This is a genomic window from Methylorubrum sp. POS3, from assembly GCF_043352485.1.
Lineage (GTDB): Bacteria > Pseudomonadota > Alphaproteobacteria > Rhizobiales > Beijerinckiaceae > Methylobacterium > Methylobacterium suomiense.
This window is the reverse complement of sequence record NZ_JAPRBT010000001.1, coordinates 1,683,752-2,006,768: the sequence shown is the minus strand read 5'-3', so window position 1 is coordinate 2,006,768 and position 323,017 is coordinate 1,683,752. Positions and strand designations below refer to the sequence as shown.

Annotated in this window: 304 protein-coding genes, 3 tRNA genes and 1 riboswitch (1 of these 308 only partly in view); of the genes, 161 read left to right on the top strand and 146 right to left on the bottom strand. The window is 70.0% G+C overall.

The genetic code is table 11. From position 1 onward, the window contains the following. Nucleotides 1-769: 769 nt before the first annotated feature. From OWC43_RS09560 to OWC43_RS09550, 3 genes are read right to left on the bottom strand one after another with little or no spacing between them, the layout of a single operon-like run. Entirely contained in the window at nucleotides 770-1,534 is a 765-nt protein-coding gene (locus tag OWC43_RS09560) for an ABC transporter ATP-binding protein (protein WP_393956479.1), read from the bottom strand. After that, nucleotides 1,515-2,249 carry an ABC transporter permease gene (locus tag OWC43_RS09555; protein ID WP_393956478.1) on the bottom strand — a complete coding sequence of 245 codons (735 nt, stop codon included), beginning with the start codon at nucleotides 2,247-2,249 and terminating at the stop codon, nucleotides 1,515-1,517. The genes OWC43_RS09560 and OWC43_RS09555 overlap by 20 nt, the downstream gene beginning before the upstream one ends. A 44-nt stretch (nucleotides 2,250-2,293) precedes the next feature. After that, nucleotides 2,294-3,274 (bottom strand): ABC transporter substrate-binding protein, encoded by a 981-nt coding sequence (locus OWC43_RS09550; protein ID WP_137829705.1) that lies wholly within the window; start codon nucleotides 3,272-3,274, stop codon nucleotides 2,294-2,296. A gap of 217 nt (nucleotides 3,275-3,491) precedes the next feature. Here OWC43_RS09550 and OWC43_RS09545 point away from each other — a divergent pair, with 217 nt between their 5' ends. Then, entirely contained in the window at nucleotides 3,492-3,869 is a 378-nt protein-coding gene (locus tag OWC43_RS09545; RefSeq protein ID WP_393956477.1) for a 4a-hydroxytetrahydrobiopterin dehydratase, read from the top strand. A 236-nt stretch (nucleotides 3,870-4,105) separates the two neighbouring features. Here OWC43_RS09545 and OWC43_RS09540 read toward each other — a convergent pair whose 3' ends face one another. From OWC43_RS09540 to OWC43_RS09505, 8 genes are all read right to left on the bottom strand, one after another. Beyond that, complete coding sequence (locus OWC43_RS09540) at nucleotides 4,106-5,077, bottom strand: CoA ester lyase (RefSeq protein ID WP_137829707.1); 972 nt, start codon at nucleotides 5,075-5,077, stop codon at nucleotides 4,106-4,108. A gap of 237 nt (nucleotides 5,078-5,314) precedes the next feature. Further along, nucleotides 5,315-8,083, bottom strand: coding sequence for a phosphoenolpyruvate carboxylase (locus tag OWC43_RS09535; protein WP_137829708.1), 2,769 nt, complete (start codon nucleotides 8,081-8,083; stop codon nucleotides 5,315-5,317). A gap of 196 nt (nucleotides 8,084-8,279) precedes the next feature. Beyond that, a complete protein-coding gene (gene sucD, locus OWC43_RS09530) occupies nucleotides 8,280-9,170 on the bottom strand; it encodes a succinate--CoA ligase subunit alpha (protein ID WP_137829710.1) in 891 nt (296 codons plus the stop codon). Between the two features lie 21 nt (nucleotides 9,171-9,191). Continuing rightward, on the bottom strand, nucleotides 9,192-10,364 hold the full coding sequence (locus OWC43_RS09525) for a malate--CoA ligase subunit beta (protein ID WP_137829711.1): 1,173 nt from the start codon (nucleotides 10,362-10,364) through the stop codon (nucleotides 9,192-9,194). Between the two features lie 335 nt (nucleotides 10,365-10,699). Beyond that, entirely contained in the window at nucleotides 10,700-11,326 is a 627-nt protein-coding gene (fchA, locus tag OWC43_RS09520) for a methenyltetrahydrofolate cyclohydrolase (protein WP_137829712.1), read from the bottom strand. Next, nucleotides 11,326-12,192, bottom strand: coding sequence for an NADP-dependent methylenetetrahydromethanopterin/methylenetetrahydrofolate dehydrogenase (locus tag OWC43_RS09515; protein WP_238307363.1), 867 nt, complete (start codon nucleotides 12,190-12,192; stop codon nucleotides 11,326-11,328). Before OWC43_RS09515 ends, fchA begins: the two co-directional genes overlap by 1 nt. 236 nt (nucleotides 12,193-12,428) lie before the next feature. Further along, entirely contained in the window at nucleotides 12,429-13,373 is a 945-nt protein-coding gene (locus tag OWC43_RS09510; protein WP_137829714.1) for a D-2-hydroxyacid dehydrogenase, read from the bottom strand. A gap of 106 nt (nucleotides 13,374-13,479) precedes the next feature. Continuing rightward, nucleotides 13,480-14,688: an aminotransferase class V-fold PLP-dependent enzyme gene (locus OWC43_RS09505; RefSeq protein WP_137829715.1), complete on the bottom strand. Its 1,209-nt coding sequence runs from the start codon at nucleotides 14,686-14,688 to the stop codon at nucleotides 13,480-13,482. A 655-nt stretch (nucleotides 14,689-15,343) separates the two neighbouring features. On the opposite strand from OWC43_RS09505, the gene OWC43_RS09500 reads away from it, so the two are divergent. From OWC43_RS09500 to OWC43_RS09490, 3 genes are all read left to right on the top strand, one after another. Then, nucleotides 15,344-16,162, top strand: coding sequence for a UDP-2,3-diacylglucosamine diphosphatase (locus OWC43_RS09500; protein WP_137829716.1), 819 nt, complete (start codon nucleotides 15,344-15,346; stop codon nucleotides 16,160-16,162). A gap of 9 nt (nucleotides 16,163-16,171) precedes the next feature. Then, the gene (locus tag OWC43_RS09495) at nucleotides 16,172-17,290 is read left to right on the top strand and encodes a glycosyltransferase family 4 protein (RefSeq protein WP_393956476.1); all 1,119 of its coding nucleotides are present in this window, start codon (nucleotides 16,172-16,174) and stop codon (nucleotides 17,288-17,290) included. Between the two features lie 121 nt (nucleotides 17,291-17,411). Continuing rightward, entirely contained in the window at nucleotides 17,412-18,050 is a 639-nt protein-coding gene (locus OWC43_RS09490; protein ID WP_393956475.1) for a ribonuclease HII, read from the top strand. 12 nt (nucleotides 18,051-18,062) lie between these two features. On the opposite strand, the gene OWC43_RS09485 is transcribed toward OWC43_RS09490, so the two are convergent. Continuing rightward, the gene (locus OWC43_RS09485) at nucleotides 18,063-19,163 is read right to left on the bottom strand and encodes a PA0069 family radical SAM protein (protein WP_393956474.1); all 1,101 of its coding nucleotides are present in this window, start codon (nucleotides 19,161-19,163) and stop codon (nucleotides 18,063-18,065) included. Nucleotides 19,164-19,400: 237 nt separating this feature from the next. On the opposite strand from OWC43_RS09485, the gene OWC43_RS09480 reads away from it, so the two are divergent. Further along, nucleotides 19,401-19,919 (top strand): hypothetical protein, encoded by a 519-nt coding sequence (locus tag OWC43_RS09480; RefSeq protein ID WP_393956473.1) that lies wholly within the window; start codon nucleotides 19,401-19,403, stop codon nucleotides 19,917-19,919. A 16-nt stretch (nucleotides 19,920-19,935) separates the two neighbouring features. Here the strand turns inward: OWC43_RS09480 and OWC43_RS09475 are convergent, their stop codons facing one another. The 10 genes from OWC43_RS09475 to OWC43_RS09430 form a co-directional block, all read right to left on the bottom strand. After that, nucleotides 19,936-20,292, bottom strand: coding sequence for a hypothetical protein (locus OWC43_RS09475; protein WP_393956472.1), 357 nt, complete (start codon nucleotides 20,290-20,292; stop codon nucleotides 19,936-19,938). Between the two features lie 48 nt (nucleotides 20,293-20,340). Next, on the bottom strand, nucleotides 20,341-23,547 hold the full coding sequence (locus OWC43_RS09470) for an efflux RND transporter permease subunit (protein WP_393956471.1): 3,207 nt from the start codon (nucleotides 23,545-23,547) through the stop codon (nucleotides 20,341-20,343). Nucleotides 23,548-23,557: 10 nt separating this feature from the next. Further along, nucleotides 23,558-25,264 carry an efflux RND transporter periplasmic adaptor subunit gene (locus OWC43_RS09465; RefSeq protein WP_393956470.1) on the bottom strand — a complete coding sequence of 569 codons (1,707 nt, stop codon included), beginning with the start codon at nucleotides 25,262-25,264 and terminating at the stop codon, nucleotides 23,558-23,560. A 79-nt stretch (nucleotides 25,265-25,343) separates the two neighbouring features. Beyond that, nucleotides 25,344-25,781 (bottom strand): hypothetical protein, encoded by a 438-nt coding sequence (locus OWC43_RS09460; protein ID WP_393956469.1) that lies wholly within the window; start codon nucleotides 25,779-25,781, stop codon nucleotides 25,344-25,346. Nucleotides 25,782-25,834: 53 nt separating this feature from the next. Beyond that, entirely contained in the window at nucleotides 25,835-26,053 is a 219-nt protein-coding gene (locus tag OWC43_RS09455; protein ID WP_137829725.1) for a hypothetical protein, read from the bottom strand. Nucleotides 26,054-26,127: 74 nt separating this feature from the next. Beyond that, entirely contained in the window at nucleotides 26,128-26,745 is a 618-nt protein-coding gene (locus tag OWC43_RS09450; protein WP_137829726.1) for an acyl-homoserine-lactone synthase, read from the bottom strand. A 214-nt stretch (nucleotides 26,746-26,959) separates the two neighbouring features. Then, on the bottom strand, nucleotides 26,960-27,688 hold the full coding sequence (locus OWC43_RS09445) for a LuxR family transcriptional regulator (RefSeq protein ID WP_137829727.1): 729 nt from the start codon (nucleotides 27,686-27,688) through the stop codon (nucleotides 26,960-26,962). A 176-nt stretch (nucleotides 27,689-27,864) separates the two neighbouring features. Beyond that, nucleotides 27,865-28,239, bottom strand: a complete 375-nt coding sequence (locus OWC43_RS09440; RefSeq protein WP_171015471.1) for a helix-turn-helix domain-containing protein — start codon at nucleotides 28,237-28,239, stop codon at nucleotides 27,865-27,867. A 232-nt stretch (nucleotides 28,240-28,471) separates the two neighbouring features. Then, nucleotides 28,472-28,828 carry a YybH family protein gene (locus OWC43_RS09435; protein ID WP_393956468.1) on the bottom strand — a complete coding sequence of 119 codons (357 nt, stop codon included), beginning with the start codon at nucleotides 28,826-28,828 and terminating at the stop codon, nucleotides 28,472-28,474. A 34-nt stretch (nucleotides 28,829-28,862) separates the two neighbouring features. After that, the gene (locus tag OWC43_RS09430; protein WP_137829730.1) at nucleotides 28,863-29,306 is read right to left on the bottom strand and encodes an OsmC family protein; all 444 of its coding nucleotides are present in this window, start codon (nucleotides 29,304-29,306) and stop codon (nucleotides 28,863-28,865) included. Between the two features lie 171 nt (nucleotides 29,307-29,477). Here OWC43_RS09430 and OWC43_RS09425 point away from each other — a divergent pair, with 171 nt between their 5' ends. From OWC43_RS09425 to OWC43_RS09410, 4 genes are all read left to right on the top strand, one after another. Continuing rightward, nucleotides 29,478-29,939, top strand: coding sequence for a PAS domain-containing protein (locus tag OWC43_RS09425; protein ID WP_137829731.1), 462 nt, complete (start codon nucleotides 29,478-29,480; stop codon nucleotides 29,937-29,939). 93 nt (nucleotides 29,940-30,032) lie between these two features. Continuing rightward, the gene (gene frc, locus OWC43_RS09420) at nucleotides 30,033-31,283 is read left to right on the top strand and encodes a formyl-CoA transferase (RefSeq protein WP_137829732.1); all 1,251 of its coding nucleotides are present in this window, start codon (nucleotides 30,033-30,035) and stop codon (nucleotides 31,281-31,283) included. Nucleotides 31,284-31,546: 263 nt separating this feature from the next. After that, nucleotides 31,547-32,767, top strand: a complete 1,221-nt coding sequence (locus OWC43_RS09415) for an HPP family protein (protein WP_393956467.1) — start codon at nucleotides 31,547-31,549, stop codon at nucleotides 32,765-32,767. Nucleotides 32,768-33,181: 414 nt separating this feature from the next. Further along, nucleotides 33,182-33,484 (top strand): hypothetical protein, encoded by a 303-nt coding sequence (locus tag OWC43_RS09410; RefSeq protein WP_393956466.1) that lies wholly within the window; start codon nucleotides 33,182-33,184, stop codon nucleotides 33,482-33,484. 9 nt (nucleotides 33,485-33,493) lie between these two features. Here OWC43_RS09410 and OWC43_RS09405 read toward each other — a convergent pair whose 3' ends face one another. From OWC43_RS09405 to OWC43_RS09370, 8 genes are all read right to left on the bottom strand, one after another. Then, nucleotides 33,494-35,347 (bottom strand): potassium transporter Kup, encoded by a 1,854-nt coding sequence (locus tag OWC43_RS09405; RefSeq protein ID WP_393958531.1) that lies wholly within the window; start codon nucleotides 35,345-35,347, stop codon nucleotides 33,494-33,496. Between the two features lie 199 nt (nucleotides 35,348-35,546). Next, on the bottom strand, nucleotides 35,547-36,242 hold the full coding sequence (locus tag OWC43_RS09400) for a DUF2939 domain-containing protein (RefSeq protein WP_393956465.1): 696 nt from the start codon (nucleotides 36,240-36,242) through the stop codon (nucleotides 35,547-35,549). 25 nt (nucleotides 36,243-36,267) lie between these two features. Continuing rightward, entirely contained in the window at nucleotides 36,268-36,867 is a 600-nt protein-coding gene (locus OWC43_RS09395; RefSeq protein WP_393956464.1) for an RNA pyrophosphohydrolase, read from the bottom strand. 108 nt (nucleotides 36,868-36,975) lie between these two features. Beyond that, nucleotides 36,976-38,208 carry a divergent polysaccharide deacetylase family protein gene (locus OWC43_RS09390; RefSeq protein ID WP_393956463.1) on the bottom strand — a complete coding sequence of 411 codons (1,233 nt, stop codon included), beginning with the start codon at nucleotides 38,206-38,208 and terminating at the stop codon, nucleotides 36,976-36,978. 150 nt (nucleotides 38,209-38,358) lie between these two features. Then, entirely contained in the window at nucleotides 38,359-39,681 is a 1,323-nt protein-coding gene (locus tag OWC43_RS09385) for a S41 family peptidase (protein WP_137829738.1), read from the bottom strand. Further along, on the bottom strand, nucleotides 39,681-41,072 hold the full coding sequence (locus OWC43_RS09380; RefSeq protein ID WP_393956462.1) for a murein hydrolase activator EnvC family protein: 1,392 nt from the start codon (nucleotides 41,070-41,072) through the stop codon (nucleotides 39,681-39,683). The genes OWC43_RS09385 and OWC43_RS09380 overlap by 1 nt, the downstream gene beginning before the upstream one ends. Next, nucleotides 41,069-41,566, bottom strand: a complete 498-nt coding sequence (gene rlmH / locus OWC43_RS09375) for a 23S rRNA (pseudouridine(1915)-N(3))-methyltransferase RlmH (protein ID WP_137829740.1) — start codon at nucleotides 41,564-41,566, stop codon at nucleotides 41,069-41,071. Before rlmH ends, OWC43_RS09380 begins: the two co-directional genes overlap by 4 nt. A gap of 129 nt (nucleotides 41,567-41,695) precedes the next feature. Then, the gene (locus OWC43_RS09370; RefSeq protein WP_393956461.1) at nucleotides 41,696-42,577 is read right to left on the bottom strand and encodes an SDR family oxidoreductase; all 882 of its coding nucleotides are present in this window, start codon (nucleotides 42,575-42,577) and stop codon (nucleotides 41,696-41,698) included. A 104-nt stretch (nucleotides 42,578-42,681) separates the two neighbouring features. Here OWC43_RS09370 and OWC43_RS09365 point away from each other — a divergent pair, with 104 nt between their 5' ends. From OWC43_RS09365 to OWC43_RS09350, 4 genes are all read left to right on the top strand, one after another. Then, nucleotides 42,682-43,104, top strand: coding sequence for a winged helix-turn-helix transcriptional regulator (locus OWC43_RS09365; protein WP_393956460.1), 423 nt, complete (start codon nucleotides 42,682-42,684; stop codon nucleotides 43,102-43,104). Between the two features lie 68 nt (nucleotides 43,105-43,172). After that, nucleotides 43,173-43,598: a MarR family winged helix-turn-helix transcriptional regulator gene (locus OWC43_RS09360; protein ID WP_393956459.1), complete on the top strand. Its 426-nt coding sequence runs from the start codon at nucleotides 43,173-43,175 to the stop codon at nucleotides 43,596-43,598. A 13-nt stretch (nucleotides 43,599-43,611) separates the two neighbouring features. After that, nucleotides 43,612-43,992: a tautomerase family protein gene (locus tag OWC43_RS09355; protein WP_393956458.1), complete on the top strand. Its 381-nt coding sequence runs from the start codon at nucleotides 43,612-43,614 to the stop codon at nucleotides 43,990-43,992. Nucleotides 43,993-44,024: 32 nt separating this feature from the next. Beyond that, nucleotides 44,025-45,302: an MFS transporter gene (locus OWC43_RS09350; RefSeq protein WP_393956457.1), complete on the top strand. Its 1,278-nt coding sequence runs from the start codon at nucleotides 44,025-44,027 to the stop codon at nucleotides 45,300-45,302. A gap of 123 nt (nucleotides 45,303-45,425) precedes the next feature. Here OWC43_RS09350 and OWC43_RS09345 read toward each other — a convergent pair whose 3' ends face one another. Then, nucleotides 45,426-46,301: a dienelactone hydrolase family protein gene (locus OWC43_RS09345; RefSeq protein WP_393956456.1), complete on the bottom strand. Its 876-nt coding sequence runs from the start codon at nucleotides 46,299-46,301 to the stop codon at nucleotides 45,426-45,428. Between the two features lie 143 nt (nucleotides 46,302-46,444). Here OWC43_RS09345 and OWC43_RS09340 point away from each other — a divergent pair, with 143 nt between their 5' ends. Then, nucleotides 46,445-47,755 (top strand): MFS transporter, encoded by a 1,311-nt coding sequence (locus tag OWC43_RS09340; RefSeq protein WP_393956455.1) that lies wholly within the window; start codon nucleotides 46,445-46,447, stop codon nucleotides 47,753-47,755. 165 nt (nucleotides 47,756-47,920) lie between these two features. Here OWC43_RS09340 and OWC43_RS09335 read toward each other — a convergent pair whose 3' ends face one another. Further along, nucleotides 47,921-48,547 carry a 2-hydroxychromene-2-carboxylate isomerase gene (locus OWC43_RS09335; RefSeq protein WP_393956454.1) on the bottom strand — a complete coding sequence of 209 codons (627 nt, stop codon included), beginning with the start codon at nucleotides 48,545-48,547 and terminating at the stop codon, nucleotides 47,921-47,923. A gap of 223 nt (nucleotides 48,548-48,770) precedes the next feature. Here OWC43_RS09335 and OWC43_RS09330 point away from each other — a divergent pair, with 223 nt between their 5' ends. Further along, entirely contained in the window at nucleotides 48,771-50,012 is a 1,242-nt protein-coding gene (locus tag OWC43_RS09330; RefSeq protein WP_137830777.1) for an argininosuccinate synthase, read from the top strand. Nucleotides 50,013-50,145: 133 nt separating this feature from the next. Here the strand turns inward: OWC43_RS09330 and OWC43_RS09325 are convergent, their stop codons facing one another. Both OWC43_RS09325 and gph read right to left on the bottom strand, forming a co-directional pair. Next, complete coding sequence (locus tag OWC43_RS09325) at nucleotides 50,146-50,721, bottom strand: hypothetical protein (protein WP_393956453.1); 576 nt, start codon at nucleotides 50,719-50,721, stop codon at nucleotides 50,146-50,148. 439 nt (nucleotides 50,722-51,160) lie between these two features. After that, entirely contained in the window at nucleotides 51,161-51,871 is a 711-nt protein-coding gene (gene gph / locus OWC43_RS09320) for a phosphoglycolate phosphatase (protein WP_238307366.1), read from the bottom strand. Between the two features lie 221 nt (nucleotides 51,872-52,092). Between gph and OWC43_RS09315 the strand changes: the two genes are divergently transcribed. The 5 genes from OWC43_RS09315 to gorA all read left to right on the top strand — a co-directional run bounded on the left by OWC43_RS09315 (nucleotide 52,093) and on the right by gorA (nucleotide 56,748). Further along, nucleotides 52,093-52,620: a hypothetical protein gene (locus OWC43_RS09315; RefSeq protein WP_393956452.1), complete on the top strand. Its 528-nt coding sequence runs from the start codon at nucleotides 52,093-52,095 to the stop codon at nucleotides 52,618-52,620. Between the two features lie 187 nt (nucleotides 52,621-52,807). Continuing rightward, the gene (gene rpiA / locus OWC43_RS09310) at nucleotides 52,808-53,521 is read left to right on the top strand and encodes a ribose-5-phosphate isomerase RpiA (RefSeq protein ID WP_393956451.1); all 714 of its coding nucleotides are present in this window, start codon (nucleotides 52,808-52,810) and stop codon (nucleotides 53,519-53,521) included. Nucleotides 53,522-53,568: 47 nt separating this feature from the next. Next, on the top strand, nucleotides 53,569-54,141 hold the full coding sequence (locus tag OWC43_RS09305) for a DUF2059 domain-containing protein (protein ID WP_393956450.1): 573 nt from the start codon (nucleotides 53,569-53,571) through the stop codon (nucleotides 54,139-54,141). A gap of 62 nt (nucleotides 54,142-54,203) precedes the next feature. Continuing rightward, complete coding sequence (locus OWC43_RS09300) at nucleotides 54,204-55,355, top strand: O-antigen ligase family protein (RefSeq protein ID WP_393958530.1); 1,152 nt, start codon at nucleotides 54,204-54,206, stop codon at nucleotides 55,353-55,355. 7 nt (nucleotides 55,356-55,362) lie between these two features. Next, on the top strand, nucleotides 55,363-56,748 hold the full coding sequence (gene gorA / locus OWC43_RS09295; RefSeq protein WP_393956449.1) for a glutathione-disulfide reductase: 1,386 nt from the start codon (nucleotides 55,363-55,365) through the stop codon (nucleotides 56,746-56,748). Nucleotides 56,749-56,836: 88 nt separating this feature from the next. Here gorA and OWC43_RS09290 read toward each other — a convergent pair whose 3' ends face one another. Further along, nucleotides 56,837-58,246, bottom strand: a complete 1,410-nt coding sequence (locus tag OWC43_RS09290; RefSeq protein WP_393958529.1) for a TAXI family TRAP transporter solute-binding subunit — start codon at nucleotides 58,244-58,246, stop codon at nucleotides 56,837-56,839. 95 nt (nucleotides 58,247-58,341) lie between these two features. Between OWC43_RS09290 and OWC43_RS09285 the strand changes: the two genes are divergently transcribed. From OWC43_RS09285 to OWC43_RS09270, 4 genes are all read left to right on the top strand, one after another. Then, a complete protein-coding gene (locus OWC43_RS09285; RefSeq protein ID WP_393956448.1) occupies nucleotides 58,342-58,965 on the top strand; it encodes a RecX family transcriptional regulator in 624 nt (207 codons plus the stop codon). Between the two features lie 141 nt (nucleotides 58,966-59,106). Then, nucleotides 59,107-59,538 carry an OsmC family protein gene (locus tag OWC43_RS09280; protein ID WP_137830784.1) on the top strand — a complete coding sequence of 144 codons (432 nt, stop codon included), beginning with the start codon at nucleotides 59,107-59,109 and terminating at the stop codon, nucleotides 59,536-59,538. 99 nt (nucleotides 59,539-59,637) lie between these two features. Further along, entirely contained in the window at nucleotides 59,638-60,849 is a 1,212-nt protein-coding gene (locus tag OWC43_RS09275) for a putative DNA modification/repair radical SAM protein (RefSeq protein ID WP_393956447.1), read from the top strand. Further along, nucleotides 60,849-62,294 (top strand): UdgX family uracil-DNA binding protein, encoded by a 1,446-nt coding sequence (locus OWC43_RS09270; RefSeq protein ID WP_393956446.1) that lies wholly within the window; start codon nucleotides 60,849-60,851, stop codon nucleotides 62,292-62,294. The genes OWC43_RS09275 and OWC43_RS09270 overlap by 1 nt, the downstream gene beginning before the upstream one ends. Nucleotides 62,295-62,361: 67 nt before the next feature. Here OWC43_RS09270 and OWC43_RS09265 read toward each other — a convergent pair whose 3' ends face one another. Both OWC43_RS09265 and OWC43_RS09260 read right to left on the bottom strand, forming a co-directional pair. Continuing rightward, nucleotides 62,362-64,113: a DUF2336 domain-containing protein gene (locus OWC43_RS09265; RefSeq protein ID WP_393956445.1), complete on the bottom strand. Its 1,752-nt coding sequence runs from the start codon at nucleotides 64,111-64,113 to the stop codon at nucleotides 62,362-62,364. Beyond that, the gene (locus OWC43_RS09260; RefSeq protein WP_393956444.1) at nucleotides 64,110-65,231 is read right to left on the bottom strand and encodes a transglycosylase SLT domain-containing protein; all 1,122 of its coding nucleotides are present in this window, start codon (nucleotides 65,229-65,231) and stop codon (nucleotides 64,110-64,112) included. The genes OWC43_RS09265 and OWC43_RS09260 overlap by 4 nt, the downstream gene beginning before the upstream one ends. Nucleotides 65,232-65,347: 116 nt before the next feature. Between OWC43_RS09260 and OWC43_RS09255 the strand changes: the two genes are divergently transcribed. Further along, a complete protein-coding gene (locus OWC43_RS09255; RefSeq protein WP_393956443.1) occupies nucleotides 65,348-65,929 on the top strand; it encodes an aldolase in 582 nt (193 codons plus the stop codon). A gap of 253 nt (nucleotides 65,930-66,182) precedes the next feature. Continuing rightward, nucleotides 66,183-66,770, top strand: coding sequence for a glutathione S-transferase family protein (locus OWC43_RS09250; RefSeq protein ID WP_393956442.1), 588 nt, complete (start codon nucleotides 66,183-66,185; stop codon nucleotides 66,768-66,770). Nucleotides 66,771-66,774: 4 nt separating this feature from the next. On the opposite strand, the gene OWC43_RS09245 is transcribed toward OWC43_RS09250, so the two are convergent. Together OWC43_RS09245 and OWC43_RS09240 are read right to left on the bottom strand one after the other, a co-directional pair. Next, nucleotides 66,775-67,383 (bottom strand): flavin reductase family protein, encoded by a 609-nt coding sequence (locus tag OWC43_RS09245; protein ID WP_393956441.1) that lies wholly within the window; start codon nucleotides 67,381-67,383, stop codon nucleotides 66,775-66,777. A gap of 10 nt (nucleotides 67,384-67,393) precedes the next feature. Beyond that, nucleotides 67,394-67,993 (bottom strand): nitroreductase, encoded by a 600-nt coding sequence (locus OWC43_RS09240; RefSeq protein WP_393956440.1) that lies wholly within the window; start codon nucleotides 67,991-67,993, stop codon nucleotides 67,394-67,396. Between the two features lie 106 nt (nucleotides 67,994-68,099). Between OWC43_RS09240 and OWC43_RS09235 the strand changes: the two genes are divergently transcribed. After that, on the top strand, nucleotides 68,100-69,005 hold the full coding sequence (locus tag OWC43_RS09235) for a hypothetical protein (RefSeq protein WP_137830793.1): 906 nt from the start codon (nucleotides 68,100-68,102) through the stop codon (nucleotides 69,003-69,005). 15 nt (nucleotides 69,006-69,020) lie between these two features. Further along, the gene (locus OWC43_RS09230; protein WP_393956439.1) at nucleotides 69,021-69,413 is read left to right on the top strand and encodes a hypothetical protein; all 393 of its coding nucleotides are present in this window, start codon (nucleotides 69,021-69,023) and stop codon (nucleotides 69,411-69,413) included. Nucleotides 69,414-69,503: 90 nt separating this feature from the next. On the opposite strand, the gene OWC43_RS09225 is transcribed toward OWC43_RS09230, so the two are convergent. Together OWC43_RS09225 and OWC43_RS09220 are read right to left on the bottom strand one after the other, a co-directional pair. Then, on the bottom strand, nucleotides 69,504-70,397 hold the full coding sequence (locus tag OWC43_RS09225; RefSeq protein WP_393958528.1) for a DMT family transporter: 894 nt from the start codon (nucleotides 70,395-70,397) through the stop codon (nucleotides 69,504-69,506). Further along, the gene (locus OWC43_RS09220; RefSeq protein ID WP_281405179.1) at nucleotides 70,397-70,528 is read right to left on the bottom strand and encodes a hypothetical protein; all 132 of its coding nucleotides are present in this window, start codon (nucleotides 70,526-70,528) and stop codon (nucleotides 70,397-70,399) included. Before OWC43_RS09220 ends, OWC43_RS09225 begins: the two co-directional genes overlap by 1 nt. Nucleotides 70,529-70,658: 130 nt before the next feature. Here OWC43_RS09220 and OWC43_RS09215 point away from each other — a divergent pair, with 130 nt between their 5' ends. Then, nucleotides 70,659-72,053 (top strand): PLP-dependent aminotransferase family protein, encoded by a 1,395-nt coding sequence (locus OWC43_RS09215; RefSeq protein ID WP_393956438.1) that lies wholly within the window; start codon nucleotides 70,659-70,661, stop codon nucleotides 72,051-72,053. Nucleotides 72,054-72,119: 66 nt separating this feature from the next. On the opposite strand, the gene OWC43_RS09210 is transcribed toward OWC43_RS09215, so the two are convergent. Both OWC43_RS09210 and OWC43_RS09205 read right to left on the bottom strand, forming a co-directional pair. Next, a complete protein-coding gene (locus tag OWC43_RS09210; protein ID WP_137830796.1) occupies nucleotides 72,120-72,887 on the bottom strand; it encodes a Bax inhibitor-1/YccA family protein in 768 nt (255 codons plus the stop codon). 220 nt (nucleotides 72,888-73,107) lie between these two features. Next, complete coding sequence (locus OWC43_RS09205; protein ID WP_393956437.1) at nucleotides 73,108-75,690, bottom strand: ABC transporter permease; 2,583 nt, start codon at nucleotides 75,688-75,690, stop codon at nucleotides 73,108-73,110. A gap of 188 nt (nucleotides 75,691-75,878) precedes the next feature. Between OWC43_RS09205 and OWC43_RS09200 the strand changes: the two genes are divergently transcribed. From OWC43_RS09200 to leuB, 8 genes are all read left to right on the top strand, one after another. Next, nucleotides 75,879-76,616 (top strand): pyridoxine 5'-phosphate synthase, encoded by a 738-nt coding sequence (locus tag OWC43_RS09200; protein ID WP_137830798.1) that lies wholly within the window; start codon nucleotides 75,879-75,881, stop codon nucleotides 76,614-76,616. A 73-nt stretch (nucleotides 76,617-76,689) separates the two neighbouring features. Further along, complete coding sequence (gene acpS / locus OWC43_RS09195) at nucleotides 76,690-77,097, top strand: holo-ACP synthase (RefSeq protein ID WP_137830799.1); 408 nt, start codon at nucleotides 76,690-76,692, stop codon at nucleotides 77,095-77,097. A 140-nt stretch (nucleotides 77,098-77,237) separates the two neighbouring features. Continuing rightward, a complete protein-coding gene (lepB, locus tag OWC43_RS09190) occupies nucleotides 77,238-78,038 on the top strand; it encodes a signal peptidase I (protein WP_137830800.1) in 801 nt (266 codons plus the stop codon). 64 nt (nucleotides 78,039-78,102) lie between these two features. Then, nucleotides 78,103-78,873 (top strand): ribonuclease III, encoded by a 771-nt coding sequence (gene rnc, locus OWC43_RS09185; protein ID WP_137830801.1) that lies wholly within the window; start codon nucleotides 78,103-78,105, stop codon nucleotides 78,871-78,873. Nucleotides 78,874-78,910: 37 nt separating this feature from the next. Further along, complete coding sequence (gene era, locus OWC43_RS09180) at nucleotides 78,911-79,828, top strand: GTPase Era (RefSeq protein ID WP_393958527.1); 918 nt, start codon at nucleotides 78,911-78,913, stop codon at nucleotides 79,826-79,828. Between the two features lie 206 nt (nucleotides 79,829-80,034). Beyond that, nucleotides 80,035-80,952 (top strand): class I SAM-dependent methyltransferase, encoded by a 918-nt coding sequence (locus OWC43_RS09175; protein WP_393956436.1) that lies wholly within the window; start codon nucleotides 80,035-80,037, stop codon nucleotides 80,950-80,952. Nucleotides 80,953-80,962: 10 nt separating this feature from the next. After that, entirely contained in the window at nucleotides 80,963-81,691 is a 729-nt protein-coding gene (locus tag OWC43_RS09170) for a pseudouridine synthase (RefSeq protein WP_137830803.1), read from the top strand. A 155-nt stretch (nucleotides 81,692-81,846) separates the two neighbouring features. Next, entirely contained in the window at nucleotides 81,847-82,959 is a 1,113-nt protein-coding gene (leuB, locus tag OWC43_RS09165) for a 3-isopropylmalate dehydrogenase (RefSeq protein ID WP_393956435.1), read from the top strand. Between the two features lie 165 nt (nucleotides 82,960-83,124). Here the strand turns inward: leuB and truB are convergent, their stop codons facing one another. The 6 genes from truB to rimP form a co-directional block, all read right to left on the bottom strand. After that, on the bottom strand, nucleotides 83,125-84,156 hold the full coding sequence (truB, locus tag OWC43_RS09160) for a tRNA pseudouridine(55) synthase TruB (RefSeq protein WP_137830805.1): 1,032 nt from the start codon (nucleotides 84,154-84,156) through the stop codon (nucleotides 83,125-83,127). 112 nt (nucleotides 84,157-84,268) lie between these two features. After that, nucleotides 84,269-84,700 carry a 30S ribosome-binding factor RbfA gene (gene rbfA, locus OWC43_RS09155; RefSeq protein WP_393956434.1) on the bottom strand — a complete coding sequence of 144 codons (432 nt, stop codon included), beginning with the start codon at nucleotides 84,698-84,700 and terminating at the stop codon, nucleotides 84,269-84,271. Between the two features lie 98 nt (nucleotides 84,701-84,798). Continuing rightward, nucleotides 84,799-87,801 (bottom strand): translation initiation factor IF-2, encoded by a 3,003-nt coding sequence (gene infB / locus OWC43_RS09150; protein WP_393956433.1) that lies wholly within the window; start codon nucleotides 87,799-87,801, stop codon nucleotides 84,799-84,801. After that, on the bottom strand, nucleotides 87,802-88,587 hold the full coding sequence (locus OWC43_RS09145) for an RNA-binding protein (RefSeq protein WP_393958526.1): 786 nt from the start codon (nucleotides 88,585-88,587) through the stop codon (nucleotides 87,802-87,804). Nucleotides 88,588-88,616: 29 nt separating this feature from the next. Continuing rightward, nucleotides 88,617-90,293, bottom strand: a complete 1,677-nt coding sequence (nusA, locus tag OWC43_RS09140; RefSeq protein ID WP_393956432.1) for a transcription termination factor NusA — start codon at nucleotides 90,291-90,293, stop codon at nucleotides 88,617-88,619. Between the two features lie 66 nt (nucleotides 90,294-90,359). Next, nucleotides 90,360-91,142 carry a ribosome maturation factor RimP gene (gene rimP / locus OWC43_RS09135; RefSeq protein WP_137829432.1) on the bottom strand — a complete coding sequence of 261 codons (783 nt, stop codon included), beginning with the start codon at nucleotides 91,140-91,142 and terminating at the stop codon, nucleotides 90,360-90,362. Between the two features lie 242 nt (nucleotides 91,143-91,384). Between rimP and OWC43_RS09130 the strand changes: the two genes are divergently transcribed. After that, nucleotides 91,385-92,032, top strand: coding sequence for a CatB-related O-acetyltransferase (locus OWC43_RS09130; RefSeq protein WP_137829433.1), 648 nt, complete (start codon nucleotides 91,385-91,387; stop codon nucleotides 92,030-92,032). 25 nt (nucleotides 92,033-92,057) lie between these two features. Here the strand turns inward: OWC43_RS09130 and OWC43_RS09125 are convergent, their stop codons facing one another. The 3 genes from OWC43_RS09125 to OWC43_RS09115 form a co-directional block, all read right to left on the bottom strand. After that, nucleotides 92,058-92,720 (bottom strand): hypothetical protein, encoded by a 663-nt coding sequence (locus OWC43_RS09125; protein ID WP_393956431.1) that lies wholly within the window; start codon nucleotides 92,718-92,720, stop codon nucleotides 92,058-92,060. Further along, nucleotides 92,717-93,802, bottom strand: coding sequence for a hypothetical protein (locus OWC43_RS09120; RefSeq protein ID WP_393956430.1), 1,086 nt, complete (start codon nucleotides 93,800-93,802; stop codon nucleotides 92,717-92,719). Before OWC43_RS09120 ends, OWC43_RS09125 begins: the two co-directional genes overlap by 4 nt. Nucleotides 93,803-93,930: 128 nt before the next feature. After that, entirely contained in the window at nucleotides 93,931-94,965 is a 1,035-nt protein-coding gene (locus OWC43_RS09115; RefSeq protein ID WP_393956429.1) for an aspartate-semialdehyde dehydrogenase, read from the bottom strand. A gap of 361 nt (nucleotides 94,966-95,326) precedes the next feature. On the opposite strand from OWC43_RS09115, the gene OWC43_RS09110 reads away from it, so the two are divergent. Together OWC43_RS09110 and OWC43_RS09105 are read left to right on the top strand one after the other, a co-directional pair. Further along, entirely contained in the window at nucleotides 95,327-96,280 is a 954-nt protein-coding gene (locus tag OWC43_RS09110; RefSeq protein WP_393956428.1) for a hypothetical protein, read from the top strand. A 116-nt stretch (nucleotides 96,281-96,396) separates the two neighbouring features. After that, nucleotides 96,397-96,813, top strand: coding sequence for a hypothetical protein (locus tag OWC43_RS09105; RefSeq protein WP_137829437.1), 417 nt, complete (start codon nucleotides 96,397-96,399; stop codon nucleotides 96,811-96,813). Nucleotides 96,814-96,969: 156 nt separating this feature from the next. On the opposite strand, the gene OWC43_RS09100 is transcribed toward OWC43_RS09105, so the two are convergent. The 15 genes from OWC43_RS09100 to OWC43_RS09030 all read right to left on the bottom strand — a co-directional run bounded on the left by OWC43_RS09100 (nucleotide 96,970) and on the right by OWC43_RS09030 (nucleotide 114,456). Next, entirely contained in the window at nucleotides 96,970-98,142 is a 1,173-nt protein-coding gene (locus OWC43_RS09100; protein WP_393956427.1) for a M20 aminoacylase family protein, read from the bottom strand. A gap of 242 nt (nucleotides 98,143-98,384) precedes the next feature. Continuing rightward, complete coding sequence (cueR, locus tag OWC43_RS09095; RefSeq protein WP_137829439.1) at nucleotides 98,385-98,783, bottom strand: Cu(I)-responsive transcriptional regulator; 399 nt, start codon at nucleotides 98,781-98,783, stop codon at nucleotides 98,385-98,387. After that, the gene (locus OWC43_RS09090) at nucleotides 98,780-101,272 is read right to left on the bottom strand and encodes a heavy metal translocating P-type ATPase (protein ID WP_393956426.1); all 2,493 of its coding nucleotides are present in this window, start codon (nucleotides 101,270-101,272) and stop codon (nucleotides 98,780-98,782) included. The genes cueR and OWC43_RS09090 overlap by 4 nt, the downstream gene beginning before the upstream one ends. Before the next feature lie 68 nt (nucleotides 101,273-101,340). Further along, nucleotides 101,341-101,673 carry a four-helix bundle copper-binding protein gene (locus tag OWC43_RS09085; RefSeq protein ID WP_137829441.1) on the bottom strand — a complete coding sequence of 111 codons (333 nt, stop codon included), beginning with the start codon at nucleotides 101,671-101,673 and terminating at the stop codon, nucleotides 101,341-101,343. Nucleotides 101,674-102,048: 375 nt separating this feature from the next. Beyond that, nucleotides 102,049-103,374 (bottom strand): ATP-binding protein, encoded by a 1,326-nt coding sequence (locus OWC43_RS09080; protein ID WP_393956425.1) that lies wholly within the window; start codon nucleotides 103,372-103,374, stop codon nucleotides 102,049-102,051. A gap of 34 nt (nucleotides 103,375-103,408) precedes the next feature. After that, on the bottom strand, nucleotides 103,409-104,461 hold the full coding sequence (locus tag OWC43_RS09075; RefSeq protein WP_393956424.1) for a lysylphosphatidylglycerol synthase domain-containing protein: 1,053 nt from the start codon (nucleotides 104,459-104,461) through the stop codon (nucleotides 103,409-103,411). Between the two features lie 181 nt (nucleotides 104,462-104,642). After that, nucleotides 104,643-105,269: a uracil-DNA glycosylase family protein gene (locus OWC43_RS09070; protein WP_393956423.1), complete on the bottom strand. Its 627-nt coding sequence runs from the start codon at nucleotides 105,267-105,269 to the stop codon at nucleotides 104,643-104,645. Between the two features lie 129 nt (nucleotides 105,270-105,398). After that, nucleotides 105,399-106,148 carry a PIG-L deacetylase family protein gene (locus OWC43_RS09065; RefSeq protein ID WP_393958525.1) on the bottom strand — a complete coding sequence of 250 codons (750 nt, stop codon included), beginning with the start codon at nucleotides 106,146-106,148 and terminating at the stop codon, nucleotides 105,399-105,401. Then, entirely contained in the window at nucleotides 106,145-107,383 is a 1,239-nt protein-coding gene (locus tag OWC43_RS09060) for a glycosyltransferase family 4 protein (protein WP_393956422.1), read from the bottom strand. Before OWC43_RS09060 ends, OWC43_RS09065 begins: the two co-directional genes overlap by 4 nt. After that, nucleotides 107,383-108,273: a sugar phosphate isomerase/epimerase family protein gene (locus OWC43_RS09055; RefSeq protein ID WP_393956421.1), complete on the bottom strand. Its 891-nt coding sequence runs from the start codon at nucleotides 108,271-108,273 to the stop codon at nucleotides 107,383-107,385. Before OWC43_RS09055 ends, OWC43_RS09060 begins: the two co-directional genes overlap by 1 nt. After that, a complete protein-coding gene (locus OWC43_RS09050) occupies nucleotides 108,270-109,895 on the bottom strand; it encodes a YcaO-like family protein (RefSeq protein WP_393956420.1) in 1,626 nt (541 codons plus the stop codon). Before OWC43_RS09050 ends, OWC43_RS09055 begins: the two co-directional genes overlap by 4 nt. A 189-nt stretch (nucleotides 109,896-110,084) precedes the next feature. Further along, nucleotides 110,085-111,113, bottom strand: coding sequence for a Gfo/Idh/MocA family protein (locus tag OWC43_RS09045; RefSeq protein WP_393958524.1), 1,029 nt, complete (start codon nucleotides 111,111-111,113; stop codon nucleotides 110,085-110,087). Between the two features lie 8 nt (nucleotides 111,114-111,121). Next, nucleotides 111,122-112,303 carry a class I SAM-dependent methyltransferase gene (locus OWC43_RS09040; RefSeq protein ID WP_393956419.1) on the bottom strand — a complete coding sequence of 394 codons (1,182 nt, stop codon included), beginning with the start codon at nucleotides 112,301-112,303 and terminating at the stop codon, nucleotides 111,122-111,124. A 28-nt stretch (nucleotides 112,304-112,331) separates the two neighbouring features. Continuing rightward, a complete protein-coding gene (locus OWC43_RS09035; protein ID WP_393958523.1) occupies nucleotides 112,332-113,210 on the bottom strand; it encodes a hypothetical protein in 879 nt (292 codons plus the stop codon). 55 nt (nucleotides 113,211-113,265) lie between these two features. Next, nucleotides 113,266-114,456 carry an inositol-3-phosphate synthase gene (locus OWC43_RS09030; RefSeq protein WP_137829449.1) on the bottom strand — a complete coding sequence of 397 codons (1,191 nt, stop codon included), beginning with the start codon at nucleotides 114,454-114,456 and terminating at the stop codon, nucleotides 113,266-113,268. 311 nt (nucleotides 114,457-114,767) lie between these two features. Here OWC43_RS09030 and OWC43_RS09025 point away from each other — a divergent pair, with 311 nt between their 5' ends. Then, complete coding sequence (locus OWC43_RS09025; RefSeq protein WP_393956418.1) at nucleotides 114,768-115,898, top strand: transglycosylase SLT domain-containing protein; 1,131 nt, start codon at nucleotides 114,768-114,770, stop codon at nucleotides 115,896-115,898. 86 nt (nucleotides 115,899-115,984) lie between these two features. Here the strand turns inward: OWC43_RS09025 and OWC43_RS09020 are convergent, their stop codons facing one another. Together OWC43_RS09020 and OWC43_RS09015 are read right to left on the bottom strand one after the other, a co-directional pair. Continuing rightward, entirely contained in the window at nucleotides 115,985-117,586 is a 1,602-nt protein-coding gene (locus OWC43_RS09020) for a DHA2 family efflux MFS transporter permease subunit (RefSeq protein ID WP_393956417.1), read from the bottom strand. Next, nucleotides 117,583-118,773: an HlyD family secretion protein gene (locus OWC43_RS09015; protein ID WP_393956416.1), complete on the bottom strand. Its 1,191-nt coding sequence runs from the start codon at nucleotides 118,771-118,773 to the stop codon at nucleotides 117,583-117,585. Before OWC43_RS09015 ends, OWC43_RS09020 begins: the two co-directional genes overlap by 4 nt. Before the next feature lie 199 nt (nucleotides 118,774-118,972). On the opposite strand from OWC43_RS09015, the gene OWC43_RS09010 reads away from it, so the two are divergent. The 3 genes from OWC43_RS09010 to OWC43_RS09000 all read left to right on the top strand — a co-directional run bounded on the left by OWC43_RS09010 (nucleotide 118,973) and on the right by OWC43_RS09000 (nucleotide 124,145). After that, nucleotides 118,973-119,608, top strand: coding sequence for an HdeD family acid-resistance protein (locus OWC43_RS09010; protein WP_393956415.1), 636 nt, complete (start codon nucleotides 118,973-118,975; stop codon nucleotides 119,606-119,608). Between the two features lie 156 nt (nucleotides 119,609-119,764). Next, on the top strand, nucleotides 119,765-122,281 hold the full coding sequence (locus OWC43_RS09005) for a PBP1A family penicillin-binding protein (RefSeq protein WP_393956414.1): 2,517 nt from the start codon (nucleotides 119,765-119,767) through the stop codon (nucleotides 122,279-122,281). Nucleotides 122,282-122,405: 124 nt separating this feature from the next. Next, nucleotides 122,406-124,145 (top strand): methyl-accepting chemotaxis protein, encoded by a 1,740-nt coding sequence (locus OWC43_RS09000; RefSeq protein ID WP_393956413.1) that lies wholly within the window; start codon nucleotides 122,406-122,408, stop codon nucleotides 124,143-124,145. Between the two features lie 85 nt (nucleotides 124,146-124,230). Here the strand turns inward: OWC43_RS09000 and OWC43_RS08995 are convergent, their stop codons facing one another. Then, entirely contained in the window at nucleotides 124,231-125,718 is a 1,488-nt protein-coding gene (locus tag OWC43_RS08995) for an AMP nucleosidase (RefSeq protein WP_137829454.1), read from the bottom strand. A 112-nt stretch (nucleotides 125,719-125,830) separates the two neighbouring features. Between OWC43_RS08995 and tsaA the strand changes: the two genes are divergently transcribed. From tsaA to OWC43_RS08980, 3 genes are all read left to right on the top strand, one after another. Further along, nucleotides 125,831-126,331: a tRNA (N6-threonylcarbamoyladenosine(37)-N6)-methyltransferase TrmO gene (gene tsaA, locus OWC43_RS08990; RefSeq protein WP_393956412.1), complete on the top strand. Its 501-nt coding sequence runs from the start codon at nucleotides 125,831-125,833 to the stop codon at nucleotides 126,329-126,331. A gap of 157 nt (nucleotides 126,332-126,488) precedes the next feature. After that, nucleotides 126,489-127,892, top strand: a complete 1,404-nt coding sequence (locus tag OWC43_RS08985; protein ID WP_393956411.1) for a cytochrome P450 — start codon at nucleotides 126,489-126,491, stop codon at nucleotides 127,890-127,892. Continuing rightward, nucleotides 127,882-130,299 (top strand): putative bifunctional diguanylate cyclase/phosphodiesterase, encoded by a 2,418-nt coding sequence (locus OWC43_RS08980; protein WP_393956410.1) that lies wholly within the window; start codon nucleotides 127,882-127,884, stop codon nucleotides 130,297-130,299. The genes OWC43_RS08985 and OWC43_RS08980 overlap by 11 nt, the downstream gene beginning before the upstream one ends. Before the next feature lie 49 nt (nucleotides 130,300-130,348). On the opposite strand, the gene OWC43_RS08975 is transcribed toward OWC43_RS08980, so the two are convergent. Beyond that, nucleotides 130,349-131,248 (bottom strand): histone deacetylase, encoded by a 900-nt coding sequence (locus OWC43_RS08975; RefSeq protein WP_393956409.1) that lies wholly within the window; start codon nucleotides 131,246-131,248, stop codon nucleotides 130,349-130,351. Between the two features lie 182 nt (nucleotides 131,249-131,430). Here OWC43_RS08975 and OWC43_RS08970 point away from each other — a divergent pair, with 182 nt between their 5' ends. The 4 genes from OWC43_RS08970 (at nucleotide 131,431) to OWC43_RS08955 (ending at nucleotide 134,846) form a co-directional block, all read left to right on the top strand. Next, nucleotides 131,431-132,597, top strand: coding sequence for a ceramide glucosyltransferase (locus OWC43_RS08970; protein WP_393956408.1), 1,167 nt, complete (start codon nucleotides 131,431-131,433; stop codon nucleotides 132,595-132,597). Nucleotides 132,598-132,724: 127 nt separating this feature from the next. Next, complete coding sequence (locus OWC43_RS08965; protein WP_393956407.1) at nucleotides 132,725-133,735, top strand: NAD(P)H-dependent glycerol-3-phosphate dehydrogenase; 1,011 nt, start codon at nucleotides 132,725-132,727, stop codon at nucleotides 133,733-133,735. Continuing rightward, nucleotides 133,732-134,187, top strand: a complete 456-nt coding sequence (locus OWC43_RS08960) for a hypothetical protein (protein ID WP_393956406.1) — start codon at nucleotides 133,732-133,734, stop codon at nucleotides 134,185-134,187. The genes OWC43_RS08965 and OWC43_RS08960 overlap by 4 nt, the downstream gene beginning before the upstream one ends. Nucleotides 134,188-134,426: 239 nt before the next feature. Then, nucleotides 134,427-134,846, top strand: a complete 420-nt coding sequence (locus OWC43_RS08955; RefSeq protein ID WP_393956405.1) for an EVE domain-containing protein — start codon at nucleotides 134,427-134,429, stop codon at nucleotides 134,844-134,846. 13 nt (nucleotides 134,847-134,859) lie between these two features. On the opposite strand, the gene OWC43_RS08950 is transcribed toward OWC43_RS08955, so the two are convergent. Then, nucleotides 134,860-136,044 carry an acyltransferase family protein gene (locus tag OWC43_RS08950; protein ID WP_393956404.1) on the bottom strand — a complete coding sequence of 395 codons (1,185 nt, stop codon included), beginning with the start codon at nucleotides 136,042-136,044 and terminating at the stop codon, nucleotides 134,860-134,862. A gap of 398 nt (nucleotides 136,045-136,442) precedes the next feature. Here OWC43_RS08950 and OWC43_RS08945 point away from each other — a divergent pair, with 398 nt between their 5' ends. Further along, the gene (locus OWC43_RS08945; protein ID WP_393956403.1) at nucleotides 136,443-137,060 is read left to right on the top strand and encodes a ParB-like protein; all 618 of its coding nucleotides are present in this window, start codon (nucleotides 136,443-136,445) and stop codon (nucleotides 137,058-137,060) included. On the opposite strand, the gene OWC43_RS08940 is transcribed toward OWC43_RS08945, so the two are convergent. Both OWC43_RS08940 and OWC43_RS08935 read right to left on the bottom strand, forming a co-directional pair. Next, the gene (locus OWC43_RS08940) at nucleotides 137,024-137,530 is read right to left on the bottom strand and encodes a disulfide bond formation protein B (RefSeq protein WP_137829463.1); all 507 of its coding nucleotides are present in this window, start codon (nucleotides 137,528-137,530) and stop codon (nucleotides 137,024-137,026) included. The genes OWC43_RS08945 and OWC43_RS08940 overlap by 37 nt on opposite strands. Continuing rightward, complete coding sequence (locus tag OWC43_RS08935; RefSeq protein WP_393956402.1) at nucleotides 137,527-138,108, bottom strand: YqaA family protein; 582 nt, start codon at nucleotides 138,106-138,108, stop codon at nucleotides 137,527-137,529. Before OWC43_RS08935 ends, OWC43_RS08940 begins: the two co-directional genes overlap by 4 nt. 132 nt (nucleotides 138,109-138,240) lie before the next feature. Between OWC43_RS08935 and OWC43_RS08930 the strand changes: the two genes are divergently transcribed. After that, nucleotides 138,241-138,325 (top strand) — tRNA-Leu (locus OWC43_RS08930). 30 nt (nucleotides 138,326-138,355) lie between these two features. Here the strand turns inward: OWC43_RS08930 and OWC43_RS08925 are convergent. From OWC43_RS08925 to OWC43_RS08870, 12 genes are all read right to left on the bottom strand, one after another. Continuing rightward, entirely contained in the window at nucleotides 138,356-139,072 is a 717-nt protein-coding gene (locus tag OWC43_RS08925) for a type 1 glutamine amidotransferase (RefSeq protein WP_393956401.1), read from the bottom strand. 9 nt (nucleotides 139,073-139,081) lie between these two features. Continuing rightward, nucleotides 139,082-140,458: an ethanolamine permease gene (eat, locus tag OWC43_RS08920; RefSeq protein ID WP_393956400.1), complete on the bottom strand. Its 1,377-nt coding sequence runs from the start codon at nucleotides 140,456-140,458 to the stop codon at nucleotides 139,082-139,084. 132 nt (nucleotides 140,459-140,590) lie between these two features. After that, a complete protein-coding gene (locus tag OWC43_RS08915; protein WP_137829467.1) occupies nucleotides 140,591-140,878 on the bottom strand; it encodes a hypothetical protein in 288 nt (95 codons plus the stop codon). A 102-nt stretch (nucleotides 140,879-140,980) separates the two neighbouring features. Then, a complete protein-coding gene (locus OWC43_RS08910; protein ID WP_393956399.1) occupies nucleotides 140,981-141,955 on the bottom strand; it encodes a quinoprotein relay system zinc metallohydrolase 1 in 975 nt (324 codons plus the stop codon). Beyond that, entirely contained in the window at nucleotides 141,952-142,764 is an 813-nt protein-coding gene (locus tag OWC43_RS08905; protein WP_393956398.1) for a quinoprotein dehydrogenase-associated SoxYZ-like carrier, read from the bottom strand. Before OWC43_RS08905 ends, OWC43_RS08910 begins: the two co-directional genes overlap by 4 nt. A gap of 15 nt (nucleotides 142,765-142,779) precedes the next feature. Beyond that, complete coding sequence (locus OWC43_RS08900; protein WP_393956397.1) at nucleotides 142,780-143,340, bottom strand: rhodanese-like domain-containing protein; 561 nt, start codon at nucleotides 143,338-143,340, stop codon at nucleotides 142,780-142,782. Next, a complete protein-coding gene (locus tag OWC43_RS08895; RefSeq protein ID WP_137829471.1) occupies nucleotides 143,337-143,909 on the bottom strand; it encodes a cytochrome b in 573 nt (190 codons plus the stop codon). Before OWC43_RS08895 ends, OWC43_RS08900 begins: the two co-directional genes overlap by 4 nt. Beyond that, on the bottom strand, nucleotides 143,906-144,223 hold the full coding sequence (locus OWC43_RS08890) for a hypothetical protein (RefSeq protein ID WP_393956396.1): 318 nt from the start codon (nucleotides 144,221-144,223) through the stop codon (nucleotides 143,906-143,908). The genes OWC43_RS08895 and OWC43_RS08890 overlap by 4 nt, the downstream gene beginning before the upstream one ends. Nucleotides 144,224-144,231: 8 nt before the next feature. Next, nucleotides 144,232-144,693, bottom strand: coding sequence for a cytochrome c-550 PedF (gene pedF, locus OWC43_RS08885; RefSeq protein ID WP_137829473.1), 462 nt, complete (start codon nucleotides 144,691-144,693; stop codon nucleotides 144,232-144,234). Between the two features lie 44 nt (nucleotides 144,694-144,737). Continuing rightward, entirely contained in the window at nucleotides 144,738-145,166 is a 429-nt protein-coding gene (locus OWC43_RS08880; protein ID WP_393956395.1) for a hypothetical protein, read from the bottom strand. A gap of 26 nt (nucleotides 145,167-145,192) precedes the next feature. Beyond that, a complete protein-coding gene (locus OWC43_RS08875) occupies nucleotides 145,193-145,897 on the bottom strand; it encodes a pentapeptide repeat-containing protein (protein WP_137829475.1) in 705 nt (234 codons plus the stop codon). A gap of 115 nt (nucleotides 145,898-146,012) precedes the next feature. Next, nucleotides 146,013-147,941: a PQQ-dependent methanol/ethanol family dehydrogenase gene (locus tag OWC43_RS08870; protein WP_393956394.1), complete on the bottom strand. Its 1,929-nt coding sequence runs from the start codon at nucleotides 147,939-147,941 to the stop codon at nucleotides 146,013-146,015. A gap of 428 nt (nucleotides 147,942-148,369) precedes the next feature. On the opposite strand from OWC43_RS08870, the gene OWC43_RS08865 reads away from it, so the two are divergent. Beyond that, entirely contained in the window at nucleotides 148,370-149,011 is a 642-nt protein-coding gene (locus OWC43_RS08865) for a response regulator transcription factor (protein WP_137829476.1), read from the top strand. Nucleotides 149,012-149,039: 28 nt separating this feature from the next. Here OWC43_RS08865 and OWC43_RS08860 read toward each other — a convergent pair whose 3' ends face one another. Then, nucleotides 149,040-150,065: a patatin-like phospholipase family protein gene (locus tag OWC43_RS08860; protein WP_393956393.1), complete on the bottom strand. Its 1,026-nt coding sequence runs from the start codon at nucleotides 150,063-150,065 to the stop codon at nucleotides 149,040-149,042. Nucleotides 150,066-150,418: 353 nt separating this feature from the next. Between OWC43_RS08860 and OWC43_RS08855 the strand changes: the two genes are divergently transcribed. The 7 genes from OWC43_RS08855 to OWC43_RS08825 all read left to right on the top strand — a co-directional run bounded on the left by OWC43_RS08855 (nucleotide 150,419) and on the right by OWC43_RS08825 (nucleotide 158,133). Further along, on the top strand, nucleotides 150,419-153,367 hold the full coding sequence (locus tag OWC43_RS08855; RefSeq protein WP_393958522.1) for a monovalent cation/H+ antiporter subunit A: 2,949 nt from the start codon (nucleotides 150,419-150,421) through the stop codon (nucleotides 153,365-153,367). Continuing rightward, the gene (locus OWC43_RS08850) at nucleotides 153,367-153,735 is read left to right on the top strand and encodes a Na+/H+ antiporter subunit C (protein WP_137829478.1); all 369 of its coding nucleotides are present in this window, start codon (nucleotides 153,367-153,369) and stop codon (nucleotides 153,733-153,735) included. The genes OWC43_RS08855 and OWC43_RS08850 overlap by 1 nt, the downstream gene beginning before the upstream one ends. Then, entirely contained in the window at nucleotides 153,732-155,333 is a 1,602-nt protein-coding gene (locus OWC43_RS08845) for a monovalent cation/H+ antiporter subunit D (RefSeq protein ID WP_393956392.1), read from the top strand. Before OWC43_RS08850 ends, OWC43_RS08845 begins: the two co-directional genes overlap by 4 nt. After that, complete coding sequence (locus OWC43_RS08840; protein ID WP_393956391.1) at nucleotides 155,330-155,818, top strand: Na+/H+ antiporter subunit E; 489 nt, start codon at nucleotides 155,330-155,332, stop codon at nucleotides 155,816-155,818. Before OWC43_RS08845 ends, OWC43_RS08840 begins: the two co-directional genes overlap by 4 nt. Further along, the gene (locus OWC43_RS08835; RefSeq protein ID WP_137829481.1) at nucleotides 155,815-156,099 is read left to right on the top strand and encodes a K+/H+ antiporter subunit F; all 285 of its coding nucleotides are present in this window, start codon (nucleotides 155,815-155,817) and stop codon (nucleotides 156,097-156,099) included. Before OWC43_RS08840 ends, OWC43_RS08835 begins: the two co-directional genes overlap by 4 nt. Next, nucleotides 156,096-156,440: a monovalent cation/H(+) antiporter subunit G gene (gene mnhG, locus OWC43_RS08830; protein ID WP_137829482.1), complete on the top strand. Its 345-nt coding sequence runs from the start codon at nucleotides 156,096-156,098 to the stop codon at nucleotides 156,438-156,440. The genes OWC43_RS08835 and mnhG overlap by 4 nt, the downstream gene beginning before the upstream one ends. Nucleotides 156,441-156,663: 223 nt before the next feature. Further along, nucleotides 156,664-158,133 (top strand): methyl-accepting chemotaxis protein, encoded by a 1,470-nt coding sequence (locus tag OWC43_RS08825; RefSeq protein ID WP_393956390.1) that lies wholly within the window; start codon nucleotides 156,664-156,666, stop codon nucleotides 158,131-158,133. A gap of 28 nt (nucleotides 158,134-158,161) precedes the next feature. On the opposite strand, the gene tsaD is transcribed toward OWC43_RS08825, so the two are convergent. Continuing rightward, entirely contained in the window at nucleotides 158,162-159,196 is a 1,035-nt protein-coding gene (gene tsaD, locus OWC43_RS08820; protein WP_393956389.1) for a tRNA (adenosine(37)-N6)-threonylcarbamoyltransferase complex transferase subunit TsaD, read from the bottom strand. Nucleotides 159,197-159,361: 165 nt separating this feature from the next. Here tsaD and OWC43_RS08815 point away from each other — a divergent pair, with 165 nt between their 5' ends. From OWC43_RS08815 to OWC43_RS08800, 4 genes are all read left to right on the top strand, one after another. After that, the gene (locus tag OWC43_RS08815; protein ID WP_393956388.1) at nucleotides 159,362-160,069 is read left to right on the top strand and encodes a uroporphyrinogen-III synthase; all 708 of its coding nucleotides are present in this window, start codon (nucleotides 159,362-159,364) and stop codon (nucleotides 160,067-160,069) included. A 601-nt stretch (nucleotides 160,070-160,670) separates the two neighbouring features. Next, on the top strand, nucleotides 160,671-162,569 hold the full coding sequence (locus OWC43_RS08810) for a hypothetical protein (RefSeq protein ID WP_393956387.1): 1,899 nt from the start codon (nucleotides 160,671-160,673) through the stop codon (nucleotides 162,567-162,569). A gap of 121 nt (nucleotides 162,570-162,690) precedes the next feature. Further along, nucleotides 162,691-164,244: a heme biosynthesis protein HemY gene (locus tag OWC43_RS08805; protein ID WP_393956386.1), complete on the top strand. Its 1,554-nt coding sequence runs from the start codon at nucleotides 162,691-162,693 to the stop codon at nucleotides 164,242-164,244. 159 nt (nucleotides 164,245-164,403) lie between these two features. After that, nucleotides 164,404-164,493: transfer RNA gene (locus OWC43_RS08800), tRNA-Ser, on the top strand. 280 nt (nucleotides 164,494-164,773) lie between these two features. Here the strand turns inward: OWC43_RS08800 and OWC43_RS08795 are convergent. Beyond that, the gene (locus OWC43_RS08795) at nucleotides 164,774-166,786 is read right to left on the bottom strand and encodes a TonB-dependent receptor (protein WP_393956385.1); all 2,013 of its coding nucleotides are present in this window, start codon (nucleotides 166,784-166,786) and stop codon (nucleotides 164,774-164,776) included. 796 nt (nucleotides 166,787-167,582) lie between these two features. Between OWC43_RS08795 and OWC43_RS08790 the strand changes: the two genes are divergently transcribed. The 9 genes from OWC43_RS08790 to OWC43_RS08750 all read left to right on the top strand — a co-directional run bounded on the left by OWC43_RS08790 (nucleotide 167,583) and on the right by OWC43_RS08750 (nucleotide 180,736). After that, entirely contained in the window at nucleotides 167,583-169,304 is a 1,722-nt protein-coding gene (locus OWC43_RS08790; protein ID WP_393956384.1) for a response regulator, read from the top strand. Between the two features lie 667 nt (nucleotides 169,305-169,971). Beyond that, nucleotides 169,972-170,712, top strand: a complete 741-nt coding sequence (gene bcsS / locus OWC43_RS08785) for a cellulose biosynthesis protein BcsS (RefSeq protein WP_393958521.1) — start codon at nucleotides 169,972-169,974, stop codon at nucleotides 170,710-170,712. A 65-nt stretch (nucleotides 170,713-170,777) separates the two neighbouring features. Then, the gene (gene bcsA, locus OWC43_RS08780; RefSeq protein ID WP_137830364.1) at nucleotides 170,778-173,192 is read left to right on the top strand and encodes a UDP-forming cellulose synthase catalytic subunit; all 2,415 of its coding nucleotides are present in this window, start codon (nucleotides 170,778-170,780) and stop codon (nucleotides 173,190-173,192) included. 49 nt (nucleotides 173,193-173,241) lie between these two features. Beyond that, nucleotides 173,242-175,761 carry a cellulose biosynthesis cyclic di-GMP-binding regulatory protein BcsB gene (locus tag OWC43_RS08775; protein ID WP_393956383.1) on the top strand — a complete coding sequence of 840 codons (2,520 nt, stop codon included), beginning with the start codon at nucleotides 173,242-173,244 and terminating at the stop codon, nucleotides 175,759-175,761. Then, on the top strand, nucleotides 175,758-176,936 hold the full coding sequence (locus tag OWC43_RS08770) for a glycosyl hydrolase family 8 (protein WP_393956382.1): 1,179 nt from the start codon (nucleotides 175,758-175,760) through the stop codon (nucleotides 176,934-176,936). The genes OWC43_RS08775 and OWC43_RS08770 overlap by 4 nt, the downstream gene beginning before the upstream one ends. After that, entirely contained in the window at nucleotides 176,921-178,873 is a 1,953-nt protein-coding gene (locus OWC43_RS08765) for a hypothetical protein (protein ID WP_393956381.1), read from the top strand. The genes OWC43_RS08770 and OWC43_RS08765 overlap by 16 nt, the downstream gene beginning before the upstream one ends. Beyond that, nucleotides 178,870-179,889, top strand: a complete 1,020-nt coding sequence (bcsN, locus tag OWC43_RS08760) for a cellulose biosynthesis protein BcsN (protein ID WP_393956380.1) — start codon at nucleotides 178,870-178,872, stop codon at nucleotides 179,887-179,889. Before OWC43_RS08765 ends, bcsN begins: the two co-directional genes overlap by 4 nt. 260 nt (nucleotides 179,890-180,149) lie before the next feature. Further along, the gene (locus OWC43_RS08755) at nucleotides 180,150-180,437 is read left to right on the top strand and encodes a type II toxin-antitoxin system ParD family antitoxin (protein ID WP_137830359.1); all 288 of its coding nucleotides are present in this window, start codon (nucleotides 180,150-180,152) and stop codon (nucleotides 180,435-180,437) included. Next, the gene (locus OWC43_RS08750; protein WP_137830358.1) at nucleotides 180,437-180,736 is read left to right on the top strand and encodes a type II toxin-antitoxin system RelE/ParE family toxin; all 300 of its coding nucleotides are present in this window, start codon (nucleotides 180,437-180,439) and stop codon (nucleotides 180,734-180,736) included. Before OWC43_RS08755 ends, OWC43_RS08750 begins: the two co-directional genes overlap by 1 nt. A 129-nt stretch (nucleotides 180,737-180,865) precedes the next feature. Here OWC43_RS08750 and OWC43_RS08745 read toward each other — a convergent pair whose 3' ends face one another. The 3 genes from OWC43_RS08745 to OWC43_RS08735 all read right to left on the bottom strand — a co-directional run bounded on the left by OWC43_RS08745 (nucleotide 180,866) and on the right by OWC43_RS08735 (nucleotide 185,240). Continuing rightward, the gene (locus tag OWC43_RS08745; RefSeq protein ID WP_393956379.1) at nucleotides 180,866-181,822 is read right to left on the bottom strand and encodes a ferredoxin--NAD(+) reductase; all 957 of its coding nucleotides are present in this window, start codon (nucleotides 181,820-181,822) and stop codon (nucleotides 180,866-180,868) included. A gap of 73 nt (nucleotides 181,823-181,895) precedes the next feature. Further along, nucleotides 181,896-182,261 (bottom strand): hypothetical protein, encoded by a 366-nt coding sequence (locus tag OWC43_RS08740; RefSeq protein ID WP_393956378.1) that lies wholly within the window; start codon nucleotides 182,259-182,261, stop codon nucleotides 181,896-181,898. Between the two features lie 123 nt (nucleotides 182,262-182,384). Next, nucleotides 182,385-185,240, bottom strand: a complete 2,856-nt coding sequence (locus OWC43_RS08735; RefSeq protein WP_373324337.1) for an EAL domain-containing protein — start codon at nucleotides 185,238-185,240, stop codon at nucleotides 182,385-182,387. A 367-nt stretch (nucleotides 185,241-185,607) separates the two neighbouring features. On the opposite strand from OWC43_RS08735, the gene OWC43_RS08730 reads away from it, so the two are divergent. Both OWC43_RS08730 and OWC43_RS08725 read left to right on the top strand, forming a co-directional pair. After that, on the top strand, nucleotides 185,608-186,627 hold the full coding sequence (locus OWC43_RS08730; RefSeq protein WP_393956377.1) for a glycosyl transferase: 1,020 nt from the start codon (nucleotides 185,608-185,610) through the stop codon (nucleotides 186,625-186,627). Beyond that, nucleotides 186,624-187,547: an NAD-dependent epimerase/dehydratase family protein gene (locus OWC43_RS08725; RefSeq protein WP_393956376.1), complete on the top strand. Its 924-nt coding sequence runs from the start codon at nucleotides 186,624-186,626 to the stop codon at nucleotides 187,545-187,547. Before OWC43_RS08730 ends, OWC43_RS08725 begins: the two co-directional genes overlap by 4 nt. A gap of 58 nt (nucleotides 187,548-187,605) precedes the next feature. Here the strand turns inward: OWC43_RS08725 and OWC43_RS08720 are convergent, their stop codons facing one another. After that, nucleotides 187,606-188,352, bottom strand: a complete 747-nt coding sequence (locus OWC43_RS08720; RefSeq protein WP_393956375.1) for a glucose 1-dehydrogenase — start codon at nucleotides 188,350-188,352, stop codon at nucleotides 187,606-187,608. 107 nt (nucleotides 188,353-188,459) lie between these two features. On the opposite strand from OWC43_RS08720, the gene OWC43_RS08715 reads away from it, so the two are divergent. Continuing rightward, nucleotides 188,460-188,804: an ArsR/SmtB family transcription factor gene (locus OWC43_RS08715; protein WP_393956374.1), complete on the top strand. Its 345-nt coding sequence runs from the start codon at nucleotides 188,460-188,462 to the stop codon at nucleotides 188,802-188,804. A 19-nt stretch (nucleotides 188,805-188,823) separates the two neighbouring features. Here OWC43_RS08715 and OWC43_RS08710 read toward each other — a convergent pair whose 3' ends face one another. Further along, on the bottom strand, nucleotides 188,824-190,788 hold the full coding sequence (locus tag OWC43_RS08710; RefSeq protein ID WP_393956373.1) for a polysaccharide biosynthesis protein: 1,965 nt from the start codon (nucleotides 190,786-190,788) through the stop codon (nucleotides 188,824-188,826). 330 nt (nucleotides 190,789-191,118) lie between these two features. Here OWC43_RS08710 and OWC43_RS08705 point away from each other — a divergent pair, with 330 nt between their 5' ends. Continuing rightward, complete coding sequence (locus OWC43_RS08705; protein WP_393956372.1) at nucleotides 191,119-191,637, top strand: hypothetical protein; 519 nt, start codon at nucleotides 191,119-191,121, stop codon at nucleotides 191,635-191,637. Nucleotides 191,638-191,790: 153 nt separating this feature from the next. On the opposite strand, the gene OWC43_RS08700 is transcribed toward OWC43_RS08705, so the two are convergent. From OWC43_RS08700 to OWC43_RS08680, 5 genes are all read right to left on the bottom strand, one after another. Next, a complete protein-coding gene (locus OWC43_RS08700; RefSeq protein WP_393956371.1) occupies nucleotides 191,791-192,642 on the bottom strand; it encodes a DUF1206 domain-containing protein in 852 nt (283 codons plus the stop codon). Between the two features lie 5 nt (nucleotides 192,643-192,647). Then, entirely contained in the window at nucleotides 192,648-192,989 is a 342-nt protein-coding gene (locus tag OWC43_RS08695; RefSeq protein ID WP_393956370.1) for a hypothetical protein, read from the bottom strand. A 16-nt stretch (nucleotides 192,990-193,005) separates the two neighbouring features. After that, the gene (locus OWC43_RS08690; protein WP_393956369.1) at nucleotides 193,006-193,572 is read right to left on the bottom strand and encodes a Uma2 family endonuclease; all 567 of its coding nucleotides are present in this window, start codon (nucleotides 193,570-193,572) and stop codon (nucleotides 193,006-193,008) included. 63 nt (nucleotides 193,573-193,635) lie between these two features. Beyond that, nucleotides 193,636-194,196 (bottom strand): Uma2 family endonuclease, encoded by a 561-nt coding sequence (locus tag OWC43_RS08685; protein WP_393956368.1) that lies wholly within the window; start codon nucleotides 194,194-194,196, stop codon nucleotides 193,636-193,638. Nucleotides 194,197-194,270: 74 nt separating this feature from the next. Further along, nucleotides 194,271-195,719 carry a homospermidine synthase gene (locus tag OWC43_RS08680; RefSeq protein WP_393956367.1) on the bottom strand — a complete coding sequence of 483 codons (1,449 nt, stop codon included), beginning with the start codon at nucleotides 195,717-195,719 and terminating at the stop codon, nucleotides 194,271-194,273. 270 nt (nucleotides 195,720-195,989) lie between these two features. On the opposite strand from OWC43_RS08680, the gene OWC43_RS08675 reads away from it, so the two are divergent. Continuing rightward, a complete protein-coding gene (locus tag OWC43_RS08675) occupies nucleotides 195,990-196,172 on the top strand; it encodes a hypothetical protein (RefSeq protein ID WP_393956366.1) in 183 nt (60 codons plus the stop codon). A 266-nt stretch (nucleotides 196,173-196,438) separates the two neighbouring features. Here OWC43_RS08675 and OWC43_RS08670 read toward each other — a convergent pair whose 3' ends face one another. Then, nucleotides 196,439-198,973, bottom strand: coding sequence for a glycogen/starch/alpha-glucan phosphorylase (locus OWC43_RS08670; protein WP_137830343.1), 2,535 nt, complete (start codon nucleotides 198,971-198,973; stop codon nucleotides 196,439-196,441). A gap of 336 nt (nucleotides 198,974-199,309) precedes the next feature. Between OWC43_RS08670 and OWC43_RS08665 the strand changes: the two genes are divergently transcribed. The 4 genes from OWC43_RS08665 (at nucleotide 199,310) to OWC43_RS08650 (ending at nucleotide 204,441) form a co-directional block, all read left to right on the top strand. Next, nucleotides 199,310-200,926: an alpha-amylase family glycosyl hydrolase gene (locus OWC43_RS08665; protein WP_393956364.1), complete on the top strand. Its 1,617-nt coding sequence runs from the start codon at nucleotides 199,310-199,312 to the stop codon at nucleotides 200,924-200,926. Nucleotides 200,927-201,115: 189 nt separating this feature from the next. After that, nucleotides 201,116-202,645, top strand: a complete 1,530-nt coding sequence (glgA, locus tag OWC43_RS08660) for a glycogen synthase GlgA (protein WP_137830341.1) — start codon at nucleotides 201,116-201,118, stop codon at nucleotides 202,643-202,645. 58 nt (nucleotides 202,646-202,703) lie between these two features. Then, nucleotides 202,704-203,495, top strand: a complete 792-nt coding sequence (locus OWC43_RS08655; RefSeq protein WP_137830340.1) for a Crp/Fnr family transcriptional regulator — start codon at nucleotides 202,704-202,706, stop codon at nucleotides 203,493-203,495. 109 nt (nucleotides 203,496-203,604) lie between these two features. Next, nucleotides 203,605-204,441 (top strand): aldo/keto reductase, encoded by an 837-nt coding sequence (locus tag OWC43_RS08650; protein WP_393956363.1) that lies wholly within the window; start codon nucleotides 203,605-203,607, stop codon nucleotides 204,439-204,441. A gap of 101 nt (nucleotides 204,442-204,542) precedes the next feature. On the opposite strand, the gene OWC43_RS08645 is transcribed toward OWC43_RS08650, so the two are convergent. Continuing rightward, the gene (locus OWC43_RS08645; protein WP_393958520.1) at nucleotides 204,543-206,684 is read right to left on the bottom strand and encodes a sensor histidine kinase; all 2,142 of its coding nucleotides are present in this window, start codon (nucleotides 206,682-206,684) and stop codon (nucleotides 204,543-204,545) included. Between the two features lie 103 nt (nucleotides 206,685-206,787). Further along, a complete protein-coding gene (locus OWC43_RS08640; protein ID WP_393956362.1) occupies nucleotides 206,788-207,114 on the bottom strand; it encodes a SelT/SelW/SelH family protein in 327 nt (108 codons plus the stop codon). A 291-nt stretch (nucleotides 207,115-207,405) separates the two neighbouring features. On the opposite strand from OWC43_RS08640, the gene OWC43_RS08635 reads away from it, so the two are divergent. From OWC43_RS08635 to OWC43_RS08605, 7 genes are all read left to right on the top strand, one after another. Beyond that, nucleotides 207,406-208,041, top strand: coding sequence for a LemA family protein (locus OWC43_RS08635; protein WP_393956361.1), 636 nt, complete (start codon nucleotides 207,406-207,408; stop codon nucleotides 208,039-208,041). Between the two features lie 46 nt (nucleotides 208,042-208,087). After that, nucleotides 208,088-208,834 carry a TPM domain-containing protein gene (locus OWC43_RS08630; protein WP_393958519.1) on the top strand — a complete coding sequence of 249 codons (747 nt, stop codon included), beginning with the start codon at nucleotides 208,088-208,090 and terminating at the stop codon, nucleotides 208,832-208,834. Next, nucleotides 208,824-209,450: a TPM domain-containing protein gene (locus OWC43_RS08625; protein WP_137830422.1), complete on the top strand. Its 627-nt coding sequence runs from the start codon at nucleotides 208,824-208,826 to the stop codon at nucleotides 209,448-209,450. The genes OWC43_RS08630 and OWC43_RS08625 overlap by 11 nt, the downstream gene beginning before the upstream one ends. Before the next feature lie 157 nt (nucleotides 209,451-209,607). Beyond that, the gene (locus OWC43_RS08620; RefSeq protein ID WP_393956360.1) at nucleotides 209,608-211,668 is read left to right on the top strand and encodes a carbon starvation CstA family protein; all 2,061 of its coding nucleotides are present in this window, start codon (nucleotides 209,608-209,610) and stop codon (nucleotides 211,666-211,668) included. Nucleotides 211,669-211,672: 4 nt separating this feature from the next. Continuing rightward, complete coding sequence (locus OWC43_RS08615; protein ID WP_137830420.1) at nucleotides 211,673-211,903, top strand: YbdD/YjiX family protein; 231 nt, start codon at nucleotides 211,673-211,675, stop codon at nucleotides 211,901-211,903. A 181-nt stretch (nucleotides 211,904-212,084) separates the two neighbouring features. Next, nucleotides 212,085-213,362, top strand: a complete 1,278-nt coding sequence (locus tag OWC43_RS08610) for a YjgN family protein (protein ID WP_393956359.1) — start codon at nucleotides 212,085-212,087, stop codon at nucleotides 213,360-213,362. Between the two features lie 8 nt (nucleotides 213,363-213,370). Beyond that, a complete protein-coding gene (locus OWC43_RS08605; protein ID WP_393956358.1) occupies nucleotides 213,371-214,474 on the top strand; it encodes a M48 family metallopeptidase in 1,104 nt (367 codons plus the stop codon). A 109-nt stretch (nucleotides 214,475-214,583) separates the two neighbouring features. Here OWC43_RS08605 and OWC43_RS08600 read toward each other — a convergent pair whose 3' ends face one another. Further along, nucleotides 214,584-216,392, bottom strand: coding sequence for a sensor histidine kinase (locus OWC43_RS08600; protein ID WP_393956357.1), 1,809 nt, complete (start codon nucleotides 216,390-216,392; stop codon nucleotides 214,584-214,586). A 266-nt stretch (nucleotides 216,393-216,658) separates the two neighbouring features. On the opposite strand from OWC43_RS08600, the gene OWC43_RS08595 reads away from it, so the two are divergent. Continuing rightward, the gene (locus OWC43_RS08595; RefSeq protein ID WP_137830416.1) at nucleotides 216,659-216,877 is read left to right on the top strand and encodes a hypothetical protein; all 219 of its coding nucleotides are present in this window, start codon (nucleotides 216,659-216,661) and stop codon (nucleotides 216,875-216,877) included. A 95-nt stretch (nucleotides 216,878-216,972) separates the two neighbouring features. Here the strand turns inward: OWC43_RS08595 and OWC43_RS08590 are convergent, their stop codons facing one another. Beyond that, the gene (locus OWC43_RS08590) at nucleotides 216,973-217,518 is read right to left on the bottom strand and encodes a hypothetical protein (RefSeq protein ID WP_137830415.1); all 546 of its coding nucleotides are present in this window, start codon (nucleotides 217,516-217,518) and stop codon (nucleotides 216,973-216,975) included. 312 nt (nucleotides 217,519-217,830) lie between these two features. Here OWC43_RS08590 and OWC43_RS08585 point away from each other — a divergent pair, with 312 nt between their 5' ends. Both OWC43_RS08585 and gmk read left to right on the top strand, forming a co-directional pair. Further along, complete coding sequence (locus tag OWC43_RS08585) at nucleotides 217,831-218,694, top strand: YicC/YloC family endoribonuclease (protein WP_393958518.1); 864 nt, start codon at nucleotides 217,831-217,833, stop codon at nucleotides 218,692-218,694. Between the two features lie 8 nt (nucleotides 218,695-218,702). Beyond that, the gene (gene gmk / locus OWC43_RS08580; RefSeq protein WP_393956356.1) at nucleotides 218,703-219,380 is read left to right on the top strand and encodes a guanylate kinase; all 678 of its coding nucleotides are present in this window, start codon (nucleotides 218,703-218,705) and stop codon (nucleotides 219,378-219,380) included. Between the two features lie 12 nt (nucleotides 219,381-219,392). On the opposite strand, the gene OWC43_RS08575 is transcribed toward gmk, so the two are convergent. The 5 genes from OWC43_RS08575 to OWC43_RS08555 all read right to left on the bottom strand — a co-directional run bounded on the left by OWC43_RS08575 (nucleotide 219,393) and on the right by OWC43_RS08555 (nucleotide 225,229). Continuing rightward, a complete protein-coding gene (locus OWC43_RS08575; protein WP_393956355.1) occupies nucleotides 219,393-221,144 on the bottom strand; it encodes an ABC transporter ATP-binding protein in 1,752 nt (583 codons plus the stop codon). A 100-nt stretch (nucleotides 221,145-221,244) separates the two neighbouring features. Continuing rightward, a complete protein-coding gene (locus OWC43_RS08570) occupies nucleotides 221,245-222,417 on the bottom strand; it encodes an MFS transporter (RefSeq protein WP_393956354.1) in 1,173 nt (390 codons plus the stop codon). 70 nt (nucleotides 222,418-222,487) lie between these two features. Further along, nucleotides 222,488-223,063: a PadR family transcriptional regulator gene (locus OWC43_RS08565; RefSeq protein ID WP_137830412.1), complete on the bottom strand. Its 576-nt coding sequence runs from the start codon at nucleotides 223,061-223,063 to the stop codon at nucleotides 222,488-222,490. 205 nt (nucleotides 223,064-223,268) lie between these two features. Next, on the bottom strand, nucleotides 223,269-224,396 hold the full coding sequence (locus tag OWC43_RS08560; RefSeq protein WP_393956353.1) for a DUF2336 domain-containing protein: 1,128 nt from the start codon (nucleotides 224,394-224,396) through the stop codon (nucleotides 223,269-223,271). A 5-nt stretch (nucleotides 224,397-224,401) separates the two neighbouring features. Further along, nucleotides 224,402-225,229 carry a response regulator gene (locus OWC43_RS08555; RefSeq protein ID WP_393956352.1) on the bottom strand — a complete coding sequence of 276 codons (828 nt, stop codon included), beginning with the start codon at nucleotides 225,227-225,229 and terminating at the stop codon, nucleotides 224,402-224,404. 385 nt (nucleotides 225,230-225,614) lie between these two features. Between OWC43_RS08555 and OWC43_RS08550 the strand changes: the two genes are divergently transcribed. After that, nucleotides 225,615-226,616, top strand: a complete 1,002-nt coding sequence (locus OWC43_RS08550; RefSeq protein WP_393956351.1) for an Hsp33 family molecular chaperone — start codon at nucleotides 225,615-225,617, stop codon at nucleotides 226,614-226,616. 175 nt (nucleotides 226,617-226,791) lie between these two features. On the opposite strand, the gene OWC43_RS08545 is transcribed toward OWC43_RS08550, so the two are convergent. Further along, nucleotides 226,792-227,508 carry an MgtC/SapB family protein gene (locus OWC43_RS08545; protein WP_393956350.1) on the bottom strand — a complete coding sequence of 239 codons (717 nt, stop codon included), beginning with the start codon at nucleotides 227,506-227,508 and terminating at the stop codon, nucleotides 226,792-226,794. 298 nt (nucleotides 227,509-227,806) lie between these two features. Between OWC43_RS08545 and OWC43_RS08540 the strand changes: the two genes are divergently transcribed. The 8 genes from OWC43_RS08540 (at nucleotide 227,807) to OWC43_RS08505 (ending at nucleotide 235,659) form a co-directional block, all read left to right on the top strand. Next, nucleotides 227,807-228,820 carry a MoxR family ATPase gene (locus tag OWC43_RS08540; RefSeq protein WP_137830406.1) on the top strand — a complete coding sequence of 338 codons (1,014 nt, stop codon included), beginning with the start codon at nucleotides 227,807-227,809 and terminating at the stop codon, nucleotides 228,818-228,820. Nucleotides 228,821-228,824: 4 nt separating this feature from the next. Further along, nucleotides 228,825-229,757, top strand: a complete 933-nt coding sequence (locus OWC43_RS08535) for a DUF58 domain-containing protein (protein WP_137830405.1) — start codon at nucleotides 228,825-228,827, stop codon at nucleotides 229,755-229,757. Between the two features lie 66 nt (nucleotides 229,758-229,823). Further along, the gene (locus OWC43_RS08530) at nucleotides 229,824-230,291 is read left to right on the top strand and encodes a DUF4381 domain-containing protein (RefSeq protein WP_393956349.1); all 468 of its coding nucleotides are present in this window, start codon (nucleotides 229,824-229,826) and stop codon (nucleotides 230,289-230,291) included. 4 nt (nucleotides 230,292-230,295) lie between these two features. Beyond that, the gene (locus tag OWC43_RS08525; RefSeq protein ID WP_393956348.1) at nucleotides 230,296-231,318 is read left to right on the top strand and encodes a VWA domain-containing protein; all 1,023 of its coding nucleotides are present in this window, start codon (nucleotides 230,296-230,298) and stop codon (nucleotides 231,316-231,318) included. Next, nucleotides 231,315-232,238, top strand: coding sequence for a VWA domain-containing protein (locus OWC43_RS08520; RefSeq protein WP_393956347.1), 924 nt, complete (start codon nucleotides 231,315-231,317; stop codon nucleotides 232,236-232,238). The genes OWC43_RS08525 and OWC43_RS08520 overlap by 4 nt, the downstream gene beginning before the upstream one ends. Next, nucleotides 232,238-233,176 carry a tetratricopeptide repeat protein gene (locus tag OWC43_RS08515; RefSeq protein WP_393956346.1) on the top strand — a complete coding sequence of 313 codons (939 nt, stop codon included), beginning with the start codon at nucleotides 232,238-232,240 and terminating at the stop codon, nucleotides 233,174-233,176. Before OWC43_RS08520 ends, OWC43_RS08515 begins: the two co-directional genes overlap by 1 nt. Continuing rightward, entirely contained in the window at nucleotides 233,176-234,498 is a 1,323-nt protein-coding gene (locus OWC43_RS08510; protein WP_393958517.1) for a hypothetical protein, read from the top strand. Before OWC43_RS08515 ends, OWC43_RS08510 begins: the two co-directional genes overlap by 1 nt. A gap of 87 nt (nucleotides 234,499-234,585) precedes the next feature. After that, a complete protein-coding gene (locus OWC43_RS08505; RefSeq protein WP_393956345.1) occupies nucleotides 234,586-235,659 on the top strand; it encodes a catalase family protein in 1,074 nt (357 codons plus the stop codon). Between the two features lie 5 nt (nucleotides 235,660-235,664). Here the strand turns inward: OWC43_RS08505 and OWC43_RS08500 are convergent, their stop codons facing one another. Then, nucleotides 235,665-236,795, bottom strand: coding sequence for an aminotransferase class I/II-fold pyridoxal phosphate-dependent enzyme (locus tag OWC43_RS08500; RefSeq protein WP_393956344.1), 1,131 nt, complete (start codon nucleotides 236,793-236,795; stop codon nucleotides 235,665-235,667). 144 nt (nucleotides 236,796-236,939) lie between these two features. Between OWC43_RS08500 and OWC43_RS08495 the strand changes: the two genes are divergently transcribed. The 9 genes from OWC43_RS08495 to OWC43_RS08455 all read left to right on the top strand — a co-directional run bounded on the left by OWC43_RS08495 (nucleotide 236,940) and on the right by OWC43_RS08455 (nucleotide 248,122). Continuing rightward, nucleotides 236,940-237,161, top strand: coding sequence for a hypothetical protein (locus OWC43_RS08495; protein WP_393956343.1), 222 nt, complete (start codon nucleotides 236,940-236,942; stop codon nucleotides 237,159-237,161). Nucleotides 237,162-237,438: 277 nt separating this feature from the next. Next, nucleotides 237,439-237,544, top strand: a riboswitch (glycine riboswitch). A gap of 49 nt (nucleotides 237,545-237,593) precedes the next feature. After that, nucleotides 237,594-238,784 carry a glycine cleavage system aminomethyltransferase GcvT gene (gene gcvT / locus OWC43_RS08490; RefSeq protein ID WP_393956342.1) on the top strand — a complete coding sequence of 397 codons (1,191 nt, stop codon included), beginning with the start codon at nucleotides 237,594-237,596 and terminating at the stop codon, nucleotides 238,782-238,784. A 31-nt stretch (nucleotides 238,785-238,815) separates the two neighbouring features. Further along, nucleotides 238,816-239,178: a glycine cleavage system protein GcvH gene (gene gcvH, locus OWC43_RS08485; protein ID WP_393956341.1), complete on the top strand. Its 363-nt coding sequence runs from the start codon at nucleotides 238,816-238,818 to the stop codon at nucleotides 239,176-239,178. Between the two features lie 238 nt (nucleotides 239,179-239,416). Beyond that, the gene (gene gcvP / locus OWC43_RS08480; RefSeq protein ID WP_393956340.1) at nucleotides 239,417-242,263 is read left to right on the top strand and encodes an aminomethyl-transferring glycine dehydrogenase; all 2,847 of its coding nucleotides are present in this window, start codon (nucleotides 239,417-239,419) and stop codon (nucleotides 242,261-242,263) included. Between the two features lie 141 nt (nucleotides 242,264-242,404). After that, on the top strand, nucleotides 242,405-243,655 hold the full coding sequence (locus tag OWC43_RS08475; protein ID WP_393956338.1) for an adenosylmethionine--8-amino-7-oxononanoate transaminase: 1,251 nt from the start codon (nucleotides 242,405-242,407) through the stop codon (nucleotides 243,653-243,655). 338 nt (nucleotides 243,656-243,993) lie between these two features. Beyond that, nucleotides 243,994-244,416: a response regulator gene (locus tag OWC43_RS08470; RefSeq protein ID WP_137830394.1), complete on the top strand. Its 423-nt coding sequence runs from the start codon at nucleotides 243,994-243,996 to the stop codon at nucleotides 244,414-244,416. Nucleotides 244,417-244,896: 480 nt separating this feature from the next. Further along, entirely contained in the window at nucleotides 244,897-245,994 is a 1,098-nt protein-coding gene (locus OWC43_RS08465) for a glycosyltransferase family 4 protein (protein ID WP_393956337.1), read from the top strand. Nucleotides 245,995-245,999: 5 nt separating this feature from the next. Beyond that, entirely contained in the window at nucleotides 246,000-247,085 is a 1,086-nt protein-coding gene (locus OWC43_RS08460; RefSeq protein ID WP_393956336.1) for a glycosyltransferase, read from the top strand. Continuing rightward, nucleotides 247,082-248,122 carry a glycosyltransferase gene (locus OWC43_RS08455; RefSeq protein WP_393956335.1) on the top strand — a complete coding sequence of 347 codons (1,041 nt, stop codon included), beginning with the start codon at nucleotides 247,082-247,084 and terminating at the stop codon, nucleotides 248,120-248,122. The genes OWC43_RS08460 and OWC43_RS08455 overlap by 4 nt, the downstream gene beginning before the upstream one ends. An 88-nt stretch (nucleotides 248,123-248,210) precedes the next feature. Here OWC43_RS08455 and OWC43_RS08450 read toward each other — a convergent pair whose 3' ends face one another. Continuing rightward, nucleotides 248,211-248,405, bottom strand: coding sequence for a hypothetical protein (locus OWC43_RS08450; RefSeq protein ID WP_137830390.1), 195 nt, complete (start codon nucleotides 248,403-248,405; stop codon nucleotides 248,211-248,213). Between the two features lie 210 nt (nucleotides 248,406-248,615). Between OWC43_RS08450 and OWC43_RS08445 the strand changes: the two genes are divergently transcribed. Continuing rightward, nucleotides 248,616-249,368 (top strand): Crp/Fnr family transcriptional regulator, encoded by a 753-nt coding sequence (locus OWC43_RS08445; RefSeq protein WP_393956334.1) that lies wholly within the window; start codon nucleotides 248,616-248,618, stop codon nucleotides 249,366-249,368. On the opposite strand, the gene OWC43_RS08440 is transcribed toward OWC43_RS08445, so the two are convergent. Both OWC43_RS08440 and OWC43_RS08435 read right to left on the bottom strand, forming a co-directional pair. Then, complete coding sequence (locus OWC43_RS08440) at nucleotides 249,350-249,589, bottom strand: DUF6894 family protein (protein WP_393956333.1); 240 nt, start codon at nucleotides 249,587-249,589, stop codon at nucleotides 249,350-249,352. The two genes, OWC43_RS08445 and OWC43_RS08440, sit on opposite strands and share 19 nt — an antisense overlap. Further along, nucleotides 249,586-250,296 carry a Crp/Fnr family transcriptional regulator gene (locus OWC43_RS08435; protein ID WP_137830388.1) on the bottom strand — a complete coding sequence of 237 codons (711 nt, stop codon included), beginning with the start codon at nucleotides 250,294-250,296 and terminating at the stop codon, nucleotides 249,586-249,588. The genes OWC43_RS08440 and OWC43_RS08435 overlap by 4 nt, the downstream gene beginning before the upstream one ends. Before the next feature lie 354 nt (nucleotides 250,297-250,650). Between OWC43_RS08435 and OWC43_RS08430 the strand changes: the two genes are divergently transcribed. The 3 genes from OWC43_RS08430 (at nucleotide 250,651) to OWC43_RS08420 (ending at nucleotide 252,205) form a co-directional block, all read left to right on the top strand. Next, nucleotides 250,651-251,055, top strand: coding sequence for a hypothetical protein (locus OWC43_RS08430; protein ID WP_393956332.1), 405 nt, complete (start codon nucleotides 250,651-250,653; stop codon nucleotides 251,053-251,055). Beyond that, the gene (locus OWC43_RS08425; protein WP_393956331.1) at nucleotides 251,052-251,810 is read left to right on the top strand and encodes a Crp/Fnr family transcriptional regulator; all 759 of its coding nucleotides are present in this window, start codon (nucleotides 251,052-251,054) and stop codon (nucleotides 251,808-251,810) included. The genes OWC43_RS08430 and OWC43_RS08425 overlap by 4 nt, the downstream gene beginning before the upstream one ends. A 125-nt stretch (nucleotides 251,811-251,935) precedes the next feature. Beyond that, complete coding sequence (locus OWC43_RS08420; RefSeq protein ID WP_393956330.1) at nucleotides 251,936-252,205, top strand: DUF6894 family protein; 270 nt, start codon at nucleotides 251,936-251,938, stop codon at nucleotides 252,203-252,205. A gap of 24 nt (nucleotides 252,206-252,229) precedes the next feature. Here OWC43_RS08420 and OWC43_RS08415 read toward each other — a convergent pair whose 3' ends face one another. Both OWC43_RS08415 and OWC43_RS08410 read right to left on the bottom strand, forming a co-directional pair. Beyond that, nucleotides 252,230-253,081 carry a glycosyltransferase family 2 protein gene (locus OWC43_RS08415; RefSeq protein WP_393956329.1) on the bottom strand — a complete coding sequence of 284 codons (852 nt, stop codon included), beginning with the start codon at nucleotides 253,079-253,081 and terminating at the stop codon, nucleotides 252,230-252,232. A 69-nt stretch (nucleotides 253,082-253,150) separates the two neighbouring features. Next, nucleotides 253,151-254,386: a TIGR03862 family flavoprotein gene (locus OWC43_RS08410; protein WP_393956328.1), complete on the bottom strand. Its 1,236-nt coding sequence runs from the start codon at nucleotides 254,384-254,386 to the stop codon at nucleotides 253,151-253,153. 430 nt (nucleotides 254,387-254,816) lie between these two features. Between OWC43_RS08410 and OWC43_RS08405 the strand changes: the two genes are divergently transcribed. Both OWC43_RS08405 and OWC43_RS08400 read left to right on the top strand, forming a co-directional pair. After that, complete coding sequence (locus OWC43_RS08405; RefSeq protein ID WP_393956327.1) at nucleotides 254,817-255,842, top strand: TerC family protein; 1,026 nt, start codon at nucleotides 254,817-254,819, stop codon at nucleotides 255,840-255,842. Between the two features lie 117 nt (nucleotides 255,843-255,959). Then, the gene (locus tag OWC43_RS08400; RefSeq protein WP_393956326.1) at nucleotides 255,960-256,259 is read left to right on the top strand and encodes a hypothetical protein; all 300 of its coding nucleotides are present in this window, start codon (nucleotides 255,960-255,962) and stop codon (nucleotides 256,257-256,259) included. Between the two features lie 81 nt (nucleotides 256,260-256,340). Here OWC43_RS08400 and OWC43_RS08395 read toward each other — a convergent pair whose 3' ends face one another. After that, nucleotides 256,341-256,919 carry a type 1 glutamine amidotransferase domain-containing protein gene (locus OWC43_RS08395; protein WP_393956325.1) on the bottom strand — a complete coding sequence of 193 codons (579 nt, stop codon included), beginning with the start codon at nucleotides 256,917-256,919 and terminating at the stop codon, nucleotides 256,341-256,343. Nucleotides 256,920-257,066: 147 nt separating this feature from the next. On the opposite strand from OWC43_RS08395, the gene OWC43_RS08390 reads away from it, so the two are divergent. Both OWC43_RS08390 and OWC43_RS08385 read left to right on the top strand, forming a co-directional pair. Then, nucleotides 257,067-257,288: a hypothetical protein gene (locus OWC43_RS08390; RefSeq protein ID WP_137830379.1), complete on the top strand. Its 222-nt coding sequence runs from the start codon at nucleotides 257,067-257,069 to the stop codon at nucleotides 257,286-257,288. A gap of 179 nt (nucleotides 257,289-257,467) precedes the next feature. Beyond that, on the top strand, nucleotides 257,468-257,902 hold the full coding sequence (locus tag OWC43_RS08385) for a translation initiation factor 2 (protein WP_393956324.1): 435 nt from the start codon (nucleotides 257,468-257,470) through the stop codon (nucleotides 257,900-257,902). Between the two features lie 145 nt (nucleotides 257,903-258,047). Here the strand turns inward: OWC43_RS08385 and OWC43_RS08380 are convergent, their stop codons facing one another. Further along, entirely contained in the window at nucleotides 258,048-258,437 is a 390-nt protein-coding gene (locus OWC43_RS08380; RefSeq protein WP_137830377.1) for a hypothetical protein, read from the bottom strand. Nucleotides 258,438-258,782: 345 nt separating this feature from the next. Here OWC43_RS08380 and OWC43_RS08375 point away from each other — a divergent pair, with 345 nt between their 5' ends. Together OWC43_RS08375 and OWC43_RS08370 are read left to right on the top strand one after the other, a co-directional pair. Next, entirely contained in the window at nucleotides 258,783-258,992 is a 210-nt protein-coding gene (locus tag OWC43_RS08375; RefSeq protein ID WP_009866236.1) for a cold-shock protein, read from the top strand. Between the two features lie 171 nt (nucleotides 258,993-259,163). Continuing rightward, complete coding sequence (locus OWC43_RS08370; RefSeq protein WP_137830423.1) at nucleotides 259,164-259,391, top strand: AsnC family transcriptional regulator; 228 nt, start codon at nucleotides 259,164-259,166, stop codon at nucleotides 259,389-259,391. A gap of 102 nt (nucleotides 259,392-259,493) precedes the next feature. Here OWC43_RS08370 and OWC43_RS08365 read toward each other — a convergent pair whose 3' ends face one another. Further along, the gene (locus tag OWC43_RS08365; RefSeq protein WP_393956323.1) at nucleotides 259,494-260,339 is read right to left on the bottom strand and encodes an inositol monophosphatase family protein; all 846 of its coding nucleotides are present in this window, start codon (nucleotides 260,337-260,339) and stop codon (nucleotides 259,494-259,496) included. Nucleotides 260,340-260,682: 343 nt separating this feature from the next. Between OWC43_RS08365 and OWC43_RS08360 the strand changes: the two genes are divergently transcribed. Next, nucleotides 260,683-261,183 carry a DUF6101 family protein gene (locus tag OWC43_RS08360; protein WP_393956322.1) on the top strand — a complete coding sequence of 167 codons (501 nt, stop codon included), beginning with the start codon at nucleotides 260,683-260,685 and terminating at the stop codon, nucleotides 261,181-261,183. Nucleotides 261,184-261,697: 514 nt separating this feature from the next. On the opposite strand, the gene OWC43_RS08355 is transcribed toward OWC43_RS08360, so the two are convergent. From OWC43_RS08355 to OWC43_RS08345, 3 genes are read right to left on the bottom strand one after another with little or no spacing between them, the layout of a single operon-like run. Further along, nucleotides 261,698-261,886 carry an Rmf/CrpP family protein gene (locus OWC43_RS08355; RefSeq protein ID WP_137831499.1) on the bottom strand — a complete coding sequence of 63 codons (189 nt, stop codon included), beginning with the start codon at nucleotides 261,884-261,886 and terminating at the stop codon, nucleotides 261,698-261,700. A gap of 38 nt (nucleotides 261,887-261,924) precedes the next feature. After that, entirely contained in the window at nucleotides 261,925-262,869 is a 945-nt protein-coding gene (gene ubiA / locus OWC43_RS08350) for a 4-hydroxybenzoate octaprenyltransferase (protein WP_393956321.1), read from the bottom strand. A gap of 39 nt (nucleotides 262,870-262,908) precedes the next feature. Then, nucleotides 262,909-263,514 (bottom strand): hypothetical protein, encoded by a 606-nt coding sequence (locus OWC43_RS08345; RefSeq protein WP_393956320.1) that lies wholly within the window; start codon nucleotides 263,512-263,514, stop codon nucleotides 262,909-262,911. A 277-nt stretch (nucleotides 263,515-263,791) separates the two neighbouring features. Here OWC43_RS08345 and OWC43_RS08340 point away from each other — a divergent pair, with 277 nt between their 5' ends. From OWC43_RS08340 to OWC43_RS08315, 6 genes are all read left to right on the top strand, one after another. Continuing rightward, nucleotides 263,792-264,538, top strand: a complete 747-nt coding sequence (locus OWC43_RS08340; protein ID WP_393956319.1) for a 16S rRNA (uracil(1498)-N(3))-methyltransferase — start codon at nucleotides 263,792-263,794, stop codon at nucleotides 264,536-264,538. Nucleotides 264,539-264,702: 164 nt separating this feature from the next. After that, nucleotides 264,703-266,073: a glutamate--cysteine ligase gene (locus OWC43_RS08335; RefSeq protein WP_137831495.1), complete on the top strand. Its 1,371-nt coding sequence runs from the start codon at nucleotides 264,703-264,705 to the stop codon at nucleotides 266,071-266,073. 148 nt (nucleotides 266,074-266,221) lie between these two features. Next, entirely contained in the window at nucleotides 266,222-266,641 is a 420-nt protein-coding gene (locus OWC43_RS08330; RefSeq protein ID WP_137831494.1) for a hypothetical protein, read from the top strand. Between the two features lie 77 nt (nucleotides 266,642-266,718). Next, on the top strand, nucleotides 266,719-266,988 hold the full coding sequence (locus OWC43_RS08325; protein ID WP_393956318.1) for a sulfurtransferase TusA family protein: 270 nt from the start codon (nucleotides 266,719-266,721) through the stop codon (nucleotides 266,986-266,988). Between the two features lie 9 nt (nucleotides 266,989-266,997). Then, a complete protein-coding gene (locus OWC43_RS08320) occupies nucleotides 266,998-267,579 on the top strand; it encodes an NUDIX domain-containing protein (RefSeq protein WP_393956317.1) in 582 nt (193 codons plus the stop codon). A gap of 497 nt (nucleotides 267,580-268,076) precedes the next feature. Continuing rightward, nucleotides 268,077-268,475, top strand: a complete 399-nt coding sequence (locus OWC43_RS08315; RefSeq protein ID WP_137831491.1) for a DUF3775 domain-containing protein — start codon at nucleotides 268,077-268,079, stop codon at nucleotides 268,473-268,475. A 38-nt stretch (nucleotides 268,476-268,513) separates the two neighbouring features. On the opposite strand, the gene OWC43_RS08310 is transcribed toward OWC43_RS08315, so the two are convergent. The 4 genes from OWC43_RS08310 to OWC43_RS08295 all read right to left on the bottom strand — a co-directional run bounded on the left by OWC43_RS08310 (nucleotide 268,514) and on the right by OWC43_RS08295 (nucleotide 270,294). Then, nucleotides 268,514-268,924 carry a hypothetical protein gene (locus OWC43_RS08310; RefSeq protein ID WP_137831500.1) on the bottom strand — a complete coding sequence of 137 codons (411 nt, stop codon included), beginning with the start codon at nucleotides 268,922-268,924 and terminating at the stop codon, nucleotides 268,514-268,516. Between the two features lie 206 nt (nucleotides 268,925-269,130). Next, the gene (locus OWC43_RS08305; RefSeq protein WP_393956316.1) at nucleotides 269,131-269,868 is read right to left on the bottom strand and encodes an outer membrane protein; all 738 of its coding nucleotides are present in this window, start codon (nucleotides 269,866-269,868) and stop codon (nucleotides 269,131-269,133) included. Nucleotides 269,869-269,917: 49 nt separating this feature from the next. Then, nucleotides 269,918-270,076: a hypothetical protein gene (locus OWC43_RS08300; protein ID WP_393956315.1), complete on the bottom strand. Its 159-nt coding sequence runs from the start codon at nucleotides 270,074-270,076 to the stop codon at nucleotides 269,918-269,920. After that, on the bottom strand, nucleotides 270,073-270,294 hold the full coding sequence (locus OWC43_RS08295; RefSeq protein ID WP_393956314.1) for a hypothetical protein: 222 nt from the start codon (nucleotides 270,292-270,294) through the stop codon (nucleotides 270,073-270,075). Before OWC43_RS08295 ends, OWC43_RS08300 begins: the two co-directional genes overlap by 4 nt. 142 nt (nucleotides 270,295-270,436) lie before the next feature. Here OWC43_RS08295 and OWC43_RS08290 point away from each other — a divergent pair, with 142 nt between their 5' ends. The 3 genes from OWC43_RS08290 to OWC43_RS08280 all read left to right on the top strand — a co-directional run bounded on the left by OWC43_RS08290 (nucleotide 270,437) and on the right by OWC43_RS08280 (nucleotide 273,297). Beyond that, nucleotides 270,437-271,312 carry a DUF6502 family protein gene (locus tag OWC43_RS08290; RefSeq protein WP_393956313.1) on the top strand — a complete coding sequence of 292 codons (876 nt, stop codon included), beginning with the start codon at nucleotides 270,437-270,439 and terminating at the stop codon, nucleotides 271,310-271,312. After that, nucleotides 271,309-272,631 carry a DUF5666 domain-containing protein gene (locus OWC43_RS08285; RefSeq protein ID WP_393956312.1) on the top strand — a complete coding sequence of 441 codons (1,323 nt, stop codon included), beginning with the start codon at nucleotides 271,309-271,311 and terminating at the stop codon, nucleotides 272,629-272,631. The genes OWC43_RS08290 and OWC43_RS08285 overlap by 4 nt, the downstream gene beginning before the upstream one ends. 513 nt (nucleotides 272,632-273,144) lie before the next feature. Next, nucleotides 273,145-273,297 (top strand): hypothetical protein, encoded by a 153-nt coding sequence (locus OWC43_RS08280; protein WP_393956311.1) that lies wholly within the window; start codon nucleotides 273,145-273,147, stop codon nucleotides 273,295-273,297. Here the strand turns inward: OWC43_RS08280 and OWC43_RS08275 are convergent. From OWC43_RS08275 to frc (OWC43_RS08265), 3 genes are all read right to left on the bottom strand, one after another. Next, a complete protein-coding gene (locus OWC43_RS08275; RefSeq protein ID WP_393956310.1) occupies nucleotides 273,279-273,461 on the bottom strand; it encodes a hypothetical protein in 183 nt (60 codons plus the stop codon). The two genes, OWC43_RS08280 and OWC43_RS08275, sit on opposite strands and share 19 nt — an antisense overlap. A gap of 341 nt (nucleotides 273,462-273,802) precedes the next feature. Continuing rightward, nucleotides 273,803-273,961 (bottom strand): hypothetical protein, encoded by a 159-nt coding sequence (locus OWC43_RS08270; RefSeq protein ID WP_171015591.1) that lies wholly within the window; start codon nucleotides 273,959-273,961, stop codon nucleotides 273,803-273,805. A gap of 116 nt (nucleotides 273,962-274,077) precedes the next feature. After that, nucleotides 274,078-275,355, bottom strand: coding sequence for a formyl-CoA transferase (gene frc, locus OWC43_RS08265; RefSeq protein ID WP_137831486.1), 1,278 nt, complete (start codon nucleotides 275,353-275,355; stop codon nucleotides 274,078-274,080). Nucleotides 275,356-275,712: 357 nt separating this feature from the next. Between frc (OWC43_RS08265) and OWC43_RS08260 the strand changes: the two genes are divergently transcribed. Together OWC43_RS08260 and OWC43_RS08255 are read left to right on the top strand one after the other, a co-directional pair. Then, nucleotides 275,713-276,396 (top strand): GntR family transcriptional regulator, encoded by a 684-nt coding sequence (locus OWC43_RS08260; RefSeq protein WP_393956309.1) that lies wholly within the window; start codon nucleotides 275,713-275,715, stop codon nucleotides 276,394-276,396. A 61-nt stretch (nucleotides 276,397-276,457) separates the two neighbouring features. Beyond that, nucleotides 276,458-276,534 (top strand) — tRNA-Arg (locus tag OWC43_RS08255). A gap of 238 nt (nucleotides 276,535-276,772) precedes the next feature. On the opposite strand, the gene OWC43_RS08250 is transcribed toward OWC43_RS08255, so the two are convergent. Together OWC43_RS08250 and OWC43_RS08245 are read right to left on the bottom strand one after the other, a co-directional pair. Beyond that, nucleotides 276,773-277,633: a phosphoribulokinase gene (locus OWC43_RS08250; RefSeq protein ID WP_137831484.1), complete on the bottom strand. Its 861-nt coding sequence runs from the start codon at nucleotides 277,631-277,633 to the stop codon at nucleotides 276,773-276,775. A 40-nt stretch (nucleotides 277,634-277,673) separates the two neighbouring features. Beyond that, nucleotides 277,674-278,723, bottom strand: a complete 1,050-nt coding sequence (locus tag OWC43_RS08245; RefSeq protein WP_137831483.1) for a class 1 fructose-bisphosphatase — start codon at nucleotides 278,721-278,723, stop codon at nucleotides 277,674-277,676. A gap of 175 nt (nucleotides 278,724-278,898) precedes the next feature. Here OWC43_RS08245 and OWC43_RS08240 point away from each other — a divergent pair, with 175 nt between their 5' ends. Beyond that, nucleotides 278,899-279,903: a LysR family transcriptional regulator gene (locus OWC43_RS08240; protein WP_238307402.1), complete on the top strand. Its 1,005-nt coding sequence runs from the start codon at nucleotides 278,899-278,901 to the stop codon at nucleotides 279,901-279,903. Next, complete coding sequence (locus OWC43_RS08235) at nucleotides 279,900-281,126, top strand: NAD(P)/FAD-dependent oxidoreductase (RefSeq protein WP_393956308.1); 1,227 nt, start codon at nucleotides 279,900-279,902, stop codon at nucleotides 281,124-281,126. Before OWC43_RS08240 ends, OWC43_RS08235 begins: the two co-directional genes overlap by 4 nt. A gap of 7 nt (nucleotides 281,127-281,133) precedes the next feature. On the opposite strand, the gene OWC43_RS08230 is transcribed toward OWC43_RS08235, so the two are convergent. Continuing rightward, entirely contained in the window at nucleotides 281,134-281,463 is a 330-nt protein-coding gene (locus tag OWC43_RS08230; RefSeq protein WP_373324325.1) for a helix-turn-helix transcriptional regulator, read from the bottom strand. Nucleotides 281,464-281,795: 332 nt separating this feature from the next. Between OWC43_RS08230 and OWC43_RS08225 the strand changes: the two genes are divergently transcribed. The 6 genes from OWC43_RS08225 to OWC43_RS08200 all read left to right on the top strand — a co-directional run bounded on the left by OWC43_RS08225 (nucleotide 281,796) and on the right by OWC43_RS08200 (nucleotide 284,811). Beyond that, on the top strand, nucleotides 281,796-282,299 hold the full coding sequence (locus OWC43_RS08225) for an META domain-containing protein (RefSeq protein WP_137831481.1): 504 nt from the start codon (nucleotides 281,796-281,798) through the stop codon (nucleotides 282,297-282,299). A gap of 164 nt (nucleotides 282,300-282,463) precedes the next feature. Further along, complete coding sequence (locus OWC43_RS08220; protein ID WP_238307404.1) at nucleotides 282,464-282,622, top strand: hypothetical protein; 159 nt, start codon at nucleotides 282,464-282,466, stop codon at nucleotides 282,620-282,622. Nucleotides 282,623-282,860: 238 nt separating this feature from the next. Then, on the top strand, nucleotides 282,861-283,826 hold the full coding sequence (gene cysK, locus OWC43_RS08215) for a cysteine synthase A (RefSeq protein WP_137831479.1): 966 nt from the start codon (nucleotides 282,861-282,863) through the stop codon (nucleotides 283,824-283,826). A 95-nt stretch (nucleotides 283,827-283,921) separates the two neighbouring features. Continuing rightward, nucleotides 283,922-284,296 (top strand): hypothetical protein, encoded by a 375-nt coding sequence (locus OWC43_RS08210; protein ID WP_393956307.1) that lies wholly within the window; start codon nucleotides 283,922-283,924, stop codon nucleotides 284,294-284,296. Then, the gene (locus OWC43_RS08205) at nucleotides 284,286-284,600 is read left to right on the top strand and encodes a hypothetical protein (protein ID WP_393956306.1); all 315 of its coding nucleotides are present in this window, start codon (nucleotides 284,286-284,288) and stop codon (nucleotides 284,598-284,600) included. The genes OWC43_RS08210 and OWC43_RS08205 overlap by 11 nt, the downstream gene beginning before the upstream one ends. Before the next feature lie 46 nt (nucleotides 284,601-284,646). Then, nucleotides 284,647-284,811: a hypothetical protein gene (locus OWC43_RS08200; protein ID WP_393956305.1), complete on the top strand. Its 165-nt coding sequence runs from the start codon at nucleotides 284,647-284,649 to the stop codon at nucleotides 284,809-284,811. Between the two features lie 138 nt (nucleotides 284,812-284,949). Here OWC43_RS08200 and OWC43_RS08195 read toward each other — a convergent pair whose 3' ends face one another. Next, nucleotides 284,950-286,323 (bottom strand): PleD family two-component system response regulator, encoded by a 1,374-nt coding sequence (locus tag OWC43_RS08195; protein ID WP_137831476.1) that lies wholly within the window; start codon nucleotides 286,321-286,323, stop codon nucleotides 284,950-284,952. Nucleotides 286,324-286,371: 48 nt separating this feature from the next. Further along, nucleotides 286,372-286,752, bottom strand: coding sequence for a response regulator (locus tag OWC43_RS08190; protein WP_137831475.1), 381 nt, complete (start codon nucleotides 286,750-286,752; stop codon nucleotides 286,372-286,374). Between the two features lie 77 nt (nucleotides 286,753-286,829). On the opposite strand from OWC43_RS08190, the gene OWC43_RS08185 reads away from it, so the two are divergent. Next, on the top strand, nucleotides 286,830-287,126 hold the full coding sequence (locus OWC43_RS08185) for a DUF3572 domain-containing protein (RefSeq protein WP_137831474.1): 297 nt from the start codon (nucleotides 286,830-286,832) through the stop codon (nucleotides 287,124-287,126). A 108-nt stretch (nucleotides 287,127-287,234) separates the two neighbouring features. Here the strand turns inward: OWC43_RS08185 and ruvA are convergent, their stop codons facing one another. Further along, a complete protein-coding gene (gene ruvA / locus OWC43_RS08180) occupies nucleotides 287,235-287,852 on the bottom strand; it encodes a Holliday junction branch migration protein RuvA (RefSeq protein WP_137831473.1) in 618 nt (205 codons plus the stop codon). A 101-nt stretch (nucleotides 287,853-287,953) separates the two neighbouring features. On the opposite strand from ruvA, the gene OWC43_RS08175 reads away from it, so the two are divergent. Together OWC43_RS08175 and ruvC are read left to right on the top strand one after the other, a co-directional pair. After that, on the top strand, nucleotides 287,954-288,571 hold the full coding sequence (locus OWC43_RS08175; protein ID WP_137831472.1) for a YceI family protein: 618 nt from the start codon (nucleotides 287,954-287,956) through the stop codon (nucleotides 288,569-288,571). A gap of 187 nt (nucleotides 288,572-288,758) precedes the next feature. Beyond that, nucleotides 288,759-289,325: a crossover junction endodeoxyribonuclease RuvC gene (ruvC, locus tag OWC43_RS08170; RefSeq protein ID WP_137831471.1), complete on the top strand. Its 567-nt coding sequence runs from the start codon at nucleotides 288,759-288,761 to the stop codon at nucleotides 289,323-289,325. A 129-nt stretch (nucleotides 289,326-289,454) separates the two neighbouring features. Here the strand turns inward: ruvC and OWC43_RS08165 are convergent, their stop codons facing one another. The 3 genes from OWC43_RS08165 to ubiG all read right to left on the bottom strand — a co-directional run bounded on the left by OWC43_RS08165 (nucleotide 289,455) and on the right by ubiG (nucleotide 291,917). Further along, nucleotides 289,455-290,432 (bottom strand): NADPH:quinone oxidoreductase family protein, encoded by a 978-nt coding sequence (locus tag OWC43_RS08165; RefSeq protein WP_393956304.1) that lies wholly within the window; start codon nucleotides 290,430-290,432, stop codon nucleotides 289,455-289,457. A gap of 114 nt (nucleotides 290,433-290,546) precedes the next feature. Then, a complete protein-coding gene (locus OWC43_RS08160) occupies nucleotides 290,547-291,119 on the bottom strand; it encodes a YbhB/YbcL family Raf kinase inhibitor-like protein (RefSeq protein WP_393956303.1) in 573 nt (190 codons plus the stop codon). Nucleotides 291,120-291,179: 60 nt separating this feature from the next. Next, entirely contained in the window at nucleotides 291,180-291,917 is a 738-nt protein-coding gene (gene ubiG / locus OWC43_RS08155) for a bifunctional 2-polyprenyl-6-hydroxyphenol methylase/3-demethylubiquinol 3-O-methyltransferase UbiG (RefSeq protein WP_393956302.1), read from the bottom strand. 189 nt (nucleotides 291,918-292,106) lie between these two features. Between ubiG and OWC43_RS08150 the strand changes: the two genes are divergently transcribed. The 5 genes from OWC43_RS08150 (at nucleotide 292,107) to OWC43_RS08130 (ending at nucleotide 299,790) form a co-directional block, all read left to right on the top strand. Beyond that, on the top strand, nucleotides 292,107-293,342 hold the full coding sequence (locus tag OWC43_RS08150; protein ID WP_137831467.1) for an aspartate kinase: 1,236 nt from the start codon (nucleotides 292,107-292,109) through the stop codon (nucleotides 293,340-293,342). Between the two features lie 155 nt (nucleotides 293,343-293,497). Then, entirely contained in the window at nucleotides 293,498-295,759 is a 2,262-nt protein-coding gene (gene ptsP / locus OWC43_RS08145) for a phosphoenolpyruvate--protein phosphotransferase (RefSeq protein ID WP_137831466.1), read from the top strand. Nucleotides 295,760-295,984: 225 nt separating this feature from the next. Continuing rightward, nucleotides 295,985-297,070 carry a peptide chain release factor 1 gene (gene prfA / locus OWC43_RS08140; protein ID WP_393956301.1) on the top strand — a complete coding sequence of 362 codons (1,086 nt, stop codon included), beginning with the start codon at nucleotides 295,985-295,987 and terminating at the stop codon, nucleotides 297,068-297,070. 23 nt (nucleotides 297,071-297,093) lie between these two features. Continuing rightward, the gene (gene prmC, locus OWC43_RS08135) at nucleotides 297,094-297,996 is read left to right on the top strand and encodes a peptide chain release factor N(5)-glutamine methyltransferase (protein ID WP_393956300.1); all 903 of its coding nucleotides are present in this window, start codon (nucleotides 297,094-297,096) and stop codon (nucleotides 297,994-297,996) included. A 435-nt stretch (nucleotides 297,997-298,431) separates the two neighbouring features. Beyond that, nucleotides 298,432-299,790, top strand: coding sequence for a DUF4167 domain-containing protein (locus OWC43_RS08130; RefSeq protein WP_393956299.1), 1,359 nt, complete (start codon nucleotides 298,432-298,434; stop codon nucleotides 299,788-299,790). A 379-nt stretch (nucleotides 299,791-300,169) separates the two neighbouring features. Here OWC43_RS08130 and OWC43_RS08125 read toward each other — a convergent pair whose 3' ends face one another. After that, entirely contained in the window at nucleotides 300,170-301,711 is a 1,542-nt protein-coding gene (locus tag OWC43_RS08125) for a HAMP domain-containing sensor histidine kinase (RefSeq protein ID WP_137830620.1), read from the bottom strand. Between the two features lie 227 nt (nucleotides 301,712-301,938). Here OWC43_RS08125 and OWC43_RS08120 point away from each other — a divergent pair, with 227 nt between their 5' ends. Continuing rightward, nucleotides 301,939-302,394 (top strand): (2Fe-2S)-binding protein, encoded by a 456-nt coding sequence (locus tag OWC43_RS08120; RefSeq protein WP_137830619.1) that lies wholly within the window; start codon nucleotides 301,939-301,941, stop codon nucleotides 302,392-302,394. Nucleotides 302,395-302,486: 92 nt separating this feature from the next. After that, entirely contained in the window at nucleotides 302,487-304,685 is a 2,199-nt protein-coding gene (locus OWC43_RS08115; RefSeq protein ID WP_393956298.1) for a molybdopterin cofactor-binding domain-containing protein, read from the top strand. Between the two features lie 126 nt (nucleotides 304,686-304,811). Here the strand turns inward: OWC43_RS08115 and OWC43_RS08110 are convergent, their stop codons facing one another. From OWC43_RS08110 to OWC43_RS08100, 3 genes are all read right to left on the bottom strand, one after another. Continuing rightward, a complete protein-coding gene (locus OWC43_RS08110) occupies nucleotides 304,812-306,620 on the bottom strand; it encodes a hypothetical protein (RefSeq protein ID WP_393956297.1) in 1,809 nt (602 codons plus the stop codon). A gap of 16 nt (nucleotides 306,621-306,636) precedes the next feature. Beyond that, nucleotides 306,637-308,520, bottom strand: coding sequence for a flagellar hook-associated protein FlgK (flgK, locus tag OWC43_RS08105; protein WP_393956296.1), 1,884 nt, complete (start codon nucleotides 308,518-308,520; stop codon nucleotides 306,637-306,639). Nucleotides 308,521-308,607: 87 nt separating this feature from the next. Then, entirely contained in the window at nucleotides 308,608-309,978 is a 1,371-nt protein-coding gene (locus tag OWC43_RS08100; protein WP_393956295.1) for a flagellar hook protein FlgE, read from the bottom strand. A 236-nt stretch (nucleotides 309,979-310,214) separates the two neighbouring features. On the opposite strand from OWC43_RS08100, the gene OWC43_RS08095 reads away from it, so the two are divergent. The 3 genes from OWC43_RS08095 (at nucleotide 310,215) to OWC43_RS08085 (ending at nucleotide 313,906) form a co-directional block, all read left to right on the top strand. Next, the gene (locus OWC43_RS08095) at nucleotides 310,215-310,682 is read left to right on the top strand and encodes a BLUF domain-containing protein (RefSeq protein ID WP_137830614.1); all 468 of its coding nucleotides are present in this window, start codon (nucleotides 310,215-310,217) and stop codon (nucleotides 310,680-310,682) included. A 31-nt stretch (nucleotides 310,683-310,713) separates the two neighbouring features. Continuing rightward, nucleotides 310,714-311,166, top strand: a complete 453-nt coding sequence (locus tag OWC43_RS08090; RefSeq protein ID WP_137830613.1) for a response regulator — start codon at nucleotides 310,714-310,716, stop codon at nucleotides 311,164-311,166. 391 nt (nucleotides 311,167-311,557) lie between these two features. Further along, the gene (locus tag OWC43_RS08085; RefSeq protein ID WP_393956294.1) at nucleotides 311,558-313,906 is read left to right on the top strand and encodes a putative bifunctional diguanylate cyclase/phosphodiesterase; all 2,349 of its coding nucleotides are present in this window, start codon (nucleotides 311,558-311,560) and stop codon (nucleotides 313,904-313,906) included. Between the two features lie 43 nt (nucleotides 313,907-313,949). On the opposite strand, the gene dusA is transcribed toward OWC43_RS08085, so the two are convergent. Beyond that, the gene (gene dusA, locus OWC43_RS08080; RefSeq protein WP_393958516.1) at nucleotides 313,950-314,954 is read right to left on the bottom strand and encodes a tRNA dihydrouridine(20/20a) synthase DusA; all 1,005 of its coding nucleotides are present in this window, start codon (nucleotides 314,952-314,954) and stop codon (nucleotides 313,950-313,952) included. 7 nt (nucleotides 314,955-314,961) lie between these two features. Continuing rightward, the gene (locus OWC43_RS08075; RefSeq protein WP_393956293.1) at nucleotides 314,962-315,603 is read right to left on the bottom strand and encodes an urease accessory protein UreE; all 642 of its coding nucleotides are present in this window, start codon (nucleotides 315,601-315,603) and stop codon (nucleotides 314,962-314,964) included. A gap of 224 nt (nucleotides 315,604-315,827) precedes the next feature. Between OWC43_RS08075 and OWC43_RS08070 the strand changes: the two genes are divergently transcribed. From OWC43_RS08070 to OWC43_RS08050, 5 genes are all read left to right on the top strand, one after another. Continuing rightward, nucleotides 315,828-316,097, top strand: coding sequence for a hypothetical protein (locus OWC43_RS08070; RefSeq protein WP_056240730.1), 270 nt, complete (start codon nucleotides 315,828-315,830; stop codon nucleotides 316,095-316,097). Between the two features lie 210 nt (nucleotides 316,098-316,307). Beyond that, nucleotides 316,308-317,033 (top strand): DnaJ family molecular chaperone, encoded by a 726-nt coding sequence (locus OWC43_RS08065; protein WP_137830611.1) that lies wholly within the window; start codon nucleotides 316,308-316,310, stop codon nucleotides 317,031-317,033. Then, on the top strand, nucleotides 317,030-317,779 hold the full coding sequence (locus OWC43_RS08060) for an N-acetylmuramoyl-L-alanine amidase (protein WP_393956292.1): 750 nt from the start codon (nucleotides 317,030-317,032) through the stop codon (nucleotides 317,777-317,779). Before OWC43_RS08065 ends, OWC43_RS08060 begins: the two co-directional genes overlap by 4 nt. A 96-nt stretch (nucleotides 317,780-317,875) precedes the next feature. After that, nucleotides 317,876-319,447: a cation:proton antiporter gene (locus OWC43_RS08055; RefSeq protein WP_393956291.1), complete on the top strand. Its 1,572-nt coding sequence runs from the start codon at nucleotides 317,876-317,878 to the stop codon at nucleotides 319,445-319,447. Between the two features lie 550 nt (nucleotides 319,448-319,997). Next, the gene (locus OWC43_RS08050) at nucleotides 319,998-320,156 is read left to right on the top strand and encodes a hypothetical protein (protein ID WP_171015524.1); all 159 of its coding nucleotides are present in this window, start codon (nucleotides 319,998-320,000) and stop codon (nucleotides 320,154-320,156) included. Nucleotides 320,157-320,402: 246 nt separating this feature from the next. Here OWC43_RS08050 and gshB read toward each other — a convergent pair whose 3' ends face one another. Together gshB and OWC43_RS08040 are read right to left on the bottom strand one after the other, a co-directional pair. Then, nucleotides 320,403-321,362 carry a glutathione synthase gene (gshB, locus tag OWC43_RS08045; RefSeq protein ID WP_137830609.1) on the bottom strand — a complete coding sequence of 320 codons (960 nt, stop codon included), beginning with the start codon at nucleotides 321,360-321,362 and terminating at the stop codon, nucleotides 320,403-320,405. A gap of 50 nt (nucleotides 321,363-321,412) precedes the next feature. Further along, nucleotides 321,413-321,751 carry a hypothetical protein gene (locus tag OWC43_RS08040; protein ID WP_393956290.1) on the bottom strand — a complete coding sequence of 113 codons (339 nt, stop codon included), beginning with the start codon at nucleotides 321,749-321,751 and terminating at the stop codon, nucleotides 321,413-321,415. A gap of 473 nt (nucleotides 321,752-322,224) precedes the next feature. Between OWC43_RS08040 and OWC43_RS08035 the strand changes: the two genes are divergently transcribed. Next, the gene (locus tag OWC43_RS08035) at nucleotides 322,225-322,425 is read left to right on the top strand and encodes a hypothetical protein (protein ID WP_137830607.1); all 201 of its coding nucleotides are present in this window, start codon (nucleotides 322,225-322,227) and stop codon (nucleotides 322,423-322,425) included. Next, nucleotides 322,425-323,017: the 5' portion of a hypothetical protein gene (locus OWC43_RS08030; protein ID WP_393958515.1), read on the top strand. It continues 193 nt past the right edge of the window; only the first 593 of its 786 coding nucleotides appear in the window; its start codon is at nucleotides 322,425-322,427; its stop codon lies beyond the right edge, outside the window. Before OWC43_RS08035 ends, OWC43_RS08030 begins: the two co-directional genes overlap by 1 nt.

The window sequence follows — 323,017 nt, the reverse complement described above, 5'->3', positions numbered from 1 at the left end:
GTCTGGAGCGCCTGCTCCGCCGGGTTGGCGATGGACTTGAGGACGCTGTCGTTGGCCAGCGCCGGGGTGGCCGCCGCGATGCCCGCACCGAGTGCGAGAAGATGGACCGCTCTCATGGATTCCTCCGACAGACCTTTATCTGCAGCGGGCAGCACAAAGCATTCCCACTGAAGACTGGTCTGCTGTTTGCGACAGGGATCAATTGAGCTCCGGCAGCTCGCGACATGCGACCGACGACATAGGATTAACCCTATCCATCAACCACTTACCCGGCTGGAGCCGCATCCCTGGCGGCCCCCTCAGTCCGAAGCTTGAACGAACTCTAAGAAAATTTCGGGCGCCGTCAACATGCTTTCGCTGGTCGAATGTCGCAGGACAGCGAAGACATTGTGAGAAATTTTCTTGTCACAGATCCCTTATTGCGCCGCACAAAATTGTACGCAGCGCAAAAGTTACTGTTTCAACTTGGAAAGAATCTCTGCTTTACGTCGACCACCATGCGCTTTCGGAATGTGGCGATGGGCAAATCCGGCAATAGGCCGGACGCCATGCATAGGTCGCAGCTCAGCTCGCCGGTCGAAATCGCGTTCTACGGCCCGTCCGCGACGGAGGCGCAAGCGCCTCATCCCGCTAACGGTTCGGTCGCGGACCGAAGTCACCGAAACGTGGCAGTGGATGAGCGGACCCTCGTGCGTTGCCTTGCCGCATCCTCCCGCCTGCGGGGGCGGGAGAGCGGCAGAATCGCGCGAACCGGGGGAATCGGGCGGTCTTACTGTGCGATCACGCCCGGGAAGCGTGCCGCCAGATCGGCACGGGTCGATTCGAGGAAGCCGCGATCACGCTGCCCCCGCGGCCGGTCGATCGGCACCGTCGCAAGCAGGCTCGCCGGGCGGGGCGAAACCAGCAGCAACCGGTCGGCAATTTCCAAGGCCTCGCCCACATTGTGGGTGACCATGAGAATGCTCGTGCGCGTCCGCTGCACCGTATCGACCACGAGGGCGCGCAGACCGGCGGCGGCGGTGTCGTCCAGGGAGACGAACGGTTCGTCCAACACGAGGATGCGCGGTTCCAAGGCCAGCGCCCGGGCCAGCGCCACCCGGCGCTGCATGCCGAGCGACAAGGCGCCGGGGAAGCGCCCGCGCCACGGCGTCAGCCCGAGGGATTCGAACAATTCGTCGAGATCGCGCCCGCGCCGCTCCCGCGGCAGGCCGAGACGCACGTTCTGCTCGATGGTCCGCCAGGGCAGCAGGCGCGGATCCTGAAACACCATGGCGATGCCGGCCGCGGCCGGATCCGGCGACACCGCCCCCTCGAAATCGTGGTCGAGCCCGAGCAGGATGCGCAGGGTCGTGGTCTTGCCCGCGCCCGAGGGACCGATCAGGCAGGTGATCTCGGCGGCGTGCAGCGAGAAGGCGAGACCGCGCACCGCCTCGACCGGCTCGGTGCGGGAGCGGCGATAGACCTTGCGGTCGACCCGCACCGTCAGCAGGGCCGGCGAAGCGACGGTGGTCGGCTCAGCGCCAGCGGCGGACATGGGCGTCGAGGGGCTGGAGGATCAGGGCGTCGATGGCGAGCATCACGCTCATGAAGACGACGCTGTAGCCGATCACGGCCGTCACGTCGAAGAGCGTGAAGTAGTAGTTGATCGCGAAGCCCACGCCGTTCGGGCGTCCGAGCAGCTCGACTACGAGCACGATCTTCCAGGCGAGGGAGATGCCGGAGCGGGCCGCCGCGACCATGAAGGGCTGAAGCTGCGGCAGCAGCACATGGCCGATCCAGGTTCGGCGGTCGAACCGATAGGTCCGCGCCATCTCCTCCAGGCCGGGATCGAGCCCGCGCGCGCCCTCGCGCATGATGACGGCGACGTTGGGCAGCTTGTTGATCGCCACCGCGATGATCGCCGCGGTCTCGGTGAGGCCGAGCCAGACATAGGCCAGAACGGTGACGACCAAGGCCGGGGTGTTCAGGACCACGAGCAGCGGCGTATCGAGCAGTCGATCCGCGAGGCGCGAGCGGCCGAGGACGATGCCGAGCAGCACGCCGAGGCTCATGGCGATGACGAAGGAGATGCCGACGCGGGCGAGGGTCACACCGACATTGAAGAGCAGCGCGCCGCTCTGCGCCTCGCGCAGGATGAAGGCGAACACGGCACTCGGCGCCGGCAGGGTCCGGACATCGGCATAGACCGAGATGCCCTGCCAGAAGGCGAGCAGGACAGCGAGCGAAGCGAGGCGCGCGAGCAGGGCCATGCGTTCGGGTCAGGCGGCCGGGACGAACATCGCGGGCGCCGCCCTCAACCCTTGGAGGTGTCGAGGTAGAGATCCGGCGGCAAGGTCTTGCCGGAGCCGAGAAGCTGGGCCCCCGCGAGCCGCGAGAGCGTGGCGTAGATGCGCTCGCCGTCGGCCCGCTCGGCCCCGACCGTGCGGCGCGGGATGCCGGAGAGGAATTCGCGCTTCAGGGCCTCGAAGGTGGCGTCGTCGTCCGCCGCCATCAGCGGGCGCACATTCGTCCAGGCGGCCGGGTCGTTCGCCAGGGCATCCTTGGCGGCGGTCGAGGCGCGGGCGAAGCCCTTCACCACCTCGGCGCGGTCGGCGACGGTGCGACCCTCGAACAGGTAGCCGATCAGCGCCACCGGCCCCTGCGCACCGAAGGCCCGCATCACGTCGTCGGCCGAGATCAGGCGCTTGAAACCCTTGGCTTGGAGGCGCGCGCAATATTGCCAATAGAGCAGTGCCGCATCGAGCTCGCCGGTCTCCAGCTTCTGCGCCAGGAGGGGCGGTGCGCCATAGGCGATCTGTGCGGCGGATTCGAGATCGAGACCGGATGTCTCGCGTCCTTGCGCCTTCAGCAGGATCCAGTTCTTGTCGAGGGCCCCGCCCGCGACGCCGAGCCGCTTGCCGGTGAGGCCCTTCAGGTCGGTGATGGGGCTGCCCTCCCGCACCATCAGGGCCCCTTCGGTGGTGGAATAGGGTGTGAACCGCACCCCCCTGCCCTCGTTGCCGAGGCGGGCCGCCCAGATCAGGTCGCCGACGATGGCATCGACCTGATCACCGAGGAAAGCGATGCGGGCGGCATCGTTGCCGGCGAGCTTGACGGTTTCGAGGGTGAAGCCGTTGGCCTCGTCGAGGCGCCGCTCCTTGATCACAGCGGCCTCCCAGGAGGCAGTGCCGAATGGCAGGACGCCGAGGCGGAACGTGTCCGCCCCCGCGCGGGCGGACCCGAGTCCAGCCAGCGCCGCCGCTCCGGCTGCGAGCACTCCGCGCCGTGACAGCATCGGCGTCACCTCCCGCTTGTTCGGCTGCGCCCCGCAGGACCGCCATCCTCTTGAAGAATCTCATAAGGGCTGCCCCCCCCGCCGTCCACAGCCGGCCCCGGCCTTTCCCATGCGACACGCAGGCGTGATCCGCTCATGCCGCCCCCCGCTTGCGCGGCCCGCCAGCCCGTCGCACCCTTTCGGACGACGACAGCGAGCGGCAGACCGGGAGACGACGATGACGCAGGCGCGCGAAGCGGTGTTCGACGAGGCCACGGTCGAGCGGAGGCTGAAGGAGGAATTGCCGCAATGGCGGCTGGAGGAGGGCTGGATTCGCCGGACCTACAAGACCGCTTCCTGGAAGAGCACGCTGATGGTGATCAACACGGTGGGCCATCTGGCGGAGGCGGCGTGGCATCACCCGGATCTCACCGCCTCCTATGCCTGGGTCGAGGTGCGGCTCATGAACCACGCCGCCAAGGGCATCACCGAGAAGGACTTCGCGCTGGCGAAGAAGATCGAGGAGGTGGTGGCGTGGCAGCCCGGCGCGGAAGGCGGGGCGCTGGAAGGCACGCCGACCGATCCGCGCTTCGCCTATATCAAGTACGAGAAATAGGCAGCACGCGCCGCGAGTCCGTCCACCCGTTTCAGACTGGTCGGGCGGCCGGATCAAGCTGTCCGGCTTGATCCAGGATCGCCGAAGCGCGGCCATCCGCGGTGCGTGACGCGCGGATACGGTACGGCAGTGGTGCTCCCGTCGGCTCGGCCAGAGAATCCAGCATCCGGGCGCTTCACCAAAGAAAATGGCCGGGCGAACCCGGCCATCTCCTCAATCCCGAGTTCGCAGCGAACTCACTTCTTCATCGAATCGGCCTTCTGGATCAGCGCCTCGGCCATGCGGATCGAGGCGATGTCGATCAGGCGGCCATCGAGGGCCACCGCACCGCGGCCGGCCTTGGCGGCCTCTTCCATGGCTTCGAGGATGCGGCGGGCCTTCTCGACCTCCTTCTCGGAGGGCGTGAACACCTCGTTGGCGAGCTCGATCTGCGAGGGGTGGATCGCCCACTTGCCCTCGTAGCCGGCGGCGGCGCAGCGGCGGGCGGCCGAGAGGTAGCCGTCCTTGTCCGAGAAATCGCCGAACGGACCGTCGATGGGGCGCAGGCCGTAGGCGCGGCAGGCCACCAGCATGCGCTGCTGGGCGAACAGCCACGGATCCTGCCAATGCGTCTCGCGGTTCCCGGCCTCATCCTTGTCGGTGAGCACGGAATAGTCGGGATTGACGCCGCCGATCACGGTCGAGCGGGTGCGGCACGACGCGGCGTAATCGGCCACGCCGAAGGACATCGCCTCGAGGCGCTTGGAGGACTGGGCGATCGCCTCGACATTGGCCATGCCGAGCGCGGTCTCGATCAGCACCTCGAAGCCGAGCTTCTTCTCGCGCTTCTTGGCCTGCTCGATCTGGGTGACGAGCACGTCGATCGCGTAGACGTCCTGCGGCACGCCGACCTTGGGGATCAGGATCATGTCGAGGCGCGGGCAGGCCTCCACGATGTCGACGACGTCCCGGTACATGTAGTGGGTGTCGAGACCGTTGATGCGGATCATCATGGTCTTGGAGCCCCAATCGATCTCGTTCAGGGCCTGGATGATGTTCTTGCGGGCCTGCTCCTTGTCGTCGGGGGCCACCGCGTCCTCGAGATCGAGGAAGATCACGTCGGCGGCGGACTGCGCCGACTTCTCCATGAAGGTCGGGTTCGAGCCGGGAACAGCGAGTTCCGAGCGGTGCAGGCGAGGGGTCGCCTGCTGGATCAGGGTAAAGCTCATCGTGATTCCTCCGTTCTTGAGACCGTCTAGCCTCGGCACCCGCAAGTTCTGCGCGTCGCGCCGTCTATCTCGCGCGCGGGGCCCGGCCGTCTAGCCGAGCCCAGCGACACGTGAGCCTGTTCGTTCGCCTCCACGCCTCATCCCGAAAGCCGGTACCCACCTTTTGGGCCGATGCGCGGAGTACCCGTGCCGCATCGGCTTCTCCGAAAGCCGGCACTCACCTTTCGGGCCGATGCTCTAGCCGGTCGCGCCGAAGCCGACCGCGATGCAGTTGATCGAGAGGAGCAGAGCGGATTTCACCGCCTCGCGCTTGTCCTCGTCGGTCTCGCTGCGATAGCGGCGCAGCAATTCGACCTGCTCGCGGCTGACCTGATTGATGGTCGGCAGGCGCCCGTGCAGGCGCTCCCGGAACTGGGGGAAGCGCTGGGCCAGCTCGCCGTCGCCGCTGATGCGCAGCACCATCGCCTTCGTCAGCGCGTATTCCCGCTCGATCATGCCGAAGATGCGCGCGCGCACGCCCTCGTCCTCGACGAGCCCCGCGTAATCGCGGGCGATCTCCAGATCGACCATGAGCAGCGTCTTCTCGACCTCATCGAGGACGAGACGGAACACCCGCGAATGCTCGAACAAGCGCCGCAGGAGCGCTTCGCCCTGCTCGCCCCGCACGTCGATGAAGCTCTGGAGACCCGATCCCACGCCGTACCAGCCGGTGATGACATGGCGGTTCTGCGACCACGCGAACACCCACGGGATCGCCCGGAGATCCGACAGCGACTTGGCGCCGAAGCGTCGGGCCGGACGCGATCCGATATTGAGGAGCGCGATCTCGTCGAGGGGGCTCGCCGCCTGGAAGTAATCGACTAGGCCGTCCGCCTGGAGCAGGTTGACATAGGCCGCCCGCGAGGCGCCCGAGAGCGCTTCCAGCGCGTCGTCGAGTTCCGAGCGCCCGTTGCTGCCGTTGCTCTCGGAGTGGAGCGCGTGCTCGAAGACCGAGGCTGCGAGCAACTCCATCTGGTAGGCCGCGGTGCCCCGGTTGGCATATTTGAACGAGACGACCTCGCCCTGCTCGGTGATCCGGAAGCGCCCGTTGATCGAGCCCGGCGGCTGGGCGGCGATGCCGCGATGGGTCGGCACGCCGCCGCGGCTCACCGAACCGCCGCGCCCGTGGAAGAAGGCGATCGGCACGCCCGCTTGGCGGCCGAGATCGGTCAGCTTGGTCTGCGCCTTGTACAGCTCCCAGTTCGAGGCGACGAAACCGCCGTCCTTGTTCGAATCGGAATAGCCGATCATCACCTCCTGCACCCCGCCCTGCCAGCGGGTGGAGCGGCGCACGACAGGAACGCCGAGCAATTCCTTCATGATGGTGGGCGCGGCACGCAGATCGTCGATGGTCTCGAACAGGGGCACGATCGGCAGCGGGCAGATCTCGGTGCCCGTCGCGTCGAGGAAGATGCCGGCCTCCTTGGCGAGGAGATAGGCGCCGAGCACATCGACGGTGGAGCGCGTCATCGACAGGATGAAGGCACCGAAGGCCTCGCGGTCGAGTTGCTCGCGCATCTCGCCGACCAGAGCGAAGGTCGCCAGCGTCTCGCGGGCGTCGTCGGGCAGGCGGTCGGCGTAATCCTCGAAGCCGGTCTCCGGATTGCGCGGCCGGGCGAGCTCGGTGAGCAGCCATTCCTTCCAGGCGGGCGCGTCGAGCGCGGGCGGCTCGCGGTCGCCGTTGCGCAGCTTCCAGAGGGCATGCAGCGTCTTGGTCGTCCGCGTGGAATTTTCCCGCAGATCGAGGCGGACGGTCGAAAACCGGAAGATCTCGACCATCCGGCGCACCGGCCGCACGATGTCGGTGGCGAGCGAACCGCACTTGGCGTCGGCGAGCCCCTTCTCCAGCGTGCGCAGGTCGTTGATGAGCCCGTCCGCGCTCGGGTAATCCGGCCCGACCGAGCGGGCCCCCTTGTTGCGGGCGATGGTCGCTTCGAGCTTCCGCAGCACGCAGGACAGGAATTGCCGGTACGCCTCGCCGGGGTTGCGGTTGGCGATGGCGCGGCCGTCGCCCGATTCCGCCAGCAGGCTCGCCAGTTCGGCGCGGAAGCTCTCCGGCACGGGCAACGAGCGCTCGGTGATCGAGAGCACGCGCCCGAGATGGGTGATGCCGTCGCGGTAGCGCCGCAGCGAGGCGAGCGCGTTGCGCTGGAGGGTCTCCCGGGTCACGCTGGCCGTGACGTAGGGATTGCCGTCGCGGTCGCCGCCGATCCAGCTGCCGAACTGGAAGAAGGGCGGCACCTCGAAGGTCTCGTCCGGGTAATACTGCGCGAGGCTCTCTTCGAGGGAGAGCAGCATCTCGGGCAGCATCTCGAACAGCGACTCGTCGAAGAAGTGTAGACCCCAGGCGACTTCGCGCTCGACGGTGGCCTTCTCCAGATGCAGTTCGCCCGTCATCCAGATCAACTCGATCTGGTCGCGCAGCTCGTTCATCAGGCCGTTGCGCTCGCGCTCGGTCCAGCGCGGCAGCTCCAGCTCGCGCAGGACGAGGTAGATGCGGCGCAGCTTCTCCAGCACGGTGACGCGCTTGCCCTCGGTGGGATGCGCCGTGATGGTCGGGCGGATGCGCAGGTTCTTCAGCAGCGCGTGGATCTGCGGCGCGGCGATGCCCTTGGCGGATGCATCGGCCAGCACCTTGGCGAAGGAGCCGCTCAGCGCCTCGCGGCCCTGGCTGCGCTCGACATGGCGGCGGCGGCGCATGGCCGCGTTCTGCTCGGCGATGGAGACGAGCTGGAACCAGATGCCCTGCACCTGAAGGGCGCGGGCCAGCATCTCGGGCGTGTAGGACGAGATGTCGGCGCGGCCGTGCAGCACGTCCTCCAGTTCGGGATCGTGGCGGCGCGCCACGTCGAGGAGGGCGTGGAACAGGATGTCGAGAGCATCCTCGGTCGCGGTGCCGGTGATGACCGGCGGCGCGAAGCTCGAATCGGTCGCGGCTGACGGCCGGGCGTGCAGCGTCTTGGTCATGGAAATCCCCCCGGGCGAGGTTCTTTTTTGCGACTTTGCGGGCCGTGCCCACAGAACGATGGATCGCCTCCATTCACGGGGCGCCTCTCCTTCCCCCGTGCGGGAAGGAGGGAGGGGTGGTGCCGGACGAGGCGAAGCGGTGCCGTCTGCCCGACCCCCACCCTCGCCCCTCCCCGCGAGGGGGAGGGGAATCCGCTCAGGCCGCGCGGGCGAGAACGTCGGCGACGGTCTGGCCGAAGGAACCTGGATCGGGCGCCACGGTCAGCCCGTAGGAGCGCATGATCTCGGCCTTCTCGGCGGCGCTGTCGCCGGTGGCCGAGATGATGGCGCCCGCGTGCCCCATGCGGCGGCCCTTCGGCGCGGTGAGACCGGCGACGAAGCCGATCACGGGCTTGGAGAAGTTCTCCTTGATCCAGGCCGAGGCCTCGGCCTCCTGCGGACCGCCGATCTCGCCGATCATCAGCACGGCCTCGGTCTCCGGGTCCTGCTCGAACAGGGCGAGGTGATCGAGGAAGGAGGATCCGTTGATCGGATCGCCGCCGATGCCGACCGAGGTCGAGATGCCGATGCCGAGCGCCATCATCTGCGCGGCGGCCTCGTAGCCGAGGGTGCCGGAGCGAGAGATGACGCCGACCTTGCCCGGCAGGTAGATGTGGCCGGGCATGATGCCGAGCATCGACTTGCCCGGCGAGATGATGCCGGCGCAGTTCGGGCCCACCACCATGGTGCGCTTCTCTTTCGGATAGCGGCGCAGGTAGCGCTTCACCCGCATCATGTCCTGGGCCGGGATGCCGTCGGTGATCGAGCAGACCAGCGCAAGGCCGGCATCGGCCGCCTCCATGATCGCGTCCGCGGCGAAGGGGGGCGCCACGAAGGTGATCGAGGTGGTGGCGCCGGTGGCGGCCACCGCGTCCTTGACGGTGTTGAACACCGGGACGCCGCAATGGGTCTTGCCGCCCTTGCCGGGGGTGACGCCGCCGACGACGTTCGAGCCGTAGGCGATCATTTCCTTGGCGTGGAAGGTGCCCTTATCGCCCGTGATGCCCTGGACGATGATCGGGGTCTTCTCGTCGATGAGAATGCTCATGGCGTGATCCTCCCCGTTCCGTTAGCGCTTGGCGCCGTTGCAGGCCTCGACGGCCTTCTTGGCGGCGTCCGTCAGGGTGTCGGCGGTGATGAGGTCGAGCCCGCTCTCGGCGATGATCTTCTGACCCTCTTCGACATTGGTGCCGGCCAGACGCACCACCAGCGGCACGTCGATCTTCACTTCCTTCGCCGCCTTCACGACACCCTCCGCGACCCAGTCGCAGCGGTTGATGCCGGCGAAGATGTTGACCAGGATCGCCTTCACGTTGCGGTCCGACAGGACCAGCCGGAAGGCGGTCGCGACGCGGTCGGGACTGGCGCCGCCGCCGACGTCGAGGAAGTTCGCCGGCTCACCGCCCGCGTGCTTGATCATGTCCATGGTCGCCATGGCGAGGCCGGCGCCGTTGACGATGCAGCCGATCTCGCCGTCGAGGCCGATATAGCTGAGGTTGTGCTCGGCGGCCTGGGCCTCGCGGGGGTCGCCCTGGGACGGGTCGTGCATGTCCGCGATGTTGCGGCGGCGGAACAGGGCGTTGTCGTCGAAGGACATCTTGGCGTCGAGCGCCAGCACCCGGTCATCCTTGGTGACGACCAGCGGGTTGATCTCCAGCATGGTGCCGTCGCAGTCGCGGAACGCCCGGTAGGCGTTCATGATGGTCTTTACCGCGGCCGAGACCTGCTTGATGTTCAGTCCGAGCTGGAACGCGATCTCGCGGGCCTGGAATTGCTGGAGGCCGACCGCCGGCTCGACGACAACCTGGATCAGGGCCTCAGGCTCCTTGGCGGCGATCTCCTCGATGTCCATGCCGCCGCGCTGGGAAGCGATGACCCGGACGCGCTCGGCCTTCCGGTCCAGCACGTAGCCGAGATAGAGCTCGCGCTCGAAGGGATCGGCGGTCTCGACATAGACGCGCTGTACCGGCTTGCCGTCGGGTCCGGTCTGGAGCGTGACGAGACGCTTGCCGAGCAGATCGCGGGCGGCGTCGCGCACCTCGTTATAGGTCCGGCAGAGCTTGATGCCGCCGGCCTTGCCGCGGGCACCGGCATGGATCTGGGCCTTGACCGCCCAGAACGAGCCGCCGAGTTCGGTCGCGGCGTAGACCGCCTGGTCGGGGCTGAAGGCCACGGCGCCCTTGGGTACGGCGACCCCGAAGCTCGCGAGCAGCTCTTTTGCTTGGTACTCGTGAACGTCCATCGAGACCTCCTTCGCGTTTCCTCGCGTTTCGTTGGAGCGACCTTCGCGGAAAAATTACTTTTCGGGAAGCGGGTCTGCTCTCAATATTTTCTTTTGTAGTGCTTTAGTTTGCTTGCCCGTCAAAGACTTAGCGGGCTTCTAAAGTGATCGGTCGGCTGATCGGATGTCGCCGATCCCACTCAAGACCTCATCCTGAGATGCGGAGCGAAGCGGAGCCTCGAAGGAGGGCTCCAGACGTCTCAGTGATCCCTGGAGCCCTCCTCTGAGGCCCGCTGCGCGGGCACCTCAGGATGAGGACCAGGATGAGAGAGAGGGCCGTGGCCCTCCCCCGTTCGTCAGCTCACCTTGCCCTTGACGACCTCGTAGACCCGCTCGTTCAGCGCGGCCGCCTCGCCCAGGATCGTCTCCAGTTCCTTGAGGCGTTCCTCGGCGAAGGCGCGGTCGTCCAGGCCCTTGGCGTTGACGTAGACGTTGAGCGCTGCCGAGCGCAGGCCGGCGAAGGCGGAGAGCACCGCGACGCCCGCGTCCGAGATGACGTTGAGATTGCCCTTGTCGGCGGTGATCTCGGCGAGATCGATGACCTCGCGGCAGGCGCGGCAGCAGGCGAGCGGCACGTCGGTGGCGGTCTTCAACGCCGCCTGGATCTTGTCCGCCCGCGCGGCTTTCTCCTCGTCGGTGTTCTTCGGGAGCCCGTAGGCGCCCATGACCGCGTCGAACGCCTCGACATCGTCGGCGATCATGCCGGTGAGGGTCTTCCGGAGCGCCTCGGACTTCTCCAGGACACCCTTCAGCTCGGCCTCGACCTCGACATACTTCTTCTTGCCGATGGTGAGGTTGCACACCATCGAGACGAGGGCCGCACCCATGGCACCGGAGATGGCGGCGGCACCGCCGCCGCCGGGGGTCGGAGCCGAACTCGCCAGCCCGTCGAGGAATTTCGCGATGGTCTCGTTCTCGGCCATCACGCCATCTCCTTCGCCAGCTTGTAGATCTCTTCCGCGTCGAACACGCCTTCGCTCGACTCGAACAGCTTGGCGATGCAGGCGCGGTGCAGCTTGAGCTTCAGGCCGCCGATGCCCAGGGCGCCGAAAGCACGCTTGCCACCGTATTCCTTGCCCTTGTCGGTGGCGTCGATCCCGCCGATGCCGAGCGGGGGCTGGGCGTTGTAATCCGCCACGATCTCGATCGAGGCCTCGTTCTGCCACGCCGCCTGCGGCAGCAATTCCAGGCCGATCGCGCCGGCGGCGAAGACGAGATGGGCGCCCTTCACGACTTCCGAGCGCGAGGCGTCGTCCGGCGTCTCGGCGGCGGTGACGTTCACCTTGAAGCGCTTGTTCACGGAATCGGCCGCGGCCTGCGCCTTGTCGAGCTTGCGCCCGCACAGCACGACTTCGGCCCCCTCGCCGGCGAGCAGGGCCGCCGAGCGCATCCCGACCGGGCCGGTGCCGGCGAGCACCACGGCCTTCTTGCCCTGCACCGAACCGCCGGCCGCCTTGACGACGAGGGCGACACCCGCCGCGGCGGTGGTGTTGGAGCCGTTCGAATCCAGCATGCAGGAGACGCGGAACGGGCCGAAGAAGCGCTTCTTGACCGCCTGGAACACCCGTTCGCCGGCCGCCATGTCGCCGCCGCCGACGAAGATCGCCGTCGACTGCTTCTCCTTGCCGCCGCGGGTGTAGATCGTGCCGTCGACATAGGCGCCGACGTTCTCGGGCGTGACGTTGCCGTAACCGGTGATGTGGTCGGCACCGCCATCGTAGCCGACGACGACGTCGAACACGCTCGGCGCGGGATCCGTGTCGAACTGGAAGAGCAGCTTCTTGGACATGATACCTCTGAGAGTCGGTGTCCGCGCGAGACGCGGAGCGCTTCCTTGAATGGCCCCCGGGCCACCCCTTCAAACCCATCATTCCGGGACGCTGACAAGCGAGCCCGGAATCGACCCGTGATGCGGCGACGCGCACCGATCCGTTGTGCCGAGTCGTGGATTGCACGCCTCTGGCGCGCCCCTCCGGTTCCGGGCTCCGCCACGCGGTCCCGGAACGACGACAGGGGTGGTTGTTCCTACGCCTCGACGACGTTCTGAGGCTTGCCCGCGACGAAGGCCTCGACATTGTCGACGAGCTGGTCGGCGAGGATCTGCATCGCCTCCTTGCTCGCCCAGGCGACGTGCGGGGTCACGATCAGATTCGGCAGGTCGGCCTCGCAGAGGATGTTGCCGTCCTTCGGCGGCTCCTGGGCCACCACGTCGAAGCCGGCGCCGCCGATGGTGCCGTCCTTCAGCGCCTGCAGGAGCGCCGCCTCGTCCACGAGCCCGCCGCGGGCCGTGTTGATGAGGATCGCCGAAGGCTTCATCTTCTTCAGCTGCTCGGCCCCGATCATGTTCTTGGTGTCGGGGGTGAGCGGCACGTGCAGGGTGATGACGTCCGACTGCGTCAGGATCGTCTCCAGATCGACGAGGCCGTCCTGCGGGAACACGTCGAAGGCCAGCACCTTCATGCCCAGCGCCTCGGCCCGCTTGGCGATCGACTTGCCGAGCGCCCCGTAGCCGATGATGCCGAGCGTCGAGCCGGCGATGTCGTAGATCGGATAGTCGAAATAGCAGAATTGCTTGGACTTGTTCCAATCACCGCGGCGCACGGAATTGGCGTAGGGGACGATGGCGCGGCGCAGCGCGAACATCAGGCCCACCACGTGCTCGGGCACGGTGTTGAATGCGTAGTTGCGGATGTTGACGACGGTGATGCCCTGCGCCTTGGCGGCGGCCTTGTCGACGACGTCCGTGCCCGTGGCGGCGACCGCGATCAGCTTGAGGTCGGGAAGCTGCTTCAGCGTGTCGGCGCGCATCGGCACCTTGTTGATCAGAGCGATCTCGGCGCCCTGGAGCCGCTCGACGATCTCCTCCGGCGTCCAGGTCGACTCGTATTCCTTGTACTCGTGCGGGAAGTTGAATTCGCGAACCTTCGCATCGAGCGACTCGCGGTCAAGGAACACGACTTTCTTCGTCATTCTGGACCCCTTCCGGCCGACCGGCGCTGGCGTCCGCCGACCCTGTTTCCTCACCCGGCGTTACTTAGTGGAAGCGGCGCCGTTGGAACCGGCGCCGCTTCTGAAATCAGGCCTTGTTGAGCGGGTTCTCGCGCAGGTAGCTGGAGGCCGCCGCGACGCCGGATCCGGGGGTCACGTTCACGCCGTTGTCGATGAGCGACATCTCGGCACCGGCGATGGCGCCGAGCAGCGACAGCTCGTTGAGATCGCCGACATGGCCGATGCGGAACACCTTGCCGGCGACCTGGCTGAGGCCAGCGCCGAGGGCGAGGTTGTAGCGCACGTAGGCGTGCTTGATGATCTTGGCCGCGTCCACACCCTCGGGCGCCAGGATGGCGGTGACGGTGTCGGAGTTCCATTCCGGCGACTTGGCGCAGGTCTTCAGACCCCAGGCCGCGACGGCCTGGCGGGTCGCCTCGCCGAGCACGGCGTGGCGGTGATAGACGTTCTCCAGGCCTTCCTCGAACAGGCAGGCGAGCGCCTCGCGCAGGCCGTAGAGCAGCGGCAGCGGCGGGGTGTAGGGGAAGTAGCCGGCCGGGTTCTGCTTCTTGTGGTCTTCCCAGTCGAAGTAGACGCGGGCGAGGCGGTCGTTGCGGCCGGACTGGCCTTCCGCGGCCTTGAGGGCCTTCGGGCTGACGCAGATCACGCCGAGGCCGGCGGGCAGCATCAGGCCCTTCTGGGAGCCGGCGATGGCGCAGTCGACCTTCCACTCGTCGGCCTTGAACGGCAGCGAGCCGATCGAGGACACGCCGTCGACGAACAGCAGGGCCGGGTGGCCGGCGGCGTCGATGGCCTTGCGCACGGCGCCGATATTCGAGGTCACGCCGGTCGCGGTCTCGTTATGGACCACCATGACGGCCTTGATCTCGTGGTTCTTGTCGGCGCGCAGAGCCTCCTCGATCTTCTCGGGCTTGGCGCCGGTGCCCCACTCCTCCTCCTGCACGATCACGTCCAGGCCGAGGCGCTGGGCCATGTCGATCCAGAGGTGGCTGAACTGGCCGAAGCGGGAGGCCAGGACCTTGTCGCCGCGGGCGAGGGTGTTGGACAGGGCCGATTCCCAGATGCCGGTGCCGGAGGCCGGGAACAGGAAGATCGTGCCGTCGGTCGAGCCGAAGACCTTCTTGGTGTCCTCGAACAGCGGCTTCGTCAGCGACGGGAAGTCGACCGAACGGTGATCCTCGGACTGCACCATCATGGCGCGCATCACGCGGTCCGGAATGTTGGTCGGGCCGGGAACGAACAGGTGGTTGCGTCCCGGACGTCTCGTTGCCGCCATGAATGTCTCCTCCGCTTAAACTTGCGGGCCAGCCTCCGCGCGACCGCGCGCCGGCCCATCCTGGATGGCGGGCGCGAGCCCGCCGCGAAACGTCATCGGCCCAGCGGCGCGCACGAAGCGTCCACCGAAGGAAACCGTAACTCTGCGATGTCGGATCGTCGACCGGCCCGGAGCGGCGAAGCGGCTATGATCCCGCCCGCGTCGCGGCGCGTGCAGACACGCCGGTCGCCTCCGAAAGAACCGAGCCCTCGATGCGTCAGCCTCGCGGCGCATTCAAGCGCGCTCCCGCTGATAGCCGTCGGCGTCCCCAACCCGTCGCGGTCATCCTGCACCTCTGGCGGGCGCCTCCCGCGCGAGCCTCGACGGCCCGCGCGCGGCGGATGACCTTGGCCGCCGTTATGCGCCCCCTCGCGCAAGATGCAAAACCGAAAAAACTGAACTGAAAAACAAAAAGATTTTCGTATGCGCGGCCCGCAGGCGGCCCCTGCGCGAAGCCCCGGCGGGCGACGCCCGATCCTCGCCCCGGCCATCCTCGAGCGACCCGCAGGGTCCCCGGGCCGCTGCGGGAAGGATCCTTCCGGTCTCCGGCGTCCGCCGTCATCAAACTGAGATCGGATTGGGTTTTGGCTCTGGCCGATTGAGGCCGGAGGTGCTGGTGTCACAGGATCCGGAGACGACCATCCGCGTTCGGACGCTGTTCCTGTCCGATCTGCATCTCGGCACCAAGGGCTGCCAGGCGGCCCTGCTGCTCGACTTCCTTCGCGAGGTCGATGCCGACACGATCTACCTCGTCGGCGACATCGTCGACGGCTGGCAGCTGCGCTCGGGCTGGTACTGGCCCCAGGACCACAACGACGTGGTGCAGAAGATGCTGCGCAAGGTGCGCAAGGGCGCCCACGTCGTCTACGTGCCGGGCAACCACGACGAATTCCTGCGCGATTACATCGGCATGACCTTCGGCGGCGTCGAGATCGCCGAGAGCCGGATCCACGAGGCCGCGGACGGCAAGCGCTACCTCGTCATCCACGGCGATCAGTTCGACATGGTGGTGCGCCACTCCAAGTGGCTCGCCCATCTGGGCGACTGGGCCTACACGTCGGCGCTCGCCGTCAACACCGTGGTCAACCGCGTCCGCCGCCGCCTCGGCCTCCCCTACTGGTCGCTCTCGGCCTGGGCCAAGCTGAAGGTCAAGAACGCGGTCAACTTCATCGGCCAGTTCGAGACCTTCCTGGCCGCGGAAGCCAAGCGCCAGGGCGCGGACGGGGTGGTGTGCGGCCATATCCACCACGCCGCCCACCGCCAGATCGAGGGGCTGACCTATCTGAATACCGGCGATTGGGTGGAATCCTGCACCGGCATCGTCGAGCATTACGACGGCCGGATGGAGGTGCTGCACTATCCGACCCTGCTGCGCGAGCGGAGCGCGGCGGCGGAGGCCTACGAGCCCGCCGATATCCGCCGCGCCGTCGCCTGACGGTTCGCGATGCGGCTCCTCATCGCCACCGATGCGTGGCATCCACAGGTCAACGGCGTGGTGCGCTCGATCGAGCGCATGACGGAAGCCGGCGCCGGCCTCGGGATCGAGACGGTGTTGCTCACCCCCGCCGATTTCGCGTCCCTGCCGATGCCCGGCTATGCCGAGATCCGGCTGTCCCTCGTCACCAAGGGCCGGGTCCTCGCCCGCTGGGACCGGCTCGCCCCCACCCATGTCCATATCGCCACCGAAGGCCCGATCGGCCACGCGGTGCGCGGGGCCTGCCTGCGGCTCGGGCAGCCCTTCACCACGAGCTATCACACCCGCTTCCCGGAATACCTCGCCGCCCGCGCCCCCGTGCCGGAAGCCTGGAGCTATGCGTGGCTGCGCCGCTTCCACGCGGCCGGCAGCGGCACCATGGTGAGCACGCCCTCGCTGGAGCGGGAACTGGCCGGGCGGGGCTTCACGGGACTGATGCGCTGGACGCGCGGCGTCGACACCGACCTGTTTCGCCCGCGCGACGACAGCGCCTTTCCGGGACTGCCGCGCCCGATCTTCCTCTCGGTCGGACGGCTCGCGGTTGAGAAGAATCTCTCCGCCTTCCTCGACCTCGACCTGCCGGGCTCGAAGGTCGTCGTCGGCGACGGACCCGACCGGGCTCGCCTCCAGGCGATGGCGCCGGACGCCCATTTCCTCGGCGCGCTCACGGGCGAGGCGCTCGCGCGGGCCTATGCCGGGGCCGACGCGTTCGTGTTCCCGAGCCTGACCGACACCTTCGGCATCGTGCTGCTCGAAGCCCTCGCCAGCGGCGTGCCGGTGGCGGCCTTTCCGGTGACCGGGCCGCTCGACGTGATCGGCGGAACCGGCGCGGGTGCCCTCGACACCGATCTGCGCGCGGCGGCACTCGCGGCGCTCAACGTGCCGCGGGCGCGCTGCCGGCAGGAGGCGCTGCGCTACACCTGGGCCGAGAGCGCAAACCAGTTCTTCGACAACATCGTCCTCGCCCACGCCGTCGGCCCGATGCACGCGCGACGGCGCGTGGCGACGGGCGGGCGCATCGACGAAGGGGATGCGGCCCCACCGGACCTGACGGGACGGGATGAGGCCGAAGGCAAGCGGTTCGCCTGAGCGGAGCGTCGTCCTCCGCTTTTTCGGGGCTCATGGGATGACCGGCACCGGCCGGGATGCGAGACAGGTCCCCGCCCACAATCTCCTCGCGCTATTCCCTCGCCCGGTTCATCCAAACAGCATGCGTCCTTTCGATCCCGCCCTCGCCGCGCGTTATCCGGCCGTGATCGGCTGCGACGAGGTCGGGCGCGGCGCCCTGTGCGGGCCGGTGATGGTCGCGGCCGTGTGGTTCGATCCTCTCGCCTTCCCGCCCGACTTGCTGGCCCGCCTCGACGACAGCAAGCGCCTCGACCGCGCCGCCCGCGAGGCGCTGACGCCGCTGATCCGCGCGCGGGCCCGGGTGGCCCTGGCCGCCGGATCGCGGGCCCTGGTCGACCGGATCAACGTGCGCGCCGCCACCCTCGACGCCATGCGCCGGGCGGTGGAGCGCCTGTCGATCGACGGGACGGTGCTGGTCGATGGCCGCGACACGATCCCCGGCCTGACCCAGCCCTGCCGCGCGGTGATCGGCGGCGACCGGCTCGTGCCGCAGATCGCCGCCGCCTCGATCGTCGCCAAGACCTTTCGCGACGACCTGATGCGCCGGCTCGCCGAGCGGCACCCCGCCTATGCCTGGGAGCGCAATGCCGGCTACGGCACCGCCGCCCATCTCGCCGGCCTCTCGACGCTCGGCCGCAGCCCCCATCACCGCGTGAGTTTCACGGGGCGGTTCGGGGACGGCGTCCCGCACCGATCGATCCCCCTCGCATCCTCCTCCTGAGGTGCCGTCGGCTCAGAACAGCGCCAGCTGCTCCCCCACCCGCGGCGGCGGGCGAAACAGCTCGGTCGTCTGCCGCAGCGGCTCCTCCGGGAATCCCAGCCGGCGCTTGGCCAGGGCGAAGCGCCGGCGGATCAGGTCGGCATAGGGGCCCTGCCCGATCATGCGGGTGCCGAAGGTGGCATCGTAGGCTCGGCCGCCCCGCGCACCGCTCAGCAGCGAGAACACGTGCTCGCGCCGCCCCGGATAATGCTCCGAGAACCAGTCGCCGACGAGGTCGTCCAGTTCGTGCGGCAGACGCAGCAGCACGTAGGATGCCTCGCGGGCGCCCGCCGCCCGTACCGTCTCCAGGATCGCCTCGATCTCATGATCGTTGAGCGAGGGGATGATCGGCGCGACGATCGCCATCACCGGCACGCCGGCAGCGGCCAAGCCCTCGATCGCCTCCAGGCGCTTACCCGGATGGGGAACGCGGGGCTCCATCCGCCGGGCCAGAGTCGGATCGAGGGTGGTGACCGAGATCGCCACCTTCACGAGACCCTGCGCCGCCATCTCGGCGAGGATGTCGCGGTCGCGCAGGATCAGGTTCGACTTGGTGACGATGCCGACCGGATGGCGGAAGCGGGCCAGCACCTCCAGCACCGCGCGGGTGATGCGGTGTTCCCGCTCGATCGGCTGGTAGGGATCCGTCGCGGTGCCGAGGGCGATGGTGCGCGGCCGGTATCCCGGCGCCGACAGCTCCTGCTCCAGCAGCGCGGCCGCATCGGGCTTCGTGAACAGCTTGGTCTCGAAATCGAGCCCCGGCGAGAGCCCGACATAGCTGTGGTTCGGGCGCGCGAAGCAGTAGATGCAGCCGTGCTCGCAGCCCCGGTAGGGGTTGATGGAGCGGTCGAACGAGATGTCCGGCGAGGCGTTGCGGGTGATGATGGTGCGGGCGCGCTCGACCGTCACCTCCGTGCGCCGGGACGTCGCCTCGTCCGGAAGCCAACCATCGTCGAACGCCTCGCGCCGCGCCGCCTCGAAGCGACCGTCCGGGTTGGCGGTCGCCCCGCGCCCGCGCCGCCCCTCCGCGGCGACGCGGTTGCCGGCGAGCCGAACCGAAGCCGCATCCGGCATACCCCCCATCGTCCCTGGTCCCTTTCTGTATCTCTAAGGAACATATCATGAACATGAACGCCGCGACTGCACAAGATTCGTGCATCCCCGGAAATACACACCTGTCGCCAGTGAAGCCGGCATGGCCTAGAGCATCGCCCGAATGGTAGCGGCCGGCCCTGGCAGAAAGGCCGATGCGGCGCGACACCGAAAGCATCGACCCTTCATCCCGGCAGGAACAGGATACTTGGCGCGCCGATGATCTCCGGCCTGATCCTCGTGGGACGTCCCGCCGACGCGGCGATCGAGAGCCTCGCCGACACGCTGAGCGCGCTCGTCGCGGGCGTGGCGGCGGGGCTCGTGGGCGACGCCGTGATCGTTACGGACACGGCGAGCGAGGCCTTGGAGACCATCGCCGAGGGCAGCGGAGCGAGCCTCGTCGTCCGGCCGCCCGGGACCGATCCGTGGAGCGCGGGGGCGGCGGCCGCTAGGCGGGACTGGCTGCTCTGCCTGGAAGCGGGCGATATCCCGTCGGAGGGCTGGATCCGCAGCCTCGACCGCTTCGTCGGCACCGCCCGGCCCGATCTGGCGCTCGGCCGGATGCGGCGCCCCCATGCCCGTCCGCCCGTCCGCCTCGCCGCATGGGTCGAGAGCATCGTCGGCGTCGGCCGCCCGCGGGCCGGCGACGTGGTGCGCCGCTCGGCCGTCCTGGCAGGACTCCCCTTCGCCCCTCGCCTCACGGCACGGTCGCTGACGGCCCGGCTGGAGCGGGCCTGATCCCGCTTGCCTTCGGTCAGGGCTCGAACCGGGCCTGAAGTCCGTGCCCGTGTACCTTGGCCGAGAGCACGATCTTGGCCCCCTGGGGGATGGGCGCCTTGAGATCGCCGACCAGGCGGTTCGGCGCCGCCCCCTTCAGCGGCAGCGTCTCGGTCTTTCCGCCGACTTGGATATAGGCCTTGGCCGTGGCCCCCGCCGTATCGATCGGCTTCCCGTCCTCGTGGCTGACGAAGAAGGTGAGCGCGGTGTCGCTGACGACGAGTTCGACCGGGTGATCGTCGGCCATGGTCACCCGGCCGCCATTGGGGCCGGCGGCGTGGGCCGGGACGGACAGGAGAAGGGCGAGCGCGAGCGCGGTCACGGTGGTGCGCATGATGACGATCCTTTTCTGAAGCGGCTTTCGGAGCGGCGTGAGGGGGATTCAGAAGGCTCCGGCGGGAGCGGTCTCGGAGACCTCGGATGCGGGATTTCGCGTCCCGTCGGACGCGCCTCGCTGCACCTCCCGGCGCAGGCGCTCCAACGGGGCACGGCCGAAGGCGAGGAACAGGATCGGCGTCAGCACCGTGTCGAGCAGGGTCGCGCTGATCAGGCCGCCGAAGATCGTCACCGCCACGGGATGCAGGATCTCCTTGCCCGGCGCATCGGCGCCGATCAGCAGCGGCACCAGGGCGACGCCCGCCGCGAGCGCGGTCATCAGGACGGGCGCGAGCCGCTCCAGGCTGCCGCGGATCACGAGGTCCGGGCCGAAGGGAAGTCCCTCGAACACCGCGAGGTTGAGGATGTGGCTGACCTTGAGGATGCCGTTGCGGGTCGCGATGCCGGTGAGGGTGATGAAGCCGATCATCGAGGCGACGGAGAGCGGCTGGCCGGCGAGCCATAGGGCCGCCACCGAGCCGATCAGCGCCAGGGGGATGCTCCCCAGGATGATCAGCGTCAGCACCACCGAGCGGTAGCGGCTGTAGAGCAGCGCGAAGACCAGCGCGAGCGACAGGAGCGAGAGCAGGCCGATCGTCCGGCTCGCCTCCCCCTGCGCCTGGAACGCGCCCTCCAGGCTCGTGGCGTAGCCGTTGGGGAGCGCGGTCGCCGCGATCTCCCGGCGGATGCCCTGGACGATAGCCCCCATATCGGATCCGGCCACGCTGTTGGCCTGCACCACGATGCGCCGCCGCGCGTTCTCGCGAAGGATCTGGTTCGGCCCGTCGGTCTCGCGGATATCGGCGATCTGACGCGCCGGCACCCAGCCGGAGGGCGTTTCGACCAGGAGGTCGCCGAGGCGCTGCGTGGTGCGCATCGCGTCGGGCAGCCGCATCACCACGTCGAAGCGGCGGGTGCCGTCCACCACGCGGGACACCACCTGCCCGTTCGAGAGCCGGCTCAGCTGCTCGATCAGCGCGGCGGGCTGCACCCCGTAGAGAGCGGCGCGGGCATAGTCGACGCGGATCTCGAGCTGCGGGATCAGCACCTGCTTCTCGACCTGAAGGTCGGCGATGCCGGGGATCGTGCCGAGCCGTCGCCGAAGGTCTTCGGCCAGGCTGCGCAGGGTGTCGAGATCGTCGCCGAAGATCTTCAGGGCGATCTCGGCGCGGACGCCCGAGAGCATGTGGTCGAGGCGGTGGGAGATCGGCTGCCCGACATTGACCGAGACCGGCAGCACCGCGAGGCGGTCGCGGATCTCGGCGACGAGGTCGGGCTTGGGCCGTGCCCCGGGCTTCAGGTCGATCTCGAGATCGGAGGAATGAACCCCCTCCGCATGCTCATCGAGCTCGGCCCGGCCGGTGCGGCGACCGATGGACTTCACGTCGGGCATCTCCAGGAGCAGACGCTCCGCAACGCCACCGATCCGGTCGCTCTCCGCGAGCGAGATGCCGGGGTTGAAGGCCATGGTGACGGTGAACGAGCCCTCGTTGAAGGGAGGCAGGAAGGCCCGCGGCAGGAAGGCCGCCGCGAGGCCCGCCGCCGCCACCGCGAGGGCGGCCGAGACCATCACGGGCCGGGCATGGCCGAGGAGGGCCCGCAGCAATGCGGCGTTGAGGCGCTTGAGCAGCCGGATCAGGCCGCTCTCGTGCCCCTCCAACCGCTTCAAGCCCGGAAGGAGATAATAGGCCAGCACCGGCGTCAGGGTGATCGAGACGAGCAGGCTCGCCAGGATCGAGACGATATAGGCCTGCCCCAGGGGCGCGAAGAGCCGACCTTCGATGCCCGACAGCGCGAAGAGCGGCACGAAGACCAGCACGATCACCATCGTGGCGTAGACGATGCCCGAGCGCACCTCGTTCGAGGCGGAGACCACCACGGCGAAGACGCTTCTCGGATTGCCGGCTCTCCGGTTCTCGCCGAGGCGGCGGAAGATGTTCTCGACGTCGACCACCGCATCGTCGACGAGTTCGCCGATGGCGATGGCGAGGCCGCCGAGCGTCATCGTGTTGATCGACAGCCCGGCGAGATGAAAGACGATGGCGGTGGCCAGGATCGAGACCGGAATCGCCGCGAGCGAGATCGCGGTGGTGCGCAGGTTGAGGAGGAAGGCGAACAGCACCACGGCCACCACGACGACCGCCTCCATCAGGACCGTCTCGACGTTGCGGATCGAGGTCTCGATGAAGTTCGCCTGCCGGAAGATCAGGCGATCGGCGCGCACGCCCTTGAAGGCGCAGGCCTCGCCGGCCGCCTCGGTCGTGGCGGAACCGCAGGCATTGAGGCTGCCGGTGATGTCGGCGAGGGCCGCCTCGATCTCGCGGGTGAGCCGCACGGTGTCGACGCCCGGCTGCTTCTCCACCGAGATGACGACGGCGGGCGCGCCCATGTAACCGGCATCGCCGCGCTTCACCTTCGCGGCGAACGACACGTCCGCGACCTGACGCAGGGAGATCGGCCGTCCGTTGACGGTGGCGACGACCATGTTGCGCAGGTCGTCGAGATTCATGGTCCGACTGAGATTCCGGATCAGGTATTCGCGGGCATACTGGTCGGTGAAGCCGCCGCCGGTATTGGTGCCGAACTGCGCGAGCGCCGTCTCCAGCTGCGTGTAGGTGACGCCCAGCGCCCGCAGGGCTGTCGGCTGGGGCGCGACCCGGAACTGGCGCACCTCGCCGCCCATCGGGATCACCTGGGCGACGCCGGGGATCGCGATGAGGCGGGGCCGGATGGTGAAATCGGCGAGTTCCCGCAACTGCATCGGCGAGACCGAGCCGCCGCTGAGCGCCGCCATCACGATCTGCCCCATGATCGAGGAGATCGGCCCCATCATCGGCGTGACGTCGGGGGGCAGTTGCGGACGCACCATGGCGAGGCGCTCGGCGACCTGCTGGCGGTTGCGGTAGATGTCGGTGCCCCAGTCGAACTCGACATAGACGACGGACAGGCCGACGCCCGAGACCGAGCGGACGCGGGCGACGCCGGGCAGGCCGTTCATCTGCGTCTCGAGGGGGAAGGTGACGATCTGTTCGACATCCTGGGGGGCGAGCCCCTCGGCCTCGGCCATGATCGTCACGGTCGGCCGGTTGAGATCGGGGAAGACGTCGACGGGCAACTTCGTCACCGTGAAGGCGCCGTAGACGACGAGCACGGCGGCGAGCGCCAGGACGAGGACGCGGTTGCGCAGCGATTGCGAGACGAGGAGCGTGAACACGGCGACCTCCTCAGCGGACCTGATTGAGGAGTTCGGCCCCCTGGGTCACGATGCGCTTGCCCGGGGCTACGCCGGAGACCACCAGCACGCGGCCGGCATCCAGGGGTTCGACCCTCACCTCGCGCGGCTCGAAGCGCTCCGGTGCGGTGTGCTCGTAGACGAGGCTCTGGCCGTTGCCGCCGCGGACCACGCTGGTGCGGGGCAGCGCAAGCCCGGTCTGCTGCGTGTCGAGGGCCGCCAGCACGGTGACGAACTGGCCGGTGCGCAGTTCTGGCGGGGCGCCCTCGATCGAGAAATGCATCGGCACCGCCTGGCTGCGGTCGGCAAGCCCCGCCCCCATGAAGGCGAGGTGCAGCGTCCGGCCGTCGGCGAGCCGCGCGGTGGCATCCTGGCCGGTGGCGAGCGCGTCGAAGCTCAGCGCCTCGACCCACAGGCGGCGCGGCTCGACGATCTGGAACACCTGAATGCCGGGGCTCGCCATCTGGCCCGCCACCGCGCTCGCCTCGGCGACGACGCCGTCGACCGGGGCGGTCAGGGCCTCGGGATGCTGGCGGATGGCATCGAGGGCGGCGCGGCGGTCGGCCAGCCCCTTCAGCTCGGCGAGCGCGTCGTCGAGTTGGACCTGCGAGACCGCGCCCCCCGGCGCAAGCTTGCGGTAGCGCTCGACCCGGCGCTCGGTGATGGCGATCTGCTGGTCCAGCTCACCCTGGCGCTGGCGCATGTCGGACACGTCCACCGCCTGGACCGGGGGCGTGACATAGGCCAGCACCTCGCCCTTGGTCACCCGCGTTCCGAGCCGCGGGAAGCGGCCGGATTCCGGCGGCGACAGCCGCCCGCCCACCGAGGACTGAACGACGCCGCTGGCACTCGGATCGGGGATGATCCGGCCCGGAAGCTCGACCGTGCGGCTCAGGGTGTCGGAGGCGGTCACGACCGTGCGCAGGGCGAGCACCCGCTGGGTGGGCTTGGGCACGAAGATCGCGCCGTCCGGCATGCGCCGGGCGAGATCCTGACCGCCCGTCGCGGCCATCGGCGTTCCGCCGCCCTCGTGCCCCTCATGGGCGAAGGCCTTGGGCGCCAGGGCGAGCGCGAGGGCGAACACGACGAGGGCGGCGGCCGGGCCCCGCCGACGTCCGCGCATCAGCAGCGTCACCACGATTCCGAGAAGGAAGCCCGCGCCACCGATCGCGAAGGGCAGCGGATCGGCCTCCTCGAGATGACGGCGGAAGTCGTGGGCTGCGGCGAGGCCCAGCGCCCAGGCATCGGGACCGGCGGTGGACGGCGCGGGCGGTTCCGGGACGGTGAGGGAGACCGGAAAGATGTCGCTCGCCCCCCCGGTCCTGACCGTGAACAGCACCTCGTGCTCGCCGGGATGCAGGCTCCAAGGGGCAGACAAACCGTAGCTGCCGTCGGGCATCGCCGCGGCGTCCGCCGGCCCCTCCGGCGTCTCGGCAGTGATCGCCGCGTCGGTCACCGGCTCGTTGGTGCCGGCCCGATCGAGGAAGACGCTGAGACGGCCGTTGCGGGCAATGGCGACGAGTTCGAGGCTCTCGCTGCTCGATGCCCCCCGCGGGGCACTCACCGCGGCGGCGGGTGGGGTGTCGGAGCCGTGGTCGTGGCCTTCGTGGGCGGTCGAGGTCTGGGCCCAGAGGCCGAGCGCCACGATCGCCGCGCGCAGTGCGGTCGCACGCAGGGGCGGGGCGAGTGAAACACGCATGAGAGGTCGATCCTTCGCGAGCGGGAACGCGCGGCGCCCAGCCGGGCGGCCGCGCAAGGCGCGCATCGGCGCGCCGTTCTCAGGCGAAGGATCGGGGCGGTTCGGGCAGCGTTTCGGGAACGACGCTGGCGAAGGCCGCGTCGCGCGGGCGCCGGAAGGCCCGCTCGGTGTTCCAGCGGAGCGCCACGGTCACGTCGGCGACGCCGACGAAGGGGATGTGGAACGGACAATGCAGCCCGCAGCATTGCCCCGAATGGCCGTCGCCGGCCGGTGCCGATGCGTCGGAGCCGGCCTTCACGGCATGGGCGCCGTCATGGGGGCCGTGATGGGCTCCCGCGCAGTCGATCCCGGCGTGGTTCGCATGCGCGTGCGCATCGACGGATGCATGGACGTGATTCACCCCGATGCCCGGAGCATGGGCTCGGGCATGGGCCGGGGCGGCGATCGACAGCGCGAGCAGCGCCGCGATCTGCAGGATCGCGGCGAGCGCATGCCAGAAGGGGCGGTGAGCGCGCATCACACCGCCTTCATAGCACAAGCGGGGCTCGGCTCCAGAGCGTCCGGGTCGTCTCACGCCGGCTCGCGGACGCGGCGCGCCTGCAGGGCCTCGTTGATGAGGTTCGAGAGCGCCACGTAATCGTGCCCGATATCTTCGAGGATCAGGGCGAGGTCCTCGGGCACCTCGGCCTCGGCGCAGCAGGCCCGCACCAGGGCCTCGTGCAGCGGCATGACCGTGTCCGCGTAGGTCCGGAAGAAGTGTTTCGCCTGTTCGACAGCGTTCGGCGGCATCGTCGCATCCGTGATGGGTCGGCGTGGGGGGCCGCCCGCGCTGGCGGGCGGCATGCGCTTCAGGGGAGACCGGCTCAGGCGGCCTGCTGCACCGGCAGGGTGCGGCCGCGCGACGAGAGCGCGTGCATCCGGTCGAGGGCGCGGGGCGTCGCCTCCCACAGGCCGACGATGAGGTGGCCTCGGTGGGAGCGCGATTCCGCGAGCGGGTCCGGCGTCCAGCCGATGCGCTGGTAGATCCGGGTCATCCGCTCGTCGTAGAGGCCGACGATGTGCTCGATGCCCGAGTTCAGGCAGAGCTCGCACAGGCCGATCAGCAGGTCCGAGGAGACCGTGCGCATCGCCTCCGCCCGCATACCCCGGCGGGGCGGGTGGACGCAGAAGCGGGTGCATTCCCAGGCCGTCGGGCTCTCGACATCGACCGGCTCGTCGAAGAAATCCGAGAATTCGTGGCGCAGCATCGTGTCGCCGGTGGTCGGCAGGAGGCGCAGCGAACCGGTGAGGTGACCGTCCGCATCGGAGGCGACGAGGTAGACGGTGTCGTCGCAGCGGTCGTAACGGTCGATCTCAAGACCGTCCTCGACATCGACTTCCCAGCCGAGACGATCCTTGAAGATCGCCGCGCGGGCCCGGAACATCTGGTCGAAATCTTGAGAAAATCGGTCGCGGTCGGCGCCGGAGAAAATTTTGATCATCGGGTAAACCTCCTGTGATCAGGAGATCTCCCGGAGGCCCGGCCTTCGACAATCTATCGAAATTGAGAGATCGACGGGCCGTCGAGCTGATGTCAAACGGGCCGGAAGGCCCCGTTCGGCGCTCGCTCGGACGCGTTACGCGGCAGGGCGCCACCCCATGAAGGGACGGCGACGAGGCGACGGATCGGCCGGGTCCTGCCCGGCGGCGGATCGATCAGGCGTCGATCAGATCGAGGGCGATGGCGCGGGCGACCAGTTGGGTCATGGTCGCGCAGCCGAGCTTGTGCCGGGCGGTCTTGAGATAGAGCCGCACGGCAGGTTCGGAGATCTCCAGCAGGAAGGCAATGGTCTTGGCCTGCCGCCCTAGGGCGAGGAGCTGGATGCATTGCTGCTCGCGCCGCGACAAGCGCGGCGGACGGGCGGCGCGCAGGCCGCTCAGCTGGACCGCCCGCTCATGGAAGAAATGAGCGACGGCGTGATACTCGCGCAGATAGGACGGCTTCTTCCGCTCCCACTCGTCCAGGGTGATGTTCGAGGTCAGGGTGAAGATCGCCCGCTCCCCGTTCGGACCGCGGATCGGGATGGTGATGCCGCGGCGCCCGACGCCGTAGCTGTCGGCCTCCTTGAACACGTGGCGCGCACCGATCGAGGTTCGATCGAGGCCGTCCCAGTCGATCGGCAGGAAGCCGCTCCGCCCCGCCTGCACCACCGGATCGAGGGCGAAGTAATCCTCGCCGACATAGCGACTGACCCAACCGGGATCGTAGGACAGCATCAGGATCGGGTTGGGCTGCAGGCAGGCCGGCAGGTGCGTGGCGTGGTAGACGATGTTGGCGAGCCCGTAGGCGTCGCGCAGGTCGAGCAGCAGCGGGTTGAGCGCGTCGAGGTCCGGCGCCGCCGCCAGGACGTCGAGGGTCTCGGTGAGGCTGATGTCGCGCTTCATGACGAGAGCAAGATCCTCCGCAGTCCCGACCGGATCAGGAAGCGGCGCACCGAAGTCACGCCCGTTTTCAAGCAATTCTCAGACCTTCTAGCCCGTCTTGGCAGGAATTCACAAATCCAACCGAGGATTGACCGGCCAAGCTCACCGTCTTGGATGAAATCCGCCTCGGCACCGGATCAGTGCGGGTCGCAGCGCGGCTTTACGGTGTCGGCGGCCGCCGCCAAAACGAGGCGGTAGACGCCCTCCTTGAGCTGGCCCGGCGGCAAACGGTCGAAGGCCTCGGCCAGCATCTGCGCTTCCTCCGAGACGAGCGGGGCCGCAGCCTCCACGCTGCCGAGGCCCAGAAGATCGTCGGCGCTGATCCCGAGATGCTCGGCGAGCGTGGCGAGGCGCGCGGCGGAGATCGGGTTCGCCCCGCTCTCGTACTTTTCCATCTGCGCGGGCGTCACGGACGCGGCCAGCGCGAGGTCCCGGAGCGCAAGTCCCTGGCGCCGACGGGCTGCCTTGATGCGCAGCCCGATCGCCAGGTCGTCTTCCCTTACGCCCCTCAACACCGTCTCCTTTACACCCCGTGGGGTCGGGACCCGCGGCGCTGCGGACAGAGTGGGCAAGCCGGCGTCGAGGGCAAGCCCACAGCCGCACGTTGTCCGGCCAAGGCACGTTGCGATCGCGCCGGCTCACCGTCTTTTGTCCGATCCGGCGCCGCGCCGCCCCGGTCCCGGTCGTGCCCAGAGGCGCTTGCCCGGGCAGCACGTCCCGTCCCTTCGGATCGATTCGCCCCGCTCAGTCCTTCTTGGCCGGCCGGATCTTGAGTTGATCGATGGCCCAGAGCCAGCGCCCGTCCGGCTGCCGGCGCGCCGCCTCGACCGAGAGCGAGCCGTTGGGCAGCCGGGCGAAGGTGATGCCGAGATCGCCGTTGCGCAGGGCCGGCAGGGTCTCGGGGGCGGGAAAGTCGGATTTCCGGGCCAGGAGATCGGCGTAGAAGCGCCGAATCTCGTCGTGGCCGGTCGCCACCACCTCCCCCGCCGCGAGGACGGCCTCGGGCTCGTAGAGCGCCACCAACCCCTCGACATCGCCGGCATTGGCCCGCGCGTGGAACAGCCGGGCCAGATCGCCCGGTTCCTTAGCCGTCTCACTCATGGTCGTCCTCCCTCTGACGCCGCTCGAAGGGCGGCTATTTCAGGCGCGTGCCCCGCCCATCCTCGACCGAGACGGAGACCGGGATACCGGCCTTGACGCTCTCGGAAACGGTGCAGAACCGCTCGAACTGTTCGAGAACCCGATCGATCCGGTCCATCGCCGCCGCTTCGGCACCGAGGGCGATGGCGACGTCGATGCCGTCCAGGCGCAGGCGCCCATCCGCGTTGCGCCCGAGCCGGCCGCTCGCCTGGGCGCTGACGCCACCGCCGTCCTGACGATACTTGCCGAGGGCGAAGACGAGGCTGGCGCACAAGCAATTGCTCACCGCCGCGATCAGCACCTGCTCGGGCGAGGGTCCCTCGCTCGCGCCGATGGGCACCGGCTCGTCGGTCAGCAGCGACTCGAAGGCGGGGCCGAACTCGACGCGGAAGGCGAAGCGCTCGACCTGCCGAATGCTGATGCTGGGTCGTTCCGACATGGCCGTTCCTCTCTCCCCGCCAGTCTCAACCGCGTCCCCCCGGCCTTGTTGCCGAGCGCTTTCGCGACCTTGACCCCGTTTCCGTATTTGGTATACCAGATGCCAACGAGACGCCACCGGAGGAAGCCCGCTTCCTCCCGGCAGACCCGGATAAGGAAGGAGCGCGAGGCCATGGCCGCGGCGACATCCCCACCACCGGCCGTCGATGTCTCGGGGCTGGTGACGGCCCTGGGGGACGCGGTGGTGATCTCCGACGCGGACGGCCGGATCGTCACGTGGAATCCGGCCGCCGAACGGATCTTCGGTTTCAGCGAAGCCGAGGCGATGGGCGAGACGCTCGACCTCATCACCCCGGAGCGCCATCGGCGGCGCCACTGGGATGGCTACGCCAAGACGATGCGGACCGGGCAGACCCGCTACGGGACGACGCTGCTCAAGGTGCCGGCCCTGCACAAGGACGGGCACACCCTGTCCATCGCCTTCACCGTCTCGCTCCTGCACGGGGCCGACGGGGAGGTCGACGGGATCGTCGCGGTCATCCGCGACGAGACCGAGCGCTTCGAGGAGGAGCGCCGCCTGCGCCGCCGGATGGCGGAGCTGGAGGAAGCGCTCGGCACCCTCGTGCTCGCCTGAACCCAGGCGGGTGCATCTCACAACAAGAACAAGACCTTTCGTTTCAAGACTTCACACAACCTCCAACGAAGTCGTCATAGGGAGAATGCCGCAATGTCCCAGCCGCTCGACGGGATCCGGATCATCGATTTCACCCACGTCCAGGCGGGCCCCGCCTGCACCCAGCTGCTCGCGTGGTTCGGCGCGGACGTGATCAAGGTCGAGCGCCCCGGCGCCGGCGACGTGACCCGCAATCAGCTGCGCCATGTCGAGGATGCGGACGCGCTCTACTTCACGATGCTGAACTCCAACAAGCGGTCGCTGACGCTCGACACCAAGACGCCCCAGGGCAAGGAAGTGCTCGAGAAGCTGATCCGCGAATCCGACGTGATGGTCGAGAATTTCGGCCCCGGCGCGCTGGACCGCATGGGCTTCACCTGGGCCCATATCCAGTCGCTCAACCCCGGCATGATCCTCGCCTCGGTGAAGGGCTTCTCCGACGGCCACCACTACGAGGACCTGAAGGTCTACGAGAACGTGGCGCAGTGCGCCGGCGGCGCCGCCTCGACCACCGGCTTCTGGGACGGCCCGCCCACCGTGTCGGCCGCCGCCCTCGGTGATTCCAACACCGGCATGCATCTGGCCATCGGCATCCTCACGGCGCTGCACGCCAAGAACAAGACCGGCAAGGGCCAGAAGGTCGCCGTGTCGATGCAGGACTCGGTCATCAACCTCTGCCGCGTGAAGCTGCGCGACCAGCAGCGCCTCGACGCCATCGGCTACCTCGAGGAATACCCGCAATATCCGCACGGCGAGTTCTCCGACGTGGTGCCGCGCGGCGGCAACGCGGGCGGCGGCGGTCAGCCGGGCTGGGTGCTGAAGTGCAAGGGCTGGCAGTCGGACCCGAACGCCTACATCTACTTCACCATCCAGGGTCACGCCTGGGCCCCGATCTGCAAGGCGCTGGGCAAGCCCGAGTGGATCGACGATCCGGCCTACAACACCGCCCGCGCCCGCCAGGACAAGATCTTCGAGATTTTCGCCTTCATCGAGGATTGGCTGGCCGACAAGACCAAGTTCGAGGCCGTCGACATCCTGCGCAAGTTCGACATCCCGTGCTCGCCGGTGCTGTCGATGAAGGAGATCGCCGCCGATCCGTCGCTGCGCGCCAGCGGCACCATCGTCGAGGTCCCGCATCCGAAACTCGGCTCGTACCTGACCGTCGGCTCGCCGATCAAGTTCTCGGACATGAAGGTCGACATCAAGGCTTCGCCCCTGCTCGGTGAGCATACGGACGAAGTTCTCGCCAGCCTCGGCTACACCTCCGAGCAGATCGCCGCGATGCACGAGGCCCGCGCGGTCTGAGTTCTCGACCATGATTCTTCCGGGACGGTGATCCGCCCCGGAAGTGCTTGACCGGACCTAGGTCCGGGCTGTTTTTCTCCTCCGTGTGACTTGGCCGGACCGCCCTCCTTACGGTCCGGCCTTTCTTGTCCGGCCTACGGGCCGGGCGCCTCACGCGGGGGAAGCCGTCTGCCCTCTCCTCGCACGTCCCGGCTTTCCGCCGAGAGCCGGCTCATCCCTTCGGGCTGCGTCCTCCAGCCCCAAGCCTGCGGTGACCCGTGCCGGTGAATGTCGTCCTTCGTCGCCTCCTGCCGCAGCAGGCCCCCGTCAGCAATCGGGAGCGGCTGCGGGCCGCCTGCGGCGCCCTCCTCGGGCTTCTCGGCACCGGGCTGATCGCCCGCGCGTCGATCGGAACCGGCAGCGCCCTCCCGGCCCTGATCGCCCCGATGGGCGCTTCCGCCGTGCTGCTCTTCGCGGTGCCGTCGAGCCCCCTGGCCCAGCCCTGGTCGATCATCGGCGGGAACCTGATCGCGGCCCTGGTCGGCGTCACCATCGCCGGCCTCGTGCCCGACCCGCTCATCGCCGCCGGGCTCGCGGGCGGCCTCGCCATCGGCCTGATGATGGCCTTCCGCTGCCTGCATCCGCCGAGCGGCGCCGTGGCCCTCACCGCCGTGCTCGGCGGCCCCGCGATCCACGATCTCGGCTACGGCTTCGTGCTCTGGCCGGTCGGCGCGAATTCCCTGCTGATCCTGACGGTGGCGGTCGCGTTCAACAACCTGACCGGCCGGTCCTATCCGCATGCGCCGGCCTCGGCGCCCGCCACCCCGGCGCCCGCCTCCGCCATGGGCCTGACTTCGGGAGACATCGACGCTGCGCTCGAAGATTTCGATCAGGTGCTCGATATCGGCCGGGGCGACCTGGAGGCGCTGCTGCGCCGGGCTCAGCTCAGCGCCCTGGTCCGCCGCTCCGGCCCGGAGACCTGCGCCTCCATCCTGACCCGGGACGTCGTGGCCATCGCCCCCGAGGCGCCGCTGAGCGAGGCGCTGGCGCTGCTGCGGCGGCATCACATCAAGATGCTTCCGGTCACCGACGAGAACGCCCACGTGCTCGGCGTCCTCACCCAGACCGACCTGATGGACAAGGCGGAGTGGGATCGAAAGGGCCCCCGCCTCGGGCTCGCCCGTCGCTGGCATCTGACGCTCGGCCGGGGCCGCGCCCCCCATGGCTGCGCCGCCGATGTGATGACGACCGAGGTGATGTGTCTGCGCCCGGAGATGACCTTGGCCGAAGTCGCGGTCCGGATGGCACGGGGCGGGCACCACCATCTCCCCGTGATCGGCCCCGAGGATCGCCTGTGCGGCGTCGTCGCCCAATCCGACCTGATCGAGACCCTGCTGACCGAGGCGGCCCATCGCACGGGCACGGAGTCGTCGCGCCCCGGCTCGGCGAAGCGGGCTCAACCGGGCGACCCGGTCCCGTCCGATCTCGCCGCCGGGTTGGCCTAGAGATTCCGGCGAGCCCTCACTCTCATCCTCAGGTGCGGAGCGAAGCGAAGCCTCGAAAGAGGCCTCCAGCGAATCGCGCGATCCCTGGAGCCCTCCTTCGAGGCCGCTCGCGCGGCACCTCAGGATGAGGGGATGTGATGAGATGAAGGATTTGAAACGGGTCTCACAGGCGTGATCGCTCGCAGGACCGAGACGTCGGCTCGGCTTTCGCAATCAGGCCGCGAGATGGATCGCGCCGCGACCAAGCACCATCATCCCAGGGTAAATTAAGAAATTTGCACCGAAGATCGGCCTTTGCACGCGTCGATGCAGGTTATACTATTGCAAAATCAAGATTAAAATTCCTTCTTGGATAGGCATAACTGTCGAACTTAGCCAGGAAAATCAGAAAATTCTTCCGGGACAATCTCGCACATGCACCGTCTGATCATCCCCGCCCTCACCATCGTGTTGCTGATGCCGGGCGCCGCCCAGGCCTTGTCGATGACCGATACGCTGCAAGCCTGGCGAGAAAGCTCGGCGATGGACCGCCTTCAGCTCGCCAGCCGCTTCGGCAAATCGTTCGTCGCCGTCAACGAGAGCTTCACCGCCGGCTATTTCGTGAAATGCATCGACGAAGTCGCGGGCTACGCGAACGCCCAGAAGGCCCGAATCGAGGATGCGATGCGCGAATGCGTCGCCTCGCAGCTGCGGATGAAGGCACAGCCGGACGATTGAGCCTCGGGCTCAAATCTCGATCTCGGTCCCGATCTCGATCACTTGAGAGGCTGGCACGCAGAAATGCGCACCGGTGCGCTCGGCGTTGTTCTGCATCACCGCGAACAGGGCCTCGCGCCAATCCGACATGCCGTGGCGGTCGGAGACCGGGATGATGGTTTCGTGTCCGACGAAGACGGTCAGGTCCTCGACGAAATCCTCCGGCAATTGGCCCGAGGCGACCGCGCAGCGCAGGCCCTCTGGGACCGAGGCGGATTGCATGAAACCGTAGCGCAGGATCACGCGGTGGATGTCGGGGGTGATCGCGCTGACCTCCGCCCGCTCGCTCGGCGGCACGGTCGGCGTCTCCTCGAACAGGGCGGTGACGATCAGGACGCGGGTATGGAGCGCGCCGAGACGGTCGACCACCCGCACCATCGGCAGCGGGATTCCGTGCGTGGCCGAGGACAGGAAGGCGGCGGAGCCCGGCAAGGTGATGGGCGGGTCGGTGCGCAGGCGCTCGATGAAGTCGGCCTCCGACGGGCGCTGGTTGATCCGCGCCTCCTCCATGCAATGGTTGCCCTTGCGCCAAGTCAGCATCAGGAACGCGACCGCGCCGGCCAGCACCAGGGGAAACCAGCCGCCCTCGACGATCTTCACGCTGTTGGCCGAGAGGAAGATCAGGTCGATCAGGAGGAAGAAGCCGTTGACCGCGATGACGGCGGGCAGGGCGTAGCCCCATTTGCGGGCGACGAGTGCGGCGAGCAGGGTCGTGATCGCCATCAGGAGGGACACGGCGATGCCGTAGGCGCCGGCGAGCGCGTCGGAGGAACGGAAGATCACCACCGCCGCGAGGGTGGCGGCGGCCAAGAGCCAATTCACCGTCGGCACGTAGATCTGGCCGCGCTCGTCGGGCGCGGTGTGGACGACACGCATCGGCGGCAGGAAGCCGAGCTGCACCGATTGCTGGGTCAGCGAGAACACGCCCGAGATGATCGCCTGCGAGGCGATGACGGTGGCGAGGGTCGCCAGCCCGATCAGCGGGTAATGTGCCCAGTCCGGTGCCAGGCGGTAGAACGGGTTCTCCGCCGCGGAGGGATCGGCGAGCAGGATCGCGCCCTGACCGAAATAATGGATCATCAGCGCGGGCAGCACGAGGCCGAACCACGCGGCCCGGATCGCCTTGGCACCGAAATGGCCGAGATCGGCATACATCGCCTCGCCGCCGGTGACGGCGAGGAAGGCGGCCCCCAGCATGGCGAAGCCGACGCCGAGCCCGGCATGACCGACGAACTCCACCGCCGCCAGCGGATTGATCGCCCGCAGGATCTGCGGCGCCTGGAGGATGCCGCCGATGCCGAGGAGCGCCAGCACCACGAACCAGACCAGCATCACCGGCCCGAAGATGCACCCGATGAAGGCGGCGCCCCGGCTCTGCACCAGGAAGATGCCGACGAGGATCACCAGGGTGATCGGTACGACGTAGCGGTCGAGGGAGGGCGCATCGACCTTGAGCCCCTCCACCGCCGAGAGCACCGAGATCGCGGGGGTGATCGCCCCGTCGCCGTAGAGGAGCGCGGCGCCGACGAGGCCGACGACGAGGAGAAGCCCCTGGCGGGTGCCGGCCTCGGCGTGGCGGGCTCCGAGGAGCGCGAGCATCGCGACGATGCCGCCCTCGCCCTTGTTGTCGGCGCGCAGGATCAGGACGGCATATTTCACCGAGACGATCAGGATCAGCGACCACAGGATCAGCGAGACCGCGCCGGTCACCGCCACCGCCGTGGGTGGCTCCCCGTGGCTCGCCGCCCGCACCGCCTCCTTGAACGCGTAGAGCGGGCTGGTGCCGATATCGCCGTAGACGACGCCGAGGGTGGCCAGCAGCAACCCGGCCCCGAGCCGGCGCTCCGGGCCGTGATCCGTATCCTCCGCGGGCGAATCGTCCGTGGAATTGTCCGTGGAACCGTGGGCCGACGCTGCGCTCAAGGGTGCGCTCCGCGAAGCGTAACCGCTCTCAGGCGGCCCGCTTCAATTAAGCTGCGCCGGACCTTCGTCCAGTGACATCCGCGTCACCGATCGCCCGAAGTCACCGCCCCCGCGGCGGAACGGGCTCCGGGGCGGCCTTCTCCTGACTTGGCTTGTCCTGATTTGGCTTGTCCTGTCCCATCTTCTCCTGCCCCGACCGATCGCGCAGGCGGGCGAGCCCGGCGGAGATCCGATCGGCGATGCGCCCCCGCAGATCCTCGGACAATTCGATATCGGTGAGTCGCCAGCCCCAATCGTGCAGGCGCATGCGGATGCGGAACTGCTCCTGGCGCGGACGATCCGGCGGCACGGCGATGACCACGGAGCGGAAGCCGCGCATCTCGGAAGCGAGGTAGTAGCGCAGGGCTCGGGCGGCATCGGGGATGCGCAGGCCGTCCCGGCGATCGTGCCGATTGGTGGCCTCCGGGAGGTCGAGCGCCTGCGGCCAGCCGTCATCGAGGAGATCGACCACGTTCTGCGGCGTCACCAGGGCCTCGGTCACCGGCAGCGCCAGGGCCGCCGCCGCATCGGCGAGGCGTTGCCGCTCCCGTGGCTCGGCGGCACCCTCGGCGCGGATCGCGGCCGAGACCTGCTTGGCCAGGGAGAGGCGCAGGGTGCGAAAATTGACGCGCTGCGCCACCGCGGCGACGTCGCCCGTCTGCACCGCCTGAGCGAGGCCGTAGAGCGACCAGAACGGCGTCAGGGTGTAGGCGAACCAGCCGAGGGCCGCCAGGAGTGGGATCGTCCACCAGCGCATCGTCAGCTGCGGGCGCGCCCTTGCTTCACGACGCGTCCCCCGCCGCGTGCCAACCCGTCAGACCGGCAAACGCCGCGACGACCCCCTCATAGACCGGCCGCTTGAACGGAATGATGAGGCCCGGCAGCGCTTCCAGGTGCTCCCAGCGCCACGCATCGAATTCGGGCTTGTGGTGACCGCCGCCGGGGGCATCGACGTCGATCACGTCCTCGCTCCCGGTCAGACCGAAGGCGAACCATTTCTGGCGCTGACCGCGGTAGCGGCCCTTCCAGGCCTGCTTCATCACGTCGACCGGCAGATCGTAGGCCAGCCAGTCGCGGGTCTCGCCCAGGAGCGTCACGGCCTCGGCCGGCACGTTGGTCTCCTCGTGGAGTTCGCGCAGGGCGGCGGTGAGCGGCGGCTCGTCCGGGTCGATACCCCCCTGCGGCATCTGCCAGGCATGGCCGTCGGCCACGTGCTCCGGCCCGGCCTCCGACTTGCGCCGGCCGACGAAGACGCGCCCGTCCCGGTTGAACAGGGCCACGCCGACGCAGGGGCGATAGGGCAGCGCGTCGCCCTCCGGCCGGGACGGAAGGTCGTCGCCGGGACGAGCGTCGCTCGGATGGTCGTGACTCGGATTTGCCATGGCGGCGCGACCATAGGACGGCGCGCGCGCCAGCGGCAACGCCGACCTGATGTCCGGCGGCCGGGATCTCGCTCAGGAGATGGAGAGCATGAGGCCGGCGGCCCGATTTCAGGGAGACGCGCTCGACAGCTTTCCGGCGGCCGGGGCCTGCCGCAGGACCGCGCTGACCGGCACCAGCCGCACGCCGCGGGCTTCGAGGTCGCGGGTCCAGCGCGACAGCCGGTCGATGGTGAGCTGGGCGGCACTGCCCGAGGCCAGCACGAAGCCCTTCTGACGGGCGAGCGCTTCGAGGCGGGCGAGTTCCGCATCGATGGCCTCCGGCCGGGCGGTGGCGTCGATCACGATCTCGGCACGGGCTGCCGGAAGCTTCGCCTTGGCGGCCGACCCCGCGACGAGGGCGCGCTGCGCGGTGCCGTCATCGACGAAGCCGAGGCCGCGCCCGGCAAGCTCCTTCAGCACGGGCTCGAGCGCGCCGGTCTCGCCCGCGAACTTCGCGCCCATCAGATTGACCACGCCGACGATGCCGGGGAACCGGCTCAGCACCCAACTCGTCCGGTCGAGATTCTCGGCGGGGCGGGAGCCGGCGAGCAGGGTCTGCGGCCCGGGATCGCTGTCGGGATAGTCGAACGGCTCCATCGGCAACTGGACCAGGATCTCGTGCCCGGCCTCGCGGGCCCGCGAAGCCACCTTCTCGAGATCGCTGCCATAGGGCGAGAAGGCGAGGCTCACCGCCGCCGGGAGGCGGGCGATGGCGCTCATCGTGGCCGTGTGTCCGATCCCGAGCCCCGAGACCAGGATGGCGATCCGCGGCCCCTGGCCCGGCTCTTCCGGGCGGGCATAGACGTCGAGGGGACGGATCTTGCCTTCACCGATCTTCGGCAGCGGTCCGTTGCGCCCGCGCTCGGTCAGGCGCGGATCGGGGGCGGGGTTCAGGCGGATCTGGGTCGCGTTCGGCACGCGGATGATGACCGGCGCATCGGGGGCCGTCGCACCGGCCGGCCGGAACACGCTGACGCCCGAGGCCTGCTCGACCTCCTGGGCGGATTGGGGAGAATCCGCCGGTTTCGCAGCCGCCTCGGCCACCTGCTGCGGGGCGACCTTCGCGACGGGCGGTGCGGCGGGCTCGCGCCGCTCGATGACGGCGCTGGCGCGGGGCTCGCCGCCCCGCGGATCGCCGAGGAGTGCCACGCCCCCGGCCAGCAGGGCGAGGGCGATGCAGGCCGCACCCGCCGCGTGCGCGGCCGTCGGGCGCGGGAGGCGGCGCAGACCACCGGTCTTCGCCCCGGCCTTGACCCCGACCCCGAGGGGCTTCGTCAGGATATCGTCGGCCGACTCGCTCACCCGCTCTCGCCTCTGGCGACCTTTCGCAGAACCGGCACGGGGCGCGATACGAAAAACGGCCCGCAGCGCCGGTTGTAGCCGGCATTGCGGGCCGTCATGGTTAATCTTTCGCTAATCCCGGCTGCGACCGCGCGGCCGGGTTGCGAAAAATCAGTTCTGGGTCGCCGGCTTCGTCACGTTGGCCGCACCCTTCTGGATGCCGTGCAGGAAGTCGACCGCGGCGATGAGCTGCTTGTCCTTGGCCGGGTCCGGCGGGATGTAGGCCGAAGAACCACCGCGCTCCTCGGTGTCCTTCTGCTTGAGGTGGCCCTTCAGGCCGGCCTCACCCTTGGTCTCGTCCTTGCCCTTCAGATCGTCGGGCACGTCCTGCAGCACCTCCTGATCCGGCTCGATGCCCTTCGCCTGAATCGAGCGGCCGGACGGCGTGTAGTAGCGCGCGGTGGTGAGGCGCAGGGCGCCCTGGCCGCCGAGCGGGATGATCGACTGGACCGAGCCCTTGCCGAAGGAGCGCGTGCCCATGATGGTCGCGCGCTTGTGATCCTGAAGGGCGCCGGCCACGATCTCGGAGGCCGAGGCCGCACCGCCATTGACCAGCACGACGATCGGCTTGCCCTTGGCGAGATCGCCCGCCTTGGCCGAGAAGCGCTGGGTCTCGTCCGGGTTGCGGCCGCGGGTCGAGACGATCTCGCCGCGATCGAGGAAGGCGTCGGAGACCATCACGGCCTGGTCGAGCAGACCGCCGGGATTGTTGCGCAGATCGACGACGTAGCCCTTCAGCTTGTCGTTGCCGATCTCGGTCTGGAGCTTGTCGATCGCGGTCTTGAGACCCTCGAAGGTCTGCTCGTTGAACTGGGTCAGGCGCACATAGCCGATATCGCCGCCCTCGACCTTCGAGCGCACGGGCCGGATCTTGATGATGTCGCGGTTGAGCGTGACGTCGATCGGATCCTTGGCTTCCTTGCGGCTGATCTTGAGGCGCACCGGCGAGTTCACCGGCCCACGCATCTTGTCGACCGCCTGGTTCAGGGTGAGACCCTGGACCTGATCGTCGTCGATCTGGGTGATGATGTCGTTGGCCAGCAGACCCGCCTTCGAGGCCGGGGTGTCGTCGATGGGCGAGACGACCTTGATCAGGCCGTCCTCCATCGTGACCTCGATGCCGAGGCCGCCGAACTCGCCCTTGGTGGTGGTCTGCATGTCACGGAACGCCTTGGCGTCCATGTAGCTCGAATGCGGGTCGAGCGAGGTCAGCATGCCGTTGACCGCCGACTCGATCAGCTTCGACTCCTCGGGCTTCTCGACATAGTCGGTCCGCACCTTCTCGAACACGTCGCCGAACAGGCTGAGCTGCCGGTAGGTCTCGGCGGAGGCCGCGACCGCGCTCGTGCCCGACAGCAATTGCGTCTGGGTCGAGAGAGCCGAGGCACCGATCCCGAGGGCGGCGCCGAGCAACACGAGGGACACTTTGCGCATTATCCGCGAACCTTCTCGCTGGAACTTCTCGCCCACCACGGCTCCGGATCGATGGAGCCGCCGTCTTTCCTGAACTCGACGTACAGGACGGGATCGTTCCGATCATCGTCCCTCTGTGACGCACTCGCCTGCGACACGCCAGCGGGGCCGCCGCCCTCGCCCATGGCAGCCACCGGCTCGCCTGCCAGTACGAACTGGCCGACTTCGACGTTGATCTGGTCCATGCCCGCCAACAAGAGATAGTAGCCGTCGCCCGCGTTGATGATCAAGAGACGGCCGTAGGAGCGGAACGGGCCGGCAAAGGACACCCATCCGTCCGCCGGTGCGGAGACGACGGCCTTCGGCCGCGTCCGCAGCGAGATGCCGCGGGTGGTTCCGCTCTGTCCGTCCGGTTGGCCGAAGCCGCGCACCAGCGTCCCGCTGACGGGCCTGGGCAGATCGCCGCGGGCATCGGCGAATTTCACCTTGGGAGCGAGCTTGGCGGGATCGCGGGCGCTGGCCGCCGCGAATTTCTCCTGCGTCTTGCGCTGCTCCCGCTCCTCCGCCGCCCGCGCCTCGTCGGAGGCGCGGCGGGCGGCGGACAGCTCGTTCTCCATCCGGTCGACGAGATCCTTCAGGGACTTGGCCTGGGTGCCGAGTTCGGTGCTCTTGCGCCGCTCCTGCGTGAGGTCGCTCTCGATCTGCACCTGCCGGGCGCGCCGGGCGGCGACCAGCGCGTCGAGGCGCTGGCGCTCCGCGGCCCAGCCGGCGAGATCCTTCCGCAGGGCCTCGCGATCGGCCGCGATGAGGCCCCGCACCCGGACCAGCTCGGCGAGATCGCCGGCCAGCGTCTCGGCTTCGCCGCGCAGCTCGGGCACCACGGCGCCCAGCAGCATCGAGGTGCGGATCGCCACCAAGACGTCCTCGGGCCGCACCAGAACCGCCGGCGGCGGGCGCCGGCCCATGCGCTGGAGCGCGGCCAGAATCTCGGCAATGACGGCCCGGCGCGAATTGAGCGACTTGCGGATCGCCGCGTCGCTGTCGGTCAGCGAGCGCAGGCGCTCTTCCAGCCGGTTCAGCCGATCCTCGGTCGCCTGGGCCTGCCGGCCGGCATCGAGCAGCGCCGTGCTGAGCTTGGCCCGATCCGAGCCGATCGTCGCGATCTCGGCTTCCAAAGCGGCGCGACTGCCGGCACTCGCGGCCAGCGCGTCCTCGATCTGCTTGAGATTCTGCGCCCGACGATCGCGCTCCTCCTGAGCCTGACGCATGGCGTCGGCATTTCCGCTGCCCTGTCCGGCGCCTTGCGCGTTTCCTTGCCCGTTTCCTGGCCCGGCCTCCTGCGCCCATGCCGGCAGTCCGGCAGCGACCCAGCCGGCCAGGAGGAGCGCCGCCCTCGTCCGGAAATGCCTCATGCGTCGGGATCGCCGCGGTGATAGGGATGGCCCGCCAGGATGGTGAGGGTCCGATAGGCTTGCTCCAGCACGAGCACGCGCACCAGTCCGTGGGGCAGTGTCGCCGCTCCGAAGGCGAGAATATGGTCGGACCGGGCCCGCACGCGCTCGTGCAGCCCGTCCGCCCCGCCGATCACGAAGGCGAGAGCGGGTCGACCCGCATCGCGCCACGCGCCGATCCGGGCGGCGATCCGCTCGCTCGGCCAGTCGGAGCGTCCGCGCTCATCGCAGGCGATCAGCGCGGCGTCCCCCGGCACCAGGGCGAGGATCGCATCGGCTTCCTCGGCCACCCGGTCGGCGGCGCGGCGGGCGCGGGATTCCGGGATCTCGGTCAGATCGCAGGCCGTGACGCCGAGCCCCCGGCCGAGCGCGGCGGCGCGCTCCCGGTAGCGAGCGGTGAGATCCCGCTCCGGCCCGTTCTTCAGACGACCGACGGCGACGACGAGGAGGCGCAAGGAAGGGGGCCGTCCGAGGAGCCACGAGAGACTTCGCGAAGGAACTCGCGACGAGCGGGCCGATAGCACGATCCGTAGCCGGCGTCCCGCACCTGCGACCCCCCCCGATAACGTCCCCGCCGTCGCGGTTCAGCCAGCCAGGGCCTTTTCGATGCTCGCGGCGAACGGCGTGGTCGGCCGTCCGATCAACCGGGAGAGGGCATGGCCATCATCGAAGAGGGCGCCCTCGGCGGCGGCGGCGTCCGAACCAGCGATGAGGGCGGCGAGCGGCGCGGGCAGGCCCGCCCCGAGCAGAATGTCGCGATACGCCGCCTCCGGCAGGTCGCGATAGGCAATGGGGCGTCCGGAGGCCCGGGCGATTTCGGCGGCGAAATCGGCCAGGGTGAAGGCTTCGTCGCCCGCCAATTCGTAGATCTCTGCCGTCCCCTGGCCCGCATCGGTCAGCACGATGGCCGCAGCCTCGGCGTAATCCGCGCGGGCGGCGGCGGCGATCCGACCCGTGCCCGCACTGCCGATGAGGGCCTGATGGGTCAGGGCACTCGGGATCGAGGCCGTGTAATTCTCGGTGTACCAGCCGTTGCGCAGCAGAACGTGCGGGAGACCGGATTCCCGCAGGATTCGCTCCGTCTGCCGGTGCTCCTCGGCCGGAGCAAGGGACGACCTGTCGGCCCGCAGGACGCTCGTATAGGCGAGCATGCCGATACCCGCCCCGCGCGCCGCTTCGATGGCGTTGCCGTGCTGTTGCACCCGCTGCCCGATCTCGTTCGAGGAGATCAGCAGGAGGCGGTCGATTCCCTCGAACGCCGCCGCGAGCGTGTCCGGCCGGTCGTAATCGGCGAGGCGGACGGCGACGCCACGGGCGCGAAACTGGGCGGCCGCCTCGGAATCGAGGTTTCGCAGGCCGGCGATCACGCGATCGGGCGCGATCCGGTCCAGCAGCGCCGTTACGGTCAGGCGGCCGAGCTGACCGCCGGCGGCGGTGACGAACACGGTGGGGGACGTGGATGACATGGGTGTGCTCCGGTCTCTCAGGAGAACAAGGTTCTTATTTGAGACCGGGAAACGCCGTAAGGAGGCACCTTTCGGGGACAAGGTAACCTCGGGGGAACCGATTGATGAGCGATCACAGCGCCACCGCCGGGGCCGCGCTGGCGGCGCAGTTCGCCACGTGGCAGATGCATGCTTGCGGCGCCGAGGGGTGTCCGGTTCGAGATGTCCTCGACCATCTGGGCGACAAGTGGACGACCCTGGTTCTGATCGCGTTGGCTTGTGGGCCGCAGCGCTTCAACGGCCTTGCCCGAGCCGTCCCGGACATCTCGAAGCGGATGTTGACGCAGACCCTGCGCAATCTGGAGCGCGACGGTTTCATCACGCGCCACGTCTTCCCGACCAAGCCGCCGAGCGTAGAGTACCGGCTCTCCGAATTGGGACGGTCGCTGCTGGTGCCGGTGGCGGCCCTGGTCGCTTGGGCCGAGCAGGCGCATCCCGCGATCCGCGAGGCACGGGTCCGCTACGACGAGCTCCCCTCGGCGGTTTAGCCCTCCCCCCTCACGGCCAGGATCGCGCCGCGCCTTGCGGCCGAGAGAAATGGGTATATACCCGTTTCATGGCTGCCGACTCGCCCTGCCTGTGCGCGAACCTGCGCCGCGTCACCCGCGCGGTCACCGCCGCCTACGACGCGGCTCTGCAGCCGGCCTCGCTGCGAATCACCCAATTCTCGATCCTGCGCATCCTCGAACGGCTGGGGCCGGTGGGCGTGACGCGCCTCGCGGCGGAAGCGGCCCTCGACCGCTCGACCATGGGCCGCAACCTCGATCCGCTGGAGCGGCGGGGCCTCGTGCGGCTGACCGTCAACGCCGCCGACCAGCGCGAGCGAGTCGCCGCCCTGACCGAGGCGGGCCGCGCAGCCCTCGCCGCCGCCTTGCCCCTGTGGCGGGCGGCGCAGGCGCGCGTCGAGACCGCCTTTCCACCCGCGGCCGTCGCCGACCTCGCCGGCCGGCTCGCCCGCCTCAATTCCGCGCAAACCGACTGACCGGAGCCCCGCCATGCCGCTCGTTCGCATCGACCTGCCCCAGGGCAAGAGCCCGGAATACCGGCACAGTGTCGGCGACGTGGTCTACGAGGCCATGCGCACGACACTGAACGTGCCGGAGAACGACCGTTTCCAGGTCATCACCGAGCATGCGCCGGGCGGCCTCGTCATCGACCCGACCTATCTCGGAATCGCGCGCAGCGGCGACGCCCTGACGATCCAGGTGACCCTCAATGCCGGGCGCAGCGTCGAGCTGAAGAAGGCCTTCTACAAGGCCGTGGCCGACGGTCTGCACGAACGCGTGGGCCTGCGCCGGGAAGACGTGCTCATCCAGCTCGTCGAGGTCCCGAAGGAGAACTGGTCCTTCGGCAACGGCGAGGCGCAATACGCCTGACCGCCCTCCCTCCGGACCATCGGACAGAGCCCATGCCGCCCTCCCCATCTCCGGCACCCGCGCGCCTGCATTACGGCTGGATCGTCGCGGGCGTGACCTTCCTCGTCCTCTTGGTCGGCGCGGGGGTGCGGGCGACGCCGGGCGTGCTGATCGTGCCGTGGGAGCGGGAATTCGGCTGGAGCACGGCGACGATCAGCGGGGGCATCGCCCTCAACATCTTCCTCTACGGAATGATCGGGCCCTTCGCGGTGGCGATCATCGAGCGGTTCGGCCTGCGCCGCGCGGTCTGCACGACGCTGGTCGTGCTGGCGGTCGGCACCGCCGCGACCGTGTTCATGCGGCAGGTCTGGCAGATGGTGCTGCTGTGGGGCCTCGTGGTGGGAGCGGGCACCGGCATGGTGGCGAACGTGCTCGGCGCCACGGTCGCGTCGCGCTGGTTCGGGCGCCATCGCGGCCTCGTGGTCGGATTGCTGACCGCGAGTGCCGCCACCGGCCAGCTCGTCTTCCTACCCGTTCTCGCCCACCTCTCCGTCGATCAGGGTTGGCGGGTGGCGGCGCTCACGGTCGCGCTCGCCGCGCTCGCCCTGGTGCCTCTGGTCGCGTGGCTGATGCGCGACCGCCCGGCCGATCTCGGCCTGGCCCGCTTCGGCGAGACCGCGATCCAGCCTGCACCGCGGGGTGGGATCAATCCGGCCCGGCGCGCGCTGCAGGGCCTCGCCACGGGGCTGCGCTCGCGGGATTTCTGGCTCCTGTCTGGCACCTTCTTCATCTGCGGCGCCTCGACCAACGGCCTCATCGGCACCCACCTGATCCCGGCCTGCAACGACCATGGCATCCCGGCGGTGACGGCGGCCAGCGTGTTGGCGCTGATGGGCCTGTGCGACCTCGTCGGCACCACCGCCTCGGGTTGGCTGACCGATCGATACGACCCGCGCCGGCTGCTGGCTTGGTATTACGGCCTGCGCGGCCTCTCGCTGATGTTCCTGCCCTATTCCTTCGATCTGAGCGTCTACGGCCTGTCCCTGTTCGCCGTGTTCTACGGCCTCGACTGGATCGCCACCGTGCCGCCGACCGTGAGCTTGGCGGGCAAGGTCTTCGGAGAGGAGAACGCCGCGCTGATGTTCGGCTGGATCGCCGCCGCCCATCAGGTCGGCGCGGCAAGCGCCGCCTGGGCCGCAGGCGCGGTCCGCACCGGCACCGGCGACTATTTCTCAGCCTTCGTCTCGGCGGGGCTCCTCTGCCTCGCTGCCGCGATGATGGCCCTGTTCATCGGAACGCGGCCGCGGGTGGCGGTTCCGGCGGCCGCCTGACATCGACGGGGCGCGAGCCGCCCCCCTCTCCCGCCTCCTTCGAAGCCCCTTGCTTGGGGCAAGGGGCATCTCTGAGTGAGGGCGCGCTTTTGAGAGGCGGCCCGAACGGGCGTTCGAACCGCCCTATCCGACCCCGTTCGCCTTGAACCATGCCTGCGCCTTGGCCCAGGCCTCGGTCGCGGCCTCCTCGCGGTAGGTCGGGCGGTAATCGGCGTGGAAGCCGTGCGGGACATCGGGGAACACCTCGATGCGCGAGGGGCTGCCCGCCGCCTTCAGTTCCGCCTGCATCTGGTCGATGATCGGCATCGGAATGTTGTCGTCCTTGCCCGCGTAGAGGCCGAGCACCGGCGCCTTGAGCGCGCCCGCCACGTCGACGGGATTGCGCGGCTTCAATTCCGAGGGCGGCGAGGCCGCGCCGCCGAGGATGCCGTAGAAGGCCACGCCCGCCTTGAGCCTGTCGGTGTGCGCGGCGTAGAGCCAGACGATGCGGCCGCCCCAGCAGAAGCCGGTGATGCCGAGCCGCGCCACGTCCGCCGCGCCGCTCGCCGCGGCGAAGGCGGTGGTGGCGTCGAGATCGCTCATCACCTGGGCGTCCGGCACCTTCGGCACGATCTGCGTGCGGATCGTCGGGATGTCGGCCTTGGTGGCGTCGCCCTGGCGGGCGAACAGGTCGGGGGCGATGGCGTAGTAGCCGAGCTTGGCGAAGCGCCGGCACACGTCCTTGATGTATTCGTGGACGCCGAAGATTTCCTGGATCACGAGCATGACCGGGAACGGCCCGCCCGAGGCGGGCATCGCCCGATAGGCCGGGATCTCGACGCCGAGCGAGGGCACCTTCACCTCGCCCGCGGTCAGTCCATCGGTCGGCGTCGTCACCGTCGCGGCCGAGACCGGCTGCACCGCGAGCGCGAAGCCCGCGCCCAAACTCGTCTTGAGGAAGGTGCGGCGACCGGGCTCGGCGGCCTCGCTCGCGCGATCGTGTCGGAATTCGTCCTGCATGGCGCCTGTCCCGCATCGCCGCCCGGTCGCGGAACGGCCGGCCCGTTCTACCTGCGGGGCCGGGCTGCGGGAACAGGCGCCGGGCCGTCCCGCTTGACGCCCCGGCCGCGTATGCCTCGGCATCAGCGAGATCAGGGACCGGAATGAACGTCCACGACACCGCATCCCCGGCGGAGACGACGCCCCCTCGCCTGGACCACAAGGCGGTCGGCGCCGTGGTGCTGGGCAACGCCCTCGAATTCTACGATTTCACGATCTACGCCTTCTTCGCCAAGGCGATCGGCGACGCGTTCTTTCCCGGGGGCAGCGCCACGGACAGCCTGCTCGCCTCGCTCGCCCTGTTCGGCATCGGCTACGTCATGCGCCCGGTGGGCGGCGTGCTGATCGGCGCCTTCGCCGACCGGGCGGGCCGCAAGCCGGCCATGCTGCTCACCATCGGCCTGATGGCGGTCGGCATGCTGATGCTGGCCGCCTGTCCCGGCACGGCGGTGCTCGGCGGCTGGGCGCAGGTGATCGTCATCGCCGGGCGCCTGATCCAGGGGCTGGCCCTGGGCGGCGAGGTGGGGCCCTCGACCGCCTATCTGGTCGAGGCCGCTCCGCCGGAAAGCCGCGGCTTCGTGGCGAGTTGGCAGATCGCGAGCCAGGGCTGCGCCGCCCTGTTCGCGGGCGGCTTCGCCACCGGCCTCACCCTCGTCCTGGGCGATGCCGCGATGGCGGATTGGGGCTGGCGGGTGATGTTCGGCCTCGGCCTCCTCGTGGTGCCGGTCGGTCTGGTGATCCGCAGCCACCTGCCCGAGACGGCGGGGGCGGACCACGATCCGAACGCCGCCGCCTCGACCGGCGCGGTGGTGATGCGGCTCCTGCGCGAGCACGGGCGGCTGCTGGGGCTCACCTTCCTGGTGATCGCCGCCTCGACGGTCTCGAACGCCATCGGTACCAACATGCCGGTCTATGCCGGTGCGACCCTCGGCCTCTCCGAGACGGCCGCCAACGCCGTGCCGATCGCGCTCGGCCTCGCCTCGGTCGCCTTCCCCCTGCTCGGCGGCTGGCTCGCCGACCGCTACGGACGGCGACCGGTGCTGATCTGGCCCCGCGCCCTGATCCTGCTCCTGGCCGTGCCGGCATTCTGGTGGCTGTTGCGCGAGCCGGGGGCGCCCGCCGTCTACGCCGTCACCTTCCTGCTCTCGGCGCTTTCCTCGATCAATGCGGCGGCGATCATCGTGGCGATTCCCGAATCGCTCCCCCGCGCCGTGCGTTCGGCCGGCCTGTCGATCGTCTACGCGGTATCGGTCTCGCTGTTCGGGGGGAGCACGAACTATCTCGTCAACTGGCTGATCGCGACGACCGGCGACCGGATGATGCCGGCCTATTACCTGGCCGCCTTCAGCCTCGTCGGCACGGTGGCGGCCCTGCTGCTGCCGGAGACGCGGGGGCGCGACTTGAAGAGGGGCTGAGGAACTGCCGGCTGCTCCCGCCCACCCGCTTCCCTCATCCCGACATGCCGTGTGAGCGGCCGCGCAGGAGGGCTCCAGACGTCTCGGCGATCCCTGGAGACCTCCTTCGAGGCCCGCCAAGGCGGGCGCTTCAGGGTGAGGAGGATCGATGGGAGACGCCGATGATTACCGCAGCCCCGCGGGCCGGTCGCCCGCGGCCCAGGCCAGCGCCTGTTCCAGTCGATCGTTTCCCCAGAACAGCTCGCCATCCTCGGCCAGGAAGCTCGGCGCGCCGTAGATGCCGCGGGAGCGGGCCTCCTCGCCCGCGACCTTGAGGCGGCCCTTGTTCGCCTCCGATGAGGCGGCCCGGAGGATCGCCGTCCCGTCGAGCCCGATGCGGTCGAGGACTTTGGCCACCGCCGCCGGCTCGGCGATCGACTCGCCTCGGGCGTAGCAGGCCTCGAACACCGCCTTCGAGAAGGGCACCAGCCAATCGTGATCGGCGCCGTAGATCGCCGCACGGGTCACCGAGAGCGAATTCTGCGGAAACGGGTTGGGGCGTGTGACCGGCGGTAGGCCGAACCGGGCCGCCTCGCGGTCGACGTCGCGCCACATGTTGCGGCCCTTGGCCGGGAAGAGGTTGAACGGCGAGTTGGTCCACCCCTGCGACGCGAAGATCGGCCCGAGCAGGAACGGCCGCCAGCGGATCGCGACGCCCGCGGATTCCGCCAGCGCGTCGATCCGCATGGCCGCAAGGTAGGAATAGGTCGAGGCGAACTCGTACCAGAATTCCAGGGTCGGCCGCCGCGTCATTCAGCGTGTCTCCTACCGGATGTCCGCATCGTCGTTCCGGGATCGCCCATCCGCAAGGCGCGATCGCGCAACCACGACACCAAAAGATGCGGCGCCGCTGCGCAAGGCGGGCCGCAGCCGGACAACCGGGCAGCGCTCGCGCGGTTGCGCGGCGATCCGGCCTGCTGTTAAGCCGCAGATCAGCCCGGCCCACGCGCCAGATCCCTCTCCAGAGCCACCGCCCATGTCCGACGCCAGCCCGAACAAAGCCGTCAGGAAGGTCGTGCTCGCCTATTCGGGCGGCCTCGATACCTCCATCATTCTCAAGTGGTTGCAGACGACCTACGGCTGCGAGGTCGTGACCTTCACGGCCGATCTCGGCCAGGGTGAGGAGCTCGAGCCCGCGCGGCGCAAGGCCGAGCTCCTGGGCATCAAGCCGGAAAACATTTTTATCGAGGACCTGCGCGAGGAATTCGTCCGCGACTACGTCTTCCCGATGTTCCGGGCCAACGCCGTCTACGAGGGCGTCTACCTGCTCGGAACCTCGATCGCCCGCCCTCTCATCGCCAAGAAGCAGATCGAGATCGCCGAGCGCGTGGGGGCGGACGCGGTCTGTCACGGCGCCACCGGCAAGGGCAACGATCAGGTCCGGTTCGAACTCGGCTACTACGCGCTGAAGCCCGACGTGACGGTGATCGCCCCCTGGCGCGAGTGGGATCTGCGCTCGCGCGAGCAGCTCATCGCCTTCGCCGAGCAGCATCAGATCCCGATCGCCAAGGACAAGCGCGGCGAGAGCCCGTTCTCGGTCGATGCCAACCTCCTGCACGCTTCGTCCGAGGGCAAGGTGCTGGAGGATCCGGCCGTGGAAGTGCCGGACTACGTCTATTCCCGCACCCTCTCGCCGGAGGAGGCGCCGGATCAGCCCACCGTCATCTCCATCGGTTTCGAGCGCGGTGACGCCGTCTCCATCGACGGAGAGGCCCTGTCGCCCGCGAGCCTGCTCGCCAAGCTCAACGAGCTGGGCCGGGCCAACGGCATCGGCCGCTTGGATCTCGTCGAGAACCGATTCGTCGGCATGAAGAGCCGGGGCATGTACGAGACGCCCGGCGGCACCATCCTGCTGCCGGCCCACCGTGCCATCGAGTCGATCACGCTAGATCGCGGCGCGGCCCACCTCAAGGATCAGCTGATGCCGCAATACGCGGAGCTGATCTATAACGGCTTCTGGTTCTCGCCGGAGCGCGAGATGCTCCAGGCGCTGATCGACAAGAGCCAGGAGAAGGTCACCGGCACGGTGCGCTTGAAGCTCTACAAGGGCGGCGTCCACGTGATCGGCCGGACAAGCCCGCACTCGCTCTACGACCAGGATCTCGTCACCTTCGAGGAAGGCGCCGTGGCCTACGATCACCGCGACGCGGCGGGCTTCATCAAGCTCAACGCCCTGCGGCTGCGCACCCTGGCGCAGCGCAAGAAGCGCGAGGGCTGACGGGCGTCGGCCCGGGGCCGATCGTCCGCATCCGGCATTCCGCCGTCGTTCCGGGCCCGCGAAGCGGGACCCGGATCTTTTCGTGGTCGGCGGCGGAGGTTCGGCGTGAAGGGGTGCGGCGCAGAACCAGCGTTCACGCTGTCTCCCAGCCCGCCGCGCCCTTCCGAAAGAAGCCCGGCGCGAGATCGCCGTACCGCAGAAAAATCTGCATCGCCGGCTGCATCTCGCGGTGCAGCCGCTCGGATTCCGGCTCCACCCCGGCACCGTAGGGCTGCGCGGGATCGATGGCGGGCCCATCGGCCTCGATGTCCCACCGGACCTGAAGGCGCGGGATCAGGGCGAGGTGAGCCGGCGTCACCTCGAAGGTGATGTGCTCGGGCGTCTCGCCGGTCTCGCCGTCGCGGAACACGTCGGAGACGGCCGTCGAGGACAGCTTCGCTAGGGGATTGTGATACTGGTAGCGCCCGGGCTTCAGCACGGCGTGCTGCAGGAACACCGCCAGCGCGTCGCCCATCGCCCGGTGCTCTTCCTCGGCCCCCTCGTCGTCCCCGGTGACGTTGAAGATGTCGTCGTCGCGATCCAAGCTGCCATAGGGCGCGTCCGGATGGATGATCGGCGCGCCCTCGCTGGCCGCGTTCCAGGCAACGACCATGCGCCGGATCAGCGCGATGCGCTCCAGCGTCAGCTCGAAGGGGGTCGGATCGCTCATCATGCCTCTCGCGCCGCCGGGAGCTCCCGGCCCCGGTTCAGTGGCGCAGCCGTCGGCCCGGTGCAAGCGGAGCGGCACCGACACGGCATCGCAGGCGCATTAGAAAGCGATGCCGAACCGTCTCGCAGAAGCTGCCGCCGGCATCGCCGGCTGCCGGCCAGCACAGGCGCGATGGTCCCCGAGATGCCGTACATCGCGATCGGGATCTCGTTTGCATGAAATGGGCATGGTCATCGCGACCGAAACGCAGGCCGGTCCGCCGCGCCCCGAAGAAACGGCTGCGGAAACTCGGCGTGTGCGACGGCCTGTTTGACCTGTCTCTTCGAAATCGAACCGGTTTGAGGCCGCGACGATCTCGATCCTCTCCCTCCTTCGAGGCCGTTGCCGCGGTAGCTCAGGATCAGGGAGTCGATTTCGAGTGAGCCAGTCGATCAGGCTCTCAAGCCGCCGGCTTCACCACCGCGTGGCGAAAGGCATGGGGCACCAGCGCGGCGACCGCGTCCGCCAGTTCGTCGAAATGCTCGATCACCCAATCGGGCTGCAGCTCGCGCATCGGCACCGGGGTGTAACCGAAGGTGACACCCACCACCGGGATGCCGGCCGCCTGGGCGGCGGCGACGTCGGCGCGGGAATCGCCGACCATCACGGCGCGGGTCGGATCGCCGCCGGCTCGGGCGATCGTCGCAGTGATGTGGCGCGGATCGGGCTTGGAGAAGGCGAAGGTGTCCTTGCCGACGATGACCGGGAAGCGCGCCCGCACGCCGAGTTCCGCCAGCAGGGCCACGGCATGCGCCTCGACCTTGTTGGTGCAGACGGCGAGCACGAAGCCCTCGGCCTCCAGCCGGTCGAGCGCCGCGACGACGCCGGGGAAGAGGGTGGAATTGTCGGTCAGATGCGCGCCGTAATGCTCCAGGAACGCCTCGAACAGGGTTTCCAGTCGCTCCGGGCTGAGGGTCGCCCCGGCCACGGCGAAGCCCCGCTGGATCAGGGCACGGGCGCCGGCGCCCAGAAGGTCGCGGGCCTGTTCCAGCGGCAAGGGCGCATGGCCCTCGCGGGCGAGGATCACGTTGAGGGTGCCGACGAGGTCGCCCGCGGTCTCGGCGAGCGTCCCGTCGAGATCGAACACCGCGATGGGAGGAAGAACGGTCATCGGCGTCCCGGATCCAAGCACTGTCAAGCTGGCTAGCTGTCGTCTCCCCAACGATCAACCCCAGCTGTTGACCGAGCGTTAGCGCGCGCGCTTCTGTTGCGTTCCTGCCGCCCCCCGTTTCACGCTCCCGCCCAAGCTCCGCCATGGATCCGGCGCCTGATGGTGTCGTATCGCGCCGCGACTTGTCCCCGTAATCCCCGCTCCTCACCCCGGCATCGTCCATGACCCTGGCCCAACGCCCCCAATCGGCCCTCTCCCCCGCCCGCCTCGCGGGCTGCGCCCTCTTCGCCGCGCTCGCCTGCGGCTCCGGCAGCGCGCGCGCCGCCGGCTCCTACGAGTTCGTCGCCGCACCGGCGGTCGATCTCAACCGGATCTATCGGATCGATCGCGCCACCGGCGAGGTAACCTCCTGCCAGTACGGCCTGCGCGACGACAGCGTCGGCGTCACCCTCTGCTTCGCGGCGGGAGAGGGTGCCGGGCCGCAAGCGCCGGGCGAGTACGGGCTGATCGCCTCCCGCCATGCCCGCGAATCCGGCATCTACCGGGTCAACCTCCGCACCGGGACCATGAGCGCCTGCTACGTGCAGATCCGCCAGGAGCTGGTGGTGTGCACCGAACAGGCCGGCCCGCCGCCCGCCGGCACCGCGAGCGGCGCGGGGGCGGCGGCGACCGGCCCTGCCCCCGGCCGCGCCGGCCCGAGCGCCACGCCGCCCCAGGGTGGACAGAGCGGCGGCCAGGGCCGGCCCTGAACCGCGGACACAGGCGGCGGCGCGGGATTCGCGCGGCATCCCCCTCACGGGAGTGACGCAGGCTCGCACCGCCTCTCGTCCGGCTTTTGCCGCGACGGGGAGGCATGCTAGGGGCCTGCCCGTCCTTGCAGCCAACCGGGACCGATCCGCCCATGACGCACCCGCAGCCGATCCCGGAGATGACCCCGTGAGCGCGCCCGATCTGCGCCGGGCCGCGGCCGAACGCGCCCTTGCCCTCGTCGAGCCCGGCATGCGGCTGGGCGTCGGCACCGGCAGCACCGCCGCCGCCTTCATCGCCTTGCTGGGCGACCGGGTGCGCGCGGGCCTCGACGTGATCGGCGTGCCGACCTCGGAGGCGACGCGGATCGCCTGCGAGCGCGAGGGCATCCGGCTGGCGACTCTCGACGAGCTCCCGGAACTCGACCTCACCATCGACGGCGCCGACGAGTGCGACGGTCAGTTGCGGCTCATCAAGGGCGGCGGCGCGGCGCTGCTGCGCGAGAAGATCGTCGCCGTGGCGAGCCGCCGCATGGTGGTGATCGCCGACGCGGCCAAGCGGGTCGAGACGCTCGGGGCCTTCCCCCTGCCGATCGAGGTCAACGTCTTCGGCCTGGGCGCGACTTGGCGCGCGGTCGAGGCGGCGCTGGCCGAGAGCGGCTGCGCGGGCAAGCGGATCACCCGTCGGCTGGACGCCGCGGGCGCGCCCCTCCTCACCGATGGGGGCCATGCCCTCCTCGACGCGCATCTGGGCCGCATTCCCGATCCGGAAGGCCTCTCGGCCCGACTCTGGGCGGTGCCCGGCGTGGTCGAGCACGGTCTGTTCCTCGGCATCGCCGACACCGCCTTCCTCGCCGAGGCCTCCGGCACGCAGGCCGTCGTCACCGTCCTCGGTCGTTCGTGATTCTTCCGGCGGCTCCCGTCCGTCGCCCATTTCGGAGCTTTTTCCGCATGCTGCCCCGTCTTGCCGTCCTGGCCGGCCTCCTCCTCGCAATGGGCGCGCCGCAGGCCGCCCTCGCGCAAGCCGCCAAGCCCCCGGCGCCCGCTCAGAAGCCGACCGCCAAACCCGGCACCCCCGCGCCGCAAACCCCGGCGGAGCCCGAGATCACCCCCTCCCATCTCGCCCTCGCCCGCGAAGTCATGATGAGCTCGGGGATCAGCCGCTCGTTCGACTCGATCATTCCGACCATGGCGGATCAGATCCGCAAGAATGCGGTGACGAGGCCCGACCTGGGCAAGGATCTCGACGAGGTGCTGAAAGGCCTCGAGCCCGAGATGACCCTGCAGAAGAACCGGCTGATCGAGATCGCGGCGCGCATCTATGCCAAGCGCCTGACCGAAGCTGAATTGAAGGAGATCATCGTCTTCTTCCGCTCGCCCGCGGGCAAGCGTTACGTCGAGACCCAGCCGCCGATCCTCGACGACATGGTCGGTGCCATGCAGGATTGGACCCAGGAGGTCTCGGAATACATCATGGTCCGCACCCGGGCCGAGATGGGCAAGCGCGGCCACTCGCTCCAGTGAGGATCGGACGGCCGGGAGTCGCCGCGCGGTTCGACGCTGCCGGGACCGTGGCGCTGGCGCTAATGCCCGTGGCCATGGCGCTCGCCAACCGATCGAGCCCGCTGGTGATCGGGATCGCCGCGAGCCTGTTCCTCGCGGGCGCGGTGGCCGAGCGCGGCGCGGACGCCTTCGGCCAGATCCTACGCCCGCTGACCGCGCCCCTCGGGCTCGCCATCCTGGCCTTCCTGGGCTGGAGCCTCGTCACCTTCGCCTGGAGTCCCTTCCCCGGCCTGTCGGCGCGGGCATTCTCGGAATTTGCCCCGGCGGTTCTCTGCGCCTACCTGCTGGTCCGCCTCGCGCCGGGCCGGATGCCGGGTTGGGGGCCCCTCCTCGCCGCCGCAGGCCTCGCCATCGCCTGCCTGTTCATCGTGGCGAGCCTCGCCACCGACCTCGCATTGCAGGAGGCGCTGGGGCAGCGGGCGGCCCTGTTCATGTTCAACCGGCCCCTGCTGACGACCGTGCTGCTGGCCGGGCCGCTGGCCGCCCTGCTGATGCTGCGGGGGCATCGCATCGCCGCCCTCGCCCTGCTGGCGGTCTCGGCCTTGGCGATCCTGCGCTCGATCAGCGGCGCGGCGGCCCTGGGCCTGCTCGCCGGGCTCGGCCTGTTCGTCCTCGCCCGGTTGACGCCGAAGCGGGTCGGCCTGTCGATCGCCGCCCTGGTGCTCGCCCTCGCCTTCGCCCTGGCACCGGTCGAGGGCGATATCCTCGTCCATTTCATGCCGGACGCGGCGCATGATCGGCTGACGCAGAGTTCGTCGCGGATCCGCGTCACGGTCGCGCAGAGCTTCGGCGCGGCGGTGGCGCAGGCGCCCATCCTCGGCTCCGGCTACGGCACCGCCTCCCGCTTCGACGCCGTGCCGGCCGCCGCGACGGTCGGGCCGGAGATGCAGCGGATGATGATGCTGGGTCATCCCCACAACAGCTTCCTCCAGATCTGGGCGGAACTCGGCCTCGTCGGTGCGATCCTGGGGGCGCTGGTGGCGTTTCTGGCCTTGAGAGCGGCGGCGGCCCTGCCGCGCGGCCTGTTCGCCGTGGCCCTGGGTCTGCTCGGCGCGGCGGTGGCGGTGATGTTCGTCGAGCACGGAGCGTGGCAGGCTTGGTGGACCGCCGGATGCGGCGCCGCCCTGGCGTGGCTGCGCATGGCCGTCACGGCTCGGCCGGCATCGAACGAGTGAGAATGCGATGAGCGAAGGCTTCGACGTCGACCTGTTCGTGATCGGCGGGGGTTCCGGCGGCGTGCGCGCGGCGCGGATCGCCGCCGGCCACGGCGCCAAGGTCATGCTGGCGGAGGAATACCGCGTCGGCGGCACCTGCGTGATCCGCGGCTGCGTGCCGAAGAAGCTGATGGTCTATGCCGGGCGCTTCACCGACGAGTTCGCGGATGCCGCCGGATTCGGCTGGCACATCGAGCCGCCGCGCTTCGACTGGGCGGCGCTGAAGGCGTCCCGCGACGCCGAGGTCGCCCGGCTGGAGGGCATCTACGGGCGCAACCTCGCCGGATCGGGCGTCGAGGTGGTGCCCGAGCGCGCGGTGATCGAGGATCCGCACACGGTGCGCCTCACTGGCTCCGGCCGTCAGGTACGGGCGAAGTTCATCCTGATCGCGGTGGGTGCGCGTCCGATCCACGAGCCGCTGATCCCCGGGGCGGAACTCGCCATCGATTCGAACGGCGTCTTCGAACTGGAAACCCAGCCCGAGCGCATCCTCGTGGTCGGCGGCGGATACATCGCCGTGGAGTTCGCGGGCGTCTTCGCCGGGCTCGGCACCAAGACCACCCTGCTCCATCGCGGCCAAACCCTGCTGCGCGGCTTCGATCCCGAGATCGCGGGGGCGCTCGGCGAGGCCTATGCGGAGCGCATGGATCTGCGCCTCGGCCGCACCGTCGAACGGCTGGAGCGCGCCGGATCCGCGATCCGCGCGACCCTGAACGACGGCGAGCAACTCGACGTCGATTGCGTGCTGGTGGCGACCGGCCGCCGTCCGAATGTCGAGGGGCTCGGCCTCGAACGGGTGGGCATCGCCCTCGATGACCGCGGCGCCATTCCGGTGGAGGCGGATTCCCGCACCAGCGTGCCCTCGATCTACGCCGTCGGCGACGTGACGGGGCGGGCCGCGCTGACGCCCATCGCGATCCGTGAGGGCCACGCCTTCGCCGATACCGTGTTCGGCAACAAGCCCTGGTGCGTCGATCACCGCCTGATCGCCACCGCCGTGTTCTCGACGCCGGAAATCGGCGTGATCGGTCACAACGAGGACGTGGCACGGCGCTGCTACGGCGAGATCGACGTCTACAAGGCGAGCTTCCGGCCGATGAAGGCCACGCTGTCCGGGCGCAACGAGCGCGTCATCATGAAGGTGATCGTCGAGCGCGCCAGCGACCGCGTGGTCGGCGTCCACGTGATGGGGCCGGATGCCGGCGAGATCATCCAGGCGGTGGGCATCGCCGTGACCATGGGGGCCACCAAGGCCGATTTCGACCGCACCATCGCGGTGCATCCGACCCTCGGCGAGGAATTGGTCACGATGCGCACGCCGTTCGTGGTCAAGCATCCGGTCGGCGTGGGCTAGGCGAGGCCCGGACCGGCCCTTTCCCAAACCCGATAGGCGTCCCTGCTTACGGGATCCGCGACAGGCGCTTCGATCCGACGCCCGGATGCTACTCCGCCGCGGGCATGCTCAGGGACAGCAGCCGCGCGGTGCGGGAGCGGGCTCCACCGACCGCCGCGCTCGCCGGATCGAGCATGCGCCGCCCGTCGTCCAGCGCACCGTTCACCGCGTCGATGGCGAGGATGAGCGCCGAGATCATCCGGCTGTCGATGGCGCGCTCGCGGGCTTGGCGGACCACGTCGGAGATGAGGGAGTCCGTCTCGCGGGTCAGCGCGTCCAGGACCTCGACCGTGCGGGCCTCGCGGGCCTCGGCCAGAATGTCGAGCAGGCGGTCGAGCACCACGTCGATCCGTTCGCGGCGTTTGCGGGCGAGACGCTGGCCCAGCCACGCCACGCCCGAACCGAGGGTGCCGCCGAAGAAGGCGAAGAGGTAGATCCAATCCTCGTAGCGATCGAGGAAGGTCTGCTGCTCGCGCTCGAAGTAATCGACCGCGCCGGGATGGTTGGGCAGGCGCGCGCTGGTCGCCGTGACGGTGGTGTCGTAGTCGGGCGCCTTCATCGCGTTGGCGATCGGGGCGACCGCCGCGAGCCGCGAGCGCCACTCGAACAGGTGCTGCACCACCGAGGCCACGGCGACGCGGCTCACCGCGCCCCGCGCCATGAGGCGATAGGACACGCCGACCGTCTCGACATCCTCTTCCGGGCGCTTGGGCCGGCCGCCGAAGGTCCCCGCCGAGAGCGTCACCGTCTGCAGTTCCGGCAGGCGCTGGGTGATCGCCTTGCCGTCCGGTACGCCGACGAGGGCGATCTTGCGATCCGGCGAGGCCGCTTCGACGGCACGCAGCATGCCGAGGGTCGCCTTGGCGGTGGGACTCGCGATCACGGCGACGGCATCGACCCGCTTGGTCTCGAGCGCCTGGGTCACCTCCGTCGCCTTGAGCGGCACGAGCCCGACGCGGCCGGCGGCGAGCGGCTCCGCCGCCGCGAGTTCGGCCTCGCCCGCGCGCTTGAAATCGTAGAAGTCGAGGAGGTTCGTGACGAAGGACAGGTCGGCGTCGTGGCGCACCACCACACCGAGGCGGCGCGTGGACAGATCGGAAAAGCTCTCGATCTCGGCCGCTTCGGGGGCGGCGACGACCAGTGCCTCGTCGTGCAGGATGGCGAGCGTCAGCCCGTTGTCGGGCAAGAGCACGTCGGGGCGAACCACGGCGAGGTCCGCGTGGTTCTTCTGCAGGGCGACGGCACTGTCGCGCACGTCGTCATGGGCGGTCACCTGCAACCGGACGTCTTCGTGATTGCGCACGAGCGCCTTGGCATAAGCCTCGATCAGGGCGGCCTCGGCGCCGTCGCGCGGCCCGACGGCGACGGCGAGAACGGTGGGGCGTGAGAGCGTGACGACGAGGCCGGCGACGGCCGCGAAGCCCAGGGCGAGCAGCACGAACAGCCACTCGCGCCGCATCAGGACGGCCGCCGCCCGCAGGCGGAGCCCTCGCATTCCAGAGCGATCCATCGGAAAATCATGGGTCGAAAACCTGGCGGGAACGTGAAGAACGGATGATCGGGGCGAAGGGTTCACGCAATCGTCACGGCGAGGGACGACCGGCCGAGCGGGAGGCAAGACCCGAGCCGCCGGTCAGTGCCGCGTGGCTGGAACGCGTGGCGCTGCACTACCTCGACCGCTACGGCGCCTCCTCGGAGATGCTGCGCCGGGTGCTGGCCCGCCGGGTCGAACGGCGCTGCCGATCCCGCGACGAATCGGCCGACACCCATGCCGGGCTGATCGAGGAGACGGTGGCGCGGGCTCAACGGGCCGGCCTCATCGATGACGCGCGCTTCGCCGCCGCCCGCCTCGCGCGCCTGCGGCGGCGCGGCACATCGACCCGGCAGGCGCGGGCGAAGCTCTCCGAGAAGGGCATCGACGCCGAGACGATCGCCGCCGCCATCGCCGACGAGCGGCAGGAGGCCGAGGATCGGGTCGAGACGGGGGCGGACGAGGAGGCCGACACCGAGCGGAAGGCGGCCTTGGCCTATGCCCGCCGCCGCCGCCTCGGCCCCCATCGTCCGCCGGGGGCACGGGAGGCGAACCGGGAGCGCGATCTCGCCGCCATGGCACGGGCCGGCTTCCCCTACCCGCTCGCGCGGGACGTCATCGGTGGGGACGCGGACGAGGACCTATAGGACCGACCGGCGACGGCGGGGCGCCCGCGATCCGCCGAGAGCCTCCCGCAGGAGATGCCGAAAACCCTCGACTTCCGGAGACATCGCCCCACCTCGCCCCCGAGGCGGGGAGGCCCGCACACACGACCAAGGACGACAGGCATGACCGACCGCCACGCGAGCGCCCACTGGGAGGGCGACGGCAAGACCGGCAAGGGCAAGATCACGACCCAGTCGGGCGTGCTCTCGGACAATCCCTACGGTTTCAACACCCGTTTCGAGAACGAGCCGGGCACCAATCCCGAAGAGCTGATCGCGGCGGCCCATGCCGGTTGCTTCACCATGGCTCTGGCCTTCCAGCTCCAGTCGGCCGGCCTCAAGGCGACCTCCCTCGACACCAAGGCGGTGGTCACGCTCGTGCCGGACGGCGACGGCTTCAAGGTGACGAAATCCGCCCTCACCCTGAAGGCCGTGATCCCCGGCATCGATCAGGCGAAGTTCGACGAACTCGCCGGCAATGCCGAGAAGGGCTGCCCGATCTCGAAGCTCCTGAACGCCGAGATCACCCTCGACAAGACCCTCAGCCAGGGCTGAGCCGCCTCGGCTTCCCCGGTCCGCCGGGGAAGCCGTTTTCCGGTGCGAAAGGCAACGCGCCGCATTGATCCTCACGCGGACGTGTTCATCTTCCGTTCGATGGATGAGAAACTCGCGCGCAAGCTGCGCATCCTCGCGGATGCCGCCAAGTACGACGCCTCCTGCGCGTCGTCGGGCGCGCCCAAGCGCAAGGCCGGCGCCGACGGCCTCGGCTCAACCACGGGGGCGGGCATCTGCCACGCTTATACCCCGGACGGGCGCTGCGTTTCGCTGCTGAAGATCCTGCTGACGAATTACTGCCTGTTCGACTGCGCCTATTGCGTCAACCGGCGCTCCTCGAACGTCGCGCGCGCCCGCTTCTCGGTGGAAGAGGTCGTGACGCTCACGGTCGAGTTCTACAAGCGCAACTATATCGAGGGGCTGTTCCTCTCGTCCGGCATCATCCGCTCGCCCGACTACACGATGGAGATGCTGACCCGCGTCGCCAAGAAGCTGCGGCGCGAGCACGGTTTTCGCGGCTATATCCATCTCAAGTCGATCCCCGAAGCGAGCCCGTGGCTGATCGAGGAGGCCGGGCTCTATGCCGACCGGCTGTCGATCAACCTCGAACTGCCCACCGAGGCGAGCCTGATCCGCCTCGCCCCCGAGAAGGACGGGGCGGCGATCGAGAGCGCGATGGGGCAGATCGGCGAGCGCATCGTCCAGGCGAAGGAGGAGAAGCGCCGCTTCTCCCCGGCCGGGCAATCGACCCAGGTGATCGTGGGGGCGGATGCCACCACCGACGAGGCGCTGATCCGCAAGAGCGCGCTCCTCTACGGCAGCTACAATCTCAAACGCGTCTACTACTCCGCCTTCAGCCCGATCCCGGACGCCTCGTCGGCCCTGCCGCCGCAGGCCCCGCCGCTCCGGCGCGAACATCGGCTCTATCAGGCCGATTGGCTGATCCGGTACTACGAGTTCTCCCCCGACGACGTGGCGAATGCGGCCGATGACGGGATGTTCGCCCTCGACATCGATCCCAAGCTCGCTTGGGCGCTCAAGAACCGCCACCTCTTCCCCGTCGACGTGAACCGGGCCGACAAGACCATGCTGCTCCGGGTGCCGGGGCTGGGGGCGCGGGCGGTGGATGCCATCATCAAGGCGCGCCGCCACGGGCGCTTGCGCCTCGACGACGTGGCCCGGCTGACCTCCGGGCTCAAGCGGGCGCGGCCCTTCCTGATCGCCGAGGATTTTCGTCCGACGACGCTGACCGATCGGCTGGATCTGCGCACCAAGCTGGCGGAGCCGGCGGAACAGTTGAGCCTGTTCTGATGGACCGGCTCTCGGAGCCTCGTCCCTCGGGGCCACGGTCCGGCGGCGCGATCCATGTCGCCACCCTCGCCCCGGGTGCCGACCTGCCGGGCTTCCGCACGGCCGCTCGGCGCCTGATCGCCGCCGGTATCGCCCCGGACGCCGTCGTCTGGCAGACCGAGCGCCTCAGCCTGTTCGGGGCGGAGGCCGCGCCCGCCGACGCCCCGCCGCTGGCGCTGCCCCGCGCGGTGACCGATCTGATTCCGATGGTGGTGCCCCACCGCGATCCCGAGCGCTACGGCCTGCTCTACGCGCTCCTCTGGCGCGTGACGCGGGGCGAGCGCGCCCTCATGGAGGTGGCGAGCGATCCGCTGGTCCACCGCCTCCACCGGATGCGCAAGGCGATCGGTCGCGACCTTCACAAGATGCACGCCTTCCTGCGCTTCCGCCGCGTGCCGGGGGCAGACGAGCGCTACGTGGCTTGGTTCGAGCCCGACAATCACATCCTGGAGGCGGCCGCCCCCTTCTTCGTCGATCGCTTCCGCAACCTCCGCTGGTCGATCCTGACCCCGGAGGCGTCCGCTCACTGGGACGGCACCCTGCGCTTCGGACCGCCGGGTCGGCGGGAGGACGTGCCGGAGGGCGATGGATTCGAGGCGGGCTGGCGGGACTATTACGAGAGTACGTTCAACCCGGCGCGGCTCAATCTCGACGCCATGCGCGCCGAGATGCCCCGCAAGTACTGGCGGAACATGCCGGAGACGGCCGCGATTCCCGCGCTGGTGCGGGCTGCCGGCGCGCGGGCGCAGGCGATGATCGAGAGGGCACCGACGATGCCGGAGAAGCGCGACCCCGTCCGGGCCGTGGAGCGGATGGCGCAGGATGAGCCGGATTCGCTGGAGGCCCTGAATGCGATCATCGCCCGCTCGGAGCCGCTGGTGCCGGGCGCGACCCAGGCGGTGCTGGGCGAGGGCCCGATCGGCGCGCGCATCGCCTTCGTCGGCGAGCAGCCCGGCGACCAGGAGGATCGGCAGGGCCGGCCCTTCGTCGGGCCGGCGGGACAGCTTCTCTCCCGCGCCCTCGAAGAGGCGGGGATCGAGCGGTCGGAGGCCTACCTCACGAATGCGGTCAAGCATTTCAAGTTCACGCTGCGGGGCAAGCGGCGCATCCACGAGAAGCCGACGGCGGGCGAGGTGAGCCATTACCGCTGGTGGCTCGACCGGGAGCTCGATTTCGTCGCCCCGAAGCTCGTGGTGGCGCTCGGCGCCACGGCGGTTCTGGCCCTCACCGGCAAGCAGATCCCGATCACCCGCGCCCGCGGACCGGCGGAGTTCGGCCGTCCCTATGGCGGGTTCATCACGGTCCACCCGTCCTACCTGTTGCGCCTGCCCGACGAGGCGGCCAAGGAAGCGGCCTATCGCACCTTCGTCGACGATCTGCGGCGGGCACAGGATCTGGCGGCCTGAGCGACCGGGCGAACAACCCGCATAAGGCGCGGACTCACCTGCTCGGATATGAGCCGAAGGAAGCGCGTCAGGCGGCCAGACGCTCGCGGATGCGGTCGTCACGGTAGCTCAACACCAGTTCCTGCGGGATCATGCCGGCGGTGACGGCCAGGGCGATCTCGCGGGGGCGCGCCGACAGCCTCGACTCGGCGCGGACCTCCGGAGCCACCGACGGTGTCCCTTCTGCCACGGCCTGCAGCGGAGCCGTCAAAGCGGGACGCTCGGCGAGGAAGTGGGCCACCAAGGCCTCCGAGAGGTCGGCCAGCAGGGTTTCGGGCAAGGCTACGGACGGCGCTTCGGCGGCGACCGGCGCCCCGAGGCGCTCCTCCGGCCGGGGAGACAGCGGCCACGCGGCGTCGGCATTCGGCACCTCCGCCTCGGGGAGAGCGAGCGCGAGCGAACCCGCCTCCAGCTCGTGTGAGGCGGGCGACGCCGTGGTCGGCACGGCTGGTTCGGTGGCAGGGCGCTCGCCACGGCTCGGCGCGGAAGCCGCGTCCGCGGCGGAGAGTTCGATCACCTCCGGCAGCGCCCGCGTCTCGGACGCGGCCCAGGCCTCGGCCAGCATCTCCGCCCAACCATCGGCACCGGTCGCGGCCAGGGCCTCGGGCACGGCGAGCAGGGGGGCGGCCTCGTCGCGGCTATGCGCCTCCATCTGCTCCTGGGCGAACAATCGGGCCTCGTCCCGGGCGGCCTCCGCCTCGAAGCGGGCGAGGAGGGCGACGAGGCCACGGGCCTCGGCGAAGGGGAGGGTCTCGCAGGCGGTCAAGGCCGCCTCGATCATCGAGCGGGCGAGTCGCGGCCCGGTCGGACCGTTGCGGCCGTTGGCGGCCTCGCGCCACACGGTCAGCGCCGCCTGGATAGCCGGCAGAAGCAGAATCGGCAGGCCGGCCCGGCGATGGAGGGCGGTGAAGCCCGCACCGTACGGCTCGAACATCAAACCGGCCACGCGAGCGCGGCTGAGGCCGCTCAATTCCGCGAGCGCCGCCTCGGCGAAGGGGAGGCGCAGGGACAGGATCGCCCGCAGGATCAACCCGGCGGTGAGCTGCTCCTGCACCCGCAAATGGGTGATGAGGCGAGCGAGCCCGGTCTCGCCGGCCTCGTCGCCGAGGGCAAGCGCCGCCGCGTCCCGGGCGTCGCGGGCGACGCGGGCGCCGCGTTCGGAATTCATCCAGCCGGCATCCTGACCGACGCGGGCGAGCTGCTCGGCCAGTCGAGCGACGACGGCGTGGCGCACCTCGATGGTCAGGTCGTGCCGGGCGAGCAGTGCTTGGCAGAGCGCTGCATCCTCGCCGTGGCGGTCGACCATCCGCAGGAAGGCGGCGGTGCCGATGGCCGCCCTCGGATTCTTCGCCAGCGCCACCAGGGAGGGCAGACCCGCCACCTCGGCGAGGGCGGCGGCGACGGGCCTCGACAGATCCGTCCGGGCGGCGACCGCGGAGCGCGCCGCCTCGCAACCGATCGCGACGCAATCGACGAGATCGGCATCCATCAGCACCGGCGAGCGGGCGAGCACGAGGCAGGCGATCTCGGGATGGTCGGAGGCGAGCGCCACAACGAGCGGTCGCGGCGCGCTCGCCGAATCGGCGCAGGCTTCGGCGAGCGCGCGGCGCACGGCGAGCACCGGATCGTCGAGGAGCGCCAGAAGCGCCGTCTTGGCCTCCCAGGCGGCGTCCGGCCCGAGGCTGCCGTCGAGATAGGCTCGCGCCAGGGTGCCGGCCGCCTCGGCTCGCCTTTCGGCGGAGGCGTGCTGCGTGAGGGTGAGGAACTGGCGGAGGATCATGGGCCGTTCCGAAGGCGGTAGGAAGAGAGGTCGAACAGGATGGTCTTTGCCGGGCGCGCGGCCGCGGCGGACGCATCGGACGTCTGAGACGGCGCGGCGGCGGTCAGAGCCATCGGCGTCGCGGCGGTGCCGAGGCCGGCCGGGCGGCGCGGCGGCAGCGGCACCACGATCGGCGCGGCGGAGGTCGCAGACCCGGTCGAGGGCGGTTCCGGCGTCGGGACGACGGCAGGGACGTCCTCGGTGCCGTCGGAGCGCGGAAAATAGGATGGGCCGGAACGGCTCGCCTCGACGCTGGCGGCGCGTCCCTGCCAGATCTTGGCGACGCTCTCCGAGATCGCGCCCTGGCGTCGATCGGTCTGGAACAGGGAGCGGATGCCGCCCTCCAGCGAGGCGTAGGCGGTGGGCGGATCGGACAGGCCGGCGGTCGTCGCGACGGGGGTCGGCGCGCCCGAGGTCGCGGTGGCGAGGAGCGCGTAGAGTTCGGAGGACGAGCGCGGGCGCCCGGCCTTGTCGTAGAACAGGCCGCGATTGGCGGCGGCGGCCTCCGGCAGGTCGAGGGCGGCGGAGCGGGCGGGGCTGCCCTGCGCCGAGGCGATCAGTGACGTGGCCCCCCGCGCCCCGAGAACGTGGGCGGCGTAGAGGTCGCCCGCCGTCGGCTCGCGTCCCAGGGCCGAGCCCAAGGCCTCGCGGTTGCGCTGGGTCAGGGCGCCGGCCATCGTCGCCGACACCTTCGGATCGCGCCGCAGATCGAGGATCGCCTGTCGGGTCGCGGGATCGGAGACCGAGTAGGTGCCGTCGGAGCGCGCCGTGATGGCGTCGGCATAGGTGGACAGGCCGAGCTTTCCACCCGCGTTCTTCATCACGCCGAGCCACGTCTGCTCGATGAACTGGAACAGGCCGGTCGCCGTCGAGGTGCCGGCCTTGGCGGTCGGGTTGAGGCTCGACTCGCGCTGCGCCGTGGCGAGCAGGTAATCGAAGCCGACGCCGCTCGTCTGGGCCCCGTCGCGGATCGCCGCGATCACCTCGCCGCTCGCCGCCGTGCCCGTCGCCGGGCGCGCGGGCGAGACGGCGGGTCCGGTCTCGCGCGTGCCGACGGGAGCATTGGTGAACAGGAACATGACGCAGCCCGCAGGAACCGGCGATCGGCTCCTCGAAGACTGACTTTCCGCCCCGTATGGTAAAGAAAGCTTGAATGATCCCCGTACCTTGCCCCTCCCGTTTCCGGACGAGCCGTTTGGCCCTGCGATGCGCGGGCGACGACGCGCGGGGCCTCGCCGCCGCCTTGGCCTGCGGGGCGGATGCGCTGGTGATCGAGGGCCCGGTCCCGCCGGACCTGCGCGACCGGATCGGGGCGGCGATGCTGATCCACGCCCTCGATGGGCCGGATGCGGCGCTGCCCACGACCGCGCCGGACGCGATCCTGCTCGACCGGGCCCGCTCCGGCCGCGACGTGGCGGCGCTCGGCGCCCGCCTCGCGGTGCACGAGGCCGAGCATGGCTGGCCGGACGGAGGGCTGCCGATCCTGGCGCAGATCGGCGATCCGCTCGGGGTGCTGGAGGCGCGCAGCTTCGTCGGTGCGAGCCCCCGGCTCGCGGGACTGGGCCTCGACACGGTGGCTCTGGCGGATGCGCTCGGCGCCGAGGCTGCGGGCGAGACGGTCCGACAGGCGCGCGGGCTGGTGCGCCTCGCCGCGGCGGCGGCAGGCGTCACAGCCTTGGTGACGCTCGCGCCAGACGGGATCGAGGCCGCGCGCCGGGACGGCTTCGAGCTGCTGATCACCCGCGATCCCGAGGCGCTCTCATCCGCATCGCCGTAACGGAGCGGCGCGAGGCGCGGATGCGGTGGGTATCACGGGCCCCCGTGCGACCCGAGCACGATGCGGAAAAGTAGAATCCGGTTTTCCGAAATCGCCGTTTTGACACAAAGAGATAGATCGTGCTGCTTCCCCGAAAACAGCAGCACGCTCCAAGGCCCTCGGTGGCCTGATCGTTCCTGATCGGTCGAAGTCAGCTCTTGTCACGGCCCTGCGCGGCAGCTCTGCTGAGGCTTCGCGTGATCGGGGCTCTTCGATGCTCATCGTCTACGGCGACCGCAAGTCCGGCAACTGCCTCAAGGTCGCGTGGGTCGCGTCCCATCTCGGGGTCGGGCTCGATTGGCGCGAGGTCGATATCCTCAGGGGCGAGAGCCGCACGCCCGATTTTCTCGCCCTCAATCCCGACGGGCGCGTGCCGACGCTGGTGCTGGAGGACGGGCGGGCGCTGTCCGAGTCGAACGCGATCATCGGCTACCTCGCCCGGGGCTCGGCGCTGATCCCGGCGGACGAGTTCGCGCGGGCGAAGATGCAGCAATGGCTGTTCTGGGAACAGTACAGCCACGAGCCCTACATCGCCGTGCGCCGGTTCCAGCGGCTCTACCTCGGCAAGCCCGAGGCCGAGATCGATCCGAAGCTGTCCGAGCGCGGCCATGCGGCGCTCGCCTTGATGGAGAAGACGCTCGCTTCGCAGCCGTTCTTCGTCGGGGCGGCGCTCAGCCTCGCCGACGTGGCGCTCGTCGCCTACACCCGGCTCGCCCACGAGGGCGGGTTCGACCTCGCGCCGTATCCAGGTATCCGCGCCTGGATCGCCCGCGTCGAGGGCGTCCTGAGAATCGTCGACTGACGTTTCAGCCGCCGCCCTTAGGCCGACGCAGCTCGAAACGGTTGCTCGACTCGGTGGTGAAATAGTCGAAATAGCCGCCCCGCAGGATCGGGCGCATGGCGCCCGTATCGACGCGCCCGTCCTTCACGAAGCGGTCGTCGACGTAGAGCGAGACCACCTGCCCGATCACGAGGAAGTTGTTGGGCTCGGCGCCGTCGAGCGGCACCAGCGGAACGGTCTGAAGCCACTTGCACTCGATCGCCGCCGGGGATTCCGCCACCCGCGGCGGGCGCACCCGGCGCGATGGGGCCGGCGTGAGGCCGGCGAAGGGAAACTCGCTGTCGCCCCGGGCCAGGGGCGCCGAGGTGGCGTTGACCGCCTCGCGTAGATCGTAGGTCGCGAGGCTGCACACGAACTCCCCGCCCTCCTCCGCGAAGGTCATGGCGTCCTTGCGGCCGGAGGAGGAGAACATCACCATGTCGGGCTCGCCGCCGACCGCGTTGAAGAACGAGTAGGGGGCGAGGTTCACCCGCCCCTGCCGGTCCATGGCGCTGATCCAGCCGATCGGGCGCGGGGCGATGATGGCCTTCAGCGGATTGTGCGGCAGGCTCGGGGCGTCCGCTTCGTAATGCATCGCAAACCCCTCAGAGGCGGGTGACGATCTGCGCGAGGTCCGGGCGCGGCCGGTCGGAGGGCACCTCGCGGGCGCGGCCGACATGGATGAAGCCGGCGATCCGCTCGGAGGGCTCGAGACCCAGCGCATCGAGCACCCGCCGGTCGTAGGCGAACCACTCGGTGAGCCACGCCGTCGCGTAGCCGGCGGCGTTGGCCGCCACCACGAAATTCATGCAGACCGCACCGGCGGACAGGACCTGCTCCCATTCCGGAATCTTGATGTGCGGGCCGGCGCGGGAGACGATTGCGACCACCAGAGGCGCGTGCGCGAGGCGTCGACGCTCCTGATCGAGGCGCTTCTCGTCCGCATCGGGGAAGTCCTTCGCGTGAGTGTCGGCGATAATCGCGCCGAGGCGATGGCGCGCCTCGCCCTCGATGACGAGGAAACGCCACGGCGCGAGCTTGCCGTGGTCGGGCACCCGCGCGGCGATGGCGAGCCAGCCGTCGAGTTCTTCCGCCGAGGGACCGGGACCGTCGAGCTGGATCGGCGGCACCGAGCGTCGGGTACGCAGCATGTCGTGGGTGGCGGCGGGGGTCGCAGCGGGGGTCGCAGCGGGGGAGGAGGCCATGGACAATCCGCGGGCTCGGGCCGAAGGTGCCTCCGCCTTGCCGCCGCCACGGTCGGGTTTCAAGAGCCGACCCACGTTCAGGCGGCATGTCGGGGAGATCAGGACGATGGGACGCGGGCGTCGGGGCCGGCAGGCCGTCGCGGTTGTGGTCTGCCTCGCGAGCCCGCTGGCAGCCCATGCGCAGGACCCGTTCGGCCCAGGGTTGCCCTCCCCCGGCATCACGTCGCCGATGCTGCCGCCGCCCGTCCCCGAGGGCGAGGCGGACCTGTCGCTCTCGGCGAGCTTCGTCGGCTCCAACCAACCGGTGCGCTCCGGACTGAGCTGGCGCATCTTCGAGGACAAGGGCGAGACCGGCCGTCCGGCCATCATCGCCCGCTCGACCGATGCCGCCCCGACGCTGAAATTGCCGGCGGGTGCCTACGTCGCCACCGTGACCTACGGCTATGCCAGCGCCTCGAAGCGCATCACCCTGTCCGGCCAGCCGGTGACGGAGCAGCTGAAGATCGCCGCCGGGGCGCTCAAGCTCTCCGGCGCCATCGGTGATCAGATCATCGCGCCCAACCAGCTCGCCTTCTCGGTCTTCGTGCCGGCCGGCACCAATTCCGAGGGGCGCCTCGTGCGCAGCGGGATCAAGGCGGGCGAGATCGTGCGCCTGCCCGAGGGCGTCTACCACGTCGTGTCGAATTACGGTGAGTCGAACGCGATCCAGCGCGCGGATCTCAAGGTCGAGACCGGCAAGATCACCGACGCGACGCTCAACCACAAAGCCGCGACCGTGATCCTGAAGCTCGTCGCCGCCCCCGGCACCGAGGCCTTCGCCGGGACCGCCTTCAGCGTGCTGACGCCGGGTGGCGACACGATCCGCGAGGCGATCGGTGCCTTTCCCGCCGTGACCCTGGCGGAGGGCGACTACGTGCTGATCGCCCGCCACGACGGGCAGGTCTATACCCGCGAGTTCAAGGTCGAGAGCGGCCGGGACGAGGACGTCGAGGTCCTGGCCAAGGGCAGCTGATCGGGGACGCTGACGATGCATCGGCTTCCCGTCGCTCTGCTGGCACTCTCCCTCCTCGCCTGCGCACCGCCCGCCTCCGCCCAGACCATCGTGGACGGCTCCGACGCCGCCGTCGGGCCGGCTGCGGCCAGCACGATCCTAATGCTGGTCGGGCGCGCGCTACGCGATCCGGAGGCCCGCATCGCCGGCCTGCGGAAGGGCCGGGCCGGAGCCGTCTGCGGAACGGTCGATCTGCGCAACCGCATGGGGGCCCATACCGGCCCCCGCCCGTTCGTGGCCGATCTCTCGGAGAATGTCCTGGCGCGCCTGCCCGAGGGACCGGAGCTGCGCAGCCCTGCGAGTCCCGCCGATTTCCAGGCGATGCAGCGGGCCAAGACCCTGTTCGAGGCCAATTGCGCGGACGGTTGAACGGTTTTTCCGTCGCCCTCCCGGCCTCTCGACGCGACTCCAGTGCCCCCGGATGGGCGGATCGCCTACTCCCATCCGAAGATGGCCGCGTCAGGCCGCCCGGCGGGCCGCCGCGACGCAGGCCACGACGGCGAGGGCGGCGACGACCATGGCCGGCTCGATCCGCTCGCCCAGCAACAGGGCGGCGAGGGCCAGTCCGAGGAAGGGCTGGAGCAGCTGGAGCTGCCCCACCGCCGCGATGCCGCCGCGGGCGAGGCCCCGGTTCCAGAACACGAAGCCGATCAGCATGCTGAACAGCGAGACGTAGCCGAGCCCGGCCCAGGCTGCGGCCGGGATGCCGTCCATTTGCGGCGGCGCGAACCACGCAGCCAGCGGCAGCGTGACGGGCAGTGCCGCGACATTCGCCCAGGCGATGACCGGCCAGCCACCGAGGCGACGGGACAGACGACCGCCCTCGGCATAGCCGAGTCCGCCGGCCAGGATCGCGGCGAGCATCAGGACGTCGGCGGGCTCCAGGGTCAGCCCGCCGCGCAGGGCAAAGCCCGCAACGACGGTGCTGCCGAGGCAAGCGTACAGCCAGAAGCGCCTCGACGGGCGCTCGCCGGCCCGCAACGCGCCGAAGCCGGCGGTGGCGAGCGGCAGCAGGCCGATAAAGACGACGGCGTGGGCCGAATCGACCCGCATCAGGGCCAGCGCCGTCAGCAGCGGGAAACCGAGCACCACGCAGAGCGACAGCAGCCCGAAGGTCGGCAGATCGCCCCGAGCCGGCAGGGGCGGCCGGATCGCCGCCAGGAGCGCGGCGGAGGCGAGACCGGCCAGCGCCCCGCGGGCGAAGGTGAGGAAGAGTGGGTCGAACCCTGTCAACGCGAGCCGCGTGGCCGGGAGCGATCCGCTGAAGATCGCCACACCGATCAGCCCGTCGACGAGCGCACCGGTCGGCCGCGTCTCCGTCGGAGCGTCGAGCGCGGCGACCGTGGGCCGGATCACGCGAACGGCACGATCAGCGGCAGGGCGAGGGCCGCGCCGGCGGCAAGCACGATGAGGTCGCGGATGCGACGGCCGAGGAAGGCGGTGGCGCCGCTCCGGCGAGCGAGGATATCTTCGGTGAAGGTCATGGTGGGTCTCCGGTCAGGTCCGATCAGGGGCCGGGTATACCGGGGGCTGCTCTGTTCCGACAGGGACAGTTACAGTACAATTCCGATGAACTGTCCGGGACATCGATCGGTACGGTTCGGAGGATCGACCATGACGGAGCTGCCGCGCGAGGCGAATCTCAGTCGGGTGGAGGCGGTGATGCGGGCCATCGAGGCCCGGATCCAGAGCCGCGCGCTCGGGCCCGGCGCCCGCCTGCCCTCGGTGCGGGCTTTCGCCGAGAGCATGGAGGTCTCGAAATCGACCGTGGTCGAAGCCTATGACCGGTTGGCGGCGCAGGGCGCCATCCTGTCCCGGCCGGGTTCAGGCTTCTACGTGGCCGCCCGCGCCGAGCCGCTCAGCCTCGCCGCGCTGGGGCCCCGCCTCGACCGGGCGGTCGATCCGGTCTGGATCACCCGGCAATCGCTGGAGGCGGGCCCGGATCATCTCAAGCCGGGCTGCGGCTGGCTGCCGCCGGACTGGCTGCCCGAGGAGGCGTTGCGCCGGGCGCTGCGGCAGGTCGCGCGCCGCAGCGAGGCGGTGATGTTCTACGACACGCCGCAGGGTCACGCGCCCCTGCGGCAACTGATGGCGCGCCGCCTCACCGAGCGGGGCATCCTCGCCCATCTCGACCAACTGGTGCTGACCGACTCGACCACGCACGCGCTCGACCTGACCCTGCGCTTCCTCACCGAGCCCGGCGACACGGTGCTGCTCGACGATCCCTGCTATTTCAGCTTCCAGGCTCTCGCCCGCGCCCACCGCCTGCGGATGGTCGGGGTGCCGTTCGGTCCGGAGGGACCGGATCTCGCCGCCTTCGAGCGCGTGCTGGCGGAGCACAAGCCCCGGCTCTACGTCACCAATTCCGGCCTGCAGAACCCGACCGGGGCGACCCTGTCACCGATGGTGGTGCACCGCATCCTGCGGCTGGCCGAGGTGCACGGCACCCTGATCGTCGAGGACGACGCCTATGCCGATTTCGAGGTCGAGCCGGGGCCGCGGCTCGCCGGGTTCGACGGGCTCGACCGGGTGATCCATGTCGGCGGCTTCTCCAAGACCCTCTCGACCGGGGTGCGGATGGGCGTGGTGGCCCTGCGCGGCGACTGGGTCGAGCGCCTCGTCGACCTCAAGCTCGCGGTGTCGCTCAGCGACGGGCATCTCGCGGCGGCGACGATCCACCGGTTTCTCGTCGAGGGGAGTTACCGTCATCACCTCGACGCCCTGCGCACGCGTCTGGCCGATGCCCGCGGGCGGGTGGTGCGGCGTCTGACGGAAGCCGGGCTCACGGTGCAGTCGGTCCCGAGCGCCGGAATGTTCCTCTGGGCGCGCCTGCCGGGCGGTCTCGACGCAGCAGACATCTCCCGCCGGGCCCTCGCCCGCGGCGTCGTACTGGCGCCGGGCAATGTCTTCTCCTTGAGCCAGAGCGCGGGCGATTACCTGCGCTTCAATGTCGGCCAATGCACCGAGCCGCGGGTCTTCTCGGAGTTGGAGCGGGCGATGGCGGGGTAAGCCGCACAAGAAAAAGCCCCGACCTTTCGGCCGGGGCTCTTCCGCGTTTCGAGTGCTGCGTTTCGCTTAGCGACGGTCGCCGACCAGCGAGAGCAGGAACTGGAACATGTTGATGAAGTCCAGGTACAGCGTCAGGGCGCCGTTCACGGACATCTTGGCCGCACCCTCAGCGTCCATGCCGCTGTACAGGTACATCTCCTTGAGCTTCTGCGTGTCGTAGGCCGTGAGGCCCGCGAAGATCAGCACGCCGAGCACCGAGATCGCGAATTGCAGCGCGCTCGAGGCCATGAAGATGTTCACCAGCGAGGCGATCACGAGGCCGATCACGCCCATGATGAGGAACGAACCCATGCCCGACAGGCTGCGCTTCGTGGTGTAGCCGTAGAGGCTCAGAGCGCCGAAGCTCGCCGCCGTGATGAAGAACACCCGCACCACGCTACCGCCCGTGAAGACGAGCAGGAGGGTGGACATCGAGGCGCCCATCACCGCCGCGAAGGCCCAGAACATCGTGCGCGCCGAGGCGGCCGACATCCGATCCATCCGAAAGGAGAAGACGAAGATGAAAGCGAGCGGCGCCAGCATCAGCACCCACTTGAGGGGGCTGTTGTACAGCGTCTGGCCAAACGGCGTGAGCAGCGGGCGGGTGCCCTGGTAGCCGGCCACGGCCAGCATGTTGAGGCCGAGCGCCACGAGACCGGAGATCCCGAGGCCGACGACCATGTTGTTGTAGACGCCCAGCATGAAGCTGCGCAGGCCCTGGTCGACCTCGACCTGGGAGCCAGCGTATCCCTGCGGCTGGGCACCGTAGCGGAACGGGCTGTTGTCGAATGCCATGAAAGTTTCCCTTGGAAGCTCCCGGCGCGGGATGGATACGAGGTCCACGCGCGAACCCCGGCGCGTCGGGCGCGCCTCGACGCTGAATATGTTCGTTCGGCCGGAGACAAACAAGAGGGGCTTGAAGCTCACGGCCGAGATTTCAAGTCGTTCTATCGGCGGAAGTTTTTCGACCGAACGATCGGATTAAACCTTGTCTTGCGACGTTGCCGTCTGAATCTCAGAACTGTCGCAGATAAGGTGCCGGCTTCTGGCCGAGGATGCGCCAAGTCCCCGCCAGGCCGACGATGACGGCGAAGGCAACCGCGAGCCCTGCCACCATCAACGCCCCGCCGAGATCCGGCCGGAAGTCGAGCCGCATCACCCGCGTGACGATGCCCCAACTCGCCAGGGTTCCGGCGAGGATTCCGAACACGGCGGTGGCCAAACCCAGGGCACCGTATTCGAGGATATAGGCGAAGAGAAGCCGGCCGCGTGTGGCGCCGAGCACCTTCAACACCACGGCGTCGTAGAGCCTCGAACGGTGCCCGGCGGCGAGGGCTCCGGCGAGGACGAGCAGGCTCGTGAGGATCGCCACGACGCTCGCGCCGCGGATCGCCAGCGTGAGCTTGTGGACGAGGTCGTTGACGGCATCGAGCGCGTCCTTGACCCGGACGCTGGTGACCGAGGGAAAGGCCTTGGCGGCGTCGCGCACGATCTCGGCCTCCAGCTTCGGATCGGGGCCGTGCGGCAGGGTCAGGGTCGCGAGATCGGCATGCGGCGCCCCCCGGAACGTGCCGGGGGAGAACACCATCACGAAGTTGATGCCCAGCGAGCGCCACTCCACCTTGCGGAGATTGGCGACCTTCGCCGTGATCGAACGCCCGAGCACGTTGACGGTGACGGTGCTGCCGACCGTGAGCCCCAGCGCCCGCGCCGCCACCGCCTCGAACGAGACGAGGGCCTGCCGGCCCTCCTCCGCGCTCCACCACGCGCCTCCGACCATCTGGGATCCCTCGGGCGGGAGCTCCGCGTAGGTGATGCCACGGTCGCCGTCGAGGACCCAGGCTGCATCCTCCGGCGGCTTGATCTGGGCGGCCGGCACGCCGTTCAGCGCGGTGATACGGCCGCGCATCATCGGCACGCGCTCGATCTTGGCGTCGGGCGCGCGGGCGCCGAGGAATCCCGAGAACGCCTCCGCATCGCGGGACGGCACGTCGAGGAAGAACAGGCTCGGGGCGCGGCCGGGCAGCGAGCTCTCCAGGGCGCGGGTGATGTTGGCGTCGATGGCGCCGAGCGTCACCAGCAGCGTCGTGCCGAGGCCGAGCGAGAGCACTACTGCGGGCGTCAGCGCACCGGGTCGGTGCAGGTTGGCCAGCGCCATGCGCGGCGCCATCGCCCGAGGTCGGGGCAGGCGGGCGGCGACCGCCATGATGCCCGAGGCGACGAGGCGCAGGCCGCCGAAGGCGAGCCCGGCGGCGAGCATGAAGGTCAGGGCGACCTTGCGGTCGAAGGCGGTGGCCAGGGCAAGCCCCGCCAAGGCCGCGAGGGCGAGGGCGAGGACCACGAGGTAGCGCGTCCGGGGTCGGCGCCGGGTGGGGTCGACGCTATCCCGAAACAGGCTCGCCACCGGCACGTCGTGGGCCCGGCCCAACGGCAGGATGGCGAAGGCGAGCGCGGTGAGGAGGCCGTAGGCGGCGGCGAGGGCGAGGCGCCCGAACGCGATCTCGGGATTGAGCGGCAGCGGGAGTTGGTCGCGCAGGGCCGCATCGAGCAGGAACGGCAGGGCCGCGCCGAGCGCCAGACCGATGATCGTGCTCAGGGCGGCGATCAGCATGACCTGCACGAGGTAGAGCCCGACCACCTGAGACCCCGGCGCACCGACGCTCTTGAGGGTCGCGATGGCCTCGCGCCGCCCATCGACGAAGGCCCGCACGGCGTTGGCGACGCCAACCCCGCCGACGATGAGCGCCGTGAGTCCGACCAATGTCAGGAATTGGGTGAAGCGCTCGATGCCCTTGGCGAAGCGCGGATCGGCATTGACCCGCGAGCGGATCTGGAAGCCCGCCTCGGGCAGGGCCTTCTGGATCGAAGCATCGACGGCCGCGAGCCCGGCATCGTCGAGCCCCGGCAGCTGGAGGCGGTAGCTCCACTGATTGAGGCTGCCGGGCTGGATGAGGCCGGTGGCACGGAGCGCGGCCAGGGACACCATCAATCGCGGGCCGAAGCCGACGCCCGCGGCGATCTTGTCGGGCTCCGCGGTCAGCGCGGCACGGATCTGAACCGGGAAGCCGCCCAGCGTCACCCGGTCGCCCGGCTTCAGGTCGAGGCGGGTCAGCAGGGCCGGATCGGCCACCGCGCCGTAGACCCCGTCGCGCTCGGCCAGCAGATCGGCCAGGGGCTGGGCCGGATCGGTCTCGACCGTGCCGACCGCCGGATAGGCCGCGTCGACGGCCTTCAGCTCGACCAGCGCCGCGCCTTCCCCCGCCACCGCCATGGCCCGGAGCGTGGCCACTTCGGAGACCGGCCCCTTCGCGGCGAGTGCCGCGCGCTCGGCCGGGCTCGCCTCGCGATTGACCAGCGCGTAGGTGAGGTCGCCGCCGAGAATCCGGCGTCCCTCGCGGCCGAGCCCGCCCGAGAGCGAGGCGGCGATCGAGGTGACGCCGCTGATCGCGGCGACGCCCAGGGCGATGCAGGCGATGAAGACGCGAAAGCCGGAGAGCCCGCCGCGCAGCTCGCGCAAAGCCAAGCGCAGGGTCAGCGGCAGCCCGAAGGCGGCCGGCCGGGGCCGCGGGATGTCCGGCCGGGACAACGTACCGTGCATGCGCGCTCGAGGGTTTCGCGTTCCGGGCCGGAAACGGCCGCGCCTCAATCTGGGCACTTCCGCCGCCCGCGCAACCGCGCTCGCCGCCGCAGGCCGGGCGCGAGCCCCGCTCCGGGGCCGCTTCCATGCCCCTGGCGCAGCCGCTAAACCGGCAGCCCCGATCCCGATCGAACGTGGGAAGCCAAACCGTGTCGTCCCTGCGCCTGGGCGTGAACATCGATCACGTCGCCACCGTCCGCAACGCCCGCGGCGGGCATGTGCCCGATCCGGTGCGCGCCGCCCAGGAGGCCGTGGCGGCGGGTGCCGACGGCATCACCGCCCACCTTCGGGAGGATCGCCGGCATATCCGCGATGCCGACATCGCCGCCCTGAAGGCTCTTCCGGTGCCGCTGAACCTGGAGATGGCGGCCACGGACGAGATGGTCGGCATCGCCCTCCACACCCGGCCGCACGCCGCCTGCCTCGTGCCCGAGAAGCGCGAGGAGCGCACCACCGAGGGCGGCCTCGACATCATCGGTGGCCGCGCCCATCTCGCGCCGCGCATCGCCACCCTGTCGGAGGCCGGCATCCGCGTGTCGCTGTTCGTCGAGCCCGACGAGGCGGTGATGGAGGCGGCCCATGCCCTGAAGGCGCCGGTGGTCGAGCTGCATACCGGCAGCTATTGCGAGGCGGCGGTGGCGGGCGACGCCCCGCGCGTGGCCCGCGAGCTCGACCGGATCGTCCGCGCCGCCGCCCACGGCGCCGGGCTCGGCCTCGAGATCCATGCCGGTCATGGCCTGACCCTCGACAGCGTCGGTCCCGTGGCGGCCGTGCCGCAGATCCGCGAACTGAACATCGGTCACGCCCTCATCGCCGAGGCGATCTTCGTCGGGCTGCGCCAGGCGGTGCACGACATGCGCGCGGCGATGGACCGGGCGCGGCGATGAGCGGACCCCGGAGGTCCCGGCACGGAAGCAGCCGGGCCGCCGGGCTCGTCCGGATGCAGGCCAGGAAGACAGCATGATCCTCGGTATCGGCACCGACCTGTGCGACATCCGCCGCATCGAGAACTCCCTCGAACGGTACGGCGACCGCTTCACCCACCGGGTCTTCACGGAGGGCGAGCGCGCGAAATGCGACCGGCGAGCCGCCCGTGCCCCCTCCTATGCCCGGCGCTTCGCCGCGAAGGAGGCCTGCGCCAAGGCCCTCGGCACCGGCATCGGCCAGGGGGTGTTCTGGCGGGATATGGAGGTGGTGAACCTGCCTGGCGGCCAACCGACGCTGCATCTCACCGGAGGTGCGCGGGAGCACTTGGCCCGCATGGTTCCGGAAGGCTTCGAGGCGCGGCTGCATATCACGCTGACTGATGAACCCCCTCTGGCGCAAGCCTTCGTGATCATCGAAGCGGTTCCTGTGCCCCGCGCCTGAACTGAATACAGCGCTCGGCCGTCTTATCCTCGCGTTGCGGGCGGGCCGCGCATGGTCTAGACCCCCGGCCCAGCAGAGCGGTTGCGATGGACGGTCTTGAGCCGGGCCTCGACGCCAGGGGCTGCGACGGCAACAGAGACATGGAACACGCACGCGTGGATCGCGAGAGCAAATCGGAGATCCGGGCGGCGGAACCCGGCACCTGGGAGAGCATCCGCGAGACCGTGAAGGTCGGCGTCCAGGCGCTGCTGATCGCGCTCGTGGTGCGCACGCTGCTGTTTCAACCGTTCAACATTCCCTCGGGCTCGCTGATCCCGACGCTCCTGATCGGCGACTATCTGTTCGTGTCGAAATACACGTACGGATATTCGAAATACTCTCTTCCGCTGTCCGAATATCTTCCGATCGAGGCGCATGGCCGGATCTGGGGGGCGGAACCGAAGCGCGGCGACATCGCCGTGTTCAAGCTGCCCAAGGACAACGCCACCGATTACATCAAGCGCGTGATTGGCCTGCCCGGCGACAAGATCCAAGTGATCGAGGGCGTGCTCAACATCAACGGCAAGCCGGTCAAGCGTGAGCGGATCGCCGATTACGAGACCTTCGACGCGTTCGAGCAGCCGGTGAAGGTGGTCCAGTACATGGAAACCCTGCCCGGCGGCGTGACTCACCGGGTGATCGAGCGCGATGGCGACCGGGGTTTCTGGGACAACACCACGGTCTACACGGTGCCGGACGGGCACTACTTCATGATGGGCGACAACCGCGACAACTCGACGGATTCGCGCGATCTCTCCAGCGTCGGCTACGTGCCGTTCGAGAACTTCGTCGGCCGCGCCGAGATGATCTTCTTCTCGATCGACGAGCGCACGCCCGCCTGGAAGCTCTGGCGTTGGCCGTCCGACGTGCGCTGGAACCGCCTCTTCACGACGATCCACTGACTCCTATCTGCACGTCCGTGATCGCGGCATCGACAGGAAGCCCCGCTCCGGCGGGCGGTCGGCGTTGAGCGCGCCCGATGAGGGCGCCTCGCGCTCCAACCGTGCCCGGCGGGCCCACCGGCCGCGCCCTGGCCTCGATGTGCTCGAAGCCCGCATCGGACACCGATTCACGGACCCGTCGCTCCTGCCGCTGGCCCTGACCCATGTCAGCAAGGCGGGTCATACCGGCCGGGTCGGCAGCTATCAGCGCCTCGAATTTCTCGGCGACCGCGTGCTCGGACTCGCCATCGCCGAGAGCCTCTACACGGCCTTCCCCGAAGCCGAGGAGGGCGAGCTGTCGCGACGCCTCGCCGGGCTCGTGCGGCGGGAAACCTGCGCGGCGGTGGCCGAGGCCTGGGAGGTCGGGCCCCATCTCAATCTCGGTCCCGGCGAGGTCCAGACGGGCGGACGGCGCAACCAGACCATCCTGGCCGATGTCTGCGAGGCGATCCTCGGCGCGGTCTTCCTCGATGCGGGCTACGAGGCCACCAAGGCGATCGTGCAGGCGGCCTTCCGCCCGGGCGAGGTGACCGGCGCACCGCGGGGGCGCGACGCCAAATCCTCGTTGCAGGAATGGGCGATGGCGCGCAGCCTCCCGATCCCGGTCTACGAGGTGGTGGACCGCTCCGGCCCCGACCACGCCCCGGTCTTCCGGATCGCGGTGCGCGTCGATGGAATCGAGCCGGGCTACGGCGAGGGCAATTCGAAGCGCGTGGCCGAGCAGGAGGCCGCCCGCTCCGTCCTGTCCCGCGAGGGCATCGGCGGCACCCAGGATCAGGACGGAACCCATGGTTGACGACAGGGACGACGCCGACGACGGCAAACCTCAGGAGATGCAGCCAGAGGCCCAGCGGGAGGACACGCGGGCCGGCTTCGTCGCGCTGATCGGCGTGCCGAATGCCGGCAAGTCCACGCTCCTCAATGCGCTGGTCGGCACGAAGGTCTCGATCGTCTCGCGAAAGGTACAGACGACCCGTGCGCTCGTGCGCGGCATCGTCATGGAGGGCGCCGCGCAGGTGATCCTCGTCGATACCCCCGGCATCTTCGCGCCCAAGCGCCGGCTGGACCGGGCAATGGTGCATTCGGCCTGGAGCGGCGCGGCGGATGCCGACGCGGTCTGCCTGCTGGTCGATGCCCGCAAGGGGGTGGACGAGGAGGTCGAGACGATCCTGCGCCGCCTGCCCGAGGTGAAGCGACCCAAGATTCTGATCCTCAACAAGATCGACCTGATCCCGCGCGAGCGCCTGCTCGAACTCGCCGCTACGCTCAATCAGCAGGTGCCGTTCGAGGACACCTTCATGATCTCCGCGCTCAAGGGCGACGGGATCGAGCGCCTGCGGCAAGCCTTGGCCGAGCGGATGCCGCCCTCGCCCTGGCTCTACCCGGAGGATCAGGTTTCGGACGCGCCCCTGCGCATGCTGGCCGCCGAGATCACCCGGGAAAAGATCTACGACCGCCTGCACGAGGAGCTGCCCTACCGCTCCACCGTCGAGACCGACCAGTGGCAGGCCCGGCCCGACGGCTCGGTGCGCATCGAGCAGACCATCTTCGTCGAGCGCGAGAGCCAGCGCTCCATCGTGCTCGGCAAGAACGGCCAGACCATCAAGGCGATCGGGCAGGCCGCGCGCATCGAGATTTCCGAGGTGGCCGAGGCCAAGGTCCACCTGTTCCTGCACGTGAAGGTGCGGGAAAACTGGGCCGACGATCCTGCCCGCTACCGCGAGATGGGGCTGGAATTCCCGACGGGGTGATCTTTCCTCTTGGTCGATCGACGCCCATCCCACCACCTGCCCTCATCCTGAGGTGGCGATGCGAAGCGGCGCCCTCGAAGCAGGGCTCCAGCCCGCCGCGCGATTCCTGGAGCCCTCCTTCGAGGCTGCTTCGCAGCACCTCAGGATGAGGGAGATGGATGGGAGGATGAGGATCGCGAAAACCGAAGCCATGATGATGCGAGTCCATGCCGCCCGCCCCTGACGCCATCGTTCACGGCCTGCCGCCGACGGAGCTCGCCTCCGTGCCGGACGGCGCCGCCCAGGTTTCTCCGCTGATCCCCGGGTCTGAACGCCTCGAGGACATCGCGCCGGACAGCCTCGATCGCGCGGTGCTGCTCGCGCCCGCCGGCACGGTCGAGCGCCGCTACGCGCTGGCCCTGGCGCTGCGGGGCCTCAAACCCGGCGGGCAGCTCACGGCTCTGGCGCCCAAGGACAAGGGCGGCACCCGGCTCGGCAAGGAATTGCGCAATTTCGGCTGTGCCGTCGCCGAGGACGCCAAGCGCCATCACCGCATCTGCACGGTCATGCGGCCCGCCGCGCCCGTCGGCCTCGACGAGGCGATCCAGGCGGGGCGCCCGCGCCATGTCGACAATCTCGCCCTCTGCACCCAGCCCGGCATCTTCTCCTGGGATCGGCTCGATCCCGGCACGGCCCTGCTGCTGCGCCACCTGCCGACGCTGTCGGGCAAGGGCGCCGATCTCGGCTGCGGCCTCGGCATCCTGTCTCTGGCCGTGCTGCGCTCGGACAAGGTCGCGTCGCTGGCGATGATCGATATCGACCGCCGCGCCGTCGACATGGCCCGCCGCAATGTCGGCGAAGCCCGCGCCAGCGTGCATTGGGCGGATCTGCGGGGGGCCGACCCCACCCTGTCCGGCCTCGACTTCGTCGTGACCAATCCGCCCTTCCACGACGGCGGTGCCGAGGATCAGGCCCTGGGCAAGGCCTTCATCGCCCGCGCGGCCGCTGCCCTGCGCAATGGCGGGACGCTCTACCTCGTGGCCAACGCCCACCTGCCCTACGAAGCGCCCCTGCGGGCGGCCTTCAAGACCGTCACACCGATGGCGACGGAAGGGGGCTACAAGCTGTTCGAGGCCCGCAAGTGAGGGGTTTGGCATGAAGGCGCTGCGCCTCGACCGGCTGCTCGCCAATCTCGGCTACGGCTCGCGCCGCGAGGTGGAGGGCCTCGCCCGTGCCGGTCGCGTCGTCCGCGACGGCGCGGCGCTGAGGGATGCCTCGGCGCGCATTCCCCTCGACCCCGACCTCCCGGGCCGCATGACGGTGATGGGTGAACCGCTCGATCCGCTGCCGGGCCTGTGCCTGATGCTGCACAAGCCCCTCGGCGTGACCTGCTCGCACAAGGAGGCGGGGCCGCTCGTCTACTCTCTGCTTCCCGAGCGGTGGCGTCGCCGCGACCCGGCCCTGTCCACGGTCGGCCGCCTCGACAAGGAAACCTCCGGCCTCCTGCTGCTCACCGACGACGGCGCCCTGCTGCACCGGATCATCGCGCCGAAGGCCAAGGTCGCGAAACGCTACCGGGTGACGCTCGCGCGCCCGCTCCAGGGCGACGAGGCGGCGATCCTGTCGTCCGGTGAACTGATGCTGGAGGGCGAGGATCGGCCGCTGCTGCCGGTGGAGATGGAGACCGAGGACGCCACCCATTGCGTGGTGACACTGCACGAAGGGCGCTACCACCAGGTCCGGCGCATGTTCGCCGCCATGGGCAACCATGTCGACGCGCTCCACCGCGACCGTGTCGGCGGGCTGACCCTGCCGGAGGACTTGGCCGCCGGAGCGTATCGGGTTTTGGGGCCGGACGAGATCGCGGCGATCTTCGCCCACTGAGTCACAGGCCTTCCGTGTCGCCGCATGCGAACCCGGTAATGACGGTGTCAGGAAGGGCGACGAGCTGGCAACGCGTCCCCGTGCCGGCGCGACTTGCGGCGGCATCGCCGCACCGATAAGGCGCGGGACGTCCTGCCAACCGTTCCGAGGCCGCCATGTCCACCTACAAGCTCCTGCTCCTGCCCGGCGATGGCATCGGTCCCGAAGTGATGGCCGAGGTCGAGAAGGTCGTCGGCTGGCTCGGGAAAACCGGACTGGCCTCGTTCGAGACCGAGCACGGCCATGTCGGCGGCTCGGCGATCGATGCCCACGGCAAGCCCCTCTCCGACGAGACGCTGGCCCGTGCGGACGCCGCGGACGCGATCCTGCTCGGCGCCGTCGGCGGCCCGAAATGGAACGGCATCGCCTACGACCTGCGCCCGGAAGCGGGTCTCCTGCGTCTGCGCAAGGATCTCGGCCTGTTCGCCAATCTCCGCCCGGCGATCTGCTACCCGGCCCTGGCCGACGCCTCGGCGCTCAAGCGCGAGCTGGTCGAGGGCCTCGACATCATGATCGTGCGCGAACTCACCGGCGGCGTCTATTTCGGCGAGCCCAAGGAGATCACCGCGCTGCCCGACGGCTCGAAGCGCGCCGTCGACACCCAGGTCTACACCACGGGTGAGATCGAGCGGATCGCCCACGTGGCCTTCGACCTCGCCCGCAAGCGCTCGGGCCGGGTGGCGTCCGCCGAGAAGAACAACGTGATGAAGACCGGCGTCCTGTGGAAGGAGGTCGTCACCAAGGTCCATGCCGAGCATTATGCGGATGTCGAGCTGGAGCATGTGCTCGCCGACAATTGCGCCATGCAGCTGGTGCGGCGGCCCAAGCAATTCGACGTGCTGGTGACCGACAACCTGTTCGGCGACGTGCTTTCGGACGTGGCCGCGATGCTGACCGGCTCTCTTGGGATGCTGCCCTCGGCCTCCCTGGGCGCGGTCGATGCCCGTGGTACCCGCAAGGCGCTCTACGAGCCGGTGCATGGCTCGGCCCCCGACATCGCCGGCAAGGGATTCGCCAACCCGATCGCCATGATCGGCTCGCTTGCCATGTGCCTGCGCTACTCGTTCGGCCTGGGTGAGGCCGCCGATCTCGTCGAGGGGGCGATCACCAAGGCGCTCGCGTCCGGCGCCCGCACCCGGGACATCACCGCCGAGGGCCAGGCGACGATCAGCACGGCGCAGATGGGCGACGCGATCCTGCGCGAGCTGGAGACGGCGCGCGGCGTCTGAGTGGAGCCGATCCCCTCCCCCTTCCGGGGAGGGGTCAGGTGTGAGGGTGATTCAAGACGGCGGGCGCGGAGCCCGCTGCTCGACCCTTCCGGCCTTCTCCCCATCTGGGGAGAAGGCCGCCTCGTCCGGCTACCGAGCGAAGCCGGCAGCCACATCCCGAAAAGATCAGTTCCGTGCCTGGGGGGCGGTCCCGCCGAGGTGGAACACGCGGTGCGGCACCAGCTCGCCGCGCTCCACGTCACCGACCGCCACCAGCACGCCGCCGCAGGTCGCGTAGGCCTTGCCCTCCACCGGAGCATCCTGGCCGCGCAGGATCACCGGCTGGCCGCGCATCAGCCGCAGGCCCATGTCGCGGCTCACGGCCACCGACGGCACCTCGTCGAGGGCGGTCTCCACCGGCCGCAGCTGCGCCTCGGTGCTCTCCTCCAGCGCTGCGATGCTGCAGGCGGTCGCCTCCTCGAAGGGGCCGACGCGGGTGCGCCGCAGGGCGGAGACGTGGCCGTAGCAGCCGAGCATCCGGCCGAGATCGCGGGCGAGCGCCCGGACATAGGTGCCCTTGCCGCACTCGGCGGCGATCACGGTGCGGTCGCCGCTATGCTCGACCACCGACAGATGATCGATCTGGACCGTGCGGGCGACGAGTTCCACCACCTCGCCGTCGCGGGCGAGATCGTAGGCGCGCTCGCCCTGGATCTTGATGGCGGAGTAGCGCGGCGGCACCTGCTGAATCTCGCCGACGAAGGTCGGCAGAGCCGCCTCGACCGCCTCGCGGGTCGGGCGCTGATCGCTCGTTTCCACTGGCTTGCCCTCGGCGTCGTCGGTATCGGTCTCGACGCCCCAGCTCACCTCGAAACGGTAGGCCTTGCGGCCATCCATGACGAAGGGAACGGTCTTGGTCGCCTCGCCGAGCGCGATCGGCAGGATGCCCGAGGCGAGCGGATCGAGCGTGCCAGCATGACCGGCCTTCTTGGCGTTGAAGAGGCGCTTCACGATGGCGACCGCCTGCGTCGAGGTGATGCCGACACCCTTGTCGAGCACGACCCAGCCGCTCACGTCGTTCTTCTTCGGACGGTCGTGACGCGGGCGCCCGCGCTGCGGCCGGCGGCCGGAACGCGGCGGACCGTCGTGGCGGCGCGCCTCACCGCGCGGAGCCTGCGGCGCCTCGGCCGACGCTTCGGAAGAGATTTCGTCCTGCATCCTGTCCTCAATCGACGGGTGTGTTTCGGGAAGAATCGTCCCGTCATCGGGCCCGTCCCGGGGGCCCGGATTCGTCAGGTGGCGGCATCTTCGGACACCGCCCCGATCCTGATCAATCGCCCGCGGGCGGATCTGTTTCGTCGTCGTCGCGCGGCGCGCTCGCGAGGTCGCGCTGGACCTTGTCGCTGCGCAGGAGCCGGTCGATCCGGGCCGCCTCGTCGAAGGTCTCATCGCGGCGGAAGCGCAGCTCCGGTGCGTATTTGAGGTTCACCCGCCGGGCAACCTCCTGGCGCAGGACCTTCCGGTTGCGCTCGAGCGCAGCGATCACCGGCGCCTCGTCCTGACCGCCGAGCGGCATGACGTAGGCGGTGGCGAGCTTGAGGTCGGGCGACATGCGCACCTCCGGCACGGTGACGACATGCGAGCCGAGCACCGGGTCCTGGATGTCGCCGCGCTGGAGTACCTCGGCGAGCGCGTGGCGCACGAGTTCGGCCACGCGCTGCTGGCGCTGCGAGGGGCCGACCGGATTCTGTTTCTGGGCCATGTCGATCGAGCGGAGCCGCGAGGCTCGGATACAAAGGGAAAGGGCCGCGGCTCTCGCCGCGGCCCCGCTTTCCGAAGGGCGGTGGGAGGGGAGACCGCTCAGAGCGTGCGCTTGATTTCCTCGATGTTGAAGCACTCGATGAAATCGCCGACCCGCATGTCCTGGTAGTTCTGGAAGGACATGCCGCACTCGTAACCGGCGGTGACCTCCTTGGCATCGTCCTTGAGGCGCTTCAGCTGCGAGAGCCGCCCCTCGTGGATCACCACGTCGTTGCGCAGGAGGCGGACATGGGCGCCGCGCTGGACCACACCCTCCATGACGCGGCAACCGGCGATCTTGCCGACCTTCGACACGTCGAAGATCTGCAGGATCTGCGCCTCGCCGAGCTTCTCCTCGCGGAGCGTCGGCGGCAGCATGCCCGACAGCGTGGCTTTGATGTCGTCCACGAGGTCGTAGATGATGCTGTAGTAGCGGATCTCGGTGCCGTCGCGCTCGGCCGCGTTGCGGGCTTCCTTATGGGCCCGCACGTTGAAGCCGATCACCACCGCCTTGGAGGCGTTGGCCAGCGTGATGTCCGACTCGGTGATGCCGCCGACCCCCGACAGGAGGATGCGGACACCGACCTCGTCGTTGCCGAGCGCCGTGAGCGCCCCGTTGATGGCCTCGACCGAACCCTGCACGTCACCCTTGATGATGATCGGCAGTTCCTTGCGGTTGGCGCCTTCCTTGGCCTCGCGCATCATGTCGACGAGCGAGCGGTTGGCACCGCCGGTGCGGGCATTCAGACGCTCGCGCTTGATGCGGGCGCGGTACTCGGTGACCTCGCGGGCCCGGGCCTCGTTGGCCACCACGATCACGCGGTCGCCGGCATCGGGCGTGCCGTTGAAGCCGAGCACCTCGACCGGGACCGACGGCCCCGCATACGGCACGTGCTTGCCGGTGTCGTCGATGAGGGCGCGGATGCGGCCCCACTCGGCGCCGGCGACGACGATGTCGCCGGTGAACAGCGTGCCGCGCTGGACCAGGACCGTGGCCACGGGGCCGCGGCCGCGGTCGAGCTGAGCCTCGATCACGGTGCCTTCGCCGTCGCGCTTCTCGTTGGCGCGCAGGTTCATGATCTCGGCCTGGAGCTGCAGGCCCTCCAGCAGGTCGGGCAGACCGTCGCCGGTCTTGGCCGAGACCTCGAATTCCAGGGTCTCGCCGCCCATCGACTCGACCTGGATGTCGTGCTGGAGCAGCTCGGTACGGACCCGTTGCGGGTTCGCATCCGGCTTGTCGATCTTGTTGATCGCGATGATGAGCGGCACGCCCGCCGCCTTGGCGTGCTGAATCGCCTCGACGGTCTGGGGCATCACGCCGTCGTCGGCCGCCACCACGATCACGACGATGTCCGTCACCTTGGCGCCGCGGGCGCGCATGGAGGTGAAGGCCGCGTGGCCGGGGGTGTCGATGAAGGTGACGAGATCACCCGACGGCGCCGACACCTGATAGGCGCCGATATGCTGGGTGATGCCGCCGGCCTCGCCCTCGACCACGTTCGCCTTGCGGATCGCATCGAGCAGCGAGGTCTTGCCGTGATCGACGTGACCCATGATCGTGACGACCGGCGGACGCGGCTCCAGATCCTCCTCGAGATCCGGCTCGTCGGAGCTGAGCCCCTCCTCGACGTCGGACTCGGCGACGCGCCGCACGGTGTGGCCCATCTCCTCAGCGATGAGCTGAGCCGTGTCCGAATCGATCACGTCGGTGATCTTGTGGATCTGGCCCTGCTTCATCAGCAGACGGATGACGTCCACGGCCCGCTCCGACATGCGGTTGGCGAGTTCCTGGATGGTGATGGTCTCGGGGATCGTCACGTCGCGGGCGATCTTCTCCTTGGCTTCCTCGTGCCGATGCCCGCTCATCCGCTGCTGGCGGCGGCGGAACGACGCGACGGAGCGCGTGCGCTCGTCCTCGCCGGAGGTCGCATTGGCGATGGTGAGGCGGCCGCGGTTGCGGTCGCCGCCCGGCGATTTCGGCGTCTTGGGCGGCGTGATGATCTTGAGCGGCATGCCCGGACGACGGATCACGCGCTTCGTGTCCGACTCGTCCTCCATCGCCGGAGCGCCAGGGCGCGCGGCGGGGCGGGCTGCCCCCGCACCGGCAGGCCGGGCGGCGGTGGTCGGCGTCGGAGCCTTCTCGGGCTCCGGTGCCGGGGCCGGCTTGGCCATGAAGTTCAGATCGCGCGGCTTGCGGTTGTCCGCGGTGATCACGCGACGCGGCTCGGCCGGTGCCTGCGGTGCTGCCGGACGCGGCGCCGCGGAAGCGGCGGGACGCGCAGGGGCACCAGGACGGGCAGGCATGCCCGGACGGGCCGGGGCGGCACCCGCCGCGGGGCGCGGCGCGGCCGGAGCCGCCGGGCGCGCCGGCGCTGCGGGACGCGCCGGAGCGGCGGCAGCCGGGCGGGCGGCGGGAGCCGCCGACGACGCGGCGGGGGCCTGAGCGGCGGCGGGAGCGGGAGCTGCCGGGGCAGCGGCCTGACTTCCCGGCTCGGGCTCGGGCGCCGGAGCGGCGGCCGCGCGGGCGGCCTCCTCCTCGGCGCGGCGGCGCGAATCCTCGGCAGCCTTGCGGCGGAGCTCGTCCTCCTGGCGGCGACGCTCCTCCTCCTCGCGGCGGCGAGCCTCGGCAGCTTCGCGCTCGCGGCGCTCGGCGTCCTCGCGCTCCTGGCGCGCTTTGATCTCGGCCTCGGCGCGGGCGCGGTTCTCGGCCTCGCGGCGCTGGGCATCGGCCAGAGCGCTGGCGCGGGCATCCCGCTCCTGCTCACTCAGCGTGCGCAGGACGACCCCTGAGGCGGAGCGTCCAGCAGGACGGGCCGCCGGAGCCGGCGCGGGCGCAACCGAGGCCGGACGCGGCGGCGGAGCCGCGACGGGCTCGCGGGGCGTGACCGTTCCGGGGGCGGCGCCGATCGTGCGCCGCTTCACCGTCTCGACCACGACGGACTTCGACCGCCCGTGGGAGAAGCTCTGACGCACGGTCCCCTGCTCGACCGGGCGCTTCAGCGTCAACGGCTTCGAGGGGGCCCTGTTCTGCGTCTTGTCACCCGGATTGTTCGTATCGCTCATTCAGTCTGAACCCTGAGGGCTTCCATCGTCACTGCGGCCGGCGGCGGGCGCGCCCGGCCGAGTCAACGTCATTTCATCGTCGTGCGAATCGAAGGCGGTCGCGCCGGCACCGAGCGGGGCGCCCGCCTCGGACGCCGACGCCATACCTTCGAAGGTCCGGAACCGACGCCAACGCGCGAGATAGCCGGTGGTGCCGGCTCCCGCGACGAGGGCAGCGTGTATCACATGATCCCGGCCCAAGGCCATGTCCAATTCGGGGTTGGACAGGTCGTCGATCACGGGAATTGCGGATATGGCGTCGCCGTGGCGCCGTCGCAAGGCGGCGGCGAGCTTGCGACGGCCATCTGGGCTCGCGTCGGAGGCGTGAATCAGGGCGGCGACGCTCTCGCTTCCAAGAATCGCCGACTCGACCTTGCCGAAACCGGTAACGACGCAGCCGGCCTTGTTGGCCAGTGCCAGCGCCTGTCGCATGTCGATGCGCAGCCCCTCGGCGACCCGGTCGGGCAGATCGGGGGCAACCTGCGCCCCGCTCGCGCGGAAGGCCCGGCTGAAGGCGCGGCGCTTCACCGCCGCCGCGACCGTGTCGCGGGTGGCGGTCACCCAGGCGCCCCGGCCCGGCAGGCGGGCGCGGAGATCCGGCACCACGGCACCGTCGGGGCCCATCACGAAGCGGATCATCGCCTCGGGCGATTGGACGACGCGGGTGACGATGCAGGTGCGCGCAGGTTCCCGGCCGCGGCCGGGGCCGCGGTCGAGGGGAGGTGCCTCTTCGGCCTCCACCTGCATGCTGGAATGCCCGCTCACCCGTGCATCCCTCAGGCGTTGTGCGACTCGGGCTGCGCGGCCGGGGTCGAATCGGGCTGCGACTCGTCCTCGGCCACCTCCTCGCCCTCCGTGCCCTCGGCGTCTTCGCCCTCTTCGGCCTCAGCCTCGGGCTCCGGGGGCGCCTCGATCCAGCCGGCCTTGACGCGGGCCGCCATGATGAGGGCCTCCGCCTCGGCTCGCGACAGCTCGAAACCGTCGAGGAAGCCCGCATGACGCACGGCCTCGGGGCCGCGACCCTCGGTGTAGCCGACGAGGTCGTCGGTGGCGCAGCCGGCCAGATCCTCGATCGACTTCACGTCGTTCTCGCCGAGCGCCACCATCATCGCGGTGTTGACGCCGTCGATCTCGCGCAGATCGTCCTCGACGCCGAGTTCGCGGCGGCGGTCGTCCTGCTCCTGCTCGATGCGGGCGAGGTGATCCTGGGCGCGAGCCTGGATCTCGGCCCCGGTCTCCTCGTCGAGGCCCTGGATGCCGGACAGTTCGCCCACGTCGACGAAAGCGATTTCCTCGACGTTCCGGAAGCCTTCCGCCGCGAGGAGCTGACCGACGGTCTCGTCGACGTCGAGCGCTTCCATGAAGACCTGCGTGCGCTCGGCGAATTCCTTCTGACGACGCTCCGACTCCTCGGCCTCGGTGAGGATGTCGATATCCCAGCCGGTGAGCTGCGAGGCGAGGCGCACGTTCTGGCCGCGGCGGCCGATCGCCAGCGACAGCTGATCGTCGGGCACCACCACCTCGATGCGGTCGGCCTCCTCGTCGAGCACCACCTTCACGACTTCCGCCGGCTGGAGCGCGTTGACGATGAAGGTCGCCTGATCGTGCGACCACGGAATGATGTCGATCTTCTCGCCCTGAAGCTCGCCGACCACCGCCTGGACGCGCGAGCCGCGCATGCCGACGCAGGCGCCGACGGGATCGATCGAGCCATCGCGGGAGATCACGGCGATCTTGGCGCGGGAGCCCGGATCGCGGGCGACCGCCTTCACCTCGACGATGCCGTCGTAGATTTCCGGCACTTCCTGGCCGAACAGCTTCGCCATGAATTGCGGGTGCGAGCGCGACAGGAAGATCTGGGGCCCGCGCACTTCCGAGCGGACGTCGAACAGATAGGAGCGGATGCGGTCGCCCGGCCGGAACGTCTCGCGCGGGATCATCTCGTCGCGGCGCACGATTCCTTCGCCACGGCCAAGATCGACGATGACGTTGCCGTACTCGACACGCTTGACCACGCCGTTGAGGATCTCGCCGATGCGGTCCTTGTACTCGTCGTACTGGCGGGCGCGCTCGGCGTCGCGGACCTTCTGGACGATGACCTGCTTGGCCGATTGCGCGGCGACGCGCCCGAAATCGAAGGGCGGCAGGGTGTCGGAGATGACGTCGCCGACGAGCGCGCCGGGATTGTAACGCTGAGCCTGGGCCAGCGTGATCTCGCGGGCGTCGTTCTCGACCTGCTCGACCACGAGCAGGTGGCGCGACAGGCGCAGCGCGCCGCTCTTCGCATCGATCTCGGCATGCACGTCGGTCTCGGCGCCGTAGCGGGAGCGGGCGGCCTTGGCGATCGCCTCCTCCATCGCCTCGATGACGATCTGGCGGTCGATCACCTTCTCGCGGGCCACCGCGTCGGCGATCTGCAGGAGCTCGAGCCGGTTGGCGCTGACGACGGCCATGGGGTCTATCCTCTTATGCGGTCTCGTGGATGTCCGTCCGGGGCTGGGTTCCCGGCCGGATTGGCGTCAGTGAAGGGTGTCGCGGTTCTTCAGACGGGCGGCCTTGGTGACGACACCCGCGCCGGGCTTCGCCTTGGCCCCCGGCTTCTGCGCCGTCTTGAGTCCCTTGGCCTTCACCGGCTTGTCGGCCTTCGGCTTCGGTCGCTTCGGCTGCGGAATGACGCGGAACTGAGGCGCCTCTTCGGCCCCTTCGGCCTCGTCCTCCTCCGTCTCCTCGTCGAAGTCGTCGCCGTCCTGGGGCGGGGCCGAGCCGCGGCGCAGGGATTCCCGGATCAGGTCGTCGGTGAGGACGAGATGCGCCTCCGCGAGATCGCGCAGCGGCAGCTCGATCCGGCTCGGCAGGCCGGGCTTCACGTCGGGCAGGTCGATCGCCACGGTCGTGCCGTCGGGACTCGGGACGTCGATGATGCCGCGAAACCGCTTGCGCCCGTCGAGCGGCACGGCCAGCTCCACTTTCGCCTCGTAGCCGGCCCAGCGCGCGAAATCCGAGACGCGCACCAGAGGCCGGTCGATGCCGGGCGAGGAGACTTCGAGGTAGTAGGCGCCGCCGACCGGGTCTTCGAGGTCGAGCAAGGGCGAGATCGCCCGGCTCACCGTCTCGCACTCGTCCACGCCCATCGTGCCGTCGGGCCGCTCCGCCATGATCTGCACGGTGCAGCCATTGGCGTTCGAGACCTTCACCCGCACCAGCCGGAAGCCGAGGCCCTCGATCGGTCCCTCGACCACCTGGGCGACGCGCGCGGCGACACCCGTCTCGCCGACCAGACGCTTCTCGGTGGGCTCCGCCATGCTGTCGTTCCGGCCCATTCGGCTCGAGGAAAAGGTGACTGCTCGGGTGCAGACGGGCCTGCGGAAATAAAAAAGAGCGGGCCCCGGAGGACCCACTCCCGCAAGCAGCCTATCGACTGCACCAGAAATGATGGAACGTGACTTAGCTCCGACGCTCGCAGAATTCAAGCGGTTCGATGGACCCCGCCGCGCTCCCGCCATCCCCCGCGCCCATCCCAATCCCGACGCGAGAGGAGAGTCCCATGCCCCATCGCCCCGGCCCGGATCCGGACGTCCTGCACCCGATGCCGGGGCAGAACCGCGTGACCTTCATCCGCAACCTTCCCTTGCCGGCGAATGTCGAGGTCGGCGCCTATACCTATTACGACGACCCGGCCGGGCCGCAGGCGTTCCTCGACGCGATCCTCTACCACTTCCCCTTCATTGGGGACCGGCTGGTCATCGGAAGGTTCTGCGCCCTCGCCGCGGGCACGCGCTTCCTGATGAACGGCGGCAACCATCGCCTCGACGGGCTCTCGACCTACCCTTTTCCGATCTTCGGCGGCGACTGGACCGGCCGCTTCGAGGGGGAACTGAACTTTCCCAACCGCGGCGATACGGTGATCGGCCACGACGTGTGGCTCGGCTTTCAGAGCACGATCCTACCGGGTGTCCGCATCGGCGACGGGGCGGTGGTGGCCGCGCATGCGGTGGTCAGCCAAGACGTGCCGCCCTACGCCATCGTCGCCGGCAACCCGGCCCGCATGGTGCGCCGCCGCTTGTCGGAGGCGGACGCCGCGCGGATGCAACGGATCGCGTGGTGGGACTGGCCGGTGGAGCGGATCACCGCGCATTTGCGATTGATCGGCGGCGGCGATGTCGATGCGCTGGAGGCGGTTCGGGACGGGTGATAACGAAGCGCGTCGACGCGCTGGCTCAACCGGTCTTTTCAAGCGGGAACGGCGTCGGCGTCCAGAACGGCTCGACCGCCGTCCCCGCCACGTTCTCACGCTCCCAGCGATGCAGAACTGCGGCGAGCGCGGTGCGGTCGTCATCCATCAGCGGCGGGCCGATCTCGTGGATGCGCTCGCAGAGGCGGGGATAACTCGTCTTGACCTTTTGCCACCAGCATCGGGCCAGATTCAAATTACCCATGGCAATGTCATAGACTAAATTCTCATTAAAGGTCTTACCCCACGTATAATTCATATGTGCCTCTGTAAATGACCGACATGATCGCAAGTCGTCCAGCGTTCTCATGAGGCGAAGAGCTTTCTCGATACGGGCAAGAAGCTCGCTCGACATGATCGGATTATCCCAGAACCAAAGGTCTAATGATTTCGAATCATCGGTCGGTGGATAAATATCGACACAGCAAAAGCCAATGCGCTTCATAGGGTTCGTATTAGGAAGAAAGAGAGGGAGCAACCACCACTTCGGATCGCAATAATGGGCCGACGAAGTTCGTCCGATATGGATCACCCTGGCGACGTGCGTCACGGGTGTCAGCCACAGCGAATGGCTGGCGACGAGAGCAAGGTCCGGATGGCGCTTCAAGAGCGGGCGGACAAGCCGCCGGACCTGCCGAGCGGTCGTCATGAGCGAGGCTTCACCTGAATCACAATAACCCGAACCGTATCAGGAAAATGCCTGCCCGCGGCGGCAACAAGCTTGAGCGCGCGATTGCTACTGATGGTGGCGCTCCCAGTCTTAAAATCGTAGACGCAGGTCGTTCCCGGCGCAGTTCTCTCGAAAAGATCGATTCTGGTTGAGTATCTGTCCCCATAGGACGTTTTCTCAGAGTTTTTGTCGAAAGAAATCTCCGCTACAAAATTTGGATCGCCCTGCTTGTTCACAACGGCAGCGATCCAAGCGTGAACCTTGTCGCCGAAGTCCTGTGCCGAACGATACAGCCCGCTTGCGCGCACGCTCCGAACGGCCTGCTCAGCCAACGCCTCGACCTCACCGTTCCGCCGACAGGCTGCGTCGAGCGTTCGCTGATCGATGCGGCCCGCGAACGCGGCCCTCACCGTGTTTTCGGTCAGATCGACCGCGTACTCGTTCGCCGTAAGGCCAAGGACGGCTTTCCCGAATTGATCGTTCCGCGTCGACAGGACCGCGAAGAGCGACCCCACGAGCCTGATCGTTGCTGCTGTCGCGGCAGGGACCGCCGGAAGAAACGTCGATTGAACGAACGCCTCCGGCTCCGCGCCCGCGGCGGTGAAGGTGCTGCGCCCGAGCACCGCCCCGGTCCCGCCGTCGCGGATGGTCTGCGTCAGCCCCGAGGTCTCGAAGATCCGGCTCTGGCCGTCCGGCGCCGTGACAATATCCTGCGTGTCGTAGTCGCGGCGACCGGACCGGATGCGCAGCGAGAGGACACGCGTCCCATCTTCCAGAACGGTCTGCTCGCGGTGGGCGACATCGTCGCCGGATCCACCGGATCGCACGCCAATCGCTTGGCCGCCGCCCGCAGGGATCCATTGGCCGCCATCCGGCTGGCCCGCGGGCGCCCGCGGCTGATCGGCGGAGAACTTGCGCCGCAGGATGCGTTCGTGTCGGACCGCCTCGATCTCGAGGGATGCCCTTGTCAGGAGGCCTCGTATGGCCGCGCTCTCGGTGCGGAGGCTCTCACGATGGTTCATGCCGCAACCCTCCTGTGCGAGCGACAGGAAGATATGCATATTACAACTTTTGGTAGTTTACAAGAATGATGTCCTATGCTGGGATGGGTGTTGTATCGGTACTGCCCAAACGAAAACGCCGCCCCGAGGGGCGGCGCTTCGCAAGATCATCGATCCCGCGCGAGGCGTCAGGCGGCCCGCTTGGCCTTGCTGAGCAGCTTGCGGTTCACCAGCACCTCGGCGATCTGCACCGCGTTGAGGGCCGCGCCCTTGCGCAGATTGTCCGAGACGCACCAGAAGTTCAGGCCGTTCTCGACCGTGGCGTCCTCGCGGATGCGGGAGATGTAGGTGGCGTCCTCGCCCGCCGCCTCGTGCGGGGTCATGTAGCCGCCGTTCTCGCGCTTATCGATCACCAGCACGCCCGGGGCCGAGCGCAGGATCTCGGTCGCCTGCTCGGGAGAGAGCGGGCGCTCGAACTCGACGTTCACCGACTCGGCATGGCCGATGAAAACCGGCACGCGCACCGCGGTCGCCGTGAGCTTGATCTTGGGATCGAGCATCTTCTTGGTCTCGGCGACCATCTTCCACTCTTCCTTCGTGTAGCCATCCTCCATGAACACATCGATGTGCGGGATGACGTTGAAGGCGATCCGCTTGGTGAACTTCTTCTGCACCACCTCGCCGGCGGTGAAGACCGCGCGGGTCTGGCTGAACAGCTCGTCCATGGCGTCCTTGCCGGCGCCGGAGACGGATTGGTAGGTCGAGACCACGACGCGCTTGATCGTCGCCGCCTCGTGCAGCGGCTTGAGCGCCACGACGAGCTGCGCCGTCGAGCAGTTCGGGTTGGCGATGATGTTGCGCTTGGTGAAGCCCTCGACCGCGTCGGCATTCACCTCGGGCACGATGAGCGGCACGTCGGCGTCGTAGCGGAAGGCCGACGAGTTATCGATCACCACGCAACCGGACTGGCCGATGCGGGGGCTCCACTCCTTCGAGGCCTCGCCGCCCGCCGACATCAGGCAGATGTCGGTGTCGGAGAAATCGTAGGTGTCGAGGACTTTGACCTTGAGGATCTTGTCGCCGAAAGAAACTTCCTGACCCTGGCTGCGGCGCGAGGCGAGCGCCACGACCTCGTCGGCCGGGAAGGCGCGCTCGGCCAGGATGTCGAGCATCTCGCGGCCCACATTGCCCGTGGCTCCGACGACGGCGACCTTGTAACCCATCTGTCCAACTCCGCTGCGCGGGCGGGATTTGTTGCGCGATGACCGGCCCGCTCCCCGTTCCGGTCGGCGGATGCGCCGAGCGGACCATCAGGGGAATCCATAGGCCGAAGCGCCCGCCCCGACGCGGACAGGGCGAGAGATCCGGCGCGCGGAGCAAGATGCCCGCCGGGCCCGACTGTCAAGGGGGCGGAGCGCAGGCCGGCAATGATCCGTGACGGCGTCGTGACGGAGTGGGACGGCTGAAACGGGCGATTCACCATCGCCCGAGAATCACGAGGATGCCGCCCGGCGCGGCAACCCGCCGGTGGGAGGTCCAGGGGCAGGATGGCCTCAACCCCATCCACCACGCCGAGGCCGCGCCATGCCCCCCTCCCCTGCCGACGGTTTCGTCGCGGACATGCGCGACGCCGGTCCCGAGGGACGGCTCGACCGATCCCGCGAGAGCGCGCCCGATCTCGACAGTCTGGCCAGCCCCCGCCGCCTGTCGCGGACCCGCCTCGTCCTCCAGCTCAGCGTCTGCGCCGCCCTGATCGCCGGATTGTCGCTCGCGGCCCGCGATCGCCTGCGCGCCCCGGAGCCGGCCCGGAGCTGGACCGATCCGCCGCGGGCGGAGCGGATCGCGCCCCGGCAGATCGCCGCGACGGAACCCCTCCTGACCCTGACCGATGCCGCCTTCAGCCCGTCCGCACCGCCCCCCCGCGCGGAGCCGAGCCGCTGGGATGCCACACGCGGCCAGCGCGAGGACAGCGTGAGCCAGGGCGGCTTCGATGCCATCGAGGCGCCCTGGCTTCTCGTGACCGCGACGGATGCGGGGGCCCGCACCGAGCCGCCGCCGAGCCTGTTCGTGACGCTGGTGCGCCGCGCCGCCGACGGGCGCGGCCTCGCCGTGACCCGCACCGGCGAACGCAGCGTGGTGGCGACCCGCTACGGCACCTTCGAGACCCTGGAGACGGTCCTGAGCGGCGACGGGACCCGGACCTGCACCGGCTTCCGCAGTCTCGCGCTCAACACCGTCCATCTCGATGGCTGGCTCTGCGGCATTCTCGGTCAGGCCCCAGAGAAGCGGGAGGTCGCCTGCGCCATCGACCGGATCGCCCTGTCGGGCCGGGTCGCGGCGGCACTCGGCGCCGGGGAGGCGGCGGGCCAAGGCGGATCGACGGGCGGATCGACGGGCGAGACCGCCTGCGGGCCCGACACGGTCGCCAAGGCGGTTCCGGGCGACCGGACCGGATCGATCGCCGTGGCGGCCATGGCCGGGGCGGCTGCGGCGACGGGTGCCGCCCGGCACATTACGGCGAAAGCACGGCGGAAATGATCGAAGCGCGGCCACAATCGGGGAACAACGGCCACGCCTGAACGTCTACTCCACAGCAAGACGGGATTCTTAACGAAGGCCCCGATACGGTCCCTTCGCAATCAACAAGGTGTGCCATGCGCTCGACCAAGATCGCCCTCCTGGGCGCCATGACCCTCGCGGCAATCGGCTTCGGCACCGGCGCCGAGGCCCAGGGCCCCTACGGCAACCCCGGTTATGTGCGCGTGAGCCAGCCCCTGCCGATCCGCATCCGTCCGCGCTCCTGGCTCGATGCCGGCAACGTGGTGGAGCCCGGCAACGGCTCGGTGTCGAACCCGGCCACCAACCCGGCCTTCATCGCCGCCTCGAACCAGCTCAACCCGGTCTACGGCCGCAACGATCGCTTCGGCAACGGCATCCTGCCCGACCCGATCACCAACGGCCCGTTCATCGGCGCCCGTTCGACCGCGATCCGCAATGTCGACCTCTCGTTCATCGACGGGATCGACCCGACCTCCTACGTCTCGCGCACCGGCATGAACCCCTACCGGTAAGAACTTCTCTTCGATTTCGGACGATGGCGGGCCCTGCGGGGCCCGTTTTCGTGTCGGGGGATGAACTCGTGGAGACGCGGTCCACGGGCAAGCGTCCTCTCTTCTCCGCCGTCGTTCCGGGGCCGCGCAGCGGCACCCGAAATGACGGCGGAGCGATTACGCCCCGCTCCGCAAACCCGTCTCGATGATCCGGGCCCAGAGCGACGCGCCGTAGGGGATCGCCGCGTCGTTGAAGTCGTAATCCGGGTGGTGGAGGCCGGCCGAGGGGCCGTTGCCCATGAAGATGTAGGCGCCGGGCCGGTGGGCCAGCATGTAGGAGAAATCCTCCGCCGCCATCATCGGCGCCACGTCCCGCTCGACATTGTCCGAGCCCACCACCTGCGCGGCCACGTCCGCCATGAACTCGGTCTCGGCCGGGTGGTTCTCGGTGGCCGGGTAGCCGCTGGCGAAATCGACGGTCGCGCGCGCGCCGAAGGCGGCGGCGACCCCGACCACGATCTCCTGGATGCGGCGGAGCACGAGGTCGCGCACCTTGGGCGTCAGCGCCCGCATGGTGCCGCGCAGCTCGGCCCGCTGCGGCAGCACGTTGAAGGCGTGCCCCGCCTCCACGGCGCAGACGGAGACCACCGCCGCGTCGATCGCCTTGACGTTGCGAGCGACGATCGATTGCAGGGCGACGACGACGTGGCTTCCCACCAGCACCGTGTCCACCGCCGCGTGCGGCAGGGCCGCGTGTCCGCCCCGCCCCTCGATATGGATCGTGAAGCGGTCGGTCGAGGCCATGATCGGGCCGGGGCGGATCGCAAAGGTGCCGAGCGGCTGATCGGGGATGTTGTGGAGGCCGTAGACGGACTCGACGCCGAAGCGCTCCATCATGCCGTCCTTCACCATCGCCTCGCCGCCCCCTCCCCCTTCCTCGGCGGGCTGGAAGATCAGCACGGCGCGCCCATCGAAGTCGCGGGTCTCGGCGAGATACTTGGCGGCGCCGAGCAGCATGGCGGTGTGCCCGTCATGGCCGCAGGCATGCATTTTCCCCGGCACGGTCGACCGATAGGGCAGATCGCGGGCCTCCTGGATGGGCAGCGCGTCCATGTCCGCGCGCAGGCCGATGGCGCGGTTGGAGCCGTGACCCCGGCCGCGGATTACCCCGACGACGCCGGTGCGACCGATGCCGGTGGCGACCTCGTCGCAGCCGAAGGCCCGCAACTGGTCCGCGACGAACCCGGCGGTGCGGTGCACGTCGTATTGCAGCTCCGGATGCGCGTGGAGATCGCGCCGCCAGGCGGCGATCTCATCGGCAAGGCCGGCGATGCGGTCGATGACGGGCATGGATCCCAATCCTTGCGGAGCAACGTCCGAACGTCCCGGATCGTCCCCAGCAAGCAGAAGGCCAAGGCCGGGTCAACGGCGAAGCTTGTTGAGCGGACCGACCGCGGGTGGGGCGACGGGCCGGCTTCGCCGCCCGGCCGCGCGAGGCCGGAGCGTGATCGTCGGAATGCGGCTTGGCGGGCCTGCGCGCCGGAAACGCGGCCCGCCCGTCGAGCGGGCGCCGATCCAGTCCCGGCCCGCCGTCACTGTCTGCCTGCCAGATCGTCGAGGATCGGGCAATCCGGGCGTCCGTCGCCGCAGCAGCGCTCGGCCAAGGTCTCCAGGGTACGGGCCATGGCCTCCAGTTCACCGATGCGGCGGCGCAGGTCGGCGACGTGGGCAAGCGCCAGCCCTTTGACCGCGGCACTCGCCCGGGATCGATCGCGCCAGAGCGCCAGCAGATCGGCAATCTCGGCCATCGAGAAGCCGAGGTCGCGGGCGCGGCGGACGAAGCGGAGCGCGTGGAGATCGCTCTCGCCGTAGACGCGGTATCCGGAGGCGGTGCGCTCGGCGGGGCCGAGCAGCCCAGTCTCCTCATAGTAGCGGATCATCTTGGCCGACACGCCGCTGAGGCGGGCGGCCTCGCCGATGGTGACGCTCATGACGTTCCTCCGGCCCGGCGCAGCCGCAGGGCGTTGCCGACCACGAACACGCTGGAGAGCGCCATCGCCCCCGCCGCCAGGACCGGTGAGAGGAGCGGCCCGCCGAAGACCGCCAGCAGGCCGGCCGCCACCGGGATCAGCGCGGCGTTGTAGGCGAAGGCCCAGAACAGGTTCTGGCGGATATTGGCCATGGTGGCGCGCGAGAGCGTGACCGCCTCGACCAGACCGGTGAGCGCCCCCGACATCAGAACCACGTCGGCGCTCTCCACCGCCACGTCGGTGCCCGTGCCGATGGCGATGCCGATCTCGGCTTCGGCCAGGGCGGGCGCGTCGTTGATGCCGTCGCCGACGAAGGCGAGCGGCCCGTGCGCCGCGCGCAGGGCCCGCAGGGCTTCGACCTTGTCCTCGGGCCGGAGTTCGGCGCGGACATCGTCGATGCCGAGCGACCGGGCGACAGTCTCGGCCGTCGCGCGGGCATCGCCCGTCAGCATCGCCACGGTGAGACCGCGGGCGCGCAGGGCCGCGATGGCCTCCCGGGCCTCGGGCTTCACCGGATCGGCCACCGCCAGCAGGGCTGCGAGCCGTCCCTCGACCGCGAGATAGATCGGGCTCCGTCCCTCGCCGGCCAAGCGCTCCGCCTCCTGCTCCAGCGGAGCGACCGCGATGCCGAGCCGCTCCATGTGACGGCGGCTGCCGAGCGCCACCGCCGCCCCCTCGACACGCGCGGTGACACCGTGGCCGGGGACCGCCACGAAGTCGGTGCTCTCCGGGAGGGCGCCGATCTCGCCCCGCGCGGCCTCCGTCACGGCGCGGGCGATCGGATGCTCGGAGCGCGCCTCGACCGCGCCGGCAAGCGTGAGGACCTGCGACCGCGCGAAGTCCGGAGCGGGTCGCAGATCGGTCAGGCGGGGGCGGCCTTCCGTCAGGGTGCCGGTCTTGTCGAGGGCGATCGTGCGGGCCTCCTGCAGGGCCTGGAGCGCCGCCCCCTGGCGGAACAGCACGCCGCGCTCGGCGGCGCGGCCGGTCCCGACCATGATCGAAACCGGCGTCGCGAGTCCCATGGCGCAGGGGCAGGCGATGATGAGCACGGCGATGCCCGCCACGATGGCGTGGCCCAAAGCCGGCGCCGGACCGAACGCGAGCCAGCCGATGACGGTGAGCGCGGCGACCGCCATCACGGCGGGCACGAACCACAGGGTGATCCGATCGACGAGCGCCTGAACCGGCAGCTTGCCGCCCTGCGCCTCCTCGACCATGCGGACGATGCGGGCGAGCACCGTGTCGGCTCCGGTGCGGCTGACGGTGACGTCGAAGCCGCCGGTGGTGTTGAGCGTGCCGCCGACGACGTCGGCGCCCGCGCCCTTGCGCACGGGCACCGGCTCGCCGGAGATCATGCTCTCGTCCACGTAGGACTCGCCCGCCACGATGGTCCCGTCGGCGGGCACCCGCTCGCCGGGGCGCACCCGCACACGATCGCCGACGCGCAGGCTCTCCACCGGCACCTCGCGTTCCGCATCGCCCTCGAGGCGGCGGGCGATACGAGGCGAGAGGTCGATCAACCGGGCGATGGCGGCGCCCGCCCGACCGCGGGCGCGGGCTTCGAGCGTGCGGCCGAGCAGGATCAGGGTGATGATGAGGACGCTCGCCTCGAAATAGAGATGCGCCGCGCCGGCCGGGAGCAGCGCGGGCGCGGCGACCGAGACCAGGGAATAGAGGTAGGCCGCTCCCGCTCCCAGGGCGACGAGGGCGTTCATGTCGGGGTGGCCCCGCAGGAGGTTCGGCACACCGATGCGCAGGAAGCGTTGGCCGGGCCCGGCGAGCACGAGGGTGGCGAGACCCGCCTGGAGCCACGGCACCGTCCCCGCGCCGAGCCAGCCGGCGAGGGCATGGTGGAAGCCGGGGATCAGGTGGCCGCCCATGTCGAGGACGACGATGGGGGCCGCCAGCGCCGCCGCGATCCCGAGATCGCGGCGCAGGGCCACCTCTTCCCGCGCCTGCCTTTCCGCGGGCGTCGTCCCGGCACCACGGTCGACCGCATGGGGCGTGTAGCCGGAGGCGCGCACGGCCGCCTCGACATCGGCGAGCGCCAGGGTGCCGGCGGCGTGGCGCAGCTCGGCCCGCCCGGTGGCGAGGTTGACGCTGGCCGAGACCGCGCCGGGCAGCCCGAGCAGCGCGCGCTCGACACGGGCCGAGCACGACGCGCAGCTCATGCCCTCGATCGAAACGGCGGTGACGGTCTCGGGCACCTCGTAGCCCGCCTCCCGGATCGCTTCGGCGACCCCGGTCGGTGAGGCATCCCCGGACAAGGTCAGGCTCGCCCGGCCGGTCGCGAGATTGACCGATACGTCGCGCGCGCCCGGCAAGGCGGCCAGCGCCCGCTCGACGCGTCCCGTGCAGGAGGCGCAGCTCATGCCCGCGACGGGCAGGCTCAGGCGTCGCGGCTCTTCCGCAGCGGCGAGGGCATCGGGGTGATTTGCAACAGCGTCCATACCCGCACAGATGGTGCTTCCCATGATGGGAAGGTCAAGGCGCTAAAGTCCGGGAACTGCTCAATGCCTCAGGCGGCCATCGCCCGGCACTGCTCCGCGCAGGATCGGCACGCCGCAACGCAGGCCTCCATGCCGCCGACCTCCTCGCAGGAACGGGCGCAGGCCGCGCAGATCTCGGCGCAGGCCCCGCATTGGTGCCGATGAACCGGGCTGCCGATCAGCATCAACTGGGCGCTGGCCCGGCAGGCTTCGGCGCAGGCGAGCATCAGGCGGAAATGCTCCGGCTCGACATGGCGTCCACCCACCTCAAGGCAGTGGTTGGAGGCCATGCCGAGGCAGGTCCGATAACAGTGGAGGCAGGCATCGAGACAGGCCTGCATCGTGTCGGAATGGTGGGTCATGTCGAAGCCGCTCCGAAAGCGAGGCAAGGGATTGCTTATTCCGCCAACCGGACGGCGTACGGCCCCGTTCCTGTTTTTCCCGACGGTCCAACCCTCATCGGATCGTCGCCGCGCTTCCCGCCCTGAGCCTTCGTCCCGCGGATGGGAAACGGAGCGACCGCTCCTGTCCGATCAGGCGGCGCGGCAATCGCGGGTGGCCGCGGTGGTGGAGACCCGGTCGCGGTGCGGTCTTGGCAGGGGGCGGGAGATGAGCTTGCTCGACGGTCGCCCGGGATGTCGCAGCGGACCGCCGAACGAGGTCCGGGCGCTGCACACCTCGCGCCGCCTGGTCAGCCCGACGGTTTCGGCGTTCCTGGCGCATCTGGCGGCAGAGCGTCAGCCCTCGACCGAGCCTGCCGCCCCACCGCGCCCCTGACGCTCCGCGAGGGGATCGGCCGGATTCTCGACGGGCTCCGGCCGATATTCCGGCAGGGTCACCCGCATGCTCGTGCCGACGCCGAGCGCGCTCTCGATCGTCAGGCGGCCGCGATGGCGGTTGAGCGTGTGCTTGACGATGGCCAGGCCCAGCCCCGTTCCACCCTGCTGACGGCTCGAGGCCACATCGACCCGGTAGAAGCGCTCGGTGAGCCGCGGAAGATGCTCCGGGGCAATGCCGGGCCCGGCATCGGTGACGCGCAGCTCGATCCGGTCCGGACGTCCCTCCGTCCCGGGCAGCCGTTGAAGGGCGACGGTGACCACGCCGCCGCTCCCGCCGTATTTCATGGCGTTCTCGATCAGGTTCTCGATGACCCGCGACAGCTCATCGCGCTCGCCCAGCACCGGCATTGGCGCGTCCGGAGCCTCGATGTGCAGATCCACGCCGCGCTCGCGGGCGAGCGGCACCTGCATATCCACGAGCTGACGCGCGATCCGGGCCAGATCGACGGGCCGGGTCGGGGCCACGTGCTCGCGCAACTCGATCCGCGAGAGCGAGAGCAGATCGTCGATGAGGCGGGTCATCCGCTGCGCCTGGGTGCGCATGATCCCCAGGAACTGCTCGCGCGCGCGCACGTCGTCGCGGGCCGGGCCCTGAAGCGTCTCGATGAAGCCGAGCAGGGCCGAGAGCGGCGTGCGCAGCTCATGGCTGGCATTGGCCACGAAATCGACCCGCATCGCCTCGAGACGGCGCGCCTCCGTGAGGTCGCGGAAATACAGGACGATGTTCGGTTCGCCGCCGCCCGCCGTGTCGGGCATGCGCAGGGCACCGATCTGGACCGCGAAGGCGCGCTCGGTCGGCAGGCGGACGACGTAGTCGATGGTCAGGCTCGTGCCGGTGCGCAGAACCTCCTCGATGCCGTCCAAGAGGTCGGGCGCGCGCAGGAAGAACGAGAGCGGATGGCGCAGCTTGAGCCCCGGCAGCAGGCGGCGTGCGGCGGGATTGGCCTCCATCACGACGACCCGGCGATCGACTAGGATGACCGGATCCGGGATATTGGCGAGAAGCGCCTCGGCCACCGCGTGGCGCGCGGGGAGGCTCGGCTCGCGCGGCGGCAGAGTCACCGGGCGCCGGCCGCGCCCGAGCAGGCCGCCGATACCCAGGGCAAGACCGGCGGACAGGATCAGGGCGGTGTCGACATGCCCGGCCAGGGCCTCGGCGGAGAGGATGACGGCGACGGCCGCGGCGGCGCCGATCCAGGCCGGCTGCGACGAGCCCGAAGCCATGCCGATCAGATTTCGGCGCGCGCGACGGGGGACGTCACGGATCGTTCGCCGCCCGACGCCGCCGCAACCGGGACAGGCCCTCGTAGGCGCCGAGCATGAGGAGCGCCAGGACGAAGGGCACGAGATAGTAGCAGACCCGGAACAGCAGCAGCGAGCCCAGCACCTCGTCGCGGGGCAGGTAGGACAGGGCGATCAGGATGGTCGCCTCGAACACGCCGATGCCGCCGGGTGCGTTCGAGGCGATGCCGAGCATGGCGGCGAGCACGTAGATCGCCAGGAAGGTGGTGAAGCCGAGGGCCATGCCTTCGGGCATCAGCACGTAGAGCACCGCCGCCGCCGCGCAGACATCGCCGATGCCGACCAGCATCTGGCTGAAGGAGACGGTGGCGCCGGGCAGTTCCAGCTGCCACTGGCGCACCTTGATGTAGCGCCGCTTGACCGAGACCCAGGCGAGGTAGCCCAGCACCGAGCCCAGGGCGCCGAAACCCAGGATCTGGTTGAGGCGGACGCTCGAATTGACCCCGATGCTCTGGAAGGTGAGGCTCGCGAGCTGGCCCGCCTCGATGATGAGGCTGAGCCCCAGCACCACGCCCATGCCGAGCCAGAAGGTGAAGCCCGCGATGACCGTGAGCGCGGCGATCTTGGCCGCCGACAGCCCGCGCTTCGAGTAGATCCAGTAGCGGATCGTCGCCGCCGTGATCAGCGGGAAACCGAGGGTGAAGCTCACCGCGTAGCTCGTGAACGAGGCGAGCGCGGTGATGCGGTAGGGCACCTTGAGCCGAAGCTGCCGGAGCGCCAGCGCGTCGTAGCAGGTGAGGAACAGGTAGCTGACGGCGACCGCGCCGAAGGCCAAGGCGAGCTGGCGGTTGGTGACCTCCGTGAACGCCTTGTGCAGCTCGGCCCAGGTGATCTCCTCCGAGAGCTTCCACAGCACGAACAGCGAGGCGAGGATGAGGACGATGCTCGCCAGCGTGCCGATCCAGGCGTAGCGCCCACTCTTGCCGCGCGGCTCCCCGGCCTCACCGCCCGACGTGGCCTCGACCGGCTCGGCCTGAGCCGCCGGCTTATGCTTTCCGGCAAATGTCATCTGAGATCGGTGCACGCCTCCGCTGGTCGCCCGCCTCGAGTCGTCGGCGCGGGTCGCGACCCGAGCGGGTGCCCTGCATGCCCGCCCCGGCGCATTTAGGGTCAATGTCGGCCAAAGGCCAGCGACCGGACTCGAGGTGCACACCCGCCCTGCGCCTGGATTGCGGCCGAATTCGCGGCGGTCACCCGGTCTTGGCAAGATGGCTCGCCGCCGCGCGCAGGCCCGCCAGGATGCGCGCGCGCACGCTCGGTGCGGTGCAGACATAGGTCGGGCTCGGATGCGGCACGGGAATCACCGGCAGGTCCGGCCGAAGATCGGCCAAGGGGGCAGCGGCCTGCGCGGCGAAGCGCCCGGCCGGCACGACGACGGCGAGCCGGGGCAGCAGCGCCAGGAGCGGAGCGAGGTAGGGCGTCGCCGCGACCGCCTCCGCCCGGCGCGGCGCGCGGTTGAGGGCACCCGGCGCGTGGATCACCCAGGGGATCGCGTTCCAGATCAGCGTGTCGGCCCGCGCGAGGCCCGCCTCGCCGAGGAAGCGGAAGAGATTGGCGGCCGTGCCGGTGGCGTTGTCGCGGGAAACGAGGCCGGTGCGGCCGATCGAGGGTCCGGGCGTCTCGAGGAGAAGCAGCAGCCGGGCGCCCACACCGCCGTCGAGGGGATCGGGATCGGGCACGGGGGCGCCACGCTCGGCGGCGATGCGTCGGGCGAGCGCGCGCAGGGGAGCGATGTGGGGGCCGTCGAGTAGCGCGCGACGAGCGTCGAGGGCGGCCGGATCGGCGAGACTCTTGGGGGCGACGGGCGGATCGTACAAGGCTCGGCCCTCCTCCCGGTCATCCGCGCCTGATGCGCATCCGCCGAAGCGGGAGAGGGCACCGCCCGGCGGGATTGTGCGAAACGACAGGTCGCCGACGCACCGCGCGGCCCGTCCGGGCCGAATGCGTCAGTCCAAAATCCCGTCCGGAAGCCGCCCCTGCACCCGGAACCGCTCGGTGCCCTCCTCCGCGGCAAGGCGGCCGCTCAGGCCCTCGGGCCCGCCGAACTGGAAGCCGATCTGCGAGGCATAGGCCGCGCAGGACGCCGCCTTGCGCCGCTCGGCCTCCGCATCGAGGCGGACCGCCCGTTCGGGATAGGCTTCGAACAGGGCCCGCAGGGGCTCCTTCGGTCGGGCGTCGCGCACCGTGTAGGGGAAATCGCGCCACCACAGCACCGGGAGGGGCGGCTGCGCGCCGCGGAAGGCGCGCACGACCTGAACGTGGTCGACATGGCCGCCGACGGCCTGCGGAGCGAGGATCAGGTCAGGCCGCGTGTCGGCCACCAGCCGCTCGAAGGCGTCGGCGAGGTTGAGGCCGACGCTGTCGTCGGGACGCAGCTCCGCGAACAGCTCCGGCGCCGAGCCGTAGCCGCGATGGGGCGCCTCGCGGAACGGGAGATGGACCGGCGCCTCGATGCCGAGGGCCTCGGCCGCCCGAACGTCCTCGGCCCGGCGCAGCGCCATGTAGTCGATCTCGGGCGGCAGCCCCTTGTCGAGTTGGCAGGCCAACGCGAAGCCCTCAGGATTCGCCACCGAGGCGGTGAAGACGGTCACCATCACGACCTGCCAGCCCTGCGCCGCCAGGCGCGCCAGCGTTCCGCCCGCGGAAAAGGCGGCATCGTCGAGATGGGGCGAGATCGCGAGCGCTATCGGCATCAGAGCAGGTGCGGCTCGGCGCGGAAGCGGCAGGACGGATCCTCGGGCAGGGTGTCGGAGAAGTCGGTCTGCGGCCGCTGCCCGGCGACCGCCGCGTAGACCTCCATGATCTGGCGCCCGACCGCACGCCACGAATAGACCCGGCGGCACTCCTCCAGCCCGTCCCGGGCGAGGCGCTGACGCAGGTCGTCGTCCTCCACCACCCGGCCGAGCGCCTTGGCGAGGGCCGGCACGTCGCCGGGATTCACGAGGAGGCCGTTCTCCCCGTCGCGCAGGCAATCCGAGACGCCCACCGAATGGGTCGAGACCACGGCGAGCCCCGAGGCCATCGCCTCCAGGATCGTGTTGGAGAAGCCCTCGGCATAGGTCGGCGAGACGAACACATCCGCCTGCCGGTAGAGGTCCGGCACGGTGTCGTAATCGGCGTAGCCGGTGAAGCGCACCTGATGCGACGTGAAGCCGATGGCCTCGGCCCGCTCGCGGGCGGCGTCCACATCGGGGCCGATGCCGGAAATCGTCGCGTCGAAGGGCTGGCCGGCCTCCCACAGCCGCTCCAGGGCGTCGAGGAAGTCGAGCACGCCTTTCCGACGGTCGACGCGGCCGTGATAGAGGAGCCGCACCGGCTCCTCGTCCTCGCGCTCCGCCTGGAAGCGCTCGCCCGGCGTGAACCGGGCGGTGTCGACGGCGCCGGGCACGATGGTGAAGCGGGCGGGGTCCGAGCCCAACCGGTCGCAGACCTCCTCGACGAAGGACGGCCCGCCGATCAGGAGGGCGTTGGCATGGGCCAGCACCTCGACCATGGCGACGCGGTGGGTCTCGCAGCAGGAGCCGACCCAGTGGCCGTCGCCGCCCTGGATCGACACCACCGTCGGCAGGCCGAGCCGCTTGCCGGCGACGAGCACCGCCCAGCCCGTGGGGTAGCCGTATTGCGCGTGCAGCACGTCGAACGGCGTCTTGGCGTGCTCGGCCTCGATGGTGGCGATGATCTCGTCGATGTCGCGCTCGAAATCGCCGCTGGTTTGCTCGCCGCGCTGCTCCAAGCCGATGACGTGGACGCCCGGCACTGCCGGGGGCGGGCCGCCGCCATAGACCCGCGTGCCGAATTCGTCGCCGCGATATTGCGAGATCATCGTGACATCGTGGCCGGCCCCCGCGACCTCGCGCAGGAGGTTCTGCGCGTAGACGCTCATGCCGGAGATCGCCGGAAAGTAACGGCGGCTGACGAAGCAGATTCTCATCAATGGGGCAGTCCGGGAACGGGGATCTCGCGGGGCGTCTCGTCCGGCCGGGGCAGGCCGGGGCCGGGACGGCGACAGGTGCGCAGATATTCGAGGGCTTGGCCCACCATCACATCGGCCCGGTGCGAGTCGCGCGACAGCTCCACGCAGACAAGCTTTTCGAACCCGATCGCGTCGAGGGCGTCGAGCACGACGGGCACGTCCATGTCGCCTTCGCCGAAGGGCAGGTGGATGTGGTCGCCCCGCTTCATGTCCTCGATCGCCACCGTGCCGAGGCGCGGGGCGAATTCGTGCACGGCCGCGGCCGGGTCGCGCTCCTGCGTGACCAAGCAATGCCCTGTATCGAGGGCGAGACGCAGCCCGGGCACGTCGATTCGCGAAAAATCGTCGAGGGTCTCGATCAGCATGCCGGGCTCGGGCTCCAGCGCGGCGATGATGCCCTTCTCGGCGGCGAACGCGGCGACCTCCCGCAGGCCCTCGACCAGCCAGCCCCGGGCCTCGTCGTGGTCCACGCCGGGCTTCGGCACGCCAGCCCAGAACGAGACGGCCTCGGAATTCAGGATCTTGCCGATCTCGATCGCCCGCTTGAGAAAGCCGACCCGCCGGGCCCGGCCCGCCGCATCCGCCGTCACCAGCGTCGGCTCGTGCTTGGCGGTGGGGTCGAGCAGGAAGCGGGCGCCGGTCTCGATCACCGAGCCGAGCTCGAGCCGGCTCAGGATGCTGGCGATGCGGTCGGCCTCGACCACCCAATTGTCCGCGAACGGATCGAGATGGTGGATGTCGAGCGTCAGGGCGACGCCGTCGTAGCCGGCATCCTTGATGAGGCGGATCGCGTCCTCGATGCGGTGATTGGCGGTGCCGTTGGTGTTGTAGGCGAAGCGGAGGGTCATGCCGACCTCCGTTCGGCCCGCCGGCCCTGGCGCTCGTAGCGGAACGGCGCGTGGTGCGATTCCGGCTCGCGGTAGAGCGGATAATGCGAGCCGACGATCTGTTCCGCGAGCGCCACGTCGAAGAGCGGCTGGCCGCCGAAGCGCTCGATGGCCTCCGGGGTCAGGCGCACGGGCAGCAGGGTGTCGGTGGGTGTGCCGAAGCGGATCAGCGGATGGTCGCGCTCGATCAGCTTCTTCGTGTTGCGCTCGCCGATCCGGTAATAACTCATGGTCTCGACCTCGAGCCCCGGCACGATCGCCTTGACCACGCCGATGCCGCCGCCCGGCGGGGAGCAATCGACGTAGAGCACATCGAAGCCCGCCGCTTCCAGCCGTTCGCGGGCGATCTTTCCGCGGGCATGACCGTCCGGTGCGGACGTGGTCGGCAAGTCCGAGAAGGCCTTGGTGCTGGCTTGCGAATAGACCGTCTCGCTCAGGACCCCGCGCAATTCGGCGGGCGAGAAGTCGATCCAGGCGAGCATGGCCTGGAGCGCACGGCTCTCCTCCAGGTCGAGGCTCGGCAGGGCCTTCTGGATGAAGGACTCGACGTAGCCGGGGGGCGCCACCGTATCGGCGAGCGCCAGCGGCCCGTGCCCGAAGGTTTTTCGCACCCGCGCCGCCTGGAACTCCAAGAGCGCCTTGCGCAGAGCGCGCTCGCGATCGGGGTCGCAGGCCTCGCCGCAGGCCGACAGCGCGATGGGGGCCGGCGTGCGGGCCGGATCCTCGTCGTAGCCGACGACGTAGAGATTGGTCATGCCGAATTGGTCGGTGGCGAACTTCGGCAGCGCCCGGATGCCGAGGCTCTCCAGGCGATCGAGCATGGCGCGGGTCTCGGGGCCGATGCCGTCGAGGTCCAGCATCACGCCCTGATCCAGCGCCCGGAACAGCAGGCCGTTGCCGTCGCGCTGGAGCATCTCCAGCAGGCCGTGACCCAGGGCGAAGTCCACGTCCGGCCCGGCGCCGAGGCCGTTGGTGATGAGATTGGTGAAGGGCTGGTAGCCCTGGCGCAGCTCGAAGTAATCCGTCGCCGCCACGTCGAGGGGGGCCCAGACGGACTCACCGGTCCGCGCCCGTATCGCCTTCGTCCAGTCCAGCGGCGTATCGCGGTCGACCGGCGACCCGGCGGGCAGGCCGAGCGTCAGCGGATCGGCCACCGCCCCGGCGCCGTAGACGCGCACGAGATCGTGGTAGGAGCGCTGATCCTCGTTGTCGCCGCCCCGCGCGCGCAGGCGCGGCAGCAGCGCCACGGAGGGCATCAGATTCTCGGCGATCTCGGCGACCGCCCCGATCAGCGCCTCGTCGTCGGTGGCGCCGTAGCCGATGCCGGAGGGCATGGCGCCGACATAGAACGGATCTTCGAGGAAGAGCGCCACGAACCAAACCGGAATGCCGGTGCGGTCGAGGCCGGCGAGGTTGAACCCGACGACCCGGCCCTCGGGCAGCACGTCAAGGTAGGCGCGCACCGGCTCGGGCAGCCGTTCGGGCAGGCCCTCGATGACGCGCGGGGCGCCGCGTCGATAGGCGCGCGGCGCGGCGAGCGTCGCGTGGCGGACGCGGTCGTCCCGGTCGAGGGTCTCGGTCATGTCCGTTCCGATCCTAGAGCCGCCCCTTCCCATCCACGGCCCTCATCCTGAGCTGCTGCGCAGCAGCCACGAAGGAGGCCTCCGGTAATCCTGCGATCATGGGAGGCCTCCTTCGAGGCTGAGCCGACGCTCAGCACCTCAGGATGAGGGGGAGTGTAGGGGATGGGGCGAATGTCCTTCCTAATCACGTCAGGCCGCATCGCGGCCCGCCGGCGTGCCGGCCGCCGCGTAGGCACGGGCGATCAGCCGCATGGTGTGAAGGTCGCGCTCGGCGTCCCAGGCGGCGCGGGCTTCCGGCTCGCGCAGGGCGCGGCCGAAGGCGCGCACCTGTTCGAGGAAGGGCGAGGCCTGGGTGTCGAAGCGGATCGGCACGCTCCGGCCGCTCGCGCCGTCGGTGAACGTCACCGAGCCGCCCGCGGTCTGGCCCATCGTGTCGATGGCGGTGAGCAGGCCCTTCGTGCCGACCACCTCCAGGCGGCGGCGCGGCAGGGCGTCCGGGCAATTGTAGGCGACGTTGAGCTGGGCCAGCGCCCCGCCCTCGGTGCGACCGATCAGCAAGGCACCGTCATCGACGGCGTAATCCTGGGCGCGGGCCTGGGTCATGGCGGCGATCTCGACGAGCGGCTCGCCGAGGAGGAAGTCGACGAGGTCGAGGCCGTGCGGCGCCAGATCCATCAGGGCGCCGCCGCCGGCCTGGGCCGGGTCGATGCGCCAGTTGGGCTGGCCCTGGAACGAGGTCCAGGCCCGGTCGAGCCAGCAGGCATAGACGATGCGGATCGCCGTCACCGTGCCGATCCGCCCCTCGCGGATCGCCGCGCGCATCGCGGCATGGCCGGGATGGTGACGCTGGTCGAAGGCGGTGCCGTAGAAGGCGCCCGTCCGGCGCACCGCCGCCGCCATCGCCTCGGCATCGGCGAGCGTCGCCGCCATCGGCTTCTCGCAGAGCACCGCCTTGCCGGCGGCGCAGAGCGCCTCCACGGCGCCGCGGTGGAGATGGTTCGGGGTGGCGATGTAGACCGCCTCCACCTCCGGCTCGGCGATCAGGCCGGCCAGATCGGCATGGGCCCGTGCGCCCTCGGCTTCCGCCGCCTCTCGGGAGGCGGCGCCGGGATCGGCCACCGCGACGAGGCGATGCCCGGCGGCACGGATACCGGGCGCCATGTAATCGCGGGCGACCCAGCCATAGCCGACGATGCCCCAGCCGACGGATTGCGTCATCTCGGCCATCACCACCGCTCCGGCAGATCGACATATTCACGCCGCCGCACCCGATCGACCTCGGGCGCGTCGGGTGTGCCCTTCCAGACGATCGCCTGCGGGCCGTCGGAACGGAGCGGGTAGGTGGCCTGATCGGCGTATTCCGCCTCGTAGCGCTCGGACGGCCAGCGGATCGCGTAGCCTTCGGCTTCGGGTGCGTAGAGCGGGTTGAGGTGGAGCTGCGCGTCCGGAGGCGGCAGGGTGATGCCGTCGATCACGGCGCGCGGCGCCGGACGCATGCCGGGGCCCGCCACGACGGAGAACGCCTCGCAGGTCTTGAGATGGCCGGGCTCCTGCGGCTGCGGCGCGCGGGCCTCGACCAAGGCGCGGGTCAGCTCGGCATCGTCGTAGACCAGGGCGTCGGGGAAGAGTTCCTCGATCTCGGCGGACGAGATCGCCTTGCCGGCGGAGAAGCCGGGACGGCCGCTGTTGTGGATATGGCTCACGGCGAGCCAACCGTCCTCGCCCGCGGTCTTGCGCAGGCAGGCCAGCACGCCGGGCTTGTCGTCGAGGAAGTAGAAGGCATCGTTGCAGATCACGAGATCGACCGGCGCGTCGGCGATCGGCCAATGCGGTGAGGCGGCGTCGAAACAGACGAACTGCGCCTCCTCGCCGACGACCCAGTGCCGGGCGACCCAGAGCTTGGCGAATACCACGTCGCCTCCGGCCACCTTCACGTCACGGCGCTTCAGCTCGCGCAGGTAATGGCCGATGCCGCAGGCCAGTTCGAAGGCGCAGACCGGGGCGTTCCAATGCGCCTCCAGCAGGCTCAAGCCCGCCAGGAAGGTCGGGTCGGTCCAGCGGTTGACGAAGTAATCGCCGACCCGGCCCCACCCCAGGAGATCGACCGCCCCGCGCAGGGTCGTCGTCTCGCGCTCGGCGATGAGCCGGCGCAGATCGTCCGGATCGGCCGGCGGACCGGTCCACCAATCGTCCTGATCCGCGAGCAGCAGGATCAGCGCCTCGTCCTCGCGGCCCGCATCAAGGGCTTCGAGCGCCACCGCGATCAGCTTTTCACGGCCGGTGCGCAGATACGGGATGCCGTCGATCACCGGCCAGCGCGCCCCGGTCTCGACGTCGCGCAGGGCATGCGCGCCGTCGGCCTTCAGCGGATGACCGGTCACGGGAGAGAGCAGATCGAAGGGGATCATGGCCGGAGCAGCCGAGGGATGCGCTGTGTCACGGAATCCGCATATCGGTCAGCACGCGATCCTGGAAAGCCTTCACCGGCCCGGCATGGACCAGTTCCATCTCGCCCAGCACCGTGTCCATGGTGAGCGAGGCCGCCCGCAGATGCTGGGCGATCTGCAGGACGCGGTCGATGGAATCGGCGGCGTGGAAGGCGCGTCCCTCCGCCGTCGCGTCGTCGGGCAGGACGAGGCGGGCCGCCGCCACGGTTTCCCGCAGCTCCGATTCCAGTTCGTCGAGCGCCCATTGGGAGCAGCGTCCGACGATCGGCCAGAGGTGATCGCCCAGCAGCATCTCGCCGGTGAAGCCGGCATCCGGCATCGCGGCGTTGTGGAAGTGATGCGCCATCGCGGCGAGGAACACGGTGGTCGGATCGGCCCGGTAGAACGGGCTGAGCAGGACACCGTAAACCGCCACGACGAGGCAATGCTCGGCGTGGTTCTCCGGCGGCTCCAGCAGGATGCGCGGCTTGCCCGGACAGGTCACGCCCGCCCGCGGCTGCTGCGCGAGCGCACCGACGAACGCGGGCACGGGCCCGGCCGGCAGATCGGCCGGGCGGCGCAGGGCATCCCGCAGGCGCTCCCGCAGCGCCGGATCGAGCGGCTCGGACACCGCATCGAGCCCCGCCACGAGGATGTCGGACGCTTGAGTCTCGTTAAGGCCCGCTGCGGCGAGAAACGCCGCGTCGAGATCGCAGAGCCGCGCGGCCGCAAGCGCCTTGGCGGTGATGTCGAGGGCGACGGTTTCGGGGCGCGCGCCGCCGGTCAAGGCCGACCAGCCCTGGGCGAACAAGCGCTCGGCGATCGAGCCGTCACGGCCCGCCGAGCGGACGCGCTTCAGGTCGCCCAGCTCGACGAGGAGGTCCCGCAGCGCCAGGGGCGCCGCGGGCTCGATCTGAGAAGAATCCGCCACGGGCGGGACTTCCTCAGTGCACGCCCAGCCAATCGAACAGCATCCGCTGCTGCTTGCCGAAATCGTGCTCAGGTCCATGACCGTTCTTGACCATCGGCGCCTTGAAGAAGGTCGAGAGCTGCTCCTGCACACCGCCGTCGCCGCGGGTCTTGGCGAGGTCCAACACGCGGGCGATCTCGATGACGAGCGGAGCGGCCAGGATCGAGTCCTTGCAGAGGAAGTTGACCTTGATCTGCATCCGCTGACCCATGAAGCCGGTGACGTCGATGTTGTCCCAGGCTTCCTTGTCGTCACCGCGCGGGCGGTAATAGTGAATGTGCACCAGATGGTCCTCGACCGGGTAGCCGAGGATCGAATCGAGCACGGTGCCCTTGGTGTTGAGCTTGGACTGGAGCGAGTCCTTGTCGTTCAGCGCCAAGCCGTCGCGGTTGCCGAGGATGTTGGTCGAGAACCAACCGTCGACATGGAGCGCGCGGGCCTTGAGCGCCGGCGCCAACACCGTCTTCATCATGGTCTGGCCGGTCTTGCCGTCCTTGCCGGCGACCGGCACGTTCAGCTCGCGGGCGAGCTCCAAGAGGGCCGGCACGTCGGCGGCGACGGAGGGGGTGAAGTTGGCGTAGGGCACGCCACTCTTGATCGCCGCATAGGCGTAGAGCATCGCCGGCGAGATCGACTCGTCGCTCGAATCCAGCCCCTTCTCGAACGCTTCCGAGGAGTTGAGCACCGCCTGCGACAGGTCGGGCCAGCGCTCGGTCGAGGCGAGATTCACCACGACGACGTCGTCGAGGTTGCTCTCCTTGCGGAAGCGGTTGAGGTCGTTGGCGATGACCGAGACGGCCTCGCGGTGGTCCTTGGCGACGATGCGGTTGCCGCCATCGATGTTCTTGCAGAACTTCGCCGAGCCGACCGCCGGCCAGGGGGTGATGCCCTTGAGCGCCTGGGCGCCGTTCTCGATATCCTCGCGGGTCAGCACGCCGTGACCGGTGGCGGCGGAGGCGAGGTCGTCGCCATTCAGGTCCCAGCCGCCGAACACCAGATCCTTGTAATCGGCCATGCCCGGCACGGGCACACCTGCGAGCGGCAGGCCGTCCAGACGGTTCGAGCCGGACTTGATCGTCTCGATTCCGGCGATGGCGGTCGTCGCGACCGCACCGCCCATGCCAACGAACGCCACTCCGACGCGTCGACCGGTCTGAATGCCCATGTACCCGACTTTCTGCTGTGTGGCGCTGACGCCTTAGGATGAACCCTAACTGGCCGCCGCGCGGCCCATGACAACTAGGGTCCCGGTAGAGCGTTCCGGCGGTCTGAGCGCCTTGTTTGACGCAGGGGGACGTCGCAGGGGGCCCCGCGATATCGTTAAAATAACGTAAACACAGTAGCTTAACGGCCCATTAACGCGACCACGTTTGTATCACGAGGTGGTCCCATTGTGGTCACACCCGGCGGCGAAACACCGACCGGTCAAAAGAAGCCCGGCCGAAAAGAACGCCGAGGCACCAACAAGGAAGACCGATGGGGGTTTACCCGGAGCCGGCGCACCGCGCCGACGACGTGAGCCGACTCGTGCCTTGCGGGTCGGTCGCTGATACTGACGCCGTCGCGCGTCGCAACGCGTCTCGGGCCGGCTCTGCCGCCCGCCTCTCGCTCGCGGTGTTCGCGGGCCTCCTCTTGCTGTCCGTCCCGCGCGCGGCCGATGCGTCCTTCGAGAGCGAGTCCGCCAGGATGCCGGCTCCGTCGATTCCGGCCCTGGTGCGGGCCGACCTCCGCCCGGTCGGCGCCGAGCCCGAATGGGGCGGAGCGGCCCTCCTCGACCAGGACGACGCCGTGACCACGCCGATCCAGCGCATCCAGGGTGCGATGACCGGATCCCGCGAGGGCGAGGACACGGTGCTGCGCTTCGGCGACATGAGCGTTTCGCGCGATCTGGCGGCGACCATCGTTCGGGCCTCGGAGGCGACCGGCGTGGATCCGGTTTACATGATGGCGCTCGCCGACAAGGAATCGAGCTTCGACACCGACGTGAAGTCCTCCGCCTCCTCGGCTCAGGGGCTGTTCCAGTTCGTCACCGGCACTTGGCTGGAGATGATCCGCACTTACGGCGCGCGGTACGGACTTGAGACGGAGGCCGCCGCCGTGAAGGGTCGCGGCGGGGCCATCACCATCGCCGATGCCGGGCTGCGCAAGCGCGTGCTCGACCTGCGCAACGACCCCTACGTCGCCGGGCTGATGGCGGGCGAACTGATCAAGCGCGACCGCGCCCGCATCGAGGCCCGGATCGGACGCGCCCTCAAGACCACCGAGCTCTACCTCGCCCACTTCCTCGGCACGGCGAGCGCCGGCAAATTCCTCTCGCTCAGCGCCGAGGATCCGGACAAGGTTGCCCAGAAGGTGTTCGGCCGCGCCGCGCGGGCCAACCGCTCGATCTTCACGGCCAAGGCCGGCGGCAAGCGCCGCAGCCTCACGGTGGCCGAGGTCCACGAGCGGCTCGACGGCATGATCGATCAGCGGATGAACCAGTATCAGGCCATCGCCGCCTTGGCCGGCCAGCCGCAGGAAGAGGTGTCCGACACCCCGATCCTCGACGCCCGCCTGCGCCTCGACGGGGTGGTCGCCCCCGCCCTCGCGACCCACACGGTGCAGTGATCCCTCGGGTTTCCGGGGGTCGCGCCACGTCCTGCCGAAGCCCGGTGCCCTCCCGGCGTTTCCCGTTGCCGAGAGTGCCGCAGCGCTCAATGTCCGACGGGCGCCTGCCCGCCGGGCTTGGTGCTCTTGAGGAGAAGCGCCAACGGCACCGCGGTCATCGCCATGATCGAGAGCACCTTGAACACGTCGATATAGGCCCAGAGCGCCACCTGGGTCTGGAGCTGCTGGGCGATCCAGGCCAGGGCCTGCCGTTCGGCATCCGGCCCGGCGAAGCCGCGCTGCGAGAAGTAGGCGGTCGCTTGGCCGAGGGTCTCCCGATAGGCGGGCTCGACCGAGGAGACGTGCTCGCCGAGGCGGCTCTGGTGGAATTGCTGGCGATAGGCCAGCGTGTTCTGGGCGATGCAGACCCCGATCGAACCGCCGACATTGCGGGCGACGTTGATCAGCGCCGAGGCCTGATCGGTCCGGCCCTTGTCGATGCCCTGATAGGAGGCGGAGGTGATCGACAGGAAGATCATCGGCAGGCCGATGCCGATATAGATCCGCGACCACATGAAGAATGAGAAGCTCGACTGGCCGTTGAGCCGGGTGAGGTCGAGCATACCGACGGCGATGACGCAGGCGCCCGTGGCGATCAGCCATTTCGGCTGGATGAAACCGGACAGCCGCCCGGCCACGAACATCATCACGACGGTCACCGCCCCGCCGGGACCGAGCACGAGGCCGGACAGGGTCGCGGTGTAGCCGTAGAGCTCCTGGGTGAGCTGGGGCAGGAACTGCGTAGTCGAAATCAGGATCGCGCCGGTGGCGAGCATCACGAGGAAGCAGGCGCCGAACTGACGCCGTCCGATCAGGCGCAGATCCACCACCGGATTGTCCCGGGTGAGCAGCCAGGGGATCATCGCCGCGAAGGCGAGGCCGGCGATGAGCGCGAAGGTCACGATCAGGTTCGAGCCGAACCAATCCTTCCGCTGGCCCTCGTCGAGCACGACCTCCAGCGCCCCGAGAAAGGTCGCGACCAGCAGGAAGCCGACGAGATCGAAGCGCACGCCCTGTTCCCGAAGGCGCCGACGTTCCGCCACCGCCTTCGGCGGATCCTCGATCACCCAGTACATCAGACCGAGCGCGCCGAGGCCGATCGGGCCGTTGATGAGGAAGCACCAGTGCCAGGACGCGTTGTCGGAGAGCCAACCGCCGATGGTCGGCCCGATGGCGGGTGCCACGACGATGGCGACGCCGTAGAGGGCGAAGGCTTGGCCTCGCTTCTCCGGCGGGAACGAGTCGGCGAGGATCGACTGGGCCAGCGGCGCCATGCCGCCGCCGCCGAGGCCCTGGAGCACGCGGAAGAAGAGGAGCGATTCGAGGCTCCAGGCGAAACCGCACAGGATCGAGGAGAGCGTGAACACCCCCACGCTCCAGAGGAAGAACGCCTTGCGGCCGTAGCGCTTGGCGAGGAAGCTCGATGCGGTGAGCGTGACGGCGTTGGCTACGAGGTAACTCGTAACGACCCAGGCCGCTTCGTCCGGCCCGACGGCGAGGCCGCCGGAAATGTAGCGGAGCGCCACGTTGGCGATGGTGGTGTCGAGCACCTCCATGAAGGTCGCGAGCGCCACGACGACCGCGATGATCCACGGATTATGTCCGCCCGCCGCTGTCGCGGTTCCGTCGGCGGCGGTCGCCGCGCTCACCGGACTTTCACCGTCGGCACGATCGACATGCCGGGTCCGATGGCCACGTCCTGCGGCCAGTCCTCGACGGTGATCTTGACGGGGATGCGCTGGGTCACCTTCACGTAGTTGCCGGTGGCGTTCTCCGCCGGCAGCAGGCTGAAGGCGGTGCCGGAGCCGGGCTGCACCGAAGCGACGTGGCCGCTGATCGCGCGGCCCGGATAGGCGTCGATCTCGATCTCCACCGGCTGACCGGGGCGCATGTCGGTGACCTGCGTCTCCTTGAAATTGGCGACGACCCAGATGTCGTCGGGCACGAACATCGACAAACTCTGCCCGGCTTGCGCGTATTGCCCCCTGGCGCCGGTCAGCCGGACGACGCGGCCCGCCTGCGCCGCGGTGAGCGTGGTGTAGCCGAGGTTCAACGTTGCCTGGGCGCGCTGGGCCTCCGCCTGGGCGAGGCTTGCCTGCGCGCTCGCCTTCTGCGCGTCGAGCGCGCCGATCTGCTTCTGCGCCGCGACGACGCTGGCTTTGGCGCGGCTGAGATTGGCCTGCTGCTGCTGGAGGTTCGAGGTCGATTGCTGCGATTGCTGGACCGTGCCGGCGCCGCGCTGGGCGAGCGTACGGTACCGATCGGCGTCCTCGTTGGCGAATTGGAGCGCGGCCTCGGCCTGATCCACCTGCGCCTTCGCCACGTCGATCTGGGCCCGCTGCGCCTCCACCTGCGCGTCGATGTTGCGGATCGAGGCCTCCGCCGCCGCGACTTGGGCGTTCGCCTGATCGAGGGCGATGCGATAATCGCGCGGGTCGATCCGGAACAGGACGTCGCCGGGCACCACGTGCTGGTTGTCGGTGACCGGCACATCGACGACGTAGCCGGAGACCTTGGGGGCCACCGCGAATTGCCGCGCATCGACGAAGGCGTCGTCGGTCGATTCGTAAGGGTGGATCGCCGAAAGCCAGTAGAGATAGCCCGCCATCCCCAGCACGATCAGGACGATCCCGCCGAGGACGAACCAGAGCGGATGCCGCCGCAGGATGTTGGGTCGCTTCTCTTCGGGTTCGGTGTCGTCACCTTGGGAGGCGGACGCGTCCTGGGACGCCGCTTCGCCGCTCTCCTTGAGCGCGCGCGACTCGTCCGAGCCGGGCGCGCGCAGGGTCTCGTCGGTCCGGGCATGGCCGGACGGGGGCTGCCGTTCGTCGAGCATCGTTCATGGAGCCTGCGCGAGGGGCCGACTCGCCCAGGCTCGCGCGAAAGAAAAAAGCCACCCGCCTCACGGGATTAAAATCGAATCCGCCTTCCGGTTCCGCTTCTGCGATGTCGCGGTGCGGAACGAGGCCGCGCAGGGCAGCGTTCAGCGAAGGCCAATCCCAGGGAACGACCCCGGGAACCATGGAGACGGCGCCATGACCTCCGGCCCCTCCCCGCTGCCCCCCACCTCGACCTCCGGCGTGCCTCTCGTCGGCACCGCACGCCTCGACGCGATGAGCGCGATGCTCGCCCGCAACTGGTGGCTGGTGGCCCTGCGCGGGGTGCTGGCGATCCTGTTCGGCGTGGTCGCCTTCGTGGCGCCCGGCGCCTTCGTACTGTCGCTGGTGCTGTTCTTCTCCGCCTACATGGTCGTGGACGGGGCCTTCGCCATCGCCGCCGCGATCCGGGCGGCGCAGCGCCACGAGCGCTACGGCTTCCTGCTGCTCGAAGGTCTCGTCGACATCGCCGTCGGCGTGGCCGCCTTCCTCGTGCCGGCGGCCGCGGTCTGGGCTTTCGTCTACCTCGTCGCCTTCTGGGCGCTGCTGAGCGGCAGCCTGATGGTCGCGGCGGCGTTTCGCCTGCATCGGCATTACGGGCGCTGGTGGTTCCTCCTCGGCGGAATCGTCTCGGTGCTGTTCGGAATTCTGCTCCTGATCAATCCCGGGATCTCGGCCCTGGTGCTGACATGGTGGCTCGGCGCCTACGCGTTCGCCTTCGGCGTGGCGTTGCTCATTCTCGCGGTCTCCCTGCGGGGCCGTCACACCGGATCGGTCGCGCCCGCACGGCCTTGACCGGCGGATGACGGCAGCCCTGCGTGTCCTTCCGGCCACCGGGTTCGTTGCTGCGCGGCGGCCGGGGCTTCCCCCGTAGCCCGAGCCCTCGTCCCTCCGCTAAGGTCGCCCTCGGGGTCCTCAATCGGGGGGAGTTGCGGGCGTGAACGGGTCTCGATGACGGCACAGGGACCGGACAGCCCGGACGGCGCGGGACGCGATCGAAACGACGCGCAGGACGCTGCCCGCGAGGCGGCGCGGACCGCGGGTCTGCTGGCACGCCAGCTCGGTCGTCTCGCGGGCAGTGCCGGCCGCAGCCTCTGGCGGCAGAGCCGGGACGCGGCGCGAAAGGCCGGTACGGCCGCCGGATCCGCGGCGGACGCCGCCGCGCCGATCTTCCGCCGCGACGGCAGCCCGGCCCGGACACGAACCGCAGAGGAGATGCCGGCGCGAAGGCAGGCGCCGGCCTCGAATTCCGGATCGCCCGCGATCCGCTCCGGGCTTATCGGTCGGCTGCGTCGCCGCCCCCTGATCGCCGTGGCCCTGGTCGCCCTCCTGCTGCCCATCGCGGTGCTGGCAGCCTATGTCCTGGCCGCCTTCGCGACGCTGCCGCCCCTGGGCGGCGTCGTCCCCGAGGCCGGGCAGAGGGCCCTGGTGGTCGAAGCCGATGATGGCCGCACCTTCGCCACCCGCGGTGTCTTTCAGGGCGAGAAGCTGACCGAGAAGACCCTGCCGCCCCGGCTCGCCGAGGCGATCGTGGCGATCGAGGACCGGCGCTTCTACAGCCATTGGGGCATCGACCTGCGCGGATTGATGCGCGCGCTGTGGCGCAACGCCGCCGGCGGCGGCGTGCGCGAGGGCGGCTCGACCATCACCCAGCAATATGCCCGCCTCACCTCGCTCAATCAGGAGAAGACGCTCCGTCGCAAGATCCAGGAGGCGTTCCTGGCGCTGCGCCTGGAGAGCACGATGTCGAAGCCGGAGATCCTGGTCGGCTACCTCAACACCGCCTATTTCGGCGCGGGCGCCTACGGGGCGGATGCCGCGGCCCGGCGCTATTTCGGGCACGGCGCGCAGGGGCTGACCCTGCCGGAGGCCGCGATGCTGGCAGGTCTCGTGCGCGCGCCCTCGCAGCTCGCACCGACCCGCAATTTCGGCGGCGCCAAGGAGCGGGCCGACCTCGTGCTCCAGGCGATGGTCGAGACCGGCGCGATCAGCCAGGCCGAGGCCGACAAGGCGCGCAAGGAGAAGCTCACCCTCCACACGCCCTCCGAGACGCCGCCCGGCGCCAATTACTATCTCGACGCGCTTCAGGCCGACGTGCGGCGCCTGACGCAGGAGCCCGGCGACATCACCGTGCGCTCGACCCTCAATCTCGACCTCCAGAGTCTGGCCGAGGGCGTGCTCGCCCGTCGCCTCGATGCGGAAGGAGCCAAGAAGAAGGTCGGCCAGGGCGCGCTGGTGGCGCTCGCCCCCGACGGGGCGGTACTCGCCATGGTGGGGGGGCGCGACTACGAGGACAGTCAGTTCAACCGCGCGACCCAGGCCAAGCGGCAGGCGGGTTCGCTCTTCAAGCTGTTCGTCTACCTCGCCGCCTATCAGAAGGGCTACTTCCCCGACAGCGTGCTGGTCGACCGCCCGACCCAGATCGGCGAGTGGGAACCGCAGAATTCCAACAACCGCTTCCGGGGGGCGCTGCCGCTGCGCTCGGCCTTCGCGCTCTCGGTCAACACCATCGCGGCCCAGCTCGGCGACGAGGTCGGCATGCCGGCGGTCATCGCCGAGGCCCGCCGGCTCGGCGTCCAGACCGAGCTGCCCAACGTTCCGAGCCTCGCCCTCGGCTCGGCGGACGTGACCCTCATCGACATGACCCGCGCCTATGCCGGGGTGTTGGGACCGGGCGTGCCGGTCGAGCCCTATCTCGTGCGCGCGATCAAGGGCGGCGTCCCGCAACCGCTCTACCAGCGCAGCCCGCCGAAGCCGGGCGCGGCGATGGACGCTCAGGTGCAGACCATGATCCTCGACTCGCTCCAGGCGGTGGTGGATTCGGGCACGGGCAAGGCCGCGCGGGTCTCCGGCGTCGCGGTGGGCGGCAAGACCGGCACCAGCCAGGATTTCCGCGATGCGTGGTTCGTCGGGCTGACGCCGGACATGATCGTCGGCGTCTGGGTCGGCAACGACGACAATGCGCCGATGAACAAGGTGACCGGCGGCGACATCCCGGCCCGCGTCTTCCACGATTTCGTCGAGCGGGCCCAGAAGGTGCTCAAGGGTCGCAAGCGCCCGGCTCCCTCGGCGGCGCGGGCCGAGACCGTGCCGGCGACCGCGGTCGCCCCGGCACCTGCTCCCCCCCTGCCGCCTGCCCCGATCCCGAATGCCGGCGGCGAGGTGCGCGGCGTGCCCGAAGTGGTCAATACGGGCACCCTCTCGATTCGCGGCCGCACGGTGCGCCTCCTCGGCGTCGTCGGCGAAGGCGGGGCGCTGGCCCGCCAACTCGCCCGATACCTGAGGCGACGCGAGGTGGTCTGTTCGGGAGAGGCCGAGATGCGCTGCCGCCTCGACGGCGACGACCTCGCCGCCCTGATCGTCACCGCCGGCGGGGCACGGGCGACCGAGGACGCGCCTCCCGACCTCATCGAGGCCGAGGATCAGGCCCGCGCCGAGCGGGCGGGCTTGTGGCAGCGGGAGCGCTGAGGGCGCCCGCGCCGAGACCGTGGAAACCGCCGTCGCGGCCTCGGCACCGTGAGCCGGCCTAAGCCGAAATTAACTTACATCAATCAGCGTCGGCCCGGACTGAGCAAAACCCGAGGCCGAGAAAGTGACGATTGTCGCCGATACCCGCATCCTCCTGAAGGTCGTCCTGCCGTTCGGCTTCCTCGTCGCGACATCGATCGGATCCGTGATTGTCGCCGGTCGGACCCTGAATGCCGTCGTCGAGCAGACCCGCCACCTCACCGATGTCCAGGCCGTGCGCCAGGAGAACATCCTGCGGACTCAGATCACCCTCGCCGAGGCGACGATTCAGAACCGCAACATCATCATCGAGACCGATTTCGAGAAGAAGGGCGAGCACAAACTCCGCCAGGAGAAGGCGATCCAGGCAACCTATGCCGCGATCGACCGGCTGATCGAGCTCTCCGATACTTCGGAGCGCCGCACGTACAATCAAGAGATGCGCCAGTCGGCTCAGACCTTCTTTGAAATCCTCACGCGCTCGACCGAGCTCGGCCTGCGTTACGACAGTCTCAGCGCGACGAAAGTGGCGCAGGAAGAGGGCGCGCCGGTCCGCGCCCGACTGCGGCAACTGATCGACGATCATATCGCCCGGATCGATCGCGAGATGCAGGCCGAGAAGCAGGCCGTCATCGACGAGACGTCGAGCGCCCGGACGATTCAGATCGTCGGCTCGACTGTGGCGCTGCTCCTGGCGCTCGCCCTCGCGGCGGCCATCGTCGTGTTCGGCATCACCCGCCCCCTCGCACGGCTCGTCGCCGTCCTGCGCCGGATGGCCGAGGGGGAGATCGAGGCGAATATCCCGGAAGCGCGACGCGGCGATGAGATCGGTCAGGTCGGCCGCGCCGTCGAGCGGATCAAGGACATGGTCGCCCGCAAGGCCGCCGAGGAGGCCGAGCGGCGCCAGATCGCCGATACGGCGGCGGCGGAGGCGCGGCAGCGCACGATGATCGAGTTGGCGGACCGGTTCGAGCAGGCCGTCGGCGGCATCGTCGGCATCGTGTCGGATTCCGCCACAGAGCTTCAGGCCACCGCCTCGACCATGAATGCGACGGCGACCGAGACCGCGAGCCAGGCCGGCACCGTCGCCGCGGCCGCCGAGGAGGCGGCTGCCAACGTCAACACCGTCGCCGCGGCCGCCGAGGAGGCGGCTGCCAACGTCAACACCGTCGCGGCGGCGGCGGAGGAACTCGGCGCATCGGTGGAGGAGATCGGCCGGCAGGCGTCGAGTTCCGCCGCACTGGCACAGGCGGCGGTCACCGCGTCTGGCGACACCTCGGCCATGGTGCACGAACTCGACGGGGCGGTGGCGCGCATCGGCGACGTGGTCGGCCTGATCTCGTCCATCGCCGGACAGACCAACCTGCTGGCGCTGAACGCCACCATCGAGGCGGCGCGAGCCGGGGAGTCCGGGCGCGGCTTCGCGGTCGTCGCGGCGGAGGTGAAGGAACTCGCCGGCCAGACCGCGCGGGCGACGGAGGAGATCGCCCAGCAGATCGGTCGCATCCAGAGCGCGACCGGTCAGGCGGTCTCGGCGATCGGCGGCATCACCACCCGCATCCGCGACATCGACAATGTGGCCGCCGGCATCGCGGCGGCGGTCGAGCAGCAGGGCGCGGCGACGCGGGAGATCGTCCGCAACGTGGCCCAGGCCTCCGCGGGCGCCTCCGCGGTGACCGGCAACATCGCGGGCGTCGCGGGAGCGGCGGAGGAGACCGGTGCGGCGGCGATGCAGGTGCTGGGCGCAGCGGGCGAACTCTCGCGCCAGTCCGAGCAGCTGCGCGGCGAGGTCGCCCGCTTCCTCGCCACGGTGCGGGCGGCCTGACCGCCGCGCCGTCCTCCCCCGAGGGACATTGCTTGTGACCGTCCGACCGCTCCCGAAAGCCGGGGCCGCCTTTCGCGTTGATCGTCTAACGGAACGGCGGCTCGTCGAAGCTCCGGAGCTTGCGCGAATGCAGCCCGGCCCGATCGGCGCGCAGCGTGTCGAGGGTGGCGAGGCCGATCTGGAGATGCTCGGTCACGGCCCGCTCGTAGAAGGCGCTGGCCGAGCCCGGCAGCTTGATCTCACCGTGGAGCGGCTTGTCCGAGACACAGAGCAGCGTGCCGTAGGGCACCCGCAGGCGGAACCCCTGCGCCGCGATGGTGCCGCTCTCCATGTCGACGGCGATGGCCCGCGACAGGTTGATCGGCCGTCGCTCCTGGCTGAAGCGAAGCTCCCAGTTGCGATCGTCGTAGGTGACGACGGTGCCGGTGCGCAGCCGCCGCTTGAGAGCCTCAGCCCGTTCCCCGGTCACCGCCGCGGCGGCCGATTGCAGGGCGATCTGCACCTCGGCGAGGGCCGGCACCGGGATGTCCGGGGGCACGAGGTCGTCGAGGATGCGGTCGCGGCGAAGATAGCCGTGGGCCAGTACGTAATCGCCGATGGTCTGCGATTGGCGCAGGCCGCCGCAATGGCCGACCATCAGCCAGCAATGCGGGCGCAGCACCGCGAGGTGGTCGGTGATGGTCTTCGCGTTGGAGGGACCGACGCCGATATTGACGAGGGTGGTGCCCTGCGGTGCCCCGTCCGGCCCGCGGGCGACGAGGTGGTAGGCCGGCATCTGAAACCGGTGCCAGGGCGAGGCGGCGATCAGCGCATCCGGGTCGGCGCCGGCCGCATCCCCGCGCGAGACCGTCACGCCGCCCGGCAGGACGAGGCGTTCCCCCTCCCCCGCGGCCAGACGGTCCAGCGCGTGGCGGACGAAGTTATGGACGTAGCGGTGGTAATTGGTGAGCAGGATCCAGGGCTGGATCTCGCTCCAATCCGATCCGGTATAGTGGACGAGCCGGCGCAGCGAGTAATCGGTGCGGATCCCATCGAACAGGGCGAGCGGACGCGGCTCCCCCGGATGCTCGACCCACAGCCCGTCGGCGACCTCGTCGCCTACGACGGAGAGGAGCGGCACCGGGAACAGGGCGGCGAGATCGCTGGCACTGACGCCGCTGCCGCCGAGATCGGTGCCGGGCTCGACCACGTAGGGGTAGGGAATCTCCTGGGCGGACAGGCCGACCTCGATCGCCGCGCCGTAATCGCGCACCAGCGGGCGCAGCTGCTCCAGCAGGTAGGCGCGGAAATAGCCGGGCTGGGTCACCGTGGTGGCGTAGAGGCCCGGTGCCTGGAACTTGGCGGTGGCGCGCTCCAAACGGGGCAATGGTCCCGTCGGCCGGTAGGACAGGCGCAGTTCCGGATAGCGGAACCGCAGCCGCTCCTCCGGGGCGGGCGGCTGGCGCGTCTCGAGGTAGCGCGCGAGCGCGGCCCGGAGCGCCTGGGTCGCCCCCGTATGCAGGGCTTCCAGCCGCTCGACGGCGGCCTCCGGATCGGCGATCGCCTCCATCGGCCGCAACTCGTCGCTGAGCATGCCCCCTCCCCTTCGGCTGTGGCGACCTCTACATCGGCCCGGGCCCGGCGGCGGACAAGCCGCTCGGAGAGGGACGGCGAGCGGGCGACGGCGCATGAGGGATCAGACCGCAATGCATGAACATGCCGAGCGCCGCCCCGGCGAGGAGACGGTCGCGCTGCCCGAAGGCTACGATGCCGGGCTCTACTTCATCGGCCGGGTGCGCACGCCCTGGGCGAGCCGGGCCGAATGCCCGAAGAACGGCCGCCAGACCGAGGCGGTCTGCACCCTGGAGGTCGATCCGCGCTACCGTCCCGGCCTTCAGAACGTGAGCGGTGCGACCCATCTCATCGTGCTCTACTGGATGGACCGGGCCGCCCGCGATCTCGTGCGCCAGCAGCCGCGTCACGCCGAGGGCAGCCGCGGCACCTTCTCCCTGCGCTCGCCGGCCCGGCCGAACCCGATCGCCCTCTCGGTGGTCGAACTTCTGTCCGTCGCGGATGGGACGCTGAGCGTGCGCGGCCTCGATTGCATCGACGGCACGCCCCTTCTCGATATCAAGCCCTATTACGCCACCACCGACAGCCGCCCTGAGGCGCGGGTCGATCGGGCCGGCACGCAGGGAGGATCCTGAAGACCGGGAGGAACCGACAGACTGGAACAATCCTGCTCCTATTCAGTCTTTTTCCAGACCGGGTCGCACAATATAGGCATTTACCAGATTAAATTTTAAGTCGTATTAAGGCGTTATTTATAATTCACAGACTTACTGATGGCCATCGGAGACTACGATGGCTTTGGCAGCGACAACATTCCGGCCCTGTGACGAGCGCCCGCTCTCGTGGAGGGGGGCCCTTGCCGAAGCCGTGGCCGTGCCACGCCTGCTGGCGACGATACTCAACAGCGTCATCGATGCATGGCCGGAGGAGGTCTACGCCCAGCCTTCCGTGGCCGTCCGCTTCCTGGGGCAGCGCTTCACCTATGTCTGCGAGCCGCGACTGATCCGCAGCCTGCTCGTCGATCAGGCGGACGCGCTGGAGCGGGAGAACTCCATGTTGCGGGCGCTCGCCCCGGCCTTGGGCCTCGGCATCCTGACGGCGGACGGCGCCTCTTGGCGCGGGCAGCGGCGAACCGCGGCGCCGATGTTCCGCCCCGACCGCATCCGCAGCTTCGTGCCGGTCATCGCGGCGGCGGCCGAGGCCACGCGCCGTCGTTGGCAGGAGACGGCCACGGAGGAAGCGCCCGTTACCGACATCTTGCCGGAGCTGATGCGCACGACCTTCGAGGTGATCGTGGCCACCATGATCTCGGGCGATTGCGAGATCGCGGTCGACCCCTTCGGCCGCGCCTTGGACGACTACCTCGCCCAGACGCCGTGTAAGATCGCCCTCGCCCAGTTCAACGCGCCGGCCTGGATGCCGCATCCCGGAGCCCGCCGCGGTGCCACGGCCGCGCGCTTCATGCGCGACGAGATCGCCCGCACCATCGCCCGGCGGCGCGCCCGCGGCGAGGCCGGCAGCGATCTGCTCGGCCTGCTGCTGGAAGCGCGCGACCCCGAGACCGGCCTCGGCCTGTCCGAGGCCGCCCTGATCGACAATCTCCTCACCTTCGTGAACGCCGGGCACGAGACGACGGCTCTGGCCCTCGCCTGGACGCTGCGGCTCCTCGCGTCGCATCCCAAGATCGAGGCACGCATGCTCGCCGAGATCGCCGGACTCGCCAAACCCATCGCCGAGGATCCCGCGGGCGTCGAGCAATTGACCTACACGCGGCAGGTGCTCATGGAATCCATGCGGCTCTACCCGCCCGCCCCCCTGATCGCGCGTCGCGCCGTGACCGAGGTGCGGCTCGGTGAGACGCGCGTTCCGCCGGGTGAAGTCATCCAGATTCCGATCTACGCCCTGCACCGAAACCGTGCGCTGTGGGACCGGCCGGACACATTCGATCCCGATCGCTTCGCCCCGGCGATTCAAGCAGGGCGTGATCGCTACGCCTACCTGCCGTTCGGCGCCGGCTCGCGGGTCTGCATCGGGATGGGGCTCGCGATCACGGAATGCATCGTCATACTCGCCGCGCTCCTGCCGACCTTCCGCTTCGTGCCGGACCGCGACGCGATGCCGGAAGCGCAGTTCCGCATCACCCTGCGGCCCCGGGGCGGCATGCCCATGCGCGTGGTTCCGCGTCGTGTCGGCTGAGAACGAGACCACCGCCGGGCCGCCGGAACGCGCAGCCGACGAGGGCTGGCTCGCCCACCGATTGCGCTGGGCCCTCGCCGAGCCGGCGCCGGAGCGCTATCGGCAGCAGATCCGGGCCGATCTCCTCGACGAGACCCTGAAGCTCGCCAACATCGCCGCGATCACGCATCTGGCCCTCGCATTGGCCATCTCGGCCCTGTTCTGGGACAGCGCTTCCCCGATCTACCTGTTGGGATTTTCCGGCATGGTGGCCACGGTCACCGGCTTCATGGTCTACGCCAATCGGCTCTACCGGAGGGGCCATGCGGCAGGGCTGTCGAAAACCTGCGTCACCCTCGGTTACCGCATCGCCGCCGCCATCTCCGCCGCGCTCGGCGTCGCGTGGGGGACAGTGCCAATGATGCTGTTCGCCTCCGCCGACGACAACCAACGACTGCTCATCATCGTGGCGGTGGCCGGGCTGATCTCGGACGCCTACGTGTTCCGGCCGCTCCTGGCCGTGTCGCTCCTGTTCGCGGTGCCGCTCATCCTCGGCAGCTTCGCCGGTCTCGTCCGTGCGGGCGAAGCGGTCCTTCTCGGCATCGGCCCCATGCTCGCCGTCTATGCGGGGTTCATCCTCGCCAGCGTCGCACGGATGAGCCGGCTGTCGCAGGAGCGCATCCTCGACCGGCTGCGCGTCGAGGACCAGAGCCAGACCATCGGCCTTCTGCTCAACGAGTTCGAGGCCAGCACCAGCGATTGGCTGTGGGAGACCGACGAGACGGGGCGTCTCCAGCACGTCTCGTCGGGGATGGCTCAGGCCCTGGGCCGCCCGGAGGCGGACCTCCATTCCGGCAGCCTCGCGATGCTGCTCGGAGGCACCACGAAAGAGGAGGGAGACGGGACGCCCGAGATCCTGGCGTGCCTCGAGGCCCGCGAGCCGTTCCGCGAGCGCCTCGCCGCCGTGACCGGTCCCGGCGGCCTGCGCTGGCTGCGCCTCAGCGGCAAGCCGTTCCAGGACCGGCGCGGCAGCTTCGCGGGCTTCCGCGGGGTCGGCTCGGACGTGACGGCGAGCCGCGCCGCCGAGGAGCGGATCGCCTATCTCGCTTCCTGCGACACCCTCACCGGCCTGTCGAACCGCGCCGTCTTCCACGAGGTCGCGGAGGCGGCCTGCCGGGACGCGATGCGCCCGGACGGACCAATGGCCAGCCTGCTCTATCTCGATCTCGATGGGTTCAAGCTCGTCAACGACAGCGCCGGCCACGGCGCGGGCGACGCCCTGCTGCGGCAGGTGGCCGATCGCATCCGCGCGGTCACCGGCGCGGTCACGGACCTCTCCGCGCAGGGATTCCGCCTCGGCGGGGACGAGTTCGCGATCCTGCATCGAGGCCATGGCGCGGTGGCGGAGGCGCTGGCGCAGAGCTGCGTCGTCGCACTCGGCGAGCCCTACTGGATCGACGGCGTCCGCGCCGAGATCGGCGTCAGCGTCGGACTCGCCCGCGCGCCTGAGGATGCCGCCGATCCCGAAAGTCTGCTGCGCAAGGCCGATCTCGCCCTCTACACCGCCAAGGAAACCGGCAAGGGGCGCTGGCACGCCTTCGACGCCAGCCTGGAGCGGCGGGCCCACCGCCACCGCGAACTCGGCGTGGCGATGCGGGCGGCGCTGACGAATGGCGAGATGGCTCTGCACTATCAACCGCTGGTGAGCCTGACCGATGACGGGGAGGTGGTGTGCTTCGAGGCGCTGCTGCGCTGGACCCGGCCCGGCGAAGGCCCGATCTCACCGGCCGAACTGATTCCGATCGCCGAGAGCACCGGCTTCGTCATCGAGATCGGCCGCTGGGCGCTGCGCACGGCCTGCGCCGAGGCCGCGACCTGGCCCGACGACCTGCGGGTCGCCGTCAACATCTCGTCGATCCATTTCCGCCTGCCGGGCTTCGTCGACGAGGTCGAAGAGGCGCTCCGGGCGACCGGGCTTCCGGCCCATCGCCTGGAGGTCGAGATCACCGAGACGATCTTCCTCGGAAGCACGCCGACGGTCATCGACAACCTGAACCGCCTGCGCGGCCTCGGCGTCCGCATCGCCCTCGACGATTTCGGCACCGGCTTCTCGTCCCTGAGCTACCTGACCCAGTTCCCGGTGGACAAGATCAAGATCGACCGTGCCTTCGTGCGCGACCTGATCAGCCGCCGCGAATGCCTGACCGTGATCGAGGCGATCATGGTCATCGCCCGCGATCTCGCCATCGACGTAACGGTGGAAGGGGTCGAGACGGTGCAGCAGGCCGATCTGCTGCGGCTCAAACACTGCAACAGCGCGCAGGGCTTCCTCTACAGCCCGGCACGGCCCGCCGGGGAGATCCCGCACCTCATCGAGGACATCCCGCACCGGTCCCGCGCGATGGTGCCGCGGGCCGACGCCGCCTGAGGGACGCTCCCCCGCCGGCGCCTTCGGACCTGCCGGCGATGGCCGCCTCTTATGGCGAGGCCTCGGCCATCGCCTCGAACACGAGGGCGTGGCGGGCCGCGATGGCGTCGACATCCTTGCCATAGCCGCCGCCGATCACCGCGCAGAGCGGGATGCCCCGCGACCGCGCGAGGCCGACGACGAAGCGGTCGCGGGCCGAAAGGCCGCCATCGGTGAGGTTCAGCCGGCCGAGGCGGTCCTCGGCATGCGGATCGACGCCGGCATTGTAGAAGATCAGATCGGGCGAGAAACCGTCGATCAACGGCGGCAGACGTGCCTCCAGCACCGCCAGATAATCCGCATCGCCGAGACCGTCGGGCAGGCCGATATCGAGGTCGCCCGGCACCTTGTCGGTCGGGTAATTCCGCTCGCAATGGACCGAGAGCGTGAACAGGTCGGGCTCGCGGGCGAGACAATCGGCGGTGCCATCGCCCTGATGCACGTCGAGATCGACGATCAGCGCCCGCCGGATCCGCCCCGCGCCCCGGAGCGCCAGGGCGGCCACCGCCACGTCGTTGAACACGCAGAAACCCCCTCCGCCCGCGCGCCGGGCGTGATGGCTGCCCCCCGCCGTGCTCCCCGCGAGCCCATGCTCCAGAGCGAGACGAGCGGCGCAGAGCGTGCCGCCGGACGACGCGCGGGAGCGGGCCACGACCGAGTCCGTGACCGGCAGGCCGATCGCCCGCTCGATCGCGGGCGGCACCCGCAGCGCCAGAACCGCCGCGACATAGGCCGGATCATGCGCACCGGCGAGCAGCGCCGCGTCGGCGGGCTCAGGGGTCACGAAGCCGTCCGGCACCAGCCCCCGCTCGCGGAGAAGCGCGGCGAGCCGACCGTATTTGCCCATCGGAAAGCGATGGCCCGCCGGCAGTTCGGCCTCGTAGGCCGGATGGAACACGATCGGCGGCAACGGCGATGGCTCGGGAATGGGCTCTGGCAACGATTCCGACAGGTTCTGACGGGTTCCGGCCTTCGAGCATGTCGGGGGCGGTGTCACACGCCTGATACGGCGGCCCTGCTACGGGCGTGAAGAGGGGCGCCGGAGCGCCCGATGCCGCATGCCCGCATTCCGGGCCTTTGGGAGACGCCCGCATGGCCGCATTGCCGGAGAGCGGCACGCTCGCCGTTTTCGTCCTCTGCGCAACCTTCGCCATCGTGCTCGTCAACCTCGCGAGCCTCGCGGTGGCGGCCGTGCGGATCGGACGGCGCGGCCGACCCTCGATCCTTCCCCCCGGCGTCCCCGTCTCGGTGGTACGACCGTTGCGGGGCATCGAGGCCTTCAGCGAGGAGACGCTGCGGGCGAGCTTCCGGCTCGATTATCCGGCCTACGAACTGATCTTCTGCGTGGCCGATGCCGCCGACCCGATTCTGCCGATGCTGGAACGGATGCGGGCGGACCATCCCCGGATCCCGTCGCGGCTGATCCTCGGCGACGAGCGCATCGGCGGCAATCCGAAGCTCAACAACTGCGTCCGCGGCTGGGAGGCGGCGCGCCACGACTGGGTAATCCTGGCGGATTCGAACGTGATGATGCCGGCCGACTACATCCAGCAGATGCAGGGGGCGTGGCGCAGCGATACCGGCCTCGTCTGCTCGACCCCGATCGGCGACCGGCCGGACGGGTTCTTCGCGCTCGTGGAATGCGCCTTTCTCAACACCCTGCAGGCGCGCTGGCAATATGCCGGCGAGGCCTTGGGCCTCGGCTTCGCCCAGGGCAAGAGCATGCTCTGGCACAAGCCGTTCCTGGAGGCACGGGGCGGCATCCGCGCCCTCAATGCCGAGATCGCCGAGGACGCGGCCGCCACCAAGCTCGTGCGCGCCGCCGGATGCCGGGTCCATCTCGTGGCCGCGCCGTTCCGCCAGCCGCTGGGGCGGCGCAGCCTCGGCGAGGTCTGGTCCCGGCAGGTGCGCTGGGCACGGCTGCGGCGCGTCACCTTTCCGCTATTCTTCGCTCCCGAGATCGTCATCGGTGCCCTGCTGCCCCTGACGCTCGCCGCCGTTGTCGTCGGCGGCACCGAAGCGAGCGCCCTCCTCGCGGGAGCGGGCGCGGTCTGGTACGGCGCCGAATACGGGCTCGCCGTCCGAACCGGCTGGCCCCGCTCACCCAGGCTCCTGCTCGCCTTCCTCGTGCGCGATGCCCTTCTGCCGGCGATCTGGGCGAGCGCCTGGGCCCGCACGGCGATCGTCTGGCGCGGCAACCCGATGGACATCCGCACCCGCACCCCCGCGCCGCTGGAGACGGGACCGAGCGCGGCCTGAGCCCGGTTCCGGGCAGACCTGCACCGATCGCGGCCGATCCCGATGGACAAGCCTGCCCGAACGCACATCTAGCTGGCGTGCCGGGTCGTCGCCGCGACGGCCCTTTCCGGAACAGGCGGAGCGCGGGATGGGTCAGGCAACGGAGAGGGCGCAGGGCGTCGCCGTCATCGGCGGCGGGGCCTGGGGCACGGCGCTCGCCAACGCCGCCGCCACCGCCGGGCACCCCGTCACCCTGTGGATGCGCGACGGGGCGGCCGCCGCGCGGATGCAGGCGAGCCGCATCAACGAGCGCTACCTGCCGGAGATCGGCCTGCATGAGCGGGTGCGGGCGACCGCCGATACGGGCACGCTCGTCGAGGCCGGCACCGTGCTCCTCGTCGTGCCGGCCCAGACCCTGCGGGGCGTGCTCGGGGGATTGGCGCCCGCCTTCCGCCCCGACGCGCCCCTCGTGCTCTGCGCCAAGGGAATCGAGCGCGACAGCGACAGCTTCATGAGCGCGGTCGCCGCCGAAATGGTCGGGCCGGAGCGTCCGGTCGCGGTGCTGTCGGGCCCGAGCTTCGCCGTCGATGTGGCCCGTGGTCTTCCCACCGCCGTGACGCTGGCCTGCACCGACGGGCGCGAGGCGGCGCGCCTGTCCGGCCTGCTCTCGGGACCGGCCTTCCGGCTCTATCATACCGACGATGTCCGCGGCGTGGAGATCGGCGGCGCGGGCAAGAACGTGCTCGCCATCGCCTCCGGCATCGTCGCCGGCCGGGGGCTCGGCGAGAGCGCCCGCGCGGCGCTGATCGCCCGCGCCTTCGCCGAGCTGATGCGGTTCGCCCGCGCCTATGGGGGACGGGCCGAGACGCTGATGGGCCTGTCGGGACTGGGCGACCTCGTGCTGACCGCATCCTCGTCCCAATCGCGCAACTTCGCCTTCGGCGAGCGTCTCGGCCGGGGCGCGGGCCCGCAGGAGGCCGCCGGCGGAAAGCTTGCGGAAGGCGCCTTCACCGCCGCCGCGCTGGTCGGCCTCGCCCGCGCCCGCGAGGTCGAGATGCCGGTGGCCGAGGCGGTGGCGGCGGTGGTCGCGGGCGACCTCACGGTCGATGCCGCCATGAGCCGCCTGCTCTCGCGCCCCCTCAAGGGAGAGGTGGAATGAGCGGCCCGCTCCACGCCTTCCTCGCCGGCACCGGCCGCGACGGCGCGGGCCGCCGCCTCGCCGACGTGCTCGCCTTCGGCGATGCCCGCATCGAGGGCGTGCACGACTTCATCCAATGGTGCTTTCCCCTGGCCGAGGCGAGTCGCGCGGTGCCCGGCGCGCCCGTGCTCACCCCCGCGGATGCCGAGACCATCCGGACCGATGCGGCGGCGCGCGCGGGCCTGACGGCCGCCGCTGCCCGCATGGCGCGCTTCTACGAGGACACCGACGGCTGGCTGCGCCCCTACGACCACAATCACCTGCGCATCACCCGCATCCTCACCGCGCTGCGCGACCTCAGCGGCGACGAGGCGGCCCAGGCGTTTTTCGAGACGGTGATGCGGCGGGTGCGAGCGGCCGGTTCTCCGGTGAATGCGGACAGCCTCGCGTTCTGGCAGCGGGCGCTCAGTTAGACATCGAGATCCCCATCCACCACCGTGATTCCGGGGCTGCTGCGCGGAACCCGGAATTTCGCCGTGATGCGCGGCGGTATGAGACGTCGCGGCCTATCGCGGATTCCGGGTTCGCCTTCGGCGGCCCGGAATGACGGCCCGAAACATTCGGGACCTCTGCGGTCGCCACCGCCCTGCCGCTTCAAGCGCGGCCGCAATTCCCGTAAGCGGGGGCGTCGTCCACGGAGCCGCCTTCCCCCATGGCCTATTGGCTGTTCAAGTCAGAACCCTCGACCTGGTCCTGGGAGCAGCAAGTCGCGGCGGGCGAGGCCGGAACGTTCTGGAACGGCGTGCGCAACCATCTCGCCAAGAAGCAGATGCAGGCGATGCAGGTGGGCGAGCGCGGCTTCTTCTACCACTCGAACGAGGGCAAGGCGGTCGTCGGGATCGTCGAGGTCATCAAGCCCTATTACCCGGACCACACCGACGAATCCGGTCGCTTCGGCATGGTCGATCTGCGGGCGGTGGCGCCGATGCCGCGTCCCGTGCCCCTCGATGCGATCAAGGCGGAGGAGGCACTGAAGGCGATGATGCTCGTCGTCAATTCCCGCCTCTCGGTCCAGCCCGTCACCGAAGCCGAGTGGACCAAGATCTGCGCCATGGGCGGTTACGCGGGCTGATCGCGCCCGCCACTCACGCGGAGCGCCTGCGCCGCAGGGCCACCATCTGGGCGGCGCCCTCTTGGGCGGATGCGAGCGCCAACCGCATCCTCCGGCGCAGCGGCGGCTCGACATGCTCGGACACGAGCAGCGCGATCAGGATCGCGGCGGTGACACCCGCGGCGAGGCAGACCGGAGCGGAGAGACCGAGCCCGGCCATGAGCCGCATCATCAGCACGCCGACGACGGTATGGAGCAGGTAGAGCGGATAGGTGGCCAGACCGAGCCGGCGCAGCCGCGGGGCGAGGCCGGGAAACCGCGCGATCAACGGAGCGTTCACGGCCCCCGACACTTGGCAGAGGATCAGAGACCCCAGGAAGATCGCCGTGGCGGCGCCAACCGACGGACTCACACCGAGAAGCGTCGCCACCGTGAACGCGTCGTAACGGATCTGCAGCAGCGCTCCGAGGAGACAGGCGGTGAGTCCGACGAGGCGCGGGACGGTCCAGCCTTGGCGCATCCCGCACCACATCAGAACGCCGATGGCGAAATCGCATCCGTGGGTGATAAGCGTGAGCTTGGCGATGCGGGTGCTGATGAGCCGGTCGAGGCCGGGCCAGAGCGGGCTCGCGGCCAGGCACCATGCGGCGGCGCTGACGAGACCGACGGCCAGGATCACCCGCTCGATCTGCTCGCGGCGGCCGAGCATCAGCAGCGCCGCGACGAGTCCGTAGAAGGCGACCTCGATGCCGAGGGTCCAGTACACGCCGTCGATCCAGCGGGGCACGGGAAACAGCACGAGGGTGCGCAGGTAGCGCTCGATCAGCACCATCGGGGCATCCGGCGCGAAGGCCAGAGCCAGCATGAAAGTGACGGTGGCGCAGATCAAGATGCCCGGCATCAGCCGGAGAAACCGGTTGAGGAGGAAGGCGGAGGCGCCGGCTCGTGAGGCCGAATAGGCGATGACGGTGCCGGAGATGACGAAGAAGATCGGCACGCCGATCCATCCGATCGCGCTCACCGGCAGGAGCCAGGGATAGGCCATCGGCCGGCCGAGGAGTTCGGCCGCCTCGCTCGAGGGGACGAGCCAGGCGGTGCAGGCGAGGTGGAACGCCATGACGAGGCCCGCCGCCGCGAATCTCAGCAGATCGAGCCCCATCAAGGGTTCGGCCGAGCCTTCGGATGCGCGGCCAGCGGGCAGGGTGGCGGAGAGCGGCATGACCATTCGGGCCTCCGGTCGAGGCACCGCCGCTCTATGCAGACGAAATAGCCGTCGAACGTCGACGAACACATGTCGCCGACAATAAATCTCCAGCAATCTGAGAATACTACTGAAACCGTGAGGTGCAAGATAAGTGGATTGACCTTCTCAAAAAATGACCGATGCGGAATACCTAGCGCGCATACGCAATGAACGATGAAAAAGGCTCGACATCCGACTTATCGATTTTTCGCCGATAGCCTCCGCGCGGCAGAGTGAGAGGGCTCCTCTCGCCTTGTCCCGAGGAGCCAGGGCTGGCCAGCCGCGTCGCGTCTCACGCGAACGTGACGCTCAACCGCTTGTCGTCGCGCCCGCGCGCGCTTGCTTTGCCGTCCAACGACCCACGGACGGATACGATGGCGCCGCGCGAACCCCTGCTCAAACCCGTTCCGATCTCGGAACTGCGCCCGACCCAGATGACGGTCGGGTACCGCGAGGTCGAGGAGAAGCGCCGACGCTGGCGTGACCACGACGCGGACAAGAAGGCGGCCTTCCTCGGCTCGCACATGATTCCCGTGCTGCTCGGGCCGAAGAAGCACCATTACGTGATCGACCATCACCACCTCGCCCGGGCCTTGCAGGCGGAGGGCGTGGAGAGCGTGCTGGTGACGGTGGTGGCCGACCTGCACAAGCTGAGCAAGGACGCGTTCTGGACCGTGGCGGACCACAAATCCTGGGTCCACCCCTACGACGACAAGGGTGTGCGGGCCGACTTCGCCGACATTCCCAAGAAGATCGCGGATCTCGCCGACGATCCGTATCGCAGTCTCGCGGGCGAGCTGCGCCGGGCCGGGGGCTTCGCCAAGGACACGACGCCGTTCAGCGAGTTCCTCTGGGCCGATTTCCTGCGCCGTAAGGTCAAGCCCAAAGCCATCGCCGACGATTTCACGGCGGCGTTGGAGCGGGCGATGCGCTACGCGAAATCACCGGAAGCCGGCTACCTGCCCGGCTGGTGCGGTCCGGTCGAGGGCTGAGCGAGACCGAGGGCGGCCGCCGCTGCCGCGAGGCCGAGCGCGGCGGCGATGAGCGCGTTCCAGCCCGCCAGCGAGAGACCGAGGAAGCGCCACGCGGCGGTGGAGCAATCGACCGGCCGCACGCTTTCGAGGCTCTTGAGGAAGTCGCCGACCGCCTCGGGCGCTGCCCCCGAGCCACCGCCGCAATCGGTCGGGCCGGGCCAGAACCCCCATTCGGCACCCGCATGGTAGACGCCGAGCCCCGCCCCGTAGAGCAGCACCAGGGCCACGAGCCCGAGCAGGGCACGGGCCGGCCGGGGCGGCAGGAAGGCCGCCACCAGCGCCAGGGGCGCAGCGAGGTAGTAGGGGATCCGCTCGGTCAGGCAGAGCTTGCACGGCACGTAGCCGAAGCCGTGCTCGAACACGAGCGCGGCGCCGACCGTCAGAGCCGCCGCGAGGGCGAGCGCCAGCGCGACCGGGCGCAGTCTCACAGCAGCACCTTGAAGGCGACGAAGCCCAGGATGATCACCACGGCGAACAGGCCGGCCACGACGTTGAGGTGCCGGTCGAGCACCGCGCGGATGCCGACGCCGTAGCGCCCGAGCAGGCCGGCCAGCAGGAAGAACCGCGCCCCGCGGGTGATCACCGACAGGACGGTGAACCAGAACAGCGAGTAATGGGCGAAGCCCGAGGTGATGGTGACGAGCTTGTAGGGGATCGGCGTGAGCCCCTTCAGCAGGATCACCCAATGTCCGTAGGTGGCGTAGGATTGCTGGAACGTCTCGGCCTTGTCGGCGAGCCCGTAGATCTTGAACAGCCACGCCCCGACCGAATCGAACAGCAGCGCGCCGATGGCGTAGCCCAACAATCCGCCGAGCACGGAGGCCACGGTCGCGATGGTGGCGTAGAACCAGACCCGGTCGGGCCGGCTCACCGCCATCGGCACCAGCATGGCGTCGGGCGGCACGGGGAAAAACGAACTCTCGGCAAAGGACACCGCCCCGAGCGCCCAGGGCGCCGAGGGCTTGGCCGCGAGCGCGAGTATCCACTCGTAGAGACGGCGGATCATGGTTCCTCATCCGGTGAAGGGAAGCGCCGCCCTTTCAGCACAGAAGGCGGTCAGATGCGAGGGCATGGGGCCCCATGTGAAAATTCGGTCTGGCCCTGAGGCCCCAGCCTGTGCCATGAGGCGTACCGCGTCGCGGGTATGGCGGAATTGGTAGACGCGGGCGACTCAAAATCGCCAGCCGAAAGGCGTGGGGGTTCGATTCCCTCTACCCGCACCATTCGCGCCTCCACCGATCACCGAAGCAGAATCACGACACCGGCGGAGCGCTGGCGTCGTCCCTCAGGAATCGCCGGATCCAGCCGGCCACCCTGTCGTTGTCCGGGCATCCCTCGAGAGAGGTGAGTGCCGCGCGGACGAGGTCGGAGGATTGCTCGCCCGCGCGATGACCGTCGGTGAGGGCGTAGGCGTAGTCCGGGCGGAACTCCGGATGGCACTGGAACGAGAGGGCGGGCCGGTCGGTATAGGCCAGCACGCCGTAGGGCGTGAAGGCGCTGCCCGCCAACACCCGCACGCCGGGGGGCAGGTCCACGACCTGATCCTGATGGCTCACCGGGATGGCGATGGTCTGCGCGTCGTCCATGAAGGGTGCGCGTTCGATCACCGTATAGGCGTGCAGCCCGAGGCCCCAGCCGCGCTCCGACCGCTCCACCCGGCCGCCGAAGGCCTGCGCCAGGGCCTGATGGCCGAAACACAGACCGACCAGCTTGGTCTTACGGTCGAGGTCGCGCAGGAAGGCCAGCAGGTCGACCACCCAGGGAATCGGCTCATAGACCGAGGCCGGCGAACCGGTGACGATATAGGCTTCGAAGGCGTCCGGCGCCGCGGGCCAGCGGCCCGCGGTCACGTCGAAGTATTCGTAACGATGCCCGTCGCCGATCAGGGCCTCGACCATCGCGCCGTAGGACGGAAAGCGCCCGCCGAGGCGCTCCGGCGGATGGCCGGTTTCGAGGATGCCGATCTGCATGGGCGGGGTTTAGATCGCCGGGTCGAAGGTCGAAACCGGGCCCACCGCCGCAGGCTTGCCGACGATCCGCGCCAGCACGACCGCGACGACCATGATGGCGGCGAAGATCGCGAAGATCAGCGGATTGTAGACGATCAGCGCCACGAGGCAGATGCCCGCCATGACCAGCGCGAAGCCGGGCGCGACGGGATAGAGCGGCGCCCGGTAGGGTCGGGCCAGGCCGGGCTCGCTGCGGCGCAACCGGAACAGGGCGAGCATGCTCACGACATACATGGTCAGCGCCCCGAACACCGCCATGGTGACGATGCTGGCGGTGAGCGACTGCCCGGCGACGCTGACGAGGCTGTCGCTGTAGATCGCCGCGATCCCGACGACACCGCCCGCGAGCGTGGCGCGGTGCGGGGTGCGGAAGCGCGGATGCACCTGGGCGAAGACGCCGGGCAGGAAGCCCGCGCGGGCGAGCGCGAAGATTTGGCGGGCATAGCCCATGATGATGCCGTGGAACGAGGCGACGAGCCCGAACAGGCCGAGCCAGACCAGCATGTGCAGCCAGCCGCTCGATTCGCCGACCACCCGCTTCATCGCCTGCGGCAGCGGATCGTTGAGATCGGAGAGCGACTTCCAGTCGCCGGTCGCGCCGGCAAACAGCATCACGCCGAAGGCGAGTGCGGTCAGGGTCAGCACGCCGGAGATGTAGGCGATGGGGATCGTGCGCTTGGAATCCTTCGCCTCCTCCGCCGCCATGGCGACCCCCTCGATGGCGAGGAAGAACCAGATCGCGAAGGGAATCGCGGCGAAGATGCCGCCGAGCGCGCCCAGGCTGAAGCTGTCCTGCCCGGCCCAGCCGCCGACGACGAAGTTCGACACGCTGAAGGCCGGTGCGACGACACCCATGAAGACGAGGAGTTCGGCCACCGCCAGCACGGTGACGACGAGTTCGAAGGTGGCGGCGATGTGCACCCCGACGATGTTGAGCGCCATGAACACGAGATAGGCGCCGAGCGCGGCGTGCTTCGGGTCGAGCCCCGGAAACTGGACGTTGAGATAGGCACCGATGGCCAGGGCGATGGCGGGCGGCGCGAAGACGAACTCGATCAGCGTGGCGTAGCCGGCGATCGCCGCCCCGGTCGGCCCGAAGGCGCGCAGCGCGTAGGCGAAGGGCCCGCCCGCCTGCGGGATCGCGGTCGTCAGTTCGGTGAAGCTGAAGATGAAGGCCACGTACATCGCGGCCACCGCGACCGTCGTGACGAGGAAGCCGAGCGTGCCGGCCTGCGCCCAGCCGTAGCTCCACCCGAAATATTCGCCGGAAATGACGAGGCCGACGGCGATGCCCCAGAGGTGGAAGGCGTTGAGGCTCTTGTCGAGCGCGGTCGAGGGCGTCGTCATCGTGCGTTCCCGGCATCCGACCCGGTCAGGGGGCCTGGCGGGGACACCCAAGCAAGAGCGTTGCCTGATGCTCGGCACGGCGGGACGGGAACGCCGCCGGGGCGCTCCCGTCTCCGGTTCTCGCGAAGCGGCTCAGTAGCCGTAGCTGCGCTGCGGATAGCCCTGCGGGGCGCCGTAGCCCGCACCGCGCGGCTGGACGCGGGACCCGTAGTCGATCTCACGCTGGCGCCGTGCCTGCCGGTTCGCCAGGGCGCGTCCGGCCAGGCACCCCGCGACCGCACCGACCACGCCCCGCTCGGCGAGGTAATGCCCGGCCACGCCGCCGATGATGGCGCCCTTGATGCAGCCCTTCGCATCCGCCGTTCCGACGCTCATCAAAGTCACGACCGTCATGGCCGATGCCGTCGCGATGATCCGCATGTCGCTGCTCCTGTCGTCCCCGCAGGGGGTGTGGCCGGAACAACGATGTCGGGGTGGCCGCGTTCCGTGGGTCGCCCCGCCTCCGGCCTATGGTCGGGCCGATCAGGCCGGCGCGAGGCGCGGCAGGTCGCGGCGTTCCAGCCCCGGCAGCAGATGCATCACCGAGCGGGCGAACTCGTAGCGCGCCACCGCGAGGCCGTCCGTCCAGTCCGGCAGCGGCGCCTCCATCAGTTCGGTCACGTCGAGCCCGCGGGCGAAGCCCTCGCCGATCCGTGCCTCGACCGTGTCGAGCCAGCGCCGCGTCTGGTCGATGCCCCGCCGCCCGGCCTCGACCGGGCCGTGGCCGGGGATCAGCAGGCTGTGGTCGATCTCGGCCAGGGTCGTGAGTGCCCCGCGCCAGCGCTCGGGATCGGCATCGGGGGTCGTGGCGGCCCGATCGAGGAAGACGAGGTCGCCGGGGAAGAGCAGGCCGGAACGCTCCTCGAACAGGCACAGATCCTCGCGGGTATGGCCGGCGAGGGGCAGGATGCGGAACCGGCGCTCGCCGATCGTTTCGACGCCGCCCTCCGCGACGCGCCCCGGCTCGGGCACGCCGGTGCCGCGCATCCAGTCGCCCGCGACGCGGTACATCCCGTTGGTGAGGTCGGTGCCGGCGCGCTTCAGGTCGCCGCGCAGGGCCGGGCCGCCGCTCACCGTTCCGGCCTCGAAGGCGGTGGCCCCGAGCACGTGGTCGGCATGGAGATGGGTGAGGTAGACGCGGACCACGGGTTTGCCCGTCAGGCGTTCGGCCAGCGCCTTGAGCGCCGTGCCGTAGCGGTGCGAGGGGCCGGCATCGATCAGCACGGCCCCGTCGCCGGTATCGAGGATGGTGATGTTGGCGATGGCCCCGCCATTGGCACGGGTGATCGGCTCCGCGGCGCCGTAGATCGTCCAGACCCGCGGGGCGATCTCGATCGGGGCCAGCGTGTAGGCGAGCGGCGCCGCCGAGGCGAAACCGGGCAGCCAGGGCGAAGCGGCGGCGCAGAGCCCGAGGGCAAGGCCGGCGCGGCGGGTCAGAGTCGTCGTCTCAGCACTCACAGCCGTCCCTCCCGACCGGCGACCGATCCGGCCGCGCCCGTCTCCGGCGGGATCGGCACCCGCACCGTGAAGACCGCGCCGTTGGTGTTGCGCGCCCGCAGAGTCAGGGCCTCGCCCGCAGCCGGCCGGTCCGGCAGTAGCGTCAGGGTCGGGTTGTCGGCGACCGGCTCCTGCAGGGTGAGGCGCGCCAGGACGGTGCCGGCCGCGTCGGCCACGCTCAGATCCTCGACGAGGAAAAGCGGGATGTTGGCGAGCATGCCGGTATCCATCGGATGGGTCATGCGCAGCCGCAGGCGCAGGCCGTCCGCCTCGCTCCAGATCCGGGCGCGGGTCTCGCCGAGGCTCTTCCAATCGACCTTCTTCTCCACCACCGGCGGCACCGAGCAGCCGCCGCCCGCCGCATCGAGATTGCGCCCGCCGACATGCCAGACATCGCCCTTGCGCACCGCGGCGCGGATCGGCGTGCCCTGCTCGATCTTCATGCGGAAGGCGACGAAGGGCTGGGCCGCGGGCGTCTCGAGGCGCAGGGTGAGCGGGAACGGGTTCAGATCGGCGATGACCAGCAGCTCGTCGGCCCGGCCCAGCGCCCGCGCATCGACCGTGACGGGCACCTGGGTCTGATCCTCGGTGACCGGCGGCAGCCTCACCTGCACCGCATCGTCGAACACCGCACGGCGCTCGCCGAGGAAGCGCTCGGCCATGCTCGGCCAGAGCGGCGAGTCGAGCGGGTCGCGGCTGCCGCTCGACGGCGCCGCCGCGGGGGCGACGAACCGACCCGCGACGGGTCGGAAGACGGGGAGGACGGGCATGGCGGGACCTCGCCTTCAGCGGTCGTGGAGGGGCGGGACGGGCGGCGGCACCGCGTCGACCAGGGGGCGCTCGGCCTCCACCCAGCCGTCGGTCCCGTCCGCGAACCAGTAGAGCCGCGTGTAGCCGAGGGCGGCGGCGCGCTTGACCGCGTTCCACGACATCCAGCAATCGGCGAGGCAGAAGAACACCAATGGACGCCCCCGCTCGCCGTCGGTCAGGCGCGCGAGATGGCGGGCGAAATAGGCGGCGAGCCGCGGCTCCAGGCTGCCGCGCCCGGTCTCGGGCAGCCAGGTGGCGCCGGGAATCGTCGCGCGCCGATCGACCAGACGCCACGCGCCGGTGGCCGGATCGTAACCGCCGCGCTGGGGCATGGTGTCGACGAGCACCGCACCGTCGTCGCGCAGGCGGTCGAGATCGGTCAGATCGATCCGCGCCCCGCCCTCCACCGGGCGCGTCACCGGGGCGCGGTAATTCTGCACCCGGTAGCCGGTGCTCTCGTCGCTGTCGAAATCCGAGCCCGCGAGGGCGCCGCCCGCCGCGAGGCCGAGAAGCAGGGCGAACGGGAGCGACCTCACGGCTTGCCCTCGCGATGCAGGCCGAGGATGCGCAGCAGCGTGCCGTCGCGGTCGACCCAATGGTGCTTGAGGGCGGCACCGACATGGAGCGCCAGGGCCGCGCTCAGCGCGAGCGCCAGCCCGTCATGGAGGTTGGCGGCAAGGGCGTAGAGCGTCTCGTGCTTGGCCTCGAACAGTTTCGGGATCACCGGAAGCCCGAACACCGAGACCGGCCGGGCATAGGCCAGCGACCGCAGGATGCCGGAGATCGGCATCAGAAGCGTCGCCACGACCAGGAAGACGTGCAGCGCGATCGCGCTCCGACGCTCCCAGGCGGCGTGCGGCCCGGCGGGCGCCGGAAAGCCCTCGCGCACCCGCCACGCCACGCGGGCGAGCGCCAGGACGAACACGATCACACCGAACGATTTGTGGATCTGGACGAGCGCCGTCTTATCCGGCCCGCCCGAAACGGTGCGCAGCCAGAAGCCGAAGGCGATCAGGCCGAGCACGCCGAAGCCGACGCCCCAGTGCAGGCCGAGCGACACGCGGCCGGGCCAATGCCCGGAGCGGGTCTGCACCGGCCCGCTCATCGCGCCAGCAGCCTCAGATGGGGGAATTCCCGCTTGGCGGTGAGCAGGGTGCAGTCCCGCTCGTCCTCCGTCTCGGGACAGACGATCTCGACCCCGTCGGGATAGTGGCTGACATTCTCGCAGGTGGCGAGGAAGCGCTCGCGGGTATGCGGATCGTCCGCGACGCGGGCGCTGTCGAGTCCGGTCACCGTGCAATCCGTCTTCAGCATCAGCATGCGCCGGATCTGATATTCCTTGACCTCGGCGCGCGGCGCCGCAGGCATCAGAAGGGCCGCGGCGAGGACCGCGAGCGCAGGGGCCGACCAAGCGGACATCCGCGCGCTCAGTTGATCTTGGCGGCGATCGCCGGATCCTTGTCCGCCTCGCTCTCGATGTAGGTGCGGATCGCCCAGATCGCCTCCTGGCTCAGGATGTCGGCGAAGGGCGGCATGCGGTAGCGGCCGTCGCGCTGGGCACCGCCGCGCACGCGCGTCAGGAAGTAGATGTCGGAGGCTTCGGTCTTATCGAGCTCCCGCAGGTCGGGGGCCATGCCGCCGGACTTCGCGTCGATGCCGTGGCAGCGGGCGCAGTTCTTGTTGTAGCCGGACGCCCCGATCTCGATCGCCTTGGCGTTGCCGATATAGGGATTCTTGTCGCGATCATCGTCGCCGAGCGGCTCCAGGCCGGTCGTGTCGATCGATTGGGGCGCCCCGTCGCCGTGGGCGTGGACGAGCGTCGTCGCGGCGAAGCCGAGGGGTAGGGCCAGCGGCAGAGCGAGGGCGGCGGCCCGAAGCGTGCGGATCATCGGCGGATGCCTTTCGTCTGGATGGAAACGGGTTGCGCGGCGGATCACGGGACCGGATCCAGCCAGATGCGCCAAGTCTCCGACCCGCTGATCTGCAGCGAGTAGGTTCCAGGCGCGTCGATGCGGTGGGTGGCGGTGCCCCCGCCGCCGATATGCAGGTTCTGAACGATGCCGCCGGCCGCATCCTTGAGGTACAGGACGAAGATCGGGCCATCGCTCTCGTAGCGAAGCACCGTCGGCGCCTCGATCGCGAAGGGTTCGGTCTGGGCGGTCAACCGGCCCTGGAAGCGGGGCGGCGCGAGGAGCGCGGCGAGACGGTCGTAGCAGGCGAGCCGCTCGGCGCCGTCTCCCGTCCCGCGGCACTTGGCGAAGGCCGCGCGCATCCCGGCCTCGGCCTCACCCGCGGCGTGGGCGGCCGGCAGGAGTGGGAGGACCGTGCCGAGCATCGCCAGGGCCATCGTCCTCGCGATCACGTGCCTGACGATCACTTGCCCAACGATCACTTGGCCGCCTGCGGTTCGTCCTCGTGCTTCGGGGCGGTCGCGGCCGGGTAGGCTTCCCAGACGGGCTTGTCGGTCTGCCAATGGACCGGGCAGCCCTTGCAATCCTGCATCCAGGCGTCCTGGAAGATCGCGAAGCGGATCTTGGCGCCGTCCATCACCGCATTGGTCAGGTTGACCTCGTAGAACTTGGCCTCCTGCAGATCGGTGTCGATGAAGCGCGCGCCGACGAACTGGGCGCGCTTGGCCTGGACCATCTCCAGATCCGCGACCGTGAAGTCGCTGCCGCTGAAATCGCCGCCGACGATGCGGGCATGGTCGAGATTGGCCCCGACGAAGCGGGCATCGCGCGCCTTCACGCCCTGCATGAAGGCGATCTGGAGTTGGGCCCCGCTCAGATTCGCGCCGGTCAGCACGGCGCCGCGCAGGTTGGCGCCGCGCAGATCGGCGCGGGCGAGGTTGGCGCCGCTGAGGTCGGCCCCACCGAGATCGGCGTTCTTCAGATCGGCATGGCGCAGGTCGGCACCGGGGCATTTCGCGTTGGGGCCGATGGTGCAGCCGCCGACCAGCCAGGGGTCGGGCCGTTCCACCTTGTTGAGAACCACCGTCTGCGCCGCCGCGGGCAGGACCTGCGCGGGCAAGACCTGCACGAGCAGGCCGGCGATCAGGAGGGCGCGCCGGGCGCCGTCGGTCCGGGCCGACATCGGGTCAGCTCCTCGATTGACTTGGATCATGCGGGTGTCGAGGCCGAACCGGCACCTTCTGGCGCCGGTCCGGATCGCCGTGGCGGCGGGAGGGTGCCCCCTCCCGCGCCGTCGATCACTGGGCGGATGCCGTGTCGGTCGGCAGTTCGAACACCCAGAACGAGCCGCCCTGGCTGACGAGCTTGGTCTGGTCGGCCATGTCGCCGCCCCACAGCGGCACCGCGCCGCCGTAGCCCGAGGAGATGCCGATGTACTGCTTGCCGTCCATCTCCCAGGTGGTCGGAACCGAGACCACGCCGGAACCGGTCTGGAAGGCCCAGAGCTGCTTGCCGGTCTTGGCGTCGAAGGCCTTCACGAAGCCGTCCGAGGTGCCCGTGAACACGAGACCGCCCTTGGTCGTCATGGTCCCGGCCCAGAGCGGCATCGCCTCCAGGTGTTCCCAGACGATCTTGCCGGTCTTCGGGTCGAGGGCGCGGAGCGCGCCGACATGGGTGTCGAACTTGCGCTGGATGCGGAAGCCCTGGCCCAGATAGGCGGAGCCCGCCTTGTAGGTGACGTTCTCGGTCCAGTAATCCTCGGTCCAGTCGTTCGACGGGATGTAGAACAGCCCCGTCTGCTGCGAGTAGGACATCGGGTTCCAGTTCTTGCCGCCGAGGAAGTTCGGCGTCACCTTGATCGCCTTGCCCTTGGCTTGGCCCTCCTCCGGCGCCGGCGGGCGCTGACCCTCGACCTCGATCGGGCGACCGGTCTTCAGATCCCAGCCCGTCGCCCAGGTGATGTCCCGGACGAAGGGATAGGCGGCGACCAGGGCGGTCTGCTTGCTGATCTGGCCGTCGCGCGCCGTGAGCTTGTCGGTGTCGGTCAGGAAGAAGAAGCCGTTGCGATCAGCATGGGCGCCGAGGCGAACGGTCTTCCCGTCCTTCTCCATGTCGAAGAGGATGATCTCGTTGTTGCCCGAATAGTCCCAGGCATCGTTCGGGGTGTGCTGGAAGAAGCCCACCGGCTCGCCGTTCGACGGGTCGATGTAGATCTGGCCCGAGGTGTAGAGGCTGTCGTAGGGCTTCCAATCGCCGCCGGGACCCGAGCGGTAATGGTGGTTCCACGGGGCCGGGTTGCCGGTGCCGATGACGAAGGTGTTGGTCTTCTCGTCGTAGACGCCGGTCTGCCAGGGTGCGCCGCCGCCGTGGTTCCAGGCCTCGACCTTCTTGCCGTCCTTGTCGTTCGGCCAGGACGGCGCCTTGGCGTCGCCGGTCGGGGTCGAATCCTTGCCGTTGAGGCGGCCCATATGGCCCTCGACGAGGGGCCGCATCCAGATCTCTTCGCCGGTCTCGGGATCGCGGCCGTAGAGCTTGCCCTGCGCGCCGAACTCGTCGCCCGAATTGCCGTGGATGAGGACGACCTTGCCGGTCTTCTTGTCCTTGATGATGTTCGGCGCGCCCGTATAGGCGTAGCCGGCGGCGTGATCGTCGAACTTCTTGCTCCAGACGACCTTACCGGTCTTGGCGTCGAGCGCGTACATCGAGGCGTCGAGCGCACCGAAATAGATCTTGCCGTTGTAGATCGCGGTGCCGCGGCTCACGACATCGCAGCAGGGACGGATGTCGTCGGGCAGGCGGGCGGAGAAGGACCACAGCTTCTTGCCGCTCTTGGCGTCGAGGGCGAAGATGCGCGAGTAGGAGGCGGTGATGTAGATCACGCCGTCATGCACCAGCGCCTGGCCTTCCTGGCCGCGCTGCTTCTCGTCGCCGAAGGAGAACGACCAGCGCGGCTTGAGAAGGCTGACGTTCTTGGTGTTGATCTTGTCGAGGCCGGAATAGCGCTGGGCCTTGATGCCCATGCCGTACATCAGCACGTCCTTGTCGGTGTTCTGATCGTTGAGGATGTCCTCCCACGTCACGCCGCCGCCGGTCGAAGCCTTCTCGGCCTTGGTCTCGGCCTTCTGCGCCGAGGCGGGCGCCGCGAGCAGCAGGCCGGACAGGATCAGTGACGAAGCGGTGGCGAGCATCAGCGTGCGGGGCGCGTGCCCCGCTGTCTTCCTGGCCATGCGTCTCTCCCTGGCGGTCGCGGGCGCCGCGCGCCGGACCGCGTCTTTAGGCTTTTGATGGGGAGCCGACCTGCGGGAGCCTCACGGAAACATCCGGTCATCCGAGGATCCGCCACGAAGGCTGGCGGTGGATGCTTCGTGAGAGCTTGGCGTCCCGAAGCCGGGCTCGCTGAGAGGTATGGCGGGAAAGATTGCCCATCGCACGCTAACTTTTGTCCATACCTCATATGGTATTCTTATGATTGCAAGTTTATCCCGGCCAAACTTGCCCAGCATGACTGGCGAAGCGGTCCAATCGTCATAAATAATTTGTTTGAAACCACACTCTTGACGCTCGTCAGGCGGGTCGCTCATCACTTTTACAGTTCAGGCGACGCGCCGGCACGCAGGGTCTGCGGCCGGGGGCGCCCCCCGTACGAGTTGGCGCGATGCACATCATCCTGGTGGACGACCATCCGCTGTTCCGCGAAGCCCTGCGCAGCACGATCCGCCTCGGGCTGCCCCATGCCCGTATCGACGAGGCGGACTCGATCGAGGCGGCCAAGACCGTCCTGACCGAGCGGCCCGGCATCGACGTCATCGTGCTCGACCTGTCGATGAAGGGCGTGACCGGCTTCGACGGGATGATGTCCCTGCGGATCCGCTTTCCCCGCATCCCGATCCTGGTCTGCTCGGGGCTGGAGGAAGGGCGGATCGTGCGCGAGGCGCTGCGGCTGGGCGCGGCCGGCTTCGTGCCGAAATCCGCGACGCGGGCGACCTATATGGAGGCGCTGGAGAGCATCATGCGGGGCTCGATCTTCGTGCCCGATCTCCCCGACACGCACGATTGCGAGGCGAGCGACGCCGTCGATGCCTCGACGCGGATCGCGGCGCTGACGCCGGCGCAGATGAACGTGCTGTCGATGATCAAGCGGGGCAAGCTCAACAAGCAGATCGCGTTCGAGCTCGGCATCGGCGATTCGATGGTGAAGGCCCACGTCTCCGAGATCATGCGCAAGCTCGGCGTGCGCAACCGGACTCAGGTGGCGCTCTGCGCCTCGGCGCTGGATTTCGACCGCGTCGGCATGTGAGCCGACCGGAGGCGGGCCTCGAAGACAGTCAGACGCTCTCGTAGACGAAGCGGCCCTGAGCCGGCGGCAGCGATCCCAGCCGCTCGACGCCGAGGGTCATGTCGCGCCGGCCCGCCTCCCACCGGTCCCGGATCGAGGAGGGTGAGAAGTCGAAGCTCTTCGCCGCCAGCTGATCGGCCCCGGCCTTGTAGATGACGTGCAACAGGGTCACGGCCGGGCCCGCCGGGTCGAGCCGCTCGCGCAGGGCGTATTCGCGGGCGAGGCCAGCGATGGCGCGCCGTCCGGCGCTGGCGAAGATGAGGTCGTTGGCCCGTTCCAGCACCGCGTCCAGGGAGGCGGGGCGGGGTGCCCTGAGGCTGAACAGATCCGCGGCGATGCAGAGCAGGTCCCGCTCCGGCTCCCGCTCGAACAGCGGATCGAGCGGCAGGTTGTTGGTGTAGCCGCTGTCGCACAGGAGCCGGCCCTCCACCTCGACGGGGGCGAAGGCGGGCAGGATCGCCGCGCTCGCCAGGATGTGCTCCGGCCGGACCCGCTGGCGCTGCGTGTCGAAGAACACCTCCTCCCCGGTCGCGACATCGACGGTGGCGACGGTGAAGCGGGTCTCCCCGCCGTTCAGCCGCTCGAAATCTACGAGGCGCCGCAAGGTGTCGAGCAGGGGCGTGTGATCGAACAGGGCGACGTCGTTCGGGATCCAGGGCAGGGCCGACCACAGGCCGGGCAAGCGGTGCCGGAAGATGCCCGGCCGGCCCCAGGTCAGGGTCAGCAGGGCGTGCAGGGCGTTGGAATATTGCCGCGGCTTCAGGGGCGCGGGAGCGCCGATCCCGGTCTGCTGCGTCACCTCCTCCCAGAATTGCCGCAGCCGGGGGATCCGATCGTCGGGGGCGTTGCCGGCGATGAGGGCTGCGGTGATCGCGCCCATCGACGCGCCGACGAGCCAGGACGGCCGGATGCCCTGCGCGTGCAGAACCTCGAAGACGCCGGCATGGTACGCGCCGAGGGCGTTGCCGCCGCTCAGGACGAGGGCGACATCGCGCAGGCGTGAGCGTTCAACCATGCGGAGCAGCGATCCTTTGTCGACGCCGTTTTCGGGTGCGGTCGTGCCGTGCCGCCCCATTGCGTCGCGGGCGGAGGGGCGCTCGTGGGTAACCACCCGTGGGAGCGCTCGTTTCCGGAGCGGCGCCAGGTTGCGCGGGCCGCATCGATGATCCGGCGACCATGCTCCGCGCCCGAAACCTGTCGCGCGACGGAGCTATGCCCGTCCCGCAGGGGTGGTACCGAACCCGAATGACGACGGGGATGCGGTTCGCTGCGCCCGACGTTCTGCTAGAAGCACCCATACCCGATGGATGACGGCCCTGCCCGCAAGGGTGGCGCCCGTGCCCGCGAGCCCGGTTCTTGCCCTCAGCGATCTCGCCTTCCCTGCTCGTTGCCGTCGCCGCGGTCCTGCCCTTCCTCGGCAGCCTCGTGGCGATCGGCCTGCCCGGCTCGGCGCGCAACGCCGCCGCCGCGGTGGCGGGGGGCGTGATGCTGGTCAGCCTCGCCTGCATCGCGAGCCTCTATCCGCAGATCGGCGCAGCCGGCCCCATCACTTGGACGCTGGACTGGCTTCCGACGCTCGGGGTCCGGTTCATCCTGCGCCTCGACGGATTGTCGTGGCTGTTCGCGATGCTGGTGCTCGGCATCGGCGCGCTCGTGGTGCTCTACGCGCGCTACTACATGGCCGCCGCCGATCCGGTGCCGCGCCTGTTCTGCTATTTCCTGGCTTTTGTGGGCGCGATGCTCGGCATCGTGCTGTCGGGCAACCTGATCCAACTCGTGGTGTTCTGGGAGCTGACCTCGGTCGTCTCCTTCCTGCTGATCGGCTACTGGTCCGACAACGCCTCCGCCCGCGACGGTGCCCGGATGGCGCTCACCATCACCGCCGCCGGGGGCCTGTGCCTCTTGGTCGGCATGGTGCTGATCGGCCAGATCGTCGGCAGCTACGATCTCGAGACGGTGCTGGCCTCGGGCGATACGATCCGCACCAGCCCGCTCTACCTGCCGGCCCTGATCCTGGTGCTGGCCGGCGCCCTCACCAAGTCGGCGCAGTTCCCGTTCCACATCTGGCTGCCCCGCGCCATGGCGGCGCCGACGCCGATCAGCGCCTACCTGCACTCGGCCACCATGGTGAAGGCCGGCATCTTCCTGATGATCCGGTTCTGGCCGGTGCTCGCGGGCACCGAGAGCTGGTACTGGATCGTCGGCACCGCCGGCATGGCGACGATGCTGGTCGGCGCCTGGAGCGCGATCTTCCAGCACGACCTGAAGGGGTTGCTCGCCTACTCGACCATCAGCCATCTCGGGCTGATCACCCTGCTGCTCGGCCTCGATTCGCCGCTGGCCGTGGTCGCGGCGATCTTCCATGTGGTGAACCACGCGACCTTCAAGGCGTCGCTGTTCATGGCCGCCGGCATCATCGACCACGAGACCGGCACCCGCGACATGCGCCGCCTCAGCGGGCTGTGGCGGGCGATGCCCTACACCGCCACCCTGGCGATGGTCGCGGCGGCGGCGATGGCGGGCGTGCCGCTCCTGAACGGCTTCCTGTCGAAGGAGATGTTCCTATCGGAGGCGGTCGACAACGCGGGCGACCACCCGCTCCACCTCGCGCTTCCGGTGCTGGCGACCCTCGCGAGCGCCTTCACGATGCTCTACTCGCTGCGCTTCATCCGCCAGACCTTCTTCGGACCCGCCCCGCACGACCTGCCGCACGAACCGCACGAGCCGGTGCGCTGGATGCGGATCCCGATCGAAGCCCTGGTCCTCACCTGCATCGCCATCGGCCTCGTGCCGAACCTCACCATCGGCCCGGCCCTGGAAGGCGCGGTGCGCGCGGTGCTCGGCGACCGGACCCCCGATTACGACCTCGCGATCTGGCACGGCTTCAACGCGCCGCTGGCCATGAGCGTCGTGGCCCTCGTCGGCGGCGTCGTGCTCTATTTCGTCTTCGGCAAGCGCATCAACACGAACCCGCGCGGCGGGCCGTGGCTGATGGACCGTCTCGACGGCGGCTGGCTGTTCGAGCGGGCGATGACCGGGCTCGTCCGCGGCGCCCGCTGGCTCGAGGCGCGGCTCGGCACCGAGCGGCTACAGCCGCAGCTGCGCATCCTGTTCCTCGCCGCCCTGACGGCGAGCCTCGCCGCGGGCACCGCGCGCGGGCTCGACCTGACGGCGCCGGGACGCATGACCGAATTCGATCCGGCCTTCGCCCTGATGTGGCTCGTGGGCGCGGCCTGCGCCATCGGGGCGGCGGAGCGGGCGAAGTACCACCGGCTCTCGGCGGCGATCTTCGTCGGCGGCGCGGGCCTCGTCAGCAGCCTGACCTTCCTGTGGCTCTCGGCACCCGATCTCGCCGTGACGCAGATCCTCGTGGAGATCGTCACCACGGTGATGCTGCTGCTCGGCCTGCGCTGGCTCCCCAAACGCGATCAGGCGATCGCCGTCCCGGCCTCCGAGGAGGCGCGGGGCCGTCGGCGCCGCCTCGTCGACCTCTGCATCGCCGGGCTCGTCGGCTTCGGGCTCGCCGGCCTCGCCTACGCGGTGATGACGCGCCCGGCGGTCGACGGGATCAGCCGCTGGTTCGTCGAGGAGGCCTATCCGCAGGCGGGCGGGCGCAACGTCGTCAACGTGCTGCTCGTGGATTTCCGCGCCTTCGATACGCTGGGCGAGATCTGCGTGCTCGGCGTCGTCGGCCTCACGGTCTTCGCGCTGCTCAGGCGGTTCCGCCCCGCCCCCGACAGCCTGGAGCGGCCGGCGCAGCAGGTGCGCCACGACGCCTACGACGACGCCCGCGAGGGGCGCGAGCCCGGCCACACCACCGCCGACGCGCTGCTGGTGCCCCGCGTGGTGATCACGTGGCTGTTCCCGTTCATCGTGCTGCTGGCGCTGCACCTGTTCCTGCGCGGCCACGATCTGCCCGGCGGCGGCTTCGCGGCGGGCATCGCGATGACCGTCGCCTTCATGCTGCAATACATGGCCAACGGGGCGCAGTGGGTGGAGGAACGGCTGCGCATCCAGCCGATCTCGTGGATCGGCGCCGGTCTCCTCGTGGCGGTGCTGGCGGGCGCCGGCTCCTGGCTGTTCGGGCGCCCCTACCTCACGGCCTTCTTCGCCTATTGGGAGCCGCCCGTGCTCGGCAAGGTGCCGGTCGCCAGCGCGCTGCTGTTCGATCTCGGCATCATGGTGCTGGTGGTGGGAGCGAGCGCCCTGATGCTCGTGGCCCTCGCCCACCAATCCCTGCGCCGCACCCGCGCCGCCGAGGCGGAGGCCGAGGCCCGGGACGCGGCGGAACGCGCCGCCGAGAAGGAACCCGCCTGATGGAGTTCGTCCTGTCGGCCGGGATCGGCATCTTCGCCGCCTCCGGCGTCTGGCTGATGCTGCGCCCGCGCACCTTTCAGGTCGTGCTCGGCCTGTCGCTGCTGAGCTACGCCGTCAATCTCTTCATCTTCGCCATGGGCCGCCTGACCGTGGGCGCGCCGCCGGTGCTGGGCGCCGTGCCCGAGATCGTCTCGGTGGACGATCCGGTGCCGCAGGCCCTGGTGCTGACGGCCCTCGTCATCGGCTTCGCCCTCACCGCCCTGTTCCTCGTGGTGCTGCTCGCCGCCCGCGGCGTCACCGGCAGCGATCATGTCGACGGCCGCGAGCCGCATCGGGCCGAACCGCATCCGGGGAACCCGCATCCATGACCGGCCCCGTTTCCATCACCCAGGCCAGCGGCTGGTCGGATCACCTCGTGGTGCTGCCCATCGTGCTGCCGATCGCGGTCGCGGGCGCCATGTTCCTGATGGACGAGCGCCGCCGCGAGCTGAAGGCCGCCTTGAGCCTCGCGACGATGCTGATCCTGCTCGGCATCGCCCTCCTGCTCGTCGGCCGCGCGAGCATGACGGCGGAGGTGTACCGCCTCGGCAATTGGGCGGCGCCCTACGGCATCGTGCTGGTGGTCGACCGGCTCTCGGCGATGATGCTGGCGCTCGCCGCCATCCTGGGATTGTGCGCCCTCGTCTTCTCCTTCGCCCGCTGGGGCCGGGCGGGACCGCGCTTCCACGGCCTGTTCCTTCTCCTCGTGATGGGCGTGAACGGCGCCTTCCTCACCGGCGACCTGTTCAACCTCTTCGTCTTCTTCGAGGTGATGCTGGCGGCCTCCTACGGCCTCGTCCTGCACGGCTCGGGCGAGACCCGCATCCGCGCCGGGCTCGGCTACATCGCCGTCAATCTCGTCGCCTCGCTGTTCTTCCTCATCGGCGTCAGCCTGATCTACGGCACCACCGGCACCCTCAACATGGCCGACCTCGCCCGGCGCCTCGCGGCGCCCGCCCTCGGCGAGACGGGCCTGTTCGAGGTCGGCTGCGCGGTGCTCGGCATCGCCTTCCTGATCAAGTGCAGCGCCTGGCCCCTGGGCTTCTGGCTGCCGACCACCTACGCGGCGGCGAGCGCCCCGGCGGCGGCGATCCTGGCCATCCTCAGCAAGGTGGGCGTCTACGTCGTGGTGCGATTGAGCCTGCTCCTGTTCGGCGAGGGCCTGTCCGCCGGCTTCGCCCAGGGCGTTCTCCTCGCCGCCGGGCTCGCCACCATCGCCTTCGGCACGGTCGGCATCCTCGCCGCCCGCGAGCTGACCCGGGCCGCGGGCTACGCCGTGATGATCTCGTCGGGCACGGTGCTGGCCGCCCTCGGAACCGGCAGCGACCGGGCATTGGCGGGGGCGCTCTACTACCTCGTCGGCTCGACGCTCGCGGCCGGCGCCCTGTTCCTGCTCGCCGAGATCCTCCAGCGCGGCCGCGACCCGGCGGAAGCGGCCAAGCCCGTCTTCGCCGACGAGTACCGCGATCCGTTCGACGACCCCGACGCCACCGAGATCGGCCGGGCGATCCCCTCCGCCGTGGCGATCCTCGGGATCGGCTTCCTCGTCTGCACGCTGATGCTCGCCGGCGTGCCGCCGCTCGCGGGCTTCGTCGGCAAGCTGGCGATGTTCTCCGGGCTCACCGGCGGGGCGATGACGGCCTCGGCCTGGGGGCTGATCGCGGCGCTGACCCTGTCGAGCTTCGGCACCCTGATGCCCCTGGTGCGGCTCGGCATCTTCAGCCTGTGGGTGCCGAGCGACGACCCGCCGCCGGTGCTGCGCGCGCCGGAATTCGCCGCCATCGCGGGCCTGCTCCTCACCTGCATGGCGCTTGCCCTATGGGGCGGCCCGGTCCTCGCCTATGCCGATGCGACGGTGGCGTGGTTGGCTGAGCCGCAGGACTACATCCAGGCCGTCCTCGGCGCAGCGCAAGGAGATGGGCGTTGAGCCGGATCCTGCCCCACCCGCTGCTGTCGGCGGCACTCACCCTGACCTGGCTGCTGCTCAACGCCCCGCCGACGCCCGGCAACGTGCTGCTGGCGCTCGTCGTCGGGCTCACCGTGCCGGCGGTGATGGGCGCTCTGGAGCCCCGCCGGGTGCGGCTGCGCGCGCCGGCCACCCTCGCCCGGCTCGCGATCCTCGTCCTCTACGACATGATCCGCTCCAACATCGACGTCGCCCGCGTCATCCTCGGCCTGCGGAGCGGCGCGCGGAAGACCGGGTTCGTCACGGTCCCCCTCGAGCTGCGCGAGCCCGTCGGCCTCACGATCCTGGCGGTGATCCTCACGGCCACGCCCGGCACGCTCTGGGTCCAGTACGATTCGGATACCGGCTGCCTGCTCCTGCACGTCCTCGACTACACCGAGGACAGCGCCTGGGAGCGCCGGATCAAGGATCGCTACGAGCGTCCCCTGATGGAGATCTTCGCATGAACAGCGTGACGATCCTCGATTGGGGCCTCGGCCTCGCCCAGGGCATGCTGGTCCTGGCGATGGCCCTGGCCGCCTGGCGGATGCTGCGGGGGCCCCGCGCCCAGGACCGCATCCTCGGCCTCGACACGTTCTACCTCAACGGCATGCTGGCGATCGTGGTCCACGGCATGCGCACCGGCAGCGGCCTCTATTTCGAGGCGGCCCTGATCATCGGCATGATCGGCTTCACCGCCACGGTGGCGCTCGCCAAGTTCCTGATGCAGGGCGAGGTGATCCAGTGAACGGCGCCGGACTGCCCCTCTGGGCCGCGTGGATCGTCGTCCTGCTCACGGTGACCGGCGCGGGCTTCGCGCTGACCGGCGCGCTCGGCCTCATCCGCCTCAGGACCTTCTACGAGCGCGTCCATGCCCCGACGCTCGGCGCGACCCTGGGCATGGCCCTGATCCTGTGCGGATCGATGCTGCTGCTGTCGCTGATCGAGGAGCGTCTCGTCCTGCGCGACGCCCTGATCGGCCTGTTCTTCACGGTGACGACTCCCGTGACGCTGCTCCTGCTCGCTCGCACCGCCGCCCACCGCGACCGCTTCGAGGGCAATCCAGACGCGCCTCCGGAGGGACACTGATACCCTGACGGGCGGATCGGGACAGCGGACTAGGCAGTCCAGCCTAGTTCCGACCGGAAAATTTTGTATTTGACCGAGCCGCACGGCTTCGTGATCGCTGCGCTGACTTCCGAATTCTTGTCGAATAGGGACCGATCGCGGTTTTTTACAAAACGATAAGGTTCATCTGCAAGATTTCCACCTCGGCAGCCAATCATGGCGCCGGTGAAGGCGTGCCGTGCCGATGTTCCGTTCCGATGTCGATTCCCTTCTGGCCTCCGTCGATCGATCCATGGGCCGGATCGAATTCGCGCTCGACGGCACGATCACCGATGCCAACGCGGCCTTCCTGGCCCTGATCGGCTACCGCCTCGACGAGTTGAAGGGCCGCCATCACAGCGTGCTGATGCCGGCGGCCGAACGGGATCAGGCCGAGTACCGTGCGTTCTGGGAGGCCCTGCGACGGGGCGATTTCCACACGGGCGAGTTCCGCCGCGTCGCCAAGGACGGACGGTCGGTCTGGATTCAGGCCTCCTACAATCCCGTCCTCGATCGGCGGGGACGCCCCTTCAAGGTGGTGAAGTTCGCCGCCGACATCACCGCGCAGACGCAGCGCAACGCCTATTACGAGGGGCAGATCGCCGCCATCAACCGCTCCCAGGCAGTGATCCACTTCACCCCCGACGGCACCATCACCGACGCCAATGACAAGTTCCTGACGGCGATGGGCTATCATCTCGACGAGATCCGCGGCCGGCACCACAGCCTGTTCGTCGACCCGCAGGAGGTTGCGGGCGGCGACTATGCGGGCTTCTGGAAGGCGCTCGGCTCCGGCAGCTACCGGGCAGGCGAGTTCCGCCGGATCGCGAAGGGCGGGCGCGAAGTCTGGATCTACGGCTCCTACAATCCGGTCTTCGACAGCGAGGGCCGCCCCTGCGCCGTGGTCAAGTTCGCCAGCGACGTCACCGAGCAGGTCGCGGATCGCCTCCGTCGGGCCGAGGGCCAGCGCTCGATCCGGAGCGACCTCGGCGACATCACCCTGGCGATGTCGGACGTGACGCGGCAGGCTCAAGAGACGGCGGACGCGGTGGCCGTGACCTCCGGCAACGTCCAGGCGGTCGCTGCGGGCTCCGAGGAATTTGCCGCCTCGATCTCCGAGCTCAGCCGGCACGCGGCCCAGGCTCAGAGCGCGTCCAACGAGGCCGTGGCCCGAGCCGAGGAGGCGACCGGGATCGTCGCCGGTCTCACCTCCGCCGCCGAGCGGATCGGCGAGGTCGTCTCGGTGATCCGCTCCATCGCCGACCAGACCAATCTCCTGGCGCTCAACGCGACCATCGAGGCGGCACGGGCCGGACAGGCGGGCCGCGGCTTCGCCGTGGTCGCCACCGAGGTGAAGGCCCTGGCGAGCCAGTCCTCGCGGGCGACCGAGGATATCGGCCATCAGATCACGGCGGTTCAGGCTTCGACCGACCGCGCGGTCGAGGCGATCCGGTCGATCGCCGCGACCATTGGCAATCTGTCCGAGATCTCGATGAGCGTGTCCTCGGCGGTGACCGAACAGGCCGCCGTGACCCAGGAAATCTCGACCAACATGCAGACCGCCGCCCGCAACGTCGATGCCGTCCGCCGCAACGCCGAGGGCATTGCCGCCGCTGCCGGCGAGATCGATGCCTCCGTTCAGAAGGTGACCGCCGCCGCCCGGGCGATCGCCTGATCGGCCGCTCGGCGCCGGGTGAAGCGGGCTACGACGCCTTGGCGAAGGGCCAGCGGGCCCGTGCCGGGGCGGTCAGGTCGTCGACGAGACCGAGACGCAGCCGTTCGAGGCCGGCCCAGGCGATCATCGCGCCGTTGTCGCCGCAGAGCGGCAGCGGCGGTGCGACGAAGCTCAGACCGACCTCGCCGGCCTGCGCGGCGAGGGCGCGGCGGATCGCGCCGTTGGCCGCGACGCCTCCGGCCACCACCAGGGCGGTCGGATGGCCCGCGACCGCACCGAAGCCGCGCAGGGCCACCCGCACCCGGTCCACGACCACATCCACCACCGCCGCCTGGAAGCTCGCGCAGAGATCGGCCACGTCGCGGCTCGCGAGGGGGGCGAGGCGCTCGGCCTCGATGCGCAGGGCCGTCTTGAGGCCGGAGAGCGAGAAATCGGCCTCGCGCCGCCCCAGCATCGGCCGTGGCAGGGCAAAGCGCTCGGGATTGCCGGTCTCCGCCAGCCGCTCGACCTCCGGCCCGCCGGGATAGGCAAGACCCAGGAGCTTGGCGACCTTGTCGAAGGCTTCGCCGATGGCGTCATCGATGGTGGTGCCGAGCCGGACGTAATCCCCGACGCCCTTCACGGCGACGAGCTGGGTGTGTCCGCCCGAGGCGAGGAGCAGCAGGTAGGGGAAGGCGAGCCCGTCGGTGAGGCGCGGCGTCAACGCGTGCGCCTCCAGATGGTTGACCGCCAGCAGCGGCTTGCGCGCGACCAGCGCCAGGGTCTTGGCCGTCACGAGGCCGACGAGCACGCCGCCGATCAGGCCCGGGCCGGCGGCCACCGCGATGCCGTCGAGATCCGAGAGTGTGGTTCCCGCCCGATCGAGCGCGCGGGCGATCAGCCGATCGAGCACCTCGACATGGGCGCGCGCCGCGATCTCCGGCACGACCCCGCCATAGGCCGCGTGTTCCGCGATTTGGCTCAGGATCTCGTTGGCCAGGATCCTCCCGCGATCGCCGTCATCGAGGGTCACCACGGCGGCGGCGGTCTCGTCGCAGGTCGTTTCGATGCCGAGGATCTTCATCGGGTCTCTATCGGGCCTTCATCGGGCGCGGCGCGGTTGCGCGTCGGGAGCCCGCGCGCCACCTTCTCGGCCTCACCGGCGAGGTTTACGCAAAAATCGCGGCCTCCGACAGGGAAGGCCTCGGGGTTTTCCGTGCCGCGCGCTTCGTCGATCAGGGGGCCTCGCATGCGGATCTGGGTATCACGGCCCGAGCCCGGCGCCGCACGCACGGCCCGGCGCCTCGAGGGTCTCGGCCATGCGGCTCTGGTGGCGCCGGTGTTGCGGATCGTCCCGACCGGAGCGTCCCTGCCGCCGGGACGCTTCGACGGCCTGATCCTGACGAGCGGCAACGCGGTGGCCGCCACCGATGCCGCGCCCCGCGATCTGCCGGTCCTCGCGGTCGGCGCCCGCACGGCCGAGCGGGCACGGCGCGCGGGGTTCCAGCGCGTTCACTCTGCGGAGGGCGATGCGGGCGATCTCGCGGCCCTGGTGGCCGACACGCTGGCGCCCGGCAGCACTCTCCTCCATGCCGCGGGCGAGGACCGCAAGCCGGAGCCGGCCGCGAGCCTCGCGGCGGCGGGGTTCTCCGTCACGGTGTGGAACGCCTACGCCGCGCGCGCGGAAGAAGCCCTGCCCGAGGCGGTGGCGCGGGCCCTTCGCGCCGAGGATGAAATCCGGCCGGCGGCGGCGCTCCACTACTCCCGGCGCAGCGCTCAGGTGGCCGCCGGATTGTGCCGGGAGGCGGGGTTGGCCGGAGCGTTTCGGGCTCTGGCGCATTACTGCCTGTCGCCGGATGTCGAAGCGGGACTGGCCGAGTTCGGTCTCGCGGCCCATTTTGTGGCGACACGACCGAGCGAGGACGCCCTCCTCGCCGGCCTTCCGGCTCCGGATTGAGCGGCATGTCCCGTGAGGGACGTCCGCAAGCTTCGGGGACGGGAGCAGAACGATTTCGGATGGATGGTGCCGCTCGACCGCTCTATGGGAGCGCGGTGCCTCGCGGTGGCCAAGGGAGCGAACGCCGGTGACTTCACCCAAGGATGGTCCGAAGCCTGCGGACAAGGGCGCGTCCCCCGCCTCCTCTCCCACGAAGCCCGGCACGGTTCCGCCCACGGGCAAGCCCGAATTGAACAGATCCGAGCCCGCCAAACCCGGTGCGACCGGAAGCAGCGCCCTGCCCGGCAGCTCCTCCTCATCGAGCGGTGGAACGACGGGCGCCCCCGGCCGCCCGCAGGACGCACGCCCCTCCGAGCCTGCCAAAACCGGCGCCACCGGCAGCAGCCCTGTTCCGCCGGTCGGGTCCGGCCCCAGTCCGTCCGAGCCGGGCAAGCCGTCCGAACCCGCCAAGCCCGCAAGCGCCGTTGCGCCGGGATCGTCCACGGGCGCGCCGTCGAACCCGCCTTCGGGGACCTCTTCCTTCGGCGCGCCGTCGAAGCCCGGCACGACCGCCAGCGGCGCGGTGCCGCCGGTGGCCTCCGCCGCCAAGCCTTCGGAGCCCGTGAAGACCACCGAGCCCGGCAAGCCGACGGGCGCGACGCCCTCCGCGACCGGTGCGGCCTCGAACACCGCCCCGGGCGCCGCGCCGTTGAAGCCCGGTGCGACCGGCAGCAGCGCGATCCCGCCGGCCTCCGGCGCCGCCAAGCCGGGCGAGGTCAAGCCCGACAGCCCCGCCAAGCCGGGGGCGACCGGAAGCAGCGCGATCAAGCCGGAGGTTCCGCCGGCCGGTGCCGGACGTTCGGGAACCGGACCGTCCGGCACCACCGCCGGCAACCCATCCGGCACCCCGTCCAACGCGGGACCGACCCGGGTCACCGAGGCCGCCTCGCTGACCGACGGGCCGATCCTCGACATGAAGGCCAAGCGCGTCCCGGATCCGGCCGAGGCCGGCAAAGGAGCGGACAAGGGGGCCGACAAGGGCGGAACGCGGCCGGATGCGGCCAAGGATGCCGCCCGGGACGCGGCACGGGGCGAGACCAAGGCACCGCCCGCCGCCACGACCAAGGCGGGACCGGGCCTCGGCGCGGTGGCGGCCTCCGGCCTCCTCGGCGGCCTGATCGGCGCCGGCCTCCTCTACGGCGTCACGACCTATCATCGCTCGAGCGATCCGCGCCTCGACAATCTCGACAAGGCGGTGGCCGGTTTGGCCACCAAGGACGCGCTCGGCGGATTGGACAAGCGCATCGCGGCCAACGAGCAGGCGCTGAAGCCCCTGCCCGAGGCGGTCGGCCGGGCTGAGGCCGCCGCCAAGTCGGCGGGCGAGCGGGCGCAGGAGGCCCTGCAGAAGGCCGGGTCCGCGCCGGCCGCCCCCGCGCCGGAGGGCGCAGCGCCGGCCCCGGCTGTCCCGGCCGACCTCGCCGCGCGCCTCGACGCGCTCGACCAGCGGGTCTCGGCGCTTCAGGAAGAGCCGGGCCGCGAGGGCAACGCCGAGGCGAAGGCGATCGCGGCACCGACCGGCGACGGAACCGCGCTCGCCGGTCTCGACGAGAGGCTCAAGGCGGTCGAAGCCGCGACGAAGGACGCCGCATCCAAGAATGCCGCGCCCGCGCCCGACCTGACGCAGAAGCTCACGGCGCTGCAGGGCGAGATCGAGTCGCGCACCAAGGCCAACGAGACCGCCGATGCCGGCCTCGCCAAGCGCCTCGACGAGGTGCAGAAATCCCTCGACGCGAAGATCGGGGCGGCGACCCAGGCGGTGCAGGAGGCGGCCCAGGCCGGCAAGCAGGCGGCGGAAGCCGGACAGGCCCGTGCCGAGGAGAGCGTGAAGGGTATCGACCGCCGGCTGCAAGAGCAGGCGGACAAGCTCGCCAGCCTCGACAAGGCCCTCGATCAGACTGCCAAGGCGGCGACCGTGCAATCCGCCCTGCGGATCGTCGCGGCCGATCGCATCGCCACGTCGCTCGATGCCGGCCAGCCCTATCCGGAGGCGCTCGCCAGCCTGCGCAATCAGGAGCCGGCAGATTCGAAGCGCGTCGCGGCTTTGGCGCCCTTCGCCGACAAGGGCGCCCCGACCGCCGCCAAGCTCGCGGCCGAGTTCCGCGGCATCGCGGCCAAGATCGCGGACGCCAAGCGCGCGGCTCAGGCCCGCACGGTGGCCGAGAGCGGCAGCGTCGGCGACCGGCTGATGAACATGGCGAGCTCCCTCGTCCAGGTGAAGCGGGCCGACGCCCCCGCTCCGAGCCAGGGTGGCGCGGGCGGCGAGGTCTCGACCCAGCAGGTCCAGACCGCCCTCGACAACGGCGATCTGCCCGCCGCCGCCACGGCCTTCGCGGCCCTGCCGGAGGAGGCCAAGGCGCAGGCCGGCGATTTCGGCACCCGGCTCGCGGCCCGCGCCGAGGCCGGCCGGGCGGCGCAGTCGCTGCTCGCCGACGCCTTCACCGGCCTTCCCCCGGCTCGCTAGACCGCCCGAGCCGATGACGTTGTTTCCGACGACGGGCCCGCGTTCCGCGCGCCCGCTTCCCCTTCCAGCTTGCCCGGGCCGCGAGCGCCCGCTCGCCGTGCTTCCAAGGAGGCCCTGACCCATGTGGCGCGCCCTCGTTTTCCTGGCCCTTCTGGCCCTCGCGGCCTACGGCGCCGTCTGGATCGCCGACCATCCGGGCACCGTGAACGTCGCCTGGAACGGCTACGACGTTCAGATGAGCCTCGCGATCGCGCTGACCGGCGTGCTGGTGGCGGCGATCGTGGTCGCCCTGATCTGGGCGATCGTCACCGGCGTCATCGGCCTGCCGGCGAGCATCAGTCGCTCCACCCGCGAGCGTCGCCGCAACAAGGGCCTCGCCTCGCTCTCCCGCGGCATGATCGCGGTGGGCTCCGGCGATCCGCTGGCCGCGCGCCGGCATGCGAGCGACGCCGAGCGCCTGCTCGGTTCGCAGCCCCTCACCCTGCTGCTCAAGGCGCAGGCCGCCCAGATCTCGGGGGACCGGGACGCCGCCGAGCGCGCGTTCCGCAGCATGGCCGACGATCCCGAGACCCGGGTTCTGGGCCTGCGCGGCCTGTTCGTCGAGGCGCGCCGCCGTGAGGACGAGACGACCGCCCGCGCCTACGCCGTCGAGGCCGCGCGGCTCGCCCCGAGCGTCACCTGGGCCAATGAGGCCGTGATGGAGGCGCATTGCGCCGACGGCGACTGGTCGGCGGCGACGGAGACGGTGGAGCGGCGGGCGTCGCTCGGCCTCATGGACAAGCACGCCGCCCGCCGCCAGCGCGCGGTGCTTCTCACGGCGGCCGCCCAGAGCAACGAGGCCGGCGCGCCCGACACCGCCACCGAGCAGGCGCTCAAGGCCGTCAAGCTCGCCCCCGACCTCGTGCCCGCCGCCGTCATCGCCGGGCGGCTGCTCGCCCGTCGCAACGATCTGCGCAAGGCCGCCAAGATCATCGAGGCCGCCTGGAAGGCGACGCCGCATCCCGAGCTCGGCCGGGTCTATCTCAACCTGCGCACGGGCGATTCCGCCCGCGACCGCGTGGCCCGGGCCGAGACCTTGGCCAAACTCTCCTCCTGGGATCCCGAGGCGCGGCTGGTGCTGGCGCAGGCGGCGACCGAGGCCAAGGAGTTCGGCCGCGCCCGAGAGACGCTGGCCCCCCTCCTCGACGATCGCCCAACCGTGCGGGTCTGCCGGATGATGGCGCGGATCGAGGCCGCCGAGCATGGGGCCGACAGCGGCCGGTCCCGCGAATGGCTCGCCCGCGCCGCCCGCGCGCCGCGCGATCCGTCCTGGGTCGCCGACGGCGTGATCTCCGAGCGTTGGGCCCCGATCTCCCCGACCACGGGCCGCCTCGACGCCTTCGTCTGGAAGACACCGCCGGAGATCCTGATGGGCCCGGAGGAGGAGGACGCTCCGGCAGCGGAGGCCGAGACCGCCTCTCTCGCAGCGGCGCCTCCCGCGGCCTCCGTGGGCACGACGCCGACGGCCCTGCCGGCCGGCACGATGACGCCCGCCTCCAAGCCGGGATTCCTGGAGACGGGCGCCGGGACCGCGGCCGCGCCCTCGGTATCGCCCGCGCCCGCCTCCGCGTCGGCGATCCCCCCGGCCCCGGTGCCGCCGGGAACCCCGACGGAGCGCCCCCGCCGCATCGCCTGATCCAGGACGCCGGGGCAGCGGGGATCACGCCGAAGGGCGATGGTCCCCAAAGCGGAAACGCAGCGGCTTGCCATAAACCGATGCCCCGGCTACAGCACGACGCCCGCCGCGCGGGACCGCACCGAGCCCGAACGCTCACGCCGGTCCCCGGTGGGCCCCGGAGGGGTGGCCGAGTGGTTGAAGGCGCACGCCTGGAAAGTGTGTATACCGGAAACGGTATCGCGGGTTCGAATCCCGCTCCCTCCGCCATCTGACTTTCAGAGACAATTACTTCACTAGTGGCCCGTGCCATCAGCAGCGCCGAGGTTTTTCTCAGCTTGATGCTCGGGAGAGGCGTACGCGCAGAAGCCGAACAGCAGGCTTCGCAGACCTCAAGGATTGCTCCGCCTAAGGTCGCCGGAACGGCGCATCCCAAGGCCTATTCTCAGAGCGATTGAACGGACTGGCTCTTGGGCGGATCGCTCGCGATCCGCCGCCAGCACGCATGTCCCCGAATGCCGGTCCCGGCAGAGATGCGTCGGCAGGTCCGTCAGAAGGTGAAGGACGCGGACACGACGAAGGTGCGCGGCGCCGCGACGGTCACGAAGGTGCCCGTGGTGAGCCAGTACCGGTTGTCCGCGACGTTCTCGACGTTGAAGCGGAACACGGCGGGCCGCCCCGCCACGAGCGAGGCGTAGCGGAAGCCGAGATCGAACCGCGTCCAGTCGGGAAAGCGCACCGTGTTGGCGCTCGTGAGGTAGGAGCCGGACGTGTAGAGCACCCTGCCGTTCACGGCGAGGCCCGGAACCCAGGGCGTGTCCCATTCGAGACCGGCCGAGACGGTCAGATCCGGCACGCCGGCAGCCAGGTTGCCCCGTTGCAAGGGATCGATCGGCTTGGTGAGTTCCGGGTTCAGGAACGTGGCGCTGGCAAAGCCCCGCAGGCTCGGCAGAAGCGCGCCGTAGGCGGAGAGTTCCAGGCCCCGATTGCGCTGCTCGCCATTGTAGGCCAGGGCGTTGGCTGCCGTTTGCACCAAGTCGGGTCGGCTGATCTGGAAGAGCGCCGCCGTCGTCGTGACGGTGCCCCAATCGATCTTGACCCCGACCTCCTGCTGGTCCGACTTGAAGGGCGCGAGGATCGCACCGGCATTGCTGTAACCGGCACCGACGACGGTGCCCGCGGTCAAGCCCTCGGCGTAGTTCGCGTAGAGCGAGACGTTCTTCCACGGCTTGACCACGATGCCGGCGAGCGGCGAGGTGGCATCGGCGTTGTACCCGCTGGTCCGTGCCTGGGTGGAGGGATCGTAGCCCGTCTGGTCCACGACCTGGTAGCGGACACCCGCCGTCAGCAGGACGGTGTCGTCGAGAACGGACATCGTGTCGGCCAGCGCCACGCTGGTGAGCGTCGTGTTCGCGTATCGCTGCGGCGCGATGCGCGCGCCGTTGACCGCGGGGAGCGGAGACGGCCGGTAGATGTTCGACGGCACCGACTCGTCGGGCGTGTTCGCGACATAGGCGTAGCCGTCCTCCCGGCTGAACCCGGTGAACACGAGGTTCATCGCGTGGTTGACGAATCCGGTGTCGAAGCGCGCCTTCGCGCCGGCATTGCCGCTCACGGTGCTGCTGTAGGAATCGTAATAGGCGTTGATCAGACGGAAATTGCCGAACTGATCGACACCGTTCGAAATTCCGAAGACGCGCGAATCGGGGAAGGTCTGCCTGTTGCTCCCGGCGCGATAGCCGATCCCGCCATAGACGGTCAGCCAATCCGTCAGGTCATACTCCAGGAAAGACGCGATCGTATTGTCTCTCTGCCGGAGTTCCGTTCCCGGAAACCAATTGCTCCGGGCATTGGGGGGACGGGGGATGAACGGAATATCCGACAGAAAATTGATCTGCGGACGGAAATTTCGCGTGTCGTCGTTCTGCGAGATGGCATCGAGCGCCCAGCGCAGACGCTCCCCCTGATAATCCAGCGACAGGGCGCCGAGCCCCGTTTGCAGGTTGCCGTCGTTGATCGTGGCCTCGCCGGTGCGCCCCAGGCCATTGAACCGGATGCCCCATTCCTTGTTCTCGCCGGCGCGCGTGCTGGCATCGAGATGGACGCCGAAATTGCCGGCGCCGATGAATTGCGGCGTCACTTGAACGAAGGGCAGGTCGAGCGCCCGCTTGGTGACGATGTTGATGCTGCCGCCGACGCTGCCGCCCGGCGGAATGCCGTACATGAAGGCGCCCGGCCCCTTCAGCAATTCGATGCGCTCGATGTACTGCGTCGCAACGCGATTCGAGGACACCAAACCGTAGAGACCGTTCAGGCCGACGTCCTGAGCTTGAACGGGAAATCCACGAATGACGAACTCGTCGCTGAACCCGTTGCTCGCCGTCGTGAGGCGAACCGATGCGTCGTTGACGAGCGTATCGGCAGCAGTACGTGCCTGCTGATCTTGAATGATCTGCTGGGTGAAGTTGACCGTACTGAATGGTGTGTTCAGGACATCCTTGGTGCCGAGCACGCCGAGCGATCCGCCACGCGCGATCTGCCCGCCCGCATAGGGGGGCGGCAAGTCCCTCAGAAGCCCGACCCCCTGCCCTGCTCTTCCGGACCCGACGCGCTCTCCCGCGACCGAGATCTCTTCGAGCTGCGTGGCGGCTTGCGCTCTCGCATCCGAGACCGAGCCTATCCAGCACAGCCCGAGTGAGGCAGCACCGATCAATGCGCACGTTGATCTTGTTGGAGACACCGAATTCAAGTCACGCACGCACATGCCCTCGCATTGAGGACCGTCATGCGAAAGTTTAAACGCCCAACTTGGAACGGTTATAACCTTTGAAGACGATCACTCATCTATTTCTCGACTAAGGCATCACGCATACGTGAACAAGCAGATTCATAATGCAAAATTGAATACGTGCTTTAAACGCAACAAAGCAGAACTATTCTAAACCACTCGGCTCTCTCTGCTACGGATGCCCGTCAGCGAAGATTGACCGTCCGAGAGGACGGTGATGTCGGGTCTCACCCGCTGGAAGGATCGCTCATACGAACAACGACTTCACCGACAAATCGCAACAAACCGACCCATAACTTCCATTTCAATATTGATTACATAGCTACATCTTCCGAATATGACGGCAACCCGTTCAAAAAAGCTTCTAATAGAAAATTCGAATCTTCGACGCTCGATGTATCACTCACGGCAGTGACCGTGATGGACGTTTCGGGGCCCTCCATCGAACGTAATCTTCCAAGAATTGCTCGATATCTCTGCGTTAACGATGCGTTAACCATTCTCTAAAATGCTCTAGCAAGCCGCTTCGCTTCGAGGTTGCCACCCTGCTCTCCTCTTGCCCGGCCATTCCGTGACACAAGGGCTCTTCTCCTCGATCCGCAGCCTGCTCGCCTTGCTGCTCGCGTTGGCCACCGGCTTCGGCGGCCTCGTCGTGGTCGGAACGGGCGATGCGGGGAACGGCGGAGGCATTCGCGGCAGCAGAAGCGGGCGAGAGAGCGCGGCACTAATCGCGGAGCGGATCGAAGAGGCGCTGCTCTCGGTCGGGCGCGATCTCAGCCTGGTCGGCGAGAGCCTTGCCGCGCAGACGCCCGAAGCGGCGGGCGATGCGGCGGGCCGCCTGTTCGCCGCGTGGCGCCGGCTTCGTCCGGACGACGCCAACATCCTGTTCGCCGACCGGGGCGGACAGATCCTCGCAGCCTCGGCGCAACGGATCGTCGGGGGCGACGTATCCGGCAGCCCGTGGTTCGCACGATCCCTTCAAGGCGTGGTGATCGGGGAATCGGCGGAGGGAAGCCGAGCCGGCGCTGCGGTGGCGCGCAACCTGATCGTTGCGGCCCCTGCGGGCGGCGGCACCTCCGCTGCCGGTATCGTCGCGGTGCAGCTCGATCAGAGCTGGGTCGATGCCGTGGTCGCCACGGCCCGGCGGGCCTTGGCGGATGGGGCGCAGGGCCTGTCGATTCAGGTGTTGAACGGTTCGGGACGCGTCCTCCACCGGTCCGGCCCGGAGATTTATGGCTCGGAAGCCAGCGTCACGGTCGGCGATGTCCGTCAGGGCGGCGTCGGATGGCTCGTGAGCGTGCGCGCGCCGGAACCGCCCATGCCCGGCTCCCCCGTCCTTCTTCTGCTCGCCGCCGTCCTCCTCATGGCGGGCCTCGGATGGCTCGTCGGTGGATGTCTGACGCGAAACCTCGCCTATGCCTCGGCGCTCTGCCGTCATGACACCGGGCGGTCGAGGCCGGGCTGGATCCTGACCCGCGACCTCCACGATCTGACCACCCGCCTGCGCGCCCTCGTCGAGCTGAGCCTGAGCCGGGACCGCCTTCTCCAGGAGAAGCGCATCGCCCTGGCCCGCAGCCGCGACCGCATTCGCGCCATCCGGACCCTCTCGGGTTCGAGTTGCTGGGAGATCGATCTCAACACCGGGCAGGTGATCTGGACCGATGGAGACGAGGCCGCTTCCGAACGCGCCTGCACCCTGAGCGATGTGCTCGCCCATCTCGAACCCGACGATCGGCCGGCCTTCGGCCAAGCCCTCGCCACGGTTCGGGCCGACCGGCACGCCGTGCGCGACGTGGTCGTGCGCACCCGCGCGGGCGGCGAGCGCATCTCCGGTCGCCGGCTCGCCCTTCGCTTTGCGGCCGGCCGCGCCGACTCGACCCGCCTCTACGCCCTGAGCCGCGCCTACATGGAGCCGGCCCGCGAGGAGCAGACCGCCCCGCCTCCGTCGTCGGCGGCCGCCCCCTCACGCCTCGAGAGCGGCGGCCCCGACCTCGACAGCGCCCTCACGGCGGCGATCGCGGCACTCGGAACCTTCATGGGCGACGCGTCCGAGGGCTCCGGCCGAAGCGGGCGCATTCCGGCCACGGCCCTGCGCGGCGCGGTGCCGTCGCATCGCGTTCGGGCCTCGAGCCGACCGGGTCCTGGGCCGACCCGTACGGAGGCCGCGGCCTTCACGCTCGCGGCGGCCCTCGAAGGCGTGGTCACGCTGATCCGCGAATCCGCGCGACCCGAGATGGCGCGGGTGCCGCCGCGGGAGACCGACCTGCCGCCTGTAAGGCGCATGCGGGGTTAAGCCGAACGCGGCGGGGTGACGGATCGCGCTCGCCACCCTCCCACCGTCTCGATGGGGCGGGACGGGTGACCTGACCGGATTCCGGGGGCTCGGCTCGCGAGAACGGACATTGTCTGAGTCGGCAGCGGAGGGGCGACAAGCGGGCCAATGGTCAAACCAAACCTCGGCCGCGTTCGAGGAGGCCACCACCTTCACGGCGCATGGCTGTCGTTCGAAGCGTTGACGCCGACCCCATCAATCTGACGGCTTGGCTGGCCAATCTGCCCATGATTTCGACCGATCATCGCGTCCAACGCATCGTTGTGCCGATTATCGCAACAGATTTGCCACCATTTGCGGCAGAAATCTTCCCCGCGGCTCCAAGACTCGACAGCATATATTCCGAACCTAAGAGCGAAGAAACAATTCTATCGCAGTGCTCAGGCATTGCGAAAAAATCTCCTGATATGTTTCATATGATGTTTTTCGAATGCTCGAATCATCAATGCCATGGCTAATTCCGAAATGACTCTATCGGCATCGCATGGGCTATATTCATGACTGCGTTAACCATTTGTTAACACTATGAATGCTTCCTGGATCGGACACAAAAATAGCCGATTTCACGCGAGCATTGGGGGCCTGCGTGTTTCACAGTCCAACACATTTGACGATTCTACTCGGCTGCCTGGCGCTCGCGCCGGGCGGAGCCCGCGCGGCTGATTTGCCATCGGGCGGAGCGCGCGGGGCCGACTGGTATACGGGGGTCGAGCGGGAAGTCGCGCGCGAGGATTGGATCGTGGCCGTGGATGCCAGCGCCACGGTGACCACAAACAGCTCCGCCTTCGGTACGATCACGGCCACGATTGCCCCGGTCGCCACGCTGCTCGACAGCGGCCTGCGCGTGCGCCTGCAGGGTGTGGCCGGAACCTATAGCTATCCCGGCGCCGCAGTGCGCCAGACCGTCACCGGCGTGCAGCAGGAGGGGACGCTCCTGCTCGGCTACGAGTGGATCTGGCAGCAGGCGGCGCTCGCTGGCTATGTCGGCATGAACGTGCGCAGCAACGAGCTGTCGATCGTCGATCCCGGCAATCCCGTGGTCGGCACGGGTCTGGGCGTGAAGGTCGCGGCCGACCTTTACGTCAATCCCACGGACAACACGCTTCTGGCCGTGAACGCGTCCTACTCGACGCTGTTCAACGCCTATTATGCGCGGGCGCGGGCCGGGTTCGCCATCGCACCCGGTGTGTTCATCGGTCCGGAGGTCACGCTCCTTGGAGACAACTTCTTCAACGGTTGGCGGGCGGGCGGCCACGTGACCGGCTTCGCCGTCGGGCCGATGAAGTTCTCCCTCGGGGCCGGCTACGCCTTCGATCGCATCCGCAAGGGCGGATACTACACCAGCATCGACGGCCGGATCGCCTTCTGAGACCGAACGGGCGGGCCGCGACGGGCCGCCCTCTCCCGCTTGATCGACTGACCGGGATTGGCCCGATGCCTCCCTTCCTCACCCGTGCCACTTGGCTGATCAGCGCCGCGCTGACGCTGCTGCTGCTGTCTCAACCGCTCAGCACGACCGTCCAGCTCGAAATGAGCATCGGCGCCATCGTGCTGATGGCCCTTCTGTGGCTCGTCGCCAAGGGACAGACCGGACGGCTGACCTTCCTGGCCATCGGCAGTCTCGTCGTGCTGCGCTACATCTATTGGCGGCTCTCCAGCACCCTGCCGCCGCTCAGCGATCCGATCAACTTCGGTGCGGGTCTGCTTCTGGTCGGAGCGGAACTCTACTGCTTCTATATCCTGGCGGTCAGTCTCGTGATCAATGCGGCGCCCCTGTATCGGGCACCGCCGCCGCAGGACGAGGACGACGACCTCCCGACCGTCGACATCTTCGTGCCGAGCTACAACGAGGACCGGCACATCCTCGCGACGACCCTCGCGGCGGCCAAGTCCATCGATTATCCGGCCGGCAAATTCACCGTCTGGCTGTTGGACGATGGCGGCACGGACCAGAAATGCGCCGATCCCGACCCGCGCAAGGCCGAGGAGGCGCGGGCCCGCCGCAAGGTGCTGCAGGCGCTCTGCGCCGATCTCGGCGTCTCCTACCTGACCCGCCGGCGCAACCTGCACGCCAAGGCCGGCAACCTGAACAACGGCCTCCAGAACTCGGTCGGGGAAATCGTCGTCGTTCTCGATGCCGACCACGTTCCCTTCCGCTCGTTCCTGCGCGACACGATCGGCCATTTCGCGGTCGATCCCAGGCTGTTCCTGGTGCAGACGCCGCACGCCTTCCTCAATCCCGATCCGATCGAGCGCAACCTGAAGACCTTCGATCGGATGCCGTCGGAGAACGAGATGTTCTACGCGGTGGGCCAGTGCGGCCTCGACAAGTGGAACGGTTCGTTCTTCTGCGGCTCGGCTGCCCTGTTGCGACGCCGGGCGCTCGACGAGGCCGGCGGCTTCTCCGGCATCACCATCACCGAGGATTGCGAGACCGCGTTCGAACTGCATTCGCGCGGCTGGACCAGCATCTACGTCGACAAGCCCCTGATTGCCGGCCTGCAGCCGGAAACCCTGTCGGACTTCATCGGCCAGCGCTCGCGCTGGTGCCAGGGCATGCTGCAGATCATGCTGCTGAAGAACCCTGTCCTCAAGAGCGGTCTGAAGCCGATCCAGCGGCTCTGCTACCTCTCGAGCATGACGTTCTGGTTCTTCCCGCTGCCGCGCCTCGTCTTCATGGCCGCGCCGCTATTGTACATCTTCTTCGACATGAAGATCGTCGTCGCCAACGTCGATGAGGCGATCGCCTACACCGCGACCTACATCGTCGTGAACTTGATGATGCAGAATTATCTCTACGGCCGTGTGCGGTGGCCCTTCGTCTCGGAGCTGTACGAATACGTTCAGGGCCTGTTCCTGATCAAGGCGACCGCCTCGGTCATCATCTCGCCCCGCAAGCCCACGTTCAAGGTGACGGCCAAGAACGTCAATCTCGACCACGATCAGCTGTCGCCCCTGGCCCTGCCCTACTTCCTCGTCTTCGCGATCCTGTCCATCGGGGCGCTGGTATCGGCCTATCGCTACACCTTCGAGCCCGGGGTCACGAACCTGATGCTGGTGGTCGGGTTGTGGAACCTGTTCAACCTCATCACCGCCGGCGCCGCCCTGGGCGTAGCCGCCGAGCGGCGCCAGACCGAGAAGGCCCCCTCCCTGGCCGTCGACCGGCCGGCGGTGCTGAATCTCAACGGGATGGCCCTCGACGTCACCGTCGAGCGCATTTCGGGCGCGGGCTGCCGGATCCGCATGGACGCCGTCGTGCCGGTGCGCCGGGGCGGTGACACCATGGTCGGGACGCTCTCGGCGCTGCCGCAGGCCAACCTTCCGCTCCTGAGCCATGCCCGGACGATCCCGGTGCGCCTCGTCGGCGTGACCGCAGCGGGCGAAGAATCGGTGTGCGATCTCGTCTTCGAGACCCTCACGCCCGGCAGCTACTTCGCCCTTGCCGACCTGATGTACAGCGACGCGGGCGCGATGAGCCGCTTCCAAATGCGGCGGCGCACCCACAAGGACATCGTGTCCGGGACGCTGCAATTCGTCCGCTGGGGATTGTCCGGCCCGGTCAGGGCTTTCGCCTACCTGATGACGACCACCGCCGCCCCCAAGGCCGAGGAGCCTGCTGCCCGGCCGCGCAAGGCCGAGCGCCAGCGCGCCGCCGATGCGGGTCGCCCCGCCGATGCGCCATCCGCTCGCGCGGCGGAGGCCCGCAACGCGGCGGCCCCCTCGTCCGAGGGGTCCCCGGGCTGGCTCCATCAGATGGTCGAGTCGGAGGCCGCCACCGGCGGTCCCGAACGCGACCGCCGCACCGCCGACCGGCCGGAACCGGCGCTACTGCCGACCCGTGCCGGCTGAGCCTCACCGCGTGCGAGACCCGTCCTCGAAGTCGAGACCGAGCCCGACAATGCCCGCCATCCGCCAACCCGCACCGCACCGCGCCACCGCGCTGACGCTGGCAGGTCTGCTCGTCGCGGCCACTGCCCCGGCCTCGGCGCAGAGCTTCCTCGGCCGCGGTGCGCCGCAGGTCCTCACCGTTCCGGACGGCCCGTCGGCCAGCCGCGGCCCCGCCCGGGCGGGCGTGGAAACTGGCCCGGTGGCGCCGGCTCCGGCGGCGGCGCTACCGCAGCGCCCGTTCCCGGCCCTGTCGGCGGGGCTGCGGCTCAGCGGCGAGGAGAGCAGCCTGCAATGGCCCGTCTACCTGACGGAGGCGCAGGCCCGCGAGCGCCTGCGCCTGCGCATCGGCTATCTCGCGGCGATCTCGGTGGTGCCCGACGTGTCCTTCCTGACCGCGACGGTCAACGGCGTCGCCATCGGCCGGAGCGAGATCAAGGCGCCGGGCGCCATCCGCATTCTCGAATTCGACATCCCCGCCGATCTGCTGAAGCCGGGCTACAACGCCGTCGCGATCAGCGGCGTCCAGCGCCATCGGGTCGATTGCTCCCTCGACGCGACCTACGAGCTGTGGACCCAGATCGAGCCGGCCTGGACCGGCCTCGTCTCGGCGCCGGGCGCCATCGGGGCGGCTTCGCTGCGCGACCTCCCCGCCATCGCCCCCGACCATCGGGGCGTCGTCCCGATCCGCATCGTGCTGCGCAACCGGCCGGGCTTCGCCACGTTCGAGCGCCTGATCGGGCTCGCCCAGCGGGTCGCGCTCGCGGGCGGATTCTCGCAGACGGCGGTGGAGTTCGCCGCCGAGCCGGGGGGACCGGCCGGCCTCGACATCGTCGTCGGCGCCTCCGATGGGGACGCCGCCGATCTCACCCGCCAGCCCGTGACCTTCGAGCCGGCCCAGGGGGAGCGGGCGGCCCGGATCCTCGTGGCGGGCGACGCGCCCACCGACATCGATGCGGCGATGCGCATCCTCGCCGCGACGGCGACGCGCGATCCGGCCGGCAGTTCGCAGGGCCTCGGCGCCCTCGCCCAGGCGCGCGGCGTCCGCATCCGCAGCGGCGAGACGGTCGCCCTGTCGACGTTGGGACATCAGGGCCGGGATTTCGCCGGTCGCCTGTTCCGCACCGGCTTCGACGTGACCCTGCCGACGGATTTCGTGCCGGCGGATTACGATCGGGTCGCCCTCGACCTCGCGGGCGGCTACGCGGCGGGCCTGGAACTCGGCGCGCAGATCGTCGTCGATCTGAACGGGCGCAACGTGGCGAGCCTGCCCCTGGCCCGCGCCGACGGCGATGTCTTCCGCGATGCGACCGTGGCCCTACCGCTGAGCCGTTGGCGGCCCGGACGCAACCGCGTCGAGATCAGGGCCCTGCTGCCGACCGCCTCCGACCGGGTCTGCGAGGAGGGGCCGGCGCGTCGGCGGTTCCTGCTGCTCGACCGCTCCACCCTGACGACGCCGCGCCTCGCCCAGGCTCTGCGGCTGCCGGACCTCGCCGCGACGCTCGGCGGGGGCCTGCCGAAGGTCGCGCCCGAGCTTCGCCCGCGCCTCGTCGTGCCGAACCCGGATCGCGAGTCGATGTCGGCCGCGGCGACGCTCGCCGTCCAGATGGCGGTCTCCGCCGAGAAACCGATCGATTTCGAACTCGCCAACGATCGCGCCCTCGAAGGGCGGACCCCGACCGTCGTGGTGGCGCCCGCCCGCTCCCTCGAACCTGAGATCCTGCGGGCGGTGGGACTGAACCCGGATCGGATCCGCCAGATCTGGGAGGGACGGGCCGCCACCGCGCCGCTCGGCGCGCCGACGCGCCGCGTGACCGTCATGGACGGCGCCAGCCTCGACCGGCTGCGCAACGACCGCCCGCCGGCCTGCACCCTGCCGGCCCCCGGACCCCATTCGCCCAACCCGGCCCTGACGCGCACCCGCCCGGCGGCCTCCGAACCGGAAACCCACGATCTCGCCTCCGAGTGGACGAGCCGACCGTCGGCACAATCCCGTCTCGCCGATCAGGCGGCGGCCTTCACGGCGAGGCTCACGGCCGCAACGCGGGACGGCTGGAGCACCACACTCGGCTGGGCCGAGGATCAGGTCCGCGAGCCGGAGATCGAGGTGAGCGCGCAGGCCTCCCTCATCGTCGGTCAGGGCTTGCCGGGCCGCGATCCGAGTACGCTGCTCACCGTGTTCACCGCACCGAATGCCGCGAGCCTCCAGGCCTCCGCCCTCTGCCTGACGACTCCCTCGATCTGGAACCGGATCGAGGGCCGTGTCGCCACCCTCGACGCCGCCGACGGGACGCTCAGCGTCCACGACGCGAAGCAGGTCCGCCTCGTCGAGACCGGTCCGCCCTCTCTCGGGAATCTGCGTCTCGTCGTGGCCGGCTGGTTCTCCACCAATCCGAGCCTCTTCGTGCTGATCCTGTTCGCGGCCGCGATCAGCCTCGGTCTCAGCACCTCGGCGATGCTGCGCAACGTGGGGCGCGCGAGCGCCGGCGGCACCGGCCGGATCGGACACGGGAACCGGGAGGACGAGCGATGATGGCGGACCGGACCCGCGCCCTGGCAGCCGCGCTGCTCATGTCCCTCGCGCCCGCGGCCGTCCTCGCCCAGGCACCGGCCGAGCCAGCCCCCACCGAGACGCGGCCGCCCGCCAAAACCCTTCCCGAAAAGGCCATTCCCGAAAAGGCTCTTGCCGAAACCGCCGAGACGCTTCCCATGCTGAACAGCCTCGGAAACGTGCCGGGCTGGCGCCGATACAAGACGCGCTTCGTGACCGATCAGGGCCGCGTGGTCGATTCCGGGAACGGGCGCATCAGCCACAGCGAGAGCCAGGGCTACGGGATGCTGCTCGCGGTGGCGGCCGGCGACCGCGATGCCTTCCAGAGGATCTGGGGCTGGACGCGCGCCAATCTGATGGTGCGGGACGACGCGCTGCTCGCCTGGCGCTGGGAGCCCGACAAGCGGCCCGCCGTCGCCGACATGAACAACGCGACGGACGGCGACATCCTGGTCGCCTGGGCCCTGGCCGAGGCGGGGGACGGCTGGTCGGACGAGAGCTATCGCCTCGCGTCGCGCCGCATCGCCGTCGATATCGCCCGGCGCACGGTCCTCTTCCGGTCCGAGGGCCCGCCGCTCCTGTTGCCGGCCATGAACGGCTTCTCGGCCGAGGATCGGCCGGACGGTCCGGTGATCAACCTGTCCTACTGGGTGTTCCCCGCCTTCCCCCGGCTGGCTGCCGTGGCGCCGGAATTCGACTGGGATCGCCTGAGCGCGGCGGGGCGGGATCTCCTCCTGCGGGCGCGTTTCGGTGAGGCGCGCCTTCCGACGGAATGGATCTCGATGCGGGGCGGCCAGCCCCAGCCCGCCTCCGGCTTCCCGCCGGAATTCTCCTACAACGCCGTGCGGCTGCCGCTCTATCTCGCCATGGCGGGTGTCGGGGAGCGCCGCTATTACGAGCCGCTGCTGGCGCTGTGGGCCGACGCGGACCAAGCCGGGCTGCCGATCATCGACACCGCGAGCGGTGCCGTGGCCGGACGCATGAACGAGCCCGGCTACGCGGCGATTCCCGCCCTGGTCGCCTGCGCGGTCGACGGGACGCCGCTGCCCGCGGACCTGCAGGAACCGGCCGCCTCCGAGAACTACTACCCCGCCACCCTTCATCTCCTGGCCTTAACGGCTGCCAACATGAGGTACCGGCCATGTCTCGGCCGCTGATCCCGCCGCGCATTGCCGGGCCGGTCCTGCTCGCCATCGTCGGAAGCTTGGCCTGCCCGCTGACGGCGGCCGCGCAACCGGCTCCGGTCCGCTCCGGCGTCCTCCAGCTCGACGAACGCCGGGCCCCGGTCATCCTCGAAACGCCGCAGGCTTCGGGTGGCGCCGAGATCATCGACGAGAGCGCGTTGCGGTTCTACGCGGCCCAGCGCCAGGGCGAGCGCGTCCAGGCCGAGATCGCGCGGCTGCGCCGCCGCCATCCGAACTGGACGGTTCCGGCCGATCTCGACACCTTGAAGCCGAGCCCGCCCGAGGAAGCCCCGATGTGGGATCTCTTCACGGCGGGGCGCTTCGACGAGTTGCGCCAAGCCATCAGCGTGCGCCAATCGGCGGATCCAGGCTGGCAGCCCTCCGACGATCTCGCCCGCAAGCTCAATCGCGGAACCCTGCGCAGCGCCGCCCGTACGGCGGTCCGGGACGGAGCCTGGGACGACATCATCGCCCGCATGAAGGCCTCGCAGGAACCGATCCAGAATCTCGACATCGACATCGCCTGGACCTTGGCGGAAGCCTATGCCCGCACGGGCGACATCGCCCAAGCCTCCGCGATCTACGGCGTCCTTCTCAAGGAACAGACCGACTCGGCCCTGCGTCTCGCCACGGTTCAGAAGGCCATGGCGACGATGCCGATCGCGTCCGTCGAACCGCTCCTGGCCACCGGAATCCGGGGAGCGGACGGCATCGACGAGTTCCGGGCGATCCGCCCCGACGTGACGCGGGCCCGCATGGCGGCGACCCTCCATGGGGAACAGGCCGGGCGGATCGAGCCCGCCGATCTCGCCGTGATCGGCGAGCAGGCCCGCCGCCTCGGCAACCCGTCCCAGATCGCCCTGCTCGGCTGGTACGCCTATCATCGCCGGCAGTTCCGCGAAGCGCTCGAATGGTTCAAGCTGGCCCAGAGCCGCGGCGGCGATGCCGCCGTGGCGACCGGCCTAGCCCTGTCCCTGCGCGATCTCGGCCAGAGCCGGGAGGCGGAGGATGCCGCCTTCGCGTGGCGCGCCGCGTCCGTGACGAATCTCGCCCTCTACCTCGACATGGTGGAGCGCATCCTGGGCGAGAGCGCGGGCTCCGCCCTCGAACCCGAGCGGCTCGACCGCTTCGCCAAGGTCGTCCTGGCGGCGAATTCGGCCGAGGGCGCGCAGGCCTTGGGCTGGTACGCCTACAATGCCTGCCAGTTCGACGCCGCCGCCGACTGGTTCCAGCGGGCGGTGAGCTGGAAGCCCCGCGAGGCATCCGTCCTCGGCTACGCCCTCAGCCTGTCCCGCCTGAAGCGGACCCGGGAGTACCTGGAGATCGTCAATCGCTACGACGGCTTGTTCCCCAAGGTGGTGGGTCTCATCTTCGCCGAGCCCGATCCGCAGGCGCGGGACACCGGCCCCTGCGCCGTGGCGCCGACGGCGGCGCCGACCGCCGCCGCCCCCGCGAAGGTGAAGGTTCCCAAGCCGGCTGTCGCCGCCACGACCGCCATCCGCCCGCTGCCGGTGCTGCGCGGAGAGTTTCCGATCGCCGTCGCCGCCGAGAATCCGCTGCGCCTCGGCGAGCCCGGATCCCTGCCCGGCCGTACCCGCGACGGCGAGTATCTCCGCGAGGTGCGCAGCACCCCGCCGCTGGTGGCCCGCCGCGTCGTCGGCGTCGGCCCGATGCCCTACGAGCGCTACGGCTTCACGTTGCTGGCAGGCTGGAACGGCACGGATCGGGCGAGCCTTCAGGCTGGACCGCCGGCACCGGCGATTGGTACGCTGGCGCAGGCCGAAGCATCGAAATCCGTTCAGACGGGCGCGTCGCGCTCGCTCCAAGTCCGGGACGGCCAGCGTTTCGCGCCGCTCGACACGGCGGCTGCGGGACGCGGCGAGGCGCGCATCCCAGGACAGGACCGATGACCGAAGCGACGCTCTTCCCAGCCCGGCATCGGCCGACCGGACGGACGGTGCTGCGGATCGGCGGCGTCCTGCTCGGCCTCACGCTGGTCGGGGCCTGCCAGACCTCGACGGCCCGCCGGGCGGGGCCACGATACGAGACGGCGTTCAGCACCCTGCCGACGACCGGCAACCGGCCTCTCGTTTCCCTGCCGAACAGCGGTGGCGCCGCCTCCGTGACCGAGACCCAATCGAGCGCCGGACTCCGGCAGCGCATCATCCTCGGACAGTCCCGCGGTCGGATCGATCTGACCATCGCTTCGGGCCGCACCTGGGACGATCCGGCGATGGCGAAGCCGAGCCGGGCCGGCATCGCTGCCGAACTCGCGAGCCTCGAAGGCGGTCCCTATCGGATCCTGCGCCGGCCGGTGCACAACGCCTACGGCCCCTTGGGCGTCGCCCTGGGCGAGGGCTGCGCCTATGCGTGGCAGTGGATCGACGGGCTCGAGCGGGTCGAGCTGGGCCGCGGCGCCCTGCGCGGGCCCGTCTCGGCCTCGCTGCGCGTTCTCCATTGTCGCCCGCAATTCAGTGCCGAGGCGCTCCTCGCCGATCTGGTGCGGATGCGGCTCGGCCCGACATCCGATCCAAGCGCGGGACTGCGCCGCCGTCGCCTCGCGACTCCGAAGCCGCGGACGCCGCAGCCCGTCGAGGCCGCCGCGCCGACCGTCCCGGACGCGCCTGCTCCGGCCGCCCCGGCCGTCGCGGTGAACGGAAGCCGCACCCTCGTAACCGTTCCGCAGGGAGCGCCGAACCCGCCCTATCTCGCGCAGCCCGCTCCGGTCGCCACGACGCAGCCGGCCGTGCCGACGGTCCCCCGCCCGGCGTCCACCGGCGGCGCGCCGGATCGGCCGCGCTTCCTGACCGATGCGCTGCCCCCGTCGCGGCCCGGGCCCGGCGCCCCCTCCCCCGACTCGACATCGCCCGCGGCCGAATCCTCGACCCGCACCGGCGGCGCGCCGAGACCTCCTCAAGGGTGGTGAGACAGCCGGTTCCGGTCCGGACTAGCCTGTCGTCTGCACGGTGCGGGGCGGCGGTCGCGGATGGAGTCTGCGACGCCGATTTGGACCGTTGAGTCGCCCATACAGGGCGCGAGGCAAGTCGCGTCACGTCTCGGATCTCGCATCCATATCCACCATCGACTCATCGCCGACATGACCGGAACTTGCGGACGTGGGTGAACGCGGCGTGCGATGATGTTACGATTAAATCGTGTCGCGGATGTCGGACGAGAGCACGGGCCATGCGGACCACCCAATCCCTGAGCATCACCCTGCCTCACGAGATGGCACAGATGGTCAAGGCCAAGGTCGCGGCGGGAGAATACGCGACGGAAAGCGAGGTCATCCGCGACGGGCTGCGGGCCCTGCAGGCGCGTGATGCGGCGATGGAGCGGTGGCTCAACGAGGAGGTGGTCCCGGTCTATGACCGGGTGGTGGCCGGTACGGAACCGCTCGCGCCCGCTGACACGGTGCTGAGCGGTGCGGCCCAACGTTACCGGGCACGGAAATCCAAAGCCGCCAAGGCGTGATGCCACACCACGTTCTGTTCTCGGCGCAGGCGCAGGCCGATTTCGATGAGCTGTATGCCTTCATCGCCGATAGGGCCGGAGAAGCGACAGCAGAAGCTTACATGGCCCGCTTGGATGATTACGTCCGCGCGTTCGGTCAGTTTCCGGAGCGCGGCACCCGATACGATCACATTCGGCCTGGGCTGCGCATCACGGGCTTCGAACGTCGCGTGTCGATTGCCTTCACGGTACGGGACGGTGCCGTGATCATCCTGCGGCTTCTCTACGCCGGACGTTCCTTGGAATTACCTCCCGAGTGAGGGGAGAAGCGTGCATTCGTCATGGATCTGGCACGGCTGGGATGGACGGCTTTCGCCCCGCTAAGGCGCGAGCCCGGCATCAAGTAAGCAGATCCGATCCAACCTGAGAATCATCCTCCGCCGCGCGCCTCACGCCCCCGGCGGGACCGGGATCGGGTAGAACCGTGCGCCGGCGGCGGCGGCGAGCACCTCTACCGCACCCACGGTCGAGGCGCAGCCGGAGGCGTGGACGGCGTCCGTGGTGCGCAGGGTCGGCACGTGGGCCGTGAGCGGGCCGGGGCGCACGTCCGGCGGGCGCTGGCGATGGCGGTCGGCGGCGAGGGTGATGCGGTTGACCCCGGTCGCCCGCAGCCATTCCAGCGCCGGGCGCATGTAGAGGTCGAGGGGATCGCGCGCGCCCGCCACGAGGCAGATCTCCCGGGCCGGCTCGATGTAGCGGGCCGCCCGGGCGATCGCCCAGATTCCGGCGAAGCCCGTCTCGGCGGCGACCAGCACGAGGCGCCCGCCCCCGGGCCGGTATGTGCCGTGGCCGAGGGGGCCCTTGGCTTTGACCGGCAGGCCGGGGACCGGAACGGCACCGAACAGCGCTTCCAGATCCTCCGGACACTCACCGCGCAGATGGAAGACCAGTTCGTTCAACTCGGCCCCGCCCTCGACGCTGAGGGTCGGCGCGAGCGTCACCGGCCGCCCGCCTTCGAGGGTGAGGCAGACCTGATCGCCCGGCTCGAAGGCCAGGCGCTTGTCCAGCACGACGACGAGTTGGAGGATGCGCGGCGCGAGCGCCGTCACCACCTCGACGGTGCCGGTGCGACGCAGGAGCGCCCGCGCCGGTGCCTTGGCCGGATGGATCAGGGGGGTGGCGTCGGGCGCCGAGACGGTCGGGCTCTCCGCACGCCGGGCGCGGGCCGTCAGGCGCCGCGCCGCGGGTGCCGCCGCCTGTCCCATCAGGACGGAACCGTGCAGGCCCTGCATGGGCGCGATCACGCCATCGGCCAGGGCCATTTCGAGGGAGGTGTCCCCCGGAGAGACCCGAAGGGTCTGGCCGTTCACGACGAGGGAGCAACGAGCGCTCGTGGGAGCACGCATGGCGGGCATCCCGCTCCGAATTGTCTTGTGAAAGGGGTAGGTCGATCGATCCGCCGCCCCGCAGGGCGAGGCGTCAGAGTCCGCCGTGAATCAGGCGTCCCACCAAGCCGGCCCAGCGCTCGCGCTCGGCCCGGGCCTCATCCCCGAGGGTGTCGGCAGCGGAAAGCCCCAGGCTGGAGCGCAGGGCCTCGCTCTCGCGGCGCTCGGCGGCGAGCGCTGCCTTCATCATCAGGACTTCCATGCGCAGGCGCAGGAGGTCCTCGGTCGCAGGGGCGGCCGGAGCGACGCTCTCGTCTGCCGGGGTCGACGCGGTCACGTCGGGAGCGATCGGCCTGGGGCGGGCGGCCTCAGCGATGTGAGCGTGGATCGGGCGCGCCATCAGGCGCCGCACCGCGCTGCTCCCGTTGACCGGCTCCCTGCGTCTGTGCGCCTCGTTCATCGGTCATCCTCGGGCCGGTTGGGCACGCGCATCGGCGTCCCATGAACATGGCGATGACCTTGCTCTCGTATGGTTAAGGGAGATTTAAAAAAACCGGACGGCCTCAGCCGCACCGTCGCGCGATCAGGCGGCCTCGGGCGCGGCGCCGACGAGTTGGCGGGCCTGAAGCATGGTCATCGGCTCGCCGAAGGCCGCGCCCTGAGCGTAGTCGCATCCGAGTTCCTGCAGGCCCTGCGCATCCTCCTCGGATTCCGCGCCCTCGGCGACGACGGACAGGCCGAGTTCCTGCGCCATCCGCACCAGGGAGCGCAGCATCGCCGTACGGCCCTGCCCCATCTGACGCACGAAGCTCTGGTCGATCTTGAGGGTGTCGAAGGGGAAGCGCTGAAGATAGGCCAGGGCCGAGTAGCCGGTGCCGAAATCGTCCAGGCAAAGTCCCGCGCCGAGATCGTGGATGCGCGTGAGCATCTGGGCGGCGTATTCGGGATTCTCCATCACCAGCCCCTCGCTCAGTTCCAGCTTGAGCGAGCCCGGCAGCACGCCGGTGCGGGCGATCACCGTCTTCACGTCATGCAGGAGATCGTGGCGCAGAAGCTGACGCGAGGAGACGTTGACCGAGGCGAAGATCGGCGGCTCCACATCGAGCGAGCGCTGCCACGCGGCGAGTTCGAGAGCCGTGCGCTCGATGGCGAAATTGCCGAGGGCGACGATGACGCCGATCTCCTCGGCCACCGGCAGGAAGGTCGCGGGCGCGATCCGCCCGAGCTTGGGATGGTCCCAGCGCAGCAGCGTCTCGAAGCCCGCCACCGTCCGGTCTTCCAGACGGACGATCGGCTGGAACAGCACGCGGATCTCGTTGCGCTCCAGCGCCTTGCGCAGGTCGGCCTCCAGCATCAGCCGGTCGGACGGGTCGGTGCGCATGTTGGCGCGGAAGATCTCGATGCGGTCGCCGCCGCCGCGCTTGGCCTGGATCATGGCCATCTGGGCGCTCTTGACCACTTCGTCACGCTTGGGCTGGCCGGCCGTGCCTGGCCCGGCATCGTGCAGGGCGACGCCGACGGAGACCGTGAGGAACACCTCGCGGTCCGCATAGGTGACCGGGGTGGCGATCACCCGGCGGATCATCTCGGCGAAGGCGAGGATGCGGTCGGGCTCGCGCTCGGAGAGCAGGATCACGGCGAACTCGTCCCCCGCCACCCGAGCCAGCGTGTCCTGCGGGCGCAGGAGCCGCCCGAGCCGGCGCGACAGGGTGAGCAGAATCGAGTCGCCCGCCGAGAGGCCGATGGCGTCGTTGATCGCCTTGAAGCGGTCGATGTCGATCACGATCACCGCCGGCTTCAGGCGCGGATCCTGGCTCGCGAGCGCCAGGGCCGCGTCGAGCCGGTCGTGCAGCAATTCGCGGTTGGGCAAGCCGGTGAGGCTGTCATGCACGGCGTCGTGCAGCAGGCGCTCCTCGGCGGTCTTGATCTCGGTGACGTCGCTGATGGTGCCGACGATGCGGATCACCTCGCCGTCGGTGCCGATCACGGGGCGGGCCTTGAGCCGGTACCACGCGTAGGGCCCGGCCGCCGAGCGCAGGCGGAAATCGTGGACGATGCGACCGCGCCGCTCCTCGATCACCGTGTCGAGGGCCGCCGAGTAGCGCTCCACGTCGAAGGGATGCAGGAGCCCGAGCCAGTTGGCCGCCGGCCCTTCCAGCGCGCCGCGCTTGAGGCCGAGCTGCGCCTCGATCTCCGGTCCGGCGAAGACCCGGTCGCCCGGCACGTCCCAGTCGAACACGATGTCGCCCGCGCCCATGAGGGCCAGCGCCCGGCGCTCGGTGTCGGAGACGAGACTGTGGCTCAAACCCCCGCCCGCGAAGGCGTGCTGCATCACGGTGAAGCCGATCAGCATCACGATCAGCACGAGGCCGCCGATCAAGGCCGGCTGGACGAGGTCCGAGCCGATCTGCCCGGTGATGGCGAAGCCCGCCGCCACCACCCAGAACAGCAGCAGCAGCCAAGTCGGCACGAGCAGGATCGCCCGGTCGTAGCCGTTATGGACGGCGAGATAGAGGATCAGGAGAAGCCCGACCCCCGCCACCGCCGCGATGGAGATGCGCGCCACGCCCGCCGCGACGGGGGGATCGAACACCGCGAGCCCGACCAGACCGGCGAGGAAGACCAGCCAGAAGAAGGCGACGTGGCTGTAGCGCACGTGCCAGCGCGACAGGTTCAGGTAGGCGAACAAAAAGACGAGGAGCGTCGCCCCGAGCACCGCCTCGGCGGAGGCGCGGTAGATCCGCTCGGCGCCCTCGGTGACGGGGAAGACCCGTTGCAGGAAGCCGAAATCGATGCAGGCATAGGCGAGCACCGCCCAGGACAACGCGGCGGCGGCGGGGAAGATGATCGCCCCCTTCACGACGAAGATGATCGTGAGGAACAGCGCCAGCAGGCCGGCAATGCCGATGATGATGCCCTTGTAGAGGGTTAGGCCCGACGTCTTCTTGCGATAGGCATCCTGGTCCCAGAGATAGACCTGCGGGACGTTGGGGCCCTTCAGCTCCGCGACGTAGGTGACCGTCGTGCCCGGATCGATGGTGATCAGGAACTGGTCGGCGTCCAGGCTCTCGTCGCGCTCGGGGCGGATGCCCTCGCTCGCCGTGATGGCGGCGATGCGCGAGCCGCCGAGATCGGGCCAGACCACGCCGGAGCCCACGAGGCGGAAATGCGGGGCGACGAGCAGGCGGTCGATCTGCTCGTCGGTGTCGTTGGTGAGCGCGAACACCATCCAGTCGGGCCGGGCGCCGGGCTCGCGCGCCTTGACCGCGATGCGCCGCACGATCCCATCCTTGCCCGGGGCGGTGGAGATCTGAATCAGGTCACCGTCCGAGCGGTAGCGCTCGATCATCGGCGTGAGATCCACCGCCGGCGCGTCGAGGGTGACGCGCACGGCCTCGACCGCGCGGGCGGGCGTGAGAGCCCCGAGGAGGCCGACCATCAGGCCAGCCAGAACCGTCAGGGCCGCGAGGGCCGGGGACAGGGTGCGCAACGGGCTTTTCTTGGACCGGCGAAGGCGAGGCGGCGGGACGGGATGACGGCGAAGCGGTCGGCCAGAGTCGTATCGGCGGAGCCCTGCCCTCGCAAGGCGCCCGCACGAGGGCGCGGAACCCGACCCACCGCTCAGTTGAGGTCCGCGGCCTGAGCGGATCGCGCGGCTTTGCGGCCAAAACAAGCCGAGCCCTCGCCCGCTTGCCCGGCGCCGGGTAGAGCGGGGGCATGATACGCCCGGACGACATCCACCCTCGGCCGCCCGCCATCCCGCAGCGGGAACGCATAGGCAGCCGTTGCGTCGGGGCGCGCGCCGCATGAATCTCGCCCCGTTCCTCGCCGTCCCGCTGGCGGCCGGGCTCTCCGCCGGGTTGATCGTGCTGCTGAGGCCTCTGCTGCAGCGCTACGCCCTCGCCCGGCCGAACGCCCGATCGAGCCACACGGTGCCGACCCCGCAGGGCGGCGGCATCGCCATCGTCGGCGCGGCGCTGATCGCGACGATGCTCCTGGCCGCAATCGCCGGTCTCGGGCGCGGCGGCCCGGAATTGCCGGTTCTGGCGCTCGCCGTGCTGCTGCTCGCCGGCATCGGCGCGGTCGACGACATCCGTCCATTGCCGGCCTCGATCCGCCTTGCGATCCAGGCCGGAGCGGTCGCCGCCGTCGTGACCACGGCCCAGGGGCGCCTCCTGCCGGACGGGCTGGTCTGGCTGGAAGGGCCGGCGGCGCTCGTCGCCGGCCTGTGGTTCGTCAACCTCGTCAACTTCATGGACGGGCTCGACTGGATGACGGTCGCCGAGTTCGTGCCTCTCACAGCCTTCCTCGCCGGCCTCGGCATCGTCGGCGGATACGCGGCCGAACCGGCGCTCGTCGCGGGCGCCCTGCTCGGCGGGCTTCTCGGCTTCGCCCCGTTCAACCGGCCCGTGGCGCGGCTGTTCATGGGCGATGTCGGCTCGCTGCCCGTCGGCCTGATCGTGGCGTGGCTGCTGTTTCGTCTGGCCGCCGAGGGCGGGCTCGCCGCCGCGCTGATCCTGCCGCTCTACCCCGTCGCCGACGCGACGCTGACGCTGCTGTGGCGGCTGCGGCGCGGCGAGGCGATCTGGCAGGCGCATCGCAGCCATTTCTATCAAGTGGCCACGGTGAACGGCGCCTCGGTGCCGCAGGTGGTGGCCCGCGTCTTCGTCCTGCAGAGCGCCCTGGCCGGGATCGCCCTCGTCACCTTGCTTTGGCCGTCCTGGCCGGTCACGCTCGGAGGCCTCGCCCTGGCGGCGGGGCTGGTCGCGGGGCTTCTGCGCCAGTTCGCGGCACCGCGACGAGCGGCACAGGGAGATGGGGCGTGACGGGACGACTGATCGCGCTGACCGGGGCGACGGGCTTCATCGGGCGTCATTTGCTCGCCGCGCTCTCGGCCCGGGGCGACCGGGTGCGCGTGCTGCTGCGCCGGCCCGTGGCGGTGCCGGAGGGGGCGAGCAGCGCGGTGGTGGGCGATCTCGCCCGGCCGATGAACATGGCCGCCGCCCTCAGCGGCGTCGATGCCGTGGTGCATTCGGCGGGTCTCGCCCACGCCATGTCCGGCGCGCCGGAGGACGATTTCCGCAACTCGAACACCGAGGCGACGCGCAAGCTCGCCGAGGCGGCCCAGCGGGCGAAGGTGGGACGCTTCGTGTTCCTGTCGTCGATCCGTGCGCAGTCCGGCCCCAGTGCCGCGACCCCGCTCACCGACGCGGATGCGCCGGCCCCGACCGATCCTTACGGCCGCTCGAAGCTCGCGGCCGAAGAGGCGCTGGCCGAGATCGGGCTCGACTGGGTGGCGTTGCGCCCGGTGCTCGTCTACGGCGCGGGCGTGAAGGGCAACATGGCCGCACTCCTCCGGCTCGCCCGCTCCCCCTACCCGCTGCCGCTGGCGAGCCTGACGGGCCGCCGCTCGCTGGTCTCGCTGGAGAGTCTCGCCGGCGCCGTGGTGGCGGCGCTCGATGCGCCGGCCCCGATCGGCCGCCCGCTGATCGTGGCCGATCCCGATCCCCTCACCCTGCCCGAGATGATCGCCGCGATGCGCTCCGGCCTCGGCCGAGGGCCCGGCCTGCTGCCTTGCCCCACCCCGCTGATCGACCTCGCCTGCCGCACCACCGGACGGCAGGAGGTGTTCGACCGCCTCTCCGGCTCGCTCGTCGCCCGCGCCGATGGGTTGGCAGCCCTGGGCTGGCAGCCGGTGCAGACGACGCGCGACGGGCTCGCGGCCCTGGCGCGGGCCGGTGGCTAGAGGATCGGCCCGAAAGGGGAGAGCCGGCTTTCGGGCCGATGCGATGCAAGACCTTCGATCAGCGTACGCCGCCGCTGGCGACGACGTCCTCGCCGGTCACCCAGCGGGCGTCGTCCGAGGCGAGGAACGCGACGACCCCGGCGATATCGTCCGGCTGGCCGGCGCGGCCCAGCGGCGTCTGCGCGATGAGGCCGGCCTCCATCTCCGAGCCGATGACGCCGGCCGTATGGGTTCCTTCGGTCACGACGAGGCCGGGACTGACGCCGTTGACGCGGATCCGCCGCGGTGCCAGCTCGTTGGCGAGGACGCCGGTGATCGCGTTCAGCGCGCCCTTGGTCGCCGTATAGGCCACCGTGGTCGGCATGTGGACGCGGGTGGCCGCCGACGAGATGTTGACGATGCTGCCGCCCTCTCCGAGATGCTGCGCGGCGGCGCGCGTCGTCAGCAGGACGCCGAGCACGTTGATGTCGAACAGGCGGCGGTAATGCTCCTCGGTCACCTCCTCGATCGGCGCGAATTCGTAGACGCCCGAATTGTTGACGAGAATGTCGAGCCGGCCGAACTGCCCGACCGCCGCCTCGATCAGAGCCTGCGCCTCGGCGGCCCGGGATACGTCGCCCTGCACGGCGATCGCTTGGCCGCCGGCCGCCGCGATGGCCGCGACGACGGCGTCCGCTCCCGCCTTGCTCGACGCGTAATTGACCACGACCTTCGCGCCGTCCCGTGCCAGCGCCTTGGCGATCGCCGCACCGATGCCTTTCGAGGCGCCCGTCACCACGGCGACCTTGCCATCGAGCTTTGCCATGTGTGTTACCCTTCCGCGGGGATCGGCACCGGATCGGTCGCCCTTGTCCCATAGTTCAGAAATTCGGAACTAAGGGAGCGCGGTTCAAGACCCCATATGGATGAATGATGCGACCGCTGTTTCACCCTGCGATTGAGGACGTACGGCCGGAAGCGATCCTGCATGCCCTCGCCGATCCTGCCCGCGCCGCGATCTTTGCCAGCATCACGCAGGCCGGCTGCGTTCAGGCCTGTTCAGCCGTGTCGTCGCTCGGCGACCGGGTGATCCCGAGATCGTCGCTGTCGAGCCACTTCAAGGTGCTGCGCGAGGCGGGACTGATCCGATCCGAGCGCCACGGCGTGGAGATGCGCAACCACTCGCGCTGCGCCGAAGTGGAAGCGCGCTTCCCCGGTCTGCTCTCGGCGATCATGAACGCCTATGCCGGGGCGAAGGCGTGCGAGGCGCCGACTTAGGGCCGTCGAACCGATCGACCTAGAGGGGGGCCGCCACGGCCTGCGTCGGCGCGGAGGGGACGCCCGCCGTCGGAACGCTGCGCGCCCGATGGCGGAAATCCGGGATCGCCTCTTCGAACACCGCCTCGGCCGCCGCCCGGTCGCCGGCCGCCACGGCCTCCCGCAGGCGAAGAATCCAGGCATCCAAAACGGTGCGGTCGGCGAAGACCGGCTTGGCTGCCATCACCCCGTCGATGCCGTCGAGCGTCACCCGCGGCTCCTCGCGGGCGAAAAGGATCTCGTTCAGGCGCTCCCCCGGCCGCGCGCCGGTGACCTGAATCTCGATATCCTCGTCGGGCTCGAAGCCCGCGAGCCGGATCATCCGTTCGGCCAGTTCCCGGATGCGGACGGGCTGGCCCATCTTGAGGACGTAGACCGCCGCACGCTGCTCGCCCGTGGCGCCCCGCCCCTCCGCATCGGCGTGGGAGGCGGCGGTGAGCACGAGGTCGGAGGCCTCGCGCACGGTCATGAAGTAGCGCACCATCTCGGGATGGGTGACGGTGAGCGGGCCGCCGCGGGCGATCTGCGCCTTGAACACCGGCACCACCGAGCCGACCGAGCCCAGCACGTTGCCGAAACGCACGGCGATGAGGCGGGTCGATCCCGTGCCTGCCTGCTCCGCATCGTGGGCCTGGGCCACCATCTCGGCGAAGCGCTTGGTGACGCCGAGCTGCGAGACCGGCTCGATCGCCTTGTCGGTCGAGATCATCACGAGCGCCCGGGCCCCCGCCGCCACGGTGGCCGCGGCGACGTTGATCGAGCCGAACACGTTGGTCTTGATGCCCTCGGCCCAGTCGCGCTCCAGATACGGCACCTGCTTGAGCGCGGCGGCGTGGAACACATAAGTCGGGCGGAACGCGGCGATGACCGCGCCGAGCCGCTCGGCGTCGCGGATATCGGCGATGGCCCCCTGCACCTCGGCCTCGGCCTGGAGCAGGGCCGGGCTGTTCAGCACGCCGTGCAGCGCCGGCTCCGAATTCTCGATCACGAGGAGGGCCGAGGCGCCGAAGGCCACGGCGCGGGCGCAGATCTCCGAGCCGATCGAGCCGCCACCGCCGGTCACCACGACGCGGGCGCCGGCCAGGAACCCTTCGAGGCGCGGCCGATCGATGGCGACGGTGGGGCGCAGCAGCAGATCCTCGATCTCCAGGGGCGCGAGTTCGGCGTCCCGCATCCCCTCGCCGAGGCTGGTGACGCGGGCGAGCGGCAGGCCGAGCCGCCGGGCACGGGCGATCAGGTCGTCGGGCTCGGATTCCGGCGCCAGGGCGCTCGGCGTCGCGACGAGGCGGCGCACTGGCAGGCCGCGATTGCCGAGATCGGCCACCACCTGCTCCAGATCCCGGAAGCCGCCGAGCACGGGCACGCCGCGCATCATCTGTCCGGCCTCGTCGGCGCGGGGCGACAGGATCCCCTTGGGAGAGAGCCGCTTGACCGAGCCCGACTCGATCGCCCGCAGCACCACCTCGATGTCGGCGCCCCGCCCGAGCAGCAGCGTCGGCGTGGTGGCGGTTCGGGCGTGGCTCTGCCGGGATCGGGCGTATTTGAGGTAGCGAAAGGCGAGGCGGGGACCGCCGAGCAGGAAGACCTGCAGGACCCAGTAGAGCAGGATGGCGATCTTGCCGAAGAAGTAGAACCCGTAGAGATTCGCCGAGACCAGCACGTAGTCGAGGATGAGCAGCGTCAGCGCCATCACGCTGGCGGCGCGGACGATGCCGGCGAGATCGGGCAGCGAGGCGAAGCGCCACTTGGTGCGGTAAAGCTTGAACCACGCGTAGATCAGCGCCGCATAGGCCAGGAACGGCGGGAGCAGCAGCGGCAGGGCATGCAGGCGCTCCGCCAGCAGCTCGCCTTGGAAGCGAAAGACGAACGTCAGCACCACGGCCGCCGCGGTGGCGGCCAGATCGTGGGCGACCATCACCGCCGTCTTGAGGGTGCGCTTCTGCATGGTGCTTTTTGTGAATGCGGGCCGCGGTATCGACGTCGCTCCGGGGGATGTCAACGCGGCCCCTTCGTCGGTCGTGCTTCGTTCTGGCATCGAGAGGGGGCCAACCGTCCGCTTCCGCTCCCGCGCAGCCGATCCGAACAGGATGGGGGAGATCCGCCGCCCTCGCCACCACTTCCCGGAACAGTTGCGGTCTCGTTCGACCCGGTTCCTCGGAACCTTTCGCCCGACCAAGCAAGAAGGATGTCGACGTGCGTGAGCGCCCGCTCCGATAATCTGTGCGTTTCGTCACACGGACGATGAACACAACCCAAACGCGTGGGTTGGACCACCATGAGCAAAACACACAATCACATGACGATGCGCAAGGCCGCTCTCGCGGCGAGCGCCTTCCTCGGTCTCGGCGTCCTCGCGGCGGCTCCGGCTGAAGCGCGCGGAGGCTTCGGCGGTGGCGGCTTCCACGGCGGCGGCGGGGGCTTCGGTGGCGGTCGCGGCTTCGGCGGTGGTCGCGGCTTCGGCGGCGGCGGTTTCGCGGGTCGCGGCTACGGCGGTGGTTACCGTGGGAGCGGGTTCGGAGGATACCGGGGCGGCTACGGTGGCTACCGCGGCGGATATCGCGGTGGCTACGGTGGTTACCGTAGCGGTTACGGTCGGGGCTCCAGTCTCGGCCTGGGCCTCCTCGGCGGCCTCGCTCTCGGCTCAGCCATAGGCTACGGCGGCTATGGTGGTGGCTATGGCGGGTACGGGGGTTACGCTCCGGTCGGCTACGGCGGCTACGACGACGGATACGAGAGTTACGGCTATCGCCGCCCGGTCTACGGCTACGGCGGCTACGGTGCCTACGGGTACTGAGCGCTTCCCAGCGACGACGATCAGGGCCGCCCTCGGGCGGCCCTTTCCATTGGCCGATAGCCGGCGCGAAGGGTCACGCATCATCGGTACGGCCCACCACGCCCACACGAAGCCTTTCGGCACCCGCTTCGAAGTTCGGCGTGGGCGCCCGGTTCACCCGACCGCGCGCTTCGCCCGGGCCAGCGCGGCGTCCGCATCCCCCATGTCCGGCGCGTCGATGTGGCGGTAGCGCGCCTGGATCAGGCCGAAGGCGCCGAAGGCGAAATGGCCCGCGGCAACGACCGCGAGCAGCACCCAGCCATAGGGCTGCGCCCTCAGCGCGGCGAAGGCACCGGACAGGCCGTGCGCCTCGGACGGCCCCTGCGTCCAGGCGGCGGTGGCGAGGAAGCCCGCGATGATGAGGAACACGACGGCGCGCGCCGCGTAGCCGAACCGGCCGACGGGCTTCGCCCAGCGCTCGCCGTCGCCGGGCAGCGACAGCCGGTCGGTCACATTGCCCTTCCAGGCCTTGGCTGCGTAGGCGAACCCGGCCGCCGCCACGCCCAGAGCCGCGAGCCCGACGAGCCAGGGCCCGAAGGGCTGGCGCAGGAGCCACGCGGTCCAGTCCTGCACCCCGTCCCCGCCGGCGGAGGCTCGGCCGATGCCGAAGGCGAGCCGGCCGGCGGTGAGGGCGAGGCCGGCATAGACGACGGCGCTGATCAGGTGCGCTCCCCGCACCGCCAGCGCCTTGGGCGCATTGCCACGATGGTCGGCATCGGTGACGCCCTCGACGAGGCGCCAGAGCGCAAATCCCGCGAGACCGAGGGCGATCAGCCCGACCACGACGGCACCGAACGGCCCGCCGAGCACGGCCCGCAGCGCGCCTTTGCTGTCACCGGCCGCGCCGCCTTGGCCGAGCGCCGCGAGCAGGGCAAGGACGCCCACGACGCAATAGACGAGACCGCGCGCTCCGAAGCCGAAGCGGGCGAGATGTTCGAGGGCGTTGTCGTTCCGACTCCAGGCCATCCGGGTCAGTCGCGCTCACGCGCGGGCTTGCCCGCCAGCGCCACGTAGAAGCCGAGCCCGTCGCCCGCCGGCAAGGTCTGCAGGCGCTCGATCCAACCCCGTCGCTTGGCGTCCAGCAGCAGGCGCCCGACCGGCTGGAACAGGGTTTCGCCCCCGCCCTCCGGCGGTGCGGCGAGGCGCACCGCCACCGTCTTGCCCTTGGCGAAGCGGCTGCGCTCCAGCATGTCGCCGATCGAGGCCTCCGCCGTCGGGCGGTTGGCCTTGCGCAGGTCGAGCACGGATTCGGCGTCGGTGACGCCGAGGGAGCCGCGCAGCTTGTTGGCGTAGAAATCTTCGAAATGGGGCAAGGGCGGACCGCTCGCGTCAGAAGTCGATGTCGTCATAGATGTCGGCAACGGCGAGCCGGCCGCCGAGTTCAGGCAGATCGATCGTCTCGCCGGGGCCACGGGCCTGCTTCGTCCAATCCCCACACGCTTCTCGGCGCCACGCTTCGATGCGCGGCTCGTCCTGATAGACGATCAGGAACACCCGAAGCGAGGCGATGCTACGATAGAAATCGGTTTTGCGGCCGCGGTCGCGGCTCATGGTCGAGGGCGAGAGCACCTCGGCCACGAGGACGGGATCGCGGGCGTAGCCGTCGGACCGGCGCGGTCCACATCGCACGACGATGTCCGGGATCGGAGCGAAGTTGTCCATGGCGTCGCTCACCACCGCAATCCCAGGCACGGCACGGCATCCCCGATCGCGACCCAAATCAGACAGTTTCCGCGCGAGGTTCAGGACGATCTCCTGATGCCGCTCGCTCGGCGGCGCCATGAGCATGGGTTCTCCGTCGATGAGCTCCCAGCGCTCCTCGTCGGGCCGATCCGCGACCCAATCCCGATACTCCACAACGCCCATGCCGGGGTCGCGCCGAACCGCAAGCGCCATCGAGGGCCTCCGAGACCACGCGGGATGCTAGCACCCGGCCGGGCCTCGGCAAACCGGCGCCGCTCACACGGCGAGACGCGCATAGACGTCCGCGACCGAGAGAGAGCCGCCGAGTTCGGGCAGCGCGATCGTCTCGCCGGGGCCGGCGATCGTCATGGTCCACTCGGCCTCACGCCGCCAGACCTCTACCCGCGCCTCGTCCTGATAGATCAGAAGAAGCGTCCGAAGGGACGGGATCGACTGATAGAAGGCTGCTTTGAAGCCGCGATCGTTGATCATGGTGGAAGGCGAAAGCACTTCAGCCAATAGCAGCGGATCTTGAGCGTAGCCGTCCGGCAGCTCAGTCCCACAGCGGACAAGAACATCCGGGATCGGAGCGTAATCGTCCATAGCTTCGCTTAAGACAGCGAGGCCGGTTTGCGCCCAGCATCCCCGTGGATCAGCGAGGTCGCCGAGCGCGCGAAGAAGGTTGTAGACGATGCGGTGATGTCGATCCTTGGCGGGCGCCATCATCACCGGCGCGCCGTCGATCAGCTCCCAGCGCTCACCTTCGGGCCGGGCGGCCACCCATTCCTTGTATTCGGCCACCCGCATACGGGTGTCGCGCCGAACCGCAACAGCCATCGCCCGAGCCTCCGCCACAAGACCTGCAGCGTAGCATCGCGGGGCCGCCCTGTCGCGGGCGGCCCCGTCTCACCTCAGCGGTGGACCAGCACGTTGCGGAACTGCCAGGGATCGCTCGTGTCGATGTCCTCGGGGAACAGGCCGGGGCGGTCGGTGAGCGGGGTCCAGTCGGTGTAGACCCCGACGACCGGGCCGAGATACGGCGTCTGCACCTCGAGGCAGCGGCGGAAATCGATCTCGTCGGCCTCGACGATGCCGGCCTCCGGGTTCTCCAGGGCCCAGACCATGCCGGCGAGCACGGCGCTGGTCACCTGAAGGCCCGTCGCGTTCTGGTAGGGGGCGACGCGGCGGGTTTCCTCGATGGAGAGCTGCGAGCCGTACCAATAGGCGTTCTTCTCGTGGCCGTAGAGCAGCACGCCGAGCTCGTCGATGCCGTCGACGATCTCGTTCTCGTCGAGAATATGCTGCGTCTCCTGCACCTTGCCGGCATTGCCCCACATCTCGTGGAGCGAGAGGACGGCGTCGTTGGCCGGGTGGTAGGCGTAGTGGCAGGTCGGGCGGTAGACCGCCTCACCGTTCTCGCGCACGGTGTAGTAGTCGGCGATCGAGATCGCCTCGTTGTGGGTGACGAGGAAGCCGAACTGCGCGCCGACGGTGGGCACCCAGGTGCGGACGCGGGTGTCGGCGCCGGGCTGGAGCAGGAAGATCGCGCAGCGCGAGCCCTTGGTCTGGCCCTCGGCATTCGCCGGCTTCCAGGTCTCGTGCGTGCCCCAGCCGAGCTCCGCCGGCTGGTTGCCCTCGGAGACGAAGCCCTCGACCGACCACGTGTTGACGAACACGCCCATGGGCTTGGGATGCTTGGCCCGCTGGGTGTCGCGCTCGGCGATATGGACACCCTTCACGCCGACCTTGTGCATCAGCGCGGCCCATTCCTCGCGGGTCTTGGGCTCGGGATCGGTGACGCCGGTATCCTTGGCGATGTTCAGGAGCGCCTGCTTGACGAACCAGGACACCATGCCGGGATTGGCGCCGCAGCACGACACCGCGGTCGGGCCGCCCGGCGACGCACGACGGGCGTCGAGAATGTTCTCCCGCAGCGCGTAGTTGGTGCGGTCGGCCTGACTCGCAGACTTGTCGAAATAGAAGCCCGACCAGGGCTCGGCCACGGTGTCGATGTAGAGCGCACCGAGTTCGCGGCAGAGCTCGAGGATGTCGCGCGACGAGGTGTCGACCGAGAGGTTCACGCAGAAGCCCTGGCCGCCGCCCTCGGTGAGAAGGGGGGTCAGGACATCGCGGTAGTTTTCCTTCGTCAGCGCCACCTGCTCGAAGCGCAGGCCGTGCTGCTCGGCGAGAGCCTTGTGCGCGTCGGAGGGCTCGACCACCGTGAAACGGTTCTTGTCGTAGGTGAAATGCCGCTCGATCAGGGGAAGCGTGCCGCGACCGATCGAACCGAAGCCGATCATCACGATCGGACCGGTGATGTGGCCGTGGACGGGCCAATCCTTCTGCTGACCGTCGGACATGTGGAACCCTCCTCGTCGGGCTGCTCGTCGTATGAGAGCGGCGTCAGTGATGCCTGGAAGTGACGAGCGGATGACGGTTCGGCGCCACGCGGTCAACAGGGCGAGACAGGAGAACATTGCAAAACTGTGAAGGTCTCGGCGCGTCGGCATGACCTGCATGCAGGTCTGCGGCGGACATCCCATGGGGCGCGCCCATCGGAGAAGCGCCTATATTGCACCGCAACAAGGGAGCGACGCCCAGGATCCAAGCCGCACAGGGGATCCGAGCCCATGCTGACCATTCTGACCGCCCAGCCCGTAAACCCGGAGGTCGAGACGATCGACCGCGATCCGGGCATCATCACCCTCCTCGCCGCCCTCGTCCGCAGCGCCCGTCGATCTGCGGGTGGTCGCGCGGGCGAAGGGATCGGCCTGTTCGCCTCGGCCACGGCCTGGCCGCACAACGCTCGCTGATTCTCTCGGAAGGCACGGCACGGCCGATGGATCGGCAGTATCGTAGGCCTATCCAACCCAATCCCCCTGCCCCTGAGGGGCGTCGCCGAAGGCGGAGCCTCGAAGAAGGGCTCCAGCCAGCCGCACGATCCCTGGAGACCTCCTTCGGGGCCGCTTCGCGGTACCTGAGGATGAGGGGGATGGGTGGGAGAGCCTTGGATATGAAACGGGCAGGAAAGGCACCCGCCTCCCCTGCCCGCTTCGCGTTTCCGATCGAGACGTGAGCGTCAGTCGAGCTTCACCTGCCAGATCTCCTCCGCATATTCCCGCATGGAGCGGTCGGAGGAGAACCACGCCATCCGGGCGGTGTTGAGGATGGCGGTGCGCCACCACTGAGCCGGACGGCGCCACGCGGCGTCGATCTCGCGCTGGACGCGCCAGTAATCATCGAAATCGACGGTGGTCAGGTAGCGATCGCGGTGGCGCAACTCGTCGATGAGCGGCGCGAAGCGGCGCGGCTCGTCCGGCGAGAAGACACCGCTGCCGATGGCATCGAGCGCGGCGGCGAGACGGGGCGAGGCCGAGATCGCCTTGTTGGCGTAGGCCGGCTCGTCGATGCGCTGCAGCACGCCTTCGGCGTCGAGGCCGAAGATAAAGATGTTCTCCGCCCCAACGTGATCCTTGATCTCGATATTGGCGCCGTCGAGCGTACCGACGGTGAGCGCGCCGTTGAGCGCGAGCTTCATGTTGCCCGTGCCCGAGGCCTCCATGCCGGCGGTCGAGATCTGCTCGGAAAGGTCGGCAGCCGGGATGATCACCTCGGCGAGACTCACCGAATAGTTCGGCAGGAACACCACCTTCAGCCGATTGCCGACATCCGGATCCTCGTTGACGACCTTGGCGATGTCGCCCGCGAGCTTGATGATGAGCTTGGCCTGAACGTAGCTTGGCGCCGCCTTGCCGGCGAAGATCTTGACGCGAGGCGTCCAATCCTTGTGCGGCGCCTTCTTGATCGCTTGGTAGAGGGCCACCGTCTCGACGAGGTTGAGGAGCTGGCGCTTGTACTCGTGGATGCGCTTGATCTGCACGTCGAACAGGGCGGTCGGATCGACCGCGATGCCGGTGCGCTCGGCGATCACCTGGGCGAGACGCTTCTTGCGCAGCTTGCGCATCGCCGCGTAGCGCGTGCGGAACTCCGCATCGTCGGCATAGGGCACGAGCTTGGTGAGTTCGGTCGGATCGTCGAGCACGCCCGCGCCGATCGTCTCGACGGCGAGCGCCGTCAGTTCGGGATTGGCGTTGTGCAGCCAGCGGCGGAAGGTGATGCCGTTGGTCTTGTTGATGATCTTCTCGGGCTCGATCTCGTGGAGATCCTTGAACACCGTCGATTTCAGCAACTCGCTGTGCAGCGCCGAGACGCCGTTGACCCGCCGGGAGCCGTGGAAGGCCAGCGGTCCCATGCGCACGCGCCGTCCGTGCGACTCGTCGATGAGCGAGACGGCGGCGATGTGGGCAGCGCCCCCCTTGGCGTTCTTGCTCTGGGCTTCGAGATGCAGCCAGTTGATCAGGTAGATGATCTGCATGTGGCGCGGCAGCAGCCGCTCCATCAGCTCCACCGGCCAGGTCTCCAGCGCCTCGGGCAGCAGGGTGTGGTTGGTGTAGTGCAGGGTGTTGGAGGTGACCTGCCACGCCTCCTCCCAGAGGAAGTCGTGCTCCTCGAGCAGGATGCGCATCAGCTCCGGCACCGCGATGGCCGGGTGCGTGTCGTTGAGCTGGATCGCAGCGTGGTCGGGCAGGGTGCGCAGGGAGCCGCGCTCGGCGACGTGCCGGCGCACGAGGTCCTGCAGCGAGGCGGAGGTGAAGAAGTATTCCTGGCGCAGACGCAGTTCCTGACCCTCGGCGGAGGAATCGCTCGGGTAGAGCACCCGCGAGATCGCCTCGGCCCGGGCGCGCCCCGCCACCGCGCCGACATGGTCGCCGGCGTTGAAGCGGGCGAGTTCGACGGGGGCGTCCGACTCCGCCTTCCATAAGCGCAGCATGTTGACGTGTTGACCGCGCCAGCCGACGACCGGAATGTCGTAGGCCACCGCGTTGACGGTCTCGGCCGGGTGCCAGTGGCGGCGGATATGGTGATCGCCGTGGCTCGTCATGGTGACGTGGCCGCCGAAACCGATCTTGTAGGTCGATTCCTGGCGGGCGAATTCCCACGGATTGCCCTCGGAGAGCCACGTCTCCGGCGCCTCGCGCTGCCAGCCATCCTCCAGCGATTGACGGAAGATGCCGTGGTCGTAGCGGATGCCGTAGCCGATCGCGGGGATCGAGAGGCTCGCCATGCTCTCCATGAAGCAGGCGGCGAGCCGCCCGAGACCGCCATTGCCGAGGGCGGCGTCGGGTTCGGCCCCCTCGACCTCGTTCAGGTCGACGCCGAGATCGCGCAGGGCCTGCTTGGTGGCCTCGACGAGGCCGAGATTGTTCATCGCGTCCGACAGAAGCCGGCCGATGAGGAATTCGAGCGAGAGATAATAGACGCGCTTGTCCGGCACGGTGCCGGCCTGCCCCTCGTGGCAGGCATCGACGATCCGGTCGCGCAGCGCCAGCGCGGTCGCGGCGAACCAATCGCGGTCGCGCGCGCTCTCCGGGGTCTTGCCGAGCACGTAGATGAGCTTGGCGCGGATATCCTCGCGCAGCGCGACCACGGGATCGCGATCATCGGCGTGGCGCGGCTTCACATATGTGGCGGCGGCCTTGACCGATTTCGAGGAAGAAGCGGATGTATCCGCTTCGCCGTTCCGAACGAGAACGGACAAAGTTTCGTTCAGCACTGGACTAACCCCCTTCGTCGCAGCCGATTTGATCGGAAATGCATCGTACCCTGCCCGCTTCTTGTGGCGGGACGAGGACCGACGGCCCTGCGCCCGCACGGTGTTGCGGATGCAGAGACTTGTCGAGATACATCGGGCCGAGATCGCCTTTGCAAGCGCCGTGCCCGTGAGGCTGTGTCCTGGTTGACACAAGATCCCCGGTTTCGCAGGGACCCAGACCGCGAATTGAGCCCTCTCACTTGAAGACTAGCTGAACGGCCCTACCCCACTTGTAAGAAAGTGTACCGATGGCGTCCCATCTTGGGACGACCCCGGTGCCGACGCCCGGGAGGTTCGATGCCCGAGACGATCTGGTGGAAGACCGGGACCGTCTATCAGGTCTATCCGCGCTCGTTTCAGGACACGAACGGCGACGGTGTGGGCGATCTGCCCGGCATCACCGCGCGGCTCGAGCACCTCGCCTGGCTCGGCGTCGATGCGGTGTGGATCTCGCCGTTCTACCGCTCGCCGATGGCCGATTTCGGCTACGATGTGGCCGATTACCGGGCGGTCGATCCGCTCTTCGGCACCCTCGAGGATTTCGATGCGCTGATCGCCGAGGCGCATCGGCGCAAGCTCAAAGTCATCCTCGATTTCGTCCCGAACCATTCCTCGATCGCGCATCCCTGGTTCGCCGAAAGCCGGGCGAGCCGCGAGAATCCGAAGCGCGACTGGTATCTCTGGCGCGATCCGGCGCCGGATGGCGGACCGCCCAACAACTGGCTCTCGAATTTCGGCGGACCGGCTTGGACCCGGGACGAGGCGAGCGGCCAATATTACTACCACGCCTTCCTCGCCGAGCAGCCGGACCTCAACTGGCGCAATCCGGAGGTGCGCGCGGCGATGCACGACGTGCTGCGCTTCTGGCTGGAGCGGGGCGTCGACGGCTTTCGCGTCGACGTGATCTGGCACCTCATCAAGGACGAGGGATTCCGCGACAATCCGCAGAACCCGGACTTCGCGCCGCATCAGCCCGGCATCAACCGGTTCTCCCAGGTGTATTCCTGCGATCGGCCGGAGGTGATCGAGGTGATCAGCGGCATGCGCGCCGTGCTTCGGGAGTTCGGCGAGCGGGTGCTGATCGGCGAAATCTACCTGCCGGTCGAGAGGCTCGTGACCTATTACGGTCCGGATTTGGAAGCGGCCGACCTGCCGTTCAACTTCCAGCTTCTCGAAACACCCTGGCAGGCCGATGCCGTTGCCGCCCTGGTGGCGGAATACGAGGCGGCGCTCCCCGAGGGCGGCTGGCCCAATTGGGTGCTCGGCAACCACGACCGCCCCCGCATCGCCGCCCGTGTCGGCGATGCGCAGGCGCGGGTCGCCGCCATGCTGCTCCTGACGCTGCGTGGGACGCCGACGCTGTATTACGGCGACGAGATCGGCCTCGGTCACGTGCCGATCCCCCCGGACCGCGTGCAGGATCCCTGGGAACGCAACGAGCCCGGCCACGGACGTGACCCGGTGCGCACGCCGATGCAGTGGGACGACAGCCGGCATGCCGGCTTCAGTGCCGTCGAGCCGTGGCTGCCGCAGACGGAGGATGCCGAGCGGCGCAACGTCGATGCGATGCGAGACGATTCCCGCTCGATCCTGACCCTCTACCGACGCCTGCTGTCGCTGCGCCGCGATCATCCCGCCTTGTCGGTCGGCGGCTGGCGGAACGTCCCCCTCCCCCCCAGCCTTGCCACCGAAGTGTTTGCCTACGAGCGATTCGAGGGTGACGAAACCTTGCGCATCCTGCTCAATTTCGGGAGCGTCGAACGGAGTATTCCCCTCGAGGACGATGCGGCCAAGCAGGAGACCTGGAGCGTCCTGCTCTCGACCCGACCGGGACGCGCGGGCGAGGCGACCGGCAACGTGCTGCACTTGTCTCCCGACGAGGGCGTGGTTCTGCGTGCGCATCCGTCCAGCTGATGATGCCCGCGCGCAACGCATGAGTTCCATGACGCAACCGCAGACGTCTGGCGGCGAATGTTAATCTGAACATGGCCTGAATTGTGCGATGCAACGGAACAGAAGCCCTTCCGGAGCATTGTGATGCTGAGCGCGGCGGTAGCGAACGAACCGGTTCGTAGACGTCGTCAGGTGCGTGGGGGCGAGCCGATGGCGTATGTGGATCTCGGCGAGCGGCTCGCTGCCGAGTTACCGACGCACTCCGCATTCGGCTCCGAACTTCAGAACGAACGCTCCCTTCTCCCCCGCATTCTCTACGCCACGCCGGAAATGGCGGATTTCGTGAAGACCGGCGGCCTCGGCGAGGTCGCGGGTGCGCTGCCGCGTGCCCTGCGGCGTCACTACGATGTGCGGGTGCTGATCCCCGGTTATGCCAGCGTACTGGCCGGACTGCAGGGTCTCACCATCGTGGCCCGGCTCGGCGCCTTTGCGGGCGTGCCGGCCTGCGATCTCGGCTACGGCACGACCCCGGACGGACTCGGCGTCTACGTGCTGATCGCTCCCGATCTCTACGTACGCGATGGCACGCCTTACGGCGATGCGCGCGGCGATTTCGGCGACAACGACCTGCGCTTCGCCCGCCTCGGCCGCGCCGCCGCCGAACTGGCCGCCGGCCTCGACCCCTTCTGGTCGGCCGACCTCCTGCATCTCAACGATTGGCAGACCGCCCTGGCACCGGCCTACATGGCTTGGCTCGGCATCCGCCGTCCGAGCGTCCTGACGATCCACAACCTCGCCTATCAGGGACTGTTTCCGCGCGAGCATCTCGGGCGGATCGGGGCGCCGGACTACGCCTTCCAGATGGACGGGGTGGAGTTCTACGGCCAGCTGTCGTTCCTGAAGGCGGGCCTCTACCACGCCTCGCACGTCACCACCGTGAGCGACACCTACGCCCGCGAGATCACCACCCCCGAGGGCGGTTGCGGCCTCGATGGATTGCTCCGGACCCGTGCGGCGCAGGGACGGCTCACCGGCATCCTCAACGGGATCGACGAAAGCTGGGACCCGCGCACCGATCCGCATCTGGCCACGCCGTTCGAGGCGGATGACTGGAAGGGCAAGCGCGCCAATGCCGACGAGGTGCGCAAGCAGTTCGGCATGGCGGTCTCGCGCGGGCCGCTCTTCGCCATCGTCTCCCGCCTCGTGCATCAGAAGGGCATCGATCTCAGCATCGCTGCGGCGGAATCCATCGTCGCTGAGGGCGGTCAGCTGGTGGTGATCGGCCAGGGCGAGGGCCGCTTCGAGGAAGCCCTGCGCGATCTCGCCGGCCGCCATCCCGACCATGTCGGCGTCCATGTGGGCTTCCGCGAGACCGAGGCGCGCCGCATCTTCGCCGGCAGCGACTTCCTGCTGATGCCGTCGCGCTTCGAGCCCTGCGGACTGGCGCAGATGTATGCCCAGCGCTTCGGCTCCCTGCCGATCGTGCGCCGTACCGGCGGCCTCAACGATACCGTCGAGGACGGGGTGACGGGCTTCACCTTCGCCGACGCCTCGCCCCGGGGCCTGACCTCGGCGATCACCCGCGCCTTCGCGACATTCGGCCAGAAGAAGCGGCTCAACGCTATGCGGCGCACGGCGATGTCGCGCGAGTTCGGCTGGGACCAGGCGGCGCTCAACTATTGCGGCCTCTACGCCCGCGCCTTCGGCAACAACGCGGCCCGGCGTTGGAAGGCGGCCTGAACGACCGTTTTGGGAGCACGCCGGCGAAACGCAGCGGCGTCTTCCGCGTTGTGCGCCCATGGATGCATTCGTAGCGATTCCGCGCAGCAATCCGCTGATCCGCAAGCTGCGGCACGGCGTCGATCTCGACGATGGTGACCGCGCCCTCCTCGCCGGACTGTTCCGCCCGGGGCGTACGCTGGAACCGCAACAGGATATCGTCCGGGCCGGAGAGCCGGCGGCGGGCGTCCATCTCGTCGTCGAGGGCTTCGCCTTCCGCTACAAGCTCGTCGGGGACGGACGGCGCCAGATCCTCGGCCTGCTGATGCCGGGTGATTTCTGCGATCTGCAATCGATCGTGCTGGGGCCTTCCGATCACTACATCGCGGCGCTCACCGCCTGCACCGTCGTCGATGTCCCCCAGGACAAGGTCGACAGCTTGGTCTTCCGCGACTCGCGGCTCGCCCGCGCCCTGTGGTGGGCGACGCTCGTCGATGAGAGCATCCTGCGGGAATGGCTCGCCAATATGGGCCAGCGCGCCGCCGACCGGCGCATCGCCCACCTGTTCTGCGAGCTGCTGCTGCGCCAGCAGATCGTCGGCGCGGCCGGCCCGAACGACTGCGCGATGCCGATGACCCAGCCGATGCTCGCGGACATCCTGGGCATCACCACGATCCATGTGAGCCGCATCCTGCGCGACCTGCGCAGCGAGGGCTTGGTCCGGCTCCAGGACCGACGGCTCCACGTGCCGGATGTGGGGCGGTTGCGGGCCTTCTGCGACTTCGACCCGACCTATCTCCACCTCATCCGGCAGCCCGGCGAGGAGGACGAGGCCGGCGCGAGCATGGCGGGCGAGCGCCGCCGGCCCTGATCCTGACGCAGCCCAGCCCCGGCAGCGGGGTGGCTGTACGACAAGAAAAATATTGCCGATGCCCGGATGCTCTTCGAACTTCGTCTCGGACCGTGCACAGGCAAGCCTCATGGCATTCCACGACCCCGTCCCGCAGATCACGCTGAACGACGGGCATGCGATCCCTCAGATCGGTTTCGGCGTCTATCGGCTCGAAGAGGCACAGGCGCCCGCCCTGGTCGGCACGGCGCTCGGGAGCGGCTATCGCTCGGTCGACACGGCGTCGGTCTACGGCAACGAGGCAGGCGTCGGACGCGCCCTGCGCGAGACCACCGTGCCGCGCTCCGCCGTGTTCGTGACGACCAAGCTCTGGAACGACGACCAGGGCTACGACGCGACGCTGCACGCCTTCGAGGCGAGCCTCGCCCGGCTCGCGGTCGAGGCGGTCGACCTCTACCTGATCCACTGGCCCTGCCCGGATCGCGGGCTCTATCTCGACAGCTGGCGCGCCCTGATCCGCCTGCGTGAGGAGGGCCGGGCCCGCTCGATCGGCGTGTCGAACTTCACCGAGGGACAGCTCGACCGCCTCGTGTCCGAGACCGGTGTCAGCCCGGCCCTCAACCAGATCGAGCTGCATCCGCATTTCCAGCAGCACGCCCTGCGGGCCGCCCATGCCCGCCTCGGCATCGTCACCGAGGCCTGGAGCCCGCTGGGCAAGGCGCAGATCCTCGATGATCCGGTGATCGCACGCATCGCCGGCCGGCTCGGCCGGACCGCGGCGCAGGTGGTCCTGCGCTGGCATGTCGAGAACGGCTTCGTGGCGATCCCGAAATCCGCCACGCCATCTCGGATCTCCGAGAATCTCGACGTATTCGGCTTCAGCCTGACGGAGGACGACCACACCGCCATCGCCGGGCTCGACCGGGCGGATGGGCGGATCGGGCCGGATCCGGCGACGCTGCAGTAACTCCGCCGAGAGCATCGGCACGAAAGGTCGGCATCGGCGTTCGGGCCAATGCTCCGAGCGCCCGAAGGTATGGGATCGGAGACGACATCCGGCGCGATGGCTTACCCCGCCAGCGGCAGGGGCTTGGCCGCCGCCAGCTCCGTCCCGCCCTTGCGCTCCAGCAGGCCCGGAGGCGGCACCGGTGCCTCGATGGTGCAGACCACACCCTCCGGCTCGTAGATCAGCTCGACGGTACCGGCGAGTTCGCGGGCGAGGCTGCGCTCGATCAGCCGCGAGCCGAAGCCGCGGCGGGTCGGCGGCTTCACCGGCGGCCCGCCGGCCTCGCTCCAGCGCAGCGAGAGCTGCAGGTCGGGCTTGCGCTGCACGGTCCACGAGATCGTCACCTTGCCGCCCTCGCGCGAGAGGGCGCCGTACTTGACCGCGTTGGTGCCGAGTTCGTGCAGCGCCATGGCGATCGACAGCGCCAACCGCGGCGCGAGCCGCAGGCGCGGCCCCAGGACGGCGAAGCGCGCCTCCTGGCCGTCGGCCGCCTCCAGCGGGCGGATCGCATCCGCCACGACGGTCTTCAGTTCGGCGCCCTCCCAGCTCTCGCGGGTCAGCACGTCGTGGGCGCGGGCGAGGGCGAGGAGCCGCGCTTCGAAGGCCGCGCGGGCGGCCTCCGCCTCCTCGCCGTCGAGGCCGCGCAGGGATTGCATCGCGATCGACTGCACGGTGGCCAGGGTGTTCTTCACCCGATGGTTCAGCTCGTTGATGAGCAGGCGCAGATGCTCCTCGGCGCGCTTGGCGTCGGTGACGTCGACGCTGCACCCGGTGAAGCCCAGGAAGGTGCCGCCATCGTCGAGGCGCGGCACGCCCTCGCAGCGCAGCCAGCGGATCTCGCCGGTCCGGTCGATCACCCGCATCTCCGCCCGGAACGGCCGGCGGCTCTCGAACGCCTCCTCGAAGGTCGCGAGGAACACCGGCAGGTCCGGTGGATGGACGATCGACTCCCAGCCCGAGCCCGCCATCTCGGTGGCGGGACGACCGAACAGATGGTCGAAATGCATGTTGGCGAAGACCACCTGAGCGATCTCGTCGGTCATCCAGATCAGGGCCGGCGCGGAATCGGCCATGTGGCGGAAGCGGGCCTCGCTCTCCTTGAGGGCCGAGAGGCCGCGCTGGGTCTCGGCCAGGGCCCGGTCACGCTCCTCACTGCGGGTGCGCAAGCGAAGGGAGGCCTCCGACAGCACGTCGCCGAGCCGGCGGATCTCGTGGATCGGCGAGGCGATGCGCGGGATCGCCTGCCCGCGGGCGAGGGCCGGACCGGAGGCCGCGAGCTGGCGGAGCGGCTTGGACACCCGCGACCAGAGATGCACCGCGAGCACCGAGGAGGTCGCGAGCACGAGCAGGCCGAACCCGCTGAAGGCCCAGAGCCAGCGGTGGAGCCGCTCGTCCACGAGTTCCCGCGGAATGCTCGCCGCCGCGGTCCAGCCGTTGAGCCGCGAGCGCGCCTCCACCACGGTGACGGGCTTGAAGGCGCGGTCGCGGCCCTCCCAGACCCCGGGGGTGCCGGTCGTTTTCTGACGGAGGGTCGCCAATCGCGGGCGTCCGATCACGCCGGGCAGTTCGGGCAGGCGCGCCAGCACGATGCCGTCGCGGTCGGACACGCCCGAGACCCAGCCCCGCACCTGCTCGCGGGCGAGGATGCCCTCGATGCGGCTCACCGGCACGGCGAAGCTGAGGAGGTAGGTGACGGCGTCGTCGATCCGCACCGGCACGGCGACCGCGTAGGACGCCTGATCGGGAGTCGCCCCCGCGAGATAGCCCGTCACCATCGAGCGCTGCCCGCTGGCGCGGAGTTCGTGGTCCACCGGCAGGGTGGTGACCGGGAGCGGCGCGCCCGTCGGCAGGGCGGTGTTGACGATCTGCTGGCCGTCGAGGCGGCGGAGCACGATGTCGAGGCCGGTGGCGTCGCGCACCAGACGCGCCTGGTTCTCGAAATTGGTGAACTCGCCGTCCTTGAGCCGGGGCGAGGTCGCGAGCGTCTGGAGCACCGAGACGAGGCCGGCGGTGTCGCGGTCGATCGAGAGCGCGATGCCGCGCACGTTCTCCCGGGCGTCCTGCTCGAAGCGGGCGCGCTCCGTCGCGGCGTAGCGGGCGAGCAGGATCGCGGTGAAGATCAGCCCCGGGCCGATCAGCGCGATCACCAGCATGATCAGGTAGAATTGCGTGGAGAAGCCACGTTGGCCGAGCCGCGCCAGCAGGCGGCGAAGGCCCGCCTCCCGCGGCGCGCGGACCGGGGCAGCCGCCGCGGGCTCCGCCGGAGCGGAGCCCCTCCCCGCCGACGGCTCCGCCTCGGCGCGGGTCTCAGGATCGGTGCGCAGCACGATCGACATGTCCCAGGTCCCGGCTCGGGTCGAGCCGGTCGCGCACCCTCTGCTTGAGGGTCTTCACGTCGGGAAAGCCTCCGTCACGCACACGCTCCCAGATCGTCTCCCCCTCGAACTCGATGGCGAAGACCCCGCCGGTGGCGGGCCGGAGCGCGACCTCGCCGAGATCGTCGCGGAAAGTCGACAGAAGTTCCTGCGCCATCCAGGCGGCGCGCAGGAGCCATTGGCACTGCGTGCAATAGGTGATCGCGACCCGTGGCCGGGTGGGACGCGACGGGATTGCGTCGTCGGAAGCCTCGTCCATGGCAGGCACAGCGGCCCTATCGGCCCGGCCTTGTCAACCGTTGGCCCGCGTCGCGACGGGTTCGTTAGGCCAGGATGAGGCGGGGGAACACGTCACCTTGCGCCGCCGCCGTTCGTCCAGGCTTCCCTCCGCAAGGCCGGAATGGCGGCAGGGATATGCGATGCATCCCGCCCCAATCCCCTCGTCCGCCCGATCTTCACTCCCCCGCCTTCCCGCGGCGGCCCGCCGCACCTATCTCCCGGCGGCAAGGCCCCGCTTCCCGGACGCCCGCCCCCTGGAGAGATGCCGCCCATGTCCGTCAGCCTCAGCCCCCCGGCGGCGATCCGCACGCCCGTGCTCGGCCGGATCGCCAGCGCGCTCGCCGCCCTGTGGCTGTCGCTCTGCCTCTCGGGCTGCGGGGCGATCAACCGGGTGCCGAGCCTGGAGGAGCAGGCGAAGTCCTCTTGGAGCGAGGTGCAGAACCAGTACCAGCGCCGGGCGGACCTGATCCCCAACCTCGTCGAGACGGTGAAGGGTTACGCCAAGCAGGAGCAGGAGACGCTGACCAGGGTGACGGAAGCCCGCGCCAAGGCCACCAGCGTCCAGGTCGATGCCTCGACGGTGAACGACCCGGCCAAGTTCAAGCAGTTCCAGGACGCGCAGAACCAGCTCTCCGGCGCGCTCGGACGCCTGCTCGCCTCGGTCGAAGCCTATCCGGATCTCAAATCCAACCAGAACTTCCTGGCCCTGCAATCGCAGCTGGAGGGCACGGAGAACCGCATCGCGGTGGCCCGGCGCGACTACATCCAGTCGGTCCAGGCCTACAACACCGAGATCCGCACCATCCCCGGCCGCTGGATCGCCTCGTGGTTCTATCCCGAAGCGAAGCCCATGGAGACCTTCACCTCGACGCCCGGCTCGGAGCGCGCGCCGAACGTGAAATTCTAGCCCCGGCCGAGGGGTGAACCCGCGCGCGCAGGGCGTCCTCGCCCGGCTGGCGGCCTCGCTGGCCTTCCTGCTGCTTGCCCTGGCGCCGGCGCTGGCCGCCGAGCCCGACCTGCCGCCCCTCACCGGGCGCATCGTCGACGGCGCCGGCATCCTCTCGCCGGAGGCGGAGGCGCGGATCGAGGGCAAGCTCAAGGCACACGACGACAAGTCCGGCGATCAGGTCGCGGTCGCCACCGTGCCCTCGCTCCAGGGCCTCACCGTCGAGGATTTCGCGAACCGCCTGTTCCGGGCCTGGAAGCTCGGACAGGCCAAGACCAACAACGGCGTCCTGCTCCTCGTGGCGCCGACGGAGCGCAAGGTCCGCATCGAGGTCGGCTACGGCCTGGAAGGCGCGCTCACCGACGCCCTCACCAAGGTCATCATCACCACCGCGATCACGCCGCGCTTCAAGCAGGACGACTTTTCCGGCGGCGTCGAGGCCGGGATCGACGCGATCCTCTCGATCCTGTCGGGCGATGCCGAGGAGTGGCAGCGGCGCGCACCGGTGCGCGAGGACAGCGTCGATCCCGTCACGGTCGGGTTCTGGATCCTCGTCATCATCGTCGTCGTCCTCGTCATGGCGCGGATGAATTCCGGCGGGCGGCGCGGGCGCGGCGGCGGCATCGTGCTCATCCCCGGCTCATCCGGCGGCTGGGGCGGAGGCTTCTCCGACGGGGGCGGTTTCTCGGGGGGCGGCGGGTTTTCCGGCGGGGGCGGCTCGTCGGGCGGCGGGGGAGCCTCCGGTGACTGGTAGCGCGGTGATCCTGAGCGAAGCCGAGCGCGCGCGGATCGCGCGGGCGATCGGCCGGGCCGAGGCCGGCACGGCGGGCGAAATCGTGGTGCTGGTGGCGGCCCGCGCCGGACTCTACCGCTCGCCCGCCCTCGCCCTGGCGCTCGCGGTGGCGCTCGCCCTGCCCTGGCCGCTGATCCTGCTGACGCATCTCTCCGCCGCCGAGATCGCACTGGCCCAGGCCGGCGGCGTGCTCGCGGCGCTGGCTGCCACGCTGAACGAGCGGGTGCGCATCGCCCTCACCCCCCGCCCCTGGCGGCACGAGCGGGCCCGCGCGGCGGCCCGCCACGAGTTCCTGGCGCACGGGCTCCCCGCCACGCGGGGGCGCACCGGCGTCCTGATCTACGTCGCCTTGGCCGAGCGCTACGCCGAGATCGTCGCGGATTCGGCGGTGCGAGCCCGCATCCCCGACGGGGAATGGCGCGTGGTCCTGGGCGATCTCCTCGCGGCGGCCGGACGCGGCGAACTGGGGCCCGGCCTCGTCGTGGCGGTGGAGCGGGTCGGCGGGGTGCTGGAAGCGGCTTTCCCCGGGGACAAGGCCGGCAACGAATTGCCCAACCGCGTCATCGTGCTGGAGTGAGGCTTTTGCCGGGACTGCAAGAGCGCGCTCGAAGTACCCGTTGAAGGATCGCGGAGTGTGTAGCCTCTGCAACTGGCCTCAGGGAGAAAATTGCGCCAAACAAGGTCCGTCAAGGCCGCCTTAATCAAGAATGCGGCCATCACGGAGTGAGGCGTCAATGGGCGCGGTACAGAAACACGGGCCCTGGGCCCTGGTGGGAGCGCTCGGCGCGGCGGCGCTCGCCATCGTCGCGACGCAGCGCGGCGAGTCGATCAACGCCCTGTGGGTCGTGGTGGCCGCCGTCTGCGTCTACCTGATCGCCTACCGCTATTACTCGCTCTACATCGCCGACAAGGTGATGCGCCTCGATCCCAAGCGCGAGACCCCGGCCCACCGCCACAACGACGGCCTCGACTACGTCCCTACCAACAAGACCGTGCTGTTCGGCCACCATTTCGCGGCGATCGCGGGCGCGGGCCCGCTGGTCGGCCCGGTGCTCGCCGCGCAGATGGGCTACCTGCCCGGCATGCTCTGGATCCTCGCCGGCGTGGTGCTCGCGGGCGCGGTGCAGGACTTCATGGTCCTGTTCATCTCGATGCGCCGCGACGGGCGCTCGCTGGGTGAGCTGATCCGGGCCGAGCTCGGCGTCATCCCCGGCGTGATCGCCCTGTTCGGCACCTTCATGATCATGGTGATCCTGCTGGCGGTGCTGGCGATGATCGTCGTCAAGGCGCTGGCCGAGAGCCCCTGGGGCACCTTCACGGTCGCGGCCACGATCCCGATCGCCATCCTGATGGGCCTCTACGCGCGCTACATCCGGCCGGGCAAGATCGGCGAGGTCTCGATCATCGGCTTCGTCCTGCTCATGGCCGCGATCATCGGCGGCGGCCAGATCAACGAGCACCCGGTCTGGGGCCCGGCCTTCACCTTCACCGGTACGCAGCTCACCTGGATGCTGATCGGCTACGGCTTCGTCGCCGCGATCCTGCCCGTGTGGCTGCTGCTCGCCCCGCGCGACTACCTCTCGACCTTCCTCAAGATCGGCACCATCATCGGTCTGGCGCTCGGCATCGTCGTCGTCGCCCCGCACATGCAGATGCCGGCCATGACGAAGTTCGTCGACGGCACCGGCCCGGTCTGGGCGGGCTCGCTGTTCCCGTTCCTGTTCATCACCATCGCCTGCGGCGCAGTCTCGGGCTTCCACGCCCTGATCTCCTCGGGCACCACGCCGAAGCTCGTCGACAACGAGATGGACACCCGCTTCATCGGCTACGGCGGCATGCTGATGGAGAGCTTCGTCGCGATCATGGCGCTGGTCGCCGCGAGCGTGATCGATCCGGGCATCTACTTCACCATGAACTCCCCCGGCGCCCTGCTCGGCACCACGCCGGAGACCGCCGCGGCGGCCGTGACGACCAAGCTCGGCTTCCCCATCGCGGCCGAGACGATCGCCCAGACCGCCAAGGATGTCGGCGAGCACTCGATCATCTCGCGCGTCGGCGGCGCCCCGACGCTCGCCGTCGGCATGGCCCACATCATCTCCTCCGCCATCGGCGGCAAGGCGATGATGGCCTTCTGGTACCACTTCGCGATCCTGTTCGAGGCTCTGTTCATCCTCACCGCCGTGGATGCGGGCACGCGCGCCGGGCGCTTCATGCTGCAGGATCTGCTCGGCCTGCTCTCGCCGCGCTTCAAGGACACCTCGGCCTGGGCGCCCAGCATGGTGGCCACCGCGCTCTGCGTCGCCGCCTGGGGCTACTTCCTCTACCAGGGGGTGACCGACCCGTTGGGCGGCATCTACACGCTGTGGCCGCTGTTCGGCATCTCGAACCAGATGCTGGCGGCGGTGGCGCTGACGCTCGCCACCGTGGTGATCTTCAAGATGAAGCGCGAGCGCTACGCCTTCGTCACGATCATCCCGACCGTTTGGCTCTGCATCTGCACCCTGACCGCGGGCTGGCAGAAGATCTTCTCCCCCGACCCGAAGATCGGCTTCCTCAGCCACGCCGACCGCTTCTCGGCGGCCATCGCCGAGGGCAAGGTGCTGGCCCCGGCCAAGAGCATGGACGACATGCACAAGATCGTCTTCAACGACCGCGTCGACACGGTGCTCGCCGTGTTCTTCGTGTGCCTCGTCGTGGCGATCGTGGTGTTCGGCGCCAAGGCCTGCCTCAAGGCCTATCGCAGCGACCGCTGGACGGCTCTGGAAGCCGATCCCAAGCTCGCCCCGGCGGAGTGACACCATGACCGCACCAGCCTCGTCGCAGAACTTTCGCGATCGCCTGAAGGCGTTCAACAAATGCATCTGCGACGGCGCGCGCCTCATGGTGGGCCAGGGCGATTACGGCACCTACGTCGCCCATATCCAGAAGACCCACCCGGATCAGGCGCCGATGACCGAGCGTGAGTTCTTCCGCAATCGCGAGAACGCGCGGTTCGGCGTCGGCAATACCTCGGGCTTTCGCTGCTGCTAGGGCGGCAATCCCAATCCTTGAGGTCATCGACCTCAAGAATACCCGCCGGGACAGTCATCATATCGAGTATAAAAAGAAGCGCCGTCAGTTCCGATTTTTGGAGCTGACGGCGTTTTTTCGCGTGCATCTTGCCAAAGCTCGGATAGTCTGCCGCCACATCAAGTTTGGGGGTTGGACAGGAATGAATCAGGACTACGGGCGGTCGGGCCGGACAGGCTCGGTCACCTTCGATCGGAAGGCGGCGGGCCTCACCGGCATCGTCGTGAAGGGCTTCCTGCTCTCCCTCGTCACCTTCTCGATCTACCGCTTCTGGTACATCACCAACCTGCGGCGCTTCTTCTGGAGCCGGACGATCGTGGCCGGCAGTCCCGCCGAGTATCTCGGTCGCGGCAAGGAGTTGTTCCTCGGCTTCCTCGTGGCGCTGGCCATCCTGGTGCCGGTCTACGTCGTCCTGTTCCTGCTCGGTCTCGCGGCGCCGCCGCTCGCGGCCTTCGTGCCGGCTCTCTCCGCCGTCTTCCTCTTCCTGCTCGGGCAATACGCGGTCTTCCGCGGGCGACGCTACCGCGCCTCACGCACCCGCTGGCGCGGCATCCGCCTCGGCCAGGACGGTTCGGCGCTGGCCTATGTCGGGCGCGCCAGCCTCTGGTGGCTCGTCACGCTCCTGACCGCCGGGCTCGCCTTTCCGTTCATGCGCGCCGCCCTCGAACGCTACCGCATCGATCACACCCTGATCGGGCAGAGCCGCCTGCGCTCGACCGCCACCGGGGGCTCGGTCCTGCGGCCCTGGCTGGTGCTCTACCTCTGCGCCGTCCTACCGCTCCTGGCGAGCGTGCTGGCGTTGCTGAACGCCATGAACTTCGACCCACCCTTCGAGCTGTTCGTGACCGATCCGAACGGCGCGCCGAAGAATCTCGATATCAATCCGAAATATGCCGGCACCGCCGTAAGAACGTATTTCGGCGTGACCACGGCCGCCCTCGGCTTCGCGATCATCGCGATCCTGGGGCTCATGCCCTATTATCGCGCCCGCGAGACCCGCGCCTTCCTGGCCGCCACGCATCTCGGCGAGGCACGCCTGACCTCGCATCTGAAGGCGCGCCAGTTCTACTGGCCCTACATCCTCTACTTCCTGTCGGTCATCGGCTTCTTCGCCGCCATCGGCCTCATCGTCACGACACTCATGCCCTTCGCCATGGACCCGACGGCGAATTTCGGCCAGCAGACCGCCATCTTCGCGGGCATCGGCCTGGTCTATCTCGGCGCCGCGCTGGCGGCGACTTGGCTCTATGTTCGGGTGGTGACCCTGCGGCTCTGGGAAGCGGTGGCGAGCTCGACGGAGATCGAGAATGTCGGGGCGCTCGAAGCGGTGCTGGCATCGCGCCGCAATCCCGCGAGCAAGCTCAACGAGGGCCTCGCCGACGCGCTCGACGTCGGCGGTGCACTGGAGATCGGCTTCTGACGCGACCGATGGAGAGCCTCACCACCACCGGCCTCTACTTCGACGGGCTGAGCGCGCGGGCCCATCCCGTGCGGCTGCGCCTCGGGGAGCGGCTGGAGATCGTGGGCGAGGCGATCCGCCTCGATTGGAGCCTGCTCGATCTGCGCGCCGCCGACACGGCGCCGCCTTTGGCCCGGATCGGTCATGCGAGCGCATCCGGCAGCGTCGAGTTCGAGGATGCGGCCTTCGCCGCGCATCTCGCCACAAGCAGCCCCGGCCTGAGGCGAACCGAGCGCGAGGGCGGCCTGGTAAGGCTCGTACTCTGGTCGGTCGCCGCGGGCCTCTCGGTGGTGCTGATCGCGATCTACGGCGTACCGGCGGCGGCCGATCGCCTCGCCCCGCAGGTTCCCCCGGCCATGGAGGCGCAGCTCGGGCGAGCGGTCGAGGCGCAGGTCGTCGATCTGCTCGGCACGCCGCCGCTCTGTGCGAATCCGGCGGGCCGCACCGCGCTCGACCGGCTCGTCGCGCGGCTGGCCGGGACGATGGATCTGCCGGTCGCCCCGCAGGTGAGCGTCCGGCGCAGCACGATCGCCAACGCCCTCGCCCTTCCCGGCGGGCGGGTGATCGTCCTGTCCGACATCATCGAGAAATCCGACAGCGCCGACGCCTTCGCCGCGATTCTGGCCCATGAATTCGAGCACTTGGCGGCGCGTGACCCCATCCGCTCGCTGATCCGGGCGAGCGGCACCTCGTTCCTGCTCAGCCTCGTCCTCGGCGACCTCACCGGCTCGACCGTGCTGGTGGCAGCGGGTCAGGCGGCGATCGCGGCGGGCTACTCACGCGAGGCCGAGCGTGCGGCGGATGCGGCGGCAGTCGCCGCCGTCGACCGCGCGGGCGGTGACGGGCGGGCGCTTGCCGGCATTCTGGAGCGCATCACCTCGGCCAATGACGAGAAACCCGGCGGCCTTGCCAGCCTCCTGCGCTCGCACCCCTACACCGCCGAGCGGGCGACGGCGATCCGGGCGACGCCCGGTGCGGGCAAGGCCGGCACGGATTCCCTGCTGAGCGCGGGCGATTGGCGAAACCTGCGACGCGTCTGTGACGCGGAGGACCGGACATCACCCTCCGATTAGAGCGTCGGCCCGAAAGGCCGGAACCGGCTTTCGGAAGAGGCGGTGCGAACGAGCGATTCAGGGCCCAATCGCGAATGCGGCGTTCGTCACCCTCCTCCAGGCCTGCGCCTCACGCCGCCTCGACGCTCGACACGATCTCGCAGACGACGCCGTCGACCGGAAAATCGATGCGGGCATGGCCGCCGAGTTCCGCCGACAGGCCGCGCTCGATCAGCCGGGAGCCGAAGCCCCGCCGAGTCGGCGCGGCCACCGGAGGCCCGCCGGTTTCCCGCCAGACGAGGTGGAGGCGGCGCACTCCGCCCTCCGGCGCCCCCACGCGCCACGTGATCGCAACCCGGCCGTCGGAGACCGAGAGGGCGCCGTGCTTGGCCGCGTTGGTGCACAATTCATGCAGCACCATGCCGAGCCCGAGCGCCACGCGGGGCGGCAGGCGCAGGTCCGGACCCGACATGGAAATGGGCGTCCCCCCGACCTGGAACGGGCGCAGCACTTCCTCGACGACCGCGATCAGGCCGGCCCCGGCCCAATGCTCCCGCGTCAGGATGTTGTGCGCCGCCGAGAGCGCCAGGAGCCGTCCCTCGAAGGCCTGCCTCTGCCGCGCCGCCGCGCCATCGAGCCCGCGGAAACTCTGGAACGCGAAGGATTGCACGGTGGCCAGCGTGTTCTTCACCCGATGGTTCAGTTCGTCCACGAGAAGTCGGCGGGCCGTCTCCCGCTGGCGCAGCTCCCGCGCCGACGCGTCGAGGGCCTGCCCGATCTCGCGGATCTCCCTCACCACCGTCGGCGCGAGGACGGCGAGGGGTTCGCCGCGTCCGAGCCGGTCGGCCTGCGCGCAGACGGCGTTCAGCGGACGCGCGAGCCGCCCGGCGAGCCACCATGCCAGCAGGGATCCGGCCAGCGCCACGACGAGGCCGGAGAACGTGATCGCCTTGCTCAGATCCCGCACCGGGGCGAGCGCTCGCCCGGCATCGATCCGCGCCGCCACCGTCCAGCCGAGACCGGGATAATCGCGGTAGCCGCGGGTCGGCTCTGTGGCGAAGAGGAAGGGGGCCGCCTGATCCGGCCAGGGGCCGATCTTCGGGCCGATGCTCGACGTGGCGCCGCCGCCGAGGTGACGCGTACCCGCGAGAGTCTGGGGCGGCAGCCGCCGCCTGAGCAGCTCGGGCGGTCCATGCAGCACGAGGCCGTCGCGGGCCAGGAGCAGGATTTCGGTGCCGGCCCGCTGCCGGGTCAGCGTCCGCTCGAAATCGGCCACGGCATTCCGCGCCCAGGCCCAATCGAGATGGGCCGCGATGACGCCGGCGAAGGTGCCGTCCGGGGCGAGGACGGGGGCGGCCAGATCGACGAGGCGCAGCGGCTCGCCGTTCGCCTGCGGCATCAGCTTGGCCAGCAGCTGGGCATCGTGAACATCGCCGACGAAGGGCCGCTCGCGGCCGGCCTGGAAATAGTCGCGCGCCCCCACGTCCGCCCCCTCGAGCAGGCCGTTGCTGGTGGCGACGATGCGTCCGCGCGCGTCGGTGAAGAGAAGGATGGAATAGGCCGGATAGGTCGTTTGAAGCCGCTCCAACACGGCGCGCTTGGCGGAGAGCGGCACGTCCGGCGCGCGGAGGGTGTCGAGCGCGGCGGCGACCTGCACGTCCCGCCAGCGCTCGAACATCCCCTGATCGAGGGTGCGGGCCATATGCGCGGTCAGCTCGTCGAGCTGCGCGCCGACCTCCTCCTCCAACCGGGCGGTCGCCTGCCCGTGCACGAGAAGCGCGAGAACGAGCGTCGAGACGATGCCGAGGGTGCCGAACGCGAGCGCCAGCAGGAGGCGCAAAGGCAGCACCGGCAGGGGCCAGCGGGGGTGGACGCGGCGCGCGGCGAACGCCCCGGTGTGGGACGGGATCGGCTGGGCCAGTTCGGCGTCGGTCGGCATCAATGACGGCGCCCTGATTCGCGCCCAGGTCACGGCGCGGGGCCGGACCGGCCAAGCCTTCTTCGCCCGCAGGGTGGCGGGGGGCAATGGCGCCGGGATCAAGAAACAAATTTCATAGAGCGGCGCGGCGCGTTTGCATCGGTGTGACAGGTGACCGGCGCGACGGCGGATTTTTCGCCGCGAAGCAGCACATGCGCGCTCGTCAAGAATGGTCTTGCGGCTAAGCTTAATTATGTCGGTGCCGGCAACCCGCACGAGGAGACGGCATGGCGCAGGCAGCAACCCGGAAGGCATCCCGTTTCCGCGCACTCTGGCCGAGCCGGGACCTGCGTCCCCCGCCGCCCTCCAAGGAGCCGGAGCGGGTCCCCACGGCGATGCCCGGCAATGACGACCTTCCCCTGCGCAGTCTCACCGCCAACGAGTTGATCGCCATGGCCCGCGCGGCCCGCACCCGCAATCGCAAGGCGACGGTGTCGCAAGCCTGATCGGCCGGAGGCAGCGGTCGCCGACGCGACGCTGCTCCAGCGCGGTCCACCCCAAACGAGGATGGACCGCCTCGTCCGGGAATGATCCGATCCGGCTACTGCACCAGGGCCAGCCGGGCACGGGCCTCGGCGGTACCGGTGCGGATCGCCGGCTCGGCATGGCCCGCGAAGAAATCCTCGACCATCTCGCGCAGGACCTCGGCGAGGTCGCTGCCCCGATCGGCCTCCACGTGCACGTCGCTGCCCACCGAGCGGCCGAGGCTCGGGCCGCCATTGCTGGCGAGCGTCGCGAGGCGCTCGTCGTACTCGGCGCCGAGGCCGGTCACCGCGATGTAGTTGCGTCCTCCGAGAACCGGGCCGTACTTCACGCCGATGCGGTGCTCCTTGTCGGCGGCATTGCGCAGGATGGCGGTGAAGCCGACGAAATCGTCGCAATCGACTTCCGGCACCGGGCAGACGATCCGGCCGTGATCGACGCCGTCCTCTTCCAGCACTTCCGCCATCAGCGTCAGCGCCTCCGTGACCGGCGCGAGCGCCCGGGTGCCTTCTTCCAGGAGGCGGGCACGCAGGCGGTTCTTCTGGGCGTCGGCGGCGCGCAGGCGCGCCCGAAACCGATTCTTGATGTCGAACGGGTTCATCATGTTGGTCCCTGCTGGGTCCGCCCCTGCGAGGAAGGTCCGGAGATCACTATCGATTCGAAAGCTAGAAACTCATGCAATAAGCGTCAAGACGATGCACAGTATTCGCGCCTGCTTCGACAAGAGGCTTCTGCGCAAGCTTTGAACGTGCATGTTTTTTGGGCAGTCGCGATTGCCCCGACATTGCTGCGGCGCAATCGCGGTCTGATTTCACGCCGCGTTGCGTCGTCCGTCCCAAACCGCGTATTCGGGCAACCGGGCCTCGATGAGGCCGGTTCCGCGACGGAGGACGGATTGGGCGCAGCGATCGCGAGCATGACGGGCTTCGCCCGCGCCGCCGGCACCACCGGCGCCGTGCAGTGGCTCTGGGAAATCCGCACGGTGAACGGGCGCGGGCTCGATATCCGGGTGCGGGTGCCCAACGGCTTCGAGGCGGCCGGCGAGGCGGCCCGCGCGGCGCTCTCCAAGGCGCTGGCCCGTGGCCAGTGCCAGCTCGGCCTGACATTGACCCGCCCCGAGACGGCGGCGCGGGTCCGCATCGACGAAGCCCTGCTGGCCGACCTCGCCGCCTCGGTCGCGCGGGTGCCGCGACCCGCCGGCATCGCCCCGGCGACCCTCGACGGGCTCCTGTCGGTGCGGGGCGTCGTGGAGGTCGAGGCGGAGGCGCCCGCCGACCCCGAGGCCCTGAATCGCGATCTCGCCGCGGGCGCGGAGCGGCTGGTGAGCGACCTCGCCGCCGCCCGCCGGTCCGAGGGCGCGACGCTGAAGGGGATCGTCGAGGGCCAGCTCGCCGAGATCGCCCGTCTGACGCAGGCCGCCGAGGATTGCCCGGCCCGGCGCCCCGAGGCGGTGCGGGCGCGCCTCGCCGCCACGGTCGCGGCGCTCACCGATGGCACCGGCCTCGACCCCGACCGGTTGCATCAGGAGGCGGTGCTGCTGGCCGCCAAGGCCGACGTCCGGGAGGAGCTCGATCGCCTGCGCGCCCATGTCGACGCGGCCGGCGAATTGCTGGCGGCGGGCGGGGCGATCGGACGGCGGCTCGATTTCCTGGCCCAGGAGCTCGGACGCGAGGCCAACACGCTCTGCGCCAAGGCCAACGACATCGCGCTGTCGCGGATCGGACTCGACTTGAAGGCCGTGGTGGAGCAATTCCGCGAGCAGGTGCAGAACGTCGAGTGAGAAGCAGGATGACGGAAGGTCGAACGGAGGGCGGGCAGGATGCCAGGGCCGGGCGGCGCGGCCTGATCCTGATTCTGTCCTCGCCCTCGGGGGCGGGCAAGACGACGCTGACCCGGGCGATCGCCGCCGATGGAGGCTGGGGTCTCGACCTGTCGATCTCGGTCACGACGCGGGCGCGCCGCCCGTCCGAGATCGACGGGCGCCATTACCGCTTCATCGACCGCGAGGCGTTCGAGGACCTGCGCGCCCGCGACGACCTGCTCGAATGGGCCGAGGTCCACGGCAATTTCTACGGCACGCCGCGACGCCCGGTGGAGAAGACGCTGGCGCAGGGCCGGGACATGATCTTCGACATCGATTACCAGGGCACCCGCCAGGTGCGGCAGCGCCTGCAGGAGGATGTCGTCACCGTCTTCATCCTGCCGCCGAGTTTCTCGGAGTTGCGTCAGCGGCTGGAGCGGCGGGCGGAAGATTCCCCCGAGACGATCGAGCGGCGCCTCGCCAATGCCCGCAACGAGATGCAGCGCTGGAGCGAGTACGACTACGTCATCGTCAACGACGATCTCGACGAGTCCTTCCGCTCGCTCCAGGCGATCCTCACCGCCGAGCGGCTCAAGCGCAGCCGCCGCACCGGCCTGCCCGCCTTCGTCGACGGGTTGCTGGCGGAGGCCGGCAGGCTGGGCTGAGCGCGGCGCCCCCTACTCGGCCGCCGTTCGCGGCGGATCGTTCTCCCACAGATCGCCCACCTGCGCCGCGTGGAGGCGGCGGTAATAGCCGTCCTGGCCGAGCAGGGCTTCATGCCGTCCCTGCTCGGCGATGCCGTGCTCGGCCACCACGACGATGCGGTCGGCATGCCGGATGGTGGCGAGCCGGTGGGCGATGACGAGGGTGGTGCGCCCCCGCGCCAACTCGGTGAGGGAGGCCTGGATCTCCCGCTCGGTCTGGGTGTCGAGGGCCGAGGTCGCCTCGTCGAGGATCAGGATCGGCGGATTCTTGAGGAAGGCGCGGGCGATGGCGAGCCGCTGCTTCTGGCCGCCCGACAGCTTCACCCCGCGCTCGCCGATCACCGTGTCGAGCCCCTCGGGCAGGGAGGCGACCAGCCCGTCGAGCCGGGCGCGGGCGGCGGCCTCCAGGATCTCGGCCTCGCTCGCGTCGAGCCGGCCATAGGCGATGTTCTCGCGGATGGTCCCGGCGAACAGGAACACGTCCTGCTGCACGATGCCGATCCGGCCGCGGAGCGACCCTTGCGTCAGGTCGCGGATGTCGTGGCCGTCGATGGTGATGCGGCCGCCTTCGACTTCGTAGAAGCGCGGGATCAACGAGCACAGGGTCGTCTTGCCCGCCCCCGAGGGGCCGACGAAGGCCACCGTCTCGCCGGCCCGGATGTCGAGATCGACGCCGCGCAGCACCGGCCGGTCGGCGGAATAGCCGAAGCTGACATTCTCGAAGCGGATGTCGCCCTTGAGGGGCGGCGCGGTCCGGGCGCCGGGCCGGTCGGCGATGTCCGGCTCGGTGGCGAGGAGTTCGCGGTACCGCCGGAAGCCCGCGATGCCCTTCGGATAGGTCTCGACGACGGCGCCGATCTTCTCCAGCGGCCGATAGAAGACGCCCACCAGCAGCAGGAAGCCGACGAAGCCGCCCGCCGTCAGGTCGCCGCGCACGACGAAGTAGGCCCCGCCGAGCAGCACCACGATCTGCACGAGGCGCAGGCCGAGGTAATTGATCGAGAGGGCGGCGGCCATCAGCCGGTAGGCTTCGAGCTTGGCGGCGCGGTACTTCGCGTTGTCGGTGGCGAACAGGGCGCGCTCGTGCGGCTCGTTGGCGAAGGCCTTCACCACGCGGATACCGCCGACATTCTCCTCGATGCGGGCGTTGAAGGCGCCGACGCGACCGTACTGCGCCTGCCAGTTGCGGGTCATGCGCCCGCCGTAGCGGATCGTCACGAAGGCGATCACGGGCAGGATCGCGGCGGTGGCGAGCGCCAAGGGTGGGTGGACCCACGCCATCAGGGCGAAGGCGCCGACGAGCGTCATCACGGCGATAAACACGTCCTCCGGCCCGTGATGGGCGACCTCGCCGATCTCTTCGAGGTCCTTCGTCACGCGGGCAACGAGGTGGCCGGTCTTCTGCCCGTCGAAGAAGCGGAACGACAGTTTCTGCAGATGCGCGAAGGCGCGCTCGCGCATCGTCGTCTCGATATTGATTCCGAGCACGTGGCCCCAATAGGTCACGACCACCATCAACCCGGCATTGGCCACGTAGAGGAGCGCGAGCCCGAGAGCCGCCAGGACGATCAGCCCCCAATCCTGGCGCGGCAGCAGCACGTCGACGAACGCCTTGACCGCCATCGGAAAGCCGAGCTCCAGCAGGCCCGACAGCACGGCGCAGCCGAAATCGACGAGGAACAGGGTCCGGTACGGCCGGTAATAGGCGAAGAAATCCTTCAGCATGGGAGGGGGTGTCGCCTGATTTCTGGTTCGAACGAGGGCGCTGGGCGCCGGATAGCGAAGGGTCGGCCCGCGAGCCAGCCCTCGGGACACGGGGGTGCCCTCATGCCGCTGCCCGGTCGGCGTCGAGGGTACGGGTGATGACCCGGCGCAGGAGGGCCACGGCGATCCCGTAGAGCGGCAGGCACAGGGCGAAGTAGGCGGGCCAGCCCACGACGCCCGCGAGCGCCGGGGCGCCGACCCGCAGCGGCATGGCGGCGAAGAACGCCGCCCCGAACAGGAGCGCGTAATCGGTCGCCGGCTGCGGCCCCTGGGCCCAGCGATAGATCATCGTGAAGACCGGTACGCCGAGGCCGCCGGCACAGAGCGTCGCGAGGATCGCCGCGGCGATGCCGAGCCCGCCCGAACCGAGGGCGCAGGCCCCGAGCATCACGATTCCCGCGGCGCCGACCCCCGTGGCGGAGACGGTGATGAGCGGCACGATGCCGAACCGGCGCACCAGCAGGCCGGAGACCGGGGCCATGACGAGGTTGATGCCCGCCGCCAGGCTGCCCGTGACGAGGCCGACCTGGGCGAGCGGCACGCCGAGATCGATCAGGGCGAGGCTGTTGATTCCGGTCAGCGCGAACAGGGCCGCGAAATAGAGGCCGAGCACCAGGACGCGCCCGCTCAACCGACTGAGCCGGGCGAGACCGATCCGGCGCTCCGGCGCGGGACCGTTTCGGCGCAGGCGACCCTCGGGATAGAGCAGGATCGGCAGAAGGCAGAGCGCGTTCAACCCGGCGACCGTCAGGACCGCGGCCTGCCAGCCGATCCGGTCATAGGCCGCGATCAGGACCCCCGCCCCGACGAGGCCGCCGAGCGACGCCCCCCCGAGCTTGGCCGAGGTGACGTAGGGCCGCCGCTCCGGCCCCACCGTCTCGACCACCAGGGCCTCGAGGGCGATGTCCATGGTGGCGAGGCAGAAGCAGGTGGCGAGCGCCAGGACGAACAGGGTGGCGAGCGGCCACGCCTCGCCGAAGCTCAGCACGCCGAGCAGGGCGATCCCCAATCCCTGCATCAGCACGATCCAGCCGAGCCGGTGCGGCAGGATCGGCAGGCGTAGGCGATCGATCCCGACGGCCCACAGGAAGGTCAGGCCGACCGGCAGGTTGATCAGCTGCAGCAGGCCGACCTCGGCGAGCTCGACCCCGCGCACGCGCAGGATCAGCGGCGCCCCGCTCGCCAGGAAGCCGAGCGTCGCCCCGAAGGTGACGGAGAGGCAGAAGAACGGCACGAGCCCGAGCGCCCACGAGGGCCCGGGCCCGACCGGCCATCTCCCTTCCCGCGGGATGGCCGGGGCCGGGTCAGAGACGCTCAATTTTGCGCGCGGCCTCGTCGATGAGATCGGCGACCTCGAACAGGAAGGCCTTGTCCGATTGGCCCGGGAGGCGCTGGCCCAGCACCGTCTTGAGGTTCTGCATCGCCCGCCAGACCGGATCAGCCGCGGACGGCCCCTCGCCCGCCGCCAGCGCGCGCAGACGCTCGAGGGCCGCCTCGGCCTCGGCGCGGTGGGCGCTCAGGTGGGACAGGCCGTCGGCCGTGATCGCGAACAGGCGGCGGGAGCCCTCGGACGCCTTCGCCTCGACATGGCCGAGTTCCTCCAGGAGGGTCAGGGTCGGGTAGATGGTGCCGGGGCTCGGCGCGTAGGCGCCGCCGGTGAGCCCCTCGATCTCGCGGATCAGATCGTAGCCGTGGCGCTCCCCGCCCTCCATCAGCAGGAGCAGGGTGTGGCGCAGCTCGCCCGCGTCGAACATCCGCCGCCGCCCGCCGCGACCGCGCGGCCCGCGGGCGAAGCCTCCCTGCCCGTCCTCCTCCCAGCCGGGCGGACCGTGTCGGCGGCCACGATGGGGGCCGTGCCCGTGCTCCATGCCATGTCTCATGACGCGTTCCATCGACGAAATGACGTTTATCGTTGTGATGCGTCTAAGATATATCTTTGTCAATCGCGAGAGGAAGGCATCCGCGATGCCATTGGCGCGGCGCGATGGGACGGTGCCAGCGCTTGCCCCCGTCCGGGACCGCCCGGCGCCTCGTTCCTCGAAGCAGGATCGGCCGCGCGACGAGGCGGGTTGGACGCAATGGCCGCTACACCCGATCCGCGTCGGGAAAGGCGAGATGACCCCGGTCGAGGGCCGCGAGGCGGATCAGGCGGCGTGCGGCGAGCGCGCCGAGGCGGCGGTGATACGCATAGGCTCTGCCGCTGATCGCGGCGGCACCGTCGATGCCGTGACGCAGGATCAGCAGGGTCTTGAGCAGGGTCCAGGGCGCTTCCAACCCGCGCAGAATCGCCGTGAGCGCCGACGGATCCGCCGCATCGAAGGCCGCGACGGTGAGGGGCAGCGGCAGTCCGGCGGCGCGCGCGAGACCGGCCAGCACGTCCTCGATCCGGCGCAGGACCGCCCAGCGCTGCAAATGCCCCATCTCGGGCGGCGCCGCCGCGAAGCGCTGGCGCACGAAGGCTTCGGATGCCCCGAACCGCGACAGCCGCGGTTCGGAGACCGGCTGGGCGAGGATCTCGGTGACCGTCGCGATCAGGGTCTCGCCGGCATCGTCGCCATCGAGGTCGAACCGAAGCTCGGCCAGCGCCCGTGTCCGGGTCAGTGCACGGAGGGCCGAGCGGTGCGTCGGCGTCAGGTCCGGCCGCAGCACGAGGCGGAGGGTGACAGCCTCGCTCTCGCGGGCATGCTCCATCAGACCGGCGAGGCCGATCTCGGAGAGGCGAGCCCCCGGATTGTCGAGGAGTCGGGCGGCGACAGCCCCGCCGCCGCGGCGCACGAGGATGTCGGTCACGGTTGCGGCCAGCTCGGCGCGGGATGCCAGGGCGAAGCGATGCGCCTCGCTGCCCTGCGCCGCGATCGCGCTCAGGCAGTCCGGCGGGAGGCTGACGCAGCGCTTCAGCAACGGGGCGGCGATCGAGGCAGACGCATCCTGCGCCAGGGCCCGCGTGGTGCGGGGCGGTCCGAGGCGGAGATCGGCGAGCCGTTCGGAGAAGGCCTCCCGCGCGATCGCATCGATCTGCCCGCACAGGCCCAGGAGCAGGGCGTCGAAGGCCGGCTTCTCCGCGACCGGCAGCCGCGACCAGCGCCGCGTCAGGAGGTCGGCCGATTGCAGCACGAGCTGCGATTGCAGGGCGCGGTCGCCGTCCCGCACGGCCTGTTCGATCCGGGCGATGAAGGCATCGAGCTGCACCCGGGGAGAGAGCGGCGCGGTCACGCCGCTCAGCCGACCTGCTGCCGCAGGGGCGGCATGACGGTTTCCGCGGCGAGGGCCTCGTCGCGCTTCTGGGCGTTGATGAGATAGGGATGCCAGAGGCCGAGACTCTCGTGCACGGCCTTGTCGACATCGAAGAAGTGGAACGGTTTGCGCAGGAAGCCCGACGCCCCGAAGGTGGCGAGTTGGCGCCGCATGCCCTCCTCCATCGCGGCGCCCATCATCAGCAGACGCGCTTCGGGATGCCGGTCATTGATGCGGCAGGCGACTTCCAGGGCGGGATAGTCCGGCAGATCCATCTCGATGATGGCGAGATCGACGGCGCGCCGCTCGGTCAGCCGCACCGCCTCCCGCCCGCCCGCGGCCTCGAGAATGTTGAAGCTGAAATGGCTCTGTTCGAGCAGCTTCCGGATCAGCGTGCGGGTCGCGCGACCATGATCGACCACGAGCAGATCGATCCGGCGGGCGATGGCCCGGGCGGCCTCAAGCACGCGGGCGATGTGATGGTCGCCGAGCGGCTTCAGGATGACCTCGTAGGCGCCGAGCCGCGTGGCGACGGAGGACCAGCGCGGCGCCAGCATATCGGTGACGAGGACGATCAACCCCTGCGGCGTGCTCGACCGATGCCAGCGGGCGATGTCGGCGCCGTTGGTCTGCGGCAAGGCCACGTCGATGAAGAGCACGTCGATCCGCTCGCGCGTGAGCAGACGACCGAGGTCGAGACCGTCGGCCGCCTCGATGACGACCGCGTCCGGCGCCGTCCGCCGCACCGCTTCGACCAGGGCGAGGCGAGCCTCCTCGTCGGGGTCGGCGACCAGGATGGTGGGTGCGCGCAAAGGGCCGGATCCCCTCGGGCCGGGACGGTCGGGCCAGCCTGTCCCGCTGGCGCCAGAATAGAGAAGGGTTCCTAAGAAACATTTTTTCGTGATCGCGCGGAATGCCGCATTCGCCTGCACCGGCGCCATCGCAGGAGAGATTCGAGCGGCGGGGCGTGGGCCGTCGCGCGGCCGAGGCGTCGCGTGCATGGAAGGCATCGGGAATAGGCGAGCGGCGGGGCCGCAGCATCGGCGCCGTCACCGGGGGCGATCCTCGGGCTCGCGTTGCGGCGGCGCAGGCCCCATATGGTGAATTCGCTCCCGAGGCGGGCCCTTGCCCGAACCTTGCCCCTCGGCACCGCGCCCCCCGCCCGCAGGACCCAAGCCGCAAACGGAAGACGAGCCCATGAGCTCCGGACACGCCCCCTCCTCCACGACCGCGCTCGAAGGCGGCGACGATGCCGTGCTGCCCTTCGCCGTCGAGGCGCTCGACCTGCGCGGGCGCGCGGTGCGGCTCGGCCCCTCGATCGACACGATCCTGCGTCGCCACGGCTATCCCGATCCGGTCGCCCGTCTGATCGGCGAGGCATCGGCGCTGACGGCCCTGCTCGGCTCCGCGCTCAAACTCGAAGGCCGCTTCCAGCTTCAGACCAAGAGCGACGGGCCCGTGGGGCTCCTCGTGGTCGATTTCGAGGCCCCCGACCGGTTGCGCGCCACCGCCCGGTTCGAGGCGGAGGCCGTGGCCGCGCTCGGCCCGAAGGCGCGTGCCGCGGAGCTGATGGGGCGCGGCCATCTCGCCATGACGATCGACCAGGGCCCGACCCAGAGCCGCTACCAGGGCGTCGTTCCCCTCGACGGCCAGGGCTTGGAGGAGGCGGCGCATCAGTATTTCCGCCAATCGGAGCAGATTCCGACGCTGGTGCGCCTCGCCGTCGCCGAGCAGATGGAGGGTGGCGAGAGCCGCTGGCGCGCGGGCGGGCTGCTGGTTCAGTTCCTACCGACCTCCCCCGATCGCCTGCGCCAGGCCGACCTGCCCCCCGGGGACGCGCCGGAGGGCCACGATATCCTGACCGGGCAACCGCGCGAGGACGATGCGTGGACAGAGGCACGCAGCCTCGTGGGCACGATCGAGGACCACGAGTTGATCGATCCGGCGGTGTCGAGCGAGCGGCTGCTCTACCGGCTGTTCCACGAGCGCGGCGTCAGGGTGTTCGAGCCTCAGGGGCTTGTGGAGCGCTGCCGCTGCTCGCAGGAGCGGGTGATGGGCATGATCCGCTCGTTCAGCCCCCAGGAGCGGCGGGACATGGTGGCCGATGACGGCAGCATCGCGATCACCTGCGAGTTCTGCTCGCGCCGCTACGTGCTCGATCCGGCCGCGGTGGAGCAGGAGATCGCGGCGGCGTCGTGAGGGCCGCTGCCTCGCTCCTTCCACCCATTCGTCATCTTGAGATGCACAGCCGAAGGTGAAGCCTTGAAGGCGGCCTCCAGCCGGCCGGGCGTCTACTGGAGCCCTTCTTCGAGGCCCGCCGAGGCGGGCACCTCAGGATGAGGGGGTTGGATGGGAGGGGGTGCGGCTTCCGCTGTTAATCCCCCGACTGCGCCGACCAAGTCGCATGGCGCACCTCGGGCCGGGCCTCCAGCGCGGTCGTCACCGCGTCGAGATCCTTCGCCCGCACCGTCGTGGCGGTCAGCGTGGCGATCACGTCGACCGCCTCCTCGCCGCGCTCCTCGACCTCGATGGCGCTGACGGGGTAGCCCGCCGCCTCCAACCGCTCGACCAAGAGGTCGCGGGCGGGACCGGAATGGTCCGGGGCCACCGTCACCTGCACCTCGTAGGTCGCCTCCGTGGCGCTCTCGTCGATCGGGATGCGATCGATCAGGTTCACCAGCGGTCGCAGAAGCGTGTTGCCGGCCAGCACCGCCACCGTCACGAAGGTCGCCTCCAACGGCAGATCGGCGCCGGCGAAGGCGCCGACCGCGGCCGAGCACCAGAGCGTGGCGGCCGTGTTGAGGCCGCGCACGTTCATGCCCTCCTTCATGATGACGCCGGCCCCCAGGAAGCCGATGCCGGAGACCACGTAGGCCACGACGCGGGTCGCGCCGTCGCCGCCGGTGAGCCGCATGCCGAGATCGACGAAGGCGGCCGCCCCCAGGGCCACCAGCACCGCCGTGCGTAGGCCCGCCGTCCGCTGCCGGTACTGCCGCTCGACGCCGATCAGGGTCCCGAGGCCGAAGGCGGTGGCGAGGCTGATTGCCGAGTTGAGGGTTTCGGGCGTCGGAAAGGAGAAGGGGCCTGGCATCGTCGTCCGTGTTCGTGGGCGCTCTCCGCTGACGGACGAGCATGACGCTTGCGTGACGCCGTTCGGCGAGGTCTCGCAACCTGGCGAACCGACAGGGATGCCGTCTTACGGGCAAATCGCCCGACCTGGGCGGCTGCGGCGTGCCGTGGGATTGACGGCACGGCGCGGCTGCAGGCACACCGGACATGCTATGGGCATCCTAAGAATAAGCCCATGCCGAGGAGATGCGCATGAGGCAGGCCGCCCTTTCTGCGGACGCCCCGAGGTCGAATCCGACCCTGGCTGCGGACGTGCGCGCATGAGCGGTCAGGCTCTCGCCGAAGCGCCCGCGAAGGCACCCGCCCCGTCCTCCGGATCCGGCGTGCGCGACCGTCTCCTCCAGCTCCGCGACGGGCTCGCCCACGGGCTGATCGGCGCCGACAAGCTGGTCGAGCGCCTGCTGATCGGGCTCCTGACCGGCGGCCACCTGTTGATCGAGGGCGCACCGGGCCTCGCCAAGACCCGCGCGGTGAAGCGGCTCTCGGACGGTCTCGACGGCTCCTTCGCCCGCGTGCAATGCACGCCGGACCTGATGCCCGCCGACCTCACCGGCACCACCGTCTGGCGCCAGGATGCGGGCACGTTCGAGTTCCTGCCCGGCCCCCTGTTCCACTCGCTGATCCTCGTCGACGAGGTGAACCGCGCGCCGCCCAAGGTGCAGTCGGCGCTGCTGGAATCGATGGCCGAGGGCCAGATCACGGTGTCGGGCCACACCCACCGTCTGCCCGACCCGTTCATGGTCGTGGCCACGCAGAACCCGATCGAGCATGCCGGCACCTTCCCCCTGCCGGAGGCGCAGCTCGACCGCTTCCTGCTCCACGTCGTCGTCGAGATGCCGGACGAGGCCTCGGAGCGGCGCATCCTCGACCTCGTCGAGGGCGAGCTGAACCACCATGCCGACGCGATGCCGGTGAAGCTGTCGGTGGCGGAGGTGATCGCCGCCCGCGAGGCCGCGCTCGCCACCTACGTCTCCCCCGCGCTCAAGGACTACCTCGTGCGGCTGGTGGCCGGCACCCGCACCGACGCGGTGTCCCCGGAGCTGCGCGCGGCGATCGAGCATCCGGCCTCGCCCCGCGGCACGCTGGCCCTGATGGTGGCCGGCAAGGCCCGCGCCTATCTCCACGGCCGCGACCACGTGGTGCCCGAAGACATCGCGGAACTGGCCGCCGACGCCCTCTCGCACCGCATCGGCCTGACCTGGCGCGCCGCCGCCGAGGGGCGCACCACGCGGGGCATCGTCGCCGGGTTGGTCGAGCGGACACGGGCGCTGTAGCCGCATGACCGCCACTGCGGCGCCCGCGACCGACGATCCGTTCGGTGCCCCCGGTATCCATCTTTCGGGTGCCGGGCTGATGAGCCTGCGCCATCTCGCCCGGCGCGGCGTCTCGCCCTCGACCAAGACCATCGCCGGGCTGCCCGGCGGCATCGTCACGCGGAAGCGCGGTCGCGGCTCCGAGCCCGACGACGTGCGCCTATGGTCGGAGGGCGACGATCGCCGCTTCATCGACCGCAACGCCACCGCGCGGACCGGCGAATTGCACGTGCGCACCCACCATGACGAGCGCGACCGCGCCGTGGTGCTGATGGCCGATTTCCGGCCCTCCATGCTGTTCGGCACGCGCCGCGCCCTGCGCTCGGTCGCGGCGGCGGAGGCCCTGGCCCTGCTCGGCTGGCGCATCGTCGGCGACGGGGGACGCATCGGCCTGATCGTGGCCTCGGCGGGCGAGCCCGCCGTGGTGCGCCCGGCCGGCGGCGAGCGGGCGATGACGGCGGTGACCGGGGCGCTGGCCCATGCCCATGCCGCGGCGCTGGCGGGATCCGGCAAGGACGACCCGCCGCTCACCGACACCCTCGCCCTCGTCCGCTCGCTGCTGCCGTCGGGCGGGCATCTCGTGATCGCCAGCGCCCTCGACGCGCCGGGCCCCGAGATGGAAAGCCTGCTCACCGCGATCGCCGAGCGGCTCTCGATCCGGCTGCTCCTCGTCAGCGACGCCTTCGAGCGCATCCGCCCGCCGGGCTTCTATCCCTACGCCATGCCGGACGGCCGTCGCGGCACCGTCCAGACAGGCCGCACCGCCCCGGCCGCGGCGGAGGCCGACGACCGTCTCGCGAAGCTCCATGCCTGCGGCGTCGAGGGCCTGCGCATCGACGTGGAGGGCGGCCCGGAGAGCTACGCCCCCCTGATGGAGCGGCTCGATGCGGTGCTGTGACGGGCGCAGCCGCGTGATCCTCACCCCTCCGCGAGGGACGGCGCCTGCGGAGCAGAGGGAAGAGGGATGACCGCCGGCGCCCCTCCCCCCGACCTCTCCGCCCTGCGCGGCCTCCATCTGCCCTCCGGGGGCGGCGGGGTGGTACAGCCCGAAGTCGTGGCCGCCATCGCCCTCGGCTTCGGCCTCGCGCTCCTCGTCGGTCTGATCCGCATTCTCCGGGCCCGGCGCGGTGCCTCCGTACGGCGGGCGGCCCTGCGGGAACTGGCGCTTGCACGGGGGCTGGCGCCCGAGCCCCGGCGGGTGGCCCAGGCGCGCCTGCTGCGCCGCCTCGTGCGCACCCTCAAGGGCGAGGAGGCCGCCCGCGCCCGCGGGCCCGCCTGGGCCGAGACGCTCGACGCCACCTTCGCCACTGACTTCTTTCGCAACGGCCCGGGGCAGGCCTTCACCGAGGGTCTGTATCGGCGTCCCGGTTCCATCGACCCGGACGCGATCGATAGCGGCCTGACCCGTCTCCTCTCGCGGATCAGGGCCTGAGCCGATGCCCGCCTGGCTCACCGCCCTCGCCTCGGCCTTCGACTTCGCCACGCCCCTCGCGCTGCTGCTGCTGCCCCTGCCGCTGCTGGCCGCCCGGCTCATTCCACCGGAGCGCGAGGGGGGCAGCGGGGCGCTTCGGGTGCCGCCCTCCCTCGTCGGCGACACCGAGAGCGCGGGCGCCATCGCGGCCCGCGGCCGGCGGCGCCTCTGGCTCACCGGCGCGCTCTGGGTCGCCCTCGTGGTGGCGCTCGCCGGCCCGCGCCTCGTCCTGCCCGCCACCGCGCTTCCCGCCTCGGGCCGCGAGATCATCCTGGCGCTCGATCTCTCGGGCAGCATGGAGCGCAAGGATTTCGCCCTCGACGGCGAGACCGTGAGCCGCCTCGCCGCGGTCAAACGGGTCGGTGCCGAGTTCATCCGCCGTCGCGCCGGCGACCGCATCGGCCTCGTCGAGTTCGCCGATCAGGCCTTCGTCGCCGCCGCGCCCAGCTTCGACACCGCGAGCGTCGCCCGCACCCTGGAAGAGGCCACCATCGGCCTCGTCGGCCGCTCCACCGGCATCGGCGACGGCCTCGGCCTCGCCCTCAAGCGGCTGGCGCCGGCCCAAGTCGCGAATGCCGAGGGCGGCGGCCCTCCCCCCTCCCGCGACAAGGTGGTGGTGCTCCTCTCCGACGGCGCCAACAATGCGGGCCAGACCGCACCGAAGGAGGTGGCGGAACTCGCCAAGGATCTCGGCGTGCGGGTCTACACCATCGCGCTGGGGCCGATCGACATGGCCGACAATCCGAACAACGAGCAGGACGTCGTCGATGTCGAGACCCTGCGGGCGATGGCCGAGGCGAGCGGCGGCCGGGCGTTCCGGGTGAAGTCCACCGACGATCTCGAGAGCGTCGCCAACGCCATCGACACGTTGGAGGGCGGACGCGCCCAGGCCCCGCCGCTGCCGTTGCGGCGGGATCTTTGGCCCTGGCCCGGAGCCCTGGCGCTGCTCTGCGCCGGTGCGCTGCTGGCGACGAGGCGCCGGCTATGATCGAGAGCCTGACCCTGCTGCGCCCGCTCTGGTTCCTGGCGGTGCCCGTCGTCGTCGTCCTGGCCCTGCGGGCGGCGTGGCGCTCGGCCCCGCTCGGCGACTGGGCCAAGGCGGTCGATCCCGCGCTGATGGCCCTGCATGCCCGCCGTGGTGCGGTGCTCGGCGGGCGGCGGCAGGCCAATCTCGCTGCGGCTCTGGCCGCCGGCATCCTCGCCGTCGCGCTGACCGGCCCGGCGGTGGAGCGGCCCGAGGCCACCACCTTCCGCAACCTCGACGCCACGGTGATCGTGCTCGACCTGTCCCGCTCCGTCACCGAGGGCGGCCGCTTCAAGGAGGCGCGGCAGGCGGCGGAATCGGTGGCGGAGGCCGCCGGCACCCGCTCGGTGGCGCTCCTGGTCTATGCGGGCGACGCCTACACCGCCGTCTCGCCGACCACGGACCGCGACGCCATCGGCACCACCCTGTTCGCCCTCGACGCCGACACCGTGCCCGATCGCGGCACCCATCCCGAGCGCGGCCTCGCGCTGGCCCGCCGGATCCTGGCCGAGGCCAACGTCGTCGCCGCCGACGTGGTGCTGATCACCGACGGCGACGGGATCGGGCAGGCCGCCGAACGCGAGGCGGCGGCGATCCGGGCCAAGGGTTGGCAGTTGCACAGCCTGTTCGTGCCGGCCGGCAAGGCATTGCCCCCCGGCGCGCCCGCGACCGACCGCACCGCCCTCGATCGCCTCGCCGCTTCGGGCGGCGGCAAGAGTGCCGATATCGACGCGCCGCAGGCCGTGCTCGACCGGGTCGGCGCCTCGACCGCCCAGCACCTCGCCGCGGGCGGCTACGGCGTGCTCGCCTTCGCCGATCTCGGCCGCTGGCTTTTGCTGCTGGCGCTGGTGCCGGCCCTCCTCCTGTTCCGTCGGAGCGCGTGATGACGGCGCCCCTCGATCCCCGCACGCTCGCCACCGCGCGGCCCTTGGGCCGGCTCGCCCCCGGCGCCTTCCCACGCCACTGGCGCAAGGCCGCCCGCCTCGGCGGGCTGGCCCTGGCGGCCGCGAGCATCCTCGGTCTGCTGCTGATCTCCGAGCCGCGCACCCTGCTCGGCCGCACGCTGCTGGCGACGGGCTTTCCCGGCGCGGCGCTCTCCGTCTTCGATCAGCCGGCCTGGCGCGCCGCCGCGTTCTACGAGGCCGGGCGCTACGGCGAGGCGATCGCGATCTACCGGACGCAGGGGCGGCGCGGCGCCTACAATCTCGGCAACGCCCTCGCCCGCTCGGGCGACCTCAAGGGGGCGCTCGACGCCTTTGACGAGGCCCTGGCCTACAACCCGCGCGACGCCGACGCCCAGGCCAATCGCTCGCTCATCGCCAAGGCGCTCGAGGAAGAGATCGATCGAGGCAAGGGCGGCGGCATCGCCAACGCCTCGGCCCAGTACGGCGCCCGCTACGGCAACACCGCCAACCAGGACCAGAACGACGACATCAAGGCCACCGCCAGCGGCGAGGGGCTGGCCGGCAACAAGGAGGCGGGCTCCTCCGCCTCCCTGCCGGGCACCAGCCCGGTCGCCCGCCGCGGCAAGTCCGAGCAGCAATCGATCGAGTCCGGCAAGGGGCAGGCCCGCGGCTCGGCGAGCGACGCCGCCGGGCGCGGGCGCCAGGGCGCGGGTTCGGCCATGGTTGCCGCCGCTCCGGAGAAGGAAGCCCGTCGCGTGACGAAGAGCTTCGAGGCGCACGAGATCCATCCCGACCGGCTCTGGCTTCAGACTTTGCCGGACGAGCCCGGCCGCTTCCTCAAGCTGCGCCTCAAGGCCGAGCAGGCCCGCCGGGTCGAGGCCGGTACCGCGATCCCGGGAGGCAGCAACCCGTGGTGATTCTGTCGCGAACGCTCCGCGCTCTTTCCCTCGCCGCTCTTCGGGAGCGGGGTCGGGTCGCAGCTCTCCTGCTGCCCCTGCTCCTCCTCGCCACCCCTGCCAGCGCCATCGATCCCGGCGACCTCACCTTCACGGTGACGCCCGAGCTGCCCCCGGGCGGCGCGGCCTATGCCCGCGAGATGGTGCTGCTGCGCCTGCGCGGGGTCTACCGCACGCAGATCCTCCTGGAGGATGTGCGCCAGCCCGCGCTGGTGAACTTCTCCTGGACCCAGCTCGGGCGCGACACCTGGGGCCGCACCCGGATGCCCGACGGGCAGATGGCCCTGGAATTCCAGCGCACCATCGCGGTGTTCCCGCAGCACACCGGCACCTTCACCATCGATCCGTTCATCCACCGCCTGACCATCAACGACAACGGCGAGCGCAAGCAGGTCGACGTCCGTTCCGAGCCGGTGCCCTTCCCCGTGGCGACCTGGACCGGCGAGGGCGGCGGGCCGGACGCGCCCGAGCCCTGGTGGCTGCCCGCCCGCGACGTCTCGATCACCGATCACTGGGATCCCGATCCGGAGACGATCAAGATGGGCGAGACCGCCCGGCGCATCGTCGTGCTGGAGGCGCAGGGCATGCTGGCCGAGGGGTTGCCGCCGCGCCCGGTGATGCGCACCCGCGGCATCGTCACCTTCGCGGGCCCCGTGAAGCGCGAGACGATCATCACGCCCTCCGGCCCGGTGGCGCGGGCGACCTATCAATGGGATGTGAAGCCCGGCGTGCCGGAGGTGATCCCGCTCGACGCCATCAAGATCCCCTGGTTCGACACCGTCTCGCGCACCATGCGCGAGGCCGAAATCCCGGCCCGCCAGATCGGCGGCGGCCTGCCCGACCGGGAGGAGGATCTGAAGCCGCCCGCCCCCGCGGGTTGGCCGGTGCTGGCGGCGGCGGCCCTGGCCGCCTTCGGCCTCGGGCTCGCCCTGATCGGCTTCGGCGCCGGGCAGGGTCGCTGGCGCCTCGACCGGGGCGAGGCGCGCGCCCTCAAGCGGGCGGCCGCCGCGAACGACGCCCGGGCCTTCCGCGCGGCCTTGGGCGAGGCGATGCGCGCGCATCCCGAGCTCGCCGCCCTCTGGCGGGCGGACCCAGCGATCGCCCGCGATCTCGAAGCCCTCGACGCGCGCCTGTTCGGCCAGGATCCGACGGTGTCCACGCCGCCTTCGGGGGATCTGCCCCGCCTGGCCCAGGCGCTGACCCGATCCCGGCGGCCGGCGACTGGTCCGCTCGCGCCCGAGCCCCGGCTCGCCCCCCTCGACGGTCCCGTCGCGAAAGCGTGAGCGGAGCGCCGGAACGGCCACGTTTCACCTCGGGTTGGTTCCGGCAAATGCTCCGTCCAGGGGCGGCCGGTTCCACGGAGAAGGTGCGTGAACGCTCCGATCCCCTATCACCCCTCCGTCGAGCAGCTCCGCACCGACGAGGACGACATCCACGCGCAGATGCTGGCGACCTTCGCCAAGATTCAGGGCACCACCTTCAAGGATTACGGCCGGGCGGTACGCGGGGTGCACGCCAAGAGCCACGGCCTGCTGGAGGGCCGGCTGGAGGTTCTGCCCGATCTGCCCCTCGAACTGGCGCAGGGTGCCTTCGCGGAGGCCCGCACCTACGACGCGATCCTGCGTTTCTCGACCAATCCCGGCGACATCCTCGACGACAGCGTGTCGACCCCGCGGGGGCTCGCGCTCAAGCTCGTCGGCATCGAGGGCGAACGGCTGCCCGGGGCCGAGGGCACGACGCAGGATTTCGTGATGGCCAATGCGCCCGCCTTCACGGCGCCGGACGACGCGGCCTTCCTCAAGAGCCTCAAGCTGCTGGCGGCCACGACCGACACCCCGCAGATGTTCAAGAAGGCCTTCTCCGCCGTGTTGCGCGGCGTCGAGACCGTTCTGGAGAGCGTGGGCACCAAGAGCCCGACCCTGATCTCCATGGGCGGCCATCCCGAGACGCATATCCTCGGCGAGACCTTCTTCAGTCAGGTGCCGGTGCGCTGGGGCGATTACGTCGCCAAGGTCGCCGTCGCCCCCGTCTCACCCGAGCTGACGGCGCTGACCGGCGCCGCCCTCAACGTCAACGGCAAGCCGGACGGATTGCGCGAGGCGGTCAGGGCCTTCTTCGCCGAGCACGAGGGCATGTGGGAGTTGCGGGCGCAGCTGCGCACGGGCGAGGACTCGATGCCGGTCGAGGATGCCTCCGTGCCATGGCCGGAGGAGGAGAGCCCCTACGTCGCGGTGGCGCGGCTCACCGTGCCGCGCCAGGATTCCTGGAGCGAGGACAAGGTGCGGCGGATCGACGACGGGCTCGCCTTCAATCCCTGGCACGGGATCGAGGCGCACCGTCCGCTCGGCGCGATCATGCGGGCACGCCGCGTCGCCTACCCGGCCTCCGCCGGTTTCCGCGCCGAGCATAACGGCTGCCCGATCCACGAGCCGGGCCGGCGATAATCCGGTCAGCGCCGGTCCGGCGCCAGGGTGGCGAGGGCGTCGGCCAAGGCATCGACCTGCTCCTCGCTATGGGCCGCCGAGAACGCGACGCGCAGGCGGGCAGTGCCCGGCGCCACCGTCGGGGGGCGGATCGCCACCACCAGGAAGCCGCGCTTCTCCAGAGCCGCCGACAGGGCCAGGGCGGCCTCGGCCTCGCCGACCAGCACCGGCACGACTGGGCTCTCCGCCTCGGCCAGACCGAGCTGCGCGGTGAAGCGGCGGGCGAGCGCCAGCGGCCGGGCGGCGCGCTCAGGCTCGCTCTCGACGATGGCCAGCGCCGCCAGCGCCGCCGCCGCCGAGGCCGGGGGCAGACCGGTGGTGTAGACGAGGCTTCGCGCCCGGCTCGTCAGGAGGTCGATGACGGCCCGCGAGGCGCAGAGATAGCCGCCGTAGGAGCCAAGGGTCTTCGACAGCGTGCCCATCTCCAGCGGCGCCCGAGGTCCGGGCTCGACCACGCCGAGGCCGTGGGCGTCGTCGACGAGCGTCCAGGCATCGTAATCCTGGGCCAGCGTCAGGATCTCGGGCAACGGCGCGCGGTCGCCGTCCATGCTGAAGATCCGCTCGGTAAGGATCAGCGCGCGCCGAACCGATCCACGATGCGCGCGCAGCAGCGCCTCAAGGGCCTCGAGTGCGTTGTGGGGAAATACCTCGACCCGCGCCCCCGACATCCGCGCGCCCGCGAACAGGCAGGAATGGCCGAGTTCGTCGATCAGGATCAGGTCGCCGGGGCCGACCAGGGCCGGCGCGATTCCGAGATTGGCGAGATAGCCGGAGCCGAACACCAGGGCCGCCTCCTTGCCCTTGTGCCGGGCGAGCCGCTCCTCCAGCGCTGCGAGCGGCGGGCTGTTGCCGGTGACGAGCCGCGACGCGCCGGCGCCGGCACCGTAGCGGGCGAGCGCCTCGGCGGCGGCGGCGATCACCCGCGGATCGTGGGACAGGCCGAGATAATCGTTGCACGAGAATGAGACGAGCGTGCGCCCCGCCCGCTCCGCCCCGGCCGCCGGGCCTCGGGCCGTGGGGACGAGGCGACGGCGCAGAGAGGCCGCGTCGAGGCCGGCGAGTTTTTCGGCAGCGAAGGCGTCGAGGCTGTCGGACATGATGCCTGAAGCGACGGGGGAGCGGGCGATGTCAAGCGTCGCCTGGGAAGAGCCCTGCCCAGGCGACGGCACGAGGATCGACGGCCCCGAACCCACCGGCCCCCGGGGCGTTGCCCGCCCGACGCCCCCAGCCGGATCTCACCGATGCGCCTTTCCCTCGCCGCCATCGCCCTCGCCGTGATCGCGCTTCCCCTGGCAACTCCGGTCCGGGCCGGTCCCGCGCAGGATTATACTTTCGGCGAACAGCGTTTCCGCCGGGCCTGCCCCCCGCCGCTCAAATACGCCGCGGGCGCCTGCGTGCGCCGCTGCCCGGCGGGATACGAAGCCCTCGGCCGCTACTGCCGCTTCCGCAGCATGCGGCGCTGATCGCCACCGCTTGATTGGCCCCGGTCCCGGCGCGGGGCGGGATCCCGCAGCCGCGCCGTCGCCGCGCCGGGCCGCGACCGGTTCTTGCAAGCGACCGTCGGCTGTTACCCAACCGAGCCGGTCGCGGCCGCGGACCGGCTTGCGCCGTGTGCCGCCCCGTGCAACCTTCGGCACGTCCGATACAGACGATACGGGAGAGCCCAGGCCGCTCGCGAGAGGGGCTATGGCGCCGACGGAGCAACCACCCCCGGAAACTCTCAGGCACAATCACCGTATCGTTGGACAATCTGGAGAGAGGCGCCGTCCGGCGCCCACCGAAGGAGAAACCCTGAGCCCGAAGGGCTGAGGGGAAGCTCTCAGGTAACCGCGACAGATGGGGGCACCTCGCTCGGCCGACCGGCCAGCGAGCGCCGCATGTCGTGGGGTTGCCCGATGAGTCCGAACGCCGCCGGGGCGTCGTCGCCGTCCGAATCCATCTCCGTCGCACCGCCGCTCGCGCAGACGCCGCTGCACGTCTTCCATCTGCGCCACGGCGCCAAGATGGTGCCGTTTGCCGGCTATGCGATGCCGCTCCAGTATCCGGCGGGGCTGCTGCATGAGCATCGTCACACCCGTCGGGCGGCCGGCCTGTTCGACGTGTCGCATATGGGCCAGATCGTGCTGCGGCCGCGCTCGGGCGTGGTCGCGGAGGGGGCACGTGCCCTTGAGGCGGTGATCCCGATCGACGTGCTGGGGCTCGCCGAAGGGCGCCAGCGCTACGGCTTCCTGACCGATGCGGCCGGGGGCATCCTCGACGACCTGATGGTGGCCCACCTGCCGGGGCGCCTCGTCGTCGTGGTCAACGCCGCCAACAAGGCGGCGGACACCGCGCATCTTCGGGCGACCCTGCCGGACAGCGTCGCGGTCGAGCCGGTGCCGGGGGGGCTCATCGCCCTGCAGGGGCCCACCGCCGCCGCCGCCCTCGGGCGCTTGCTCGGTCACTCGGCCGATCTCGACGCGATGCGGTTCATGGACGTGCGGGAGGTCGCGATCCTCGGTGCGCCCTGCCTCGTCAGCCGCTCCGGCTATACCGGCGAGGACGGCTTCGAGATCGCCGTCCCGGCGGAGGCCGCCGAGGCCCTGGCCGAGGCCTTGCTCGCCGATGCATCGGTGCTGCCGGTGGGCCTGGGCGCCCGCGATTCCCTGCGCCTGGAGGCCGGCCTACCGCTCCACGGCGCCGATATCGATCCCGGCACCAGTCCGGTCGAGGCCGGGCTCGCCTGGGCGATCTCCCCCGTGCGCCGCAGCGGCGGAGCCCGCGCCGGCGGGTTCCCGGGGGCCGCACGGATCCTCGAGGAGATCACCAGGGGCCCGGCCCGACGCCGCGTCGGCTTGAGGCCGGAGGGCCGGGCGCCGGTGCGGGCCGGGGCGACGCTCTTCGCGGACGCGGCGGCGGACGAGGCGATCGGCCACGTCACCTCCGGCGGCTTCGGCCCGAGCCTCGAGGCCCCCGTGGCCATGGGCTTCGTTCCGGCGGCGCTCGCAGCCCCCGGAACCCGCGTCTTCGCCGAGCTGCGCGGAACGCGCCTGCCGCTCGTCGTCTCGCGCCTTCCCTTCGTCCCGGCCGGCTTCAAGCGCGGCTGATCCCCTCCCCTCTCTGCAGGAGAACCGAACCATGCTGCGTTTCACCGACGAGCACGAATGGCTGCGCCTCGACGGCGACACCGCCACCATCGGCATCACGGCCCATGCGGCCGAGCAACTCGGCGACCTCGTCTACGTCGAGCTGCCCAAGGTCGGCGCCAAACTCACCAAGGGCGAAGCGGCCGCTGTGGTCGAGTCCGTCAAGGCGGCCTCCGACGTCTACGCCCCGCTCTCCGGCGAGGTCACCGAAGTGAACGAGGCGGCCGGCAGCGATCCCGCCTCGATCGGCGGCGATCCGCAGGGGGCGGGCTGGCTCTACCGGCTGAAGCTCGACGATCCGTCCGACATGGACGCGCTGATGGACGAGACGGCCTACGCGGACTTCGCGAAGTAGGGCCGCCGCTGCTGCTCATCCCATCCATCCCCCTCATCCTGAGGTGCCCGCCTTGGCGGGCCTCGAAGGAGGGCTCCAGGGATCATGCGACTTCCGGAGCCCTCCTTCGAGGCCTCCGCTGCGCTCCGGCACCTCAGGATGAGGGGATGGGTGGGAACGGGAGCAGCGGAGCACCCGCCATCCGCTCGACCGCCATTTCCTGACGCCGCGGCCATCGGCTGCCCACAAGGACTCCCCCATGAAATACGATCGTCACGATCCCTTCGACTTCGCCGCACGGCGTCACATCGGCCCCAAGCTCTCCGAAATCGACCAGATGCTGGAGACGGTCGGCGCGACGTCGCTTCCTGCATTGATCGACGAGACCCTCCCCCCCGATATCCGGCAGGCCGCCTATCTCGATATCGGCACCTCCCTCACCGAGCGGCGCTCGCTGGAGAAGCTGCGGGCGACCGCCAACAAGAACCGGCTCCTCGTCTCACTGATCGGCCAAGGCTATCACGGCACGACGATGCCGCCGGCGATCCAGCGCAACATCTTCGAGAATCCCGCCTGGTACACCGCCTACTCGCCCTACCAGCCGGAGATCAGCCAGGGGCGGCTCGAAGCCCTTCTCAATTTCCAGACCCTTGTCTGCGACCTGACCGGGCTCGACGTCGCCAACGCGTCCTTGCTGGACGAGGCCACCGCCGCGGCCGAGGCCATGGGCATGGCCAAGCGCGTGGCGAAATCCGACAAGGCCGTGTTCTTCGTCGATCAGGACTGCCTGCCCCAGACCATCGCCGTCCTGAGGACCCGCGCGGCCCCGCTCGGCTGGGAGATCGTGGTCGGTGATCCCTTCGCGGATCTGGACCCCGGCACCGTGTTCGGGGCGCTGTTCCAGTATCCGGGCGTGAACGGCGCCATCCACGACTTTTCGGACAGGATCGCGGCGCTTCATGACGCCGGCGCGCTCGCCGTGGTCGCCGCCGATCCGCTGGCGCTGACACTCCTGAAACCGCCGGGCGAGATGGGGGCCGACATCGCGGTCGGCTCGATGCAGCGCTTCGGCGTGCCGATGGGGTTCGGCGGCCCGCACGCCGCCTACATGGCGACCCGCGACACCCACAAGCGGGCGCTGCCGGGGCGGATCGTCGGCGTCTCGGTCGATACCCGCGGCAACCGCGCGTACCGCCTCGCGCTCCAGACCCGCGAGCAGCATATCCGCCGCGAGAAGGCGACTTCGAACATCTGCACCAGCCAAGTGCTGCTCGCCGTCATCGCCTCGATGTTCGCCGTCTATCACGGGCCGGCGGGGCTGAAGGCCATCGCGCTGCGCGTGCACCGCGACGCCGTTCGACTTGCCGCTGGCCTTGAACAGCTTGGCTTCACGGTGAGTCCCAAACATTTCTTCGACACGATCACCGTCGAGGTCGGGCCGTTCCAGGGCGTGATCCTGAAAAGCGCCGTCGAGAACGGAGTGAACCTGCGCAAGGTCGGCGCCGACCGCATCGGCATCAGCGTCGATCAGCGCACCCGCTCCGACATCGTCGAGGCGGTGTGGCGCGCCTTCGGCGGGACGGATCTCGCCTACGACGACACCTACCCGGCGCCGCGCCTGCCCGCGGCGCTGGAGCGGACCTCGGAATACCTCACCCACCCGATCTTCCACATGAACCGGGCCGAGAGCGAGATGACGCGCTACATGCGCCGCCTCGCGGACCGCGACCTCGCCCTCGACCGGGCGATGATCCCGCTCGGCTCCTGCACGATGAAGCTCAACGCCACCGCCGAGATGCTGCCGGTCTCCTGGCCGGAATTCGCGGAGCTGCACCCGTTCGTGCCGCCGGATCAGGCGGAGGGTTACCGCGAACTGATCGACGACCTGTCGGAGAAGCTCTGCGCGATCACCGGCTACGACGCGATCTCGATGCAGCCCAATTCCGGCGCGCAGGGCGAGTATGCCGGGCTGCTCGCCATCCGCCGCTATCACCTGTCGCGGGGCGAGCCGCACCGGACGGTCTGCCTGATCCCGTCCTCGGCCCACGGCACCAATCCGGCCTCGGCGCAGATGTGCGGGATGAGCGTGGTCGTCGTCGGCGCCGACGCGCACGGCAATATCGACGTCGAGGATTTCAGGAAGAAGGCCGAACAGCATGCCGAGAAACTCGCGGCCTGCATGATCACCTATCCCTCCACCCACGGCGTGTTCGAGGCGCGGGTGCGGGAACTCTGCGACATCGTCCATGCGCAGGGCGGACAGGTCTATCTCGACGGGGCGAACCTCAACGCCATGGTCGGGCTGGCGCGGCCCGGGGACATCGGTGCGGATGTCAGCCATCTCAACCTGCACAAGACCTTCTGCATCCCCCATGGCGGCGGCGGGCCGGGCATGGGCCCGATCGGGGTGAAGACGCACCTGATCCCGTTCCTGCCCTCGGATCCCCGAAGCGGCGAGGAGGGGGCCGTTTCGGCGGCGCCCTTCGGTTCGGCCTCGATCCTCCCGATCTCGTGGAGCTACTGCCTGATGATGGGCGGGCGCGGCCTGACCCAGGCGACGCGGGTGGCGATCCTGAACGCCAACTACATCGCCGCGCGCCTCTCCGGCGCCTATCCTGTCCTCTATTCTGGCCGGGCGGGCCGCGTGGCGCATGAATGCATCGTCGACGTCCGGCCGTTCCAGAAGAGCGCCGGGATCACCGTCGAGGACATCGCCAAGCGACTGATCGATTGCGGCTTCCACCCGCCGACCATGAGCTGGCCCGTCGCCGGCACGCTGATGATCGAGCCGACCGAATCCGAGACCAAGGCCGAGATCGACCGCTTCTGCGACGCCCTGCTGGCGATCCGCGAGGAGATCCGGGCGATCGAGGACGGGCGGATGGACCGGGCGAACAATCCGCTCAAACACGCCCCCCACACGGTGCAGGATCTGATCGGCGAGTGGGACCGTCCCTATTCCCGCGAGGCTGCGTGCTTTCCCTCCGGGTCGCTGCGGATGGACAAGTACTGGCCTCCGGTGAACCGGGTCGACAACGCCTACGGCGACCGCAACCTCGTCTGCTCCTGCCCGCCGCCGGAGGCCTATGCCGAGGCGGCGGAGTAGGAGACGACTCCCCTCGCCCACCCGAGTCGGACCAGCCTGACTCGGGCAAACGCTCGCCGATCCCGGGAGCTGCCCGAGATCGAGGGGCGAGAAGCGGCGCACGTTTGACTCGGCGGCTTCGACCCCCCAATCCCGCACGCCATGACCGCGCGCGACAGCCATCCTCTCTGGCGGCCCTACACCCAGATGAAGAGTGCCGCTCCGCCGCTCGAAGCGGTGGCGACGCGGGGCTCCCGCATCGTGCTGGCCGACGGGCGCGAGCTGATCGACGGCATCGCCTCGTGGTGGACCGCCGTCCACGGCTACAATCATCCCCACATCGCGGCATCCGTCGCGGACCAGCTCGCCGCGATGCCGCATGTCATGTTCGGCGGGCTCACCCACGCCCCGGCCGAGCGGCTGGCGCAGCGCCTGACCGCGCGGCTGCCGGGCGACCTGAACCACGTCTTCTTCACCGATTCCGGCTCCGTCGCCGTCGAGGTCGCGCTGAAGATGGCGGTGCAGCTCTGGCTCAACCGCGGCAAGACCGGCCGCACCCGGGTGCTCGCCTTCCGCGGCGGCTATCACGGCGACACGATGGGGGCGATGTCGGCTTGCGACCCCGAGGAGGGAATGCATCGCCGCTTCGGCGCCTACCTGCCGACCCAGGTTTTTTGCGAGTTGCCGCGGACGGCCGATCAGGAAGCCGCGCTCGACGCCGCACTCGCCCGCCATCGCCACGAACTCGCGGCCGTGATCGTCGAGCCCCTGGTCCAGGGGGCGGGCGGGATGCTGACCCATCCGCCCGAAGTGCTCGCCACGGTGGCCCGCCTCGCCCGCCGACACGGTCTGCCGCTGATCGCCGACGAGATCTTCACCGGGTTCGCCCGCACCGGCACCTTGTTCGCCTGCGAGCAGGCCGGCATCGTGCCCGACATCCTGTGCCTGTCCAAAGCCCTGACCGGCGGCACGATGGCACTCGCCGCCACCGTCGCGACCACCGAGATTTTCTCCGCCTTCTGGTCGGACGACCCCGCCGCCGCGCTGATGCACGGGCCGACCTTCATGGCCAATCCGCTGGCCTGTGCAGCGGCCAATGCCAGCCTCGACCTGTTCGAGACCGAGCCGCGCCTGGAGCAGGCCCGCGCCATCGCGACGCGGCTGGAGGACGGCCTGCGTCCGCTCGCCCGATCGCCGGGCGTACGGGCGGTGCGCGTGCTCGGCGCCATCGGCGCGGTGCAATTCGCCGAGGCACCGGATCTCACCGCGCTGAAGCAACGCCTCGTCGCCCGCGGCGTCTGGGTGCGGCCCTTCGGCGACATCCTGTACCTGACGCCCGCCCTGACCGTGCCGGAGGACGACCTCGACCGGCTGATCGCGGCGGTGGTGGCGGAGACCAGAGCTCTCGCCTGAGACGCGATCGCGCCGATCCCGGTCTCTTCCAGGCATCTCGGACAGCGCACATCCTTCCGCAACCGATCGAAGCCGCGAACGAAGCGTAGAAGCCAGGAATAGCGAAGGCCCCGGAAAAGACCGGCGACGCCCGAGACCAGACGAGACCGGAATGGATCCTTGCGAGCGATCGCAGGCCAGGCAAGTCGCTCCGGGTTGACCTCGCTGCGCGAGCGCGGGACCCTGCAACCCGCAGCGGGGTTTCTCGTTGGATCATCGCGGCCCCCGGATGGTTTCAGCGCCGGAAACGGACAAGCCGGCGAACAACTTGGGTCGTGGGGGCAATCGGGGAGAGCCAGGTGGCGAGCCAGATCGAGACGACGAACCCGCAAGACCGGCGCGACGACGCGCGCGAGGGCGATCGCCCCGTCATTCTCCTGGTGGAGGACGAGGCACTGACCATCATGGATTTGGGCGACGTGCTGGAGGATGGCGGCTACGACACGGTGCAATGCGCCTCCGCGGAGCGCGCGCTCTCGATCCTGCAGAACCGGCCCGACATCTGCGGCCTCGTGACCGATGTGGAATTGTCGGGGCGCGTGAATGGCTTCGAGCTCGCCACCTCCGTGGCCCAGGCCCGACCCGACCTGCCGATCCTGATCGTCTCCGGCCGGGCCGCCCCCGATCCCGAGCGCATGCCGGCCGGCGCCCAGTTCATCGCCCGCCCCTGCGCGGGCGAGGATATCCTGGCGCGGCTCAAGGGGCTGATGCCGACCTGCTGAGCGGATCGTGTCCGGCGGAAAGCAGGGTGACGGCAGTCCCCCCGCACGTCCAGCGCAGGTGCCTTCCGCATGACGACCCTCGCGACATGCGATGGCGCCGCTCCGTCGCGTGGACGGCTCACGCGTGGCCGAGCACGGGCTTCCGTTTCACGAGCCGAGCCTCTGGACAGGGCAGCGTAACGGCTGCCCTTCCTGTCCTTCCCGCCGTCGGCAGCCTCCGAAGCGTCAGAATGAAACGCCGAACCGCCCGGAGGCTCCTGGCCCCGCGGCGCAGAGAGGGCGTGCGCCGGCCATCATCGAAAGTCGGCAAAAAATCCCCCTGCGGCCTCGTGCCCGACCGCGGCCGCGGAGAAAAAGCTCTGCACAATGAATTCGCCGTTCATCCAACGTTCGAACGGCGCGAGCGATGGTGAGGCGTGAAGCCTGGCCGTGGGAGTCCCTGCGGTCCGTCCCATAGAACGCCGACGCCGGACGCCTCCCTTGAAGATCGCCGTCATCGCTCATCTCAAGTTCCCGATCGGCCAGCCCTATCTCGGAGGGCTGGAGATGCACACGCATCACTTGGCCGGCGCCCTGCGCCGCCGCGGGCACCGGGTCACGCTCTTCGCCGCCGCCGGCTCGGATCCGGCGCTCGTGCCCGATCCGGTCTGCCCGCCGACCGGCGACGCGCTCGGCGACCCCGTCGCCTTCGAGCGGATCGCCCACGCCGAACACGCCGCCTACGAGCGGATCGTCGAGGCGATCGCCCAGGGCGGCTTCGACGTGATCCACAACAACAGCCTCCACCCCCTGCCACTCAAGGCGAGCAACCATCTGGCCGCACCGATGGTGACGGCGCTGCACACCCCGCCCTTCGACTCGCTGACGGAAGGCGTGCTGGCGGCCAAGCCCGGCATGATCTTCGCCGCGGTCTCGCCCTCGCTGGCGCAGGAATGGGCCGAGCTGGCGCCGAACGCCCGCATCATCGGCAACGGCATCGATCTCTCGACCTTCGCCTTCAGCCCCGCCGCCGATCCGGCCGGTTACGTGTTCTGGAGCGGGCGGATCGTGCCCGAGAAGGGCACGCATCTGGCGATCGATGCCGCGCGCGCGGCCGGTATCCCCCTGCGCTTCGCCGGCCCGCAGCCGAACCCGCGCTACTGGGACGAGTGGATCGCCCCGAGGCTCGGCGAGGGCGTGACCTATGTCGGGCATCTCTCCCACGCCGCACTCGCCGGTCAGCTCGGCGGCGCGCGGGCGGCCATCGTATCGCCGCGCTGGGAGGAGCCGTTCGGCCTCGTCGTCGCCGAGGCGCTCGCCTGCGGCACGCCGGTCGCGGCCTTCGCCCGCGGGGCGATCCCCGACATCGTCGATCGCCAATCCGGTGCGCTAGCCCGGGCGGACGATGTGGCGGATCTCGCCCGCGCCATCACCCGCGCGGTCGGCCTCGACCGGCGCGCCTGCCGCCGCCGCGCCGAGACGCTGTACGACGCCGACGTGATGACCGACGGCTACGAGGATCTCTATCGCGAGGTGCTGGCCGGCGAGACGCCCGCGCGGCGTCCGACGCGGCCCGTCCTCGAACGCCTGATCGCCTGACCGCCATGGCGCCGCTTCCCGGCCCGGCCGTCATCTGCATCCCGGCCCGCAACGAGGCCGAGCGGCTGCCGCGGCTGCTGCGGGCTCTCGACCGGCAGGACGGCTTTTCCTCCGTCCACCGTTTGCGGGTCGTGGTGGTCGCCAACAATTGCACCGACGGCACCGTCGCCGTCGCGCGCGGGCTACCCCTCGACAGGATCGACCTGCGCCTGATCGAAGCGACCTTCGCCGGCGCCGAGGCCCATGTCGGCACCGCCCGACGCCGGGCGCTCGATCTCGGCGCCGAATGGCTGGAGGCCGACGGCACGCCCGACGGCGTGCTCCTGACCACCGACGCCGATGCCCGGCTCGATCCGTCCTGGGTCGTCGCGAACCTGCGCGCCCTCGAGGGCGCCGAGATCGTCGGCGGACGCCTCGTCATCGACGACGAGGGCGACGATCTCGGGGACACCGATCCGGTGCTTGCCGCCTTCCACGCCCAGGTGGAGCGCTACTGGGCGGGCGTGCGCCTCTTGGAGGACAGCCTCGATCCGCCTCCGCACGATCCGGCCCCGCGCCACGGCGATCATACCGGCGGCAGTCTCGCGCTGCGCGCCTCGCTCTACCGCGCGGTCGGCGGCCTGCCGGCCCTGCCGCGGGGCGAGGACAACGCGCTGGTGGCGGCCGTTCAGCGGGCGGGGGGCCGCCTGCGCCACTGTCCCGCCGTCTCGGTGCAGGTTTCGGCCCGCACCGCCGGGCGCGCGGAGGGCGGCATGGCCGTCGAGATGCTGCGCCGCGCCCGCGTGGTGCGCGGCGGCGAAGCCTATCGCCTGCCGGAGGCGGGCTTCTGGCGCGACCTGATCCTACGCCGGGCCCGCCTGCGCCGGGCTTGGCGCGAGGGCGCCGCCATCGACACCCTCGCGGGCCTGGGGCTGGACGCGCAGGATCGCGCCGCCATCCTGACCGATTGCCCCAACGACATCGCCTTCGTCGAACGCACGATGGCCCACCTCGCGCCGAACGATCCCCCGGCGCCCGAATGCGGGCTGGATCAGGCGCTGGCCGATCTCGACGCGCTGGCGGCGCAACTCCGGCGGGACGCCGCGGCGTGACGCGACCCGTCGGTTACTATGTCCATCACCAGGGGGCGGGGCACTGGCAGCGCGCGGTGGCGCTCGGTCACGCGTTGCGGGCGCTCGGACGACCCTGCACCCTGATCGGCACCTTCGCGGGGATCGATACGGCCGCCGCGCCGGGCCCCGTGCTCGACCTGCCCGACGACCGCCTCGCCGACACCTTCGATGGGCGGGACGGGGCGGCCGGACGGCCCGACGCCTTCCACTACGCGCCGCTGAACCATCCGGGGATCCGCGCCCGCATGGGGCGGATCGCCGCCTGGGCCGTCGAGAACGACCCGGCGCTGATGATCGTCGACGTCTCCTGCGAGGTCGCGCTGTTTGCCCGGCTCCTGTCGGTGCCGAGCCTCGTCGTACGGCTCTCGGGGTCGCGCACCGATACGCCCCATCTCGAAGCCTTCCGGGCAGCCAGCCGCCTGCTCGCGCCGTTTCCGGCGTCGCTCGACGGCGGCGACGTGCCGGAATGGGTTCGGGACAAGACGGATTTTGCCGGCTTCCTCGGTGCGGAAGCGGCGCCTTCGCAGCCCGAGGACGGGCGCGTCGTCGTCGTGTTCGGCCGCGGCGGCGAGGGCGGCGCGTTCCCCCGCCTCGCGGAGGCCGCCACCCGCGTGCCGGATCGTGAGTGGCACGTGCTCGGCCCCGTGACCGGCGCGGGTACGGCCCCGAGTAACCTGCATTGTCACGGCTGGGTCGGCGACGTGCGCCCCCACCTCGCCGCCGCCGCGCTCGTGATCGGCGGGGCGGGCGACGGTCTCGTCACCGCGGTGGCCGCGCAGGGCAAGCGCTTCCTCTGCCTCCCGGAGGCCCGCGCCTACGGCGAACAGGAGGCCAAGGCGGAGGGGCTCGCGCGGCTCGGTGCGGCCCTCGTCCATCCCGGCTGGCCGGAGGTCGAGGCGTGGCCGAGCCTCGTCGCGCGGGGGCTCGCTCTCGACCCCGCCCGCATCCGAGCCCTCGTCGAGCCCGACGCCCTCGCCCGCACGGCGGCCTCGATCGAGGCTTTGTGTCGGGGCTGACGGGACGGAACCCGCGACGATGTCGCGTTGGGAAGGACGCCGGCGGGGTTCGCGGGTTCCGCGCCCCGCGTCAGGGATACCACACCGCTTAAGGCTGCACGCGCTCGACGAGGGCCAGCATGGCCAGCTGCACCTCCGTCAAGGTCGATCCGGATGCGTCGGTGATCGTGGGCGCGTCGGTCCGAGCCGCCCGCAGATCGTAGACCGCCAGCAGCGCTTCGCTCGCCGTGTCGTGCAGGCTCGGTTCGGGCCGGTCCGCCCCGATGCATTCGACCCTGTACATCTTGGTGTCCGATCTCTGTACGACACCGTACCGAACACATGAGATGCGTATCGGTTCAATATCGATAGTCCTGATGCATGTTAATCACTGGTTGTCTGGAAATGTCCGTTTTCAGACGATTCTCAGCTTGTGAGCAATTTCCCATCGCGTTCGCCGACCAATCGGTTATGCGCCGAGAGCTTCATTTTGCTCAGCTTACGACCAAACTCCTTGCCCGCTCACTCGATCCCCCAGAACCGGCTGTTGGCCCAACTCAGCGCGGACGATCTCGCGCTGCTGCATCCGCATCTGCAGCCGGTGGATCTGCCCGTCGGCATGGTGTTGATCGAGCCCGACCGGCCGATCACCCACGCGGTGTTTCCCGAGACCGGGTTGTGCTCGGTGATCGCGAGCATGCAGGAGCGCAATCGCATCGAGATTGGTCTGTTCGGGCGGGACGGGCTTGCCGGCACCGTCCTCGTGCTCGGCAGCAATCGGGTGCCGCACCAGACCTTCATGCAGGTGTCCGGCGCCGGCTTGCGGATCGAGGCCGAGGCGCTGACGCAGGCGATCGAGGCCAGCGCGACCCTGCGCCTGCTCCTGCTGCGCTACACTCAGACCTTCCTGGTCCAGACCGCGCAGACGGCACTCGCCAATGCCAGTGCGCCGGCCGAGGAGCGGCTCGCCCGCTGGCTCGCGATGTACCATGATCGGCAGGACGGCGACGACCTCTCGGTCACGCACGAGTTCCTGTCGTTGATGCTAGGCGTGCGCCGGCCCACGGTGACCGTCGCCCTGCAGATGCTCGAGGGCGCGGGGCTGGTCCGGGCGCAGCGCGGGCGGGTGCGGGTGCTGAACCGCCCCGGCCTGATCGAGGCCGCGGGTCCGGCCTATGGGCCGGCGGAGGCCGAGTACGAGCGCCTGATCGGCCCTCTGCGCCGCTGCGGTACCGAGGGTGGCCCGGATCAGAGCAGCACGTCGTAGGGCACTTCTTCCAGTACGGTGCCCGCCTCGTCGGTGATGACGAAGACGTTCCGCTTCCATTCGCACGGCGGGCCGTAGACATGGGGCAGGCGCAGCATCTCCCGCAGCGTCTCGAGGGCGAGCACGCGGGCCGCCGCGGCATCGGGCACATCATCGCCCTCCTCGTCGCGGATCAGCACGCCGTGGCGGCGGATGTTGAGGAAGTAGCGGGGCAGCGTCATCCCTCCCCGAACAGCCGCTCGTACTCCGCTTCCGCCGGACCGTAGCTGTCGCTCGCGAAATCCATCAGACCGGCCCGGTCCAGCACGATGACGCGGCCGCGCTTCGCCTGGATCAATCGGGTGCCTTCGAGGATGTGCAGGGCCGTCGTGACGCCCGGTCGACGCACGCCCAGCATCATCGCCATGAAGTCGTGCGTGATCGGCAGTTCGTCCCGGCCGAGGCGGTCCTGCGTCATGAGGATCCAACGCGCCAAGCGCGCCTCGATGTTGTAGTCGGCGTTGGCGTAGACGGTCTGCCCGACCTGTACGATCAGAGTCTGTACGTAACGCCCGAGCACGCCCCGCAGTGCCGCGCTGGCATCGAGTGCGGCGCAGAGTTCGGCGGCAGCGATCCGGAGAGCCGTGCCGTCGGCCTGCACCATGGCGTTGTGCGGGGTCCGATCGGTGCCGAGCAGAAGCGGCACGCCGATCATGCCCTCGCGGCCGACGAGACCGATCTCGACCCGCCCCTCGCGGGTATCGGCGATCAGCGAGACGAGCCCATCCTCCAGGAAATAGGCATGGGCGATCGGCTGATCGGATGTGATGACGCATTCGCGGATCGTCATCGGCGTTTCCGCCAGATGCGGGGCGAGCCGGGCAAAGTCCTCCGCCGTCAAGGCAGCGAGAAGCCGATTGCGAAGAGCGGATTGTCGAAGCTGTGGCATGGCCCGGCTCCCGTTTGGGGCAAGAGCGCACGCCGTCTCCCAGCCGCCTGCGCCCGAACAATTCGGCAGGCGATGATATCTATATAGGTATCGGGGGACGCGTTGGCCTCGGATGTGCTCCGATCCAGTGGAAGTCGGATTGTCGAGCAGAGACGTCGCGCAGTCGAGCGCCGGACAGCGTGACCGATGGAACCTGCTCCGGCGCGGACCTCGGGAAGCGCGATCTCGTCGACTTCGGATCGCAACGAACCGCGTCCAGTACGATTCCGGACAAAGGCGCCGGAACCTATTCCCGCCCCTGAGACGGTCAGCTAGTACTATCTCATGAGCGTTTCCGGCTTGCCAAGTCTTCGCATGTACGACTTCAAGCAAACATATGTTGAGAAGACCGCCAGCCATCGCCGTGTAGTTTTGGTTGAAGCGGCTCCGATCATCGCTTCCGATCTCATGGAAGCTGTTGCGACAGCGGACCGGCATGCGCTCGGACCACCCCGAAGATCGCCGGAGACACGGTTCTTCTTGCTGCACCGGACGATGCCGAGCATCGTCTTTGGACAGGAACAGCGGGACGGAGCGGGCTGGGCCATGCTCGGGAATCCGCACCGACGGGGAATGCCCAGGGTCGGCCACGCCGCCTGCGCGGAGGTGCCCGGGCGCACGTCCGAACTCCGTGACATCCCCTTCCTGAGTCGACCGGCCTGGACGGACGACATCGTCGATACGGTGGCGCCGCCGCTGCCGGCGAGGAGCAGACCATGACCAGCCTGCAATCCCGTCTGCAATCGCAATTCGACATCGCGCTGCGTCCCGCATCGGGACCGCTCGATGGAATGGCCGGCCCTCTGGCCCGGCGCCTCGGCGCCCATGCTCCTCTCTCCAGCGACGACCTCGCCGCCCTGTCGCACCTCGCCATCCGAGAGGCGATGATCACCGCGCATACCGACCTCGTACGCCAGGGCGATGCGGCGGAGGGTGCCTTTCTCATCCTCGAGGGGATCGCCTGCCGCTACGTTCAGCGGGCCTCCGGCGCCCGCCAGATCCTTGCCCTGCTGCTGCCGGGAGATCTGTGCGACCCGGATCTGGCCCATCTCGAACGCTGGGACCACGGCATCGCCACGCTCTCACCCTGCCGGGTGGCCCGAGTGCCGCAGGCGGCGGTCGAGGATCTGATCGCCCATCATCCCGCCGTCGCGCTGGCGCTGCGGCGTGCCAAGCTGGAGGCCGAAGCGCGCAGCCGCAGCTGGCTGACGGCCCTGGGCATCGGGCTCGCCGTGGAGCGGCTGGTGCGCCTGTTCTTTGAGATCCTCGACCGGCTGCACGCCGTGGGATTGGCCGACCGCAACGAGGGCCCGCTGCCGCTGACGCAGGTCGACTTGGCCGAGTGCATCGGCATCAGCACCGTCCACGTCAACCGCGTGCTGCAGGAGCTGCGTCGTGCGGGACTTCTGGAGCTGAAAGGCGGTCGCCTGCGCCTCCTCGATCGCGCCAGCCTCGAAGCCGTGGCCGGCGAATAGGGACCGCGCACAAGCACAGACTTATGAAAGGAATAAGCCGGGACGCGTTGCCGCAACACCGGAAAGGTTAAGGACATATTCTGAAAGCCAGAATACCATCAAAGTCAATTTTCGCGGATGTGGCCATGCTTCTTCATATCGACGTCGTCGATGGCGATACGTTTACCCGCGACGAGGACGGACTCGAATTCATGAGTCTCGATGAGGCCTGCGCAACGGTCGTGGCGCTGCTTCCGGAACTCGCGCGCGAGGCCGTGCATGGCCCGAGGCGCCGCGCCGCCATGCTTCGGGAGCGCGAGCGCATCATCGCCGCCGAGATCCGGGATCCGGCCGGCGCCGTCCTGTTCCGCACGCGCCTGCGGCTCGACATGGAGTGGTCGGCGCCGCAGCGATGACCCACGGCGCGGCCTCCGCACTCTTCAGAACGGCCGGTCGGCCGGCACCCGCGCCGCCGCGACCTCGTCCGGGGACGGCGGCCGCAGCACGGTGAGGTCGGGCTCGCGCTCGGCCGCGATCAGGCCGAGACCGGCGAAGGCATTGAGCCAGCCGTCCATCGGCCACAGCCCGTGGCGGGCGCGAAAGCGCCGGGCGTTGCGAACGATGTCGGCGAAATGCTGGAGCGGCGGATCGCAGGACAGGTGGTGCTGGTGGAAGGCCGGCGGCACGCCCGCCAGCAGCACCGGCACCCCGGCCTCGGCGGCGCGGAAGGCGAGATCGGTGTCCTCGGCGCCGTAGCCGTCGAACCCCTCGTCGAAGCCGTCGAGCCGGTCCCAGGTGGCGGCCCGCACCGCGAAGGCGAGGGACCAGAACAGGCCGGGATTGTCGGTCGGCGCGAACCCGGTCTCCGGGAAGGGACGCGCCGGGTGCAGCATCCCCAGGCGCATCAGGTCCGCTTCCGTCCAGCCGTCCCGCACGGCTCCCGCCGGCAGGTAGCGGATCGGCCCGCAGACGAGCGCGTCCTGCGCCTGGGCCACGGCGGCCAGGCCCGTCACCAGCCCGGCGGCGGGGATGCAATCGACGTCGAGATAGACGAGGATGTCGCCGCGCGCCGCCTGGCGCCCCGCGTTGCGGGCGGCGGCAAGCGGCAGGCCCTCGCTCGGAAGGGCGACGCGCCGCAGCGGGAACGGCGTCTCGGGCAGCGGGGCGGGATCGCGCCCCATTTCCACGACGACGCACTCGGCCGGGGCGTTGCCGCGGGCAAGCCCCTCGAGCAGGCGCGCCAGATGGGCCTCGCGCCCCTTGTTGAGCGTGACGACGCTGATGCTGCTCACGGATCTCGGTTTCCGGCGAATGATCGGCGCGTTGTGCCGGGGCGATCCTGAAACGGGGATGAAGGGCGGTCAGCCCTCCGCGTCGAGCCAGCCCAGCATCCCCCGCGCCGCCGCCCGGCCGCTGGCGAAGGCAGCCTGGAGCAGGTAGCCGCCGGTCGGCGCCTCCCAATCGAGCATTTCGCCCGCCGCGAACAAGCCGGGGCGGGCGCGCAGCATGAAGCGTTCATCGAGTTCGTCGAAGGCGAGGCCGCCCGCGGTCGAGATCGCCCGGTCCATCGAAGCCGGCGCGGTGAGACGCAGGGGGGCGGACTTGATCGCCGCCGCCAGGGCGGCCGGTTCGGCCGGCAGGGCATTGGCGTGCGCCTCGCGCAGCAGCGCCGCTGCAACCGGATCGAGCCCCGCCGCCTTGCGCAGGCGCGTCGAGAGGCTCTCGCCGGGGCGCGTGCGGGCGAGGCGCCCGGTCAGGGCCGCCGCGTCGAGGTCGGGCCGCAGATCGAGGACGAGAAGGGCCGCCCCCTCGCGCTCCACCGCCTCGCGGATCGGTCGGCCGAGGGCGTAGATTACGCCGCCCTCGATCCCGCCGGCCGTCACCACCGCCTCGCCGCGCGCCGCCGTCCCGTCGATCCGGGCCGCGATGCGCTTGAGCGGCGCTCCGGCGAAGCGTTCGGCGATGTGGGAAGACCAAGCCACGGCGAAGCCGACATTGGCCGGTCTCAAGGGGGTGACCGCGAATCCGGCGTTTTCCAGCAGCGGCACGAAGGAGCCGTCCGAGCCGAGCCGCGGCCAGCTTGCGCCGCCGAGTGCCAGAAGCGTCGCCCGCGGGCGGACATGATAGGCGCCCTCCGGTGTATCGAAGGTGAGCGTGCCATCGGCGCCGAGCCCGGTCAGACGATGGCGGGTCCGGATCGTGACGCCGCGTCCGGCGAGACGCGCAAGCCACGCCCGCAGCAGCGGCGACGCCTTGAAGCTCCGGGGAAACACCCGCCCGCTCGACCCGACGAAGGTCGGCTGGCCGAGATCCTCGCACCAATCCCGCAGGGCCTGGGGGGGATAGGCCTCGATCGCGGCGGCCAGTATGGCCGGGGACGGATGATAGCGGGCCAGGAAGGCCGGCAGCTTCTCCGAATGGGTCAGGTTGAGCCCGCCGCGACCGGCGATGAGGAACTTGCGCCCGACGGAGGGCATCCGCTCGTAGACGGTGACGCTGCGTCCGGCATCGGCCAGGGTCTCGGCCGCCATCAGCCCCGCCGGGCCCCCGCCGACGACCGCGATCTCCTGCGCCATGCCCCTGCGATCCGTATCCATGGATGCCGGGAGGACGCGCGCGGGCAGCCGCTGTCAAGCGTGACCGGGCGCGCGGACGTGGCGGATCGGTGGCTTTCGCGACTTCGCCGCCCTGCCAGGGATGGATCCGTGCCCGGAGGGCTCGGACGACGACCACGTCCCAGCCCATCTCGTCCCTCGGCGACCGCGATGGGGTGATGCTGCAACTGTGAACGCGGGGAGCGGCCCTTGCCCTTGAATCGGCGCCCGCGTCTCTCTAACTGCGCTTTATCGGCTGCGGGCCCCTCTGGCGGGACGCGCGGGCGTGCCTCTCGCGTCGCTCCCTCTTGTATCGGGAGTCTTCCACGAGCTGATCCAGCCCGGTGGACCCATCGCCCGAGGCCGCACCAGCGCTTCTCGTGATGTCGGAGCCGATGCTCTCTCTTCGGCAGAAGCATCAGGTCCCAGCGCTATGGACTTCCTCACTTACGAGTGGCTCGGCAAACCCGTCTGGATGTGGTTGGGCTTCCACGCCCTGGTGGCGGGCCTGCTCGCCTTCGATCTCGGCCTGCTCCATCGCGACAAGAATCACGAGATCGGCGTCAAGGAGAGCCTTCTCCTCACCGCCTTCTACTTCACCCTCGGCCTGATCTTCGGCGGCTGGGTGTGGTGGATGCTCGGGCCGCAAGCCGGCCAGGAATACGTGACGGGTCTCGTGATCGAGAAGTCGCTGTCGATGGACAACGTCTTCGTCATCGCGGTGATCCTCTCCTCGCTCGGCGTCCCCCTGGCCGCACAGCACCGGGTCCTGGTCTGGGGCATTCTCGCCGCCGTGCTGCTGCGCGGGCTGATGATCGGGCTGGGCTCCGCCCTGGTCCAGCAAGCCCATTGGGTGCTGTCGATTTTCGCGGTCTTCCTTCTCTACATCGGCATCAAGATGCTGGTCTCTAAGGAGGACGAGGAGAAGGACGTGCGCGACAGCGCCTCCTTCCGCCTGCTCAAGCGCTGGGTGCGCGTCACCGACGAGCCGCACGGCCAACACTTCGTCGTCCGCAAGCCCGATCCGGAGACCGGCAAGGAGGTGCGCTGGCTGACCCCGCTCGCGGTGGCTCTGGTGCTCGTCAACGTCGCCGACGTCATCTTCGCCGTCGACAGCGTGCCGGCGATCTTCGCGATCACCACCGATCCGTTCATCGTCTACACGTCGAACATCTTCGCGATCCTGGGGCTCCGCGCGCTCTATTTCGCCCTCGCCGCGATGGTCGACCGCTTCGCCTATCTCAAGACGGCGCTCGCCTTCATCCTGCTGTTCATCGGCGCCAAGATCATCGTGGCCGACACGCTGGATCTCGTGCATCTGCCGCCGTGGGTGTCGCTGGCCGTCACCGTGGTCCTGCTGGCCGCCGGCATCGCCTACAGCCTGTGGCGGACCCGCGGCGAGACGGAGGGCTCGACCCCGAAAACGGACGCGCACGCGAAGGCCGCGCATCGGACCTGACCCGATCCGGCACGGACTTGGCGGCGTCTCGGCAGCGGTTCATTTACGATCCTGCGCGATGATGCCGCCAGGCCGGGGAACCGGTCGCGTTCCCCTCGCGTTCGACGGCCCACCACCATGCGTCGTTTCCTGACGAACGGCATCAAGGCGATCCTGGCCATCGCCCTTTTGTCCACCGCGGCCCATTGGGCCCTGCGCCTTCAGCGGGAACCCGCCGCGGCGCCCGTCCTCCCGGTCGCGGCGCTCCCCGATCCCATGAGCACCGGTTCGATCGCACCGCGCAAGGCCGAGTCCTTCGCCGGCGCCTCCGTCCAGGCCGCCAGCACCGACGGCTTCGATCAGGAACACTTGGCCAAGCTGATGGCCGGCGCGTCCGGCGAGCGGGCGAAGGCGCAGAAGGCTGTGGCCAAGCGCTGAGCCGCTTTCACTTCACAGTTCAAATAGAAAAGCCGCCGACCCGAGGGCCGGCGGCATCTTCATGGTTTCTGCGTGGATCGATCAGGCAGCGAGCTGACGCGGCTCGTGGCGGCCTTCCTGGATCTCCTCGATGATCTTGGCGACGAAGGCGTCGAGATCGTTCGGGTTGCGGCTCGTGACAATGCCGCCATCGGTGACCACTTCCTTGTCCTGCCAATTGCCACCCGCGTTGATCACGTCGGTCTTAATCGACGGGAACGAGGTCAGCGTGCGGCCCTTGACTGCTCCGGTCTCGACCAGCAGCCACGGCCCGTGACAGATCGCAGCCACGACCTTGCCGTCGGTGAGGAAGCTGCGGATCACGTCGAGCGCCTTGGGCTCCAGACGCAGCTTGTCCGGGTTGATTTGTCCGCCGGGCAGCACCAGCGCATGGTACTCGGCCGGATTCACGCTCTCAAGGTCGAGATCGACCGTGACGTCCTTGCCCCAGTCGGTCTTGTCCCAGCCACGGATCGTCTCCTTGGACTGGCGAGATTGCGGGCTCGCGACCTGAACGCTGGCACCGGCCTCCGTCAGCTTGGTCTGCGGGACGGTGAGTTCGCTCTCCTCGAAGCCGTCGGTGGCGACGATAAGGATCTTCGCCTCGCGAATATCGGGCATGCCTTGCTCCATCAATGTCGGATGTGGCGGGCCAACGATCCGATGCGGAACCGGTTCCTGCGGCCAATCCCCCGGTGACGATGACGGAACCCCCATGGCGAGAGGGTGTTGGACCGTTATTCCCGAAGCTGCAGCAGGAGGAGGCCCATGGCCAATCCCGGCATTCCCACGCCCGATCCGACGCCCGGCGGACCGATCCCCGGTGATCTGCCCCCGCCACCCCAACCGGACGATCAGCCCGATATCGGCCCGACCGGTCCTCGCTCGCCCTACCCGGTGAACGATCCCGGCATCGGCGAGCCCAAGGGCCCAGGTTCCGAGCCTGATTATCTCCCCGGCGGACCGACCGACCCCGGCATCCGCATGTAGGCGATGCCACAACCGTTCCCGCCCCTCGCGCGGGAACGGTCTTTTGTTACTTTTTTGCGACAAGACCCCTGGTTCAGCAGCGCTTTTCAGGCTCCTTCATTCAGCACCCTTGCGTTGCCTTGTCCCTCGGCGGACAACCGCGCCGTCCGCCCGAAGAGGTGGCAGAGGGGGCTCTTTCCATGTTTCGTCAGTGTCTGTTCGCCGCGATCGTCGCGACGGGGGTATCGGCCTGCGGCAGCATCACGCGGGGGACGTCGGAGGTCATCACGTTCACCTCGACGCCGGCCGGCGCCGCGATGACCACCTCGACCAACCGCACCTGCCCGCGCACGCCCTGCTCCCTCGACGTCCCACGCTCGGAGGAGTTCGACGCAACCTTCACGCTGCCGGGCTACCGGCCGCAGACCGTACCGGTGCGCACCAAGCTCGCCGGCAGCGGTGCGGCGGGCTTCGCCGGCAACTTGCTGGCCGGCGGCGTGATCGGCATGGGGGTGGACGCCTATAACGGCGCCGCCTTCGACCATGTGCCGAACCCGGTCATCGTCACTCTGGTGCCCGAGGCGCTGCCCAGCGCCGCGCGCGTTCACCGTCCGCGCGGCCGTCCCGGCGTCTGAGAGAGCGGGAATCTGCTCTCGGGCTTCCACGCCCGCTCATCCAAGACGAGAGCGAGAGGCCCCGCATGCGCGTGTGGGGCCTTTCGTAATGGCTCGGGTTCGGACGAAACGCGCTCAGGCGATCCGGGTCGAAGCGGGCTGTGCTTCAGTGACCGCCGTGGGACGTGCGCACGTCCCGCGGCGCGGCCAGGATCTCGCTGAGGCTGGTGGCCACGTGGCGGGCCTCCTCATCGGTCAGCCGCAGCTGAAACGGCGGTAGGGCGCCGGCTTGGAGCGCGACCACCGCCTGACCCTGCTCGTCGGTGCCGACCTCGATCGCCGAGGAGGTCACGTCGAGCATGGCGATGTCCTCGTCGCTGTTCTCATCGGGCAGATCGACCTCATCAACGTCGTCGATCGCGGTGAGGAGCTGCCCGACGGCGCGCACGAGCGCGCGGGCCGCGCGCGCATCCATCACCACCGCCGTGGATTGCTCATCCTTCTGGAAGGAGAGCTGGATGTTCGCGCCTTCGAGGGAAACCGAGATGCCCGCCATGAACCGCCCGACTGCGATGGGGAATGCCCCGGCGTAACCGCCTTGGACCGTTGCCCATATATGCACCCACATCCGGCTTTGTCACAGGGTGAGGCATTGGCGTAAGGTGCCTGTCAATGCTGGGGCGCGCCCTGCCTGCGGCGTCCCGAACGAGCCGGGAAACGTCTTCCCGCCTTGTTAAGGCCGCATCCTGGGCCTACATAGGGATGTGACGGGAGCGGCGGTCGCCAAACCGCGTGCTTTTCACGGCCCGCATCCCGTCTATCCGTACATCGGCGGATGAAACGACGCGCTCGCTGCGCGCATTTGCTTGCGCGTGTGCGAGCCAGAACGAAGGAAGTTTTCGTGGATACTGGAACTGTCAAGTGGTTCAACGAGACCAAGGGCTACGGCTTCATTCAGCCGGATAACGGCGGCAAGGACGTGTTCGTCCACATCTCCGCTGTCGAGCGCGCCGGCCTGCGCAATCTCGTCGAGGGCCAGAAGGTGTCCTACGAGGTTCTGACGGACAAGCGCAGCGGCAAGGACGCCGCCGGCAACCTGCAGGCGGTCTGATCCGCCTCGCCGGGGACGATACGCCTCGTCCCCTCGCTATGCGGCTCCCGCCCGTCCAGCGGATCGCGGGTGCCGCGCAACAACGCACGACACATTGATCAACGACAACCAGAAACGACACCGGCCGGCCTCGAAGGACCGCGACATCCGGTGAGAGAAAGCAAAACAACAATGCAGTTCGAGTTTCAGCGCCATATCGGCGCCCGCTCGCCCGTGACCGACGCGGCCACCTTTCGGGTGGAGCGCCTGATCGACACCGCGGCCCGCAACGCCCCGGCCGATCTCAGCCACCTGATCGACTCCTCCTACGAGTATCATTCGCCGCGCGAGCTGCGCTGGCACCTAGCGACGCGCTTCAACCTCTCGCCGCGCGCCGTGCGGCTGAGCGAAGCGGCGTAAGCGGACGCCGTCTCCGGCCCCTTCCAACGGGCGGGTCGGCACCCTCAAACCCGTGACGCTCGCGCGTCCCGACGAACGGTTTCCCGCTCGTCGGATTGCATTTCAAGCCGACGCGCCACGCGCGAGTGCTGCCAGAGCGGGCTCGCGCATCGCCCGCGGCACGGCGATCAACTCGCCATGGCGCGGCTCGGGACGGTTATAGACCGTCGGATGCCCGTCGAGGTCGCAGACCAAGCCGCCCGCCTCGCGCAGGATCAGGTCGGCAGCGGCCAAATCCCAATCCCGCGAATCCTTCGAGACGAGGCCGAGGTCGATCACGCCCTCGGCTACCCGCACGAGCCGCAGGGCCAACGAGGGCACCCGCTCGACCCGCGTCACGCTGGGCTCTGCCCCGAGACGGGCCGCGCCGCCGAGGAGGCGGTCCTGCATCGGCTTGGGACCGGTGATGCGCGCGCCCTCCAGCCCGGCACGGTCCGAGACATGGATGGGCGCACCGTCGAGGGTGGCGCCGCATCCGGCGGCGGCTTCGTAGAAGCGCCCCGTGGCGGGGGCGAACACCACGCCCAGCACCGGCTCGCCCGCTTCCAGCAGGGCGACCGCGATCGACCAGTCGGGGTGGCCGGACAGGAAGGCCCGCGTGCCGTCGATCGGATCGACGATCCAGACCCGGCCGGCATCGAGCCGCACCGGATCGTCGCTCGTCTCCTCGGACAGCCAGGCCGCCCCCGGCTCGATCTCCGAGAGGCGGATCTTCAGGAAGGTGTCGACGGCGACGTCGGCCTCCGTCACCGGCGAACCGCCGGCCTTCGACCAGACCCGCGCGCGCGTCTGCGCGCCGCGCTCGAAGAATGGCAGCGCCAGAGCCGCCGCCTCATGCACCGCCGCCCGCAGGAGCGGAGCCAGCGCGGCGACGGAAGGCGCCCCGGGCGAGGATGTCGTGTCGGTCATGGGCTCGCTTGCCATCGGCTTGCATGCAAGGAATCGCCCGCGCCGGGGCCAGCGGAACGGCTCCGCGTCCTAAGGACCGTTCTAAGGGGGAAGCCGCCCCCGTCACAAGGACGGACGGTCGCAGCCCTGCCGTGTCGTGGCCGACACCGTTCGCCGGCCCGGCTCGATACACCGCGCTTTTACCGAGCGCGACAAGGGTCCGTTGAGCATTCCGGAGACTTCGGGACCATCCACCATCGCTTAACGCTCACTTTTAAGGCGCCGTGGGGGTGAGACCGGGCCATATGCTTGTCATGACAGCGCGTCCGACAGAGACCGCGACTAGGGACAAGGCATCGAACCGATGATGACTTTCGAGATCACTGCTCTGGATTGCCCCTCCACCTGCGACGACGGCGCGATCCGTGCCGCCGTGACCGTCGCGCCGACGCCGCTGCCGATCCTCGGCGCGTCCATGGGCAGCGCCGCCGTCGGCGTGGCCCTCGCTTTCGCCGATGCGGAGGCGGAGGCAACCGGCGAGGATCGCTTCGCGCTACTGCTGGTCGATGCCGAGGGCGAGGTGCTGATGCGCCTCGGCCCGTTCACCGAGGAGGACGTGGTGGCGCAGTGGCGCGACCTCTCCGCCAAGGGCGGTCTTCCGCGGATGCTGCTGCGCGAGGACGGCAGCCTCGTGCCGGTCTCGCAGCAGATCGGCCGCCTCGCCCTGGGCCGCAGCCGCCAGCGCCGCCGCAACGGCTCGCTGAGCGGCCGCCGCCCCCGCTTCCTCACCCGCCGCAAGGCCACCCGCCTGCCGGCCCGCCCCTGCATCCACCGCGGCGAGAACGAGATGTTTTCGCGGGGCTGACGGAGCTTACGACGACGAGACCGTTACGCTCCGCTCCACCGGGCGCCAAGTGACGCGATCCGGAGGGGTATCACCGGGATCGAGGCTGGCCGCACCGTCGGCGCGATAGCTCAACACGCGTCCATCCGGCCGATACAGCGACCACATCTCCCCGTCGTCCTTTGCGTAGGGGTCGGTTTCGAGAGCGGCCCCGCGATCGAATCCGAAGGTCGCCCGGCGCGTGGCCCTATCGAGCCCGAATTCTACGAGCCTCTGCCCTTCGAAACTTCGCGCGGCAGCCTCGATTTGATCGTGGTCGCTGTCGTCCTCGGCCAAAACCGTCCCGGAAGCGAGGGCGCGCCAGCGGCAACAGGAAACCCAGAGGCACCACGCTCTGACCGGCTCGACGTGCCGCCGTGCCGCGGACGCGAGCGTCTCGGACTGGGGCGCAAAACTCTCGGCAAAGAGGGCACCCATCTGGGCATCATGGATGCGGGCCGAGGCGCCACCAACCGCTGCGGTTCAAAGCCTCGGTCTATCCGTTGTCCATCGGCAGATCGGGCGCCCGATCCATCGGGCTGCCGTCGTAGCCTTCGAGCCACGCCGTGCGCTCGGACGAGTTCTGCGCGTAGGGGCAAGCGTCGCGGGGGCGCCCCTGCGCCCGAGCCCGGGCGCCTTCTGCGGTCGGATCGTCGGCCGGGGCATGGAGGTCGGTGTCGCTCATCTGCCGGATATGGCGCGCGCGGAAGTCGAGGCGATGCCTCAGCCCATCGCCTGCCACACCGCATCCGCGGCGAGCCCGGCAAACAGAATCAGCCCCGCATCACGGTTCGAGCGGAACAAGGTGAGGGCGAGCCGCCCGTCGCGGGGTGAAAGCCGCAGCACCTGTTGCGCGAGGTGGGCGGCGAACAGCGCGAGGCCGAGCCAGCCGAGCCCATGCGCCCCGGCTCCCCAGAGTGCCGGCACCATCAGGGCAGCGGCGAGCGCGTAGCAGAGCCCGACCGCGGGCTTCAACCGCGCCCCGAACAGGCGGGCCGAGGACTTGATGCCGGCGATCTCGTCGTCCTCGATATCCTGCACCGCGTAGATCGTGTCGTAGCCGACGATCCAGGCGACGGTGCCGGCATAGAGCCACAGGGCCGGCGCATCGAGACGGCCGAACACGGCGACCCAGCCCATCAGCGCACCCCAGGCGAAGGCGAGGCCGAGGACGCCCTGCGGCAGCGGCATCACCCGCTTCATGAACGGATAGATCGCCACGGGCGCGAGGGAGAGCATCCCGACGAGGATCGCGGTGCCGTTGAATTGCAGGAGGACGCACAGGCCCACCAGCGCCTGCGCCACGAGGAAGGCCGCCGCCGCGCGGGTGCTCACCTGCCCCGACGGGAGCGGCCGCGAGCGGGTGCGCTCGACCTGGGCGTCGAGATCGCGATCGGCGATGTCGTTGTAGGTCGAGCCGGCCCCGCGCATCGCGACGGCGCCGATCAGGAAGAGGATCAGGTGCAGCGGATCGGGCGCCCGCCCGGCCGCGATCCCGGCCAGCGCGGCCGACCACCAGCACGGCAGCAGCAGCAGCCACCAGCCAACGGGCCGTTCGATCCGGGCGAGGCGGAGATAGGGTCGGGCGCGCGACGGCGCGAGCCGATCGACCCAATGGCCGGCGACCGCGTCGGCGACGCGGCCGGCAGGCTCCGAAGGGGGACGCAACGCGGTCGATGCTTGAGCGGCTTCGGCGATGCGCCCGGCTTACAGCGCGCCCTGGGGCATCTTGAAGCTGCCGCTCAGGCCAGGACCGCCGAGCAGGCCGCCACCGCCGCCGTTCTGCGCCTGGGCCCGGGCCTGGGCCTCCATCTTCGAGGCCTGGGCCGCCATGTTGCAGACCTTGGTGCGGATCTCGCCCACGCGCTTGTGGTCGGCCTGGAAGCCTTCGGCGAAGGAATCCGGGATCGAGCACCATTCCTTGTTGGCGGTGATCCACTTGATGCCGGTGGTGCCGTTGGCCTGAAGCTGGCCGAACAGGGCGCAGGCCGCCTGCGGCGTCATCTTCTGCTTGGAATTCGAGGCGGCATTGGCCTTGCCGACGAGGTTCTTGCGCTCGATCAGGGTCTTCTGGATGGCGCTGCAATCGGTGCCGCCCTGCGGCGCGGGCTGGGCCGGCGCTGCGGCGGAGGGCATCGGCATGCTCATCGGCGGCGCAACGGGTGCCGCCTCGGCCGGGGCCGCGTCCATCGAGGGCGCCGGCATCTGGCCGAAGGCGCCCTGGGCCAGTGCGGGGCCGGACAGGAGCGCCAGGGTCGCGAACGCGCCGGCGAGGGCGGTGAACTTGGATGAGGTGGCAGACAGCGCAGTCATAGGGCTCGGTCCTTCTCCCGCTTGCCGCGGCGGGTGTCGCCCCCGCTTCCGCAGCGCCCGCCCGAACCGGATTCCGGCGCAGTGCGCGCCTCGAATCCGGTGATCGGGCTTTGCGATGTTTCGTGAGGATGTTCCTGCACGGGAATGTGGCGCCAATGGTGCCGCGGGCCTTCGGGCGGTCGAGGCCGTGGGCAAAGCGCGGAAAAACGCGCCGTGTTGCTCTTTCGCATCAGCTCCGCCGATTGACAGCGCCGGGGCGTCACGCGAGGAGGCCGGCATGGCCCTCTACGACTTCACCGCGCCGCGCCTGTTCGTCGAGGCGGACCTGGCGGAGGGGCGCGTCCTGCCGCTAGAGCGGGCGCAGGCCAATTACCTGCTCACCGTCCTGCGCAAGTCCGAGGGTGAGCCGGTGCTGCTGTTCAACGGCCGCGACGGCGAGTGGCGGGCCGACCTCGTTCCCAACGGCCGCAAGAGCGCCGAACTGAGGATCGTCGCGCGGACCCGCCACCAGCCCGCCCCGCCCGATCTCCATTACCTGTTCGCCCCTCTGAAGACCGGCCGGCTCGACTACATGGCCCAGAAGGCCGTGGAGATGGGGGCCGGCACCCTGTGCCCGGTCTTCACCCGCTTCACCCAGGGTGAGCGGATCAAGCTCGACCGCCTGCGGGCGAACGCGATCGAGGCCGCCGAGCAATGCGGCATCCTGGCGATCCCCGACATCGCCGAGCCGGTGCGCCTGCCCACGGCGCTCGACGCGCTGGAGCCCGAGCGCCTGCTGGTGTTCTGCGACGAGGACGCCCCCGTCGCCGACCCGGTCGCCGCCTTGCGCGGCGCGGCCGCCGGCGCCCCGCCGCTCGCCGTGCTGGTCGGCCCCGAGGGGGGCTTTCACGAAGAGGAGCGGGCCCTGATCGCCGCGCGCCCGAACACCGTCGCGCTCTCGCTCGGCCCCCGCATCCTGCGGGCGGACACGGCGGCGGTCGCCGTCATGGCGCTGGTTCAGGCGGTGCTGGGAGATGCGCGTTAGCACCCGCGCTCCCGTCATGCCCATCCCGTGACGCGGCCCCGCGTTGTCGGCGCTTGCGGCCTGCTCTAAGGACACGACATCTCCGGCACGGCCGATCGCGGGCCCGGTCTTCTGATCGGGCCTTTTTTCGCGCCTGCCCCTCCACCGGCTCGACGAGGCAGCGCATGGCGCGCGACACGTCCGACACGACCCCGCTGACCTCGCGGGACGAACTGATCGCCTGGTTCGCCGACGGCGAGAAACCGGCGACGCGCTTCGCGCTCGGCACGGAACACGAGAAGATCCCATTCTACAAAGCCGATCGGACGCCCGTGCCCTACGAGGGCGAGCGCGGCATTCGGGCGCTGCTGGACAATCTCGGCCGCGAGACCGGCTGGGAGCCGATCCTGGATGCCGGCACCATCATCGGCTTGGCGAGCAACGAGGGCGGCGGCGCGATCTCGATCGAGCCCGGCGGGCAGTTCGAGCTGTCGGGGGCACCGCTGCCGGACGTTCACGCGACCGTGGCCGAACTCGACGAGCATCTCGCGGCGACCGCTCGCGCGGCGGAACCTCTGGGCATCGGCTTCCTCGATCTCGGCATGAGCCCGAAATGGACGCGCGAGGGCACGCCGTTCATGCCGAAGAGCCGCTACCGCATCATGCGGGGCTACATGCCGAAGGTCGGCACGCTCGGCCTCGACATGATGCTGCGCACCGCCACCGTGCAGGTGAACGTCGATTTCTCGTCCGAGGCCGACATGGTGCGGAAACTCCGCGTCGGTCTCGCCCTGCAGCCGGTGGCGACCGCCCTGTTCGCCAACTCGCCCTTCACCGACGGGCGACCGAACGGCTTCCTCTCGCGCCGCTCCGAGATCTGGCGCGACACCGATGCGGACCGCACCGGCATGTTCCCCCAGGCCTTCGAGGACGGCTTCGGCTACGAGGCCTATGCCGACTGGCTGCTCGACGTGCCGATGTATTTCGTCAAGCGCGGGGAGACCTATCACGACGTCTCCGGGGCCTCGTTCCGCGACCTGTTCGAGGGACGCCTGCCGCAGCTCCCCGGCGAGCGGGCCACCGTCTCGGACTGGGCGAATCACGCCTCCACGGTCTTCCCCGAGGTGCGCCTCAAGCGCTTCCTCGAGATGCGCGGCGCCGATGTCGGCGGGCCGGCGATGATCGCGGCGCAGACGGCCCTCTGGGCCGGGCTTCTCTACGACGAGGGGGCGCTGGCCGCCGCCTGGGACCTCGTGCGCGGCTGGACGGCGTCCGAGCGCGAATCCCTGCGCGCCGCCGTGCCTCGGCTCGGGCTCGCCGCCAGCATTGGCGGGCGCAGCCTCGGCGCGGTGGCGGCGGAGGCGCTGGCCATCGCCCGCGCCGGCCTTCAGGCACGGGCACGCCGCGACGCGTCGGGCCGGGACGAGGCCGTCTATCTCCAGCCGCTGGAAGCCATCGTCGCGGCCGGGCGCAGCCGGGCCGAGGTGTTGCTCGGCGAGTACGAGGGCCCCTGGTCGAAATGCGTGGATCCGGCCTTCACCGTCTGCACTTTCTGACGGCCGCGCCGATCCCGTGCCGGGCCCGCACCGGAGCCGGATTGTGCGGTAGAGCACACACTTGCTACGGCCAAGCTCAACCCGAGGGAACCCAACGGTTGAAGAAATGTTCCTGAGCGTGCTCGTGACATCTCAGGAGAAGGTACCCATGTCGTCGCGCATCACCACCCTGATGCTGGCCGGCCTCGCCACCACCGGTTTGGCCGTCGTCGGAACCGCCCCCGTCCAGGCCGCGCCGCTGCCGGCGCTGACGGGCGACCTCGTCGGCGGGACCAAGACCAATGTCGACCATGTCGGTTGGCGCCGGGGTTATTACGGGGGCGGCTACGGCTATCGCCGCCGCAGCAATGTCGGCGGCGCGCTGTTCGCCGGCGCGGCGCTGGGCCTGATCGGCGGCGCCCTCGCGGCGAGCGCGGCCCCGCGCTACGGCTATTACGGCGGATACGGCTACCCGGCCTACGGATATGGCGGCTATGGCTATGCCCGGCCGGTCTATTACGGGGGCTATGGCGGGTACGGCTACCCGGCCTATGGCGGCTATTACGGCGGATACGGCTACGGCTGGTAAGACCGCCGGACCCGAAGCATCGAAGGCCCCGCCGGCACGCGCCGGCGGGGCCTTCGCCGTGTTATGGGCCGAGGGCGATGTCCGACGCCCCGCCCTCCCCCGATTCCCCGATCGCCCTCGACCTCAGCGGGCTGAAATGCCCTCTGCCCGCTCTGCGCACACGCAAGGCCCTGCGGCTTCTGGCACCGGGGCGGCAGCTCGTCGTCACCTGCACCGATCCGCTCGCGGGCATCGACATTCCCCATGCGGTGCGCGAGGAAGGCGGCTTGCTCGAGGCGCAGGAGCGGGACGGCGCCGCCTTCCGCTTCACGATCCGCCGCCCGGCTCCAGGCGGGACATCGACCTGAGGAGACGCCATGCCCCCCGCCAGCGCGCCCCCGAAAATCCGCGGAACCCGCACCGTCCATGACGGCTGGGCGAGCTTCCTGATCGCGGAGGTCACCCTGCCGGACGGGCACGAGGTCACCCGCGAAATCGAGGATCACGGCGAGGCGGTCTGCGTGCTGCCCTACGATGCGGCGCGCCGGGTCGCCGTGGTGATCCGCCAGTTCCGGACGCCCCCCTTCTTCGCCGCCGCCCTGCCCGAGCTGCTGGAGGCGCCCGCCGGTCTCCTCGATGAGGCCGACCCCCAGGAGGGTGCCCGGCGCGAAGCCTACGAGGAAACCGGATTGCAGCTCGGCCGCCTGGAGCCGGTGGCGACGGTGTGGACCATGCCGGGCGTCTCGACCGAACGGATGCACCTGTATCTCGGCCCCTACACGGAAGCCGACCGCACGGGCGCGGGCGGCGGCCTCGCGGAGGAACACGAGGGCATCACCGTCACGGAAATGCCGCTGGCCGACCTCGCCGCCCTGGCCGATGCGGGGCAGCTCGCCGACATGAAGACCTACACCCTCGTCCTGGCCCTGCGCCTGCGACGGCCGGACCTGTTCGGCTGATCGGCGTCGGGAGGTGTAACCGGGTCCTGCCGCGTGGCCCCGGGATGAAGACGGACGCCCGAAGCGCAAACCGTGAAACCGAAGGATCGCTGCGCGGACTTTATGCCGTCGCAAGCCTTGCCGGAAGGGCAGCGCCGGCTATCATCCTCGAAGCGGAACAGGGCAGCAGGCCGTCGCCGCCTCCGGCGCGAAGCCGGGCCGGCGACCCCTGAGAACAGCGCCCGCCGCCTGGGAGACGCTCATGTTGTTCTTCATCGGGATCGCGTGTCCCTGGCTCATCGTCTCCGGCCTCATGCTGATGTGGCATCGGCGCGCCGAAGAGCTCGCATCGAAGCGCGACTGATCCCGCGACAGGCCGCCGCCTGAGGGCCGCGCGCCTCGCCGCATCCGCGACAACAGCTCGAACCGGAGGTGGCCTTTCGGGGTTCACTGCGTGCGCGACCGCGCGCCCGATGGTGTGGGCGCGGCGGCGAGAGAACCCTCAGTTGGAGTCGGATATGGACATCGCCCTCGACAAGGTCACCGAGATCATCCTGCGGCTGCGGGCGGTCGAGGCGAAAGAGGGAGCGACCGACCCGGATTCGGGCTCGAACCCGATCGACGACGGCGCCACGGACGTGCTCGTCGGCGGCACCGACGATGCGACCGAGCAGGAAATCCGCTCCATGGTGGTCGGTCTCAACGAGGACGAGCGGAGCAACCTGATCGCCCTGCTCTATATCGGGCGCGGCGATCTGGAGGCGGCGGAATGGGGCGAGGCCGTCCGCATGGCCAAGGAGCGCGAGGAAGCGGGCGACAGCCCCGTGCGCGAACTGCTCGGCACACCGGACGCCGCTGCCCTTCTCGAAGAAGGTCTCGACAGCCTCGGGATCGCGATGGAGACCCCCGAGGCGTGATGGGGAGGCCGGGCGCTTGCTGCGTCCGGCCCTTCGCGTCAGGGCTCGCAGGCCATGACCTTGGCACCGACGGCGACGAACTCGGCGGTTGTGCGCAGATCGTCGCGGATCCGGGGCGTGTGGGCGATGAGCGACGCCTCACGCTCCAGTTGGTCGTTGCAGGCGCAGGACGGCAGGCCCTGGCCGACCGGGGGTGAGCAGGCATCGTGATGCATGCACGCCCGGTCGAGGGCGTCGACGGGCGGCAGGCCGGCGCCGCGACTGCCGGGGCCGCAATAATTGCCGTGGAACACCAGCGCACCCTTGGGCAGACCCTTGCCGAGGCCCTTGCCGAGATCCGGCCCGGCCGGAAGCTCGACGTCCGGAGCCTGCGTCGCCGCCAGATCCTGGGCGGACGCCGCGAGCGGAACACCGACGAGGGCAGCCGAGAGCCCGGCCACGAGGGACATCCGCCGGGCCGCGCGGTGCAATGAGGGAATGGTCAAAGTCGTCTTCTCCGTTCGAAACGCTCCCCTCGCCGCCACCGGACGGCGCGGCCTTCGCCATCGCCGAGGGGCCGACTGAGCGATTTCAACGGTTTTTCGCGGCTCTGGTTCATTTCGGCACCCGTCGCCCCCGTCGCAGCGCCCGATGGCGACGTCGTTCGCGAGAAAGATCAGAAGCGCCAGTTCAAACCTCCGCGCACGAGGCCGAAGCCGGATTCGGAGCGGCCGGTGCCGTAATAAGCGGGCACCGTCGCGTCGTAGAGCGTGGCGCCGGGGCTGCGCTTTCCGAGATCGACATAGAGGCCCTCGACCTTGACCGACACCTTGTCGGTCAGAGCGTACTCGACGCCGCCGCCGACGGCGTATCCGAGCCGGGTCGTGTCCGGGAGGGTGTAGGGATAGGCGGCGGCGTAGGACGAGGCGCTGCCGCCGCCATAGGCGACGCCACCGGTACCGTAGACGAGCCAGCGGTCGAAGGCGTAGCCGACGCGTCCGCGCACGGTGCCGAACCAATCGAGGCTCGGCGAGACGCCGTAATAGGGCGTCGTGCCGAGCGTACCGTCACCGCGGCGGCCGAACGTGGTGCCCTGGAAATCCGCCTCGACACCGAGAACGAGGCCCGAGCCCGGCGTGAACTGATAATTGTAGCCGACCTGTCCACCGCCGACGAAGCCGTTGCCGGACTTGGCCTCCGTGACGCTGCCGTAGGTGGCATCGCTGTAGGTCGAAGCTCCCCCGCGGAAGCCGTAACCGGCATTGGCGCCGATGTAGAAGCCCGTCCAGGTGAAGGCCGGCGGGATCGGCGGCGGCGGGGGTGCCGCGCGCGGCGGCAGATCGGCGGCGGATGCCCCGCCGGCGAAGAGAAGTCCGGCCAGGGTCGGGAGGGTCGTGCGTCGGATTCGAGTCATGCGCGCGATGTCCTTCGGATTTCGTCTTCTGGGAGCCCGGGCGTGGGGCTCAGAGCGCTGCCAGGAGCAGCAGGCCGACCACGGCGAAGGCCAGGATCAGGCACAGCGCGAGATCGATCACGGTCTCGCCGCCGCAGGGCTCGCGGTCGTCGAAGCGGGGCATGGGGCGGGCACCGGCGGACATTCCGGTGAGGGCGACGGACCTCATCGGGCCAACTCCGCGAGGCGGGCATGGCGCGCCGCGTCGGGACGCGCGTCCGAGACGATGCTGGCGGCCAGCGGCCCGAGAGCGGACAGACCGATCGCAGCCAGGAACACCAAGCCGCGAAGCAGCGGGCGCAGCGAGCCGTCGCGGAGGGGGCGCGACACGGATCCGATCACCAGGGGCGGCTCGCCCGAGGCGAGACGCGGTCTCAACTCAATCATCGTGTCGCTCTGGGTATGTGGGAAAATTGACCACAAAAATATGCGTGTGCAAAAATCCCACGTCAACGCGGAATCGGTTGGCAAGCGTGTGGAGGCGCACCTGTGGGATTGTGTCCCACATCGAAGTCGGTAGGTTCGGCCGATGTCAGAGCCGACCGATCCTGTTCCGAGCGCGGACGGCAGCGCCTTGCACGGGCCGGTGGCCCGTCTGCTGCGGCCCCTCGTGCGCCTTCTGGTTCAGCGCGGAATCACGTTTCCGGCCCTGACGAACCTGCTGCGCGAACTCTACGTGAACGTGGCCGAGTATGATTTCGCCCTATCCGGCAAGGAGCAGACCGATAGCCGGGTGAGCCTGCTCACCGGCATCCACCGCAAGGAGGTGCGGCGCCTCCGCGGCGCGGGCGCACCGGTGAGCCCGGTGCCGGCCACGGTCTCGCGGACGAGCCGGATCATCGCCCGCTGGCTCGCCGCACCGGACTTCACCGATCCGGCCGGGCGTCCCCTGCCGCTGCCCCGCACCGCGGAGGGCGGCGCACCGTCCTTCGAGAGCTTGGTCGCGAGCGTGACGAAGGACGTGCGTCCGCGTGCGGTCCTGGACGAATGGCTCGATCGGGGCGTGGCCGCGCTCGACGAGGCGGGCCGGGTGCAACTCCTCGAGGCGGCCTACCTGCCCCGCGGCGGGGGCGAGCCGCAGCTCTACTATTTCGGGCGCAACCTCCACGACCACCTCGCCGCGGCGGTCGAGAACGTCGTGGGCCCTTCCCCCCGTTTCTTCGAGCGCGCCGTGCATTACGACGGCCTCTCCGACGGGCTCGCCGCGCGCCTGGAGGAACGGGCGCGGGAGATCGCCATGGAGGCGCTGAAGCAGGCCAATGCCGAGGCGCACACGGCCTGCGCCGAGGATGCGGGCGGCCGCCACCGCTGGAATTTCGGCATCTACATCTATCGCGAGGCGGTGGTGCCGCCCGGCGCCGAAACACCGGATCCGGCCCAGGTCGAGCGAGGCCGCACCCCTTGAGCCGTCCCTCGCATCCGACCCGGCGCGGGCTTCTGGCGCTGCTGGCGGTCACCGCACTCGGATGGCAGCGACCGGCGCGGGGCCAGACCGGCGGCGAGGCCCCGCAGGATCGCGGCATCGGCGGCACCGGGGCGCGCCCCGACGAGGCCGAGCTTCCGAGCGGCGACCGCGGCATCGGCGGGACGGGCGTGATCGGCACGATCCGTCGGTTCGGCTCCATCGTGGTCAACGGATTGCGGATCGCCTACCCACCGGACGTGCGCGTGACCATCGATGGTCGCGCGGCCCGCGCTGCCGATCTCCGGATCGGTCACGTCGTGCGTGTCGTCGCCCGCGGTCCCGACGGCGGACTGACCACGCGGGCCATCGCGGTGACGAGCGAGGTGGTCGGCCCGATCGAGGCGAGCGCGCCCGGCCGCCTGACGGTGCTCGGGCAGGCGGTCTCGACCGCCGGGCTGCCAGCGCAGCCATCCTTCGCCGTGGGCACGCGGGTCGCGGTCAGCGGCCAGCGCCGGGGCGACGGCGCGATCGTGGCGAGCCTGATCGAGCCCAGACCCGACGGGCCGGACCGGGTCGCCGGGCCGGCGCGGCGCGGCGCCGATGGGACGATGCGCATCGGCGGGCTCGTGCTGGAGGGGCTCAAGACCGGGCTCGCGGGACGGCGCGTCCTCGTCGAGGGCCAGCCCACGGGAGCAGGATTTTCCGTCACCTCGGCCCGCGACCTCAGTCGGCCGTTCCCGGGTGGCCTCGCCCGCGCTTCGGTGGAAGGGTACGTCGTGCCCGGCGGCGGCGGCACGCGCCTTGGCTCGGGCCTCACCATGGCAGGGCGCGCGGGTCCGCAGCCCGGTGCCGGGCCGACGGTGGTCGAGGCGGGCCTGGCCCGGGACGGGCGGATGAGGGCCGAAGCCGTGCGCGGCGACGGCGCACCGCGCTCGGGGACCGGACCGGCAGGCACGGGCCAACCCGGCGGCGCCCGTCCGGAACCTGGGCCGGCGGGCGGCCGCCCCGGCGGGGACGCGGCACCGTCCCTACGCCCCGGCGGCCGCGATCCGTCCGGCGGCAGCGTCGGCCCGGGCCGCGGCGGCGCCGGGCCCGGCTTCGGCCCCGGCGGTTATCCGATCGACACGCGGCCGGCCCCTGGGCAATCCCCCGGCGGCTTCGGCAGCCCTGCTCCGGGTGGGTTCGACGGCCCATCCGGGATCGGCGGCGCTCGTCCCGGCGGATTCGGGAGGGGCGGCCCTGGGGGCTTCGGCGGTGGGCCGGGAAGCTTCGGCGGCGGCGGTGGGCCCGGCGGCTTCGGCGGGGGCGGTCCCCGCTGACCGATCCCATGTTCGTTCGTCGATCCGCCCGGCGACGGATGTGAGAAGCGGCTCCCTCCCATCGGACGCGACGGGAAACGGGGCGGAACGACGCTCGCGATCGCGCTCCTTGTTGCACCGCGATCGTGGTGACCCGCGCGGGCCGAGTTCCCCCTCGGCTGGGCGAAGTCCGTAATCGGTCATCACGGTGCCCGAGCACGGACGAGGCGCGATCTTGGTGGCAGGTCAGTTTCGACTCGCTCCTGACCAGCCGATCGATTTCGGAATCGCGGCAGCTTTCATGTCGCTCTCGTACAGAGCATCGTCATCGACCGTTGCCGATTGAGCGGTGAGCGACCAACTGACGGGTCGCGCGTGACACCTACCGATCGCCGGGTCGGCCATTGGCGATCGGCTCAGCGGCGATCGGCATGCACCGAGCGCATGGTGGCATCTGGTATTTTGTACTTCATATCCATGAACGCATGCCATATCTCCGTTTAGCTGCAGTGCAGCATTGCTCGGGAGATACCCATGCTCGCCACCTGGCTCGCGGCCCTCGCCTTCCTGTTCGCGCTTCAGTGCCTTGCCGTCGTGACTTTGGCCGACCGGCTGACGATTCAGGAGCCGGACCTCCCCGCCCGCGACGCCGCCGATCCCAGCGAAAACTACGCCCGGGCGGCCTGAATCACTTCGGGGCTCTCGACCAGGATCGCGCCCGCGAAAACGCATTCGCGAAGATCGGACGATGGTTGCGGAATGACGGGTGTGGCGTCGAGGAAGCGCTGCAACTCGGCGTCGGTCACGTGACCGAAGGCTTCCACCAGATAGGCCAGAGCGTCGTCGGACATCGCCGGTCCTCCCCTTGCCGCGTCGGGGCGCTGACCGATCCGAGACCGAGTCAGGCTCCGCAACCTTTTGGTATCTGGTATACCAGCGGGCAGGGAAGTCAAGTTCCAACCGTAAAACCGGTCACCGATTGATGTCGCGTAGGCGGCTGCTCTTAGGAATTTTTGGGGGCCAAACAGAGCCTAAGAGAACACGCTGCGATCCGAGAAGGCTGGCGTGAACGGGTCGGCGTCACGGCCTCATTTAAGACGATAACTCGGCGTCGACCGGCCCCCGGCGCGGTCCGCGTCATCGAAGACAGACGCGACCGCTATCGGGTTCGGCAATGCGGCCGAGGGTCGGCTCAGTCGGCGGCGACGGGTGCCGTCGTGCGGAAGCGGCGCGGAGCCGGCTTCGCCTTCGGTTGCGGATCGAGCTTGTCGACCAAGGTCCGCTTGACGCGCTCGTTGAAATCCTTGGTCGTGACCGATTGCGCTGTGCCGTTGTTGTTCGTGTTCGCCATAAGAGCCTCCGCTTCGCTGCCCGAGTTCACTGCCCAAGGCACCGGATTGCGCGGAGGGTTATTCGAGATATGGGGCGCGGGGCGGCGAATACGATCCCCGCGGGGCGATTGCGGACTTATTCCGCGGCGATGCGGTGGACGGCACCGACGGCGCCCGAGCCGAAGATCTCGCCGATCTCGGCATCCGAACAACCCAGAACCTCGCGCAGGATCTCGTCGGTATGCTCGCCGAGCAGCGGCGCGCGGGTCACCTCGGTCGGGCTTTCCGAGAGCTTGATCGGGTTGCCGACGGTGAGATGGCGCCCGCGGGTCGGGTGATCGACTTCGACCACGGTGCCGTTGGCCCGCAGCGCCTCGTCCTCGGCGATCTCGCGCATCGACAGGATGGGGCCGCACGGAATGTCGTAGGCGTTGAGGATCTCCATCGCCTCGAACTTGTCGTGCTTCATCGTCCAGGCTTCGATGCGGGTGAAGATCTCGTTGAGATGCGGCAGCCGCGCCTTGGGCGTCGCGTAGGCCGGATCGGTCTTCCAGTCCGGCTCGCCGATGATGTCGCAGATCGGGCCCCAGACCGCGCCCTGCGTGATGAAGTAGATGTAGGCGTTCGGGTCCTGCTCCCATCCCTTGCATTTGAGGATGCGTCCGGGCTGGCCGCCACCGGAATCGTTGCCGGCCCGCGGCACGGCATCGCCGAAGGGCACGCCCTCGCCGTACTGGCTATACTCCATCAGCGGGCCCTCGCCGAGGCGCTGCTGGTCGCGCAGCTTCACCCGGCACAGGTTGAGCACCCCGTCCTGCATGGCGCAGTCGACCCGCTGGCCCTTGCCGGTCTGCGTGCGTTGGTAGAGGGCGGTGACGATGCCGAGCGCCAGATGCAGGCCGGTGCCGGAATCGCCGATCTGCGCGCCCGAGACCATCGGCAGCCCGTCGCGCCAGCCGGTGGTGGAGGCGGCGCCGCCCGCGCATTGGGCGACGTTCTCGTAGACCTTGCAATCCTGGTAGCGGCCCGGACCGAAGCCCTTGACCGAGGCGAGGATCAAACCGGGATTGGCGGCCTGCAGCTTGGCCCAGGTCAGGCCCATCCGGTCCAGGGCTCCGGGCGCGAAATTCTCCACGAGCACATCGCACTCGCCGATCAGCCGCCACAGGATCTCGTTGCCCTTCGGGGTTTTGGCGTCCAGCGTGATCGAGCGCTTGTTGTGGTTCAGCATCGTGAAATAGAGGCTGTCCACACCGGGAATGTCCTGGAGCTGCTGGCGGGTCGCGTCGCCCGCCCCCGGGCGCTCGACCTTGATCACGTCGGCTCCGAACCACGCGAGCAGCTGCGTGCAGGTCGGACCGGACTGGACATGCGTGAAATCGAGGATGCGCACGCCGTCGAGAGCCTTGCCCATCGCGAGGTCTCCTCCCAGAAGCTTCTTATCGATCCCGGTCCGGGAGGCGATGGCGTCGCCCCGCGTACCGTTGCGCGAAGTCCGCCCCTGGCGCCGCCGGTTGGCAGGCCCCTGGCCCGCGTCCGACGAATGCGACGGCTGTCGACTTCGTCCGTGGTTTCTGGCATACCAGATGCCAGACGTCAACAAATCGGAGGCGGGGGCTGCGCCGGGCGCAAAGCTGCGCACAAGCCGGAGCACGCCGCGACTCGTGACAATCGTCTTCTTGTGTTCCACATCAGGAGGCGACAAGCTTGACCCGCGCGGCCCTCCCCGCCCGGACGGCATCCCCTCGGACGCAAGGTCGAATCGGACGCGATGGAAAATCTCTCGATCAAGCCGATCGTGCCCGCCACCAGCCTGCGAACGCTGGCCTACGAGGCGCTGAAATCGGCCATCACCAACATGGACATCTACGGCGCGGCCGGCGACGTCCGTCTCGACGAGCGCGGCCTGTCGCAGACGCTCGGCGTCTCGCGCACGCCGATCCGCGAAGCGCTGACGGTGCTGGAGCAGGAAGGCTTCGTGCGCAACGAGCCGCGGCGCGGCGTGTTCGTCGTCAAGAAGACCAAGCGCGAGATCGTCGGCATGATCCAGGCCTGGGCGGCCCTGGAGAGCATGGCGGCCCGGCTCGCCTGCGCCAACGCGCCCGACGAGGATCTCGCCTGCCTGCGCCGCTCCTTCCCCGAGTTCTTCGAGGGCCGCCCGTCGGACCATCTCGACGAATACTCGGAGGCCAATATCCGCTTCCATCAGAAGATCATCCGGCTCGGCGGCTCCGCGGTGATCCAGGATCTGTGCGGCAATCTGCTGGTCCATGTGCGCGGCATCCGCAACACGGCCCTGCGCCAGGGCGACCGCGCCTCGGAATCGATCCGGGAGCACGTGCGCATCATCGAGGCGCTGGAGGCCCGCAACGCCGACCTCGCCGAGCGCCTCGTGCGCGAGCACGGCCTGGGCCTCGCCGCCCATGTGGAGCGCTACGGCAACCATCTCGACTGACGCGTTTTCGGGCCGTCGCTTGACCGGCGGCGGCTCCCGTGGCTTCTGAACCCGGCGCCCCGACTCCGTAGCTCAGCTGGATAGAGCAGCCGCCTTCTAAGCGGCAGGTCGTAGGTTCGAGCCCTACCGGGGTCGCCAGAGATTCAACCCGCCGGTCGCGAGACTTGGCGGGTTTTTCCATGTGCAGCCGGGCCAAGTGCGGTGGCGACGCCCGGTCCGGATCCGCAGCCCTCGCCGGACTGCCCGGCACCAAGGACCGGCGCTATGGGCCGGCCGCATCCTGCGCGGGGACCATGCGCGAACGGGCGCTGCTGCACCAAGAGCCTGATCGGGGCGGGCGCGGCGCTGGGTTCGCGCGCCGGCCGGCGCGAGACCGTCAGGCGAGCCGCCGCCGCCGTTCGACGAGCTGCATGATGATCGGCGTCAGGATCAGCTGCATGGCGAGGTCGAGCTTGCCGCCGGGGATCACGATGGAATTCGCCCGGCTCATGAAGCTGTCGTGGATCATCGACACGAGATAGGAGAAGTCGATCCCCTTCGGATCCTTGAAGCGGATCACCACCATCGACTCGTCGGCGGTGGGGATCCAGCGGGCGATGAACGGGTTCGAGGTGTCGACCATCGGCACCCGCTGGAAGTTGATGTCGGTCCACGAGAATTGCGGGCAGATCGTCTGCACGTAATCGGGCATCCGCCGCAGGATCACGTCGGTGACGGCATCGGTGGAGTAGCCGCGGGTCGAGCGGTCCCGGTGCAGCTTCTGAATCCATTCGAGGTTGATCACCGGCACCACGCCGATCTTGAGATCGGGGTAGCGGGCGATGTCCACGGCGTTGTCGACGACGCAGCCGTGCAGCCCCTCGTAGAACAGCAGGTCGGAGCCGGGCTGGAACGGCTCCCAGTCGGAGAAGGTGCCCTCCGGGATGCCGTAGCGGGCCGCATCGTGGGCGTCGTGGGCGTAGTGGCGCGTGCGCCCGGTGCCGTTCTCGCCGTAGCTCCGAAACACCTCCTCCAATTCCGGCAGGAGGTTCGCGCGGGGGGCGAAATGGCTCAGCGTCGGCTCCCGCGCCATCATCGCCCGCATCGTGTCGCGGTCGTAGGCGTGGAAGCCGTCGCCCTCGATATACACCGCGCTCACATCTTCCCGGCGGAAGATCTGCTCGAAGGTGTTGCGGACCGAGGTGGTGCCGGCTCCCGAGGAGCCGGTGACCGAGATGATGGGGTGACGCGCCGACATGATGCTACGAGACTGAAGGGATGACGCGTCGAAGGGGCGGCTAGCTGCGCATCAGGCCGCGCTGGCCGAACAGCGGCGAGCGGCCGGCGGCGGGCTGGCGCCCGTCATAGTAGGTGGCCACGCAGGCCACTTCCTCGGTCGAGCCGAAGACCAGGGGCGAGCGCTCGTGGATCTTCGTCGCCACGAGATCGAGGACGCGGGTGCGCCCGTCGGTGGCGGCGGCCCCCGCCTGCTCCATCAGGAAGGCCATCGGCGCGGTCTCGTAGAGGAGGCGCAGGCGACCCTGGCCGTAGCCCTTCCGGCTGTCGCCCGGATAGAGGAACACCCCGCCGCGGATCAGCACCCGCTGCGCGTCGGCAACCAGGGCCGCGGTCCAGCGCATGTTGAAATCGCGGTCGCGCGGGCCTTCCGAGCCCCGCTGACAATCCTCGATGAAGGCCTTGATCGGGCCATCCCAGTGGCGGGCGTTCGAGGCGTTGATGGCGTATTCGTTGGCCGACGGGACGACCTTCAGGGCGTCATGGGTGAGGCGGAACACGCCCTCGGCCCGCTCCAGGGTGAAGATGCGGGTGCCGTTGCCCAGCGTCAGCACGAAGGTGGTGGCCGGGCCGTAGACGACGAAGCCGGCGGCCGTCTGGGTGGTGCCCGGCGTCTTGAACGAGGCGTTGGGATCGTCCCCGCCCGCCACCTTCGGACGGATGCCGAAGATGGTGCCGACCACCATGCCGACGGCGATGTTGGACGAGCCGTCGAGGGGGTCGATCGCCACCGCCAGCGGCGCGTCGGGGTTCAGCACCACGACGTCGTCGGCCTCCTCGGAGGCGACCTCGGCCACCGGCGCCTCGGCGAGCGCCTGCATGAAGCGCTTGTGGGCGATGACGTCGAGCGCCTTCTGGACGTCGCCGTCGCTGTTGTGCTCGCCCTGCGCGCCGAGATCGCCCGCGAGCGCGCCGCGCCCGCAGGTCGCGCTCACGTCGATGGCGGCGGCCGCGAGCGCGCGGATCGTCGCGGCGGTATCGGCGAGGCTCGCGTCGCGCGCGACCTCGGCGTCGAGATGTTCGTCGAGGGATGACCCGGTCGGCTTCGTCATCGGTCTGTGCGCTCGCTCCCGTCACCGCCGCGCGAAGGCGGCGCCTGCCGTTTCCGGCAGCTTGTCCGTCTCGATGATACGCCGCGGTGTGGCGGCTGCGCCAGCGGCTGTGAAGCAGTCGGGGAATGATTTTGAAAAAACTTGTGGTGCCGCGCAAAAAAACTAAAAGCGAATCATGCGTAATCTCTCGCTCAAGCAGCTCCAGGCGGTCGCCGCGGTGGCGCGGCTCGGCACCATGACGCGGGCGGCGCAGGAGCTCAACGTCACGTCCGCCGCCCTCTACGCGCGCATCCGCCAGCTCGAGGAGGAGGCGGGGCTGCTGCTGTTCGACCGCACGCCCACCGGCCTGAAGCCGACCGATGCCGGCCGCGAGATGCTGTGGGCGATCAACAGCATCAACACCGTGCTGGAAACCTGTACCGACCGGCTTCGCACCTTGAAAGGGGGCGGCGGCGGTCGGGTCGCTCTGGGCGTGGTGTCCACCGCCAAATATTTCGCCCCGGCGGTCATCGCCGGCTTCATGGAAAGCCACCCGAAGGTCGAGATCGCGCTCACCGTCGGCAATCGCCAGGGCACGATCGAGGCCCTGCGCAATTACGACATCGATTTCGCGATCATGGGCCGCCCGCCCCGGGACTTCGCCATCGAGGCGGAGACGTTCGGGCCCCATCCCCTCGTCGTGATCGCCGCCCCGGACCATCCCCTGGCGGGACGGCGCGGGCTCACCCGGGCGGATCTGTCGGAGGAATCCTTCCTCGTCCGCGAGGAAGGCTCGGGCACGCGCTCGGTGTTCGAGGAGTTCATGAACGGCGTGATGATCCGCCGGGCCAAGCTCGGGATCGATGCCGGCTCGAACGAGACGCTGAAGCAGGCGGTGATGGCGGGGCTCGGCATCGCGCTCCTGTCCGGTCACACGGTCTCGTCCGAGGTCGAGAGCGGACGCCTCGCGCTGCTCGACGTGCAGGGCCTGCCGATCCGCCGGGACTGGTACGTGGTGCGCCGCTCCGACAAGGTGCTGGGCCCGGCCGCCGACGCCTTCTGGGACTATCTGGCGCGAGAGGGCCGCCGCTTCCTGCCGCGCCTGCCCGAAGAGGCGCTCGCCGGCATGGACGCCGAGATGGCCCCGCGCCTGTCCACCGAACGGAACGGGGCCGGCCTCGCCGCGGAGGCGGGGGAGTGAGCGGCATCGTCGTCGTCGGGGCGGGTCAGGCCGGCTTCCAGGCCGCCGCCTCGCTGCGGGAGGCGGGGTTTACCGGCCCCCTCACCCTGATCGGCGAGGAAGCCCAGCCCCCCTATCAGCGCCCGCCCCTGTCGAAGGCCTATCTCGCCGGCAAGACCGACGCCCGGGGCCTGCTGCTGCGGCAGGAATCATTCTTCGCCGAGCACGCCATCGCCCATCGCCGCGCCCGCGCCAGCGGGATCGACCGGGCCGGGCGCCGGGTGGAATTGGCGGACGGCGACAGCCTCGCCTACGACCATCTCATCCTCGCCACCGGCACCCGCAACCGGGCGCTGCCGGTGCCGGGCGCCACGCTGTCCGGCGTGTACGGCCTGCGCTCGCTGGACGAGGCCGACGCCTTGAAGACGGCTCTGGAGCGCGCGGAACGGATCGTCGTGGTGGGGGCGGGCTTCATCGGGCTCGAATTCGCCGCGGTCTGCGCCGCCCGGGGCCTGTCGGTGACGGTGGTCGAGGCGGCCCCCCGCGTCATGGCCCGCGCGGTCTCGCCGGAAACCTCGGCTGCGTTCCGCGCCTTCCACGAGGCGGCGGGCGTCACGATCCTGTTCGGGGCCGGGGTGAGCGCGATCGAGGGCGCAAACGGGCGCGTCGCCTCCGTCGCCCTCGCGGATGGCCGAAGCTTGTCCGCCGATCTCGTCCTCGTCGGCATCGGCGTGGTGCCGAATCAGGAACTCGCGCAAGCCGCAGAGCTGCCGGTGCGCGACGGCATCGAGGTCGATCCGTTCCTGGCGACGGCCGATCCGGCGATCTCGGCCATCGGCGACTGCGCCCGTTTCCCGACCCGCTTCGCCGCCGGCCTGCCCGGCGGCGACCGGGTGCGGATCGAGTCGGTGCAGAACGCCGTCGATCAGGGCCGCTGCCTCGCCGCGCGCCTGACCGGACGGCCGACTGTGTACGATGCAGTGCCGTGGTTCTGGAGCGACCAGGGCCCGCGCAAGCTGCAGATCGCCGGGCTGGGAAGCCCGGACGATGCGAGCGTGACGCGCCGATCCGGCGCGGGCTTCTCCGTGTTCCGCTTCCGCGACGGGCGCTTGAGCGCGGTCGAATCGGTCGACCGCCCGGCCGACCACATGGCCGCCCGGCGGATCATCGCCGCCGGTCGCTCGCTCACGCCGGAGCAGGCGGCGGATCCGGCCTTCGATCTGAAGGCCCTCGCCACCGCCTGAAGGTTTCTCAGCGGTCGTTCTCGGTCGTCAGATCGCCGAGGCGGGTGCCCTCGTCGCCGCCCTTCTGGCGGTCGGAGAGGCGCACGCCATCCCCGCCTGTGAAGACGACGCCCTCCCGCATCAGCGCGCTGCGCAGGGCCTCGATCTGCCCCGATGCCGGATCGCCGGTGCCCGCCTCGAAGCCTGTGACGAACCCCTCGTCGAGGCCGGACGCGCGGGCGAGATCCGCCGTGCTCCAGCCGAGCAGGCCGCGCGCCGCCCGGGACTGGCCGGGCCCGATCGTGTTGAGGTCGCCGCCGCCATAGCCCTTCGCGCCCGCTTCGTCCGATCCCGTCAAGCCGCTCTCCCGTCCATCCTGTCGCCGGAGCCTCGCGCGGCCCCGCACCGGACAACAGAGCGAGCGCGGCAATCGTTTCGGCGCCGGAACGAGAAAGCCGTCCACGCGGGCGTCTCAGCGTCGAGGCGGTGCCCTCGGATTGTGAACAGGGTCCGGCACGCATGCCGCGACCATAATTGTGCTTGAATCTCTGACGATTCCCCGCATCACCGCCGCCGGAGGCGCGAGTCGTCCTGCGCCGATCCGGCCGCCGGTGCGATGACGGGCACGGGAATGCCCGCACGCGACGTCCTTTGGGCGAGGCAGCCGAGCGAGAGAGGGGGTTCGAGGACATGAACAGCACACTGACCGCCGCGCTGGCCGGCGCGGTCGCCGTCGCCACCCTGGCCGCCGGGCCGGCCCTGGCGCAGCAGGGAAACAACGCCATCACCGGCTTCGGCCAGGGCGGACGCGCGCCGGAGAAGAAGCCGCAATACGTCCCCGGGGCGAAGGCCCAGGAGAAGATGTTCCCGCTCGGCGCGACTTGGACCGCCGTCAGCCTCAACGGCAAGCCGTTCAACGGCAGCGACCGGCCAACCTTCATCATCGACAGCCAGTACCGCGCCCGCGGCTATGGCGGCTGCAACACCTTCACGGCCACCGCCTTCCCGTTGCGGGAGCAGCATCTCGCGGTCGGCCCGCTCGCCCTCACCAAGAAGAGCTGCGACAAGGCGCTCGCCGCCAGCGAACAGGCCTTCCTGGTCGCCCTGCGCACCTCGGGTGCCTGGGACCTCGTCGGTTCGCAGCTGGTGATCCGCACGCAGAACGGCGAACTGCGCTTCGATCGCACCCTCTGACCCGTCGTTAAGCCCGCATTGACGACGATCCGCGGTCGTTCCCGCGGATTCATTCCCCGTCAGCCATCGCGGCCGTTTCCTGACCCCGTCACCGGTGGCGCCGCCCGCGCGACCGGTCTTCAGCGGAGGACGGGATGCGGATCGACCGGCTTCACCAGCACGCAATGCCCCGCGTGGTGCCGAAGGTGGTGCCGCGCACGGTCGCGTTGCCGCGCTACGTCTTCCTCCGTGCCCACCATGAGGGCGCCGCCCTGCTGGCCGCCTGGGCCACCAGCGCCGGCATCGCCCTGTTGGTGCTCGCCGCCACGCTCGCGCCGGTCTAGAACCGCCCGACCGGATCGCGGCAGGATGACATTATTGTCGTCGAAATCGCTTGCGGGAGAAGAGTATTCTCCGCGCTGACGCGAAGACGGACTTTCCCCGCCAAGATCCGGTAAACCTCGACGCTTCTTGGGAAATCAGCTACAGCCCTGCGCGCGGAAAGCCGGGGCCGATCGGCGCGAAGCAGCGCGCCACGGGCATCCCGGCTCCCCCAATTTGCCGACCAGGGAGTGGACAGCCATGACAGACACCGCGCGCAAGCCCGGCCACGGCCGCGTATACGGCTCGATCACCGAGACCATCGGCAACACCCCCCTCGTGCGCCTCAACCGGCTCACCAAGGAGCGCGGCGTCGATGCCGAGATTCTGCTCAAGCTCGAGTTCTTCAACCCGATCGCGAGCGTGAAGGACCGCATCGGCGTCAACATGATCGACGCCCTGGAGGCCTCCGGCCGGCTCAAGCCCGGCGGCACGCTGGTCGAGCCGACGTCGGGCAACACCGGCATCGCGCTGGCCTTCGTGGCCGCCGCCCGCGGCTACCGCCTGATCCTCGTGATGCCCGAGACGATGTCGCTGGAGCGGCGCAAGATGCTCGCCTTCCTGGGCGCGCAGCTGGAGCTGACCCCCGGCGCCAAGGGCATGAAGGGCGCCATCGCCCGCGCCGAGGAACTGCTCGCCGAGATCGACGGCGCGGTGATGCCGCAGCAATTCGCCAATCCGGCCAATCCCGAGATCCACCGCAAGACGACGGCCGAGGAGATCTGGAACGACACCGACGGCAAGCTCGACGCCTTCGTGGCGGGTGTCGGCACCGGCGGCACGGTGACCGGCGTCGGCGAGGTGCTGAAGCCCCGCCTGCCGGGCCTCAAGGTGTTCGCGGTCGAGCCGGTGGATTCGCCGGTGATCTCCGGCGGCCAGCCCGGCCCCCACAAGATTCAGGGCATCGGCGCGGGGTTCATTCCCGAGAACCTGCACACCGACATTCTCGACGGCGTGCTCCAGGTGACCAACCAGCAGGCGGTCGACACCGCCCGGGACCTCGCCAAGCTGGAAGGCATCCCCGGTGGCATCTCCACCGGCGGCAACGTCGCGGCGGCGCTGGAACTGGCCTCCCGGCCGGAATTCCAGGGCAAGCGGATCGTCACCGTCGCCTGCTCGTTCGCCGAGCGCTACATCTCCTCGGTGTTGTTCGAAGGCATCGGCTAACGCTCTGTGGCCAGTGGCGCGGGCCTGTCGCAGGGCCCGCGCCGCAACTCCTCCGGTCCCGGGTGGTTGTCCCGGCACATCCGAGGAGAGTTTCCATGACCGACACCGACCGCACCCGGCCGTCGCTGAAAGAGTTCGACGCCTACGCGGACCGCAACGGCCAGGATTTCGGCACCGCTTCCCCCCTCGATGTCGGCATCCCGTCGCGGACCCAGGCCGACCTCAAGGGCAATCCCGACGGCACCGCCGAGGCCGCGCGCATCGCCTCCGGCACACCGGGCCAGGACGCGACCGATCAGACCGAGGCCGAGACCCCGCCGGAAAACCTGCGCCGCATCTCCGATCCCTCGTTCACGCCTTCCCCCACACCGAGCGGACCGGACGCCGCCGCCGCGGAGGCGATCGAGCGCGCCACCGCCGCCGTCGGCAGCGAGGAGGCGCCGCGCCAGGGAGGCCGCGATGGGCAGTGAGAACCGGCCGCACGAAGATCTGACCAATGTCGGCACCCGCAAGCCCGACGAGGCGGTGGGTTCGCGCGGCCCGAGCCCGGCCGGCGGCGGCCACCAGACCCCTGAGCAGGCGGCGATCACCGGCCAGGGCTCGGGCGGGCGCAGCGACGACGAGCGGACGAGCGAGTGGGGCGGCGCCGACGAGGGGCGGACGCCGCCGGCGATCGGCGGTTCTTCCGGCGGTCATTCGGACCGCAAGGCGGCGGCCGGCCCCCGCCAAGGTGAGCCGATCGCGGGCGAACCGGAACGGGCCAAGAGGCCGTGACAAGCGCCTGCGATTGGTTGGAGACTGTGAGGGAGGGGCCGGACCGATGAGCGACCGCGACAAGGGATCTTCCGAGGACGGCGACGAGCGCCGGACGGGCGAGAAGCCCGCCAACAGCGCTCCCGACGCCGTCAAGGACCCGAACGAGAAGACCGACGGCAAGCCGGGCGCTCCGGGCCAAGGCAACGAGGCGGATCCGGGCGCCGGCTGAGCGCTGGTCGTCCGTCAATCGCCGCGTCCGGGTGACGTCCGTCGGCGACCCCGCCTTCGGCCTGGTCCGTCCATCGTCGACACGGCCAGAGACGGCCGACGGTTTGCTCGATGATCGGCCCGGCGCCGGATCGCCGCTCTAGGCGGCGGCGGCTTCGACCCGGTTGCGGCCGGCATCCTTGGCCCGATAGAGCGCCGCGTCGGCACGTCCGAGGATGTCGGCGGGGCTCGTATCGGTCGGTCGGCGCACGGCGACCCCGATGGAGACGGTGACCGGAATGTCGCGCGTGCCGCGCTGGACGGTGAAGGGCGCGGCCCCGATGCGTTCGCGGATGCGCTCGGCGATGGCCTGCGCCTCAGGCAGGTCGACGCCGGGGACGACCATCACGATCTCCTCGCCGCCGTAACGGGCCAGGATGTCCATCGGCCGAACCTGCTGGCGGATGCGCTCGGCGAAGGCCCGCAACACCTCGTCGCCGGCCTCGTGGCCCCAGGTGTCGTTGATCGACTTGAACCGGTCGATATCGAGCAGCAGGCAGGCGAGCCCCTTCTGATGCAGCATCGCGTCGCCGAAGACCGGACCGATCTGCCGATCGAGATAGCGGCGGTTATGCAGGCCGGTGAGGTCGTCGGTGACGGCGAGTTCCACCGAGGCCTGAAGCGCGCCGCGCAGGGTTTCGGTGAAGCGGCGGCGGCGCACCTGCGTGCGCACCCTGGCCATCAATTCGTTCCGATCGATCGGGCGCAGCAGGTAGTCGTTGACGCCGAAATCGAGGCCGCGGGTGATGCGGGCCTTCTCGTCCATCTCCCCGAGCATGATCAGCGACAGGTTGCGGGTCCGGTCGAGCGACCGGAGTTGGCTGCACAGGCGCAGGCCGTCGAAATTCTCGAGATCGAGGCTGACCAGCGCGACCTCGAAACCGGCCTCCGGGGCCAGCACCAGCGCCCGATGCGGATCGGTCTCGACGGTCACCCGGTGATGCTGCGACAGGGCGGTCCCGATCCGGTCGATGGCGCTGGCGCGGTCCTCGACCAGGAGGATCTTGGCGTTCTCGCCGGTGTCGGCGGCGGCGAGCGCCAGGGGATCGGTCCCGCCCAGGCTGCGGGTGGCGAGGGCGCGGCTGCGCAATTCGTCGGTGACCGCCTTGAGACGGATGAGGCTGCGCACCCGCGTCATCAGGGCGGTGTCGTCGATGGGCTTGGTCAGGAAATCGTCCGCACCGGCATCGAGGCCGCGCAGACGGTCCGCCGGCTGGTCGAGGGCCGTGACCATCACCACCGGCAGATGGGCGGTGTTGGGATTCGATTTCAGGCGACGGCAGACCTCGAAGCCGTCCATGCCCGGCATCATCACGTCGAGCAGGACGACATCGCAGCCGCCCCGTTCGCAGATGGTGAGGGCGTCGGGGCCGTTCATGGCCACCACCACGTCGTAATATTCGAGCGACAGCTTCGTCTCGAGCAGACGGACGTTGGGGTAGAGATCGTCAACGATCAGGACGCGGGCCGACATCGTTCCTCCGCTACGCGGCTGACCGGCCGCCCGGGCGTCTCGGGAGACTCAGGCGGTACCGTCTTCGCCAATGTACCGACGGACCGTTGCCAAAAACTTCGCGACCGAGATCGGTTTCGACAGGTAGGCTTCGCAGCCGCCTTCGCGTATCCGCTCCTCGTCTCCCTTCATCGCGAAGGCCGTGATGGCGATGACGGGGATGTCGCGCAGGTCATCGTCGTCCTTGAGCCACTTGGTGACTTCCAGCCCCGACACCTCGGGCAACTGGATATCCATGAGGATCAGGTCGGGATGGTGGGCGCGGGCCAGCTCGATCGCTTCGATACCGTTGGCGGTCTTCAGCGTCGCGTAGCCGTGCGCTTCCAGCAGATCGTTGAAGAGCTTCATGTTCAGCTCGTTGTCCTCAACGATGAGAACGGTTTTCTTCATGACCTGCTCCGAGGCGGTCCGACCGCGCTCCGTCACCTGGCACAGCCCCCGGACACTCTTTAAACTGATAGTCGTTGATGAAACGCAAACTTGATCATACGGATGCCGGCAGCGAGCGTCTCGCTATCGAAGTGCTGGGCTGGCTTGCGGGCGACGACGAGCGGCTCACCCGCTTCGTCGTCGAGAGCGGGCTCGACCCCGGCACCCTGCGCGAGAGCGCCCGCGATCCGGGCTTTCTCACGGCCGTCCTCGACCATGTCATGGGCGACGAGCCGAGGCTGCTGGCCTGCGCGCAGGCGCTCGACCTGAAGCCCGAGAAGATCGCCGCCGCGTGGCAGCGGCTCCAGCCGCCGCCCTTCGACGACGGCCTGTGAGCCACCTCGGCGCTTCGACGCCCCATGCGCCCTCCTTGGCTCAACGCCGCGCGGGGGCTTGGTTTCAATGCCCTTTGCAGCGGCCCGCAGGGCGCGGCGGCAAATCGGCTACCGGGCCAGTTCCTTGAGGCCCAGGCGGATCAGCGTCTTGGCCTCCGCCCCCTCGCCGGCGGACTTCATCGCCGCGGCGATGGCGGCCGAGGCCTGAACCTGGGGATAACCGAGATTGACCAGCGCCGAGATCGCGTCCGCCACCGGCTGGGGCGCGGTACGGTCCTCGACCGCGCCCGTGAGCGCCACGAGCGCCGGATCGATGGGAGCGAAGGCGGGCGCCTTGTCCTTCAGTTCGGCCACGAGGCGGGCGGCCAGCCGTGGGCCGACTCCGGGGGCGCGGGCGACCGCGCCCTTGTCGCCGGTGGCGATGGCGCTGGCGAGGGCGCCGGGCTCCAGCACCGAGAGAACGCCGAGCGCCACCCGCGTGCCGACCCCCTGTACCGTCTGGAGCAGGCGGAACCATTCCCGCTCCGCGTCGGACTTGAAGCCGTAGAGGCGGATCATGTCCTCGCGCACATGCGTCTCGATGGCGAGGTCGGTGGCCTCGCCGGGCGGCGGCAGGCGCTGGAGGGTTCGGGCGGAGCAATGCACCACGTAGCCGACCCCGTTCACGTCGAGGATGACGAAGTCCTCGCCGTAGGAATCCACCAGCCCCTTGAGCTTCCCGATCATTTCGAACCACCGATCATGTGTTCGGATCGGCGCCCGGCTCCGTTGCCGCGCCCGCCCGAACGCCATATCCGTCAGCGCGGCCCAACCGACAAGGTGACTGCATGAAGCGCACGCTCCTCGCCCTCTTCCTCGTGAGCGCCGTCTCGGCTCCCGCCGCGGCGCAGGACGCCCCGCCCGCGCTCACCAAGGATCCGATGCAGGTGAAGGCCGGGCGCTACCGGCTCGATTCGGCCCACGGCAAGATCACGTGGTCGCTGAGCCATCTCGGCTACTCGACCTATTACGGCCAGTTCACCGACGTGTCGGGCGATCTGACCCTCGATCCGAAGAAGCCGGCGGAGAGCCGCCTCTCGGTCAAGATCGGCACCGCCAGCGTCAACGCGCTTCACGACAAGCTCAACGCCCATCTGAAGGCGCCGGACTTCCTCAATGTCGAGGCCTTCCCCGAGGCGACCTTCGTCAGCACCTCGGTCGAGCCGACGAGCCCGACCACGGCGCGCGTCAACGGCACCCTGACGCTACGCGGCGTGGCCAAACCCGTCTCGTTCGACGCCACCTTCAATCAGGCCGGGCCGCACCCGGTCGACAAGCTCTACACCGTCGGCTTCGACGGCTGGACGGTGATCAAGCGTTCGGAATTCGGCGTGAACGCCTTCCTTCCCGTGCTCGGCGACGAGGTGGCGCTGCGGCTGGAAGGGGAATTCAAGGCGGTGGACTGAGCCTCTTCCCACCCCCCTTCGAGGCTGCTTTCAGCACCTCGGGATCAGGGACAGGGTGGGACGAGGCAAGTCACACGCCATCCGATTGTTGCCGATCGGGCGACGGGAGCGTTTGCCGGAACCGTTCGTTCACGATATGTGCGCGAGATGGTCGCGCGCCACGGCGGCGCGTGACCGGAGGTTCCCGATGACCGACGACGTCCGCATCCTCGGCATCGATCCCGGCCTGCGCCGAACCGGCTGGGGCCTCGTCGTCGCGCGGGGCACCAAGCTGTCGTACCAAGCCTGCGGGGTCGTGACCTCCGACGGCGACCTGCCCCTGGCGCTGCGCCTGCGCGAACTGCACGAGGGGCTGACCCGCATCGTCGCCGACCACGCCCCCGACGAGGTCGCGGTGGAAGAGACCTTCGTCAACAAGGATGCGCAGGCGACGCTCAAGCTCGGCCATGCCCGCGCGGTCGCCCTGCTGGTGCCGGCGCTGGCCGGGCTGCCGGTGGCGGAATATGCCGCCAACCTCGTCAAGAAGACCGTGACCGGCTCGGGCCATGCCGAGAAGGTCCAGATCCAGGCGATGGTGCGGTTCCTGCTGCCCAAAGCCGAGTTCAAAATCGCCGACGCGGCCGATGCCCTCGCCATCGCGATCACCCATGCGAGCCATCGCGGTCGCGCCGCGATCGACCGGCGCCACGCCGTACCCACGGGCGGCGGTCCGGGCGCGGCGCGCATCGCGGCAGCGCTCGCCCGGCAAAGCTGACGCCGAATCCGGGGTCTCGAAAGGCGAGCCCTTTCGCGGGTGCAGGGTGGAACCCTGCCATCCTGTCAGAACCTTGCCCTCTCGACACCCATGACGGCCTGGGCGCTCGACTGCGCAAGCGACCGCGCGTCAGCCGATCTGAAGGATCACCTTCCCGGTCGCCTCGCGGCGCTTGAGGATCCCGAGGGCCTCGGCATAGGCCTCGAGCGGGTAGGTGCCGTGCACCTTCACGGTGAGCTTGCCCTCCGCCGCCCAGGCGAGCAGCTGCGCCTGGTTCGTCTGGTGCTGGGCCGGCTCGCGCTCGACGAAGGCGCCCCAATGGACGCCCTGCACGTCGATGCCCTTGAGCATGATGACGTTGAGCGGGAATTTCGGGATCTCCCCGGCCGCGAAGCCGATCACGAGGAAGCGGCCCTTCCAGCCGAGCGCGCGCATCGCCGGCTCGGCCAGATCCCCGCCCACCGCGTCGTAGACGACGTCGACGCCGCGCTCACCCGTCAGCCGACGCAGTTCCTCGCGAAGATTGGTCGCCCGATAATCGATCACGTCGTCGGCGCCGTGGGTGCGGGCGATCTCCAGCTTCTCCGGCGAGGAGGCACAGGCGATGACGCGGGCGCCGAGCAGCTTGCCCAGTTCCACCGCCGCGAGCCCGACCCCGCCCGAGGCGCCGAGCACCACCAGCGTCTCCCCGGGCTGGATGCGGGCGCGATCCGCCAGGGCGTGAAGGGTGGTGCCGTAGGTGATCGAGAGCCCCGCGGCGACCGCGTCGGAGACCGCCTCCGGCACGCGGGCGAGGCGCGCCACCGGCACGGCGATGCGCTCGCGGGCGGTGCCGTGGCTGAGATGGACCATCACCCGGTCGCCGACGGAAAACCCCTCGGCGCCCGCCCCCAGGGCCTCGACGACGCCGCAGGCCTCCCCACCGGGCGAGAAGGGCAGTTCGGGCTTCACCTGATACTTGCCCGCGATGATGAGCGTGTCGAAGAAGTTGAGCGCGGCCACCCGCACCCGCACCAGCGCCTCGCCGGGCCCGGCCACGGGATCGGCCACGGTCTCGATCGACAGATCCTCCGGCCCGCCGAGCCGGGTGCACATCAGGGCCTTCATACCGTTCCGCTCTCCGCCTCACTTTCGCGAGTGCCGACGCATCCCTGTCCGGTCGCGCGACGGAACGCCTCGACGCCCCCCTCATGCCCATTGGGGCGGGCGTCGCGCAAGCTGTCAGGTCCGCTCGTAGGTGCCCGTCAGCATCCCCTTGGCCATCACGTTGCCGTTGAGCGCGTCGAGCAGCGCGCTCCGGCCCGGCGCGGCCGAGAGATCGGGGGTGCGGGCGAGCGCGAAGGCCTGGAACAGGTAGCGGTGCGGGCCATGCCCCGTCGGCGGGTCCGGCGGCAGCCAACCGTCCTTCAGGAACGAGTTGCGGCCGAGATCGTGCCGGGTGCCCTCCCCTGCCGGGCTCGCGAAGGCGCCCTCGGGAAGGGTCTGGTCCCGCGGCGGCAGGTTCCAGGCGATCAGGTGGACGAAGGGGTGTAGGGCCGGCGCATCTGGATCCTCCACGAACAGCACGAGGGCCGCCGCCTCGGTCGGCACGCCCTCGACCGCCAGGGGCGGCGAGACGCCCTCGCCGTCGGCGGTGTAGCGGGCGGGGATCGGCCCGCCCTCGGGGAAGGCCGGGCTCGTGACCCGGATGCGGTCGGGCGCGTGCTCCGCGAGGGTGTGGAAGGCGGCCTTCTCGCTGCCGGCCCTCACCTTCGACAGAGCTTCGCCCACGGCGTGCGGCAGCTTCTCCAGCATGGTTCGCGCTTGTCCCGTCATCGTCCTGAGGACGGGTCAACGGCGATCGGCCCGCTTCGTTCAGGCGTGGCGGTGCGCGGCCACCATGTAGTTTACCCCCGTGTCGCGGCTCGCCCGCCAGGAATTGCCCAGCGGATTGAAGACGACACCGGTCGTGTCCGTGACGGTCAGGCCACCGGCCTCGAGATCGGCCTTCAGCTCGCCCGGGGTGACGAATTTCTCCCAATCATGCGTGCCCCGCGGCAGCCAGCGCAGCACGTATTCGGCCCCGACGATGGCGAGCGCGAAGGAGCGCATCGTCCGGTTGATGGTTGCGGCGAACAGGAGCCCGCCGGGCTTCACCGCCGTGCAGGCCGCCCGCAGGAAGCCCGCCCGGTCGGCGACGTGCTCGACCACCTCCATGGCGAGCACCACGTCGAAACGCGCGCCGCCGGCCACGACCGCCTCGATCGTCTCGGCGCGGTAATCGATGTCGAGCCCCTCGCCCGCCGCGTGGGCCTGGGCCGCCGCGATGTTGGCGGTCGCCGGATCGAGTCCGGTCACCCGGGCGCCGAGCCGGGCCAGCGGCTCGGACAGCACGCCGCCGCCGCAGCCGATATCGACCACGGTCAGGCCGTCGAGCGGGAACGGCGCCGCCGGATCGCGCCCGAACACCCGGCAGGCCTCGTCGCGGATGTAGCCGACCCGGACGGGATTGAACCGGTGTAGCACCGCCATCGGCCCGCGCTCGTCCCACCAGCGCGCGGCCAGCGCATCGAAACGCGCCACTTCGTCCCGATCGATGGAGGCGCTCGTCATCCCGCTCAACTTTCGTATCGTTTCAACCTGAGGCCGTCCGATTGACACGGCCGAGGCCCCCTTGTACCCGCCGGGCGCATCCCCGGTACAGCCGCGCCCTCGTCTTCCGCAGATGATGCGGCGCGAGCCGGTGTCCCACCGGCACCTTGGCGACGAACCGTGGGCGACGAGGAGCAGACCGGACGCGACATGCCCCGTTTGGTGATGAAATTCGGCGGCACCTCCGTCGCCAATGTCGAGCGTATCCGCAACGTGGCGGCCCACGTCGCCCGCGAAATCGCGGCCGGCTACGAGGTGGCCGTCGTGGTCTCGGCGATGTCGGGCAAGACCAACGAGCTGGTCGCCTGGGTGAAGGACGCCGACGCGCTCTATTCGGAAGCCGAGTACGACACCGTCGTGGCTTCGGGTGAGCAGGTGACCTCGGGGTTGCTCGCGATCGCCCTCAACAAGATGGGGATCAAGGCCCGCTCCTGGCAGGGCTGGCAGATCCCGATCCACGCCTCCGACGCCCACGGCTCCGCCCGGATCGAGGCGATCGACCCGGCGAATCTCGATGCCGGCTTCCGTCGCGGCGAGGTCGCGGTGATCGCGGGGTTCCAGGGCGTGCATGCGGGCACGGGACGAATCGCGACGCTCGGGCGCGGCGGTTCGGACACGAGCGCCGTCGCGATCGCCGCGGCCATCGGCGCGGAGCGCTGCGACATTTATACGGACGTGGACGGGGTCTACACCACCGATCCGCGGGTGGTGCCCAAGGCCAAGCGCATGGAGCGCGTGACCTTCGAGGAGATGCTGGAGATGGCGTCGCTCGGCGCCAAGGTGCTCCAGGTGCGCTCGGTCGAGCTCGCCATGATCCACCGCGTGCCGACCACGGTGCGCTCCTCCTTCGATCCCCCCGATGCCGCGCGGCCGGGCACCCTCATCTGCGACGAGGATCAGATCGTGGAACAGCAGACCATCACCGGCATCGCCTTCGCCAAGGACGAGGCCCAGATCACGCTTCGGGCCGTCAAGGACAGCCCCGGCATCGCCGCGGCGATCTTCGGGCCGCTGGCGGATGCCAATATCAACGTCGACATGATCATCCAGACCGTGTCGGGCGACCAATCGACCACCGACATGACCTTCACGGTGCCGGCGGCGGATTTCGAGCGCGCCCGCGCGATCCTCGACGCCCAGCGCGAGACGATCCATTTCGGCCAGATCGAGGGCGCCACCGACGTGGTCAAGGTCTCGGCCATCGGCGTGGGCATGCGCTCGCACGCGGGTGTGGCCGCCAAGGCCTTCCGGGCGTTGGCCGAGAAGGGTATTAACATCCGGGCGATCACCACCTCCGAAATCAAGTTTTCGGTGCTCATCGACGCGGCCTACACGGAGCTTGCCGTGCGCACGCTCCACTCGCTATACGGCCTGGACCAGGCCTGACCGTTCTGGCCGGCGCGACCCCGCACGCGAGGGTTGCGCCGATATCGGCCCGAGACGCGGAAGGCCGGTTTTCGGACGGGCCGACGCGAAACATACAGCCTGGAGGATCGGGCCGGTTCGGCCTGATGCTCTAGCGACCCGGATTGACGATCCCGATGCCCGCTGCGCCCGGAGGCCCGCGCCTGCTGCTGCGCCGGCTCCGCGAAGCCATGGCGGAGCCGGTCAGCCCGCAGGCGCGCCTTGATCGGATCGTCGTCCTGATCGCGGCCAACGTGATCGCCGAGGTGTGCTCGGTCTACGTGGTGCGCGACGACAACACCCTCGAATTGTTCGCCACCGAGGGCCTCAACCGCGACGCGGTCCACCTGACCCGCCTGCGCGCCGACGAGGGCCTCGTCGGTCTGATCGCCAAGACCGCCGAGCCGCTGGCGCTCTCGGACGCGCAGTCCCACCCCGCCTTCTCCTACCGGCCGGAGACGGGGGAAGAGATCTATCACGCCTTCCTCGGCGTGCCGCTCCTGCGGGCCGGCAACACGCTCGGCGTCCTGGTCGTCCAGAACAAGACCTACCGGGTCTATTCCGAGGAGGAGATCGAGGCGCTCCAGACCACCGCCATGGTGCTCTCGGAGATGATCGCCTCCGGCGAGCTGCAGGCCCTGGCGCCGGGAGCCGGCACCGCGGCGCGCCGCCCGGTGAGCCAGCGCGGCGTGGCTCTCGCCGACGGCATCGGGCTCGGCCACGTGGTGCTGCACGAGCCGCGCATCGTCGTGAAGACCCTGATCGCCGAGAATGTCGAGCGCGAGGTCGAGCGGCTGGAGACGGCGATCGAGGAGGTGCGCTCGGCGATCGACGAATTAGTCGAGCGCGGCGACGGCATCGGCTCGGGCGAATCCCGCGAGGTGCTCGAGACCGTGCGGATGTTCGCCCACGACAAGGGCTGGTTGCGCCGGATGCGCGAGGCGGTCCAGTCGGGCCTGACCGCGGAGGCCGCCGTCGAGCGGGTGCAGTCGGACAACCGCGCCCGGATGCTGCGCCAGAGCGACCCCTATCTCCGCGACCGGCTTCACGATCTCGACGATCTCGCCAACCGCCTGCTGCGCCGTCTCGTCGGCCAGGAGGACAGGGGCGCCGGGGGCCTGCCCGAGAACGCGATCCTGGTCGCCCGCTCCATGGGTCCGGCGGCGCTCCTCGACTACGACCGGGCGCGCCTGCGCGGCGTCGTGCTGGAAGAGGGCGGGCCGACGAGCCACATCGCCATCGTGGCCCGCGCGCTCGGCATCCCGGCGGTCGGCGAGATCGCCAACGCCACCGGCCTGTGCGATTCGGGCGACGCCATCATCGTCGACGGCCTGTCCGGCGACGTTCAGATCCGGCCGACCCCGGAGATCGAGGCCTCCTATGCCGAGATGGTGCGCCTGCGCGCCCGGCGGCAGGAGCAGTACCGGGCTCTGCGCGACGTGCCCGCCGCCACCCGCGACGGGGTGCGGATCGGGCTCCACCTCAATGCGGGGCTGCTGGTCGATCTCACCCATCTGCACGAGACCGGGGCGGAGGGCGTCGGCCTGTTCCGCACCGAGCTGCAATTCATGGTGGCCGAGCGGATGCCCTCGGCGGCCGAGCAGCAGGCGCTCTACGAGGCGGTGTTCTCGGCCACCGGCGACCTCCCGGTGACGATCCGCACCCTCGACATCGGCGGCGACAAGATCCTGCCCTACATGCCGGCCCTCGAGGAGGAGAACCCGGCGCTGGGCTGGCGGGCGATCCGCATCGGCCTCGATCGGCCGGCGCTGCTGCGGGTGCAGCTGCGCGCACTCCTCAAGGCGGCGGCGGGCCGCCCGATCAAGATCATGTTCCCGATGGTCGCGACGGTGGAGGAATTCACCCGCGCCCGCGACATCGTCGAGCGCGAGAAGGCGCATCTACGCCGCCACGGCTACACCCTGCCGAGCGAGTGCCGCCTCGGCGCGATGGTCGAGGTGCCCTCGCTCCTGTTCCAGATCGACGAGATCGCCCGCGAGGCGGATTTCCTCTCGGTCGGCTCCAACGATCTGATGCAGTTCCTGTTCGCGGTCGACCGCGAGAACCGGCGCGTCGCCAACCGCTTCGACCCGCTCTGCGGCGCGGCCCTGCGCGCCTTCCGCATGATCGCCCAGCGGGCCGCCGCCCAGGGCTGCCCGGCGACGGTGTGCGGCGAGATCGGCGGGCGGCCGCTGGAGGCCCTGGCCCTGATCGGCCTGGGCTTCCGCGACTTCTCGATGTCGCCCGCCGCCATCGGCCCGGTCAAGGCGATGGTGCTGTCGGCCCATGCCGGCGAGGTCGCCGACCTGATCGAGGCCGAACTGACCCGCGTCGCCGACGGCGCCTCCCTCCGGCCGGCGCTCGCGGCCTATGCCAAGGCACACGGCGTGCCGGTGTGAGGGGCGTGCCTCGCATCCGGCCGTCTCCGCTGCGACGCTCTCGACTCAGTCCGGGCCGTAAACCACTGGTTGCCGAGGCGCCTTGGCCGTTGCAAGAGAGCGTGCGCCCGCCCCACTGCCCGAATGGCCCCGAAGCGGCAGCGCCCATGCTCCCGGCGGCACTCGCCCTCGTCGCGGCAGTGAAGTAGGGAAGCGACCTTTCCACGACGTGACATCGAAGACTCAGTGACCCCCATTCCCTCCGATCGCCTCGACGCCATCCTGGCCCGGCACGAGTTCGTCACGGCGCAGCTCGCCGACGGATCGGGCGCGCCCGAGAGCATCGTGCAGCTCTCCCGCGAGCTGTCCGAACTCGACGGCGTGGTGGCCGCGATCCGCGACTACCGGGCGGCGGAGGCCAATCTCGCCGGCATCCGTGCGCTGATCGACGAGCCCGGGGGCGATCCCGAGATGCGCGCCCTCGCCGCCGACGAGAAGCCGGAGGCGGAAGAGGCCCTGGAGCGGGCCCACCGGGCGCTTCAGCTCATCCTGCTGCCCAAGGATGCGGCGGACGAGAAGAGCGCCATCCTCGAAATCCGCGCCGGCACCGGCGGCGACGAGGCGGCCCTGTTCGCGGGCGACCTGTTCCGCATGTACGCGAAATACGCCGAGTCGAAGGGCTGGCGCGTCGAGGTCATCTCCGAGAGCGAGGGCACCGTCGGCGGCTATCGCGAGGTCGTGGCCGAGGTGAAGGGCCGCTCCGTGTTCTCCCGCCTCAAGTTCGAGAGCGGGGCGCACCGGGTGCAGCGCGTGCCCGACACCGAGACCCAGGGGCGCATCCACACCTCGGCCGCCACCGTCGCGGTGCTGCCCGAGGCCGAGGAAGTCGACGTCGTCGTCAACGAGGCCGACCTGAAGATCGACACCATGCGGGCGCAGGGGGCCGGCGGTCAGCACGTCAACAAGACCGAATCGGCGATCCGCATCACCCATATCCCGTCGGGCGTGGTGGTGTTCGTTCAGGAGGAGCGCTCGCAGCACAAGAACCGCGCCCGGGCGATGGCGCTGCTGCGGGCGAAACTGTTCGACGCCGAGCGCACGGCCAAGGATTCGGCGCGGGCCGCCGACCGCAAGGCGCAGGTCGGCTCGGGCGACCGCTCGGAGCGCATCCGCACCTACAATTTCCCGCAAGGCCGCGTCACCGACCACCGCATCAACCTGACCCTCTACAAGCTGGAGGAGGTCATGGCGGGCCAAGCGCTCGACGAGGTCATCGACGCCCTCATCACCGAACACCAGGCCGAGTTGCTCGCCGCCGAGGGCATGGCCTGACGGGGCCAACGCACCCCCACGCCATGACACCTGACCTCTCCCTCACCCTCTCCCCCACCCTTGCCCGCGACGCCGCCCTGCGGCGGCTCGTCCAGGCCTTCGCGGCGGCCGGCATCGCCAATCCGCGCGGGGAGGCGCGCTTCCTCGCCGAGCACGCTCTCGACCTCTCCGCCGCCGACCTGCTCCTGCAGGGCCGGACGCCGCTCGGCGCGGCCGGGGCCCAGGCCTTGGAAGCGGCCGCCGGGCGGCGGCTCGCGGGGGAGCCGGTGGCGCGCATCGTCGGCGCCTGGGAGTTCTGGGGGCTTCCCTTCGCCCTGTCGCCCGAGACGCTGGTGCCGCGCCCCGACACCGAGACGCTGGTGGAGGCAAGCCTGCGCCTCTTGCCCGAGCGGGACCGTCGGCTGCGCCTCGTCGATCTCGGCACCGGTTCGGGCTGCATCCTGGTCGCCCTGCTGCACGAGCGCCCCCACGCCTTCGGGATCGGCCTCGACCGCTCGCGGGAGGCGCTGGTGACCGCGCGGGCGAACGCCATGGCCAACGGCGTCGGCGGGCGGGCCGCCGTCCTGCGCGGCTCCTGGCTCGACGCCGTCTCGGGCCCGTTCGACCTGATCGTCTCGAATCCCCCCTACATCGCGTCCGGGGTGATCCCGACGCTGCAGGCCGAGGTGCGCGGCCATGATCCGATGGCCGCCCTCGATGGCGGGACGGACGGGCTCGACGCCTATCGGGCCATCCTCGCGGGCATCGCCCGGCGGCCGGGACTGCTGGCGCCGGGTGGGGCCGTCGCCCTCGAGATCGGCTACGATCAGGCGGAGGCGGTCACAGACCTGGCGGAAGCGGCGGGATTTCGCGAGATCACGCTCACCCGCGATCTCGCCGGCCAAGCGCGGGTCGTCACGCTTCGGCCATCCTTGGCGGCCATATGAAGCGGCACGAGGCCGGATGCGCGGCGCCGCCGAGTCACCGCGAAACTGGCATAACCCGCCAGAATTACGAAAAAATGCTTGTTGTCGTGGGCGGCAGTCACTAGCTTAGGGACACAGACCGCGAACGGCCCGTTAAGATGGGCTGCGGCAGGATCGGTTTTGACCGCATCCTCCGGGTTCGGACGGTCTTCCCACCATCGAGGGACGCGGCCCGGCAAGCGCGCCCAGGCTCGGTGGGATCGAACCTGACAGTCGAGGGATGTCTTGCGGCGCGCCTGAGAGCGAGCGCAGCCACCGGACGAGCGGCGGACATCGCGGATGCAGCGCGGTCGCGCTGCGCGCTGTCCGCGAACGCCGGGGCCGCGCTGTCAGTCATGCTGAGCGACAGGTAACAAGGGTCAATCGAGGCCGATGAGACCAAACCAGAACCGACGGATGCGGGGCCGCAACAACAACCGGCCCAAGGGTCCGAACCCGTTGACGCGTTCCTACGAGTCGAACGGGCCCGACGTCAAAATCCGCGGCAACGCCCAGCACATCGCCGACAAATACGCTCAGCTCGCCCGCGACGCGCTGGCGAGCGGCGACCCGATCGCCGCCGAGAACTATTTCCAGCACGGCGAGCATTACTTCCGCATCATCACCGGTGCCGCCCAGGAGCAGGGCCGTCCGCAGGCCGCACAGGGCTATGCCCGCAACGGCTTCGACGAGGACGAGGACGGTGACGACGAGGGCGTGCCCGCCGCCGCCGAGGGTGGTCGCCAGGGCTTCGGCTACGGTGGCGAAGAATACGGCGACCCGACCCAGGCCCCGCAGCCGTTCGAGCGCCACGATTTCGACGGCCGCCGGCAGGACCGCAACGATCGCAACAATGACCGCGGCAACGACCGGGGGCAGCAACGCTTCCAGGGACGCGACCGCAACGATCGCGGCAACGACCGGGGCCAGCGCTTCGACGGCAATCGCCAGGATTACAACCGGGGCGGCGAGCCGCGCCAGGATTTCCGCGGCGAGCGCCAGGATCGGCAGGACCGCAATCAGGAGCGCGGCGATTACCGGCAGGATCGCGGCGACCGCGGACGCCAGGACTTCCGGCAGGATTACCGCCCCGATTACGGCCAGCCGCAGGAGGGCGGGCGTTCCTACGAGGGCGGGCGCCAGGACGGTGGACGCCAAGACGGTGGACGGCAGGACGGCGGGCGCCCCGAGCAGGGTCGCCGCGACTTCCGGCAGGACCGGTTCGAGAACGGTCGCGGCGATCAGGACGCCGCCCGTCAGGAGCCGGCACGCCAGGACTATGCGCGCCAGGAATCGTCGCGCCCCGATGTGTCTCGCCAAGACGCGTCTCGTCAGGAGGCTTCGCGCCAGGAGCCGGCACGGCAGGAATTCCGGCAGGAGGCCCCCCGGGCCGAGACCGTTCGGCAGGAGCCGGTGCGTCAGGAGCCGCGGGCCGATGCTCCGGTTCGTCCCGATGCGCCGCCCCGTCGCGGTCGCCGCGCCGAGCCGCGCATCCCCGAGGCCACGGATCAGAACGCCCTGCCGGCCTTCCTGATGACGGCCACCCGCAACCCGTCGCCGGTGCGCCCCACCGAGGCGCCGGAGGCCGAGACGCCGCGCTCCGAGACGCCGCGTTCCGCCACGCAGCGCGAGGTGCCGCCCGCCGTTGACGCCGAGGCTGCGCCCTCGCCCACCGACGAGGCGCCCGCACCCAAGCGCCGCCGCCGCACCCGCTATAAGGGAGCCGAAGGCGAGACGGCGCCGGAGCCGAGCGATACGCCGAACGCCGCCGAGTAAGGCGGGCACCGATCGAGGTCATGACAGAAGGCCCGGAGCGGAAACGCTCCGGGCCTTCTGGCTGAAGGGGGCTACGTGTCCGGCCCTCTTGAAGGGGAACAGGGCCCGTGGTCCTCACGCGATCCTTGGAAGACCGTTCCGACGAGCGCGCCCTCGAGAAGCGCCCCGGATTCCGGCCACAGAAGGCTTCTCCAAGCCCCTGTGCCGCATCGGCTTTTCGCTGAAATCCGCCACCCACCTTGGGGGCAATGCTCTCGGCTGTCGTGCCGCATCGGCCTTATCCGAAAGCCGATGCCCACCTTTCGGGCCGATGCGCTCGGTTGTCGTGCCGCATCGGCCCTTCATCCGAAAGCCGGTACCCACCTTTCGGGCCGATGCTCTAGGCCGCGCGGGCCCGTGCCTTCCGGACCGGCGCCGGCTCCGCCGCCGGAGGGGAGAGATCGACTGCCGGCAGGGCGTCCATGCCGCGGCTGGCCGGGAAGGTGACGATCACTTCCGTGCCCTCGCGGGGCTTCGACTTGAGTTGGAAATGGCCGCCATGGAGGTCGACCAAGCCCTTCACGATCGGCAGACCGAGGCCCGATCCCTGCTCGGCGGTCTTGATGGCGAGCGAGCCACGCCCGAACGAGGACATCACGGTGCCGAGTTCGTCCTCGGGAATGCCGGGGCCCGAATCCTTGACGCTGACATATTGCCCGCCGGACGCGGTCCAACCGACCTTGATGACGATCTCGCCCCCCGGCGGCGTGAACTTCACCGAGTTCGACAGGAGGTTGAGCACGATCTGGCGCACCGCGCGCTCGTCGGCCCAGAGCCGGGGCAGGGTCTCGTCCACGAAGCTCGAGAAGGTCTGGCCCTTCGAGCGGGCGCGCAGAGCCATCATGTGGCGGCATTCCTCGACCGTGTGGGCGAGCTGCATCGCCTCCTCGGTCAGGTCGTAGCGGCCGGCCTCGATGCGCGAGAGGTCGAGGATCTCGTTGATCAGCGTCAGCAGATGCATCCCGCTGTCGTGGATGTCGTTGGCGTATTCCTTGTAGGCCGGGGCGGTGTGGACGCCGAACACCTCGTTCTTCATCACCTCCGAGAAGCCGAGAATCGCGTTCAAGGGCGTGCGCAGCTCGTGGCTCATCGTGGCGAGGAAGCGGGATTTGGCGAGGTTCGCCTCCTCGGCGCGCCGACGCGCCTCGTCCGAATTGGCCTTGGCCTGTTCGAGCTCGGCGAAGATCGCGTCCTTCTCGGCCCGCGATTGCAGCGTGCCCACTGCCGAATCGTAGAGGCGGCGGGCGAGGCCGGCGAAGAACAGCTGGCTGCACACGGTCATCACCACGAGCAGCACCGTGTCCATGTCGCGGGAGTGCAGGAGCAACGAGAGCGCCGCGAGCATCAGCGGTATCAGGCCGGAGACGGCGGCGATCGGCACGGTGGCCGCCAGCATCGTCGTCACCGCGGCGAGGATGACGAGGCCGAACAGCGCGAAGGTGCGCGCATCCGGCGCGCCCGCCAGCAACAGCATCGCCCAGGCGAAACTCTGCCCGAACTCGGCGGCGATGAAGATGCGCCGCCAGCGCACCAGCGACAGGGTCTCGGGCGGTTGGCGCAGGAAGCGGTGGCAGAGCCACGCCGTCACCAAGAGCGTGCCGCAGGCGGCCACGCATCCGAGGGCGGCCACGGACGGGCGCAGCCACATCAGCGAGGCGGCGGCGAGCGCCAGGGCCAGAACGAGGAGCGGCAGGCCGGCCCCGGCCCGATACTGCGCGTAGAGGCGCAGCAGCTCGTGGTCGAAGGCGCGCTCCAACCCGCTGGTCGAGGTCAGGCGCTCGCGGGCCGAGCGCATATCGCGGGCGATGCCGCGCCGCTTGGCCACCTCCTGCGAGGAAGGCCCGCGGCCGCGCTGCACCATCTCCGGTGTGAGATCGGCCATGCCTGTGGGTTCGATACGAAGAAGGGGCCGGCATCGCGGCCGCGGGCCGGCCGGAAACGGGAGACCTCAAGGTGCCCTCGAACCGTTAAGAAGCGGCTTCGGCGGTCGCGAGAATTGTCCGGATACCGTTTCCGAACCGGCTATCTTGTATTCAGGTGCGCTGGCGCACATCCGGGAGCAGCATGCGGGTTCAGAATCGGAACGATTCCAAATTCCGGAGCGGTGGCATGCTGACCATCAACCTGAACGGCACGGCCCGCGAGGTCGATGCCGATCCCGACATGCCGCTGCTGTGGGCGATCCGCGACCGGCTCGACCTGACCGGCACCAAGTACGGATGCGGCATCGCGCAATGCGGCGCCTGCACGGTCCATCTGGACGGGCAGCCGGTGCGGTCCTGTCAGACCCGGATCGGCGATGTCGGCGAGGCCAAGATCACCACGATCGAAGGTATCAACGGCAAGGTGGCCGAGGCCGTGCAGGGCGCTTGGCGCAAGCTCGACGTGGTGCAGTGCGGCTATTGCCAGTCCGGCCAGATCATGTCGGCGATCGGTCTGTTGACCGACAATCCGAAGCCCACGGATGCCGATATCGATACCGCCATGGACGGCAATGTCTGCCGCTGCGGCACCTATCAGCGCATCCGCGCCGCCATTCACGAAGCCGCCCGCTCCCTCGCCTAACCGTTCGCGCCGCGGCGGTTCGTTCCGAGAGCCGGCGGCTGTCATCTCCGGGCCGACGCTTCAGGCCCTCATCCCCTTCGCAGGAGCCCGGCATGCTCAAGCTCGATCTGACCGACGCGCCCGTGGCCTCCCGGCGCGCCTTCCTCGGCGGGGCGGCGATGGGCGCCGTGCTGCTCGCCTTCCGGCTCGACCTGCGCGGCGCCCGCGCGGCGGAGGGCGGCGGGCCCGACCTGTCCAAGGGCCCGGCCCAGCCCAACGCCTTCGTGCGGATCGCCGCCGACGACACCGTCACGGTGATGATCAAGCATCTCGATATGGGCCAGGGCAACACGACCGGGCTCGCCACGATCCTGGCCGACGAGCTCGACGCCGACTGGGCGCAGATCCGCGTCGCCTTCGCGCCCGCCGATGCCAAGCTCTACAACAACCTCCTGATGGGTCCCGTGCAGGGCACCGGCGGCTCCACGGCGATCGCCAATTCCTGGTTCCAACTGCGCAAGGCGGGGGCGGCGGCCCGCGCCATGCTGGTCGCGGCCGCGGCCGACACATGGAGCGTTCCGGCCTCCGAGATCACAGTCTCGAAGGGCGTGCTCTCGCACAAGTCGGGCAAGCAGGGCCGGTTCGGTGAGTTCGCCGAGGCCGCGGCGGCCAAACCCGTGCCGCAGGAGCCGCGCCTCAAGGCGCCCTCCGAGTGGACCCTGATCGGCAAGGGCGTGCCGCGGATCGACTCCGCCGCCAAGACCGACGGCTCGGCGATCTATTCCCTCGACATCCGCCGGCCCGGACAGGTGACGGCACTCGTCGCCCACCCGCCGCGCTTCGGTGCGAGCGTCCGGAAGGTCGATGCGGAGGCCGCCCAGGGCATGGCCGGCGTCCTCGCCGTCGTGACGATCCCGTCCGGCGTGGCGGTGATCGCCCGCGACACCTGGACCGCGATGAAGGCCCGCGAGGCCCTCAAGATCGAGTGGGACGAATCTGCCGCGGAGAAGCGCTCCTCGGACGCGATCCTCGCCGAGTACCGCGCGACGGCCCGGACGCCCGGCCTCGTCGCCTCGCAGGCGGGCGATGCCGATGCGGCGATCAAGGGCGCGGCCAAGGTGCTGGAGGCGGAGTTCTCCTTCCCCTACCTCGCCCATGCCTCGATGGAGCCCCTCAACGCCACGATCGAGCGGGCGGCGGACGGCTCGTTCGATGTCTATGCCGGCTGCCAGATCCAGACGATCGAGCAGGCGGTGGTGGCGGCCACCCTCGGCGTGACGACGGACAAGGTCCGGCTCCACACCCAATGGGCCGGCGGCTCGTTCGGCCGCCGCGCGACGCCCGGCGCCGATTATTTCGCCGAGGCCGCCGCGATCGTGAAGGCCTGGGACGGCAAGGCTCCGGTCCATCTCGTCTGGACCCGCGAGGACGACATGGCGGGCGGCTATTACCGGCCGCAGGTCTACCACACGGTCAAGGCCGGCCTCGACGCCAAGGGCCAGGTCGCGGGCTGGCGCCACACCATGGTGGGCAAGTCGATCATGATCGGCTCGCCGTTCGAGGCGATGCTGGTCAAGAACGGCATCGACGGGACCACGGTCGAGGGCGCCTCCGACACCCCCTACGGCCTGCCGGCCTACCGCTTCGAGGTCCATAACGGCCGCGAGGGCGTGCCGGTGCTGTGGTGGCGCTCGGTCGGCCACACCCACACCGCCCACGTGATGGAGGTGTTCATCGACGAGCTGGCCCACGCGGCCGGCGCCGATCCGGTCGCCTACCGGCTGTCGCTGCTCACCCGGGCGCCGCGCCTGTCGGGGGTGCTGCGCCTCGCCGCCGAGAAGGCGGGCTGGGGGGAGAAGGGTGCCGAGAAGGGTCGCGGCGTGGGCGTCGCGGTCCACCAATCCTTCGGCTCCTACGTCGCCATGGCGGCGGACGTGACGGCGGGCGAGTCCGGCGTGAAGGTCAATCGCATCGTCGCCGCCGTCGATATCGGCATCGCGGTCAATCCGGACGTGGTGCGGGCCCAGGTCGAGGGGGCGGTCGGTTTCGCGCTCTCGTCGGTGCTGCGCAACCGCATCACCCTGAAGGACGGCGTGGTGCAGGAGACCAATTTCGACAGCTACCAGCCGACCCGCATCTCCGAGATGCCCCGGGTCGAGGTTCACATCATGCCCTCCGACATGCCCCCCACCGGCATCGGCGAGCCCGGCGTGCCGGTGCTGGCGCCCGCGATCTCCAACGCGATCTTCGCGGCCACGGGCCAGCGCCTGCGCTCGCTGCCGCTGGACCTGGCGAGCCTCAGGGGCGCGTGAGGCCCAGCGGACCGGTTCGATGTCGCAAGGAGCCCCATCCTCACCCTCATCCTGAGGTCATGGATCGGATGAGCCGGTCGAACAGAATCTGAAGGGGCACGAGGTCGCGACCGTGCCCCACCCCCGTCACTTGATGTAATTCACCAGGGTCAGTTCCGAGAGCATCGACGTGACCTTGTAGCTCGCCTGGAGCTGGGTCTGCAGGCTGACGAGCTTGGCGGCGACCTCCTGGGTCGAGACCGTATCGATGCCGTCGAGGGCGTTCTCCAGGGTCGCCCGGGTCGCGGAGGCGACGGATTTGGCGTTGGCCATATTGCTCGCCGCGATACCGAAATCCGTGCCGAGCGCTTCGAGGCCGGCCCGATCCGCCGCCGGCGTGAGAGCGCCCGACACCCGCTCGGCGGTGGCCCGGAAGCGGGCGGTATCGACCGTCCCGGTGGCGTCGGTGAAGTTCTCCGCCGCCACCGCCGCGAGGCCGGCGAGGGTCTTGCGGATCGCCGCTTCGTTGGCCTGAGCCCCGATCTCGACGATGCGGCTCGCCCCCACCTGCACGCTCGCGGTCGCCCGCGGATCGGCTGCGTCGTCCCCTTGATACCAGATCACCGTGCCGGTGCTGGCCTGGGAGGCGTAGCCGTTGCCGTCGGCGGATACGCGGCGCGGCGCGAGGCCGGCGGTCGGGCTGCCCTCGAAGAAGTTCGTCGAGGCGCGCAGGGTGGAGCTCGCCGCCAATTCGGTCCCAGCGGTGGTCTTCAGGGCGTTGGACAGCGTCCGAGAGAGGTTGGCGGCGGTCTCCTCCCGGCTCGCCCCGATGGCGAAGGTCGTGGGTGAGGCCGCGTCCGCGCTGGGCCGCGCGGTCAGCTGGATCGTCTGGGTGGTGCCGTCGTGCAGGGCGAGCTTCAGCGTGACCGTGTCGCCGTCCTTGGGGATATCGGCGACCGACAGATTGATCGAGGCGGAGCTGCCTCCCGCGAAGGTCGCCGACAATCCCGGCGGCGTCGCGCTCTGCGCGCTGGCGATGGCCCCCGCCCCCGGCAGGCTCGCCAGCAGGTTCTTCAGGTTGGCGGCGGTCTCCGTGGGGCTTGCCCCGATGGCGAAGGAATCGGTGGACCCGGCGAGCGGGCTGGTGCGGGCGGTGAGATCGTAGGTCGCTTGGCTGCCGTCGGGCAGGTTCACCGCCACCCGGACCCGCATGCCGTCGCTGGGATTCTGCGCGAAGACCGGGGTGACGGTGGGCGCCGTTCCCGCGGTCAGGGTGGTCGTGATGGCGCCGCCCGCCGAGCCGCTGGCGCCGACGAGGGAGAAGCCGAAATTCGCCCGCGCCTGGGCGTTGCCGTCCTCGGTCAGGGTGATGGCGGTCCCGCTGCTCGCCTGGGTGAGGCGACCGTTGCCGGCCGGGCCGAGATCGGCCTGCTTCTGCTCGGCGATCAGCGTCTTGAGTCCGACGAGGCCGCTCGCCGCATCACCGTTCAGGATCGTCTCCCGGGAGACCACGGGGCGGGTGTCGGTCGCCCGGCCGGAGAAGACGTAGACATCGCCCGATTGCTGGTTGAGGGCGTCGATGGCCGCCGAGAGGCTGTTGTCGGCCGATTGCACGCTCGTGGCCGGAAGGGCTTGGTTCTGTGAGGCGAGAAGGCCGTTCAGGCTGGAGCGGGTGCTGTCCGTCAACGTCTTGAGCTGGGTCAGGCTGGCGCTCGTCAGCTTCACCCGCGTGTCGGCGGAGGTGATCGCCGCGAGGTAGCCGTCCTGGGCGCTGATCGCCGCGCGGGTGCTGAGACTGGTGGTGCGGCCGGGGCCGAGGCCGCCATAGGTGTCGGCGGTGCGTCCGGTCGAGAGCTGGCGCGTCAGGTCGTCGAGCTGGGACTTCATCTCGGTGAGGCCCGACGCCTGACGGTCGAAGCGGTAGGTGCCGGCGGCGAAGGAGGCGATGGTCGTCATGGGCGCGGGGCCTCCGTCAGATCCGCATCAGGGTGTCGAGCATGTCGCGGGCGGCGGTGAGCACGCGGGCATTGGCCGTGTAGGCCTGCTGCAGCGCGATCAGGTTCGACATCTCCTGATCGATGCTGACGCCGGAGGTCGAGGCGAAGCGTCCCTGCGCGGTCGAGAGGGCGATGCTCTGACCCTCGTTGAGGTCCTGGGCGGCGGCGGCGGCCGAGCCCTGCATCGCGATCACGTCCTGCACGAAGGTCGCCACGCTGGAGGTGGTGGGCGCGTCGATGCCGCCGATTCCGCTCGCCGAGGAGAAGGTGCGCCGCGTCGTCGTCACGGCGTCGTAGAGCGCCTGCGGCCGGGTCGCGTCCCCCGTGCTCGTGCCCGTGCCGGTGATGCCGACGAGGGCGGCGGCGTTGCCCGCGACCGCCGGATTGATGCTGATGCGCTGGGCGAAGCCCGTGAGCTGCGATCCCCCCTCGAACGAACCGGTGAACAGGGTTCCGGCCTTGCCGTCGACGAAGAGCGGGATCTGGGTCTTGCCGCTGTTGATATCGGCCGCCGAGCTGACCTGCGTCACGCTGGCCGAGGCGGCGACCAGGCTCGCGCTGCCGCTGGCGACGATGCGCACCGCTCCGCTGGCACCGCCCGGCGCCGCCGAGACCGCGTAGCCGCCCCCCGACAGAGCCTGACCGATGGCCGCAGCCATGGTCGCGGGGGCGCCGGCTCCGCTGCCGGGCAGCCGGAACGGGATCACGGTCGCCTCGGAATCCTCCGTCCCCGCCGCCGGGACCGAGGCCGGCGAGGTGCCGGAGAACGGCATCAGGATGATGTTGCGCTGCGTGCCGCCGTCCTGCACCGTCAGGGTGATCGCGTTGCCCGAGGACAGGCCGGTCAGGTCGATGTCGAGGGCCCCCGCCGTGCCGTCGGCGGGCTTCGAGCCGGTGGCGACGCGGTCCGACATCGATCGGGCGAGGCCTGCGGCGAGATCGTCGAGCTGGCGCTGGGCCTGGGGCAGCACGGTGTCGCGCAGCTCGACCGCCGCCGCGATCGAGCCGGAGCGGATCGCGCCCGAATCGATCAGGTCGATCTTGCCGCCTCCCGGGGTCGTCGCGACGATGGTGCCGACCCCGCTCTCGCTCGGATCGTTCGAGTAGAGCGCCCCCGCCGCGAGCGTGCCGCGGCCGGAGAAGCTCAGGGTCGCGGCGTTCTCGTGATCGACCAGGGTCACGCCCGACCCCGTCAGCACGCTGACGCTGCCGTCGTTCTGGGTCACCGCGTTGATGTCCATCAGGGCCGACAGGCTGTTCAGCGCCTGATCACGCTGGTCCTCGAGTTCGGGGCGGGCCGCATCGCTCTCCGGCGTGGTACCGAGGCGTACGTTGAGCTTGGCGAGTTGCGCGAGCAGATTGCTGGCGTCCTTCGTATCGGTGGCAAGCTGCGCCTCGAGGCCCGAGCGCAGGGCCTGCACGCCGTTGGCGGCCGTCCCGATGGTCGAGGCGAGGCCGGACGCCGCCGAGATCACGGTGCTGCGGGCCGCCGTCGAGGTCGGGTTGGCGGCGAGCGATTGCAGCGAGAGGGTGAAGCTGTTGAACATGCCGTCGAGGGCGGACGGATCGCCCGGCCGGCCGTAGAGCGCGTCGAGTTGCGTGCGGATGCCCGACATCGTCGAGGTGTAGGCCGCCCCCGACGTCTCGGACCGCAGCTGCTTGAGCGCCGCCGCGTCGATCGCCCGGGTGATGGTGCCGGAGGCCACGCCCGAATTGCCCGGCCCCGTGGTGATCGGCGAAAGGCTGCGCCGGACGTAGCCGACGGTGCCGACATTGGCGATGTTCTGGGAGACGACCCCGATCTGAGACTGCGTCAGGCGCAGGCCCGCCGTTGCCGTCGTGAACGCGTCAAAGGCCAAGGCCGCCCTCCCTCTTCATGCCCGATGCCGCGTCCGGTCGGTCAACCGGGCGCGGCGATCTCCGCCGTTGAGGCGGAGAAAGCCGCCTCAGCGAATGACGTTGATCAGATCCGAGAGCATGCTCTGCGCGGTCGACATCACCCGGGTGTTGGCCGAATAGGCCTGCTGGGTGACGATCATCTTGGAGAATTCCGCGGCGACGTCGGTGTTCGATTGCTCGACATTGGCGCCCACCACCGTGCTGTTGCGCAACCCGACGAGGGGCTCGCCCGAGGACGTCGTCTGCTGGTAGTTGCCGAGCGAGTCGGCCTTCAGCCCGTCGGGATTGGTGAACTGCACCACCTGGACCCGGGCGAGATCGAGCGTCCTGCCGTTCGAGTAGGTGCCGCGGATGACTCCATCCTCGCCGACCTCGACCACGTTGAGCGAGCCGGAGGCGTAGCCGTCCTGCTTCAGAGTGCTGGTCGTCGCCGTGCCGCCGGACGAGGCGTACTGGGTCAGGCCGCCGCTGAGATCGAGGGTCAGCGAGGCGACCGGGGTATTGTCGATGGTGAGGTCCGGGATCGTCAGGGTGCCGCCGGTCGGAGTGGAGAGCTGCCCGCTGGCGCCGAACTGGAAGGCCTGACCCAGATTGGTCCAGCCGGTCTGGCTGCCCGAGACGCCCGGCTTGTCGGCGTAGAACAGGTTCCAGGTGTCCTTCGTGTCGCCGCTCGCATTGGCGACCTTGGCCCACCGGGTCTTCAGGCTCACCGGCGCGCCCGCAGCGGTATAGACGGTGAGTTCGGGGCCGCCGATGCTGTTGTCGATCAGGGTCTGGGCATCGGAGGAATCGACCTTGCCGGTTCCGGTGCCGGAGAGCACCCGCGCATCCCGATCCGCGGCGAAGGCCGGCAGAAGGCCGTCATTGATCTTGGCTTGGGTGGTGGTCGGCGTCCGAGGGAGGTTGGCCGCGTAGGCGATCGTCGCCGTGGCCTTGGCCGGCAGAAGCCCGTTCGAGATCCGGATCGGGCCGTCCGAGATCGTCTGGCCGGTGGCCGGATCGAGACTCGCGCCGCTGAGATAGGAGCCCGCACCGTTGACGAGGTAGCCGTCCTTATCCTGGGCGAAATCGCCGCGGCGGGTGAAGAGGTTCGACGCGGAGAAGTTCGTCGCCCCGCCGGAATCGGTGGTCTTCTTCTGGACGACGAAGAAGCCGTCCCCGTTGAGCGCCATGTTGGTCGCGACGCCGGTCCCCTTCAGGGAGCCCTGGATCGAGTTGGTCATCTCGGAATAGGCCGAGACCGAGCCGGAGACCTGATGCTTGGGATCCTGCTCGGCGATGAGATCGACGAAGCTGGTATCGATCCGCTTGTAGCCGGTGGTCTGCGAATTCGCGATGTTGCCGGAGATGTTGTCGAGGGAGAAGGCCTGCGCCTTCAAGCCTGAAACCGCTGTCTGCAGCGCGGTAAAGATGTCCATGGCCCTGGCTTCTCCGAAAGAACCGCTCGGGGCGGCCGTCTCCTGGAACACCGGTTCAGCAACCGCCATGCCATGCCCAAGGTATTGATTTCGTTAGAGCGTTCGATCGAATACCCGGCAAATTCGGACCAAGCCGACATTTCGGCCCGGCAGAACCTGCCGGGCCGAAATGCCGTTTACGCCCCGTTATGGGGGAGCGCGCTATCCTTCCGGTCGGGATCGCTCGGACGAGACAGATGAAAAGCAAGCGGACGAGCCTCGTCCACCTGATCTACTTCTCACGTCTGAACCTTTCGGCCGATCCCGCTGCTCGCACCAAGCAGATCGGCGAGATCACCCGGCAGGCTCAGAAGAAGAACGAGTTCGCCGTCATCACGAGCTTCCTCGTCATCGACGGCCCGTTCGCCGTCCAGGTGATCGAGGGTGAGCGGCTCTCGGTCCACGAGACGTTCCAGCGCATCGCCAGCGACAACCGCCATCGCGACGTTCAGATCGTCGAGTGGCGCGAGATCTCCAAACGCGAGTTCGTCACCTCGTTCACCACGGTGACGCGCTCGGCGGCGAACGAGGTGCATTTCGCCAAGTCCGGTCTGCTGCCCATGCTCCAGCGGGGCACACCGAAGGGGGCCGTCATCCACGGCCTCGCCGTCACCCTCCAGGCCGAGTCGATGGCCAAGCAGGGCATCGACCACCTGTTCGTGTGAGGCAGACGCCTCCGAAGGGCCCCCCGAATCCATGAGCGACACGCTTCCCATCCTGATCGTCGACGACCAGCCCAAGCTGATGCGGCTGGTCATCGAGTTGATGACGCGCCTCGGCTTCCCCGAGGTGGAGGGTGTGACCGACGGTCCCGAGGCGCTCGAGCGCCTGCGTGGGCGGCGCTACGCTCTGGTGATCTCGGATCTGAACATGGAGCCGATGGACGGGCTGCAGCTCCTGCGCGAGATCCGTGCGGACGATGCGCTGATGAACACGCCCTTCATCCTCACCGAGACCTCGTTCGACTTCGAGGACATCAACCTCGCCCACGTGGCCGGCGCCGACGCCTTCATCCTCAAGCCGTTCGACATCAACCTGCTCAAGACCAAGCTGAAGCAGGTGCTGAACCGCAAGCCCCGCCGCCGCGACGCGCCGCTGCCCACGGAATCGACGCTCAGCCAGGACTTCCCGCTCCTCGGCAAGTTCTGAGAGTCGAATCGTCCGGCGCCACACCGCGTCGGCGGCGCGCCGGGCACCGATCCGCCCGCGCTTTGAGGATCCGCCTCACTGCCCGAAGCGCGGATGCGGGGCAGACACGTCCCAAGGTTGCAAAACCGAATCACGTGGGCAGGCCCCGACGGAAGGCCGCGATCCCCGCCCCGAATCGGCGCGAGGCGTGACCTGAACGAGGGCGCTCTCCCGGACGCCTCCCCCGCCGCCCCGGCAAAACGCTCGTTTTGCGGCAATCGCCGGGATAAAAACGACTTCAACGGGCATTTTGTGATACCCTCTTAACGTCAGCGCGCGCATTCTGGCCCCTGGAAGGAGCCGGCCCCTGACCATCATGCGATCGCCTGCCGAACAGCGTGCCGAAAGGGTCGTGCGGCCTCCCATGGAGGATCGGGTTGGGACGCGGGTCGATGCCGCCCGACCCGGCTCGGCAACGATCCGCGCGCGCATCGCGCAGGCCGGCTTCCGGATCGGCCTGATCGTCGTCGCCCTCGCCGCGACTGCCCTCGTGACGACCGCCCTGGGAGCGCAGCTCGGCCCCGTCCTCGGGAGCGCGATCGTCGGCCTAGCCGCAGTGGTGGCGCTCGGTCTCGTCATCGTGATCCTGGCCCGCCTGGCCCGGAGCCTCGCCGACAGCGCCGCCATCGCCGGACGCCTTGCCGCCGCGGATGTCTCCACCGAGGGGACCGGCCTCGCCGAGTTCGATGCCCTGCTCGCACGAATCGCCGGCCTGCGGACGGCCTGTGACGACTTGGCCGGGCAGCTCGCCGCCCTCCGTTCCGCCCCCGAGACCCGGATCGGTGCGGCGCTCGCCGCCGGCGCAACCATCCCCATGCGGCTGACCGACGCCGACGGGCGCTTGGCCTGGGCGGCACCCGCCGGCGCGGTCCTGGCCGGTTCGGGATACGGGGGACGCAACGAGGAGGCACTGACGGGGGACGGACGACGGTTCCGGGCCGAGCATGTGCCCGTCGCCGATGGCGGCAGGCTGACCCTTCTGTTCGACGTCACCGCCCAGACGCGGCGCGAGGCGGAATTGAGCGAGCGCCTCTACCGGATCGAGACGGCCCTCGACACCATGCCCCAGGGCTTCCTGCTCTACGACGGCGCGTACCGGCTGCTGGCCGTGAACCGGCGCTACCACGAGATCTTCCGCCTGCCGCCCGGCAGCATCATCGAGGGGATGGCCCCCACCGAGGTCTTGTCCCGCAACGCGGCGGCGGGCGCTCATCCGGACCGCCTCCCGAACGGAGCCTTCGCCGAGGAGGATGGGGCGATGCGGGCCGATTCCATGTCCGCCCGGATCCAGCGCCTCGCCGATGGGCGCGTCGTCGCCATCGAGTCGCATCCCCTGCCCTGCGGCGGCAGCGCGTCGTTCTACGAGGACGTGACCGAGCGCTGGCAGTCGGAGGCCCGCATCGCGCATATGGCGCGGCACGATGCCCTGACGGACCTGCCCAACCGCCTGCTCCTGCGGGAGCGGATCGAGGGCGCCATCACCCTTGCCCGCCGCAACACCGGCTTCGCGGTGTTGTGCCTCGACCTCGACAACTTCAAGCAGGTCAACGACACCCTCGGCCACGGGGTTGGCGACGAGTTGCTGCGGGCGGTGACGCACCGCCTCCGGGCCTGCCTGCGCGACGTCGACACGGTGGCCCGGCTCGGCGGCGACGAGTTCGCGATCATCCAGGCCTGCGTCGAAAGCGCGGCGGAAGCCGGGACCCTGGCCCGGCGCATCATCGAGGTGGTGAGCGCGCCCTATACCCTGACGCACCACGCCGTCACGGTCGGCGTGAGCATCGGCATCGCCCTCGCCCCCGGCGACGGGCTGGAGCCGGACCGGCTGATGCAATGCGCCGATGTCGCGCTCTATCGCGCCAAGGCGGATGGGCGCGGCATCTACCGCTTCTTCGAGGCCGAGATGGATGCCCGCCTCCAGGCCCGGCGCGCCCTGGAACTCGACCTGCGCGCCGCCTTCGAGGCGGAGGCCTTCGATCTGCACTACCAGCCGATCTACGATCTGACGGCCGAGCGCATCTGCGGCTTCGAGGCGCTTTTGCGCTGGAATCATCCCCTGCGCGGCCGGGTCTCGCCCACCGAATTCGTGCCGCTCGCCGAGGAGATCGGCCTGATCGTGCCGTTGGGCGAATGGGTTCTGCGCCGCGCCTGCCGCGAGGCGGCGGGCTGGCCGGACGACCTCAAGCTCGCCGTGAACGTCTCGGCGGCGCAGTTCACCTCCGTCGGGCTCATCGCCATGGTGCGGGACGCCCTGGCCGAGAGCCATCTGCCCGCCCATCGCCTCGAACTCGAGATCACCGAGGGCGTGCTGCTGGTGAACGGCAACGCCACGGTCGCGATCCTGCACGGGCTGCGGGGCCTGGGCACCCGCATCGCCATGGACGATTTCGGCACGGGCTACTCGTCGCTGAGCTACCTGCGCAGCTTCCCCTTCGACAAGATGAAGGTCGATCGCTGCTTCACCCGCGATCTCATGGCTGAGCCCGGCTCCGGCTTCATCGTGCGGGCGGTCATCAGCCTCGCCTCCAGCCTCGGCATGATCACGACGGCGGAGGGCGTCGAAACCCCCGAGCAGCTCGCCTGCCTGCGCGAGGAGGGCTGCAACGAGGCGCAGGGCTACCTGTTCAGCCCGCCGGTGCCCGCCTCCGAGGTGCCCGCCCTGCTGGAAACCTGGAACGGCAGCGGGCGCCGCGCGGCCTGAGGATCTGGCCGGCGCGGGCGCACGGCCCGGCGCCGGACGGCCGTCACGCGGCCTCGGCCGCCTGGGCCGGCGGACGCTCCCGCGACACCTTCGCCACCGCCGCGCGCAGCGTCGAGAGGTCGGCATCCGGCGCCATCCCGGCCGTGGCGAGGTGTCGGCGAAAGGCCCGCGCGCCGGGCCGCCCGTTGAACAGGCCGAGCATGTGGCGGGTGAAGGCGTGGAGCCGCATCCCGCGCGCGAGGGCATCGTGGATCGTCGGCGCCAGCGCCTCGACCGCCGCGAAGGCATCGGGAACGGGCGCGGGCTCGCCGAAGATCTCGGGATCGACCTCGAGCAGGAGCGCCGGCTCGGTATAGGCGGCGCGCCCGATCATCACCCCATCGACTTCGGCCAGCCGGTCGCAGGCGTCCCCGATCGTTCGGACGCCGCCATTGATCGCGATCGGCAGATCGGGCCGGGTCGCCTTGAGGCGCGCGACACGCTCGTAATCGAGGGGTGGCACGTCGCGGTTCTCCCGCGGCGACAGGCCCTTCAGCCAAGCCTTCCGCGCATGCACGATCAGCCCGTCGACCCCCGCCGCCACGACCGCCCCGGCCAAGGCGTCGAGGGCCTCCTCCGTGTCCTGATCATCGACCCCGAGGCGGCACTTCACCGTCACCGGCACGGAGACGGCGGCCTTCATCGCCGCCACGCAATCGCCGACCAGCGCCGGTTCGCGCATCAGGCAGGCCCCGAAGCGGCCATCCTGCACCCGGTCCGACGGGCAGCCGACATTGAGATTGACCTCGGCATAGCCGAACGCCTCCGCGATCCGCGCGGCGCGGGCGAGATCGCCCGGATCGGAGCCCCCCAGCTGCACCGCCACCGGTTGCTCGACCGCGTCGAAGCCGAGCAGCCGCTCGCGATCCCCGTGCAGCACCGCCCCGGTGGTCACCATCTCGGTGTAGAGCCGGGCGCGACGCGAGAGGACCCGGTGGAACGCCCGGCACTGCCGGTCGGTCCAATCCATCATCGGGGCGACGGAGAAGCGGAGATCCCGCGCGATCATGCGCGGATCAGTGCCGGTGGCCGTGTCGGTCGTGATCGTGGTCATGCCCGTGCGCGTGGTCATGGTCGTGCGAATGATCATGGGAGTGATCATGAGAATGCGCATGACCATGGGCATGCCCGTGATCATGTGCGTGATCGTGCCCATGATCATGCTTTTCGGCGTGATGATGGTGCCCGTGGTCGTGTCCATGATCGTGCGAATGATCGTGGCCGCAGGTGCTGTGGTCGTGGGCGGCCTTCTCGGGGCGGAAGGCCCGCGACACCGGCTCGGCGGCGCAGCCGGAGCCGCGCACCAGCTCCGCCGCGCTCGTCGGCACGTAGAGCACCTCCGCGCCGACCTCGGCCGGGACGTGGCTGCCGCCGAGCTGCCAGGCGAGGCGCAGGAGCCGGGCCGGGCTGCCCGCGCGCACTTCGAGGAGCGCCTCCTCGGCGGCGCGCACGCCGACGAGCCGCCCGTCCTCCAGGCGCAGCGCATCGCCCTCCTCCAGGCCCGAGGCCCGCTCCAGGGCCAGATCGATGCAGAGCCCGCCCGCCGTGTGGAAATGGGCATGGCCCTGCGCGCGGGCCGCGTGATCGAGGGTGACCGTGTCGACGACCTGATCGGGCCGGACGGCGGCCTTGCGGACGATCTGACGGGCTGTGGGCATGGCATCCTCGGTCGAAGGAACGGCGGCGGGCGCGGACGGCGCAGACCGACGTTTTTGCAACAGGTGCGCATCAGATGGCAGGCGCGGGCCGAAATGTCATGTCCCGGCGCGAACCAGCCGCAATCTTGGCCGTTTCGTCTGCCGGTGCTGTGAGACCACCGGTGCCCGGCGGGGTCGTCCCGCGACGAGGCCGGAGCGCCGATGCACAAGGGAGTTGCACGACCATGAAGACCTTGATCGCCGCCGCGCTCGCCGGCAGCCTCGCCCTCTCGCTCGGCGCCTGCAACACGCCTCAGGATCGCGCGCTCGGCGGCGGTGTGCTCGGCGCTGGCCTCGGCGCCGCGGTGGGCGGCCTCGCCACGGGCCGGGCCGGCGGCGCGCTCGCCGGCGCCGCGATCGGTGGCGCGGGCGGCGCCATCGCCGGTGCCGCCACGGCGCCGCGCTGCCCCTACGGCACCTACCGCGACGAGTTCGGCAACGTCTACTGCCGCTGATCGCGACACCGGACATGATGGGAAGGGCCGGGGCGAGGAGCCCCGGCCCTTCCTGTTTCGGGCAGCCTTGTTCCGGATAGGCGCGTTCCCCTGGGCTTGCACCGCGGGCCGCTTTGCGGCGTTACACTCCGGCGACCGATCCCCGAGGAGCGTCCGACCGCCCGTGCCCCGTCCCGCTATCTTCCCAACGCCCGGTGACGAGGCCGGCCGATGAGCGCAGGCATCTGGGGTAAGATCGGCGGGGCCGGGCTCGGCGTGCTGGTCGGCGGGCCGATCGGCGCGCTCGTGGGCGGCGTGGCCGGTCATTTCCTCGTGGATCGCGAGGGCGCGCCGTTCGGGCCGACGCCGCGGGACGTGGTGTTCACCACCGGCCTCGTCGCGCTCGCCGCCAAGATGGCGAAATCCGACGGCGTCGTGACCGATTCGGAGGTTCAGGCCTTCGGTCAGGTGATTCAGGTCGAGCCCGAGGCGCGGGCCGGCGTCGAGCGCCTGTTCGACCTCGCCAAGGCGACGACCGATGGGTTCGAGGCCTATGCCGGCCAGCTTGCCACGACCTTCGGCGAGGAGCCCGCGCTCCTGGAGGACGTTCTCGACGGCCTGTTCCACATCGCCAAGGCCGATGGGGCGATCCACGAGAAGGAGGAGCGCTATCTGCGCGCGGTCGCGGGTATCTTCGGCTTCGACGAGGATGGCTTCCGCCGCATCGCCGCGCGCCATGTCCGGCTGTCCGACGACCCCTATCTCGTCCTCGGCCTGGAGCGATCCGCGGATGACGCGACCCTCAAGGCGCAGTACCGGCGTCTCGTCGCCGAGACTCATCCGGACCGGGCGCTCGCCCGCGGCCTGCCGCCCGAGGCGGTGGCGATCGCGACCCGACGGCTTGCGGCGATCAACGCGGCCTGGGACCGGATCGGTGCCGAGCGGGGCCTGCGGTGACCTTTCCCGCCGACGCCCCCGCCGCCGAGGTCCTGCCCTCGCCCAATCGCGGCCCGCGGATCGGCGCCGGGATCGACATGCTGATCCTGCACTACACCGGCATGCCGACCGCCGAGGGCGCGCTCGCGCGCCTGCGCGACCCGGAGGCGGAGGTCTCGGCCCATTACCTCGTCTTCGAGGACGGGCGCGTGGTGCAACTCGTGCCGGAGGCCGAGCGGGCTTGGCATGCCGGGCGGGCGTCCTGGGCGGGGATCGGCGACATCAATTCCCGCTCCGTCGGAATCGAGATCGTCCATCCGGGCCATGACGGCGGCCTGCCGCCCTATCCGGAGGTGCAGATCGCGGCCGTGACCGCCCTCTGCGCCGACATCCTCGCCCGCCATCCGATCCCGGCGGCGCGGGTGCTGGCCCATTCCGACGTAGCGCCCGCCCGCAAGGAGGATCCCGGCGAGAATTTCCCCTGGGATCGCCTCGCGGCAGCCGGGATCGGCCATTGGGTGGCGCCGGCCCCGATCCGCGACGGACGTTTCTTCGCCATGGGCGAGGCGGGCGAGCCGATCGCGGCGCTCCAGGCGATGTTCGCCCTCTACGGCTACGACCAGCCGGTGACCGGCCGGTTCGACGAGGGAATGCGCGCGGTCGTCACCGCCTTTCAGCGCCATTTCCGCCCCGCCCGCGTGGATGGCGTCGCCGATTCCTCGACCATCACGACCCTGCGCGACCTGATCGCCGCCCTCCCGGCCTGACGGGTTCGGGAGGGAAGCGGGAAAGAAAGGGGATCGGGCGGCGTTTCGTCGCCACCGCCGCGGCGCCGCCGGGGCCGCCCTATCTGCCGGCCTCCCATGTTCGTGTTCTACTGGATCGTCGGCGTCCTGTTCGGGGCCGTGCTGCTCGCGGCCCTCGCCCGCCGCCTCGGCGCGCCCTATCCGGCCTTCCTCGCGCTCGGCGGGGCGGGCCTCGCCTTCCTGCCCGGCGTGCCGAATCTCAGCCTCGACCCGGACCTGGCGCTCGCCCTGTTCCTCGCCCCCGTGCTGATGGATGCGGGCTACGACACCTCCCTGCGCGACCTGATGCGCAACTGGCGCCCCATCGCCGGGCTCGCCATCGGCGCCGTGCTGGTGACGACGGCCGCGGTCGCGGCGGTGGCGATCTGGCTCGTGCCGGACATGCCGCTGCCCGCCGCGATCGTCCTCGGCGCCATCGTCGCCCCACCGGACGCGGTGGCGGCCCTGACGGTGCTCGCCCATGTGCCGCTGCCGCACCGGCTCGCCACGATCCTGCGCGGCGAGAGCCTGCTGAACGATGCGGCCTCGCTGTTGATCTATCGCCTCGGCGTTGCCGCCGCGATCACCGGCCATTTCTCGCTCGGCGAGGTGGCGCCCGCCTTCCTGCTCAGCGTCGTCGGCGCCCTGATCGCCGGGCCGCTCGCGGCCCTCATCTACCTGCGCGTGCTGCGCCGCTTCGCCGATGCACCGAGCACCATCGTGCTCCAGTTCGTCGTCACCTTCGGTCTCTGGATCGCCGCCGAGGAGATCGAGCTGTCCGGCGTCCTCACCGTCGTGAGCTTCGCGATCACGGTGGCCCGGCGCGCCCCGGGCCAGACCGCCCCGCGCCAGCGGGTCATCTCGAACGCCGTATGGGAGACGGTGATCTTCGTCCTCAACGTGCTGGCCTTCGTGCTGATCGGCAACCAGATCGGGCCGATCCTGGAGCGGTTGAGCGCGGCGCAGGAATTCTCCTACCTGCTGGTGGCGGCGGGCATCCTCGTTACCGTGATGGTCGTGCGCATCGCCTGGGTGCTGCCGGCCAGCGGCATCCGGCGGATGCGGTTCGGGGAGCCCGGCGCGGGGAAGGATGAAGCACGGGCCGATCTCGGAATGGGCGCGGGCTTCGCCGTGTCATGGGCCGGGATGCGGGGTCTCGTCACCGTCGCCGCCGCCCTGGCCTTGCCCGAGGGCGGGCCGGGGGGCGGCGGGTTCCCCCATCGGGACCTCATCGTGCTCACCGCCTTCTGCGTCGTGCTGGGTACCCTCGTGTTCCAAGGGCTGACCCTGCGCCCGTTGCTGCAGCGACTCGGGCTGGAGGATGCGGATCCGGTCGGGCGCGAGGTCGGGCGGGCCCGGGCCGAGGCCTACGGCGCCGCGGTCGAGACCCTGAAGAACGACACCTCCGAGGCCGCCGACGCCCTGCGCCGGGAGTTCCACGCCGTGCTGGCCCAGGCCGAGGCCCATGAGGAGGGCCTCGCCCCCGAAAGTCTCCCGGCCGACGAGCCGCGCCGCCGGGCCGTGCATGCCGCCCGCGATCGCATCCTGGCGATGCGCCGCGACGGCCGGATCGGCGACGACGCCTTCTCCGTGCTGGAAGAGGAACTCGATTGGGCCGAACTCAACGCCACGCCGCGGGCGGAGGCGTGAGGGGCGTTTCGGCGCGACCCGCGGGAGGGACATCCGTCACCGCCGGCGCGTCGTCGCGGGCCATGACGGGATCGCGCGTCTTGGCGGCGCGCAGCGCGGCAATCTCATGCTCAGCATGACAACCGTTCCCGCAGCTCGCGATCACTACGCCCTGTCATCAGAGACTGTTCTGTATTCGGATCGATTATTTCTGATTGATCCAATCGAATTTTTGCATCGATGGGGTGCATGTACCGCACATATGTTTCGTCTCATTGCTCAATGCTAACATCACCGCTTAACACAGATTATGATCATTGCAGTATCTCGATATCTCACAATACAATTTCAAGTTGGTCAAATCCTCATCCGACCATGAGACGCATTTCGGCCAAAAAGATTTGTTTGACCTACGATTGTCGATGTCGATATTGGAAGGATTGCAGGGAACTGGCCGCGCCCCGACTCGGAATTTTCATTTCTATACGGATGTTACCGATGATCTGGTTGACCCCGCACGAACGGGAGCGTCCTTTCGGACGGCGCCCCCGCCGCGAGAGCGTGTGAGGGAATGATCGTGGCTTCTCTCGTCTGCCTCGTTGCCGGAGCCTTTCTGGCCGGCATCGCCCATCGCTTCGATGAACACGTCTCGATCGCCGAATCCATCGCTGGTGGATTGTTGATCCTCGGTCTCGCCTTGATCGGCAGCGGCTTGCCGATCTTTCGCTAGCAAATCGGCCCGAGAGGCGGACGCCGGCTTTCGGGCCGATGCGGTCCGAGAGGCGAAGGCATCATCCTGGATCTGAAATCCGCCAGGATGCTTCGCGAGAGCCGATGCGGCGAGACCGGGGGCACGGAAGCGGGCCCCGCGTCATCGGACCGAGCGTGGTCACGCGGTGCGAACGGACGGGAAGCCAAGGGCGCTCGAAGAGGCTGTGGTCGGCACCGAATCCCAGGGCGCGTTCCGCCGGACGTCTCAGGCGACGAGGCGGCGGGCCGCGAGGCGTGTCTCGATGGCGTCCCAGATCGGCCCCGCGAGGTCCGGCCCGCCGAGTCGCTTGATCGTGCGCACGCCCGTCGGCGACGTGACGTTGATCTCGGTGAGATGCCCGTCGATCACGTCGATGCCGACGAGGATGAGGCCGCGCCGCCGCAGCTCCGGGCCGATCATCGCGCAGATCTCGCGCTCGCGCTCCGTCAGGTCGGAGGCACCGGCCGCGCCGCCACGCACCATGTTCGAACGGATGTCGCCCTTGGCCGGCACCCGGTTGATCGCGCCCATGGGCTCGCCCTCGACGAGGATGATGCGCTTGTCGCCCTCGGTGATCTTCTCGAGGAAGCGCTGCACGACCCATTGCTCCCGGAAGGTCGCGGCGAATAGGTCGAACATCGAGCCGAAATTCGGATCCTCCTCGGAGACCCGGAACACCGCCGCACCGCCATGGCCGTGGAGCGGTTTCATCGCGATGGTGCCGTGCTCGGCCCGGAACGCCTCGATCTCCGCGCGGTCGCGGGAGATCAGGGTCGGCGGCATGAGGTCGGGAAAGTCGAGGACGAACAGCTTCTCCGGCGCGTTCCGGACTTCCGCCGGATCGTTCACCACCAGGGTGCGGGAGGCGATCTTCTCCAGCATGTGGGTGGCGGTGACGTAGGCCATGTCGAAGGGCGGGTCCTGACGCATCAGCACCACATCGACCTCGGCGAGGTCGATCCGCTCCGGCGGGCGCAGCGTGGCGTGCGCGCCCTCCACATCCTGCACCGTCACGGGCGCCGCATGGGCGGTCACGCGCCGCCCCTGAAGCGAGAGCCGGTCGGGCGTGTAGGTGTAGAGGGTATGGCCGCGCCGCTGGGCCTCCAGCATCAGGCCGAACGTCGTGTCGCCCGCGATGCGGATCGACTGGATCGGGTCCATCTGGACCGCGACGGTCAACGCCATGCTCGTCCCCGCGTCTTCATCCCGCCGCCCGCCTCACGCCTACCGGGTGATCAGTCGTCCGCCTGTCCGGCGCCCTTGGCCCGCCCGCTGCGCTGCGAGCCACCGCCCGTGCGCTTGTCGTAATCGGTAATGGCCGAACGGCATTCCGGCGAGAGGCGCGAGCGGTTGCGGGTCATGCAGGCCTCGGCGTCCGCAGAGTTCGGATCGACGCCCGCGCAGAGGCGGAAGTAATCGTTGGCGCAGCCGAGCTGCAGCCCCTGGTCTTCGCGCTGGGCCTGAGCCGGAGTGACGGCCAGGGCCACGAGGGCGAGGGGGGCGAATCGCAGAGCCACCGACAATCCCCGCAGCGTACGGGATCGTCTGCCAAGTCGTGAGAAGTCCGGACGCATCCTGCCTTGTCCTTCGCTCGATCGAGAGGGGCTCACGACCCCGCATATCGGTCATCCCGCCGCGTTAGCAAGCGCAGCATCGGCCCCCCGGCGCCGTCCTGCCCCGCTTCCGCCGAACGGTGATCGACCCACCGCGACGGCGATCCGCTCACGAAAAAAGGCCCCGCAGCGGATCGCGCGCGGGGCCGAAGTCGAAGGGAGGATAAGCCCGCCATGGGCACAGACCTCGAAGCAAGGAGCAGGCCGGTGTCGCGCGGATGCCACCTGCGACGCCTCGCCGCTGCCGCCGGCGCGGATGAGACGCCTCGGGCCGGCCAGCGAAACATTCCGTTAACCACGTCGTGGTGAGCTTGTGTCGAAAGCCCGGCCGGACGGACCAGCCCGTCCACGGTGGCCGTGCCGCACCCTGTCCGACCCGTCGCGGCGGGCCGGGGCGGGCGGACGCCGACTTCACAGCATGACGGGACAGGCTCATGACGCCTTCAATCCAACGACCTTCGACCGCCGGCCGCGAGCGCAGCGCGGCGGTGATCCCCTTCGCCGCAGCCGCGACGCGGCGTCCCCGGCGCGAGGACGATGCCCCCCGCGGCCAGATCCTGCTCTTCACGGGCGTGCGCTACGAGAGGCTGCCGGACGCGGACGCCCCGGCGGTCCCGCAGCGCCGCCGCTCGTGATCCACGAGGGCGGACCCCGTTTTCTCGCCGCGCTGCTCGCGGCCTCGCTCGCCGCCTGCGCCCAGGAGGGCGATTTCGGGCGGCCGTCCAAGAGCGCGTGGAACGGCCTCGTCGAGACCACCGGAGCGATCGCGGCCCGCGAGCGCGGTCTTCAGGTCTCCCGCTCGCCGCTGACCGACGACGAGGAAATCCTCCGTGATCGGGCGTGGCGCTTCCTGATGCCGGCGCAGGGGCGCGCGGCGTTCGAGGATGCTCTGGCCAATCTCACCCGCGTGCGGGCGCTTCCGACCGCGTGGCGCTCCGACGACTTGGCGTCCTATCACGACGGCCTGCTCGGCGAGGGGTTTCGCTCCCCCTACTCCCGCTACCGCCGCCTGTCCGAGGACGCCACCGCCGATGGTCGGCTGATTCCCTCCTTCACGGCCATCGCCGCCCGCGTGTTCGAGGCGGACACGATGCGCCTGCGGGCGCTGCCGCTCGCTCGGAGCCTCGACGAGGAGGATCTGCGCCAGGCCGCGATCCGGGTCGCCGAGAACCGCTGCCTCGTCGCCTGGGTGCGCCTGGAGACCGGGCTCCGCATCGCGCGCTACCG

Coding starts and splice junctions, on each gene's coding strand:
- OWC43_RS08995 (WP_137829454.1), bottom strand. CDS start 125,718: ATGCTCAGCGACGAGTTGCGGCCGATGGAGGCGATCGCCGATCCGGAG.
- OWC43_RS08985 (WP_393956411.1), top strand. CDS start 126,489: ATGGCTTTGGCAGCGACAACATTCCGGCCCTGTGACGAGCGCCCGCTC.
- OWC43_RS09240 (WP_393956440.1), bottom strand. CDS start 67,993: ATGGCCTCCTCCCCCGCTGCGACCCCCGCTGCGACCCCCGCCGCCACC.
- OWC43_RS08945 (WP_393956403.1), top strand. CDS start 136,443: ATGGCGCCGCGCGAACCCCTGCTCAAACCCGTTCCGATCTCGGAACTG.
- OWC43_RS08680 (WP_393956367.1), bottom strand. CDS start 195,719: ATGTCCGACGGTCAGCAGAAGGATTGGCCCGTCCACGGCCACATCACC.
- gorA (WP_393956449.1), top strand. CDS start 55,363: ATGAGCGAAGGCTTCGACGTCGACCTGTTCGTGATCGGCGGGGGTTCC.
- OWC43_RS08150 (WP_137831467.1), top strand. CDS start 292,107: ATGCCCCGTTTGGTGATGAAATTCGGCGGCACCTCCGTCGCCAATGTC.
- OWC43_RS08720 (WP_393956375.1), bottom strand. CDS start 188,352: ATGGCAAAGCTCGATGGCAAGGTCGCCGTGGTGACGGGCGCCTCGAAA.
- OWC43_RS08685 (WP_393956368.1), bottom strand. CDS start 194,196: ATGGCTGTTGCGGTTCGGCGCGACACCCGTATGCGGGTGGCCGAATAC.
- OWC43_RS08515 (WP_393956346.1), top strand. CDS start 232,238: ATGACGGCGCCCCTCGATCCCCGCACGCTCGCCACCGCGCGGCCCTTG.
- OWC43_RS08290 (WP_393956313.1), top strand. CDS start 270,437: ATGTCAGAGCCGACCGATCCTGTTCCGAGCGCGGACGGCAGCGCCTTG.
- OWC43_RS09085 (WP_137829441.1), bottom strand. CDS start 101,673: ATGACCCACCATTCCGACACGATGCAGGCCTGTCTCGATGCCTGCCTC.
- OWC43_RS09400 (WP_393956465.1), bottom strand. CDS start 36,242: ATGCGCTGGTGGACGATCCCACTCCTGGCGGCCCTCGGCTGGTTCGCC.
- OWC43_RS08825 (WP_393956390.1), top strand. CDS start 156,664: ATGTTCCGTTCCGATGTCGATTCCCTTCTGGCCTCCGTCGATCGATCC.
- OWC43_RS08640 (WP_393956362.1), bottom strand. CDS start 207,114: ATGGACGAGGCTTCCGACGACGCAATCCCGTCGCGTCCCACCCGGCCA.
- cysK (WP_137831479.1), top strand. CDS start 282,861: ATGACAGACACCGCGCGCAAGCCCGGCCACGGCCGCGTATACGGCTCG.
- gmk (WP_393956356.1), top strand. CDS start 218,703: ATGACGGAAGGTCGAACGGAGGGCGGGCAGGATGCCAGGGCCGGGCGG.
- ubiG (WP_393956302.1), bottom strand. CDS start 291,917: ATGACGAGCGCCTCCATCGATCGGGACGAAGTGGCGCGTTTCGATGCG.
- OWC43_RS09370 (WP_393956461.1), bottom strand. CDS start 42,577: ATGTCATCCACGTCCCCCACCGTGTTCGTCACCGCCGCCGGCGGTCAG.
- OWC43_RS08120 (WP_137830619.1), top strand. CDS start 301,939: ATGCTGACCATCAACCTGAACGGCACGGCCCGCGAGGTCGATGCCGAT.
- OWC43_RS08715 (WP_393956374.1), top strand. CDS start 188,460: ATGCGACCGCTGTTTCACCCTGCGATTGAGGACGTACGGCCGGAAGCG.
- OWC43_RS08325 (WP_393956318.1), top strand. CDS start 266,719: ATGTCCGACGCCCCGCCCTCCCCCGATTCCCCGATCGCCCTCGACCTC.
- OWC43_RS08815 (WP_393956388.1), top strand. CDS start 159,362: ATGCGGATCTGGGTATCACGGCCCGAGCCCGGCGCCGCACGCACGGCC.
- OWC43_RS08130 (WP_393956299.1), top strand. CDS start 298,432: ATGCGGGGCCGCAACAACAACCGGCCCAAGGGTCCGAACCCGTTGACG.
- OWC43_RS08615 (WP_137830420.1), top strand. CDS start 211,673: ATGACCGCACCAGCCTCGTCGCAGAACTTTCGCGATCGCCTGAAGGCG.
- OWC43_RS08300 (WP_393956315.1), bottom strand. CDS start 270,076: ATGAGGTCCGTCGCCCTCACCGGAATGTCCGCCGGTGCCCGCCCCATG.
- acpS (WP_137830799.1), top strand. CDS start 76,690: ATGATCCTCGGTATCGGCACCGACCTGTGCGACATCCGCCGCATCGAG.
- OWC43_RS08595 (WP_137830416.1), top strand. CDS start 216,659: ATGGCGCAGGCAGCAACCCGGAAGGCATCCCGTTTCCGCGCACTCTGG.
- OWC43_RS08970 (WP_393956408.1), top strand. CDS start 131,431: ATGGCCGCATTGCCGGAGAGCGGCACGCTCGCCGTTTTCGTCCTCTGC.
- OWC43_RS09110 (WP_393956428.1), top strand. CDS start 95,327: ATGCCCCCCTCCCCTGCCGACGGTTTCGTCGCGGACATGCGCGACGCC.
- OWC43_RS08365 (WP_393956323.1), bottom strand. CDS start 260,339: ATGACCGACACGACATCCTCGCCCGGGGCGCCTTCCGTCGCCGCGCTG.
- OWC43_RS08440 (WP_393956333.1), bottom strand. CDS start 249,589: ATGACGCTGCCCCGCTACTTCCTCAACATCCGCCGCCACGGCGTGCTG.
- OWC43_RS08735 (WP_373324337.1), bottom strand. CDS start 185,240: ATGGTCGGCCTCCTCGGGGCTCTCACGCCCGCCCGCGCGGTCGAGGCC.
- OWC43_RS08540 (WP_137830406.1), top strand. CDS start 227,807: ATGAGCGGTCAGGCTCTCGCCGAAGCGCCCGCGAAGGCACCCGCCCCG.
- OWC43_RS08385 (WP_393956324.1), top strand. CDS start 257,468: ATGTTTCGTCAGTGTCTGTTCGCCGCGATCGTCGCGACGGGGGTATCG.
- OWC43_RS08730 (WP_393956377.1), top strand. CDS start 185,608: ATGAATCTCGCCCCGTTCCTCGCCGTCCCGCTGGCGGCCGGGCTCTCC.
- OWC43_RS09425 (WP_137829731.1), top strand. CDS start 29,478: ATGGCCGCGGCGACATCCCCACCACCGGCCGTCGATGTCTCGGGGCTG.
- OWC43_RS09300 (WP_393958530.1), top strand. CDS start 54,204: ATGCCCGTGGCCATGGCGCTCGCCAACCGATCGAGCCCGCTGGTGATC.
- OWC43_RS09045 (WP_393958524.1), bottom strand. CDS start 111,113: ATGACGCAATCCGTCGGCTGGGGCATCGTCGGCTATGGCTGGGTCGCC.
- OWC43_RS09005 (WP_393956414.1), top strand. CDS start 119,765: ATGACGGCACAGGGACCGGACAGCCCGGACGGCGCGGGACGCGATCGA.
- OWC43_RS08435 (WP_137830388.1), bottom strand. CDS start 250,296: ATGCCACAGCTTCGACAATCCGCTCTTCGCAATCGGCTTCTCGCTGCC.
- OWC43_RS09450 (WP_137829726.1), bottom strand. CDS start 26,745: ATGATCAAAATTTTCTCCGGCGCCGACCGCGACCGATTTTCTCAAGAT.
- OWC43_RS08860 (WP_393956393.1), bottom strand. CDS start 150,065: ATGGTTGAACGCTCACGCCTGCGCGATGTCGCCCTCGTCCTGAGCGGC.
- gshB (WP_137830609.1), bottom strand. CDS start 321,362: ATGGCGTTGACCGTCGCGGTCCAGATGGACCCGATCCAGTCGATCCGC.
- OWC43_RS08370 (WP_137830423.1), top strand. CDS start 259,164: ATGCAGTTCGAGTTTCAGCGCCATATCGGCGCCCGCTCGCCCGTGACC.
- OWC43_RS08965 (WP_393956407.1), top strand. CDS start 132,725: ATGGGTCAGGCAACGGAGAGGGCGCAGGGCGTCGCCGTCATCGGCGGC.
- OWC43_RS08425 (WP_393956331.1), top strand. CDS start 251,052: ATGACCAGCCTGCAATCCCGTCTGCAATCGCAATTCGACATCGCGCTG.
- OWC43_RS08960 (WP_393956406.1), top strand. CDS start 133,732: ATGAGCGGCCCGCTCCACGCCTTCCTCGCCGGCACCGGCCGCGACGGC.
- OWC43_RS08535 (WP_137830405.1), top strand. CDS start 228,825: ATGACCGCCACTGCGGCGCCCGCGACCGACGATCCGTTCGGTGCCCCC.
- OWC43_RS08355 (WP_137831499.1), bottom strand. CDS start 261,886: ATGAGCGACACCGACCTCCATGCCCCGGCCGACGATCCGACCGCAGAA.
- OWC43_RS08390 (WP_137830379.1), top strand. CDS start 257,067: ATGGCCAATCCCGGCATTCCCACGCCCGATCCGACGCCCGGCGGACCG.
- OWC43_RS09130 (WP_137829433.1), top strand. CDS start 91,385: ATGCCCCATCGCCCCGGCCCGGATCCGGACGTCCTGCACCCGATGCCG.
- OWC43_RS08955 (WP_393956405.1), top strand. CDS start 134,427: ATGGCCTATTGGCTGTTCAAGTCAGAACCCTCGACCTGGTCCTGGGAG.
- OWC43_RS09495 (WP_393956476.1), top strand. CDS start 16,172: ATGCGGCTCCTCATCGCCACCGATGCGTGGCATCCACAGGTCAACGGC.
- OWC43_RS08890 (WP_393956396.1), bottom strand. CDS start 144,223: ATGTCCGCTTGGTCGGCCCCTGCGCTCGCGGTCCTCGCCGCGGCCCTT.
- OWC43_RS08310 (WP_137831500.1), bottom strand. CDS start 268,924: ATGTCCCTCGTGGCCGGGCTCTCGGCTGCCCTCGTCGGTGTTCCGCTC.
- OWC43_RS08400 (WP_393956326.1), top strand. CDS start 255,960: ATGCGTCGTTTCCTGACGAACGGCATCAAGGCGATCCTGGCCATCGCC.
- OWC43_RS08165 (WP_393956304.1), bottom strand. CDS start 290,432: ATGAAGGCCCTGATGTGCACCCGGCTCGGCGGGCCGGAGGATCTGTCG.
- OWC43_RS08295 (WP_393956314.1), bottom strand. CDS start 270,294: ATGATTGAGTTGAGACCGCGTCTCGCCTCGGGCGAGCCGCCCCTGGTG.
- OWC43_RS08330 (WP_137831494.1), top strand. CDS start 266,222: ATGTCGTCGCGCATCACCACCCTGATGCTGGCCGGCCTCGCCACCACC.
- dusA (WP_393958516.1), bottom strand. CDS start 314,954: ATGATCGCGCGGGATCTCCGCTTCTCCGTCGCCCCGATGATGGATTGG.
- OWC43_RS09410 (WP_393956466.1), top strand. CDS start 33,182: ATGCACCGTCTGATCATCCCCGCCCTCACCATCGTGTTGCTGATGCCG.
- nusA (WP_393956432.1), bottom strand. CDS start 90,293: ATGGCCGTCGTCAGCGCCAACCGGCTCGAGCTCCTGCAGATCGCCGAC.
- OWC43_RS09335 (WP_393956454.1), bottom strand. CDS start 48,547: ATGACGCGGCGGCCGACCCTGGAATTCTGGTACGAGTTCGCCTCGACC.
- OWC43_RS09515 (WP_238307363.1), bottom strand. CDS start 12,192: ATGTCCAAGAAGCTGCTCTTCCAGTTCGACACGGATCCCGCGCCGAGC.
- OWC43_RS08650 (WP_393956363.1), top strand. CDS start 203,605: ATGGCATTCCACGACCCCGTCCCGCAGATCACGCTGAACGACGGGCAT.
- OWC43_RS09360 (WP_393956459.1), top strand. CDS start 43,173: ATGGCTGCCGACTCGCCCTGCCTGTGCGCGAACCTGCGCCGCGTCACC.
- OWC43_RS09235 (WP_137830793.1), top strand. CDS start 68,100: ATGGGACGCGGGCGTCGGGGCCGGCAGGCCGTCGCGGTTGTGGTCTGC.
- truB (WP_137830805.1), bottom strand. CDS start 84,156: ATGCAGGACGAAATCTCTTCCGAAGCGTCGGCCGAGGCGCCGCAGGCT.
- OWC43_RS08550 (WP_393956351.1), top strand. CDS start 225,615: ATGAGCTCCGGACACGCCCCCTCCTCCACGACCGCGCTCGAAGGCGGC.
- OWC43_RS09330 (WP_137830777.1), top strand. CDS start 48,771: ATGTCCGACGCCAGCCCGAACAAAGCCGTCAGGAAGGTCGTGCTCGCC.
- OWC43_RS09115 (WP_393956429.1), bottom strand. CDS start 94,965: ATGGGTTACAAGGTCGCCGTCGTCGGAGCCACGGGCAATGTGGGCCGC.
- ruvC (WP_137831471.1), top strand. CDS start 288,759: ATGACCGACGACGTCCGCATCCTCGGCATCGATCCCGGCCTGCGCCGA.
- OWC43_RS09545 (WP_393956477.1), top strand. CDS start 3,492: ATGACGCAGGCGCGCGAAGCGGTGTTCGACGAGGCCACGGTCGAGCGG.
- OWC43_RS08765 (WP_393956381.1), top strand. CDS start 176,921: ATGTCTCGGCCGCTGATCCCGCCGCGCATTGCCGGGCCGGTCCTGCTC.
- OWC43_RS09525 (WP_137829711.1), bottom strand. CDS start 10,364: ATGGACGTTCACGAGTACCAAGCAAAAGAGCTGCTCGCGAGCTTCGGG.
- OWC43_RS09475 (WP_393956472.1), bottom strand. CDS start 20,292: ATGCGCACCACCGTGACCGCGCTCGCGCTCGCCCTTCTCCTGTCCGTC.
- OWC43_RS09145 (WP_393958526.1), bottom strand. CDS start 88,587: ATGCAGGTGGAGGCCGAAGAGGCACCTCCCCTCGACCGCGGCCCCGGC.
- OWC43_RS08585 (WP_393958518.1), top strand. CDS start 217,831: ATGACGGGCTTCGCCCGCGCCGCCGGCACCACCGGCGCCGTGCAGTGG.
- OWC43_RS09245 (WP_393956441.1), bottom strand. CDS start 67,383: ATGCATTACGAAGCGGACGCCCCGAGCCTGCCGCACAATCCGCTGAAG.
- OWC43_RS09170 (WP_137830803.1), top strand. CDS start 80,963: ATGAAGGCGCTGCGCCTCGACCGGCTGCTCGCCAATCTCGGCTACGGC.
- OWC43_RS09465 (WP_393956470.1), bottom strand. CDS start 25,264: ATGCGTGTTTCACTCGCCCCGCCCCTGCGTGCGACCGCACTGCGCGCG.
- eat (WP_393956400.1), bottom strand. CDS start 140,458: ATGACGACGCCCTCGACCGCGCTCGACAAGAGCCTCAACGCCTTCCAC.
- OWC43_RS09345 (WP_393956456.1), bottom strand. CDS start 46,301: ATGCAGGACGAATTCCGACACGATCGCGCGAGCGAGGCCGCCGAGCCC.
- OWC43_RS08320 (WP_393956317.1), top strand. CDS start 266,998: ATGCCCCCCGCCAGCGCGCCCCCGAAAATCCGCGGAACCCGCACCGTC.
- OWC43_RS09380 (WP_393956462.1), bottom strand. CDS start 41,072: ATGAGGCATTTCCGGACGAGGGCGGCGCTCCTCCTGGCCGGCTGGGTC.
- OWC43_RS09105 (WP_137829437.1), top strand. CDS start 96,397: ATGCGCTCGACCAAGATCGCCCTCCTGGGCGCCATGACCCTCGCGGCA.
- OWC43_RS09080 (WP_393956425.1), bottom strand. CDS start 103,374: ATGGCTTCGGGCTCGTCGCAGCCGGCCTGGATCGGCGCCGCCGCGGCC.
- OWC43_RS08845 (WP_393956392.1), top strand. CDS start 153,732: ATGACCGGCCCCGTTTCCATCACCCAGGCCAGCGGCTGGTCGGATCAC.
- cueR (WP_137829439.1), bottom strand. CDS start 98,783: ATGAGCGTCACCATCGGCGAGGCCGCCCGCCTCAGCGGCGTGTCGGCC.
- OWC43_RS08700 (WP_393956371.1), bottom strand. CDS start 192,642: ATGGCCTGGAGTCGGAACGACAACGCCCTCGAACATCTCGCCCGCTTC.
- era (WP_393958527.1), top strand. CDS start 78,911: ATGCAGCCAGAGGCCCAGCGGGAGGACACGCGGGCCGGCTTCGTCGCG.
- OWC43_RS09305 (WP_393956450.1), top strand. CDS start 53,569: ATGCTGCCCCGTCTTGCCGTCCTGGCCGGCCTCCTCCTCGCAATGGGC.
- OWC43_RS08905 (WP_393956398.1), bottom strand. CDS start 142,764: ATGCCCGTCCTCCCCGTCTTCCGACCCGTCGCGGGTCGGTTCGTCGCC.
- OWC43_RS09435 (WP_393956468.1), bottom strand. CDS start 28,828: ATGAGTGAGACGGCTAAGGAACCGGGCGATCTGGCCCGGCTGTTCCAC.
- OWC43_RS09510 (WP_137829714.1), bottom strand. CDS start 13,373: ATGACGAAGAAAGTCGTGTTCCTTGACCGCGAGTCGCTCGATGCGAAG.
- OWC43_RS08335 (WP_137831495.1), top strand. CDS start 264,703: ATGGCGCGCGACACGTCCGACACGACCCCGCTGACCTCGCGGGACGAA.
- rimP (WP_137829432.1), bottom strand. CDS start 91,142: ATGGCGGAGCCCACCGAGAAGCGTCTGGTCGGCGAGACGGGTGTCGCC.
- OWC43_RS08115 (WP_393956298.1), top strand. CDS start 302,487: ATGCTCAAGCTCGATCTGACCGACGCGCCCGTGGCCTCCCGGCGCGCC.
- OWC43_RS09055 (WP_393956421.1), bottom strand. CDS start 108,273: ATGACCCTCCGCTTCGCCTACAACACCAACGGCACCGCCAATCACCGC.
- OWC43_RS08495 (WP_393956343.1), top strand. CDS start 236,940: ATGCGCCTTTCCCTCGCCGCCATCGCCCTCGCCGTGATCGCGCTTCCC.
- OWC43_RS08865 (WP_137829476.1), top strand. CDS start 148,370: ATGCACATCATCCTGGTGGACGACCATCCGCTGTTCCGCGAAGCCCTG.
- OWC43_RS09215 (WP_393956438.1), top strand. CDS start 70,659: ATGACGGAGCTGCCGCGCGAGGCGAATCTCAGTCGGGTGGAGGCGGTG.
- frc (WP_137829732.1), top strand. CDS start 30,033: ATGTCCCAGCCGCTCGACGGGATCCGGATCATCGATTTCACCCACGTC.
- OWC43_RS08500 (WP_393956344.1), bottom strand. CDS start 236,795: ATGTCCGACAGCCTCGACGCCTTCGCTGCCGAAAAACTCGCCGGCCTC.
- OWC43_RS08405 (WP_393956327.1), top strand. CDS start 254,817: ATGGACTTCCTCACTTACGAGTGGCTCGGCAAACCCGTCTGGATGTGG.
- OWC43_RS09010 (WP_393956415.1), top strand. CDS start 118,973: ATGACCTCCGGCCCCTCCCCGCTGCCCCCCACCTCGACCTCCGGCGTG.
- OWC43_RS09230 (WP_393956439.1), top strand. CDS start 69,021: ATGCATCGGCTTCCCGTCGCTCTGCTGGCACTCTCCCTCCTCGCCTGC.
- OWC43_RS08750 (WP_137830358.1), top strand. CDS start 180,437: ATGCCACACCACGTTCTGTTCTCGGCGCAGGCGCAGGCCGATTTCGAT.
- OWC43_RS09125 (WP_393956431.1), bottom strand. CDS start 92,720: ATGACGACCGCTCGGCAGGTCCGGCGGCTTGTCCGCCCGCTCTTGAAG.
- OWC43_RS08110 (WP_393956297.1), bottom strand. CDS start 306,620: ATGACGACCATCGCCTCCTTCGCCGCCGGCACCTACCGCTTCGACCGT.
- OWC43_RS09075 (WP_393956424.1), bottom strand. CDS start 104,461: ATGACATTTGCCGGAAAGCATAAGCCGGCGGCTCAGGCCGAGCCGGTC.
- OWC43_RS09220 (WP_281405179.1), bottom strand. CDS start 70,528: ATGACCTTCACCGAAGATATCCTCGCTCGCCGGAGCGGCGCCACCGCC.
- OWC43_RS08205 (WP_393956306.1), top strand. CDS start 284,286: ATGGGCAGTGAGAACCGGCCGCACGAAGATCTGACCAATGTCGGCACC.
- OWC43_RS08280 (WP_393956311.1), top strand. CDS start 273,145: ATGCTCGCCACCTGGCTCGCGGCCCTCGCCTTCCTGTTCGCGCTTCAG.
- OWC43_RS08340 (WP_393956319.1), top strand. CDS start 263,792: ATGGCCCTCTACGACTTCACCGCGCCGCGCCTGTTCGTCGAGGCGGAC.
- OWC43_RS08420 (WP_393956330.1), top strand. CDS start 251,936: ATGCTTCTTCATATCGACGTCGTCGATGGCGATACGTTTACCCGCGAC.
- OWC43_RS08740 (WP_393956378.1), bottom strand. CDS start 182,261: ATGAACGAGGCGCACAGACGCAGGGAGCCGGTCAACGGGAGCAGCGCG.
- OWC43_RS08870 (WP_393956394.1), bottom strand. CDS start 147,941: ATGGCCAGGAAGACAGCGGGGCACGCGCCCCGCACGCTGATGCTCGCC.
- OWC43_RS09540 (WP_137829707.1), bottom strand. CDS start 5,077: ATGAGCTTTACCCTGATCCAGCAGGCGACCCCTCGCCTGCACCGCTCG.
- infB (WP_393956433.1), bottom strand. CDS start 87,801: ATGAGCGATACGAACAATCCGGGTGACAAGACGCAGAACAGGGCCCCC.
- OWC43_RS08770 (WP_393956382.1), top strand. CDS start 175,758: ATGATGGCGGACCGGACCCGCGCCCTGGCAGCCGCGCTGCTCATGTCC.
- OWC43_RS08665 (WP_393956364.1), top strand. CDS start 199,310: ATGCCCGAGACGATCTGGTGGAAGACCGGGACCGTCTATCAGGTCTAT.
- leuB (WP_393956435.1), top strand. CDS start 81,847: ATGTCCACCTACAAGCTCCTGCTCCTGCCCGGCGATGGCATCGGTCCC.
- OWC43_RS08755 (WP_137830359.1), top strand. CDS start 180,150: ATGCGGACCACCCAATCCCTGAGCATCACCCTGCCTCACGAGATGGCA.
- OWC43_RS08225 (WP_137831481.1), top strand. CDS start 281,796: ATGAACAGCACACTGACCGCCGCGCTGGCCGGCGCGGTCGCCGTCGCC.
- OWC43_RS08095 (WP_137830614.1), top strand. CDS start 310,215: ATGAAAAGCAAGCGGACGAGCCTCGTCCACCTGATCTACTTCTCACGT.
- OWC43_RS08345 (WP_393956320.1), bottom strand. CDS start 263,514: ATGACTGCGCTGTCTGCCACCTCATCCAAGTTCACCGCCCTCGCCGGC.
- glgA (WP_137830341.1), top strand. CDS start 201,116: ATGGCGTATGTGGATCTCGGCGAGCGGCTCGCTGCCGAGTTACCGACG.
- OWC43_RS08315 (WP_137831491.1), top strand. CDS start 268,077: ATGGACATCGCCCTCGACAAGGTCACCGAGATCATCCTGCGGCTGCGG.
- OWC43_RS09175 (WP_393956436.1), top strand. CDS start 80,035: ATGCCGCCCGCCCCTGACGCCATCGTTCACGGCCTGCCGCCGACGGAG.
- OWC43_RS09315 (WP_393956452.1), top strand. CDS start 52,093: ATGACCCTGGCCCAACGCCCCCAATCGGCCCTCTCCCCCGCCCGCCTC.
- OWC43_RS09090 (WP_393956426.1), bottom strand. CDS start 101,272: ATGGACGCTGTTGCAAATCACCCCGATGCCCTCGCCGCTGCGGAAGAG.
- OWC43_RS08775 (WP_393956383.1), top strand. CDS start 173,242: ATGCCCGCCATCCGCCAACCCGCACCGCACCGCGCCACCGCGCTGACG.
- OWC43_RS08270 (WP_171015591.1), bottom strand. CDS start 273,961: ATGGCGAACACGAACAACAACGGCACAGCGCAATCGGTCACGACCAAG.
- OWC43_RS08055 (WP_393956291.1), top strand. CDS start 317,876: ATGTTCGTGTTCTACTGGATCGTCGGCGTCCTGTTCGGGGCCGTGCTG.
- OWC43_RS08360 (WP_393956322.1), top strand. CDS start 260,683: ATGATGACTTTCGAGATCACTGCTCTGGATTGCCCCTCCACCTGCGAC.
- OWC43_RS08710 (WP_393956373.1), bottom strand. CDS start 190,788: ATGCAGAAGCGCACCCTCAAGACGGCGGTGATGGTCGCCCACGATCTG.
- rbfA (WP_393956434.1), bottom strand. CDS start 84,700: ATGGCCCAGAAACAGAATCCGGTCGGCCCCTCGCAGCGCCAGCAGCGC.
- OWC43_RS09395 (WP_393956464.1), bottom strand. CDS start 36,867: ATGGCAAATCCGAGTCACGACCATCCGAGCGACGCTCGTCCCGGCGAC.
- OWC43_RS08530 (WP_393956349.1), top strand. CDS start 229,824: ATGACCGCCGGCGCCCCTCCCCCCGACCTCTCCGCCCTGCGCGGCCTC.
- OWC43_RS08950 (WP_393956404.1), bottom strand. CDS start 136,044: ATGCCGCTCTCCGCCACCCTGCCCGCTGGCCGCGCATCCGAAGGCTCG.
- OWC43_RS09060 (WP_393956422.1), bottom strand. CDS start 107,383: ATGAGAATCTGCTTCGTCAGCCGCCGTTACTTTCCGGCGATCTCCGGC.
- gph (WP_238307366.1), bottom strand. CDS start 51,871: ATGACCGTTCTTCCTCCCATCGCGGTGTTCGATCTCGACGGGACGCTC.
- OWC43_RS09490 (WP_393956475.1), top strand. CDS start 17,412: ATGCGTCCTTTCGATCCCGCCCTCGCCGCGCGTTATCCGGCCGTGATC.
- OWC43_RS09460 (WP_393956469.1), bottom strand. CDS start 25,781: ATGCGCGCTCACCGCCCCTTCTGGCATGCGCTCGCCGCGATCCTGCAG.
- OWC43_RS09205 (WP_393956437.1), bottom strand. CDS start 75,690: ATGCACGGTACGTTGTCCCGGCCGGACATCCCGCGGCCCCGGCCGGCC.
- OWC43_RS08590 (WP_137830415.1), bottom strand. CDS start 217,518: ATGATGAACCCGTTCGACATCAAGAATCGGTTTCGGGCGCGCCTGCGC.
- OWC43_RS08190 (WP_137831475.1), bottom strand. CDS start 286,752: ATGAAGAAAACCGTTCTCATCGTTGAGGACAACGAGCTGAACATGAAG.
- OWC43_RS09350 (WP_393956457.1), top strand. CDS start 44,025: ATGCCGCCCTCCCCATCTCCGGCACCCGCGCGCCTGCATTACGGCTGG.
- lepB (WP_137830800.1), top strand. CDS start 77,238: ATGGAACACGCACGCGTGGATCGCGAGAGCAAATCGGAGATCCGGGCG.
- OWC43_RS08545 (WP_393956350.1), bottom strand. CDS start 227,508: ATGCCAGGCCCCTTCTCCTTTCCGACGCCCGAAACCCTCAACTCGGCA.
- OWC43_RS08100 (WP_393956295.1), bottom strand. CDS start 309,978: ATGGACATCTTTACCGCGCTGCAGACAGCGGTTTCAGGCTTGAAGGCG.
- OWC43_RS09430 (WP_137829730.1), bottom strand. CDS start 29,306: ATGTCGGAACGACCCAGCATCAGCATTCGGCAGGTCGAGCGCTTCGCC.
- OWC43_RS09445 (WP_137829727.1), bottom strand. CDS start 27,688: ATGAAGCGCGACATCAGCCTCACCGAGACCCTCGACGTCCTGGCGGCG.
- OWC43_RS08915 (WP_137829467.1), bottom strand. CDS start 140,878: ATGCGGATCATCGCGACGGCATCGGCCATGACGGTCGTGACTTTGATG.
- OWC43_RS09270 (WP_393956446.1), top strand. CDS start 60,849: ATGGACCGGCTCTCGGAGCCTCGTCCCTCGGGGCCACGGTCCGGCGGC.
- OWC43_RS08040 (WP_393956290.1), bottom strand. CDS start 321,751: ATGCGTCCGGACTTCTCACGACTTGGCAGACGATCCCGTACGCTGCGG.
- OWC43_RS09480 (WP_393956473.1), top strand. CDS start 19,401: ATGATCTCCGGCCTGATCCTCGTGGGACGTCCCGCCGACGCGGCGATC.
- OWC43_RS08805 (WP_393956386.1), top strand. CDS start 162,691: ATGTGGCGCGCCCTCGTTTTCCTGGCCCTTCTGGCCCTCGCGGCCTAC.
- OWC43_RS09100 (WP_393956427.1), bottom strand. CDS start 98,142: ATGCCCGTCATCGACCGCATCGCCGGCCTTGCCGATGAGATCGCCGCC.
- OWC43_RS08380 (WP_137830377.1), bottom strand. CDS start 258,437: ATGGCGGGCATCTCGGTTTCCCTCGAAGGCGCGAACATCCAGCTCTCC.
- OWC43_RS09505 (WP_137829715.1), bottom strand. CDS start 14,688: ATGGCGGCAACGAGACGTCCGGGACGCAACCACCTGTTCGTTCCCGGC.
- OWC43_RS08450 (WP_137830390.1), bottom strand. CDS start 248,405: ATGTACAGGGTCGAATGCATCGGGGCGGACCGGCCCGAACCGAGCCTG.
- OWC43_RS08125 (WP_137830620.1), bottom strand. CDS start 301,711: ATGGCCGATCTCACACCGGAGATGGTGCAGCGCGGCCGCGGGCCTTCC.
- OWC43_RS08200 (WP_393956305.1), top strand. CDS start 284,647: ATGAGCGACCGCGACAAGGGATCTTCCGAGGACGGCGACGAGCGCCGG.
- OWC43_RS08250 (WP_137831484.1), bottom strand. CDS start 277,633: ATGTCGGCGCGTCACCCCATCATCTCGGTCACCGGCTCCTCGGGAGCC.
- OWC43_RS09040 (WP_393956419.1), bottom strand. CDS start 112,303: ATGATCCCCTTCGATCTGCTCTCTCCCGTGACCGGTCATCCGCTGAAG.
- OWC43_RS08520 (WP_393956347.1), top strand. CDS start 231,315: ATGATCGAGAGCCTGACCCTGCTGCGCCCGCTCTGGTTCCTGGCGGTG.
- OWC43_RS09250 (WP_393956442.1), top strand. CDS start 66,183: ATGCTCATCGTCTACGGCGACCGCAAGTCCGGCAACTGCCTCAAGGTC.
- OWC43_RS08050 (WP_171015524.1), top strand. CDS start 319,998: ATGATCGTGGCTTCTCTCGTCTGCCTCGTTGCCGGAGCCTTTCTGGCC.
- prmC (WP_393956300.1), top strand. CDS start 297,094: ATGACACCTGACCTCTCCCTCACCCTCTCCCCCACCCTTGCCCGCGAC.
- OWC43_RS08305 (WP_393956316.1), bottom strand. CDS start 269,868: ATGACTCGAATCCGACGCACGACCCTCCCGACCCTGGCCGGACTTCTC.
- OWC43_RS09550 (WP_137829705.1), bottom strand. CDS start 3,274: ATGCTGTCACGGCGCGGAGTGCTCGCAGCCGGAGCGGCGGCGCTGGCT.
- OWC43_RS08705 (WP_393956372.1), top strand. CDS start 191,119: ATGAGCAAAACACACAATCACATGACGATGCGCAAGGCCGCTCTCGCG.
- OWC43_RS08220 (WP_238307404.1), top strand. CDS start 282,464: ATGCCCCGCGTGGTGCCGAAGGTGGTGCCGCGCACGGTCGCGTTGCCG.
- tsaD (WP_393956389.1), bottom strand. CDS start 159,196: ATGAAGATCCTCGGCATCGAAACGACCTGCGACGAGACCGCCGCCGCC.
- OWC43_RS08620 (WP_393956360.1), top strand. CDS start 209,608: ATGGGCGCGGTACAGAAACACGGGCCCTGGGCCCTGGTGGGAGCGCTC.
- OWC43_RS08690 (WP_393956369.1), bottom strand. CDS start 193,572: ATGGCGCTTGCGGTTCGGCGCGACCCCGGCATGGGCGTTGTGGAGTAT.
- pedF (WP_137829473.1), bottom strand. CDS start 144,693: ATGATCCGCACGCTTCGGGCCGCCGCCCTCGCTCTGCCGCTGGCCCTA.
- OWC43_RS09120 (WP_393956430.1), bottom strand. CDS start 93,802: ATGCATATCTTCCTGTCGCTCGCACAGGAGGGTTGCGGCATGAACCAT.
- gcvT (WP_393956342.1), top strand. CDS start 237,594: ATGAGTCCGAACGCCGCCGGGGCGTCGTCGCCGTCCGAATCCATCTCC.
- OWC43_RS08275 (WP_393956310.1), bottom strand. CDS start 273,461: ATGTCCGACGACGCTCTGGCCTATCTGGTGGAAGCCTTCGGTCACGTG.
- OWC43_RS09280 (WP_137830784.1), top strand. CDS start 59,107: ATGACCGACCGCCACGCGAGCGCCCACTGGGAGGGCGACGGCAAGACC.
- OWC43_RS08925 (WP_393956401.1), bottom strand. CDS start 139,072: ATGCAGATCGGCATCCTCGAAACCGGCCATCCGCCGGAGCGCCTCGGC.
- OWC43_RS08460 (WP_393956336.1), top strand. CDS start 246,000: ATGGCGCCGCTTCCCGGCCCGGCCGTCATCTGCATCCCGGCCCGCAAC.
- ruvA (WP_137831473.1), bottom strand. CDS start 287,852: ATGATCGGGAAGCTCAAGGGGCTGGTGGATTCCTACGGCGAGGACTTC.
- OWC43_RS09050 (WP_393956420.1), bottom strand. CDS start 109,895: ATGACCGAGACCCTCGACCGGGACGACCGCGTCCGCCACGCGACGCTC.
- OWC43_RS08610 (WP_393956359.1), top strand. CDS start 212,085: ATGAATCAGGACTACGGGCGGTCGGGCCGGACAGGCTCGGTCACCTTC.
- OWC43_RS09340 (WP_393956455.1), top strand. CDS start 46,445: ATGAACGTCCACGACACCGCATCCCCGGCGGAGACGACGCCCCCTCGC.
- bcsA (WP_137830364.1), top strand. CDS start 170,778: ATGCCTCCCTTCCTCACCCGTGCCACTTGGCTGATCAGCGCCGCGCTG.
- OWC43_RS08575 (WP_393956355.1), bottom strand. CDS start 221,144: ATGCTGAAGGATTTCTTCGCCTATTACCGGCCGTACCGGACCCTGTTC.
- OWC43_RS09210 (WP_137830796.1), bottom strand. CDS start 72,887: ATGGCATTCGACAACAGCCCGTTCCGCTACGGTGCCCAGCCGCAGGGA.
- gcvH (WP_393956341.1), top strand. CDS start 238,816: ATGCTGCGTTTCACCGACGAGCACGAATGGCTGCGCCTCGACGGCGAC.
- frc (WP_137831486.1), bottom strand. CDS start 275,355: ATGGGCAAGGCTCTCGACGGCGTGCGCATCCTCGATTTCACGCATGTC.
- OWC43_RS08070 (WP_056240730.1), top strand. CDS start 315,828: ATGAAGACCTTGATCGCCGCCGCGCTCGCCGGCAGCCTCGCCCTCTCG.
- OWC43_RS09385 (WP_137829738.1), bottom strand. CDS start 39,681: ATGCGCAAAGTGTCCCTCGTGTTGCTCGGCGCCGCCCTCGGGATCGGT.
- gcvP (WP_393956340.1), top strand. CDS start 239,417: ATGAAATACGATCGTCACGATCCCTTCGACTTCGCCGCACGGCGTCAC.
- OWC43_RS08655 (WP_137830340.1), top strand. CDS start 202,704: ATGGATGCATTCGTAGCGATTCCGCGCAGCAATCCGCTGATCCGCAAG.
- OWC43_RS08185 (WP_137831474.1), top strand. CDS start 286,830: ATGAAACGCAAACTTGATCATACGGATGCCGGCAGCGAGCGTCTCGCT.
- OWC43_RS09290 (WP_393958529.1), bottom strand. CDS start 58,246: ATGCGGCGCGAGTGGCTGTTCGTGCTGCTCGCCCTGGGCTTCGCGGCC.
- OWC43_RS08475 (WP_393956338.1), top strand. CDS start 242,405: ATGACCGCGCGCGACAGCCATCCTCTCTGGCGGCCCTACACCCAGATG.
- OWC43_RS09355 (WP_393956458.1), top strand. CDS start 43,612: ATGCCGCTCGTTCGCATCGACCTGCCCCAGGGCAAGAGCCCGGAATAC.
- OWC43_RS09285 (WP_393956448.1), top strand. CDS start 58,342: ATGATCGGGGCGAAGGGTTCACGCAATCGTCACGGCGAGGGACGACCG.
- OWC43_RS08065 (WP_137830611.1), top strand. CDS start 316,308: ATGAGCGCAGGCATCTGGGGTAAGATCGGCGGGGCCGGGCTCGGCGTG.
- OWC43_RS09555 (WP_393956478.1), bottom strand. CDS start 2,249: ATGGCCCTGCTCGCGCGCCTCGCTTCGCTCGCTGTCCTGCTCGCCTTC.
- tsaA (WP_393956412.1), top strand. CDS start 125,831: ATGCATGAACATGCCGAGCGCCGCCCCGGCGAGGAGACGGTCGCGCTG.
- OWC43_RS08430 (WP_393956332.1), top strand. CDS start 250,651: ATGTACGACTTCAAGCAAACATATGTTGAGAAGACCGCCAGCCATCGC.
- OWC43_RS08035 (WP_137830607.1), top strand. CDS start 322,225: ATGACGCCTTCAATCCAACGACCTTCGACCGCCGGCCGCGAGCGCAGC.
- OWC43_RS08525 (WP_393956348.1), top strand. CDS start 230,296: ATGCCCGCCTGGCTCACCGCCCTCGCCTCGGCCTTCGACTTCGCCACG.
- OWC43_RS08745 (WP_393956379.1), bottom strand. CDS start 181,822: ATGCGTGCTCCCACGAGCGCTCGTTGCTCCCTCGTCGTGAACGGCCAG.
- OWC43_RS09560 (WP_393956479.1), bottom strand. CDS start 1,534: ATGTCCGCCGCTGGCGCTGAGCCGACCACCGTCGCTTCGCCGGCCCTG.
- OWC43_RS08175 (WP_137831472.1), top strand. CDS start 287,954: ATGAAGCGCACGCTCCTCGCCCTCTTCCTCGTGAGCGCCGTCTCGGCT.
- OWC43_RS08210 (WP_393956307.1), top strand. CDS start 283,922: ATGACCGACACCGACCGCACCCGGCCGTCGCTGAAAGAGTTCGACGCC.
- OWC43_RS08240 (WP_238307402.1), top strand. CDS start 278,899: ATGCGTAATCTCTCGCTCAAGCAGCTCCAGGCGGTCGCCGCGGTGGCG.
- ptsP (WP_137831466.1), top strand. CDS start 293,498: ATGCCCGCTGCGCCCGGAGGCCCGCGCCTGCTGCTGCGCCGGCTCCGC.
- OWC43_RS08835 (WP_137829481.1), top strand. CDS start 155,815: ATGAACAGCGTGACGATCCTCGATTGGGGCCTCGGCCTCGCCCAGGGC.
- OWC43_RS08875 (WP_137829475.1), bottom strand. CDS start 145,897: ATGTCGGCCCGGACCGACGGCGCCCGGCGCGCCCTCCTGATCGCCGGC.
- OWC43_RS08895 (WP_137829471.1), bottom strand. CDS start 143,909: ATGAGCGGGCCGGTGCAGACCCGCTCCGGGCATTGGCCCGGCCGCGTG.
- OWC43_RS09535 (WP_137829708.1), bottom strand. CDS start 8,083: ATGACCAAGACGCTGCACGCCCGGCCGTCAGCCGCGACCGATTCGAGC.
- OWC43_RS08395 (WP_393956325.1), bottom strand. CDS start 256,919: ATGCCCGATATTCGCGAGGCGAAGATCCTTATCGTCGCCACCGACGGC.
- sucD (WP_137829710.1), bottom strand. CDS start 9,170: ATGAGCATTCTCATCGACGAGAAGACCCCGATCATCGTCCAGGGCATC.
- OWC43_RS09030 (WP_137829449.1), bottom strand. CDS start 114,456: ATGGGCATTCAGACCGGTCGACGCGTCGGAGTGGCGTTCGTTGGCATG.
- OWC43_RS08410 (WP_393956328.1), bottom strand. CDS start 254,386: ATGGATACGGATCGCAGGGGCATGGCGCAGGAGATCGCGGTCGTCGGC.
- OWC43_RS08605 (WP_393956358.1), top strand. CDS start 213,371: ATGGAGAGCCTCACCACCACCGGCCTCTACTTCGACGGGCTGAGCGCG.
- OWC43_RS08260 (WP_393956309.1), top strand. CDS start 275,713: ATGGAAAATCTCTCGATCAAGCCGATCGTGCCCGCCACCAGCCTGCGA.
- OWC43_RS09265 (WP_393956445.1), bottom strand. CDS start 64,113: ATGATCCTCCGCCAGTTCCTCACCCTCACGCAGCACGCCTCCGCCGAA.
- OWC43_RS08675 (WP_393956366.1), top strand. CDS start 195,990: ATGCTGACCATTCTGACCGCCCAGCCCGTAAACCCGGAGGTCGAGACG.
- OWC43_RS08090 (WP_137830613.1), top strand. CDS start 310,714: ATGAGCGACACGCTTCCCATCCTGATCGTCGACGACCAGCCCAAGCTG.
- OWC43_RS09275 (WP_393956447.1), top strand. CDS start 59,638: ATGGATGAGAAACTCGCGCGCAAGCTGCGCATCCTCGCGGATGCCGCC.
- OWC43_RS08160 (WP_393956303.1), bottom strand. CDS start 291,119: ATGCTGGAGAAGCTGCCGCACGCCGTGGGCGAAGCTCTGTCGAAGGTG.
- OWC43_RS08245 (WP_137831483.1), bottom strand. CDS start 278,723: ATGACGAAGCCGACCGGGTCATCCCTCGACGAACATCTCGACGCCGAG.
- OWC43_RS09015 (WP_393956416.1), bottom strand. CDS start 118,773: ATGCTCGACGAACGGCAGCCCCCGTCCGGCCATGCCCGGACCGACGAG.
- OWC43_RS08600 (WP_393956357.1), bottom strand. CDS start 216,392: ATGCCGACCGACGCCGAACTGGCCCAGCCGATCCCGTCCCACACCGGG.
- OWC43_RS09455 (WP_137829725.1), bottom strand. CDS start 26,053: ATGCCGCCGAACGCTGTCGAACAGGCGAAACACTTCTTCCGGACCTAC.
- OWC43_RS09325 (WP_393956453.1), bottom strand. CDS start 50,721: ATGAGCGATCCGACCCCCTTCGAGCTGACGCTGGAGCGCATCGCGCTG.
- OWC43_RS08635 (WP_393956361.1), top strand. CDS start 207,406: ATGTCCGTCAGCCTCAGCCCCCCGGCGGCGATCCGCACGCCCGTGCTC.
- OWC43_RS08075 (WP_393956293.1), bottom strand. CDS start 315,603: ATGCCCACAGCCCGTCAGATCGTCCGCAAGGCCGCCGTCCGGCCCGAT.
- OWC43_RS08565 (WP_137830412.1), bottom strand. CDS start 223,063: ATGAGACATGGCATGGAGCACGGGCACGGCCCCCATCGTGGCCGCCGA.
- OWC43_RS08935 (WP_393956402.1), bottom strand. CDS start 138,108: ATGATCCGCCGTCTCTACGAGTGGATACTCGCGCTCGCGGCCAAGCCC.
- OWC43_RS09365 (WP_393956460.1), top strand. CDS start 42,682: ATGAGCGATCACAGCGCCACCGCCGGGGCCGCGCTGGCGGCGCAGTTC.
- OWC43_RS08195 (WP_137831476.1), bottom strand. CDS start 286,323: ATGTCGGCCCGCGTCCTGATCGTTGACGATCTCTACCCCAACGTCCGT.
- fchA (WP_137829712.1), bottom strand. CDS start 11,326: ATGGCCGAGAACGAGACCATCGCGAAATTCCTCGACGGGCTGGCGAGT.
- OWC43_RS09485 (WP_393956474.1), bottom strand. CDS start 19,163: ATGCCGGATGCGGCTTCGGTTCGGCTCGCCGGCAACCGCGTCGCCGCG.
- bcsN (WP_393956380.1), top strand. CDS start 178,870: ATGACCGAAGCGACGCTCTTCCCAGCCCGGCATCGGCCGACCGGACGG.
- OWC43_RS08850 (WP_137829478.1), top strand. CDS start 153,367: ATGGAGTTCGTCCTGTCGGCCGGGATCGGCATCTTCGCCGCCTCCGGC.
- OWC43_RS09025 (WP_393956418.1), top strand. CDS start 114,768: ATGGGGGTTTACCCGGAGCCGGCGCACCGCGCCGACGACGTGAGCCGA.
- OWC43_RS09260 (WP_393956444.1), bottom strand. CDS start 65,231: ATGTTCCTGTTCACCAATGCTCCCGTCGGCACGCGCGAGACCGGACCC.